Origin of the sequence: Francisella sp. LA112445, from assembly GCF_012224145.1 — a bacterium.
Taxonomy (GTDB): Bacteria; Pseudomonadota; Gammaproteobacteria; order Francisellales; family Francisellaceae; genus Francisella.
The window spans coordinates 57,672-519,044 of the sequence record NZ_CP041030.1 but is presented as its reverse complement, the minus strand read 5'-3'; the positions used below and the strand labels follow the sequence as shown (position 1 = coordinate 519,044).

Below are 461,373 nucleotides of genomic sequence, written 5' to 3'. Positions count from 1 at the left end.
GGTTGGCTCATTACATATAGACAAACTGAACCAATTTTCTTGATTGAATATCTTTTAAAATTATTACTAATATATTTTTCTATAGATTCATACGAATCATTTACATTATCAAAAATCCCTTTTGAATTAAATTTATTAGCAATTTTTACAGCTAGTTTTGAATCATATTCATTAATTATAGTCGAGCCAAAAGCTACTCCATTAGGCTTGAGCATTTTTGCAATATTTTTAAAAACAACTTCTTTATTACCATTATCTGGTAAACAATGAATTAAGTAATTACAAGAGATAGAATCAAAGTTAGCAATAAACTTCTCGTCAATATCTTCTAAAATATCAACCTGATATGTCGAAACATCCTTACCTCTAAGAGAATTCTTAACATATTCAAGACAATCTAGGTTTAGATCCATCAATGCTACTTTTTTTATCTTAGAACTTAGCTTTTTCAAATAATATCCAGAGCCTACACCTATATCGAGATGATTTTCTGAAACATTATCACTATATTGTTTCAATAGCTTTGCTGTTTTACACTTCCAAACAAAAGTATTGTTAAAAAACAGTACAACAAAATTATACAATTTCAAAGTCATCTTAGTGTAGATCTTTTGGCCTGCATGAGTAGACTTATTCATGATTTTTTTACCAAAACATGTTAGATTTCATTGGCTTTATAGCCAATATTATGATTAATACGATATACACATACCATGGAACCAGTATTAATATAGGAATTAAAACTGTAAGCATGCACGCAAGGAAAAACATACTAAAAAACAACAACACCTGATACGATGGCTTATTTGTTTTAAGGTACATTCTAGCTTTTTCAATATATGATCCTTCAAATGAGAATAGATGAATCACTATTGGAAATGCTGCTGTCAAAAACATCAACAAGTAGAATATCCAACTAATTGAGGTTAACACTAGGTAATTAGTAGCTACCAATAAGCCAACCAAAAAATAAACAATCTTAACTAATGCTATATCAGCAAGAGTAAAGTGCTGTAATTTCTCTGATAAAAACTCTTCTTCATACATAATTATCCCCTTAAAATTATAGTTGTTTATCCAACATTAATAATAACTTATTTTATTATTTTTTTAAATCGATTAGAGGATCTAAGATTTTATATTTAGTTTTGAATATTAATATTTGCTAACTGACTTGCAGGAACCACTTTCTCAATAGTTTTAACATCCCCATTACCATCTTGTGTTTTCTTAATAATCTTTGCTGTTTTACCATTAGAATCAATTGTGATAGAGCTAAACTCTTTAAATATTTTAGGTTTACCCTTTGCAATAGTTGAACCTGATTGATTTGCTAGCTGAGCAACATTATCATCAATATTAGACACGACACTATTGAAATGTTGATCTAACATTTGTTGTTGTTTTTGAAAGTCCGCTAACATCTGTGCAACTGGATCATCTTGAACAGTTTGAGATGTTTTCTCTTGAGGTTTTTGTTTAACCCAGCCTACTTGACCATTAGCATTATTTACAACCTCTACCCAGCCCTTCTTAGAAAAAATAGCTTGATATTGAGGATTCTGATCATCAATCTGTCCTAACTTCTGGGACTTTTCATCTGCCTTTGCATACATTGTGTAGCTTTCGGCATAAGCTCCAGAAACTACAGCCAATCCAAGCATTGTTGCTAAAATTTTTTTCATTTTGACCTCCAATTTTCTATGCATTACCTTTTATACACAAAATATTTATTAATTAAAATAAGTTCTTTCGCTATTTTTTCAAGATACAAATCGACTAATTAGTTATAATTAACTAAATGTATTTAAAACAATCTTACAGCATGAGTGATAAATTTAAAGTTTTAGTTGCAGATGATGACAAGCAAATTGGTCAATTTATCAAAACAAATTTTGAGAAAAACAATATTGAAACAACTCTTGCTTTTGATGGCAAAGAAGCTTTATTTTTAATAAACACAAACAACTACGATGTAATAATTATAGATTGGATGATGCCATACCTTGATGGAATTTCACTACTTAAAATACTACGTAAGCAAAATATTGAAACACCTATAATTATCCTAAGTGCCTTAGATAGTACTGAAAATAAGATTGAAGGCCTAAAATCTGGTAGTGACGATTATCTTACGAAGCCTTTTTCTATTGATGAATTGCTTATTAGAGTTAATATTCTCTACAATAGAACTAAGCAAATCACTCAGGCAAAAACTCATAAACTAACCTGTGGTGACATTGAGCTAGATGAACTTGCCCATGAAGTTCATAGAAATGGTCAACCAATAATACTCCAACAAAGAGAATATAAGGTTCTGCACCTTTTACTAAAACATAAAAATGAAGTAATTAGTAAGTCTATGATTCTTAAAGAAGTCTGGGATTATGATTTTGATCCGCAGACAAATGTCGTAGAGGTGCATATATCTCGCCTACGTACGAAACTCACAGAGGATGGTCTAAATGACCCAATTAAAACAGTTAGAGGATTTGGATATGTCATCCAAGAATAAGCTAAATGACACTATTCAACGTAGGTACATAATTAGCTCAAGCTTTAAAATGGCTATGCTTTTTACAATACTACTTGGACTAAGTATAGCCTCTTGGATTTATATAATTCTATCATCATTAGGAGATAGGATTATTGAGCATATTATACCATTAACCATAGGAGTAACAGGCGCGGTCTGTGTTGTCATAATTAGTTACCTTATAAGTGTCTTTGTGGTAAAGAAGATAAACCACATTGCAAGTTCCGCAGCATCAATTGTAAATACCCAAGATTTTAGTCAAAGGATAAAGTCTGACACTAATTGGGATGACCTTAGTAACTTAGCAAATATATTAAATATCCTTTTTGGTAACATTGAGGAGTTACTTATTGATATAAAGAGTGTCTCAAATAATATAGCCCATGATCTAAAAACCCCACTAACAAGACTTAAGAACAGGTTAGAAAACCTAGCACAATCTAACCCTAACGAAGATACATTAGAGGCTCTAGCTGAGTGCAATAAACTTCTAGATATTTTTAACAGTTTACTCAGACTAAATCGCTTAGAACATGGTCGTGAAAATTTATCTAAAAGGCGTATAGATATTAAAAATATTATCAATGATGCTATTGAACTTTATGAACCGATATTTGAACAAAAAAACATACTTCTAGAAACAAATATTCAAACTAGAAATATTTGTATTGATAAAAACCTAATTTTCCAAAGTATTACAAATATTCTTGATAACTGTTACAAGTATTCTGAGCAAAATACTAAAGTTAAAATAATAAGTAAAATTGAAAACTCTAAATATAAGATTGAGATTACCGATCAAGGCATTGGTATAAATGATAAAAATACTAATAAAATTTTTGATAGATTTTTCCGTGAAGAAAAGAGTCGCACACAGACAGGTAACGGCTTAGGTTTATCATTAGTGAAAAAGATAATTCAACTTCATGATGGTAATATTACTGCACAAAACAATATTCCTAATGGCTTAAAAATAACTATCATCCTACCGTTACATTAACAATTTTTAACTATGCTTTTATCGCTTTTAAAACTAAGCTATAACTAATAACATATCTATAAGATAATCAAAATAGTATGGAAAAAATAGCTGTAATAGGAAGTGGAATATCAGGACTAGCTCTAAGTTATTTACTAAAAGACAAATACGAAGTTACACTATATGAGAAAAACAACTACTTTGGTGGTCATGCTCGTACTCTAGAGGTTCAAAATTTGCCAATAGATACAGGCTTTATAGTTTTTAATTACCATACATACTATCACCTATCGAGACTTTTTAAGCATTTAGATGTTCCTGTTGCAGAAAGCAATATGTCATTCGGAGTATCTATTAAAAATGGTGCTTTTGAATATGGATCAAGTAGCTTTAAAAGCCTATTTGCGCAGAAATCAAATTTACTAAAACCAAGCTATTATAAAATGATAAAAGATATTCTTAAGTTTAATAAGATATCTAATGAGCATTTAGAAAAAGGAACTTTAAATGAGAATATTACTCTAAAAGAATATCTAGATAATATTAATGTAGGTACATGGTTTAGAGACTATTATTTACTAGCTATGGGGGCATGTATTTGGAGCACTCCTCTTGAGAAAATGTATGAGTTTCCTGCTCTTAGTTTTATTAGATTTTTTAGTAATCATGGTTTACTCACAACTACTAAACCAGTCCAATGGTATACTGTAAAAGGTGGTAGTAAAACTTATGTTGATAAAATTATCAAAGAACTAGAAAGTGCTAATGTAAAATTTGCTCCAATGGCAAAAGTTGTATCAAGATCAGATAAAATCTCCATTACAGATAATCAAAATAGTATTAATGAGTTTGATAAAGTAGTATTTGCTTGTCACTCGAATGAAGTTCTGGAACTACTGGATGATCCAAACCAAAATGAGAAAGAGCTAATCTCTGCGATTAAATATCAGCCTAACACAGTTATATTACATACAGATGATGCTATTATGCCAAAGCGTAAAACTGCTTGGTCAAGCTGGAATTATCTAAGTGCTGAAACAAAAGATAAGCGTAATGTTGTATCTCTAAGCTACTGGATGAACAATCTACAGCCATTAAATACAGATACAGATTACTTTGTAACAGTAAACCCAGACCAAAAACCGGATCAAAAAAAAATAATCAACGAGCATGTTTTTGAACATCCTGTTTTTGATAAAAAAGCAATACAAGCTCAACAGCAAATTGATAAAATACAAGGTGTAAATAATACCTATTTCTGTGGTGCTTATTTAAGATACGGCTTCCATGAAGATGGTATACTTAGTGCAGTAAATGTTGCATCAAAATTAGGGATTGGAACTCCATGGTAAAAGATTTTGTTTTAAGCTCGAAAGTCTACCATAAAAGACATCACCCAAAACAAAACTCTTTTAGATATAGATCTTATTATATAATTTTAGATATGCTTGATCTAAGCAATAACAAACCCAGAATCTTTAGTTTAAATAAACTAAACGTGTATAGCTTCTATGATAAAGATCATGGCTATCGAGATGGTTCAAATTGTCTAAACTGGGCTACTAATTTACTTGAGCAAAACAATTTAAAATATGACAGTGTTAAACTCATGACTATGCCTAGAGTTCTTGGCTATCTTTTTAATCCTGTAAGCTTTTGGCTTTGTTACAATAAAAATAAACTTATAGCTGTAATTGCTGAAGTAAACAATACCTTTAAAGAAACTCATAGCTATATTTGTCACAAATCTGGTCAAGAGATTACAGATAAATGCTGGTTTAAAGCAGAAAAAGATTTTCACGTATCACCCTTTTATCCTCGTAAAGGCTTTTATAAGTTTAACTTCTCACTAAATCTAAAAAATAATGCTAAAAACCAAATTATTATAAACTACTATGATGATAACCAATTACAACTTGGTACAGCTATTACAGCACAAGCAAAACCACTAACTAGTACAAATCTAATCAAAGAATTTTTTAGATCTCCCTTATTAACTTTAAAAGTTATCTACTTGATCCATTGGCAAGCCTTAAAAATTGTATTTAAACATATTAAATATATTCCAAAGCCTAAGCAGAAAGACATAAAAGTGAGTCTTGCTAAACCACTTTAAACCTCATGTAATATGTAAATACTTATATCACTTTCTTTGATAAAACGTTTATTAACAAAATTTAATTTTGCAGCAATATTACCACAATATTTTTTTGGTAATATTTAAACAAGTTATAAAATTGGTATCTGCAAAATGTTTGAAAAGTTAGTAAAGAAAAATCTCCTGGAATCACTAAATAAAATTGAATATGGTGAGCTACACTTAACTACTCCTGAAGGTGATACAATATTTACAAAAGGTGGCAAGCAAGGTCCAACAGCAGATCTTAAACTTAAAGATTGGCGTACAGTTGTAAATCTAAAATTAAAAGCTGATATTGGTTTTGCCGCTGACTATCGTGATGGCTACTGGGAAACTTCAGATCTAAAATCACTAATTCTACTAGGTTTAGAAAATGAAGAAGCTTTTGGCCAATATATGGAACCAAATATACTTTTCAAAATACTGCAAAAACTTGGATATTTAACCAAACGTAACAACATCAAGCAAAGCAAAAAAAACATCCATGCACATTATGATTTAGGTAATGAGTTTTATAAGTTATGGTTAGATAAAACTATGACCTACTCTTCTGCTTTATATAAAAATGATGATGAAACATTAGAGCAAGCACAAATAAATAAGTATCAAAATATTATCGATAAATTTGATAAAAAAAATGGCTCAATTATTGAGATTGGTTGTGGCTGGGGTGGCTTTGCTGAGACTGCTTTAAATAATGGTAACTATTCTGTCAAAGGTATTACACTTTCTCAAGAGCAACATGACTATGCTAAAGAGCGTTTAACTGGTAAAAATGCTGACATAGTTATCGAAGATTACCGTATCCAAGAAGGCAAATATGATTATTTAGTTTCTATTGAAATGATCGAGGCAGTAGGTAGAGAATACTGGAATACATATTTTTCAAAGCTTAAATCACTAATAAAACAAGATGGTAAAATAATCATCCAAAGTATAGTTATTGATGACAAGCTTTTTGCTGATTATGCAAAAGGTACTGATATGATTAGAACCTTCATATTCCCTGGCGGGTTTTTACCATCTATTGAGCAAATTAATATTGAGCTTGATAAAGTGGGGCTAAAATGTATAAACAAAGATTTTTTTGGTAAAGATTATGCTAAAACTCTAGATCAATGGGACAAAAGTTTTATCAATGTAGAGCAAAATCTAATTAAACTTGGTTTTGATAAACGCTTCCAAAGAATGTGGCGTTTTTACTTAAACTCATGTAGTGCTGCATTTACTCATGGCCGTATTGATGTTGCCCAACTGGAGATAGTTCATGCTTAGGAAACTACTAGTAATAGTATTTATCAGTCTACCACTTCTAGCTACTGCTAAACCTTTGACTTTAGCACAGGTAAAAAAACAAGAATCTCAGCAAGTTGGTAAGATACATTTTACAAAATGGTTTTTTAGCATATATGATGCAACTCTTCTTACTCAAAATGGTACTTTTAGTTGGAATAAACCTTTTCTACTAAAAATTCATTATCTAAGAAATATCAGTGGACAAACTATTGCTAAACACACAGTACAGCAAATCTATGAACAACACCCTATGGATGTTAATGATAACTCTAGAGAGTATAGTGAAGTATTTAACAATCTAATTCCTAATGTAAAAAAAGGTTCTAACCTATATGGTTACATGGATCAAGATGGTAATGGTTATCTATACTCAGACTCAGGATTAATTGGTGAAATACCATCTAAAAAACTATCTAAATATTTCTTTGAAATATGGCTAAGCGATAGATCATCAAACATTAAGCTTTCGAAGAAACTAAGGGGATTATTATGAAGAGATTAATATATAAAATAGGAGTAATTATTATGGCACTAGGACTTTTTGGATGCTCTGCTGATATTTCTAGCTACAAAGGCGAAGGTCCAAAGCTAGACTTACAAAAATATCTACAAGGTAAAATCGTTGGTACAGGGCTTATTCAAGATTACAAAGGCAAAGTCATCAAAAAATTTGATTTCTCTGGTACTGCAAGCTGGGATGGTGATATCGGTACTTTTGATGAAAATATGGTTTACTATAATGGTGAAAAAGATCATCGCATTTGGAAAATCAAAAAGATATCTGATAACTACTATGAAGGCACAACCGGTGATGTAATTGGTAGAGCTAAAATTTATGTCGAAGGTAATGCTATGAACTGGCAATATCAAATGAATATCCCTGTTGGTGATAAAAAATATAAAATCAGTTTCGATGACTGGATGTATCTAATGCATGACGGAGTATTAATAAATAAGAACACTTTCAAAAAATTCGGTATAACTGTCGGATCACTAACACTATTTATGCATAAGGAAAATACTGGAGAGTAGTATGCAAAAATTTGCAAATAAAACCATATGGATAACAGGTGCTACAGATGGTATAGGTAAAGCACTTTTGCAAAGATTAGATAGCTCTATAGAAGCTAAGTTCATTATCTCTGCTCGCTCTGAAGAAAAGCTTCAAAATATTGCTGACCAGCTAAAAAACAAAGCTGAAATAATAAGCATTGATGTAGCTAATTTCTTAGAATTCGAAGAAGGTGCTAAATCTGCCCTAACCTACAAACCAGATTTTATAATCTACTTGCCTGCTTTTTATGAACCTTCTTTAATTAGTGATATTGCTATTTCAAATCTAGATAAAACAATACAGACAAATCTTACCGCTGTCTTTTATCTAATTAGATTTGTACTACCATATATAAAAAACAATCCTAAGTGTCAGCTTGCTATAACTGCAAGTGTAGCTGGTTATATTGGGTTACCAAGGTCTCAACCATATGCAGCAACTAAAGCTGGTGTTATCAACTTGGTTGAAAGCTTAAAGGCAGAAAATCCTGATTTAGATATTCGTTTAATCAATCCAAGCTTTGTAAAAACTAAGCTTACTGATAAAAACAATTTTAAAATGCCTGCTCTGCTTGAGCCACAACAAGCAGCAGATAGTATTATCAAAGGTCTACAATCTAACAAATTTGAGGTTCATTTTACGAAAAAATTTACTATAATTCTAAAACTAATTGCAGCATTACCTTACAAACTATACTTTAAAATTGCAAAAAAAATGATCTAACATGGAGAGCTTATGCAACAACAGTCAAATAAATTCACAATAATAGCTTTTAGCGCAATGCACTTAGCATGCTTAGCAATATTTTTTGTGAATTATAATATTACAGCTCTTTTGGTATTTCTTATAACCTTTAGTATGAGGACATTTGCTCTTACTGCTGGATATCACCGCTATTTCTCACATAAAGCTTTTAAAACATCACGAGTATTTCAGTTTATATTAGCCTTAGTAGGTACATGGGCTTCACAAAAAGGTCCTCTTTGGTGGTCAGGACACCATAGATATCATCATATCCATTCGGATAAAGAAACAGATATGCACTCTCCTAAAAATGGTGTTTTCCAGGCTCATGTTGGTTGGGTTTTTGAAGCAAGAAGTGATGAAGTCGACCCTAAGTTTATCAAAGACTGGGTTAAATATCCTGAGATAGTATGGCTTGATAAACATGCTCATGAATCTTTTGCATTATATTTAGTTGGACTTTTTATGCTAGGTAGTTGTATTAGTTATTTCTATCCAGCTCTTGAAACTTCTGGACTTGCTTTTGTATTTTGGGGTGGTATATTAAGTACCGTACTGCTTTACCATACTACTTTTAGTGTAAATTCAATTTGCCATATTTTTGGATCTAGAGATTACCAAACTACAGATAATAGTCGCAACAACTGGCTTGTTGCACTAATAACATTTGGTGAAGGTTGGCATAATAATCATCACAAATTTGCATATTCAATAAGAAATAATCTTAAGTTCTGGCAACTAGACATAACGTACATGATTTTATGTGTACTTAAAAAGTTTAGAATTGTTTGGGATTTTAAACAACCTAAAAAAACAGCTTAGATTTTCATAATATATTAAATCCAAAAATACTAAGAATGCTTTGAATAAAACTCTCTCCAAGTTTCTATTAAAGCTCTATAAGATTTACCTGTAACCTTTCTACATAAGTCTCTTGTACTATGACAATCTGATTCTGTAGTATCTCCAGATTCAAGACGATTCACCTCTTTTTGAAGCAAATGAAAATTCCTACGATTCACAGCAAATCTTAACGAAAATAAGAAACCTATTACAATAAGCACTAAAGGTACTAATATAAACACCCAATGCAAATAAAATAAGGTATCTGGTGTTTGGACTGTTGCATTTTTCTTATAGCCAATCACTGTCAACAAAAGCCCAATTCCTGGAAGTATTAAAACACCTTGTGAAAACTTCCTAGCAAATGACATTGCACCAGCATATATTCCAGTTCTTCTTTTACAACTCATTAAAGTATCAACTTCTGTAACAAAACTAAGCATGGTCATAGGCATTACATAGCATGCAGATAAACCTAACCCAATCAATCCAAAGTGAAGACTTACTGTAAATGGCGAGGCATTTTCAGGAGTTAAGTTTACTAAAGCAACTACAGCTAAGAACCAAATACACGCACCTATCCTGTAGGCTGTAGCCTTACTATACCTACTTGCAATAAATATATACACTGGCAAAACTATTAACTGAACAATCCACATTGAGCTAACATATGACATTAGCTCAGGCTTATCTAAATATACATTTATATAATACGCTGAAAAACTCATAAGTATATCTAAACCTGCAAATGCAAATAGATATAATCCTAAATGATAACGAAATGTTTTATTTTTAATCGCCGAGAAAAAGCTAATAAAACCACTTAATGGTACCATAAACCATCTTAGACTTTTTTCTTTATAATTATTTTTTGGAGGTATCTCACTTGTACCTAAAAATACTATTACCCAAACACTTGAATAAAGTATTGCAAATACAGTAGCCATAATTACATAGGCTTTAGAGCTATATGAAAAGCTAACTAAAAGCAAAGGTGCAATAGCTGTAGATAATATTGCTGAGAATTGAGATGATCCCATTCTAAAAGCTGATAGATATACCCTCTCTTTATAATCATGACTCATATCAGCAGCTAAAGATGCATAAGGTGTATCTAATATCGAGTAGATAAAGTCAAATACACAATACATTACCAAATAATATAAAAATACCTGAAACTCATTAGAATGTTCTGCATTAACATGAATAGGTGTCATCCACAAAGGAATAAATGTAAATAGTATAGGGATAAAACCAATTAAAAAGAATACTCTTCTACGCCCAAAACGTGAACGAATTCTATCAGAAAGATTTCCTACTATCGGATCGACAATAGCTAACCAAAAACGCCCTAAACCAAATATAAGACCAGCCAACCATGGCGATAAACCAACATTATTCGTTAAAAATATTAAAAAGAAAGTCCCTATAAGAGTAAAAGCACCTCCCCCAAAGACATCACCTAAACCATAGGCAAAGTAATTGCGTAACTTCAGTTTCATTAATCATACACTCCAAAATTATTCATTAGAAATATAAGTGTTAACTTACTTATTGAGATATAGATGCACAGATCTTTCTTTCACCTTCATAAGGCTGGCGAGAGTGCAAAACAGTATTATTATTAATCCATAATACATCACCTTTATGCCATTTAAATGCAACTGCATCTTTTTGGGCAGCTTCTACTAATTTTTGCATAACTTTAGGATCTAAATATTCACCATCCCCTGTCACTACAGATTTTTCACCAAGATTTCTAGCATCATTCCAACCGGTATAAACAGCGATCATTGAATTAAAAAATGTTTTTTGCTTTGTTTGTTCATCAAATCTAACTGCTGGTAATACTGCTGTGATTGTTTTTAGATTATCATTTTCTAACCATTCCCACTCTGTACCGAGCTCTGTCATTATTTTTTCAGCATCTTCTTTAGTTTCACATTGAAATGTTTCTTTCCATGATCTTCCAATGGCTGATTTAGTATCTGTCTCAGGAGGCATCACACGAATATATCTAACACCTTTGTTCTCTATCATGTTTGCATACTCTGGATCTATTTCAATAAAACTCTTATAAAGTAAGTTTGATTGTAGAATTGGTGTAGCTCCACCTTTTTCTGCAGCAATATGGCAGTAGAAAAAGATATTCTTAGGTGGATTTGGAGTTTGCGCCATCTCATGATGAAACGGAATACTTTCACTAGATGGCGATTCATTTGCTGTTAAGACTCTACCACTTGTCATTTTATTACGTGGAGCAGCTCCTCCAACATATCCCATACGAGGAAATTCAGCGATATCTAGCATTTCCTCAAAAGTTTGTGCTTCATCTACAGGAAAGTCTCGAAACAGTACAGCATCATGCTCTAATAACAAATCTTTTAGAGAATCTTTATTTTCTTTTACCCATACTAAAAATTCTTCACTTGAGCTTACCTGACCATTATTTTTTAAGACATAAGGAAAAGGCTTACCATTAGTAATTTTTTGCTCTTGGATATGCTCATTCTTAAATACCATAATTAAACTTCCTTTAATGTAAATAAAACAACCATCTAATTTAAATTATCACTTAGTAATTTTTTAGGAAAGTATTTTTTATTGTAAATTAGTATTTTTTTTTATAAGATTTTCCTAATCTAATAAACTCTTATCCCTAAAAAATAATAAGGAAAAATCATGCTAAAAAACAATTTTGCTCTAGGTTTCTGGCGTTTAGATGATGCTAAACTATCACAAAAACAAACTGTTGAACTTGTTGAAAAAGCTCTTGATCTAGGCATTAGCACAATGGATCACGCTGATATCTATGGTGAATATAAATGTGAAAAGCTTTTTGGTGATGCTCTACAAAATCATTCTCATCTACGTGATAAAATGCAAATTGTAAGTAAGTGTGGCATCAAATTTGAATGCGATTTTACGCCAAAAAATAAAGTCAAACATTATGACTTATCTCCTGCAAGCATTATAGAATCTGCTGAAAATTCTTTAAAAAATCTACGTACTGACTACCTTGATCTATTACTAGTACATAGACCTAGCCCTCTTATGAATGCTGAAGTGATTGCTGAAACTTTTGAAAAATTACGTAAAGAAGGTAAAGTAAAAGAGTTTGGTGTCTCAAACTTCACACCATCACAGTTTAACTTATTAAATAGCTATATCCCGCTAAAGACAAATCAGGTTGAGATATCAGTATTACATACAGATACTTTCTATGATGGAACTCTAGATCAATTACAACAACATAAAATTCGTCCTATGGCATGGTCTCCTTTAGCTGGTGGAAAGATTTTTAACCCAGAAACATCTAAGGAAAAAGAGCTTGTTGCGTTTATGCAAACTCTAGTTACTAAATACAATGTAAATAGTATTGATCAAATTGCTATGGCATGGTTACTTAAACACCCTGCAAAGCCTCAAGTAATTATAGGCAGCCAAAATATTTCAAGATTAGAAAATACTGTAAAATCACAAGAAATAAATTTAGATGTTCAAGATTGGTTTAAGATCTTAGAAATATCAAATGGGCATGAAGCACCTTAAGCTTTAGTAGTTTCTTTTTTACTAGACTTATTCTTTCTTCTACGTCTAGCTCTCTTCTTTTTAACCTTTTTATTTTTCTTTGGTTTTTTAGCAGATGGCCTCTCAGTAGCACTTGCATCAAAAGACTTACTATTACTAGGATCATATAACTCAAAATCAATATGTATCCTATCTAGGTCAGCTCTAACAACCCTTACTGTGATATCTTGACCAATTTTATAAACCTTATGAGTCCTTTTACCTATAAGTATATCTTTGGTTTCATCATAAATATAATAATCCCCAGGAATAGCCGAAACATGTATTAAACCTTCTATATACATGTCTTTTAGCTCAGCAAAAAGTCCCAAGCCATTAACATGCTTAACTTGTGCTTCTAAAACATGACCAATATAATCTTGCATAAAGTAACACTTAAGCCAGTTTTCTACCTGCTTAGAAGCTCCATCAGCATTACGCTCTTGTTGTGAAGCATTATCACAGATATTAGCTAACTCAGAAGCTTTATAGTCTGCACCACCATGCTTATATTCATTAATTATTGATTTGATAATTCTATGCACTACTAAATCAGGATATCTTCGAATTGGCGAAGTAAAGTGAGTATATTCACTATATGCTAAACCAAAATGTCCATCATTATTTATACTATATATTGCTTGATTCATACTCCGTAAAGTCATCATCTGAATATCATCATAATCAGCACGATCTTTTATACTCTCAAGCATCTCAGATAAAGCTTTTGGTGTAACCTTTCCATCTTTACCATAGGCTAGATGTATACCATGCCTTGATAGATATTTTTTCAGAGTCTCCATGCGATCTTCTTTAGGCTCACTATGTACTCTAAATGGTGAAGTCTTTTTATGCTTAATCATAAATTTAGCAGCTGCGACATTTGCTACAAGCATACACTCTTCAATAAGCCTATGAGCATCATTACGATGTCTTGGGATAATTGACTCTATATGATTATGTTCGTTGAGTATTATTTGTGTCTCAACAGTATCAAAATCTATTGCTCCTCTTATTTCCCTAGCACTATGTAATACTTTATATAACTCATATAAATCAAACAAGTTAGGGACTAATTCAGGAGTCTTTTCAACAATAGTATTTTGCTTTTTCTCTAAAAGCTTCGCAACCTCTGTATAAGTAAGTCGTGCTTTTGAGTTAATAACAGCTGAATAAAAATTATATCTTGATAGCTTACCTTGCTTACTAATATTCATCTCACAAACAAGTGAATATCTATCCTCCTCTGGTCTTAACGAACATAAACCATTAGAAAGTTTTTCAGGTAACATAGGTATAACATAGCCAGGAAAATAAACTGAAGTTGAACGACGTTTTGCATCTAAATCTAATGCTGAATCTTTTGCCACATAATTTGAAACATCAGCAATTGCAACATATAGTTTCCAGCTACCACTTTTAGTCTTATGAGCATAAACAGCATCATCAAAGTCTTTAGCATCTTCGCCATCTATAGTTACAAAATGCTTATCACGGAGATCAATTCTACTACCAACAGATACATCTTCAGAAATATTCTCTAAATATCTAAGTGCCTTTTTGCTCCACTGTTCAACCAAATCATACTTCTGCGTAGCCATCATCATTGCCTCTTTGACAGGTGATACAGCTTCGACTTCTTGTTTAAATTTAGCCACAGCGCAACTATTTACACTTGGTTGAACTACTATTTCTGCTTCTATTAATGAATTATGTTCGATCTTTTCTTTTGGTGGTAGAAGAACAATATCATTAGTTATATTTTTGCTTATTGGTTTTAAAAAATGACAATCAAAACTCTTATAATAATACCCTGTAACAATTTTTTGAGCTCTTGAAACAATAGTTTTTATTTCAGCCTCAATTCTACCTCTCTTATTTACACCTAGAACTTTAGCTGTAACCTCATCACCAACCATCACTAATTTTGATTGATGTGATAAAATGCTAACTTTTGTATTTAAAGTATTACTAAATAATTCTAAACGTGAATCCCTATCAGATGTAACTTTTGAAGTTATGTAAATAGGAACCATATCTGGCAGACTATAGTATGACTTATCTTTCTCTAGCTGCTCATCTCTAACCATCGCCCCAAGACGATTAACTAACCCTTCAAATAGACTTTTCTTAAAGATTTCTAAAGCAGTTGCTATATTTTCAATACTTACAGGCAGTTTAGTATCTTTTATATAATTTAGTATAACTTCTCTACTTGGTATTGGGTTATCGTATTTTTGTGCTTCAAGATCCCTATTTGGATCATTTTGTATGCTATATTTACTCACTTATCAATATATCCTGATCAAAAAATTTTTTACTTATTAATTTACCTTTTTCAAATTCAGCTATAGCAACAAACTTTCCGTCATCATATATCCTAACCGTTTTATCTAAGTTTGGTTTATCTGCTAAGAGCCCTCTTTTATATAAATCTTCCTTCTCTTTTTCTTCAAGAGAATATATCGGCTTATCAACAAACACACTCTCTATATTAGCTATACTAGCAATTTTTTCTTCAAAGTTTAAACTTTTTAGTTGTTCAAGGGTAAATGCCCGATCTAAATTAAAAGGACCACTTTTGGTTCTTTGTAAAGCTATCAAATGCCCACCACAACCTAATTGTTTGCCGATATCTATAGCTAAACTTCTAATATAAGTTCCTTTAGAGCATTTAACTCGAACTGTTATAGTTGTTTCAGAGAAATCTAATAATTCTAATTCATATATTTTTATACTACGTGGTTTTATCTCAACTTTTTTGCCCTCTCTGGCAAGCTTATACAATGGTTGTCCATTATATTTAAGAGCTGAGTACATTGGTGGAACTTGCGATATTCCTCCACGAAACTTTTCTAATACTGTCTCAATTAAAGATCCTGTTAAGGTTGGTACACTGTGATTTTCAGCGACCACATTACCCTCAGCATCACCACTATCAGTTTCTATACCTAATTTAATAGTTGCAATATATTCCTTATCCGCATCAAGCAAATATTGAGCTATTTTAGTAGCTCTACCAAAACATATTGGTAAAACTCCTGTTGCCATAGGATCTAACGTACCTGTATGACCAGCTTTTTGAGCATTAAATAAGTGTTTAAGCTGTTGAAGAACTTTATTTGAACTAATATCTTTAGATTTATTGACTACTATTACACCATTTAGATTTAATCTATTTTTTTTCATGTAAGCCTTGCTTTGCTAATATTTCTATCATTTTACCAGCAGCTTGTTGCTCTGCCTTTCTACGTGACGTCCCCTGAGCGACCACATCAATATTTAACTCCCTTGAGCTCGCTTTAACAGTAAAAACCTGCTCATGATCCTTACCCTGTATTGTCTCAATACTATATTCCGGCAAGCTTAAAGAATTTTGCAAAAGAATTTCTTGAAGCTTTGATTTGTTATCTTTTATTTTGACACTATCTACGTTGATATTCGCTACCACATTCTTATACCAACAAAGAACAACTTTCTTAACAGTTGCAAAATCACTGTCTAGATAAATAGCTCCAATTATAGCTTCAAAAATATCTTCAAGTATCTTTTCTCTTTTTTGTCCACCTTGTTCACTTGCACCTAAGATGACAAACTCATCTATCTTAAATTGCAAGGCTAATTGAGCCAATGTTGCTCCTTTGACAAGCTTTGATCTTATTTGAGACAATTTCCCTTCTGCAAGATCAGGAAACTTAAGATATAGCTCTTCTGCTATTACAAAACCAAGTATTGAATCTCCAAGGAACTCTAATCTTTCATAGTTTTTCTTTGTTTTACTACGATGAGTTAGCGCTCTTACCAAAAGAGTTTGATCTTTAAACTTATAACCAAGAATATTGTAAAATCTAGAGTATTCAGGAGTCATTTATCTAAAAGACCTTTCCAATTTGATCCCAACGAACTTTTTTGTCTATTTTATCCCAGCTCATCCATACTAGCTTAGCCTTACCAACTAAATCTTGTTCTGGAACAAATCCCCAATAACGACTATCTTCACTATTATCACGGTTATCACCCATAACAAAATAGTGCCCTGCAGGAACTTTTAAATTTTCAAAATCATTACCTTTAACAGATTCTATCCAATCGACCTGGTGCTTAACCCCATCTAAGTCTTCAGTACAAACTGTATCACCAGCGCCATTTGACATAGATTGGTTGTAATAATTAGTAGCGTCTTTATCACAATCAGTATATTTAAGCTTGTGACCATTTATTGTTAACATTTTATCTTTATAAGATATTACATCACCAGGAAGACCAATAACTCTTTTAACAAAATCAACATTAGGATTAACAGGAAAATGAAACACAACAATATCACCACGCTTAGGCTCGCCCATATTGATTAAAGTATCATTTGAAAATGGTGCTCTTATACCATATGCCGTTTTATTCACAAAAATAAAATCACCCACTGGTAAAGTTGGTGTCATTGATGCTGTTGGAATAAGGAAGTTTCCTATGAAAAAAGTTCTAACAAAAAATACTATAATAAAAACACTAAATAATGATCTAGCTTGATCCGCTATAAAAGGAGCCTTTAGATCATTGTCTTTATAAAATTGTCTTTTTTGCTTTTTGCTAAGTCCTGTTAAATGTTCTTTATAAGGGGCTAACCTAGGTTTTTGGAAAAAGAAATAATCTATAGCGTAGATTAAACCACTCACTATAGTTAAAAACAATAGCCAAAATGTAAAGCCGAGACTTATAAAATAATCAAATAATTGCATAAAATTACTTAACTACTTTATCCTTTTGTACAAAGTAGCCAACTCCTCTAATTGTCTGAATGAAACCAGGAATATTAAGTTTCTTTCTTAGGTTATGCATATGCACTTCTAAAGTATTTGTATCCATCTCTTTATCTGTTGCATAAACTTCTTCTAAAAGTTGTGTCTTTGGTACAACTCGACCAGCATTTTGTACTAAAATAGTTAAAAGAGCTAACTCTTTTTTAGATACTGATATGATAACTCCATCCTTTGTAACTGTTTCTGAACTAGGGTTAAAGCTATAATCACCAAACCTAATTTCTTCAGTAACTTTTTTACCAGTTCTTTTATCAATTCTACGAGAAACAGCTTTAATTCTAGCTATTAACTCTTTAAGTTCAAATGGTTTTGTTAGATAATCATCAGCTCCTAAATCTAAACCTTTGATCCTATCTTCTAGACCATCTCTAGCAGTCAAAAGAAGAATAGGCACTTTTACACCTCTATTTCTAATATTTCGAAGAACTTCTAAACCTGTTTTAATTGGTAAGCCAATATCTAATACTACTAGATCATAAAGACCAGACTCTATAAAAGTTTGTGCTGCCTCACCATCAGAAACCAAATTAACAATAAAACCTTCTTTTTGTAAAGCTTCCAGTAATCCTTCTCCAAGATTCAGATCATCTTCTGCCAATAGTAGTCGCATAGTTCTATATACCTTTATATTTTATTAAAAAATCAATTATACTTAGACAATACATATGTCATGATAAGTATACCCTACAAGGTAGCTAAAGCAAATGTTTATTTACGTTTGAAGTAGTTATAGATACTAATTTTGATTTTAACAAATCATACAAACTAGATTCAAAATCAACGACTATAAACTATCACTAAACTCTTTAGTTAGTTCTTTTGCTCTATCTATGTTTGCTTTAATTGCCTTATCTACGATACCGCCTAGATCAAATTTCTCAAACGTTTTTAAAGCTTCAAATGTTATACCATTTTTTGATGTAACATTCTTTCTTAGCGTGGCTATATCTTCACTACTATTTAAAGCCATTTGAGCTGCTCCTAAACATGTTTGAGCAACTAACTTCTCAGCTTGAGATTTTTCTAAACCTTTTTTTACAGCTGAGTTGATCATATGCTCCATAAACTGAAAATAATAAGCAGGGCCTGAACTAGCTACTGCAGCTATAATGTCAATTTCACTTTCATCTTCAACAACTGTCACCACACCCATAGTTTTCATAATATCAATAATCAAATCTTTATCTCTAGCAGTCACATTATTATTAAAATATAGTCCAGTAGCTCCATAACCTAGACTACTTGGCGTATTTGGAATGCTCCTAACAAATGCTATTTCCTTACCAAATAGTTTCTCATATGCTTCTGTTTCTATTCCTGCAGCAACTGTAACTATTATTTGCCTAGTAGTTACTAAATCTCTAATCTCTTTAATAAGATCAACCATTCCTTGTGGTTTAATCGCTAATATCAATATATCTGCTTGTTTAACTGTTTCGATCAAAGAATCTGATGTATCAATAGAGTATTTTTTATTTAAATTTTCACGTTTCTTATCATTTCTATCAAAAACAATAATATCATTAGTACTATAACCGTGTGCTACCATTCCAGCAATCATTGCTGATGCCATATTACCACCACCAATAAAACATATTTTCATAATAACCTCTTCTCTTTTAATTCCTTTAAATCACTTAAAGGATAACATTTACAACAAATATTGCTAATATATATGCAAATAGAAAAACCTAAAAGCTTATAAGATATGAAAGAAATAGTTCTTGCATCAAGCAATAAAGGCAAAATACAAGAATTTACAAAAATATTTGCCGAAATAAACATAAAGATAATCCCTCAAACAGAATTTAATGTTCCAGATGCTGATGAAACTGGACTTAGCTTTATTGAAAATGCTATTTTAAAAGCTCGCAACTGTTCTGAGCATACAAGCTTACCCGCGATAGCTGATGATTCAGGCTTAGAAGTTTTTTCATTAAATGGCGAGCCTGGTATATATTCCGCTAGATACTCAGGAGAACATGGCAACGATAAAGCAAATATTGATAAGCTGTTAGCAAAAATCAAAGGAGCCACATGTAAAGAGGCTAGGTTTGTATGTGCCTTAGCTTATGTAAAACACCCTCTAGATCCAACTCCTGTTACTGCTCTAGGATTTCTAAATGGAGAGATATCAAGCCCCCCAAAAGGTGATTATGGATTTGGTTATGATCCTATCTTTACTTTACCTGAATTTAAGAAGACATTAGCTGAAATCTCACCCAAGCACAAAAATAAAATAAGTCACAGAGCTGTCGCTCTAAAAGAACTTATCAAAGCTTTAAGTTAAATTTAATCACATATCAGGTTATCTAAATCTTAGATTATATGTTAGAATATTTTCTATATAGGTGCTATCGATAATAAAGCTATTTTTTAGGTTAGAATGTGAAACATTTAAAAACTTTTATTATTTTAATTTTATCTCATGTATATTCAAGCCTGTTTACTATCTTTATACCATTTATATACTTAAAAAAGTTTCGTCGTAGTTTTAAAAATCCTAATTACAGAAAAAGATGGTCCGAAAGATTTGGACAAACTACAATTCGCCTTAAAGATTCTATATGGCTTCACTCTGTATCAGTTGGTGAAACAGTATCTGCTGAGCCTTTAGTTAAAAAATTAATTGAAAATTATCCAAATGATAATTTTGTGATAACGACAACAACGCCAACAGGAAGCGATGTTGTTAAACGTTTATATGAAAATTATGACAATGTTTACCATCTTTATATCCCATATGACACATTACCATTTATAAATAGTTTTTTTACAAAATTAAATCCCAAAATATTTATCGTTATTGAAACTGAAATTTGGCCTAACATACTAAATAAGTGTTTTAATGAAAATATCCCTGTAGTAATAACTAATGCAAGACTTTCTAAGAGATCTATGCGTAATTATACAAAACTACCTTTTGCCAAAGAGTTTTTATTTAGTAAAATTTCCCACGTTAATGCTCAAACAGAGAAAGATGCGAAGAGATATCACTCTTTAGGAATAGCAAAGGATAGAATATCGCTAACTGGAAATCTAAAGTATAACCTTATCACACCTGAAAATTTACAAGAAAAAATGTCTAAACTAAAAGAAAGCTTGAAAGATAGACCTATTTGGATTGCAGGAAGCACTCATCAAGGTGAAGAAGAAGAATTACTTAAAGCGCATAGAGACATCTTAAAAACTTATCCTGAATGTTTACTAATTATTGTCCCAAGACATAAAGAAAGATTTTTAAGAATAGAAAAACTTATTAGCGATGAGTCTTTTTCATATCAAAAAAGAAGCCTTTCTAAAGATGAAGTACTTAGAGATACCCAAGTATATCTTGGTGATACAATGGGCGAGCTTTTAGATTTATACTATATATCTGATATAGCTTTTGTTGGTGGCAGTCTAATAGATAACGGTGGTCATAACCTACTTGAACCAGCCGCATTAGCAAAACCTATAATTAGTGGTCCAAGCCTATTTAACTTTAGTAAAATATCTAAAGAACTGAATGAAAACCACGCCCTAATAAAAGTAAAAGATCACAAAGATTTATCCAATAATATATTAGAGATTTTAAGCAACAAAGCTCTTCAAGATAAAATGTCTACAGGATCACTAAAGACCTTTAAAGAGCATAGTGATGTTTTAGATAAACAATATGAAAATATTATAAAATTTTTATGAAAACCAACAATATCTTAATAAATTTCAATAATTTTGCTGAAAATACTTTTAATAATATTTACTGCCCATCTGACACATTATTAGAAGCCATGAAATATAGTTTCTTTAGTGGTGGCAAAAGAGTAAGAGCTCAGTTTGTATATGCTATAGGTAACATGTTTAATGTAGATATAAATAATTGCCATAAAATTGCCTTTGCTGTAGAAGCAATTCATACATATTCATTAATCCATGATGACTTACCTGCAATGGATAATGATGATCTACGTCGAGGTAAACCAACATGTCATATTAAGTTTAATGAAGCTACCGCAATTTTAGCTGGGGATGCACTCCAAGCATTAGCTTTCGAAGTAATCCAAGATATTGAAGTAAATAGAGTTTCTCAACTGAAAAATATTAATAAAATCCTTAGTCGATGTAGTGGTTCTGCTGGAATGGTATCAGGTCAGCAACTTGATATTGAAGGTGAAAATAAACAGTTACAACTAGATTCTCTAGAGGTTGTTCATATTAATAAAACTGCCAAAATGTTTACAGCAAGTATGCTACTACCTTACTTAACTTTAGATAATCACTGTTCCGATATTAAAGCTTCTTTAATAAAACTTTCAGAGTTAATAGGTCTATGCTTTCAAATCAAAGATGATATTTTAGATGTTACAAAAACATCTGATGAACTAGGTAAAACTAGTGCTAAAGATATTGCTGCGAACAAGTCAACCTATGTTTCTTTAATGGGATTGGATGAAGCTAATAATTACCTCAAGAGCAAAAAAGAGCAAATTGATGATATATTAAATACTTTAAAGAAAGAAAACTTGAATCTTACAATGCTTGAAAACCTCATTAATCTAGTTATTAATAGAAACTACTGATTATTTTTGCTACAATTCCGTAAATTTACTTATAAAAACGATTAAAATGCAGACTTTCCAAAAAATATATGCTTGGCTAGTACACCTTTTCACATCCTTAGGTGCTGTATTTGGTATATTAGCTATTATTTTTTCAATTGAAGCAGCTAAAGCTAGTGTAACTAATCAGGTAAGCTTACATCATCACTATATTAAACTTTCTATGTTTAGCATTATTATAGCTATCTTTATTGACTCTATTGATGGAAGTTTAGCTAGGTTGGTCGATATCAAAAAACTTGCCCCATTAGATGGAGCTCTTTTAGATAATATTATAGACTTTACAACTTATTCTATTGTACCTTGTATTTGGATATACGTTTCAGGTGTTGTAAGTCAAGAATGGCTAATTCCTATAGTAGTAATGATAACAATTTCGTCATCATATCAATTCTGCCAACCTAATGCTAAAACTAACAATAATTTCTTTGTTGGTTTCCCAAGCTATTGGAATGTTATAGTAATGTTTATGTTATGTTTTCAGTCTTCACAATTAGTTAATGAGTTTACAATTATAGTATTAACAATATTTTCATTTATACCAATAAAATACATTTACCTTTCAAGAACTGAAAATATAAGCAATAGCAAAGCTGTGAAACTATTTACTTTTATATTTACAATGCTAGCCTCAGCCTCAACATTTTTAGCTGTTATTCTTTACCCAATGAAAACACCTTCTCCAATTATTAGTATTATAATTTTATTTATGATCTTTTATATACTATTTAGCTTTAAACTAAACATAAAACCTGTGAAAAATTAACCTATCCATTTACTATCTCAATGTGCTAATATATTACTCAAATCAATTATTTGAGTGTTGTTTATGAAAGTTCTAAGCCAAGAAGAACGCCAAAAACTTTTTGTTGAAAATATCTTCCCATATAAACATAAAATACCTCGTAAAGTTTATGAAAAGCAGAAACATCACTTACAAATAGAATTGTTGAAATTCCAAAGATGGGTAAAAGAAAATAACAAAAAAGTCTTAATTATTTTTGAAGGTCGCGATGCCGCTGGTAAAGGTGGTACTATTAAACGCATGATGGAACATCTTAATCCACGTGGAGCTAAAGTAATAGCCCTTGAAAAACCATCTGAAAGAGAGCGAAATCAATGGTATTTCCAACGCTATATTGAACATCTTCCTTCTGGAGGAGAAATAGTTCTTTTTGATAGATCATGGTATAACCGTGCTGGTGTAGAGCGCGTTATGGGATTTTGTACAGAAAGAGAATATTTCTCTTTTCTAGAGCAAGCACCACAACTTGAGAAAATGCTAGTCGATAGTGGTACTATGATAATCAAGTTTTGGTTCTCAGTAAGCCAACAAGAGCAAAAGAATAGATTTATAGCTAGAGAATCTCACCCTCTAAAACAATGGAAGCTTAGCCCTATTGATAAAGCATCTCTTGATAAATGGGATGATTATACTGAAGCTAAAGAAAGAATGTTTATTTATACAGATAAACCATATGCTCCATGGGTAATTGTAAAATCAGATGATAAAAAAAGAGCAAGGTTAAATGCTATAAGACATATTTTAAGCATCGTAGACTATGATAACAAAGATTCTGAAGTTGCTATTTCTCCAGATCCTCTAATCGTTGGTACATCTTCAAAAATATATAAATAAAAGGTTATAATTTTAAAAATAAATATTGACTACTGGCATTATTTTAAATATAATCATGCTTATGTTTTGGGCCTATAGCTCAGTTGGTTAGAGCGCCGGACTCATAATCCGTAGGTCGTAGGTTCGAGTCCTACTGGGCCCACCATTACATTCTAGTAAATCTAAGTTGTTTTCTTATAAATTTATTTATTTTTCTCTATCTGGATAAATATTTGAGCCTTTATGCTTACTTTCATCCCAAATTTCTTGTTCTGTTAAATTAGTTTCTATAAATTCAATCACAGCTCCATTTTCTTCAACTATTACAACCTTAAATCCTTCTATTGGGAAGTAAGGCTCTAGAAGAATGTTTTTGCCCTTAATAACCTCTTCTAAATCTTCAACCTTATATGCTATATGTGGCTGTGTTTGAATTAACTTATCTAATGGGCAATTAGGGCCAAATCTATGGTATTGTATTCTTCCTGGAAGCTCTCCACCTGAAGTATACATATCCATAACAGAACTATAACGCTCTCCTTGGCGAGGTTCCGTAACAGGAATTCCTACATGATGATATTCAAATTTCATTTTATAACAATTTTTACTTTATTGTTCATACAGTATAGAAGTTTTCATATTAAACTTTAACTGAAACTATTTCAATATTTATAAACCTATAGTTTATAATAAATATTCTAATATAAACTATATTTCACTAGAATGATAAACCATACCCAAATTAAATACTTCCTCAAAGTTGCTCAATATCTAAATTATAAAAATGCAGCGGAAGATTTATGCATATCCCCAACAGCTGTTAGCAAACAAATTATAGCTCTAGAAAATTACTTATCGGAAAAATTATTTTATAGAAATACTCGAAATGTAGAGCTGACCCCATTTGGAGAAATAATGCTCGATAAGTGCAAAAAACTAATTCAAGAAGCTACGTGTCTAGAAGAGTATATTGAATCTAGGCAAACAACTCCTCAAGGACAACTAACCATACTCGTATCAAAAATACTTGCCAGAGAATTTATACTAGAGCGTTTAGATGGATTTATAAAAAAGTATCCTCTAATTCAATGTGAATTAATATTCTCTGAACATGATTCAGATTTAGCTCGGAAAGATATTGATATAATGGTTGGATTTCCACAAATACCACCAATTACAGACTCTTTTAGATACAAGAGAATGCAGCCAATTTCAAATATATTATGTGGATCACCAGAGTTAATTAAAAAACACGGACTACCACAATCAATAAATGATCTTTTACACTACCCTTTTATCTCCCATAGCCTAAGAAAACCTGCCACAAGATTACCATTAGAAAATGGCGATTATATACCTTGTTCTTCGCCAATATTATTTATTGATGATTTTCATGCTCTTAATGAGGCATGTAAGAGAGGTATTGGACTTTTCCTTACTGGAGATAGGCTAGTAGAAAAAGATATCAAAGAAGGCTCTTTAGTACACTTATTACCAGAGATTAAGTTCAGACAATACGACATCTTTACTTTTTATCAAGCTCATGAGTATGATATTCCAAAAGTAAGGGCTTTTTTAGATTTTTACCTTTTATAGAGTAAAACTATTATAGTATAGCTTCTAGGTAGTTTTGTTTATCTTTATTTGTAAGTCTGATTCTATGTTCATTCATTAACGTACCATGGAAAGACTTACTCATTGCTTCTAGAATATCCATCATCAACTCATAACAAGTTTTGACATCATACTCCATACTAGCTAATTTTCTGTAGTTCATTACAGCAATAATACCATCTACCTTACCCTCTTTTGCATCTACAAATACTTGATCCTCATTATCAGGTAAAACAGTAAATATCACATCATTATAATTAAGCTTTTGAAAAACTTTTTCATCAGTATACTTAACTCCATAATACTTCAAAAAAGTTGCTAAATCTTTTACTTGAATTTTTTCAATTCCTTCAAAATAGAATAATAAAAAACCATCTCTTAACAGTGGATATTCACGTTGCACATTCTCAACATATGCATATTCAGATGAGCTTTTCACTTGTTCAAGAAGCTGCTCTCTATCTCTTTGTTGAATACTTTCAAGGATATCCTTTTGCTTAATGCGAAGACTTTTACGATATAGATCTATTATGATCAATATCACTAAAATTAAAACTAAAACTAACATTAATGTCATTTATCACGCACCTAAGTATATTTTTTCTACACAAGTATTATATATATAAAGCTTATAAAAATTAAGGTTTTTCTAATAACATAGTATCTAATACTTCGATTATCTTTTTATCCGTATCTACTATCATACTTTCATGAATTTTCTCAAACTCTTGCACAATATGATCATTTCTTTGCTTGTCATCAAATAATCTTTTTAACTCTACAAATAAGTTATCAACTGTACAATCTTCCTGAATTAACTCTTTAATAATTTCACTTTTATGTAAGATATTAGGGAAAGCCCAATAACTATGACTCCCTACCAACAACCTTCCAAGAAAAGCCGAAATAGTTGATAGCTTGTAACCAACAACCATCGGCAATTTACATAACATTGCCTCTAACGTAGCTGTTCCTGAAGCTAATAAACTAAGATCAGAAGCCTTTAATACATCATGAGAATTTGTTTTATAAACCTTTATACCAAGGTTATCAATTTGCTCTTGATACTTATCAAATAAAGGTTCTAATGATGGTTTTGCTAAAGGCATTATTGCTTGAAATTTATAGCCAGCTTTAGTCAACTTATCTAATGCATCCAAGAACAAAGGTAAAAGTCTAGTCACCTCTGTACTTCTACTCCCTGGCAACACAGATAATATCGGCAAACTGACATCATTTAAACCAAGATTCTTTCTGTAGCTAGATCTATCTATCTTAACAGGTATATCCTTAGCTAGGGCATGACCAACATATATTGCTTTAAAGTTATGCCTTTCTTTATAGTAATCAACTTCAAAAGGAAGTATCGCTAAAATCTTATCAGTAGCCTTTCTAATTTTTCTGATACGATATTCACGCCAGACCCATATTTTAGGACTGACATAATGAATTGTTTTAATACCTGCAGCTTTTAAATTTTTCTCAACTGTCAGATTAAAATCAGGAGCATCAATACCTATAAAAATATCAGGCTTATTTTGTTTAAAATGATTAGTAATCTTTTTACGAATACTTAAAATACTTAGACCTTTCGATATGATCTCAAAAAAACCTATCAAAGAAAGAGCATCCATAGGGTATAGGCTTTTGAAACCTTCAGCTTGCATCTTAGGACCACCGATACCTTCTATAATAGCATCTGGGTACTTTTGCTTAAGAGCTTTTACTAAAGTTCCACCTAACTGATCACCAGATAGCTCACCAGCAACAATACCTATTCTCATTATCTTAAAATACCCCTTCTAGAAGTACTTATTACATCAACAAATGGCTCTAGAATAGGATCATCTTTTGCCATATCTTTAATAACCTCTGCAGACTCTTTCATCATTAACCCACGACGATAAAGAACTTTATAAACTTCTTTTATCTTCTTTATATCATCTGGAGTAAAACCACGGCGCTTTAATCCTTCTGTGTTAATTCCGCAAGGAGTAGAGCCCCCTGTAACGGCTGTTACCATAAGATATGGAGGCACATCTTTACCTATAAGTGCTGCATGAGCAATAAACGCATGTTTACCAACTCGACAGAATTGATGAACTCCTACATTAGAGCTAATTATAACAAAATCATCAATATGAACATGCCCTGCCAAGCCAACACCATTAACTAAGTTTATATAGTTACCAATTTTACAGTCATGACCTATATGTACATAGCACATAATAATATTATTACTACCGATAGAAGTAACACCAATTTCTTTCGATGTTCCACCATGGATTGTCGCACACTCGCGAATAATATTATTATCCCCTATAGTAACTTGAGAAAAGTCACCTTTCTTATAGGTATAATCAATAGGGTCATCACCAATTGATGCATATTGGAAAATACGATTATTCTTACCAATAATTGTATTATCACCAATAGTTACATGGCTTTTTAGTTCTGTACCTTCACCAATAACAACATTTTCTCCAATAACACAGAATGGCCCTATTATAGCACTATCTGCTATCTTGGCACTTTCATGTACTACTGCCAAACTATGTATCACGATTAATAATCCTTATATGCTGCCATTAACTGAGCTGAACAAACTATTTGCCCATCTACTTTTGCTACAGATTCTGCTGTACAGATAATATTTTTCTGTTTTACCATTTTTGACTCAATTATTAGTACATCACCAGGTACTACAGGTCTTTTAACTCTGACCTTATCAATTCCAGCTAACATGAAAGTTCTTCTACCTCCACCAGCTTTCTCAACTACATGAGCAAATAATGTCTCAGCCATTAACTCGCCTAATATAGCTGTTGCTTGAGCCATAGCCTCAACGATCAAAACTCCAGGCATTACAGGAAAATCAGGAAAGTGTCCATTAAAGAAATCTTCATTTATTGTTACATTTTTTTGAGCTGTAATAGTTCTTTCCTCAACATCCCAATCAACAATTTTATCTAAAAGAGCAAAAGGATACCTATGTGGTAAAATTTTTCTGATTCCCATAATATCAATTTGCTTATTCTTTTCATCAAAATGGCTCATTAAACAATCCTTACTTATTTTAATTTTTCTTCTAATTCTTTTACTTTTGCCATCAGCTTATCTATTTTAGATAACTTAGCTACAAATCTGCCCCACTGAATTCTTGGTTTAGCTTCAAAAGCAGCGTAATACATACCCGGCTTAGTTATAGACTTACCTATATTTGAAGCACCTCCAATTACAGCATTATCACAGATAGTTATGTGTCCAGTTATCGCAGACTGCCCACCAATAAGGCAATTATTACCTATTTTTGTACTTCCTGCAACAGCGGTAACTCCTGCTAAGGCAGTATTCCTACCTATAGTTACATTATGAGCTATCTGCACTAAATTATCAATACGAGCGCCTTCTTTAATGATCGTATCATCAATAGCTCCTCTATCAACCGTAGTACCTGCTCCAATCTCAACATTATTTTCAATAACTACTCTTCCTAACTGAGGAATCTTTGTCCAACTACCATCTTCATCTCGAGCATTACCAAAGCCATCACAACCTATTGTAGCATTTTGATGAATTATGCAGTCAGAACCAATCTCAACATCATGAGCTATTGATACATTACTTTTGATAATCGTAGCTTTACCTATTTTAGTACCATCATGAATAGTAGCACAAGCTCCGATAGTTACATTGTCCTCAAGCACAACGTTCTCACCAATCACAGCATTTGCATCTATAGTTACATTCTCACCTATAACTGCACTTGAAGCTATAACTGCTTTACTATGAATCTTACCATTAGGCTGTGGTGACTTATCAAACAACTCCATAACTTTCGCTAAAGCCATATATGGATTAGATAAAACTACAGCATTAGTATTACAGTAAGGTAAAGCTTCTTCAGTAATCAAAACAGCTGAAGCTTTCGTCTCAGATAAATCTTTCAAATACTTTGGATTAGTACAAAAAGAAATATCACCTTCACCAGCTTGAGATAAAGTTGCAATCTTCCTTATCTCAACACCGCCATCACCCTTAACTACACCATCTAAACTTGATGCTAAAAAATCTAAACTATACATCCAGAAAATTCCTCTAATTATGAATCCTTGTTCATTATAGTAATCACATCACTAGAGATATCATCAACACCATTTACATACGCAAGAGCTTGAGTAGTAAGTACAGCGTTATAGCCTTTTTGCTTAGCTATAGTTTTCACAGCATTATCAAAAGAAGCTTGGAACTTCTTAGCTAATTTATCTTTTGCTTCACTTTCTTTTTTCTGTAGCACCATTGCCTTTTCTCTAAAGCTTTGCTCTTCTTTTTGGATCTCTTGTTGCTTTTGAGTTAGTTCCTGCTTAGTCATAGTAGCTGAGTTCTGCTGTAATGTTTGCATCTGCTGTACTATATTACTTTGCTCTTGCTTTAATTTTGTAGCTTCTGGCTTAAGGTCATTTTCTAGCTTTTTCACACTTACAGAACCTAAGTCAGAATCATTAAAAATCTCAACAGGGTTGACTACAGCTATTTTTGTATCAGCATAAGCTCCTGTAAATGCCGCTGTTATTACAGATAGTGATAAAATTATTTTTTTCATACTCTTTTAATCTCCTTGATTATTTAATATCATTTTAAAAATTTTGTCCTAGTGAGAACTGGAACTGCTGAGTTATATCTCCGGCCTGTACGTTGAAAGGCTGAGCAAATGAAACAGCTAAAGGTCCCATTGGTGAATCCCACCTAAACTCAACACCTACTGAATATTTTAAGTTAGTAAATGTTGGAGAAGTTGGATGTGGTGGCGTTGGAGACAGTACTCCAGGTATATCATAAGTAAGATATGTGTTACCTAAATCAAAAAAAGCTCCTATTCTCATTTTCGAACTATCCTTAATAAATGGTACTGGAAACAGTAAATCATAATTATTATAAATATTAAGGTTACCACCAATTGAGTTCCCTGTCGAGGCTGGATCAGTAGCTAAGTTCATATCTCGTGCACCTAGTGAACCTTGTAGGAAACCACGTACACTTCCCCAACCACCACCGTAGAAGTTCTCATAAAATGGAAGTTCTTTAGTCTTACCATAGCCACCACCATAGTCAACACCTGCTCTGATTTGTAAAGCTGACTGGTCTGTTTTTGGAATTGCTATATTATAAGTTCCTGAGACTTTTATTATATATGCATTAATATTACTCACACCAGGTAAGTTTACCGAACCATTTAATCCAAATGACCCACCAGCTGTAGGGAATATGTATCTATTTGAATTATCATATGTCCAACCAGCTGTAAGCGCAGTTTCATAGAAATTATTCCCTCCTTGCTGCGCTGTAAACCAATCTACAACAGCCGACTGATAACCTTGTGATTGCTTAACAGTATTATCTGCAAAAGTAAGTCCACCACTAACATTACTAAAGGTTGATACTGGTACGCCATATATTAATCTAGCACCCCATCTATCTAACTGATATGCCGCAATTGCATTTGTTTGCGCGAAGTTTGATCTACTAATATATGCTGAAATACTTTGACTAATACCAGAGGTAGTAAAATATGGATTAATGTAACTTACATCTAAATTCTGGTAAGGAATTGCTAACTGAGCATTAACGTTAAATGTGTTTCCTGTACCAAAGACATTTGGCATATTTAGTCTACCACCAACCATAAATCCATATAGATCTGAGTAACCTAAACTACCACTAACAGAGTTAGCATTTCGCTCTTTAATATTGTAATTAATATTTACCAAATCATCCGAGCCTTTTACAGGAACAAGCTCCATATCAGCAGAACCTACATAAGGTAGTTGCTCTAGTCTTCTTTGAGACTTATCTATTTGTTTTTTATTGTATTGGCTTTGCTCATAATATTGTAACTGCCTACGAAAAACATAATCATTAGTTACATTATTGCCAAAGAAATTAATCCTGTTTACATAAACCTTTTTACCTGCATCAACAACAAACTTAAATGAAACCGTTCTTTTCTTTTTATCTACACTAGGGATTGGATTAACTGTAACGAAAGCATAACCTTTACTACCAAGCAAAGTTTTTATAGCTTCAACACTTTCCATAAGCTTTTTCTTAGAAAAAACTTCACCTTGCTTTAATTTAATCAAAGACTCAATTTCAGATCTTGGTAATAAAAATTTACCTGTCAATGATATGCTACCAACCTTGTAGACTTTACCTTCAGTAACACCAAAAGTTATATATGAATGTTCACGATCCTTTGACATTGAAGCTTGCTTAGATTTAACTTTAAAATCTAGATAACCCCTATCTAAATAGTAGTTAGTCACACCTTGAACAGACTGTCCCATTCCCTGAGGAGAGTAATCATCAAATTGAGCTAAAAAACCCCATAAATTCCATATAGAAGGAACTGCAAACGCTACACTACTTTTTAGATCGCTGTCATCAAACTTTTTATTACCAATGAAATTTATCGCACTAATTTTTGCAGGCTCGCCTTCTTTAATATCTAAGCTTATATCAATTCTATTATTTGGAAGTTTTCTTATATGTTCTTCAATCTTTGCCCCGTATAGTCCCATCATAGAATACTGATTTAATAATGACTGTTTTAGCAAGAACATTGTATTGGGATTATAAACGTTACCAACATAAATGCCTGCATCAGTGAAGACTTTTTGCAAATCTTCTTTCTTAAGCTTCTTGTTACCACTAAAAGTAAAGCCTGAAATAATTGGGCGCTCTTTTACATTAATAAAAAGATTACTTCCTTTACGATAAAGATTTACACTATTAAAAAACCCAGTGCCATAAAGATTATTAATAATCTGGTTTGTATCTTCAGGTGTTATGTAGCTACCTTTTTTATAGCCTATCCGGCTTTTAACTACTTGACTTTGTAAACCTTGCAAGCCTTCTATAGATACATTATTTAGGACAAAGCTATCATCATCTGCTAAGCCATTTAATGCAATCCCCATAAGAAGAGAGGCTAATACAAACTTTTTTCTAAAAAAAACCACTCTAATTTACCCCAAAATAGAATCCACATATTCACGAGTTTTTCTATCAATTTCAAAAACTTCTTCTATATTGCATGGATTCTTAAAACTCAATTTCTCTGTTACTTCTTTATTAAATCTAATAATTTCTAAATATTTAATTTTGCCATTTAGAAAAGCATCTACTAATTTCTCATTAGCTGCATTAAAAACTATATTTGCCGCGTAATTCTTATTTTGTAAGTTATCAAATACAATCTTTAAAGCTTCAAACCTTTTAAAACACGCTTTTTTAAAAGTTAATTCTTGTTTTGTAAAGTCAAGTTCCTCAACATTTACAAACCCTCTAGCAGGATAATACAAAGCATTTGCAATCGGCGTCTTCATATCAGGAACACCCAACTGAGCTAAATAACTACCGTCAACGTATTTCACCATTGAGTGAATTACACTTTGAGGATGAATCAAAACGCTTATTTTATCAATTTCAACATCAAAAAGCCAATATGCTTCGATAACTTCTAGAGCTTTATTTACCATTGTTGATGAATCAATAGAAATTTTTCTCCCCATATCCCAATTAGGATGAGCACAAGCCTCTTCAGGTGTTACATCGACAAGGTCATCCAAATCCTTATCCCTAAACGGTCCTCCAGATGCTGTCACAATTATCTGACTAATATCTGAAGCATATTTTTTTGTACTATTGTCAATACATTGGAAAATTGCATTATGCTCACTATCAACAGGTATCAGTTGAGCATTATTTTTTTTCACCTCATCAATAAGTAAATGTCCTGCTGTCACCAAAGATTCTTTATTTGCCAAAAGTATTTTTTTACCTGCTTTAGCAGCTGCAAAAGTAGGTTTAAGGCCAGCTATTCCAACAATGGCAGACATAACAATATCAACACCTTGAGAGCTAGAAACTTTTTCAAGCCCTTCATCTCCAACTAAAATATCAACATTTGATACTATTTTTGCCAACTGATGTTTTTTATCTAAATTAGGAACTACTGCATATTTAGGTTTAAACTCTTCACAAAGCTTTGCTAACTTTTCAACATTACTAAAAGCAGTTAATGCAAAAACTTCAAATTCTCTACTTTCCCTAATTACTGCAAGAGTGCTATCCCCAATAGATCCAGTAGCCCCTAATACAGTAACTCTACTAATTTTAGACATAGTATTATTCACTTTCTAATAAGTTATCTTGTGAAGATTCTTCTACTTGCTCTTCATCGACATTCTCATCATCTTGTTTAACTACTTTTAAGCTGATAAGTTTTTCATTATTTCTAAGGTTTATAAGTCTAACACCTTGAGCAGAACGCCCGCATTCTCTTACCTGATCTGATGATGTTCTAACTAAAGTACCGTTATCAGTAATTAAAACAATATCCTCATCATTTCCAACAAGCACAGCAACCACAACCTTACCATTACGCTCTGAAGTTGATATTGCAATAACACCTTGGCTTGCTCTTTTTGTTTTTCTATACTCAGAAACAGCTGTTCTTTTACCATAACCGTTTTCTGTAGCTGCTAAAACAACGCCTTCATCAGGATTTGTAACAATCATAGATACTATTTTTTGCTTAGCCTGTAAACGCATACCAGTCACACCAGCAGCAGAACGTCCCATAGCTCTAACATCAGACTCATCAAAGCGTATAGCTTTACCTGCATCTGAAAATAGCATAACTTGCTTATTGCCATCAGTAAGAGCAACATATGATAGCTCATCACCATCATTTAAGCCAATTGCAATCTTACCTGTAGACCTAGGTCTAGCAAACTGAGATAGATCAACTTTTTTAACTCGACCCAACTTAGTCGCCATAAATACAAACCAGCCTTCTTCAAATTGCGAAATAGGCATTAAGGCCGTTATCTTCTCATTTTTCTCTAATGGTAGGATATTATTAATTGGCCTACCCTTAGAAATTCTACTTGCAACAGGAAAGTCATAAACTTTTGACCAGTAAACTCTACCTAAACTTGAAAAACATAACATCGTATCATGCGTAGAGGCCAACATTAACTTAAAGATACTATCTTCTTCTTTAGTCTTAGTTGCTGATTTACCTACGCCACCACGTTTTTGTGCGTTATACATACTAAGAGGTTGTGTTTTAACATAACCATCCATAGACAATGTAACTACCATATCTTCTTCAGCAATCAAGTCTTCTCTTGTTAAGTCTAATCTAGAAGCAATTATTTCCGATTTTCTTTCATCACCATAATTATCTCTAATCTCAACAAGTTCCTCTTTTACTACGCGAATTAGTTCATTAGTATCACTTAAAATGCCAATCAGATACTTAATTCTTTCAATAAGCTCTTTAAATTCATTTGTAATTTTATCTTGCTCAAGTCCAGTTAATCTATGCAGTCTTAGAGCTAGTATCGCTTCAGCTTGCTCTTGAGTTAAATTGTATGAAGCATCTGCTTGAATACCATAGTGCGATGCTAAAGTTTCTTTACGATACATTTTAACATCAACACCTTCAAGCATACTTTTTACTAAAGTACCATTCCATGATCTTGCTAACATCGACTCTTTAGCATCTACTGGAGATGGTGATGCTTTAATAAGCTCGATCATCTCATCGATATTTGCCAAAGAAAGCAATAAACCTTCTAAAATATGAGCTCTTTCTTTTGATTTTCTTAGCTCAAAAATTGTTCTTCTAGTTACAACTTCTTTTCTATGCTTAATAAACTGCTCTAAGATTTCTTTAAGGTTTAAAAGTTTAGGTCTATTATCACTAAGAGCAACCATATTAATACCAAAACTACACTGCAGTTGAGTCTGAGCATATAAAGTATTTAAAACAACATCTGGAGACTCATCTCTTTTAAGATCTACAACAACCCTAATACCATCTTTATCTGACTCATCTCTTAACTCTGAAATTCCCGTTACTTTTTTATCTTTAACTAATTCAGCTATTTTCTCAACAAGCTTAGCCTTGTTTACTTGGTATGGAATCTCTGTAATAACTATCTGTGACTTACCTGAAGCTTCATCTTCATGAATGTCCGCTTTTGCACGCATAATCACGCGACCACGTCCTGTCTTATAAGCTTCTAGAATACCATCCGTACCGTTTATATATGAACCAGTCGGAAAATCAGGTGCTGGAATATATTGAATAAGATCTTCAATTGTAAGTTGTGCGTTATCAATAAGCGCGATAGTACCATTTATAACCTCAGTCATATTGTGAGGTGGTATATTTGTCGCCATACCAACAGCGATACCAGAAGAACCATTAACTAAAAGGTTTGGTACTCTAGTTGGTAGTACATCAGGGACTAATTCTGTATTATCATAGTTAGGAGAAAAATCTACAGTTTCTTTATCAATATCTATTAAAAGCTCATGAGTAAGCTTTTGCATTCTAATCTCTGTATAACGCATTGCTGCTGGAGAATCGCCATCAACAGATCCGAAGTTACCTTGCCCATCAACAAGTGTATAACGCAATGAAAACGGCTGTGCCATCCTAACAATAGTATCATAAACTGCAGTATCACCATGTGGGTGATATTTACCTATAACGTCACCGACGACTCTAGCGGACTTTTTATATGGTCTATTGTAATAGTTTGATAGCTCATTCATTGCAAAAAGTACACGACGATGCACCGGTTTCAAACCATCTCTAACATCTGGCAGAGCTCTACCAACAATTACACTCATTGCATAATCAAGATATGACTGTCTTAATTCTTTTTCTATATTTATAGATGATTCTTTAGTAGCTATAGACATTACTTACCGCTTTTAATAAAGATATAACATATAGTCGATATTCTATCACATTGAGAAACAAAAAAGTATCCCTTAACAAATCAACAAAAAATACTTCCTAATCCAGTTTCCAATCGATTTGTTCTAAATTATTCTCAGCCAAATAGTTGTTACATTTATTAAAGTGATCACAACCTAGAAACCCTCTATGGGCAGATAGTGGCGATGGGTGTGTTGACTCTAAAATTAGATGTTTTGAGTTATCAATAAGACTCTTTTTCTTACAGGCATGAGCTCCCCACAACATAAAGACGACATGCTCTTTATGTTGTGAAATTTTCTCAATAACATTGTCAGTAAATATTTGCCAACCAATATCTTTATGAGAGTTCGCCTTATGAGCCTCTACAGTAAGAGTTGTATTCAAAAGAAAGACTCCTTGCTTTGCCCATTTTGTCAGACATCCATGATTAGGTATTTTAAAACCTACTACACTATTTGATAACTCTTTATACATATTTCGCAAAGATGGTGGAACATCAACACCCTTTTGCACAGAAAAAGCCAGACCGTGTGCCTGGTTATAGTTGTGATAAGGATCTTGCCCAAGGATAACAACTTTTAGATTATCTAAGTCCGTATATTTAAAAGCATTAAATATATTTTCTTTACTAGGAAAAATAACCTTACCATTACTAAGCTCAGTAGATAAAAATTCTAGTATTTGCTTAAAATAAGGCTTTTGTTTTTCTTCTGCTAAAATATCCGACCAACTCATTATAAGTTCCTCATGAGACTTATACTAACCCCACATACTTAATAATTTCTTTGCTTTAGAACTACCCATCTCACTAGCAGTTTCTAACATTTGTTTACCCTTTTCTTTATTTGAATCAGACACTAAACCTTCAACATTCTCTTGCCCGTACTGAGTAAACAGCTCTTCAGCTATTTTTTTAACATTATCACTATGAGGCGCCTTAGGATCATAGTTATCTGTAAATATTTTTGCATACTTAGAGCCTTCGCCTAAATTTCCTATCTTCATATTTGATAGTGCCGTAACACCAACAGCATAAAGATCTGTAGGATTTGCTAAAGGCTTACAGTAAGTTATAGCATCCATATATTGTTTATTCTGCCACGCATTCATACAACTTTTCATTGCTGTTTCTGTAGTTGCAAATGCACTTAATGAAGTCGTTACTAAAATAGTTGATAATAATATTTTTTTCATGATTTAATATGATATAAAAGTTGAACACAAAACTTAGTATATCAAATCATTTGTTATTTTTAAGACTTGAATTTGGAAATTAAATTCACTATGAATAAACCTATTACCATTTTAAAATAAATGGTGGGTGCAGAGGGGTTCGAACCCCCGACCCTCGCCTTGTAAGGGCGATGCTCTCCCAGCTGAGCTATGCACCCGATTTTGAAAAAAGATCGAAAACTTTGATGGCGGAGAGGAAGAGATTCGAACTCTCGATAGGGTTTAACGCCTATACTCCCTTAGCAGGGGAGCGCCTTCAGCCACTCGGCCACCTCTCCTAAACCATGTGAGAAACTATTATATCTGGATAAAATATAGTGTCAAGAGCAATATAGTATTTTCAAAGCAATTATTTAATTGGAATATTAAGGTGAATTTTCTGAGCAAAATAATTTGAAAATCATTATAATATCTAAATCAACGTAAAATTTCTAATTGATCTAATTAAAATGCGAAAGATTCTAGTTACTAATGCCCTTCCTTATGCAAACGGAGACCTTCATTTAGGTCATATGCTAGGTTATATACAATCAGATATTTGGGTTAGATTCCAAAAGTTGCAAGGCAACAAATGTATATTTATCTGTGGTAGTGATACTCACGGCACACCAATCATGCTAAAAGCAAAAAATCTTGGTATAACTCCAGATGAACTAGTAAAAAAATACTCTAACAATCATCAAAAGGATTTTGCTGATTTTGAAGTTGCTTTTGACAATTACTATTCTACGCATAATTCTTTAAACAAAGAAATTGTAGAAGATATATACGATAAATTAAATAACCAAAAACTTATATCAAAAAAAGAAATAGCTCAGGCATACGACCCTGAGGCTAAAATGTTCTTGCCGGATAGATTTGTAAAAGGTACATGCCCAAAATGTAAAGCTGAAGATCAGTATGGAGATAGCTGCGAAGTCTGTGGTGCTACTTATGATCCGACTGAATTGATAAACCCAAAATCAGTTGTCTCTGGCAAAGCTCCTATACAAAAAAACTCAGAACATTTTTTCTTTGACTTGCCAGCATTAGCAACAGATATAGAAAACTGGATAAAATCTAACAAAAACTTACAACCAGAAGTTGCAAATAAGTTAGCTGAATGGTTCGATCAAGGTCTACAAAGCTGGGATATCTCACGTGATGCACCATATTTTGGTTTTGCAATACCAGGAACTAATGAACAGAAGTTTTTCTATGTTTGGCTAGATGCCCCTATGGGATATATTGCTAGCTTCAAAGATTTTTGTAATAAGAATAATGTTGATTTTAATCAATACTGGGGAGATAACTCTAGCGAAAGTGAACTTTATCACTTTATTGGTAAAGATATTATTTACTTCCATGCACTATTTTGGCCAGCAATTCTAGCTTCTACGGGTTATAAGACTCCCACAAGTGTATTTGCTAACGGTTTTTTAACTGTAAATGGTAAAAAAATGTCTAAATCTCGTGGAACATTTATCCAAGCTAGAACATACCTTAATAGTTTAGAACCGAGTTATCTAAGATATTACTTCGCATCAAGATTAACATCTCGCATTGATGATATAGACTTAAACCTAGAAGAGTTTGTTACAAAATCAAATTCTGATATTGTCGGGAAAGTTGTAAATATTGCTAGTCGTTGCACAGGATTTGTTTATAAAAAGTTCAATGCTACTTTAGCTAATGAGATTTTTGATAAAGAGTTAGAAAAAGAATTCGCTGAAAGTCACAACGCAATAACTCAAGCCTTTGAGAAAAGAGAATTTGCTAATGCTGTACGTTTGATAATGGCACTAGCGGATAAAGCAAATCAATTTATTGATTACCACAAGCCTTGGCAACTAGCTAAAGAAGAAGGTCAAGAACAAAAAGTTCATCAAGTTTGCTCACAGGGTATAAATATGTTTAAGGTTTTAGTTTCATATCTTAAGCCAATTATCCCAAGTATTGTTGCAAAAGCTGAGAGCTTCTTAAATATAGAGATCACTAATTGGGATGAAAATCCAGTATTCTTGAAAAACCATAAAATAAATAAATTTAAGCCTCTTGCTACTCGTATAGAAAAAGAGAAAGTTGACAAAATCATAGAGGATACAAAAAAAATGCTAGAAAAAGAACAAACTGAACAACCAAAAAAAGAAGAACCTAAACTTGATATAGCTGATGAGTGTAGCTTTGATGATTTTATGAAAGTTGATCTTCGTGTAGCTAAAATTGCTGAAGCATCACATGTTGAAGGTGCAGATAAATTACTTAAACTAATACTTGACTTAGGCGGTGTTAGAAAACAAGTTTTTGCTGGTATAAAATCAGCTTATAATCCAGAAGATTTAGTTGGAAAGCATACTGTAATGGTTGCAAACCTAGCTCCTAGAAAAATGAAGTTTGGAGTTTCTGAAGGTATGGTACTTGCAGCTGGAGATGGAAAAGGAATATACATATTAGAACCACACGAAGGTGCTCAACCAGGCATGCGTGTCAAATAGATACTATAGTTATGAAGAAATCTTTCTATATAATAATAGTTCTTTTAATGTTTTTTTTAGCATTACTAAACTATCTTGATCGTTCGACTTTAAGCATAGCAAATACAGAAATTGCAAATGCATTTAACCTAAAGCCTACTGAAATGGGTATTTTACTATCAGCATTCATGTGGCCATATGCCTTAGCAAGCCTACCAGCAGGATACTTAGTCGATCGCCTTGGTATAAATAAAGTGATGTTAACAAGTATGATTGCATGGTCTGTTGCTTGTTTACTTGGTGGACTAGTTATTGGCTTTTACTCTATACTTTTTACAAGACTACTACTTGGAGTTGCTGAAGCACCTTTTTTTATAGTTGCTACAAAGATAATTCAGCAGAACTTCCCAACTTCACAACGTGGCCTCATATCATCAATTGTTTCTCTAGGTCCAAGACTAGCAAATATACTAGCCCCCTTAGTTCTAGTTGCACTTATGTTATTAATAAGTTGGCGTGGAATGTTTATCTTACTTGGAGTTGTAGGGTTAGCTGCAGCTGTACTATGGCAATTCTTACAAAATAAAGGAGTACTAAAAGAACCTCAGCATTTCAACAAAACTCAAAAAGTATCATTTAGACAAGCCTTAAAAAATAGAAATGTTATTTACTTGTGTATTGGAAACCTTTGCTCATCATATGCATACTGGCTATTTTTAACATGGCTACCCTATTATTTTATTAAAGTAAAAGGTCTAAGCTTGTCGCAAATGAGTATCGCGACATCTGCCTCATTTATTTCTGGTGTAGCATCAGTTATGCTTGGTGGGATAATCTCAGATTTTATGATAAAGCGTAATTTTTCTGCTGTATCTTCTCGTCTGACACCGATAATAAGCGGATGTTTGATTGCATCTATAGCGATTCTTACTCTACCATTTATACAAAATATCTTTTTAATTGTTGTTGTTATCGGTGTGACGATATTCTGTTTGGGACTTAGAGTTTCACCAACTTGGGCTCTTGTAGCAGATATCTCACCTAGACATCTAGTAGGTACAATAGGTGGTGCACAAAACTTTGCTAACTTTGTTGGAGCAGGATTAGCTCCACTAATAACAGGGATAATATTACAAGTTACAAACAATAACTTCTTTATAGTTTTTATCTTCAGTGGAATAATCTGTTTATTAGGATCAGCTATTTATATGCTAATTAGAAATCGTCGAGTTATTTAGCTATACTCTAATCAATAATTTCCACTTTAGCCTTACCTTTAGTTACATTATTTAGTTCTTCTAGAAAACATAACTTATCTGTACTACTAATCTTAACCATCAACACCACAGCATCTGAATATTGCTGACTTAGCACCTCTGCATTATAGTGCCGTAGAACAATATCTGTATTAGCTGTTTCACTATACTCATGCTTTATTCTAATACGACAGCTAGGCTTTATATCTATAGTATCCACTATGTTTAAAGCTTCCTTAGCAGCTTGACCATAAGCTCTTATTAGTCCTCCAACCCCAAGCTTAACCCCACCAAAGTAACGTACAACAACTACTAAAATATTTAGTAATCCACTACCTTGTATATGAGCTAAAATAGGCTTGCCCGCTGAACCACTAGGCTCGCCATCATCACTAAACCTGGACTTATTATCTTCAACAAGTGCATAAGCCCAACAGTGATGATTTGCATCATTATACTTCTCCTTAATAGTAGCAATACTATCTAAGGCTTCCTGCTCATTTTCAATATAAAACACATGTGTAATAAAGCGAGATTTCTTTATAGGTTCAATCTCAAATTGTATATTTTCAGATATAGTTTTATAACAATTCATTTATTAGTGACTTTCTTTTTCTAAGTAAGTTATAAGTCGATACTACCTGCACCTTGTCTTAATATTTTATATGGTAACTCTAGCATCTCTACAACAGTTGTTGATTCATAACCACAATAATCAGATTCTATAACCGCATCAATATTATGCATAATTTGATCATCTAACTCAGAGCAGTCTGTAACTACATAGTCCTGCCCAGGTAAAATAAAAGTACTAATAACTAAAGGCTCACCTATTTCAGCTGATATAGCCTTAGGAACATAGTGCTCACTAACTCTTATCCCTACTGTATTTTTAGATTTAGTAACAAGTAAAGAAGACACCTTCTTTGTAGCATTTAAAATAAATGTATATGGGCCGGGTGTATATCTTTTTAATAGCCTATAAGCATTATTATCAACTTTTGCATATTCAGATATTTCAGATAAATCCTTACATGAGAGTGTAAAATTATGACTATTATCTAAGTCCCTTATCTTTATAATTTTATTAATTCCTTTTTTTGACTTCATCTTACAAGCTAAAGCATAGCCAGAGTCTGTAGGAATAGCTATAACCCCATCATTCTCTAAGATATTATCAATATCTTTTAGCTCTAAATCATTATTACCATAACTATATAATTCAATTAATCTCTTCATAATCTCTACAACAACCGTTATACTTCTAGGACATTATACAATACTTATTATTAATAAAAATGAATAAAATGATTAATGATTTGCTTCCTGCGATCGTATTTTTCACAGTTTACAAGCTTTATAACATATTTTTTGCTACCGCAGCTTTAATCATTGTGACCCTTGCTCAAGTTGTCTGGGAGTACATAACTCATCGCAAAGTTGCTAAAACACAAATTATTATTGCTATACTTGTTGTGATTTTCGGTGGCGCAACATTATATTTCCATAATGAAGAGTTTATAAAGTGGAAAGTAAGCATTATTAACTGGTTAATGGGCGTTGGTCTAATAGTAACCACTTACACTATGAAAGAAACTCCTATGCAAAAGATACTTAAGGAAAATATAGAGCTTGAAAAACATAAATGGAAAGAGCTTAATAATATGTGGGGGGCTTACTTTACAGTTCTTGGTACGTTGAACCTATTTGTAGCATACTTTTTTTCGACAAATGTTTGGATGAATTTTAAGCTTTTTGGATTATTAGGTATAACTTTTGTCTTTTTAATAATTCAATCTATTTATCTATCCAAACATATTAAAAAATAATTTTTATTTTAGTTTGCAAAGAATTCTTTTAGAAATGTATAATAACATCACAATAAGAAAAATTTAGAAAAATGAGCGAAAATAACCCTGAGATTAATAAAACTGCTATCTCTAACAAACCTGCGTGTTCGTATAAAACTATTCTAGGATGTATCTGCTTAGTATTTATATTAGCTGTTTTTAGCTTAACAGAATTAGCTATAATGGTTGGAATATTTATGTTGTTTATATTTTTCTATGTAGCTATAGTAGTACTTGGTGGCATATATTTGCTATTTCTTACAGCAATGAAATTTTCAAAATTTTTAAAAGAAAGAAAAAACTCTAATCTAAAATAAAAGCTCTCTAAAAACTCCTTTTACTTAATAGATAAAATATTTTACAAACTTTTACAAATCATAAATATCATATAAATATTAAAGTCATAAGATTCCATACTAGACAATAATATAAAATGGTGTCATAAATATGGGTAATAATATTAAATTCATATCTTTAGATTCTTTGAAAAATTCTTTTTTAAAAGGAATCGATTCATTCATTGAACTTTACAACATTCAAAATAATAAAAACATAATTAGCTCTACCCTTGGTAATGCTGCTATAAATATGGGGAAGTTTATAAAATCAGATTATAATTTTGCCTATACTAACGAAATAACAGCCGAAGATGTAACTAAAGCGAATACATTTAAAGCCGCAATAAATAGGTGTGATGATAATGAGTCTATAAAACTATTCAATAACTTTGGGGAAAAGTTAAAAAATATAAACTCTAATCAAAAATGTATCTCTAGTATGTACTCATTCATATGCTTGTCTATTTTTTATAATTCTTCAGTCACCACTTCGTACAATAAAGACTATAATTTCTCAACCACTCTTTTAAAGCTATATTTAACGCCAGATACAAAGAACAAAGACGCTCTAAAAAATATAATTTCTGATATTGGAAATTCATTACAGAAATTAAGGAATAATGAATTTATTAACTCCTCCTCGTCATCACCTCAACAAATACTTACAGAAACAGATAAAATTTGGGCTGTTATTTGCAAACTAAACCCCGAATTAGCAAAAAACTCTTTAGGAGAAGATGCTTATAAGAGATATATACAAATTGATATTCATACAAATAACAAATATCTTTCTAATAAGACTAATTCAAATGGTGTAATTGACCAACAATTTGAGACTCTATCTCTAAACTTTAAAAAAACGATTGAAATTATAGAAAATATTACCAATGCTATCAAAGCATATATACTTAAATTTAGACAGCATACTGAGAATCCAGGAGTTGGCAGGCAGATAAGTCAATACGCTAGTAGTGAAGCAAAGCAATTTGTCACTGGGTTAGGCTGGGCCTCAATACCACTTTGTAATCAAGTACAATACCTAATGGGAGGAAACTCACCATCTTCTCCAGTTTTGAAAATATTACAAGGTATAGCCCCTCCAGACTTAATAGGTCAGCTTTTAATGAGTATCGCGACAAATGTTGCCGAAATAGCTTTTCAATCAAAATATTATGGTGTCATAAATAGACATGGTATAACTGGGCAAGTAAGAAGCTTCTTATTACAAAACTACCTTGAAATGTTTAGCGCTTTTTTAAGTAATAATTATTACAATATAGTATTAATAAGCACTAACCAATCAAATAATACAGATACTGACTTCGATAATATGTGCAAAATGCTAAACCAGTATATTACAGATTTTAGAGATGCATATACAAAAAGTATTAGAATACTACCAAATCATGAGAAAACTGGAAGCTTATATTACTATCTAAAAATGTATGCTGACCCAGATAAAAATTTCTCGAAGAATACTAAGCTAACAGAGTCGTGGAATAATACTAAATTGAAAAAAATAATCTAAGTATTTATGAAGAAATATTATTTAATTAACCCTGCTGCATAAGTACGAGCACCTATCAAGCCGACATCAGTATTAGTTATTATATGTATTGGGAAGTCTTTCATCATATTAGACATTCTCCCTTTATCCCTAAACTTCTCAAGAAATTTACTTTCTTTAATTTGCTTAATAAGTCTAGGAGCTATACCTCCAGCAATATATAAACCTCTAAATGGCAAACTTGTAAGAGCTAAGTTCCCTGCCACAGAACCATAAATGCTTAAAAATATATCTATAGTTCTCAAAGCAGATGGCTCTCTATGCTCAATAGCGTATTTGACAATAACTGCAGCCTTATCTGAATCTGAAACACTAAATAACTCTCTTCTTAAAGTCATACATTCTGGCTGATCATATAGTGGGTTACGTACTACATATTTGTAGATATTATAGATACCATAGCCACTACAGAATCTCTCAGGTGAAATTCTATGAAAAGTCTTACGCATGAATTTAAATAGCTCAACCTGCTCATCATCAACCGGAGAAAAATCAACATGACCACCTTCAGTCTTATAAACTCTAGGGTTATGATCCTTATCATAGCTAACTAAACACATTCCTAGACCTGTACCGGCTCCAATAACAGCACAAAGAGTATCTTCATCTTTTTGGCCAACTTGGATAGTTAGAATATCCTTATCTTTATCAAGTGATTCTATTCCATACCCTATTGCTTCAAAATCATTTATAACTTTAACCATGCTTTTATCTATACCTAGACTCTCTGATATATATTGCTCAGAAACCATCCATGGTAAGTTAGTAACCTCCACCTCGCCATTTGAGACAAACCCTGCAACAGCTAAGCATGCTGAATCAATTTTCCCAGCCAAATCAACTTCAGAGAGAAACTTCTCTATGATAGCAGACAAACAATTATAGTTAGCTCCTTTATATTTTCTAATAGCTATACTTTCAGTTACACCATTTTCAAAAAAAGAAACTTCTAGTCTAGTATTAGTCCCACCAATATCTCCAGATAATATATACATTTCTTATACTCCCATTTAGTAGTATCTTGTCAATACAAATAAATCATATTCTGCTATAATGAAGCAATAACTTAATATTACAATTTTTAGTTTAAATGTCTAAAGAAAATAAAACAACTGATTTTGGCTTTACAGAAGTACCTTGGGAAGAGAAACAAAAGAAAGTTGCTGGAGTATTTCACTCGGTAGCCGCTAAGTATGACTTGATGAATGATTTAATGTCTTTTGGCATACACCGTATTTGGAAAAAGCAAACTCTTGCAAAGACAGGTGTTCGCAAAGGTGATAAAGTCCTAGATCTTGCTGGTGGGACTGGTGATTTAGCATACAAATTCTGCCAAATGGTTGGCTCACAAGGTAAAGTTGTTTTAAGCGATATTAATTCCTCTATGCTAGAAGTAGGAAAAGAAAAACTTACTAACAAAGGGTGTGTTGGCAACATCGAGTATGTCCAAGCTAATGCTGAGTGTCTGCCTTTTCCTGATAATTATTTTGATTGTATAACGATCTCTTTTGGACTTAGAAATGTCACAGATAAAGCAAAAGCTTTAGCTTCTATGTGTCGAGTATTAAAGCCAGGAGGTCGCCTTTTAGTTTTAGAATTTTCTAAACCTATAGTACCTTTACTATCAAAAGTTTATGATGAATACTCCTTCAAAGCATTACCATTTTTAGGCAAGATTATTACTCAAGATGCTGAAAGCTATAAATACCTTGCTGAATCAATACGTAAACATCCAGATCAAGAAACTCTAAAACAAATGATGTTTGATGCTGGTTTTGATAATGTTGAATATCAAAATATGACCGGTGGAATTGTAGCATTACATATTGGATATAAGTATTAAAATGATACAAACAATAAATAAAGCTCTTAGTTTTTTACCCAAACTTGATCCTCAAGCAAGTGCTTTGTTATCACCACTAAAAGACAAAGCTCTAAGTGTAGTTATTATTGATCTTGATTATAGCATTTCTCTAAAGGTAGAAAATAATAATCTATATGCTACAGATGAGCTCACCGATAACGTTTTGAAAGGAAAACTAGCATATATTCTTGAGCTTATTTTTAATAAAAATTTACAAGAACTAATAATTGCTGAAAAACTTGATTATCAAGGTAGCTTAAAAGATCTAAATGAGTTTAATAAATTTTTAAATGCTATTGATATCGATGTAGTTTATAAAATCTCTAGTCTGACTAGCCCTGAGTTTGCTAATGTCATAACTAAGCCTTTTGATAGAATCAAGGAATATCTAAAAACTTCTCGTCAAGAGACAATAATAGATATCAAGGATTATTTAACTCAAGAGAAAAAAACTCTAGTCTCTCAAAATGAAATCAATATCTTCTATAAGCAAATACAAGAATTAAAACAAGCTACTGATAGAGTAGAAGCAAAGCTAAAACTATTACAGGGCTCATAATATGATTAGAAAGTTTTTAAGACTTATATATATCTTTTATATTATCAATAGGTACTGCTTACTTAATGAGCCTATCCGTGCTACAAATGTAAAGGCTTTAAAAGCATTACTACTACTTAACCCCTTTTACTACTCAAGAAAAGTTCGCAATTTAGAGCATGGTGTGCGCATTAGAGAAGCATTAGAAAAATTAGGTCCAATATTTATAAAATTTGGTCAAGCCCTATCTGTCAGAGCTGACCTACTTCCCCCAGAAGTTATAAAAGAAGTTGCAAAGCTTCAGGATAATGTACCTCCTTTTGACAGCAATATAGCTACCTCCCAGATTGAAAAAGCTACTAAGCAACCTATCTCTAATATATTTAAAGATTTTGACAACACTGCCTTAGCATCAGCTTCAGTTGCTCAAGTTCATAAAGCGACTCTTAAAAATGATGAGGAGGTAGTTGTTAAAGTATTACGCCCAGGAATTGAAAAAATCCTAAAGCTAGATACTTCTTTGATGTTAATATTTGCCAAAGCTCTAAATCAACTAAAAGAAATTCGCCGCTTTAAGCCCGTTGAGATTGTTAAAGAAATTAATCAAAGTTTTTTTGATGAACTAGATCTTGTTCGTGAAGCATCAAATGCCTCGCAAATTCGCAGAAATTTTGAGAACTCACCTATACATTACGTACCAAAAATATACTGGGAATATACTAGCTCCACTGTGATGGTGATGGAAAAAGTAGGTGGTGTAAGAGTATCAGATATAGAAACCTTAGATGCTTTAGGTGTTGATCGTCGCCTACTAGCTCAACGTGGAGTTGAAATTTTTTACTCGCAAGTATTTGATGACTGTTTCTTCCATGCTGATATGCATCCTGGCAATATGTTTATTGATGTGTCAAATCCAGCAGATCCCAAATATATATCTATTGATTTTGGGATTGTAGGGACCTTAAACCGTGATGATCAGCGCTATTTAGCTGGTAACTTCTTAGCATTTTTCAAACGTGATTATAGAAAAGTTGCTGAGCTACATATCGAATCTGGATGGGTACCAAGTGACACTAGAGTAGATGTACTTGAGTCTGCGATTAGAACTGTATGTGAGCCAATATTTGAGAAACCTATGCGTGAAATATCCTTAGGATATACCTTAATGCAGCTTTTCTCTGTCGCAAGACGTTTTAACATGAATATCCAACCTCAATTAACACTATTACAAAAGACTCTTTTTCATGTTGAAGGTTTAGGTCAAAGGCTTTGTCCTGAACTAAATATCTGGGAAACATCTCGCCCTATTTTAGAAAAGTGGATGAAGGAACAAATGGGATTAAGAGGTTTCTATCATCGTTCTATAGAGAATATGCCTCGAGTTAGTGACAAGCTTCCTGAATTACCACGTATGGTTTTTGACATATTACAACAAACACAAACAAACCTAAAACAAATAACATCTAGCCAATACAACACCTCTTCAAAACCAAAGAAGAAATACACATTTACATTAGCAACAGGTATTATCCTAACAGGCTTAGGTGTTGTATATACTTTGCATAATGATTTATCACCTTTAGTTAAGTTACAAGGGTTTATTGAAAATCATAGTACTGGATTTATTGTAGCTGGTATCGCGTGTTTAATTTATTATGGCTTTAAAAAGGAGAAATAAATGTCTGACTGTATTTTTTGTAAGATTATTGCTGGTGAAATACCATGTAAAAAAGTTTATGAAGATGAAAATGTATTAGCTTTTTATGATATTAACCCAGTCGCAGATGTACATGTTTTAGTTATTCCTAAAAAGCATATCGCTAGCTTAAATGAACTATCTACTTCAGATGAAGAGCTTATAGGAAAGTTTATGCTAAGCATTCCTAAAGTTGCTAAGCAAATGGGGCTAAAGGGTTTTAAAACAGTATTTAATACTGGTAAAGAAGGCGGTCAAACTGTTTTTCATCTTCATGCTCATATTCTTGGTGGCACTATTCATTCTATGCCTCAATAAATCTATTTCCTAAGCAAAATTCATAACTGGTGGTGGAAAAGAAGCATTTGCAATACCTCCAACCTGATGCAAGCCTACTCCAAAACTTGTTGTTACTAGACTCACCATTAATCCTGCTACTATAACTATTTTCTTCATGATATTAACCTTTTAAATAATTCTTTTTCTAATCTTATGGGAAGTATTATGGCAGGCATAGTCGATGAATGAAAATATATAGTTTTTATCATACCTATAATATTTACTTATAGTAATTAAGTTTGCTTAGCTTTTATATTGCATACTACTTATTCTGGGCGCACTAACGTAACGGTCGATATTTTTTCTATTTGGCTATTCTTCTTGATAGTTTGAATAAACTCCTGCATTGTTGATCCAGTAGTCAAAACATCATCAAATATTAACAAATGTTTGGTAACTATTGGCTTTTTTAAAACAAATACACCCTTAATTTGCTCAAGCCTCTTTTGTCTTGTAGATCTAGATTGAGACCTTGTATATTTAGTTCTTGAATAGTTCCCAAAAGTCTCTGGAATATTTGTGTATTGAGATAGCTTTGAGATTAAGACTTCTGCTTGATTAAAACCTCTATATAAATATCTAAAACGATGTATAGGAACAACTGCTAAGGCATCAACATCTTGCAGATATTCCCTTGTGACATTATCCCACCAATATTTAATAACTTTGGAGAAAACATCTGCTGATAATAAGTCCTTTTGAAACTTAAACTTTTGTAGAAGATACTTAACCTCTGCAGAATACTTAAGCAGGTGATAATAATCATAATCCTGATCTAAATCAACTTGTTGTTTTTCAAAATTTAAATGACTTAATAAACTTTCAAAACAATAGCTACAAACAATATCATCTGAACTTTGTTTACACAAAAGGCAATTTTGTTTAAAAAAGAATTTATATCTTGGGAGCATATTTAGCAATAAAACTTTTTAATTGATCTATTTCAAGACCTTTAGAATACAAATATCCTTGACCAATATCACAACCGTATTGGGTAACTAACTTCTCTAATGACTCGTCCTCAACTCCTTCAGCAACAACTCGAATACCTAATTTTCTTGCTACTTCAATAATAGCCTCCACAATAATATTATTCTTATTACTATTCTTTTCAGCTAACCCAAAGATAAATGATTTATCAATCTTTAATGTATCAATATCATGTTCAACTAACCTTTTAATTGAAGAGTGATCAACACCAAAATCATCAATTGCTAATCTTATATTATTAGGTTTTAGAAGCTTTGAAATTATCTTTATATCTGACCTTTCAATATTTTCAATAAATGAGCTTTCAGTTAATTCAAACTCCATAGTATTGTTTTCAATATATGAACTTGAAGCTACAATATCTACTAGATGTTTAATATGCTCACTAAAGTTTCTAACCTTTGGTGATATATTAACTGAGATACTAATACCTTGAAGCTCAAGCCTATCTAAGTCTTTTATAATCTTATTAAACACATACATGTTTAGTTGTTCTGATAATGAAAGCAACTCTATCCTTTCTATAATCTCTGCTGTAGTAAAGTCATCATTTGAATATCTCAATAATGCCTCAAACCCTTTTAGTTTTTTAGTTTTTAAGTCAACCTGAGGCTGATATACAAAATAAAATAACTCGTCTTTAAAACCACTATGAATAGTATTTACTAAATTATCTAGTCTATCACTTTCTTGTTTTAAATTCTGGTCAAATAATACATAGTCAAGCTTCTCACTTTTACTCTTATATAGTGCTAAATCCGCATATTTTAATAACTTAGTTATACCGATACCACTATTATATTTACAAACTCCAATACTCATTGAAGTCAATAGTTTTTCATTATCACGAGAGTATGGTATGTCTTTTAGATTACTTATTCTTTGAGCAATTTTTTTAATCTCACTATCATCTTCTATGTTATTACAAACTATTATAAACTCATCTCCGCCTAGCCTTGCTACTACATCTGTTTTTTTAACTACAGATTTCAACCTTGTCGCAAGCTCTCTAATAACATAATCACCAAAGTCATGACCGTATTTATCATTTATACCTTTGAAATCATTGCAATCTATCATAATGATATAAAAGTCTTTTTTAGCTATATTATTTTCAGCATCATATAAATCTATTTTCTTCTCTAGAAATCGAGTCACATAAAAACGATTATAAATACCTGATAGAAAATCTTTATTAGCCATATCTTTTATATATGCCATATCCCTATTAGACTCTATCAACATAGAGATTACATATATCATTTTAGATAACTCTTTGATTATATTATCATCATAGCCACTATCCCTATTGGCGATACCAACCATTCCTATACATTTTTTATTTTTACCGATAATAGGAATTCCTACATATGATTTTAAAGGAGGATGTCCTATTGGGATACCTCTAGACTCAGGATGATTCGCTGGGTCATTTGTAACAAGAGCTTTACCAGTTCTTATTGTATACCCAAATAATGTATCTAAATTTGTGAACTCTAATCCTTCTAGCCTTTTACTTCTATAGAGGTCTTTAGTCTCTTTATTCCAAGATATATCCGTTATAGCGTATGTTCTTAAGTATTTCTTTCCACCAGAATCGTTAAATATTCCGCCAATAAAACCATACTCACTAGATGTATGATCAAGTAAGAAATGTAATATATATGAAAATATCTTTGAACTTTTAGTCTGCTTAATATGTAGTTCTTGTATTTTTGAGATAACTCTTACATATTGCTTTGACTTATACTCTTCTGTTAGATCTTTTATTGTACCTACAAAGACTTTTTCGCCATTGTTTATCATTTCAGAAACTGCTAACTCTATATGGAAAATCGTGCCATCTTTTTTCATTCCATGAACAGTTCGAGAAGAGTTTATGATATTTTTTTTGTTAGTCTCAATATATTTTTCTATATATCCATCATGCTTTGTCGAATATCTCTGTGGCATTAATACCTTGATATTCTTACCTATAATTTCCGTGGCTTGATATCCAAATAAAACCTCTACAGCAGGGTTTACATAAGCTATATTACCCTCTTGATCTATAATAATAACACCATCAAAAAGAGTTGATAATAGCTTTTTTAACAGAGGATTTGTTTCAATATCTATTCGCACACAAGGCCTTCTTTTTTAAAAAACTTTAACTAAACTTATTATCAAATATAATAAACCTATTTATATATCTAGATAATAGCTCTATAAGCGATCTACATCAATCTCTACAGGTACATTATTGATATTATATTTTTCTGGAATCTTTTGTGTTGGTTTTACAATAATAACAACTTTTGACTCCTTTGAGTCAAACATACTTCTATCATTATTCATCTCGGCAAACACCGGCTTAGACTCTACAACTCCTTTAAACTTTGAGCCATCTTGAAAACGTATATTAACTTTTGTCCCCTTTGAGACATACGAAACAAACTCAGAATCCAAGTATGCCCGAATAAAAGGCTTATCAAATAATGATAGCAAGGCCAGCTCTTGACCTTTTTGCACAAACTCACCTTTATAGACATAAACTCTATTAACTACAGCATCAACGTCTATTCTTATATCAAGACTTTTTATTTTCTCCTCTAAAATGCTCTTTTGTAAATTAAGTTGTCTTAATGTTTCGGCATAATTATTATCTTTCTCTAAAGAATATTGCTGTTTCTCCACTTGGACATTACCAAAATCCATCTCAGCGTTATGTAAAACCTGCGATGACTGCTGAAGCTCGATAATGTTAATAATATTTCTTTTTCTTAATTGAACCATAGCATCATAGAACTTTTCATTAATATCGACATACTTTTTGGCAATAGCATACTTATGCTCTAAAGCCTTTAGATCGTTTTTGTATAGCTTATCCTGCAGGTTTTTAATATCATCTATTTGCTTATTTATCTCATTAAGCTCTGTGTTTAAAAGAGGTGATGTCATAATAAAGACAGCTTCACCATTTTTAACAAGTTCTCCAGGGTGAATATTATTTTGCTTAATAAAGCCGTCTTCATGAGCTCTAATAAGATACTTTTCTGTAACAACAGCTCCATCTGCTACTATAAACCAGTTACTACTAAAAATCGCCCAACCTATATATACCAAAGGTGAAATAACTATTACTATAACCATATACCATTGCAATTTTGAGATATTCTTTTTCACAGGAGATGCCTGAGTTTGTATTATCTGCTTATTTTTTGGTGGTTTAAATTTCATATTACAGACCTTTATTTAACTTTTTTGTTAACCCAAGTAGGAGCCATAGAACTATCCCTATGTGTTTTTATAAAAAGCTCACTCAGTACAGCAACAGTTGCAACAAATTTTAGAAATATTGAATAAAAAGGCATCAAAGGAATTACATACCACATAGCTAAATCCTGTTTTTTTCTCTCTGAAACTAAGATTACAAATATTATAAATAAAAAAGCACTAATTATCAGATAATAAAAATATACCGTTATATAAATAGGAATAATAATGTAAATAGGGAAAATAATTATGCTATATATTAAGCTAACAACTATTGCTATCGGTTGAACTGCATGAAAAAATAAGCCTGAAAAAACTGTAAAGAAAAAAGTTCTCCACCCCAAATATCTAGGTAACAGTCTTTTAAGATGTCTTCTTATATAAATAAAATATGTATCCCCATCCCAACGCATTCTTTGCTTAATTAATCCCCAAACTTTCTCAGGAACTTCGGTATGAGCGATACTATCTTGAGAATGTGCTATTCTAAAATTACGATGCCTTTTGAAAAAGAATTGTAGTCTTAAAGTAAGATCCAAGTCTTCAGCTGATCCATTACGCCACAAGGTAGTTTTTTTAAGAATACTCCTTCGATAGCAACCATATGCGCTTGAAATATTATTATTACTATTTACATTAGATAATGCAATTTTAGATAAGTGTATACCCAACATATACTCTATACCTTGCATACGTGTGAGGATATTTTTTTTTATATTTCTTACTCTTAGGGTTCCGGAACACGCTATCACATTTGGATCTGCAAATTGTTGTACCATATTGCTAATCATATCATTATCACATGAAGTATCAGCATCAAGAGTCATAACCAGCTCACCAGTACTTATCTTAAAACCAAGATTTGATGATGAAGCATGACCACCTCTTTGCCATTTTGGAATGACTTTTAGTGATCTCTTAGGTGTAAATATAAAATCCTTTTTATAGTTCATTGCTACATCAAGAGTCTCTTTATTAACACTAGCTCCATCTATTATAATTAAAACTTCAATATGGCCTTTGTATAATTGTTCTTCTAAGCTTTTTAATGTTATTAATATATCTTTGCCTTCATTATATGCTGTAACTACACAACTAACTTTAGGATAATAAGGCGCCCTATGCGCTAGACTAAAAATTTGTTTAAAATAACTGACTAATATACTTAGAAATATAAATATACTAAAAGGTAGCTCTAAAAATAAAATAAACGCAAAAGCAAAAATAAAAAGTTTAGTCGGATTTGAAAGTATCAATAAGGTTTGTTGATAGAACACATATAATATATCCAAAAAATCACCCTTTCTCTGCTAAATCCTTTAATAAAGCCTGTGCTTTCTTAGCCGTATCAATAGCTGTTGAATGAAAAGTCTTAACATGTATTGATTTCTCAGCGGTCATGTTTTCTGACACAGTTATTTGCCTTAGTTTCTCAGCAACTATTTCAGCTCCTGGCAGATCTGTACTTGGAAGCCAGATCCATATATTTTGACTATCTACTCTAGTTAGCATATCAGTTTTTCTAAGTATTTCTCTTAGATTTTTCGATATATTGGAAATCCCTATCATAGTTATATATTCAAAAATATTGATATGAAGCAAAGAAAACTCGTATGCTTTGTTTCTTTTTTGCATTAAACAAGCCCACTCAATCAAACTATAAAAAAACTCAGGAGCAATATAATTAATCTCATCAAAGATCGACATTGAATACTCAAGCAAATTCATTTTTATAAAGTGATGTGCTTTTTTTGTTAGTGCATAGTTACTAACCTTTTGCTTTATCATATTTTCAGTTAGTGTTTTAAAACCACAATCTATACATTCTGTTATAACTTCAGGATCTACAAAGATACTTTTACAATCATTGCATGAGTAACTTTCTAATGGTCTGTCATAGTCATGTCCGATATGCTTAAGTTTTGTTTTACACTGTGAGCAAACAAGCTCATCATCTGACATAAACTCCCTTTCTGGTGCAATATTACCGCAAGTATAGCAATGCAAAAAATCAGCCAGAAGAATATTCTCACTTTTACAATCTGGACACCTTTCTGAAAATAAAGCTCTGGCAGAGTGACAATTACTACAACAAAAAAATGACTTAACAAAGTTTTTAGACTTAATAATCTGTCTTTGTGAAAGCTCTTTTATCCATTCTAAATAGTCAAAGTCTTTTGTTTGGCAAAATACATCAATAACAGGATAACTAAAAAAAGATTTTCTTGATAAATCAGTACAAGCATCAAGTATTCGTACATTTCTTCTTGTATATAGATATATCAACAATCTTGCTTGCCAATCCTGCTTTATATTGTCTTTTTTTTGTGAGATCTCTTCTATGGTACTAATCTCGTGATCAACCATTTCAATAAATCTTTCTAAAGCTTCAAAAGTAGTAAACTCAGTTGCTGTGTAATTGGCATAACGAGCATCTATACAAAAAACAGGCTTTAGATAAGTATATATACTAGCTCTAATTTTTTTTATAATACGCAAAAAATCTTCTAAACTATGCGTATTTAAAATAAAAGCATCGACATCTTCAAATGACTCATCAATTTCATCCTCTAGAGAAATAGTAATTAACTCACAACAAGACAACTCCTCTGCAAGTTTTGTATTTATCTTATCTAAAGTAACTACCTTAATTATCTTTGCCATATATAGAAAAAGTCTCTAGTTATATTAATAAACAGTATATTTTTTAATAAATAATGTAAATGCTTTTCATATTTTAAAACTAAATAACATATAATATAGTTAAGTAATACATGTTCTTAGGATGAATATAATGTATTTACCTCAGAGAAAAGCACAGACAATTGTTAGTTTAGTTGTTCTTGTTATAGCTTGTACTGTGATATTTGGTTGGTTAACTGGTAATACTAGTATTGTCAAGTTAAACAATAGCTTTCCACCAATGCAATTTAATACCGCAGCATGTTTTGGCATCTTAGCTATAGTTAACTTCATCCCTAAGACATCAAAATTTAGTTATAGCCGTTGTATACTCTCACTTATCGTATTAATAATTTCTCTATTAACGCTATCAGAATACTTATTTGGATTAAATTTTGGTATTGATCATATAATAAGTGCAAAGGCAATTGATCATTCACTATATCCCGGTAGAATGTCACCTAATACTGCAGTATGTTTTCTACTTCTAGCTATTGCTAATATACTGCCTCGCTTTAAGAAAAACGTTCTACTTTTTAAAGGTATTTTTTTTGGAGCAAACCTTACAGTCTTTTTATTAGCATACATAGCATTACTTGGGTATTTTTTTAATATTTCGCTTTATTTTAGTTGGGGCCATATTACAGGTATGGCTTTACATACCTCAATTTGTTTCTTTATATTGACCCTTTTTAGGATCTCTTTCAAAGGAGTAAAGTCTAAAGTACATATTATAGGAATAATATTAAGTGCTGTTACTTTTGTTATATTTTTCTTATTTTGGCTATATACATTTGACCAAGATACGAAAGCTATAAAAAGTACTGTACAAAGAGAGGTTTCACTACTAGGTGCGAACCTTGAAAAAAAACTAAACTTAGAAACTACTGCCATAGATAGACTCTACAAGCGCCTAGGTACATCATCGTACTCAAGTAGAGAAGCGATTGTTGCAGATATGCAGGCTTATGAGAATGATTATCCAAATATATACTTTATATACTACATCCAAGATAAACAGCAAGAGCCTATTTTCTTATCTAACTATAACATAACACAAGCTCAAGCTTTAGATGTCTTAAAAGAATGTAGCTCAAGCAAAACATTATCTAAAACAAAAACAATTTGTATTAGAGAAGAAAGTAATAAGTTTAATGTTGTATTTAAACCCAATCTTTCAGAAAAAGTTATGTCTGAAATAAACCGTGATCACTATACTCTAGAGATTTACCTTGAAAGTCATAAGATATACTCAAACTTAGATCCTAAAAAATATTATGGCATGTCATACTCTTTCGAGTTTACTGGAGAAAAACACTGGCATATCAAAGTTTTCTTTACAGATAAAGAATATGAGCAGTTACAAAAATCCTTCCCAACAGTGCTCTTCTTACTTGGAATAGTGATATCACTAATGGTACAGGGGTTATTTTACTTTATCAGTATTAACTTTAGAAAAAATAAAATTCTTGAACAAAGACAAATTAAGCTAAAAAACCTTAGCTCAATTGATTCTTTAACAGGATGTTTAAATAGACACAGTATTGATAAAAAACTAAAGACAATCTTAAATGACGACTCAAACCAACATGAAAACATTGCTATATTATTTATTGATTTAGATGATTTCAAACATACTAATGATAAGTATGGGCACGAAGTTGGTGACTTAGTTCTAAAAGAAGTATCAGCTAGATTAAAGTTAGTTCTTAGAGATGGCGACCTAATCTCAAGAATAGGTGGTGATGAGTTTGTTGCTGTCCTTAGAAATATTGCTAATAAACAAACTTGCATTGATATTATAAATAGAATAATTGCTTCATTTGAAGATAAGATATATATTTCAGAAGAAATTCAAATTCAACAGACAATTAGTGTAGGTGTCACTCAAGCTCAGTCAAAAGATAATAATATAGATAGCGATAAATTAATTACTAAAGCTGACCTGGCTATGTACAAAGCTAAAAAATTAGGCAAGAATCAATTTAATTTTTCTGATTAATTATCTTTAACCTTTCACTTAAAAATTGTTAAGACTCACTTTATAGTTTATAATTTTTTTATATATTGACTGGTTTTTATAGCATTATGAGTCACTACCTTAAAGAAGAGCTCTATGAGCTGATAAGCAAAAATCATAAAGTTTTTGACTCTTTGCAACAGTCTAGTCTTGATGGATTATGGTATCTTGATTTAGAAAATCCTGAAAATGAATGGATGAATGACAAATTCTGGGAGATTCTAGGTCATAATCCAAGAGATAAAAAACCTCTTTCATCTGAGTGGCAAGATTTAATTTTTCCAGAAGACCTTCAAATAGCGATGGAAAACTTAGAAAAGCATCTCAAAGATCCAAATTATGAATACTCTCAAATAGTCAGATATAGACACAAGGATGGCTCTACTGTATGGATTAGATGTCGTGGCATGGCAATTCGTGATGCAAATGGTAAGCCGATTAGAATGCTTGGTGCACATAATGATCTTACTAAGCTAAAAAATATACAACAAGACCTAAAAGAATCTAAAGAATTTTCTGAACTAATGTTTGATGCTAGTGATGATATCATGTTTGTTAAAGATGAGAATTATCGTCTTATCAAAGCAAATAAAGCTATGCTTAATCTATACCCTAAAGATATGCAAAACTCTGTTATAGGAACAACAACAGTTGAAAAATTCTCAGCTAAAGAAGCTGATCTTTTCTTAAAATACGACAAAATTGCCTTTGAAAAAGGCTCATCTAGAACAATCGAGCACATAACTACCCCAGCTGGGGAAAAAATAGTCATCGATACTTATAAAGTTAGATTCTACAATAAAGCTGGAAAGCCATATATTTTAGGAATAGCTAGGGATGTTACAGAAAGAGAGACCTTACTTCAAAACATAAAAGAAAAAAATACAAAACTTAATCACATCGCATATAATGATGAGCTAACGAAACTTTATAACCGTAAAGGATTTATTAAAGCTGCTGAAAAATCTCTTAAAAAAACTAAAAAAGGCCTGTTAGCTGCTCTAATTATGATAGATCTAGATAATTTCAAATTTATAAATGGATCTTTTGGATACTCTGCTGGTGACAAACTCATAATTAATATCGCTAATACATTAAAATCTTGTCTGCCTGAGAATAGTATCATTGGTAGATCAGGTGGTGATGACTTTCTGGTTCTAATTGAAAATCAGAAAACCATTCAAGAAATAGAAGAAACTGCTAAAAAAGTAATAAAGGAAATATCTACTCCCATTGATATAAATAAAAACACCATAACTCAGTCTGTTAGTATAGGAATCGCATCATATCCTGATATTGCATCAAATATAGAAAAGCTACTACAAAATGCTGATAGTGCTATGCATAATGCTAAAGCTATGGGTAAAAATATCTACTCTCACTATAGTATCGATTATGACGAAGCTACAAAACGCCGTAATAACATAGAACGCGAATTATTAAACATTGATATGCGTGAATTTAATATTGTTTATCACCCTCAATTTGATACTGATAAAAACATTTATGGGGTTGAAGCACTAATACGTTGGAACTCACCCACCCTAGGTAATGTCACACCTGATGAGTTTATACCTATAGCTGAAAAAAACCAAACTATTGAGAAGATAGGCCAATGGATATTTAAAAAGACTATCTCAGACTGGCAAAAATTATTAAAAGATAATCTAATAGGAAATATCAAACTATCTATAAATATATCTAGCATACAACTTATGAATAATGAATTCTCTGATAAGATAATTCAATATTTTGATAAAATTGATAAAAAACTAATTACTTTTGAAATTACAGAAACATATCTGTTAAGTGATATTGAGCATACAAAATCAATTATTAATAAGTTAAATAATAAAGGATTTAGTTTTGCCCTAGATGATTTCGGTACAGGATACTCTTCCTTAAAATATCTTGCTAACCTACCTATTAAATATTTAAAGATCGATAAATCATTTGTTAATGATTTTGATAAAGAGAATAATAGAGCCATAATAAAGGCTATAGTACAATTAGCAAGTAACTTAAATAAGAAATGTGTTGCTGAAGGAGTCGAAACCGCCGAACAGCTCGAATTTTTAAAGTCAATTGGTTGTGATTTTTATCAAGGATTCTATTTTAGTAAACCTATACCTTTTATAGAGCTAAAAAAACTATTACAATCTCTCTAACAAACTAAACTTAAAGAATAAAAATGTTTAATTATAATCTTTTTCTAAAACGCTTATCACACAAAAAACTTTACCAAACATCATTTATAAAAAATGAAATTGCTCAAAGGCTGTTAAAAAGACTAGATTTTATAAACCTTAATCCTACTGATATCTTAGTCGATGGATATCAAGATACTAGCTATATAGGTATTTTAAAAAATCGTTTCCCTAATGCCAAAATTCATAATAACCAAGATAGTAAACAACAGTTTGATATTATAATCTCAAACTCTACCATTCATCTTACAGATAACTTAGCTCAAGAATTAGACAATTATTATGGACTACTAAATAATGATGGAATCTTGCTTTTTTCAACTTTTGGTGACAAATCTTTTATCTCTATGAAACAGGCTTTTGCAACTGTAAGTGATAAAAAGCATATAAATGATATGATAGATCTACTAACATGGGGCAATACTCTACAATCTAGCAGATATAAAACCCCAGCTATAGAATCAGATTTAATTACTTTCACTTATGAAAATACCGCTACCCTTTTTGAGGATGTCAGAGCATTAAACGAGCCTCTTGCTGATACTACTATGCATATAAGTTTAACTGGTAAAAATTTATGGAATAACTTTATTACTCAATTCAAGCAAAACCTCCAACTTGAGATAGAAGCTTTATATGGTTATGCTGTACGTAAGAATGATAATCATGTTAGAAGTCGTGTTAATCCTAATAGAGTGAGCTTAGATGAGTTAAAAGAACAAATCGCCAATTTCAAAAAATCTAACAATACATAATTGCCATTGTTGATAATTGGTTCCAATCGTAATCTGGACATTGAGTTGGCTTTTTAAGTGGCTGGCAATATGTACGCCAAGTACCACCACCATAAGTTTTCAAAATCAAACATTTCTTCAAACGTTTGCTCTGACCTGTCAGAGAGCCTACAGTTGTAACATCCTCAATTGAATAACCATCAGATAACTTATATTTTGTTTTAACTTCATCATTATCAATCTCTTCAAATGACTCTCCTATCTCTTTTGGAGTTTCTAACTTTACATTATCCAAAAGATTCTTATAATTTTTCATCTGATAGCCCTCAGCATCATTATAGCCCTGAGCTTCTCTTGTTATATAATCTTTTGTTGATTTATTACCATAAGAGTCTTTAAACTCTTTATCAATCTCATTATGACGTCTTAAAATATCTCCTGCTGCTTTAACATCTTGCTTCATAGATGCTTGTTGGTTTTGTTCTTTCTCTACTACGACTTTATTACCAACATGTTTATTGATATGAGCTATTCTTTCTGCTATTTCTTGATTTGATGGTTTCTTTATTTGAGCTATCTTTTGTGCTATTTCTTGATCCGATGGTTTTTTACTATCGTCACGATCTGCTAGTATCTTCTCAGCATCAGCTAAAAGTGCATCATAACTAGCATTACTAGTATCAACCATAATTTTTAAATCATCTCCATAGCTAGTATGAGGCTTTGAGACATCAGATGTATCTTGTGATTTACTAGGTTGTTTGCTTGTAGTAACCTGGTTTTCACTGCTTACACTATTTGTAGTTGCTTGACTAACTTGAGTAGTACTAGTATTAGTAGTATCTGCTAACGCAATACCACAACCTAAAGACATAGTGACTAAAAAAAATATAGTTTTTTTTCTCATAACTCTATAAAAAACTTTTTCCTAAGCAAAGTATATTAGATATTAGACATATAGAAAAGTATTTTGTACAAACACTTTAGATAACTATCTGCTCCTCATGAAGTTTTATATTATAGTTCTCTAAAACCTTAGTTTTTATAAATTCAATAAGTTGTATTATCTCATTCCCTGTAGCATTGCCATTATTAACAATAATACCACCATGCTTAGGTGAAATCTGTGCATCGCCAATTGTTTTACCCTTAAGCCCAAGCTCCTCAACCATAACACCTACTGGCATATTTGCTTGAGGTCGCTTAAATACACTTCCAGCTGTAGGTTTTTGTGGGAGGTTAGACAAACGACGTGAATAGATATCATCTAGCTTAGCTTTAATCTCTTGTTTTGGTTTTTTCTCAAATTCAAATTTCGCAGATAATATACAAATATTATTATCATTTTTAAACATAGAATACCTATAGCCATACTCTATATCTTCTTTTTTATACTCTATTATTTCTTTCTTATTAAGATCTAAAACTCTAACACTTTTAATGTAGGTATATATCTCATCGCCATAAGCTCCAGCATTCATTATTAAAGCACCACCTAAGCTAGCTGGGACATCATAAAATGTCTCAACACCACTTAAACCAGTGTCATATGTTGCTAATGCTAAATCTTGTAACAGGGCACCTGCTTGGACATCTACCTCACAATCAGAAATACAAAAAGAGTTAAAATTTTTACAAAAAATAACGAAGGCTATTTCATCATCATAATATTCTTTAGAAAAGATTACATTACTACCATTACCAAGAAAAAATAATTTTTCATGTCTATCTACAATTTCTAGAAGCTCATTTTCATTACTAGGAAAATAAACATGTTTTGCAAATGATTTAATTCTATAAGTATTATATTTTTCTAAAGATATATATTGTGACATTATTTACCTAAACATTATTATCTAAAATCTCTATTTGCATAAAATGAGACATATTCTCTATAAGGTTATTATACCCTCTAAATATCTGATGAGCATTATTTATAGTCGAAAACTCATCAAGTAACGAGCCTGCCATCAGACAAGCCATCCCAGCGCGTAAATCTTTTACACTCATCACAGCTGGACGAATATTTTTAAGAGTTTTTACAGGTTTTATCTCAATCAAATTATTATCTATAGAAATATCAAAGCCCATCTTACGAATTTGATATACATAATTTATTCTCTCAGGATAAACAGTATCTTGGATAGTGCTACAGCTATTTGCCATAAATAACATCACAGCATATATTGGCTGTAAGTCTGTTGGAAAATGAGGAAATGGCGCTGCTATAATATCAACACCCTTAATATTACTATCTTTACCAAAGAACTTTAGAGATTTATTTTTTTGATCATATTCCCATTTAGCAGTTGCATTAGTCAGTTTCTCTAGAGGCTTTGAAATATTATAAATGTCTTCAGTATTTATATTTGTAATAGTTACATTTGTTTTGTATAAATATGCCATCGCAGCATAAGTCATTGCCTGAATACGATCGAAAATTATCTCAAATTCACAACCTAACAGTCTTGCAACACCTAATATTCTGATCTTTCTACTTTCAATATCAAATTTGATATTAGCACCACATTTATTCAGATAATCAATTAATGTAACAACTTCAGGTTCAAGAGCAACATTCTCAAGTATAACTTCCGAATTACCGATAACAGCATACATAACTAAATTCATAGTTGCTCCAACAGAAGGAAAAGGCATCTTAAACTCAGCATCTTTTTCTTCTTTATAAACAACCTCAATATGCTCTTCTGCTAATGTTACCTTAGCGCCTAGCGCTTCTAGCCCCTCAAGATGGATATCAAAAGGCCTTTTCTCACTAAAGCTACAACCTCCAGGAAAACCAATTTTTACACGCCCTTTTTTCTTTAACATAGAGCCTAAAAGCATTAAAGAACAGCGCGTTTTTGAAGTCATCTGGCCACATAACTCTAATGTTTCAGTTGATATTGCTTTTGTATTAATCGTTACATCTTCGCATTTTTCTGTAACAACAGCTCCAACACTCTCCAGTATTTCCTTTGCACCTTTGTAATCTAATAAAGTTGTTGGAACATTACTAAACGTAGTTTTTGTATCTGGAATTAAGCTCGCGAATATCAAATGCAATAAAGCATTTTTTGCACCACTAATATTTATTGTTATTTCATCAGCAATATTATTTAACTTTTTTACTCTTACTGCCTTCATCTTTTGATCTCTTATTTTTCTTAGTCGCAAATGGGTTTTCTGATTGCTTAAACTCAAATACTATAGGAGTTCCTCTAAATTCTAAAGCTTCTCTAAAGAAATTTTCTAAATATCTCTTATATGAATGTGGTAGTTTACTTACTTGATTACCATGTATAACAATTACAGGAGGATTATGACCACCTACATGAGCATATTTTAGCTTTATTCTAAATTTACCCACCATTGGAGGTGAATGAGCATCTATAGCTAGTTGTAATAGTTTTGTAGCATCTGCTGTAGTTATTTTCCTATTTGCACATTCATAAGCAGTCTTTATAGACTCAAAAACATGACCAACGTTTGTACCATGAAGAGCTGATATAAAGTGAATATCCACATAATCTTGTAAGAAATATAATCTTCTTTTGATATCTTCTTTAACTTTATTACGATCTTCTTCTGTCATGCCATCCCATTTATTGACAGCTAACACAAGAGCTCGACCATTTTTAATTGCAAAATGTATCAAACTTAGATCTTGATCTGAGATACTTTGTCTAGCATCAACCACAGCCACAACAACATTTGAATCTTGTATAGCTTGTAAAGTCTTAACTACTGAGAATTTCTCTAGCGTTTGTTTTACCTTACCTCTTTTACGCACCCCAGCTGTATCTACTATAGTATATTTCTGTCCATGTCTTTCAAATGGAATACTAACACTATCAATAGTTGTCCCCGGCATATCAAATACTACAACCCTATCTTCTCCAAGCATTCTATTTGTAAGAGTTGATTTACCCACATTAGGTCTACCTATCAATGAAAAATGAATCCCATGACGTAACTGCTCTTTGTGCTCGCCTGTCTGAGTATAGTCTTGGTAATATTCATTCAATGGTTTTTTCAAAAACTTATCTATTAGTTTTTGAGTATTTCGACGATGTGCAGCAGATATTGCAAAGACTTTATCAAAACCAAAGCTATAGAATTCAGCCATAGCAGCCTCTTCATCTACACCATCAACTTTGTTAACTACAACTATTACTTTTTTATCTCTTTGACGTAGTAGATTAGCAACATATTCATCACCTGCTGTTAGTCCAGATCTACCATCGACAACAAAAAATACTAGATTAGCTTCATCTATAGCCATCTCAGATTGTTTTGCCATAAACTCATCAAAACCAACATCCTGATCTGAGATACCACCAGTATCAACCACTAAATAATCAAGATCATCATATTTTGCTTGACCATATTGACGATCACGCGTTACTCCTTCAAAATCGAAAACTAAAGCATCTCTAGAATTAGTAAGCACATTAAATAATGTTGATTTACCAACATTAGCTCTACCTACTATAGCAACTAAAAAAGACATATTTGTCCTTATATTTTATAACTTATATATTTACGCTAATGTTACTCTATTTATATTAGTTTATAAAGCTATATCTTTTTTTATTAAAAAGTTAAAGATATTTCTTTTAGTTATTTTCAGCAAATGAAATTCTTTTAGAAAAATATATTATATATATACCGACATATCCAGAGTGATAGTATTCATATACTGACCACTATATAACTTTTGATATGAATATTCTGGACCAAATAAAACATTATTATCGAAGTATGCTCTGTTACCACTGATAATAAGCTGTTCTTTTATTCCTGAGGTAGTGTTATTGCCATTTACTGGAGATGCTGATAAGCTCATCGGAATATTTGCTGCATTATATGACTGACCGTATGAAACACCGAAACTGGTATTTCTACCACCTAACACCATCGAGTAGTTAGCAGCACCATACCATGCTCCAGCAAGTACATTACTACCGTCACCATTAAAATCTTCTGAATTTGTAGTTGTTGACCAACCAGCACCTAAGTTTAAGAATCCACCCCATAAACCATAAGTTAAGTTACCATCAAAGTTAAATGCACCTATTGGTGTTGCTGCTGAAAGCTTTTGATTTTTTAGGTAACTACTTAGTGAACTATTACCAGCACCTGCCATATTATAAACATAACCAACGTTAAACGCACCAATCAAATTATCTGTCCAGCTATCTGCATAGAATAGACCCGTTGAAAAATCTGCAGTTTGGTCATCAGAACCAAAAACTGATATGTTTGCGTTCCATACTTGATCTTTATAGTTTACAGAGACATTCGTTACCTTATCTGGAGATAAGAAGTCTGTGATACCTGAAGTCCACGGACCACCACCGCCGTATGTACCTACAGATAACTTACTTCTACCTGCTGTTACAAAGAAAGGTGATGTATCTAAATTACCAAATATTACAAAGGCATTACCTAAGCCAAAAGTACCTGACTCAGATGTATCAAAGTCAAATTGTGCTGTTACATAGTGACCAAGATTTGATAAGAAATATAGCTTAGCATTCGTTAAGTAAATATTTTGACCATTACCTGATATTCCACCAGTACCTGTTGATGATGGAGGAACAATGTTATTACTACCCCACCAAGCCTGTGCATCTGCTTCAATAAAGCCACCAAAGAAAACTGAATAGTCATCAAACTTTTCTCTTTGACTTAATAAAGTTGATGCAAAAAGGTTAGATGAAATCTGTCCAATCGGAATACTGTTGTTACCAGAATATGAACCTAGGAAAGTAACCTGACCTTGGGTTGTAATTGCAGGAGCACCACCTACGTCAATACCACCATTTTGATTAAACACTCCCCCTAATGATTTATTACCTAAATCAACTATTGAGTTACTAGCATTTACATTCTCCATGATATCTGAAGCACTTTGACCACCAACTAAGGTCGCACTTAAGTCACCACTAGTTATTGTTTGCGGAGTATTTGGTTGATTATCATATACTCTACCACTATATGTAGCAAACTGAGAATCACCACCTGACATATTTTTGATATTGCCACCTTGGTTTTGTTGCTTAATTTGCTGTAATTGCCCTTGTAACTGTTCAACTTGTTTTTGTAGCTTTAACAATAATTCTTTCTCATTAACACTTTGAGCATTTGGATCTTGAGCTGAGGACTGTGATGATGACGAGCCTTTAGCTTGTGACGAAGTTGGGGCTGAAGAAGTATTAAGATCTTGCTGACCGATACTTGTTGCTCCTAAAGGTCCTCCTTGAGAAACAACTTCTGGAGAACCGTTCTCTGAGTAGCCTAATGTACAGCATATAAACATACCACTAATTAAAATAAAGTTTTTCTTAAACTTTTTCACCAAAATAACGCCTCCCCAAACATAAAAATACTACTCAGTGAACTCATTCACAAAGTCATTGTCTTAGTCTTCTTAGACTTAGATCACCTATCAATAACTAGTATCGCCACATTTTGCTATAGTATATTGACAACAATATATTACAAATTTAGAATTTAATAGCCAAATCATGTCCTCAAAATGTCAAGTAGATAACAATGTCTATTAATCAACATAACATCTACACAATAAGATAACTCTAAGACATATTAGCCTCAATTTTATAATTATACTAATGTTAGTTTCATTTAGATTGCGCTTTTTAAAAAGATACTTTTATTAATCCAAATTTGAATCATATAAACCTTGATTTAAGCTCAAGTTCATATAATTTTTAGGTAATATAAAATCCCTTTCTATCACTAAAAAAATACTAACACTTCGACTTTTATTTTACTAAGAAGATATTATAAATCAATAGAAAAAATAAATATTTTAGACAGCTACCAAAGATAAGATAACTAATTTTAAATGACTCAATATTACACGTATACTGACATATCAAGGGTAATTGTATTCATATGCTTACCATCATATAATTGTTGATATGAATATTCCGGACCAAATAAAACATTATTATCAAAATAAGCGCGCTGAGCTGAAACAAGAAGCTGTCGCTGTATTCCAGTAGTAGACGATGGTCCTGCTACAGCAGATGCTGATAAGCCCATTGATATATTTCTTGCATTATATGACTGACCATACGAAACACCAAAGTTAGTATTTCTTCCGCCCAATACCATCGAATAGTTAGCGGCACCATACCACCCTCCAGCAAGAACATTAGTCCCAGCACCATTAAAATCATCCTTATTTGTAGTAGTCGACCAACCAGCACCCACGTTTAAGAATCCGCCCCATAAACCATAAGTCAAGTTACCATCAACGTTAAAACCACCTACGACTTTAGCTTCTTGATTTGCATTTTTCATAAAGTTCTGTATTGAACCATCTCCAGAGCCATTTAAATTATAAACATAACCAACGTTAAAAGCTCCAATTAAATCTTCAGTCCAACTATCTGCATAAAATAAACCAGTTGAAAAATCAGCTTTCTGATCATTTGTTGCAAAAGCAGTAACGTTAGCATTCCATACTTGGCTCTTATAGTTTACTGAAATATTTGTAGCTCTACCTGGTTTCAAGAAGTTTGTCATACCATTTGTCCAGGTACCACCACCTCCATATGATCCAACAGAAAGCTTATTTCTACCCACTGTCACAAAGAAAGGTGATGTATCTAAATTCCCAAAGATTGCAAAAGCATTACCTAAACTAAAGCCACTACTCTCATCAGTATCAAAGTCAAACTGTAATGTCACGTAATGACCAACATTTGCTAAGAAATATAGTCTAGCTGCTGTTAAATAGATATTTTGCCCAGTTGGTGATAGCTCTACGGTATTAGGCTTACTACCACTACTTCCCGCCCCACTACTTCCAAACCATGTTTGAGCATCTGCTTCCAAATATCCACCAAAGAAGATTGAATAATCATCAAACTTTTCTCTCTGACCCAATAATGTTGAAGCAAAAAGACTCGATCCAATCTGTCCGATAGGAATACTGTTGTTACCCGAGAATGAACCTAGGAAAGTAACCTGACCTTGTGTAGTAATTGCAGGAGCCCCACCTACGTCAATACCTCCACTAGGGTTAAATACCCCTCCTAATGATTTATCACTTAAATCAACAATTGAACTCTTTGCGTTAACGTTCTGCATAATATCAGCAGGATTTTGACCACTTGCTAAATCAGCTAAGTCCTGACCACTAAGGGAGTTTGGTTTATTATCATAAACCTTTCTACCATATGTAGAAAACTGTGTATTCTCATTAGATGTATTTTGAATACTAGATTTTTGAGCCTTAATTTGTAATAACTGACCCTGTAACTGTTTAACTTGTTTTTGTAACTCCAACAACATTTGTTTTTCATTTAAACTTTGAGCACTTGATTGCTGTGATGCTTTTGATCCAGCGTTTTTTGAAGCACCTGTACTAGCTGAAGCATCATTAACATTCTGAGCACCAATACTAACTGCTCCTAAAGGACCCCCTTGAGAAACAACCGTTGGAGAGTTCTCAGAATATCCAAGCCCACAACATAATAATAAACTACTTAAAATAAAGCTCTTCTTAAACTTTCCTGCCACAATCATGTTCCCTAAAATTAAACAAAAGTTAAACTAATCTTAAAGATTCTGCACGATGGAAATTTAGGTTTCAATATTTTTACAGCAAAAAATATAACTTATAGAAACAAGGTGAGAGGTATTAAAATGAAGTAGATTAAGACATTAACAACTACAAATAATATTTCTATATATTAAAGCCATATTAAAAATCAGTTAATATTTTTACCACCATAAAGATATATTTTCAATAAATTATGCAGCAAATAATTGACTTAAATTTATGTAAAAACAAAAAAGGAAAAATTTAGAGCAAAGCCACTATATTGGCATATACGGAGCGTACGTTGGTGTCCAAGAAGACAGGTTAATTAATCTAGTAATTTCATCATCAAGCTCATCAGGTGTTAGATCTTCTAAGTCTACATCAACACCATGGACATCTTCTAATATCGCCTGTTTTGCCACTGCTTTTGTTATCTCCTTAGTTACAGCAACCAAGTCTGATATATTTGCTAGCAATGGTTGTGTTATATCTTCATTAATTACCATCGGCGATAGTTCACTTAATCTATAGCATGCTGCTCTGATCATACCATTAGTCAAAACTTTAGCATGAACTGCGACAGAGCCTAGACCTAAGCCAGGGAATATAAATGCGTTATTACCTTGTGATATTCTGTATTCTCGACCATTATATTCAACATCTGCAAAAGGACTTCCTGCTGCTATAAGAGCCTTTCCATCAGTCCATTTAATAATATCTTCAGGTAAAGCCTCACAAAGTGATGTTGGATTTGACAATGGCATTATAATAGGATAATTATTACAATCAGCCATTGTTTTTACAATCTCTTCTGTAAATGACCCTGGCTGCCCAGAAGTCCCTATTAGGATATCTGGCTTTGCATTCTTCACAGTTTCTTCTAGAGTAATATAATCAAAATCCTCAACTTTCCATTTATCTATTTCATCGCTTGTTTTAACAAAAGGTTTCTGTTCAGGAGTAATTCTTTTTGCTCTTAGCTTATCGCATACCAAACCATACCTATCAACAAGATAAATACTTTTTCTAGCTTGTTCAATTGAGATTCCCGCTCTATCAGCTATCACATCAGCAAGCTGTCTTGCAATACCGCAACCTGCACTACCTGCACCATAAATGATTATCTTAAGGTCACAAATACTTCCAATCGCCTCTTCTTCAGTTAACTCACCAGAGTTAACCCTAATTGTCATCGCTGTCTTAATCGCAGCAATACAGTTAGCTGCGGCAACAATACCTGTACCTTCAATATCATCATTAAAAGTACATAACTTTTCTTTGTACTTCTCTAATATACGTGTAGCATTATCTCTACCTAAATCTTCCCAATGTAAAAACACATTCGGGAATCTAGCCTTAATTTGAGTTACAAACTCTTCGATAAACTCATCATATGTTTCACCAGAGACTCTTGGCAAGCGCACACCTAGATACCCAGGAGCCGAAAGTAGATCATCATTATTAGTACCCATATCAAGCTGTACAGGTAGAACTCTTGCAGGATCTATACCACTAGCAGCTACATAAACCATAATCTTACCAATACTGATATTCATACCACCAATACCTTGATCTCCTATACCAAGGACTGCTTCACCATCTGTTACAAGAACAAGGTCAATACTGTTATATTCATATCTCTCTAAAATTCTAGGAATATGTCTCTTATGGTTTATTGATATAAAAAGTCCATTTTGTTTCCTAAATTGACTACTATACTTCTGTACGGCTTCACCTACAGTCGGTGTATATATAATAGGCATAATTTCTTGCAGATGTTCGCGTACGAAGTGATAAAAAAGTGTTGTGTTTAAATCATGAAGCCTATTTAAGAAAACATACTTTTCCAGAGATGTCGGTTTAATATCAAGCTGCTTTTTAACTCTTATCGCCTGTTCCTCTAAACTTTCAACTTTTTCAGGAAGATATCCAAGCAAATCAAAAGCTATTCTTTCTTCTTGGCTAAAAGCAACGTCTTTATTCAAAACTCTATTGTTGAGTAGTTGCCTACCCGTAAGATTTGTCTCAATTGCAAAAACCTTACCGCTTTTATTTCGTAATTTTCTTATTCTCTTTACACGTCTTTCCATGACAAAACCACTTAAAAAATATTTTACACAAGTACATTAAAAAACTTCTAACTAATAAGTATCTAACAGTAGTTGCTTTTTTTCAACAAAAAATGAATACTATTAGGTTATTATATGCCTTTAAAAAACTGCTTTAAACTATCTTTACAATGAAAATCATCACTAACTTAAAAAAAATCAAAAAATCTAAACCCTCAGCAGTTGCAATAGGATCTTTTGATGGTGTCCATTTAGGTCACCAAGCAATCATAAAAAAATTAAAATCAATTGCTAAAAAAAATCAATTAGAGACTTATATTTTATTTTTTGAACCCTTACCAAAAGAATTCTTTCTAAAAGAGAATGCTCCTACTAGAATTTATGACTTCAGAAACAAAGCTATAAACCTACATGAATTTGGTTTAGAAAATATAATATGCCAAAAATTTAATTCTGATTTTGCAAATATTGAAGCAGAAACATTTATTAAAGAATATTTAGTAGGTAAATTAAACATAAAACATATAATCGTTGGCGATGATTTTAAATTTGGTAAAAAACGCAAAGGTGACTATGATCTTCTAGAAAAATTCTCTTGTGAATATAATTTTAAGGTTGATAAAATCTCGACATTAAATCTTGATAACCATCGTATTAGTAGTAGCCAAATACGCCAAACAATTGCAACTCATGACTTAAAACAAACAAATAAGCTACTAGGAAAAACTTTTAAAATTAACTCTCGTGTTATTCATGGTCAAAAAAATGGTAGAAAAATCGGCTTTCATACAGCAAACCAAAAACTCCCAAAAAACTCAGCCCTAAAAGGAGTATTTCTAACTAAGGTTCATTTTGAAAACAATGAAAGTTACTATGGCATTTCTAATGCAGGAACTAGACCCACTATAGATGGTAAAAACAACCTTTTAGAAACCCATATCTTTAATTTTGACAAAGATATTTATGGTAAACATATTACTACAGAAATCGTAGATTTCATTAGAGAAGAGAAAAAGTTCAAATCTTTCGAAGAGTTAAAATTTCAAATATCTCAAGATGTAAAAAAAGCAAAAAGTTTAATTACTACATTATAGACTATTAACATAACCTCCGTTGTACATTATAATTTGTGCTTAAGTAATTTTTTAAAATCTCAATATTAACTATTATTAAATACCTAAGGAATTCAAATGAGTGACTATAAAGACACATTAAACCTCCCAAAGACTTCTTTCTCCATGAAAGGGAACTTAGCAAACAAGGAACCAATGATTCTTAACAAATGGGAAAAACAAGGTATTTATAAAAAAATTAGAGAGCATTTTGCAGGTCGTGATAAGTTTGTTCTTCATGATGGACCTCCATATGCAAATGGTAGTATTCATGTTGGTCATGCTGTGAATAAAATACTTAAAGATATAATAGTCAAATCTAAAACTCTAAGTGGCTATGATGCCCCATATATTCCAACATGGGACTGTCATGGACTTCCAATTGAACTGCAGGTTGAGAAAAAACAAGGAAAGGCTGGTCAGAAAATCTCTGAAGATTCCTTTAGAAAAGAATGTCGCAAATATGCAAAAAAGCAAGTTGAAATACAAAAGAAAGATTTCAAAAGACTTGGTGTCTTAGGCGAGTGGGAGCAACCATATTTAACAATGGACTTTAGCTATGAAGCTAATATGATTAGAACACTGGCTAAAATTGTAGAAAATGGACATTTAAGTAAAGGATTTAAACCTGTTCACTGGTGTACTGACTGTGGATCAGCGCTAGCAGAAGCTGAGGTTGAATATGCAGATAAAGTCTCACCTGCTATCGATGTAAAATTTAAGATTAAAGATCAAGCTAAATTAGCTGAAGCATTTGGAATAGATTCTTTAAATCATGAAGCTTTTGCTATTATTTGGACAACTACGCCTTGGACACTACCTGCTAACCAAGCTATAGCTGTTCGCAACGATCTAAACTATAGCCTAATAAAAATAGAAGATTCATATATAATCCTTGCAGAAAACTTAGTAGAGCAAACATTAAAAAGATACGCTATCGATAATGCTAATATTGTCGCTTCTACTACTGGTGAGAAGTTAGTAGGAATTATTGCTGAACATCCTTTCTATAGCCGTCATGTACCGATATTACACGGTGATCATGTAACTGATGATTCTGGTACTGGTATGGTACATACAGCGCCCACACATGGTGTCGAAGATTTCGCCTTAGGTAAAGAGCATGATTTATCTATGGAAATTTTTGTTAAAGGAAATGGTTGTTATAGTGAAAATACTAAATTATTTGCTGGTGAATTTATCTTTAAAGCTAACGATAGAATCGTAGAGCTTTTAGGTGAGAAGAAACGCCTAATGAACTTTGATAAAATTAAACATAGTTACCCACACTGCTGGCGCCACAAATCTCCTCTTATGTTTAGAGCTACACCACAATGGTTTATTAGCATGGAAAAAGAAGGCTTACGTAATAAAGCATTAGAAGCTATCAAAGAAACAAACTGGGCTCCAAGCTGGGGACAAGCTCGTATAGAGGGAATGATCAAAGATAGACCTGACTGGTGTATCTCTCGCCAAAGAACTTGGGGAGTGCCTCTACCTTTATTTATCCATAAAGAAACCGAGGAACTACATCCAAATACTATTGAAATACTACATAAAGTAGCAGAAAAAATAGACAAAGGTGGTGTTGAAGCATGGTTTAATGCTGATGACAGTGACTTCATCTCTGAAACAGATAGCTACAGATCTGTAAAAGATACTTTAGATGTTTGGTTTGACTCTGGTTCATCTAGTATGTGTATTTTAGATATAGATAAACGTCTTAGCTACCCTGCTGATTTATATCTAGAGGGTTCTGATCAACATCGTGGCTGGTTCCAAACTTCTCTACTAGTTGGTATGTCTGCTAAAGGTAGTCAACCATATAAAGAAGTCTTCACACATGGATTTGTAGTTGATGAACACGGTCGTAAAATGTCAAAATCTTTAGGAAATGTAACTTCTCCTCAAGATATTTATAATACTCTTGGCGCTGACATATTACGTCTTTGGACAGCTTCTACTGATTATAAAAGTGAAATGGCAGTCTCTGATCAGATTCTAAAAAGAACAGCTGATACTTATCGTAGACTACGTAATACAGCTAGATTTTTACTATCTAACCTAAATGGTTTCAACCCAGAAACAGATATTATAGAGTTTGATAAGTTAGTTAAATTAGATCAATGGGCAATTGCAAAGACTAAAGAGTTCCAAGATAGAATCATAGATGCATATGAGAAATACCAAACGCATACAGTTGCTCAGCTGATACACCATTTCTGTTCAGTTGAAATGGGAAGTTTCTATTTAGATATTATCAAAGATAGACAGTACACTGCAAAAACTGATGGACATCCACGTAAATCAGCTCAAACGGCGATCTATCATATTGTTCATGCTTTAGTTAGATGGATGGCTCCAATACTATCATACACAGCTGATGAAATCTGGGAAGCTACTCCAAAAACAACCGACTTACCTATACAACTTTGCGAATGGTATACAGAGCTTAAGTCATTTGACTCAAATGATGAACTAAACCTAGACTTCTGGACAAAAATACAAGAAATTCGTTCTGAGGTAAATAGAGTACTAGAAATAAAAAGAAATGAAGATATCGTTAAAGCTTCTCTAGAGGCCGAGATAACATTATATGCTGATAACGAAAAATACAGTCTTCTTAAAAAGCTAGAAAATGAGCTTAGATTCTTATTGATATCTTCTAAAGCAAATTTAAAGCCTATCGAAGAAAGATCTACAGACTCAACTGAAGCACAAATCACTGGTTTATTTATTGATATCAATAAAATAGAAGAACCAAAATGTGAAAGATGTTGGCATCGTAGCTCTACAGTTGGGCAAAATGAGGAATATCAAGATATTTGTAGTCGTTGTGTTGAAAATATCACAACAGAAACTGGAGAGTCTCGTGAATTTGCTTAAACCTAAAATAAAGTATTTTGTTTTAGCAATTATTATTATAGCTGCTGATTTATATACAAAGCATATTGCAAATACTACTTTAGAGTTTGCTCAGCCTGTTAAAATAACTAGCTTTTTCAACTTTACCCTCTTGTATAATCATGGTGCTGCATTTAGCCTTTTAAGCAATAGTCAAACATCATGGCAAATGGTGATGTTTTCAATAATCTCATTAATAGCTGCTATAGTTCTTATCTACTTAATTATCAAACAACCTATCGATGCAAAGCTTAACCTATTTTCATTCTCACTTATTTTGGGTGGGGCTTTAGGTAATTTCTATGATCGTGCTTTTAGAGGATACGTTGTTGATTTTCTAGATTTTCATATTGGGAATTATCACTGGCCATCATTTAACATAGCTGACTCTGCTATTACATGTGGAGTTATATTATTAATCCTTGCCTCTTTATTCACCAAGAAAAAATCATAGTGTTTTTTTGTAGTCATTATAAAACTGACGTGCTTTAAATTTATTACCTCCATAAGAGATATTATAGACAGTTTGCTGCAATCGAGTATTTTGTTGCATTATAACACCTATATACTTAAGGTCTGGCATAGGCTTATTAACCTCAGCAATCACAGTTGCTGTAAGAGGAAGCTTCTGATTAGACATAATGGTATAACCATTATCTTTCAAGTAACTAATTAGCTTATTATATCTCTTATCGAAATCATTACTTCCATCAAGATTAATTATTTGATCTGGATAGTTTGCAACTAGAAAATCAACACCTTCAACACTATTTGTATGCGTTGTATAATCAACGGCCCTTATTTCGCTATATCTAGTTAACTTCTTATAATGCTCTATATTATCATCTATACCTTCACTTACAGTTGTACATGAGCTTATAGCCAACGAGATTAAGCACATTGCTAAAATTTTTTTATTCATTCTATTAAAAACAATATATTTAATATCACAAATTATAACGGTAAAGCTTTTTTTTTAATATACTTATCAACCTAAATGAATTATAAAAACTTTTAACTTAAGACAGAAATTATTTATAATATTAAATCTTAAATAAGAATAATCCATAATTCTAAATGTCAAAAGCCTCAAATACTAAACGTTGGATGCAAGATCATACTTCTGATTTTTATGTTAAACAAGCAAATAAGCTAGGCTATCGAAGTAGAGCAAGTTTTAAAATCCTTGAGATTCAAGATAAATATAAAATTTTCAAGCCAAATACTTTCGTGGTTGATCTTGGTGCTGCACCAGGTGGATGGTCTGAGCAGATTGTAAAATATATTGGTAATAATAGCAAACTTATTGCTCTTGACCTGCTTGAGATGGCACCTATAGCCGGAGTTGACTTTATTCAGGGTGATTTCTCAAGTGATGAGACTTATGAAAAGCTGAATGATCTTGTTAATGGACAGAAAATTGATTGTATAGTATCAGATATGGCACCTAATCTTAGCGGTAATAAAACATCTGATCAAGCCAAATCAATATACCTTTTAGAGCTAGCTTTAGATTTTGCTAATACTAACCTTAAAAACAATGGGATATTTGTAGCAAAAGTTTTTCAAGGGCAAGGGAGCGATGAGTATCTAAAGTTAGTTAAAGAATCTTTTACTAAGGTAATTCAATTTAAACCTAAATCTTCAAGACCCAAATCACGAGAGTTCTATATTGTAGCAACTGGCTTTAAGGGGTAAATACCTTATTTAAATATGCTTGTTTTAATTTAAAATGTCCTTTAAACCAAATAAATAGTCTCCCAGAAAAAAGAAATAAAGATCATAATATACAAATGCGTCAGAACCTATAAACAATCAAATGAAAAATACTAAACATATCTTTATTTCCTTTATTGGAATTGTTTTAATAGCTGCCATTTTAAGAGCCCCTATTACATCTATATCACCTCTTCTTAGCAATATTGTAAATATGATCAATATATCTCCTGTAACTGCTGGATTATTGGTCAGCTTACCATTGCTAATTTTTGCAACGTTATCATTATTTATATCTTCCTTTGCAAAAAAACGCTCTCTAGAAGCAAACTTGATGATATCTCTAGTGCTAATAAGCGTCGGAATAGTAATACGCTCCCATATAAATACATACTCAATATTCCTAGGTACTATCATTATTGGCATCGGCATTACTATATCTAATGTTCTTATGCCTGTTTTTATAAAACAAAAGTTCCCAAATAACATACCTCTCATGATATCAATATATGGACTAATGATGGGATTGGGATCTTGGGTAACTATTAGCTTAATGATACCCGTTATGCATCTAGCACAAAAATTTTCTTTCTCTGGTAACTCAAGCCTCTCATTAGCGTTAGCTAGTGTTGCAATTCTTGGTATAATAGCTATAATTATATGGCTACCTCAGTTTAAAAATAAGACTCTATTACCCCAAAACAATAGTTCTACGAATATACATAGCCATGTTTGGAAATCTAAAATAGCATGGCAGATAAGTATTTTTTTATCAAGTAGTGCGATCTTAATGTATACTCTTTCTACATGGCTTCCTTCTATTTTAGAAAGCCAAGGCTACTCTATCCAAGATGCTGGTTATTTAGCAGGATTATTCCAAATGTCTTCTAGTTTACCCGTATTAATAATAATCCCTCTAATGAAAACATTAAAGGATAAAAACATCGTTTCTTTATTATTAGCACTATGTAGCTTCTTAGGTATTTTATTCCTTTTACTTAATATTCTTACATTCATTGCTGTAGTAATACTAGGAATAGGAATTGGTGGTACATTTATGGTTAGCTTAATATTGATAGGAGTTAGAACTAGTAATGCTCAGATAGCAGCTGTTCTTTCTGGAAAATCTCAATCAGTAGCATATATACTAGCAGCTTTAGGACCTGTTATAGCAGGGTTATTCCATCAGATAACCTCAAGCTGGGAACTACCTCTTACTATCTGCATTTGCGTAGCAATCATTATGGTTCTTTTTTCGTTTTTCGTTGCAAGTCCTGAGAAAATAACAATCGAGGATATTTAAGAGTTATTCTGACAATAGTCTTTAATATATTTTTTAGGTGAGCATTTAAAAATCCTTTTAAAGAAGGTAACAAAAGTACTCGTTGACTCATATCCCAAATAGCTAGATACCCATTCTACTGAATAACCTTCATATAACTTCTGTAATGCTACAACAATATGTAATTGTTTTTTCCAATCACTAAAACTCATTCCAATATTTTTCTTAATTTTCCTTGATAACGTTTTATCACTAACTGAACATCTATAAGCCATATCAGAAATATACTTATACTTAATTGGTTCTTTAAACCACTCTAAAGCCACCTCTTGCAAAAGACCCTCATTAGGTAGCGAGAAATTATAAGAAGTTGGTAACATATTTGATAGTTGATCAGCTAATACACTACCTATTTTTTGATTTTTAGGTTTTAATTGGTCTACTATTCTTTGTTGCGACAAATGTAAAACTAGTTCTTTTATTAATGGTGATATATATATTACACAAGCTTTCTCTGGCATCTCCTCAAGCATGGATCTATTAATAAATACCATACATACTTCACTATATTTACTTATCAAACTATTGTGGTAAATATAGCTAGGAATCCATAATGCACTCCCTAGAGGAGCTACCCAAATATCTCCTTCAATATTTGATTGCACAGATCCTCTTATTGGTAATATTAACTGAGCTTTAGAATGGTTATGATATTTAGACTCTTCACTATAGTTTTTAATTTCGGATTTTAATACAACTGTTGAGTCTAAATAACTATCTGGTTCAAAATCAATAGTTAAAGTATCTCCAAGCATAAAAGAATAAAGTATTTAGAAGCAAGCTTATAGTAATTCTATATTATACTTGTCTTTATATAAATTTTTTTGGGCAATATATGCTAAAACTATTTTGATCACCTATAATTTAATCATATTGAAGATTTATACTTCTCTATTATTGACTCTTTCTATTTTCTGTTTATTTTCGATTTTCATCCTAACAGACTTTTGCTTATCTGATGATATATACATATACATAACAGGTAGTATAAATAAAGAAAACACAGCTCCTACCATTAAACCAGATGCTATAACAATACCAATACACTGACGACTAACTGATCCTGCTCCTGAAGCTACAACTAAAGGTAAAACCCCTATAATCATAGCTAATACAGTCATTAATATAGGTCTAAATCGCTGTGAAGAAGACTTAACTATTGCATCATATTTGCTTAGATTATCTTCTACCTGTAATTTATTAGCAAACTCAACTACCATAATCCCCTGTTTGGATATAAGACCAATTAGTGTGACTAAACCAAGCTGTGTATAAATATTTAAAGATGCCCAATCTTTATTAAAAAACTGTCCTAAATACAATGGTATTAACGCTCCTGATATAGCCATAGGTACAGTTACAAGAATAACTAAAGAATCTCTAAAACTCTCAAATTGTGCTGCCAAAGCTAGGAAAATAAGAACCACAGCAAATCCAAATGCAATCATCATAGTATTACCATTTTGAAGGAATTGGCGTGATGCTCCAGAAAATGAATATGAAAAACCCGCAGGTAAGTTACTATCAGTCAGTTTTTTAATATAATCTATTGCCTGTCCTTCTGATACTCCAGGACTTAACATTGCTGATACAGTCACAGAGTTTAGTTGCTGGAAAGTATTTAAGGTTAGTGGTTGACCAACTGTTTAAAACTAACCAATGCTGATAAAGGAACTTCTGAGTTAAACATATTATCTATTTTATCTGATTCAATGTATATACTACCTAACTGCTCCTGTGTTAACATTTGGTTTCTTGGTAACTGTGGTATTAATTCAAAACTATAACCTTGTAAGAAAAAGTGATTTATATACCCACCTGCATACGAGTTTTGCAATGTTTTAGAAATGTCTGACATCGTGATACCTAAAGCACCTGCTTTGGTTCTATCTATAGACAAATCGACAACAGGGTTATCAAAAAGTAAATCACTATTTACATATGAGAATAAACCACTTTTATTCATTTTATCAATAAGACTATTTGTAACTTGATTAATTGATACATAATCACTTGTGCTTTGTATCACTAATGAAACATCCGCGCCATGATCAACTCCAGGAAGTGATGGATTTTGATAGCTAAAAGCAACCATACCTGGAATTTCATTTAGCTTAGACTGAAGTACTTTTGCAGTAGTTTGTTGAGAAACACTTCTTTCATTTGAAGGTTTCATAACAACTGCTCCAATAATTGAGTTTGTACCCATTACTCCATCTAAAACAAACGAATATTGTTTACCAGGAATCTTATCTTGAACTTTAGCTAATGCTGAGCTAAAAACTTTTAGATAATTAAGATTAGCTGCTGAAGGTGTTGTTGCCATTACACCAACATAATTTTGATCTTCTACTGGTGCTAATTCAGATTTTATTCCACGTACCATTACAAAACAACTGATTAAAACAACTATTGCAATTACAATGAAGGTAGGCTTAACATCTAGTACCATTATTAGTAGCTTTTTATATGTACTAGCTGCATTATCAAGAGCATGATTTATAAATTGTGCAAATTTTGACTCTGATGTATTTTCTTGAAGAATTTTTGAGCATAACATTGGAGATAAAGTATATGCAACAAGTCCTGATATCAGAACTGTTCCTGCTAAGGAATATGCAAACTCAGTAAATAACTGCCCAGTTAATCCATTCATCATGCCTATTGGCGCATAAACAATAACTAGTGTAAGACACATCAGTATAAGAGGTGTTGCAACCTCTCTTGCTCCTTTAATCGTTGCAGTAAAAGGATCTAGACCATCTTCAATATGTCGATGTATATTCTCTAACACAACAATAGCATCATCTACTACAAGACCTATTGATAATATCATTGCTAACAAGGTCAGAAGGTTTATAGAGAATCCCATGATTTTCATCAAGAAGAAACTACCTATTAAACATAGTGGCACAGATACAATAGGGATAAGTACTGCCCTAAATGACCCTAAGAATAAGAAAATTACAAAAGCAACAATAATAATTGCCTCAATTAATGTATAAACAACGTCTTTAATTGAATCTTTAATATATACCGTACTATTATATGCTATCGTAAGATCTAAACCATTTGGAAGAGTTTTTCTAATTTCTGGAACACTTTTTACCAATCTATCTACTACAGTAAGGATATTAGCATCTGGAGATACAACAGGCCCTACTAATACAGTAGGCTTACCTTGAAATTGAACATAAGTTTTATAATCCTGAGGACCTAACTGAACTTTAGCTACATCTCTTAATCTTATAACTTGATCATTAGATTTTTTGATAATTAAATCTTTATAGCTTTGAGCATCAGAAATACTTGTCTCAGGATTTAATGTATAGTTTAGGTATGGCCCTTGAATTTGCCCTCCTGCAGAAACTAAACTATTTGCTGCTATAGCATTGTTTAAATCGCTTGGAGAAATCCCATATTCTGCCATTTTATTTTTATTTGGAAAAACTCTCATTGCATATGGCTCATTCCCCCACACAAGAACATCAGACAAGCCTCCTTCAGAATGTAGCTTTGGAACTATTGCTGCATTTATATAAGCAGATATTTGAGGTATAGTCATGCTCTTACTAGTAAATGCTAACAACAAAGGAGGAAATGTTGATGCCGGATGCAGCTTTATTGTAGGAGAATAAGCATCTTTCGGAAGTTTATTTAAAACAGCATTCACATTTTGTACGACTTCAGATAACACAGTATTTGGGTCATCTCCTAACTTAACGTATAACGTTATTGTACTTGTTCCTAATGCTGACTGAGAGGTCATATAATCAATCCCTCTAGTAGCTCCCACAGACTCTTCTATAGGTCTTGTAACAAAAGCCTGTATTGTCGATGGACTAGCTCCGGGATAAGTGGTAGTTACAGTAATATTTGCACTATTTAAATAAGGGTACTGTCTTACTTGTAACGTAAAATATGACCCAATACCAACAACAATTATCATCAAGCTTATAGCTATTGATAATATTGGTCTACATATAAAAATATCAATAAATTTCATTATATATCATCACCTTGAGTATAAATATTATTATCCAACTTAATGGTATTATTCAGCATAACATCCATGCCTTTATGAACCTTATTTTGACCTGAGGTAACAATCATAGTATTTGGTTTTAAACCCGAAACTAAAGCTAGATTATTACGAGTTTCCAAAACCTTAATATTGACCTCTCCTACTTTATATAAGTTTTTATTTGTTCTAACTGTTTTCATTCCATCTACCTCAGTAGATGTATAAATAGCCTTTTTAGGTTTTCCTAATGAATCTAGCTCCTGAGTAAGAGTTAGTACAGACTGCCCATATAAAGAATAATTTATAGCATTCCTAGGTATTACCACAGCGTCTTTCTCATTTTGTAAGTTAATATGAATATTCAAAAACATCCCAGGTAGTATCTTATGTTCAGGATTTTTATAAGTTGCCTGAACAATGATTGATCTATTTGAATTATTGATAAAGGAGTTAATAGCAGTTATTTTTGCAGAAAATTTTTGTCCTTTATATGAATCAGAATAAAAGCTTATACTCTGACCAAGATGAATTAAACTTAGTTTATTCTGTGGCACTGCAAAATTAATAAACACTGGATTAATTTTTGCTAAAGTTGCCGCATTATCCCCATTATTAAAATACTGTCCTAAACTAATATTTCGAATACCGATCTTGCCATCAAAAGGAGCTCTCACCTCTTTAAAGCCAATCTGTGACTCTATATTTTTCACTTTAGCTAATGCTGAAAGATAACTAGCGGCAGCTTTATCAGCACTTTCTTTAGATGTTGCTCGCTCTTTAGCTAAACTTTTATAACGTTCATATGTTACTCTTGCTAGTTTCAAGTTTGATAGAGCCTCTTCAAGATCTGCCTTTAATTGGCTAGTATCAAGCTCAAATAACAAATCACCTTTTTTTACTTCTTGCCCGCTTACAAAGTTAATTTTACTAATAATACCACCAGATTGCGTAGAAATTTGAGTGGTTTGAACAGCTTGAACTTCACCAATTGTATCAATACTTCGCTTCCAGCCAGTTTCTTTTATCTTAGTAGAAGTCACACTATCTGGCTCAGGTCTGAACTTTGCCATTCTATAATTAGTTAATGTCTGCATTAATTCAGCAGATCCAAAAATTAAACCAAATATAAGGAAAGTTACAACAATCACAAATATAGAAAATATCTTTCTATTTCTTAACTTGGCAATTTGTTTTTTAATAATTGGTAATCTTAAGATTAAATATATAACTCCTATAATTAATCCAATATCACCTAATATTGACCATACTAGTATTAATATAATAATCACAAAAATACTATATATTTTTTTATTAGTTTGAATCTTCTCTTTGAAGATTTTGATATATTTTTTATAGTTAATCATTTTATTCTATTACTCTTTTCTAAAATTATTTATAAATATGGGATTTTGATTAAAAGTCAAATACATATATTGGAAAATTTCATACTATATGTACTTTTGTATTATTTGATAAATCATTTAAGATATGAATGACTTATATAACATATTTTTCTCATAGAATATCCCTCATAGAAGGCTTAAATAATTAGGTTTAAACTATTCTAAAAGAAGTAATTAAAACTTAATATAATTATTTAGACTTTTTATAGTGAGTTATGGACACCCAAACAGATATTTAATGCATGATAAAAAACAATTTTTATCATGTTATTTGAACATAAATGAAACTTTTAAAACTAAAGAGAAAAATTAACAAATTAGAAAAAACTAAAGGCGACTATACGTTAAACTTCCATAGCTCAAACATCCTGTTTGCTACAACTTTATTTGCCTTCGCTGTTGGATGACAATAATCCCAGCATAAATATTTTTCAGGATCACCTAGTATCTCTATATCATACTGAATATTACCTAATGAGTCAGCACCTCCATAACTATCTATACAAGCATCAGTAACATTCTCAAAACCATATTTCATAGGGCTATCCATGCAGTCATTTAATAATGTAAAAAAATCAAAAAGCTTAAGATTTACCTCTGGGAATAACATCTGTAAATCTGCAACTCTATTTCTTAGTAAACCATTTTGTAGATTAATATTTAACTGCAAATATGATTTAAAAAACTTACCAACCCAATTAGATAGATATTCCTTATAGCCAGGAGCTCTTGTTACATCAGGAATATTCCAAACTATTATATTTCTTGCCCCCATTAAAATAGCTTTTCTAAGAATTTTTTTAAGATCTCTAGCAACTCTAAGCTTTGCTGTTAAGTTTATATATGGTATTTCATTATAAACAGTAAACATAAAGTTATTAGCGCCACCATTTATAATAACCATATCATCACTAGCAAATCTACCTTCTTCATTTTCAAACCTTGCTAATTGTTGAGATACAGGGAATGCATGATGCTTAAGCAGCGAGGACGGGTTAGGACCATGTGTTAAAGCTCCACCTATTGCATAATTCTTATGTTTAACCTCTTTTGATTGTTGTTCTTTGGCTATTAATTCAGCTAGATATTCAGTAGAAACAAAGCCATTGGAAAATCTTCCATCAAAATAAGGCTTGCCAGGTATATCAAGAGTTTTCATAATATTGCCATTATCTAAGAGGCTATCACCAAAAACTACAAGTCTATTTATATTCATATTATTTATTATCCTTATGCTCAAAAAAATTGACCATCCAATGAGCTATTATCAAACTATTATCTCTTATCCTCAAGCTCTCTAAAGCATGTTGAAATTCATTTTTAATATCATCCTGATACTCTTTTATCAAGGCATGGTTATGAACCTTTAGCATCTCTGGATGTGCCTGAATTCCTAATATATGATTGTTTATACAAAACATTTGCACTTTACAATAATCACTTGTACTTATAAGCTCAGAACCTTCAGGTAACTCTACAACCATATCTTGATGGTAAAATAACAAACTTAGATAGTTATGAAATGGTTCCATCCAACTTTTCTTATTTAGAACCTTAACATTTCTTACACCTACGGCAAAACCTTTAGGTCCACGCTCTACTCTGCCACCTAAAGCTTGGGCTAGTATTTGGTGCCCAAAGCAGATTCCTATTATTTTTTTATTTTTATTGTATAACTTAACTATTTCAGATTTCAGTCGAGTTATCCATGCTAACTTATCAAATGCTGTAGCTTTGCTACCTGTTATTATAAAACCATCATAAATATCATAATTTTCAGGATACTCTTGTTCTGTTACATCAAAAATATCCAAATCAACAACAACTGATAATTTAAAAAATAGATTAGCAAACATATCCGGATAATTTCCTCCTGAAACTACCCTTCGATGTTCAGGTATATGATCTGTCTGTAAAATTGCTATTTTCATTTTTGTTATTTTGTGACTCTATTTTATTAATGCTTCAAATAATATTTTCTTAAACTCTTCAGTAATTTCGAAGGTGTATGTATGAGATTTACCACCTAATCGAGAACCTTTTATTTTTAGCAAATTTTTGTCTTTAGAAATATCTTTGATATTTATTACATCTACTTTTGAATCATCTAAGATCTCTGCTTTGCGTTTCCAATTATCTCTATACCTTGTAATTGCCGCACGATAAGAACCAGATATTTTGTTTTCTAGAGCTCTTTTAACAAACTCTTGAGCTCCCTGAGGAATCTCTTCAGCAAACTTCTTTAATTCATAAAGTGTTCTTACATCATCTATAATTCCCTTCTCAGATAGCTCACGAATATTCTGATCAGAATCAGAAATTTTAAGACGCATAGAAATCCAGCTATTATCTCTTCCTAAGATTTTAGCAATATCAGATTTTTTCATTTGTTTATTGTCTATCAAATCTTTTAGAGCATCAGCTTCTTCAAAAGGTGAGACACTTTCACGCTGATCATTTTCTAAAAGTTGCAAAAGTACAATACTAGCATCAGACTCTTCTTGCCTAACTATACAGGGAATTGTCGTAAGACCAGCCTCTTTACTTGCTAAATATCTTCTTTCACCTGCGATTATATAATGTAAACCATCATCTTTTTTGGTTGTAACAATAATTGGCTGAATCACGCCATTTTCTTTAATACTTTTAGCTAATGAATCAATATTCTTAAAAGTCTTACGTGGTTGATCTTTATCAGGTTGTACAATACTCAAAGGTAATTCAAAAAGTTGGCCTACTTTACTAGCCTGCTCATTAAGCTCTTGAAGTTGCATTGCTCTAAGTATGTCTTTTTTTTCTTGCCCTACAGTATCATGAACTTTTTGATTAACTTTACGATTCATTAATGATACTTTCTTAGCCATTATTCTCTCCGAAGAATTCTGTTATTTCTCTAGCAAGCTTTTTAACCTGTATATGAACTTTGCTTTGCTTTGCATAATCACCAATATATAAGCCTTCTGCCTCAGACTCGATAAACTTAACACTTTGAGAAACATATGCTTCAAAAAAGTTACCATCCTCTTCAAAGAAATCCATCAGACTTTTCGACATATTAGATTGCATTTGCACTCTATTTGCAAAAAACTTGTATGGTTTATCTGCTGTTAAAGCCAGATCTTTTGCCTCAATAAGTCCAGATAGGTCCATCCCACTTGGTGAGCATGGAATAACTACCAAATCAGATAATAAAGCCGATTTTAAGGCTGCTGTTTGAAAGTTAGGCGGTGTATCAATAACAATGTAATCCAAGCCTGGTTTTAGCTCAGAGACTTTCTCTCTGACACTTTTTTCATCCAAGTTATAAACAAACCCTTCAGACTCATCATTTTTTGTCATCCACATATAAGCGTCAGGCTTATCTTTGTCCATATCTATTATAACAACCTTATAACCTAACTCTTTCAATCCACAAGCAATATTTATAGCAGTTGTAGTTTTGCCAGAGCCACCTTTTTGCTGTAGCAAAGAAATTACTTTTGCATTTTTTTGATCCATTTTTTTAAACCTTAAAATGTATAGCTTATTTTATTTATATAAAATACTTATAGAATTATAGTCTATATTTGTCTGCTATAAAACCAACTTTTGTAGATTAACTATTGATATGTGAGTAGTTTTCTTATATTTTATTAGTTCACTTATGAGTGTTTCAAATACTCTTTTTACAAGAAATTCATTTCAAAGGTTAAAAATGGCAAAAAATTTAGTAATTGTAGAGTCTCCTGCTAAAACAAAGACTATAAAAAAATATTTAGGAAATGACTTTGATATCCTAGCATCTTTTGGGCATGTACGTGAGATACCATCAAAAGACACTTCCATAGATGTAAATGATAATTTCAAAATCAAATTCACAACTAGTGATAGAAGTAAAAAACATTTAGATGCTATAAAAAAAGCTGCTAAAGATGCAGATAGTATTTATCTAGCTACCGATCCAGATAGAGAAGGTGAAGCAATATCATGGCATGTTAAAGAAGTTTTAAAAAATGCACGTCTACTTAAAGATAAGAATGTTTACAGGGTCAGCTTTAATGAAATCACCAAATCAGCAGTTACAAATGCTATAGAAAATCCTAAAGAGCTTTCTATGGACTTAGTAAATGCTCAAAAAGCACGTCAAGCTTTAGATTTCTTAGTGGGCTTTAATTTATCACCTTTATTATGGCGTAAAATCACAAGTGGCTTATCCGCAGGAAGAGTCCAAAGTCCAGCTCTAAGGATGATTGTTGAGCGTGAAATAGAACGTGAAGATTTTGTCAAAAAGGATTACTGGAGCTTAACAGCTGACACTTTTAAGAAGAAAAAAATACTTGCTAATTTAATAGAATTTGACAATACAAAAGTTGAGCAATTTACTTTCACTAAAGACAAAGATGCAGAAACAGCAAAAGATATTATATTAAAAGATGCTAACGGTTTTTTAATTGTTGATGGAATTACGGAGAAAAAAACTAGAAGAAATCCTTACCCTCCATTTATAACTTCAACTTTGCAACAAGAAGCCTCTAAAAAACTTGGTTTTACTGCAAAAAGAACTATGTCTACAGCACAAAAACTGTATGAAGGTATAGATCTAGGAAATGGTGAATCTGTTGGTCTTATTTCATATATGAGAACTGACTCAACGAACCTTTCTAATGATGCTTTAAATGACATTAGAAGCTTTATTGAATCAAAGTTTGATAAAGATATGTTACCAGCTAAGCCTAGAATTTTTGGTAAAAAATCACAAAATGCTCAAGAGGCCCACGAAGCTATTCGTGTAACTGCTGCAAGCAGAACTCCTGAATCAATAAAGCAACGTTTAACTTCTGATGAATTTAAACTTTATAGCTTAATTTATAACAGAACTATAGCATCCCAAATGAAGCATGCTACTTTAAATAGCACATCTGTTGACTTAATTACTGAAAATAATAAACATAAATTTAGAGTTACAGGAACTGTTATCGTTGATGCTGGATTCTTAAAAATCTACAACGTTGAAAAAGATGAAGATGATAAAGATTCTGATGATGAAATAACTTTACCTAAATTTGAAAAAGGTGAAAAAATAAAGCTTAACGATGTACTTGTTAAAGCTCATTCAACAGAGCCACCTCCTCGCTATACAGAAGCATCTCTAGTAAAAGCTTTAGAAAAACATGGTATTGGAAGACCATCAACATACGCAACTATTATCTCCACACTACAACAAAGAGAATATGTTGAAGTTGAGAAGCGTCGTTTTATCCCTACTGACAAAGGTCGTATTGTGAATAAATTCTTAACAGAATACTTTAAAAAGTATGTTGAGTATTCATATACTGCTGGTCTAGAAAAAGAGCTTGATGAAATTGCACATCATAAGAATGATTACTTAAATGTTTTAAATAGCTTCTGGCATCCTTTTATTGAGAAGATAAATAAAATCTCAGAAGATGTTTCACGTAAAGATGTAGTCACTGAAGAGCTTGATGAAGATTGCCCTGAATGTGGTAGTAAACTATCTTCTCGCTTAGGCAAAAATGGTAGATTTATCGGTTGTACCAATTATCCAACTTGTAAATATACTCGTCGTGTTGATAGTGACGGTAAAGAAATTGAAAAAGAAGAGCCCACTATTGTTGAAGGTAGAAAATGCCCAGAATGTGAATCAGATTTACATATTAAACAAGGGCGCTATGGTAAATTTATAGGTTGCTCTAACTATCCAAAATGTAAACATATGGAACCACTAGAAAAACCTAAAGATACTGGTGTTGTTTGCCCTAAATGTAATAAAAACCATATTGTTGAAAAGAAATCACGTAAAGGTAAAGTCTTTTATGCTTGCTCAGGATTCCCTAAATGTAAGAATGCTTACTGGTACCCACCAATAAAAGAGCCTTGCCCTAAATGTAATTCTCCTATACTGCTACATAAGACAACTAAGAAAGATGGTGAACAAAAAGCATGTCCTAATACAGAATGTGATTATGCTGTGCCTTTTGAAGATAATAAATAATATCCAACACTATAATCAAAGTCTACTTTTATAGTTCTTTAGATATATTTACTCCAATATCTGAAAACAAGTATTAATTTTAGGGTCTAGATAACTTTAGCACTAAATTTTCTTACTAAAGTACACATGATTTTATATAAATCATTATCTTTGTTATTCCACCTAAATTCACACTCTTTTAAATGTAAAACAAACGTATCATCACTTAATCCGTTAAATTTTGCAAGTCTTCTTTTAGAGAAAGACCAAAATGACTCTATACCATTAACATGGTTTTTACCACGAGCAAACTCATTGTGAGAGTGATAAATACGATAGTGATCATAACCGTTTAGAATAAGCCCATCATATGCTTTCCAGCCATCAGTATAGATTGTGCTGCTTTCGAGTATTTTACCCTGTATTATAGGCATTAAGGACTCTTTAGAGCAGTTTGGTACAATAGAAACATAGACTTTATTGTGTTCATCGCGTTTTAAAACACCGAATACTGGTGTTTTACCAACTGCACCACGACCACGTTTACCTCGTACTCGTTTAGCTCCAAAATAAGACTCATCTAGTTCAAACTCTCCAGTAGATGCTAAGAATTTTTCATCAGATAATAGAATTAGGGGCTGTCCTAGATAACTAAGTTATGTTAGGATGGTTTTGATGAGGAAAAGTAGATTAAGTACATACAAGCAAGACAAATTAATAGAGTTATTTATAGCAGGAAGTACAGCACGAACTGCATCAGAATTAGTATCAGTAAATAAAACCACAGCCAGCTATTATTTTCATAGATTAAGATTATTAATTTATGAAAATAGTGAGCATTTAGAAATGTTTACAGGAGAGATTGAAGTAGATGAAAGCTATTTTGGAGGAACTCGTAAAGGGAAACGAGGTAGAGGAGCTGGTGGTAAAGTTCCTGTATTTGGCTTACTTAAACGTAATGGTAAGGTATATACAGTAATCATTCCAAATGCTAAGAGTGATACTCTATTACCAATAATTAGAGAAAAAGTTAAACCTGATTGTATCGTTTACACTGATACTTTTAGGAGTTATAATGCCTTAGATGTTTCAGAGTTTAAACATTATAGAATTAACCATAGTAAGCTGTTTGCAAAGAAGCATAATCATATAAACGGTATAGAAAACTTCTGGAATCAAGCTAAGAGACATTTGAGAAAATTTAATGGTATTCCTAGAGACCATTTTTACTTGTTTTTGAAGGAATGTGAGTGGAGATTTAATCACAGTGATTCTAAGGAACAGCTAAAGCTAATTAAACACTGGGTTAGAGAGAGTTTAAAGTAAACTTATCTAGGACAGCCCCTAGAATTATTTTACGAAATCTATCAAAATAGCGGTTAATTGTTACTCTGCTAACATTAGTTATTTTACTCGTATTTGTCGCTGTTAAATCCAAGCAGAAACACTTCAAAATCTCTCTAATTTTAGCATCTGAAATATGCGAAAGTTTTTTATACCTTACAAAAATAGATAAAATATAGCTCCATCAATGATTTTTGACAAGCTAAAGTTATCTAGACCCTAATTTTATTAAGCTCTTGAAATGAATTTAAGATAGCAGATTATAATAATTTGATACTATAGAAGTATATTTAATCTAAATCCACATTGGCGGAAAAATAAGAGGTAAAATAACGATACAGAACAAACTAGCGATTATCGCTAAGCTGATTACTAAATAATTAATTTTTGATAAATTTACTCCCCCATCTACAGTTTGTATTTTATTAGCAAATATAGACAAGCAAAAACCAAATACAAACACACAACCAAACAAACCTAATGATGTTTTAAACATCGCACTGAACATACCGTCTATCATTCCAGCTGTCAGCATCATCACAAATATACAGTGATAAGGATTTGAACATATTTCGACTCTATTTTTAAATAAGTTCTTAACACTTGTGATAATAACTGTAGCTGCTGCAATAAATGCTGGAATACCCCATTGTGACCATATCTCAAGTAATAAGTTATGGGGATAGCCTGCAGAATATTTAGTGACCGCAATATAATTCCACTGACCTATTCCTGTTAAAGGATGATCAACCCCAATCCAAAAAGCTTCCCTCCATATAGGAATCCTACCACTTGCTCCATATCTAAATAGATCTGAAATTACTCCAGAATATACATTTGCCATAATAAAATTAGTATAAAATAGGTCTAATAAAAATCCACAGATTAGTGATGATATTACTAAAGTAAACGCTAATCTAAAATACTGACGAGCAAAAATAAAAACTAATGGCAATATCACTATATATTCCGCAAATATCGTTCTAAATGCATGATTAATTAGAATAAACCAGGAGAGAGTTAAAGCTATAAACGCACCAATTTTATATATCGATCTTAGATCAATAAACCAAGGTAAAAGTAAAAGTGGTAAGAACCAACTAAAATAATTATCTAAAAAACGAGGATTCAAGCAATTATACATATATAACAAATCTTTTTGTATATTTCCTGCTATAGCTGGCCCATATATAGAATAATTAGCTAAAGATAACTGAAGAAATAAAGACCCTCCAAAAAATATCAATGACAATAATATAATTATGAAAAATGCTTGTATGCTTTTAACATTATCCTGAACATACGTTGCTACAAATAAAACGCAGAAAAATTGCAAAAACGTTACCCCCACACCTTTAAAAGCTATTGACGGTGATATAGCAAAAGCAGATGATATAATCCCAAAAACAAAAAATATAACTATCGCATATCGAACTATCTTTGAGAAGCTCTTAAACAGCTCTATTATTTTTGATAATAACTGTTTATTAAGTAAAATCGCAACACTTGCTGCGCAAAGACTATAATAAAATATATAGTATCTATCTATAAATAGATAAAGATTTACTGAACGTAAATCATTAAAATACTTACCTTTTTCACCAGCTATAGGCATTATATTTAATGTTGTAAAATGCATAAAAGGCATTAAAAACACAACAAAAATAGCCACTGCTAAAAAGTAAAAAATACAATCACTATATGTGATTTTTTGCAAAAATTGCTTCATTATTATTTTCCTAAACTACAAAATTAATTACTCTTATAGTTTAGCAAAATTATAAACTTTATTCTTTGGGAAAATTAGAGATTATTTAATTATTTGATAGAAACAGAGCCTTTAGCTAAAGTAGAATTATCTGACTTATTAACAACTGTTGCTGTCCATTTTCCTTGACACACCTTATCATCACTAAGAACACTTTGGCTATCACTTGTAATATCTTGCGTATCTTTAAACTTAGTAATAGGGAAAGAAGTGCTATAGCAATTAGTATCTTTAGGAGCAGTCCATGTTAGATAAATTGTTCCTTGAGGTGCACCATTCCAGTTTGTAATAATCTTAGCATCGATTTCATGAGTTTTAGGCTTATACTTTAAGTTTAAAGTTGCTGTTGGCTTATCAACTGATAAGTTTTCACCGTCTTGATCTGGATTATCTAACTGATCATCAGGATTAACTTTCACTGAATCATCAGAACTATACAACCCACTGATAAATGAACTATAAGATTTACTAAAAGAGTGATAAGTATCACTACAGCCTGCTAATCCTAAAACCATTATACAAAGTGCTATTTTTTTCATTAACTCTCACCTATTTATATCTATCTTATTGAGATTGATTTTGCTGTTAAATATCAATTTCTTTTCTTACTTATTCAACTGCTGATCAAAAAACTAAAAAATGAAATAATTAAATATTTCTTCATAAAAATTTAATCAGTTACAATTCAAGCTATATTTTAACATCTAGACAAGACAAGTAAAGAAGATATATTAATAAGAATAGATATTTAACTGCTAGTTTTTAGTTGATTAATTTGTTGAGATATTTTAGAAGCCTCGTTTGCTTGAGTTTGTGATGTAACTTTTAATTCATTTATTTTAGTTTGATATTCATTAGCCTGAGCCCTATATTGATTTATTTTCTCATCTAACTTCACCTTATCTAAAGTTTTTTGTATCAACTCTTTATTGACCGCAATAGCGCTACTATTATTTGGATCTTTAAATTGTGAATATGCCGCTTTTAAATCTTTAATATCAGAGTTTAAAGCATCCGATTGTTTTTGTAATGCATCAGCTTCTTTTCTATAAGTAACTATTTTAGCACTATATTCCTCTGTACTTGCTAAATTTTGTGAAGCTTGATATGTTAAGCTTTTTTGTGTTTGTTGTAGCTGTTGCATTTGCTTCTCTGCATCTGAAGCACATGAGGTTAGTATAGCCGCAACTGTTAATATTAATGATGTTGAGATGATTTTTTTCATAATGCCATAATTCCAATAAAACAAACATGTATTTACATCATAGCAAAATATAAAATATATAAATAGAAAAAATATTTTAAGATAGTAAGAAAATAGAAGAAAATTAAGATTAAACAGTTATAGAATCTGTAGCGATAACATTCTTATCAAATAAAACATTTGCTGTCCATTTACCATGACAGTACGTTTTACCTTGCTTAATTTCAACAGATGCCCAAGTCTTATCTTTCTTATCACTGTATTTAGTAATTGGGAAACTAGTATCATAACACTTAGTATCTTTAGGAGCTTCCCATTGTAATTTAACACTTCCTTGTGGATTGTTATTGTACGTAGTGTATATTGTTGCAACAATTTGATCTTGGCTATTTTTCTTAAGTTTAATTGAAGCAGTTGGTGCAGTTGTACCAGATACAGCTGTTGCTTCTTGTGTTTTAGCTTGAGTTGCTGCTTGCTGACCTTGAGAGTCTTTTGCATCTTTACTATCAAAACCTAGAGTTGAGCAGCTTGCTAACCCAATAACAGCCAAAGAAATTGCACTTAATTTTACTATATTTTTCATAAACGATACTCCTCTAAAGTAGTTTTATAACTTTCTAACACTCAATAGAATTATAACAACAATCAAAAAAAAACACACAAATTATTTACTAAATAATTATGCAACTGACATTGCGATTTTCATTAACTAAAAGATTATATGTCTTGCATGCAACATCACTTGCCATGAAATCCACACTTTTACCATTTCTAGCTAGCTCGCCTATTATCTCAACAGGTGGTATAACCTGTGTCTTGCCAGTTCCTATAATTACAATTTCTGGATTACTCTTGAGGATAAGTTGCAAATGACTTTTCTGAATATCTTTAACCTCTGCTATCTTCTCCTCATAATCAAGAACCTCCGTCGATGATAAAATGAGAGGATAATCATACTCACCAATATTCAGTCTGAACCTACCATTAATATATTCTTTAAAAAAAACTGGCGCAGTTATTTTTTCTTCTTGTAAAGTCATCATAGTAAAAAAACCTTGATTATAATAATATAGTTATCATATATAGAATTATAACTTATCAATATTATATCTAAACCATATTTTAAGGTGATTATGAACTCAATAACTCAAAGTACTGACTTACCTAATCTTTCACAATTTAAAGTAGATGAAGTAAAACCAGCTATAGACTCTTTATTAGAGATCGCTGATAGAAATTTAAAACAAGCTTTAGAAACTAAGGATCCAAGCTGGAGTACATTATTAAATCTAGAAGAAAATGATGAAAAAATCACCCAGGCATTTTCTTCTATCTCGCATATGAATGCTGTTTGTAATTCTAAAGAGCTCCGTGAAAGTTATGAATATGCGATAGCTAAGCTTACAGAATTTTATACAAAAGTAGGTCAGAATAAAGAGTTATACAACCTATATAAACAAGTTCAAAAACAAGATCTTAATAACGAGCAGGCTCAAGCAGTACGTAAAGCTATAGTTAGTTTTGAACAATCAGGTGTAAGTCTTGATGAGTCTAAAAGAAAGCGCCTGCAAGAAATCTCTCAAGAGTTAGCACAACTAAATTCAAAGTTTGAAAACAATGTTTTAGATGCAACAATGGACTGGATATACTCTACAAGTGATGAAAAAGAACTTAAAGGTTTATCAAGTAACACTATTGAAGCTGCAAAAGCTAAAGCACAACAAAAAGAGCTAAATGATGAATACGCTCTTGGTATTGATATCCCAACATATCTTGCCGTTTTACAACAAGCAGATAACAGATCTTTAAGAGAAAAGTTCTATAAAGCATACTGTACAAGGGCATCAAAAGAAGCAGACAATGAGAGCTTTGATAATGATGAAATAATCGGGCAAATACTTAAGTTACGTATTGAGAAATCCGAAATTTTAGGCTTTAAAAACTATGCCGAGAACTCTCTTTTCACAAAAATGGCAGAGACTCCAGAGCAAGTCTTAGAGCTTCTAAATAATCTTTTAGAAAAATCCACTCCTCAAGCAAAAAAAGACCTTAATGAACTACGTAGATTTGCTGAAGACGCTGGCTTAGTTGATGGACTACAACCTTGGGACACAGCTTATTATTCTGAAAAATTAAAAAAAGCCAAGTTTGATTTTACAGAAGAGGAACTAAGAGAGTATTTTCCTCTAGAAAAAGTTCAACAAGGTTTATTTACTATACTTAATAGAATATATGGCTTAGAAATACGCGAAAATACAGAATATGCAAAATATATTGATGAACAGCAAACTTTTGATTTTTATAAAAATAATGAATATATTGGCAGTATAATTTGTGATCTTTTTGCTAGAGATAATAAACGTGGTGGCGCATGGATGGATGGATCACGTACTGCATTTGTTAACTCAGCTAACCAAAAACAAAAACCTGTTGCTTATGTTAACTGTAACTTCCTTGCTCCTTCAAAAGATGGTGCTAACTTAACTCATAATGATGTTATTACACTTTTTCATGAATTTGGTCATGCTTTACACCATATATTATCACAAGTTAGCATACCATCTATCTCTGGGACAAATGGTGTAGAATGGGATGCTATCGAACTACCAAGCCAATTCATGGAGAACTTCTGTTGGAGTGAAGAAGGTTTAGAACTAATGTCTGGCTCTCGTGATGGTAAAATGTTAACTAAAAAGCAAATAGATAAGTTTGTTGGCACAAGAGAGTTCCATGCAGCTTTAATGATGGTTAGACAGCTTGAATTTGCTATCTTTGATATGAATATTCACTATAAAAAACTAACAACAGTAGCAGATGTCCAAAATGAGCTAGATAATATAAGAGAGAAAATAAATCTAATAAAAACTCCTAGCTATAATAAATTCCAAAATGGTTTTTCACATATTTTTGCTGGAGGATATGCAGCAGGATACTATAGCTATAAATGGGCTGAGATATTATCCTCAGATGTTTTTTCTCGTTTTGAGCAAGAAGGAATACTTAGTGATAAAATCGGACACGACCTACTTGAAAACATTATTTCAAAAGGATCTTCACGTGATGCTATGGATAATTTTGTGGCTTTTATGGGTCGCAAACCTAATGAAGAAGCTCTGCTTAGACATAGTGGAATTAGATAAATTATAGCTTTTCGTCATTCTGAGCTCGTTTTAGAATCTCAATTATCACTTTCATAATAAAACAAATATGCAAACAACAAAAATAGGCAACAAAGCAGAGTTACAAGCTTGTAAGTTCTTAAACTCTCAAGGTCTAAAAATTATAGATCAAAACTTTAAAGCCCTACCATATGGTGAAATTGACATTATTGCCCTAGATAAGAATATTTTAATTTTTGTGGAGGTTAAATACCGTAGCAAAACTAGATTTGCTAAAGCTGAAGAAATGCTTACTTATAGCAAACAACAAAAGCTTATAAATGCAGCAAATATTTTCTTACAGCAAAACCCTAACTATGAAAATTATGAATGTCGCTTTGACTTAATTGCTATAAATGAAAATGATATCAACTGGATCAAAAATGCTTTTGGAGTAGCATAAAGAACTTACAAACCACTACAAAGATCAGTAAAGCTACCTGTAACAAAAGAAGCCTTATCACTTAATAGCCATAAAATAGCTTCAGCAACCTCTTCAGGTTTACCTCCTCGATTCATTGGCAAAGTTTCAGCAATCCTATCAACTCTATCAGGCTCTCCGCCATCTGCATGAATATCAGTATATATAAATCCAGGTCTTACACAGTTCACACGTATACCATCGGCAGCTACTTCTTTAGCAAGTCCAGTTGTCAATGTATCAATAGCACCCTTAGAAGCTGCGTAATCAATATATTCAAATGGAGCACCTTTTCTAGAAGCACCAGATGAGACATTGACTATTGCCCCACCTTGACCACCTTTAGCTTTAGACATCCTAACTATCGCTTCTTTACAACAGTAAAAATGACTCATAATATTTGTATTAATAACGGTTTTAATACGCTCTCCACTCATCTGCATTAATGGCATTTTAGTTTTTAAAATACCAACATTATTTACTAAATGAGTGATAGTTCCCATTTCACTATCAATTGTTCTAAATAGTTTTGAAACTTCTTTTTCATCAGAAACATCAGCCTTTATAGCAATGCATTTAGCGCCAATTTCTAAAATCTTGTCTCTAATTTTAAAAGCTGAAGCCTCATCATTGAGATAATTAATACATATAGAATATCCTTCTCTTGCTGCTTGAATTGCTGTTGCAGCGCCAATACCTCTACTTGAACCAGTAATTAGTAAAACTTTGTTATCCATATTGATATACTAAATTTTTCTGTGATTATTAAAGAATATACTTTCAATTGAGTTTTGGAAATATTATTTTCTTTGTAATTAAATCTTCTAACTATTTCGACCCAAAACCCATTTACCGTATATTTATCATAAAAACAATAGAAATATGCATATTTTACCAAGAATTAGATGTTTTGTGATATTATTATATTAGAAAAAAGAAATAATTTAAAAATTTCTAGTTACTACAGTGACACTAAAATCAGTTTAGTCCGTTGACTTTTTAACCGGCTAAAATTCATTACACTATAAAATACATAAAACAATAACCAATATTCTGGAGAAATTATGTTTGAAGAATATATCCAATACTTTAAAAATAACGAAAAAGCTAATTATTCTGACTTTTTAGAATACTGCTATCAAAATAAACTTAACAATAAGTGGTCAGAAATAGAATACAAAAATATAATGCACGAAATTTATACAAAACATTTTAATTTAAAATGTACTATAAACATCACTGGTGAACCTTATTACAGCTAATTTATTATAATATATTTACTTAGATATAAAACGATGATTTTTAATTTATAAACTCTCGGATAATGCAATCAGCTTCTTAGCCTGTAAAAGCTGGTACTCATCAGTTTCATCATAAAGGTTAAGATTTAAATGCCCTACTTTACGCCCTTTTCTAGGCTCTTTATTATAATTATGGATTTTAACTCTATCTAATGAAGATAAGTCTTTTGTCGATGGCATACCACCTATACAATTTAGCATCACCGTTTTTCTACTTGTAGTATCACCTAGAATTAATCCAGCTATAGCTCTTACGTGGTTTTCAAATTGTGATGTAATTGCCCCATCTATACTCCAGTGACCACTGTTATGAACTCTAGGAGCGATCTCATTTACAATCAACTCATCACCCTTAACAAAAAACTCTATTGCAAGCGTACCAACATAGCCAAATTCTTTAATTAATGTTTTTGCAACTTGCTGAGCTTTTGCTTCTAAAACATCATTTTCAAAAGGTGCTTCTGACTCAACTATTATCCCTTGCTTATGAGTATTTTTAGCTAAGGGATAAAACGCAATATTACCTTTAATATCAGCTGTACATATTTGAGAAACTTCATAATCAAAATTAACAAAAGCCTCATATATAAGACCATCAGGTGCATCTTTTAAAGCATTCCAAGCTTTAGCAATATCATCTTGCGATTTAATTACAAACTGACCTTTACCATCATAACCAAATCTGCGTGTTTTAACTATTGCTGGTAATCCATATTCTTTAACAGCATCCTCAAGCTTATCTAAACTATCAATATTAACAAATTTTGCTGTCTTAATACCGTGATCACGCATAAAAGACTTCTCAAGTAAACGATCTTGTGAAATTGCTATAGCTTTAGCAGATGGATAAACATTTACCTCATGATTAACAGCTTTTATAAGCTCATGGGATATATTTTCATTTTCAAAAGTTATCACATCAAATTGTTTAGCCCAATTTACAACATCATTAACTTTATCTAAGTCGATATCTGTAACACTTTTTACAACCTCTTCGGCACAATCACCTGATTTACCTAAACAATGAAACTCTAGTCCAAGAGGCGTACCGGCAATACTTAACATTCTAGCAAGCTGTCCTGCTCCAATAATACCTATTTTCATACCTACTGCTCTCTAGGGTTTGGATTTTCTAAAACAGTCTTAGTTTGATCGGCTCTAAATTTCTCTAGTGCCTGACCTATCTTAGGATTTGTATGTTGTAAAATACTCGCTGCAAAGAGTGCTGCATTCTTACTTCCTGCTACTCCTATTGCAAAAGTAGCAACTGGAATACCTGCTGGCATTTGTACTATAGACAATAAACTATCTTTACCACTTAATGTACTAGATTTAACCGGAACTCCTAATACTGGTAGATCAGTTTTTGCAGCAACCATACCAGGAAGATGTGCCGCTCCTCCAGCTCCAGCGATTATAACTTTAAGCCCTCTTTGTTTAGCAGTCTCAGCATAGCTAAACATTTTATCTGGAGTTCTATGTGCAGATACTACCTCACACTCATAGCTTATGCCTAAGCTATCTAAGATATCGCAGCATTCTTTCATTGTGCTCCAATCAGATTTAGAGCCCATTATTACACCAACATCTATACTCATATATAACTTCTCCCCACATCAAAACCATAAATGTCATACTGAACTTATTAATTAAACTATTTTTTCCAACCTTTAATAACTTCAACCCATGCTTTACTTTCTAAATCTTGCACTTTAACCTTTAAACTTTCAGCAGTTTCATCATCACTAACATCACACTTAAGCTGTAAAATAGTATCTCCAGCATCAACCTCTTCTGTGACTTGATGGATAGTACAACCCGAGATATTATCACCAGCATTAATCACAGATTGATGCACACCAAGATCCATTAATCCCGCATGTTTCGGTAAAAGCGAAGGATGAATATTTAAGATTTTATTTTTAAAGCTATTTATAAAAACAGGACTTAAAATACGCATAAAACCAATCAATAAAATCAAATCTGGATTGTATTTTTCAATTTCATTGACAAGTGTCTTATCGTACTCTTCTCGATCTAGTCCTTTGGCACTTATAAATTTATTTGGAATATTATAGTTCCCAGCTCTTTCTAATATGTATGCAGATTTCCTATTTGAAATAACAACATCTATACTAGCATCTATTTCTTTTGCTGATATAGCATCAATTATAGCTTGCATATTAGTACCTCGCGTTGAACCTAATATTGCAAGTTTTAGCTTAGCCACGACTTATAGCTCCTGATATTTATTACCACGTAATAAATTCATATGCCTTATACGTTTATTGATAAGCTCTTTTGTACCAATATCTGGGCGGTGATACATTTTCCCATAAATATTTTTCACTGCATTTTCAGCTTTTTGCTCAGCTTCTGCAATAGTATCCCCCAAACCAAGCACTGCTATTGCCCTTGATCCTGTACCAATCAGCTTACCATCTTTATAATCAACAGCCCCAAGAAAAAGCTCAACATTATCTGGACACTGTGAAATATCAATTTCAAAGTTTTTAACCGATTGATTCGGATAACCTAATGGTACTAGATATTTACATACACTTGCTTGTTTTTTAAAGCTTGAATTTACTTTTCCAAGTGTCCCTTTTGTTATTGCTTCAGCAATCTCAACAAAATCAGTCTCAAGTAAAGTCAATAAGTTCATCGCCTCAGGGTCACCAAAGCGAGCATTGTACTCAATAACCTTTGTATCATTTTTAGTAGCCATAAAGCCACCATAAAGGATACCTTGATATGGTTTACCAAATTTCTCTGCTAGCGCATGCACTACTTTTTCATTTATTTCTTTAGCTCTTTGAATATCCTTATCAGATAAAAATGGTAAGCTATGATCTGCATCAGAGTATGTTCCCATACCACCCGTATTAGGACCTTTATCACCCTCATGAGCTCTTTTATGATCTTGCACAGCTGGCATATGGATAAAATTTTTACCATCAGTAAATGATATTAGAGAAAACTCTTGTCCAACCAACTTCTCTTCAATTACAAACTCTTTCCCTGCATCTACTAATGACTGGCAATGTTTAATAGCTTCAGACATACTGTTTAAGTGATCACCCCATACAAGTACACCTTTACCTCCGCAAAGCCCATCTGCTTTAATCACAAATTGCTTAGCATATTTCTTTAGAGTCTCCTCAACACCATCCATTGAATTAAACTTTTTAAAGTATGGATTAGCACCTATTTTATAATCACGGATTAAATCTCTAGTAAAGCCTTTAGATGTCTCTAATTGTGCTAGATCCTTTGTTGGACCAACCACTCCTATACCATGAGCTTTTAAAGTATCTGCAAGCCCAACTTCTAAAGGAGCTTCTGGACCAATTATAGCTATATTAATATTTTGTGCCTTTGCATATTCTAAAACGGCATCACAGTCACAAATATTAGCAACCTTATAGCCTTGTGCTATTTTATCAATACCTGGATTCACCGCACCACTAATACAATAAAGATTATTCTCGATAGCGCTCTTCTTAACAGCTTCAGCAATAGCATGTTCTCTACTACCTGAACCAACTAGAAGAATATTCATTTGTTTCTCCGTATTTAAATAATTTGTAACATTTTCAGCAATACGCTGATTTATATTTTCTAAATCTTTTGGTAGCTCAAACTTCTGTCCAGTTATCATTTCAAAAAGTGTTATATATTTTTGTGATAGCTCAACAATCAGATCTTCAGGTGCTTCAGGTAAAACCTCATCTTTATATGGATCACAATTTTTAGCAAACCAAAGTCTAAAGAACTCTTTATCAATATTTTCAGGTTCTAAACCTTTCTCAACTCTATCAGTATAAGTGCTTTCTAGCCAAAACCTTGAACTATCTGGTGTATGTATTTCATCAATTAAAATAATTTCGCCAGTTTTCTCATCAATACCGAACTCATATTTAGTATCTGCTAGGATTAACCCATGCTCTAGTGCTTTTTGTTGACCAAATTCAAAAAGTTCTAATGCCTTTTGTGAAGCAAAATCCCATTGTTCCTGGGTTAACCAACCTTCTTTGACAATATCTTGTGCAGAAATTGGACGATCATGATCTTGCTCTTTGGTAGTTGGTGTTAAGATATTTTGCGGAAGTTTTTGGTTTTTGACTAAACCCTCAGGCAAAATATTACCACAATAATCACGACTACCATCTTTGTAATGTGTCCATAAAGAAGTAGATGTTGAACCTGTTATATAGCCTCTAACCACAAATTCAATTGGTAATACTTTTGCTTTTCTAGCAATTACAACATTTGGATCTGGCGATTCTATAAAATGACTTTTGACAATATGAGCAGTTTCTTTAAACCACCACACTGATGATTGCGCAAGTATCTGTCCTTTAAAAGGAATAAACCCTAAAGATCTATCAAATGCAGACTGTCTATCTGTAGATATCAAGATACTTTTATCATCAGTAAAGTACATATCTCTAACTTTACCAGTGTACTTATCTTTAATATCAAGGTTTGTTGATTTTAAAACATTTTTTATATTATTTACGATAATCTGTTTATCAATCATTAGATGATTTCCACCTTACCTGAATTTGTAATTTTACCTATTTGATATAGCTTAGTATTAGTATGTTTTTCAGCAAGCTGTCGCATTTTCTCGTATTGATCTTGGCTAGCAATAATAGTCATACCTATACCCATATTAAATGATCTATACATCTCAAACTCACTAATTTCACCTATTCTCTGCATTACCTTAAAAACTGCAGGTGTCTTAAAGCTATCTTTAGAAATCTGTGCGCCTAAACCTTTTGGTAACACGCGTGGAATATTCTCAATAAAACCACCACCTGTAATATGTGCCATACCTTTAATATCAACACCATCATCTAGAAAATCATGAATAATATTTGTATAGTTGATATGAGGCTCAAGTAACACATCACCTATTGTTTTACCGTCTAGTTCAGGATATGTATCTGTATGCTTATTACCAGCCACATCAAAAAATAATTTACGTGCAAAAGAATAGCCATTTGTATGCAGCCCTGATGAGCTTAGTCCAAATACAACATCACCCTCTTTGATATTTTCACCATTGATAATCTTATTCTTATCAACGACTCCTGTAATAACACCCACCATATCAATCTCACCAGCTTGATATACCCCAGGCATTTCTGCAGTTTCACCACCTACCAAAGATACTCCACACTCTGCACAAGCTTTTGACATTCCTTTAACAAGCTCTTCCATAACTTCAGGATCTAACTTATCATGAGCAACATAATCTAGAAAAGTAATTGGCTTAGCTCCCATCACGACAATATCATTAGTAGCAGCTGAAAAAAGATCATAACCAAGATTCTCAAACTTACCGCACATCACAGCAACTTTAGTCTTTGTACCAACACCATCAATAGATTGTACTAGAACAGGATCATCATATTTGTTAACGATGTCTTTTAATGAATAAAGTGAGCCAAAGCTTCCCAAGCCAGTCAGAACATCTTTTGTGAACGTCCTTTTCACATGATCTTTCATTCTTTCTACAGCTTGATTTCCTGCTTCAATATTTACTCCAGCATCTTCATATTTTAAGCTTGCCATTTTAAATTCCTTTTCTACGTACTTTTGTCTAGCAATAACAACAGTCAAACCACCTTTGAAATTAGGTAGTTTGACTAATATAACTACTTGATGAAATTAATCCTCATTCTGCTCTTTACAACACTGAAATGTATTATATAAAAGCTCTGTAATTGTCATAGGTCCAACGCCTCCTGGTACAGGAGTAATAGCAGAAACCTTATCTTTCACATTTTCAAAGTCAACATCGCCACATATTTTTCCATCCACATGGTTTATGCCAACATCAATTACTACAGCTCCAGGCTTAACCATATCTGCTGTTATAAAGTTATGCTTACCTACCGCTACAATCAATATATCTGCCTTAGTCGTATGTAACTTAAGATCTTGTGTAAACCTATGACAAGTTGTTACAGTTGCCTTCGCATTTAATAACAACTGTGAAACTGGCTTACCAACTATATTACTCGCACCAACTACTACAGCATAAGCACCTTCAGTTTTTATACCATACTCTCTTAGCATAGTCATAATACCTTTAGGAGTACATGACTCAAGACACTTCTTATCTCTTAGTTGAAGCCTACCCACATTTGTAGGATGAAAACCATCCACATCCTTCTCAGGTTTGATATTGTATATAATCTTTTGCTTATCAATATGCGCAGGTAAAGGAAGTTGTACAAGAATCCCATTAACACCATCATCATTATTTAACTTATGTATTAATGCTAATAATTCCTGTTCTGTAGTTGTCTCAGGTAAAGTAATCACTTCAGAGTCAATACCAACTTTTGCACAGGCTTTTTCTTTAGAGCCAACATAAGTTTTACTAGCCGGATCATCACCAACTATAATAGCTACAAGCTTTGGAGTTATTCCAGTATTATTCTTATATTCTTTTACTTGATGAAATAGTCTTTGTTTTAGACTTAATGAAAGGGCTTTACCATCGATTAAAATCATAGTTAATTTTCTAAGATACAAATTAAGATTTATGCCTATATAATAACAAATTTATAAGGCCTTTTGACATTTTTTTGAAACTATTTTTTGAACTAAAGGTACAATAAATTTAGATTTAATTTTACAACATTTCTCTATTTTTCATCCAGTAATATATATAAGTTGTGCTATATAAGCCTATAGCTACACCAAATATAACATCACTAGGATAATGAGCTGCTATTATCACTCTACTACCAGCAAATATTACAATCAACACATACCACATGTATTTTAATCTTGGAACCATATACATAAATGCTAAAAACATCGCAGCTACTGTTATTGAGTGCCCAGATGGCATACTTGCAAAATCATATCCAGGTGCATGAAAATGCTCAAAATAATGAGATCCATATTGTAAAAAGAACTTAGGACGAGCTCTTCCTATGATCATTTTTAATATTTGACCAAAAATACCACTAATTGCAACTGTGGCAATCATAAATCCAGCATAAACTGACAGCTTATTAAACAAAGACTCAAACTTCTCAGAAATCTTTCTAGGATCACAAATTAGCCTTGCAAGAATAATAACCACACAGATTATGAGAATATATTCAGCTTTTCCTACATTTGTAATATCTCTAAAAATAGTATCAATAATATGAGGCATAGAATGTTTGATATAGTCCTCAACAGGAGTATCAACATTATAAAACACAAATACTACAACCAACATTATAGGTATAAAGGTATATTTTAATTGTAAGTATTTAGGAATTTTCTCATTTAAAACTTTCGGTTTTTTGAAAAAACTCTTTAACTGATCAAAATTATTTTTAACTATTTGTTTCATTATTTTTATACATAAATCCTGCTATAAAACAAGTATAACAAAGATTTGCGTTACAAATCACAAAAAAATCATCTTTAGGTTTATTAAATAAATTTAATTATTTTTTTCAAAAATCGCTTGAATGAGGCTTTTTTATGTCTATAATTGAAGTTACCTGATGGTAAGGTGACTTTTCTCCAAACCTTCAGAGAAATGTAAAATAACCTATAAGGAAAATATCATGAAAAACTTAAAAGCAAAAACTCAAAAAGGTTTCTCACTAGTTGAGTTAATGGTTGTTGTTGCTATCATTGCTATCTTAGCAGCAGTAGCTATCCCTATGTACTCTAATTACACTACCCGTGCAAAGGTTAGTAGTGAAATATCTAAATTAGGCGGAATCAAAGCTCAAGCAGCTGAGGCTCTAACTCAAACTGATGGAAGTACACAAAAGAATAACCTGATTGCTGCTGCTAACACTGATGCTAATACTCTAAGCAGTGGCTCTACAGTTGCAGTTAGTGGTTCTACTGCTGTTGTAATCGACTATGTAATGGATACTGCACAAGTACCTGCTGGTGATATTCGTTTGACTGGTACTGCTTCAAATGGTGCTGTAACTTGGGCATGTGCAATAGAAGGTAACGGTAACTATACTTCAAGTACTGTTCCTGCTGACTGTACTATTGCAAACTAATAGCTAATAATTAAATACATTTCATTCTTTAAATTCATTTTAATCACCTTTCAAAAATAAATTGAAATAGGTTTTTTCTCTTAATAATTAATTAGATTTTTTTACTGTTGATATTTAAAATCAGATTTTAGCAAAACTTTAATTTTTTATTATTATCAAAGTTATAAGAATATGTAAGGAACTAAGTAATGATGAAAAGAATGAAAACCAAAGAAGGCTTTTCTCTGGTTGAATTGATAGTTGTAGTTACCATTATTGCTATTTTAGCAGCTATCGCAATACCTATGTACTCACACTATAGAGAGCGTGCTACTATTATAGATTCGATATCAAAAGTTGGAAATATAAAAACACAGATTGATGAGCATCTAAACTTTGGAGATAATATAGCTGATTTAACTTTTACAGATATACCTACTGGAATTTCTATAATAAATGGTACAGACTCTAGTGGAACTATTGAGATAAACCTAAGTCAAGCAGCTCCAAATGTATTTAATGATACAAATGACATAATTAGACTAACTGGTTCTATAACTAATGATAGTGTAATACAGTGGTCATGCTCATACAATAGCAATGCCTCTGATCTAACAACTAGTAATGTACCAAGCACCTGCCCAAACACATTTTAACAGCTATGAGTCTTAAATTCCTCCCAGTAGCTCTTTTGCATGCTTAAGAGTATTCTCGGAGATATCTACCCCTCCTACTATCTTAGCTATTTCTATAATACGTTGGTCATAGCTAAGCTCTATAATCTTTGATTCTGTTGTATCTTTAAGATATTTCTTACTTACATGTAAATGTGTTTGACCCTGAGCTGCTACTTGGGGTTGATGAGTAATACATAAGACTTGCAACTTCTCAGAAAGTTTCTTTAAAAGTCGACCTACTATTTCTGCTGTTGCTCCAGATATGCCCACATCAACCTCATCAAAAACCAATGTTGGGTATGATCTTTTTTCAGCAGAAACAGCTTGAATTGAAAGCCCTATTCTACTTAACTCTCCACCTGATGCTACTTTTTTGACAGGTGCAAGTTCTTCTCCAAGATTAAAATTGATCATAAACTGGCATTCATCAAACCCTTTTGAAGTATTTGTGCTACTTTTTATCACTTGTGCAATAAAGCTACCTTTAGGAATATTCAATGAACGAATATTTTTCTCTACTTGTTTTGAAAATTCTTTTGCTGCTTTATTACGAGCATTACTAAGTTTAGTTGCATACTCAGTATACTTTTGCTCTAAATCTTGCCTTTGTTTTTCAAGCTCACTTAACTTCGTGCTTTCATTAGCAAAGTTTTCAAGTTCAGTTTGTAGCTCCTGAATATATTGATATAAATAACTAGGTTCTACCTTATGCTTACGCGCAAGATCATATATATCACTCATTCTTTGTTCTATTTTTGCAAGCTCTTCAGGATCTTGCTCTAGTGCCTCTAATTTATTTTGTGCTTCTTGGTAAGCTTCTTGGGCATATACTTTTGTTTGAGATATTAGCTCTTGTAGGTTGCTAAAACTTACTCCTTCTAGCTTTAAAGACTCTTTTTCAAGTTCGCTAAGCATAGCTGTTATATTTGTCTCATCATCATACATTAAATTAGATATGAAATTTAAACTATAACTAATATCATCAACACTAGATAAATCCTTTTGCTTTTGAGATAACTCTTCAAACTCATTTTCACCTAACTCTAAAGAAACTAGCTCTTCTAATTTATATTCAAGCAATTCTCGTTGACTATTTTGGCTCTCAACTAACTCTTGTAGATCTTTTATTTGAGCATTCACTTTTTGTAACTGATAGAAAGATTCTGAAACAGAAGCTAATAATTGATCATTATTTGCGAAACTATCTAGTAAGCCTAACTGAGATTTTGGATCTAATAAATCTTGATGTGAGTTTTGACTATAAATATTTATTAGTTTATCTGATACTTTTTTAACATCTGTTGCTTTTACTACACTACCATTTATAAATAAGCGACTTTGTTTTGATTTATTAACAACACGCCTAAAAGTACATTCATTACTCTCATAATCAATAAAAAGCTCATCTAAAAGCCTCTTAGCTTTTAGATTATCTTTTATGCAAAAAGTGGCAGATACTTCTGTAATTTGATCATCGTGCAAAAATGTCTTTTCAAGCCTTGCTCCTAGTACAAAACTTAAAGCATCAAGTAAAATTGATTTACCCGCCCCAGTCTCTCCTGTTAAAACTGTCATACCACTTTTAAAATCAATTTCTGTAGATTTTATAATCGCGAAGTTTTTTATAGATAAATGTAACAACATAAGTGATCAGTTATTTTTTATTGGACATAACTAATATATATTCTCGTTTGATTTTATACAAGTTTTGTCAACAAATATAATTCATTAGCCTTTCTTTAATAGATAAAAATATATTATAATTCAATATGTAAAACCCAACAAATATAGGATCAAGAAAATGCAATTATCAAAAAGAGTACAGGCAATGCAAGCCTCTCCAGTTCGTAAGTTAGTGCCATATTCAATCCAGGCTGAAAAAGAAGGTAAAAAAGTTTACCACTTAAATATCGGTCAGCCAGATATTAAAACTCCTCGTGAGTTTATGGATGCTATTAGAGCTTATGATAAAGAAACTATTGCTTACTCAGTAGCAAATGGTGAACCTAGCCTAATCAAAGCAATATCAAAATACTACAAAAGATTTGGTATGGATTTTGCAGAGAATGAAATCTTAATCACAAACGGTGGTTCAGAAGCTCTTATATTTGCAGCAATTGCAACTTGTAATGCTGGTGAAGAGATACTTGTACCAGAGCCTTTTTATACAAACTACAATGGTTTTACTACAGCTGTTGATGTAGCTATTAGACCAATTACAACAAAAGCTGAAGAAGGATTTCACTTACCATCAAAAGAAGAAATCTTAGCATGCGTTACAGATAAGACTCGTGCTATTATGATTTCTAACCCAGGAAATCCAACAGGTGTTGTTTATACTAAAGAAGAACTTGAGACTTTAGCAGAGGTTGCTAAAGAGAAAGATCTTTTTATCATTAGTGATGAAGTATATCGTGAATTCACTTATGATGGACTTACTTGTACTTCTTTTGGTAACATCAAAGGTGTTGAAGATAGAGTTATAATAGTTGATTCTGTTTCTAAGCGTTATAGTGCTTGTGGTGCAAGAATCGGCTCTCTTTGCTCTAAAAACAAGGATTTTATTACTCAAGTTACAAAACTTTGCCAAACTAGACTATGTGCACCAACTCTTGAGCAAATAGGCTCAGCAGCTCTTTATGAAGTTTCTGAAGATTATCTAAAAGAAGTAAACCAAGAGTATCAAAAAAGAAGAGATGTAACTTTTGAAGCGCTTTCTAAAATGGAAGATGTAATTTGTGAGAAGCCAACAGGTGCTTTCTATGTAGTTGCAAAACTTCCAATTGATGATGCTGAGAAATTTGCTCTTTGGTTACTAACTGACTTTGAAGATAATAAAGAAACTGTAATGATCTCTCCTGCAGCTGATTTCTATGCGACAAAAGGTCTTGGTAAAGATGAAGTCCGAATTGCATACATTTTAGAAGAAAAATCACTTAAAAGAGCCCTAGAGCTTCTTGAAAAGGCTATTAAAGCTTATAATCAAAAATAATACTTAAACCTTAATTTTTTCAATTTATTTTAATTTTATTTCTGATCAATAATCTCTCTAACTTTCTGTTTAGCTTGTTTGATACTTATTTTATATTTATTATTTTGCTCTAGTGCATTCATAACAAAGCCAGAAAGTACTCTTGATGCTTCTATATCACTTTGCCAATGATCTCCACAGATCACTCTACTATTACCATACTCTATGCCTCTATGAAATAACTGTTCCCTATATTTGTTAGGTAATATTTTTGCTAAAACTCTAGCAACTGTTATCCCTCTAATAGCATGACCTGATGGATATGATAACTCTCGTTTCTTAGATGATAAATCCTCGCCATCACAACTGGACTTCCCATAGTAATAATATGGACGTACTCTGTTATACTTTTCTTTTGCCACTGCAGTAGAGTTAGCCGAATCTAAAACAACTTTAGTTACTATATCTTTAATAGCTTCTTTTATTTCTTTTTTCTCTTTATCACTAATATTCATAGGATCTATAAATATTTTCAGAAAATATTGCGTACTTTTATTACTATCATCTATTGCCTCCTGCAACCTCTGTTTTGGTATAGGGTTACCATTGAAATAAGTTTGATTTTTATCATCAAAAAGTTTCTGTGAAATAGCTTTATCTTGAGCAAATGCTGGATAGTTTTTACCATTAGGACCTACCTCCATTACCGGAGGTGCTGGTAAAAGTTTATAGCTATTTGGTAATTGACTTTTAGACAAAAAACCATAATGAGGTGAAGCAAAAACATTTCCCCAAACAAGAATTATTAAAGATATTAAAATTACAATCTTTTTCATTTATTTTATTCTCATTAATTAAAAAGTAACAACTGTTCTAATATTATTGTGCATATTTTCAAAACCTTTATTAATATCTTCTATTTTAATATTTGAAGTAATAAGATTATCTATATCTATACGACCATCCATATACCAGTCAACGATCATTGGCACATCAGTTCTACCTCTCATGCCTCCAAATGCCGAGCCTTTCCATGTACGCCCTGTCACAAGCTGAAATGGTCTTGTACTAATCTCTTGCCCAGCTCCAGCAACTCCTATTATTACACTCTGTCCCCAACCTTTATGAGCACATTCCAAGGCTTGACGCATAACTTTCGTATTACCAATACATTCAAAACTATAATCAGCTCCACCGCCAGTTAGACGAATAAGATGTTGTACCAGATCTTCATCAATCTCATTTGGATTCACAAAATCTGTCATACCATATTTTTCTGCTAATTCTTTTTTATCATTATTAATATCAACACCAACTATCTGTCCAGCTCCGACAAGCTTAGCTCCTTGTATCACATTTAAGCCGATTCCACCTAAGCCAAACACAACAACACTTGCTCCAGCCTCGACATTTGCAGTTTTAACGACAGCCCCAACACCTGTAGTTACACCACAACCTATATAACAAACCTTGTCTAAAGGTGCATCTTTACGGATCTTAGCTACTGCTATTTCTGGTAACACAGTATAATTTGAAAATGTAGAGCAACCCATATAATGAAATATTTCTCTACCATCTTGCGTAGTAAACCTTGAACTACCATCTGGCATCAAACCCTTTCCTTGAGTTTCACGAATTGCTTGACACAGATTAGTTTTTGGATTTAAACAATATTCACATTCTCTACACTCTGGAGTATAAAGAGCAATTACATGGTCTCCTGGTTTCACAGATGTAACATTTTTACCAACCTCAACTACAACACCAGCTCCCTCATGTCCTAATATTGCTGGAAATAGCCCCTCTGGGTCTGCTCCTGATAAAGTAAATGCATCTGTATGACAAATACCCGTTGCTCTAATCTCAACTAAAACTTCATTATCTTTAGGTAAAGAAACATTAACCATCTCAACAGTCAATGGCTGACCTGCTTTATATGCAACAGCTGCTTTTGATTTTATAGCCATAGAGATACTCCTTTTATTAAAATAAAAATACAATAACTATTGTAAATGAAGGAGTATAGAATAAATATTTTTTTTGGTATTTTTTTAGAAATTAATCACGCTTGTAAATATCTTCTAATCGCACGATATCATCTTCACCAAGGTAATCACCTACTTGAACTTCAATAATCTGAATATCACTATCTGTAAAGTTCTCTAGCCTATGTACAGCTTCTTTAGGGATAAAAATATGCTCGCCAACATTATATTGCTTAACACTATCATCAACTGTTATAGTTGGCTTACCTGTTACAACAACCCAATGCTCGGCTCTTTTAAAATGCTTCTGTAAAGAAAGTTGGCCTTTAGGCTTTACTGTAATGATTTTAGTTTGGCTTTTTTCTGTAAAATTAATAGTTTGATAAGTTCCCCAAGGACGCTCATAAACTTTACCTACTTGATTTATTTCAGACATCTCAATTCCTCTATTAAATACAATTTATTAATTAAAAAATATTATTGAGTAAAAGTAAAATAAATTCAAGCTGTAATTTTTTATTGACAAAATCAAACATAAGTCTATAATCCGCTCACCTCATACATGAAGTACGTGAGAATACAGAAACTATATCAAAGTATTTTTGTATGAGTTTAGTGCTAAAGAATTGCAGATAATTATTAATCATAAGCAAAACAAAAGTTACTAAAACAACCAATAAATAAAAAAATAAAAATCTGTATTTTCAGGTACTTTGTGTATAACAATTTTGGAGGTAGTGATATGGCATTAGCTAAAACTCTAAAACCTCGCCATATTGAGCTAATAGCTCTTGGCGGCATTATTGGGTCTTGTTTCTTTTTAGGAACAGGATATGTTCTCTCAGAGGTTGGTCCTGCAGCTATTTTAGCTTATATATTAGCAGGAGCCATCGTGTACATAGTTACTTTGTGTTTAGCAGAGTTAACCGCTAACTCTCCAAATTCTGGATCTTTTATTCATTACACAGCTAAATATGTATCACCCTCTATAGCATGTGGCATGGGATGGTCTTATTGGCTTAACTGGGTAGTTTACATACCATCAGAATGTATTGCAGGTGGAATAATTATGCATACATTTTTTCCATCTGTCCCTACTTTTATATGGGCATCTCTATTTGGGTTATTTATAACTATTATAAACCTGACTAAAGTAAAAATCTTTGGTGAAATTGAGTTCTGGTTAGCTCTTATAAAAATTATAGCTCTTGGGTTATTTAGTATAATTGCAATATTAATATTCTTCAATGTTATAAAAAATGGTACAGATACTGTTTTAGGAAGCACTTATATTGTTGGCGAAGAAGGTTTCTTTCCCAAAGGAAAGTTGATATTAATAACGACAATGGTCATACTACTAGTTAACTTCCAAGGTTCAGAAATTATAGGTCTAGCAGCAAGTGAGTCAAATAATGCTGAAAAACAAATGCCTAGAATAGCAAAACATGTAGCCGTGAGAATTGTCGGTCTATATGTAATACCTGTTTTTCTACTAGCTACAATTTTCCCTTGGCAAAAAATGAATCTAAATGACTCTGTTTTTGCTGTTGCATTGCAACACTATCATTTAGATAAGCTTGCGGGTATGTTTGCATTTGTTGTTTTAATAGCAGCTTTTTCTTGTGCTAATAGTGGTTTTTATGCTGCTGTACGTTCACTATATGGTTTATCTAAACCAAGAATGGCTCCAAGCATATTTAGAAAATTAAATTCAGCTTCAATACCTCACTATTCTGTTTATGTAACTATTGCAGCAATATGGATATTTCTAATATTATCTTTTAAGTTATCAGCATCAGCTGCTTTTACTAACTTATTAGCAATGTCAGGATTCACCGCTACAATTTGTTGGATCTGTATATGCTGGTCGCAATATAACTTTAGAAAGCAACTTATAAAGAAAAAAATTGATGACAAAATGTTATTTAAAGCACCATTATTCCCATATATTTCTCTATTTGGAATATGGATACAAGTGCTATGCTTAATTCTAACATTATTCAATGATGAGTTAAGAGGTGCTTTTTATTTTGGTGTACCTGCGGTAGTTGTACCTTGTTTAGTATATTTTTATTTATCAAAAAAGAAAAATACTAAACTAGTAACCTCGCCTACTTCCTTAAAAAAGGTATTTTAAGCATATTTTTGAGGCTCTGGGTAATATTTGAATCTGTATACTGATCTAAACCTATATCCATCAATATATGTCCTTTTTTAGGTTGGCTTTTATACGTCCCTAAAATCTTATCCCAAAAAATTAAATTAAAACCAAAGTTTGAGTTCGTTTCAGATGGTATAGTTGAGTGATGAACTCGATGAACATCTGGAGTGACTATAAAAAACCTCAAAAAACTATCTAACTTTTTAAAAAGTCGAATATTACCATGGTTAAACAAAGCAAGTCCATTTAAAGTAATCTCAAAAATAATTACAGCTAACACAGGTGCTCCAATAAAGCATATTACAGCAAATTTTATTAGCATTGATAAAACTATCTCAACAGGATGGAAACGTAACCCTGTAGTAACATCATAATCTAAATCAACATGATGAACCTTATGAAATCTCCATAGTAAAGGTAAATAATGAAACAATACATGCTGAGTATATATTGCAAAATCTAAAACTAAAAATGCTATAGTAACTTTAGACCATAAAGGTATATCTAGTATATTAAGTAAACCTAGACTATACTCATTACAAAGTAGTGCAACTCCAACAGCTGTAGTAGGAAAAACGATTCTAAGTACTAAGGTATTTAATACTACTAGCACTAAATTACTAAACCAACGTTTTTTCTTTGAAATTTTCAGCTTCCTCATAGGAGCAATGAGCTCCCATAACGCTACAATCAAAAATATACCAATAAAAAAACTTAAACGAATCAATGAATCATTATACATAAAACTAGTCCGAAATAATCCCACACCACATTCTACCGCCACCGCCGCCAAGAGGTTTAGGAATATCTGAATAGTTATCAGAACCTTCGTGGATCATTAAACTATGCCCCTCTAACTCTTCTAAAGAATTTAGTTTTGGTGCTAGAACAGCTTTTGTAGCAGTACCATTAGGATTAACCACAAGAACAGGCAAATCTCCCTTGTGTCCATTTTCATTGTATGGACCTAAATGTTTACCACTATTTTGTGGGTCCCAATGCCCTCCTGCAGACTTACCATTGTTAGCACAGCTTGGATTTACATGTATATGCATACCATGAGTAGTTGATTTTGGTAAATTATATAAATGTGGCGTTATCAACATACCCTCTTGCTTGCCATCTTGGATATATGGAGATATTGTAACTGTACCAACTTCTTTATTCGTTTGAGTATTTTTCATATGTACAATTAACTCGCCATCATGGCCACGATCATATTGCTTTTCTTCAAAAAGAGAAAAACCTGAAAGAACTACTAAAACCAAACTCATGCCCAATATCTTATAAGATGTATTTATAACCACGCATACCTCCAAAATATCAAGTATCTACATTATTCATAATACAAATATTTACAGGCATAATCCATGTAAAAAATTTCTAATCTAAAAAATACTTAATATTAGAACTTCTCAACTACTATCTTAATTATGCTAGAATCAAAGTATAAAACATTATAATGGAGCTTATTTCTATTATGAAAAGATTCTTAATCTTATTAATGTTTAGCATTCCAATAATTGCTTTATCTGAATCATCTAAATGGCAAAATTATAATAAGTCAGAAGCTATAAGCAAACTCAGTAAGCTACAGTATTACGTAACTCAAAAAGGAGGTACTGAAAGAGCATTTAACAATAAATATTGGAACAATCATCAACAAGGTATATATGTAGATGTAGTTTCAGGAGAGCCTCTATTTAGCTCAACAGATAAATATGACTCAGGAACAGGTTGGCCTAGCTTTACAAAACCAATTGATAAATCTTTTATTATCACAAAAACTGATAATAGCTGGTTTATGACTAGAACAGAGGTTTTATCTAAATATGGCAAATCTCATTTAGGTCATGTATTTGATGATGGTCCTCAACCTTCTGGTAAAAGATACTGTATGAACTCAGCTGCTCTAAAATTTATTCCTAAACAAGACATGGAAAAAGATGGCTATGGCGCATACTTATATCTTTTTAACAAAAATTTAAAATAAAGATAATATATTTAATAAAATACTTATATAATATTAATAAACCACTTACTTAGATTGAGGTTGTTATTATCACTAAGGAACTTGTTGGAACAATAATCCTAAATGCTGGTTTTCTTGCATATTCAATACAATATGTCCCTCAAATCATACATAATATGAAGCATAGGGAAAGGTTATCTAATATTAGTATTTTATCGCAATTTGCTATTTTTGTTTCTGTACTATGTGATATGGTTATAACTATTGGATGTGGATATCAATGGCAATATGCTGTTGTAGCTATCCTTTACCTACTGGGTGTTTGTATTCAACAAATGCAAATAACTTTTTTATCAAAAAAGGTTCCTGAACAAGCTAATTTTCTATTTATATTATGCTTTGCAATAGCAATGTTAGCGATGGGTTCAAACTCAGCGATTGTATACAAAATTGCCCAATATATTGGTTTCACTATAAGTATATTTTTTTGGTTCCCTCAAATCTATAAAAACTATCAACAAAAAAGAGCTGATGGATATAGCTTCACTTTCATAATTATAGCTTTAATAGGCACCTGTTTATACTTATCAAGCTGTATATTTTTCTCTTGGGATCAGGTATATAAAATTAATGCCGGCTCAATTCTACCAGTAATAATAGTTTTACTAATCCAAAAAATATATTATAAAAAACATCAATAAGTTAGTTACGCCTAATATAAAATACTCATTTTAAGTAAATAGAGGGGATTATTTTGCTATACCATAAGATTATTTATTTTCTCTTATCACTACTTTCGCTAATTGTATTTTCTAAAGTAAGTATTCGTATAAAATCACTACCAACTCCCATAACCTTACAAACATATGTAATAGGACTTATTGTATTACTAGCTCCATCAGAAATGATTCTACTAAGTATATTTTCTTATGTAATTATAGGTATTCTTGGATTGCCTACATTCTCAGATAATTCTAAAGGTGTAAAAGTTTTACTCGGTCCTACTGGAGGGTATATTATTGGCTTTCTTGTTGTTGCAGTCTGTTTTTACTTTTTAAAGAAAACCTCAAACTTCTCGACTGAAAGTATATGGATTATATTTAGCTGGATGATCATTGTTCATCTTATAATAATTACTTGTGGATTTTGCCGACTGACTTTTCTAATAGGATATAAAAAAGCTTTTTATAATGGCGTTTTAGCACTAATACCTCCTGCAATAATTAAATCTTTGATGATAGCTGTTACATTCTTCATATTAAAACATACTCTAATTCTGTAACCATATCTATAAACTTATAAATCAGGCCTATATACCCATAAAATAAAAATAGTATTTGTGTTATTATAAAGCTCATAAACTATTTATTATTATCAAGCATGTCAGGAAATACTTTTGGTAAAATTTTTACAGTAACAACATGTGGTGAGAGTCATGGAGATTCTCTTGCTGCTATTATTGATGGTTGTCCAAGCAATATACCTCTGAGCGAAGAAGATATTCAAGTAGATCTAGACAGACGTAAGCCAGGACAATCAAAATTCACAACTCAACGTAAAGAACCAGATGAAGTCAAAATAATTTCGGGGATTTTTGAAGGAAAAACAACAGGAACTCCTATTGGGTTAATCATAAAAAACCAAGATCAAAAGTCAAAAGATTATGGTGAAATAAAAGATAAATTCCGACCTGGTCACGCTGATTATACATATTTTAAAAAATATGGAATTCGCGACTATAGAGGTGGTGGCAGATCTTCAGCAAGAGAAACTGCTATGCGAGTTGCCGCAGGAGCGATAGCTAAAAAAATTTTAAAACAACATAATATTGAGATTTATGGATATTGCTCGCAGATAGGAGATCTAAAAATAGACTTTAAAGAAAAAGATTTCATAAATCAAAATCCTTTTTTTATTGCTGATAAAAATGCTATCAAAAACTGTGAAGAACTAATTCATAAAATTCGTAAAGAAGGTGACTCAATAGGTGCTGAAGTAACAGTTGTTGCAACCGGCTTAGAAGCTGGGTTAGGTAGACCTGTTTTTGACAGACTTGATGCAAATATTGCTCATGCTCTAATGAGTATAAATGCCGTTAAGGCGGTAAGTATTGGTGATGGATTTGATTGTGTTGCTCAAAGAGGTAGCCAACACCGTGATGAGATAACTCATGATCAAGGCTTCCTAACAAATCACGCTGGAGGAATACTTGGCGGAATCTCTACAGGACAAAATATAACAGCAAAATTAGCTTTTAAACCTACATCTAGTATCTTACAGCCAGGTAAAAGTATAAATACAGATGGAAGTGATACAACAGTTATAACTAAAGGAAGACACGATCCTTGCGTTGGTATACGTGGTGTTCCGATAGCTGAAGCTATGCTAGCATTAGTCATACTAGATGAGCTATTAATTACAAAAGCTTATCACAAGTAATCATGAGTCAGCAGGAGTTTTGGAGTCTTTTAATTGATTGGGGATATTTAGCTGTAGCATTAGCTGTATTTATAGAGGGAGAAATCTTTCTAATTATGGTAGGCATTGCTACTGCCGCTACATTATTTAGTTATCCTTTAGTAATTATAGCTGCAACTTTAGGTGCTATTGCTCATGATAACACAATATTTATTCTTTCTAAATTTATAGGTAAAAAACTGATACAAAGAAAAGCTTCTTGGAATTACAAAGCTAAAAAAGCCTCCAAATTTTTAGAAAAATATGAGTCCTTGGCTATTCTTAGCATTCGGTTTTTATATGGATTAAGAACAATCACTATTTTAATAGTTGGTCTAAGTAATGTTAGTAAATTAAAATTTATTAGCCTAGATGCATTGAGTAGTTTTGTATGGGCTTTTATTTATATCACACTCGGCTACTTATTTGGCCATGCTATCTTAAAATTTGTCAATCATATAGATATATCTAATTGGATATCTCATAATAAATACCTATCTATATTTATACTTATTTTACTTTCAAGTATTATATATCTTAGTTATAAGATATTTAGATCAATATCAAAGAGGCACATAAAATGAGTAGTAGATTAGATCTTCTTAAAAAAGGTACTGGTAGTAGTAAAGAAGAGGAAACTAAAAAGAAAAATCCTCGATCTAGCATGCTTGGTGAAAAAACTCAAAAACCTCAACTAGATAAACATAGCGAACTTACAGATAGTCATGACTTTGATGATGAGTTTGAAAATGAAGTTAAACATTCTAATACTTCTGAATTCGATATTGATGATGAAGATGATGATAGTTCAGATGAAAATGTTAACGTTATTGAGATTAACTTAGATGAAAGCCAAGGTTTAGACACATCCATACTAGGTGATGACTTTGAAGAAGAAAAAGAAGTAAGTCGCGAAACAGATGTATCCCAAAAGGAAGAAGAGGTTGAGGCAGAAGATTCTAGCTTTGATAATGAAATAGTTGAAGGTAAAATAACTGTAGATTATAGTGAAAAAGATATAAAACAAGAGCTTGAGTTTACTTTTGATCATCGTGAACAACTTTATTATATCCATTTTAGAATAATTAAAGATGGTGGTATGGAGATAAACTCACATAAGGTCTTTAAGCTTGGAGATATCATCAGAGTATCAATTACTCTAACTGAGCTTAAAGAACAAGTTGGTTGTGAAGCACGAATCATTTCTATATATCCAAAGAGTATTCGCTCATCTAATGAAGAGAGTACTAATCAATACCGTTATATGGTGCAGTTTATAGGGCCAAATGCCTCAGAAACAGAAAGAGTCCTTAATAAATATCTACTAGGTTATAAAGTAAAGTAATTTATTATGTCAAAACAAAAAACTATTTTCGTCTGTCAGGAATGTGGTGCTACTTCTCCGCGTTGGCAAGGCCAATGCTATAGCTGTAACCAATGGAATACCTTAGTTGAAGAAATTCAAATAGATACTAAAAAAACTCCAAAATCTCGAGCAGGATTTTCAGGAAGCATCTCAAAAGCAACTGCTCTTTCAGATATAAAAGGCAAAGAATATTCTCGTACATCAACAGGTATCACCGAATTTGATCGAGTCCTTGGTGGTGGAATAGTTAAAGGCTCTGTAACCCTAGTTGGTGGAGACCCTGGTATTGGTAAATCATCTATTTTACTTCAAATAATGGCTTTTTTATCCTTGAACAAAAAGGTTCTATATGTAAGCGGAGAAGAATCTCTAGAGCAAATCGCATTAAGAGCAGAAAGACTTAATTTACCCAAAGATGAACTCCTGGTAATGTGTGAAACAAATATTGAGCAAATCTCTACCTATATCATTAAGCACAAACCTGAAGTTATTGTGATTGACTCAATTCAAACTATGTATAACCCTGAGCTTCAATCAATGGTTGGAGGAGTATCACAAGTACGTGAGTCTACTGCATATATCACACAAGTTGCCAAACAACATGAAATAGCTATTTTCTTAGTTGGACATGTCACAAAGTCTGGAGATGTAGCTGGTCCGAGAGTTTTAGAGCATATTGTTGATGCTGTAATATTTATTGAGTCCCAAGATAATGGTAGATACCGTATGATGCGTGCACTTAAAAATAGATTCGGTGCTGTAAATGAAATAGGTATATTTGCCATGACTGATAAGGGTATGAAAGAAGTCAAAAACCCTTCAGCGATATTCTTGAATAATGGCCGTACAAATCTTGTTGGTAGTGTAATAGTTTCTGTTTGGGAGGGAACTCGTCCGTTACTAGTTGAGCTACAATCTTTAGTCGTTGATAAAAATATTAACCAACCACCAAGAAGATTATGTGTAGGTATCGATAGTAATCGTTTAGCAATGATTTTAGCTGTTATACAACGTTATATGCATATTGATCTATATGACAAAGATGTTTTTTTAAATGTTGTCGGTGGGATTAAGATAAATGAAACAAGTATAGATTTAGCCCTTATCTTAATAATATACTCAAGTATCAAAGAGATAGAAATACCTCATGACATGCTAATAATGGGTGAAGTTGGTTTATCAGGAGAGATACGCCCTATTCCATATGGAATAGAAAGAATAAATGAGGCGAGAAAACACGGTTTTAAAAGAATTGTTGTTCCTCAGGCAAATATATCTAAATCATTATCACAAAAAGATATTGAGATCATTGGAATAACTAAGTTAAGCCAAATAAAAGATATAATATCAGGGTAAATAAATATGAACTTTTTAGAAAGCATTAACTTTTTAGATATTATTATAATAATAGTAATCCTAGTATTAAGTCTTTTTGCTTCCGTAAAAGGATTATTTAAAAATATAGTTTTATTGGTCTTAATGATTTTTGCTATTGTCTTAGCCGGAGTTCTAGCACAAAAAATACAACTAGCTTATATTAACTCATTTATAAGCGATCCTGGAACCGCATACGTTGTTTCATTCATATTAGTACTTCTTGGTGCATACCTAATAATCTTTGGTATTATGAAAGTATTTCTACGTAATAATAAAGAAAAAGAAAGCCTTTCAAATACGATATTTGCATTTTTCATTGCTTTAGTTCGCTTTAGCTTTGTGTTTGCAATAGTTTGCTCAACTCTTAACTCTTTTGATAAAGTAAAGGAAAATAGTCTTTGGGAGAACTCAGCTCTTGTTAAACCTCTTGTTAAAGTAGGAAATTATGCATTTAATACAAGAGTTAGAATGCAAGAAACAAATCTTAAAGATTATGTACCTAAAGAAGTAGCTGGAGGCTAAATATTAATTTTCATTTTTTAATTGGCGAGTCATCAGCTCTTTAACAATATCCTTAGGCTCAACACATTCATATAAAACCTTATAAGCAGCAAAAACTAAAGGCATATCAACATCATGCTTTTTAGCAAGCTTATAAACTGCTTTTGCCGTTGAGTAACCCTCAACGACATTATTCACTTTTGTAAGTGATTCTTCAATAGTCATTCCTTGACCAAGATAAAGCCCAAACCTACGATTGCGTGATTGGTTATCAGAACAAGTTAAAAGCAAATCACCTAGACAACTAAGTCCCATAAACGTTTCTGAGCTTGCCCCTAATTTAAGTCCTAATTTTTTAATCTCCGCAAGACCACGTGTAATTAAAGCAGCATGAGCATTTACTCCAAACTTCATACCATCAGCTGCACCTGCTACTATTGCAAGGACATTCTTAACTGCACCACCAACTTGAGCACCGACAATATCTGTAGTTGTATAACATCTAAAATTTTCATTACTAAATAACTGCTGAGCATATTTTGCGTAATCAATATCTTTTGATGCTACTACCACAGCTGTTGGTAACTTATTTGCAACTTCTTTTGCAAAGCTAGGGCCTGTCAATAATGCAAATTTTACATCTGGTAATATACTCTCAACAATTTCACTTAATAACGCATAAGTATCATGACAAAAGCCTTTTGTTGCACTAATAATATTCTGATGCGGTTGCATAACCTCTTTAAGTTCTAAAATAATGCTTTTAAAACCTGAGCTAGGTGTTGCTACCAATATATCATCAAAATCACCAATATGAGTTTTCCAATCTTGAATAGCTTCTAATGTATCTGGAAATTTTTCTATGTTTGGAAGATACTTTAGATTATTATTATCTTCTAACATTTGTTGATTATGCTCTTTTCTCCAAGAGCTAACCTTAACATTATGCCCTTTATAAGCAAGTTGTAAAGCTAATGCTGTACCCCATGCACCTGCTCCTAAAACTAGTATATTTTTCTGCATAATATAAAACCATCTGTCTACGTTATTTCTACTATATTCTATAGTTACTAAAGTGTAAACACTTGTTATGTTTTAATATAAAAGTTCATAACTATTAGATGTATTTACTCTTTTTATAGAGTAACTATAGATATGATCATTTTTTAGGAACTACTATCAGATATATACCCCTAACTCCTTTAGAGTCTTGCCACATATATTGAAATCTATCTGGATTTATAGCACTAAGTCCATATATTGTCTTGACGTTATTAAAGTGTGCCGCTGGATCAATCATAAATAACATATCCTTATCATCATCTATTGTCTTACCTAGCTTTTGGTATCCTGATACTAATGTCCAATGTCCTCCCCAGTCAATCCAATCTACTAACACCGGAATACCTTTGTTAATATTTTGATAAAGAAGCTTAATATCTCCATCTGTCCCAAACTTCACTTCAAAGCCTTGTTTTTGTAACCATGTTGCCATTTGCTCAACAGTTGTGCCATAGTCATCATTTGTTCCCATTTCTTTTGCAATTCTTAATTCAGTTTGCTTATTCATATCAGAATCTTTGATAACACCATAATAATTAAGCAAACTAATAACTACAGATGGGCCGCAAGTATAGTCGGTAGTCTGTTGGTAACCTTTCACATCAAGAAGTTTTAAACCTTTATCTGTTGATAAATTAAATGTTTTTATCACATTCTCATTATAGGTTTTATTTACATATTTCTTATAAGAAAACCCTATAGTTATCGTTGATAAAAATATAAAAACACCTATAAATAAAGCAAACACTTTCTTTTTATCCATAGCTAGGGACTATATATCCTGAGTGGAAGGATTTTAACACTATTTTTTTTAAAAAAATCATAAAATTGCTATATATATTGAAAATCTATAAATTTTTATATATTATTTCGTTATTTAGCGAAATATAGGTATTAAAATGAAGCTTGCAGATATAGTCGACTTTCAAAAAGCCTTAAGCGATGAAACTAGGATTCGAATCTTAATGGTGATATATCAGCATGAATTATGCCTTTGTCATTTAGCACATATATTCAAGCTTGCTAATTCAACTATTTCTAAACATTTAGACATCCTTAGACGTAATGGCTTTATCCATAAACGAAAGCAAGGACGATTTCATTACTTTTATTTTAACTCTATTTATAAAGAACAATTAAACTGGCTATTTAAGATACTTGAAGATGATATCACTATCCAGAATGATCAAAAAATAATCAAGCAAATGATAAAAGAAAAACTTGAACACCTTCCTGAAATACATGCAAAGGAGAACTTACTATGAATGGTAATAATCAATACCTAGAGTTCAAGATATACGGCTTAGACTGTATCGAAGAAGTAAATATTATAAAAAAAGCCTTAGGGAAAAAAGTATTAGAAGATAATATGCAGTTTGATCTACTTAATGGTAAGCTTTTAATAAACCAGCAGGATATTTCTGCAAAAGAAATTATTTCATCAATTAAAAAATCAGGTCTAAATGCAACAACCTGGGATGAGCATATTGCAGATAATCAAAATCCTAGTTTTATTAGTAAAAACTTACGTTTAATCACAACATCTATTAGTGGTATCTTCATAGTCTTTGCATATTTATTTCATGCTTTTGATCATGGCTTTATAAATGCATTTATAGATAATGATAATGGTTCAGGTACGATATTTACGCTAATATCACAACTTAGCTATATCTTGGCTATAGTATTTGGTAGCTGGTTTGTTTTTCCAAAAGCTATCTCATCACTAAAGCGATTAAATGCAGACATGAACTTACTTATGGTAATCGCTATACTCTGTGCCGCTGCTATTGGACAACTTTTTGAGGCAGCTGTTGTAAGTTTCTTATTCTCTTTATCTCTTGTTTTAGAAGCATGGAGTGTTGGCAATGCACGTTCAGCCATAACTAAGCTTATGGACCTAACACCTGATACAGCCTTAGTGTATTGCTGCCATGATAAAGAATTTGAGGAAAAACCTTTGGCAGAAATTAATGTAGGCAAAAGACTACTTATCAAACCAGGCCAAAAGATTGCTCTTGATGGGATTGTTATAAGAGGTGATAGTTTTATAAACCAAGCCCCTATTACAGGTGAATCAATTCCTGTAGAAAAACAAGTTGGTGATGAAGTTTTCGCAGGTAGTATAAATGGCAACTCAACAATCGAGATTAAAACCACAAAAACAGCAAGTAACTCATCTATCGCAAAAATTATACAAGCAATAGAACATGCACAATCAAAACGCTCATCATCAGAAAAGTGGGTTGATAAATTTGCTAGAATTTATACGCCTTGTATGATAGTACTCGCTATATTAATAGCTATCGTTCCTCCACTACTTCTAGCTCAGCCATGGATTAAATGGATATATCAAGCCTTAGTTATTCTTGTAATAGCATGTCCTTGTGCACTAGTTATATCAACTCCAATATCGATAGTTTCTAGCCTTGCAAGAGCTGCAAGAAATGGTGTTTTAATAAAGGGAGGAAACTTCGTTGAGATTCCTACAAAACTTAAAGCTATTGCTTTTGATAAAACAGGAACTTTAACCAAAGGTCTACCAGTAGTAAAACAAACTATTATCAGTGATAATTTCTCTGAAGAGCAATTAATAACTATAGCTGCTAGTTTAGAACAAACTATTGATCACCCTATTTCTAAAGCAATTATTGATTATGCTAAGCAAAATAACATACAAATCAAAGAAGCTCTAAATATTAAAGTTATTGGTGGTAAAGGCATAATAGGACAGATAAAAGACTCACCTTATTGGCTAGGAAGCCATGCCTTTGCTCATGAGAAACAGCTTTGTAATAATAAACCTCTGCATAAGCAAGCAGCTGAGCTTGGAGAAAATGGTTTCACATTAATATTTGTTGGAAATGATAAGCAGATAATTGGAGCTATTGGTATACAAGATACTATAAAAGATAATATTAACGAAGCTCTAAAACAGTTAAAAGAATCTGGGATTAACAAAAATGTAATGCTTACTGGCGATAATAATGGTACTGCTAAAGCTATTGCTAAACAAGCTGGTATAGATGAGTACTATGCAGAGCTTCTACCAGAAGATAAAGTTACAAAAGTTGAAGAGCTTGTTAATAAGTATAAAAATGTTGCTATGGTTGGAGATGGTATTAATGATGCTCCTGCTCTTGCTAGATCAAATCTAGGCATTGCTATGGGAGCCATTGGTAATGATATTGCTATAGAAACCGCTGATATTGCACTAATGTCTGATGATATTGGTAAGTTGCCATGGCTGATTAAACATTCCAAAAGAACACTAAATATAATAAAACAAAATGTAACTTTTGCTATAGCTGTAAAAGCTATATTTATATCATTAGCTATGGCAGACTTAGCAACATTATGGATGGCAATTGCAGCAGATATAGGAACAACACTTATTGTAATAATAAATGCGTTAAGATTATTGAAAAAATAATTTTTTAGATATCATATCTCATCCATAAAGGTAACATTCTATTAATATCTCGCATAAACTTGAATAACCCAACATTTAGTTCAACATTACCATTTGGATCAGTAACTTTTTGAGGGAAACAAATACCAACACCAAAAAGCCCTGGCGCTATAATCCCTGTTGTGGGGTCATACTGACTTACATCAATACCTTCTGCACTTGGAACTCTTTGTTGAAAGCCTGTTGCATATATAACTTTATTATACTTATGTAAATGATTACTAACCTGCTCTTTTGTAGATAAGTATCTCTTAACTCTGCTATCTAAGTTCTGAGAAATATTCTTTCTAACCCACTTAGCTGTCTCACCTTTTAAACCAGAGTTATCATAAAGAATATAATCACCCATATTAACAGCATACTTTAATGGCTCTAGATAAAAATTAGCTACATCATTAACACCAGCTTCTAATAGATTTCTAATAATTATCATAGCTGAATGAGAAGAGCCAAAAACTGCTACTTTATCATCAGATTTAAGTTCTTGTTTTAATTTACTAGGTGTTAGAGCTGTTGATAGATTGATCTCTTCTGTAACTTCAAAATTATGGATATTTAATGATTTAGGTAAAGCTCCCGTAGCAAGAACTACTTTCTTAGCAGCATAGTGACCATTTTCACCACGGATATCCCAAACACCATTAGATACTTTTAGATCTGTAACCATATCTTGACTATGATCTACTCTTGCTAAAAGGTCTTTTGTAACCCATTGTAGTGATTTAGTTACCTCATTTAGTCTAGTAAAGCCCTGCCTCTCAAAACCATCTAAAGCAAACTCTTGATCTTTTTCAGCATAGTTAAACGATTTTATATCATTTAAGAATCTAAGAAAAAGCTCCACTGTAGTATTACTACTTACCTCGCCCCATTTTTCTCCAAAATCCCCAACCTTAAAAAGTGGATCAATCCATAATACATCACTAGCATTAACACCATTATCCAATAAAATGCCTAATGTAGCCATACCTGCTGGACCGGCACCAACTATTGCCCATTCGTATTTTTTAGATTTTTGCATATCTTTTTCTCTCACATTATTTATTACTTAATACTATACTAATTTATATTATATCGAAGCAACTGCTGGGCAATTAATAAGTAATTCTAATATTGCATATCAGAAAATCTTATAATACAATCTCAATATATAAGTTTAGCTAAAGTTGATATGCGAATTACATTAAAGCAGCTTCAAGTTTTTGTTAATACGGCTAAAGCTGAATCAATTAGTGCTGGTGCTGAGAAATGTTTTATATCTCAGGCTGCAGCAAGTATGTCATTATCTCAGCTTGAAAATATGCTTGAAACCACCCTGTTTGATCGGGTTGGAAAACGTATGAAACTAAATGCTAATGGTAAAAATCTTCTAACAAAAGCTATCAAAATACTAGATGAAGTTGAAGAGTTTGAAACTTTTAGTGATAGTGATTCAAAATTATCTGGCAAAATTACTGTTGGTGCTAGTACTACGATAGCAAACTATATACTTCCTAAATATATAGCTACATTCAGAAAAACCTATCCTGATGTGGAGTTTGAAATAATATCTGGCAACACTCAAGAGATCATCAACAGCGTCGAAACTCTCAGCTGTGATATTGCTTTTATAGAAGGTGAATGTAGTAGCCAAAGTATAGAAACTAGTCTATGGAGAAAAGACGACTTAAAGATCATTTGTCGAGCAAGTCACCCTCTATGCAAGAAAGAAAATATAAAAATAAAAGATCTTTTGAAATATGAATGGGTAACTAGAGAGCAAGGATCTGGAACATTTGATATTTTTTTTAATGCTCTTGAAGATAATATGTCAAATATTAAAAAAGCAATTACTTTAAGTAGTTCAGAAGCGATAAAACAGTATATTTCACATAGTGACTGCTTAGCATGCTTATCAGAAATAATAACCAGTTACTCCGAGGATACTAATAGATATAAAGTGCTTGAGGTACAGGACCTTGACCTTAGACGTAACTTATATAGATTACTACATAAAAAGAAATACCATACGGCACTAACAAAAGCTTTCTGCGACTTCATAGAAGAAAATTTAAAATAAACTTGAAAAAATAATCATTTCATACCATCTTTATACTTAGATAACTCATTTGAAGGAGAAAAAAATGACACTTGGAATAATTCTACTAATTATTATTGCAATAATTGTAATATATATAGTAATGACATATAACAAACTAATAGCAGAAATTGAAACTGTCAAAAACTCAGAAAAGCAAATAGACGTTCAACTAGATCGTAGAGCTAAAGTCTTTGACTCTTTAGTTAATGTTGTAAAAAAATACATGGACTACGAACAAACAACTCTAAAACAAGTTGTTGCTCTAAGAAGTAAAGCAAACATTGCTAAAGAGCAAGGAGATACTCAAGCAAGAATCTCAGCTGAAAACAAAATCTCTGATTTAGCTAAAGGTATCAATATCCAGTTTGAAAATTACCCAGAGCTAAAAGCTAATCAAAATGTAATCCAACTACAAGAAGAAATTACATCTACTGAGAATAAATTAGCTTTTGCAAAACAAGCATTAAACGATTCTATCGAAAGATATAATGCACACAAAAAATCATTCTTTGCGGGTATTGTGGTTAATTTCTTCAAGAAGTTAAATGAGGATTTTATTTACTGGAATATCTCAGAAGAGAAAAAGCAACAACTAGAAGACTCAAGAGTGGAACTATAAAATGTCAAACACTGATAATCTTCAATACGGCTCAGTAAATTGGCGCGATGTTGTTCGTAAAAACACTCGTCGTACATATCTTGTAATAGCGACATTCTTGATTGTATTCTTTTTGCTGGGAATTTTTGTCGATACATTTTGGCGCTACAGCGAGTTGGCAAATTACTACTATACACATACAGGTAGACAATTGCCTATTAGCCAAGTATTTATGTGGCTTGTAACATTTCAGATACCTCCATACGCAACGATGATAATATCAGTAATTGCTATAGTATGGATTTTTATAACCTTTAGCATGTACGACAAAATTATGCTTTCAGGAACTGAGTATCATGAAGTATCTGCTGATAGCCAAGACCCTCTAGCAAAAAGAGTCTACAATGTCGTTGAGGAGATGAAAGTCGCTGCTGGAATGCGTTATATGCCAAAGGTATTTCTAATTGATGCAAACTATATGAATGCTTTTGCATCAGGATACTCTGAGAAATCTGCAATGGTTGCTATTACAACAAAACTTGCAAATGCTCTAAATCGTGATGAGCTCCAAGCCGTAATGGCACATGAGTTAACACATATCCGTAATCAAGATATTAAGCTAAACCTATTTACGATGGTTTTATCTAATATGATGTTAATCATCATGGATTTCTTGTTCTACTCGGCTCTTTTTTCAGGCAATAACCGCGATAGTAACAATCGTAATAATAATGCTGCCGCTTTTTTCATAATAATTATGATTTTAAGATATGTACTACAAATCTTTACAATATTTATGATGCTATTTTTAAGTCGAACGCGTGAGTATATGGCTGATGCTGGAGCTGTTGAACTTATGCGGACAAATATGCCGATGGCAAATGCTCTTATAAAGATTGCAAATGACAGTCATACACAAGAAGCTCAATATAGTTATAAACACAACAAAAATGAAAATCTTCGTCGTGCATCATACATATTCGATCCTCTAAGTGCAGGATTTAACGGTGGTGATATGTCAGATCTTTTCTCTACTCACCCTTCTATAGAAAAAAGGCTGGCATCGATTGGAGTTAAATCAAAATAATCATAGATATCAAAAAATTACATCTTTTAACATTACACTCGTTAAATCTACATTTTTTTTGATAAATATATTATAATGACTGAGAAATTTTATTCATAACTATAATTCTAAAAACAAAAATTAACGCAAAATAAGTGAAATACATGTCAGATCAACAACCACGTAAGAAACTTTCATTAGGTAGAAAAAAATTATCTACGACTAGAACTTCATCTATTAGTTCTAACCTTAAAACTAAACTACAAGCTAAAAAAGAAGATAACATCCAAAACTTCTTTCAAAATACAAGTAAAGAGCTTCGAGAGCTATATCAACAGAGAAAAACTCTAGAAGAACAAATCAAACAAATAGAGCAACGACTACTTTTTGCAAAAAGTGAGCCACTACAAGATTTTTTATTTGAATTAAAGTCAAAAGATTTTGATTTAATGGTACAGATAAATTCCTTTGTAAAAAGTATCTAAATAATCAGTTTAAAATATTGATTCAAATATCTCTTTAATACCTTTTTTAGCTAGACCTAACATTTTTGCAAACTCCTCTTCCGAGAAATCTTTGCCTTCTGCTGTTCCTTGAATTTCGATCATACCGCCATTTGAATTCATCACAACATTCATATCTGTTTCAGCATTTGAGTCTTCATCATAATCAAGATCTAATACTGGCTCATTATTATAAATCCCTACAGAAATAGCTGCTACTTGTGATAAAAGAGGATCAACATCAGCCTCTATCATACCTTTTTCTTTCATATAGTTAATAGCATCATTAATAGCTAATGACGCTCCTGTTATAGAAGCTGTACGAGTTCCTCCATCTGCTTGGATTACGTCACAATCAACTTTGATAGTATTCTCACCTATTTTAGTTAAATCAACACTTGCACGCAATGCTCTACCTATTAGGCGTTGAATTTCCTGAGTTCTACCTGATTGCTTACCACGAGCAGCTTCTCTATCCATTCTAGTATGTGTTGAGCGAGGAAGCATTCCATACTCAGCTGTTAACCACCCCTCGCCAGAGTCTTTTTTAAACCTTGGTACCCCTGCTATCACTGAAGCTGTACAAAGAACTTTAGTATCGCCAAACTCTACAAGAACAGAACCTTCTGCATGCTTTGTAAAATTATGGGTAACTTTTATATTACGTAACTGATCATTATTTCTACCACTTGGACGCATTTTGGAATCCTTTTATTAATTTAATAGCTTTATAAGTGTATAATTATACAAATCGAAAATAAAATAAGAAACCTTAACTTCAAGGTATTTCGAAGATATGAGCATAATAGATAAAGATAGCTTAGATAAGGCTAAAAGATACTGGCTTAATGATGCTAAAAACTTAGTTACAAGTCTATCTAAATTTCATGGTGATATAAGGCTAGATATAGTTTCACAAGATTTTACAAATCTAACACCTCTAGAAGAGAAATTATTAGATAGCAAAGAAGCACTTGTTAGGCAGATTACTCTATCTAACAACGATAAAACTTTTGTTTTTGCTAGAACAATCGTACCCAAAAATACTTACAATTATTTTACTCAAGAGCTTGATGGCTTAGGCACAAAGCCAATAGGTGATAACCTACTTTTTGATAAATCAAAATTTTATCGAGATGAGTTTATAATTCGCCAGCTCTCGGCTCAAAATTTTCAGCAAGAAACTGGTAGAAACCAACTACATGAAATATTCTCACGTAGTTCTATTTTTGAGTATAAAAATGACAAAAAACTTAAATTTCTAATTACCGAGTACTTTCTAATTTTACCGGAACAATATGATGTTTAGTAAAGAAAAGTTAAATGCATATTTTATGCTAATGAGGCTACATCGCCCTATTCCAATTCTTTTGATACTATGGCCGACTCTTACAGCTTTGGTATTAGCAGGTCATGGAGTACCAAATATTAAATATTGGGTTATCTTTACCCTTGGTGTTGTAGTTATGCGTACCGTCGGCTGTATTGTTAATGATATTGCTGATATTGACTTTGACAAGCATGTTGCCCGTACTAGCACTCGACCATTAACTAGTGGCAAACTTAGTGTCAAGAATGCGTTATATTTATGTCTCATTCTTACTTTAGTAGCTTTTATCTGTGTATTATTTTTAAACTTATACACAATTTTACTATCATTTGTTGCACTATTTTTAGCGGTACTATATCCATTTTGTAAAAGATTCTTTGCTATACCTCAACTAGTGTTAGGACTGGCTTTTAACTTTGGTATTTTTATGGCTTTCTCAGCTATACAAAACAAAATACCCCTAGAGGCTTTAATATTCTATTTATCAACAATTTGCTGGACTATAGCTTATGACACGGTATATGCACTAGCTGATAGAGAGTTTGATTTAGAAATAGGTATAAAATCATCAGCTGTTTTATTTGGTGATAAAGTATTTAAATATATATTTTTATTTGACTTTCTATCTCTAATATTACTCCTTATTTTGGGGATATATTGCCACTTTAATATAATCTTCTATTTAGGAGTGATCGTATCTGGATTATTTTTTATCAAAAATTATTTTATCTACAAAAAGCTAGGCATCACAAATTGTATAAAAGCCTTTTCTGATAATCATTGGGTTGGATTAATAATTTTTGTTATTGTATTATTACAATATCTTTAATAATTATTCCCGAAAGAAATAAGGAATTTAAACATGGATTATATTACTATCTTAGGGTGGATTGCATGTATTATAACAATAATTTATACAGCTCTAGGGTTACCTGCTCAAGTAAAGAAAAACTACCAACTTAAATCGACTGAAGGACTTTCTTTATTTCTCTTTTGTTTTCTTTTCTTAACATTCACATCATGGGTCGTTTATGGAATATGTAAACCTGACTGGTTTATTGTTGTACCTAATGGTCTAGGGGCAATATTTGCTTTTGTTATTGTATTACAAATACTATTTTACACATCAAAGAATAAGTAAGGTAATAATATGCAACTTAACTCAGATAATATCAATAAAATAATCAAGAATAATCCTGATATAAAAGTTTATACTAAGCCAGAGTCTACTTCTAAAATTATTCACTTTGGCGTTGGGGGGTTCCATAGAGCTCATCAAGTAATATACACTGGCGAAGCTATGGAAAAATCAAATGATCATAGCTGGGGACTAACAGGAGTTGGAATTCTTGAAACAGATAAGATGATGGCTGATTGTCTAAAAGAACAAGACTATAACTATACACTAATGCTTAAACCAAATACTGGAGAAAACTTTGCTAGTATAGTTGGAACAATCGGAGATTATATATATGCTTATGATGATTATGTTAGTCTAATAACTAAAGCCTTAAATCCAAATTTAGCGATAGTATCTATGACTGTTACTGAAGGTGGTTATAATATTGATCCTAACACAGGTAAATTTGATTGGAGCGATGAATTAATTAATTATGATCTTAAAAATCAAAACTCTCCTAAAACAATATTTGGATATTTAGCATTAATTATTAAATACAGAAAAAATAATAATCTCAATGGAGTAACATTACTAAGCTGTGACAATGTACAACATAATGGTAAAGTTTTAGAATACACTTTCCTTGAATTTCTATCAAAACTTGACTCAAACTTAGCAGTTTGGACTAAAGAAAACTGTAGTTTTCCAAACTCTATGGTTGATCGTATAACTCCCAAAACTGCTAACATAGATCAGCAAATGCTTCTAGACCAATTTGGTATCCAAGATAAGTGGCCTGTAGTTTGTGAACCATTTACTCAATGGGTTATAGAGGATAATTTTGTAGCAGGTAGACCAAAATGGGAACTTGCTGGCACTCAATTTGTTGATGACGTTTCTCCATATGAAAAAATGAAACTTAGACTTCTTAACTCATCTCACCAAGCTTTAGCATATTTAGGATACTTACACGGGTATCGTTATGTTCATGAGTCAGCTCAAGATGAAACCATTAAGAAATTTCTTTTAAGGTATATGAAGAATGAAGTTGAAGCAACTCTTGACCCTGTTCCTGGTATAAATTTAGACGAATACCAGCATAGTATAATAGAGAGATTCGCTAATCCAAATATTGCAGATACTCTTCAAAGAATATGTGAGTTTACAAGTGATAGAATCCCTGTTTTTAACCTCCCAGCAATTAATGAACAGATAAATCAAGGTAAAGATTTAAAGCTATCTGCATTGATTATAGCATCTTGGAGAGTATACCTTGATGGTCTTGATGAAAGCGGACAAAAAATAGATATTGTTGATAATAAAAAGCAAATGCTTCTTGATTTTATTACTAAAAACAGCAACCCTATAGAATTTATAAAAATTAAAGATATATTTCATAACTTAAGCAATGATGCAACTTTTGTTAAGCTTTATAACCAAGCATATACAAATATAAAAAAATATGGAGCTATAAAAGCTATCTCTCTATTTTTATAGCTATTTATATCAATCTAATCTTTTGGAGAAAAAATGAATTTAGCAATAGGTGCTATTCTAGGTTTTATTTCAGTTGCTTTTGGAGCATACGCAGAACATGGACTCAAAACTCAAATTTCAGTTGAGCATTTTGATTTTATCATGACAGCTTTGCGCTACAATCAAATATATGCAATTGTGATTAGTGGTATTGGAATAGCTCTTTTAAGCAGTAAGCAACTTGGTCAAAGTTTATTACTTAAACTAAGTAGCCTATTTTTTATAATTGGTACTATATTATTTAGCTTTAGTATTTATATCTCTGTAGCTTATAATATACCAGCTATTTTAGAATTAGCTCCAATCGGTGGCACTAGTCTAATGATAGGATGGTTAACTTTAATCTTAACTGGTATTTTTGCAAAAAGGATTTAAAAAAATTATGAAAAAATATATAACTATAATAGTTTTCTCTGTACACGATGATTTTTCATAATTTGAGTTCCTTATTTGTTTTATTGAGTATTTTTAAGCAAAGAGAGAAGTCTCTTACTGATATAGTTATCTTTTGAATAGCATTAATAATCATATCCAACCCATACCTAAAGTAAGAGTTCTGCAATCTACCATGCTTTTTTCTAGGAATAGCTTTTATTCTTGCATCTTTATACTCCCCAACCTTATGGGCCCATACAAAAGCTATAGATATCAAAGCTATTAGTTTTGATATCTTATTGGTATCAGTTAAATGAGTATCTTCTAAATTAAACCCTCTGCCTTTAAAAGCTTGAAACAAATTCTCAATTTCCCACCTCATACCATAAATAGGTATTAATTTTTCTATGCTCTTGGAATTACTAGCTACAATAAGTAATTCACCAGTGTGAGATCTAGTACCCGATAGATAAACACTTTGATTACAAATATCTCTTTTACTTCTAAGATCCTTATGTTCATGAATAGCTAAGTCATCAAACAATGTTGATACCTTAGCACTAAATCCTCTAGAGTTAGTTGTCATAAGATTATTTTTGATCCTAACAACATAATCAATACCTTGAGAATCTAACCAACCTAGCCAGTCTTGACCTATAAACTCTCTATCTCCTAATATACAACCAATACGCTCTTTACCAAACTTAGCAATAAACTTTTTAACTAAGTCTATTCTAAACTTAGAGCTAGAATTGCCTCTATGATCTAGTAAGTCATAATACAAAGGTATTGCTATACCTTCATTCACAGCTGATAGGACTAGAATATTAATATTTGTTTTACCAAACTGCCAGTTTGTCCTATCAAGTATTAGATATAGCTTATCTTTAGTCGATAAAAGGTGTTGTATACTGAATTGAGCTATATCATCAGCATCAAACTCTACATCTTTAAAGAAGTTTTGGATTCTTCGATAATTTGATTCTATTAGATTATTATTTTTAAAGTATCTAGCTATCTTTGATAAGTTAACAGTTTGAGCTGATATTAGTCCAAGCAATAGATTGCTGAAGCAATCTATTCTTGACTTGTGCCAATTAAATATTTTAGATAAACTTCCTGTTAGCTGATTAAGGTGCTTTTTCATCATTCGCAAATAATGAATATATAACGCTTTAGTCAGCTATATCAACTTTTTTGTCGTGTACAGAGAATAGTTTTATGTATATTTGCAATATCTGATATAGGATTTGCTGATAATATCAAACAGCATCAATCATATATAGTTAAACTTTATCTAGGTAGAACTATCAAAGACAATAAAAATAAAGTTTCTTATGTCTCTGATAAAATGTTTGAAAACTTTGAGAATAAATATTTAACCCCAGCTTTCCCTGATGGTTATACGGAGAATAATGCTAGAGGATATTGGCGCAGTCCAACAGGAACCACATATAGTGAAAAGACAAAAGTTGTAACAATACTAACAGACAATAAATCAAAGCAATTAGAGCAGAAAGTAAATCACTTAGTTAATGTCTATAAGAAATTATACCATCAAGAAAGTGTTTTAGTAACTTATACAAAGACAGATTATTCTTTTATTTAAAGCTGGCGGAGAGGAAGAGATTCGAACTCTCGATAGCCGTTAAGCTATACACGCTTTCCAGGCGTGCTCCTTCAACCACTCGGACACCTCTCCAAAGAAATATAAAGTATACAGTAAAAGCTTATATTTTCAACTTTTTAGACAACCATAATAACACCTGAAACAAACATCAAAATAATAAATAACGACTTAAGTAATCTAGGAGATATAACACCTAGATAATTCACCGCCATAAGACTTCCTAATAAGGCAAATGGTATTGAAGATAAAAGCAAAGGTATACTTAAATATCCAAGTGTTGATGGAACATTTACAGACACTCCACAAGTAAGCATAAGTGTACCAATACCTGCTGTAATAAATACGCATACGCTAGTTATTGCTATAGCTTTTTTAATATCAGTTCCAATCTTAACAAAAAACATTGTTGCAAATGTTGTCGAACTTGCTAATACACTCAACACTCCACAAAGACCAAATATACTATATCTAGAAGTTCTTGGAAGCTTTATAACTTTATTATCATTATGAGATATCATCCAAATTCCACTACCAAATAGTAAGAATGCAAATATCACTTTTAACACATCCGTATTTATATATTTAGCTATTAACCCACCTAAAATAGATCCTATAGCTAGATATAATAGATAATATCTAAGCTCTCCTAAATGAATATTACCTCTTCTATAATGCTTGTATGTAGCCATTAAGCTAAGAAAGACCGACATCCCAAAACATGTTGCTAAGGCTATTTGCATAGCAAAAGATGGTCCATAAACATGAACAATAATATAGTAGAATGCTGGGACAGCTATTAATCCAGCCCCACCTCCTAATAATGTTGAGATAAAGCTAGCAACAAAGCCAACAATAGCTCCTAAAATAATCACTAACATATTTTTTTCCTTTTAGAATTAATTATTTAAGATAGTTATATACAGTAGCTCGACTAACACCTAATGCCCTAGCTATGTATTGACTTGCATTTTTACCATCTAATGCTCCTTGATTTTTGAGCTCTAAGATTAAGTCTTTTTTCTGAGAACGAGACATATTATCTATTGATAAACTTTTTTCTATACAATACTTCTGCACAAATTTATTTATTTTCTCATACAATGTATCTTTGAATAGACTTTGTTTCTGTTCAGACATTCCCTCGTCATTATTTTTTAAAAATGCACTTATTAAGCCTTGATACTTATCAAAGATAGAAATATCTAAATTCACACATAATGTCCCTATAACATTACCCTTATCATTCTCAATTACAGAAATAATACTTTTGATCTTACGACCATCATAATTAAGCTTTTCATAAGGTCCTATTACTTTAGGAAGCTCATCATAAACATCTAATCCGATATGATCCATATATGAAGAATCGCCTATTTCCCTTTTAGATATAGGGTTAAAAATAGCTTTTATTTGCTTCTTCTTCAAATCATGAATAACAACTTCAGCAAAAGGAAATAATAACTTACTTATAGCTTCAGCGATATTTGAATATTCTTCAAATTTAGATTTCATAAGAGTCTTATTTAGATTTTTTTAGATATTATATTCTAAAATTGACAAAACTGTCAATAAGTATTTAGGAGAATTTATAGTACTTTAGTATTACGACGTATATTTATAATATTAACAATTATTGGACCAATGATATTTTGCCAAATTGCATAAAAAGTTGCAGCAATAGCTGCTTGATTACCAAAAAAGACTAGAGCTATCACAGTTCCTAAACCAACATCTAATATACTAAACTCAAAGAGCAGAGCTAGTCTACTATCAATATCTAAACCTAAAGCCTTCCCTATTAAATATCCAACAATATTGGCAAATAAACTAAGAACTATAACACTTATAATAATATCTACAGGTACAAGCATTATAGTATCCTTATTTAATGACGTTACTATCATTACTATTAAAATAATCAAAAGAATCGGAATATTAGATATCTTATTTAAAACTGATTCTCCTAGCCTACTAAGCTTACTAATTAAAATCCCTAAAACTATTGGAACAATGACTATTATTGCCATAGTTTTAAACATACCAAACCAATCTAGCACAATACTTTTTGAGAAAAATATATAAATAATTAATGGCATAAAGATTGGTGCTAACAATGTTGTTAAGAAAGTTAAGCTAACAGTAAGTGAAATATTTGCTCTAGCTAATAGTGCCATCACTCCAGAAGCAGTACCTCCAGGACAAGCTCCAACAATAACTAAGCCTATTAATGCCATCAAATTTAGACCGAAAAGCTTACCTATTATAAAAGCTGCTATTGAAGTAACTGTTAATTTCAACAGCAATATAATAACTAGTTTGCCCTTGAGATTAGCTACCTTGACAAAATCTTTTGCTTGTAAGTGTAAACCTATAATTAGCATAATAGCAGCTAATAAATAGGTAATATAAGGCTTTAATGGTATAAATACAGAGGGCATTGATATCGCTAAAGCAACTCCTGCTATCACTATAACTGCGAAGTATTTTTGAATAAAATTCATTTTTTTATTATTAATTGAGTAAACTTTTTAAACTATTTTACATACTAATTAGATATAAGAATAGATTTTCATCTTTTATAGCATTTAAAACAAGAAACAAGTTTGGAAAACTATAGCATATTGATATAATGAAATTGTTAGACTATTAACTCATATGACAAACAACAACCTCGTGAGGTGAAATTATGATGAAGAAAAAACTGATAACAATCGCAACTCTTTTAGCCGCTTCAGTAGCAATTACATCATGTACAGCTGAAGCTGTAGCTGTTACTGGTCTAGTTTTAGCCAGTGTCGCAGTCGGTGCTTTAGCATATAAGTGGATGGAAGACCCTGATGCATATAATGCCTATGCGAAAAATAGAGAAACTGTATTTACAGCTGCTACTCAAGTATTAACTGAAAATAAATATGTTACAAAAGAGCAAACTGTTGATGAAAAGAAATCTGAGATTAAAGCTGTCTCTCCAACCGGTGACTCTATTGATATTGTAGTCCAATCTGCTAAAGATAATCCTAATCAATCTGCTATTTATATTAAAGATGATAGTAAAACAAATGCTACAATCATACTTAATCAAATCAATCAAAAACTTGCAGATTCAAAATAAACTATCATACAAATATAAGTTTTGCTAAAAAAATAACCCTACTTTTTTAGTAAATTTTTTCTTTGTTTTTCAGAGCATAAATAAGAATTTCATCAGTTTCTACTTTTATTTTTTGTTCTCCTACATCTTTCAGAACAATACTTCACCTCACCCCATACTTTTGCCCATTTCTTACGCCAAGTAAATGGTAAGCCACATACTACGCAAACTTTCGTAGGCAAGTGTTGCTTTTTCATATCCCTAAACCTTTAAGAAATTTTTTACTATCTTGTCTAATTAGTTCTTTCTTCTCATGAGTCATCTTTTCATAAGATTTATAAATCATTGCTAAGCGTGAGTTATTAGCCAGCTTTGATTTATTTCTAGCTAAGAAATTCCAATATAAGTAATTAAATGGACAAGCATCATCTCCATTTTTCTTAGTGACTTTATAACTACAATTATCACAATAATTTGACATTTTTTTGATATAGCTACCACTTGCAGCATAAGGCTTACTTGCTAAATATCCACCATCAGCAAAAAGTACCATTCCTGATACATTTGGTAGTTCCACCCACTCATAAGCATCAGCATATACTAACAAATACCACTCATTAACATACTTAGGGTCAACACCTGCTAGTAATGCAAAATTACCCAGCACCATTAACCTTTGAATATGATGGGCATAGGCATTTTGTTTAGTTTCTTTAACGCATTGATGTAGACAATTCATCTTAGTATGAGCATCCCAATAAAAACTTGGTAATTTACGCGTAGCTTCAAGATAATTCATATCGTGATAATCTGGCATTTTCAACCAATAAACACCTCTTACAAACTCTCGCCACCCAAGGATCTGACGGATAAAACCTTCAACAGCATTTAAAGGAGCATTGCCACTATAGTATGCTTTTTCAGCAGCTTTGATGCACTCTATAGGTAATAGCAAGCCACTATTAATATACATAGAAATATGCGAATGATACATCCATGCTTGTCCCTCAAGCATTGCATCTTGGTAATCTCCGAAATTACTAAGTCTTTCTTTAATAAATAAATCTAATGCCTCAAGAGCTTCTTCTCTAGTAACTGCATAATGAAATGGTTCAATATCTCCAAAGTTATTGTCAAAATTTTTCTCAACCAGCTCAATTACGCGTTTAGTTATATCATCAAGTGTACTTTTATATGGTTCTGGAATCTTGATATCAGAACTTGGTGTTTTACGGTTTTGGCTATCATAATTCCATTGCCCGCCTTCTGGCTTACCATCACTATCAAGCAAAATATTGTGTTTAGCACGCATATAACGATAGAAATACTCCATGCGTATTTGCTTGTAGTTTTTTGACCATTTTGCAAACTCATCTATTGTAGCTAAGAATCTATCATCTGTACGTATCTCAACATCTATTGAGAAATCTTTTTGCCAACTTTGAATATCTTTTAATACACGAAATTCGCCTGGGCCAGTGACAATAAGCTTTTGTATACCAAGCTTTTCAATAACTTTCTCAACTTCACTATAAAATGATCCAGTATTTTTTGGATCATCTAGTTTTGTATAACAGACTTTATAGCCTAATTTATGTAACTGCAGTGCAAAATGTCGCATTGCTGAGAAAATATATACAAGCTTCTTTTTATGATGCTTAACATAACTAGCCTCTTGCATCACTTCACACATCATCACAATATCATTTGCTTTATCACAATCTTTCAAGCTAGAAATACTCTCAGAAAGTTGATCTCCTAGAATTAATCGTAAAGTCCTCATTAGAATAATTCTCCTTGTATACTCTCGATCTTGTGTTGCTTAGATTTTATTTTTCTAGGCTTTTTCCTACTAGCATGTTTTTTGACAATATTTTTAGTTTCTTGACTATTTTTTGAGCCTTTCCTAACCTTATAAATATTGTCTGCTGCAAATTTCCGTGCTTGTTTCTCATCAACAATTGGATCTGGATAATCTCCAGCACTATGTTTTTCTAACCATGGTGTGTGGATATTTTCATTACTTACATTTTCTAATTCAGGTATCCACCTTCTAATAAATTCACCTTTAGGATCTTGATCTATGCTCTGTTTAATCGGATTATAAATACGGATACTATTTATACCTGTAGTTCCAGATTGCATTTGTACCTGTGAATAATGAATACCTGGTTCATAGTCGGTAAATAGTCTTGCTAAATACAATGATGTCTTACGCCAATCTAACCACAAATGATAACTTGCGAAACTCATAAGCATTGCGCGCATACGAAAGTTTAACCATCCTGTTGCAATCAAGGCCCGCATACATGCATCTATCATCGGAAAACCGGTATTACCAGTTTTCCATGCTGCAAAATATTGTTGATTTATTGGTTCTTTACGTAGCTGATCATAGGCTCGATGGAGATTTTTATACTCAATGTTTGGTTGATCCTCTAGCTTTTGTATAAAGTGACAATGCCAACGCAGACGCGATAAAAATGAACGCATTGCACTTAGCCATTTTGTTTTATTTTTTATACTACTATGTTTGATTTCATTTTTACGCTGATTGGCAAATTGATACACCTCTTTTACCGAGATAACTCCAAAAGCTATATATGGTGACAATCTTGAACAACTCCTAAAAGCTGTCACAGGCGAAGACATCTCTTTGGTATAACTACAACCTCTTTCATACAGGAAACTATCGAGGATTCTAAGTGCACGAATACGACCACCTTTTTGTCTTTTATAGCAGTTATCATACTCTAGACTAAGACTCTCAGCTGTAGGTATTTTAGTCTGATTTTCACAAATAAATTTAAGCTTAGTGGGTACTTTTATAAGATTTTCACTCATGCGTTTATGCCATAGCAAAGCCCATTTATCTCTATCAGCTAAACAACGAACTACACCATTTTGATATGGTTGATGCCATGTAATATTATTTTGTTTGAAGAAACTCTCAAGCTTAATATCACGCTGATATGTCCAGTCATTCCAAGTTTCTTGATGTGACCAAATATCCTTGATAGAGTATTGTTTTATTAACTTCTCAAAAACCTCTAAGGCGTCTCCAACCATTATAATTAAAGGCTGACCTAACTTTGTAAGCTCACTATCTAACTCTTCTAAACACTCTGATAAAAACAGATATTGTCTATGGCTCATATCAGGCTGTTGCCAAAGTTCAGGCTCAATTATGTATATCGGTATAATATCTCCTTTTTCAGCTGCTAAAGATAAAGCTAAGTTATCATTTATGCGTAAGTCACGCTTAAACCAAAGCACTTGCATTTGTATGATTTAACCTTTTTTGATGTTTTGCAATTCTTCCTGTTACTCTTTTTCGCCAAAGCCTAAAGCTACTCGGCTTAAGATTATTGCGCATAATCTTTATAACTTGTGGCTCAGATAATCCTGTTATATTTTTTATTGCATCAAACGATGTTTTATCACACCATGCCATTTCTATAATTTCACTAATCCCTATATTCTTATCATTCATAAAACACCTCTAAAAACTTTAACTATGGAATAATCTCCCTACCATCCCATGCAAAACATTTACCACTATCTTTAGATTTCAAACCATCTAATACTTCAACTAACTTACTAGCTGAATACTCCGGTGTAAAAAGCTTTCCTTGAGGTACTCTTGCTTGAAAAGGTTCTGATAAATGACTATCAACAGTCCCTGGATGTACCCCGACTATTACAGCATTTGGATTTACACGCTTAGTTTCAATACTTGCCGTTTTGATAAACATATTTAAAGCTGCCTTTGAAACTCTATAAGCATACCAACCACCAAGTTGATTATCAGAGATACTACCAACCCTCGCAGAAATAGCAGCAAATACAGATTTAGTATCTTTAGCTAACTTGGGTATAAAATGCTTTGCGACCAAAGCCGGAAATATTGTATTTGCTTGAAAAAGCTCAATAAATTTATCTGCTGATAATTCTTTTAGTGCTTTCTCTGGTTTTATTTCAGAGGTATGTAATATACCAGTAGCAACAAAAATTAAATTGACAGCTCCTGATTTTTCATAAACATCTTTTGCAGCTTTCTCGATTGTTGACTCATCACAGTAATCAATGTATTGATAAACGACATCATCTATACAATTAGTTACTTTAGTGCGTGAAAAGGCATATATATTCGCATCTGGGTACAAATATCTTAATCTCTTGGTTACAGCATGACCTATAGAACCAGAAGCTCCTATAACAACTAGATTACTACTCACAACACTCTCCTAAATAAAGGTTTAGTATTCTAAGTATACAAATAAGATTATGGATTTTTTATACAGATAAATGAATATTAAGAAAGTTTAATAAATAAGGTTAGCCAAAATTCCAACCCAATGGTATAGCTAATCCGAATAATTTTTGAAACCATTTTTGTCATCCTATGGCTTGACCATAGGATCCACTTATTATGAGCTTTAAACTTGGATTCTACGATCAAGTCGTAGAATGACATTTTTCTTTCAGATTAACTATATATTCATCATAAGGCTGCTGATACATAATTTGTAAAGACTTGTTCAATAAATGTGAAAAGATCACTGAGCAGAGTCGAAGTGCTTATTTTAATAAACTTGTATTAATCAGCAATCAGATCATATTCAGTAGATTCAGTAATCTCAACTGTTGCAAATTCACCTACTTTTAGACCTCTTTCTGCTGCATCACCAACTATCACTTGTCCATCTACTTCTGGTGCATCATATCTTGTGCGCCCAATAGCATAGTTTTCTTCAGGATTTATTGAATCAATTATAATTTGTTGCTCTGTTCCAACAAAACCTTCAAGCTTATTAGCACTTATTTGAGCTTGTAATCCCATAAATTCATCTAGTCTTTGTTGCTTAATTTCTTCAGAAATCAGATTATCAAATTGATTAGCCTTTGCACCTTCTACTTCTGAATATTTAAAACAACCCACTCTATCTAGTTGAGCTTTTTCAGCAAAATCTAATAAATGCTCAAAGTCAGCCTCTGTCTCACCAGGGAAACCAACTATAAAAGTACTGCGAATAGTTATATCAGGACAAATATCACGCCATTTATTAATTCTATCAAGAGTTTTTTGCGTATGTGCTGGACGCTTCATTCTCTTTAAAACTTCTGGTGATGAATGTTGCAAAGGCACATCTAAGTAAGGAAGTATCTTTCCTTGAGCCATAAGAGGTACAATCTTATCAACATGCGGATACGGATATACATAATGCATTCTTGTCCACATGTCTAAATCACCAAGAGCTGTAGCAAGATCTAAAATATTACTTTGATATTCTTTATCATTCCATATTCCTGGCTTATATTTAATATCAACACCATATGCAGATGTATCTTGTGATATTACAAGTAGCTCTTTAACACCTGCATTTTTAAGCTTTTCAGCTTCTTTCATGATATTGTCTATAGAACGACTTTTTAGCTTACCACGAATATCTGGAATAATACAAAAAGTACAAGTATTGTTACATCCTTCTGATATTTTTAGATATGAATAATGTCTTGGAGTAAGCTTAATTCCTTGTGGAGGTACTAGTGAGACAAAATCATTAGCAAATATCGGCGCATGTGTATGCACGGCCTCTATTAAGTTCTCATAATCTTGAGGTCCTGTAATACTTAGAACTTCTGGATGTTTTTCTTTAATTAAATCAGCCTTATTACCAAGACACCCTGTTACTAAGACTTTGCCATTCTCAGCGATTGCCTCACCAATAACTTCTAAAGACTCATCAATTGCAGAATTTAAAAATCCACACGTATTAACAATAACCATGTCAGCATTATCATAACTATCAACTAAGTCATAACCTTCAGCTTTTAGCTTTGTAATAATACGCTCAGAGTCAACAAGATTTTTAGGACAACCTAAACTAACAAAACCAATTTTAGGAATTTTAATCATAATAATTAAACTTAATAAAAAATTATGGACTATTGTAGATGAATTTAATTAAAAAAAATAGATAAAGATAAAATTAGATCTAGTTAGTAGATTGAGCAGAAGAATCACTTTGATCACATTTAACACCGAAATCAAGCTCTGTTCTTCTATCTAAATAATATGCTTTTTCAGAAGCTTTATACATACAAGCATCATTTACACCATCAGTACAGAACTCATCATAGAACTTAGTTGGTTCTGCTGCAGGTTTTAATTTACCATAGCTAACCACACATATCTGATCTTTGCTTACACCTTTATTTACTAGGTAGTTATAAACAGATTCTGCACGTTTTTGACCTAAGTTAAAGTTATATTTTTCACTTCCTCTAGGGTCAGTATTACCAGATAGTTTAATTGGTTGATTTGGATGACCTATTAAGTAGTCAGCTGTTTTATCTAAACAATCTTTCGCATCATCAGTAACGTTATAACTATCAAAACCAAAGTATACAGATCTGCAGTTAATACCCATAAGTTCTTTTTTCATTTGATCAACTTCATCAGAGCTTAGATTATCAGATCCATAAATTTGTGAAGACATTTGTAAAGCTTGCGAGCTATCAACTCCAGCATACTTGTCTTTGATTAAATCACTATTATCAGGTCTAGTACTAGAACAACTTGCTAGCATAAGTACAGAACCTACTACCGCTACGCCTAAAAGACTCTTTTTCATAGTTTACAACTCCTATTTATTTTATTATGCAACATTATCAAAACTTGTGGTTTCAAAATTACCACCATTATCAGCATATCCAGTATCACCACTACCATAGTTATCCGCAGATTTTAGTGTACTAAAAAACCCAGGACCTGATGTTTCATTTAATGCAGAGCCACTAAGATTAGCATCTGCATTTGCTTGTAAAGGGGGACCTTTATACCAAGCACACCCTGTTAATAATGTTGCAACAATAACAAAGGTGTAAAATTTAGTAAAAACCCTCATATAAGCCCCTTAATAATTTTTTGGTGACCAGCTAGGTGACTGAATTATAGTACTACCATTACTTGCAGTCTCAACACTAAAGTGATTATCTCCATTTAATGATACCATATCTAAAGAGCTATAACCTTGCGAATTTGTAGAAATATACGCAATCATATCTCCATATGGTGAAACTGTTGGCGAGCTATCAGACTTACCTTTTGTCAAAGTAGTTATATTTCCACTAGCTAAATTAAAGTCTGCTATCTGGATACCACTTGAGCGTGATTTTTGATACATAAATACGACATCTCTACCATCAGGAGTATAGTTAGGCTCATATCCTTGGTATATCTTACTACTTAATCTTGAAGATTGTGGATATTTAGAATTCACTGGAGCTATATAGATATTAGGTCTGCCACTATCTCTATCTGATGTAAATACGATACTTCTACCATTAGGTGAGAATTTTGGCGCAGTATTTATACCATTTATTGTCAATCTTTTAAGAGCTTTTGTAGCTAAATTCATGATGTATATATTTGTCTGATCAGAGTAACCTTTAGATAAAGCTAAAGCGATACTCTGATCATCAGGAGAGAATGATGGTGAGCTGTTGATACCTTTAAAGTTCGTCAAACGAGTAACTTTACCTGTACTTATCTGTAAATCATAAACTCCCATACTGCCGCCACTATAGCTTGAATATACAATGTCTCTACCATCAGATGACCATGATGGAGTCGCAATAGGATTATCAGTTTGTCTAAGTACAGTATGCTTATTAAAACCATCATAATCAGATATAATAAGCTCATAAACTCTACCATATCTAGCATATGGGTTGCTTACTTTAACATATGCAAGTTTTGTTAAGAAAAAGCCTTGCTCTCCTGTAAGTTTGTTATAAATATAATTTGAAATTTTATGTGCTAATGTTCTCATAAGAGAAACATTAATATTTTTATATGTAACTGATTGGATATAGCTAGTATCATTTCTCTTAAGAATCTGAACTTCTACAGTATAGTTATTATATGAGTTTTTAGTATATTTAGTTAAAACAACATAGTCACCTTTAATTTTTTTCCAAGGGATATCATGCTTTTGTTTTATCTCATACTTTATCGTATCTGAGCCTTGCAACTTAGCATTATGATTAAGATCTGCAACAATTACAGAATTCACATTCTGAGGAAACTGATCTACAACATCATTACTCATTACTGAAACTAAAGGTTTTTGTATAACACCTGTTGTCACTTCTGCAACTAAATCTGCATATATATTAGATACTAAAAAAATTAATACTGAAAAGCTCAAAATGATTTTTTTCATTATTATTCCTTATCAAGTTTGTTTAAATATAAAACTTATATTTTCTGTTTGTATAGTTTTTCGCGCTGCACTATTTGAAATCTGTGGAGGCGTTGTATTCTTAATAGCATTAATTAAAGACTGATCACATCTATAACTACCAGAAGTTCCTGTTAATTTGATAAATTTACCATCCCTGATAATAGCTCTTGGTAAGTTATAAATGCCTCGACAAGGATCTTTAATCCAATTATCGCCCACTCTAGTTTGGTACTCCGCGATATAGCTAGAAATTGCTCTTTGAGCCTGATTTTGCTCAGCCTCTCTTTTAGCTGCCGCTATTGCCTCGGCTCTTGCTTTTGCTAATCTTTCTTGACGAGCTTTACGCTCAGCTTCTAACTTAGCTTGTTTTTGTTGCTCTAGTTTACGTTGTTTCTCTCGCTCTTTTCTCTTAGCTTCTTCTTCAGCTTTTTTCTTAGCTTCTTCTTTTGCTTTACGCGCTGCTTCTAATTTGGCTTGCTTTTGCTGCTCTAATTTACGCTGTTGCTCTTCTTCTTTACGCTTTGCTTCCAGGGCTGCTTGCTTTTTAGCTTCAATTCGAGCTTTACGTTCAGCTTCCGCTTTTTGCTTCATTAACAATTTGTGTTTTTGTAAAGCTTGTTGTTTAGCTTGTTTAACATCTTGTCTAGCCTGACGCAACTCTTGTTGATGATTTTCATAGTTTGATATCTGCTTATTAAGCTCACTACTACTTATTGATGTCGCTTGAATAACTTGCATTTGCTTTGGAGTATTTGCAACTTCAGCCTTTAGTGATGCTGAAGTAGAATCAAACTTCAAAATACTTATATATGATAAAATATAAAGAGCAATAACTATACCGATATGTACAAGTATCGCTTTCACCACAAAGGGGTTACGCTCAACCTGGTTCTTAAAATATTGTAATAGTTTTTGGTAATTAAGATTTGCCATCTTCTGTGACTAACCCCACTTTGTCAACACCTGCTCTTTGGATAAGAGCCATTGCTTTTACTACCTCACCATAACTAGCACTGCTATCACCTCTAACATAAACTGGCTTACCAGGGTTTTGCTGTGATAAATTGATTACAGCATTTGCAAGCTCTGTAGGACTCAGTGGCGCTTTTGGATCACTAACTCCCTGGTTAACAAAATACTCACCTTGCTTATTTACAGTAACAACTATTGGCTTACTATCATTAGACGGAATCTTTTCTGACTTAGCTTTTGGTAAATCAACTTTTACACCTTGAGTCAATATAGGCGTCGTAATCATAAAAATAACTAATAGTACAAGCATAACATCAATGTAAGGCACTACATTGATCTGCACCATTGGTCGTTTTTTTCTATAAAATTTTTTGTTTCTTTTTTTCATACTTAAAAGCCTTTATTAGCTTTCTTGATTTTGATGATGCACTTGATCTCTATGAGCTTCTTTTAAAAGCAAGATGCACAAGTCATCTTGGAATGATTCATAACTAGATAGTACATCGTCTACCTGGTTTGATAATCTGCTATGCCCAATAACTGCTGGGATTGCCACAAATAGACCAAGAGCAGTTGCAATCAAAGCTTCAGCAATATGAGGAGCCACAACAGATATTGTAGCTTGTTCAACACCGCCAAGAGTATTAAATGAAGACATAATTCCCCAAACCGTGCCCACTAGTCCAATATATGGAGCAACTGCACCAATTGTCCCTAATGCAGGAAGCTTTCTATCTAACTCTTTAGCTTCTTGAGCAATTGCTATACTTACTGTTCTTTCCATACCCTCAAGTATAGTGTCACCCTTTAAAACTCCAGTTTCCTTCAGGTTGTTAAACTCTCGTAATGCTGAACAGAATATTATTGATTTACCAAAGATATTCTCTTTATGTTGTAGATAGTAGTCATAAAGCTTTTGTATATGATGGCCTGCCCAAAATAACTTATCAAACTGTGCTTGCTCATGACAGTATTTTTTCACACGATTGTTTACCTCAAGCATTATAGCCCAAGAGTAAACTGACATAGCAATCAAAGCTATCATTATAAGCTGAACAATAAAGTTTGCATGCCATATCAACTGAACTAGAGAAAGAGAGTTATCTTGCATAATTAATCCTAAAAATTTATGTTTCTATTATTTTTGCACATACCTGTTCGCAACATTATACGTAAAGATTTTAAAATTATAAACAGTTAAGTTTACTTAAATTATACATAAATCTGATATTATTATTAATAATATATAACTTATTCATTAATAAAATTTTAGTATGAAAAAGATAAAAATTTTGACATTAGGTATTATTACTATGGTATTAATATCATGCTCAACTTCACAAGATGATCAGTTTAAGTATGTAACTCCACCTCCAACTCAACAAAACATGAACTCAGAAAACCCAGTAGCTTTAAGCAACCAGGAAACAATAAGTAATAAATCTGATACATCTAACAAACAAGATTTAAATAATAAGAAACCAAATGAATAGTTTTAAACTATTAGAGAATTAAGAATCCGCATCAACTATTTTTTTACCATCAACATTTGATTTAGCATTTAAATCACTATTTTTCATTTTTTGTTTATATTTATAATGTGAGACAGGACCTGATAATGCATAACCTATCATTATTAAATAAAGTAACTTTTCAGGCATTGTAAATAACATTAAGATAATAAGTATAAAGCAGATAACATAAACTTTGCTAATATTTCCATGACCGTCACTATCTTTAAAACTTCTAAACTTGATATCACTGACCATCATAAAAGCTAAATATAAAGCTGTAAATGCAGTAAGAGCAACTACTACAATACTTGAAAATGTAGAGCCTCCAACTAAAAATCTTTGTCCCATCCAAATAAGACCAGAAATTGTAACAGCCCCAGCTGGACAAGGCATACCATAGAAGTATAATTTACGCTCAAGTATAGCATCTTCACTCAGATCTTTAGGTGCTGGTTGAGTATCAAACTTAGCTAATCTTAAGGCTACAGCTAATAAATATAGAAAACAAATCGCTGCACCTAAAGAACCTAAATTATGTAATGTCCAAAAATACATAACTAAAGCAGGAGTAGCTCCAAAAGAAACAACATCTGCTAAACTATCTAAAGCTGCTCCAAACTCTGTTTGTGTATGTGTATATCTAGCAACCCTGCCATCAAAAGCATCGGCAAAACCTGACAACAACATATATACAGCACATGAAATAAAGCTCTCTTGAAATGCAGATATAATAGCTAAAAAAGCAAATAATAAACTAGCGCTAGTAAATAAGCTAGGAAGTATATATTTAGATTTTTTCATATCTATATTTTCTAACAACCACATAACATACCTTTTATTTTATTAAATCAGGTCTTAGTTTTTTTGCCTCATGCAAGTAGACGTGCCTGATATCATCTTGATTCTTTTCTGTATTATATGTCAACATAACTCGAATACAAAGCTCTAAAGCATCATCACACATCATTTGCTGACAATCAATTAATGGAACATTCGTCAGACCTATTTCTCTAGCAGCTACCGCGGGAAAAGTAGACGTTATATCAGATGTTGCTGTAAACATAATATTTACAATATCTTTTGTCGCGACATCATTCTTAGTTAATATATAGTATAAGAGCTCTTTTGTAGCCTCTATAACATTTTCTTTAGTATCCTTTGTTATTGTCGTTGCGCCTCTTATAGACCTTTGCATAAGTTATTTCGCCTTAATTTTAGCGGCTTTTTGTTTCAAAAGCCTTGGTAGTGGAAAATAAATCTCTTCTTTAATCCCATCAAACTCTTCAACTGTAACATTATTATCACAAACCTCAGATATCTTAGAGATTATATCCTGAACCAAATACTCAGGAGCAGATGCTCCAGCACTTACACCACAAACCTGCTTATTTTTAAACCAGGCCCCTTCTATATCTAAAGGATTATCAATCAGATAAGAATCCATACCTTCTAACGTTGCAAGCTCTTTAAGCCTATTTGAGTTAGAACTATTTTTAGATCCTACCACAACTAACACATCGATCTCTTTAAGCATTGACTTTATTGCAGTTTGACGATTTTGTGTCGCATAGCAAATATCTTCTTTTTTAGGCCCCTTTATATTAGGGTATCTATCTTTTAAAGCTTGTATTATGCTCTGTGTTTCATCAACTGAAAGCGTTGTTTGTGTTGCATAATAAAGATTATTTGGATCATTGATTTTTAGTTTAGCGACATCTGCTTCATTTTCAACTAAATATATAGCACCTTTAGTACTACGATATTGTCCCATTGTACCTTGAACTTCAGGATGTCCCTTATGGCCAACAAGAACACATTCAGCATCATTATTACTAGCTAATCTAACTCCACGATGAACTTTTGTAACTAAAGGACATGTCGCGTCATAAAGAACCAGATTTTTATTAGCTGCCGCTTCTTCAACTTTTAAAGAGACCCCATGAGCACTAAAAACACATACCGAATTATCAGGAACTTCATCAACTTCTTTGACAAAGATAACACCTTTCTTTTTAAGCGAATCTACTACGACTTTATTATGTACAACTTCATGGCGTACATATACCGGAGATTTTTCTACTTCTAAAACTTTTTCAACTGTTTCAACAGCTCGACTAACACCCGCACAAAAACCGCGTGGATTAGCTAGCAATATTTTCATCTAATTTGCCCTCTTCATCAGCGATATCTAATATTTTAGCTTCAAAAACTATTATTTGTCCTGACAATGGATGGTTAAAATCAACTGTAACATCATTTTCGCCGATCTCTGTAACTAAGCCAGGAAGTTTAGAACCATCTTTTTGACTAAACGATACAATTAGCCCCTCTTCAAGTTCCATATCTTTAGGAAATCTATATTTTGGCACTGAATAAATACTTGCTGGATGCTTCTCACCAAAAGCCTCTTCTGGCATCAAGACAACTCTCTTACTTTCACCAACAGCAGCGCCTAAAAGTTCATTTTCAACTTTATCAGTAAAGCAACCCTGACCCATTTGAAATATAAAAGGTCTATTATAATTCTCTGTATCTTCTGCAATTGAGCCATCTTTAAGCCTAAACTTAAAATGCATTTTCACAAAACTATCTGACGCGACTTTCATATTATTTTTTATTGTTAACATTTTGCCTTTCAAGATATCATATTTGAGATTTTTATTCATCTAATCTTTCTACAAAATGCTATTTGCAAAGCAGACAAAAGTCACAAATACTCTACACAAATATCATTAGTTTATAGTAGAATAACTTTTATAGAAAATCTCTTTAGATATATTAAAAACATGAAGAAGCTATTATACATTATTCTCTTAGCTATATTTGCGACTATCATCACTAGCTGCGATACTATGGATAAAAAAGACAAAGAAGATAATAAACCGTTATCATTCCCAACACTAAAATACTGTAACCCTGAAATGCTCAAGAGTGATAAATCTTTTATCTGTATACAGCGCCAAGAAGGTGCTGATTTAATAGAAACTAATATTAAATTTGACACCGATAGCTTCACACTAAACAATCAAGCAAAAGCTGTATTAAATAAGCTATTTGCATACTTAAAGTTAACTGGAACAACTAGGTTCACAATAAAAGGATATGCTGGAAAAATTGAGTCTGATCTCATTACAGATAAAAATTTATTAACAGAAAGCAATATCCGTCTATCAAAAAATAGAGCTATTAGTGTTAGAGAGTACTTAGTAAACAAAGGTCTAGAACCAGATGAAGGTATTGAGCCTGCAGATGGTATCAAAATTGAAGCATTAGGGTATCAAGATCCTGTAGCACCTAATGATTCTAGTGCTAATAGAGCGCTTAACCAAAGAGTGGAAATATCTATCCAAAGCAAACTAGTTGAGCAAATTGACAATATCGAGCATAATCTGAAACACTTGCGTCCAGCAGATTACACAAAGTTCTTCTCAAATGTATATCTTTTAAATGGTGATCAACTAAAAGACACTGCTGAAATATATGACTCGCGTGAAAAAAGACCTGTTTTAGGACCTAATTTCACAATATTTGCCAATAAACAATACACTGCAAAAGATGATAATAGTAACTTTATCATAGTATCAAAACCAAAACCTATTGCTAACTTTAATGAGGATCAAAAGGTTTATAGATTAGGAACTGCAACATATAAATTCACTTATAAAGGTGTAACAGCTTTACAGACTAAAAATATGAGCCGTGAAGCTAGTGTTGGAGATTATGTAATCCCTAACGATATTGTTTCTGAAAAACTTCCAAAAGAAACTTTCAAAGTCCATGATAAAGTTACTGCTAATGTCATGGAGGACGTTATAAACACAAATACATTCTCTTCATCTTATAATAGTGTTGTGCTAAACAAGGGCTCATCTGATGGCTTAAAACCTGGTACAGAAATGATACTATATGAGCCTGCTACTAGAACCGATGGCTTCCCAGTACCTCCTAGATATATTGGATATGGTTTTATTTATAGACAATCTGAGCACTACTCCATTATGCTAGTAGTAAACTCTTTACAAGAGATAAGTTCTGACGCAATGGCAACAACGACTCTATAATGCAAAGCAACATCAAAAGCCTAATCATTCTATCATATACTCCGTATTTTGGATCTAGCAGATTTTCTAAAGCTATTGCTCAAGATATTAGCTTTGACGAGATAGTTAACCACCCATTAAAATTTTCAGAAATCTTATCTTTACGTCAAGAAACAATAGACTTTCTAAATGGTAAAAAATATAAAACATATCTAGAGAAAGTTAAGAAATGGCTAGCTAGTCATCAAAATAAGATATTAACTTTTCTAGATGATGACTATCCAGAAGACTTAAAACAGATTTCAAATCCTCCAATTATTTTGTACTGTAGCGGTAATATAAAACTTTTGAAGAAATCGCAGCTTGCTATAGTTGGGGCGAGAAATAACTCTGTATACGGTAAAAATGCAACAAATAAAATATGTACAGATTTACAGAACTCACAATTATCAATAATAAGTGGACTTGCCTATGGTATTGACACATTAGCTCATAAGTTTGCAATAGAAAATAACCTTAGCACTATAGCTGTAGTTGGCACAGGAGTTGATATCATATACCCTAGCTCAAATAGAGAGCTCTATGAGAGATTATTAAAAACGAATAATTTAATAATTTCTGAGCTACCATTAGGTACAGCTCCGTTACGCCACCACTTCCCTCAAAGAAACCGTATAATTAGTGGTTTAGCGAAAGGTGTTGTAATTGTTGAAGCCGCCAAAAAAAGTGGTTCTTTAATTACAGCCCAACTTGCTTTAGAACAAAATAAAGAAGTATTTGCAATACCAGGAAGTATATTTAGTAAAACAAGTGAAGGATGTAATGAGCTAATCAAGCAAGGTGCAAAACTAGTTTGTGATATAAATGATATTCTTGAAGAAATCACCCCACACTCAACAATCACACCAAAACCTAATGAACCATCAAAGGATAACAACTCCAAAAATCTTAACCATACTGAAAAAACTATACTAGATAACATAGATACAGAACTAACAACTTTAGATGCAATTATCACAAGATCAAACTTACCATACAACCAAGTAGTTTCTTGCCTGCTAGAGTTAGAATTAGAATCTTTAATTGAGTCAGTTGCTGGCGGATATATAAATATTTCTAAAAATTAAACTTGTTAAACAACAAAATCAAATAGACTTTTATTATACTAATCTCTAAAATATAGCCTTTAGTTAGTCTATCCGCATTAAAATGTTACACTCAATAGAAGCTTTTTTTGACTTAAAAGCTAATAATACATCTATAAAAAAAGAATTTTTCGCAGGCCTTGCTACTTTTTTAGCAATTTCATACATCATTGTAGTTAACCCTAAAATCTTAGCATCTACTGGTATGCCTAGTAATGCTTTAGTTACAAGTACTATAGTATTATCTGCTTTTGGTAGCATCACTATGGGACTTTTTACGCGCAACCCATTTGTAATTGCTCCAGGAATGGGAATGAACATTTTCTTCGCATACACAGCTGTCTCTGTTTATCACTTACCATGGCAAACAGCATTAGGTGCTACATTTTGGTCTGGAATTATATTTAGCTTACTTGTAATTTTAAACATCCGTACTAAGATCATGCTTAGTTTACCAAAATCAATCAAGCAATCTCTTGGTGCTGGGATAGGACTTTTCATAGCGTATATTGGCTTTGTAAATAGTCATTTTATAACATCTCATGAAGGCTTATTAACCCTTAATACAATTAATCCACACATTGTATTATTTTTAGTATGCTTAATTTTACTAGTAATTCTATTTATTAAAAAAATTCCAGCCTCAATTATTATCGTAATTGTTATTGGATATATATTATCATTTCCTATTTCTTATTTTAGTCATGAAAAAATAGTATCACTCCCAAATCACATTATAAGCTTGCCTGACTTCTCATTAATCGGACAAATTGACTTTATTAATGGACTAAAGTTTGCAATTTTACCAACAATCTTTACTTTTTGCTTCCTAAGTCTATTTGATGGAACTGGGGCTATATCAAGTCACTATAGTAGTATGAGGAAAAAATGCTCTCCTACAGATAAAGAACTTAAAAGAACCTTTATCGTTGATGCCGCTAGTGCAACAGTCTCTGGAATACTAGGATCAAGTCCATCAACTGTTGTAGTTGAATCTGGAGTAGGTATCGCTCAAGGAGCGCGCTCTGGTCTTACAGCAATATTCGCTGGATTAATGTTTTTACCTTTTCTATTTCTCTCGCCACTAATAAGCTCAATTCCTATAGAGGTAATCTCTCCAGCACTTGTACTAATTGGGATAATGATGATGCAGCAAGTGTCAAAAGTAAACTGGTATGACTTTGTTCAAGCTACTCCTGCTTTTTTCACTATCATAATGATGACCCTATCTTCATCAATATCAACTGGGATTGCTACAGGAATTATTGTCTGGTTCTTAGTTTCAATCTTCTGTAATAGAAATGAGCTAAATTTCACCGCTGGAGTTATAACTGTATTTTGTTTTATGATGTTTCTTCACGCAGTTAATTTATTTTAAATAAATAATTAACAAAAAACATATAAACATCGAAACCATATAATTTAATATTTACTAATATATTTTTCTCTATCATAATGTTTGTATAGCATGATGGGATAGTTTATTTCATTAAGCTGTACATAATATAAATTGCATACTGAAGGAGAAAAAAATGAATTTAAAAAAAACATTGACCATTACCTTAGTTACCGGAGCTTGCGCTCTATTATTAGCATCTTGCGGACCTAATAAAAAAGAACAAGCTTTAGCAAATCTTGAGCAACAACAGCAAGAACTAAATCAAAAAGCAAAAGATCAAAAGCTACAAGCAGATAATCTAATTACTGATGCTGGCAACCTTGATAAAGAATCAAAAGAAAGTAGCTCAAAGTCTAAATATGAAAAAGATCAAGCTGCTGTATTAAATGCAAAAGCTGAACAAAATCTTTCAAAAGCGGCTAGTTTAGATGCACAAATAGATGCTGCCAAAGCAGAAGTAAATGCTCAATCTTAAAAATAAGGATTTAATTTATCCCCATTTTTCTTGATATTCTTTCTTATTCCAACCAGTCCTAGCATAATTTCCATCAACGACTAAAGGTCTTTTGAATAATAAAGCATCTGTGACTAATAACTTAAAAGCTTCTTCTTCAGATAAGCTATCGAACTTCTCTTTCAAGCCCATTTCTGAAAAAAGTCTACCGTTAGAATTAAACAAGTCAATAACATCAAAATTACCAAGTTGCTTTATCTCTTGCATTTCTTGCCAAGTTGGTTTCTCTTTTCTTAGATTGACATACTCAACTTTTTTACCTTTTTCTTCAAAAAATTTAAGAGCATTTCTAACACTTGTACAGTTATTTATACCAAATACTTTTATCATGATTATCCCTTACAAACTCAGCTCAAAACTACTAAAAGAAGAATAAATCATCTACGACATCGAAGATTATCTCAACAGAAAATGTAGCAAGAAACAAACAAACTAATTTAACCATCATTTTCATAAATTAATACCCCTTTTCCCTCTAAGACACTAAATAATTCTCATAAGCTTTTAGTATAAAGTCAAGTTTTTTTATCTAAATTAAAATTCTAGAAAAAGAATCCTTTTATTCCATCAAACATCATTTCAACAGCCAAAGCAGTTAAGAACAATCCCATTATTTTCGCAATAATATCCATAACGTTATGACCTAAAACATCCAAAATCCTAGGTAATTCTCTAAAAAATATCCACAACATCAAAGTAACCAACAACACGCAACCTGAGGCAACAATTTTCGTCTCTGATGTTATAAAGTAAACATGAACATCTGAAATTGTCGCAACTAACGAGCCAGGACCTGCAATTAGAGGAATAGCAATTGGTACAATTGCTAATTTTTTAGCATCTTGATGAGCTTTTGAGGTTGGCATTGGTGGGATGACACCGATAACCCTTAAACCAAAAAAGAGCACTATAATACCTCCTCCAAATCTAAAGGCATCAATATTTATACCAAAAGCATTTAAAACACTAATACCAATCCAAGTTACAATAATAAGTGTTGTCAGTACAGCAATTGCAACAGTAAAAGCAAAAATATTTTGCTCTTTTTTACTTAGTGAATCGACTGCATCTAAATATATCCCAGAAATAGAAAAAGGATTAATTATAGCTAAAAGTGTGACTATAAATTTTAAAATTATTGTTAGATGTACACCTAAAATTATCATTTAATTTCCCATTTTTACTAAATTAGTACAAATGGTATTTATCTATAACTTAAATGTAAACCCTACTCGTAATATATTTGATCATTTTTATAGGTTTCTAAGATAATATCTAACTCTTTTTCAGTTAGTTTATGCGATAATTTAGGTAATTTATCCAAGTCAAAAAATTCAACTTCATCAACTTCAAAATTAGGATTATTCTCCCCACCTACAATCTCAGCTAAAAAAACCAAACTATAGACATTATAAACTTCACTTTGAGTATATTTATTACGATCCATTAAGGCTAAAAACTTGGTTACTTGTATATCATATCCAGTTTCCTCTTTTACCTCTTTAACACATGTTTCAACAGGAGAAAGGTCGATATCACACCATCCACCCGGTATAGTCCATTCACCCGGAGTATCTGCGTCTTGAGCCATCAGAAGCTTTTCATCCTTAAATATAACCACCCTAACCCCAGGTTGCGGTGTTGGGTAATGAGTGCCTAAGTAGATATCATATGGTTGAACATCTGACTTGATATATTCATGAAGCATTTTAGTACTTAACTCAAGAAGCTCATGATAATTATCTAACGCATACTCACATTTTGAATAAACCACGCCGGTGTGTGCTATTGCTTGAACTTTCTTTATAAATTCAAAGATTTTATCTTTATTCATCAACCAATCATTTAAAATCAAATAAGATAAAATATATCATATAAAAAGGCTAAGATTAATTATTAATCATTCTCGATGACTTATATAAGAATATAATCAATATATAAAATAGTATTTTTTGACATCCACAACTTCAGTTTGAACCTTATACAAGCCATTTTTATCCGGAAATTCTCCAGTTAGAGGTGCAAACTCTGCCTCATATATCTGAGATAAGTTATAGTAGATATTATTATTTTTGTGATTTATTTCGACAATACTCATAAACCCTCTTAGAAAAGCTTAATCTCTAGGGTTCTCTTTTGTTATATCTACTTCATCATTTTGTTTAGATTTTCTAATGATTATAGCTGCTAACATACCTATTACAGACACTGCAAGGATAACAAAGAATATTTTTATAATAAGGAATACTATATCTTGCATAAATTAAACCTTTTATCTTGGATTTTTTTAGGAGAATATTTTGAGATTATTTATATTTACTTATTAGTCAGGCTTACACGCTTTCATATCATCTTTTGTCGTCGCTTTATCAACACATGATTTTTTTTGCTGTAACTTATCTAACTTCTGCTGCATTTTTGTGATTTGTTTTTGCATTCTTTCACTAACCTTTGCCTTTCTTGCTTCAAACTTTTGTTGTTGCTGATTATTTTGCTGACTATTATCGTTAGTATTGCCAGAATCTGCAAAAGTTATAAAAGGTGCTAGTAGTATAGTCGCTAATAATATTTTCTTCATTTTTATACCCTCTTGGTTATGAGTTCAATATCAATCATATCACAAAAATCTACAAACCTACTTCTTAATCTCAGCTATTTTTGCTTTCCATAACTTAGGACCTTGCTGATGAGCTGACACCCCAAGTGAGTCAACTGCTACTGTTACTGGCATATCCTCAACTTCAAACTCATAGATAGCTTCCATACCAAGATCGGCAAATGCAACAACTTCAGCCTTTTTAATTGACTTAGATATCAAATAAGCAGCCCCTCCAACTCCCATAAAATATACAGCCTTATTCTTCTTAATAGAGTCTATAGTTGCTTGACCTCTTTCAGATTTACCTATCATCCCTGCTATACCAGCTTTCTCTAGCATAAAAGGAGTAAACTTATCCATACGTGTAGCTGTAGTTGGTCCAGCAGGTCCTACAACCTCATCACCAACAGGATCAACAGGACCTACATAGTAGATAAATCTATCTTTCAAGCTTACAGGGAAATCTTGACCTGCCTCATACATATCTTGTAAACGCTTATGCGCTGCATCACGTCCAGTTAAGATCTTACCACTTATTAAAACATTATCTCCTGATCTTAAAGATTCAATCTCTTCTTTAGTAACAGTATCAAGATTTATTCTTTTAACATCATCATTTTGATCTTGCTCGATTACAGGCCAATCTTCTAATTTAGGGGCAGGCAAATCTACAGCACCGGAGCCGTCTAATGTAAAGTGTACGTGACGTGTAGCAGCACAGTTTGGAATAAGTGCTACAGGCTTACATGCTGCATGTGTAGGATATTCATTTACTTTAACATCTAAAACAGTTGTTAAACCACCAAGACCTTGTGCACCGATACCTAGAGCATTAACACGGTTATAGATATCTAGTCTTAATTGCTCAGTTTCATTTTGAGGACCATTCTTAATGATATCTTGCATATTGATTTCTTCACCAAGAGACTCTTTTGCTAAAAGCATTGCTTTCTCTGCAGTACCACCAATACCAATACCAATAATTCCTGGAGGACACCAACCAGCACCCATAGTTGGTAGCATTTCTTCAACCCAGTCAACAATACTATCGCTAGGGTTTAATACTTTGAATTTTGACTTAAATTCTGATCCACCACCTTTTGCAGCAATATCGACCTCTATTTTATCACCGTGAACTAAATCAATATGTACAATAGCTGGAGTATTATCTTTAGTATTTTTTCTAGCTCCATGAGGTGGGAAAACCATAGATGCTCTAAGAGGATTATGCTCATCATTATAGCCTCTACGAACACCTTCATTAACAAGCTCTGTAATCGTTCTATCTGTTTTATCAAGCTTAGCATCCATACCAACTTTGACAAATGCACAAACCATACCAGTATCTTGACAAATTGGACGTTTACCAGTCGCTGACATTCTTGAATTTATAAGGATTTGAGCCATTGCATCTTTTGCAGGCTTTGATTCTTCACGCTGATATGCTTCATACATCGCATCAACAAAATCTTTTGGATGATAATAAGAAATATACTGCAACGCCTCTGCTACACTATTTATTAGGTCTTCTGTCTTAATAACTGCCATTTTAGAAATCCTCTCATTAGAAAAATATTAAAATTCAAAGAATATTATAACAGTAATAAGGTAATTTTTAAGCTTGATTATCCTTTGATTTCATAAAAGATCTAATTAAAGAGATTGTATTATAACCAATAACTACAACTAATAACCAATGCAAGCCATCTGCTGATAGCATTGTTACAATATTTACACCGATAAATACACCAATAACTCCAAAACAACCTACTATCAAAGCTTTTTTAAGAGGTATTGTATTATTTATTAAAAATGCAAATGTCGTAACAGGTTGCTGAATAGCCCCTGCTGTTGTCATAATCGGAAACGCAACTTTTGGCGACATCCCCAACAAAAATAGTATAGCCTCAACTAAAGCAAATAAGCCAACACCAAAGCAGACCAAGAACCCTGCAAAGAACATCCCTATAAAGCCAATAACAAGTTTAATACCTGATAGCTTCATCAGATCGCCACCTACAGGTAAAATATTAAACAAATTACCAAGTAATAAAAGAATAACCCCAACAAATGCAAATATCATAATAAGTCTAACTGCTGTAGCATTAATTTTTGAAGCAAATATACCCCCAATAAAACCGCCCAGCGTTGCTCCAAGCACAAGAACTACTAACGTTATAAAATCAACATGCAACACACCTAAAAAGAAAACCGCCTCAATAGCCCCTGGTATAATTTGAGCGCCATTTACAAATCCAGGAAGCTCGATATCTTTTGCTAATTTAAAAGTTTTTGCAATAGCAATATTAACAGCAAAGCTACCTACACCTATGGTATCAGCAATAAAAGAAATTACACCAGTACAAGCTAAAGCTATTTTTTGAGATAGCCTTTGTACAGGATACTGATCATGGCCTTTAAAAAGTTTATACAGCATATAAACCATACACAAAGCAGATAATGCTATAACTAAAAAAATAACAATAAAATACATACTTGCAACCACTTAGAAAAATAATTAAGGCAAATATTAAGCTTTTTTCGAAAATTAGACAACAAAAATCAGTAAATAATATTTAATAGAACCACATAGATAAAACTACTTAAACAAAAAAATACAAAAGCTAAAATTATCGCATTTATAATATAGTCTTTTGTCGATAACTTACCTTTCTTAATACTAAATCTATATAAAGACCTAGCTATTAATAAGGTAAATAATAATGCTACAACTATTGCTACTATACTTGCAAAAATCATTTCTTACACATCCACATAATTAACTCTTTTATTAAACCATTTATTTACTAGTTTTTTTGCAACACTAGGATTATTATGAACAACTGTCTCTGCTAGTTGAGCAACTTTTTCATAATTATCATAATATTCATTTATATCAAAAGTCTTAAATGTTGAAACTCCAGACTGCTCTTTTCCCAATATATCTCCAGCACCACGAATTTCCAAATCCTTCTCTGCAAGATAAAAGCCATCTTGAGACTCTCTAACTAATGATAATCTTTTTTTACCAACCTCACTAATTCTATCACTATATAAAAGTACACAAAAGCTCTCTTTTGCTCCTCTACCAACTCGCCCTCTTAGCTGATGAAGTTGAGATATTCCTAACCTCTCTGCATTATCGATTATCATAATACTAGCATTTGGAACATCGACACCTACCTCTATAACTGTTGTCGCCACAAGTACATCATATTTTGCTGCTTTAAAAGCATTCATTTCTTGAAGCTTTTCCTTAGATTTCATACTACCATACACAAGACCAACTCTTTCTTGCCCTAAATAATCTGATAGTTCTTTATGTAAAGTTTTAACATCTTGTAAAAAGTCAAGATCTTCAGACTCCTCAACAAGTGGACAAACCCAATAAATTTGCTCACCTCTAGATACTGCATCTTTAAGCTTTGTAATTAGACTTTTCTTTTTTGCACGATTTAAAACAGTTGTTACAATTGGCTTACGATTAGAGGGTAGCTCATCGAGTATGGATAACTTCAAATTACCATATAGTGTCATGGCTAATGTCCTAGGGATCGGAGTAGCTGAGATTATAAGCTGATGGGGAGCTAAATTATTTCCATTAGTAGAGGCTTTATTTATTAAAGCTAAACGTTGTTCGACACCAAACCTATGTTGCTCATCAACCACAACCAAGCCTAAGTTACAATACTCCACTCTATCTTGAAAAATCGCATGAGTACCAACAACCACGCAATCTTTGAGAGTTTTTATCTTTTCAAGGCTTTCTCTAGTTTGTTTTGCTGTCAATTTACCAAGCAATGGTACAACTTCAACACCAAAATCAGAAAAATAATCTGATAAAAAGCTAAAATGCTGTTCAGCTAAGATCTCTGTTGGTGCCATTATTGCTGCCTGGTATCCTGATTTTACAGTTGCATATAGCGCCATAGCAGCTACAATAGTCTTTCCAGCTCCGACATCTCCTTGAAGAAGTCTTATCATGGTAGTTTTTTGACCAATATCAGTCATAATCTCATCAATTGCTCTAGACTGTGCACTTGTAAGATTATAAGGAAACTTTTCAAGAAAGCTTTGCTTATCACTTAGACTTAAAGAAAGTTTTGCAGACATTGGTTTGGTCATATCTTTTTTGATACTTTCTTCTGCTAGTTTATAGGACAACATCTCTTCAAACTTAATAGATTGCCTTGCTTTGAATAAGTATTTATCATCAACAGAATTTGTTAACGCATGAACATAATAAAGAGCATCTACAAAACTCATCAAACCAAACTGCTTTAAATACTCTTGAGGCAGTATATTGACAACTTTCTTCTCATATAAGATTTTGGATATTATCTTTGCTATGAGCTTATCAGAAACTTTTTTAATTCTATAAACTGCAGATAACTTCTGTTCTAATAAACTCTTACCATTATTTACTACTGCCCACTCCGGATGTACCATCTGTGGATTCAAAGATAACTCAGCTTTACCATAGCATCTGACGTACTGAGCTCTTTCTAGCATAGCTATTTGATTAGGATAAAACTTAAAAAGCACAACAGTACAAATACCGCTCTCATCACTTACTGTAAAACGTAAAAACTTCTTACCAAACTTTTTATAACTTATATTACTAACTCTACCTTCAATTAAGCTTTTCTTATCACTTATCAGATTTCTTATTGGAGTTATATAGCGAGTATCCTTATACTCCTTTGGGAAAATAGTCAGTAAATCCTCTGGCGTATGCAGGTTATATTTAGCTAATGCTTTTATAGTTGCCTCACCAACTCCGGTAAAATCAACAAATTCCATAAGCTATAACTAAGAAAATTGACAAGATATAAAATTTTAACATTTTAATATTTAAATAGATAATCCAATTGATAATATCCATATTTATTGTTAAATTTAAAATTAGTTGATATTTACATATTTAGACACTTATATACAATGAAAAAACTACTATTATTAACCTTCACTACAGCTAGCATCATAGGCTTATCATCATGTGGTCAAACAGGACCTTTATACTTACCAAAAGATGAGAAAAGCGCTTCTTCTGGGTCAACAATGACGTTAAGCTCTGGATCTAGTACTCAACAAGATAATTCTACTAGTCAAAACAACACATCGGCTCAAAGTGCTCAAAGTGCTCAAAGTGCTCAAAGTGCTCAAAGTGCTCAAAGTGCTCAAAGTGCTCAAAGTGCTCAAAGTGCTCAAAGTGCTCAAAGTGCTCAAAGTGCTCAAAGTGCTCAAAGTGCTCAAAGTGCTCAAAGTGCTCAAAGTGCTCAAAGTGCTCAAAGTGCTCAAAGTGCTCAAAGTGCTCAAAGTGCTCAAAGTGCTCAAAGCAGCTACAATAATATATCAAATGATCAAAAGCAACCTAATAATGCTAATTTAAACCCTCAGAATCAATTATCTAATTCTACGCCACAAAATGCTTCTCAACAACAAACTATTACCAAAAACTACATCCTAACGAAACAAACACCTAGTGATAAACTATCATCAGCTAGTACAGTAACAAACATTCCTCAAACCACTCAAACAAACACTCAACAAAACGACCTATCTAGTGGCTCAGTAACAAAAGTTGATAATGACCCAACACCTCCATTAAAAGATTTCAATCCGAGTATTAGTCAGCTAATAAACTCCGGAGATAACTTTGCTTTTGATAACAATATTCAGGAATCTTCCCAAGCCGGTGGTACTCCAACTTAAAATAACAAGCAGCATTACATTTCAAATCATCAATAAAATTAACCGATTTTTCAGTTTACTTTTTACAAAAAAAACACTAGAATTACCGAGATATTGTATTAATAATAGTTAAATTAATGCCCAGGGAGGGTTTCTAATGTCTAAAGTTTGTATAGTTACAGGTAAAAGACCTGCTACTGGTAATAATGTATCACATGCTCAAAACAAAACTAGAAGAAGGTTTTTACCTAATCTTCACACTCATAGATTTTGGGTAGAAAGTGAAAACAGATATGTAAAACTAAAAGTTAGTTCTAAAGGTATGAGAATTATTGATAAAAAAGGTATCGATACTGTTCTTGAAGACCTTAGATCTCAAGGCCACAAAATTTAATAAGTTTCTAGAAGGAAAAGAAAATGAGAGAAAAAATAAGATTAGTTTCTTCTGCTAAGACAGGACACTTTTATACGACTACTAAAAACAAAAGAGAAATGCCAAACAAAATGGAAATCAAAAAGTTTGATCCAGTAGTTCGTAAGCACGTAATGTACAAAGAAGCTAAAATAAAATAACTATAAATTTATTCTAATTTAAGGCCTTACGCATGAAGCAAGCTTTTCATTTCAAAGGTGGTAACTATACAATCAGTGCCATTAATATTAATGTTACTGAATTTACTCAGATTGAAAGTTTATTAAACTCTAAGGTTTCTCAGTCTGAATCTTTCTTCCATAACACCCCTTTTGCTATAGATGTTAGAGATATAGATAAAGATGAAAAGTGCACAATAAACTTCTTAGAAGATGTCATTGAAACTTTTAAAGCTAATGGAATGATTCCTGTTGGTTTTGTAGTCAACAATAAAGAATTAAAATCTCAACTTGCAAAAGCTGGATACAATATTCTTAAAAATGGCAGATCTAATAAAGAAGCTCTAAATAGTGAAGAAGCTTATACATCAGCTAAAATAATTACTACGCACGTCCGCACAGGTCAATCTATCAACGCTCGAGATTGTGATGTAATAATAACAGCAAATGTCAATAATGGGGCTGAAGTTATTGCAGATGGTAGTATTATTGTATACGGTAGAATAGGTGGTAGAGTTATTGCAGGAAGCTCAGGAAACAAAGATGCTAGAATAATCTGCAAAGATCTAAAAGCAGAGCTTGTTTCAATTGCAGGTAAATACGTTACCCTAAACAATGAAACAATTGTTGATGATAAAGATACTGATGGCTATATAGTTTATCTACAAGATGATAAAATACATATTGAAGGTTTTTAAAATAATAAGAGGCTAAAAATGAGTGAAAAAAAACAAGGCAAAGTATTTGTAGTTACTTCAGGCAAAGGTGGTGTTGGTAAAACCACATCAAGTGCTGCTATTGCATATGCTTTTGCTAAAAGAGGCCTTAAGACTGTAGTTATTGATTTCGATGTGGGCTTAAGAAACCTAGATCTTATAATGGGTTGCGAAAGAAGAGTTGTTTATGACCTTATAAATGTTGTCAAAGAAGAAGCAACTATCAACCAAGCAATCATAAAAGATAAAAGAGTTGATAACCTATATATAATACCAGCTTCACAAACTAGAGATAAAGATGCTCTAACTGAAGAGGGAGTTGATAGAATCATAAAAGAACTTAAAAACTCTTTTGATATTATCTTATGTGACTCACCTGCAGGTATCGAAAAAGGTTCTTTAATGGCTATGAGATGCGCTGATGCAGCGATTATAGTTACAAACCCAGAAGTATCATCTGTAAGAGACTCTGACAGAATACTAGGTATGCTTTCTAGCAAAACTCTTAAAGCTCAAAAAGAAGGTGAATTTAAAGAAGTTCATCTGATACTTAACAGATATGACTCTGCTAGAGCTAAAGCTGGTGCTATGCTTAAAGCTGAGGATGTAAGTGAAATTTTATATACTCCTATAGTAGGTATAATTCCTGAATCTAGAGACATCCTAGAGGCATCTAACAGTGGTCATCCAATAACTCATTTAGAAGATACTATAGCATCTAAAGCATTTTACGACTCTGTAGATAGAATACTTGGTAAAGATATACCAATGAGACATACAGAACAAAAAACAAGTTTCTTTAAAAAATTAATAGGTAAATCTTAATTATGTTTGCTAAACTTTTTGGATTAGAAAAAAAGCAAAAGAGTGCTTCATTAGCAAAAGAAAGGTTACAGATAATAGTTGCTCATCAAAGAAGTGAACTACAACCTAAATCTTCTAGAATAAGCAGTCATTTGCTAGCAGAGCTTAAAGATGAAATCATTGAAGTTGTGAAAAAATATATTGCTCTATCTGAGGAAAATATCAGAGATATTGATCTAAAAGTTGAAGATAGTAGCAAAAATTCAACTATAGAAGTTAATATACCTTTTAATTAATTTCTATCATTATGAGTGATATCAGCTTTAACAATATCTCTTTTTATAGAGATGATCGTTGTATTTATGATGATATTACCTTTACTATTCCATCAAATAAGATAACTACTATCCTTGGACCATCTGGTGCAGGCAAAACTACAATTCTTCAATTAATAGCAGGTTTAATAAAACCCGATATTGGCACGATTAATATAGACACTGCTGAGATAAGAAGAAATACTAAAGAAAAAGAGCTTGAGAAATTACGTCGTAGAATGGGGTTTCTTTTCCAGTCAGGTGCCCTATTCACTCATTTAAATGTATATGAAAACATCGCTTTTCCTTTAAGAAAAAACACTAAGCTCAATGAGAAGTTAATCAGAAATATAGTTCTCTTAAAGCTACAAGCTGTTGGGCTAGTGCACACGATAGACATGATGCCAAGTGAACTCTCTGGTGGAATGGCTCGTAGAGTGGCTCTAGCAAGATCTATAGCTATGGATCCAGATATTATGATGTATGATGAGCCCTTCACTGGTCAAGACCCGGCTTCATTTAATAAACTCCTAGAGCTAATCGACACATTAAACGAGTCATTGAATATGACTTCTATTATAGTTTCTCACGACATCCAAGAGTCTCTAAAGATCTCTAATCATGTAATTATTGTTGGAGATAAAAAAGTTATCGCAAGCGACACTCCAGATAATATAAAAAATAGTTCAGACAAGAGAATTATTAACTTCTTAGCTGGCAAACCTCTAGATGATCATGATGAGGATCAAAATAATCTTAATAAAACTTTTTTTGAAGAAGAAATTTTAAGGAACTAATAATGTCTGTTTTTAGTAAGATTTATAAAATAGCTATTTCTCTAATTTATGACGCCTTAAAATCTATTCTATTAATAATAAACATCGTAATTAGTAAATTTAGTATAAGAGACTGTATAGTTCAGATTAAATATGTTGGTGTTGACTCAATAATAATTATAGTAACATCAGGAATATTTATAGGCTTAGTATTAAGTCTACAAGGATATTATACTTTAGCTAAATTTGGTGCTCACTCTCTACTAGGTGTTATGGTAGCTCTTAGTGTACTTAGAGAGCTTGGACCTGTTGTAACTGCTATGCTATTTGCAGGTCGAGCATGTAGCTCGATCACATCTGAAATAGGTCTAATGAAAGCTACGGATCAAATAAATAGTTTAAAAGTTATGAATGTTAACCCTATAAGCTTTATTTTATCTACTAGATTTTGGGCATGTATGATTAGTGGTCCTATTTTATCACTAATATTTTGTACAGTTGCTATATTAGCTGGATTTGTCCTAGCTGAAGCCGGTCTTGGCATTAGCTATGGAGGCTTTTGGAGCAATATACAATCATCTGTTGTGCTATCAGATATATCTAATGGAATAATTAAAAGTGTCGTATTTGCTTTTATCACAGCATGGATTGCGTTATATCAAGGATATTACTGCACCGCTGATTCAAACGGCATTGCTAAAGCTACAACAAAAACTGTTGTCTACTGCTGTATGAGTATCTTAGGAGCAGATCTTATTTTAACATCGATTATGTTTGGAGGAGTTTAATGAGAAACAAATATTTTGAGGTCTCTGTAGGGATATTTATAATAATAGGAGTTTTATGCTTACTCTTTCTAACATTTAAAGTTAGTGATACATCTCTAAAGTCACTTAGTGAAAAACAGTTCACAGTAGAGGCTCAATTTAAAAATATTGGATCATTACATACTAACGCATCAGTTAAAATTGCTGGTGTAGAAATCGGTAGGGTTTCAGATATTTCATTAGAAAAAACCTACAATGGCTTTATGGCTGTAGTTAGTATGTCAATAAATGCTAATGAGAAAATTCCTGCTAACTACTCTGCTGCAATATCAATGTCTGGAATCTTAGGTGACAATTACATTTCACTTAGTCCTCCAAAAGAAGATATCATGGCAATAGCAGGCCTAAATGGTGACTCTAGTTCATCAGAAAAAGATAAATACTTACATCAAGGAAGTGTCATCGCACTAGAAAATACGCAGTCTGCGATTGACTTAGGCTCACTAATAAACACCTTTGTAGCAGGCAAAAATAGTGATTCTAATAACAAATAACAACTCTTGTTTCTTTCAAATTTAACTATTTTATATTAGAATTTAGCTCAATAAGTATTAATTAACCCTTTGAGATTTTCAAATGATTCGTAAAACTTCACTTCTACTTTTTTTACTGATTTTAAGTATATCTAGTGCATGGGCAATAGAAAATCCAGTAGATATGCTTAACAACACAATTGTAAAAACACAAAACAATCTTATCAAGAATGCTGATGAGTATAAAAAAGACCCTTATAAATTATTACAGTTAGTTGATAAAGAAATTATTCCAGTTGTTGCTCCGAAAGTAGTCGCTCAACTTGTGGTTGGTACTGCTAAATGGAAAAAAGCTACTCCTGAAGAACAAAAACAATTTATCAAATCTGCAACAGAGATGCTTACTTTCATGTATGCTAAAAATGTTGCCTATGCAGGAAAGTATAGAATAACACTATTCCCATTTAACAAAGATGATAACAGTTGGCAGAAGAAGCCGATCGTTGTAGTAAATGGGAAAATAACAAATATAGACAACAACCAAAGCTCTGATTTTGCCATTAAAATGTTCCAAAAAGATGGTAAATGGCATATCTATGACTTTGACGTTGCTGGAGTAAGTATTCTAAGAACATATCAACAACAATTTGAACCTTATGCTAATGTCGCAGAAATGACAAAAGCTGCCGAAAAAGTTACTACTAGAATTAAAAAGAAGAATTATCCTAAACTACTGGATAAAAACTATAACTTACAAAACGTAAAATGATACAAATAGATAACCACACTTGGACTATCAATAGTGAATTAACATTAAAGACTGTTGCCTTAATATACAAAAAATATAACAAAAATCTTAGCGACATATCTAGTACATGGATAATTGATTTTAAAGATTGTAATAAAGCAGACAGTAGCGGACTAGCGTTAATAATTGAGTACATCAAACATGCTCAAAATAATTCTATTGAATTAAAACTAGAAAATGTTGATCCAAAAATATTATCACTAGCAAAAGTACATGGTGCTAAAAATATTTTAGAAAAATTTATTAGTTAACATTAAGAGAGAGAAAAATGACAAAAGAACAATTAAAAGATATTTTAGAAAATTCATTAAAAAACTGCACAGCTGACATTCAAAGTGATGATAATGTACACTTCTCAGGCACAATAATTGCTGAAGAGTTTGATGAAATTAAAAGTAAGGTTAAAAGACAACAACTTGTTTACTCTAAAATAAATGACTATATTGCTTCTGGAGAGTTACATGCTTTCTCAATGAAGACTATCGCTAAAAATGAAATCTAAATAATAATATTCCACTCCAATATAATTAACTAGCTCTGTTCTTCTAAAGTCTGTACAGATGAAGAAAGAGAATCAGCATCACCTGGTAAAGTTGCTTTAGCATCTCTTATTTGAGTATCTAACTTACTTGCCTCACTTTGTGTTGTATCATCTTTATCAACATTAGCCAGATCAATCACAGTACTATCTTTAGAATATGCTTGGTCAAATTCTTCTTGAACTTGTGTAGCTTTGTTAACTGTGTCAATACTACTCTTGAATAGTACAGGTTGCTGAGATTTTTTACTTGAACCACCAGTTGTTGAAGCTACTTGAGAAGCAACATCATCACTATCTAAGCCAAGAACTCCTAATACAGCCTGATCTGTTTGTAGAGTTGCATCATCTTTGCGTAAGTCTTGCTTAAGTACTCTAGCCATGCCATAGTCATAGTTTTGTAGATAAGCATTTCTCATAGCAATGTATGGATCAATAGAAACCTCTTTTAAATTTGAGTACGCAGGTAAATATGATACACCTTGGTTAACATAGTAAGCACCCGTCACACCGGCACTGACTCCCCAAGAAACAGCTGCACCAACAGGAGCAAAGAAGAATATATATGTTAATGGGTTAAATAATGCATCTACACCCATAGTTACATCTTCTAGTGTTCCTGGACCTAAAAGTGGCCACACGACATACGGAGATGCTTCGCCCTCATCATATGCTCCCCACTTATGTAATGTAACTGCAAAACTTTGATGATATCGCATAGGCTTCTTAAACCAACTATCTGCAACATCAAAATATCCCGCTACACCAAGAGTTGTATTAGTTAAAAACCTAACACTATCATCACCAGCATAATCCCACTCACCTTGAAACATATCATTAACGACTCTTGCTGGCTCAGCTAGGTTATTAAATATATTGAAAATGCCAGTCTTTAAGGTGTTTGGAACTACTTTATCATAAGCATTTGCAGCTGGTGTTAGAGTATCATAAGCAGCATCATTAAAGGCATACATTTTTCTATTATAACTTTCAAAAGGGTCTCTCTTTTTAGTAGAGGTTTTGAAGCTAGAACAACTACTTAATGTTATACTAAATATCGATAACCAGACTATAGGGCTAGTTTTAAACTTCATTAAAATTATCTCTTTTTTATTTAAATTAAAAATTGACTTAAAAGCAATTATAGTGAATTCCCTTATAAAACTCTAATAAATTTTTTTTAAGCATATATCTTTGATATTATTTACTAAATAAGATTTAAACCTCTTAGAATAAATGAACAAAGTAAATATAGATAATAATGAAGTAAATAAGTTCTCATCACTAGCAAAAACCTGGTGGGATGCAAATGGTGAACTAAAAACCTTACATCAGGTAAATCCTTTGCGCCTAGAGTTTGTTAAAAAATTTACAGATTTAAATAATAAAAACATTATTGATATTGGCTGTGGTGGTGGAATACTTACAGAATCATTGGTTACCAAAGATAATAATGTCTATGGTCTAGATGCATCTTCTGAAGCTATTAAAGTTGCTAAAGAGCACTCAAAAGCAAATAGTTTAAGTATCAAATACATAAACTCAACTATAGAAGATTTTTCAGACAAAAACACTACTGAGTTTGACATTGTAACTTGTATGGAAATGCTTGAACATGTACCTGATCCAGAGAGTATAATAGCGTCAATAGCTAAGATTATTAAAAAAGATGGTATATTTTTTGCTTCTACACTAAACAGAAATCTTAAATCATACCTACTATCAATTGTTGCTGCTGAACATATTTTAAAAATGGTTCCTCAAGGAACTCATCAATATAGCAAGTTTATTAAACCTTATGAGCTTATTAAAGTTGCAGAAAAATATGGCTTTGAAGCATTAGAAATTACAGGCGTTCATTACAACCCTCTTTTAAATAAATTTAAACTTGGCAATGGTGCTGACATTAACTATATTATCGCATTCAAGAAGGTCTAAAACATGCAATATAATTATTTTCACTACCCAAATGATATGCTTCCACCTTATGGTTCTGTAATGTACTTCAGCTACCGTAAGCTCGATGACAAGAAAAAAGAGACATTATATCTACTTGATCAAATAAAATCTCAAATTATCTCTTGTACAGAACTCTACAATAATATTGAAGTAGCTAATGAGAAAATGAACTGGTGGCTAAAGGAGTTAAACAATCTAAAAAACTCTAAAGCCATATCATCACCACAACTTAAAAAGCTTGCTGAAATATTTGATAATGATTTGCTATATAAACATCTTGTAGATGATATTAGTCATTCTATTGATAATAGCAGTGCTACAGAGAGAAGCTTTAGTGACCATATTTCAAAAAATTTTTTAGGAATTGAAATACTTAAAGCTAACTATCTAAATAATTTTACAAAAATTGATGAAGATACTATAAAACAGCTAAATACTAATAATGAGATAGTTAGACACATTTTCTGTATGCCTAAACATTTTTATAACCAAATATCTTTTGATGACAAAGTATCTCCTAATATGTCAGATGAGGATTTTAAGAATATAACATCACAATGGCTAAACCTGTACAAGAAGCAATCTTTAAAAGGATCTCTTAAACCTCTAGAGAAAATAAATAAAGTTCACTACAAAATGATGAAAAAATATTTAAAAAATATTAACAATCCATTTAAAGAAGCCCTAGAATTCTCGCCCCTAACTCTGCTATTTTATTCAATATAAAATAACCTCAAAAGCAATAAATATAAGGAATATTAGCTTAAATTTAGTTCCAACCACCCCAAATTTAGATTAATTTTTTACACACTTCAAACAAGTATTTTATTGCCAAAAGTATCAATATATGTATATATTTTAATTATATTGTTTTAAATATAGGGATATTTATGGAAATTAATACTGCTAAAAAAATGTCACTTTTTAGTGCTATTTTAATAGGTGTAACCTCTATGGTTGGTTCCGGCTGGCTATTTAGTGCCCAACTAACAGCAAAGAGTGCTGGTAACTGGGCTTTTTTAGCATGGATACTAGCAGCTATTGTAGTTATGATGGTTGGACTATGTTTAGCTAAAGTAGTTTCTGTTTATCCTGTTAGAGGTGCGACAACTAGATCAAGTGCCCTATCTCATAATAGTGTTTTTGCAATGCCTTTTGCTTTTGCAAACTGGTTTGGAATTGTTGTTATGATTTCAACTGAAGCTCAAGCAACTACACAATACCTTGCCGGTATAGATGGCTTTGGCTGGTTAATGCATGATGGTATTATTTCGATGTATGGCATGATGCTATCTTTATTTATATTAGTTCTTTATCTTCTTATTAATTTTTATGGTGTAAAGCTACTTGCAAGTGTTAATAATGGTATAACGGTATTTAAGATGTTTGTACCTGCAATCATAGTTATAATATTTATCATATATGCTTTTACTCATAGCTCAGAGCATCATAGCCTAATATCATCAGAAATACCAAACAACAATTTCTCAATTAACAATGCTTTAACTGCTATTGTAGCTGGTGGTTTAATATATACATTTAATGGCTTTCAGATTGTTGTAGCTTATAGTAGCGAGATTAAAAACCCTTCTAGAAATGTTCCTCTAGCGATTATCTTATCATTATCCCTAGTTTTAATATTATATATGGGTTTACAGTATGCATTTATGCAAGCAGTTCCACATGATTATTTAGTTTCAAAAGGTGGCTGGGCTGGACTAGATTTTGAGTCACCATTATTACAACTAGCTACACTTATAGGATTAGGATATATAGCCTTCTTATTAGTTATTGATAGTATTGTTAGCCCATCTGCAACTGGATATAGCTACCTTGGAGCTTCTTCTAGAATGCTATATGCAATGTCTGCAGAAGGTCAAATGCCAAGATACTTTGCTAAAATTAATAAAAAAGTTAATATCTCAAGAAGATCGTTAATTGCTAACTTCTTGATATGTACAGTTTTTCTGATGTTTTCTGATAACTGGGCTGCTTTAATGCTTATTGTTACTGGATTTAATATAATCGGCTACATGGCAGCTCCTGTAAGTATGGGAGCAATTGCACCAAAACTTAGAATATTTGGCTTAATTGTCTTCGTATTACTTGCTTTACTTCTAAATACTGTAGAGGTTGCAACAAATATTCACCTAAGTATTATACTAGTTGTACTTATGACTATATTTGGAGCTTTTGAATACAGAAGAGTTGGTCTTAAAAATCTATTTATACTTATTGCACCATTTATAATATTTGTATGTATAGTATCACCATTTAATAACTATACTTTTGAAGGAGTAATTGGTGCTATATTCTATTTGATAGTAACTGATAAACGCTATGTTGCTTTCTGTAAAAAAACTGCAAATGAAAAGAATCTAGTCGAGGATTAATAATATAAATATGTCTAACCACATATAGTTAATCTAAAAGAAATACATCATTCTACTACGATACTGAATCAAGTTCAGCACAGGCTTTGATCATAGAATCCAAGTTTAAAGCTCATAATAAGTGGATCCTATGGTCACACTTTGACTCCGCTCAGTGACTGGATAGGATGACTAAAATAGTTTCATAAGTTATTCAGATTAGCTAAAAATATCATGTTAGATTTATTTCAATACATCATTGAAAATATTGATCTTATTACTATCTTAAAACTAGTTAGGTATAACAAAATATAGGCTTTTATGTCTTCTATTTAGTCATATTTAGTAAACCTTATCCCAACCACCACCAGGTCTTCTAGTACCTGAAAACACTTCACTTCCTGTTTTTGAATCTATAATTTTAATATTCTCAAAACTTCTAGTCACAAATGTATTTCCATCTGAAAAATTAGTTGTTACTTCAAAAAGACCAGGATCTGAAATATACTCTCTTCGTAGTTCTCTTAGCGCTTTTCCTTCAGCTCGAATAACTAGACTATCATTTCCTGATGAACCATTATAATTACCTGCAAAAGTCGCCTTATTATCCCCACTCCAATCTACTGTTACAGCATCATCACCTCTTCCTGCGTGTAATACATTAGTCCCAGCGCCTACACTAATAGTATCATTACCATCGCCAGTACGGATACCGTTATCCCAGCTACCAACATCTTTTGATAAATCACCATTATCGCCACTACCTATCGTAACACTATCATCACCATCACCTGTAGAAATGTTTTTAACTCCAACAGAAGTACCAATATTTATTGTATCATTACCCTCAGTAGCAGATAAATCAAGTCCTTGAGCTAAAGTAATATCAGCAGTATCATTTCCACCACCCATTAAGATAGTGTCGTTAATACTACTACCAAGAGTTAACCTATCATCACCATATGAAGCCAAGGGTTCTTCTAGAAGCGTTGACGCTGCAGGGTCTAACACATAAAGATTATTTTCACTATCTGTGATGTTTACTGTATCTGAATCACTAAAGGTAGCAATAGCTGAATTTGTCATGCCTATGGCATCAAGAGTATCATCACCATATGAAGTCCTAACCGCAAGATTATCAGCAAACATCAGCTCAACATAGTTATTTGCATCAGTTAAACTTGTATTCCCATCAAGAATTGATTGTTTTTGATCATTAGTCAAAAACATTCTAAGCTCCCCATTTGAAAGGTTTCCAGTTGCTATTAGTGTAGCCGTATCACCATCCAAATTAGCTAAAGGAGTTCCCTCTAAACTATATCTAGTCTCATCAGCACTACTACCAACAGTTCCATTAAACAATCCATATACTAACTCAGTAATAGCATCATCACCATTATTATATTCACTAGCTTCTTCTTGATAGTACGCATCACATGAGGTTAGTACTTCTTCAGCTGTCTTATCTTCATAAGTTGTACCTAAATCTTGCCATGCTCCTGAAGGTCCACTATTATTATAAGGTTCTAACCCTTTGTTCCACCATTTTGCTCTATAAAAGTTATTATTTTGGATTACGATATCATTTTCTCTATACTCTATATTTGTATTCCATTCATAAACACCATCAATCCTCCAAGCACTATTTTGATATGGATTAACTCCTTTATTTACATACCAAGCATTTGTAAATCTCTTTTTATCATATATAACCTTAGTTGGAGTATCGCCATAGAAGACATTTTCACTATATGGCACAACCCAGTCAGGGCCGGGTAAATATAATTCCCAAGAGTTCGCACTATGATAAGGAGAGTTACTAGTCCACCACTTTGCTCTAAAAAGCATATTATTCTCATAGCACATATCTCCTGTATTATATACCTTTCCTTGAATACATTGATTATATACCGATGTATCAATTGATGGATATTGGCCAATACAGTTTAGTAACTCCTGACTAGGATATTCTTGCCTATATGGGAAAACAATCTCTTCTGGCGTAAAACTAAGCGCACTCATCCCCGCTGATACTATCTTTTGTATTTGAGGTGCTAGTGTATTAATTTCTTCCTGCTCCAAAGTAGGACCTAAATCTTGCCAATGTTGCTCTTGAGATGGATCTTTATTACTAGAGTTATTTTTTTTCTTAAGAAAAGAACCTTCATGCACTATAACATCACCAGAGCTATATTTACTAACTGTTGGGTCATATGACTCTATTGTAGCTTTTTCTTCCCATTTAAGTGGATCGTCCCTTTCATCATCTTGCTGAACTCTATATAACGTCTTATCATAAACTACTAAATCACCTGTATCATATATACCACCTTGAGTATATGGAGCAACCCAGTCAGAGTTAGGATAGTAAATACGCCAGTCTGTATTATTTGTAAGAGGAAGCCCTGTTGCGTTAGAAATATTAGCTTTAAATAATATTCCATCTTCTTGACATACATGTCCTTGTGCATACGAAACATTTTCCTCACACATAGGAAAACCAGCAGGATTTGGATATCTTGGTCCTGTTACTGGGACAGGTGGCTCCTCTAATCCTAAATTTACACAACTTAAACTAGCAAAACCTGATAAATAGCTAGTCCAACGAGCTTCTATAACGCATCCTTGAACTGAATTCACTGCATCGTATAGCCCTATTGATAATCTCCACTGCCCATTTACCAAACGCCAGCCTTGTGTTAAGGCAAAAGTATTTGGATCAATATTATTACCTAAGCTTAAGGTTTGAGGAGTACTTCCATCCACAGGTGTAAGTCTAAGAGTATTATTATTTAATATTTCTAAATCCGCAACATATCCTACTTGTCTTTGTACTGGATCAATACTACCATTAGATAATTGCTGCTCAGATAGGTTAGAAAAGTTGATAGCTGGTATATTTAATGCTATTGATGATTTATTTATCGAAGTATCACTAGTTCTATGAGTGTTACTTGGAACTCTTATTGTTACATTCTTATGATACCCTTCATTTGTTGTTAAATCTAAATAATAGTCAATAGTCCTCATAGTATAACCACTTTCTGGCATTATAAATGAGGTAAAGCGCTGATTAGAACCATTATCTATATGATTGTTTGTAATTTCAAAAGTATATGGTTCATCAGGTACTAGTTCAACGCTTCCTGAATTTAGGGCTGGCACAGTATTTTGATTATAAACAAATGCTTGATTAACAGAGACATTCCTAAATGCTTGATGTACAGTAACTTGATTTTGCAAATGGCTTCTTCTGCCTTTATCTAGTCTCAATAATGAATTAGATAATGCAAAAAGCATAAACCCCATCAAAAACAATATAAGAGCTATAATAATAGCTAATACTAAAGCCACCCCTTGTTGTTGATTATGTTTTCTTAAGTTCATACTTTTACTAAAAATCTATTACCTTTTATACATTAAATAACACTAAAAATCAGAAATAATTTTTAAAAATTAAATAAATATTACATTAGCACTTGATAAAAAGCAAAAAAAATGTTAAATGAAGAAAGACTTACTAATGGCTTAATTTAGCTTTAAAAAAGTTCTAATAAATAAGAAAAATGAACTCTTAGGTTAATTTAGTACTAAATATTCCAGTGCCCATCACTCTCGATTGGTACACAAGTTGCTCTTGTTAAACGATTAAATGTATTACCTGTATTATTATTATATCTTGCTCGGCCTTGACTATAACTACCACTATAACCTCTAACTCTTAAGCCAAAATCTCTATCTGCATTTGCCCATAGTGTCATATATGTTTGTCCATCATCTGTGTAATATGTACTACTCTTACGATTCTTTATGCTATATGCAGCTTTTAAGAATGCATAGCCATTTGGACAAGTAAAGCGTATATTATCACCACTTGTTGTATATCTCATTCCATTATTTAAATTTCCTGATTCTGAGCTATTCAAGCTATTAGGCGTTTCATAGCTAATTCTATCTGTAGATAATTGAGATTCTAGAGTATAACTTAAACTTGCAGAAGGAAGAGATGTTACACCATCACTATCTTGTGCAACAACATAAATACTATGACTACCAGCAGTATCAAACTCTACTGTTACACTATTTTGTACTGGTGTTGATATTAATAAATTATCATTTTCATCATAGAAATTATAAGTGTATATCCCGGTACCTCCAGATGATTGAGTCGTTATATTAATTACACAACTAAAGCGATCACAACTTCCTTTTTCAATAACTGGAGCTTTTATTATTCCGCTACATAAGTTACGAAAATAGTCAGTAACCTGCCCCTGATATAGTGTACCTAAGTCTTCCCAAGCTCCCCATTGACCACTTGTTAATGGATCAACCCCTTTGTGATACCATTTTGCTCTATAAAAATTAGCCCCCACTGTTACGATATTACCAGTCTTATATGTAATATTTGGGTTCCAGTCATAAATACCATCAATATCCCAAACCCCTGTTTCATAAGGAGTCTCACCTTCAGCAACCCAACCACTATTAACAAAAACCATATCATCAAAAAATACCCTTGTAATACTATCTCCATAAGTGACATTATTAGAGTATGGAATTACCCACTCTAATTCTGGCATAAAAACTCTCCATGCGCCTGAATTGTTCGCAGGTGATTGTGTTGTATAGTACAGCGCTGAGAAAATTATATTATTCTCATAACAAGTATCTCCGAAATTATAAATTTTCCCATCCTCACATTGGGAATATCTAGATGTATCTATTTGTGGATATTCACCATTACATCTAAGATATAGTAAATCTTGCGGATCTAATACATTTAGATCCAATCGATATGGAAACTCTATTCCATAACTAGGATAGCCTGAAGCTGAAATATTATCATAATTACTACCTAGTGATTTCCAATTTGTTGTATCTACACTTGGGTTGATAGAGCCTTGATTATCGTTAATAGCTTCGTAAAACTCATTGTTAAATATTACAACTTTCTTTCTGTCATAAAAGATTCTATCATCAAAATTATAAACCCCTTTAATCTCCCAGCCTGAATTAGGTTCAAACGGTGAACTAGTTTGATCTTTTTGTGTGTTTATAAATAGTTTGCCTCCATATACAACTTGATCACCACTTTGATATATTACTCCATCAGTAAATGGTGAAACCCATTCAGATGTTGGATAATAAACTTCCCATTTAGAAGGATCTTGGAACGGTAAGGTATTTACAGTTGCATTCTTGCCTTTTTGCTTAAGAGCTTGAAATAAAATTCCATGTTCTAAACATATAGCTCCCTCTTGGTAATTACCATTTTCTATACATCTATCATAGCCTTGAGGAGATGGATATCTCGCGAATAGCTGTGCAATTGAACCTCCTCCTCCATTAACAGTTATACACCCTAAATTAGCAAAATTAGCCTCAAAATTTTGTAGCGTCGATGCTATTACACAAGCTCTATTACTATCAACATCATAAACACCTACTAGTAACTCCCATGAACCATTATTTAGTCGCCATCCTTGAGCTAGAGATAAACTCCCTGAACTAAAAGTACCCGATAAATCAAGAGTTGAGACTACCCCTTTAGTATTAGTAAAAGACAAAACATAATTATTATTGTCTATAGATAAATCCCCTATATGTCCGACATCTGTCTCTGCTAAAGTTCCATCTATAGAATTTAACTGAGTAGGTAAAAGATTATGAAAATTAATAGCTGGGATATTTAAAGAAATCGTCGTCTTATTTATTAGGTTAGGACTTCTATGTGTAGAACTAGGAACTCTTATAGTCATATTTTTCTTAAATTTATCATAAGATATTCCTAAATAGTAATCTATAGTTCTCATTGTATAACCACTTTCTAGAACTATAAAAGATCCAAAACGTTGATTATCAGCACTTTGAATATGGTTATTTGAAACTTCAAAGGTGTATGAACTACCACTACCAAACAGTACACTTCCTGAATTTGCTGATGGTATAGTATTTTGATTGTATTCAAATGCTTGATTAATAGAGGCATTCTTAAATGCTTGATGTACGGCTATCTTATTTTGTAGATGATCCTTTCTAGATTTCCCTAAAGATAAAGCCGTATGAGATAATGCAAAAATCAAATACCCCATCATTATCAACACTAAAGCTATTGAGATAGCAAGGATTAAAGCCATTCCTTGTTGATTATGATTAGTTTTTCTTAACCTCATATTACCTTATAAATCCAAGTAACTATTTAACTACTTCAAAACACTACAACATCAAATCACTAAACTAAACAATACTATAATTATATCATACTAAATATCCCAGTGCCCATCACTCTCATCTGGAACACAAACTGCTCTTGTAATATAGTTAGTATGCTTAAACCAGCCGCCACTGCCTTTCTCTTTGATATTATTTTGGTACACTACAGAAGATCCTGTATAAACTACTGATTCTGCAGAATCTGTATTTTTATCTGCAAATATTCTTACGCCTTTCATTGCATATGTAGAATCATCATACGTTCTATATGTTTTACTGTTTCTACTTTTAATTGCATCTGCTCCTTTTATAAAGCTATATCCAGTTGGACAATTAAATGTAATATAGTCTGTCGTCGCTGTAACAACGAGCCCACTATCTGAGAATAATTTATCTGTATATCTAGGTCCATACCCTGTTGGGTCTAAGTATGTAATAGGATCTTTCGTCAATTGCGACTCAACTGTGTAGTCTAATTCATTAGATTTATACACTTCAACCCCAGCTAAGTTCTTAGCTATAGCATATATTTTATGATCTCCTGCTGTTTTAAAGGTGAAATCCACACTGCTACTAGTAGTAGATCCTAGAAGAGATCCACTTTTATCATATATCTCATAAGTATATAACTGAGTAGTTGATGGTTGAACTATATCAGCTGTACAGCTAAACCCATGGCAAGATGATTTAAATATTACAAAACTTCTGACAACACTATCACAAGCATCTAAATACTCATGTGCTGATTTACCCTGATAAGTTAGACCTAGATTTTCCCATTCACCACTATTGCCACTATTATTTAATGGATTTTGATCTTTATTTTGCCACTTAGCTCTATAAAAATTATCATATAAAATAACGACATCATCTTTTAAGTATGTAATATCTTTATTCCATTCATAAATCCCATCTACTTTCCAAGCACTATCTTCGTATGGATCTTTGCCTGCATTAACCCACCATTGATTTACAAAACGTCTATGATCAAAAATCACTTTTGTTGGCTTATCTGCATACATAACGTTATAACTAAATGGCACAACCCAACTAGAATTTGGTAAATACAATCTCCATGCGTTTGGATTTTTAAAAGGAGAACCTGAAGTCCAATATTGTGCTACAAATAGCATATTATTTTCATAACACATATCTCCTTGATTATATACATCTCCATCAACACATTGCTGATATGTATCTGTATCTATAGGTGGGTACTCTCCCTTACAATTTAGTAATGTTTGGCTTGGATCTTCCTCTCTATAAGGGAAGACTATCTTCTCCAGCGGATAACTATCTACTGCCTTACCTTCATATGTATCACCAAGATCTGTCCATCTTTTAGTATCAGAAGGATCGTTTCTTGTTTTTTTATCTGCTTGATAGAATTTACCATTATATGTAACGATATTCCCTGGTAAATACTGGATTCTTTCGCTCCATGGATAAATTCCATCTAATTTGAATTTTGCATTATCAAATGTATGTACCATTTGACCATCACTATTATTCTTATATAATCGACCATCATATACAACCAAGTCTCCAACACTATATCTAGCACCTTGAGTATATGGCTCAACCCACTGAGGATCTGGATAATATACTCTCCAATCACCATCATTTTCAAAAGGTAAAGCATCTGCATTATTTCTGTTTGCAATAAACGAAATACCATCTTCTTGACATATATAACCTTCTGAGTATCTTTGTCCTGCAATGCAAACTGGATAAGCTTGAGGATTTGGATATCTAGCTCCTTGGATATCCTCTTCTTCCTCCTCATTAAGATTTACACAGTTTAGACTTGTAAAATTATTTAAAAAGTTATCTAATGAAGAGTTTATGACACAACCTTCCTCAGTATTTGGATTAAAGACACCTATAGAAAGGTCCCAAATTCCATTTTTCAACTCCCAACCTTGTGATAAAGCTAATACTCCCGACTCAAGACCAGATAGTTTAAGTGTTTTAGGTTCTACACTATTTTTAATATTCAATTCAAGTGTTGGATTATTACCATCAATCTTTAGACTGCCAATATAGCCTACTTCCTTATCTATAAGTTTACCTTCTGCATTTAATTGAGTACTTGAAAGATTATTCCTATTGATAGCAGGAACATTTAAAGATATTGTTGATTTATCTATCGAGCCATCTACACTAGGTTGCGTACTGCTAGGCACATTTATAACGATATTCTTTGTGCGTTTGGCTAAAGCCATTTTGACATAGTACTCTCTAGTTCTCATAGTATAGCTACCATCAGTAATCACAAAAGCACTAGAGCCACTAGCTAAGTCACTATTAGAAATCTCAAGCGTATATCCAACCTCATTGCTAAGAGTTTTTGATTCCGTAGATCCAGAAGGTATTGTATTTTTGTTATAAACAAACTGCGAGCCAGAGACAACACTCGCTTTAAATGCCTGCTGAATTTGGATCTTTTTTTCTAAGTTTTTCTTTTCAGCTTTCTGTATAAAAAGATCAGAGCGAACTAAAGCAAAAAGTAAAAAGCCCATTACTATAAAAACTATTGCTATTGAAATAGCAAAAACTAAAGCAACACCACTATCATATTTCTTTCTTCTAAGATTCATACTCATGCTCTGACTAACCTAATCCACTTATACCATTAAAAGACAACACAACTTCTTGATCTTGCCCATCTAATCGATAATCAATTTTTATTCCACGTATCTCACGATACCACAGCTTTTTGTTCATTTGAGCGGTTACTGCTTGCCATTGTTGATTCTGGCCAGCAGTTTTATAGCTTATATGTAGATCACTAACTCCTTTAAGTAATGCTTGATTTGTTTGACCTGTCGCTTCATTATTACTAAATGATCTTTCATATAACTCAAATTCATTATTCCCATGACTATCTACTCTTCCAGTATCCCTAATATAGATCACTTTTATAGTATAACCAGTATATAGTGTTGATCCAGCTGGATAGCTTTGGCCAATTGGAGCCGCTAGATTAAATGTAGTACTACCATTATTAACCCTAGCTGAATCTCTAAGTAGAAGGCTTTGGCTTGTATCATCTGTGAGCATCATATATTGCTTAGTTCCAGAGTATACTTTATTAAAGGTTATAGTCTGGTCGCTAGAGCTAACTGCATTTTCAAGGGTTATGGGAAAATCTATGGTTTGTAAAACTAATACATCAGTACCTTGCTGTGCATCAGTTGGAAAATTAGAACCAGTAACTAACGGTGCAGATTGTGCATATATTAAAGGATAAGCAAAAGGATTTACTTCTGGGATTGAATTTATAGCGGTGTTTCTTTTTTTCAAAATAGAGTATGTCTCATTACCAGTTATATAGGCGTTATCAATTAAGTTGGTAAAAATAAGTCGAGCTTCAACATTATTTTTATATGAATCAAGATTTTGTACAGAAGTGTTAAAGCTTACTCTAGCTTGATAAAAAGTATCAACTATTAGAAAAGATACTATAACCATTATTGCAACGCTTACTAGAACCTCTACTAAAGATATACCTTTTTGGTTTCTTGCTAAAAACATAATCCCATATCCAATAATTTACAGCATTTTTTATAATATGCAGATATAAATTTTATAATATAAATATATACTTTCAAAAGGTTTTATATGTTTAAACCAGAATATAATTTATGATATAAATATGATTAATATTTAGTATATTTAAACTTAATAACAGACTAATTTTGGTTTATTACTGAGAGGTCACATGTATTGTCATAGCCGCCTAAATGATTATAATTAATAACACCTTTTAGCCTTGTTTGGTATTCTTGTCCCTCTAAAGATGAATACTCTCCTAAAGTATCTATCAAGCTATCGATATCTTCTTTCTGCATACTAGTTGATGCTCTAACATCTCTAAATTTAGCAAATTTTCCCCCAGTATTTAATTTATAATAATATGCTAAAACACTATCTCCAACGTCATTAAATATCTCTACTTGTGCATCTGACCTTTTTGCTTTTACACCGCAGTCTTTCTCAAAACAATGTAGTCCAAAGTAATTATTATATTTAACTGCAAATCTTGAAGTTCCCCAACCTGTTTCTAATATTGCTTGTGCTATAACCAAACTTCTAGGTGCTATATTTACTCGAACTAACAAATCATCAATCTGCTTCGCTAAAGGTTGATCATTTGGAACCTTATAAAACTGTGTATATTTATTAAGTGTTTCTAATTGCTGTTTATTTAGTTTTTTTTGTTTGTCTAAATCTTTTTGTAAACTTATAATACTCTTTCTTTCACTACAGATCTCTTTATTTGCTTCTTTAATTTCTTTTGACATAAAATCAATAAAGAGCTTTTTCTTTTTTGCCACATCTTTAATGTTAGCAAAGTCAGGTTTATTGTGATCTAGCTTAACAGGACTTGTCGCTAAATGATATTTAGCAGAATTCGCGAAACATAAACTAGAAATCAGTAAAACAACTAAAATAAGATACTTTCTCTTAAATATAACAGACAACATATATAACCTTCTAAAACAATAAATTTTTTCTTACTAAATATAATACACAATATCAGACTTAATAAGAGCTTAAAATAAAGATTTATTATGTATAATATAGACAAATAGATATTATATTTATGGAAAAATAAAAATATATTAAGACAGATTTTAGTCTTTCTACTTTTAAATTTACACTTAAATTAAAGCAATATTTTTTAATCAAAAACTAGTTTTCTTTGATAAAAGAACTCACTATAATGTCGTCACCTAAGCATCAAAAGTGCATATCTCTTTATGAAAGATAATAATAGCTTTAAAGATTTCTACAATTTAGAGAAAAAAATTTTTGAAGCAACTGAAAGACAACGAGCTCAAGAGTTTTATCAAAGAAAGAAAGGATTTAGCAACACTGCAATATCTTCTTCGAAGAAAAGTATAATCAGCAAAGAAAAACTTATGCTTATAGTAATAGTTTTTATACTAGGTGTTATTGCTCTTCCGATAGCTCAAGCATACTTAATCAGATCAAAGATATCTGTTGCAATACAAGAAACTGAAGTAATCCAAAAAAATCTAGCAGATAAGATTATATTTAAAAACAAACCTACTACAAATACACCACTACCCAAATATACCTTCATTGATCAACAACTGAATCAAATAAAGATTGATATTGGTAAAGAAGGAAAACAACTAGTAACAGGAACAGGATATATTACTTTAACTCCAACTATAACTAAAGACAAAGATACTGTACAATGGAGGTGTACGGCATTTGGAAGTGGAATACATGAAGACTATCTTCCAGGTAATTGTAAATTAATAAAAAAATAAACGAAAAAACCTTTTATATAAGACTTACCTAAGAAAATATGTTCATTAGAAAATTAATTAAGCTAAAAAAAATTACTACCTTGAGCATATTACTAGTAATTCCTAGCATACTGTTTGCATTTGTAAATATTAGTTTTATCCCAACACAAAATGGCCTATATAATCTAATATCTAAAACTGACTCATCCGGAGATTTAAAACTAGAGCTTATGTCTCTTGATGGAGATAAGTATAATCTTATAAAACCAAAAACCATTACTACAGGCCTAACCCTAAGTCGTGTTATCGTAATTCCAATATCTTTAGATAATACCCAAATAACTGACAAGATAATTGTTATTCCTACGGAAAAAGGGCCATCAGGTGAGGAATTTTCATCTATTTACATAATGAACCCTGATCTAGAAAATACAAACTCCTCAACTGTTTCTCCAATTGAAATACAATTAATGCCCATAGTTATTAAAAATAACAATGGAATCTTTCTCATATGTGCATCACATAATAATGTAAGTGAAGATTCTCTAATAATTTACAAGGTAGATACAGATACTAATACAGCTCAACAAGTTCAAATATCTTCACCAAATAGCTATCATGATATCAAAAATATAATACCTTTAGATAAAAATACTATCTTAATAGTTGAGCAGACAGCCGACTCAAAAATAGTTGCTCATGTGTATAGCATTTCAGAACTAGAAACAATTAAAAGTTATAGTTTAAGTACAGACACAGACTCAAATTTTAAAGTAGAATATAATCCTTCAACTTTCCAAACTATGCTAACTTCTGAGCAAGACAATAAAAATATAACAGATGCACCATCACCATATGGAATAATTAAAGCTTATTAAAAAACATTAACAAGGATTACTAGTAGGATCTCCTACGGTTACATTACCACGAGAGTTAATTTCCATTTGGCTATATGCATCACTTCCTTCACATAGTGTCAAAGTAGCCCTATCATTTGATGCTCTACCTCTACCAGCTATCTCTATAGATGTTTCTCCATTATTATTTAAGCGTGCAGAGTAGTTACCAGTGTTTGGGGAATCTACAGCTGCTAGTAATGTATTGTCTGAGAAAGCTATTATAGAGTTACCATTCCATAAAGTATTATTGACGCAAGTTAAGTTTGCCTTATCATTTGATGAACATATAGTAACCGTTTCATTATTTTGTAATGCTGTTATTCTAGCAGTCTTTATTAAGCTCTCTATCTGCTCTCTTTGGCTCTCTTGAGAATAACCATCACTTCTTATATAACTTGTCGCAGCAACAGCTAATATCACAAAAATTGCTATGACAATCATCATCTCAACAAGAGAATAACCTTTAATATTTTTCATAATTGTACACCTAAATACTCTAATCACATATCCCTTTGATGAATTATACCAAAATCAGAATAAATACCTAACTTCTGTTTCAAAAGTTTACACTTTTGAGAGTTACAGCTACTATCCAATATCTTAATATCATCATCACAATCATCTTCTAAGTAACAACTTAAACCTTTTTTAACAATATAAAATTGATCATCATCATTTCTATAAAACTGAAAATTATTATTTTTACTTTTCTTTGAACTATGAGAGTTCTTTATCACCCCTCCCCATAATATTTTAAAATCGCGATTACTATCTTGCTTAGATATTATTGTTAGTTCGATTTTTTTATCTTTATCTGCTGTATAGTCAAAATCCATCAACCATGTTTCTATTGATATATTCACACTGACCTGCTTAATATTTTTCGAAATATCAGCAATATCAAAATCAACCTTACCTTCTGAGGTTTCTATAGTTTTTATTTTGACATTCTTGCCTATTATATAAAATATTAGTTTATTATCTTTTAAAGATGTATCTTCATGACATTTAAACTCTAGCCTACTATCAACACGATTTTTCTCAAAACCTTGGAAACTACAGTTTATTGCATATATTGTTTTTGATGTTATTAGCATATATATAAAAATAATAATAAACTTCTTTAGCATTAAGTATCCTTTATATAGAAATCTTATTTAATTCTCTATTTTGAAAATCATTTATGTATAAATGATTTTTAGTTACAATAAATTTCAAACCATACCTTACAATAATATTTTGTATTTTTTCATCAGGATATATAACTGGTTCTGTTATGTTGATCACATCAGTATCTTTTGTATATTTATATTGGAAATATCGATCATCATTATAAGTCAAAATATAATAATCATAAGCATCTTTCTTAACGACTAAAGGCTGATTAGAAACTTTTTCACTTAGTATTACAGTTTGTCTTTTGACTTTATGATGAGTACTTACGTTATATACAAGCATCTTTTTACCTGCAAAAATATATAAAGGGCTTTCGGCAAGTGTGTAAGTTGGATCTAAAGCAACTGCATAAACATTACTATTATTAATATCCCCTAAACCATTAATGCTATCTTTCACCGACACTGTATAAATATTTTGTAATGGGTTATAAGCTAAGTCCTCAATAATAACCGCTAAATTATCATCACTATCACGACGAGTTATTAAAACTGCTAAACTTGGCTCTGAATTGTCTTTTTCAAAATACCATGAGATTGCAGCAATATTTGAAGGAGGATCTAAGATTTTAACTGGTGTAGAGAGATCTAAAGCTGCCTTATCAAGATTATTCACAAGGTCACTAAGCTTCGTTGTAAATATATACAGTTGATCTTTATCATATATAGCCATCAACATTTGCCAATGACCTTTTATGAGATTCCAACCAATATTAATTTTATAATCACGTGATAAATCTAAATTTCTTAAACTTATAACTTGTGCTTTATTATTAACCGATATCAAAAGCCAGTTTGGTTCTTTTTTTATAAATCCAGTAAATCCAACTTGACGATCTTTAATTTGGAAATCTTTATCTAAACGATAAAACTTTTCTGAATTATTCATCCTACTTATATCAATATAAGGGACATTAAGCGGAATGATTGAGGAGTTATAATTTATCATCGAGTGTTTTGGTAAGCTTTTATATATAATGTCCTTGGTTATATCAAGGTTATTCTTATATGTGAGCTTATGGATTATGTTACTAGTAATTGCTGAAGGCTCGGCACGGTACAAACTAGCATCAACATCTTTATTAGAGAAGATTGGTTGCTTATTTTCTAAACTATTTTCAAATTGATAATTACCTAAAATCTTTTTACCAATCTTTATCGAACCCTTTTCAACAATTTGTTGCATATACTGTTGCTCAACTGTTGTAACTGTTTCTTGTAAAATTAGACTTTTTATACTAAGTAGATTGTATCTAAAAATATAAGCTAAGCTTGACACTGTCACCAAAACAACAAAACCAAATATCATAACAGATACTAATGATGAGCCTGTTATTTTTCTTATAATGTTAAGCCTCTTATTAATCATGACAATAAGATAACCTTTTCAAAGCTTTTATCTTTTATTTTAAATGATATTTTCAATGCTTTTGCTTTTATATTATCTAAATCAACATTTCTAGTTATATCTCTCCAATTAAGGTGCTGTCTGTTTAAAATAGAGTAACTTATCTTTAAATCTGAAACACCATCAACAACAGGATACGAAACTCCAGGATTTGAACCATCCTTAGTGTACAAATATAACGAGTAACTTAATTTACCAGAATTATTAGAGACATTATCTGCGGCTATATAAAATATTTGTATACTATACTTCCCTACATAATCTCCTTTATGATACTCACTTGATGGCGCAATAACTAAACCAACTTTATTATGTTTTTTATCTACATCAGTGATCCTAACAAGATTGATATCATCATTATTACATAATGCAAGATAGTCATTCTTCTCTAACTGCTCTATAGAGTTAAGATAGAGATTTAGATTTACAGGTTTAGTTGTCAAACTAGTAAATGTATCCTCGCTCTTTATCATTATGTAGTTCGTACCAGGCTGATATAAGCTTCCTTTTTTTCCTTTTAAAGAATTCTCTAGAAAACTTCCTATCGATGATATATCCCCAACCCTAACCGGCGAACTATCATACATAAAATCAAAATTTATTGAATTTTCACCCGTCCTATTCACATACTTCTGATTCTTAGTTCCATACTTACACGAGAGTCCTGCATTAGTCACAGCATCATAAAATATTTTTTTTGCAGTTAACTGTCTAATGTCTAAAGATGTTTTTTGCTTTGATTCTTTATATATTTTCTTTGAAGATAGATATATATTGATAGCCATAGTAATAACGATTGCAGATATTGTAACCGCTACTAAAAGCTCTACCAATGTTACACCTCTACTAGAAGTGTTTTTATTTATATACCTTTGCATAATATCAATTTAAATATTAACTGAACTTTTATATTTAATTATCTCTTTTGAAATTGTAATTCCAGAATCCTTGTTTTTCCCAATAAACTTTACTAAACTGGGATCTGATGATTTAGATTTCAAAAACTCATCGCCTTGGGTTGGAGATTTATTAAAATCTCCAGTTAAAATATAATGATCTATCTTTTTATCTAGCTCCTGATTCAGCTGTACTCTTTTTTCTGAAGTAACTGATGTCATTATAGTCGAGTTTATTACTAAAAAAGATGATGTTAGTATAAATAGACCTATCACAGATGAAAGTACACTCTCTATTAATGACAATCCTTTTTGTCGACTTATACTCAAGAGACTTAGCATCACTAATTAATCTTATTTAAACGAAGTATTTGGATTATATTAACATACCTTTATTTTAAAACTAAATATCTGGTGACTTTTTAGTCTTCTTGATCTTGCTTTAGCTCTAAAAGGACCTCTTTTATAATACCATTTTCTACTTTATATACTTTTATTAGAAATTCAGACTGATTCCAAGTGCTGCTACTATTTAAATTATCACCTAAAACATTTTTCAATAAATCTAAAACGGTATCTGCTGGATATTCAGATAGATCTACACCAGCTAACCTTTCAACTGCATATACAGGCGCCTCTGCCTTTATCAAAAACTTATTAGCTGATATTGTTAACCAAGGCTCTTTTACGAAATGGAACTCATCTGACATCTTACCTATCAAGATAGCTAATAAATTATCTAAAGTTATAAAACCTATTAAATTACGGTTTTTATACACTAATGCAAAATGTGGCTTTCCTTGTTGAAACTTACGTAACACATCTATTAGCTGATCATGATGTGAAACTCGTAGTATTGGTCGTAACTCTTCTTTTTTAGACTCATCATCTAAAGCACACAAAATATCCTTAGTATGTATAACACCAATAATATTCTTAGCTTTACTTTTATAAACAGGATACCTTGTATATAGATGCTTTTTAACCGTTTCAAGTTTTGCCTTGCTTGAAAGATCATAGTCTATAGCAACCATTTCTTTAATTGGTCGCATAGCATCGATTGCTTGTAAATTAGAAAACTCAACTATCCTTAAAAGGATATCTCTATGATCTTCAGTCATAGGTTTTTTAAAATGACTACTCTTAAGTATAAGTTTTATTTCATCGGCAGTATAACCATACTCAGCATCTGCAACAGAATCTAGTCTAAAAAACCTAAGAAGCCTATTTGCTGTTTCATTAAGAATCCAAATAAATGGCAACATTACCCAATAAAAAATATAAAGAGGTATACAAGTTAAAAGAGATAGTCTCTCAGTCTGCCTTATAGCCATAGATTTCGGCATTAGCTCACCTATAACTATATGTAAAAAAGATATTACTGCAAAGCCAACCGCAAAAGCTATAAACTTTGTAACCTCTGCTGATACTATTCCTAAATGTAGAAAAAATGGCTCTAGCAGTTCAGAAAATGCTGGCTCCCCGACCCAGCCTAGCCCTAACGATGCTAATGTAATTCCTAACTGACAAGCTGAAAGATATACATCAAGATTATTATGTACTTGGTATAGAATTTTACCTCTTAAACCTTTTTTTTGTTTTAAGATTTTTGCTTGGGAATGTCTAAGTTTAACTAAAGAAAATTCTGCAACGACAAAAAAGGCATTTAATAATACAAACCCAAATGCTATAACTAAATAAAATATATTATCATACTCAATCATATTACAAATGATTTTTTATCGTGCTTTACCTAGTATAACAACACATAGGACTGTGTTCAAAAATAACAATATACTTGGTAGCATACATAAGAAATACATAATGAAGTTTGTTTGAGGATAAAATTTTAAAATCGAATAAATGGCTACAGCTAATCCAAATATTGAAAAAGTCAATTTACCAAAATTATCATAAATAATCTGAGGCCACCCTTCTATCTTATCAAAAACTTTACTCGTCGGCTTCCAACCTTGAGGCTTATTTAGATAATAATTTATCTCTGCTTTGATTCCACACCAAAAAACAAAAGATGAGAGCATAAACATTGATATATATATCTGTGAAACTTTACTTAGAAAACTGCCCTTAATATCTCCACATAAGTAATACCAAAAGCTCAATATAAATAATGGCACAAGAGTTATGTTTACAATTAAAACAAACGCTGGATCTCCTTTCGGGAAAAGCACAAGAAGTAGTGCAAATATCGGAAACCCTGATGCTACTACCTTAAATAATAGGTATAACATATCAAGCTTCACTCTAAAATGAAGATTTGGTGATTTTATTATCTTTGACATATGTTTATGCATAACCTGCATACCACCAAATGACCATCTTAACCACATTTTCTCAAACTCTTTTAAAGATGTCGGTACCCACTCACCCGTTTTAAGAAAGACAGGTTTACTCCTAAAGCCTGCTTCATAGCACCTAAAACCTGCTGCAATATCTTCGGTTACCATCACTTGGGATTTATAATACTCTTCCCACTTTGATATCGCATTAAGTGCTTTTTTATTCCAGATACCATTGTGTCCTTGATAATTACAGTAACCATACTTACCAACAAATTCATTAAAATACCTAATTGTATTTTGGAAAATACTCGCAACTTTTGTAACTAAATTAGTACTATAATTGGTACTTTCAATAAGAAAACTTATAAAGCCTAGTTTCGAATCTTTCTTAAACTCTGACAAGCCTACCTTTAACGCATTTTCTGGTAATGTAGAGTCAGCATCTAAAAATAGTACATAATCAAAACTAACATTCTCCATGGCAATATCTAAATTGCGAGGTTTAAAACCTTCAACTCCATTTCTATGTATAAATTTACAGACTATGCCATCACTCATATGTTTTTGATTCACATACTCGCGCCACTTAATAAAATCCTTATTATCTAAATCACTATTATCAACAACTACTATTTCTTTTTTGTCTGCTGGGTAGTCTAGATTATAAGCAGAATCAAAAGTCATTTTACAAACATCAAAGGGCTCATTACGAGTAGTAATAACTATTGAGCAATCAAGATCTGATGTCTCTGTAAAAGTCTTAGTTTTTCTTAATTGATATAAACTATCTATAAAACAGTGTAAGCTTAGGATTATCCTATAGCCTAACAAAAAGAATGTTGGTAAAAGAATAACTAAGATTACTATAGAAATAAAAGGATGAGCATTATAATCAGCACCTAGAAAAGTTTGTGTCACATAAGCAACAAAACCAAAACTTAATAGCGCATATACAATACCTATAAATTTAAACTGGTCTTTTTTAGAAGATATAAATAAATATAGTAGAAATAAAAATAATAAAGATAGTAAAATTATTGAAGCCATAAATCGTCCTGTCAACGAAACACTAAATAGCACTCCTATTAAAACTATTAGGCTTAATGCTCGTTTCATCTAAAAACCGTAAAATCAAATGATAAGAATTCTACTGTAAAACGATCTAAGTAACAATAGCTTTGTTATAAAGCTTGCTTATATTTATTATATTCAAGCTGTATTGAATCCTCTGGTTTTGAAGTTAATAGACTAACAACTATTATCAATATACTGCTAGATACAAACCCAGGAACCATTGCATATATTTTAAACCACCCTCCTAAATTTGCAAATAACGGCCATACTAAAACTACTAGTGATCCTGATAAAATACCAGCCATAGCTCCAGACTTATTGATTCTAGACCAAAATAAAGAGAATATTACTACTGAGCCGAAAGAGCTTCCTAGTCCAGCCCATGCATAGCCTACTAACTTTAAGATAGTTGTATCAGGATTTAAAGATATTACTATTGCTACTATAGTTATTATAAGTACAATTAAACGACTAACATTTAACTGTTCACGATGTGAAGCATTTTTCCTTATAAATTTAGCATAAACATCCACAGAAAATGCACTTGATAATGCTAACAATTGTGCTGAGGATGTACTCATAACAGCAGAAAGAACAGCTGCCAACAATACCCCTTCAACCCATGGATTAAAAAATACTGATGATAATTTTAAAAATACTGACTCTGGGTTTATTTGACCTGTTTGATAATACGCTGCTCCAAGAATACCGACACAAGCTGCTCCGATAAGTGCTAATATCATCCAAGTCATACAGATCCACATAGCTTTATGAGTTTTATTTGGATCTTTTATTGCCATAAATCTCACAATAATATGTGGTTGACCAAAGTATCCTAGTCCCCAAGCGAGCAAAGAAATAATTGTAATTAAAGGAACACCAGAAGTTACATCATAGAATCCTTTAATATCAATATTTGACAAAATGCTAGTAGTTCCTGAGCTATCAAAATTAAAGTAAACAACAATTGGTACTAACAATAATGCAAATAGCATTAACGACCCTTGAAAGAAATCAATCCAAGATATTGCTAAAAAACCACCAACACAAGTATATATAAATATAATTGAAGCAGTTAGTAGTAAGGCACTTTGATATGAAATCCCAAACATAGAACTAAATAATACGCCTCCAGAGACAAAACCTGCTCCGACATATATTGTAAAGAAAATTACTAAAACGACTGCTGTCAGAGTTCTAATTATACCAGAACCATCATGAAATCTGTTTTCAAAATAAGCAGGTATAGTTATAGAATCTTTTGCAATTTCAGTATATATTCTTAATCTCTTTGCAATAACACCCCAGTTAATAAAAGCCCCTATTGTTAATCCCAGTGGCAACCAAATCTGATTAAATCCAGAAACCATAAATGCCCCAGGAAGAGCTAATAATAACCATGACCCCATATCAGATGCTCCAGCCCCTAATGCAGCGATAGGTGCGCTCAATGAACGGCCACCAAGCATATAGTCAGAGACTTTTTTTGTTTGAAAGTAAGAATACACGCCAATAGTAAAAATAATTACTATATATATTACGAAAGTAATCCAGAGAATACCTGTTTGATCCATTTGTTAAATACTTATTTTTTTAAACTATGTTTTAACAATCTACCATTTTAAAAAACGTTTTTAAACCTAGTTTATCAGCATTATTAGCTTTATTGGCAAAATTAACTTAATAAAAAATTATATTTAATAGATGCTATAGTCAAAACTTAAAATAACTTAAGAAAGATAGGTTCTGTGCACAAAAATAAATTCTCATCGAAGCCAAATAAAAGTACAAGCTAATTTAATCATACCCAGATATGCTGAAATGGTTTTATCAAACCTAGAAAATACTCTTCTAAAATGCTTAATTTTAGAAAAGAAATTCTCAATCAAATGTCTTTCTTTGTATATTTGAATATCAAAATCTATAGGGTTTATAGTATTTGATTTGCAGGGAATAACAGCTTCAGAGGATATATTTTGAATATGTTCTCTAATTTCATTAGAGTGATATGCTCTATCAGCGATAACTTTTGTATTATATACCTTCTGTAGTAGGTCTATTGCCACTTTACTATCATGAGTTTTACCTTCTGACAGTAATACTTCCAGCGGGTTGCCTAAAGCATCGGTCATAGCATGAATCTTGGTGGTTACTCCACCAACTGATCTACCAATTGCTTGGTTATCATTCTTGTCATATCCTGTAGCACAGGCATGTGCTCTTGCTATCGTTGAGTCAAGCATAACTTCTTGTAAATCAGGATTTTGCACTGACTTAAATAATTTAGAGAATATGTCTTTATCACTCCAATCCTTAAAACGCTTATGTATTGATCTATATTTACCATAATAAAATGGTAACATTCTCCATTGGCAGCCTGTACGTAATACATAAAATACTGCTTCAATAAACAATCTTAATTTGTCTTCATCATTGGTATGTATACCTTTTTGTGATTTTAAGAATAATAAAATACTTGACCAGAATACTTCTTTTATATGATAATGCATTTGCTAAACCCTTGGTATTTATTGTCTTTCAACTTCTAAATAACAACGGTTTAGCTATTTTCAATCTAATTTAGCTTTTTTTGTGCACAGAACCTATTTATTGTAGATTTTTTTAGGATATATAAGAATTTGTGATATTGATAAGCTTTTTAAAAAGCATATATCTTATATTTAAGACATAAATTTCTCTACGCCATCCTTAAAGTTAAAGCTATGCTCTGCTGTAATATGACGTACAGTTTTTGTAGTAGAACGCATAACAACACTATGAGTTACTGCAAAATATCCTCTAAGTGAACTTTTAACTCTTTTAACTCCTTGTAGCATATTTCCATCTGTAACGCCTGTTGCAGCAAATACAATATCTCCTGAAGCTAGATCATCAATATCATATTTTTTATCAAGATCTGTAATACCTAAACGATGAGCCCTTTGAACCTCTTCATCTGAGTGAAAAACTAGCCTTGCTTGCATTTGACCACCTAGACATTTTAGCGCGGCTGCGGATAAAACCCCCTCAGGAGCACCACCAGTACCTATAAATACATCAATACCTGAACCTTCAGTAGCTGTAGAGATAACACCTGAAACATCGCCATCGTCTATTAAAATAACTCTAGCGCCACATTCACGAGCTTCTTTAACAATATAATCATGTCGAGGTCTATCCATAGTACAAACAACTAAAGCTGATACATGAACTCCTTTGAACTTTGCGATTCTTTCTAAATTTTTTGTTACAGAGTCGTCTAAATCAACTATCCCTTTAGGTGCGTCAATTCCACCAACTGCTATTTTTTGCATATATACATCAGGAGCATTTAAAAACCCACCTTTATCTGCCATAGCTAAAACAGTAAGAGCATTTGCACCACCTTTTGATGTGATAGTTGTACCCTCAAGCGGATCTAGAGCAATATCAACCTCACAGCCTCCAGCACCGACTTTTTCACCAATATAAAGCATTGGAGCTTCATCAAGTTCTCCTTCACCTATAACAACAGTTCCATCGATATCAACTTCATTGAGAGCTTTTCTCATTGCATCTACAGCAGCTTGATCTGCAGCGATCTTATCTCCTCTGCCCATTTGACTCCAAGATGCTAATGCTGCTAATTCTGTTACTCTAACTGCCTCAAGAGCTACTTTTCTATTCATTACTCTGGTCCTTTTTGTTTTATAGTTTCTTAACTATAGGGGTTAAAAAGTCTTCTATTACATTTTTTAATTGTATTAATTTACCATGAAAAAAATGCCCAACTTGATCCATCTTTACTAAAGTCAAATCTGATTTTACTTTCTTAAGAGTAAAATCAAAAACAGAACTTGGATTAACTGTATCATCATCAATCCCTTGAATAACAAACCAAGGTACATTTGGCTCATCAAATTTAGTAAGATCAAATCTATCAACTGCTGGGGCAATCGTAATTAATGTTATAACATTATCTAACTTGCTTAAACCTTTATAAGCTATAGCGCCCCCGAATGAAAAACCACATAATAATATCTTTTTTACATCAGTATTATCTGCAATCCACTTACATACAGATAGCAAATCATCTAACTCACCATCTCCATCACCATACTCACCTTGACTATCTCCAACACCGCGGTAATTGAATCTGTATGACTGTATAGAATGAGTCTTCATTGCTCGAGAAATTGTTGTTACAACTTTATTGTGCATACTACCTTGATATAAAGGATGTGGATGACAAATTACAGCTGCAACTTGTGGATCAGAATCTTTGACTTTATCATGGGCTACTTCAATCTGCCCGACTTTACCTTGTATAAAAAAAGTGTTCATAACGATTACCAGCTATGACTCAACAGATAGGTCACAGTCCTCTAGTTTTATCAACTTTGTTTTCTTAGTAAATTTATACACAAAGTATAACATTACAAAAGCAAAAAAACCTATATATGTAGAAAAGAATTCAATAATAACACTTGTCCAACTTCTACCCGACATAGTAAGGATATTGACACCTTGACCTACTATCACAATACTTACTAAAGCTAAAGCTATAAGAGGAGCCCAAGGGAAAAATTTTGCTACAAATGGAAGATCTTTTAGATCTTTGCCTTGCTTAACATATGCTCTTCTGAAACGATAATGGCTAAGTGCTATTGTAAACCATGCGATAAATCCAGCTAAACTAGATATATTAACTAACCATGTAAATATTTGACCACTTCCAACAAATGATACAAAAAAGAAAGAACAACCAATCAAACAAGTAACCAATAACGCTATCATTGGTGTTCCTTTTGAGTTAACTGATGCAAATATTTTAGGTGCCTGTTTGATTTTTCCTAAGTGCCATAATACTCTTGTAGCACTATACATGCTTGCATTACATGCTGATAGTATTGCTGTTAGAATTATCACATTCATAATAGTAGCCGCTGAGCTTAATCCAACATTTTGAAATACTATGGTAAACGGGCTAATTGAAACATCATTGTTTGCACCTGCTTTAATTAAAGAAGGATTATTATATGGAATCAAGAAACTAATAATAACAACAGCTAAAATATAAAATATAAATAAACGCCAAAATGTTTGTTTGATTGCTTTTGGTATTGATGAAGTAGGATCCTTTGCCTCTCCGGCTGTCACACCAATCAGCTCACTGCCTTGGAAGGAAAATCCAGCAATCATAAATACAGAGATAAAGCCCCACCAACCATTATGAAATGGTGCGTCACCAATACTCCAATTTTCAAATCCTACACTTGAGTGATTACCTACTAGCCCAAGTATAGATAAAAAACCAACTATTATAAAAATGATAACTGTTGAAACTTTTATAAAAGACAACCAATACTCTACTTCACCATATACACGTACTGAAAACACATTCAGACAAAAAACTAAAACAAAGAAGAAACCACTCCACAGAAGTATAGAGCTACCAGGAAACCAATACTGCATAATCAAACCTGCAGCAATAACCTCAGTTGCAACAGTAATAGCCCAATTAAACCAATAGCTCCAACCTGTACTAAAACCTAATGCTGGGTCTACATATCTAGTTGCATATTCACAAAATGTACCTGTTACTGGACTATGAGCAGCCATCTCACCCAAACTTGCCATTAAGAAATAGACCATTATCGCTATGATTACATACGCTAAAACTGTGCCACCTGGTCCAGCATCAGCAATAGCACCTCCTAGTGCAACAAATAAACCAGTACCTATACAACCACCTAATGCAATCATTGACATATGGCGACTCTGTAAACTACGCTTAAGTTTTTGGGACATTAATTTTTTTTCTCCAATTTTATAGTTTAAAAAATTTTATATAAAAAAGTAAAACAAGTCTTTTGTCTTAACATTCTTTTATAAAACATAATATTTATTATCTCATTAATGACACATAAATCAATTAACCTTCGAATTCTCATAAAATTTTTAGCACATTCTTTGTAAAAAGATTCTACTAAACTAACCATTGAGATGCTTGTTTTGCTTCACGCACTACTTGCACTTGACCATTTGTATAAATGATCTCTGCAGGTAGTGTATGACATAAGAAAAAAGGCATACTTTCTGTAAAACCGTATGCTCCTGTTTGAGTAAATGCCAAATAGTTTCCTGGAGCGGTACTCTCAGGTAAGGCAATACTCCCTAGATGATCTATACTTGTACATAGGGGACCATGCAACTCCATAACTGTATGAACCTCTTGGTTAGTTTTTGATATATTTTTTACTGGAAAGGCTTGTTTTGTTATAAATGGACGACCTAAATGTTGACTTCCACCTTCTAAAATTAGCAACTTCTTATCATAAACTTTTTTTCTATCTATCACTTGTGTTACATACGCACCGCACTCACCTACAGCATAGCGACCTAACTCTAACCAAAAATTAACTTGTGGATATTTCATTTTCAATTGATTCAGAGCTTCTGCGACATCTTCAACTTTCATCTCATTAGTTTGATTGTAATAAGGTATTCCTAAACCTCCACCAAGATCTATAATTTTTAGATCTATTGAAATTTGATCTGCTAACGTAACTAAAGTTTCGGTAATGACCTCCCAAAGATGTGCAAGCTTTTCTACATCTGTAATATTGCCCCATTGGAAACAATGTAAACCTACCACATCAATATAATCATTTTCTATAGAGTTTTCTTTAAAAAAATTTACCCAGTCTTCAGGTGCTAATCCAAAAGGAGTCACGCTATCACCACCAAGAACATTCTTCTCATCAGATCTATCCCCCCAACTAATCTGAACTCGTAACAATGATGTTACTTGAACATTATATCTCTTAGTTGCTTTTAAAAGATTTAAATACTGCTGGGTACTCTCCAGCACAAAAGTTCGTACACCTTTCTCAATAAAATAACAAATCTGTTTATACGATTTTGCTGGTCCTGTATTTAAGATATTCTTAGGATCTACTCCTTGTTTTAAAACCTGGTCAAGCTCTCCACTACTTGCAACATCAAAAGATATATTTTGTTTAGCTATACTATCAATTATGCTTGATAATGGATTAGCTTTAACAGCATACCAAAGCTTTACTGGTAGTTTTTTTAAACTTATTAACTTATTTTCTAATGCATCTAAATCATAAAAAAAGAAAGGGCTACCTACTTCATCCGCTAGATTAAGTAAGTTATCCCTATGCAATCCCAAAGAAAACATTAACGTAGAGCCTCTTCTAAAGTTAAAGCTTTATCACTTTTATCATCACGATACTTAATAATTACAGGACAATAGGATTGTAAGCCATGAGCTTTTCCCCAAGTTGAGTTTATTGGTCGTGACCCTGGAACAACAATAGCACCATCAGGAATTTTTTCTCCTTTTTCAAGCATTCTTTCGTTAACACTATCATAAACCCTAACACCTCTTGAAAGAGAAACAGATGGTGCAATTACAGATCTTTTACCAACGATAACACCTTCAACAATAATAGCTCCAGCACTAACAAATACATCGTCTTCAATTATTACAGGGTTCATCCCAACAGGCTCAAGAACTCCTCCAATCTGCACTCCCGCTGATAAATGAACATTCTTACCTATTTGAGCACATGATCCAACCAGTGCATTACTATCAACCATTGTCCCCTCATCAACATAAGCCCCAGTATTTATATATGATGGTGGCATTATAATAACAGATGGTGCAACGTAAGCTCCTGCTCTAACAGATGACCCCCCAGGAACCATTCTAACGCCTTCGGACTTACTAAACTTACGTGGTGCTAAGTTATGTTTATCAACAAACCCTTCATAAGCACCTTCATAATCAACATTCACACCTGCTTTAAAGGCTTCTAAAATAGCTTTCTTAACTTCGACATTTACTTGCCAGCTTCCATCATCTAACTGCTCTGCTGCTCTTATTTGTCCTGATTGAAGCCCATCTAAAGTCTCTTGCCATCCCATAAAACTACTCTCCTATTTTCCTATCCTATAAATTTTATAAATCTGTGTAACTCTGTTTAACTAAACTATTAGCCTTTTTTAAATTAGTAATATCTGTTAACTCTTCTGCTACAAGTGGCGCTCTTAAAGTACTAGATCTTATTACACCATTATATTTAAGCCATACTTTGACTGGTATTGGATTAGCAACCTCAAAGCATGCTTTTGTTGCATCTTTCCAAGTCTGACGATGACTTTGTTGTATCGTTTTATTTATACTTTCTTTAACATAACTTCTAACTTGCTTAGGCCAAATATTTGATATCACAGATATTAACCCTACAGCACCACAATTTGATAGTTCTGGAAGTATTCCATCTTCACCGCTATACATTCTTAAATTTGGTGCAATCTGAGCATATTTTGCAAAACGTTCACAATCCCCAGAAGCTTCTTTGATTGCCCATGCATTTTTATGACCTTTTATATTCTCTAGTGCTTCATAACTTAAATTTACACCAGTTCTAGATGGAACATTATATAAAACACATGGCTTTTGTGCTGCATCAAGTAGACTTCTAAACCAATTAGTTTGACCAACTGTCCCAGGTTTAGCATAAAGTGGTGTTACTAATAAAAAACAATCAATATTCTCAGAGTTACAAAACTCTATCCATTTAATCTGCTGATCAAGTCTAGATCCTCCAACACCAACCATTATCGGCGTATTCAGCTCTAATGAGCACGTAAATTTAACCACCTCACACTGCTCTTCAAAACTTAGTGCTAATGCTTCTCCAGTGCTACCTAAAATTAATATTCCACAGCCAGACTCTGCCTGATATTTTAAAATTCTTTCAAAACTACAATAATCTATTTCACCATTCTCAAGCATAGGTGTTACTATCGCGGTATAAAGATCTTTATTAATATTCATTTGCATACTCCTTAGCAACAACCTCTTCAAATTGATAAAATCCATATAAACTAGGGTTATTTATGGCATATTTAGCTGCCCAAATAGCTCCTTGAGCAAAAAGTTTTCTATCATGGGCAGTATGTTTTAGCTCAATAGTTTCATATTCATAGCTAAGTGTCGCTTCATGAATTCCTTTGATATCACCTAACCGTTCTGAGGATATCCCACAATGATCAACATCTAACCACTTTTGCCATGATATTGCTGTACCACTTGGAGCATCTAGCTTTCTTGTGTGATGAATTTCTTTTATCGTGTACTCTAATTGTGGAATTAAATGCTGAATTTTGCCTAGTGAGTTTAAAGCTTCTTTAATAAAAACCATGGATAAACTAAAGTTATTAGCAACAATCCACATATTTTTATTTATAGTAATTTGCTTAATAACATCTTGAGTATATTCAAAACCTGTTGCTCCACAAATAATGGGGGTTGTCGTCTCTAATAAAATTGGTAATATATCTGCCAAAACTTTAGCTGAAACAAATATAATTACAGCATCAGCATTATTAAGTTTTTCAACTGTAACTGTATTACTTGAGTCAAAAATTTCATATACACTTTGACTTCCAAGTAAATCTAAAACAGCTTGACCTGTGTTACCTTTGCCTACAACTGCAATTTTCATACCATCCTTCCTTTTTCAAAAAATTGATTATAAATTTTTTGCATAACTTGAGATGATTCATTTTGGTCAACAAGTAGACACATATTATGCCCACTAGCTCCATGACTAAGTAAACGTATATTATGCTCTGATAACTCAGAAAATAATCTTGAGCTAATACTCTTAGTCTGATGGATATTATTACCAACTATCGCAACTAAGGATAGGTTCTCATCAATCTTTATTTCAACATCGCCAATCTCGTGTAGATCTTCTAATAAGCTTGGTGTAAGTATAGTATCACCTATAGATTGGCTACCAATAGGATCTAAGGTCAAGGCAAGACTTACTTCACTAGTAGTTACTAAATCAATACTTACCTTATGATTTGCTAAAACCTGAAAAACTTTAGCCAAGAAACCTTGGGTATGAACCATATCATAGCTCTTTATCGTCAGTAACACTTGATTTTTACGTTCAGCAACAGCTCGAACAACTGGAAGCTCTTGATCTAAATTCTTTGTAATCCATGTCCCAGGGTTATCTGGATTAAAAGTTGATCCTATAAATACATTTATATTACTTCTTATAGCAGGCCATAATGTACTAGGATGTAAGACTTTAGCCCCAAAAGTTGCTAGTTCTGCAGCTTCATTATAAGACATTTTCTGTATTGATACAGCACTTGGTATTGCTCTAGGATCAGCTTGATAGATGCCTGGAACATCTGTCCAAATCAGTAAATCTTTCGCATCTATAGCCTCAGCGATTAAAGCTGCTGAATAATCACTTCCGCCACGACCAAGAGTAGTTGTAAGACCTTGAGATCCTTGACCCATAAAACCTTCCGTTACTACAATACTATCTTGAATTAATGGCACTAATTTTTGCTGTGCATTTGAGCGGATACTTTTAGTGATAGGTTTTGCCTGACCATAGTGGTTATCAGTTTTCATAAACTCTGTCGCTCTTAGGTGTCTAGCATTAATACCTGATTGAACTAAAAGCTCAGTCATTATCGTTGCTGAGATCAATTCACCAAAAGATAATATCTCATCTGATAATTGAGGGGTTTTTAATCTTAAAGATAATTTTGTAAGAGACTCTAAATCTTTTATAACCTCTTTTATTCTCATTGAGGTTTCAGGATTTTTAATATGCTCTAGTATTGGGTAGACAATTTCTTGTATTTTACTAATTGTTTCTTGTATAGAACTCTCATTAGAACAGCTTGTCACAAGCTTTACTAAAAGATTAGTAACTCCAGATTGAGCACTTACAACTACTACCTTAACTTGAGATGTATTTCTTATAATTTCAATACATTTTGTTATTGATTCAATATTGGCAACACTTGTACCACCGAATTTTGCAACACTTATTTGATCTTCCACAAAGCTCTCCATGTTTTCACTAAATGGGGAAACTAAAGACTTTGCAAATTAATGCTTAGACCGAAGCGCCCCACGTTTAAGTTCAACGTGACAGTTCTGCTACCTTTCAGTATCAGACCCAAGAATACAGTTCATAACTTCTATATTCTTTCGGCACAGTCTCTAAAAATCTAATCATCTCTAAGCGTTATGACTTTCAGATTAGCATTATAGACTATGCACCTCTTCTTTAAATTACATCAGTAAGAAAACTTACTAATTTTGAGTCTAACATAGTAAATCAAAACCTGTCAAACCCTATTTGGCATTTTAATAAAATTAAATTAATAATTATTTTTTCTTTAAATAATCTTTATATTTGTTTATATCAAATAATCATTAAAAGTTAATAAGACAATATAAAATCTTTCAGTCTCTTAATAGCTTCCTCTAAAACATCTCTTTGAGCCGCAGCACTAATTCTAATATGTCCTGACAAACCAAAGGCACTGCCATGAATAACACCTACAAAAGTTTCTTCTAAAAGTTTTATACAAAAGCTCTCATCTGAGAGGTGCATCCTTTCTAAAACTTCACTTATATCTAAAAATATATAAAAACCTCCCTGAGGCATAAAAACTTTAACATCAGGTATATCTTTTAAAGCGTTAAAAACAAAAGAAACGCTTTCATAATACTCTTGATTCATATGCTCAATATCCGCTCTTTCTAACTTTAGCGCCTCTATCGCTGCAATTTGTGAAATTGAACAAGCACAAGATAAAGATTGTGACTGAAATTTCTTAATAGCATTTATAAAATCCGAAGGTGCTAAAATATGTCCAACTCGCCACCCTGTCATTGCGTAATTCTTAGAAACTCCACTAGCTACTATGACACGATCTTTAAGCTCAGCAGAGATCTTTGTAACAGGAATAGGAGCTCTATCCCAATAAACCTGATCATATATCTCATCACTAATTAATACAATATGAGGATACTTTTTCATTAAATCAGCTAAAGCTAACATTGTAGCTTCTGAGTAAATTGCTCCTGAAGGGTTATTAGGAATATTTATTAAAATAGCTTTGGTTTTTGAGCTTATTAGACTTTCAAGCTTTTTGATATCAGGCTCAAAACCATTTTCAATATCTGTTTCTAAAACAACTGGTACACCTCCTGATAATTTAATCATATCTGGATAAGAAGCCCAATATGGAGCCATATAAATAATTTCATCACCATCATTAATAATACAGTTAAATATATTATGAAGACTATGTTTAGCTCCAGTTGTAACACAAACCTCATCAAGCTCATAATTAACACCATAATCACTATAGTAGCGACTTATTATCGCTTGTCTTAAATCTCTATAACCATCTACGGTTGTATATTGGGTATAATTATTTTCGATTGCCATAATACCTGCTTTTTTCACGACATCAGGTGTGTTAAATCCTGGCTCTCCTACATTTAGAGAGAGAATTTTCGCTCCTTTTTCAACAAGTTCTTGGACTTTAGAAGACATTAATGCTGTTGCTGAAGGTTTAATACTCGTTACACGATTACTAATTTGTATAGCCATTGATTTTCCTATTCTTTCACTAATAATGGGAGCTAAGACTTTGCAAAAATTAATGCTTAGACCGAAGCGCTCCACGTTTAAGTTCAACGTGACAGTTCTGCTACCTTTCAGTATCAGATCCAAGAATATAGCTCATAACATACATATTCTTTCGGCACAATCTCTAAAAATCTAATCATCTCTAAGCGTTATGGCTTTCAGATTAGCATTATAAATTATGCACCTCTTCTTTAATTACGTCAGTAAGAAAACTTACTAATTTTGAGCCTAACACAGAAACTCAAAGCCTGTCAAATTCTATTTAGCATTTCATAAAATAGTTATAAGAAAGTTTGATAAGGATTTTTTGATATTTAAAGGTTTTAAGGTCCTAGAAAGATATAAGGACTTGATATTAATAAAAATTTAACCGGAATGTTTTTCTATCTCAGGAGGCTTTCTATTGCGTTCATACATCACCCAGTACACAATCCAGGTACATATATAGACAAATATCCCACAGAAAATTACATCACTAAAAAAGTGTCCTCCTTGAGCCATTCTCATTAGGCCCAAGCCTCCTCCGGCTAATACAGCAACAGCAAAAGCTAGAGCTTTCTTTCTACGTGTAGCAGCTAAAGGCATAAAAGCAAAAAGCCAAAAGCCCATAGAAGCATCACCACAAGGGAAAGAGCAGTTAGTAGTACATTGGTTAGATATCACAAATGGTTGTTGGAAGATTTTATCACCGTTAAACTGTTGTACCATATATGGTCTAGGCCTACCCCAATGGTTTTTAAATACAGCATTTACTACCAAACCTGGACCTACCCATAAACACACAGCTATAAAAAATATTGCCTTTCTATTTTTTATCCTAAAAGCTTTAATAAATAATGAGCCGAGTAAAAATAAAATAACAGCTATCGAAAATACTACGGGGAACCTCATAGCAAAAGTATGCATAAAACCAAAGAAGCCATGACTAGGACTAACTGCAAAGCCACTTGTTGGACTATAAAAGTCACCAGCTAAAGCCAAATCTAAATGTGGGAATATCAGAAAAAATACCCAAGCACAAAAGCAAACTATTAAGCCTACTATTATATGAAATTTTGCCAAAATTTATCCTTAATTATACTTATACTCAATAAATTAGTACTTTAGTTTAACATTTTTAAACTTTTTTTTGTTAGAATTATGAATTGGTTTTATGATTAAGTTTAATATTTTATTAATAAATTAGTATGGCAGATAATAACACGAATAATACAAACAAAACTCATGCTATTGGTAGATTGAAGATAACATTAGTTGTTATTCTAGCAGCAGTTGTAATATATCTCTTTATAGCACTATTTAGTTTTAATATAAATGATCCAGGTTGGAGTAGTATATCTTCAGAAACTACAATCAAAAATTATGCTGGTCCTGTAGGAGCATATATTGCAAGTTTTATACTCTCGATATTTGGAGTCATTGGCTTTGTACTTCCCTTTATTCTTATTGATTTTATTAGAATATTACTAATAAGAAGCAAAGAACAAAGTCTTAGTTACTTAATGTTTACAGTTAAAACAATAGGTATTATATTTTTTATACTATCCTGTTGTGGTCTAGCGGAGCTATATTTTGGTTTTGCTAATTACTGGATGCCTCAACGCTCTGGAGGAATCTTTGGCTATGAAACAGCAAAAATGTTTATCAAATACTTTGGCTCAGTTGGAGGATCATTCGCATTATTAGTATCACTATTTATCGGCTTAACGCTTTACTCGGGCACTACATGGCTACATTTGATAAAAAAAACCTTTTCAGTATTTGGCAAATCCGTTAGCTATGTAACAAAACCTAAAGATAATGATAAAAAAGATATTACAAGCTTTAATGATTTTGATGACTTTAACAACAAGCCTAATACATCTACATTAGCTCAAGACAAAACATCAACTTCAATACCTCTTAAGGATGACAAAAAAGAAACTCCTCGAGAAGATGTTTTCAAAGAAGTTCTAAAAGATAATAAAAACAATAGTGAACTATCTTTTAAAGACTTTAATAATAAACCTAGTCAAGATGAACTGTCATTTGCAGACTCTGAGCAAAAAAAAAATAATGCCCCAATAAAAACTTTTGAAAAGACAAAACCTCAGCCTCCTAAAGTAAGCAATTTAAATAAAGATTGTTTGCCAGCTATTGATCTTCTTATCGAACCTGAAGCAAAAAAAATCGCAGTTTCTCAAGAGCAGCTTAATGAAACATCATCACTACTTGAGCAGACTCTAAATGACTTTAACATAAATGCTAAAGTTGTCGCTGCATATCCAGGCCCAGTTATTACTAGATACGAAATAGATCTAGCTAGAGGTACAAAAGTTAGTAAACTTACAAATATAGCTCAAGATTTGGCTAGAGCCCTTTCAACAACAGCTGTTAGAGTCGTTGAAGTAATTCCTGGTAAACCTTATGTTGGACTAGAACTACCAAACCCAACTAGACAAATGGTACGTATAAAAGAAGTGCTATCTGCACAAGAGTTTTTAAAATCAAGAGCTCCAACTTTAATGGGAATAGGTGTTGATATTTCAGGGAAACCTGCATTTGCTGAATTGGCTAAAATGCCACACCTTTTAGTAGCTGGTACAACCGGATCAGGTAAATCTGTTGGTGTTAACTCTATGATTATTAGTATGCTTTATAAGTGTACGCCTGATGAGTTAAAATTTATCATGATTGATCCTAAGATGCTTGAATTATCTATCTATGATGGGATTCCTCACCTTTTAACTCCTGTTGTTACAGATATGACAGAAGCTGCTAACTCTTTACGTTGGTGCGTTAAAGAGATGGAAAGACGCTACGCTCTTATGTCAGCTGCTGGTGTTAGAAATATCGCATTGTTAAATGACAAAATTGAGCAAGCTGAAAAAGCTGGTAAGCCTCTAAAAGATACAATGTTTATTAAGATGAATCCAGAGCGTGCTCATGAAGCTCCAACTCTTACAAAAATGCCTTATATCGTTGTTGTCGCAGATGAGTTTGCTGATATGATTATGGTGGTAGGTAAAAAAGTTGAAGAGCTTATTGCAAGACTTGCTCAAAAAGCTCGTGCTGCTGGAATTCATATCATACTTGCAACACAAAGACCATCGGTTGATGTTGTAACTGGACTTATAAAAGCTAATATCCCAACTAGAATGTCTTTTCAGGTATCATCAAGAATAGACTCTAGAACAATACTTGACCAACAAGGTGCTGAGCAACTACTTGGTCAAGGTGATATGCTATATCTAAAACCTGGCTTTGGTGCTCCTATGCGTATTCATGGCGCTTTTGTTGATGATAATGAAGTACATAGAGTAGTTGAATCATGGAAGGAGTATGGCCAACCAGAATATGTCCAAGATATCCTTGAGTCTACTGAGGAAGCTGAAGGTGGCTCAGCTAGTGGAGAGGGTAATAGTGAGGATCCTTTATACAATGATGCAGTTGAAATAGTTATTAAAACACAAAAAGCATCAATATCAGCTGTACAACGTAAGTTAAAAATAGGCTACAACCGTTCTGCTAGATTAATGGAAGAAATGGAAGAAAATGGTATAGTCTCGGAAATGAACCAAAATGGCATGCGTGATGTGCTGGTTAAGAGAGAATCTTAAATGAAAAAATTAATCGTACTACTAATAACAATTTTCATTAGTATAAATATCTGTTTTGCTGATGCTGCGCAAGATTTAGTAAAGAAAATTAAAAGCATCAATTCTATGACTGCTAACTTTAATCAAAGACTTATTAATAGTCAAAATGACATGAATACCCAAGGCAAGATGAGTCTTAAAAAGCCACAGTTTTTTAGATGGGTTATAACATCTCCAAATAATCAAAAAATCATCTCCAATGGTAAAAAACTATGGATCTATGATGGTGATCTTGAGCAACTTATAATAAAAAAAGTCTCAAACAATATTGCTCAATACCCTTACCTTATACTTTTATCAAAAAATACAGAAAACATTGATAAACTATTTACTGTAAAAGAAAAAGGTGGCAACAACTACATTCTTAAGCCTAAAAATGATGAAATGATAAATAGCATTGTAATTAAGTTTGATAGTGACAATAAACTGAAGTCTCTTGAAATTTCGACTTCACTAAATCAGTTTACACAGATTAAATTCTCTGATGTCAAAGATAACGTTTCTCTTGATAACTCTCTTTTTAACTTTAAAGCACCTAAAGATACTGATGTAATAGACGAAACAAAGTCTTAAAACCCTTTACTTCTTATCAACCATATATGCTCCAGCTGCACCACCAGCAGCTGCCACACCTCCAACAGCCAGCCAAAAACAGCTATTTAAAGATAAAGTTAGTGAACATAATAACAACAGTGATACAAAACTTTTTTTCATCTATAATTTTCCTAAAAAATAATACTTAGTATATCAGTAAAAACTAAATCATACAGCCTCAAAAACTTAAATAATACATCTAGCATAACACCTATCATTAAAAGTCTAATAAACCTTAGTCCAACTATTATCTGGATTTTTAGTTCCTGAAAAAACCTCTTCACCAGTTTCTGAATTTATAATTTTTATATTTTCAAAACTCCTCGTAGAAAAGGTGTTACCATCTGAAAAATTAGTAGTTACCTCATGAAGTCCTGGATCTGAAACATACGAATTCAATAACTCATTTAAAGCATCTCCTTGTGCTTTAATAACTAAGTTATCACTACCTGATGAACCATCATAATTACCTGCAGCTGCTTGATTATTCCCACCCCAGTCTATAGTCACAGCATCATCACCAGTTCCAGCATTTAAAACATTAGAGCCATAGCCAACATTAATTGTATCATTGCCAGAGCCTGATCTTATACCATTACTATAATCTGAAATATCTCCAGATAGGTTACCACTATTACCAGAGATAATATTAATGACATCATCACCATCACCCGTAGTTATATTATCAGAGTTTACAGAACCCAAGTTTATAGTATCATTTCCTTCTAAAGCTGATAGTTTTAGCCCTTCTCCACTATTGATATTAACTACATCATTACCTCCTCCAACAAGAATCTCATCATTTATACTTCGACCGATTGTTAATTTATCATTACCATAAGCTGCCAAAGGTTCCTCAGCTAACGTTTCTGAAGATGGATCTAAAACATAATAGTTACCAGAGCTTTCTAAAACCTCAACAGTATCTGAATCACTGAATGTAGCAACATCTGAATTAGTCAAAGTATCGACTTTTACAGTATCATCTCCATATGATGAGCGTATCGCAATATCATCAGCTCCCATAAGCTCTATATAATTATTTGCCTCAGATTTTCTAGAAGGATCTAGTAAAAGAGCATCTTTAAGCTCTGATGATAAAAACATTCTAATCTCGCCATCTGAAATATCTTCTGAAGCTATCAATGACTGAGTATCTCCATCTAAATCTAACAAAGGAGTTCCCTCTTCGCTATAGCGTGTTTCAACATCACTGTCCCCTACTTCATCAGTAAATAGATTTTTTACCAAATCAATAGCATTATCATATAAGTCACTACCTTCTACTAGTGGCTGTTCTTGATCACTCAACTGATCGCCCTCATCACTACTATTTTGTTGACTTCCACTTACACTTTGACCTCCAGCCCCACTAGAGTTTCCTGCACCATTTTGATTTGCTAAACTACTTACATGATTACACTGTAATGGCATATAATCACTATCAATATCTGTCTGGCATCCCCATTTAATCAAAGAACCATCTGCTACAGGAGTAAGCTCTATCTGATGATCTTTCAACTCTGAATAATTAGATTCATCAAATCTTATATCTATATCTGGTTTTGAATACCCAAAACTAACTTCACTATCATCATCTGATAAATGTGGTAAATCACTAACACTTTCTGGAAAGTCTGAATTTGAGGTATATTCCTCGGCAATTTGGTGCTTTACTGGCGATACTAAACTTAATGCCTTTGAAACTTCAGCTTTTGCAGTATTCTTACTATATATACTGGTAAAAACTGCTGCTAATACAACAATTATAGCAACAACAACCATTAACTCTAAAAGCGTTAAACCTTTATGTTTATTAAATTTACTAAGCATGTTTAAATATGGGTTTAAAAAGATCTAAAAACCCATCAGATTATATATTTTTGCTCGATTAAAACAAGTTAGATTACAGACATTTAACCTAAAAATTCGGCTTATAATTTAAACTAAAAACCTACGTAATAAAGCATTAATTTTTACTAAATCTTTAGATAGCTTTTTAGTTGATGATTAAGCAAAGTATCAATATAATGAATTCAATCTTTATTTTACGTTTATGTAACTATCTATGTATTTTGGTGTCGACTATTACCCAGAGCAATGGGACTATTCACTTATTGATGATGATCTTCAACGTATTGCGAATTCAGAACTTAATTGTATTAGAATTGCTGAGTTTGCCTGGCATCTAATGGAGCCTCAAGAAGGTCAATTTGATTTTAGCTTTTTTAAGATGATATTAGATAAAGCACATAAGCTAAATCTCAAAGTAATGCTTGGCACACCAACAGCCACAGCTCCTGCATGGTTATACAAAAAAGATCCAACGATATTTTCTGTAGATGAAAATGGTCTACAAAGATATTTTGGTGGTAGAAGACAAGCTTGTCTAAACTCACCAACATACAACAAATATGCTGAACGCATTACTCAAAAAATGGTAGAAGCATATCATCAACACCCTGCTTTATTACTTTGGCATATAGATAATGAACTAGGTCATGAAACTAGTGATATGTGCTACTGCGATCAATGCGAGTTAGAGTTTAGAAGCTATCTAAAACAACAATTTAATAATAATATCAATCTACTTAATGATGCTATAGGCTCAGTCTTTTGGTCACAAACATATAATAACTTTGATGAGATTAATATACCTCGCCCAACTATTCCAGCGCCAAACCCAGGTATGATTTTGTACTTTAATCGTTTTAGAGCCCAGACGACGACTAACTTTTTAGCAAGACAAGCCAAAGTTATCAAAGATATAGCTCCAAGCCAACAAACCTTGCATAATTTTACAGGAGATTATTTCTCTAAGGCTCAAGATCATACAGATTTAGCTGAGCAAATAGATCTTGTAGCACTAAATAACTACCCTGTTTGGGGAGGCCAGCAAGTTCCTGTAGATGCTTATAAAACCGCAATGAAGTTAGATCAAACTCGAGGTTTTAAAAGAGAGAATTACTGGATCACTGAACAACTAATAGGAGCTCAAGCTCACAATATAATGGGATTCGTACCTCGAGCAGGCCACGCTAAACTATGGTCATTCCAAGCAATGGCTAGAGGATGCGATAATCTAATTTATTTTAGATGGCGTACAGCAACAAAAGGCGCTGAGCAATTCTGCTATGGTGTGCTAGATCATGATAATAAATATAATCATCGCTATGATGAAATGCTAGATATCATTAAATTAGCCAAACAAAACCAAAAGGCGATACAGGCCCCAACACAATCAAAAGTAGCTCTTTTATATTCTATGGATAATATCTATAGCTGGCGCATCCAACAACAATCAACTGCTTTTGATATTCAGCATGAGCACGCTAGACTTTATAAACCTTTTTTTGATAATAACATTAATGTTGATGTACTAGATGTTCGCCATGATTTTAGTAAATATTCAATACTCTTACTTCCAGTATCTATGTTAATCACAGATAAAAATATTGCTAGAATAGAGGCATTTATTGAAAATGGTAGTACTGTTATAGCTACATTTAGAGCAGGACTTAAAGAATACCACAACGAAATTCGCTTTGGTGTAGAAAACCCTATTCACGAGCTTGCTGGTGTAAAAGCTGAATATTTTGAGCCTCTTCCTACAGGGACAAATTGTAAAATCAAGTATAAAAACAAAGATCTAACTGCCACTGTATGGCGCGATATGCTCACTCTTAAAAGCACTAGCGAATCATTATGTAATTATACTGATGAATTTAAAAACTATAGCGCCGCTGTAAAAAATAATCTTGGTAAAGGATCAATTTACTATATTGGCACAGGTATTGATGATAGCTCTTTCTGGAATGACTTAGTACTAGATATAACCCAAAAACATAATATTAGTACTTATAAATCTCCAAATGATGTTGAAGTTATTATAAAGGGTGATGGTGATTCTAAAATTGCTATTATTTTAAACCACAATAGTCATGAGGTTGACTATTTAGGATTAAAACTTAATCCTTATGATACGCAGATAATAAATTATTCAGAATTTTCTAACTCATATAGCAAATACTATTAAATCAAAGGTAAATCATAATGAAATATAATATTCGTCGTTGGAATCCTTTTTTGATTTCTATACCAGATATTGGCATAGGAATGTATTGGTCATTAACAGGAACTATTGGCTCATGGATAGTCTACCAACATACCAACTCTTCCTTTTTAGCTGGTCTTTTATTATCTATGGCTGCTTTCACGGGACTATTTATGCAAACACTCTCAGGAATTGCCTCAGATAAAACACCTTCACATAAATTTTTAGGTAAAAGAACTACTTGGCTATTAGTAGGACTAGTTAGTACCTGCATATTTCAAATGCTCTGGCCTTTTGCACCTAACTATATTTGTTTATTTATAATTGCCTTTTTAACTTATGCTAGTATTAATTTCTTTCAAGGTCCTTACTATACAATGGTTGTAGAGGTTGTAGATCGTGATCAAATTCCTTTTGCTACGCTACTTGCTAGAACTACTGCGCAGATAGGAACAATTATAATTGGTTTAGTTGGTGCAATTATTTGGAATATTGGAGGTGCCTTTCTTAGTTGCGTAACAGTATGTCTACTTCTAATAATACCGACATTATCTGTAATACCTTTTATAGTTAAAGAAAGACCTGAAAATCAAATGACTTCAGCTTTTAAACTAAGCTTTGATATCTTTAGTGATAAAAATATCAACCTTCTTTTTCTAGCAACATTCTGTACATTAACAGGCTTTGGTGCTTTTATGCCTTTAATGGGCGGATATATGAATCATCACCTTGGTTTTAGCAAAGACTTCACCGCGTCATTAGTTATGACTTTTGGAATCGGATCTGTAATTGTTGGACTCTTAGCAACAACTATTATAAATCTAATCAAAGTTGAGAACATCTTTAAAATTGGCTTACTAATATTTGCTATAGCCTTAATTTGTGGATCTTTTCTAACAAAAGAAAGTTTCCTATGGTACATTATCACATTTATTGTTGCTACTGGCTTTATTCTGTCTCAAGTATCTTGCTATACGCTAATTGCTAAACTAGCACCTAAAGATAGACTAGGAGAATATATGGGCTGGCTAAATATGTTTTTTTCTCTACCACAGCTAATTATTCTTATCTGTGGAGGCTTACTTATAGATAGCCACTTAGCACCGTATTTATACTGGATAGCAGGTGTTATTTTGCTAATAGGACTTATTGCTGTTACACAAATTAAGACTAACCATCAAGAAAACTAGTTTTTGGTTTTGCTTCTCTTTTATATATATTTCTATGCTTTAAAATTTCTTTTTTTTGCGATTCTGACTTTTGTGGATTGGCTTTATCAAACTCTTGTAAAAGCTTATCTGCCTCACTTACGTATGCTCTATCTTTTTTATTATCAAATAGGTGAGCTAACCTTAATATAAGTTTCATCATAGTAAAAACCTCTCTTAGATACTAATAATTTACCTTGTAGCTTAGACATAATTATACTAAACTAAACATCAAAGTCACCACTAAAGATATAGCTTTTAAGTATTCGTCAATGAGGTTAAGCCAAAACCCTAAGATAATCGGTATGTTCTTAATGTTTTTAAGCCTTACCATGCTTACACCGATTGTCGTAGACTATATCTATGATGAATCAAATATATATCCTTTTTTACTAAGCTTCGCCATAACATTTATCTGTGGTTTTTTACTCTGGTTTATTGGTCGTAATGCCAGCAAGAAAATCACTAATAAGGATGGTTTTGTTATTGTTACTCTTGTTTGGGTTTTTGTTACAGTCTTTGGCGGGATTCCTTATATGGTATTTCCTGGTTTAGATTTATCTTTTACTCATGCTGTGTTTGAATCTATTTCTGGATTTACCACAACAGGTGCAACTGTAATAACAGGCTTAGATAAACTGCCTCATAGTATTTTATACTATCGCCAGCAGACACACTTTTTTGGTGGTATGGGAATTGTTGTTTTAACTGTTGCGATCTTACCGCTACTTGGTGTTGATGGTATGCAGCTATACAAAGCTGAAGTAACAGGTCTCGGCAAAGATGAAAAAATCGCCCCAAGAATATCAACCACAGCTAAGGCAATGTGGCTAGTATATGTCTTACTAACATTTATTTGTTTTATAGCGTATTTACTAGTTGGCATGGGTCCATTTGATGCTATCTGCTATGCATTCTCAACCATCTCAACAGGTGGATTTGCTCCCACTGATGCTGGTATGACTGCCCAATCAAAGCCTGTAATCTATGTATGTATTTTCTTTTTATTTTTAGGTGCTACAAACTTTAAGGCTCACTATATAGCTTTTTCAAAATTTAGCATCAAGCACTATTTTAATAACATTGAGATTAAAGCTTATTTTTATTTTCTATTTCTCTCATCTTTAATTATAGCTATAACCTTAATCGCATACTCAAAAGATTTATCAAAGATTCCTGATATGGTAACTAACAGTATATTTATGGTTGTCTCTATAAGCTCAACTGCTGGTTTCGTTTCTGATGCTAATTATTATATCTGGCCTAGTTTTATACCTTTCTTTTTGATGTTTATAGCAATTATCGGTGGTTGTGGTGGATCTACCGCTGGTGGTGTAAAGATGATAAGAGCTATTTTATTTAAAGAAAAAGCTACCCTTGAAGCAAAGAGAGTTATTCATCCTCAAGGGAAGTTCACTGTAAAGCTTGATGGCGTACCTATATCAGAACAAGCCCTTAATAGAGTTTCTGGCTTTGTATCGGTTTATTTAATACTATTTGCTGTTTGTTGGCTAATGTTAATAGCATGTGGTTTAAGTCCAGATACTTCATTTTCAGCAATTGCAACTACCCTGTCGAATGTAGGACCAGGCTTAGGGCAAATTGGTTCAAACTTTAAAACTGTACCTGATGATGCTCTTTGGATATGTAATTTTGCAATGATTGCAGGTCGTCTTGAGATATTTACCGTACTGGTTCTTTTTATGCCAGATTTTTGGCGCAAATAGCATATACCACCTCCTAAACTATCCACTTTGTCTTGATTGAAGAAAAGAGTTTCTCGGATTGAGAATTTTTATATACTAAATGATAAACTTGTAGCTTTAAGATAATTGTAATAAACTAAACATCAAAATCATCAAAGATAAAGCTTCTAAAGCATTAATCAATGAACTTAAGCCAAAAACCTAAGATAATCGGCATATTTCTAATGTTCCTAAGTCTTACTATGCTTAGTCCTATAATTATTGATTATATCTATGAAGAAAATAATGCATATCCTTTTGTCCTAAGTTTTGCTATCACATTTTTATGTGGCTTTATACTTTGGTTTTTAGCTCGCAAATCAGATAAGAAGCTATCAAATAAAGATGGGTTCTTAATTGTGGCATTAGTTTGGGTATTTGTTTCAGTGTTTGGAGCAATACCATATATGACCTTCCCGGGTTTAGATTTATCCTTGACACATGCTGTATTTGAATCTGTATCAGGATTTACTACTACAGGTGGTACTGTGATAGAAGGATTAGACCAGTTGCCGCATAGCATATTATTCTACCGTCAACAAACCGAGTTTTTCGGCGGTATGGGGATTGTCGTTCTAACAGTTGCAATTTTGCCACTACTAGGAGTTGGTGGTATGCAACTATATAAAGCTGAGGTAACAGGTCAATGGAAAGATGATAAGATTGCACCCAAAATCTCTAGTACAGCAAAAGCATTATGGATGGTATATCTACTTCTTACATTCTTATGCTTTGTTTCTTATATTATAGTAGGTATGGGACCGTTTGATGCTATATGCTACACGTTCTCAACAGTATCAACAGGTGGATTCACCCCTAGTGATGCTAGCATGACAAATAAATCAACAGGAGTTCTTCTTGTTTGCGGTATCTTCCTATTTCTAGGAGCTACCAGCTTTAAGGCTCACTATATAGCATTATCAAAGTTTAAAATTAGTCACTACTTTAGAAATGTTGAATTTAAAGCATACTTTTATTTTTTATTTTTTACATCTTTAATAGTTAGTATTACATTAATTGCTAATGCAGATAGCCTTTCTAATACATTTCACATCATTTTAAATAGTATATTCCAAGTAATATCAATTAGCTCAAGTGCAGGGTTTGTATCTGATACAAATTACTACCTATGGCCTACGTTCTTACCAGTTTTACTTATGTTTATAGCGATAATTGGTGGTTGTGGTGGCTCTACAGCTGGTGGTCTGAAAATGATTCGCGCTATACTTTTCAAAGAAAAAGCTATGCTTGAAGCAAAAAGAGTTATCCATCCTCAAGGGATGTTTACTGTAAAGTTAGATGATGTAAATATATCCGAGCAAGCACTAAATAGAGTCTCTGGATTTATTTCTGTCTATATTATTGTTTTTGCAATTGGTTGGTTGGCTTTATTAGGTTGCGGTTTAGATATTGCAACTGCATTTTCAACTATTGCCACAACATTATCTAATGTAGGACCTGGACTAGGAGAGATAGGTTCTAATTTTAAAAACATTCCCAATGGAGCTCTATGGATATGTGATTTTGCAATGATTGCAGGACGTTTAGAAATATTTACATTATTAGTACTTTTTATACCAGAGTTCTGGAGAAAATAAATTCTTCTAAAGTGCACCAGACTCAACAAGGTATGAGAAGTTACCTATACTGTCATACTCTATGCCATTTGCATAGGCTATTATTTTATAATCAATATTCGACTGTTTACCTGTACACTCAAGTGTTAGCAGCTCATTCCTACCAGATAGATATGCTGTAAAAGATTGTGTACTGTCAAACTGATCTTGATGAGCACCTTTATCATCTTTGGTATAAGTAAACTTACAACCCTCATTATCAGCAATATATACATTGACTGTAAATTTAGTTGGCTCTTTGTTAACTACATTATATATACCACTAGGAGTAGTTGCATAATCAAAACCAAAAATCCGATATGCTGTATGCTTTGATTTTGAATATTTATGTTTTATCACAGGTAGCTCTCTAGCTTTTTTATCACTTGCACAGCCTGATAATAAACCAGCAATTAATAAAACTAAAAATCCTAGATAAAATATACTTCTCTTTTGTTTTCGCGATTTTATATAAGCCATTAGCAATAAGAAGAGTTATAGATTGTAATTAGTCAAATAATAAACTTAAAGATCAAAATAGACAATAACTTTATATAAACTTTCTGAATGAAAGTTTACTGTAAATATTATTCTTCTGAGTCAACTTCCTCTTCTGACTGTTGCTTTTTATACTCGTAGTAATCTTTCATAGTCAAGCCTTTCGCTCTAAATTCTGCTTTCTCAGCAATCTCATCTAGACGCTTTTTAGAATATTCAATATGCTCAGCAGAATAATCTTCAACAGGTTGACCTTGTAGATTGAATCTTTGTTTTAGCTCAAATACAGCTTTATGATAACGAGTATCGCCAACATAACGACGTAATACATTTCTAAGCACTAACTTATCAACTGGAGCAAAATGCTCATTCTGATAGATTATCTCAATTTCAGGGCTTATCCCTATTTTAAGAGGCTTCTTGTTAATAGGATCGAAACATTTTGGAAAACGCTTACATAACCATTTAAATAGCTTAGCCTCTTCTTTTTGCCTTTCTTTCTCAACATCAACTGTTACTACTATCTCTTGAGCATCTTCTAGTTGAGGATTTTGCAATTCATCGACTATTTTATTATTTATTCTATGCCCATATTGAGGAATACGAATAAATGAAGTATCTCTATCTTCTACCTTTTTAGCAGGTGCTTTAGGAGTACTCTTATTCTTAGAGATATTTTTATCTCTTGCTTGCTTCATTCTAGAAGTCTTTTCTTCTATCTTAGAAGAACCACCTAATAAAGATTGTAATAGCGAAAAATCGTTTAATTTATTTCTACCGTCAGACATTTTATTTTTTATCATTTTATAGAGGGATCAATCCCTTTGTACACTTGGCTTATATCGTACTACAAAACCAACCCTTTTAGCAAGTAATAAAACATTAGTAATATTTTTTTTAATATAGCGATTAATTAATATTGACAATTATCATAATTTAAATATAATATGCTACATCATTTGTGGCTATGTAGCTCAGTTGGTTAGAGCACAGCATTCATAATGCTGGGGTCACTGGTTCAAGTCCAGTCATAGCTACCACAAGTTTCCCAAATATTTAAATCCTAACAAAATTCCAAATGTAGCAATCAGAATTATATGATTTTTAAGAATAATAATAACAAATACTCCAAATCTCCATAATATCTCTATTTTAAGCCTTATATCTAGATTCCAATCACTTCGGAAAAAACAACTCAATAAGTTTTTTAACCTTTGGTTGAACAATATTATTTTTCTCATAATAGATACATAAGTCAATGGTTTCAACATAGTCAGGCTTAAGTATCTCAACAAGAGTTCCCTCTTTTAGCTCTTTCTCTACAGCATAATCATGAAACTGTCCAATACCCATATTATGTAAGACACAGGCTTTCATAGCCTCTACACTATTAAGATACATGTAAGGCTGCAATTTCTCTGCCGTATTCTCAAGACCTGGTAAGACATGCATATTACTTTTTGTTCTTATCGTATGTGTAATAAGTTTATGATTATGAATATCTTTAACTGTCTTTGGCTCACCATACCTACGAATATATTCAGGAGATGCACAGGTAACATAAGAGGTCTGCTTATATTTACGTGAAATAATATGTTGCGGTGGTGGCCAGTTAAACCCGAATGCAACATCTATGGCTGTTTGCCCGAAATTAACAGGTTGCTCTGTCAAGTCTATATTAATAGTAACATCTGGATACATCTGAGCATAAGTATCTAACTTAGATAATAAATCAGATGAAAATAATAGAGGATTACAAATAATATTAAGGGTACCACTAGGATGAGCATTTATTGCAGAGATCATATTCCTAGCTATATCTAACTCACGCTTAATATTTCTACATTGTAGATATAACTTCTCACCTTCAGCTGTAGTTTGTAGCCTTTTTGTTGACCTAAGAATCAAAGGAGCTCCAACTTGTTGCTCTAGTAATTTAACATTTTTACTAACAGCAGCTGTTGTAATACCTAGTTTTTTAGCTGCATTTGTAAAACTACTTTCTTCAACAACAGTAAGAAAGACTTCAAAATGATCTAGTGATGGTTTTAAATTAGATTTCTTAAGCATAACACCTCAGTATCTTTAACTTATAGTTAATTATGATTAACTTTTTTTACACTTCTTAATCTTAGGTTAAAAAGATATAATAGTCAAAGTAAAGTTTAAAATTATAAATTTAAAGGAGTAATCGCAATGAACATAGTATTTGCAATAATTTGTTATTTAATAGTTCCTATGTCAGGCTTATGTATTGATCTATATGCGCCATCTTTACCAGCAATTAGCTCTGCATTTGGTACACCTGAGGTATTTGCAAAATATACGATCTCATTTTATCTACTTTCATTTGCTTTCTTTCAACTATTTGCTGGACCTGTGACAGATAGCTTTGGCCGTAAAAAGCCAATTATCGTATCACTGATAATCTTCATAATTATCTCTTACTTAATGACACTAACAACTAGCATGACTGTTTTTATGGTATATCGCATATTACAAGGAGCATGTATAGCATTTGTTGGGGTATCTGCTAGAGCAATTATTCCAGATATCTTTGAAGGTGCTCAATATAAAAGAATGATGAATTATATGACTATTATCTGGGCATTAGGTCCTATTATAGCTCCTTTCATAGGTGGTCATTTACAACAGTACTTTGGTTGGAAATCATGTTTTTACTTCTTTAGTATATACGGGATTTGTGTGCTGCTTTTAATTATCTTTATTTATCGCGAGACAGCAAAACAAACACACAAAATGTCTTTAGGCAAATCATTCTCAAACTACTATGAGATGGCTACCCATAACCATTTTGTTCTTGGTACACTTTGCATTGGACTACTTTATTCATTCCTTGTGATATTTAGTACAGTAGGAGTATTTGTTATAGAAGATACTTTACATTACTCAGCAATTACATTTGGTAATATCGCACTATTAATGGGCTTTGCTTGGTTCTTAGGAAATATGGCTAACAGATTCTTACTACATCTAAGTGAAGAGTTTAATAGAATGAAGCTAAGTTTATCAGTAAGCATATCTGCTATATCTTGCCTAGTATTAATGGTAGTTAGTATTTTCTTCCCAACAAGTATTGTAGCACTAGTTGTATTTATGTTTATCGCATTCTTCTTTGGAGGAATTGTTTTCCCTAACTTCTTTGCACTATGTATTGGTCTATTTAGCCATATTGCAGGTAGCGCAAATGCATTAATGGGTTCATTCTTTATATTTTTAACTAGTATTTTGGTATTTATCTTTGGTCTAGTACATATTCACACAATCTTAGCCCTAGCTTCGATTATATTTATATTATCTTTAGTGTGCTTTATATTAATAAAACTTTTCTTTGCTCTAGAACTAAAAAAATAACCATCAAACTATCCAAAGGTTTAATCTATAACTAATCCAAATGATTTTTGAAACCTTTTTCATCATCATATAGCCTAGATATAGGAATCTACACATTACTAGTTTTAAAATTAGACTCTACTATCAAAGCTTGTACTGAACTTGATTCAGTATCGTAGAATGACATTTTTCTTTCGGATTAACTATATAATCCTTTCACTTTAATCAACTGTCAAACGTTTTAGTCTCAAAGCTACTGCAACAACTGTTACAGATGACATAGCCATTGCTAAAGATGCTATTACAGGACTCAGCATAATACCAAAGAATGGATACAAAACTCCTGCAGCAACTGGTATACCACAGATATTATATATAAATGCCCCAACTAAAGTTTGCTTAATATTAGTAATAATTTTCTTTGAAAGAATAATTGAGTTATTGATATTTTTCAGCTCGCCAGATGTCAATGTAATATCAGCACTTTCTATAGCTATATCAGTACCATTGCCCATAGCAAAACCAACATCCGCTTTTGCTAAAGCTGCAGCATCGTTGATACCATCACCAACCATCCCAACTTGAAACCCTTGCTTTTGTAGATCATCAACAAATTGCGTCTTATCTTCAGGCATTGCACTAGCAAATACCATATCATTATCAATTCCAACCTCTTGAGCAATTACTCTTGCCGTATGCTCATTATCTCCTGTAACCATAGCAACGTTAAGCCCAGATTTCTTAAGCCGAAATATAACTTCTTTACTCTCTTTTTTTATAGGGTCTTTAACAGCAAAGATCGCAGCCACCTTACCATCAATAGCAAAGATAATAGGTGTTGCTCCTTGATTAGCATAGCCATCTAAAACCTGCTCAATATTACTATCTATATCTACGCCATTTTCTGACATTAGCTTCATATTACCAATAAGTATGCTAGTACCTTCTACTTTCGCGGAGATACCCTTACCTGAAGTTGTTTCAAAATCACCTACTGCCAAACTCTTATCATATGCCTTACTATAAGTACTTAAAGCAAGTGCAAGTGGATGCTCTGATTTTGCCTCAACAGCATAAAGATAACTTAAAACTAAATCATTATCCTCAATAAAGTGACTATTTGTTACTGCTGGCTTACCTTGTGTAATAGTACCAGTTTTATCCATAACAATATGGGTTAGCTCGCTTGCATTTTGCAGCACTTCACCATTACGAATTAAAATACCATATTCAGCAACTTTACCCATACCAACCATCATTGACATTGGCGTTCCCAAACCAAGTGCACATGGACAAGCTACAACTAAAACTGCTATTCCAGCAGTTATCGCATAAGGTAAGCTAAAAAAACTCCAGACTACAAATGTTAACACTGCAATAGCAATAACAACGGGTACAAATACAGCTGTAACTTTATCTACTATCCTAGTAATTTCTGGTTTTGAGCTTTGAGCAGACTTAATAAGTTCAATAACATTTGCTAGAGCTGTTTCATCTATAGACTTTGTCATTTTAACTTTTAAGCTACCATTTTGGTTTATAGTCCCAGCATAGACTTTATCATTAACTTTTTTACTAATAAAATCAGACTCACCTGTTAGCATTGATTCATCAACATTAGCCTTACCATCTATAACCACCCCATCAACGGGAATCTTCTCACCTGGATAAATAACCATAACCTGACCTACCTTTAGAAGCTCTAATGGTATATCTACCTCTACATCATCATAAATTACATGGGCATTTTTAGGCTGTAAATGAATCAGTTTTTCGATAGCCTCAGATGCTCTACCTTTTGACTTAATCTCCATGGCATGACCAATATTTAGAAAACCTAGAATAAGAACACTAGTATCTAAAAAAACATGTAGCATTTGCTGTGGTAAATAAAACTCAAACAAAATAATAATAATAGAATATATCCAAGCTGCTCCAGTACCTAATGCAACCAACGTATCCATATTTGATGATCGATATTTTAACTGGCGCCAAGCTCCTTGATAATAACGTTTCCCTGAGTAGACCATAACAGCAAACGTTGCAATAGCCAATACAACCCAAATCAGAAGTCTATCTATACTATGACTATTTGAAAAATATAAAATACTATTTTGATTTTCAGAATGCATTTGAACAAGCATTAAAACAACACCTACGATAAATGCAACTATTGCTTGTTTAATACTTGTTTTGATTTCCTTTCTAGCTCTATCTATATCTCTAGTTTGTGATTTTTTCTCTAGAACTCCTGGTTTACCTATTTTCTCTAAAGTAGCAAAAATCTCGGTAATATCCATACTACCTTGAATTTCTAATATTTTATCAACGACATTAGCACTAACCTTTTCAACACCAGCAACCACTTTCAAAGATTTCTCTATCTTTGCTACACAACCAGAACAAGAAATTCCCTCAATAAAAATACGATATTTATTGCTACTTTTCTCTTGTTGCTGTAATTCACCAGGATAACCAATTTCTTGTAACTTATCTTGTATAGCACTAGTTAAAGGAGCATCCGCCTCAACGAATACACTTTTGTCTACAGTATTTGCTTTAACATTACTCACACCATCTATACTTAGCAAAGCCTTTTCTATTTTCGCTACACAACTTGAGCATGACATTGATTCAACAATAAACCACATAACAAAGAATCCAATCTTAATAACAACTACTGACAATAATTGTAGATAAAATATTAAAACAAAACAATTAGCTTAAAATAATAAGCAATCCAAAAGGAGTATGTCATTCTTCGATACTGAATCAAGTTCAGCACAGGCTTTGATCGTAGAATCTAATTTTAAGACTCATTATGAATAGATCATATGGTCACACTTCAACTCCGCTCAGCAACTGGAGAAGATGATGGCAAAAAAGTTTTCAAAAGATATTGAGATTAACTATATGTCTAAACTATCTAAATAGTTAGCCATATCATAGACAGTATAATGCTTAGAAGGCTCACTTGATTTAGCTGAGATTCTTAGATAAGTATATATACTTGCTATAGGAGCACCTCCTAGAGGCCTTCCTGAAGGAACTTGATTATAAAATACAAAATCTACTCGTTTAGGTTTAAATTCTTGAATATTATTTAAAATATATTCAAACCCTGCTCTTGGTAAAAATACTTGCTTATTATTTAAAATATAATACCAACTATTATTAAGATACGAGTAGTTATTACTATCATATTTTTTAGGTGCATGATAAAAAGTCTGTAAACCTAAGAAGCTTAACGAACTAGGATTATCTATAAACTGTGCTCTATATAACGCATGTAACGCAGTATTGACACAATCATAAGATATTCCTCCAGTATCATGTGAAGTTCGCATATAATCAAGATCTCTATTGATTACATTTGCCATTTTTTGAATCTTATCTTTATCAACACCATATATAATAAGTGTATATGTAGGTCTGTAATTTTGCTGACCTTGTGCTAAATTGCCGAAATAATCCACATACGAGATCTTCGCTGGGATCATCATTTTTTTATTTTTAGTTGTATAAAAATTAAAAAGACTAAAATCTTTAAGCATATCATTATCAACTGTAGCCTCACCTAAAACAAAATGCCCGCCAACTGTAGCAAAGTCATCTCCTTGTCTACCTGCTAACGAGATAATTAGTGCTTTATCATTATTTCTAACTTTTGAATTATTAATTATAGTTGCTTTAAATGGCTGTAGTCTTTGACTAAGTTTATCTTTCATTAAAGTCTCAATGATAAACTTTTGATAATTTTTATCGAGAATATCTTTATATTTAGTATTTATTGGAAATTTCGCATTCATATTATCAAAAATATTACTTAGTAATATCGCTGATATATGTAAATATCCACCATATGATTTGCCAACAACATTAACCTGTTTATTTACATAATAATCTATAGATTTCTGATCAAAATGATTTCCCCTAAAATCAACTCCATATAGGAATTTAACTGGGATCTTACTAGCAGATGTTTTTATGTAGAGGTTTTTACCATCAGCAATTAGCTTACCGCTAAGCTGAACATCGCCACTTATTGAAGATGGTACCTCATTAAGAAGCAAGGTATTTTTATCTAACTTAGTATAGTTTTCGATAACAACTAAGCTATCTAAATGAGTTAAACTTTTTGATTCTTTTAGATCTCTTTTACTACCTTCAAGATTAAACTTATTGCCATTACTTATAAAAAAAAGTTTTCCATTTTGAATACTTAATTTACCAACTAATGCCCAAGCTTGACTAGCACTAAATACAAATAAAAAACAAACAAATATCCTAGTTAAAGCTTTTAGCTGTATACTTTTTTTAAACCTGTTAATCATTTATAAATAAAGAGACACCCTAATTCGTTAGCATATAATATCACAATTAGAAAAAATATATACTTATTCAAATTCTCTACATATCTTTAGCAGCGGATAATGCACTTATCATTTCAGAAGTTAAGTTATTAAATCCTTTTGGTGAGTTTGGCGTGAATATAACATTTGATTTACCAGATTTAGTCATATTCTCTAAAGTATCTAAATATTGATACATCATTACAAGAGATGATATATACTCTGAAGATATATTACCTCCAGTACCTTCTTTAACATCTTCTATAGAAACACGCAATCCTCTAGCTATTGCTTTACGTTGCTCAGCAATACCTTCACCAAGAAGTTTCATTGATTCTTTTTGACCTTCCGCCTCTTTTATTTTTATAAGTTTCTCAGCCTCAGCTTTTGCCTTTGTCGCCTCAAGCTGTCTTTGAGCAGCGTTTATCTCATTCATAGAGCGTTTTACGTTTTCTTCTGGATTAATATCAACAACTAATGATTTAATGATTGTATAGCCATAAGTACTCATTTCTTCAGAAAGCTCTTTTTTGATGTCTAAAGCTATCGCATCCTTATTCTCAAATGACTCATCTAAACTCATACGAGGCAACGATGATCTAATCACATCAAACACATATGACTCCATCTGAGCTCTAGCATTAGTAAGTTTGTAAAATGCATCAACAGCTCTTGTCTCTTCAACTAGAAACTGTACCGAAACTTTAATATGCACAAAAACATTATCTCGGGTTTTTGTTTCAGCTATTATATCTAGCTGTTGGACTCTTAAGCTTACTCTACCAGCTATTCTCTCAATAACAGGGATTCTAAAATTAAGTCCTGCTCTTTGAATTCTTACAAACTTCCCAAACCTCTCTATAATATTTACAGATTGTGTCTCTACAAGGCTTATTGATAAACCTAGTAAAATAATCAATATAACAATTATAGGCACTAACCAAACCATAAACATTTCTTATCTCCTTTTATTTACTACTCTACTGAGGAAAATCAACGATTATTTTATAATCACCATTTTTATTTTTTTGCCAAACAAGCAGATCATGCCCTGTTGCTACTTTACCAGCAGGACTAGTCCATATAAATTTTAATATTACTAATTGATGGCTCTCATCAATATTTCTACAGTATTGATAATTAAGCTTTAGTTTACCAAAATCTTGCTTACCAGAACTATCTGTAGCAAAACCATCAATATAATGTTTTAGAACTTTCGCTTTACTTGTATATGGTTTACCACCACTCATATATATAAAGTCATCATCATAGAATAAAACCAGCTTATTAGCATTTGCAGTATCCCAAGCTTTCTCCATTTGCACAGCTTCATTTTTTACTGCATCAAAGCTTTTATCACTACAATCACCTGTTGCATACACACTCAACACACTAAATAGTCCAACTATTAACAAACATATTTTTTTCATTAATCTCTCCTAATTCAATAATGACAATATAACTATATCTTTTTTCAAAATTTTTGGATTACTCTCAAATGGTCGAAAACACTCAAAATGCAACACTATCTTATAAGGTACCTTCCTAAATTTCTTAGTAAGCTTTAATTTAAAGTTATCCATACTACCCCATTTTGAATTTTGAATATCAACACTCTCATGTGTATAACCAACATCATCGACATAATCATAATCTGGTGGCACAAGAAACCATCTATATCCATCTATTGAATCTACGGGAAGTTCAACATTAAATGTATAATGTTTTTGATCTAAGACTATAGGTTTTACATACAAGTTATCAACTTCTGACTGAGTCATCTCTGCTAATGCTAAAGAAGGTATAAACACGAATAAAATACCCAAAACTCTAAATATCTTCAGCATATTACAAATACAAACTTATCATATAGGTAAAATTATTATACAATTACAGCTGTTACAAATATACATAATAGTTTTAAATAAAATGGCATTAGAAAAATTTGAACTAGAATTAGTTTCATTTAAAGATATTACAGATAATGTTAGACACTTTGTTTTCAAAAGGACAGATGGTCAACCACTTAACTTTATCGCAGGACAATTTATTACTTTCTTACTTACAGATGAAGAAGGAAATTTAAAACGTAGAAGCTATAGCCTAGGCTCTCTTCCTTCTGATAATATGCTTTTAGAAATTGGTATCACTTATGTAAAAGGCGGTATTGCATCTGAGACATTCTTTAATATGGAAGTTGGTGGCAAAGCAAACGCAATGGGACCTGCTGGCAGATTAGTCCTAAAAGATGAAGAAATCAAAAAACTTATCCTAGTAGGTACTGGTACAGGCATAGTTCCATATAGAGCGATGTTCCCTGAGCTTTTAGAAAGAGCTGATAACGTTGAAATACACATTCTACTGGGCTGCCAATATCGTAAAGATGCTCTTTATCAAGAAGACTTCATAGAGTTTGCTAAAAAACATGATAATATTCACTTCAGACTTTGTTTAAGTAGAGAAACTCAAGATCTTAAAGATTATGAAATTTCAGGCTATGTACAAAATCAGTTTGAAAAGATTGGACTAAACCCTGAAACAGATGTTGTTTATGTTTGTGGTAATCCAAACATGATTGACCAGTCATATGAAATGCTAACAAATGCAGGTTTTGGTCCTAAGAGTGTAAGAAGAGAAAAATATATTTCTTCTAATTAAGCTTGATACTGTGAATAACTTAAGCTAAAATGTTCAAGCTATTCTATCTACAGGATATGGTGCTTAGATGAAATAGTCTAAGTGGCGATGTCAGATTATAAAAATAAGGAAATTAATAAAATGAGACAAGAAATTCATCCAAAATATACTGAAGTAACAGTAACTTGTAGTTGTGGTAACTCTTTTGTTACAAAATCAACTTCTGGTAAAGACGCTATGAACATTGATATTTGTTCACAATGCCACCCATTCTATACTGGTAAGCAAAGAATCGTTGATACTGCTGGCCGTGTTGACAAGTTCAAGAAGAGATTTGGTGGAATCAAGAAAGTATAATTTTACTTTTTATAGATTCAAAAATATTAAAACCAGCCTAGTGCTGGTTTTTTTATGCTTTAGAAAAATATCTTAAAAAATTCTTAAACTCTTCCAAACATCAAAAAATGAACTTAGTATGGGAGTTTTTGCAAAAGGATTCTTTATAAGTAAATAATCAGAACTTATAGGAGTCTCAGAATATAGCACTGCACTAATACAATTATATTTTTTATCACCATTAAAAATCCCTTTACTAACAATCGCTCCATTTGATTTTAATATCTGACTTTCTGATTCTATACCTTGATCTATGACTTTATTAGAAGCGCTATCAATAATAAAATACTCCTCGCCCAAGCCTTTTAAAACTTTAATAATTTCAGGAATCTCATCATGAGATGTTGGATTATCTAAACAGAATGTATTAATTGCTATTATTACCATATCATTTTCATTTACGATACACTCATTAATATATCCTTGTATTTTCAGTAATTTATCATTAAGAACACTTGTTAATCTAAGTTGCATTTTATTTGGCTGATACCAGTGACTCTTAATTTTTTTACACTTAAGATCCTCACAACTTTTAAACTCTTGACTAATATCCGGAACTTTATCAACTCCATTACCTTTATTTGGAGATACTGCTTCAATCCACAAGTTTTTATCATTAACTTTAAGGTGAAAATCTGGCCCTTTACTGTTTACAGATTTGATAACATTAAATCCTTGTTTAATAAGCTTATATACTAATAACAACTCCCATCTTCTTGATTCTACTTCACTTTCTTGTTCAAGATGTTTTATAAAGTTTGGATCTAAATAACATCTAACTTCTTTATATTTTTCAAAATATTCATCACCCATACAGTGAAACTTACGAATAAACAAAGACTTTATATCTTTCTCACACATCTTAACTAACAGCAATCTTTTGATGATTCATAATACCTATTAATATACTCATCTAAAGAGATACTATCACTATCTAAAAGATCTCTTTCAGCGATAACAGATTTAGTTACTTGCTCTTTTAATTTAGATTCCACCTCTTCAGAAATTTTAGTGTTTCTAAGATTTTTAGATACACTTTTAGAAACTTGTAAAGCGAAATTTTTATACCCTTCTTGCTTTGCAATATTAACTATTCTAGCTGATGGTGTTTTAGATACATCTAATACTTTTTGTTTTTCAAGCTTAACAACATCTAAATACTCTTGAGGCATTTTTTTAGCTGTATTTTCAATTTTTTCAAACAGCTCTAAAGCATAGTCTTTTAATAAAATATTATCGTTATTACTACTAACTTTACAAAGTTTAAGCTCTGGATTACGCCCTTCTATTGCAACAGCTGTTAGGTTTTGTTTAGCTCGTTTTATAGCATTTTTATCATAACGTCTGCTTTTTTCTTCAAAACAAGTCATGAGCATTGCTTCTACAAAAAGAGCTGTATTTTTACTTATACCATTTGTTGCAAAAGGATCAACATCTAAAACTCTAACCTCTATATACTCAACTCCTCCCATAGATAAAGCACAAGCAGGTCTTTGACATCTTTGTGTAGCTTGTTTTGGTCTAATCGCACTATAGTACTCATTTTCTATTTGCAAAATACTTTCATTCAGCTGAATTCTTTCTCCCTCAGAACTATATAACCCTATGGCTTTATATTCTTCAAACACCTCATCAGTAGCTTGTATAAGATCTCTTACATAAGAGTTAACATCATTATAAGATATTGCTAAATCTTTTTGTGCTGGACTTGTATATCCAAGATCACTCATTCTAAGGCTTGTTGCATATTTACCGACATAGAACTCTTCATCTAAGTCTTCTAAATAGTCTGGCTTATTCTTCACAGAGGTTTTTGCACATATTGGACTAGCTCCAAATAAATACGGCAACAACCACATAAATTCAAAATAATTATTTATAATATCAAAATACACATCTGAGAAAGAAATCTGATTTTGGTTGGCTTTAGCTTGAATCAACTTTTTATCAAATGAAAAGTTATAATGAATTCCTGCAATGATTTGCATAACTTTACCATATCTAGCCGACAAGCCTCTTCGATAAGTTTGCTTCATTCTTCCTGAATTAGATTTACCAAAATCAGCTTCTTGAATTTCATTCTCACTTGCAGATAAAGGCATACTTGTATTTAGAGTTATTTCATCATCAGACATATTCTGTAAAGTAAATGCTCCTAAAGATTCTAACTCAGAAAAAACATTATCAATACTAGAATGAGGAGATGTAATCAACTCGAGTAAATTCTCAGAAAAATCAACTGTTATACTATCATTAGTTAGCTTATGACCAAGTTTATAAGGATGATGTGAATGAGCCAATCCTCCATCAAGTTTAATACGTAAAGTTTCTCTCTCTATACCACGAAGGTTATTAACTTTTTTAAAATCGTGCATTACTAATCCTAAATAATTATCTAGATACAAGTATAAACTAATAAGCTAATAATTTTTAGGAAACTGTTACTTTTAATGACCTAAATGTTCCTAAAATAGCTATCACACTTATATATATCACAAAACCGACTGATATAATCAAGCAAATATTTTTTAGTCTCTCAAACATTGAAAGATCAATCCAATAGCTATCACTTAGATTAAATAGCTTCAACACAAAAACCATAAGTATAGTTGCTATAAATATTCTTACTAAGATACTAATCGGCAAGCAAATCATCAAAAACTTTTTAAAATTAAAGTCAGCTAATACTATAAGTTGAATAAGTAAATTAATAAAAGCCACACATGAACTAACAAATGCTAGATACATAAAAGCATATTTATCATTAGCAAATAAATATACAACAACTAAATCTAATACAATACTAAGAATTAAACACCCAAGGCTTATATAAAAAACTATCGAAGTCCTATTTTGAGTATATAAAGCAGATACCACAACTCGAACGATTACAAAACAAAATAATGAGAGCAAATATCCCAACATTGCTAAATAAGTAAAATCAACATCTCTAAAGTTAAAATGCCCATAATAAAATAATGTAATGACAATAGGCTTAGCCAATATATACAAGCCGACAACAGCAGGGATTGCTATTAGTAATGTTAGCTTCACAATCCAGATAAAGGCTTGTATAAACCTATCATTATCTGTTTTATATTTTGTCAAATATGGAATCATTACTACAGCTATTGCAGTACCAAACACCCCGTAAAGAAACTGGTTTACCCTATCTGCATAATATAACCAAGCTAAACTTCCTGATATTAAAAAAGAAGCAAAAAAGGTTTCGATTAAACCATTTATTTGCAATATTGCTGTACCAAAGAAAGCACTTGGCATTTTTTTTAGAAAAATTCTTGATCTGATATCTTTTAATAAGAAAATATCTCTACTAAATTTTAGGCTTCCAACTAGCTTATATAGTGCATAAAAGCCTATAAATACCTGAACTATACCAGCTAATAGAACACTATATGCAACACTACAAATAGAAATACTCAAAACTGGAGATACTATGATCCCAATTATCATCACTATATTTAAAACTATAGGCAAAAGAGATGATACAAAGTACCTACTATAACTGTTTAATACCGCAGATATAAGCCCCATCATACTATTAAAAAGTATATAAGGTATCATAATAACAAACATATCTCTGACAAGCTGATGTGAATTACCCTTATCAACAAAGCCATGAGCATATATATCTACCCACAAGTTACTAAATACAATTAAAAACAATGTCACTATTAGCATAACTACAGCTATGAAATATAATATAGTGACAATAAATCTTTTATCCCTTGCATTTATTTCTCTATTTAAATAAGGATTGACTATCTGTGTTAGCGCTCCAGATGAAGTAACCTTACGGATAAATTCAGGCAACCTAAAAGCTATAAGAAATGCTTGTAGGCCAGCACTACTACCAAAAAAGCTTGCTAAGAGTAAATCTCTAACAAAACCTAGAATTTTTGATAAGAATAAAAAAAAAGAAACAATCAAACTATTAGAGAGAAATTTTTTCATCCTATAAAAAGACTTATATATCTTTATGAGTTCTCAGTTGGAGCTTTCTGCCAGCTGTTTTGGAAACTTTTTATTTTCTTATTTGCTTGCGCTAACTCTTCTTGGGATAGTTTAATCTTAGCTAATTCAGCCTGTGCAGCATTTAGTCCTTTATCAGATAGATCAGGACGACAGTATGCATTAAACTGATTCCAGAAGTTAAGAGCCGGTGTCTTATATAATGATATAGCTTGGGTTAAGTAAGCATATTTATCAACATTATTATCTGATAGTTCTGCTGCTATAACGAATGCTGGAGCATATGGTTGTTCAATTGCTTCTTGTGCATATTTCTTCGCTGATTTCTTATCGCCTTTTACTATATATGCTTTTGCTAAACCTACTTCAACTGGTGAAATATGGTCTATCTTATAAGCCATCTTATACCACTTAAGAGCTTCATCAACGTTTTTAGGTAAATCACCTTCACCAACAAAGAAAGCATCTCCGATAAATGTTTTACCCTGAGATATACAGTAAGGATACTTGTCAATAAAGCTTTGCTCATTATTAATTAAGAACGAACTACGAGCTTCTAAACTTCCATTTGCAATAGCTAACTTATACCATTTATATGCTTTTGCAAAGTTTGGCGCTGGAATACTACCAGCTCTTACATAGAAGTTACCTAACTGGTTCTGTGCAATTGCATAGCCTAATTTAGCAGCCCCAATAATATACTCAAGACCTTTTTGTTGGTTAATCTTGATATCATTAGAACCAAAATAATATAACTCCCCAACTAAATATAATAAGTAAGAATATGACTTCTTATCATGTGCAGGAATACCATTTTTCTTATAAAAATCTATCGCCCATAATGCATCACTTAAAGCATCTTTATCATTTTCATCAAGCTGAATATAAGCTTCTGCTAATAACCCTGTAGCTCTAGCATCAGTTTTATTATAAGGCTGGCATGATTTTAAAACTTTTTCATAGTCCTTATCGGCACCATTTTTATAGCACTGCTCTAAAGTTGCATAAGATGAGCTAAAAAATAGTACAGATAAAAAAGCAACTATCAACTTGGCCTTCATTTTTTCTCCCGTAATCTGAAATAGAGTTTTCGCATAAACTATAAAATAATATAATATCAATATATTATTTTTTTAACACATTTTTTACGCAGATTATCTAGCAAAACTCTACAACCCTACCCTCAGGTATATATTTTATAAGGATTTTAGAGGCTTTTTCAGGTAAAAAACCCTTTGCTTTTTCAGGCCATTCGATAAAACATATGCTATTTTCATTAAAATAATCTCTAACACCAATCCACTCTAACTCCTCTGGATCGGCTAATCTATATAAGTCAAAATGATAAATACTAAAGCCATCAAACTGATAGTCTTCTACTAAAGTATATGTTGGACTTTTAACATTACCCTGATATCCCAAGGACTTTATAACTCCTTTGACAAAGGTTGTCTTACCTGCTCCAAGATCACCATGTAAAAACACTATAGTTCCAGGCACTAACTTTTTAGCATATTCTTTAGCTAGCTCAAACATTTGCTCTTCATTATTAACTATTTTGCTTTTCATATTCTTTTATAAACTCTCCAGCTAAAACAAATGATCCAAAAACTACAGTTACGGTATTTTTCTTTGCCAAGTAAATACTGCTTAAATCCTTATTATAGTCAACTTTAATAATATCTTGCCGTGCAAATTTTTGTTTGACTATTTCTATATCCAAAGCTCGTGGATCTAAGTATTTAAGATCAACAACTTCCCACTTATATACATATTTTTTAGCAATAGATAAAATCTCAGAAATATCTTTACTTGCTAAAATGCCAAATATAGCCTCATATCTAATTTTTGTAGAATCAAATTTAGCCTCTAACAGTTTAAACAAATGATTTACCGAAGCCGGATTATGAGCAACATCAACAATAACATAACTTTTATTCTCGCTATCATCTTTAATTAGCTTAAATCTTGCATTTGCTCTTATATCATCTAGCTTAGGAATATAGCTAATTTGCATTCTATTAAAAAGATATTGAGCTATACCCATAGCGATATTATAACTATGAGTGAAACACTCTTTAGAACTATACTCATAGTTATCTTCATATATTATTGCTTTAGCTGATTCAGCATACTCATAGACACTGTTTGGCATTTTTGAACCTAAAAATAGTGGTATATCTTTCCTTGATATTGCAGCCTTTTCAAGACCTATTTTATCTAAAGTATCTCCTAAAATCTCGCAATGATCAAAATCAATATTTGTTATCGCTGTTATATCAGGATCCATAATATTAGCAGCATCAAGACGCCCACCAATACCAACCTCTAGAATTAAATAATCTAGTTTAACTTTCTGAGAGTACATACACGCACATAAAAATGCTATCTGATAATATGATAACTTGTAATCAAATGTTATCTCTTCTAGTCGTTCTAACAATTCTAGTAAAGCACTATCACAGATAGGTTCTTTATTTAGGGAAATTCTCTCATTAAATTTAAACACATGAGGAGATGTATGACTTAAAACTGATTTATTATTAGTGGTTAATAACTCTTCTAGCATTGCTACTGTAGTACCCTTACCATTAGTACCAGCAATAGTTATAATCTTAAATTTTTTCTTAAAGTTAAATCTATCTAGTATAAATAATAAATCTCGAGAGCTACAGACTAGAGCATCGTTATTAGCCATAATTTTAGCTATTTTTACTTCGACACTCATTTTTTGATAAATTAAGCTTGTTCTTGCGCTTTATGTTCTAAGGCTTGGGAATGGTTTATTTTTGTAAGATTTGGCATTAATTTATCTATCAATCTAGAAACTTCACTTCTTAAGTTTCTACGATCAACAATCATATCAACCATACCTTTTTCTACTAAGAACTCACTTCTTTGGAATCCTTCAGGTAATTTTTCTCTAACAGTTTGCTCAATAACTCGAGGTCCTGCAAAGCCAATCAACGCTTTTGGTTCCGCAAGATGAACATCTCCTAGCATTGCTAAAGAAGCCGAAACTCCACCTGTAGTAGGATCTGTTAGAACAACTAAGTATGGTAACTTAGCTTCTGCTAACTTTTGTAATGCTGCACTTGTTTTTGACATTTGCATAAGTGAGAATAAAGACTCTTGCATTCTAGCTCCACCACTCGCTGTAAAACAGATAAACGGAACTTTTTTCTCCATAGCAAGCTTAACACCTCTAGCAAACTTCTCACCAACAACAGAACCCATAGAACCACCTAAAAACATGAAGTTAAAAGCAGCAGCTACTACCGGAAAACCTTTTACGGTTCCATCCATGACAACTAAAGCATCTTGCTCTTCTGTTTTCTTTTGGGCTTGAGAAAGTCTGTCTTTATAAGTTTTAGTATCTTTAAACTTAAGCATATCAACTGGAGCTATATTAGCAAAATGCTCAGTTGTACTATCTCTATCAAAGAAAATATTTAACCTATGTCTCGCTGATATTCTATAGTGATAATTACAGTGTGGACAAACTGACTTATTATTGTGTAACTCTTCTGAATATAAGGTTACTTGACAGTTAGGACACTGACTCCATATACCTGAAGGCATATCTTTTTTCTGTGCGTTTGTACCTAAACTTCTGCTTATTACTCTTGTTAACCAACTCATTCTCTTATCTCCTCCAAAAAATTAAGACTAGATGCAATCTCTTAGCTAAAAATTTCTATATCACTAAAGAAATATCTAATTTCTTGAGCTGCTGTATCTTCAGCATCAGAACCATGAACAGCATTAGCATCAATGCTATCTGCAAAATCAGCTCTAATTGTACCAGCATCAGCTTCTTTAGGGTTAGTAGCTCCCATTAGCTCACGGTTTTTAGCTATTGCATTTTCACCTTCTAAAACTTGAATCATTACTGGACCTGAAATCATAAACTCTACCAACGCGCTAAAGAAAGGTCTATCTTTATGCACAGCATAGAAACCTTCTGCTTCTGCTCTAGATAATTGCTTCATTTTAGATGCTACTATTTTTAGGCCTGCTTTTTCAAAACGGCTATAGATTTCCCCTATTACATTCTTTGCAACAGCATCAGGTTTAATTATAGATAAAGTTTTTTGTTTACTCATTTAGTATTCTCCAATATTTTATTAATTCAAATTATAGCACTTTTATTCATGAAATATCAAAACTAGGCGTTAATTATTAGAATTTTCGATAGCTGCCTGTATATATGATTCAAACAATTTATGACCATATCTAGGTGTTGAAGTAAATTCTGGATGAGCTTGACATGCTATAAACCACTTATGTCCTGGTATCTCTACAAGCTCCATTAAGTTGTTATCTTCAGATCTACCTGAGAAAATCAGTCCAGCTTGCTCAAGTTTTTCAACATAATTATTATTTACTTCATATCTATGACGATGTCTTTCAACGACCTCATCAGACTCATATATTTCTCTAGCACGAGAACCTTCTTTTAAGACACACTTATAACCGCCTAAACGCATTGTACCACCTAGATCTGAGTTATGTGTTCTTTGATGAATCGTTCCATCTTCTGCTTGCCATTCCGTTATTAATCCTATGACAGGATTTTGCGTAGTAGGATCTAACTCACTTGAATGAGCATCTTTTAGTCCAAGTATATTTCTTGCATACTCAACTACAGCTAACTGCATACCTAGACAAATACCTAAGAATGGAACATTATTTTCTCTAGCATATTTTATCGAAGTTATTTTACCTTCAGCACCTCTACTTCCAAACCCACCTGGTACTAAGATCGCATCAACATCATCAAAATATGATGAAACATTCTCATCTGTGATATTTTCAGAATCCACAAACTTAATTTTTACTTTCACACCTTTTTTATAACCTGCGTTATATAGTGCTTCATTTAGGGATTTATATGCTTCAGTTAAGGATACATATTTACCAACCATAGCAATTGTAACTTGGCCTTTAACATTCTTAATAGTATCTACAACATTTTGCCACTCTGATAGATCTGCATCATTAGTGTTTAAATTTAAAAGTTCTACTAATTTAGCATCAAACTTTTGCTGATTATATTTAAGAGGTACTTCATAGATAGTTTCAACATCCTCAGCTGTAAAAATACAATCTTGATCAACGTTTGTAAAAAGAGCTATTTTACGCTTTTCATTCTCATCAAATCTCTGTTCGCATCTACAAACTAAAACATCCGCTTGTATACCAATCCCTCTTAGCTCTTTAACAGAATGCTGTGTTGGCTTTGTTTTTAACTCTCCAGCTACTCTTATATATGGTAGAAGTGTCAAATGGACAAACAAAGTTCTATTTCTACCAAGCTCAATTCTTAGCTGTCTAATTGCCTCTAAAAATGGCTGTGATTCAATATCACCCACAGTACCACCAATCTCAACGATAGCTACATCAACATCATCAGCAATTCCCATACAAATACGTCTTTTTATCTCATCTGTAATATGAGGAATAACCTGAATAGTTGCGCCAAGATAATCACCCTTACGCTCTCTTTTTAAAACACTTTGATAAACCTTACCAGTTGTAAAGTTATTTGCTTGAGTCATTTTATTACGAATAAAACGCTCATAGTGGCCAAGATCTAGATCCGTTTCTGCACCATCTTCTGTAACAAAAACCTCGCCATGCTGAAGAGGACTCATTGTACCTGGATCAACATTAATGTATGGATCAAGTTTCATCATAGTTACATTTAAGCCACGACTCTCCAAAAGAGTCGCTAAAGAAGCTGCTGTAACACCTTTACCAAGTGAAGATACAACCCCACCTGTAACAAAAATAATCTTAGTATTTGAATTCATCAGAACACATGAAAATATAAAAAATCATGGAACATAATAATAACATTTTTCCTAAAGCGTTGCTATTTGAAAATAGCTTAATTATTAGATTTATTATTAGCTAAAGAAAATTCATGAAACTAAACTCTCTTTTGCGCAGTAACACAAATTTGTTCTTTACCTTCATAACTCCATAACCTTTTAGGATCAAACTCTTTTGGGAAAGGTTCATAATATGATTGTTCTATTACTAAATTATGCTTGGTAAGTACCTTATGCATAACAGTTTCATCCATCAGGTGAATAGATGGAGGTAATTTTCCTTGCTCTTGTACATAAGGTGAACAATCTTCTGTAAAACCCGGATACTCTATACCTTTTTTTATATTCTCTTCATAAACTGGAATAAACTTATGGGTAAAATTATGATACGGTGTAAAATTTAAAGTAAAAACACGTCCATTATCATCTAACAAATCAAATATTTTTGCTATAGCTTCATTTAACAAATTCGGTGGCATAAAGTGTAGCACCCGTGAACAAAAAATATAATCAAACTTACCATTAATCTTATTCTTATCCTGAGGAAAACTTCCTTGTAAAAGTGTTAGCTTGCTCTCAGGAGCATGAAGTTTTGCTTGTCTTTCAATCTCAGCTAAGTGATTACTATCCATTTCCATAGCAACAACTTCAGACCCAGCTTTTAAACACTCTATTACAACCGCACCAAAACCAGGACCTATCTCAAGTATACGACCAGGTTTACTTTTAACACAGTTTATAAAATCTTTTATATATTGGGTTAAAGGAAATGCTGAACCATGTTGATTTTTTGTTTCAATTATCGCTTCTAGGGTATTTAAATTACTGTCTTTTTTTACTTTCATAAAAATACTAAACTTAACTTTGAATATTTAAAGAATAAATTAAACTTGCTATAAATCACAATTAATATACACCACCAATCAATAATAGCCATTCCAATAATTAATTTAAAAATAAAGCTTAACATTACAAATATAGATAACTTAAAGAACTTGTAGAATTAATTAAGAGTGATCATTTTAAATGTTACTTGGTCTTACAGAATTTCTTAAAATATTTATATTTTAAGTAAAAAAAGTTATCATCAATATACTAGCTTAGTTAAGACTGGTTAAATGAATTTTAAAAAGAAGTTATGTGAGATAACATTTGATTCTTTATATAAACTTACTAATGATGATGTGAAACTAATTATTAGTGATTCTATAACTTATAAAGAAAAACTTTTAGACTTCTTATCTTTGCTAAAGTTAGATCAAGTCACAAACTTATCATGGATTAGAGTCATAGGTGAAAATAAGTTTCAGGTAGCCACAAGCAACATTAACGTCAAAACCTTATTGAATTATTGTCATAGTGGCTTATGGCAATATGACAAAATAGCTGTCTCATACACTTCTGATTTTGAAGGAGTAATAGACTATTATGCTTTAAATCCTAATAATACTTATGCAATAGAAAATAAACACTTATTATCAATATATCATTGTAAACATTTTCAGAACATCTATGATTACTTCTCATTTGAAATTGATAGAGACTTTTATAATAGTTTAGATACTAAGTCAAAAATTACCCTTAGAAAAAGATTTGATTCTGTTATTTCTTTAATGTATCAATCAATATTTTTAGAGAAAACCTTTGAGGTAAAAGAACATAATGCTATTTTCTATAAAGATTATTTAGGAGAAGTGGAGACTGAAATTCTAAAAACCTATAATCTAACTCCTCTAAACTTATCATATCTAAAACTAATAGCTACAGGAAATACCTCTAAAGAGATTGCTCTTCAACTAAATAAATCTAGTCGTTCAATAGAAACAACGATAACCACACTATGCAAAAAGCTAAAGTGCTCAAATAAACAACAACTAGTTCTAGTTGCCAAAATTATCGTTAGTTATCTTCATTAATACATTATAATAGTAAACACCATAAAAGACTGTCTAGTAAATCGTGAGTTCTGTTTTGTATTTATTTTTGGATTAATAGATACACTAACTTTATTAAACGATTAAATTAACAGTTCTAAAAGTATGTAACACTGTAAAAGAATGGCTATAATTTTCTGATATTGCATTAAATAGAAATTTAGAAGATATTATTAGGGCTAGATTTGATACTTATTTTTATAACTTAGTCCAAGCTTGATCACCATATATACCATCTGGTCTGTATGCTGGTACTGAACACCAATCTGTATAAGGCCAGCCTTTACATTCATATATTGAGCCACCGACTTTAACTTTATCTCCAGCTTTATATTTAGTACTTGTATCATATTCGCTAATATCAGTAGAAGCTCCTCCCAGCTGAATCTTCATATCTTTCTGCCAAGTTGGTGCTCCTTGAAGAACACTACCAATAATAAGATCATACTGACCTGGTTTCAGATTATGAGCAGTTAATGATAAATCATACGTTTGCATCGGATCTATTTGTATATCTCTCTTATCATACACTGCTTTGCCACTACTATCTTGCAATGTTACAAATACATTTGTTTTATCAGAAGCATGTGACATAATCTTCGCTGTTATATTTACTGAGCCATTTGAGCTTAGATCATATTGATCTTCAAAGCCCATCAAATGAAGTTCATTCTTAAGGTGATGTGATCCTTGGTAATACTTAAAGCTAATATCACTATATGGTTTCGTTGCAACTTGATAAATACTAACAAGCTCATCATTTGGTACAACGTTACCATTGCTATCTTTAACTCCCGCGATAATACTACCATTAAGCTCTTGCGTACTAATTTGGTTAATCTTTGCTGTTATCTCTTTGATCAAATCATTTGCAGACATACCTCGAGAAACTGTTACAAGATCGTATTCTTTCAGCACACCATCTTTAGAAGCTTGTAAAATCACTCTATCTCCTTCACGAACATTGTCTTCATTAATTGTGAAAGTGTTCATTTCAATAGGGAATCTATCAGATGGGTTTGTTTGCTCATGGTCTCTAATATATTCCCAAGGTCCCCATTGAGTAGCTCCTGGGACCTGGCCTGGATTTACCCACCATTTACTAGCATAAACTTTACCTTCATAAATAACTTCTGTACCTCGATCTGGATAGCTTTTACTTGGATCATATTCTTGAAGCCCGCTAGTGCTTCCTCCATTATCTGTACTTCCTCCATTATCTGTACTTCCTCCATTATCTGTACTTCCTCCGTTATCTGTACTTCCTCCGTTATCTGTACTTCCTCCGTTATCTGTACTTCCTCCGTTATCCGTCTCACCACTTGGTAATAAAATTGTCCCAACTGGATGATCATTTGTAAAATCAACATCTATAACGTTAAGGAAACTAGCAGCAGTATCTCCAACATTCCATTCAGCCGCAAGAACTTGATATCCAGTCCTTTGAGGCAGATCACAAGTCATTGTGAATTTATCATTTTCATCCGCTGGATGTGAATTTGTGAAGTTAGGAGTAGGGTTATAACAATTCAATGGTTGAGCCTCAAAATCGCTTCTGCTTAATGGCATATTTGGATTCCAATCAGGTTTTGTTATCCAAACTCTGAATGATGCTGGAGAAACTGTCCAATGTGATGCTGCAAAATGCCACCTAATTGTTGTCGGCCCAGATCTGACAACTGTTTTAGCCCACCTACTTGTCGTCTGCTCAGAAAGAGCCGCGCTAAGTCCAGCACCACCAACCTGATCCCCCATAGAACCATTCTCAAAACTACCATCTACCACCTCAAATGACTGAGGCTCATAAAGAGAGATATTACCACAGCCTTGATTTACACGCTCATTACATAAAAGAGGACGCCCTTTAGGTGTTTCAACATACGCATGTGAATAAGCTTGTGAAGTAGCTAATAAAGCTAACCCCATTAAGATTGTTATTTTTTTTAGTCTCATGATAAGCTCCTTATCTATAATTTATCCCAAGAACTCTAATTTCAAACACCCACACTCTCATGCTACACTAATAATTCTATAAATAAAAATATGCCAAAACATGACTATTTTGGATAACTTGAGAAGACATTTTTCTAATTCTTAATAAATGTTAAAGAATCATAAAAAAACTTTTTCAAGGTAAAGTTAATCTATGCTTAATACTCATTTTTTTTGCAAAAAAAACTTGATTTCAAAAACTTTTATTTACGAACATATAAGAAAAAAATATCGATGATATTCTCCCTATATATTTTTTATATGGGAAAATATTAAACAATAAACATGATAGAAATAGTAGATCAAACTCTAGAACTATAAAGAATTACTATTTTTTAACTTCCTTAATTTTACAAGTTAAATTATACATATCACCACTAACTTTATAAATCACAGCTTTTGCATCACTACTAGGGAGAGGACACTTAACATAGTCTGATTTATTATTACCATGTGATGATGTAGCTTTACTCCAAGGTAAGATAGTTACCTGCTTGCCAGGATGCATACCCAATGGCGGTAATACTTTATGACGGTATGCAGGTCTTAGAGAATCATTAGGTCCTACAACATAGTAAGGAGTATTTGATACCAACTTAACAGCTACATTATCTAAATTAGCCGTACCATCACCACCACTATTACCTGCATTTGGATCAATAAGCTTAATCTTCATATCCTTCTGCCAAATATCAGCACCATCTATAAGACTAGAGATGATAAGATCATAATCTCCAGGTTTTAGATTATTAGCCGTTAATGATAAGTTATATGTATCCATAGGTGATATTTGAATATCGTAGTTTTGATAAACTGCCTTACCACTACTATCTTGTAACACTACATGAACATTTGCCTTATCAGAACCATGAGACATGATCTTCGCTGTTATATTAACTGATCCATTTGAATTCAGATCATATTGATCTTTGAAATCCATCAAATGAAGTTGATTTTGAACATGATTATTTCCTTGGATATATTGGAAGCTAACGTCAGCATATGGTTTAGATGCTACTTGATAAATACTTACCATCTCATTATTAGGTACAACATTACCATTAGCATCTTTAACACCTGCCATAATAGCTCCGCCAAGTTCTTGAGTACTAATTTCATTGATCTTTGTAGTCATCTGTCTGATTAGATCACTTCTAGTCATGCCATTAGAAACTGTTACAAGATCATAACTCGTCAATACTCCATCTTTAGATGTTTCTAATACCACTCTATCTCCAGTACGAACTCCTTCTTCACTAATTGTAAAAGTGTTCATATTAATTGGGAACCTATCATTTGGTGTAGGTGTCGGTGTCGGTGTCGGAGTAGGTGTAGGTGTCGGTGTCGGTGTAGGTGTAGGTGTCGGTGTACCACCGTCGTGATCTCTTACACGCTCCCATGAACTAGCCATATCAGGAGGTGTTCCTTGACTCCACCATCTAGCCCTATAAACTCCACCATTATAATGAACCTCATCTCCACCACTATAACTTTTATCAGCACGCCATGCTGGTATACCACCATTAGAATCATCGCCAGGTTGTATTACAGTACCAACAGGATAATCATCAGTAAAATCAACATCTATAACATTGAAGAAACTCATAGAGGTATCACCAACATCCCATTCAGCTGCTATAACTTGATAGCCTGTTCTTTGTGGTAAGTCACAAGTAATTGTAAATTTGTCTCTACCATCATTAGGAAAACTATTTGCAAAATTAGGAATAGGATTGTAACAATTTAATGGTTGAGATTCAAAATCCTCTCTAGTTAAAGACTTATTTGGATCCCAATCTGGTTTTGTTATCCAAAATTTAAATGATGCTGGAGAGGTTGTCCAATGTGCTGCAGCAAAATGCCATCTAAAAGTTGTAGGGCCAGACCTAACAACTGTTTTTGCCCATCTACTTGCTGTCTGTTCTGCTAAATCTGGACCAAGACCTCCACTACCAACTTCATTACCCATAGAACCGGATTCAAAATTACCATCTCCTACCTCAAATGATTGAGGTTCATATAATGACCTAACATCACACCCATCATTCACCTTATCTCTACAAAGAGCAGGACGCCCTTTTGGTGTATCAACATATGCATGTGAATATGCTTCAGAACCAGCAAATAAAGCTAGTCCAGTTAATAATGCTATTTTTTTAAGTTTCATTGATATGCTCCTTACCTATATTATTCAAATGACTCAGGTTTAATCCCTGCATCTTCAGTATTGCATAAACAAAAATAAGAATAAAAAGCAGTGAAAAAGTGATATATTTTTAATAAACCATAAAGCTTGCCTTAAAGTACTCCGTAAAATATACGTTAATTAATTTTAGGCTTCTTACCTATATTTAATGTTGTTTTAATAAAGATAATTCTCTTATGAAAATATATTGACATTATAGTTTTCAATCTTCCCAACAAATAACAAAAAACTATCAAAAAACATATCCTCATATTTTTTTTATATTAATTTTGATGCAAAATTTCAATAAATTAATTGCCAATTAATATCCAATTTATTTATAAATACTGATAATCTAAATAGAAAGTTAATAATTTGTTTTACGCATGAAAAATATCAAAAAAATTCAAATGCCTGATACGTTAGTAATTTTATTTTGTATCGCAATACTTGTAGCTATAGCTAGTTATTTTATTCCAGTAGGCAAATTTGATGTAAAAAATGTGCAATATACTTCTGATGGACAAACACATTCAAGAAGTGTACTTATTGCAGATAGTTTCAAATTCAAACTAAATTCTCAAGGCGCTCCTGAGGCTAACCCTGTAAAGATCTTTGCAAAAGATAGTTCTGAAAATAGAGGTTTTACAAGCTTTATCTATGATGGTATGACATCAGGATCTAAAGATGGAGGTGCTGTTGCTATAATTGCCTTCTTACTCATAATCGGAGGCTCATTTGGTATATTACTTAGAACAAAGGTGATTGATCAATCAATACTACGTGTAGTAAACAAATTTCAAAATAATAAAATCGTTCTACTGCCAGCTTTATGTTTTATCTTCTCATTAGGTGGAGCAGTATTTGGTATGGGAGAAGAAACTATACCTTTCATAATGCTACTAGTTCCTATTTTTGTACTCATAGGATTTGATGCTCTTACATGTGTCGTTGTAATATATTTAGCCACTCAAATAGGGTTTGCAACATCTTGGATGAACCCATTTTCTGTAAGTATCGCCCAAGGTATAGCACAAGTTCCAATATTATCTGGAAGTATATTTAGAATAATCATGTGGCTAATATTTACATCATCAATAACTATTTTCGCGATTATCCATGCTTTAAGAATACAGAAAAATCCAAAGTTATCTCCAATGTATGAACATGATAACTTATATAGAAACTCTGATGAGCACTCCTTAGAGCTAACACAAAAAATGTGTATTTATTCTTGGTTAATACTAGCAAGCTTAGTAATAACTATAGTTTGGTTAGTCTATGGTGTTGTTAAATTTGGCTATTATTTACCAGAAATTGCTACACTATTTACTATCTTAGGTCTTGTAACAGGATTTTTTGCAATAATTGGTAGAGTAAATGGTATGACTCTAAATACAACTCTAGATGCATTTAAAGATGGAGCAAAAGCTCTACTACCCGTTTGCTTAATTATTAGTTTTGCTTATGGTTTAATTTATCTAATGGGCGGTTCAAACCCTGAACACTACACTATGCTAAACTCAATTCTTCACTATGCTTCGGCAAGCATATCTGGAACTAATCAATATATTTCAGCACTTGGAATGTTCTTTTTCCAATCGATATTTAACTTTTTTGTAACATCTGGATCTGGACAAGCTGCCTTAACAATGCCAATTATGTCACCTCTAGCAGATTTAACTGGTATAAGCAGACAAATAGCAGTCTTAGCATTCCAACTTGGAGATGGATGGACACATTGTTTAATGCCAACATCTGCAACTTTAATGGCTGTATTAGGTGCAGCAAGAGTACCTTATGGGCTATGGTTGAAATTTATCTTCAAATTTTACCTATACCTTATGATTCTAAGCTCAATTATGATAATCTTTGCCGTTTATATTGGTTATAACTAATCTTTGATCTTAGATATATTTTGTTACTTTAAACTCCTTAACCAAATCAATCAGCACTATTATGAATAATTATTTGAATTAATTAAATTTTAAATCATGAAATAAAAAACAAAATCTATAATAAATAGGATACTTTATTCTTTAAATAAATATTTATATTAAATATTTGTCATTGCATTATTTTCTGATAAAATGAATAAAAATTCAAAATAAGAAAAGGTGTCATATGTCTGAAAAATATCAAAAAGTTGCAAGTCATGAAGCAAAGAAAGGAGACTTCAAACGTTGCCTTTTGCTTTATTCTGGTGGCTTAGATACATCTGTAATGCTTAAATGGATTCAAGAAGAATACGATGTTGAAGTTGTTGTCTTAACTATAGATATTGGTCAAGTTGCAGACAATCTAGAACAAATAAAGCAAAAAGCTATCGATTTAGGAGCTATAGATGCAGTAGTGTATGATGCCAAAACTCGTTTTGCAGATGAAGTTATAAGCAAAGCTATCAAAGCAAATGCTGATTACCAAGGAGGCTATGCTCTTTCTACACCTTTAGGTAGAGTTATTATCTCAGAGATAGCTATTGAGGTTGCTAAAAAATATAACTGCCAAGTTGTCGCTCATGGTTGTACAGGCAAAGGTAATGACCAAGTTCGTTTTGAAAGCTATCTAACTACATTAGATGAGAATATAAAAACAATCGCTCCAGTAAGAGAATGGGGAATGGGAAGAGAACAAGAGCTAGAATATGCAGAGAAACATAATATCCCAGTTAAGCAACAGAAAAGTAAACCCTACTCTTACGATGAGAATATGTGGGGCAATACTGCAGAAGGTGGTGAAATAGAACACTCCAACCTAATAGCTCCTAAAGAAGCTATCTTACAATGGTGCAAAACTCCTGAAAACGCTCATGATAAGCCACAAAACATTACCCTAGAATTTGTCGAAGGTATACCTGTAAAACTAGATGATGAATCAATGCCTTTAGCTAAGCTAATAATGAAATGTAATAAAATAGGTGGCGAGCATGGTGTTGGAGTGTTTAATCTTATTGAAGATAGATTGATCGGTCTAAAGGTTAGAGGTATCTATGAAAACCCAGGTGCTAGCATTATAATAGCTGCACACAAAAAGCTGGAGCAACTTGTCTCTACCCGTCAAGAAAATGAGCTAAAAACATTTATGGATAATAAATGGGCTTACCTTGCTTATGCTGCTGAATGGTACAATCCCGTTATGAATAACATCCTTGCATTTATCGAAGAGCAAAATAAAAAAGTAACAGGAAAAGTGACTGTATCTTTATATAAAGGTAATATAGAGGTAGTAGCTGTAGAATCTCACTTATCAATGCTTAAACCTGAATTAGCAACTTTTGAGGCTGGAGGAGATTTATTTAACCATAATGCTTCAGCTGGATTTATAGAATTACATAGCTTAGCTCAGCGTACAGCTTATTCAATAATGAAAAATAAGAAATAAAAATATATGAATAAAAAACTTTGGCAAACTGAAACAGATAAACTCCTACCTATAGTGGAAAAATATACTGTAGGTCAAGACTATATACTTGATCAAAAATTACTTAAATATGATATTCAAGCTAGCTTAGCTCATGCCAAAATGTTACTAAAGATGAATATCATTAGCAAAGATGAACTTTCACTACTAACAAAAGGGCTAAATGAGATAAAAGAGCTTGTAGCTAAAGGTCAGTTTCAAATAACTCAAGATCAAGAAGATGGACATACTGCAATTGAGCAATATCTCTGCAAAAACTATGGTGATGTTGGTAAAAAAATACATACCGGTAGAAGCAGAAATGATCAATCTCTAGCAATGTTGCGCCTTTTTATGAAAGATAAGCTGCAGCAATTAGAAGAAACCATACATGAAAATATCCATACTTTACGAACTAAAGCTAGTAAATATATAAACACTCCTATGCCTGGCTATACACATATGCAAAAGGCCATGCCCACTACAGTTGCTGTATGGCTAGGATCTTTTGCTGATGCATTAGCTGATGCCTTACTTTTGATATCTACTACAAGCAAAATTATCAATCAAAATCCACTAGGATCAGCTTCTGGATTCGGTATTAGTAACTTTAAACATGATAAAGGTTACACAACTGAGCTACTAAACTTTAGTAGAACTCAAGAAAATCCTATATATTGTGCTTTTTCTCGAGGATATTTTGAAAAGCTAGTTTTACAAACTCTATCAAATCCTATGAGTATTTACTCAAGGTTTGCTAATGATATGATGCTTTTTACAATGTCTGAATTTAATTACTTTAGTTTAGATAACTCATATACTACTGGCTCATCTATTATGCCACAAAAGCGTAATTATGACTTATTTGAGATTATGAGAGGTAATGCAAAACTATATCAAGGCTATTTACAACAGATTACTTCTATAATTGATAGTGTTCCTAGTGGTTATAACCGCGACTATCAACTGACAAAAGCTCCTTTCTGCCAAGCTATAGAACTAATAGAAGATACTGTTTTATTATTTGATTCAACTATAAAAAATCTAAAAATTCATAATAATGAGTTAAACCAAGCGATGACCTCTGATCTATATGCTACTGAAGAAGTTTATAAACTTGTCCAGCAAGGATTAACTTTCCGTGATGCTTATATAGCTATCAAAGAAAAACTTAATAAATAATTCATCTTTTTATTAAATCTATATGTATATCTGCTTGAAAAGTTTATAATACCTTTTGATTTTTTTAATAATTATTAGAATTTGATGTTTTTTAGTAAAACCATTTAGAAATAATGATAAGTATAAGAATACATTAGATAGAAATTTATCTATTTAAGGAAAATATTATGGACAAGTCAGATATTTATAACGATTTAAGACAACTCATTCTTAGCAAAGAATTCTCTTCACAGAACGAAATATGTGACACTTTAGAACACTTAGGCTATAGTGCTAGCCAATCTAAAGTTAACAGAATGCTAAAAAAACTAGGTGCTATTAAAATAAAAAATGAGAAAAGCACTCTAGTTTATAAAATACCTAACGAGCCAGCTCCACCAATAATGACTGATAATATTTCATCTTTAGTCATTAATGTTAGTGCCAATGAAGCGGTAGTTGTTATTGATACAGCACCAGGTGCAGCACAGTTAGTAGCAAGAACGTTAGATTATAATAAAAACAGTTTTGGGATAATTGGTATAGTAGCCGGAGATGATACTGTTTTCGTTGCTCCTTCAACAATAAAAAATATCGATAAATTAAAAATCAATATAGAGAAGTTTTTATTCTCTAAGTCTTAAATCCTTCATTTGCAATACTTCTAACTTAAAACTAAGATTATAAATAGAATATTTAGATATCCAAACTCATAGTCTTTTATATAATATTATAATTACTAAACTTTTTAAGCGCTGTTGCTAATGAAGCTTTAGCCCAATTAAGTGGCGTAATCGGAGATGGTAAATAATACTTTTGCTCATCAAAAACAATAACATTTATACTTTCAGGTAATAGCTCTGCATTAACTGGCTGACCATCTGCTGTTATATAATCACAAGCTGTCATCTGTGCTAGAGCTCTTTTTAGATGCCACGCAACTTTGTTAAAATATTTATCCTTATCAAATTTTTGTGAATATTTATCATATAAATTCATCATTGCTAAAGCTAGCATACTATCAAAAAACCATTGTGCCTCAGAATCTTTAAACCTTCCTTTAGCTCTTTTTGCAAACTCTTCTACACTTGAGGCATCATCTGTTAAGCTTTCTTTTGCTGTACTATCATCTTCAAACCAAAAATTACCAGATTGATAACTATCGCCTTTGTAACGTATAACCCCATAATCACGTACAAGATTTTCTACTAAAGCTAAACTTTTTTGATACTCAGCAAACTCTAAATCATCACTAAAATATGGTGTAAAAATATGTAGCATCGCGGCATCACTCTCACGGTAACAAATATCACTAGCATCATAAAGTGGTGATTCTCCACCATTAGCTATCTGAGTTTTAACCTTATTTATACCTAAATTACTTAACTGTTGTAAATCTACTGATAACTTTAAATTTTTACTGTCTAAAGTACTTTTCCATTGCTTAGCAGCATTCGCCACTAGAGAAATACTACTTGTATTTACTCGATCAATTTCTTCCCAAGCACCTGCATCAGCATATTCGTAATATTTTATTGACTCTAAAAAGCTAAAAAATCGCTCTAAAAACAACAATAATTTCGAATCATTAACATTGAATATCTGTTTTTGATACGCATCATTTAGAGCTAACAAAAAAAGTCCATGAGCATCCATCTGTTTATGGTTCCATACTTGTGGCTCACCATTTATCATCACATCATCATAACTCTCGCTGGTGCTATCAAAACGAATATGCGGAACAGCCATTTTATCTGCTGCTAATTCAGGATTTGCTATGATATCTTCAAAACGCTTCTGTTGTGTCGGAGAGTCATAATATTCATAAAGCTTGTTAATTAGAGTTCTAGCATCATTTTCTTTGAATTCACTAAAGTAATAATACACCCAAATTGCATCACGCACCCATACAGCATCGTAGTTTGTAGCATCATCATTTGTATCTCTTTCTGCTGCTTTAGGAAAGCCTGTTTTAGTAAGTCCGATATCAAAGGCGTTATCATATCTATCTAGTATGATTTTTGCTTGTGCAGATGTAAGCCTATCTTTAAGAAAAGGTTTTAGATCTTCATTCATATAGCTGACACTACCACCTTCTGGGATTTGTATATCTTTGTATATATATTTTGAGCTTTCAACAAATTTTTTTATATCATCTATATTAGACATAAAAATCCTCCTCTATTTGACTACTTTTAAATTATGTACAATCACTACCAAACTAACCAATACCAAAAGCATAACAGGCGCTACTAACATTGCAGGCTGACGCCCTAATAAATTACCAAGTATACCTGACAAAGATGTTCCTAGCGGGATACCTATTGCACCGACTGTTACCAAAAATGATGTCGCTCCACTTGATACATGTGGAAGTTTATCCATTGCATAACCTAAAACCGATGGATATATACATGAGTCACTAAGCCCTAGTATGGCCATTAAAATTACAACTAAAATAAATAATTTTGTATATATAAAAACAAATATAGCAAATGCAAACACTAATCCTGACACTATAAGATAACGTTCAATTCTTACTTTAGGTAATAAGAATTTACCAAAAAAGATTCTACCTAAAAGTTGAGAGCCTGTGTAAATAGCTACTAAAAGACCAACATCTTTCATATTAAAACCCAAATCAAAATGCAAATGCGGTTGGTTATAATAGTTCATTATCTGCTCTGTATAAACTATACAGAACAATGCAATTGCCATTAAAATAATTGGTTTAGATAAGAATATAAACTTTGGTTGTTGAACATTTCCTGCTTTGACAGTTACAGCTTGCTCAATTTTCTCATTAATTCTAAGAGACAGCAGAAACAGTATAAATATAATAAACAATACCATAACCACTACAAATACTGCTTGCCAACTAGCATAAAAAATAATATTCCCAACTATAAAAGCACTAGATAAAAATCCAAGACTGAAAAACACATTTAAAAGACTAAGCTTACCTTCAGACTCACCTTGTTTCTCAACAGTTCCCATCACAATATAGTTACATGATACTAGCACATAGCCAACAGCCATATTACATATAAAGGTCATCACAGTATAAACATAAATATTTGGAGCAAATATTGAGAAAATTGATCCTATAATCATAAATAATGCCGCAACAATTAAAGTATTTTTACCTTTAATCTTTTTGATAAGAATACCACCGGTCGCCATTGCTAAAATCTGCCCCCACAGACCAAAACCATCAAAAAATATAATAGTATTAGAATCAATATTAAAATGCTGTGAAATAGGCACTGTTAACATACCATAAATAGCACATTGAAAACCGGTAAATAAAAATGCCACAAACGTAAGAAGTATAGCTTTTTTACGATCGATATCTTTATCAAACAAACTTTTTTTAATATCCAAAGATATATCTATAGATGCCATAACAAGTCCTTCACTAAATATTAATATAAATTGATATCAAATCTTGATAACTAACATTATATAGACAAGTAAGGTCGAGAAGAAGTTAAATATAGGCTTGATATTTTTTTAGGTATATAAACTCAAATAGTATATTTCAATATCTAAACTAATCCTTCAATTTTAATAATTTTATATCTAAATTAAAAATCAATTTCTCGTGTCAGATAAAAAGCAATGTCTTTTTCATAATACGCAGATTCATTCACAAAAATAGGATACCATTCTCCTGGCTCATCCAACAATTGAACACTGCCATCCATTAATTCAAAAACTGGATCTTGCTCATTAATTAGCTTAAAATCATTACCATTAATATTATCATGAATTACTGCGTTAATATTACCATCATTATCTCTAGGAAAACCAATAGCTTTAACTGGCTCATATGCCTTACAGCTTTTGATTTCTGGTAAATCATCACAGTTTGCCATCTCAACAAACTTAATAATTTCATTTAATATTTCGGTAGTTATTTCAATAGCTTTTGTATCATAAACACTTGTATGTACAGCTCCAATTTCAATAGTTAGTGACATCGGTGCAATATTATTAATTGCCACATCAGTAATACTTTGATGCTTAATAACTCTAAGACCGTCAATTCGTTCAACCAGATATCTACATAATTTATTAACTAGTGAACTTCTACCATCAGTAATTATTGTTTTACCAAGATTTGTAGTTGTCGTATGAAAATCAACTAGAAAATCAACAGGAGAATCTGATTTAAACCCATAAGTTTGATTAATTTCTCGGGCCCTCTGATCTTCATAAGTATTCAATGAAGGATTATTTAAATCCTCAGTTGAAAAAGATCGATTTAAATCTTGATCCTTATATCTTTTACTTAATTTAAAAGCTTCAGGATTTGATAATAAAGGTATAATTTCAAATGTTTTTGCTTTTAATGGATATTTTTTCAAGCGATTAATTATATAAATACCGGTATATTCATTCCCGTGGACACCGCCACTGACTAACAGCTTATTTATTTTCATGAAAATACTCATAAATTTGAATATATAGATACTGATAAGTTTACATTATAGTTTAATAAAATTCTGCTATTCTATGACTCATCGTAGAATCTATTATCTAAAGTTCTCAACATACAATAAAGGTACTATAAGTATTAAACACTTTTGTCATTCCATGGCTTGACCATCGAATCCAACTTTATAGCTAAACTATACTTTATCTATGGATACTACGGTCAAGCCGTAGTATGACTGTTTAACCAAATTCCCCTTCAAATTTTGAAGGGGTGGCAGTCGTCAGTACATTCGACTTCGCTCAGCAACCAACTGACGGGGAGTTTTACCCAACGCTCATTGAGCTATTTATTCTTTCAGTTTAAGTAATTTTCTAATTTGTAAGGCAATTAAAAACCATAATAATGTTGCTAATATGGATATGATTTTTAAGCTAAGTACCACTCCTAAATTAGAAATAGAATCATTTTTTATAAGAATAGCAGCAAACGGTAATATATTATCTACAGCTTTGTAGTAAACATCTACTCCTGTTATTTTTACTAAATAGAAATAAATATTACAGTTTAAGCTAAATATTAAAGTTAATAACAAAAAAGGCCTTAATAAACTAGTTCCACATCCATTTACCAGGTTATAAAACCAAATCCAAAACTTTAGGCCACAACTTTTAGACTCTTTAGCTTTTGCCAACAAATAGTGTCTATGTAACTGTTGTGCTTCGATATAAGCATTATTACGATTGAAAAACTCTGCTAGACGACTAAACTCTAATGAGCCACTTTGTTTTACTTTTAGCAGATTATCAAAAGTTGCTTTATCTATATCTACTGAATGTTTAATTGATGATTTGTCATCAAAGTATGGCAAAGAAATAAATAACCTATCATTACACTTTAGTTTTTCCAGCTCAGTATTTCTAAACTGTATCTTTCTCAAATGAGCTATAAGCTTTATTTCTTTCAAAGTACTATTTTCAAAAATATATCCATGCTCTTGCGTATAACTATTATTTACAAAATCAACATTAGGTAGCGTAGAATTTTTAACTATAATATTTCTATGAAACTGCTCAATACTGATATTTGTAAACCAAGATATTGAACTCATTGATTCGCTTAAAACAAGACTTTCAAACTGAACTCCCTTTAAAACCATATTAATATTATGATCCCTTTTACCTAAATGGTTTTCAATCTTTAGAGTACTTATACCTTTGAAGTATAGTTTTTCTATTATTGCCAATCTTTCTGAAGATTTTAATATAAACTCATAAGATCGTAATGGATTATCTATGTTCATGTTCGCATAGTTTCCTTTTGCCAACATAAAACTATCATTCGTATCATCACATAATTCAAAGCTTATCAGCTTCTCATTATACTCAAGGTTTGCACGATATAGACCACTAAAATAAATTAATAAAATTTCGGCATCTATTTCATCTTGGAACTCTTTTAATAGGATACGGACTAATTCTTTTTTTGAAATATCTTGAGATAGTTCTAGTTCATTAGAGCATAAGCTCATTCGATTCTTAAAAGATATATTTACCAGAGCCTTTTCTAAAAAATTTTTAATATAATCTGTGATATATAAATTATCTCTACAATCACTATATTTACTATCATTTACAATTTTATATTCTTGACTCAAGAATAAAATTAAACATTTTATTTCTATGTCGTGTCTACATATATTTGGCAAGTTATTCCATTCAACTTTAAGTTTAAGATTTAGCATAACTCTACCCAACACCCTTCTCAATAATAGCAATCTCATCATCAGTTAGCTCATAGAGTTTGTAAACAACTTTATTAACCTCTAGAGTATTATCTGATTGATTTGTAAAAAGTTTAGATGGCATAAAATCATATTAACAATTTAAAACACTACTAAAAGATTATAAAGAAGAAGTTTATAGATAAAAAGGAAAGAAAAACTATCTGATATATTTATTTACAAGCTTAACAAAAGACATAGGATCTTCTATTTTAGCACCTTCAACAAACATTGCTTGCATTAGAAGTAACTCAGAAATATCACCAAATACTTCTGTATCAGCTTCATCTTTTAGTTTTTGTACTAAATGATGCTCAGCATTAAGCTCTAAGATAGGCTTCATACCCATACCAGGCATAAATGACTGTCCAGCTTCCTCCATCATCTTTTGCATGTGTAAGCTCATACCATAGTCATTTACAACTACACAACTTGGTGAATCAGTTAGACGCTTAGATAAACGCACATCTTCAACTTTATCTTTTAGAGTTTCTTTTACTTCTTCTAAGATTTTTTTGAAATCTTTAGATTCTTTTTCAAATTTCTCTTTGTTTTCTTTAGTCTCAAACTTATCAAGATCGATATCGCCTTTGATAATAGACTTCATATGCTTACCATCAAACTCAGTCAATGTAGACATCATCCACTCATCGATACGATCTGACATTAGGATTACTTCGATACCTTTCTTCTTGAATGCTTCAAGTTGAGGGTTATTCGCAGCAGCTTTATAACTATCAGATGTAATATAGTAGATAGTATCTTGACCTTCTTTCATACGCGAAATATAGTCAGCTAAAGAAACTGTCTGCTTAGAGTCACCACTTTCAGTAGTTGCAAATCTTAATAGACCAGCAATCTTTTCTTTATTTGAGTAATCATCTGATACACCTTCTTTCAGCACTTGACCAAAGTTATCCCAGAATTTTTGATATTTTTCTGTATCTTTATTAGCAAGTTTTTTAAGCTCACTAAGAATTTTAGAAGTTGTAGCTTTTCTGATTTTATCAATAACTTTATTATGCTGTAATATCTCACGTGATACGTTTAGTGGTAAATCAGCAGAGTCAATAACACCCTTAACAAATCTTAAATATGGAGGTAGTAATTCCTTATTCTCCATAATGAAGACTCTACGCACATACAATGATAAACCATAATCTTTATCTCTATTCCAGAAGTCAAAAGGCTTATTCTCTGGAATATACAACAAGCTGTTGTACTCAAGGTTACCTTCTACTTTGTTATGTATCCACATTGAAGCATTAGCAAAATCATGAGATATATACTTATAAAACTCTTGGTATTCTTCATCAGTTACTTCATCTTTTGATCTTAACCAAATAGCTTTAGTATTGTTTACAGTCTCATACTCATCTTTGATAGTTTCTTTGCCATCTTTATCATGCTCAACTTTTTTCATTTGAATTGGAGTGTTGATACAATCAGAATACTTGTGAACTAAGCCTTTTAATAAGTTATGCTCAAGTAGATCTAACTGATCTTCTTTGATATGAAGAGTTATCTCTGTACCACGTTTTTCTTTAGTGATAGTTTCTACTGTAAAGCCATTTTTCGCATCAGAAACCCACTTAGTTGCCTGAGCCTTATCTTGACCTGCTTTTCTAGTTCTAACAGTAACTTTATCAGCAACGATAAATGATGAATAAAAACCAACACCAAACTGACCAATAAGCTCATTATCTTTACTCTTATCACCAGTTAGGCTTTCTAAGAATTTCTTAGTACCAGATTTTGCAATAGTACCAAGGTTGTCAATAACCTCTTCTTCTGTCATACCAATACCATTATCACTAACTGTAATAGTCTTAGCATCTTTATCAAAATCTACTTTTATTGCATAATCTGCATCACCTTCACTTAATTCTGTGTTTGAGATACTTTCATATCTTAGCTTCTCAATTGCATCAGAACTGTTAGATACAAGCTCTCTTAGGAAAATTTCACGATTTGAATATAGCGAATGAATTACAAGGTGAAGTAATTTATCTACCTCAGTTTCAAAAGTATATTTTTTTTCTGACATTTTATATAACCCTCTTTTGTTATACTCATTTAAATAAAATCTATGACAATGTATATATGAGAGTTATTATTATTTTTTTCAAGAATTTTTTATATTAATTACACTTTTAAAGACTAATCTGGCAAAGAACCCTTATCAATCTTACATTTCTTTTTAGCAGCTTCCTCGCGTTCTTGTCGCATTTCTTCAATAAAAGCACCTCCTATAAGGCCACTAGGAATAGCAAAAACTCCTATACCAAGCATTGAAAGAGCTGCAGCTATAATTCTACCTGCTAGCGTTACAGGATACATATCACCATACCCAACCGTTGTTAGAGTCGTCACTCCCCACCATAATGTCTTTGATATAGTTGAAAATACCTGTGGTTGTGCATTATGCTCTGCGTAAAACATCATTACACAAGATATTATTAATATTACAAAGATTAAACAGTATGATACTAACAGCTCAAGATAGATTTTTTTAAAGACATTAATTAATCTATTCATAATTGCTGAATTTTGGAATATTTTGAATATACGTAACAATCTAAGCACAATTAACTCATGAGAATTTACACCAAACATAGCTAGTATCAACGGTAAAAAGATAGCTATAAAATCGATAACATTATAAAACTTAAAAATAAACACTAATTTCTTAGGCGATATAACTAATCTAATAATATATTCGATAGAAAAAATCGCTGAAAAAATAATATTAACATAGTTAAGGTAATCTATATCTCCATAATCTACTTGCGTTATTAAGGTTATAGAATTAATAATAACCAATATGATAATTACACACTGGTAAAGTTTATGAGCCATATAAATAAACTAAATAATAAAAAATTATAAAGTAATTTTAGCAAATATATTTGGAATAATGAGAATAAAAATTTAGATATTTTTGGATAAGAATTTTGAGATAAAAAGAGATATTATTCTTCGTCAGCAGCTTCTTCTACTTCAGGTCTGTCTACTAATTCGATGAAAGCCATAGGCGCTTTATCACCAAATCTGTAACCACACTTAAGGATTCTAGTGTAACCACCAGCTCTTTCTGCATAACGCGCACCAAACTCTTCGAAAAGCTTAGTTACAGCAGCTTTGTTTCTTAAGAAGTCAAAAGCTTGTCTTCTTAAAGCAACTGATTGTGCTTTGAACTCGTTAGAATTAACATCTAACTCATTTCTTAATTTATATTCTCTTTTAGCTAAAGTAACTAAAGGCTCAACGATAGTTCTTAACTCTTTAGCTTTTGGTAAAGTAGTTTTGATAAGCTCATGATTGATCAAAGAAGCTGACATGTTTTTAAACATAGCTTTTCTATGACTACTAGTTCTACCAAATTTTCTACCTTTCTTATGATGTCTCATAGTAATTACTCCTTTATAGTTAATATTATATGATTACTATATTTATTAATTTATTTTCCTTCAACTAACTCTCTAAAGTTATCAATCTGAACACCTAGAGATAAGTTGTTGTCTATCAATATTTGCTTAATCTCATTTAGAGATTTTTTACCTAAATTAGGTATCTTCATAAGTTTAGACTCACTGTATTGAACAAGATCACCAAGATACTTGATGTTCTCAGCTCTTAAACAGTTAGATGATCTTACAGTAAGCTCTAAGTCATCAATTGGTTTAAGAAGTATAGGATCAATATTAGAATCTAATAAAGCATCTCCAGTTTTACCATTGCTTGGTACTTTAAGAGATACAAAAACTGACATTTGCTCACAAAAATATTCTAAAGCTTTTGTAACAGCTGCTAGTGGTTCTACAGTACCATTTGTTTTCAAAAATACTTCTAGAATATCACTATCACCATTATCAATTACTTCAAATGCAACTCTTTTGATTGGGTTATAGTCTGCATCAACAGCTATATCACCAACTCTGTCTAGTTCAATTGGTACAGCTGAAAGTATTCCAACATTTCTGCCATAGTCAACTGTTGCAACTAAACTGAACTCTCTTTGATTTGTCAAAGTAGCTATAGGTTGATCTTTATTTATAATCTCTACACCTTGAGTTGTCTTAAAGTCACCAGCTGTAACAACACCTGCTTTATCAACAGATAACTCTAACTCAACACTTTCAACGCCTTTGTCAAGTTTGATTGCTACTTTCTTTAAGTTAGAAACGATTTCGACAACATCTTCTTTGACATCTTCTAAAGCAGAATACTCATGTAATACATCTTTAATATTTACTTTAATAATAGATGCACCAGGAAGAGAAGATAATAAAACCCTTCTAATAGAGTTGCCAAGGATATGAGCCATACCTTTTTCTACAGGAGAAAGCTGTACTTTATATCCTAAAGCACCTAAATCCTCTTTAAGCTGTATATTAGGTAAAAATTCTTGGTTTGAATTATTATTACTCACTAAAAAATCTCCTTGAAATAAAGGCCATAAAGAGCCACTAAAGATAATAAAATATTATTTATTATTACTTAGAGTAAAGCTCGATGATTAATTGTTCATTTATGTCTGATGATAACTCAGATCTGTCTGGAGAAGCCTTCATAGTACCTTCTAATGAATCAGTATTTACATCGATCCAAGAAAGTTCTTTTCTACTTTTAGCAAGCTCAACAGCATTTTGAATTCTTAATTGTTTTTTAGCTTTCTCTCTTACTGCAACTATATCACCAGCTTTAACTTGAGCAGATGGTACGTTACAAGTATGTCCATTAAGAACTATACCTTTATGAACAACAAGTTGTCTAGCTTCTGCACGAGTAGCAGCAAAGCCCATTCTATAAACAACATTGTCTAATCTTGATTCTAATATTTCTAATAAAGTAGCACCAGTGTTACCTTTTCTTCTATTAGCTTCAAGATAGTATTTTTTGAACTGACCTTCTAAAACTCCGTACATACGACGAACTTTTTGCTTTTCTCTTAACTGTAAACCATAGTCAGAAAGACGCGCTCTTCTTGCTCCATGTTGACCTGGCGCAGTATTCATTTTGCATTTTTCGTCGTTAGCTTTTACGCCACTTTTTAAAAATAAGTCAGTACCTTCTCTTCTAGAAAGTTTACACTTTGGTCCTAGATATCTAGCCATTATTTATTTCCCTTTAAAATATTAAACACGACGTTTCTTAGGAGGACGACAACCATTATGAGGTAATGGAGTCACATCTGTTATACTTGATACTTTTAGGTTCTTAGCGTTTAAAGCTCTAACAGCTGAATCTCTACCTGAACCTGGTCCTTTTACTAAAACATCTACATTTTTAACACCATATTCTAGAGCCATATCAGCTGCTCTTTCTGCTGCAACCTGAGCAGCGAAAGGTGTACTTTTTCTTGAACCTCTAAAGCCACTACCGCCAGAAGTTGCCCAAGATAAAGCATTACCTTGTCTATCTGTGATAGTCACTATAGTGTTATTAAAAGATGAGTAAATATGAGCAACTGCATCAGTAACTACTCTTTTTACTTTTTTCTTTGATGATCTAACAGACTTAGCCATATAATCTACCCTTTAATCTTTATAGTTATAATTGTATTACGCCTTGATTGGCTTTCTTGGACCCTTACGAGTACGAGCATTAGTCTTCGTTCTTTGCCCTCTTACAGGAAGGCTACGACGATGTCTTCTACCTCTGAAGCAACCTAAGTCCATAAGTCTTTTTATGTCCATAGAAACTTCACGACGCAGGTCACCTTCTACAGTATATTTAGCAACCTCTGTTCTTAAGGCTTCAACTTGCTCTTCTGTTAATTCTTTGATTTTAACAGTTGGATCTAGTTTACAAGATTCACATATTTGTTGTGCTCTTGTCTTGCCTATTCCATAAATTGAAGTTAATCCTATTACTGTATGTTTATGAACAGGAATATTAACACCAGCTATACGAGCCATCTAATTCACTCCTAAATAATTATTCTTAATTTATTTGCTATCAAAGCAATTAGTAACTTGCTAGGATAACTTTTTAAAAACAAATAATCAAGCTTTATTTAATTTTGCTTGACTGATTAACCTTGTCTTTGCTTATGTCTAGGGTCTGTACATATCACACGAACAACTCTGTTACGCTTGATAACTTTACAGTTTCTACACATTTTTTTAACTGAAGCTCTAACTTTCATTATATTTCTCCAAAAAATATTTCTCTATTTTCTCTTACCGCTAAGATTTGCTTTTTTCAGTAAAGAATCATATTGTGTTGACATCATATGTGATCTAACCTGAGCCATAAAGTCCATCATCACAACTACAACAATTAGTAAAGATGTTCCACCGAATGTAAATGATAAACCTTGTGCAAAGAATTTCACTACAAATATCGGTAACAAACATATAGCTGTAATATATAATGAACCAACTAAAGTTAATCTTGTCATAACTGCATCTATATACTTAGCTGTTTGCTCACCAGGTCTTACACCCGAAATATAAGCGCCAGATTTCTTTAAGTTATCCGCCGTTTCTTTTGGATTAAATACTAATGAAGTATAAAAGAAACAGAAAAATATAATAGTCGCAGCAAATACTACTGTATAAACTATACTACCTGGTTGTAACATCTCAGCAACATCAGCTAACCAGCCTAGTGAATTATAGTTAGATAACCAACCAATTAAAACACCTGGAACCATAAGTATAGATGAAGCAAAGATCGCTGGGATTACACCAGCCATGTTTAGCTTCAACGGCAAATGACTAGTCTGAGCAGCAAACATTTTTCTGCCCTGCTGTCTTTTTGCATAATTCACAGTAATCTTTCTCTGTGCGCTTTCCATAAATACTACAAATGCTATTACTAACAAAAGAAGTATTAAAAGAACCCAAACAGATAAATATGATATTACATGTTGATTTGCCTGAGATAGAGTATTTGATATTTCAAATGGAAGGTTTGCAATAATACCCGAAAAAATTAGTAGTGAAATACCATTTCCCACACCTCTTTCCGTGATTTGCTCACCTAACCACATCAAAAACATACTACCAGTAGTAACTGAAACAATAGTTGTTAAATAAAATAACGGCATATTGTTAGTTGTTACTAAACCATCTTGATGCAGAACAAATGCAACAATACCAAATGATTGCACTACAGCCAAAGCAAGAGTAAAATATCTTGTATACTGAGTGATTTTTTTCTGACCAGATTCACCTTCTTTTTTCAGCTCTATAAACTTAGGATATACAGCTGATAACATTTGAAAGACAATCGATGCAGAAATATAAGGCATCACACCCAAAGCAAAGATACTCATTTGAGTAAGAGCGCCACCAGAGAACATATTAAACATGCTCATCAAACCACTTGTTGATGAGTGTTGATTTGAAATAATTTGAACCAATTTTGTAGGATCAATATTAGGTATAGGAATATATACTCCTAATCTAAATACTAATATAGCAATAACTACGAAAATTAGTCTTGATTTTAATTCACCTGTTGTACCAGAAGCACTATTAAACTTTGACATATCTTTAATCTTACTCTACTTTACCACCAGCTTTTTCGATAGCTTCTTTAGCACCTTTTGTGCAAGCTATACCTTTAAGGTTAACAGCTTTTTCGATTTCTCCAGAAGCTATTACTTTTGCTGTTTTAATATCTTTTCTAATAAGACCAAGATCTTTTAAAGTATCTAGAGTTACTTCATCAGCAGCTACATGATTTAACTCATGAAGTCTGATCTCAGCAACAAATCTTTTAGACGCAGAAGTGAAACCAAATTTTGGTAGTCTTCTTTGTAAAGGCATTTGACCACCTTCGAAACCTACCTTATGGTAACCACCTGAACGTGCTTTTTGACCTTTGTGACCCTTACCAGAAGTTTTACCTAAACCACTTCCTATACCACGACCAAGCCTTTTTGGAGCGCTTTTAGAGCCAGCAGCAGGAGCAATTGTATTTAATTTCATTTGATACTACCCCTCTATCTTAACCATATAATATATTTTATTAGCCATACCACGATTTGCTGGAGTATCTAATACTTCAACAGTGTGGTTGATCTTTCTTAGGCCTAAACCTCTAGCAGATGCTATGTGGTTTTGCTTACGACCAATCAGGCTTTTTACTAAAGTAACTTTAAATGTTTTAGCTTCGCTCATTTTAATTACCCCTGAATCTCTTCAACAGATAGACCTCTTTTATCAGCGATCTGTTCTGGTGATTTAATTTTCGCCAAGCCTGAGATTGTTGCTCTAACAACGTTTACAGGATTTGTTGAACCATATGTTTTTGCTAAAACGTTATGAACACCAACAGCTTCAAATACAGAACGCATAGCACCACCAGCAATAATACCAGTACCAGCAGATGCAGGCTGCATAAACACTTTTGAAGCACCATGGTTAGCCATAGTAGCATACCATAACGTATCGTTATTTAGATTCACTGATACCATGTTTTTCTTAGCGTTTTCCATAGCTTTTTGGATAGCAACAGGCACTTCTCTTGATTTACCTCTACCTACACCAATTCTACCTTTACCGTCACCTACAACAGTTAGTGCGGCAAAGCTCATGATTCTACCACCTTTTACTGTCTTAGAGTGTCTTTTAACACTAACTAACTTTTCAATCAGCTCTTCGTTCTTTTTTACTTCATTAGACATAATGAATAATCATCCATATTTTATTTATTAAAACTGTAGACCATGCTCTCTAGCAGCTTCTGCTAAAGCTTTAACACGTCCATGATACTTATATCCAGATCTATCAAAAGCAACTTGCTCGATACCTTTGTCTTTACATCTATTAGCAATAACTTCGCCAACGATTGCAGCAGACTCAACATTACCAGTATATTTACATTTTGCTTTAACATCTTTCTCTACAGTAGACGCAGAAGCTAATACAGTAGAACCATCACCAGAAATTACTTGAGCATATACATGCTTAGGTGTTCTATAAACACAAAGTCTAGTATGCCCTAATTCTCTTAGCTTAATTCTAGTACGCTTACTACGATTTAAACGAGCAGTTTTTTTATCCATAATAATACTATCCTTTACTAACTACTTCTTCTTAGCTTCTTTCTTAGCTACATATTCGTCTTCATAACGAACACCTTTACCTTTGTAAGGCTCAGGCTTTCTATAGTCTCTAATTTCAGCTGCTACTTTACCTAAAAGCTCTTTGTCAGCGCTTTTAAGAACGATTTCTGTAGGAGCTGGAGTCTCTGCAGTTACACCTTGTGGTAAAGCATATACAACTGGGTGAGAAAAACCTAATGTAAGATTTAATTCACTACCTTGAGCTTTAGCACGGTAACCAACACCTATAATTTTTAGCTTTCTTTCAAAACCTTTGCTTACACCTTCAACCATGTTGTTTAGGATAGCTCTTGCAGTACCTGATTGAGCAACTGCATTTTTACTATTATTGTTAGGTGTAACTGTTGCTTCATTATCTGCAACATTAAAAGTCACATCAGTAGAAAAAGTTTTGTTTAAAGTAGCCTTAGCTCCTTTAACTTCTACCTGATTGCCAGCAGCAACGTTGATTGTAACACCGCTTGGGATAGCAACAGGTTTTTTACCTATTCTTGACATATCAAATCTCCTTGCTAACTTAAGCTACGTAGCCAATTACTTCGCCACCAACACCAAGAGCTCTTGCTTTTCTATCACTTACTAAACCTTTAGAAGTAGAGATAATAGCAACACCAAAACCACCATATACTTTAGGTAGCTCTTCGTGAGACTTATATATTCTCAAACTAGGTCTAGAAACTCTTTTGATCATCTCGATCACAGGAGTACCAGCATGATACTTAAGCTCAATTTCTATAGAAGGATGACCAGCAGAAGTTGTACCTTTAGTACAGCTTTTAACATAGCCTTCTTTAACTAAGAAGTTTGCGATTTCCATTTTCAACTTTGAAAATGGTACAGAAACAGTTTCTTTCTCAGAAGAAAGACCATTTCTGATTCTTGTAAACATATCCGCGATAGGATCTTGCATACTCATAACTTAAAATTCCTTATTACCAACTAGCTTTCTTCAAACCAGGAACATCTCCTGCCATTGCATACTCTCTAAGCTTATTACGACATAAGCCAAATTTTCTGTATACAGCATGTGGCCTACCTGTTACTTTACATCTTCTTTGTACTCTAGAAGCTGAAGAGTTTACTGGTAGTTTTTGCAGTTTAATTTGAGCTTCCCATACTTGTTCTTCAGTAGAATTTACATCAAGAATAATAGCTTTAAGCTCAGCTCTTTTTTGAGCATATTTAGCTACTAATTTTTCTCTCTTCAATTCTCTCTGAATCATTGATTTTTTCGCCATTTAAAACCCCAATTTAGATTAAGACTTAAAAGGAAAACCGAATGCTTTAAGCAAAGCTCTTCCTTGGTCATCATTTTTAGCTGTAGTAGTTATCGAAATATCTAAACCTCTGATTGAGTCAACTTTATCATAATCAATCTCAGGGAAAGAGATTTGCTCTCTCATACCTAAGCTGTAGTTTCCTCTACCATCAAAAGACTTAGCACTTAAACCCCTAAAATCTCTAATTCTAGGAATAGCAATTGTTATAAGTCTATCTAAAAATTCATACATACGCTCACCACGTAAAGTAACTTTACAACCGATTGGCCATCCATCACGGATTTTAAAACCAGCAATTGATTTTTTAGACTTAGTAACAACAGGCTTTTGACCAGCAATAGCTGTCAAATCATTTAATGCAAAAGTCATAATCTTTTTGTCTTTTGCAGCATCACCCACACCCATATTAAGAGTAATTTTCTCAATAGCAGGTACTTCCATTATATTATCTACATTAAGCTCGTTTTTTAACTTAGCAACAAGCTCTTTTTGATAATGATCCTTTAATCTTGCCATAAAACTTAGTCCTATAAGTCTACAAGCTCGCCATTTGATTTAAAGTAGCGAACCTTTTTCTCATCAACAAACTTATAACCCACTCTATCAGCTTTCTCAGTAGCTGGGTTAAAGATAGCAACGTTAGAAGCATCTACAGGAAGTTCTTTTTCAACAACTCCACCTTCAACACCTCTATTTGGGTTAGGCTTAACGTGTTTCTTAACAACATTAATACCTTCCACTAAAACCAAAGAACCACCTTTAGCGAATGACTTAACAACGCCTCTGCGACCTTTGTCTTTACCAGCGATAACGATTACATCATCACCTTTTTTTAATCTATTCATTACTTACACCTCAATAAATAACTATAATACTTCTGGTGCTAAAGATACGATCTTCATAAACTTCTCAGTACGAAGTTCCCTTGTTACAGGGCCAAAGATACGAGTTCCCATTGGTTGTCCGTTAGCATTTAGTAGCACGGCAGCATTGCCGTCAAAACGAACCTTAGAACCATCTTTTCTGCGCACACCTTTAGCTGTTCTCACAACTACAGCATTATATACAGATCCTTTCTTAGCTTTACCTCTTGGAGCAGCTTCTTTCACAGTTACTTTAATCACATCACCAATAGATGCATATCTGCGATGAGAGCCACCCAAAACTTTTATACACTCAACTCTCTTAGCGCCACTGTTATCAGCAACTTGGAGTTCTGTTTGCATTTGAATCATACAAATAACCCTTATTTATTATTATATAAGACTGCTTGTGGATTTTTGCAGTCCGATAAATATACCAATAAACAAAAATAAAATCAAATTTATTATTTTTCTCTATGGATAATATCTACTAAACACCACTTCTTAGTTTTTGAATATGGCTTAGTTTCTCTGAACTTGATAACATCACCTTCTTTACATTCATTCTTCTCATCATGAACATAATACTTAGTAGTTTTCTTAACGAATTTACCATATAAAGGGTGCTTAACGTATCTTTCAGCTCTTACTACTACAGTCTTATCCATAGCAACGCTAGAAACTTTACCTTCTAACAATCTAATTTTATCGCTCATCTTTCAGGCACCTATTTATTCTTTTCTGATATTATTGTATTTATACGAGCAATATCTCTTTTAGCACTTTTGAATAAGTGATTCTTTTTTAATTGCCCTGTACCCTTTTGCATACGAAGAGAAAATAATTGTTGCAATAACTCAATTTTCGCTTCTTGCAATTGGTCAATACTTTTACCTCTATAATCTTTTAAAGTATCATTTCTTTTCATTACATCACCTGCTTTTCAACAAAAGTTGTCTGCACTGGCATTTTAGCTGCTGCTCTTGCAAAAGCTTCACGCGCTAATTCTTCTTTAACACCAGTAATTTCATATAGTACACGTCCTGGTTGAATTTGAGCAACCCAATATTCAACTGAACCTTTACCTTTACCCATACGAACTTCAAGAGGCTTTTCTGTAATAGGTTTATCTGGGAAGATTCTTATCCATACTTTACCACCACGCTTAATGTGACGGTTAATAGCTCTTCTTCCTGCTTCTATTTGTCTAGCAGTGATTCTGCCTCTAGATGTTGCTTGAAGACCAAACTCACCAAAGCTTACTTTATTACCTCTGTGAGCTAAGCCTCTATTACGCATCTTCTGCTGTTTACGAAACTTTGTACGCTTAGGCTGTAGCATTATCTAGCTCCTTTTTTATTATTATTCTGATTCGTTTGACCAGGAAGGATTTCACCTTTATAGATCCAAACTTTAACACCGATAATACCATAAGTAGTTAAAGCTTTTGATGTAGCATAGTCCACATCAGCTCTGAATGTTTGAAGAGGAACTCTACCATCTCTAGCCCACTCAGAACGTGCGATCTCAGCACCACCTAAACGACCACTTACCATGATCTTGATACCCTTAGCACCTGACTTCATAGCACCTTGCATAGCTTTTTTCATTGCTCTTCTGAACATTACTCTTTTTTCTAATTGTTGAGCAACGCTATCAGCTACTAATTTAGCATCTATTTCAGGCTTACGAACTTCTTCAATGTTGATTTGAACAGGAACACCCATTAACTTGTTAACTTCTGCACGAAGCTTTTCAACATCTTCACCTTTCTTACCAATTACAATACCAGGTCTTGCTGTATGAATTGTAATCTTAGCATTTTGAGCAGGTCTCTCAATCTGAATCTTACTAACTGCTGCTGAAGCAAGTTTTTTGTATAAAAACTCTCTAACCTTAATATCTTCATTAAGCTTAGTAGCGTAGTCAGAAGAGTCAGCATACCAAGTTGAGTTATGCTCTTTTACTATGCCTAATCGAATTCCATTAGGATTTACTTTTTGACCCATTTTTACTACACCTCTTAATTTTTCTCAGCAACTTTCACAGTGATATGTGAAGTTCTTTTTAAAATACGATTACCACGACCTTTTGCTCTAGCTTCAAAACGCTTCATAGTAGGACCTTCATCAACGAATACTGTTGAAACAAATAAAGAATCAACATCCATACCGTCATTATGCTCAGCATTTGCAACAGCAGAGTTTAAAACATCTTTGATTAGAACTGCTGCTTTTTTGTTACTAAAAGTCAAAAGATTAATAGCTTTCTCTACAGGTAGACCCCTGATTTGATCAGCAACTAATCTACATTTTTGAGCTGAGATTCTTGCAAATTTTAATTTAGCTTGTACTTCCATGTATATAACCCCAACTATTTCTTCTTAGCTTTCTTATCAGCTGCATGACCACGATAGTTACGAGTTACTGCAAACTCTCCTAACTTATGACCAACCATTTCTTCAGTCATAAGAACAGGCACGTGCTGCTGACCGTTATGTACAGCTATAGTTAAACCTATCATATCTGGCACAATCAATGATCTTCTTGACCATGTTTTGATTGGCTTCTTAGAATTACTTTCTTGCGCTTCAAAAACCTTCTTTAAAAGATGATGATCTACAAAAGGTCCTTTTTTTAATGAACGAGGCACAACCTTCTCCCTAATTACTTACGTTTTTGAACAATCAACTTATTAGAACACTTATTTTTACGCGTCTTATAACCTTTAGTAGGCATACCCCATGGAGACACAGGATGTCTACCACCTGAAGTACGACCTTCACCACCACCATGTGGGTGATCTACTGGGTTCATTGCAACACCTCTAACAGTAGGTCTTACACCTCTCCAGCGCTTAGCACCAGCTTTACCTAAAGATTTTAAGTTATGCTCAGAATTAGATACCACACCTATAACCGCTCTACAATCTAAAAGTACTCTTCTCATCTCACCTGATCTTAGACGAATAATCGCATATGCATTATCCTTACCAACCAACTGAGCAAAAGTACCAGCACTTCTGATCATTTGCGCACCTTTTTTAGGCTTCATTTCGATATTGTGAATAACTGTACCTAGAGGGATGTTTCTAAGTGGCATACAGTTACCAACAGCAATATCAACTCTTTCACCAGAAACTACAGACATATCTTTCTTTAGTCCTTTAGGAGCGATGATGTATCTTCTTTCACCATCAGCATATAAAACTAAAGCAATGTTTGCACTACGGTTAGGATCGTACTCGATTCTCTCAACCCTAGCAGTGATATCGTCTTTATTTCTTTTGAAATCAACTATACGATAGTGTTGCTTGTGTCCGCCACCTTGATGACGCACTGTAATTCTACCAGTATTGTTTCTACCAGCTTTTTTACTTTTAGCTTCTACCAAACCTTTGAATGGCTTACCTGTATGTAATTCTGTATTCTTTACGCTCACTACGTGGCGACGGCCAGGTGAAGTAGGTTTAGCTTTTTTTATTTCAATCATGATTATAAACCTTCTTTATAATTACTCTGCACCAACAAAATTGATATCATGTCCTTCAGCAAGCTTCACATAAGCTTTTTTCCAAGCTTTTGTTCTACCTTCAACACGACCAAATCTACGCGCCTTACCCTTAACATTAAGGATATTCACAGACTCAACTTTAACTTCAAAAAGCTGCTCAACAGCATTTTTTACATCTAGTTTGCTTGCAAATCTAGCAACTTCAAACACGATCGTTGAGTTTGTATCTGAAAGACCATAAGTTTTATCAGAAACATGAGGTCTTATTACAGTTTTTAATAATTTTTCTTGAGAACTCATACTAACTTCTCCTCTATTTCTTTTATAGCTTGCTTAGTGAAAACAATGTTCTCAAAGCATACTAAAGAAACTGGATTAATTTCCACAGAATCACATACTGCTACATTCTTAAGGTTTCTAGAAGATAAGTATACATTCTCACTAAATTCTTCTACACCAACAACAAAAAGTACATCATTAACTCCTAAAGAATCAACAACTGACTTGAACTCTTTTGTCTTTGGAGTTTCTAATTTTAACTCTTCAACCACAGTCATTCTACCTGATCTTACTAGCTCAGATAAGATTGACTTGATAGCGCCTGAATACATTTTACGATTAACTTTTTGCTTATAACTCTTAGGCTTAGCAGCAAATGTCACACCACCTTTTCTGAAGATAGGAGAACGGATAGTACCCGCTCTTGCTCTACCTGTACCTTTTTGTCTCCAAGGCTTAGCTCCACCACCAGACACTTCTGATCTAGTCTTTTGAGCTTTTGTACCTTGACGAGCACCTGCCATATAAGCAACAACAACCTGGTGGATTAGAGATTCGTTATAGTCTGCTGCAAAAACACCATCTGCAACATCTACCACACCAGCCTCTGCACCAGCTAAAGATTTTATATTTAAGTCCACAACAATCTCCGGTATTTAATATTTTATCTACTAACTTTTAACAGCTGGAGTAACAATGATATTGCCACCAACTGAACCTGGAATACCACCTTTTAAAAGTAATAAACCATTTTCCGCGTCCACTCTCACAACCTCAAGAGACTGAATAGTAACGTTTTCGCTACCCATGTGACCAGCCATCTTCTTGTTCTTAAACACTCTACCTGGAGTCTGGTTTTGACCAGTAGAACCGTGAACTCTATGAGAAAGTGAGTTACCATGAGTTGCATCTTGAGTAGCAAAGTTGTGACGCTTAACACCACCTTGGAAACCTTTACCTTTAGATACACCTCTAACATCCACTTTTTGACCAGCTTCGAATATAGTAGCTTCAATAGATGAACCAACTTCATATTCCGCAGCATTATCTATAGCGAATTCCCACAATCCTCTACCCGGCTCAACACCAGCTTTCGCATAGTGACCAGCTGTAGGTTTGTTTACATTAGAACGCTTCTTGAAACCAGTAGTTACTTGTATAGCATTATATCCATCTGTTTCAGTAGTTTTAACTTGAGTAACTTTGTTAGGCTCAACTTGAACTACTGTTACAGGAATAGAAACACCATCTTCAGTAAAAATACGAGTCATACCACATTTGCGACCAACTAATCCTAAAGACATTATTTAATCCTCTATTATTATTATATTAACCCTGTGATTACGATTGACCACAGAGACCTAATTGATTACATTTTTTGAGTTTTTCAAAAAAGTAACGTATATATTAGCTTAAACTGATCTGAACATCAACACCTGATGCTAAATCTAGCTTCATTAGAGCATCTACAGTTTTATCTGTAGGTTCAACAATATCGATCAATCTCTTGTGAGTTCTGATCTCATATTGATCTCTTGCTTTTTTATTTACGTGCGGAGAAATAAGAATTGTAAACTTCTCTTTACGTACTGGTAAAGGAATAGGTCCTTTAACCTGAGCCCCTGTTTTCTTAGCTGTATCAACGATTTCTTGAGTTGAAACATCGATAAGCTTATGATCAAAGGCTTTTAATCTAATTCTAATACGTTGATTATTTATAGCCATTTTAATTATATCCTTTTATTATGAGTTACGTGATTTGATGATTTCATCAGCTATGTTATTTGGTACTTCAGCATACTTTTTGAACTCCATAGAGAACGATGCTCTACCTTGGCTCATAGAACGAACATTAGTAGCATAACCAAACATTTCTGAAAGAGGAACTAAAGCATTAATTACTCTACCACTTGGATTCTCATCCATACCTTCGATGATACCTCTTCTTCTGTTAAGGTCACCCATAACATCACCAAGGTAATCTTCAGGAGTCACAACCTCTACTTTCATAATTGGCTCAAGTATACATGCATTTGCTTTTTTAGCACCTTCTTTAAGAGCCATAGAAGCAGCAATCTTGAATGCCATCTCAGATGAGTCAACATCATGATAAGAACCATCAAATAAAGTAGCCTTAACACCAATCATTGGATAACCAGCTAAAACACCATTTTGCATTTGCTCTTCGATACCTTTAGCAACTGAACCAATATATTCTTTTGGTACTACACCACCAACGATCTCATCAACAAACTCAAATGTTTTCTCTTCGCCTGCTTCATTAGTTTCAACAGCTAATGGCTCAAACTTAACAACAACATGACCATATTGACCACGACCACCAGACTGACGAACAAACTTACTATCTTGTTCAACAGTTCCACGGATAGTCTCTCTGTAAGCAACCTGAGGGTTACCAACATTAGCCTCAACCTTGAACTCACGTCTCATACGATCAACAATAATATCTAAGTGAAGCTCACCCATACCAGAAATAATTGTTTGACCTGACTCTTCGTCAGTTTTTACTCTGAAAGATGGATCTTCCGCAGCTAGCTTACCTAAAGCTATAGACATTTTCTCTTGGTCTGCTTTAGTTTTTGGCTCAACAGCAACAGAAATTACTGGCTCAGGGAATTCCATTCTCTCTAAGATAACCACATCATCTTGATCACATAGAGTATCACCAGTAGTTACATCTTTAAGACCGATACATGCAGCGATATCACCAGCACGTACTTCTTTGATCTCTTCACGCTTGTTAGAGTGCATCTGTACGATACGACCTACACGCTCTTTTTTACCTTTAACCGGGTTATAAACAGCATCACCAGACTTAAGTACACCTGAATAAACACGGATGAACGTTAAGTTACCAACAAACGGGTCAGTAGCTAGTTTAAACGCAAGAGCTGCAAATGGCTCTTCATCAGATGAAGGACGAGAAGCTGGTTCACCATCTTCTGTTTCACATTTGATAGCAGCAACTTGATTAGGAGCTGGTAAGTATTCAACAACACCATCAAGAACAGCTTGAACACCTTTGTTTTTGAACGCTGATCCACAGAACGCAAGAACGATTTCATTATTAAGAACTCTTGTGCGAAGACCCTGCTTGATTTCAGCATCAGAAAGCTCACCTTCTTCAAGATATTTTTCCATAAGCTCTTCTGAAGACTCAGCCGCAGCCTCAATCATCTCCATACGTAACTCTTCTGCTCTATCTTGAAGCTCAGCTGGAATGTCAACAAGCTCATATGTTAAGCCCATATCTTCTTCATTCCACATAATTGCTTTCATCTTGATAAGATCAACAACACCTTTAAAGTCTTCTTCTGCACCTATATTTAATTGAACAGGAACAACATTTGCTTTAAGACGAGTTCTGATTTGACCACATACTCTTTCAAAGTCAGCACCAGATCTATCCATCTTGTTTACAAATACGATTCTTGGAACACCATATTTGTTAGCTTGACGCCATACAGTCTCAGACTGAGGCTCAACACCTGATGAACCACAAAATACAACAACAGCACCATCTAACACACGTAAAGAACGCTCTACTTCAATTGTAAAGTCAACGTGGCCTGGAGTGTCAATGATATTAATACGATGCTCAGGAAACTGCTGATCCATACCTGACCAGAAAGTAGTTGTCGCAGCAGAAGTAATTGTAATACCTCTTTCTTGCTCTTGCTCCATCCAGTCCATAGTAGCTGCACCATCATGCACCTCACCAATCTTATGAGAAAGACCTGTATAGAAAAGGATACGCTCAGTAGTAGTTGTTTTACCTGCATCCACGTGGGCACAGATACCAATATTTCTATATTTTTCTAAACTTGTTTTACGAGACACTTTATATTCCCCTTATTACCATCTGAAGTGAGCAAACGCTTTGTTAGCTTCTGCCATCTTATGAGTATCTTCTCTCTTCTTAACAGCAGCACCTCTACCCTCTACAGCTTCAAGAATCTCAGCAGCAACCCTGTCGCCCATAGTATTCTCTTTTCTCTTACGTGCAGCATCAATTATCCATCTCATACCTAAAGTTTGACGACGCTCTGGTCTAACTTCTACAGGAACTTGATATGTAGCACCACCAACACGGCGAGACTTAACCTCTACCATTGGACTAACGCTTTCTAACGCATTTTCAAAAACTTCAACTTCATTAGCTGAAGCATCTTTTGCTTTAATTTTATCAAACGCACCATATACAATTTTCTCAGCTACTGATTTTTTACCATCTAGCATGATATGGTTAACAAACTTAGCAACTACCTGACTCTTATACTTAGGATCAGGTAAAATATCTCTTTTAGGAGCTCTATTTCTTCTAGACATTTTTACACCTTTTTCAAATGTTAAATTTTAAACACAAACTAAGACTTAGGACGCTTCGTACCATACTTAGAACGACCGTGCTTACGATTATTAACACCTGAAGTATCTAAAGCACCCCTAACGATGTGGTAACGCACACCTGGTAAATCTTTAACCCTACCACCTCTGATAAGCACAACACTATGCTCTTGTAGGTTATGGCCTTCACCACCAATGTAACTTGTTACCTCAAAACCACTCGTTAATCTTACACGAGCTACTTTTCTAAGTGCTGAGTTAGGCTTCTTAGGAGTTGTAGTATAAACTCTCGTACAAACACCTCTTCTTTGAGGACAAGCCTTCAACGCAGGAACCTTAGACTTAACAACCGATCTCTTGCGAGGGTTGTTCACCAACTGATTTATAGTTGCCATTAGTTATTATTCTCCGTTTTTTATCAGTTTTTGATTAAATAATTTCAAATGCTAGACAAAGGCATCGCCTATGCAAAAATAGCATTAGGCAACAATAATAACAAAAAAGCAAAAAAAAGAAAAGAAAAAGTATTATTTATTAGATTTTCCGAAAACAGACTTAAATGCAACATACAGATAGTTACACATAGAGTAAACCGTTAGAATCACAGCAATATATAACATCAAGAAACCCAAAAATATAAACCATGTGTTAAAGCTTGAATAATCGATAGAGTGTCTAAAGTCTATAGCAGGTTTAATTAAGAATATAAATAACGCCGCCATCTGAGCCGTAGTTTTAACCTTACCCCAAATACCAACCTTAACAACACTACGCTGACCCAACTCAGCCATCCACTCACGCAAAGCAGACACTAAAATTTCACGACAAATCATAACAATAGCAGGTATTGTAGCCCACCAGTAAGGATACATCTCCACAAATAAGCACAGCGCTGTAGCAACAATAAGCTTATCAGCAACAGGATCCAAAAAAGCTCCTAACTTACTTGTCTGCTCCCATTTACGCGCTAAATACCCATCCAACCAATCAGTAGCAGCTCCTAACAAAAATAGCGTAGCCGTAATCCCATGATGATGAGGGAAATTAAAATAGTAACATATCACTATAAAAGGTATTAGAACTAAACGTCCAAAAGTTAAAATATTAGGGAGATTAAAAAACATAAACCTAAACTCCTGTATGACCAAAACCACCAACAGCTCTAGCAGTTTCTTGTGAAAACTCTTCAACAACATTAAAAGTTGCTTGAACAACAGGAACTATAACAAGCTGAGCAAACCTCATCAAAGGTTCAATCTCTATAACCTCTTGAGAACGATTAAAACAAGAAACTTTTAATTCACCCTGATAATCAGAATCTATAAGCCCAGTACCATTCCCAAGCACTAAACCTTTCTTATGCCCTAAACCCGATCTTGGCAAAATCATTGCCGCATAACCAGGATCGGCCACATTAATAGCTATACCAGTCCCAATAAGCTTACACTCACCGGGATTTAAAAATACACTCTCAGAGATACAAGCTTTTAAATCAACAGCCGCCGAACCTTCTGTTCCATAGCGTGGCAATTCATTCACAATCTCTTTATTCAAAAACCTAAGCTCAATATTCACAAAAACCCCTATAAAATAAATACGCCAGCAAAATACCCTAGCATTACAAATATTGGTAAAGTAGGCATATAGCCATCTAATCTGTCAAGCACTCCACCATGACCAGGCAAGATATTACCACTATCTTTAACTCCTGCGATGCGCTTCATCATACTTTCAAACACATCACCAACAACAGACAACACCGCAACAAGAGCTGAAATCAACACCATATAAACATACTCAAGAGGAGTCAGCCCCATATACATTAAGAATACTATAGCAACTATGATAGCACAAAGCATTCCACCAAGAAGACCTTCTATAGTTTTATTTGGACTCAGCCTAGGCAACATCTTATGCTTACCGATCGCCTTACCTGTGAAGTATGCTCCACTATCAGCAGCGGCAACAACCAAAATAAACATAAATATCCACGCCACATTATTGCTATGTAGTACATATAAGCAGGCAGCAAAAGGAGCTATAGTAAACAACCCTAAAACAAGCATTTCTTTAGATGAGATAGTACTTATTTTCTCTCTCTCATACTGGCTTAATCTAAATATAGCGTACAACCAAAATATAGGGAAAATATACTGCAAATAAATAAAAAACTGAGAAACCACAAAAGCTGCAACCACAAATACAATAAGATACTTAAGCATAGAATCCTGCTCAACCTTTGCTAACTTTAACCACTCATACGCAGACAAAATAGCGACAAGGAAAACCCCAACCCCAAACAAGTACTCAGATGCATATAGTAAAAAACAAAACACTACTGCCACAAGCACTACACCAGTTATAATTCTTTCTTTCATAATTTCCTCTTATCTAATCTGCTCACCACTTTTACCAAACCTTCTCTGGCGAGAATAAAAATACTCCACTGCTTTATCCAGCTCTTTTTTAGAGAAGTCTGGCCACATAACATCCGTAAAATACATTTCCGCATATGCAAGTTGCCATATCATAAAATCACTTAGGCGAACCTCACCACTTGTACGAATAAGTAAATCAACTGGCACATTTCCGGCTGTCAAATACTCACCAAACATTTGTTCTGTAATATCACTCGATAATACCTTTTGATCTTTAACATCATCTACTACAGCTTTAACTGCTTGTACGATATCCCAACGCCCTGCATAATCTACAGCTAACCTTAACTGTAAACCAGTATTTTGACTTGTTAAAGATTCAGTTTCAGAAATTATACCCAGAAGCTTTGATGAAAGTCTCGTCTTATCACCAACAACTTTTAAAGAAATATTATTTTTATGTAACTTAGGTGCTTTATCTTTCAAGGTTTTGCAAAAAAGATCCATTAAGTCTTCAACCTCTTGGGCCGGCCTTAACCAATTATCTCTCCCAAAAGCAAAAAGTGTCAAAACTTCTATATTATTTTCAGCGCAATACTCTATTGAAGCATCAACACTAGATATAGCATTTCTATGCCCAAAGATTCTTGGCTTTAATCTACTTTTAGCCCATCTACCATTACCATCCATAATTATGGCAATATGTCTAAGAGTATTTTTCTTAGCCGAAATCATAAATAAATTATAATAAAATTAAACTAGATAAATAATAAGAAAGAATGGATGAAAATACAAGTTTTATTAGAGAATCTAAGAAATTAGACTTCCATTAAGTCTTGCTCTTTCTTAACTGCTAGAGCATCAGCTTGAGCAATCATTTTATCTGTGATTTTTTGAATATTATCTTCAGCTCTTTTTGCTTCATCTTCAGTTATTTCTTTCTCTTTAAGAAGCTCTTTGATGTCACTATTAGCATCACGACGAATATTTCTGATAGAGACTCTGCCACTTTCTGTTTCAGACTTAACTAACTTAACTAGTTCTCTTCTTCTCTCTTCGTTTAATGCAGGCATAGGAACTCTTAAAGAATCACCTAAGTTTGTAGGATTAAGACCAAGATCTGAAGTCATAATAGCTTTTTCAATTTGACCAGAAAGGCCTTTCTCCCACGGAGTAATACCTAAAGTTCTAGCATCTAAAACTGTAACATTTGCCACCTGAGTAATAGGTGTAGCAGAACCATAATAATCTATAGTTACATGAGCTAGGATATCAGGATGAGCACGCCCTGTTCTAATTTTAGCTAAATCATCAGCCAAAACATCCAAAGACTTGCTCATTCTGCTTTCAGCATCTTTTAGAATTTCATTTATCATAAAATAATCCTTTTTAAAAATTAATTAGTCTAAAGTAACCCAAGTACCATGCTTAGAATCAACAACAGCATCAACCAAAGCATTAGACTGAGTCAAATCAAACACATATATTGGAATACCAAAATCTCTACATTGAGTAAAAGCTCCCAAATCCATAACACTCAGCTCTTTTGCAACCACTTCTGAAAAAGAAACTTTCTCAAAGCGTTTTGCATCTGGATACTTATTTGGGTCCTTATCATACACTCCATCTACAGTTGTGGCTTTTAGTAAAGCATCTGCACCAATCTCAACTGCTCTTAAACTAGCTGTAGTATCAGTAGTTACAAATGGATTACCCGTGCCTCCTGCAAAGATCAAAACTTTACCAGCTGCTAATGACTGATTAAATTCATGTGCACTAGCTACTTTAAGTAAACCATCAACACCTTTCGCTGAGAAAACATCTGCCTCGACATTTTCACTAAGAAGCATATCTCGCAAAGCTAAAGCATTAATCATTGTAGCAATCATACCCATCGAGTCTGCAGTAGCCCTTCTGATTTTATCACCAAAGTTGGCTCTTCCGCCTCGCAAGATATTACCACCACCAACAACTATAGCAATTTCAATACCTTGAGATACAAGTGTTTTAATTTGGTCTATGATAGGTTTTGCAGAATCAACATTTATACCAAAACCTTGATCTGCAGATAAAGACTCCCCACTTAGCTTAAGAAGAACCCTCTTAAGCTTTAGAGGTTTTTGAGAACATTCTGACGAATCGTTAGACATATATTAACCTTTAATTTGGCTCATCACCTCTGCTGCGAAGTCTTCTTCTTTCTTCTCGATACCTTCACCAACATCTAGACGAATAAAGCTAACTACTTTTGCATTATTATCTTTAAGAAGTTTTTCAACTTGGATGCTAGGGTCTTTAACAAAAGCCTGACCAGTTAAGCTAACTTCGCCAGTAAACTTCTTCATACGACCAACAACCATCTTCTCAGCGATTTCTTTTGGCTTACCAGACTGCATAGCGATCTCAACCTGGATAGATCTTTCCTTCTCTACAACATCTGCAGGAACATCTTCAGGGTTAACATACTGAGGATTAGCTGCTGTTACATGCATAGCGATATCTTTAGCAAGCTCTTCTTCACCACCCTCTAAAGCAGCAACCACACCAATTCTACCACCGTGAACATACGCACCTAGGTTAGAAGCTTCTGTAGTTTTAACTCTACGAACTTGGATATTCTCACCGATTTTAGCAACTAAAGATTTTCTAGCTTCTTCAACAGTTTCACCAGTTGAAATTTTAGCCTCTAGAACTTCCTCGATAGTTTTTGCATTAGCAGCATGAGCAGCTTTCACAGCTTCACTAGCGAACGCTTTAAAACTTTCGTCTCTAGCAACGAAGTCTGTTTCAGAGTTGATTTCAAGCAACACAGCTCTACCATCAGCAGCATAAGCTTCGATAACACCTTCAGCAGCAACACGAGAAGCTTTCTTATCAGCTTTTGCTTGACCAGAGATTCTCATCTCTTCAGCAGCTTTTTCAATATCACCTTCAGCAGCAACTAGAGCTTTCTTACACTCCATCATGCCAGCACCAGTTCTTTCTCTAAGTTCCTTTACTAATTTAGCAGAAATATTTGACATTGTTTTATTATCCTTGTTTGTTTCTTATGCTTCTTGTTGAGCTTCTACAGCTTCATCAGCTTTTGCTTCAATAGCTCTATCTAGACCTTGAGCATCGATAACAGCATCAGCAAATTTCTTCATATAGAAAGATATAGACTTAACAGCATCATCATTACCTGGGATGATATAGTCAATACCTTCAGGGTTTGAGTTAGTATCTACGATAGATACAACTTTGATACCAAGCTTCTTAGCTTCTTGGATAGCGATGTGCTCTTTATTGCTATCAATAACAACGATAGCATCAGGAATACCGCCCATCTCTTTAATACCACCAAGAACTTTCTCTAACTTCTCAATAGTTCTTAAGTTTTGAAGCATTTCTTTTTTAGTTAAAGATCCAAAAGTACCATCTTCTTTCATCTTTTCTAACTGAGCTAGTCTTTTGATAGATTGTCTAACTGTTTTATAGTTAGTAAGCATACCACCTAACCATCTGTGGCTAACATATGGCATACCACATCTTTTAGCTTCAGTTTCTATGATATCTTGAGCTTGTCTTTTAGTACCAACAAAAAGAACCTTACCACCGTTAGCAACAGTTTTACCAACAAAGTTAACAGCATCTTGGAAAAGAGGAACTGTTTTTTCTAAGTTGATGATATGTACACCATGGTTAATACCAAAGATGTATTCATTCATTTGTGGGTTCCAGAAAGCTTTTTTGTGTCCGAAGTGAACACCAGCAGATAACATTTCTTTCATTAAAGACATTTTATTAATCCTTATTTATTTGGGTTATATCTAACACTTCAAGCCAGCTCAAATATCGTAAACGACACCCTTTAAGCTAACATTATTTTGCTAAAGTGTATGATTTATTAATTAAACATTTACTTATATATAAAAATATAAGCTTGCTTATTCTATCATAAGATATCTAAAAATTACAAAAATTTATTCCTCACTAGAGGTGAAGCCATATCTGAAGAGATCAACAAGAGTTTGCATATATAAATTATACCCCAGAAATATAGCATTGACTTCTAAACCATATACATCCTGGTTCTGCATTACAAGCCTCGTTAGTGGTTAAACTACCACAGCTAGGTGTTGATGAGTCATCACCACTTCCTGAGCTATCCCCTTCTGAGCCACCCTCTTCAGAACCGCCACCTCCTAAGCCAAGATCAGATGTGGCTGAGCCTATTCTAGATTCAAGATCCTCTACAGAAGAGGCTCTTTCACACCCTGAAAGAGAAACAGTCGAAACACAAGAATTATATATCATTGATCCACTACTCATACTAATAATATATGAGGTTTTTTCTTCAGCGTAAGATTTTGAGATCAAGAAAATACCTAGAAAAACAAATAAAAATAATCTCAAAGTTTTTTTAGGGAGTTCCTGCTTCCTTTTGACACTAGTTATTATCATAGTCGACCCTCACTGCATTAGCACTTAACCAAGTTATAGTTTTTGACTGAGCATAGTCACCGGCAACTGTAGAATTAAAATTCTGTGCAAACTCAGATGAATCAAAATCGGCTTTAGAGCCAAATGATCCATTTGAATTATAGTATTCTGCGATATTCGTTCTATCACTACCATTCGCATGGATAGTATCGGCCATCTTTGTTTTGGTGATGTAATCTGAATACATTGGCACAGCAATAGCCGCAACTATAGTAATAATTGCAACTACAACCATCAATTCGACCATCGAAAATCCATATTTTTTCTCATATAACCTTAAAAAAAACAATACTCTGTATACTTAAATTACCATAATACAAAATTAAAAGACAAACAAAAACTACGATATCTCAACATATTATTATGATAAAATTAAAGTCATATTTTAATAAACGCATAGTAATACATAATGATTTCACTAATAGTTGCATACGATAAAAATCTTGGCATCGGCAAAGAAAACTCTCTAGCATGGAAGCTATCTGAAGATCTTAAGAATTTCAAAAAAATTACTGAAAACAACTATATTGTAATGGGTAGAAAAACTTTTGAGTCAATTGGTCGCCCTCTTCCTAATCGGAAAAACATCATCCTAACTAGAGATAAAGAATACAAACAAGACAAGTGCTTGATAATAAACAGCACTCAAGATATCTTAAACTTCGCGAAATCAAAACCGCATTATGAAATATTTATAATAGGTGGTGCACAAATTTATAAAGAATTTTTGCAATATGCCGATAGATTATATATAACTGAAGTTGATACAGAAATGAGCGATCTTGATGCCTTTTTTCCTCAATGGGATAGCTCAAAATATAAACGTATAGGTCATAAAGAGTTCAAAAAAGATGATAAAAATGAGTTTGACTTTACTTTCAGTGTTTTCGAGAAAAACTAGCTTTTTTTTAAAAAAACATTATTACCTAAATATAGCAGAATAACCTCCCACATTTGCTCTTAATCCCATATTTCACTCCCTTCACTTAAAAATTAAATTGTAAAAACACATCATTTTACAATTTAGAAACACTTTAGTTACTTATTTAAACTAATTTTTATACTTAACTTATAACGTATTAGGAGAACTTCCTTGAGTGATATATTAAAAGTCAGCATTTGTAAATGGCGATCAGGTCATGTTGGATTAAGGGTTGTTCCAATCGATGATCAAGGTAAAAACATAGATGATAAAAATCAAAGAAAATACTACGCCCTTGTACCCAAAGGCCCCACACTTCGAACCATAAGAGCAACGGGTTTCAATCTTTTTGATTCATTAATAACCGCAAAATCCCCTATGGAAGCAACGCTTTTATCAGACTACACAACAGATAGATTGAATAATACTAGCAAGAGGCGATTCGCCAACGCATATATATTATCTGAGATTCAAAAAGAATATAAGAAAATCACTGAAAGTAATAGTAATGTAAATACTATAGATACAATAATTAATGATACTAATACACTCTCGCTTTGTGACTCAAATGTAAAGGATCTTTTTGAAAGAGCTGAAAGTTTAATCATCAATTATAAGCAAAACAAAAGAATCGATAATTTTCTTCTAAATAATATAGGCAATAATCTTAATTCCTTAATCGAAGAACAAGAAAAAAATGGAATTAAACAAACCCTAAAAGATAATACTGAATATTTTGTAAGAAAACCTGAAGATAAGTATTATTTATATCCCGGAGGAGGTTTATGTAAAAGAGATGGAATTAAACAATGGTTTGGAATCAAGCCCAATCGCATAGACTCTGCTGCAAGCTATTTTAGATTAAATGACAATAAAATACATCATAATAAACAAGTATATTACAAAACTTTTAGTAGATATCATAACTGTATAGGATATGTTAGGTATTTACTTGAAAACGCAGGGATTAAAGCATTCAAAGACACATCGTCTCTTGAAGTCTTAGGTATTACTGACCCAAGCAGACTTGAGAAATATATGGCAGAAGTTAATAAAAAACTGTTTGATATTAACCAAAAAGCTAATATATTATTTAACAATGTCACATCTTCCAACGCCCGAACACAAGATAGAGAGACTACTATAAAAGATTTAAAAAAACTAAACTCATCTTCATACCTAACCAAATATGAAAGCTCTAGAGATATAACTACTAAAATTAAAGCATTAAGCTCGTTAATTTCTAATATATCTAAACACAGTGTAACACATACCACTCGCAATTATCTTATGCGCCTAACTAAAGACTTATATAGCTAATTGATTAGCATCTAAAAACCTCTCTAGATCTTAAATTATTAACATATTTTATTTACGACTTACTCTATGAAAATACATTTTTTTACAAATTAGAAATATTTGAGCTACTTTTTTAAACTACTATCTACACATACCCAAATATAATACTAAAGAGAATAATATGGACCTTTGTCATATAGCTAAAATTGGGATCTATAAATGGAATTGTAATCATATTGGATTAAAGCTTACTGCAATAAATAATAAAGGCGAAATTCTTAAAGACTTGGATGATATAAAAGAATATTTTGCTTTACAGCCCAAAGGTACGCTTTCTATGAAAGAAATAAGTCGTGGTAATAGCTTATGGATGCAAGGGAAGTTATCTTTAAAAGCTAATTTTATAAAAGACTATACCATAGATCGTAACATATATACCACTTTTAAACAATTATCGGATATAACTATTCTACATAAAATATTAGAAGTATTAAAAGATGACATACAAGAGCTTAACCAAGGTTTAGATGATAGACACACTTCTCAATTAGTTAAAACAATAGACTACAATGATCAAACACATAGTGCTTTATCAGAGAACACAAAACAACTTTTAAAAAGGGCTGAAGAACAAGTATTGTCATATAACACTGCGACTGACTATTTTCAAAAATCAAATATAATTAGAAGCTATGATGTAAATCAAATATGTAAAGATTGTAAGGATCTACTTGAAGATTACAAGAAAAAAGGAATTAAAGTAACCAAGAAACCAAAGCTAGACAATTGTAGAGGTATTGTAAAAAGCCCTATAGATAAATACTACATATTCCCTGGAGGTGGTATGTATAAAAAAGATAATATAAGACAGTGGTTTGGACTTAAATCCAATAATATCAAAGAAGCTGCTACTGCTTATGAAGCCGGTGAAAATCCAATACATCATGGTACAGGAAAAGCATACTATAAGTTTTTTAGCCGGTATCACAATTGTGCCGGATATGTTAGATACTTACTAGAAGCAACTGGAATTAGGGCTTTTAAGGACACCTCATACTTAGAAAGATTTGGAGTTACAGATACAGCTAAATTTAAAACTTATATAGAAAATATTAATAACAAAATACATATAATCAATACAAAAGCAGATATGGTATTTAAAGACATTATCGAATGTAATACCACAAATAATGTAAACATAAATACAGTTATGAACGAGTTAAATAAACATCACTTATCATCAGATATAAATAAATTTAGCTCTTCAAACCTAGATACTAAAATTAAAATATTAATCACATCTGTTGACTATATACACAGGAATTATACTTGCTTCTCTAAAGACACTCGAGAATACATTATGAATCTAATTATAAGCACCTATAACTAAATACTTCTTTAAGATATAAACAGAATTTATTTTATCTATCCGTTTTTTAAAGAAATCTCTATAAATTAGAACAGCCATCAGTCAGATATAAAATCAGTAACTACATTTAGTAGTTCATTAGGTCTTTCAATATGCGGTAAATGACCTGTATTTCTAAATTTATAATACTCTGAATTTCTCAGCAACTCAGACAACCTTCTCACATCACTCTCATAGAAAACTATATCTTTCTCACCAGCAACTACTAATGTAGGCACTTCAACTTTTGCAATCCATTTACTTGAGTTAAACCCTTCAACTGCACAACGTTGATTTTTAAACCCAATCAAACTAAAAGGATGTGGATTTGTTATCACAAGCTCGACAAGCTTCTCCACCTTCAGATCACTTCTTAGAAAATCATCAGAATAAACCCATGGTAAAAATAGCCTAGTTACAATTTGAGGCTCTAACACTCCCGCAGCCAATACCTTATAAAAAGCCTGCATAAACACACTATAGTGTCTAGAGGTCTTTATTGCTGAGTTTAATATAATAGCTTTTTCACATAACTTAGGATAATCATACATTAGCTGCTGAACAATAAATCCTCCCATCGATGAGCCAATAACAATCGTTTTCTCTATCTTTAAATAATCACAGAGACTCTTTACATCTTGAGCCATTTGAGCAATTGAATAAGGCTCATCTGGGCAATCTGTCTGACCAACACCCCTATTATCAAACACTATAACCCTATAATCTAAAGTAAGTTTATTAGCAAACTCACCCCAAGCTTTATTATCGGCACCAAAACCTCCTACTAAAACAATAGGATGTCCACAACCCCTCTCTTCATAATACATATTAATATCATTAATTCTTACCTTAGGCATTGCTTTCCCCTATTCATATAATAGAAATGATACTTCCATTATAATCAAAACAAGATTTGAATAAATATACAATTAAAGTTTTAATCCAACAAAAATAGGAATCAAAATAGGTTAAAAATATTTCTACAGACATAAAAAAAGCCACTCAAGGTGGCTTTTTAAATTTGGCATCCCGTAGGGGATTCGAACCCCTGTTGCCGCCGTGAAAGGGCGGTGTCCTAGGCCTCTAGACGAACGGGACATAAGACTTTTCGACCACTGTTTCCAGCGATATGAGGTGTATTATAATGACTTTTGAAACTTAGTCAAGCCTTTTATCAAAAATAATTAATATTTTTAGAAAATAAATTTATTATATCGAAATAAATATAAAAATATAAAGGATATATAAGAATAGATTTACTAAGAAAAGCCTACTAAAAGTAGGCATTATGATTTTAAGCTATGCTATTTGCAAAAGTCTTTTGTCTTAACAAGAAGAAATAACAAATCAACATTACAACAAAGAATGCTAAAATTGAAGCTGCTGAGTTTAAGTCATTTACTTCTTGGAAATATGCTCCAACTACAGTTAATATCATATAAAGGAAAACACTCCATGAAGATGCAAATGCTTTTTTAACACCTTTAGCTGTACGATAGTAACTCAAAGCATAAACTACGAACAATATAACATGTATAATCAGTGAAAATGCTACTGCCTTAAGACCTGACTGTATTATTAGATAAGAAACTAATAGATACACAAACCCACTTAATATACGCCCACAAGGCACATGAAATATATCACCTGCTTTCTTCATGTCAGTATTTAACTTAACATATGCAATAGGTATCGCAACACAAGTCAAAAGTTGAAAAACTGCAACCACAATCATAAGCTGCTGCCAACTTCTAAAGAATAAAACTATACCAATACATATAAGTAAGCCAAATACTAATGATCTTCTAGAAAGATTAAATTGCTCATGCATTTTTGCAAAGAACTGTGGCATTTGCTTATCTTGAGCCATCCCTGTAAATATTCTACCGGCAGAACCTGCATAAACTGTAGCAGTTCCAGATGGGCTTATTGCTGCATCTATGTATAAACATATTGCAAACACATTTAAGTTAAGAAGTAACATTAACTGAGCTAATGGAGATGTAAAGTTTAGTTGATGCCAACCATTTGCCAATAGATGACTAGGTAATGCTCCTATAAAGGCAACTTGCAATAATAAATATATAATTAAACATATAACGATACATCCTGTTAATGCTAAAGGAATATTGCGTTTTGGATTTTTAATTTCTGAACAAAATGTTGCAATAGTTCCAAAGCCATAGAATGAATAGAAAATACCACACGTAACAACCGCAGAGAAAACCGCTCCATAACCATATGGATTAAAACTATCATGGTATGCCACAAAGTTATGTGTATTAAATGATGTGTAAAGCAAGATCAATCCAGTAAGAACAGGTACACCAATTTTAAATATAGTCATAAAATTAGTAAATTTAGTAAGAGTTTTAACCCCCCAATAATTAATCAAACCATAAATGAAGATCAAAACAACTACACATAAAATACCTACATAAGTAAGATCATGATTAATAAAGATATATGGTTCTAATTTTGGATACGCTGTACTTAAGTACTGAATTGTCGCTTGAGCTTCTGATGGGATAGTTAAAAGTAAACCAACCCAGTTAGATATCGCCACAACAAATCCCATATCTGGATTATGACTAATTGTTAGTAATCTCCCAAACAGTCCTCGAACAGGTTTAAATGAAGCAATTTCACCCAGTAGTAATGATAATATCAATACCATCCCTGCACCGATCAACCAGGATATTAAAGATGCTGAACCAGCTTGTTTTGAAGCATAGTAAGCCGCAAACAACCAACCACTTCCAATAATACACCCAACTCCAATAGCTATTGCAGAAAAGAGTCCAGGACCACTATTTATGTTTTCATTTTCCATAATCTTAGTGTTTAATTTAAAATAATAGGTTTTTACAGTCTAGCAAAAAAAATATATAACTAGATAGTTTGCTACAGCAGATTTTAAAAGATGAAAATAACAGTTAGTTGCTATTTATCAAAGATTATTTGTTGATAGTATACTTATTTATTAGCAATATTATTTATTGCATTTGATACTCTTGAAATCACTTTTTCTCTACCTAGTAATTTAAGAGTGATGCCAATATCTGGAGACTGGCCAGAGCCTGTAATAGCAACACGCAAAGGCATACCGACCTTACCCATGCCTACTTCACACTGCTCTGCTGTATCACCAACAATATGGTGTAACACTTGTGGATCTTGCCATTGCTCTAAGCTTAGGGCTTCAAACTTCTCTAAAGCTACTTTTAATATATCGCCTGTAGCTGCTTTAAAATGTTTCTTAACTGCATTTTCATCATACGAAATATCATCATTATAGAAATAACTAGACTTCTCAGCAAGCTCAACTAAAGTATCAACTTTCTCTGCCATCACAGTAACAAGCTCTTGTAAGTCTGGTCCGTTACTAATATCCAAGCCTTGTTTTGAAAAATGATACTCAACTTCTGAACGAATATCTTCAAACCTAGATTCTTTAATATAGTGTTTATTAATCCACTTAAGCTTCTCAAAATCAAAGCGTGATGGTGAAGCACTAATATGTTCCAAATTAAAACTTTTTATCATCTCATCAAGAGAGAAAATCTCTTGATCACCATTTGACCACCCTAACCTAACAAGGTAATTAAGCATTGCTTGAGGTAAATAACCATCTTCACGATAAGCCATTACATTAACAGCACCATGTCGCTTAGATAGCTTCGCCCCATCTGGACCTAAAATCATTGGTACATGTGCAAATACTGGCACATCAGCATTTAATGCTTTATAGATATTAATTTGCTTAGGAGTATTGTTCACATGATCATCACCACGGATAACATGTGTAATTGCCATATCAATATCATCAACCACAACACAAAAGTTATAAGTTGGTGAACCATCAGCTCTTTGGATAATCATATCATCTAACTCTTGATTCGCGATAGAGATCTTACCTTTTACAGCATCATCCCAACTTACCACGCCATCTTTAGGATTTTTAAACCTTATAACAAAACTTTCACCCTCTTTAGGTACATAGTTTTCATCACGACATTTACTATCATAGCCTGTTTTAAGGTTGTTTGCTTGTTGATATTCTCTTAGCTCATCCAATCTTTCTTTAGAACAGCTACAGTAGTATGCTTTACCTTCAGAAATAAGTTGATCAACTACTTCTTTATATCTATCAAAACGCTTAGTTTGATAATAAGTTTCACCATCATTTTTTAAACCTAGCCACTTCATTCCATCTAAAATCGCATCAACTGCTTCTTGGGTAGATCTTTCTAAATCAGTGTCTTCGATTCTTAAAATAAACTTGCCATTATTATTTTTTGCATATAACCAACTAAATAATGCTGTACGCACGCCACCAACATGTAAAAAACCCGTTGGGCTCGGTGCAAATCTTGTTGTAACCATAATAATTAAAACTTTAGAAATAAAATTGCTTAAAGATTAAACTAGAAGATTGATTGTTTCAAGATTTTAAGAATTAATTTACTTAATAAAGTATCTAAACACACTTAGAGCAAATACCACGAATTTCCATATTCCAACTATGGACTAAAAATGATTCTTTTTCACTGACCTCTGTATATATATGCTTATCATCAATACACGTTTCTTTAGTCGCACCACACTTTTCACAAATAAGTATCTGTGTACCTTTATGCTTATGATTAAAGTTACAAGCTATATAGCAATTCATACTTTCAATCCTATGTATGAAGCCATGCTTTAACCAAAAATCAATTGCCCTATAAATAGTTGGTGGTTTTGTATCTTTCTCAGTAGATAAAAGTCTCAAAATATCATAAGCAGTAACGGGATCTTTTTGTCTAGTTATTGCGTCTAACACGCGTTTCCTAGGCTCTGTAAACCTATATTTATAAGATTTACAATATGCTTCAGCCTGCTCTATCAGATCCATATAACTTATTTTTGAATATATTTTAATATCTAAGTATAAACTAATAATCTTGATTTTTACAAACTGTTATATTGTAACACTTTGTGTTTTTATGTATTATTCAGCTAAAGATAATTAATACCAATCTTAAATGACTAATTTTGAAATAACTATACTTCTAGTGATTTTGCTAGTAACAATAGTTTCTGGCTCATTTCCTTTTATTAAAAAAGCATCAAACCCAACATTTAATTTTCCTGTTGGTGATGCTTTGGCTAATGGTGTTTTCTTAGGAGCTGGATTAATCCATATGCTTAGTGACTCAGCCAATGACTTTGCTGACTTGCATATAGCATACCCTTTCCCATTTTTGATAGCTGGAATAACAATACTATTATTTCTACTAATTGAGCATATAGGTGGCGCACTATCCAAAGCAAATAAAGGTAACCTAACTTTTATGGCAATAATGGCAACTATTATGCTATCTATCCATAGTTTCTTTGAAGGTGCTGCTCTAGGCCTATCAGAACAAGCAAGTATTGCTCTAGTTATATTTATAGCTATCATGGCACACAAGTGGGCAGCGAGCTTTGCACTATCAATAAGCATTAATAAAACTAATCTTAAATTCTCTATGAGAGCTCTTCTCTTTATCTTTTTTATACTAATGACACCTCTAGGAATAATACTTGGACAAGAGACTCTCCACTATGTTTCTAACCCATATATAGAGCCTGTATTTACATCAATAGCTGCCGGAACATTCATTTATCTTGGCACATTGCATGGCTTAGATAAATCTGTACTTATTAAAGATTGCTGTAATACTAAGCAATACTTCTTTGTAATCCTTGGTTTTGCAATTATGGCAATAGTTGCTATTTGGGCATAAACCTAAAAACTTTTATCGTAATCTAAAATAAATACACTGGCTAGCATAAATAGTTTAAAATAGACTATTAGCCTTTATAGGCCTATTTAAATTATAGGAGGTGCTTATGTCCTTTTATTCTATTGAAAACGAACTCTTAGAAAACTATAAATCAAAAGTTGAGCTTAAATACAAAATGCTCAATGGTCTTTTCTTAAGCACCCCCCTTGATAAAGAACATAATGCAAACTTTAAGTTAGCAACATTTTCTAATATTTGTAAAAGCGAGCTAAAAAACGGTAAAGATCCTATAGCAATTATCGAAAATCTGTACCCTGAAATGTCAGAGGAAGAAAAGCTCGAAACCTTTATAAAGTTTATCCGGTATATAGAGCGACAAATAGTCTTAGTTGATGCTCTAGAAGAAGCTGCGTATGTTAAAACACATGATTTAAATGGTGAATATAGTATAACTAGACTAGCAAGAAGAGTTAAAAGAAATAATAAACAAAATACTCTAACTAGAGTCCTAAAAGAGTATAAAACTAGACTTGTTCTTACAGCACATCCTACTCAGTTTTATGCCAAACTAGTACTACCTATCATTCACGATCTTAAAAAAGCCATTTTAGATAATGATATAAATAAAATTCAGGATATTTTCTTACAAATGGGTAAAACTAGATTTAGCAATAAAACTAAACCTACACCTGAAGACGAAGCTAAATCGATCATTTGGTATCTAAATAACATCTTCTATAATACTATTCCTAAAATTCAGCACAAACTAACTAATGATAATACTAATATTGAAATTGGCTTTTGGCCTGGTGGAGATAGAGATGGTAACCCATTTGTTACAGCACAAGTGACTAAGAGAGTATCAAAACACTTGCGAGTAAGTATTTTTGATTGCTATAACAAAGACCTAAAAAAGCTCATTAAAAAACTAACTTTTGAAAATGTACATGATGAGCTTACAAAAATTCGTAAAAAACTAAAAGCAAATAAATACTCTTCTGCACAAGTATTTCTAAATGAGCTTATTAAAGTAAAAAGTATTGTTGATACACAGTATGATTCTCTATTTGTTGACAAGCTTGATAACCTAATCTTAACGGTAAAAATCTTTGGTTTTCATTTTGCAAAACTAGATATTCGTCAAAATGCTAAAATACATAAGCAATTCTTCACTGAGATTTTTAGAGAAAACTATAATCTAGATTATCAGACCTTAGAAAATTCAGAGAAAATCAAACTTCTAGTTAAACTTGCTAAACAAAAAAGCCTCGTAGAACTAGAAATTAGCAGTGAGCTGGCTAAGGAACTAATAGAAACCATTAATACCATTCAGTATATTCAGCAACAAAATGGTTATGAGTCAATAGAAAGATATATCATTAGCAATGCTGACTCTACCGTAAGTATCTTAGAAGTTTTAACAATATTTGAACTTTTTAATAAAAACTCAAAAGATCAGGCCAAAATAAAAATAGAAGTTGTTCCCCTATTTGAGACTATGGAAGATCTGAAGAACTCAACTCAAATTATGGATGACTTACTAAATATCAAACTCTACACCGATAACTTACAAACGTGGCAAAACACCCAAACAATTATGCTTGGATTCTCTGATGGTACAAAAGATGGTGGTTACTTTATGGCTAACTGGTCAATCCTTGAGGCTAAACGAGCTTTGAGTAAATATCTTGGCTCTAAAGGTATTAAACCTATCTTCTTTGATGGTCGTGGTGGCCCTCCTTCACGTGGAGGTGGTGATATGTTTTTATTCTATAGAGGCCTATCAAATGTGGTTTCAAATCATGATGTCCAAGTAACCATTCAAGGACAAAGCATCTCGTCTAAATTTGGTAACACTGATAGTGCTCAATATAATCTAGAACAGATTCTTACATCTGGCTTATATGGTAAATTAAACTTACATAATGCTCATAAACTCAATGCTACAGAGCTTACCCTTATAAATGAACTAGGCAAGCTCTCTTTTGAAACTTATCTAGGGCTTAAAAACCATCCTCAGTTTATAGACTACCTCACAGAGGTAACCCCTTTAAAATACATCAGCGAAATGAATGTAGGCTCGCGACCATCAAAAAGAAACTCCGGAGATAAAATCAAACTAGACGATTTACGTGCTATCCCTTATGGTGCTGCATGGACACAAATGAGACAAAGTATCTTAGCATTTTATGGTCTTGGAACAGCAATAAACACAATGGTTGAAAAAAACCAAAAAAATCTAGCTCTAATCCAAAAAATATATAACCGTTCACTTATAATCAAAGGAATATTTGATAATGCTTTGCAAAGTATTGCCCAGACTGATTTCAATATGACTAAACATATAGGTAGCGATATTAAATATAGTAATTTTTGGCAACTAATACGTAATGAGCACGCTCTAGCAAAAGAATACCTACTAGTAGTAACTGAGAAAAATGAAAATTTCTTACATTCAAATCCTGTAAAAGAAAGATCTATAAAAATGAGAGATGATATTACTCTACCTCTAGTTATATTGCAGCAATATGCTCTCTATACAGTTAGAAATAACCCTAATCATAAGCATAAAGATCTTCTAAAGACTATAATAAAAAAATCTCTAGCTGCAAACATAAACGCTAATCAAAATTCTATATAGACTACTACTATGGTTTATACCATCTATTTATACTTTCTATCACAGCTGGAGCCATAAACTCTGTATCATCTAGATCAAACCACCTTATTTCAGAAATCTCTGCACATGGCTGTATTGGTTGGATGATATCTCCAGCATAGCACTGTACTGACACAATATCTGTCCTATCATGATTATCTGTTATGACTTCACCGAGATACTTTAGTTCTGATGACTGTATTTGTACGTTTAGTTCCTCATCAAGCTCACGAATAATTGTTTGTAGATGAGTTTCACCTTCATCTATCTTACCACCTGGAAAATACCAAATAGTATTATCACGAACCCTTACAAGAAGCATTTTGCCATCCTTGACACAAAGTAAGGCAGAAGTTTTTATCATAGTTATCACTGTATTATTTTCTATCTAACAAAAAACTATGATTACAAAAAAGTAGAAATATTTCTAGAGGAAAGTATTACAGATCCTTAAGCTTATACCAATATAAGCCAAGTATTATTACCATCAGTACTAGATATATAGCTATAATATTAGCGACTGTGTGTGCATGAAGCCCACCTTGAATAAAAGATACTAAACTCGTTATAGTCATATTTATAAGATACATAATCGCTGCCGCAGTTCCTGAAACATGAGTAAACATTGAAATACCCTTTCCTATAGATAAAGGAAATATTGCTCCACAAACAAAATATGCAGCCATAGTAGCTATAACAAGTAAGCTAAGACTATCATGTATAAAATAACTAGCTACAAAAAATATTAACATCAATAAAATGAAAAAATGCGTAACCATAAAATAGATCTTACTAACAGAATAATGATCCAATATTTTGCGTGCAATTATTGGAGCTGGCAGAAATGAACACCCTAAGAAGATCGCTAATTTACCAAAGAAAGAAGGTGAATACCCCATCACATCTTGGATTAAAAATGGACCTAAAGTGTTAAAACTAATAATCATAGAATAAGCCATACCCATAACTATACATAAAGTCATAAATTTTGCATCTGTAACTACTTCTGTAATATTTTTAGATACCTGTGATATTTTTAACTGTGTCTTTTTTGCAATAGTCTCTGGTATATATACAAAAACCAATACCGTTATTATAAAAGTAACTATAGTAAAGAAGTAAAATCCTGCTTTCCAACCAAAATACTCTTGTAAAAAACCTCCAATAATAGGTCCAACAATTGGTCCTAAGCCCCAAAGTAAGCCAAGAGTTGGCCCAAGCTTTAAAAGCTTCTCAGGAGGAAGTATATCTGAGAAAATACTTCTACTAAGTACACCCATAGATCCCATAAGTAATCCTTGACAACATCTAACTGTCAGTAATACATATTCATTAGGGATCAATGGCGGTAGAATACTTACTATAACAAACAATAAACATGAAGACCTTAGTAATGTTCTACGGCCTAAAGCATCAGTTATAATACCAATTATAAAGTTCCCCAATGCATAGCCTACTAAATATACTGAAATAACCATCTTTGCAGTTGCTGATGAGATATTTAATGAAGAGCTAATTCCTGGTAATGAAGGTGCGAACAAATCAATGCTCATCCCCATTAATATAAAGAATGATAAAAGTATTACCATTCTTATTTTTAATTTATCAATATTAATTATAGACATTTTTATTATTAGAAAATTGGAAAGACAATAATTTTATCAGAAATAATTTTAATAAAGATTATTTAAGCTACAGCAAAATCCAAAATTATATAAAATTTAATTTTCAAAAGTATTACCACAAAATTTCCTATAAAATATATCCATTAAAATTTAATTAATCTTTATTATGAATATAGTCAACTACGCTAAAACTCGATACACAACAAAAGCTTATGACTCAACAAAAAAGCTTACTAAAGAACAAATCCAACAGATAAAGGATATACTTAGATTTACGCCATCAAGTGTAAACTCTCAGCCATGGCACTTTATCTTGGCTACTTCTGAGCAAGCAAAATCAAAGCTTGCAAAGGCCGCTGAAAATATCCATCCTAAAAACGTAGCAAATATAAAAAACTCCGCTTTGACTATAGTACTTTGTTTTAAAACAAACATTGATAATAACTATCTAGAAGAGCTTTTAGATCAAGAAAGAAAAGATGGTCGCTTCCCTACTGCTGAATTCGAAAACATACAAAGAGATGTACGTAAAAAGTTTGCTCTAGCATACCAAGATAGACCTCAAGAATTACAAAACTGGGCTGAAAAACAAGTTTATATAAGCCTAGGCAATCTACTACTAGGCCTAGCTGGTTTAGGCTTGCATGCTACACCTATGGAAGGTATTGAAACAGATATTATTGATAAAGAGTTTAATTTGGAAGAAAAAGGCCTTAAAACTTCTGTTATTGTTACAGTTGGTTATAACTCAGAAGATGATTATAATGCTAAACTACCTAAATCAAGACTTCCTGAAGAAAAAATATTTACCGAGATTTAGTTAAAAAACTTTAGTTATATTAGAGAAGTTCCTATGAAAAATAATCTACAAAAAATCATATCACTTGATGAGCTACGTGAAATCTATCATCGTAAAGTCCCTAAAATGTTTGTTGACTACTGTGAGTCTGGCTCATGGAAACAACAAACCTTAGAATATAATCAAAAAGATTTTGATAAATATCTTTTTAAACAAAAAGTTCTTACAGATATACAACATCGCTCGTTAAATACTAAGATCATAGGGCAAGAATATAAAATGCCTTTAGCATTTGCTCCTGTAGGTTTACTTGGAATGCAACACGCTGATGGTGAGATTCATGCCGCTAGAGCTGCTGAAAAGTTTGGAATACCCTTTACCCTATCTACGATGTCTATTTGTTCTATTGAAGAAGTAGCAAAGAAAACATCAAAACCATTCTGGTTTCAGCTGTATATGATGAAAGATAGAAAGTTTATGGCAAATCTAATAGCTAGTGCAAAACATGCTGGTTGTAATGCTTTAGTACTAACAGCTGACTTACAAATGCTTGGGAATCGCTATGCTGATATAAAAAATGGTTTAACTGTACCACCAGAACCAACTATCAAAAATCTAATTAATTTAAGCACAAAAATCCCATGGTGCTTAAATATTTTAAAAACCAAAAATAGAACTTTTGGTAATATCCTAAATCATATAGAAAACAAAGGTGGCTTTGCATCTTTAGGCAAATGGACAAATGAACAGTTTGATCTAAGCTTAAACTGGCGAGATGTTGAATGGGTACAAAAACAATGGAATGGTCCAATGATTATCAAAGGTATTATGTGCCCTGAAGATGCTATTATGGCTCAAAATACTGGAGCTGATGCAATTGTTGTATCAAATCATGGTGGTCGCCAACTAGATGGTGCTCCATCAAGCATCTTAGTTCTAGAGGAAATCGTTGCATCTGTAGATAACAAGCTTGAAGTTCTTATTGATAGTGGCATTCGCTCTGGGCAAGATCTTTTAAAGGCAAAAGCCCTAGGTGCAACGGCTGGACTAATCGGTAGACCGATGGTTTATGGTGTCGGTGCTTATGGTGAGAGAGGAGCCCATAGAGTATTAGAGATCTTCTATGAAGAAATGGATAAAACTATGGCATTTTGTGGTCATACAGATATTAATAATGTTGATAAATCAATTTTAATAAATTCTAACTAGAAATATTTTAGATTTGCGAATCTTTGCAAAATTATAATCAAGTTAGCTATAGCACTAAGCTAAACAACTTAAAATAAAACATCCTAAAAAATATTGAATAAAGTATAAAACAACGACAGTAACTATCATTGGTATTATTAAAAACTTTCGATTCTCATCAAATACTGCAAAGATAATCGCAAATATAATAGATAAAACTCCTGAAACCTTTATTGCACCATAAATTGATGTCCAGACAAATCCATTTGCTTTTAAGATATTGAGAACTTCTTTAGATGATGTCAAATATACTGCTATATAACCAATTATAAGGCCTGATACAAACCAGAATATCGCCATAAATAAGTTTTTTAAAATGTAATCAAGTAATATATATGCCTTTTTCATACTTAAATCTATGTCCTAAAAGTTTAAATTATCATGTAGATGAACTTTTTTAGATTAAACTAGAAAACAAATTGTTTCAATATAAAATTTGATAGATTTTTTGCTGATAAAAATTTAAAGCTAAAAGTTATACTAAAGCCTCTTTCTTCTCAAGCGTTTTAGCATATAGCTCTTGATACTTAGCAAGCTTGCCTTTCTCTGCAGCAACTACAGCTTCTGGAGCATTTGAGACAAATCTTTCATTAGAAAGTTTCTTCTCTACCCTTGCAACCTCGCCTTTTAACTTATCTAACTCTTTATCTAATCTTGCTTTTTCAGCCTCAATATCAACCAAGCCTGCTAATGGAATGTTCAACTCTAGTCCTTCAACAATTTGCGATAAAGATGTTGGAGGATTATCATTAAACTCAATATTATTTATCCTAGCTAATGCTTTTATAAAGCCTTCTGTTTGAGCAAGATATTGTTTATCTTCTTCAGCGACATCTTTAACAATTAGAGAGATCTCTAAAGATGGCTTGATACCTACTTCACTACGCATATTACGTAGAGTTGTTACAACACTTTGTAACCATGTAATAGCTTTCTCAGCTTCTGGGGCTTCTAAATCTTCAGTAGCTACAGGGTAGCTGACATCCATAATTGTTTCTTTAGCATTATCAAGATGAGCTTTTAACTGCTGATAGATACTCTCTGTAATAAATGGAATTAATGGATGTGCTAAAGCAAGGATATTCTCTAGAACTTTAGTTAATGTGTATTTAACTCCATTTTTTTGCTTCTCAGATAAAGATTCATCTTTTAAAGCAACCTTAGCAAATTCAACATACCAGTCACAATAGTTATTCCAAACAAGATCATAAATAGTATTTGCCACCATATCAAAACGATAGTTAGCAAGTTGTCTATGGATATCCGCTACAGCATTATTTAAAACACTCCAAATCCACTTATCTGCAACACCTAGCTCATAATTATCACAAACTTTATAATCATCCAAATTCATCATTACAAATCTTGAAGCATTCCAAAGCTTGTTACAGAAATTACGATATCCCTCTACTCTAGCAGTATCAAAACTAATATCACGAGATGTAGAAGCCAATGCAGCATAAGTAAATCTCACAGCATCTGAACCATAAGCACTTATACCTTCAGGGAATTCTTTTTTAGTAGCTTTTTCGATCTTAGCTTTCATCTGTGGCTGCATTAGACCAGTGGTTCTTTTTTTCAAAAGCTCATCTAACGTAATACCATCTATCAAATCTACAGGATCTAAAACATTCCCCTTAGATTTTGACATTTTCTGACCTTCACTGTCACGAATAAGTCCAGTGATATAGATATCTCTAAACGGTACATCATTCATAAAATACATGCCAAACATCATCATTCTAGCAACCCAGAAGAAGATAATATCAAAACCAGTTACAAGTACGCTTGTCGGATAATATTTCTCTAACTCAGGAGTTTTCTCAGGCCAACCTAATGTGCTAAATGGCCATAATGCAGATGAGAACCATGTATCAAATACATCTTCATCCTGCTTAATAACTATATCATCAGCTAAATTATATTTAGCTCTAACATCTGCCTCACTTTCACCTACATAAGCATTACCTGCTTCATCATACCACGCAGGAATTCTATGACCCCACCATAATTGACGTGACACACACCAATCTTGAATATCTCTCATCCAAGAAAAATATGTATTTTTCCAGTTATCCGGTACAAATCTAACAGTACCATTTTCTACAGCTTCTATTGCTGGCTTTGCAAGTACATCAGTTTTGACAAACCATTGCTTAGTCAGATATGGTTCTAAAACTTCTCCAGTTCTATCACCGGTAGGCACTTTAAGAGCATGTGGCTCTATCTTATCTAAAAGACCTAGTGCATCCATATCAGCAACTATTTGCTTACGTGCTTCAAATCTATCTAAACCTTGATATTTTGACGGAACATTAGAATTTAATGCTGCATCATCAGTTAAGATATTCATCATTGGTAAATCATGTCTTTTACCCATTTCATAGTCATTAAAGTCATGAGCAGGAGTGATCTTTACACAGCCAGTACCAAAATCTTTCTCAACATAATCATCCGCGATAATTGGAATTTGTCTATCCGTAAGTGGTAGATTTATCATTTTACCTACTAAATGAGTGTATCTTTCATCTTCTGGATGAACTGCAACAGCCATATCACCAAGCATTGTCTCAGGACGAGTCGTTGCTATTATAATCTTCTCATCACTATCAGCTACAGGATATACAAAATGCCATAAAGAACCTTGCTTATCTACCTGAGCAACCTCTAAGTCTGAAACAGCTGTCTTTAATTTAGGATCCCAGTTCACTAATCTCTCACCACGATATGCTAAACCATCTTCGTATAGTTTAATAAAACATTTTTTAACTGCATCAGATAAACCATCATCCATTGTAAATCTCTCACGATCCCAATCTGGAGATGCGCCAATTCTACGCATTTGAGATGTGATAGTACCACCTGATAGCTCTTTCCATTCCCAAACCTTACTTACAAAATTCTCACGCCCTAAATCATGTCTTGAGATACCTTGAGCATTAAGCTGTCTTTCAACAACCATTTGCGTAGCAATGCCTGCATGATCCGTACCTGGTTGCCAAAGTGTATCTTTACCGTTCATACGATTATAACGCGTAAGGATATCCATCAAAGTCATCTGAAAACCATGCCCCATATGTAATGTCCCTGTTACATTAGGTGGTGGTAGCATTATTGCATAAGTATCTTTTGAGTCAGTATGGTTATTCTCAGTCGGGCAAGCAAACTTACCTGAAGCTTCCCAGTTCTGGTAGTTAGATTGTTCTATTTCTTTTGGATTATAGTTTTTATTCATTTCTTGAGTCATTATATAACGCCGTAAATATTTAAGTTTATAGAAAAAATTTAATGCTGATAATTTTAACAAAGTTAAGCACAAAAATATAGAATGACTACGAGTTAGTCTAATGGCATATCTATTATATTAATTATTTGGTTTTCAACATGAGATATAAAATATATTGAACCTGTTTTGGATAGATGATGCCCGTCTGAATAAAAGGGAGTGCCATTTATATCTAAATTTTTACAATAATCATCTTTACAAAAAGTACTAAAAGGATTTATGAAATACACATTTTTATGCTTAGATGCATACTCTTTTAAAATTTTATTTACATTAATGGCTGCTATACTTAAATTTTCTTTCTGAGTCGGTAAGCAATTATCTGAATTAAACCATTTTAATTTAGTTATGCAATTCATCACATTAAATTTTGAAGCTCCTGGAACATCTCCAATAATAATTAGCTTATGCCCATCCATAAGTTTTAATAATTTATCTAAAGAGTTTGTAAATGGTTTATAGTCTTTATAACTTGTCATACTTGATGTATTGATATTTAGACTTTTGTGATTTTTTAGATATCCAGCAATGTTTAATTGATATGAGTAACTTGCTGAGTAAATTAATATAGAATTTTTACTTTTTAACAGTTGAGATATTGCTTCTTTATATCCAGTTTTTGCACTTCTATCAAACAACTCTTGATTTGCGTTTATTCTAGTTATTCCTGGCAAAAGTAAAGAAGATGCATACTTACCAGCACCTCCACCAGATACTGTAAATACTGTTAGGTTATTTGGTTTCGCTATTTCATCAACTATTCCAGTATCTAACATTCCTGAATGACTATCTCCCATCGTTACAATATTAGGGTAAGGTGTTCTCCCTTCAAATATTAAGCCTCCTGAAAAACCAGATCCTCCCCAGTTTTCTTCATGGTATTTTGATATATCGTCGACTTTAGCTAAAGCATTAGGGGATTTAGCTCTCCAAATCCAACCTTTACTATAAAATATTGACCCTCCAATAATAAGAAAAAACAATACAACAACAGACCACCTTAATAATAACCATATTTGTTTTGATTTATTTTTTGGTATTGATTTTCTAAATGGCTGTTCAATGAAATAGTACATAAGTGTAGCTATTAATATTGAACTAGCTAATATAATATATTTTGCTACTGTAGATAAGTCAAAAGATTGTCCAATATCTTGATTATATGTTTTTACAAAAACAATTAATGGCCAGTGTACTAAATAAAGTGAATAACTTATTAAACCAATAAAACCTACAACACTATTTCTCAATAAGTAACCAGTAAACTTAGCTGTACCTGAATATATTAGCAATACGGCACCAAAGCATGGAAGTAGAGCATTATAACTAGGAAATAATGTACTACTATCATATGAGAATATAGGATATATAATAAAAACAAAACCTATAACACAACATATCTCTTTAAATAAAGATGTTTTTAGTGAACCATTGTCCGTCTGTCTGTCTACAAAAACTAGTATTGCACCCACACAAAACTCGAAAGCTCTGAAAGGGGCTAAGTAATATAGACTAGATAGATTCACATCTTGTCTATGTATAGACCACCCTAAACTTAGTAAAAATATTACTATTACCGTCGGTATAAGTAGCTTCCTATTAACCTTAGAAAAAATCAATATCATAATAGGCCAAAAAATATAGAACTGTTCTTCAACGCCTAAAGACCAAGTATGGAGTAATGGATTAGATTGAGAGAATATATCAAAATATCCTGCTTGATTATAAAAAAACACGTTAGAAAATGATATTGATGCTGTAGCTAAAGAGCCCCCAAAAATTTTAAACTGTGCAATATTTAATAGCCAAATAGAGAGTATAAACGATATAAATAAGACAAATGCCAGAGCTGGAAGTATCCTCCTGACCCTTCTAGTATAAAAATTTATAAAGCAAAAATTTCCAGTTTGATTAATCTCTTTGACTATAATATTAGTGATTAAAAATCCAGAAATCACAAAAAAAACATCCACCCCGACATATCCCCCACTAAAGGGAGTAAAGTTTAAATGTACAAATATTACCGATAAAACGGCTAGTGCTCTTAATCCATCAATATGTTTGTAGTATGTCATTAATATACATCCTAATGTTAATAATTTTAACAAAGTTCTTTAAAAAGTACTATTAGTTAGTCAACAAAGACCTATCAACTCCTCTTTTCTTCCAGATGATAATGCCTATTACAGATGTAAGCATATATACAAGTTGCATTAGCGACAGATAATAATTATGAACCATAAAAAACATTACTGTCTCTAGAGCATTTAATGTAGTCAAAAAAAGCCAACAGTAAATACTTCTAACAGCCATTAAGAATGTTGCTATAAGCCCCATAGTTGCAACAATAGTATCAAGTATTGGTAAAGGATTATTCGTAAATTGGACCTGAATCATGGCAACAACAAAAACTACTAATATATAAGGTAATAAGTGCCATTTCTTAAAATAATAAATCGATGTTTTCCAATTTATAAAGCCTAAAAAGCAAACAATTGCTGCTAAAGCCCTAATTATAGCATTTGCATATAACTCATCAGAGTATGTAAATGCCGATAAACTTGCAAATAGAAAAGTCCCTAATAGTAAATTTATTCTCCATCCAATAACTTGTGTAAATTGTGTTATATATCCCAATATAGATATTGCTAATTCCATTGTTTTTCTACTCTTTTATAGTATTAATTTCTAAATTAGAACTTTTGTAGTACATATATTTTTTACGTGAAGCTAATAACGCCTGCTCTTGCTGATAGACGAACTCTTTAAGCTCCTTTATCTTAATCCTTTGAGGATCTACTGCTACGTCCATAATATTTATCAAAACATCAAAACCAGAGGTTATAAATAAATTATCTGTTATTAGGATAGGAATATTCTTATATTGGTTATATTCTCTAGCACTTATCGCACAATGATGAGGGATAAAAGACTCTCCTCCAGGTTGCCATAGTTTTTCATCTAGTTCTTTGGCAATTCCAGTAGGTGCTAAAATTGCAAATGTCTTATTTTTATAGTTATCTAAAACATAGTTAACAATCGAGTCTAATAACTCTTTTTGTTCAGACGTTTGTAAAACGTGAAACTCAACTTGCATATAAAATATCTTTAAATCTAATACTCAACTTCTATAGAAAACTTTCAGCAGATTTTTCTAGTCAAGCATATCCTTCATCTTTGGAAGATAGTTTAACATAAATAGATTACCCTTTTACTATTGTTGATACTTAAATGCAGATTTTAATTTTGTTACGAAATCAGTTCCTAAAACAAAAAAGCTTGCTATAAATATTACATCTCCACTAAACAAAATAAAAATCATATTAAGCTCACCGACCTGTTTAATCTTATCAAAAATAAGAATCATCTCAGTAACTAAAGTTGGATATATTAAGCTCGCAAAGAACATAATAATGCCTAGCAAATATCTTTTATAACTGATAGGCTTTTGTCCTGAAAATGCGGATTTGAATATCTTTTTTATTCCGGCTTTTATCGCATCTATAATTGCTCGCCCAAGTAACATTACAGATAAAACAAACATCCCCTCTGCACTTGCTAACAATATAGAAGAAATTGCTAAATAACTAGCTGCAGATAGTCCTAAAAAAGGCATAATACAAAATACTATTATATACGGTACAAATGACAAACAAAAAAATACAATACCTAAATAATATTTCCAATCCTTTTTTGTCATTTGCATAACTTTAATTATCCTTGAGTTTTAATAGTTACTTGTATAGCTTTTATTAGTGCCTGTGTTGCATCAATACTACTCATACTTGATGTATTACTCTTATCAACAACCTGAGCTGGTGTATATGGTACATGGATAAATCCACCTATTTTTTTAGGGTATTTCTCATCTAAGAGCTCTAGTAAATGATACATCACATGATTACATACAAATGTCCCTGCTGTGTTAGATATATGAACAGGGATTCCTTGTTTTTTCACTGAACTCTGTATTTTATATATAGGTAATTTTGTGAAGTATGCATTTTTACCAGTTTTAGATATTTTCTTATCTATTGGTTGATTATTATCATTATCAGGAATCCTTGCATCATCAACATTTATAGCTACTCTCTCAAGTGAAACCGCTGATCTGCCTCCAGCTTCTCCTACATCTATAATAATATCTGGATTATACTGCTTTATTAAGCTATCTAGCTTTTCAGTTGAGCTTTTAAATGATACTGGCAATTGCTTCTTCACGATAGTCACACCATCGATCTTATCTGGCAAATTCTTAACCGCTTGCCAAGCTGAATTAATACTCTCACCGCCGAAAGGTGTAAACCCTGTTACCAAAACAGTTTTTGCTTGAGCAGCAACAATAATTGTCAAAAACATAAAGATACTAAAAAATACTTTCTTCATAGCTATCACTCATATAGTTTTTTTACTAATTTAGCATTAGCTGATTTATTTTTCTTGGCTTTTTTAACCTTATTAATCAGCTCTATCAATTCTTTATATTGGTTAAAATCCTTGTGGGCATATATAGCGCCATTTAACTCTTTTAAAATTTTCTCTAATTCAGGGAATACTCTTGCAACTTCTAACAGTGAGAATATATGCTTATCTGATTTAGTATTAGCCCAGCTAATTATAGCTTTTTGTAATTCAATGTTATCTTTATTAGAGCATGCTTTTTTGATTTCCTTTAAACCTACTGCCACTTTTTCTACAGGCTCTTGGTCTATATAATCAACTACTTTAACTGCTTTCCTTGTATATTTAACTTTTATCAATAAAATTAACGTCAATACCCACAATACTATAAATGCTATAGCTAAATCTCTCCAAAAAGGATCTTGAACTGTTTTTTCAATAATCTTTGGTGATGAGTCATTATTGCCCACAAGATTACTAGGCATATTACCTTTTTGAATATCAAAGGTCTTTGGCGCTAAGCTAGTTACTTCAGACTTATGTGTATCAACATCATACCATTTAAGCTTAACACTAGGTACTGTGACTTTACCTTCTTTAATAGGCATATAGCCTACCTTATAAGTAGCAACACCTGTTAGATGACCTCCTTTTTCAATATCTTGAAGCTCCGGCTTTTCTGGATAAACATTAAATGCATCTGATGATTTAAATTCCAAATCTGGAATATCACTACTTAACACACCTTCAGCTGTAACCTTAACAGTTCTAGTTAAAAGCTGACCTTCTTTAACTCCCTTATCTTGTGACCAGTTATCACTAATCTTTACATCTGATGCTGGGAACCAATCTTTAATACTTATATCATTTGGAACTGGCTCAACACTTAGAGTTTTAGCTTTAGTAGAGAAGAATTTTCTCCTAGACCCAAGTTGTCCAAAAGCATTAGGGATAGTTGCTTGCAGAACAATCGCAGGTATCTTTACCTCCCCTGTGGTATTTGGAATTATTAAAAAGCTTTCTTCAACAACATCATATAATTTACCATTGATACTCTTTTGGTAAGTTTTACGATGATTTGTCATTTTAATATCAGATTTTTTTATATCAAATGGCTTAGGTTGTAGGCTTAATATTGGCCTTGAGGTATATATTCTCAAAGTATATAAAACTGGTACATTTACATAGGTCTTGTTAGTATCTAAAGTTCCTATAGCAAAAAGATCTTGGTACTTACTCTGCTCTTCGTTTGATAACTCTTTATCAACTTCTATTTTTATTGGTTTTGTAGTTTGATTACCAACTGTTATCGCAGGTATTACAAGATTGCCTGTCTTATTAGGCATTAATGTAATTATCATCTCAAAATGAGAATTTCTCTTACCATTAATAACCGTTGTTTTACTACTAGTGCTTGTATTATAAACCGTAAAATCTTTCTTCAAAGCATCTAGATCAGGCTGAGTATTAAAACTATCTAAATGCAAAACTAGCTCAAACGTTTCACCTTTTTCAATATGATTCCTACTAACTGTTGCTGATACTTTAGCGTAGCTAATGTTTATAATCATTATTGATAGTATAAAAATACTTATTAATTTAAATAGTTTAGCTTTCACGTTTATCTCCTATCATTCTTTGGTAGTCACGTGCAAATTTATGTCTAAGAAGTCCACCTGGATCATCATCAATCATTGATAGCAGCTTATCTGACTCTTTTTTATCAAGTTCTTTTTGACGCTGCTGTTGCAGATTATTTTGTTTAGTATTTTGCTGATCTTTATTGTTCTTATTATCTTTGTTGTTCTTGTTATCTTTATTGTTCTTGTTATCTTTATTGTTCTTGTTATCTTTGTTGTTCTTGTTATCTTTGTTGTTCTTGTTATCTTTGTTGTTCTTGTTATCTTTGTTGTTCTTGTTATCTTTGTTGTTCTTGTTATCTTTGTTGTTCTTGTTATCTTTGTTGTTCTTGTTATCTTTGTTGTTCTTGTTATCTTTGTTGTTCTTGTTATCTTTATTGTTCTTGTTGTTTTGCTGATTCTTTTTCTGCTCTTCTAGTTTTTTAGCTATTTCTAAATTACTTTTAGCATCTTCAAAATCAGGCCTTTTTTCAATAGCCTTTTTATAAGTTTCTATAGCTTTTTTATACTGACCTAGATGAGTTAAAGCGTTACCTTGGTTATAAAGCCCCTTTGCAGAGTTATCATTTTTAAACTCCTGATACGCATTTTTATAATCACCCGACTTATAATACGAAGCCCCTTTCCAATCACTATTTTCAAAAGCTACAGCCGCCTTTTTAGCATTGCCACTATCATAATAGCTCATACCTTGCTGATCTTTTGTCTGCCATAAGTCATCCCAACTACTAGCAAAAGAGATACTAGGTATTAGTATTAAAATAAATATTAATCTCTTTAACGACATATTCTCTCCAAAACACCTCTTCTAAAGATAAAAACACTCAAAATACTCAACACCCAAATTATATAAATCCCATCATCTTGCCAGAAAACATTTGCTGAATCTTGCTTTGATTCTTTTGTTCCAACACCTATTTTCTCTGATAACAAGCTCTTAATATCTGTATTATTATTTGTTAGAGTTACCAGCTTACCATCCCCAGCATTTGCTAGCGACCTAAGTTTAGAAAGATTAACTCCAAAATATTGAATATTACCTTTATCATCTTTTAGGTAGTTACCCTTAGCATCTTTAGCAATTCCACCTTGAGGAGTACCTATAGCATATACATCTATTTTTATATCCTTTGCAGCTAAATCTTTTGCTTCTTTTATTGCTTTAGCAGAAGGAGTTGAATCAGTTACTAATATAATTTGTCCCTCTGAAGCTCCTGCTTGCTCGATAAGTTCTGCTGATTTTTTAATTGCTCTTGTAATATTATGGCCCTGTACAGGAACAATATCTGAGTTTAACACTGGTACTAAGTTTGCCACTGTTTTTGCATCTGAAGTCAAAGGAGTTACGACAAAAGGCTCACTAGAAAACACCAACATCCCTACTTGACCTTCTTTTATTCTCTTTAAAATATCGAGTATTTTATATTTAGCTCGCTCAAGCCTACTTGGTGATACATCTGCAGTATCCATTGACTTAGAAACATCTAATGCAATAACTCTAGAGAAATTTTTCTGATAAACAGGAATATCTTTATGTTTATATGTAGGTCCAGCTAGTGCAAATACTGCTATGCTCCATAAAATCAAAAATCCCAAAGGTATCAGCGTTTTATTTGTTTTTGAGTCTTGACCTATCGTTACATGCTCAAGTAGGTGACTATCACAATACTTACTCCAGCTATTTGATTTTGCCGAATATTTAAAAAGTAATATAACTAAAATAACAATAGGTATCAAAGCTAAAAGCCACCAAGGCCTTAATAAATGAAAATCCATTTTAATGCCCTCCTCTACGTTTTAGCCAAACACCTGCAACTACAAAGCTTAAAATCAATGCTAGACCTAAACTCCAAGGATAAAGATATGTAACTGGTCTAACTATTGTTTTATCAGATTTGATTGGTTCAAGCTTATCTATGTCTTTATATATATTTTTCAAATCACTACTATTTTGAGCTCTAAAATATTGTCCTCCGGTCATTTTAGCTATTTTCTGTAATGTCTCTGTAGCTAAATCTTCCGAAGTATTTACTAGTTGTTTACCGAATGCTGTTTGTACAAGCATCTGGCCACCTCCAAGAGCTATCGTATAAATTTTTATACCATATTGTTTAGCAATTTCAGCTGCTTGTAATGGTTGTAATAGTCCTGAAGTATTATCTCCATCTGTAAGTAATATAATAGCCTTTGAATCATTTGGATATGACTCTAATTTTTTAATAGATAAGCCAAGCGCATCACCTATAGCGGTATTTGGTCCAGCTAATGCAATACTAGAATCATCAAGCATTTTTTTAACGGTCGGAATATCAAAAGTTAACGGTGTCTGTAGATATGCTCGCGTCCCAAAAAGTACTAAGCCAACACGATCACCTTTTCGAGTATCTAAGAACTGGTTTGCTACACGCATAACAAGGTCAAATCTTGATTCCATTTTCCCATTAGGCTTTTTCATATCCTCTATTGCCATACTTCCAGATAAGTCTATAGCCATCATTAATGCTCTACCACTTTGAGGCATACTCATTGGCTTACCTAACCATTGAATTCCTGACCCTGAAACAATTAGAAGTATCCAAATAGCTGCTAGAATATATTTAAAATAATTGGCTTTTGAGAAATCATGCGCACTATGAGAGCCTAATTGAGACTGTAATTGATCAAAAAATGGTGTTTTTAATGCTGATTGTTGATTATTTTTAGCTCTTGGAATAATCCAGTATACAACCAATGGCAAAATTACTAAGATAAAAAACCAAGGGTATTCAATATTTATCATATAACACTCCTCAACCATTTCTCAGCTACTGCCATTATCTCACCGAAAGTTGATCTATCTAACTCAACTGGTTTATAGGTGTTCCCTAGTAGTCTTGCTTTAGTAGTTTCAAAGCTCTCATCATCTATTTTTGAATCAAGAAACTCAAGCCATTTTTCACCATATAAGGTTTTTATATTCTCATTTGGGAATTTCTGCATTGCCACTCTTTTTAGATATACAGAGATGCTCTCTAACACATGAGTTGGATTATTCTTATAGACATCCTCTACTTCATGCCTAAACTCATTAATTATAGAATCCTTATATTGTTTTTTCTTTTTCTTGAAGCGTAAAATAATAAAGCTCAAGATAATTATTAGAATAATAATACCTAAAACTATCCACCAACCATATGCTAATGGCCACCACTGAGAAATTCTATCAGGTAAATAAATATCTTTTAATTGTGCTAAAAGATTATTATTTTGCATAATTCGCTACCCCATAATTTATTGTTCTGATCAAATTATCATTCGTAGCAACTTCTATAAAACCCGTCTTATTTTTACGTGAAAATTCTTCTATAGCATCATGTCTAGTTTTATAAATATTCTTATAGACCTGATTTTGTCTCTTGCTTGCAGAATCTAATACAACTCTTTGCTTACCATCACTAAAATAGTAAGTATCTAGCCCAGGAAGATCTTTTTCTATAGGATCATAACTAAATACATTAATCACTGAGTTTTTATTATTTAACAATTTAAGGTATCTGTTCGCTTCTTCATCAAAGCTACTAAAATCGCTTATCACAACGACTATACTACTGCTTCGGATCTTGGCATAAAGAAACCTCAAAGCCTCAGCAAGTTTTTTACCAGAAGCTAATTGATACTTTTTCTCATCATTTGCAACAAAGTTAAACATTTTGACTAAGGCTGACTTGTCTTGTTTTGCAGGATAAAAGTTGTAACCATGATCATCAAAAATAATTCCACCAACCTTTTCATGAGCCTCTAATGCTCCAAAACCTATCAGTGCAAGAATATTTGTAGCTTTTACACTTTTAAAACACTCTCTAGTGCCAAAATGCATACTCTTAGTTTGATCTAGAACGAAGTATAAACTTCTCTCTCTTTCTTCGTGATACACTTTTGTATAAGGCTTTCCTAAGCGTGCTGTAAGTGCCCAATGCATAAGACGAATATCATCACCTGCTTGATAATGTCTGACCTCATCAAAGTCCATACCTCGACCCTTCGCTTTAGAAAGACTATTACCAGCATTTACACTATTGACTCTTTGACTTGCAAAAAGTTTTAGAGCTTTAGTTTGGTAACGATAGCTTAAAAGCTCATTAACATCAGGTTTTATTCCTTTGTAATTTTTCATAGTTTCTCTTTACTGATCACTTCTCATACACAAGTATTGCAACTTACCCTAGATTCTAAGACCATATATTCTTATGGTATTGGTACAACTTTTAATAACTCAGTAATAACATCATCTGTTGTTACTCCATCAACTTCTGCCTCAAAAGTCAAAAGTATTCTATGGCGTAGCACCTCATAAACAACCTCATGAATATCACTTGGAGAAACATAGTCATGACCTATAAGCCAAGCATGTGCTCTTGCAGCTCTATCTAATGCTATAGTTCCTCTTGGGCTAGATCCAAATGCAATCCACTTCTTGATGTTTTGGTTATATTTTGAAGGATCTCTAGTAGCTAATATCAATTGAATAATATACTGCTCAACTGCTTCAGAAACTTTTATATTAAGAACTTCTTGTTGCGCTCTAAAAATAGTCTCTTGATGAATATTCGGATGCTTTAACTTATGCCCTAATGCTTCACCTCTACTTATAGCTAAAATCTTTGCCTCAGTTGCAGGATCAGGATATTCAATCTTAACAAACATCATAAATCTATCTAGCTGAGCCTCTGGTAGAGGATAAGTACCTTCTTGCTCAATAGGATTTTGTGTTGCCATTACCATAAATAAATCAGATAACGGATAGGTTTGCTTACCTACTGTTATTTGCTTTTCACCCATTGCCTCAAGTAGTGCTGATTGGACTTTTGCTGGAGCTCTGTTTATCTCATCAGCTAAAAGTAAATTATGAAATAAAGGTCCTGATTGAAACTCGAATGTCTGCTGCTGGGGCACATAGATTTCTGTACCTGTTAAGTCTGCAGGTAAAAGATCTGGAGTAAACTGCACTCTATGATACGAGCAATCTATACTTTCTGATAATGTCTTAATTGCTGTAGTTTTTGCTAAACCTGGAGCACCTTCTACAAGTAGATGCCCACCTGCTAATAATGCTATAAGTAAGCGTTTATTTAGGTTTTCTTGACCCACCACACGATTATTCAAAAACTCTAATAATTCTCCAAACTCACTATAAACAGACATCTATGTCCTCCTAAAATCTTAAATCACTTGATTAGACAGTATAGGGGCTATTACTACTTTTTCAAGGGTTTAAACATCATATAGCTAATTTACAAAAAACAAATACTGTTATAAAATTCTTATCAGCTAACTATAAAGGAGTAAGGAAAAATGAAAAAAATTAAACTTTTAGCAGTTGGTATATTAGCTATTTCTGCTCTTGCAAGCTGCTCAAACAACTCTAGTTTATCTAATGATCTAAATAATACTGGAGATTCTATTGTAAGGTTTGTAAATGGTACTTTCTCAGCTCAGATAGATAACACTAGTGTAAGTAGCGTTTACGATGCTACTAAATTAGCTTTAAACAATAGTAAAATCTATAATATTACCAATAGTTCTATAAATGATAAGTCTGCTGATGTATCAGGAACATTTGCAACAGACAAGAACTACTTTAACAAATCAGGAATTGATAATTTTGATGTTAGAATAGTTAAAGCTAATAACAATATAATTAATATATATATCAAAATTGGTAAGCTTGGCGATAAACAAGCATCTGTTGACTTACTTGCTAATATAAGAACAAATCTAGGCCTATAGTTTAATGTCTTTTAAAACACCACGTGTACTTTCTATACAGTCTCATGTTGCATATGGTTACGCAGGAAACAAAGCAGCTGTATTTCCTATGCAAAAACTTGGAGTAGATGTATCTCCTATATATACAGTCCAACTATCAAATCATACTCAGTACGATTTTTTTAAGGGTTCTTTTTTTAACGCTAACGATATTCAAAATGTTATAGATGGAATGATAGCTAATAATTTCTTAGCTAAGCAAGATGCTATCTTATCTGGATATATTGGTGATCTTGAAGTTGCAAAAGTTATTGCTAACACAGTTCTAGAACTTAAAGAAGAAAATCCAAATAGTTTATACTGTTGCGACCCTGTTTTTGGTGATAAATATGATGATCAAGAAGATGGGCATATTTTTGCTTCTAAAGATCATCCTAATATTTTTTTAGAGTACTTACTACCTTTAGCAGATATTATTACACCAAATCTATTTGAGTTAAGCATACTTAGTAATACTAAGATCAAGGATTATGAAGATATCTCAAAAGCATGTGAAAAATTAATTAAGATCACAAAGAATAATAAGTTAATAATCATAGTGACTAGTGTATCTTTTAGTAGCTCAAAAACAGGTATAGCTATATATAATAATGGTAGCTTCTCCCATTTAGAGTCTCCTAAATACAAGGTTCAAGCTAAAGTTAGTGGTTCTGGAGATATCACTGCAGCGATGTTTCTTAGCTACCTATTAAAAGGAAAAAACCTCGAAGATACGCTACACGCAGTTACAGAATGCTTAGATGGTATTTTCAGAGTAACTCATGAATTAGATACTGATGAGCTTGCTCTAGTTCAAGCTCAGGAGTATATCAAATAATGCAACGCTACAATAAAGTCACTGACGTACATAAATACAAACGCGAAATCGTTCTTTTAAAAAGTCGCCCATGTGCTTATGGTAAGTGTACATTTTGTGATTATATTTTAGATAACTCTAAAAATATTGATGAAATAAACAGCATCAACTTTGAAGTGCTCAAAAATGTCACCGGAGAGTTTGGTATATTAGAAATTATAAACTCTGGAAATGTTTTTGAGCTACCTCTACAAACAAAAAATCGTATTAAAGAAATTATAAAAGAGAAGAATATCAAACTACTTTTTGTTGAAGCTCATTGGATGTATAAAGATCACCTTCATAAGATCAAAGATATCTTTGAAACTGAGATCTTTATAAAAACAGGGCTTGAGAGTTTTGATTATAACTTTAGAGAAACACTCTTAAATAAAGGTTTTCACCACGACTCTCCCGAGCAACTAAGTAAGTTGTTTGACTCTGTTTGTCTGTTAATAGGTGTCCAAGGTCAGACCAAAGAAATCATCAAAAATGATATTCAAATAGCAAAAGATTACTTTAAGCATACTACTCTTAATTTGTACGTTAATAATACTACTCATATAAAAGCTGATGAAAGCCTAAAGAAATGGTTTTTAACAGAATATAAAGATCTCTTTAATGATCCTCAGTTTGAGATACTTGTAGATAACACCGACTTCGGTGTTGGTGATTAACTTTTTTCACATAAAAAAACTATGAAGATCGTAGTGACACATCGCCTCCTCTAACACATCTTACATAGTTTAAGCTTCTTATAGCATCTCCTTGTGGACCATGCCATATCTTCGAAGTTTTTACTTTAGGATCACTACGTACAGAACCAGCTCCATGGACATCCATTATTTTGCCATGCATTTTCCCTAAAGCTCTACCAAATGAAACATATATCGCATTACTACCAGGATCTATACCATCAAGATGTGTAGTTGAAGTCCAAAAATATGGATAATCTTTTTGCCCGCCCTCATTAGCAATTTGCGTAGTCATGAATATTGGATCTATAGCAGGTGAATTAGTGGTATCTGGAGATCTTGAATAATCAACTATATATTGCAATTCTTTTGCATTAGGTAATCTCCAATCGTTATACTTAGCTGTTGATAAGTTTTGACAATACAATAAAGCATCTTGCCAATTCATTCCTTTATCGCTATCTTTTTTGCTCCACATCAAACCTGTAGAATTATCTGTGATAGTACCATCATTATTATCAACAAACTTATTAGCTCCATAAGATTTTGGTCCTCTAACATACCTAACATAATATTTTTTCTCGCCTTTAAGCAAATTAGTATGATATGGGTATCCTTTAATACGACCATCTGCAAAGTTAACACCAAAAAATGTTTGATTACCATTCATAGTAGTATTTACATATTTTGTACTACTAACCCACTGTGCGTCCATATATCTATCGCCATCAGCTTTATTACCATATTCAAAATCAAAATAACGGGTATTAATAAAAGGTATTGCATTGGATGGAATATCATACATATCTCTATGACCATTCATATTACCATTAAAATTATTTGTTGAATCGCCTCTTCTTGAATTAAATAATTCACCTCTTTGATGAGGTTCTAAGAATCTTTTTCTATCTCCCCTAGGTGGATAAACATTATTAGGTCTGTGTAAAATAGCATTATTATCATTATGAGATGGAGTCCCCCCATATCCATTATAATCAATTATGGAATAAAGCTCTTTAATAGTTGGTATACGCCAGTCCGTATAGCCACCTGCTTTTATATTATTAGTACTTTTTATAGCCTGATCATAAGTTAATTTTTTTGTATTGACCTCTTTAGTCCACATAAGACCAGTATTTAAATCCGTAATAGTACCGTCATTATTATCTCGAAACGCTGGCGGATTGATTATATATTGAGCATCCTGTCCAAAAAAACTCATTCCCTTCTTAGGGCAAATAATTATGCCAGTATTATTATAGCAGTTAGACTGCCCAGTATCAGGAATCTTATTCTTTGAGTGATCCATAGCAAAAGATGATGATATGCAAAATAAAACCAATATTACTAATTTAAATCCATAAAATCTTATTCTCATTTAAAATATCTCCTAGTGACACTAATATCATTTTGAGAGAATAGTCAAGCTCATAACTTATTATAAACCAAGACTATAAGAAATTCTTATTTCTAAATTTAGAGTATAAATATATTTGAATAGTCGAAGGCTCAACGATAATATCTATTGCTTAGATAAGCATATGTTTATGATGTAAACAATTCTAACTAATTTCTATATCCTGTTTTACCCAAAAGTTAAACAAATTACTGTAATCACTATAATAGAAAACTTAAAAACTGTTTTTGCGAAAACTCTATCCTCATCATCAATATAAGACTTAATTGACTTATATAACCAATATAAAGATATAAGCATACAACAAATAAAAGATAGTAAATCTGCAGTTCCTAACAACATCGGCAAGCTGCACGATAATACAAACAGCACCAAGTATACCAACATAATTTTTTTAGTATAATCTACACCTTTGACTAAAGGCAACATTGGCAGAGATACTTTTTTATAATCATCCATATATAACATAGCTATAGCAAATGAATGTGGTATCTGCCAAAAAAATAAAATAAGAAACAAAGCTAAAGCATTATAGTCTAAATGATTAACAACCGCAGTATAACCAGCCACAGGAGGAATAGCTCCTGAAATACCTCCTAAGACAGTAGCATGGATAGTTATACGTTTAGATACTGTATAGACGCCTACATATACAATAAAACCAATTATAATAATCCATAGAGTCAAGAGATTAACAAGATAGTATAAAACTGCACAGCTAAGTATCAACAGTATTGAACCATAAATAGTTGCTTGTATAACTGAAATATCTCCAGTAACTAAAGGACGTTTCTTTGTACGTGCCATAGTACTATCAATATCTTTATCATAAATATTATTAAAGACACAGCCTGCTGCAATCATTAAGGCAACACCTATCATTACATAAAAAAATAATGCTAAATGCTCAAAGCCAATTTCTCTATGTGTTGCTAGCAGAAAGCCTCCAGTAAGAGTGATAAGATTGCCAAAGATAATACCTGGCTTAGCTAGTTGAAAGTATTTTTTTAATGACATAATAAAAAAGAAAGCTGGTTAAAATGAATCACATCATCATGTCGTATAAATCAAACATGATCCACATAGTACCTGCAACTACTATCACTACAATAATAGCTGCAAATATAGCACTTACCAAATTCCAACGAGCCTTAGAATCTGTGTTTAAATGAAGAAAATATACTAACTGAATAAAAAGCTGTGCAATAGCTAAGGCTGCTACGGCAATACACAATGCAACAGGTGGTAACAAACTAAAGCCAACTAGCACAAAAGCTATTGTTGTAGTTATTATCGAGAGTACAAAACCCATTATATAACTCTTATAAGTACCGTATGCTGCGCCAGTATCTTGATCATATAAATGTTCTTTAGCCATATTATACTGCTCCTAATAAGTAAACTATTGAGAATACAAATATCCATACAATATCTAAGAAATGCCAAAACAAACCAAGATAAGTCAGCTTTGTTTTAGCCATAGGATTCATACCATACTTTTTAAGCTGAAATATCATACTCACAATCCATAAAAGTCCCATTGTCACATGCAACCCATGAGTTCCAACAAGCACAAAGAATGATGACAAGAATGCACTTGATGACCAAGTATGACCTTCTAATACTAACTCATAAAACTCATAAACTTCCATACAGATAAAGCCTAAACCTAAAAAGAAAGTTATCCATAAGAATTTTATAACAGTATTAATATTATCAGAGTTGCGATTAAGCATTGCTAAGCCAAATGTGAAACTACTTACTAATAAAAGCATAGTTTCAACAAACACAAATGGTAGATTAAAAATCTCGTGCGAAGCTACCCCACCGAAAGTATGCTCATGAAAAACTGCAAACACCGCAAATAGTGTTGCAAAAAGCACACAGTCACTCATTATATAAATCCAAAAACCAAATACACTCTTAGAGCCATCAAAATGATGCTCGTGGTGATGATTATCTGCAGTTACTGTACTCATACGCGTAACTCTCCTTGTTGATTATATTTATTTTCAACATCTTTAACTTCATCAGCTTTTACGTAGTAATCGATATCATAATCAAATGATCTATACAGAACTGTACCTATCATACCTACAACGCCTACAGCTGCTAACCACCAGATGTGCCACACTGCAGCAAAACCAAATACAAAACTAAATGCTCCAATAATAACCCCTACAGAAGTATTTCTTGGCATATGAATATCTTCGTATTTTTTATCAGCAGTAAGTGGCTTATTATCAACCCCTAAACCTTTTTCTTTATGATCCCAATAAGCATCTCGCTCTTCGACGACTGGATCATGTGAGAAGTTATAAAAAGGTACCGGTGATGGAATACCCCACTCTAGAGTACGTCCATAACCCCAAGCATCAGAACCAACACGATTCTTTTCTCTATCCTTGATACTTACAAGAATTTGTAAAACCTGGAATAAAATACCTAAACCAATAATCATTGCACCAACCCATGCAACAATTAGTAATGGTTGATAACCTGTTGATGCTGAGTAATGATATAGTCTTCTTGTCATACCCATCATACCTAATATATATAAAGGCATAAATGCAACAAAGAAACCTACTAACCAACACCAAAATGCATACTTTCCTAAACGCTCATTTAGCTTAAAGCCAAATACTTTCGGGAACCAGAAAGTAAGACCAGCGAATGCGCCAAATACAACACCACCAATAATAACGTTGTGGAAGTGAGCAATCAAAAAGACACTATTATGCATTTGGAAGTCAACACCTGGTACTGATAATAATACACCTGTCATCCCACCTACTGAGAAAACTATCATGAAACCAACAAGCCACATCATAGGTGTTGCAAATGTTATACGACCTTTATACATTGTAAATAACCAGTTAAAGATCTTAACCCCAGTTGGAATTGCAATAATCATTGTCATAATTCCAAAGAAAGCATTAACGTTTGCACTAGCTCCCATTGTGAAGAAATGGTGAAGCCATACTGTAAATGATAATATAGTAATAGCTATACTAGCCCAAACCATCGTTGTATATCCAAATAACGGCTTTTTAGAGAAAGTAGCCGCAACTTCAGAAAATACTCCAAACATAGGTAATACAAGAATATAAACCTCAGGATGTCCCCATATCCAAATAAGGTTTACATACATCATTTGGTCACCACCACCTGAAACTGTAAAGAAGTGCGTACCAAAATATCTATCTAACGTTAGTAACGTTAAAGTTACTGTTAATACAGGGAATGCTGCTATTACTAAAACAACCGAACAGAAAGATGCCCATGTAAATATAGGCATTTTCATTAAAGTCATGCCTTTACAACGCATTTTAATAATTGTTACAAAGAAGTTAATACCAGTCATTAGTGAACCAATACCTGATATCTGTAGACCCCATATATAATAATCGGTTCCGACGGTCGGACTATAGGTCATCTCAGAGAAAGGTGGATACGCAAGCCATCCAGCATGCGCAAAATCTCCTACTAGTAGAGAAACATTTATTAGCATAGCCCCTACTACAAATAGCCAAAAACTCAATGAGTTCATATAAGGGAAGGCTACATCTCTAGCACCAATTTGAAGAGGAATAACCCAGTTCATTAATGCAAAAACTAAAGGCATAGCTACAAAAAAGATCATTATCACACCATGAGCTGTGAAGATCTGATCAAAATGCTCAGGAATTAGGTAACCTGTACTATCACCTGAGGCTAACGCTTGTTGCGTTCTCATCATTGCAGCATCAACAAAACCACGAAACATCATGACTAGTGCCACAATGGTATACATTGTACCTATTTTCTTATGATCAACAGTTGTAAACCATTCTCTCCATAAGTAACCCCACTTTTTAAAATAAGTAATCCCGCCTAATAGCACCACACCTGCAAATACAACACCAATAAACATCACAAGTATAATTAACTGCTGGCTTACTGGTTCATATAGGTATGGAAATACTAAATGAGGATTACTTAGTTTCCCAATTAATGCTTCTAGCATATTTTTCTCCTATTTATAAACTACTACTATTTTACTAATTACATACTAATGATGATGCATACCATTTTCACTACGCATTGCATGACCATGATGCATAGGCATCGCATTAGCCATATTCTCTGGCTTATAGTTAGGCATCATATATGACATAACAATATGGTTAAATAAATTCTTATCAACATGAGAATAGTATGCCACTGGGTTATTTATAGAGTCTTTTACAAGATCCTTCCAGAAATAATTCCATGTCAATGATTGGTGCTTACCATCTTTAACCTCTTTAACCCATTTGTTAAAGTCAGCTTGATCAGTCACTTTGGCATAGAACTGCATTTCAGCAAAACCTATACCTGTATAGTTTGCAGAGAATCCTCTAAATTTGCCTTCATGCTTAGCTATTACATGTAATTGTGTTGTCATACCTGTCATTGCGTATATCTGCCCTGCTAACTCAGGTATGAAGAAAGAGTTCATTGGAGCCGCTGAAGTTATTTTGAAGTTAACTGGGCGATCTTTAGGTATCTGTATATAGTTAACTGTAGCTATATCATACTCAGGATATATAAACATCCATTTCCAATTTAGAGCAACTACATCTATTTCTATTGGCTTTTTATCTGATTCTAGTGGTTTGTAAGGACTAAGTGTGTGTGTTGTTTTCCATGTAACAATTGACAATATCAAAATTATTACAAATGGCACACCCCAACAGATTATCTCTAGCTTATTACTATGACTCCAAGTTGGTTTATACTCAGAGTTAGCACCATCTCTATATTTCCAAGCAAACCATAGTGTCAAAATAATAACTGGAATAACCACAAAAAGCATAAGAACAGTCGCAAATATTAGCAAATGTTTCTCTTGCGATGTGATAACACCCATTGGATTCCAAATACCGCCCTTACAACCAGATAAAGACAGCATTCCTACTATACTTGTAAATATTAGTAAGTATTTTTTCCAGTTCATTAATACATTCCCTTATAAATTACAGTTACATATAAATCGTGTTTAATCACTAAACATATTTTTCTACAGAGTAGATACCTCCATATTACATAAATACGAAAAAAAATTCATTAATTAATAAAATTTTTAGTGTTTGAATACAGAGACATATTCGCTATACTCATCAATATTTTTATTACGATAAATAATTTCACATGTATAACAAAGAATTACGAACTACTATAAATATCTCTCTAATATATGGATTTAGAATGATTGGACTGTTTATTATTTTCCCAATATTTAGTTTATATATTAATAATCTACAATATGCGACACCTTTTCTAATAGGTTTAGCTCTTGGAATATATGGCTTAAGCCAAGCTATGCTACAAATTGTACTAAGTATTTTATCAGACAAATTTGGACGTAAACCTATTATACTAGTTGGCTTAGTATTTTTTATTATTGGTAGTATTATTGCAGCATGCTCAACTAGTATTTATGGGATAATTATTGGTCGTGCGATACAAGGTGCTGGAGCCATAGGAAGTACACTAACAGCATTAGTTGCAGACTCCACAAAAGAAGAAAATCGCCTTAAGGCAATGTCACTAATAGGAATGTCTATTGGCTTTTCATTTTTAATAGCCATGATGATCAGCTCTATACTAAATAGCATTATTGGACTATCAGGTATTTTTTGGTTAACTGCAGTTTGTGGTGTTATTAGCATATTTATTTTAACAAAAATCCCAACGCCAAAAACACCTAGCTTTCACCACGAAGCAAAACCTGTTTTAACACTTATCAAAGACATAATAACTCATAAAGAATTATTAAAACTTAACTATGGCATATTTACACTACATGCAACACTTACAGCTTTGTTTATAGTAATCCCTCCAATTTTAACTAACATCTTACAAATATCCGCTGACTATCAATGGCTTATATACCTGCCTGTACTGATTATATCTTTCAGTATAATGTTCCCATTTGTTATGATTGCTGAAACACAGCATAAAATGAGAAAGTTTTTTATCATTGCTGTTTTACTTTTAAGTGCCTGCTTAGGTCTTTTGATTATAGGCTATCAACATACTGTAGTATTAAGCTTAATTCTCACTCTATTTTTTGCTGCATTTACATTTTTAGAATCATGCCTACCATCATGGGTTTCAAAGATTGCTCCTGTTGGCAGCAAAGGAACAGCAATGGGTATTTTCTCTAGCTGTCAATTTTTTGGCATATTCATCGGAGGAGTCTTAGGAGGGATCATTTTTCATAGATTCAATATCACAGGAGTCCTCGCATTCTGTACGATTTTAGCTTTTTTATGGTTTTTGGTCACCTTAATAATGGCTGAGCCTACCTACCTAAATACAAAAGTCTACAAACTAGACAAAATAACATCTGAACTAGCAGAAAAATTAGCAAAAATCATAGCAGCAGAAAAAGGACTTTACGAGTCTGTAATATGTCTAGAGGAGAATGCTATATATATAAAAATTGATAAAAAATTATTTGATGAAAAATTATTTATTCAAAAAATAAATCTAATCAAATAAACACCCTCAAAAGCAACCCTAGATATCACCTATATCACAAGTGCTAAACTATACCATTTTGGTATAGCGAAATCCTTTATTTTCAATACTTTCAGGCTATATTTAATTTTTGATTTAAGCAATTTATATGTTACAATTCATGTGTATAGTTAAAGGTGAGAAAAAGTGACTACTCAAATTGCAAGCAAATTTTTCTTTCCAACATTCTATTTTTAAAAGAAAATAACCTTTCGTTACTCGAATATCATAAGGAGAAGCAACATTATGTTACCAACGCTCATGTCTGTTGACTTAGCAAGATTGCAGTTTGGTCTAACAGCATCATTTCACTTCTTATTTGTTCCTTTAACTTTAGGTCTAACGTGGATTTTATTCACAATGGAACTAATGTATATAAGAACAGGTAAAGAAGTTTATAAAGATATGGTGAAGTTTTGGGGTAAATTACTTGGAATAAACTTCGCTCTAGGGATTATCACTGGTCTAACCATGGAATTTGAATTTGGTACCAACTGGTCATACTACTCACAATCAGTAGGTGATATTTTTGGTACTCCTCTAGCTATTGAAGGTATGGCTGCATTTATGCTTGAGTCAACTTTCGCTGGTTTATTTTTCTTTGGTTGGGATAAGCTTTCAAAGAAACAACATTTACTTTCAACATTCTGTTTAGCAATCGGTTCAAGCTTCTCAGCACTACTGATTCTTGTTGCAAATGGTTATATGCAACATCCAGTAGGTTCTGAGTTCGTAGCTTCAACTATGAGAATGGAAACAGTTAGCTTACTAGATGTATTCTTAAACTCTACTGCTCAGTCAAACTTTGGCCACGTAATTACAGCTGGATACACAACTGGTGCAACTTTTGTTATAGGTATTAGTGCATACTACCTACTTAAAGGACGTGATACTGCATTTGCTAAGAGATCTTTAGCTGTTGGTTTAGGGTTTGGTATAGTTGCATGTATTATGGCTATATTCTTCGGCGATGCTAACGGGCAAGATGCTTGGAAAGTACAACCATTAAAAATGGCTGCTATTGAAGCTGAGTGGGATACTTCTCCGACTCCAGCTCCATTTAATGCTATAGGATTCCCTGATCAAGAAGAGCAAAAGAACAACTACAATATAGAAATTCCTATGGCTCTTGGTCTAATAGCAACACACACTACAACTGCTCAGGTTCCTGGTGTTAAAGCGATCCTATACGGAGAAATGGTAAATGGTAAGAGAGATCCTAATCTAGCTTATTATAGAAACATTAAAACGGGTGAAACTGCTGATGTTTCTCCTGCTGTAGCTGCAGCTAATCCTCAAAAATATGAGAAAGTTCCTGCTGCAACTGTAATGATTAGAGACGGTGGTCTTGCTTATGCTGATCTTCTAAAATGGAGAGAATCAGGTCATAAAGGCGATACTCCTGATAGTAGTTATGCAAATTACAATAACCCTGAATATCAAAGATATATGGGCTTTGGTAAACTACTTGTTCAAGTTGCTCAAGAGAAATACGGTAAAGCTGACTCAGCAACAATTGCTAAACTAGCTAACAACCCAGAAGTAGTAAAACAAGTTGCTACAAATATGGTTCCAGATGTATCTAGCATCTTCTGGACATTTAGAATAATGGTAGGAATTGGTTTCTTATTATTACTTCTAATGTTTGTTGGTCTAGTATTACTAGCGAAAAACTCTCTTGGTAACACTAAGTTTAGTAAATTTGTCCTAAGAGTAATGACTTGGTCAATTCCATTACCATTCATCGCATGTTTATGTGGATGGTTTGTAACTGAGCATGGCCGTCAACCATGGACTGTTTATGATCAGCTTCCAACTAGCCTAAGCTCATCAGCTTTAACAGCTGCTGATATTGGTACTTCTATGCTGATATTCTTGCTAATAGATACTTCTCTATTTGCAGTATTACTATTCTTAATGTTCAAATATGCAAAACTAGGTCCTAGCTCACTAGGCTCTGGTAAATATCATTTTGAACAAAATAACGAAGATAAATAAGGAGAGATAAATGTTATTAGATGTTTTACAAGTTATCTCTTGGCTAGTTGTTGGAGTTCTTATATTCCTAGTAGCTGCAACAGTTGGTTTTGACTTTGGTATAGGTATTCTTGCTAAATTTGTTGGTAAGGATAACTATGAAAAAAGAGCTATTATAAACACTGTAGGACCTACTTGGGATGGCTCTCAAGTTTGGTTTATTACTGCTGGTGGTGCGCTTTTTGCTATTTGGCCACAAGTTTATGCTACAAGCTTCTCAGGTCTTTATATCGCGATATTAACTGTACTATGGGGCCTTTTCTTAAGACCACCTGCTTTTGAGTATAGAAAGAAAATAGATAGCGACAAATGGAGAAACTTCTGGGATTGGATGCTTGTTTTAGGTAGTATCATTCCTATAGTTGTTATGGGTGTTGCTGTTGGTAACTTATACCTTGGTTTCCCAATCTCGTATGATGATACAGCTAGACTAGTTTACGGTACTGTAACAAATGGTCAGTATCAATCTATGTGGATTACATTACTAAACCTATTAACTCCGTTTGCTTTACTATTTGGAGTATTTGCTCTAAATATGGCATTAATGCACGGTTCTACTTATGGAAAACTTAGAACAGAGGGTGTACTGAGAGATAGATTTAAGAAAATCAGTAACGTTACTGCTATCATATACATAGTGCTACTAATCGTTGCTGCGATTTGGATAGCATTTATACCTGGTTATCAATATGCTACAAACCCTGGCTTTACATATGCTTCAGATGCTTTAAACCATGCTTACACAGCAGGTACAATAACAACAAACTACTCATGGTACTATAACTTTAACCATGCTCATATGTGGATGTGGTTTGCACCTGTTTTAGCTTTTGTTGGTGCTATTCTTGTTATTGTGTTTAACAATAAAGATAAAGATGGTTCAGCATTCTTAGCAAGTTTAGCTTCTTTACTTGGAGCTGTATTAACTGTTGGTTTTGCACTATTCCCATTCGTTATGGTATCTAATGTTGGTGATTACAAATATAGCTTAACTATATTTAATGCTAGTAGTAGTCAAACTTCATTAATAGGTATTCTTATAGCTGCAGTTATAATACTTCCGATAGTATTTAGCTATACTTTCTTTGTATATAAGAAAATGTGGGCAAATGGTCGTAGAACATCTGCTGAAGAAATAAAAGCTAACTCGCATGAGATGTACTAATAAAAAAGGAGATTTATTATGTTTTATTTAGTATGGATAGTTTCTGCATTTGTGGCAGTTGGCATAGGCTGCTTCGTTGCTGGTAAAATGGATAAAAGAGAAGACTAATCATAAATTTTACCGTCTAATATTTTTTTCATCTCTCTATTAGTATAGAATCTTTTAAACAATCACTTTCAAATGTAAGTTATTATGAGAAAGCTTTTCTATACATTTACTCTTAGTGTATTTTTATTTATCTCTGGATATGGTGATATTGTAGTTGGTACTACTGGTGATTACGCGCCCTTCTCTAACTATGATAAAACTACTAACTCATTTAATGGCAAAGATATACAGCTTATAAAAGAGTTCGCAAAATCTGAAGGACAAAAAGTCAAATTTGTTAAGACAACTTGGAAAACAGCCTCTAATGATCTTAAGTCTAATAAGTTTGAGGTTTTCGTAGGTGGAGTGACAATAACTGCTCAACGTAAAAAAGATTTCTTATTCTCAACTCCTTTAGAAGCATCTAGAAAAGCAGCAATGACTGCATGCAAGAACCTAAGTAAATATAAAAACTTTAAAGATATAGATAACCCTAAAACTTTAGTCATCGAAAATAGAGGTGGCAATAATGAAATATTTGCATTACAAAAGCTCAAAAAAGCAAACCTTCTAATAATAAGTGATAATAAAGAAGCTGTAAGATCTATAACTAATGGTATTGGAAATATACATCCAGATATAATGCTCACAGATAATTCTGAAATAAAATATCAACACTCTATTAACCCACAAGTATGCCAAATACCTGTACAAATAGATAAAAGTAGCTCTTTCAAAGCTTTCATGTTTAATAAGACGGCTGATGGTAAAAAACTAGCTAGTCAATTTAATCAATGGCTAAAGGATAATCCAAAGATCTTTAGAGCATATACTAACTCATAGTTAGCCACTATTTCTATCTAAAATAAATTTGAACATATATACATTTAAACTACTTCCTACTTAATAGAGACTCTAAATTTAAGATAATAGTTGCTATTAGACAAATAATAAAAGCTGGAATACTCCAATCTCCCATCACTACTCCCTGTAAAATAAGAACGATCACAGGCATCGTTGTAACAAAACGAGAATATAAATACGGTTTAAGCTTACATAACGCTAACTGGCTAAATAGCGTTGGTAGAATCATACCTAATGCTGCCATGATAACAAATGTTATAATAACTTTGAAAGAGCTTATTGAGATAATAGTTGCAACAATATGATCACTAAAAACTAACCACAGTACAAGTGAAACAATCCACAAAAAGAAAAGTCTCACAGAAAGTATTGCAGTACTAGAAAAGTTATACTTATTAGAAAAATTAAAAGCTGAGATACGATACAACCCAGTAAAAACTCCTGTTAAAATACCACTAATGACTCCAATAATAGAGCGCTCTAGCATAAAAACAACACAAAGAACAATTGTAATAAAGGTTAAGCATGATCCTATCAAATTTAATAAAGAAAGTTTTCGAGACATAATATTTACATAAGCAAAAGCGGCAAGAAAGTCAATTGTTATACTAAATCGGGCAGATGACTCTACTGTAGCAAGATAGCTAAAAACCCACATCAACGATACATATGTTGAAACTAATATAAACTCTTTCTTCCTCACTCCAAGTACTAAGCGAAAATTCTCAATCAACTTCCCCTTACAAACTTCAATAAGATTGAAAAATATAATAGCAATCGTACAGTTAAAAAATAATACAAAAAAAGCATTATACTCTTGCCCTATTTTATAAACTAAAATTTGTGAAGCAATAAAACTAATAATATAAAGATAAACATATACTATGCCCATATGACTCTTTTCCTTTCTGGATTTTCTAACAAAACTCTTAGATAAAGCTATTATTTGAGACTTATTATACTGAGAATACTTTTAAACTATAAGCTACACATAGCAAAGTAAATTAATGAGGGATATATGTCCATATACTGTGGATTTATAATCCTGAATCACGCTATTATTTTGATCAAGCTAAAACCTATGTACCCTATTATTCTATGTTGCGTATATTCATCTTGGTATTTTTTCCTAGACTACTTTTGTAATAAGTACAAATAATTTAGCCCAACTCAATAGGATCTATATCAAAATAAATCTTAATCGTATTCTTGATATTACAACATATATTTTGATTCACCCACTTTATTAGTAGGTTTATTTCAGCACGTTTTTTTGATGTAAGTAGCAGACTATAGCGATAAACATTATTCTTTTTTAAATGTAGTGCTGGTAGAGGTTTAGATACCTGCACATTCTCACAGTTCTTTAACCTTGAATATATATCACTTAGCAAACTCAAAATTTCTTGCTCTTTTCTAGACTCTGCTATTATTTGAGCTTGGTATGTATAAGGAGGATAGCTCGCATATTTCCTTTGCTCTAAAAGATAATCAAGAAACTCTAAATAGTCCTTATTTACTAATAAATCTAAAAGCTTATTCTCAGGTTGATATGTTTGTAGCAACACTACACCAGGTTTATCTGCCCTACCTGCTCTGCCTGATACTTGAATTATCATTTGTGCTGTTTTCTCTATTGCATGAAAATCAGTACTATATAACCCAGCATCTATATTTATTAAACCTACTAGAGTTATATTCTCAAAGTGATGACCTTTAGCAATCATCTGAGTACCAACAATGATATCAACCATATTATCATTAATCATCTGATTAATATTGTGAAGATCACTAATAGTTTTTATATTTGAGCGATCAAAACGAACAATTTTATTATATGGGAATTTAGCTTCTAAACGTGATTGAACTTTTTCAGTACCAGTTCCATAAGTAAACAGATCTTGCTCACCACAGTTTGTACATACCGTGACTAAGGGTTTACGCGAGCCACAGAAATGACATTCTAAGTATTGATATGGATGAGTATGTAAAGTATATGGTTTATCACATCTATCACACTCTACAGCCTCACCACAGCTATTACAGACCAGTGCCTTAGCAAAACCTAACTTATTTATAAAAACCAAAGACTGTTGATGAGCCGTGATATTTTGCTCTAATAGGTTAAAGAGTGTATTACTAATACCATTATCAACTATACTTGATTTTAGATCGAGAAGTTGAATTGGTGTTTTATAATTATTTAATGCTCTATTTCGTAACTTAAGCAGCTTATACTTACCAGTTAAACTATTGTAGTAACTTTGTATTGATGGCGTTGCACTTCCTAAGATTACAGGAATACCTAACTGACTAGCTCTAAATATAGCAATATCACGAGCATTATATCTAATAGTACTCGTTTGTTGTTTAAAAGAACTATCATGCTCTTCATCAATGATAACGATGCCTAAATCTCTAAAATCAGCTAGCACTCCGCTTCTTGTTGAGATAACAATATCTGCCTCACCTTGTTTAATCTTTAACCAATTTGTGAGCCTTGCCTTTTCACTTAATTTAGAATGTAGTGCAACGATATTTTTATTAGGAAATCTACTTTCAAAACGTTTTATTGTCTGTGGAGTCAGATTTATCTCAGGAACCATTACAAGCACTTGCTTTGAATCCGCTAAATATTTGTCTATAGTTTGTAGATAAATCTCTGTTTTTCCACTACCTGTAACCCCATAAAGTAAAAATACATTAAAGCCTGAATCTGATAATATACTGCTTAATACACTATTTTGTTCTTCAGATAAATCTTTAGGTTTGTCATGCTTTATGTTTTTAGAAGATTCTTTTAACTTATATAACTTTTTAAGGATATCCTTTTCAAAAAGCTTATTAATAACATAGGTAGAGCCTAATTGTTTTAAATCCTCATATTTGATAAAGTCAGTTTGTTTAAAGGTATTAATTAGCTCTTGTTGTTTAGGTGTCAATTTATGACTATCTAGATTTTTAGAATCAATGTAAACATATGTATCTTGTTGAGGTTTGATAACCTCACTTTTAAAAAAATCATTTGGTAAAGCTAAGCGTATTGCATTATATAGATCACAACAATAATATTTAGAAATCCAAATTATTAGTTTTTGTATATCGACACTTATAGGACTATCTATAAATTTGACTATTGGCTTAACCTTTTCAACTCCATAATCAACTTCAATATTTTTTGCAATTATAAAGCCTATTAATTGACGCTTACCAACATTAACTAGTACTCGATCAAATAATCTAACATCATTCTTATCAGTACTATAATCAAGCACATACGCTGGAGGAACAGCTAATGCGACTTTGACAATCATTATGCAGCTTCCGCGATGGCTTTTGTATTTTTATACCAAAAGTAGAATCCATAAATAGCTGTAAGAAGGAAAATAAAGTTTTGTAAAACTTGACCATATAACTGTTGCTGATACATCACAAAAATAAAATATAAATCAGAAATTATCCAGATCACCCAGTTTTCCATAAACTTCTCTATAGTCATAATAATCGCAGTAAATGTAATACCTGTCAGTAAGCCCGTTGATACAATATCTTCAGAGCCTGTAAAATAATTAAAAGCTATACAAAATACACATAGCGCGATTGTGTAAAGTATATACCTAAGATAATCGGAAGCTTTCATCCATTTTATAACATCATTACTATCTACGCCTTGTGTGCTCCACTTATACCAGCCATAGCTAAAAAATATCACATACACAACTTGTAATAACACTAACGAGTAAGTACCTTTCATCGCAAATAAGAAAAGTAATAGCACTGCCCCAATGATACCCAAAGACCAAGACCACACTTTTAATCTTGCTAGGTATATTGTATATAAAACATTTATTATAAGTGCTGAGTAGTCGAGAATTTTAAATAACATAGTTCATTAACCTTTTTAGAAACATTCATACAATTTTATATCGAGATCTTTATACAGGTCTGATTTTATCGTATTAATCTTTCTAATTGAACTAGTTTTAAAGTTAATTGTTGGATTAAATGCTAAATATACTTTATGTAAACTTAAATTAAAAACATCACAGTTTAGGTAGCAAACATCTTGAGCTGTTATTCTAATAATATTTGCTTTTTCTAAATCATATAAAATCTGCTTAACTTTATCATAATCAGCAACTGCAGCACTTTTATAAATATCAGAAATACTCATGCCATTTTTAAGCTCTCGCTGAACAATGTGCAGATCCTTAAGAATATTAACACTTATACTCAAATCATCTCTTTTTACTTCTTTCTTAAAATCTAGAGTGATCTTCATATATTGCATAGCCCTAATCATAACCGCACCTAGCAATGTTATATGCCAAGTAATATAAACCCAAAGAATAAATATTGGAATTAACGAAAGTGAACCATAAATAACTGAGTATGTTGGCACATAAAACATATACAATGAAAAAACTTTCTTAGCTATTGAGAAAACTATAGCTACTAAAAATGCTGCAAATAACGCAACCCTAGAGTTAATCTTTGTATTAGGTAGAATCTTATAAACTACAAAAAAACCACCAGTTAAGAAAATAAGCGATAAGAAGTTTAATAAATATTGCTCAATACCAACACCCTTAAAAAACCATGTCATTGAAAGAACATAAGTAGTTGATATAAAAACAAAACCCATTAGTAACGGTCCCATTGTCATCAATGCCCAATAAACTAGCAAGCTTTGCACCATAGGTCGTTGCTTATTTACATAAAATATCTTATTTAGTGTAATCTCTAGCCTCTTAATCATCAAAAATATAACCACTAATAAAACTATAACTGAAGTTACAGGCAAACTAGTCATCTTATCAGATAGAGATGTAATATATTGCTGAACAGTTGTCGCAGTTGCTGGTAGCATATTATCAAATAAGAAGTTCTGAATATTATCAGAAAGAGAACTAAATGCATTAAAAGCATTCAAAATATTTATTATAATGAAAAAAGCTGGTACGATAGCAAACAAACTAGCTAATGTTATAGATGCTGCCACTGTGGGGCACTCTTTACGGAAATATTCCTTAAATACCCAAAGCCAATAGTTTTGGAAAATGATTAAATATTTTTTACACAATCGAATACTAAACATAGAATAAACAACATGAAAAACATACTAATACTATACTACAGCCAAGGTGGAAGTACAAAGAAAATGGCTCATACAATAGCTCTAGGTGTTGAAGCCGCAGGAGCTACAGCAACTATACGTACCATACCAAATATCTCTGCAAAAACCGAAAAAGTAGACCCAATAATTCCAGAGGATGGCGACTTATATGCTACAAAAGAGGATTTAGCTAACTGTGATGGACTTATAGTTGGTAGTCCTGCATATTTTGGTAATATGGCATCACCTCTTAAATACTTTTTAGAAATAAATAGTGATCTGTGGTTTAAAGGTAGCCTTATTGGAAAACCTGTTGGTTTTTTTACCGCGGCTTCTGGAATGCATGCAGGTCATGAAAGTACATTACTTTCAATGATGATCCCTTTTATGCACCATGGCTGTTTAATTGTTGGCGTGCCATATAGTGAACAAGCTCTTGAGCATACACGTACTGGTGGCACTCCTTATGGAGCTTCACATTTAAACACTTTCTCACCTAATAAAACGATGTCAGAAGATGAGATAAAAATATGTAAAACCTTAGGCAAAAGAGTCTCTGAGATTGCTAACAAACTTTCAAAATAAGGAATAACCATGAAAAAAACCTTCTATTTAGGTATATTTTTATTTAGTCTACTTTTAACGAGCTGCTCAAGTACTGACCCAAGTTATTCCGCAAACTCTGTAGGTCAAGTATCTCAAGTTGAGCAGGGTAAAATTCTAGACATCCAAAAAGTAAATATAAAAGGCTCTGATAATGCTGGTGCTAGAGTTGGAGGACTAGCAGGAGGCCTTGGAGGAGCTCTTGCTGGTAGTGGTAACATATTTACAAGCATCGCTGGATCCATAGGTGGTGCAATAGTTGGTGGTATTGCAGGCGGTGCAACAGAAAAAGCTATCACCTCATCAACAGGATATCAGTTCACTATAAAACTAGATAATGGAAAAACTTTTGCAATATTACAAGAAGATAATAACAACCTTAAAGTAGGAGATCTAGTAAAAGTATATATGTCAGGCAATAACACTAGAATAGTTCCTGCTAAATCAAGCTAGTCAGCAAATCAATTATATATTTCCATAACTTCTGATTTTATATATACTAAATTAATAAACTATTTTATTTTATGGAAACTTCTCTTAATGTATAAACAAAAAGTAACAAAGCTAGGCTTTAGCATATGGTTTATTTGTGCTTTCTTTTATGCTTTAGAATATTTTGTAAGATCCTCAACTGGAGCATTACTTGTTAACTTCATTGAGCCTCCTTATAACCTAACTATGGCCTCTACTGCCTTATTTAGCTCATCATTTTACTGGGCATATATGATATCGCAAATACCTGCGGGAATTCTTGTTGATAGGTTTGGAGTTAAGCGAGTTATGATTGCTAGCTCTAGTGTGTTTTCTATTGCTATGCTTATTGCTTCAGTAGCTCGCTCTGAAGAAACCTTGGTCATATATAGAGTTCTTGCTGGATTTGGTGGCGGGTTTGCTATACTATGTGCTATCAAATCTATTTCAATATGGTTACCAAATAGACTTTTCCCTGCTTTTACAGGTTTAACTCAGTTTATTCTATATATAGGAGCAACTCTTTCTGCCGCACCTTTAGTATTTTTATCAAAATGTCTAAGTGTTTCTCAAATCATGGCAATGATATTTATAATATCTTTTATAGTTTTGTTACTTAGTATTTTTGTTATAAAAATGCATCCTGAATATAAAAAAGAGAATTTGCAAAATAAACAAAATAGTGAGACTCTTAAAGATATATTATCCGTTATAAAGAATAAGCAAATATGGCTTAATGGTCTTTATTGTTTTACTATCTATGGCACGACTGTTTTATTTGCCGATCTTTGGGGCGTTAGGTACTTGACTCTTTATGGATTCTCACAGGAAGTAGCTGGTATTTGTACATCTTTGATCTTTATAGGTGTTTGTATCGCTAGCCCATTGTGGGGAATTCTAGCTTCAATAAAAGATGGTGAAAAAAGATTTTTGATGATATCTCCAATAATAGGTTTCCTTGTTGTAACATACCTTTTATTTTTTAATCATAATATAACAATAGCTTTTATATTATGTATTTTATTTGGGGCGTCTCAAGCTGTTCATGTACTTAATTACTCAGCTCTTAGAAATACTGTATCAGCAACCCAGATAGCGACAGGTCTAGCTGTTGTTAACATGTTTTTACCATTAAGTGGTGGCGTATTACAACCTTTAACAGGCGGTATTATTACCCATCTAAAACAAAACCTTGGATATACTCCACTAGAATCATTCCAAATAACCCTAATATTTATTCCTGCTTTAATGATTCTTTCATTTATTATCGCATTATTTATAAAAGATTCTAAAGACTAAAACATACTTCTTTACTATATATTTTTTTTATTCTATTATTTGTCCTAATGTTTTCTAATAAAAATAGAAATCTATGAAAAAGATTATCTTAGTAGTTGCTGTAATTATTGTTATACTTGCTTTATTGATTATAAATTTTCTACCTAATGAAAAGCCCTTAACGACGAAAGGGTTTCATGATATAGATGTTGTAGCTGCTGAAAATCAATATGGTAGCGTGGCTCAACTAATAGGTGGCACAAATGTTAAAGTTACAAATATAATTAACAATGCTGATGGAGACCCTCATACGTTTATCTCCTCTGTAAAAAATGCAAAACTACTAGCTGATGCTGATGTAATTATATACAATGGCGCAGATTATGACTCTTGGATACAACCTATTTTAAAGAGCAATACAAATGCTGAAATCATTAAGGTGCAAGATCTTGAGAGCTATCCAAAAACCTCAAAATTTGGCATAAACCCTCACCTTTGGTATAACCCTAAAACATTTCCTGCACTTGCAACTAAATTAAAAGATGTTTTCATCAAAAAAGATCCTAACGATAAGGGCCTATATGAGAAAAACTATGAAACTTTTAATCATAAATATGAAAAAGTATATGAGTTAGTTAAACAAATAAGACAAAACTATAAAGGCACTCCTGTTACAGCAACAGAACCTCTTTTTGGATATATGGCAAATGCTCTTGGTTTAGACATGAAAGGTCTAGCATTCCAATGGGTAATAATGAATGACTCTGAGCCAAGCCCTCAGATGATGATAAATTATCAAAAGCTATTTAATGACAAAGAAGTTAAAGTCCTATTTTATAATGAACAAGTTACTGATAACGTTACACATAAGATCCTAGAAGTCGCAAGTCAAAATGAGATTCCTGTAGTTGGTATCACAGAAACAATGCCTACTACTGATAATGCTATTGACTGGATGATAAATACATTACAAGCAACAGCAACCGTTCTAGAACAATCTAAGAATATAAAATGATAAAATGCTCAAATCTAGTTATTGGATATAATAAACCAATAACATCACCTCTAAATCTAGAGATCCCAACGAATGCATGGGTAGGTATAGTTGGTAAAAATGGTATTGGTAAGTCTACTTTTTTTAAAACTCTTTTAGGTAAAATACCAAGCATCTCAGGAGAGATAACTATAAATAACTCAAAAGTTAATATTGATAATATTAGTTATATCCCTCAAGAAAGAGAAATAAACTTTGAAGAAAAAACATCTGGATATACTCTAATAAAATATAGTTATAAGCCAAAATCTTGGGGCTTACCATTATTTAATAGTGAGTTTAAAAAGAAGCTCGAGTATCTTATCGAATTAACACAAACTAAAGATTATATACACAACCCTTTTAAAAATCTCTCTGGTGGACAGAAAAAACGTATATACCTAATTCAAGCACTTATAAATGAGCCGAAAGTACTACTCTTAGATGAACCATTATCAGACCTTGACCCTGATGCAAAACAAAAGTTTATCGCTTGTCTTAAAGAGATTCATAAAAAAGAGAATATTACCCTTTTAATAATATCTCATGATATGAAAGAAATTAGTTCACAGCTAGATGCCTTTATTCATTTTAAAGATGGTAAGTGCCACTATTGTAATGAAATGCCATGCCTACAGGAGGATATCTGTGTTTAACTATACTTTTATGATATATGCTTTTGTTGCTGGGACTATAATAGCTATTATATGTGGGATTATCAGCTTCTTTGTCATTATTAGAAGACTATCTTTTGCTTCACATGCTTTAGGACATATTAGTCTAACAGGCGCTTCAGGTGCTGTCTTACTCAATCTCTCTGCTATGACTGGTCAACTTTTCATAAACCTAATCGCAGGGATCCTTATGGGTGCTTTTGGTGATAAGATCAAAAAAAATGATATCGCTATTGGAATCGTTTTAACATTTTTCCTGGGGTTGGGAACATACTTTTTATTTTTATATCAAAGTGGCTACTCTGGCTCTGTAATGTCAATACTTGTTGGAAATATACTTACAGTAACTCTTGAGCAGATATATATTTTATTTGGCTTAGCTATCTTCACAATAGTAACTCTTGCAACGATTGCAAGGCCATTATTTATATCGTCTATTGATCCAGTATTCGCTGAATCTAAGAAAGTTCCTAACAAACTTTTATCTATTCTTCTTTTTGTCTGTATTGCTATAACTGTATCCATGGCTTGTCAAGTTGTAGGAATATTATTAGTCTTTTCACTTCTTATTGGTCCTGCAGCAATAGCAACACAATGGGTTGATGGCTTTTATAAACCTATTGCTCTTAGTACTATAATCTCTGTACTCACAGTTTGGTCAGGAATAGTTGCTGCTTATTATATAAATGTACCAATTAGTTTCTTTATAACTACAATTATTTGCTGCTTATATCTAATAAGCATTATCAAAAATAAACTAATTTAGACTTATAGCATATATCATATTAGATCTTATTTTCTTTTGGCTTTTATACATTTATAATTGTGCTAACTTTATTATAAAACTATACAAACATGATAATAACAAAAGAAATTGAATATCGTGGTGATGGCATACTGTTAAAAGGATTTTATGCTTACCCTGACAGAGGTTCACACTTACCAGCAGTTCTGATAGCTCCGACATGGGCGGGTCGCGATAAATTCGCTTGTGACAAAGCAATCGCGATGGCAAAAAAAGGCTATCTAGGATTTGCTATAGATATTTATGGAGATGCTAAAGTAGGATCTTCAAAAGAAGAAAATGCTGCTTTAATGAACTCTTTGCTAGAAGATAAATATGCTCTTATGACAAGACTTAGAACAGCATATAGTGTTGTTAAGAAACTACCTAAAGTAGATAAGTCAAATATCTCAGCAATTGGGTTTTGCTTTGGTGGTAAATGTGTATTAGATATGGCAAGATCTAACGTACCGTTAAAAGCAGTAATAAGTTTTCACGGCCTACTTGAATCTACTATCGTTAAAGAACAAAATATCGATACTAAAATATTAGTATTACACGGCTACAATGATCCAATGGTACCTCCTGAACATGTTAACAAGTTTCAACAAGAGATGGATAAACGTAAAGCTGAATGGCAATTGCACACTTTTGGTAATACATATCACGCATTTACAAACCCAAATGCTAATGATCCTGAATTTGGTACTGTATTTAATGCCACGTCAAATAAAAGAGGTTGGAAATTAGCTGAAGATTTCCTTAGAGAAACGTTTAATAGTGGATACCCGTTCTAGGGTTTAGAAGATTTATTTAATAAGACCAATATATGGAAGCTCACGATACTTTTCATCGAAGTCTAGACCATAGCCAACAATGAATTTATCTTCGATTTCAAAACATACATAATCAAGGTTTACTTCTCTTTCTAACCTTGCAGGCTTAAATAATAAAGTCGCAAACTTTAAAGTCTTAGGACTGTACTTATTAATACCATCTTTCAACTTATGATAAGTATGTCCAGTATCAACAATATCTTCAACTATTATAATATTCTTATCTTTAACGAACTCCTCTTTAAGAGATGTCTCTGTCAAAGTTACCTCACCAGAACTCTTTGTTCCCGAACCATAAGATGATGCCGTAATAAACTGCGTTCTTAAGTCAATTCTTAGCTTTCTCACAAGGTCAGCAAAGAACATAAAAGATCCTTTTAAAACACATACAAGAGTAACCTCTTGACCTGAATAATCTTGATTGATCTCTTCAGCCAGCTTAGTAACAGCTTCTTCAAGCTGTTGTGATGTTATATAAACATCTGTATTTTCTGCAGAATAACTCATAAATTTAACCTTTTTTGAAATAATCTTCAAAGAATAAAATCTGTTCTCTAGATGGTCCATATGCTAATGAAGATATAGGAATACCAATATGATTCTCTATAGTTTTTAGATATGTTACAAGAGCATTAGGCATATTGTCTTTAGTTACCGTTTCATCAATTAAGAATGGCTCTAAATCAACTAAGATTGGCTCAACTTTATATAAATCAATACCTGGGTATGCACAGTATATTTCTTTACCCTCATACTTATAGCCAATACATATTTTTAATGTATCCATACCTGATAATACATCAACTTTTGTCAATGCAATTGATGTTAAGTTTGAACATTTAGCAGAATATTTAAGTAATGGTAAATCTAACCAACCACAACGACGAGTTCTACCTGTAGTTACACCTATCTCACCACCTTTCTTCTGGATAAAGTCACCAATATCATCAAAAAGCTCTGTAGGGAAAGGCCCCTCACCAACTCTTGTAGTATATGCTTTTGTAATGCCGATCACATGATCTAAATTACTTCCTGCTGTTGTAGCACCAGAATAAACACCCGCAACAGATGTATTAGAAGATGTTACAAAAGGATATGTTCCATAGTCAACATCTAAAAGCACACCTTGCGCTCCTTCATAAACGATATTCTTACCTTCTGAGATAGCAGAATCTATAATTGAAAAAGTATCTTTTGAATATTGTTTAAGTTTTTGTCCTAAAGAGTAAAGTCTTTCGAACTCTTCCTCTATTGATGGATATTCAACTTTATATAAATCTCTAAATAATGTCTCTTTTTCAGCTAATGATATCTCTAATCTTGCTCTTAATAGATCTTTATCAAACAAGTGCTTAAACTTGATTGCTTTACGAGATACTTTATCTTCATAAGCTGGACCAATACCTTTACCAGTTGTGCCTATTTTTTCAGTAGTATTACTCTCTCTAACAGCATCTAGTAGCTTATGATAAGAAGTAATGACAGTACAAGACTCAGAAACAAAAAGGTTATCAGCTGAGATACTTATTCCAGCTTCTTGAAGACGCGCAATCTCAACATCAAGTGCAACAGGGTCTAGAACCACACCATGGCCAATTACACATTTTGTATGGCTATGTAAAACACCAGATGGGATAAGATGTAAAAAAGTTTTTTTACCATCTACAACTAATGTATGACCTGCGTTATTACCGCCTTGGTAACGTACAACTAAGTCCGATTTTTCTGCTAAAGTATCTGCTATTTTACCCTTACCTTCATCGCCCCACTGAGCACCAACGATTACAATTTTCGACATATTAAACTGAACATTCTGAGATTAAAATTTAGATGTATATTATGGTAATATATTAGCGAGCATTTTGCTAGTAAAATATAGTCTAGCAAAATTATTTTGAATAGATATTTGTTATTAATAATTGTTATAATAGCTATTCAAACCATAGCTTTAACCATCAAAAACAAGGAATAAATACATGTCGAAGATAAAAAGGGTTCTAATATCTGTTTCAGATAAAACAGGTATTGTCGATTTTGCCAAAGAATTAGCTAAATATGATATAGAGATTCTATCAACAGGAGGAACATCGAAAACCCTAAAAGAAGCAGGTCTTAATGTCAAAGATGTATCACAGCATACTCACTTCCCAGAAATTATGAATGGGCGTGTAAAAACTCTTCACCCTCTTATTCACGGAGGCATCTTAGCAGATAGAGATAATTCAGAACACCTTAAAGCAATGCAAGATAACAATATTGGTCAAATAGATATGGTTGTTGTTAACTTATATCCTTTTGTTAATACTGTTAAATCTGGTGCTGATTTTGATACATGTATCGAAAACATTGATATTGGTGGACCCTCAATGGTTCGCTCATGTGCAAAAAACCATAAACATACAACTATAGTTACAAACCCAAACCAATATGAAACTGTAGTAACAGAAATGGCTCAAAATGATGGTCAAACAACTCTACAAACACGTAGAGAGTTTGCTAAAGAAGCTTTTGCTCACACTGCTGAGTATGATAGTCATATTGCAAATTGGTTTAGCAAAGAGTTAAATGAAGAGTATCCAGAAAAACTTTTCTCAGTAGGAACTCTTAAGCAAGTTCTAAGATATGGTGAAAACCCACACCAAAAAGCTGCCGTATATTCTACAGATACAGATTGTGTAAGCATCACAAATGCTAAGCAACTACAAGGTAAAGAGCTATCATACAATAATTTAAATGATGCTGATGGTGCATTTGAAATGGTTTGTGAATACTCTGAACCATCTTGTGCAATTATCAAACATGCAAACCCTTGTGGTATAGCTTCTGGCAAAAATGCTTATGAGGCTTGGAAAAAAGCTCTTGCTTGTGATCCAATTTCAGCATTTGGTGGTATTGTTGCATTTAACTGTGAAGTTGATAAAGAGTTTGCTGATTCTTTAGGAAAAATGTTCCTAGAAGTAATAATTGCCCCTAGCTATACTCAAGAAGCCTTAGAAGTACTAGCTGCTAAGAAAAATTTACGTGTACTAGAGACAGGTAAAACTTTTGATACAAAATCATCACGCATGATAAGCAAAAACATTCATGGCGGAATACTATCACAATCTTATGATAACGGCGGTGTTGAGATTAATGACTGTAAAGTTGTTACAGATAGAGCTCCTACAGATAAAGAATGGGCTGACTTAATGTTTGCATGGAAAGCTGTTAAATATGTCAAATCAAACGCTATTGTATATGCTCGAGATACTCAAACAGTTGGAATTGGTGCAGGACAAATGTCTCGTGTAGATTCTGCTAGAATTGGCGCTGAAAAAGCCGAGGCTCATGAAGGTGCTAAAAACTCAGCTGTTGCATCTGATGCTTTCTTCCCATTTGCTGATGGTCTAGAGGAATGTATCAAAGCTGGTGCAACTGCAGTAATTCAACCTGGCGGATCTAAAAATGATCAAGAAGTTATCGATGCTGCTAACAAAGCTGGTATAACAATGGTCTTCACTGGAATGAGACACTTCAGACATTAACCATTTCTTTATAGATTAATACTTTTCTTAATTATTATCTTTGATCTAATATAGTTTCACTTTAAGAAAGTGCTGATGTTAACAACGGCGATATAACTAAAACAACACCTATAAAAATAATAAAATAAATACTTTTAGTACGATACTTCTTCAAGTTTGGTGTTTTAAAAACAATATACGCAGGCACTAGACATCCTAATATTCCGAATATCGGTCCAGATAAGGGTACTAGCTTATATATTGGTGCATTAAAGACTATTGAAAGCCATGTTAATAGAAAGATTATAACTACAACTATAGTATTAAGACTAAATAAACCTTTACCCTCAATTGCTAAACCACTCTTTCTAAACCTCTCTCTTAAAACACCTCTTAAGGACTCTTCCATTCCGGCTAAGATACTTAAAAAAGAAGTCAAAATAGCACATAAGCTAATAATAATTCCACAAATATACAATATATTATTTGATTGGCCCTGCTTCTCTAACAATATAAAAGCTGATTGGTTATTTGCAGTTGCTTCTAAAGCTTGAGCTTTTGGAATTACTAAAGAAAATGACAATACATAAAAACCAATAACAATAACTAATATAATAAATGCTATACTCATCGTTTTAAGAGTTTTATTTAAAATAAAGCTCTTATCCTTACAACGATAATGAGACCTATAACCTATAACCATCGGACTTAATGACTGAATAAACAATATTGATGTCAATGAAAATGGCAACATTATAATACTTTTAGCAACAAACTCCCCACTACTAGTAGGAAACTCTATAAGATTGCTAGTTGACCATAAAGGAATTAACGATATAGAAACTACGATAATTGCCATGATCAATATAACTACCAAAAACGTTGATATCCGTACAAAGAGCTTTTGGCTTTTAACTCCTAAGAATATCAAAACAACCATTAAAAGTGCACTATATAAAGCACTCTGCTCAAGATGTGGATTTATCGTTAGATGAAACATATACAAATATGATGCTAAAGACTTTGCAACAACCTCAGCATATATTACTGTCCATATAATCATCATAAGAAGATATAATGCGCCTAGAAAAGTCGACCATTTATCTCCTAATAGCTCAGCAACGACTTCTTTATAATCTTTTGGTCGCTTTGACTCAAATAACGTTTGAATATAAAGCTTTTGGAAAAGATATATACCTGGATAGGCTATTAGTATTGATACCATAAAAACAGCAAAACCTACAACACCAACACTTACGGGAACCAAAACAATCCCTGCACCTACTGCCATCCCTATACTGACGACAAGCCAACTTAGATCGAATTTATTAAATTTATATGATTGAGGCACGTATACTTATAAAGTAGAAAAAACGTATGTATATTTTTACATTTTTGAAAAATTATTTAAATCAAAACTATTCATATAGTCTACTGTTTTACCCACACAAGTTTGTTAGTGTTATATCCTAACTCTTTTGCTTCCTTAATAAAGTCTTGCTTTATATTTTCCGGAACAGTTTTAGTTCTAGATAGTAACCATAAATAGTTTTTATTATCGCCAGCAACATAAGCATATTTATAGTTATCATCTAACTTAAATACAATATATGCGCCATAGAAAGGTCTAAAGAAAGAAACTTTTAAAAATCCTGTATCTTTATTTTCAACAAATTTTGCAATACCGTCTGCATAACTTCTCTTACCGGTAGAAGGTGTAACACCACTATTTACGACTTTTATTGAACCATCAGGATTTAAGCTATACTCAGCATAAACATTTGTCATACCTTTCTCAAAACTATTATCAAAACGAGCTATTTCATACCATTTACCTAAGTACTTATTTGCTTGGAAGTTTTTAACAGGCTCTATATTATCTGGTTTTGTTACACACCCAGAAAGCAATAACATCGCCACACTTACTAATATCACAAATAACTTTTTCATAATTAAACCGCTTTTTAAATTTTTTAATATGCATACAATATAGTAAACTAAATACTTGTTATAAGAATAGTTAAAATTTTTTAATATTATGGAACTAAGTTACTTTGATTTTCTCAAAAAAAATGACCTTACAAATTATAAGCTATTTATTGTAACTGGAGATGAGCCACTACAAAAACATAATATTATTGAAAAAATAACTAAAGCATTTAAACAAAAAGATTTTGAAATATCTTATCATGATTTAAATGAGCAAAATCTTGATGTTTTGTACAATGAAACAGATAGTCTAAGCTTATTCTCAATGGATAAGTTTATTCAATTTAATTTTGAAAAACCTCCTCAAAAAAACCTTCAGAATGCTCTAACTGAAAATCTATTAAACGATGATGAAAATGTATACTTGCTTGTTTTTAGTGGCATGAAAAAGCAAAACACCTCGGCAAAATGGTTTCAAAGTCTTGCAAATAAAGCAGTACATATAAAAATATATCAACCAAACTTCACAAACTCAGTAAATATCATTGAGAATGAGGTAACAGACCTAGGCCTTAATATCACTAGACAAGCGATAGAGCTTTTAGCACAAAAAACTGAAGGTAATCTTATCGCTACAAAGCAAATACTAAAACTTCTATCAAGGCAGAATACTCCGTCTTTTGATGAAAACTCAATACGTCCTTTTCTTCATGAGCATTCTAATTATGATGTATTTGATCTTTCTGAAGCTATTCTTATGCAGCAAAGAACTAAAGCTTTGAAAATCTTAAACAACATTTTAAACGAAAGTGACAAACCTCCATTAGTATTATGGTGTCTAAAAAAAGAACTAAGAATTCTTTCTCAACTAAAAAACACACAAATAACATATCATCAAAAAATATTTAAAGATAATAACATTTGGCCGTCAAAACAAAAATTTTATACAAGCTTAGCAAATAAAATTGACTCAAATACAATATCTAGATGTTTAGAAATGTGTCTTGATACAGACCTATCTATAAAAGGCGCTAAAAAAGCAAATATAAAACTACAACTGAACGAAATAACTTTTCAGCTTTTTAGCTAATTTCTGGTTGTACTTTATCATAAATTATGATTTTTCAATAATCTTACTGTTGTTTATCATTTACTTTTCTTAGACACTTGATATTATTTATATGAGCCAACAAAAGTTAAGGAAGCTAAAGTAAAAATGAGAACAATAACCGCGGAATATATCTGGATTGATGGTACAGATCCAGTACCTGAGCTTAGATCAAAAGCAAGAGTTTTACCTTTTAAAGAAATTACTAGCGCACAAGACTTCCCTGAGTGGAGCTTCGACGGTTCTTCTACGAATCAAGCTACAGGTAATGACTCAGACTGTATACTTAAACCAGTCAATTTTGTTATTGATCCTTTAAGAGAGTGTGGTTATATCGTTTTATGTGAAGTGTACAATCCAGATGGAGAAACTCCTCATAAAACAAATAATAGAGCTAAATTAAGAGAGATCTTAGCAAACAATAATGAAGATCATGAAATGTGGGCAGGATTTGAGCAAGAATACACTATGTTTAAAGATGGGCGCCCATTAGGATGGCCTACTACAGGCTTCCCTGGACCTCAAGGCCCATACTACTGTAGTGCAGGTGCAAAAAAAGCTTTCGGTCGTGATTTAGTAGAAGCTCATATGCAAGCTTGTTTAGATGCTGGCATTTTATTCTATGGAATTAATGCTGAAGTAATGCCTGGCCAGTGGGAATTCCAAATTGGTTATAGAGGTGTTGAAGGAGAAGATGCTGGCATATTAAATGTATCAGATCATACTCATATTGCTAGATGGTTACTAGAAAGATTAGGTGAAGAATATGATATCGTAATATCATTTGATAATAAGCCTATCAAGGGTGATTGGAATGGTGCTGGTATGCATACAAACTTCTCTACTAAGAAAACTAGAGACCCTCAACAAGGCAAACAAGCAATCACAGATATAGTTAAAAACCTAGAAAAAAATCATAAAAAAGACATCTTAAGCTATGGTTTTAATCTTCATGAAAGATTAACTGGTGACCATGAAACTTGTGATATAAATACTTTTAAAGTTGGTGATGCAGATAGAGGCTGTTCTATTAGAATACCAAGACCTGTAGCATTAAAAGGTTATGGATACTTTGAAGATAGAAGACCAGGTGCAAACTCTGATCCATATCTAGTAGCTATAGCTCTTGCAACAGCGACTATCAACTAATATTTATTATAAAACACTTATCTACACCATTTTTTTCTGTAGAATACACACAATTATTATTCTTTAAAATCTTACTATAAATTGAGAGGGTCTAAAAATGACAAGTTACTCAACTATTGAAGACTATTGCAAAAATATTTTTAATGTTATTTGTGATAAAGATGGATTTATTACTAAAAACGTTATTTTAGATGCTTTAGATGAGTCTGGCATTCTTACAGACGATCCACGAATACGAAAGCTTATAACAAAGCTAGATAGCTTTTCACGTGTTGATAAAATTGATTTTGAAACTTTCTTAGACTTTAGCTCTGATAGTATTAGCCTTATTGAAAAATCAATTAATAAGGGCTTTATAATTCCTGATTTTAAAGACTTTAAAAAAGAAATTATTGAAATATTTAATGAAACTAAGAAAAATGAATCTGGCCAAAATGCTAATTACATTCCCCAGCTAGCAAGGGTCGATCCAGATCTTTTTGCAGTGGCTTTTTGTAGTGTTGATGGTCAAATGATTACTATAGGCGATTATCTCCAGCCTTATTGTGTACAGTCAACTGCAAAAGCGATAACATATTGTATAGCTACAGAGTTAAATGGCGAAGAAAAAGTTCATAAACATGTTGGTAGAGAGCCTAGTGGTATCACTTTTAATGCTATAGCACTAAACAAATATAATCTGCCTCATAATCCTATGATTAATTCGGGTGCTATCATGACTTGTTCACTAATAAAGCCTGAATGGAATCTTGCTAATAGATTTGAGTATATCACTCAAGTTTGGAAAGACCTCGCTGGTGGTGAACCAACTGGATTTGATAATGCAACATATCACTCTGAAAAAGAAACTGCTGATAGAAACTATGCTTTAGCACACTATATGAAAGAGGTTGGAGCTTTTCCTGAGGGAGCAAATATCCATACAGCTTTAGACTTCTACTTTCAAACATGCTCTATACAGGTAAACGCGAAGAAAATGGCAAAAATAATGGCCTCAATTGCAAACGGGGGTATTTGCCCATTAACTAACAAAAAAGTTTTCTCCCCAACCACTGTACGTAACTGTTTATCAATGATGTATTCATGTGGTATGTATGACTTCTCTGGAGAATATGCTTTCTCAGTTGGATTACCTGCAAAATCAGGGGTTTCTGGAGCTTTAGTTATTGCTATACCAAATGTTGGTGGTTTTGCCCTATTTTCTCCTCGTTTAGACTCTAATCATAACTCAGCAAGAGGAGTTGAGTTTAGTAAAAGGCTAGTGGATAAGTTTAGTTTCCATAATTATGATCACATCGATTGTAGCAATAAAATTAATCCGATAGAAAACCGTATGGCTGCAAAGTCTAACCTAACATTTGAGCTAATTTGGGCAGCTAGCACTGGAGATATATCAGAAATCAAAAGAGTCATTCTTTTAGGTGCTGATATTAATAAAGGCGACTATGATAATAGAACAGCTCTACATTTAGCAGCTACAGAGGGACACTTAGATGTTGTCAAATATCTTATAAATAAAGGCGCTGATATTAACGCTAAAGATAAACGCAATAGAAAACCTATCGATGATGCTAAAGCTAATGATAATATCGAAATAGTTGAATTTCTCAAAAACATAGCTTCTGAATAAATGAGTTTTTTTATTATATATTTAACTTATATATTAATATTACTTTCTCTACTTAGCCAATGGTTCAAAAGATATAATAAAACTGGAAATATTTTATTTTTTATCTCGTTAGCATTAGCTTTTATAAGTGGGATAATTAACTTTATTGGTATTTTAATAGTCACGCTATCAGCGATACTAATTTACCTAAGTTCTAAACAGAAGAGTAAAAAGATAATAGCTATTCCTATATTTGTTATAACTGCATTATTTCTTCTTTTTAACTATATGCATATTTTACCTGGCTTTAATAACATATGTATCATAAAAAATGCTCACATTTCCCTAGATGCAATTCCTTTTACGCTATACTTAAACTACAATTCCTTAATACTTACGTATCTTATTCTAATAGTATTTTCGCCAAAGATTAAGCTCTTAAATAGCTCAAATGAAATACTATCGACTATTAAGTTAGGTTGCTTATATGGTCTAGTAGCAATACTGATCTTATTACCTATAAGCTATATATTTAGCTTTATAAAATATGATTTTAAAGTAACTAACTACACATTAATTTTTATTTTCGTGAACTTATTATTTACCTGTATTCCAGAAGAAATACTTTGGCGTGGGTTTGTTCAAACAAAAATTCAAAAATATACTAATTCAATAGTAAGTGTTTTAATTACATCTCTAATTTTTGCTTCAATACACATTATTTTTGCTGGTATATCCTTTGCAGTACTTGCTTTTATTGCAAGTATTATTTATGGTCTGGCATATATCAAAACTAAGAGAATTGAAGTTAGTATTATCTGTCATTATTTAGTTAATGTTGGACAATTTATCTTTTTTACATACCCGATATTAACTAGTGCTTATCCAAATTAATTTTCTCTTATTTTAAAATAGTCATTATTGCTTTTAATTTAATTTTCAGATATCTTTGGTACTTAGAAACTTTAACAGCAAAGGCTAACTAAATGAGTAAATATGTAAACAAACTATTATCAATAGTTGAAATGTTCATCTTTGGTATTCGTTGGATTCAAGCCCCAATATACCTACTTTTATCACTAGTTCTATTTGGTTTTATCTATGAAATATATCATGAGCTGTATCATCTATTTACTTCGTTTAAAAGCTTTAATGAAGATCAATTGATTATACTTGCACTAACTCTCTGTGATGTAGTACTAGTGGCTAACCTTGTTGTAATAGTAGTAATCAGTGGATATGAGAATTTTGTCAGTAAAATGAACCTTGATAAAAAAGGTGGTGGTCAACCTGTTTGGATAAAGAAACTCTCTCCAAATGCTGTAAAGCTAAAAATTGCTGGTTCTATTATAGGGATTTCATCAATATCATTACTTAAAAAATTCTTAGAAGTATCTCAAACATCAGATAGAGATTTAGCGTGGTCTGCAGCAATTCATATAGTTTTTGTAGTTTCAGCATTACTAATTGCGTTTACTTCATACATTGAAGGTAAGTCTCATAAAGCTAGCTACGATGATGATCACTAAATCAAAAAATACAGTCAAAAAGATAAGGATATAACTTATTTCCTCCGGCCTAGATCTTTATCCTCATCAGAGCCTTGAATAATTCTTGTACGCTCATCACATGAGATTAACATTTTATCTTTGAATTTAAAAAAAGCATGGACTTCAGCAATAACTTCCTGTTTATTTCCTTTCTTAGCATAAACTCGATGTAAAGATGCAACAGTATCACCCTCTTCTACAAGGCAGATAAAATTAAAAGAAATGCTCTCAAGAATCTCACGCTGTTTTTTGATATGCTCAATAAAGTCAATATAGTTAATCTTATGACCATCAACTACTTGTATGTAGTCTTTGCTAACAAATGTAGCAATATATTGTTCTAGATCTATTTTAGGATTGTATATATTTTCAAATAAGGATTTAAGAATATTTTTAAGCACCTATTACTCCAACCAACCTATTCGACTGCCTTTAATTTCTAATATTATCGTATATAGGTTATGATTCAAGGCGCTTTCTAGCACTCGAATTACTCAGGCTTCATATGAGGGAATAGTATTACATCTCTAATAGATTGAGAGTTTGTAAGATACATTACAAGTCTATCAATACCTATACCTTGACCAGCTGTTGGCGGCATACCATACTCAAGAGCTCTAATATAATCTTTATCATACGGCATAGCTTCATCATCGCCAGATGCTGCTGCTTCAACTTGCTTTCTAAATCTTTCAGCTTGATCTTGTGCATCATTTAACTCAGAGAAACCATTAGCAATCTCACGTGCACCTATAAAGAACTCAAATCTATCTGTAAACTCTGGATTACCATCTTGTCTACGTGCTAATGGTGAAACTACTGCTGGATAGTCTGTAATAAATGTTGGCTGAATAAGTTTATGCTCTACAGTCTCTTCAAATATTTCATTTATTAAGTGTCCAAGTTCATGGAAAGCTTCAACCTTAATATTTAATCTATCGGCAATTTTCTTAGCTGACTCAAAATCTGCTAGATCTTGTTTTGAGATATCATCGTTATATTTAACAATTGAATCAACCATTGAGATGCGCTCATACTTACCACCGAAGTTGATTTTATACTCACCATACTCAAGTTCTTGAGTTCCTGTAACTTCTTGTACAAGCTTAGAAAGCATATCTTCTGTTAAATCCATAAGGTCATTATAATCAGAGTATGCCATATAAAATTCAAGCATTGTAAATTCTGGATTATGGCGAGATGATACACCTTCGTTTCTAAAGTTACGATTTATCTCATAAACACGCTCAAAACCACCAACAACTAATCTTTTTAAATAAAGCTCCGGAGCAATACGTAAATATAAAGGCATATCTAAAGCATTATGATGAGTCTTAAATGGCTTAGCCGCTGCACCGCCTTGTAAAACATGCATCATTGGAGTCTCTACTTCCATAAAGCTCATGCTATCAAAATAGTTACGAATAAAACTCACCACTTTTGAACGAACTTTAAATACTTCTCTAGCTTTTTCATTTGTAATTAAATCAACATACCTTTGACGATATCTAGTTTCTTGATCTGATAAACCATGGAATTTATCAGGAAGAGGTCGAATTGCTTTCGTTAGAATTTCGAAATGATCTGCATGAATAGATAGCTCACCAGTATTTGTTTTGAACATCGTTCCAGAAACACCAACTATATCACCTAGATCACATAGGTTTTTAAAAGTATTATATTGACCCTCTGGAAGATCACTTTTCTTTAAATAAATTTGTATTCTACCTGAGAAATCTTGTAGAGTAATAAAAGAGGCTTTACCCATTACTCTTCTTAAAACAGCCCTACCAGTCACTTTATAAAGCTCTTTTGGCTCTAATTCTTCTAGCTCCTGCTTCGATTTGTCCGAATATTTTGCTTGTAAATCTGCAGCAACAATATTTCTTCTAAAACTATTTGGATGGCTAATACCATTGTTTTGCTCTGCAAGTGTTTGTAGCTTTTCTTTTCTTAAAGCCATTTGTGAGCTTTCTTGCATATCTGTGATATGCTTTTTCACAAGATTAGATACCTTTTCTTTGATCTGCTCATTTATTTCACTAACCTCTCCAAGAGAGTCACTAATTTGTTCTCTTATTTTTCCTCTAACAGCATCTTTAACTGTTATTTCATTAGCATCTAAGTATTCTTTTATCGACGTTTTTATTAAATCTTTTAATTTACTGCTCATTTTTATACCTTTTGTTTAAACTAATAAAAATAGCTGTCATTCTACGGCTTGACCGTAGAATCCATATTGCTATCTTATAATTTCTTCATATAAGTCATGCCAGTGTGGATTTACAGAATTGATTAAATCAATTTTCCACTTTCTTAGCCAAGCTTTTAATCTTTTCTCTCTATGTATTGCTGCTCGAACATCTTCAAATGATTCAAAGTAAACTAAATATTTTATAGAATATTTCTTAGTAAACCCATCTACAAGACCATTTTTATGTTCAAAAACTCTCTTAACAAGGTTTGATGTAACACCAATATATAATGTACCATAAAGTTTATTAGTCATTATATATGTATAATACATTTTTAACCCTTACAGATCCTACGGTCAAGCCGTAGGATGACATAATGTCTTTTTATAACCCTCTTTTTAGGCTTGCCTCAATAAACTTATCTAAATCACCATCAAGTACCGCCTGAGTATTGGTATTTTCAACTCCTGTACGCAAATCCTTAATACGTGATTGATCAAGAACATATGAGCGAATTTGACTTCCCCAACCAATATCAGATTTTGAATCTTCAAGAGCATTTTTTTCAGCATTACGCTTTTGCAATTCCATCTCATATAGCTTAGATTTAAGCTGCTTCATAGCACTATCTCTATTCTTATGCTGAGACCTATCACTTTGACTTTGTACAACTATATTTGTTGGAATATGCGTTATCCTTACCGCTGAATCAGTTTTATTAACGTGTTGCCCACCAGCTCCTGAGGCTCTATAAGTATCAACTCTTAAATCAGCAGGGTTAACCTCTATATCAATATTATCATCAACTTCTGGCGATATAAAAACTGATGCAAAAGATGTATGGCGTTTACTATTTGAGTCAAATGGTGACTTTCTAACTAGTCTATGAATACCTGTTTCTGTCCTTAACCAGCCATAAGCATACTCACCTTCGATTTTTAAAGTACAGCCTTTAATACCTGCAACATCCCCATCTGATACATCATCAACCGTTACTTTAAAGCCATGACTATCTGCCCAACGCATATACATACGCATTAGCATTTCAGCCCAATCTTGAGCCTCTGTACCACCTGAGCCTGATTGAATATCAAGATACGCATTATTTGCATCCATCTCCCCTGAAAACATGCGACGAAACTCAAGCTTTTCTATTTCAGCAGTTACACCTTGAGTATCTTTAGCAATTTCTTGCATAAGTGACTCATCTTCTCCAGCAAGCTCTAAAAGCTCTGTTAAAGTTTCCAATGTTTCTGAAATATGCTCACAGTTATGTACTACATTTTCAAGTTCGACCTTTTGTCTACCTAAGTTTTGTGCATACTCAGGATTATCCCAAATAGAGCCATCTTCTAGCTCCATAAGAACTTCTGTTAATTTTTCTTTTTTAACATCATAGTCAAAGATAGTCCCGTAGAGATTCAATACGGGCCGTTAGATTTTTCAATAAAACTCTATAATTTATAGATTCCATTTGATAATTTTTATGTTAGTTAAATTTTGTTTATAGATTTTATATTTTTGTGCAAAAAATCACAATCAATTTAGATTAATTCAATTTTATCTTGACTTGCATAGATAGGGGGGGGGGTATATTAATTTGGAAATATGTCAAGAGTTTTACAACAAGGAGTAAATAGATGAACTGTGCAAGCTGTAATTCAGAAAATACACAAAGACTAGAAGTGATTTTTCATGATGGAACTTCACATATCAATACAAGTAGCCGAACTACGGGAACAAGCTTAACAAACCCTATAGGCGGGCTTTTTGGTGCTAAAACGAAAACTAAAGGGACATCTATGTCAACAGCTGCTCAAAAAGCAGCTCCTCCAGCTAAAAAGAGCTTCAAAGCCTCTATTATTCTTATTATTATCGGCGCCTTTTGGACATATATGAATACTATTAATCATTTTGATTTCATTAGTGCTATTATAGGCATCGCACTAGTTGCTGGCGGTGGATATCTAGGCTATAGAAGCTTTAAATACAATAGTGAAGTTTTTCCTAGTTTATATAACCATTGGCTAAATTCATGGATGTGCAATAAGTGTGGTTCAATTTTTACACCAGAATAAAAACTATAACTCTCTTATTCTTTTAGCTTAACTCTGCTATCATTTAATATAAGATTTTTAAATAAAAAATTTGTAAATGTCATATCAAGCATTAGCTCGTAAATACAGACCACAATCATTTGCAGAAGTTGCGGGTCAACAACATGCCCTAAATAGTTTAGTGCATGCATTAGAAGCTCAGAAAGTCCATCACGCTTATCTTTTTACTGGTACGCGAGGGGTTGGTAAGACAACTCTAGGAAGACTACTAGCAAAATGCCTAAACTGTAAAACTGGTGTAACTGCAGAACCATGTAACGAATGTGAAAACTGTGTTGCTATAAATAACAATAATTTTATTGATCTAATAGAGATTGATGCTGCATCACGCACAGGTGTCGAAGAGACAAAAGAAATTCTTGATAACATCCAATATATGCCCTCTCAAGGTCGCTATAAAGTTTATCTAATAGATGAAGTTCATATGCTGTCTAAACAGAGCTTTAATGCCTTGCTAAAGACTCTTGAAGAGCCACCTGAGTATGTCAAATTTATCTTAGCTACTACAGACTATCATAAGATACCTGTAACAATACTCTCTAGATGTATACAGTTACATCTAAAGCATATATCTCAAGCAGATATCAAAGATCAATTAAAGATGGTGCTATCTAAGGAGAATATTGAGTCTGATGAACAATCTCTTGATTATATAGCATATCACGCCAAAGGAAGCCTTAGAGATGCATTAAGTTTACTTGATCAAGCAATTAGCTTTTGTGGCGGAAAACTTGAACAATCACAGATCAAACAAATGCTAGGTATAGTAGATAGTGAAGAAATTTATACACTAATAAATGCTATTATAAATGATACTCCGGATAAGATATTGCCCGCGGTTAAAAATCTAACTCTATCTGAAGATAAGGCTGAAGCTGTGCTTGATCGAATAGCTGAGGTTTGGTTTAGTTGCTGTCTATATGGAATAACTCAAAGCCTAGATTCTACAAATCAGATTAGTGTAGATTTGATAAACGATATTTTAGAAAAAATAGATATTGAGCAAGCCCATCTACTCTATCAACTGACTATTGCAGCAAAAAGAGACCTTTCTTTAGCACCAAGCTTTGAAACTGGATTAGCAATGGCTATTCTTAGACTTATAGCTTTCAAAAAAAAAAGCTTAAATAATAATTCTAATATCACTCCTCAATCTAATACAAGTAATATATCTAAACCAAAAAATAAAGATCTCTCCAATCTTCAAAAGGAGTACAGTAAGCCTACTACAGCCTCCAGTCCAGTTAAAAATAATGAGACAAGCACTCCAATACAAAATAAAGATAAAGAGCAAGTACAAAAACAACATAGCGAACTTGATAAACACTGGTTTAACACTCTTAATAAAATAAAGCTTAAAGGCTTCACAAAAACTCTCGCATTCAATAGCCATCTGATTAAGAATGACGGAAACATTTATGAAATCCAACTAAATGATGATGCGAAAAAAATTCTAGAACTTGATCCACAAAGTATCGCAAAGTTACAGTCTGCTATTTGTGAATTTCTGGATAATCCTAGCTTTAGGCTTGATATTAAAAACTTACCCTCTCATGTATCAAATAGTCCAAATAAATCTCCTGCAGAAATAAAACGTGAAAACGCTGTACAGAAAATCCATAGTGATAAAAGCGTGGAATTAATAAAGGTTAGTTTAGAGTTAGATATCAAAGATGAAAATATAGTTTTAACGGATTAAGAGAGTCAGAGTAAATTATTAAATATACTCCCATGCACTTTTATCAGCAAAGATTGCATGTAGAAGTTTATTATTAAGAGTATGACCTGACTTAAAGCAGTTGAAATGACCCAAGATATAACCTCCAACATAGAAGTCACCAATAGCATCTAAAAGCTTATGTCTAACAAACTCATCATCATAGCGTAAACCGCCTTCATTAAGGACACCTTCATTACTAATACCTACTGCATTATCTAAAGATGCTCCTTTTGCAAGATTGTTTTGATGTAGGTATGCAAGCTGCTCATAGAAGCCAAATGTTCTAGCTTTTGATACCATCTTAATATACTCATCAAGATTATACTCAAATACGATATGATCATTAGTCGCAGCAATTACCGGATGATCCCACTGTATTTTAAATTCATATTTAAGAGTATCGCTAGGCAAAACTTCAGCAAACTTATCCTCATGCTCAACTCTTATAGGCTTTAAGATTCTAATCCCTTTTCTATCTTCGCTTTGCTCTTTTACTCCAACCTCTTTTAAAAGTTGCGTAAATTCATAAGAGCTACCATCCATAACAGGAAGTTCTGGAGCATTGACTTCAACAAGTACATTATCCACTTCAAACATAGCAAGTGCTGACATTAAGTGTTCTATTGTTGATACAGCTAGGTTTTGATCACCCTCTTTTGTCAAAAGAGTACACATAACAGCTTCCTTAATATTAAAAGGTGTTACTTTAATATCAACAGCAGGATTTAAATCTGCTCTACGAAATACTACACCTGTATTAATATCTGCTGGCTTAACTGTCATAGAAACATCTACTCCAGAGTGTAAGCCAATACCTGTTACAGAAAACTGATTTGCTATTGTTTTTTGCTTCATTCTTAACCTCTTTAATTATAGATATAAATTAGCTCACTACAGAGTAAGCAATAATTATACTTATCACCACATGCTAAAATAAATTTAGCACAAAAATCTTATAGTAAGTTATCTATATATAAAAATACCAATACTTAAATTATATATATCAAAAAACTATATTGATATAGAATAACCTAAGATTTTAGGCTATTGTCGATATATTTGATTTATATGAATTGAAAGAAAAACTTATATAGAAATTATCTTCTTCTTAAGAAGCTAGGGATATCTGATTTATCAGCTGAGCCAAAATCAGATTTTGATGTATCATTAGAACCTGAAACTTCAGAATCATTTCTCACGAAAGGAGTACTTGGCTTGCTTGAAAAGCTTGAACCTTGGCTAGTAGCAGGTTTTTTCTCAACACCAAAGCCTTTCTTCATAGCAACTTTTTCGATACCAGTTACAACAACTGTTACATTCATAGAATCAGACATATCTGGATCAATAACAGTACCAGCTATCACGATTGCTTCATCAGAAATAAATGATCTAATAACTTCACCAACTTCTTCAAACTCACCAATAGACATGTCCATACCAGCTGTAATATTTACGATTACACCCTTAGCACCATCTAAGTTGATATCTTCTAGAAGAGGGCTTGAAATAGCAGCTTCTGCAGCTTCTCTTGCTCTATTTTCACCAGTTGCTTGACCCATACCCATCATAGCTAGACCCATATCAGTCATTACAGCTCTAACATCGGCAAAGTCGACGTTGATTAAACCTGGCTTAGTAATTAGCTCAGAAACACCTTTTACAGCATTTCCTAATACATCATTCGCTGCATTAAATGCATCTAATAAAGATGCACCTTTACCAAGTACGCTTAGAAGCTTTTCATTAGGTACTGTAATTATAGAGTCAACATGCTGAGTAAGCTCATCTATACCATATTCAGCAGCTTTCATTCTTCTAGGGCCTTCAAATGGGAAAGGCTTTGTAACTACAGCAACTGTAAGGATTCCCATTTCTTTTGCAACTTCTGCAACAACAGGAGCACCACCAGTACCTGTACCACCACCCATACCGGCAGTGATGAAAACCATATCAGCACCTTCTAATAACTGCTCAATTTTAGCTCTATCTTCTGTAGCTGCTCTTTTACCAACTTCAGGATTTGCACCAGCACCTAAACCTTTAGTAAGGTTAGTACCAATTTGTAACACATTTTGAACTTTTGATTTTGATAATGCTTGACCATCTGTATTTAAGGCAAAAAATTCAACGTCAGAAACCTCTTCACACATATGTTGTACAGCGTTACCGCCACCACCACCAACACCGACAACTTTAATTATGGCACTTGAAACCATTGAATCGTTAAAATCAAACATATTATACTCCTTTACTTTAGATTTATTTTTCTAACCTTTTATATCTTAAAAATTATTCGAAAACCATCCTTTTACAGATGACATTATCTTTTTCTTAGACTTACCTGTGTCTTCATCAATCTCTATCATATCTTCATCAACACTTTGCTCAGAACTCACTTGAGCATTTTCAGAAGCATACTTTAATAACCCAACAACTGTTGAGTAAGAAGGATTGTGCACAACTTCATTTGCACCGCTAACCTCTATTGGTCCACCAACTCTTACAGGTAGCTTAAACATATCTTCAGCCAATCTAGCCAGACCTTTCAGTTTAGCTCCACCGCCAGTAAACACGATACCTGATGATATAACATCAAGTAAACGGTTTTGATCTAGCTCTCTATACAGGGCCTCAAATATTTCCTCAACTCTAGCTTCTATAACTAATGATAAATCCTGTAGTGATATCCTTTTTTTAGCATTACCTAGAGAGTTTGGTATATCTATTTTCTCATCTGGGTTTTTAAGATATTTGCTCGCTGCATAACCATACTGCAACTTTAAGCTCTCTGCTGCTTCTATAGGAAGCCTAAACACTTTTGAGACATCTGAAGAGATATTACTACCACCAGTTGTAATACTAGATGTATAGCAAATTCCACCTTCTGAGAATACAGAAAAACTTGTTGAGTCTGCTCCAAGGTTAACCAAACAAACTCCCATTTCTTTTTCATTCTCTGTAAGAGTTGCACTACTTGCTGCTAGATGTTCAACTACTAAACTACTTATCTTATAGCCACAGTTTGAGACGCATTTTCTGACATTCTGTAACAAGCGTGAAGATGCTACTATAATATGTACGTTAGATTCTAGTCTAACCGCAAACATACCAATTGGCTCTGTAACACCAGATTGGCCATCTACGATATAATCTCTTTGTAACACATGTAGCATCTCAGTATCTGCAGACATAGGTACAGCTTTTGCAGTTTTTATTGCCATAGCAAGATCTTCCATACTAACCTCACCATTGTCTACTGCTGCTAGACCATACGAGTTAAAACCTGCAATACTAGGAGCACTTATTCCTAAAGTTAATTCCCTGACATCAACACCAGCTATACTCTTGGCTTCATCTAAAGCAGCATTTAACGTCTCCATAGCCATTTCAAGGTTAATTACTGAACCTTGCTTTATACCTTTGGATCTTTTTTGACTCACACCCAGTATTTTTATACTATTATTTTCTGCAAGCTGACCTATCGCAACAGTGACTTTGTGAGATCCTAGATCAACTGCACAAAAATTATCATTCCCAAAACTCATTTATTTAGCCCCAATCTAAAAAAGACAGATATTTTTTATTTATAATATACACTTATATTACATTATAAGCTGATAATCATAGAAAACCAATAGCATAAGCATCTTTTCTATTTATACTTTACAGCGAACCCATCACTATAACGCATATCAAAATATTTTGCTGACTTATAATCTTTTACTTTTTGATATGATTTAAAGAACAACTCTAACCTAGAGCGTAATTTTTTTGAACCCAAAACAACTTTCATATCATTAGCAAGTAACAGACTAAACTGGTTACCACTATAATAAATCTTTATTATTTCTGTACCGTTCTGTTTAGCAATGGCATTTAACTCTTGATAGGTTTCATAAATATAGTCTTTGTTATCATTATCACTACTTTCTATATAAGGAAGATCTCCATCATAACTAAAAACTTGAGGAGCGATAATATCCATATTATCTAATAGAATTTCACTATTATTCCAATAAGCTATAGGCTTATGGTCATATAAATATATAACAAGTGTTGATGGCCATACTTTTTTTACTAAGGTATAATCAACCCCTTTAAATGAGTGAAGGTACTTTTCTATATTATCTGTATCAACATTAAACCACTCTTTATTACTAAGCTTATCGACCTTATTTATTAAATCTTGCTTTGATATATAAACCAAACCATCATTAGAAACAACATCAACTCTTGAAATTGACCTATCGGTTTTAGTGGCAACATATATTACTACACCAAGTAGTATCAACAATATCAAACCTAATATTAGAAACTTTCGTGTAGCGCCGATCATCTTGCCTGTTCTATTATTAGTTTAACCAAATCATCAAAACTAACACCTTCTGCAGCTGCAGATTTTGGCGAAAGACTATTTTCGGTCATTCCTGGAGAAGAGTTTATTTCCATAATATAAAACTCTCCATCAGCATAGATAAAATCAACTCTTGCATGCCCCTTACAGTCTAATAAATCATATGCTCTTTTAGCTAGTTGGCGAACTTCTAGTTCTTTTTCCTGACATAAGCCACTTGGGCAGTGATATACTGATTTACCGCTATACTTAGACTCATAGTCATAAAATTCGTTTAATGGTTCAATCCACACAGATGAAAAAACCTGATCATTAACCACGGCCACAGTTATTTCCTTACCTGTGACCCATTGTTCAACCATTACTTCACCATATTTAGAAGCTTCTTCATATGCAGGTTTTAACTCATCTAGTTTTTTAACTTTAAATGTAGCTATACTTGAACCACCATTACTTGGCTTAACAGCTACCGGAAAGCTTATCTCATCTTCACTTACTAACTTATTAGTAAGTACTTTTGCCATTGGTGTTGGCATACGATGATGCATCCAAATCTCTTTAGAGATCATTTTATCCATCGTAATTACAGAAGATCTCATCCCTGAGCTAGTGTGCTTGATACCTAACATTTCTAACAATGCAGAAACTCTACCATTCTCACCATCTTCACCATGTAAAGCAATAAAACACTTATCAGGATTTAGTTCTAAAAGCTTTGATACTAACTCTTTTGAGCTAGCATCTAGCCCTACAGCATTATAACCTTGACTTAGCAATGAATCTAAGACAGCTTTTCCAGAATTTAAAGATACTTCCCTTTCAGGAGAATCGCCACCATATAAAACAACTATTTTTTCTTTGCTCATAAACTTATTTTCTTCTTTCTCTGAAAAACTTTCTTAAAAGCTCTCCACATTGTTGATTCATCACACCATTAATTATCTCAAACTTATGGTTAAAACCTTTACTTTGGTGCAGCTGCTGTATTGATGTAACCCCAACACGAGTATCATCACAAGCATAAACCAATTCAGAAACTCTTGCCTGAATTAAAGCACCAAAACACATTATACATGGCTCTAAAGTAACATACAATTTTGTATCAACTAATCTATAATTATTCAACTGCCGAGCAGCTTCTCTTAGTGCTAATATCTCTGCATGGGCAGTAGGATCATTTAATGTGATAGTCTGATTATATGCTTGAGCTAATATTTGATCACTCTGATCAACCACTACAGCCCCAATAGGTACTTCACCAGCACTATAGGCTAAAAGAGCTTGTTCATATGCTTTTTGCATAAAAAAATTATGTTTTTCAAAGTCACTTGACATAAAATAAATTTATATTTTCCTTGAACAAAAGATATCTCTTAGATAATATTATACATTACAAAATTGTTTGCTAATGCTTTTTAATAAAGCCAGTGGGTGTTAGCAAACCATGTTAAACCAACCACACTGGAAATGGAAATCAAAAAAATGTCAGAAAATTTCAAAGAACTATTTGAACAATCTCTAAAACAAACAGAGATGAGAATAGGTAAAATCATCGAAGCAACTGTTGTTAGTATAGATAAAGAATTTGCAATGATTGACGCTGGTCTTAAGTCAGAGTCTTTCATCCCTGTAGCTTCTTTAAAAAATAACGATGGTGAACTAGAAGTAGCTGTTGGTGATAAAATCAACGTTGTTCTAGAAGCTTTAGATAACAGCTGCGGTGAAACTAGACTATCAAGAGACAAAGCGAAGAAAATCGAGCTTTGGGACAGAATCGAAAACGCTTTCGAAAATAATGAAACTGTTCTTGGTAGAATCACTAATCACGTACGTGGTGGTTATACTATGGATGTAGAAGGTCTTAGAGCTTTCTTACCTGGTTCATTAGTTGATACAAGACCTATCAAAGATGTAGCTCACTTAGAAGAAAAAGACATCGAGTTAAAAGTTGTTAAGATAGATACTAAGAGAAATAACATCGTTGTTTCTAGAAAAGCTGTTATCGAAGAGAACAACTCTGGTGATAGAGACGCTATGCTAGAGAAAATCTCTGAAGGTACTGTACTTAAAGGTATCGTTAAAAACATCACAGACTTCGGTGCGTTTATTGATCTTGGTGGTGTTGATGGTCTATTACACATTACAGATATTTCTTGGAGCAGAATCAGCCACCCTACAGATGTACTATCTATAGGTCAAGAAATCGACGTTAAAGTAATCAAGTTTGACAAAGATAAGCAAAGAATATCTCTAGGTATCAAGCAACTTGGTGAAGATCCTTGGTTAAATATTGCTAATGAGCTTCCTGTAGGTGCTAAGCTAATGGGTACTGTGACTAACATCACTGACTACGGTTGTTTTGTTAAGCTTAAAGAAGGTATCGAAGGCCTAGTTCATACTTCAGAAATGGATTGGACTAACAAAAATGTTAACCCTCATAAAGCTGTATCAATCGGTCAAGAAGTTGAAGTTATCGTACTTGAGCTAGATGCTGACAAGCACAGAATATCTCTAGGTATCAAGCAATGCAGACCTAATCCTTGGAGCGAATTTGATAAAAACTACAAAACAGGTGATAAAGTTACTGGTAAAATCAGATCAATCACTGAGTTTGGTGTATTTATCGGACTTGAAGGTGGCATAGATGGTCTTGTACATATCTCAGATGTTGCTTGGGATAACCCTGCTAAAGCTATCAAAGAGCTTAAGAAAGGTGATGATGTAGAAGCTGTATTAGTTTCTGTAAACACTGATCTTGAAAGAATCGCTCTTAGCATGAAGCAACTTTCTGAAGATCCGTTCAAAAACTTCATCAACATCCACCCTAAAGGTTCTTTAGTGAAAGGTACAGTAGCTAAAGTACAAGAAAATGGTGCTGTTGTTATGCTTGACGAAGAAAACAATATTGATGGTTTCATCAGAATTGCTGAAGTATCAGTTGATCATACGAAAGATGTTCGTGATGAGTTAAGCGAAGGTCAAGAAGTAGAAGCTAGAATTATCAATATCGATGCTAAGAAGAGAAGCATAGCTCTTTCTATCAAAGCTGTTGATGAAGATAACACAGCAGCTGCTGGTAAATCTAACTACAAAGTAGAACAAATGACTCCTACTACTCTTGGTGACCTTATCAAAGAGCAACTAAGCAAGAAGTAAGAATCTAAAACTGCTAAACATTAAATCTACTTAACCTATAAGTTATTTTTAGCTTATAGGTTTTTTTATTTCTAAAATCGACTAAAATTACACTCACTAAAATATTTTACTAGTAAAAATATGCTTACTGATAATATACAAATCATTAATGCCGAGCTAAAAGATAACAAAGTTGTCAGCATACCTACTGATACTGTATATGGTCTTAGTTGTAAACTATCTAAAGGTGCCGTCAACAAGGTTATAAATCTAAAAAAAAGAGACTCTAGTAAAGGGTTCATTATAATATCTCATGATTATAAGCATCTACTAAAATATGTTGATACAACATCACTTACTACAGAACAGATTAGAAAAATATCTACACAACAAGATACTCCTACTACATGGATTGTCCCTGGTAAAGAAAGTATCCAATGGCTAACAGGTGGCAAACCAACTATTGCCATACGCCTAGTAGACACAACTATAGTTAGTCAAATATGCTCAAGTATTGATGATGCTATCATATCTACTAGTGCAAATATCTCTGGTCAGGATTTTATTAACAATGCTGAGAATATATCTAAGACATTCCCAGATATTTATGTATTAGAAACTCAAGTAAAAGCATCGCAACCATCTAGAATTATTGATATAATTACAGGTCAAAGGATAAGGTAGCTGCTAGTGATTTATAGTTTGATAAATTACTAAAAATGTAATAGCATTACTTTGTTAAACTATTTAGAGTTATAAGTTAAAGGAAAAAAATGGAAAAGATAAGTCATAAAGAAATCCAAGACAAGTTGTGGAGTAATGAAGATGAAAACAACTTATCAAACGAGCAATATAATGCTCTATTGATTGAGCAATATAGAATCTATGTAGAGTTAACTGATAGAACAGGATATAGAAGAATAGTTATAAACCTTTTCTTCTTAGTTTTTAACCTAATATTAGTTGGTATTGTTGCTCTAGCTATTAGTAATAATATTAATGTTGAAAACCCTCCTTCAGCAGTGTTAATTTCTATTCCTTATTTTGCTGGACTCGTTTTCTGCTATGCTTGGTGGAAAATTATTAGATTTTTCAGACACCATATACAAATTAAAAATAGTATCGTCCCTTCTTTAGAAAGACGCCTACCTTCAAGAGTATGGCTAACAGAAGAACATATCGCTGAAGAGAAAGGCTCATTTAAACCTATCAGAATATTAGAAATATATATGCCATTTATTTTCATGGGTATATATTCAGCTTTATTCTTGTTTATCCAACTAGCATGGCTAAAACAATAGTTTAATAATGTCTTCTTCAATATTAAAAAACTTGAAAATATTGACATATCTAATCAATCTCAAACAGCCATTCATGCTTTAGAAAAGTTCAACCACTCTACCTAAACAAATTTAAGAGCCTAACAAATGACTCAAAATAAAATCAAATACTTTGTTAGTAAGACTACTAGGTGCAATCATAGCTAACTTTGAATCAAGTTTATCATCCTCCAAAGAAAGAGGAAAAAGGTTTAATTTTAATTAGGTTCTGTGCACAAAAAAAGCTAAATTAGATTGAAAATAGCTAAACCGTTGTTATTTAGAAGTTGAAAGACAATAAATACCAAGGGTTTAGCAAATGCATTATCATATAAAAGAAGTATTCTGGTCAAGTATTTTATTATTCTTAAAATCACAAAAAGGTATACATACCAATGATGAAGACAAATTAAGATTGTTTATTGAAGCAGTATTTTATGTATTACGTACAGGCTGCCAATGGAGAATGTTACCATTTTATTATGGTAAATATAGATCAATACATAAGCGTTTTAAGGATTGGAGTGATAAAGACATATTCTCTAAATTATTTAAGTCAGTGCAAAATCCTGATTTACAAGAAGTTATGCTTGACTCAACGATAGCAAGAGCACATGCCTGTGCTACAGGATATGACAAGAATGATAACCAAGCAATTGGTAGATCAGTTGGTGGAGTAACCACCAAGATTCATGCTATGACCGATGCTTTAGGCAACCCGCTGGAAGTATTACTGTCAGAAGGTAAAACTCATGATAGTAAAGTGGCAATAGACCTACTACAGAAGGTATATAATACAAAAGTTATCGCTGATAGAGCATATCACTCTAATGAAATTAGAGAACATATTCAAAATATATCCTCTGAAGCTGTTATTCCCTGCAAATCAAATACTATAAACCCTATAGATTTTGATATTCAAATATACAAAGAAAGACATTTGATAGAGAATTTCTTTTCTAAAATTAAGCATTTTAGAAGAGTATTTTCTAGGTTTGATAAAACCATTTCAGCATATCTGGGTATGATTAAATTAGCTTGTACTTTTATTTGGCTTCGATGAGAATTTATTTTTGTGCACAGAACCTATTAAAATAGAAACTAGAGTTGTTATTCTTTCTCAGACTTAGTATAGATGAGAATACATAATCAAATCATGAATATAATTAAGTTAGCAATATAGTCTCATTTAATAAAGATCTTAAGGTCTAGCGACTTATTTTGTACAATATCCTGTTTTTATATATTTGTAAAGTTATTAAAAATTAACTTATCTCTGATTGCTGTTGAGAAATATAATTATCATTTTTTTGCCAAATATCATTTAGCCAGTTTTGAAAATTTTCTTTGTCCTCTTCATTATTAAAATAATCCCCTAAAGGAACATCCGAGATTGGTATGAAATTTACCCTTACTTTTATATTTTTGGTTTTTCTCACCATAAAATCCCACAAAGTCTGCTCAGGATTATCATAGACAATCGTCGTATTTAATATTCCAGACATTCTGTCTGATAAGCTTTTTAGTATTACAGCGATACCTCCAGCTTTAGGATTAAGTAAATTTTTATAATTACTTTTTTTTACTTTTTCAAAAGAAAATCTAGTTCCTTCAACAAAATTGACTATTGTAGTAGGTCTTAGAGATAGGCCTTTACAATACTCAAAAGTCTTCTTTAAATCTTCGCCTTTTTTCTCGGGATTCGCTGTTAGATACTCTTTTGAGTACCTTTTCATTGCTGGAAACTCTAGAGCCCATGCAATTAAGCCTAAGACTGGAATAAAAAACACCTGAACTTTCATAAAAAACTTAGGAAAAGCTATCTTCTTATGAAAGGCTAGCATCAATATAAAAGTATCAAGCCAACTTTTATGGTTACATATAATCAAATATGAACTATTTTTGTCTAAATTAGCATTCTGTTCAAATTGTATTTTCGTGGGAGAAAAAAGTTTTGTAATTAAAATAGCATAACTAACCCATAAGCTTGCACAGTATTGAACAGCAGAGGTACAAAAGTATCTTACACTTCTAACTGGCACAAGTAGCTTAATTAACGAAAAGAAAAATACTGGAATAACAGTAACTACAGCACTTGATAAAAAACAAGTAGTAGAGAACAAAGCATAATAAGTATACTTTAGAGCTTTAATCATAATATTTTAAAAACATTTTCTTTAATATATAGTACCACTTATGACTACGCTTTTAAAATATCTTCTCTAAATATATTGATTAATAATTCTTAATTTTTAAACCTTGTAATATTGAAAATATTTTAGAGATAACACTTTGCAAAAATTTAACAATTATCTCTAATAAAGAAATAAACTAATCTTTTATAAATTTGTATCCTAATCCTGCAGTATTAATTAGTATTTCTTAAGTTGAGAGATAACACTCAACTTATTATCTTGACTCACCTGAACCGTTATAGCTCCGTTTGCATATGTATCGAGTACTTTATGCTTTAGATTATTAAGCTGATACAGCTCTCCTAGGTTATTTGAGATATAGATAATATAATCAAAACTATTATTAATAAGTCTTGGATACAGCTTTACCGGCGTAATTATAATATCTGGAGAAACTACTCTACTGTATAAGTTAAAAACTTCTTCTTGAGACTTTAGACTAGCATTATCAACTAACAAAAACTCTCTATCTAAGTACTTAAGATCAACGAAGCAAGTGTTCTTGTTGGATAAAAACTTAATATGCAAATTATTAAATGATAGATTATTCTCATAGCTACATTTTATTGAATCCAAGTTACCATTATCGCTATTTGAAATGGTTCTTTCTACTGGAATAATCTGCTTAATACTTTCTAAACTGAAGCTCTTTTGAACATCAACAACAATCATATAATCAATCTTATCAATACCTTCAAGTTTTAGATAATTCGCTAAAATATTAGATAGAATATATTCATTATCTAAATTCTTAGCTGATGTATATAAAAGGTTTTGACCATTATTTTGAATTAAAACCATCTGGTCTCTAGTATCAAAGATATGTAAATTAAAATATTTATACTTCTTTGATAAGTCTGTAGGTGACTGGAAAAAGACTAAACACATCACCAATCCAAGCAACCTAACCGATTTAGAAAAAGGGAGAATCAATAAAGTAATACCGACAAGCACAATTATTAGGCTAGTTAGTGAAAAATAACTCCAATATTCTACAAGCTGAATATGCTTAGTCAAAAACTCCAAATATACATATAACAGTTTTAAAAAGAATATAGGAATAAACCACAGTTTCAGCCCTATAAAAGAAATAATCAAACAAAATAATAGCAATGGCAATATCACAAAACTTACTAATGGAATAGCAATGATATTTGCTAAAATCGAAACTAGAGAGAAACTACCAAAATAATAAACAGAGATAGGGATCAAAAATATTGTTAGATAAATTTGTGGTATAAGAAAATGAGCTAACTTTGACTTATATTGTTGTAGCAATATTGAAATAATAACCAACAATACTACAGCTGAAAAACTAAGCCATAGGCTAGTACTATAAATAGATTTAAAGTCTAGTAATAATATTACTACAAATGCAATAAAGACAGACCTAACAATTGAAACTCTCTTTTTTGTAAACCATAAAATAACTATTATCAACAGCATAATGACAGCTCGTTGAGTAGGTAAACTAAATCCAACAAGCAAACTATAACTAAAAGCAACAATAATCGAAGATATAACACCAATATATTGTGCTGGCAACTTACGACATAGTTTAGGAGAAAGAGACCACACTCCCCTAAAAACCAAGAACGCAATAAATGCTAATAAACCTATATGTAAGCCAGAAATCACCATTAGATGAGAGGTTCCCGAATTTATTAATAGATTTCGTTCTGACTCAGTAAAATCCTTATCCCCTATTAACAAAGCTAATACGAAAGGTCTTAAATCATTTCCTTTTAACTGACTCTGCAAGTGATTATAAATATGGTATCTAAGCCTTTCTGACAAAGATAAGAATGCCGTACCATTATATGTAATTTTCGAACCATTTTTAACATCACCTATTGCTATAATATGATTATGCTCTAAGTATTGTGAATAATTAAAAGCATTAGTATTATCATATTCATGTGGTTTATAGATCTTTGCCAATACAGTAAGTTTGCTAGCAGGTACTAAATAATGCCGATAACTATTATCTGCTTTGAGTAAGATATCTCCATATTTATACGTATGAAAGATAAATTCTAACTTGTGATCCTTTTGCTTTGGGATAGTACTAACAACACCTGATAGAGATATTTCTTGGTTATATTTAAAGTCTTCAATATGCTCATATGAATAGCAAAAATTGAAACTAGTAAATAACAAAATAATCAGCAACCACATTTGCCTTATTACAATCATTAAATACAAAAATATTACCCTATTATATTGATAATAACATTTTGAACTTTCTAAAGAGAAAATATTGAATTTATCTTTTGTAAAAACTCTTGTAATTTATTAAAAAAGGTAGATAATACGTTCGCCTTAATTACAACAAGAGGTTATATGAAACCCTTAAAAATACTTATTGATAACAAAGATGTATGGTCTCCCTACTATCCTTACTCAAACTTAGAAACAACTCATCAATATCTACAAAACATTAGTATAAAGCCAAATTATATTATTAATTTATCTGAACAAATGGGTTATCTAGAGCAAGGATATTATGCTTGTTTATTAGCACACTCAAATAAAGATACTATTATACCAACAGTTGAAATTCTAAATAGTATTAGTCACTTTGAGGAGATGCTATTATCCAACTTGATTAATAAAGATATTAAGCTTGTTAATGCTCTTAAGACCGAATATATTAATATGAAAATTTTCTTTGGTGTAGCTAATATACAGGGTCTCGAAAAAGTGGCGAAAAAGATATTTGAATCGTATCCATCCCCAATATTAGAAACCATACTAGAAAAACAAAATGCCATTTGGAAAATAAAAAGTATAACTATTGGTAAGATTAGTCAACTTAGTGATAGTGAGCAGACAATCTTTGCAAATGCTTTAAATAATTTTAGTAGTAAAGTTTGGCGTAAACGAAAAAATAAAAAAAATTATCACTATGATCTAGCAATACTACATGACCCTAATGAAACTCTTCCTCCAAGCGATAGCAAAGCACTAAAAAACTTTCGACAAGCAGCTAATAGCTTAGGTATATATACTGACTTAATAACAAAAGATGATTATATGAAACTACTTGAATATGATGGGCTTTTTATTAGAACGACAACTTCTATTAACCATTATAGCTATAGTTTTGCTAAAAAAGCTGAAGACAATAATTTAGTAGTTATTGATGATACAAAATCAATAACTTGTTGTACAAATAAAGTTTACTTGCATAACTTGATGACTAAAAATAGAATTCCTACACCAGAGGGCAAACTTATCTTTAAAAATGATGACTTCTCTCCTCAAGAATTAATTAATGAGCTTGGCCTACCTATCGTACTAAAAATTCCTGATGGTTCATTCTCAAAGGGAGTCAAAAAAGCCAGCTCTATTGAAGATTTAGATCAAATCCTTAATAATATGTTTGAACAATCTTCAATAATAATTGCGCAAAAATATTATTATACTGATTTTGATTGGCGTATAGGAGTACTAAATAATAAGCCAATATATGCATGTAAATACTATATGGCAAAAGATCATTGGCAAATAACTAACCATAACAAAAAATCAACACAGCATGGTAAATCTGAGGCATTTGCTATTCATCAAGTTGATAAAGCTGTTATCAAAATAGCTCTTAAGGCTGCAAAGACTATTGGTAATGGGCTATATGGCATAGACATTAAAGTGATTAATAACAAACCTATCATTATTGAGATTAATGATAATCCATCTATCGATTCTGATATTGAAGATGCTTATATAGGTGACCAACTATATACAACAATAATGTTGGAGTTTCTCAATCGAATGAACCATAAGAAACTACCATATGCAAATAACTAAAGCTAAATTAGTAGATCTTGAAGAGCTTCTTAATCTAGAAAACTCTACATTTCTATCTGACAAAATATCTAGAAAACAGTTTATATACAATATAAAAAAACAAAAATATTTCTTAGTTTCTAAAAAAGATAACTCTATAACCGGATATATACTATGTTTTGAGTATAAAAAAACAATTAGAATATACTCTCTTGCTGTTTGTCAAAACTATCAAGGACAAGGACTAGGTAGAAAGCTTTTAGAATATGTTATGAATAGCTCAACAAAAGATATCTCTCTAGAGGTAAACATCAACAATTCTCGAGCTATAAATTTATATAAAAATATAGGATTTAAAATTAGCAAACAAATAGACAAATACTATGAGAATGGCGATGCTGCATATAAGATGTTATTAATAAAAGAAAACTTAAAATTTAAAAACTAATAATGAAAAAGTTGAGCTAGTACACTTTGTAAAAATATCTGGATACAAAATAGTACTATCAGAACAATTATTGGCGAAAAATCAAATCCTGATCGTGGTTTTATAATACTTCTAGCTCTTGCTAGTAGTGGTTCTGTAATTTGGAAAATTACAATAAATATAGGATTCATCCCACCTTGGATAAACCAGCTAGCTATAGCTCTTATAACTATCAAATAAACATACATATTTATGATAGCAAAGATTATATCCACAAAAGGCTTTATAAATATAAAGGTCAAATCAAACCCTAGGCCATTGAGTAAGCCTAAAAGTAAGTCTTGAATAACAAAAACTAAATATACCGCAACAATACATGACCAGTCTAAATTTAAAAAACCTGGCACAAGCTTCCTAATTGGCAGGATAATAGCATTCGTAATACGCATAATCATCTGACAGACAGGGTTATAGAAATCTGCTTTTACCCACTGCAAGAAAAACCTAAATAACAATATAAAGGCATATAAACCAAAGACTATACTAACTAAAAAGTCAGCAACATTAATTAAACCATTTAACATTGTTTTACCTATTTATTCTTTTTAATATATTCGATACCAGCAGCTATTGCTTCAACTTGGGCCAAAATACATTCTTGAGGATTTGTTTTTGGGCTATCTGGATATACTTCTGTAGTAGTTGTATATTCAGCATTAGATAGAGACATACATAGTTTTTCTTTATCTGAATCACAAGCCATAACACCATCTTTTATCGTATCATCACCAAGAATAGTTGTATCTGGATCTGTTGGTGCGATATGAGTAACCTTAGCTACTGCATCAATTATATATTTCTGAAACTCATAATGAGGTCTATTACTATTAGCTACTAAATAGAAACCATCTGGGATTCCCCACTTATCTATAGATATTCCTTCACGAGCGGCTAAAGCAGGTCTAAACTCACTATCATCAGTATCTGTAGTCTCATGTAAATCTATATGCATTATAAAATCTTGCTTTAAAGAATACACATATTTCATTGCAGCAACTGATTCTTGACAACCACTATCTAGATAAAATGATCTATTTGGATCTACGGCATTAGGATTCCAACGGTTAATTGTTTCATAACCCCATGGACTTATACATGGTAAGATAACTATATTGAAATCTTTAGCAAACTCTAAAGCTCTTGTCTGAGCAAAGCTAATTGCTCCTTGAACGCCACTTGTCTCATACCCATGAACTCCACCAGTAACTAATATAGATGGTTTAGAAGCATCCCAATTTTTAGTTCTTAGAGCATATAATTTATAGCTGCCAACAGAGTACTCCAATTCATGATATACCTCTACATCAAACTCAGTAGTTAATGCTAGTATCTTTTTCTCAGCTTCTTCATGATATGATCTTTTTTTACTTTGCTCATTAAGCCACTGTTGTTTCTCTTGTAAACCCCATTTTTTACCAGGTGTACCAATATGATAATTTTCAGACATAATTTTTAAATTAGTTAATACAACGTTAGCTATTAATTATATATATTTTTAAACTAAAAGTCAGTTGATGAAATAGTTTTAAATTTGGGGAATTTGTGTGGCTGGGCTAGCAGGATTCGAACCTGCGCATGACGGGATCAAAACCCGTTGCCTTACCGCTTGGCGATAGCCCAACTAAAGAACTAACCTTAAAAGTTAGTAGGCATAGTTTAATGTCTTAACCACCCATTTGTCAAGAGATTTATCAATTTTTCTTGCAAGTTGTTGTAGTTTATCTTCATATTGCGACAGTAAGTAAAAACATGACCCTGTCCCAGTCATTCTAAAATCAGGATCTAAGCCTTTTAGATAGTTATTAAATTCAGGATACTTTGTAAAAAAAACATTCTCAAAGTCATTATGCATATATCTCTTATCAAAACTTAGATCTTTAGATAAATAATTAGTCGTCTTAATAAGCTTTTCACTTTCAAAAAACTCTTTTGTACTTATATGAATATTTGGCTTAATTAGTAACACATAATGTTCTTTAAAATCTTTATGATATAGTCTGTCACCTATCCCTTCTGCCCATGCTGATTTACCATATAGAAATATTGGCACATCCGCGCCAAGTTTAGCAGCTAATCCCATCATATCTTGATTAGACAACTCAGGCATATAAAAATCTCTCATAGCCATAAGAGTTGTCGCGGCATTAGAGCTTCCACCACCAAGCCCCGCTCCCATAGGTATTTGCTTTGATAACTCAACATCAACGCCTACACTGGGAACTTTGAAAGCTTTTTGAAACTCTTTTATAGCTTTATACACTAAATTATCAGTTTTTGATGAGATCGCCACATTGCTTGAGATATTGATTTCAGATGAGTCATTAAATCTAAATTTTAAATCATCTTTTAAATCTAAAAATGTAAACCATGTTTGTAGATTATGATAACCATCATCTCTTTTATTCAATATGTGTAAAAAGAGATTAATCTTTGCAAAACTTTTATATTCTTTATATCTTAGATCTGCCATGATTTTATAACTATTTTTATTATTAAATTATCTCTATCCATCCTTATTCTTGATGGCAACGGATATTTAGAACCAACAAACTGATAATTCTTATATGAAATATTCCAATTATTCTGCTGTAATGTTTCTGTAAGGTTATTTTGGTTTAATTTTGACTTATACTTGATACTAGGAATAGCTACACCTTTTACCCAGTATTTTAAACCACCTACAGGCACATACCAACCTAACTGCTCTAGCATAAGTGATTTAGCATCTTTTGCCTGTATTTTTTGTCCTTTACTATTTTCTAAAGTTACTTGACTAGGATCTCCTTTGATCTGCACACTACCTATACCGAGAGGTCCGTATAGCTTAATACTAAATTTATCACCATCTTGGGTGTATATGTAATTTGCGGATTCAGCCTTATCATTATAAATAATTCCTAGAACACCTCTTATCTGCCAATTATCAAGCTTAAGAAGCTGAGGCTTTATCTTATCCTGCTCAAAGGTATTTTTCGAAGATATTGGAACCATTTGTGTTTGCATAGTAGTACAAGATACTACCGCACTTGCAAATAAAGAACCTAATAAAAGCTTAGATATCTGCTTTATACCTATTTTTAACTTTGACATAATGTTTAGCATTTTCTTGTATAATTTCTCTTTCTTGATCGCTTATTGGTCTGATTTTCTTTACTGGGGATCCTAGATACATATAGCCAGATTCAAGAACCTTACCTGGAGGAACTAAGCTACCGGCACCTAAAAAAACCCAAGGTTCAATAATGGCTCCATCTAAAACTATAGATCCCATACCTATTAAGCAATTATTCTTAATTTCGCAACCATGTAATATAACACCATGACCAACTGTAACATCATCACCGATAGTTAATGGGAAACCTTCTCCAGAATCTTTAGGGTATTCTGTAGTGTGCAAAGTACTACAATCTTGAATATTAGTACCTTTACCAATAGTAATTGTTAGTAAATCACCTCTAACACTAACTTGAGGCCAAATAGATGCATCACCCTTAAGTATAACATCTCCAATTACAGCAGCAGATTCATCAACGTATGCAGATTCGGCAACATCAGGACTCTTACCATTAAAGCTTCTTATACATCTAGACACAACTGATCCTTATTTCTTTTATTAACATTATCTCTTAATGATATCAAACTATAGCTGTCTAATTTGATTTTCTTATTCTTAGTAAATGGTTGTGCATAACCATTATTATCAATGATAAATAGCGCTATTGCATCTGGGTTATCAGCAAAAAAATTATCAAGCGTATAGTTCGGAGTAATATTTGTACTTCTAATACTAGCTCCTTGGTTTAGTCTATCTATCAAAAGATTAAAATCTACACCTTCATCAAAAAGTAACATTGCAAGGTTTGTTTCAATCGCTCCAATACCTTTATAACTTTCTTTTTGGGATGCTCTTAAAACATAAGTATTCTTAGAGCCAAATTCATGTTTATATTTAACAGCTGATACTGCGTTTACATACTCACTAGTTGACAAGCCTAACATTGAACCAATGCCTACTAGATTAATACTCCAATCTGCATGAATCGAAACGGGACTTCCATAATATGTATTTAAACCAAGCTGGCGACATTTTTGGACATTTGCCCATGATGAATCTGTAATAATAACTTCAATATCATTCTTAACAAAAATCTCTGCTAACTCACGAGCAAACCTATTGCCTCCAATTATTAAGAATCCTTTACCTTCAGGCTCTGTAACTCCTAAAGCTTTTGAAATAGATGGCGTGAAAATACTTTGAAAGATAACTGTAAATATAATTATCATAAATACGAAAAATACTAAAGTATCAGCTTGAGATGTCAACTCAGGGTTTGAACGACTAATCTTAACCGCAACTAACGCTGCTACAGATGCTGCAATAATTCCTCGAGGGTAAATCATCCCCATAACAATCTTTTCTGCAAAAGTTACTCTAGAACCAATAGAGCATAAGAGAACTACCGCAGGTCGTAAAACAAACTGCAAAAACAAAAATATCTCTATTAAAGCTAGCCAATAATCTTTGAATAAACTAAAGTCAATATCTGCACCTAATACAATAAACAATACAGAAATGATTACTATACTTAGATTTTCTTTAAATGACACAATATCAGACATTCTAATATCTTTCATATTTGCCATTACAAGACCCGCTACAGTAACCATCAACAATCCTGCACCATGCATTAGAGAATCCGTAATAATAAACCCAACAACAATAACAGCTAAAACAAAGAAGCTTTTTAGATATTCTGGAATGTAGTGCCTTCTAAAACTTAAACCAATTAAATATCCAAAAATAAAGCCCGAAGTCACTCCCAAGATACAAACAAATACTATATATGCAATAAATACACTGACTCCATTTGGCTCACCATAGTATGAACTTCCTAAAACAAACCATGAAAGCATAAATACAACGACTAATGCTCCTATTGGATCAACAATTATTGCCTCCCATTTTAAGATATTTGCTACGTGTCTTTTAGGCCTAACAGTTCGCATTAATGGTGGTACTACAGTTGGACCACTAACGCAGGTTATGCCACCAATTAACAAAGAAAGCTGAGGGTTTAAACCTAATATATTATGACAAAAAATAGCTGTAAATATTATTGTTAGTGCTAAGCCAACTGTAATAAGTAAAATCACAATGCTACTAATATTCTTAATTTTATTAAAATTTAATGAAAGGCTTCCTTCAAATAAGATTATAGCAACACATATTGATACAAATGGAGATAGTGCCTCACCAAAAATAACACTTCCATCAACTAGTTTAAAATCACCAGGAAAGAACTGTGCAGAAACTGGTCCTAAGATAATACCACTTAAGATCAAAAACAGGATTGATGGCAGTTTTAATTTCCATGACAAAAACTGAGATACAATAGCAGAAAACAATATTAGGCCCGAAGCTAACATAATATAATTAGATGAGTGTACAAATGCTTCTATGCTATTATGCAAAATCAAACTCCCAAAAGAGATAATACCTTGATAGGAAACTAAGATATTATCTTATATTATTTTTTTTATCAATCTATAAGGCTCATCGTACTTATTCTTAGCCTAAATATATACTGATAAATCTAAAGTTAGTGTATTCATGTGTTGGTTATTATATAACCGTTGATATGAATACTCTGGACCTAATAATACATTATTATCAAAATATGCTCTTTGTGCAGAAGCAATCCACTGATTTTTTATCCCCGAACTAGCAAGACCAAAATTTGGCGATGCATTTGATAAAGCCATCGGAATATTTGCCGCATTATATGATTGTCCATATGTGATATTAAAGTTTGTATCTCTATCGCCTAAAGTAAGTCCATATGCCAAGCCAAGATACCATGCTCCAGCATTTACACTAGTACCATCTTTATTAAAGTCTTCGGCTTTAGTCGTTGTAGACCAACCTCCTTGAAGCTGAGCGATACCACCTAAAACAGAGTATGCTAAAGTCCCATCAAAATTTATGACTCCAACATTATCATTAGCTCTGCCGATACTATCAAGGAATTGAGATATACTAGTATTTCCAGCTCCTGCAATATTAAAAACATATCCTGCATTAAAACCAACAGAAAGATCTTGTGTCCATGAATCTGCATAGAAAAACCCTGCTGAAAAGTTAGCATGATTATCATCAGAACCAAAGACTGCTATATTAGTATTAATTACGTCATTTTTATAGTTTATCGATACATTGGTAACTTTATCTGGCGATAAAAAATCATCAATAATACCACTTGTCCATGGACCTCCTCCACCATACGAACCTACAGAAAGCTTACTTCTACCTGCTGTTACAAAAAAAGGAGAAGTATCTAAATTACCAAATATTACAAAAGCATTTCCTATACCAAAGCTCCCTGTCTCATCCGTATCAAAATCAAATTGAGCCGTGACATAATGTCCAAGATTTGAAAGAAAGTATAGTTTTGCATTTGTTAAATAAATATTCTGACCAGTTCCTGGAAAATTAGACACCCCCGCCGTTCTGCTTATTTGGTTACCAAACCATGCTTGAGCATCTGCCTCTATATATCCTCCAAAAAATACTGAGTAATCATCAAAAGATTCTCTTTGGCCTAATATAGTAGATGCAAAAAGATTACTTGAAATCATCCCTATTGGAATACTGTTATTACCTGAATATGATCCTAAATAGGTTATTTGACCTTGAGTTGTAATAGCAGGTGTACCTCCTACATCAATCTTACCATTTGAGATAAATACTCCTTTGTTATCTGTATCTTCTATAGAACCATCTCCAGCAATTGCTGAAGCTATATCAGTATCATTAGTATTTTTAAGTTCATTGGTTGCAAGATCTAAATAGTGACCACTTGTAATTGAAGTATTATCAATCTTTGAACTATAAGTGGTAAATAATGAGCTTGAATTAGATTTATTTATATTCTTTGTTCTTTTTACCTGATTTATTTGCTCTTTCAATGAAGCTATCTCTTGCTGTAATGCTAAGAGATCTTTTTTATCAATTTTCGAAGTAGCTTCTTTAGTATTAGAAGATTCAGCTAAAGCATAGATAGGTATTGTGAAAGTCATTAGAAATATTAGAATAAATTTCACAACAACAGTAGCTATATATTAAAACTACTTATAAGTTACTCTAGATAAAATATATTCTAAATATTGTTTTTTGATAGGTCTTATTAAAACTTAATAGCTGAAATATTGACTTGTACTAACTCTCATTACACTTATCTTAAACATATACAGATAAGTCTAACGTTAATGTATTCATCTGTTGATTATTATATAAACGTTGATATGAGTATTCTGGTCCTAATAGCACATTGTTGTCAAAATATGATCTCTGAGCAGAAACAATCCACTGATTTTTTATCCCTGAACTAGAAAGTCCGAAGGTTGGTGATGCATTTGACAATGGCATTGGTATATTCCCTGCATTGTATGATTGACCATAGCTAAAGTTGACGTTTGTATTTCGCCCATATAACTTAATTCCATAAGCCAAGCTAACATACCAAGCTCCAGTATTAACATTAGTTCCATCATTATTAAAATCTTCTTTATTTACTGTTGTAGCCCAACCACTTTGAAATTGTAAAATACCTTCTAATACTGAATACGCTAATGTCCCATCGATGTTTATTACGCCGAGATTATCATCACTTTTTCCAACATTATCAAGAAAATCCCTAATACTATTATTCCCAGCGCCTGCAATATTAAATATATATCCAAAATTAAAACCATATGATAAATCCATGGTTAATTTATTAGCATAAAATATAGCAGCAGAGAAATCAGGATGATTTTCTTGTGTCCCAAAAACCGCTATATTAGCATTTATAGTATTAGTTTTATAATTAAATGCCACATCTGATACTGAATCTGGAGCCAAGAAATCAGCAGTGATCCCATTACTCCAAGGACCACCTCCTCCATATGTCCCAAAAGATAGTCTTCTATGGTGTCCAATGGTCACAAAGAAAGGAGAAACATCTAAGTTCCCTAAAATAACAAAGCCATTTCGAAGTCCAAAATCATTATTCTCATCAGTAACAAAATCAAATACAGCAGTTACATAATGGCCTACATTTGCTAGAAAATATAAGTCCATAGTTGTCAGATGTATATTTTGACCAGTGGATGGAAAGTTAGGAACCCCTCCTATTCTATTTATCTGGCTACCGAACCACGTCTGAGCATCCGCCTCAAGATAACCTCCAAAAAACATCGAATATTCACCAAACTTATCTTTTTGACCAATTATTGTTGAAGAGAACAGGTTTCTTGATATCTGTCCGATAGGTATAGTGTTATTCCCGGAGTATGATCCTAAATAAGTTATCTGACCTTGAGTCGTTATAGCTGGTTCTTTACCAACATCAATTGAGCCATTTGAGAAAAAGACTCCTTTATTTTTCCTGTTTCTCTTTAAAATTTGATCAAAAGTTTCATTACTAGCTACTCTTGTCGCAACATAGTTAGGTTTAGATCCATAGTTAGCATCATAAACACTTATTTTAGTTGGCGATAACACTGAAGGATTAACTACCTTTGATCCATAAGTAGCAAAATCAGATCTAGAACTAAAGGTTTTAGAGTATTGTGATTCTTTAACCTCTTTTATTTCTTCTTTTAATGCAGATAGCTTTTTCTGTAAAACCCGTATATCTTTTATATCTATTTGTGTTTCAGCATTTTGATTTTCAGAAGAATTACCAACATTAAATAGAAAAAAATACACGACGAGAATCACTAGAAATTTAAAAATAAATCTCATAACCCTTTATAGGTTATTTCTCACTGAGACTTATTATATTCCTAACATTTATATTTTTAGTAATACTTTACAGCAAACTCTTTCTTACATTTTTTTGATGTATTCAGCAGCATTATCATCTAGTGAAATAATACCTGTATTTGCATCATAATAGATAAGTTCGGCATAACGCGCCCAATCAATAAATGTATCAAATACTCTTTCAGCAACATCAACTGGATAATAATCATCAAGCTCTGCTAAAAATCTACTTCTTGGGGCTGACTGAGTTTCTCTTTCATTCAAAACTTTAACAACATGTCGTGCAAGAGGTATATACTTTAAGAACAATCTACCAAAGATGAATTTTCTATCATCAATATTTGAATCAATAAATTTTCGACCCATCGCAGTCATTTTGATATCACCATCAGAAACCTCTGCAAAACGTAAAATAGACAAAATCTCAATAATTGGGAATAAATCATCAATATCTAAATGCAGTTCATCTGCAAGCTGTGGAAGATCGACAGCATCAACATCTTTGATTTCTGCCATCTCATCTAAAAGACCATTCATTTCGGAAATATCAACATCTGGAAGCCTATAGCCGATCGTCATAGCCGTTTTCTTATTCATACGTTCAGATAACTCTTTTGTCTGTGCTGTCGTCATCATACGATAAACCTCATCAACAAGGTTTGCAACTACAGGATCTTGAGAGCTTCTAGGATGAGGAATATCTATTTTTAATTCACCACGAATAAATCCTGGATTACTTCCAAAAATTATTATTCGATCTGCTGTTAAAACAGCCTCTTCAATACTATGAGTTACATACAAGATACCATTCATAGCATCATTATTTTCCCATAGATCGAGTAAGTCTTCTCTAAGGTTTTCTGCTGTCAAAATATCTAATGCTGAGAATGGCTCATCCATAAGTAAAACATCCGGCTCAAGAACTAAAGCTCTTGCAAAGCCAACACGCTGTTTCATCCCCCCAGAAAGCTCTTTTGGATAAGCATTTTCAAAACCATCAAGACCCACCATATCAATAGCCTTAAGAGCTCTTTCTCTACGCTCTTTGAGGTTTATCTTACGTGCTTCAAGTCCCAACTCAACATTTTGAATAACTGTCAGCCACGGCATAAGGGCAAAGCTTTGGAAAACCATTGAAATATCTGGTACTGGTGCGGATACTTTTTTACCTCTATATAATACTTCACCATTTGATGGACTTAAAAGTCCGGCTATTATTCTTAATAGTGTTGACTTACCTGACCCTGATTTACCTAATAAAGCAACAATCTCACCCTCATGAAGAGTAAAGTTTATATTATCTAATACCTTAAGAGAATGCCCTCCCTTAATATTAAACTCTTTATTAACCTTTTCTACTGTAAATATCTTCTTACTCATTTTAAAAAAATCTCCCTATGCTCTACATATTCATACTAAAACGATTTTCTGCATAGTTATATAATCTGCGCCAAAACAGCTTATTTGATGCCACAACTAAAATACACATCACAATCACACCTAAAAGAACATTAGCAGTATGATCTCCAGGCATATTCGTATACTTTGTAATATAATCACCTATCCCTGAAGCTTGAATTACAGAGTCTTTACCCCAGTTTATGTATTCACTGATAATACTAGCATTCCAAGATCCACCTGCAGCTGTAATTGCACCTGTGACATAGTAAGGCATTACCGCTGGAACTAAGAACTTCTTAAGTTTTGTTATTCCTTTTAGTTGCATATTTGTAGCCGCAAATTTTAACTCTTCAGGTATAGCAGATGCTCCTGCGATAACATTAAATAAGATATACCACTGTGTTCCAAGCGCCATTAATAAAATACACCAAATATCAAAGTTTAAATTAAACATTACAACTAGTGTACCAAACACACCATATAAAACGTTGACAGGGAAAGCTGCCGCCATTTGGGCATAAGGTTGGACTTTTTGGGCAATCTTAGGCCTTAAACCAATCCAGATACCTATTGGAACCCAGATTAAAGAAGTTATAAGTATCAAAACAACTACTCTAACACCTGTAAATAAACCATACATGAAAACTTTTAAAGTCTCTGCTAAACCTATATCAGGATTTTTTGCATATATAGTTTGATACATAGAAAACAATAAAAGCAAAACAACAATACTAATAATCACATTCCAAAAAATTCTCTTAAACGCACTCTCTGTTTTCTCAGCCTTACGATGAATCTTCTGATTATATGCTTTATTAAGATCTTTCTTAAATATCTTAATATTAACTATTTTATTAGAGATCTTAGCTAACATTGATGTAAAAAACTTTACAGCTATAGACTTTTGTAAGATATTTAAAAACCATGACTTGCTATGAGCTTCTGAAGGATTGTCTCCTATTACAAACTTCTCAGACCATGCAACTAAAGGTCTAAATAAAAGCTGATCATACAATACAATCGTTATTAGCATAGTGACTATAGCAGCACCAACAGCACCAAAACTTTGGGCATTATTAGCAGCATCTATAAAAGATCCAATACCAGATAAGTTTATAGGTATAGACTGAGAAGCACTGAAATTAACCATGATAGTTTCAGATGCGACAATCATAAACCAGCTTGCTGACATTGACATCATAGTATTCCAAACTAAGCCTGGCATCGAAAATGGTACTTCTACTTTCCAAAACTTCTGCCAAGGTGAAAGCTGGTACATTTCAGCAGCTTCATTTAACTCTTTAGGAACTGTTTTTAGTGATTGATAAAAGCTTAATATCATATTCCATGCTTGTGCTGTAATAATACCAAAAATTACAGCTGCCTGAGCTCCCCACAAAGAAGTTGGAAATAGTGCTAAAAAACCTGTTACTGTTATAGCAAAAAAGCCTAATACTGGTATAGATTGTAATATATCTACAACTGGTATGATTAGACTTTCCGCTCTCTTACTTTTTGCAGCCCATGTCCCAAAAATAAATGTAATTAGCAGGGAAATTCCTAAACCAATAAACATCCTAATAGTTGTTTCTGCTGTGTAGTAAGGCAACATCCACAAATTTAGTGAAATTTCTGAGTATTTTTCAACACTTGCTTGATTGGTATAGTCAACGGCTCCACCAAGGTTAGAGGTTGACCAAACAAATATACATAGGATTAAAAGTATTATTGATAAAGCTAAAATATCCCACTTTGTACGAGACATTTTTGCTGACATATTTGTATTATATAGCCTTTTCATATGTCAAAACCTTTTGTTTTTTACATAACGCTTTAAGTATAAGTGATTTATATTTGTTTTTGTATTATTAATTTCTTTATATTTTTGTTAAAATCTAGACACTATAAGATTTTTTACATCAGAAAAATGAAAAAAGAACAAAGAGTTATTAAAGTACAACCTGGTGAAAGAGTATCTTGTCCAACAAAATACCATGAGAACTGGAATTTACACCCAAGAGTATATATTGACCTTGAGGACAAAAAGACAAATACTTGCCCATACTGTGGTACGACTTTCAAAGTTGAAAAATAGATTTAATCATCTTTTGTATTTAATGATTTGATAAAATAAGTTTTCTCACCTTTATATTCACTCTTATAAAGATCTACCCTTTCATTAACTAAATAATTTCTATCTGGGAATTGCTCAAAAGTTACAGGAGTTGTTTTGCCATCTTGTAGGACTTGATACTTATATTTACCTATAATATCGTCCTTATTTGAAACATAGACATAACCTCCCCCAGCTCCAACTAATGCTCCTGTACCAGCTCCAACTAGTGCCCCTGTGCCTGCTCCCACACCGGCCCCTAAAGCCATACCTCCAGCTACAGTTCCAGCAAAACATGGTACCGTTCCAAGTCCTAAAGTAACCACTGTACAAATAGTACCTCCTATTAAACCAAGCATCCCTCCTACCATAGCTCCTGCCATTGCGCCGGTACCAGCTCCTACAGCTGCTCCTGAACCTGCTCCGACTCCTGCTCCGGTTAAAACATCTTTTTTAGTTTCATCCTTTCTCATCTGCTCTTTACTTATTATTTGTTGCTCAGACTTAATAACACCTGGACCAAGTTTAGTAATCTCAGGATTACTTGAGCAAGATACCAACAATGATAAAGCTGCTATCGGTGAGTATTTCTTCATAATTCCCCTTATTTGAATTAATGCTATATTCATTAGGTTTAGCATTTAACCTCTTAGATAATCATTCACCATAAAAATGCCTTGATCTAATCAACATTCAACATGATAATTTCTAAAGAAGTCTTATGACAGCTCGTATTAATTTATCTTGGGGAGATTATATATAGGCTTTTATTAATTACAAAATTAGTATTTCTTATTCTGTATATAAGTATAGTTGATATTTTGTGGGGATTTAGAAGATAATCACAGTTAATATTGGTAGACAAATAGATTTTTATTTTAAATTATCCAAAACTAAATCTTCTAGGTAGTAAATACGATCCATTTCCTTATCTTTAGAGTTTTTATCCGTTTCAAGATAAACACCAAGATATACATTATTTCCATTTTTAAGTGCATAAAATGTAACTGGCTGATTATATTTATTTGAAAATACCCATACTGTTGATTTCTCATCGCCATAAGAATCTGCTTTAACAACAAACTCTTTTGGATGTTTTTTAATAGCTTTTTTTATAGCCCTATATAGTTGTTGGACTGTTGTGCCTTGTTGCATCTCAAGGCTATGAATATCCCCATTAACACCAAAAAGATTATCTTGTGCAGCTACACTTCCTCCAGCAAAAGGAATACATCCTGATATAGCAAAAACCAAAGCTAAAAAAGCTAAACTAACTACTTTCTTCATCTATAAAGCCCTATTATAAAATAATATCCTATAATAACAGCAAATAAGGATACCAGTACACTAACAAGCACATACCCTAAAGCTATAAATACCTCTCCTCTTTGTAGTAAGTTTAGAATGTCTAAACTAAAACTTGAGAAAGTCGTAAAACCTCCTAAGAACCCTGTTACAAAAAAGGATCTTACATAGGTTGAAACATCTTCATTAAAAAGCTTTGTTTCAAGCAAAAAAGCTGCAAAGATACCTATGACTAATGAACCTATAATATTACAAAATAAAATTCCTAATGGAATCTGCTTGGAAATACTTGCTGTTGCCTGAGTTAGTGCAAATCTAGACATTGCACCAAGACCCCCACCAATTCCTACTAATAATAATAATTTTTCCATTTATTAACTCTCTAATATTTGATATGCACCTAATTCTATCATTTTTTGGGCTAATTGTTTACCTAGCGCAGATGGATCTTTCCCTGAAGCGGTATGTCTTAAAACACGATCACCATTACTACTAGCAACCATTGCTGTAAGGGTTATTTGCTTATCTATAATTTGTGCATAAGCCCCTATAGCCACATGACAACCACCTTTGAGCTCTTCATTAAAGGCTCTTTCAGCACTTGCAACAATATGACTATCTGTACAGCTAAGCTTTTGTAGAATCTCAAAGAGTTCTTTATCCTTTTCTAAAGCCTCTATAACCACTATACCTTGACCTACAGCTGGTAATGAGATCTCTGTTGGGATAAATTGTTTTATCCTATTTTGAAGTTCTAAGCGAATAAGTCCTGCGCCTGCTAAAATTATCGCATCATAATTTCCTGCATCTAATTTTGCTAATCTTGTTTGGACATTACCTCTTAGCTCTTTTATAACAAGATCTTTTCTATAATTAAGCAACTGAGCCTTTCGACGCAAGCTAGATGTTCCAACAACAGCTCCTTGTGGAAGATCATCTATAGAACCGTAGTCATTTGAGACAAATGCATCGCGAGGATCTTCTCTTGGCATAAAGCTTGCAAGACAAAAACCTTCTGGCAATTCATAAGGAACATCTTTAAGAGAATGCACAGCTATATTAGCCTTATTATTTTGCATCGCAATTTCTAACTCTTTCATAAAAAGAGCCTTGCCGCCAATCTTATTAAGGGGTTTATCAAGGATAATATCGCCTTGGGTTTTCATTGTGCTAATTTGACAAGGAATATTTAACTCTTTCTCTAGTCTATCTTTGACAAAATTTGTTTGCCATAATGCTAGTTTACTATCTCTACTAGCTATGATTATTTCTTTCATATATTAAATGCTTTTGCTATAAAGTTAGATATATCTTTTATTTCTTCTATACACACTGAATGTTGCATACCTGAGTAATGTTTATATTCATTACTAAAGCCATTATCATTAAGCTTAGAAGATAAGTCTTTGCCTAATACTTCAGGTAATACATGATCATGAGTGCCATGACATACCAATATTGTAGCATCTTTATTTACTTCTGTAATATTATCTTTAAACTCGTCCCAAGCAGGCAAGTACGTTGATAATGCCATCAAACCTGCAAACTTACGCTTAGACAAAATAGTTGCGTAAGTTGCAATAACACCACCTTGTGAGAAACCTGCTAAAATAATATTCTCACTAGGAATACCTTGACTAACTTGCCCATCTACCAGATTATTAAGTTTTTCGATTGATGTATTTATACCTTGAACATCTACAACTCTATTTAAGCTGTCGGCATCTAATGACTTAATATCATACCAAGCTCTCATTTGCATACCCATATTTATGGTCACAGGCATTACATCTGCATGAGGAAATATAAAACGAATATTTTCAACAGACACATCAAGATGTCCTACGATATCAACAAAATCATGTCCATCAGCACCAAGACCATGCAGCCAAATAACACAAAACTGAGCTTTATCTTTTGGCTCAACTAACTCATAATTCATATTTTTCTTAAAATCCTAAATACTATGCGAAATGATACATTAATTTATACCATTTATTAACTCCTAGAAAACATAAATGACATCAAAAAGCCTTACACACTAAGCAATTCCATGGGGAAAATAATTATTCACAGTTATTGTGGATAAGTATGTTTATATGTATATGAAACTTCTGTGAGAAGTCTATGATTATTTTTTGGTGAAATAAACTTCACCACTCCAAAACCATTATAAATAAAAGCTTTCAGAGCTTCAGTTAAATATAAACAAATACTCTTTTTGATTTTTCACAACCTGTGGATAAAACTGTGAGTTTATTGTTAGAATGTGGTTAACTTTCTTCTATAACCTTAAAGAAAGCCTCTTGTGTTACAAGGTTTACAGAGGTGTTTTGTAATTTAAAAATATCATTTAACTCATACTTTCCACTTACAGAAAGTTTTTTAGTCATTGCAAGATCTGCTATAGAAACCATTAGTCGACCTCTTTCTAATTTTTCAATCACAGTTGCCTCAAATTCTAAGTTTGGATTCTGCGATAAGTAAACTAGCTTCCAATGCGAATTAGAAAAACGTTCTGTCTGTCTATTTGTCCGAATAGGAATATCAACTTGAGCAATTATATTATCAACTTCTTCTGCTTGTAATAGTATTTTTTGACTTAAGAAACTTCTAAGCTGATAGTGAATAAGCAAATCTAGGTATCTTCTTAGTGGACTTGTAACCTGTACATAAGTATCTAACCCCATACCAGCATGCCTTGCAGGAGTTGTTGAATACTTACCTCTTTGTAACTTCTTACGTGTAGCAAACATATCTGCAATTGAGTCAAGACTTTCTAAATGCTCCTGCTCTAGATCATGTTCAGGTTGGGTTGAAAAAGGCACTGCAATATTATTCTCTATACAAAACTGGCCTATAGCAACACCTGCCATTAGCATAGTATCTCTGATAAGAGTCCTTGAGTTTAGTCTTGGTAAATCTGTTAACTTAACATTTTTATCTTCATCAAGGCTTATCTTAATTTCAGGGAAATCAAGCTCTACAGCTTTTTGAGACAAGCGCTTATGTGTAAAGTATTTTGCATAAGCAACTATATTCCCAAGCTCTAAATCTTTGATATGTTCCTCTGCAAACTCATATGAATGTCTTGTTACTTTTATCTTACTAAAGCATATTTCAATATCTTGAATATATCCTTGCTCACTAACTGTAAAACCTACAGATAATGCTGGAGAGATATCTTTTAACCCTAACCCTAACTCTTCAGTCGCCTTCTGAGGCAGCATAGAAACTATCTTTTCTGGAACATATAAGTTTGAGCCTCTTGCTCTTGCTTCTAGATCTACTTCGTCACCAAAACTTATACTTGATGATGGATCTGCTATATGCACCCACATTTTATTTCTATCTGAATCCCAGCTTATTGCATCATCAGGGTCATTACTACCCTCATCATCAATTGCATAAGCTGTTAAGTGTGTTAAGTCGACTCTATTATTATCTGAATCAGAATTATATACAAATTCTGCGGGGTTACTTTCAAGCTCTGCTTTATATCTATATAGATATGGATTATAGAACTCATCCCAATAGCCCACATCTAGCAAAAGCTTATAAGCACTATTTTCAGACTCTTCCATATTAAGATATTTAAATAAGCGACAATTTGGAGTTTTTAGTGTTGCAAGAGCAGCAATCTCCTTTAAGAATTTCTCATCCTCTGGAGCATAACTTTTTTGTTTTACTCGCTCTATAAAATCATTTAGTTCTTGCTCTTTTTTTTGCTTCTCTTGCCTTTCTTTAACAATTGCATCACGCTCACCTAAAGAGTGAATAACAATATTAAAATCATCATCAAAGCTAAAATATTCACCCTGAGATACTAGCAACCATACAGTATAAGCCTCATCTATACCTACATTTTCAAATAAAAGCTCACATAACTCTTCTATAGTCGTACTTTGTTGCTCTTGTAGTAATTCCCAAGTCATTTCTAACTCAGAGATACCTAATTGCTCTAGACTTTCAAGCTCAAAATCACTATCATTTTGTAAAAGTAGTTGAACATTTTTAGGTGGTAACTTTATATTCTTACCATCAAGGATCTCAATTTCTATTTTTTTATCTAAAACATCAACAACCTTAGCAGGTTTTGATTTAAAGATGACTAAAGAATTTTTTTGCATGAAATTTTTTATTTTAATAATTGATTAGTTTTATTTTGACTCTTCTTTCTTAACAGCTATACCTAATTCATTAAGCTGCTCTAAAGAAACTGTAGACGGTGCTTCTGTCATTAAGCAGCTTGCTGTTTGAGTTTTAGGGAATGCTATTACATCACGGATATTTGTAGTACCTGTTAATAGCATAATCAATCTATCAACACCAAATGCTATACCACCATGGACAGGAGTACCGTAAGATAAAGCATCAAGCATAAAACCAAACTTCTCACGAGCTTCTTCATCAGAGATACCAAGTAAGTTAAATACTTTTGCTTGTATATCTTGTTTATGAATACGGATTGAACCTCCACCAACTTCATAACCGTTGATTACCATATCATATGCTCTAGACATCAACTTCTCTGGATCTGTGCTTGTAAGCTCTTCAACAGATTCAACGCTAGGAGCTGTAAATGGATGATGCATTGCATATAGACGGTTATCATCTTTTTCAAACATTGGGAAATCAACTACCCATAAAGGAGCCCACTGCTTATCAAATAGTTCTAGATCTTCACCTACTTTAACTCTTAAAGCACCCATTGAGTCATTTACAATCTTAGCTTTTGCTGCGCCAAAGAATAAAATATCACCTTCTTTTGCACCAGTTTTCTCGATTACTTTAAATAAAGTTTCTTCAGAAATGTTTTTCACAATTGGAGATTGAAGACCATCTTTACCTTCAGATAGCGAATTTATCTTAATATATGCAAGACCTCTTGCGCCATAAATACCTACAAACTTAGTATAATCATCTAGATTCTTACGAGTAAACTTCTCATTACCATTTGGAACTCTCATCGCTATTACACGAGACTCTGGATCATTTGCTGGACCAGAGAAAACCTTAAATTCTTCGTTTTTCATTTCCTCTTTGATATTTACAAACTCCAAAGGAATTCTTAGGTCAGGCTTATCTGAACCATATTTATCCATAGCATCAGCAAAGCTTAATACTTGGAATGGAGTATTAAACTCAACACCTATAGTCTCTTTAAATAATCCAGAGATCATTTTTTCCATAGTAGACATAATAAAAGCCTCATCAATAAATGAAGCCTCAATATCTATCTGTGTAAATTCTGGCTGTCTATCTGCTCTTAAATCTTCATCACGGAAACATTTAACAATTTGATAATATCTGTCAAATCCAGATACCATTAGAAGCTGTTTAAATAGTTGTGGTGACTGAGGAAGAGCATAAAATCTACCATTAAAATTACGACTTGGTACAAGATAATCTCTAGCACCTTCTGGAGTAGCTTTAGTTAAAAATGGAGTTTCTATATCTAAGAAACCATTATCATCCAAAAAGTTACGCACATAACGAATAGCTTTTGAACGTGTAATTAGTTTATTTTGCATTTCTGGACGACGTAAGTCGATATAACGATACTTAAGCTTAATGTCTTCACCAGTAGCTTGGAAATCATCTAACTGAAATGGAATAGTCTTAGATTTATTGATAACTTCAATAGTATCACCAATGATCTCTATTTTACCACTTGCTAGGTTTTTATTTTCTTGCCCCTCAGGTCTTAGACTCACTACACCTTCTGCTTGGATTACATATTCAGATCTCACACTATCAGCTATACTAAAGTTAGAATTATCTGGATTAAAAACCAGCTGAACTAAGCCAGTTCTATCTCTAATATCTAAAAAAATAACTCCACCATGATCACGGCGTCTATGCACCCAACCACAAACTGTAACTTTTTGATTCTCTAACTTTTCATTAATATCTGAACTATAGTGCGTTCTCATTTAAAATAACCCTTTAAAATTTTTTATAAATAAAACAGACAAAATTTAATCAACATATTATAGCAAGAAAAAATAAAGAAGACTAAATTTGAGCAAATTCTTTACAAAATAAAATTTATAATAATATACTTTGTAATAACTATGACTTTTATTAAAACTTATAAAACATGCAAAACATAGAAAATATCAAGCTAGACTTTTTGAGTCTAGATGACTATCACGAGCTTAAAGAAGCTATGATTGAAGTTTATAACAATGTCAGAAACCCATACTGGGAAAACCATGAAATAAACACTCTGATAAAAAAATTCCCCGAAGGTCAAGTTGTTATAAAAGTTAATGATCAACTTGCTGGTTGTGCATTATCAATCATTGTTGACTATAAAAAATTTGGGCATAAACATACTTATAGAAAAATAACAGGTAATGACACTTTCAACACTCATGACGATGATGGTGATGTCTTATATGGTATAGATCTATTTGTTAAGCCGGAGTTTAGAGGGATGCGTCTAGGCCGTAGATTATATGATTATAGAAAAGATTTATGTGAAAGACTAAACCTGAAAAGTATAATCTTTGGAGGACGAATACCTGGATATCATGAATATGCTGATAAAATGTCGCCTCAACAGTATATAAACAAGCTTAAAAGACAAGAGCTACACGATCCTGTTCTACATTTCCAATTAAGTAATGATTTCCAGCCAGTAAGGATAATAAAATCATACTTAGATGGTGATACTGAATCTAATGATTACGCAGTTTTACTAAAATGGACAAATATCTATTATGAAGAAGAGCAAAAAGAAGCTGCACCTATTAAAAAAGATGTTCGTTTAGGGTTAATTCAATGGCAAATGCGACCATATAAAGGTCTTGATGAGCTAATGCAACATGCTGAATACTTTGTAAATGCAGTATCAAACTATAGATCTGATTTTGCATTATTCCCAGAGTTCTTCAATGCTCCTTTAATGGCTGAAAATAACCATTTATCAGAACCTGAAGCAATTAGAGAGCTTGCAAAACATACTCAATTTATCACTGATAAATTTTCTGAATTTGCTGTTACATATAATATAAATATCATAACAGGAAGTATGCCAGAGATGAAAGGTGAACGACTATATAACGTTGGCTACCTATGCCGTAGAGATGGTACAGTAGAAAAATATGAAAAACTTCATGTGACACCTGATGAAGCGATGGTTTGGGGTCTCCAAGGCGGTAGTAAACTAGAAGTATTTGACACTGATTGTGGAAAAATAGGTATCCTAATTTGTTATGACTCTGAGTTTCCAGAGCTAAGTAGAATACTTGCTGAGGATGGTATGGATATCCTTTTTGTTCCCTTTTTAACAGATACGCAAAATGGCTTCTCTAGAGTTAGAAACTGTGCTCAGGCAAGAGCTATTGAGAATGAATGCTATGTTGCCATTGCAGGTAGTGTTGGAAACCTGCCAAATGTACATAACATGGATATCCAATATGCTCAATCTATGGTATTTACACCTTGTGATTTTGCATTCCCTCCAACAGGGATAAAAGCAGAAACAACACCAAATACCGAGATGATTTTAATAGCAGATGTGGATATTAATCTTTTACGTGAACTTAACCAGTTTGGTAGTGTTAAAAACCTAAGAGATAGACGTAAAGATTTATATATGTTAAAACGTAATGATTAACAAAAGCTATGCTATTAGCTGTCTAAGTCTTCTATTTAGATACGGTGATAAGATAAATAATATAACTGCAGCACCGCACCCAAGCAAAGCAAAATAACCAAATGCTCTCGAATAGGTATCTATTGTCTCGATAGGAGGAAGTGCTGCAGATTTACCATGTCCACTAATTAATATTCCAAAACTTGCTGCTAAGAAGTTCGCGAAAGCTGAGCTTAAAACCCATACACCCATAAAAAAGCCTACCATTCTTTTAGGAGATACTATACTCACCATTGCCAAACCTATTGGACCTATAAATAGCTCACCTAAAGCCTCAAAAAGATAACTTAGATTTATCCACCATGAAGAAATAATACCGTTTTTAGCTGTTAAAGGAATTGCTACAACCAAAATAAAAAATGACAGCCCCATAATAAACAATCCTTTGGCAAACTTAGTCGGATATGTATACGGATTTGTTCCATATTTACGACTTAGATAAGTATATACAGGACCAAAAAGTATTATAAAGAAAGGCTCTACAGACTGATATGCACTAGCAGGAATATTAAACCCAAAGATTACTCTATTAACATTTCTCTCTGTAAAAACATTCATCATCCCACCACTTTGCTGGAGTAAAATCATAAATATCATATAAAAAATAGTTAGTGTAACTGTAATATAAATCCTACTTCTATCGTTAGCTTCTGAGATTCTCACAAAATATAGAATTATTAATAATGTAATTGCTCCTATTAGATATAAAACTCTACTCGCCCAAATAGGATAAGCAAGTAAAATAAAAATAAAACTTATTAAAATAACTAAACCTATAGCTATTGCTGCTGCAAATAGATATTTTCCTGCTATAGATTTTGTGCTTTGTTTAATATCTTTATAGTGCTTTGAACCTTTTATAAATATCAATAACCCAGCTAACATTCCTAATCCAGCGATACCAAATGCTAAATTCCAGCTAATTGTAACAGCTATATATGAACAAACTATCGGCGCTGTTATAGCACCAATATTCATACCTATATATAGCAGAGTAAAACCTTCATTTCTTTTATATTGAGTATTTGTGAAGAGCGCTCCTGTTATAGCACCTATGCTAGGCTTAAACAAACCAGTACCGATAATCACAAAACTTAGTCCCAAAAAGAAATATATATGCTGAGCATTTGGAATAATCATTACAAAATGCCCTAGAGCTATTAGTAAAGCTCCTATAATTATCGAACGATATTGACCGATATACTTATCTGCGATAATACCTCCAACAATCGGAGTTCCGTACACCATCGAAGCATATGCTCCATAAATAAGATAAGTCTTAGCATCAGATATATCAAAAAATTTAAATAAATATAGAATTAGTAACGCTGTGATTCCATAATAACTGAATCTCTCCCATAGTCCTGCTAGGAAAAGATAAACCATCCCCTGGGGATATTTAGACTGCTTGGTTATATTCAATGTCTTCATTTATATTATCCTCCCTTGCAGTTGCTTTTATAAGTGCTTGTTCAATATCACTTTTAAGATCTTCAACATCTTCAATACCTATTGAAAGTCTAATTAGACCATCACTTAAGCCTTGCTCAAGTCTAACTTCTTTAGGAATTGATGAATGAGACATTAAAGCAGGAATTGATGATAAGCTTTCAACCCCTCCCGCACTTACTGTTATAGCAAATAGCTCTAGCTCCGCTAAGAATGCTTTAGCTAAGTTATCACTACCTTTTAGCTCAAGGCTTAAAACACCTCCAAAACCTTTCATTTGCTCTTTTGCAAGCTGATAATCTGGACTACTTTCTAAACCTGGATAATATACTTTTTTAACCAACTCATGTTTCTCTAGCCATTTTGCTAGTGTTAGAGCATTATGATTATGTTGTCTTACTCTTAATGCTAATGTTCTTAGTCCTCGTGTAGCTAAGAAACTATCAAATGGACTAGATACAGCTCCTCCAGCCAAATGAATAAGATCTAACCTTTTAATTAACTCATCATTATCTTTTACAACAACAACTCCACTAATTACATCAGAGTGTCCACTTATATACTTTGAAGCTGAATGAATAACAATATCAGCTCCAAAAGAAATAGGTTTTAAATTATAAGGAGTAGCAAAAGTATTATCGACAACTAGGATTAAGCCATGCTTACTGCAAAACTGGCTTAGTCCTTTTAGATCAACAACCCTTAGTAAAGGGTTTGATGGTGTTTCAACCCATACCATTTTAGTATTTTCTCTAAGGCTTTCTTCTAAATTATCTAAGTCGCTTAGATTGGCATATGTTGCTTGAAGACCTGATGAGTATTTCTTAACCTCTTCAAATAGTCTATACGTTCCACCATATAATGCGTCAGTTGCTATTATATGACTATCAACACCTAAAATATCTAATACTGCGTTAATTGCAGCAACTCCTGATGAAAAAGCATAACCTTTTTTTGCACCTTCTAACTCTGCAACAGCTTGTTCATAACTAGATCTAGTAGGATTGCTTACTCTACCATATTCAAAAGCTTTCTCACCACCTGGACTTTGTTGACGATATACAGAAGAAGTATATATAGGTGTTGTTACAGCACCTGTTACTGAATCACCTGGATTACCTGCATGAACAGCTAGAGTATCGATTTTAGAATTTATAATGGTCATATCTTTGCTCCCATAATTTTTTAATTGCTAAAACGATGAGAACAATATTATTAATGTTTTCGCTTTAGCAGATTTTATCTAGCGCCCGCAATTTGAAATAAATCAGCGCTTTTTTTAAAGTTTAGTCTTTTACTATTTTATGCTTTATCGCCATATTCTTGCATATGTTTTGCAGTACGTTTGTTAGTACCATACATAAAATGGTTTTCCATTCTCTCTAGATACTTGCTTCCTGGTACTTTTAGACCAACTGCATCAGCAACTTCTCTAATTAGCATAGGACTAGCACCACAACATACACCTAAGTAGTTAACTCCTAGATCATAAGCTTTCTTAGCAAAATCTCTAATTTCATAACGGTTACAATATAGAGGATCCAATGCTGTAGGGAAAGTTCTACCATGAGGAGCACCACAAAGACAACCATTATCATCTGGTAAGTTAAAAAATGTAGTATGCTCATTTGTTGTTCTATAAGGAACTGGCAATGCAGCAACATGACACTTAACAGCTTTACGAATTTCTGCTATATCAGGAAGCATTGTATGAGGTCCTCTGAAGCAGTTCATCCCTACTACATCAGCACCGCGTTGCTCTAACTCTTTACAAGTATCTACAATACTCCAACCATCACGCATGATGTTTTCACCAAAAGGAGCAATAGTTACCACACATGGTAAACCAGCTTTTTTCATAATTTCTAAAGCAGCAAACGCTTCTTCTGCATAGTAGAATGTCTCACCAATTAGTAGGTCAGCTCCTTCTTCAGCAGCCCAACCAATCATTTCGTTATACATTCTTTTAACTTCTTTTTGAGATTCTTGGTCGCCTTGCTTCCAAATATTTGAATTAGAAATATTTCCAGCTAATAAATTTGGTTGTACACCTTCTGGAGTTGAATCTGCAACTTTCTTTGCAATTCTTAGAGCTTGTCTATTTAATGGCTCAAGCAAATGCTCTTTACCAATAACTCTTAGCTTCTCTCTGTGACCATTATATGTAAATGCCTCAACGATATCAGAGCCAGCATGCTGGAATTCTCTATGAAGGTTCTCTAAAACCTCAGGATGCTCAAGTGATACCATAGGTACAAACTCACCTGATGCTAAATAACCACGACGTTCTATTTCAAATAGGAAACCTTCTGCACAAATTACGGGACCTTTATCAAGTCTCTCAAGTAGATTTTCTTTTTTCACTTTGGAAATCTCCACGTTTTAATTAATAAACAAACTTTTTGAATATTAGCAAAAAGCTTCCTACTAAAACGATTACAAGACTTTATGGAAGAAATGTTCGCTTTAGCAGGATTTATAAAGCGCTCGCAATTTGAAGTAAATCAGCGCTATGTTTAAAACTCTACACATCTTTAATAAAATAAACAAGAATTTACAGCTAATTTTATATTTTTTTATTTTCTATCAAATAAAGAAAGTAAAGAAATAATATAAATGACAACTAATATATAAAAGGGTGCTGTCAAAATCTTTAAATCAACAGCCAGATAAGCAAACAATATTGGTAAACCTCCAGTAAAAATTGCCATACCTAAATTTTGTGTGATAGCTAAACCACTAAATCTTTGACTTTGCTTAAATCTATTTAATACTACACACATATAGTTAGCATTTATTAAACCATTTACAAAAGCAAAAGGAATTATAAAAGCTATAGTCCACGCTAAAGATGCTTTTAAGATCAAAGCCGTAGCTAGTGGCATAAGTAGTACTATCGCTAATACAATCCCTATAGCTTGCGTAGCCTTATTACCAATTTTATCAGCGATATATCCTCCAGCTAAAACTGATATAGCATATGTAACTATTGTTACTAGTACATAGGCTGATGTCACATTTTTATCTAAGCCTAAGCACTTTTGACAATAAGCTGGCAAAAATACTATAAACATTGCTAAAAATACTGTACAAGATGATATTGTTAAAATAGACCTTAAAGATAACCCGAGATGATTCTTCAACAACTCAACTAAAACTAAACCTCTTGACTCACCTATCTTAGGAGTTAAGGTTTCACCGATTGATGAACGCCAGAAATAACTAAAAAGTACTGCAACACCTCCAAAAGCAAAAGCTAAGCGCCAACTATAGGCAAAAAACTGCTCTGTTGTTAGTACAAGACTTAACAAAAAATATGCTATAGAACCTAAAATCATACCGAAAGTAGCACAAAATATAACTATTGAAGTAAGGAAATTACGTCTAGTTGAAGATTGTTCATTAACTAATAGGACAGCTGCTGTTAACTCTCCACCAAAAGAAAATCCTTGAATTAATCGACATGCCGCCAATATCAAAGGTGTGAATATACCCAAAGTGTTGCTACTTGGTAATATAGCTATTACTAATGAAGATATTCCTATTAATATAACAGTCCATTTAAAAGGTACTTTTCTACCATATTTATCACCAAGATTCCCCCAAAATATTGCTCCTATTGGCCTAGCAAAATATCCTGCTCCAAAAATAGCAAAAATCAAAATAAGTGAACTATTGAGTGACTCTTGATGTAAGAGTGACATTGATATCTGAAAAGCAAATAAGCCAAATATATGAAAGTCAAATGTTTCAAAAGCACTCCCAAGGCTTGAAACTATTATTGATTTAGTACGCAAGGTAAAACTCCAATTTAGTATGGTTTAGCAGTAGTAATTGCTAAATTATAAAATCAAATAAAACTTTGTAAACTATACTTAGCCTCTAAGAATTCATAAATACCATCATCCGAACCTTCTCTTCCAAGCCCAGACTCTTTGATACCCCCAAACGGTGCTTTTTCACTTGAGATTGCACCGGAGTTTATACCTACCATACCATACTCAAGAGCATTTCGAACCCTTCTTATCTGATTCATATCACCGCTAAAGAAATAGCTTGCTAAACCATACACTGTATTGTTTGATCTTTGTATAACTTCATCTTCTGTATCAAAACCAAAGATACCAATAACAGGACCAAAAGTCTCCTCACAACTAACAGCCATATTATCTTGCATATTATCTAAGATAGTTGGCTCAAAGAAGTTACCACCTAGTTCTAAGTTCACTTTACCACCACAAACTAATTCAGCACCTTTTTTTATAGCATCATTAACATGAGACTGAACTTTTTCTACTGCTGCATTATTAATCAATGGACCTATTTTTACATCTTTTTGTAATCCGTTACCTTGCTTGAGCTCCATAACTACTTGCTTAAGCTTTGATAAAAAATCCTTTCTAATAGAATTCTGTACAAAGATTCTATTTGGCGCAATACAAACTTGACCAGCATTTCTAATTTTAGAAGCTAAAATTCCTTGAATAGCCTTCTCCTGATCAGCTCCTTCAAATACTATAAACGGTGCATTTCCTCCAAGCTCAAGCGATATTTTTTTGACAGTATCTGCTGCTTGTTGCATTAAAAGTTTTCCTACTCTTGTCGAGCCTGTAAAAGTTATCTTTCTAACTATACTACTTTGCTGGAACTCTTTACCTATAATCTTTGAATCACCACAGATGACTTGCAATAAGTTTTCATCGGCTCCTGCATCTATTAATAGCTCTTTAACGGCAAATGCTGTTAGAGGTGTTAGCGCAGATGGTTTTAGTATTACACTACAACCTGCTGCAATTGCAGGTGCTGCTTTTCGTGTAACCATAGCAAGAGGAAAATTCCATGGAGTTATCGCAGCTACTACACCCACCGGCTGATAATCAACTCGACCTTCAGCATCTTTTATATTTGGGTCAAATACTCTTGAATCAATTCTATTTGCCTTCTCAGCATACCATCTAATAAAGTTTGCTCCATACTGAACCTCTCCTTTCGATTCAGTCAAGGGTTTGCCACTTTCTAATGTGATAATCTCTGCTAAATAATCAATATTTTCAATAACCAAATCATACCACTTAGATAAAATCCTTGATCTTTCAATAGCAAGCTTTTCTTTAAAAACATTCTGAGTATGTTTAGAAACTAAGATACTATCTTTAACATATTGTGCACTCTTGCTCTCAAGCTGACATAAAATCTCACCTGTAGCAGGATTAACTAACTCAAAACTATTCTCCCCAATATATGAGTATTTTTGTAAAACTCTATTTAGCAGCTTATTCATGACTATCTCCACTTTAGTATCTGAATATTCTAATATCTTGCTGTTGCATATCTATTGCTATTACTAGGTTGATTAAAACTAACACCTATACAGCCTGATAAGCTAATAACTAATAGAACTAAGAAAACTTTTTTCATCACTATTTTCTTATTTTAGACTCTTATAAAAGAAATTATATAGACTGAATAGCAGTAATTGCAATCGTATAAGTTATATCATCAACTGTAGCACCTCTAGATAGATCATTGACAGGTTTATTAATACCCTGTAAAACTGGCCCAATACTTAAAACATTAGCACTTCTTTGTACTGCTTTATAAACAGTATTACCTGTATTTAAATCTGGGAATATAAGAACAGTCGCTTTACCCGCAACAGGACTATTAGGCGCTTTTTTGTTAGCTACACTTTCTATCATAGCAGCATCATATTGTAATGGTCCATCGACTAATAAGTCTGGAGCTTTTTGTTTAAGCATTTCTGTTGCTGATCTAACCTTTTCAACTTGTGCTCCCGACCCAGAAGTTCCTGTACTATAGCTTATCATCGCAACACGAGGCTCAATATTGAATTTTTTCGCAGATTCAGCACTTTGGATAGCAATATCAACTAATTGCTCAGCAGTTGGATCCTGGTTTACTGCACAATCCCCAAAAACCACAACCTCATCTGGCATGCACATGAAAAACACTGAGGAAACTAGAGAAATATTAGGTTTAGTTTTGATAAGTTGTAATGCTGGTCTTAAAACATCTGCAGTCGTATGCTCAGCACCTGACACCAGACCATCAACCTCACCTAGATATAACATAAGCGTCGCAATGATTACTGGGTTTTTAAGAGCATCTCTTGCCATACTCTCGGATAAACCTTTATGCTTACGTAGGCTTACCAAAGTATCTAAATATTTAGCCTCAGCAGTATCATCAATAGTTACAACTTCAATGTCATCTGGCAAACTAAAACCATTTAATTCTGCAACTTTATTAATTTTTTCTCTATCTCCAATTAATACGCATTCTGCCAAGCCTTGTTCATGACAGTTTTTTGCAGCCTCCAAGGTTCTTGGTTCATAGCTCTCAGGTAAAATGATACGTTTTTTAGCTTTTCTTGCCATCTTCAATAAATGATATCTAAAGGCTGGTGGTGACATAACCTCTTCTTTAAGCTCTTTTGATGTCAATGTAGTTATTATTTTTTCTCTATCTAGTGAGTTTGATATAACTTCTTTTACTTTTTGAATTCTCTCCTTATCATCAAGAGGAATTCCCATTAAATCGATATCCGCTATTTTAAGAATAGTTTTGACACTTTTATTTTTTGTTGTAAGTATTGCAAACCCTGCTTTTTCGGCAGTCTCAACACACAGTTGCTTTACTTTTTCTTTTGATTGTTGGTAGATATATTCTTCAGCAGTTAGGACTATTCCAGCAATCTTCATGCCATTTTGTACAGCTAAACAAACTGCCACTAAAATATCTGAACGATCTGCTGAAGTTACTATTAGTGAATTAGGTGTTAGATCATTAACTAGATTATCCACCCCTCTAGAACACATCATAACTTTCTTAACTCGAGCTTCTAAGCTTACGTTAGATAAAACATTTAAATTAAGAGTGTTTTTAATATCTAAAACTCGTGGAAAAGTCCTCTCCTTGTTCCAATCAACAACTCCTATTAGATTTAAACCTTTCTGTGCAAATACAGGTAATTGCTCAAGCTGATCTCTAGTTATATGTCCATGCTCTTGGGTCGATGTATTTTCATCTGTCAAACTAAAACTAACTTTACCATCACTATCATAAGGAGCATTTAATTTTGTAATTACAGCGCCAATTATTTTTATTTTCTTTGGAATTCCTTTAACTGCATAATCTAACTCATCATTGATATCACCCATTGGTTTATTACCATGATATGATGTTATTATCACATTAGCGCTTAATGCCTTTATAAGCTCAAGATTTAGTTGATCAACAACAGCATTAATAGGATATAACTTATGTGAACTACTTCCTTGCCTAAATAAGCCTGATATAACTACAAAATCCGAGTCATAACATTTCTCATAAAACTTACTTAGAACGACCTCAACATAATCTTTAATACGATCATTTAATAAATATGCTTCAATCTGTTCAACAGACATACCCATATCATAAATTGGATGAAAAATTCCTACTTTCAGACCCTTTTGCTGTAGCGAGAAACTCAATCCATTTGCCAAAACTCGCAAGCCGGTATGCTTTGATGTTGGTAATATAAAAATAGATTTTTTCATAGCATCCTCTTATATTAGTTTTTGTGTATCTTGAGCTATCATTAACTCTTCATTAGTAGCTATAACCATTATTTTATGACTATTTGATGTATTAACAAATAAATCAGATTTACTATTTTTCTCAACATCTATTTCAAAGCCAACATTATTTAACTTTGAAACAATATTCTCACGAATATTAACAGCATTTTCTCCAATACCTCCTGTAAATACAAGTGCATCAAATTCTTTGAAATAAATCATATAACTAGCGACAAACTTAGCGACTCTATGACAAAAAATTTCTATTGCTAATTTTGCTAGATCATCGCCTTTTGCAGCTAGTTCAGAAACCTCACGCATATCATTATGTCCACAGATCCCTAAAAGCCCACTTTTCTTATTAAGAGTATTTGTGATTTTAGCAATATCCCAACCAAGATTATCTGAGATATATGCAAAAATACTCGGATCAATAGTCCCAGAACGTGTACCCATTACTAGACCATCTAAAGGAGTTAATCCCATACTAGTATCAATACTCTTCCCATCTGCAACTGCTGTTATACTACAGCCATTACCAAGGTGAGCAACTATTACATTAGCTTTTTGCTTAGCTAATATTTTTGCCGCTTGTTGAGATACATATTTATGAGATGTTCCATGGGCTCCATACTTTCTGATATTATGATCTTGTGTAAGCTCTCTTGGTATCGCATATTCTGCAACGTAATTAGGCATAGTTTGATGAAAAGCAGTATCAAAAACAGCTACCTGAGGTAAGTCAGGAAATATCTGCTTACAAAAAGCAATCCCCTCAATATGGGCAGGATTGTGCAAAGGAGCTAAAGGAATACAGTCTTTAATTTTCTGCAAAGAGTCATCATCAATTAATACAGATTCTGAGAAAAATTGTCCTCCGTGAACTACTCTATGTCCAATAGCAGAAATTTTATTTAGATAACCGCTCTTTGATAAAAACTTTTTTAGCTCATTGAAAATATCTGAATATAAACCATTCTCAATATTTTTTTGAAGTTTTTCTTTAGCTTTGAAAGTAACCCTACAATTTTTGCTTCCAATATTCTCAGCAAGTCCCGTTAAAAGAGACTCTGCTGTTTGTGGATTAATAAGGGCAAACTTAACAGATGAACTTCCACAATTTAAGACTAATATATGTGACATTTTTTGAAAAAAAGGAAATACTATTTGTCAGTATTATACTCTTTTTAAAACTATAAGGCTAATAACTAGAGTCTTATGGATACAAATTTAGAATGGAATATCATCATCAAAATTAGATGAATTAATCTCTGCAAAATCAGGCATATCATTTTGTTTTTGTTGCTGTTGCTGACTTTGACTGAAGTTACCACCTGATTGTTGATTGAAGTTTTGATTATTTTGGTAGCTAGGATTAGTATTTCCTTGAGCTTGAGCATTACCACCGCCAACAAATTGGAAGTTATTAGCAACAATCTCAGTTGTATACTGCATATTGCCATTTTTATCCTGCCATTTATTAGTACGTAATCTTCCTTCAACAAAAAGTTGTGAGCCTTTGCTAGCGTATCTTTGAATAATCTCAGCAGTCTTACCAAACACAACGACACGATGCCATTCTGTAGTTATATTTTCACCCATACCATCATTAGTTGCGATACTCAAAGTAGCTACCATTGTACCATTTTGTGTAGTTCTAACCTCTGGATCATTACCTAGTCTTCCAAGTAATATAACTTTATTAACCGTTCCTTTGGCCATTTTAATCTCCCATATTCTTTATATAATTACACTATTACAGCTTACATTAAAAAAACTCACCTTATAAGTTGTTTAAAATATTTTTTTGACTTTTTTTCAAAATATATCTTTAAGATTCGCTATGATTCATTAATCGCAAAATCTATCTCATCAAAACTAAAACCGTTATATGCTAAATAACTCATAGCTTTTTGCTTTAATTTAAAATCAGACTGTAATAGTTTGATATCCTTATATTTTTTTTGTAAACACCTTTGACATAACTCAAACCAGTCAATATCCTGATCATCTAAAACATTTAGAACTAATTCTTGAGATAAGCCTTTTTGGTAAATTGCAGTATTTATAATCCTCTTTTTACCTCTAAGTTTAGACAACTCACTTGTTACAAACACATTAGCAAAACGCTCATCTGATAGCCATTTATTTTTCTCAAACTCATCAAGTAAAGACTCTATTTCTTGTGATGAAATATTATCTCTCGTATGGAGTTTGTCAGAAAGTTGTTTACGTGAGTAATCTTGCTTTGCAAGAAGGTAAAGAAGATAGTTTTTTTCTTTAGATAAGCTCATCTTGAGTAGCTAATTCAGGATCTTGTTGTGCATATTTATGTGGCAATAAAAGTTCAAGTATTGCTCTTTCAATTTCATCACGCTCTTGAGTATTCTCTTTTAGATAGTCTTTAGCCTTTTCTTTTCCTTGACCAATCTTCTTACCTTTATAGCTATACCAAGCACCTGATTTCTCTATAATATTATGTTTTGCACCTAAATCTACTAATTCAGCTTCTAATGAGATACCCTCACCATAAATAAGCTCAAATTCTGCTTGCTTAAATGGAGGAGCTACTTTGTTTTTTACAATCTTGACTTTGATCTCATTACCATTAATATCTGTACCATCTTTAATAGTACCGCCTTTTCTAACCTCTAAACGCACAGATGAATAGAATTTAAGAGCATTTCCACCAGTAGTAGTTTCAGGGTTACCAAACATTACACCGATTTTCATACGAATTTGGTTAATAAACATAACCAATGTATTTGAACGTTTGATATTAGCTGTTAATTTTCTCAAAGCTTGAGACATTAGTCTTGCTTGTAGACCCATATGAGAATCGCCCATATCACCCTCAATCTCAGCTTTTGGCGTCAGTGCTGCAACAGAGTCAATAACTACAATATCTACACCGCCAGAACGTACAAGCATATCGGCAATTTCTAAAGCCTGCTCACCTGTATCTGGTTGAGAAACGATTAAATTATCAACATCTACACCTAAAAGTTTAGCGTATTTAGGATCTAATGCATGCTCAGCATCAACGAATGCAGCTGTACCACCTTGTTTTTGACATTGAGCAATAGCCAATAAAGTAAGTGTTGTCTTACCTGAAGACTCATGACCATATATTTCTATTATACGCCCCTTTGGATACCCACCAATTCCTAATGCTACATCAAGAGCTATAACACCTGATGGCACGACCTCTATATCATGAGCAGCTTGCTGGTCTCCCAGCTTCATAACCGAACCTTTACCAAATTGTTTCTCAATCTGGGCAAGAGCTGACTCTAGAGCTTTTTCTTTACTCATAATTATATCCCTAATTTATATATTAATGCTGCTTGCCATCCACAGACTCTTTTAGAGAATCTTGATACATAGCATCAAAGTTTACTGCAGATAAACACAATTGAGGGAAACCTCCACTTAACACTAGGTCCGAAACTGCTTCACGCGCATAATGATAAAGGATGTTTGGACAAAACGCTTTTTTAGCATGCTCGATTTGCTCTTCTTGCATATTTGATACTGTAAAAATACCTGCTTGTTTGACTTCTATCTCAAAAGCAGTCATTCCATCATTCTCAACCTTTATCTCAAGAGTTAGAATACTCTCATAAGTATTTTCCTCTGGAAGGTTTACCGCATCAACTTTTAAGTCAGTATGTAGCTCTGGTCTCCATGCTGTAGCCCAGATCTTATCAGAGTTAGGTATAGAAAAAGAAAGATCTTTTACATAAACTTTTTGAATTTGAAATTGTGGTTGTTGTTGATCCATTTTAATGATCCTTAATAATCTTTATTTCGCTAATGATTTAACTGGGTAACTAGCCTGCATCCACGCACCTAGACCTCCATTAAGTACAAATACTTGCTCAAAACCTTCTTTGCGCAGTTCTTGCGTTGCTTTTGTAGCATTATCACCGTAGATTACAATAGGTTTAGCCTTATACTTAGCTAACTTATTATGCTTTTGTGCAATCTCACTTAGCTGAATGTTTTGTGCTCCTATAATATGAGCTTTAGCAAAAGCTTCTTGATCTCTTAAATCTAAATACACACCTTTACCTTTATTAACTGTCATCACAGCATCTGCAACAGATAATGTATATTGAGACTTCTTAGTTTGAGTTAGTTCAAAAATTATATATATCACTAACAGCAAGATAAAAGATAAACAAAACACTAAGTTTTGTGAAACAAAATAGCCTATATTTTCCATACTTTAATTGTCTTTTATAATTATTTCTAAATATAAACTAAGATTATACATAGCTTTAGATCTAAAAAAAAGAAGCTTTTAATTTAATAAATATACGGATTTGAAGAAAGGTGAAATATTATTATTTAGATTACTGCATTTTAGCAATAACTTGCTTAGTTACATCAATACCATTTACATTGTATAGGCTCATCTCAGCTGGTAATACAGCATCACAACCTTTATCTTTAGCAACATCACCAGAAGCTTTTGTTAATGCATCTTTAAATGCATCTGCATCATCAGAAGCCATCTTCTGAACTTGATTCATTAGATCTTGGTACTGTTGCATAGCTTTTTCAAGATCTGCTTGTGCTTGTTGCTTATCTTGATCTTCTGTTTTATCTGCAGCTTGTGCTTGAGACTTATCACCTTTAGCATCATCAGATACAACGTCATCTTTCTCTTCAGTGTATGAGTTTACTTTCTGTTGTAAAGCAGTGATTGTTTTCTTAAGCGTATCCATTTGTGGCTTTAATTTTTGTTGATCTGCTGTAACTTTTGCTTTACCAAGAGGAGATGTCTCAAAGATATCTTGAACATTTGCAAAACATACGCCCCCAGCCATAGCTGTTGAAGCAGAAATCATTAAACCACCAGCAATCATAGCTCCTAAAACTGTTTTTTTCATAATTTTTCCTTATCCTTTTAGTTTTAAAGTTCTTTCATTATCGATTATAGTCATGGTTTTTTGATGTTTCAATATTTATTTAAAACTAAAGCTACTCTCTGATAATGCTTTGTAATAAACACTATTACCTAATTTATTAGATACTGCTGAGAGAAAATCTAAAGGTTGAGTATAATCAACGATTTCTAAATTGTTTAATTTCTCCCTTCTTAGCTGATCAATTGATGCAAAACCATCCACAAGTCCCATTTTCTTAGCTTCTATCCCACTAAAAGGAGCCCCTGAGAAGGTTGTTGTCATAGATTTATCTTTTAGTCTATCTCCTCTAGATTTTTCAACAGCATCTATAAATACTTGATGAGTCTCATCAAGAAGCTTTTTAAACTGTTTTGTTTGACCAGGCTTTTCTGGTGAAAAAGGATCAAGGAAGTCTTTATTGCTACCCGATGTATAAGTCCTTCTTTGGATACCTAACTTATCCATAAGACCCGTAAAACCAAAACCACTACCCACAACTCCTATAGAACCTGTAATTGTCATCTTATTTACATAAATTTCTTTCGCTCCAGCTGCTATATAATACCCTCCACTTGCACAAACATCGGTACACACCGCATACATAGGTATTTTAGGGTATTTCTTTTGAAGGTATCTCATATGTAAATATATATCATCTGCTTGAACGGGTGATCCTCCGGGACTATTTATCTCAACGATAACGGCTTTAGTCAATTTACTATCATAAGCATCATCTAAACTCTTATTTATCCTTTCTGCATTAGCCTCTGAATCAGCAGCAATAACGCCTTGCACTTTTACTAAAGCTATATGTGAAGTTAGATCTTTTGAAGATGTAAATAATCCAGGTACAACTATAATCAATACAATTAAGATAATTATAGTCCTAATAAAAAGTCTCCAACGCCTTTTACTCTGTATATCTTTTATATGTACTTTAGCTAGTTTTTCTAAAGTTTCATTAGAAATGTTATTTTCCATTTCAGCTCCATATTTGTTAATATTTACAAAATAAATTTTAAACGCATTTCAATAAAAATACATTAGCTAAATTCGGAGATAATAAAATGCCAATACCTTTAGAAACAAAATCTAATAACTTAGGCCTAAAGAATATTCAAAAGCATATTTTTTTATGCTGTGACCAGGAAAGACAAAAGTGCTGTGCTGGTGAAGTTTCGCTAAAGTCATGGGAATATTTAAAAAAAAGGTTACAAGAACTAAACTTATCACAAAACGGTCATATTTATAGATCTAAAACATACTGCTTACGAATTTGCCAAAATGGCCCTATTGCAGTAGTTCATCCTGATAATGTTTGGTATCACTCATGTACGCCAGAGGTATTAGAAGAAATTATTCAAAAGCATCTAATCAATGGCGAAGTAGTCGAAAAATACGCTTTTGCAAAAAAAGAATCTTAATTATTTTGGCAACACCTTGCACAGAAATATCTCTAAAATGGCTTCTTAATTCAAGCTTTCTTTTTTCTAACAAATATTAGTTATTAAATTATTGCTATACCTATAAACAAAGGATATGCTGAAAGTGGTTTTAGAATTTATTTCGAGCATAAGAGGTGATTTATGACTAAAAACATTAATGGTAAAAAAGTTTTTAATACAGCTAAAGACGCTACTAATGTGGCCGAATATGTTGTATCAAGGTTGGTCGATTTAGGAATAGATCATTCATTTTCAGTACCTGGAGATTTTGCATTTGCACTAGATCACGCACTTATCAACAACCCAAAACTTAATAACATCGTAAATGCTAATGAGCTTAATGCTAGCTATGCCGCAGATGGTTTTGCTAGGGTTAATGGAGCTGCTATTTTATGTACCACTTATGCTGTCGGTGAGTTAAGTGCTCTAAATGGTGTTATGGGTTCAAAAGCAGAAAACTTAGTTGTTTTTCACTTAGTTGGTAGTCCAAATGATGCTGCTGTTGGAAAGAAGAAACAAGTTCACCACACATTAGGTGATGGTGTTTTTGGAAACTTTTTTGATTTATCTGCTTCTGCAGCATGTGTCTCAGCTGTTATTACTCCTGAAAATGCTCGTAGAGAAATGAATAGAGTGATAGCAGAAGCATTCAAATATCGTAAGCCTGCTTATATAAGTGTCTCACTTGATGGAGGTAATCGTCCTGTAACAGATATAACACCAGATGATATAGACTGTAGTTATCTAAAAACCGACTCACATCAGCTTGAGTTAGCTGTAAGCCTTGTGTTAGAACGCCTAAGCAAGGCTAAAAAAGTTGTTGCTATTCCTGCTGTCAAATTAGATAGATTTGGAGTAACTAAAAAGGCTATCAAACTTATAGAAAAGTTAAATATCCCTTTTGCCATTATGCCTCATGATAAGAGTGTGATATCTGAAGCACATCCTAACTATATAGGATTCTATGCTGGTTTATTATCAGACACAAATACAGCTGAAATAGTTGAAGATGCAGATCTTGTTATTAATTTAGGTGACGCATTATGGTCTGACTTTAACACCTCTGGATTTACTAATAATTTAGATTTAGATAAGGTTCTGAACTTAGGCCCTTTATTTGTTGAAGACAAGAAAAATTATCTAGCTAATGTTTATTTATCCGAACTTCTTGACGCATTATTAGAGAAAGTTAAGAGTATAAACTATAGGCCTAAATACTCTAGAATATCTATACAAGATACTCCGATAACACAAGAGAACTTAACACTTAAAGTGCTATATTCCCAAATTTTAAAATTCTTAAAAAATACAGACAATCTCGTGGTAGAGACAGGTTCATCCTCACTTAATATGCCAAAGTTACCATTACCTGAAGGTGTAAAATACCATAATCAAACTTTATGGGGCTCTATTGGCTGGGCAACACCTGCTACTCTTGGCGTAGCATTAGCTAGCCCTAATTCTAGAACAATACTAATTACAGGTGAAGGTTCTCATCAACTAACACTTAATGAACTAGGAGTGATGGGCAGATATAAAATAAACCCTATTATTTTGTGCATAAATAACGATGGCTTTATGGTCGAAAGAGCGTTAGAGCTAGATCCTGATCCAAGTTATGATGATCTTGCTCAATTAAACTATAAAGACTTGCCAAAGGCTTTTGGCTGTAATGATTGGTTAACAATCAAAGTAAAAACAAATCAAGAGCTAGCACAAGCACTCAAAGAAGCTAGAGAGCATACGAGCGGTGTATATATAGAAATCATTACAGGAAAGTACGACTATGGTAATGCTCTTGATTTCTTTAATAGCCATTTAAAAGAAATGTATAGCTAAATCCACTATAGCCATACTATGTCTTAGCATAAGCTTTTTCTAAAATTTTCTTAAAAGAAATTCCTTGTATAAATATTGATAGAAAAACAGCTATATAAACGATTGAGAATGAGTTTGTCTGCCTATGAGCTAAAGGTATCGACAAGGCTAACGCAATCGACACACCTCCTCTTAGGCCAGCCCATGTTATAATAAGATTATTCTTCCAGAAATTTCCATTTGCATGTCTTTTCTCTGTGAGAAATAATGAAATTACCACACTGCTATATCTAGCAATAACAGATATTACAAAAACAACAGCCCCTGCAGCAATAAAGTACCAAGATGGATTCATATCTAATATTTCAATACCAACAAGTACAAATAAGAAGGCATTTAGAAGCTCATCAATGACTAACCAAAAATTTGTCAATATAGCTTTTGACTCTACAGAAACTTTTCCTTTAGATCTAGAGTTTCCTATTACAATCCCTGTTATAGCCATAGTCACAGCTTCAGAAATATGTAAGTGCGTTGCAAACCAAGAGCCAAAACTAACTAAAGCTAAAGAAATAATAATAAGAGTGTATCCATCATCTAATTTACTCATAAGAGACTTGCCGAGATATCCTAAAATAAGCCCTAACAAAGCTCCACCGAGTCCATCTTGCATAAACAAAAAGATTAGTTTAACTGAGCTAGTATTTTGTCCACCTTCTATTACGATAGATAAAAAGAACAGAAATAGCACTATTGAGAAAACATCATTAAACAGAGCCTCTCCTGACAAAATGGTTTTCACATTTGCCGGGACATTTTTATTCTTTTTAAAGACATCAAAAACTGTAACCGGATCTGTTGGTGAAAAAATAGCTCCAATCATAAGACAACGGACATAATCAATGTTTATTTTCAAAATATATGGAGCAACTAACCAACATAGTGTACCAATAGTAAATGTTGAAATAATTACGCCAAGACTTGAAAGTATAAAAATTCCATAAGAATTTTTCTTAATATCAACAAAATTTAAATGCATCGCTGAAGCAAAGACAAGATACCCTAGCAATACTTCTAAGACAACTTCTTTGAAATTAACATTATACAGCAAGGTATAAATAGGAAAGAGAGACTTGTGATCTATTTTTAATAAAGCTGCTATTAAAAGTGCTATCAAAGCACTCAAAATGGTTAAACCAATAGCTTTAGGTAGCTTTAAGTATTTATAGTTAACATAACTTGCAAAGCCTGCAATAACACACAATATTACAAATATATAGTAATGATTCACTGTGGATTTCTATATAGTTCTTATTTTTATAATTATACATACAGAGCCTAATAATTTGCACACTTTCTTTTATGATTATGGAGAGTTTCTTTATCCTAACTCATTAGTATCCATTTTTCGAACATCTATGATTCACCTTTACTTACAAGCTTAACTATAAATTCTGAATATATAACTGTACGTGCTCGCAAACATAAACACCATGCTCATTTGCAAAAGTGACTTTTGTGCTCACTAATCTTGCAAATAAGGATTATCTCATACCCACTTTATCTGCAAATAAGATTTTCCATGCTCACTTTATTTGCAAATAAGAAAATCTCCTAAATATTCAATTTATGTAGTTTTTGGTTAAATTCTATATTACGATCTTTACTTCCTTTCCCTGCAAAAAAATCGCGTACTTCTTTTTTGGAAGCATTAAACAACTCACACACTGCGGCTTCTTGATATCCATTTCTTGCTAATTTAGCCTGTATGGATTTTAGATCAGGATGCATAACTTGTTTTACTATATCCAATGTTATAGGCTTTTCACCAGTATCATACGCCAGTTTTAATGATAGCTTTAGATAAAATATTACTTGAAGAGGGGTTAATAGCTCTTGAGCTAAGTATTTTATAGCTTCTTCTGATATATATTCGCTTATTTTCAATGGTTTCTTTTTTATACTATTTTCAAACCACCATCTTATAAACTTATCGTTATCTCCAATACTTCCATCCAACGAAACAATTTCTAGCCTAGCATTAATTTCTTCCATTGTAGAAGTTGATAGTGAGTTCATCAACTTAGGATGTCCAGCCAGTATAATTGTCAAAACACAGCCACTAGCAGATACTAATTCAACTAATCTTTTTAAGGCTATTAAGGTCTGTCCGTGTAAATCATGAGCCTCATCTATAAATAAAACTATAGGTTTATTCTTACTTTTCAAAGCCTTAACCAAATCTCTTTCTCTTTTTTCAGCAGCAGCTGAGAATTTGAAGTTTTTTGTATTCTTACCAAGATCATGAAATAACGCTGTAAACAGCATACTAACATTTACACGTTTTTTATCCGTACTAAGACATCTTGAAACTATTATTTTGCCTTCTTGTTCTATTTCTTGGTCTAATCTATTTAATAGTGTTGTCTTCCCTGATCCAACCATACCAATTAATGCAAAAATACCACCTTGTGAAATATTGAACTTAAGGTTTTTAGTTATTTTTTTGTGAGCTTCTGTTTCAAAATACTTTTGAGTTGATGGAATAATATTTAAATCAAAAAATTCATATGCTTCTACTAGCATTAAGCATTCTCCTTATTCATATGTATTTCAATAGCTAAATAACTATCAAGTTGTCGTATAATTAACTCTTTATCTAAAGTTTCAGTAAGCAAACCATCTATAAATTGTAAATAGCTTTTACTCATTTGACCTAAAGGGCTACCAATATAGTTAGATATGAATTTCTTAGCTTCAATCTTGTTAGAAAAAATAAACTTCTCTTCCTCAAAAGGCTTTCGGTTAACATCTAGGTAGTCAACATCATTAGTGTAAGACATTACGCTTTTAGGAACAGATAAGCTCTTTGCCATTTCTGCTACTTCATCTGCTTGGTGCTCAGCACTTGTCTTTTCATACTTTCTATAAGAACCAAACGATATTATATTGTCAGCTGGATAAAAGGGTCCTAGCAATTTAGGACTATTTTCTATATGTATTTGTTTATCTAATATTCCATATAGAACAGTTACTTTTCTATTAGCCAACTTTGGCTCTAATTGATATAAAACACCATCCACTATTAATGTAGCATCAGCATTAACTTTTCGAGTGTCTGGTTTTCTAACTATTTTACTAAAATGTTCCCATGAACACATTTCATTAATTTGATCATCTTCAAGGTTATCTCGCCATACCTTTATTTTATTAGCATTAATACTTCTATGTTTCTGTTTATTATAATGATTAACAAAATCAGTAAGCCATTCATTTGCTTCATCTATAGATTCTGGAACATGCAAGAAATATTTACTTTCAAAACTGTTTTTTACAGTTTTATTAAAAACCTCAATTTTGCCTTTTGATCTAGCTGTAGTTCTACGACCATCTGAGTTTTTAGGCATATGAGTTAAGAGAGTAATACCTAATGATTGCAAAACTCTTTTAAATATTTTGCTTCTAGCAAAAGCACCATTATCAGTATAAATATATTTGGGAATACCTTGCAGCTGATTATTTTTTGAATCATCTTTATTGCTCATTGCTTCAAATAGAAATAGTAAAGCTGTCATAGCATCTTCACCATCTGTTTGCATATATTTACTAAAAACAACTCCGCTTTTATCATCAGCAATATTGGCTAAAAATAAGCTTTGTGACTCATCAGGCAATCGCTTTAAATTTGAAGGAGTAAAATCAAACTGCCAACATTCATTACTATATTGAGCTTCAAATCTTGTAACAATTGGCTCAATGTTCTTAACAGTATGATAATCTAGATCCAAATTAAGTAAGTGTCTATCAACGGTACTTCTTTTGAGCAAACCTAATGGTGCTTTAATAAGCTCATTATTTATTTGTACTCCTATATTTTCTAGTATTGAAATACATTCTTTGGTAGATAAATGATTATCTTTTTCATTGGAAGTTCTTAATTTTAAAGCTGATATTATTTTGCAATATTTAATTAGCTGTTCTTTTTGAATGTTTCTAGATGTCCCAAGGTCTGATCGTTGAGACTCAAATGGTTTGAAATTTTTGAGTTGTCTATATACATAATTTTCCGAGATACCAAAATATCGAGCGTACTCACTTACTCTTTCTCTTCTTACTGGACTTCGAGCAGGAAGTTTTTGAAGCTCATGCCACAAGCCCAATAATTGTTCTTCTGGTATTCTTTTAGCCATGTTTAAGCAGTGTTTTTATTAAGGGTTTGTTTTATAAAGTCATTAATACTAGTGCCCATATTACTAGCTGCGATAGCTACTTTTTCATGTAGATCTGTGCCTAGTCTAACATTTAGTGAACCTCTAAATGCTTTCTCAGGTTCAACACCTCTTTCTCTACAATCTTCTAGATATTCCTCTATAGAACTATGAAAGCTATCAATTAACTCTTTAGCATTTTCAGCCTCATAAGATATAAGACTTCTAATGAATTGAACTTGACCATAAAAAACCATGCTTTCTTCATCAAACTCAACTGAGCCATAATATCCTTTATATTTAATTAAATTATTCATACTAGTCCCTCCTTTTTTAGAAGTTCTTTAATTTGCTTTATTTGATATTTTTTAAGTATCGGTGTTGGATGAGGTTTATGTAAACTTATATCAGCATGCTTTTTAGATATAAACTTCACTCTTGAACCGCTTGTTTTACCTGAGTTAAATTCTTCATACCCTAAACTGATCAATAACTTTTTTAACTCAGTCCATTCAAAATCCTTTGGCTCTGATAGAAATCTTGTTATAAGCTTTTCTATTTTACTCATCTCATTCAATAATTATTTACTATGATTGTATTATAACAAATAAATGATACTAAATATAGTCGCTTATCAAAAACGACCGTTTTTGAGTAACAAATCAAACTCAGCAAAATATTGCCGCTTTATATTCTCAAAAATAGTTCTTGAAAATAATTATCGAAATGATAGCCTTTTTATGAGTTTTAATAAAAATTAAATAAAATGCTAATAGGATATGCCAGAGTCTCGACTAAAGAGCAGAAATTGGATCTACAAATTAACGCTTTAAAAGAAAGAGGCTGTAAAAGAATATTTGAAGAGAAAAAAAGTAGTACTAAAAAAGATCGTACTGAACTTGCTCGAGCTTTAGATGTTTTACGTGAAGGAGATACTTTAGTTGTCTGGAAACTTGATCGTATAGGTAGAAGTGTTAAGCAGCTAGTATCATTCGTAGAAGATCTTTCTGATAATGATATTAATTTTATAAGCATTAAAGATGGTATTGATACTTCAACAAGTACTGGTAGATTCTTCTTTCATATCATGGCGTCATTAGCACAAATGGAGAGGGAACTAATTGTTGAGCGAACTCAAGCAGGCTTAGCTGCTGCTAGGCTTAAAGGCCGTAAAGGTGGAAGACCAAGAAAAATGACTGATAAAAAAATGAGGTCCGCTAAAAAATTATTGGAAGAAGGAATATCACCTACAGATGTTGCTGAAGATTTGGGTATATCAATTCCAACACTTTATAGGTGGATTCCAGCCTCAGATATAAATTAGTTATTTGCAAATAAAGTGAGCATGGAAAATCTTATTTGCAGATAAAGTGGGTATGAGATAATCCTTATTTGCAAGATTAGTGAGCACAAAAGTCACTTTTGCAAATGAGCATGGTGTTTATGTTTGCGAGCACGTACATATAACTTTTAATTTAGCAAGAAATAAGAGTATAATTCATATTCAAGATCTATAGTGCTATACTATAGCTTAGAATCTTCAGGGCAGGGCGAAATTCCCTACCGGCGGTAACTGTTCTACAGAAGCCCGCGAGCGCTTTCTGAAAATATTTAGAAAGGTCAAGCAGATTTGGTGAGAATCCAAAGCCGACAGTATAGTCTGGATGGAAGAAGATTGGTAAAACTTATAAACTTTTTTTGGGGCTTAAAGTCAATATACATTGATTTTTTGTTCTATTCTATGTTTTGCTCTCCTGCCCTAAGTGTAACTAAAACATTAGACGGGCAAATGAAAAATATTGACAGATACTATATGCAACAAGCTTTGACTTTAGCTAATAGAGGTAGGCTTACAGTCTCTCCAAACCCTATGGTTGGCTGCATTATAGTCAAAAATGGTGCGATTATTTCTGAAGGTTGGCACTCTATGGCGGGCAAATCTCATGCAGAGGTGTATGCATTAACTAAAGCAGGAAGCCAAGCAAAAGACTCTACAGTATATGTAACTCTTGAACCATGTTGTCATCAGGGTAGAACTGCGCCATGCACAGACGCGTTAATCAAAGCAGGAGTAAAAAAAGTTGTAGTGGCAACACTTGATCCAAATCCTAAAGTAGCTGGAAATGGTATCAAAAAACTCAAAAATGCTGGCATAGAAGTCAAAGTAGGACTTTTAAAAAAAGAAGCTCAGCAGCTAAACAAAATATTTTTTCACTATCAAAAGAAAAAAACTCCATTTGTATATGCTAAATGGGCAATGTCTTTAGATGGTAAAATAGCTGTTAATGAAGGTGACTCGAAAGAAATAAGCTCTGATAAAGCCTTCATAAACACTCATCAATTACGTAACATCTGTGATGCCATATTAATCGGCAAGCAAACTCTTATTGAAGATAATCCAAGTTTAAATGTACGCATAAATATCAATAAGCTTAAAAACCCTACAAGGTTTGTCCTATTTAGTAAAATTGATGAAATTGATAGTAATTGGAAAATCTTAGACCAGAATATTGCTAAGACTATTTTTGTTTGTAGTGATATATCTGATCAAGCAAAAACTCAACTTAATCACTTAGGAATTGAATATTGGGTCTTATCCTCCGAAAATAAACAAGTTTGCTTAGAGAGCCTTTTAGAAAAAATGGGAAATATGGGCTTAACAAGCCTTCTTGTAGAAGGCGGTAGAAAAACTCTTGAAAACTTCATTAATAAGAAGCTTATAAATGAATTTGATACATATTTAAGTCCAGTAATAATAGCTGATCATAATCCTAAAGAAAAACTATGCTTTAATAACGTAACGAAACTAGGTAATGATTTACTTATAAATTCTAGCTTTAAGGAAAACAAAAATGTTTAGCGGAATAGTACAGCAATTAGGTGAAATAAAGAAAATATCTACACAAAAAAATGTTAAAACTTTTGAAATAGCTTTTAGCAATAGTCAAAAATGTAAAATTGGTGATAGCGTTGCAGTAAATGGTGTTTGTTTAACTGTTACACAACTAAAAAATAATGAGGATATAGCTAATTTTGATGCTGTTCCAGAAACTCTAGAAAAGACAAATTTAGACCAGCTAAAACTTGGTGACTCAGTAAATACAGAACTTGCGCTTTGCTATGGTGATGTTGTCGGTGGACACATGGTTCAAGGCCATGTTGATGAAAAAGGCATAATTAGAAATATTACAGATGTTGGTGGGGCTTGGATGATTGAAATATCCGCATCAACAGGTTTTATTAAGTATTTAGTAAACAAAGGGTTTGTAACCATCGACGGTATGAGTATAACGATAGTTGAAGTTCTAGATAAATCTTTCACCGTAACACTTATACCTCACACAATTGATGCAACTATTGCAAAAAATTATACTCAAGGCTCTATAGTAAACCTTGAAGCAGATGCCACAGGAAAATATATCTACAAGTATATAAAAGGATTTAAAGAAAATGTTTAAACAAATAAAAAACAATGTTGAAAATGCTATCAATGCCCTTAAACAAGGTACTCCTGTAGTTGTACTTGATGACTACGATCGTGAGAATGAAGGAGATCTAATATTACCTGGTCAAAAAGCAAATGAAGAGAATATAGCCTTTATGCTAGAACATACAAGCGGTATCGTGTGCTTATCTATGGACTCAAAACAGGCAAACCAATTAAACTTATCACCTATGGTTGCTGCTGATAAAAACAATAGCACATTCACAACTCCTTTTACCGTAACAATAGAAGCTAAAGAAGGTGTTACTACAGGAGTTTCTGCAAAAGATAGAGCCCATACTATTCAAGTTGCATCAAAGCCAGATGCTAAAGCTGATGAGCTAGCTCGCCCTGGCCATATTTTCCCACTTATTGCTAATGATAAAGGTGTTTTAGGACGCAATGGCCATACTGAAGCAGCTGTTGATCTTATGAAGCTTAGTGGTTTTAATAGCGCTGGTGTTTTGTGTGAGCTTATGAACAAAGATGGTTCTATGATGAAGGCTCAACAACTTGAAGAATTTGCTAAGAAACATAATCTTCCGCTATTAACTATTGCTGAACTATATCAATACCGTTTAGCTACTGAAATCTTTGTTGAAAAGGCAGCTAGCTCTGTAATCCCATTTGATCATGTTGGTGAACTTGAGATGACTGTCTACAAAGACAAGTTCAACAGCGAAGAGGTTGTTGTATTATCTAAACCTTACAAAGGCGACAAACCTCTAGTAAGAATGCACTCGTCATGTATCACAGGGGATCTTTTTGGATCATTACGTTGCGACTGCCAGGCACAGCTAAGAAAGGCCATGCAAATGATCAATGAGGAAGGCGGATATTTGATTTATCTAGATCAAGAAGGTCGAGGCATTGGTTTAACAAACAAACTAAAAGCATACAACCTACAAATGCATGAGAATATGGATACTATCGAAGCAAATGTTGCTTTAGGTCTACCCGTTGATGCTAGAAAATATGACTTAGCAATACAGGTTCTAAAGTACAATAAGATCGATAGCTGTAGACTTATTTCCAATAACCCTAAAAAAATTAATGCTTTAGAAACAGTTGGGATACATGCAGAACCTGTAGCTTGTGAAGCTTTTGTTAACTCACATAATAAAAGTTACTTAATGACAAAAAAAGATAAAATGAAACACACAATTAAAGGATTATAAGGTATAGATATGGAAAAATTAGCTATTGTTGTAAGTGAGTTTAACTCTTTAATTACAGATAAAATGTTGGAGGGAGCTTTGGAAGAAGCTTATTCTCAAGGGTTAAAAGATAGCCAAATCTATATTAAAAAAGTTCCAGGCGCTGTTGAGCTTCCATATGCCGCTAAACTTTTAGCTGAAACTTCTAAATTTGATGCTATCGTACTACTTGGCTGTGTAATTCGTGGTGAAACAGATCACTATGATTATGTATGTGATCAAGTAAGCTATGGTACTCAAAGAGTCATGCATGAATATAATTTACCGGTAATTTTTGGTATATTAACTACACATAATAAAGAGCAAGCCTTAGAAAGAGTTGGTGGTAAAAAAGGCCACAAAGGTAAGTATTGCGTTCAAGCAGCTTTGACTATGGCAAAAATGAAAAAAGATATATTAGAACAAGGAGTATAAATATGTCTTTAGAGATCTTAAAATATCCTCACCCTGTCCTAAAAGAAGTAGCTGAAGAGGTTAAGAGTGAAGAGATAAATGATCAACTACGTGAAACTCTAGATGAAATGCGTGAAATGATGCTTGATGCTAATGGTGTTGGGCTAGCAGCTATTCAAGTAGGCATCAAAAAAAGATTTTTTATAATGTTTGATAACCTAGATGATTCTTCTCCAGAAATTATAGCTATTATAAACCCTAAGATAATAGAACAAGATGGTGAAGTAATTGATGAAGAAGGTTGTCTTTCATTCCCTGGAGTCTCTGCGAAAGTAAAAAGAGCTACTAGTGTCAAAATATCTGCTTTAAATGAATTTGGTGAAGAGGTTATAATCCAAAAAGAAGGCTTCCTAGCTCGTTGTATACAACATGAGATAGATCATCTTAATGGGATAACATTCTTTGATCACCTAGGCTCTCTTAAAAGGAAAATGATAGAAAAAAAATATAAAAAACTTATGAAGGAAAACTCTCAAGTATAGTTTTTTAATAATTTTGGTGAACAAAGCTTTACTTTTTATAGTAACTCTAGGCAAAATTATTTTTGTATAAGTGTAAAAACGGATTTTAATATGCGCAATATTTTAAAAAAAACATCATTACTACTGTTTGTTCTATTGGTAGCTTCATGTGGAATGCTAACAGGAGATAAGTTTGTCTATGTAGGGCATGGCAAAAACACCCCTGACTATCAATTGTATTATGATAAAACTCGTAAAATGTTTGTCCTAATAGATAAACGAAACGGGTGCTTCCAAAAAGATGATACAGGAACATGTTTTGCTCTGACTCTACAACAAGCAAGAGAGTTTAGACAAAAGGTACTAGTTAAAATGATTGAAATAGATCTAAAACTTGCAAAAGATAACTATGGTAGCTATGCAATCCATGAGCTACAAAAAGCAGGTATCACGACGGTTAATAAACCTATTACAATCAAAGATGTTTACGCTACGCCTATTAGACAAATCGTTATTGATAGAAAACAACAGTATCATTTAGTTAGACAAGAATATAAAGTACAAGCTAACCTAGTAGCAATGGTTACAACTGATAGCAATGGCGAAAAACGTATAAAAGTTGCTTATACTGTTGACTTCCCTGGTTTAGAGAAGCGCTATGGTACAGAGCTTAGACCATTTGTTATAGATCCTGAATATTTATACACTCACATGACTATAGATACAGTTCATGAAGCCCACTACATGCAAAAAGATGTATTATCTAATCAAAAACAAGTTAAAAAAGAAATCGCAGATTATCTTAACGAGGTTGTTGATAAAGATCAAAAAACAGATGGCGCAGATCCAGATCAAAGTATTGCAGATCAAGTAGCTTCTCAAGATAGTGATATAGTAACAGATAACGACATTAAAGAAGAAAAATTAACTAGTGGTAGCTCTACTACTACAAGTGTAAATTCAGGAAGCACTAAGACTGTTTCTTCTAGTTCAACAACTAACAACTCTACTACTGAAAAGCTAGACAATGAAAGTAGTGATGCTAGCAGCACCCCTTCTACAAACCAAGCAAGTAGTGGTAGCTCAATAGTAACTAGTACAGATGATAGTAGTAGTGATTTTGGATCAGTAAAGCAAAAGAATACTTCTATAATGGGTAAACTAGATAGTGAGTAAATAAACAAAAAATTAGATAGATATCAACTCTAATCTTCTCAAACTATAATACCTCCTCCAAGACATATATCTTCATCATAGAAAACTACTGATTGACCTGGGGTTATAGCTCTTTGAGGTTGATCAAATATCACTTTGACTGAACCATCTGACATTACAGACACTTCACAAGACTGATCTTTTTGTCTATAGCGAACTTTAGCTTTACATTTAAACTTATCTGCAGGAGGATGGCCTGCCACCCAGCTTAAATCAATTGCCTCCAGAGAATCTCTAAAAAGCATCGGATGATCATGACCTTGCACAGCAATAAGGACATTATTTTCTAAATCTTTTTTAGCGGCAAACCATGGTATCTCAGGACGATTCTTAACACCTCCGATACCTAAACCCTGTCTTTGCCCTATTGTGTAATACATAAGCCCATCATGCTGACCAATTTTTATACCATTTTCATCGTGAATCTCACCTTTTTGAGCTGGTAGATATTTAGATAAAAACTCTTTAAATTTGCGTTCACCAATAAAACAGATACCTGTACTATCTTTTTTATCAAAAGTAACAAGATTATTATCTTTTGCTATTTGACGGACCTTTTCTTTTTCAATATCTCCAATTGGGAATATTGTTTGTTTTAACTGCTCTTGGCCAAGAGTATATAAAAAATATGTTTGATCTTTATTATCATCTAAGCCTTTAATAAGCTGCACAGAACCATCTTCTAAGACGCGTGTGCGCGCATAATGACCTGTCGCTATGTAATCACCTCCTAAAAGATGAACATAGCTTAAAAAGGCTTTAAATTTAATTTCCTTATTACATAAGATATCAGGATTTGGTGTTCTACCTGCTTTATACTCTGTCAGGAAATGTTCAAAAACATTATCCCAATACTCTGCAGCAAAGTTGATCTTCTTAAAAGGGATACCTATAGAGTCACAAACTGCTTGAGCATCTGCAATATCCTGCTCAGCTGAACAAAACTCATCTGTATCATCCTCTTCCCAGTTTTTCATAAATACACCGGTTACATCATAACCCTGTTGCTTTAATAACAACGCCGAAACTGAGGAATCAACACCTCCTGAAATACCTACTATTACTTTTTTAGACATAAAATACTCTTATAAATACTTATTGATACAAATTATATATTAAACATGGTAGTCATTACAAAATATGCTAATAAAATTTACATTCTTAAGAACTAGCACTATTGAAACTACTTGTGAAATAAAAACTTGGTTTAGAAATAAATGGATTTAATATTAATTAAGATTATTTCTTTAATACTGATAAGAAAGCTTCCTGAGGAATTTCAACTGAACCAATATTTTTCATTCTCTTTTTACCTTCTTTCTGCTTCTCTAGGAGTTTTTTCTTACGTGAAACATCGCCACCGTAACATTTTGCTAAGACATTTTTACGTAACGCTTTAACTGTACTTCTAGCAACAATAGTCCCACCAACAGCCGCTTGAATAGCGACCTCAAACATTTGTCTAGGAATAAGCTCTTTTAGCCTGTCAACTAGCTCTCTACCTTTATATTTAGCTTGATCTTTATGTACAATACTTGCTAATGCATCGACTTTATCCCCATTGATAAGCACATCTAGACGCACCATATTTGCAGGCTCATACCTAATTAATTCATAGTCTAACGATCCATAGCCTTTGGTTACGGATTTTAAAGTATCAAAGAAATCAGAAACAACTTCTATCATCGGTAAATCATAAGTTATTGAAACCTGACTACCAACATAATTTAGATCAACCTGTACACCCCTTTTCTCAACACAGATTGTTATTACGCTACCTACATAATCCTTTGGTACAAGAATATTTGCTCGTACAATCGGCTCATGTATCTCTGCAATTGCACCGGGTTCTGGTAGTTTAGCTGGATTATCAACCTCAACCATTTCACCATCTTTTTTAACAGCCTTATAGACAACAGTTGGTGCTGAAGTGATTAGATCAAGATTATATTCTCTCTCTAACCTTTCTTGGATAATCTCCATATGTAGCATACCTAAGAAACCACACCTAAAACCAAACCCAAGAGCTTGAGACACCTCCGGCTCAAAAAATAATGAAGCATCATTTAGACTTAGCTTATCTAAAGCTTCTCTAAAATCTGGATAGTCATCTGAACTTATTGTAAACATCCCTGCATAGACCTGCGGTTGTACCTTCTTAAATCCTGGTACTGGTTTATCTGTAGGATTATGAGTATGTGTAAGAGTATCACCAACAGGAGCACCATGAATATCTTTGATACCAGCAATAATAAAGCCAACTTCTCCTGCTTTTAGATGGTCAAGATCTTTCATCTTTGGTGTAAATACACCTACTCTATCAGCCTGATAAGAAACTCCTGTTGACATAACTTTGAATTTCTCACCTTTCTTCAAAGTACCATTCTTGATCCTAACTAGTGAAACTACACCTAGATAGTTATCAAACCACGAATCAATAATTAAAGCTTGAAGCTTTTCATTAACATCACCTTGTGGTGCTGGAACTTTAGCAACAATTGTTTCTAAAACATCTTCAACACCTATTCCTGTTTTTGCACTACAAGTAGTCGCACCTGTTGCATCGATTCCGATTATCTCCTCGATTTCTTCCGCTACTCTTTCAGGTTCAGCAGATGGCAGATCTATCTTATTTAATATAGGAATCACCTCTAAATCTTGCTCAATAGCTGTATAGCAGTTAGCAACAGTTTGCGCCTCAACTCCTTGAGCGGCATCAACAACAAGTAAAGCTCCCTCACAAGCAGCTAATGAACGTGAAACCTCGTATGAGAAATCAACGTGACCTGGAGTATCAATAAAGTTAAGTTGATATGTTTGCCCATCTCTAGCTGTATAGTCTAAAGTTACAGATTGAGCCTTGATTGTAATGCCTCGCTCTCTTTCTATATCCATAGAGTCAAGCACTTGCTCTTTCATCTCACGCTCTGTTAAACCATTACAAACTTGGATAAATCTATCAGAGAGAGTAGACTTACCATGGTCAATATGTGCTATTATTGAGAAATTTCTAATATTTTTCATATATGTGTATACTTTATCGGTTACGGTTATTTACTGAATTTATAAATCTAGCTAACTATTATGCTACAAAATGATGTTAAAATGTAGTATTAGTGATATTTAAATAACTAATATTGATTAATTATCTTATATTTTTTATTGACAAAAAAGCGTAATGTATGCAAAATACTTTAGCTATTATATTTATATATTTGTGTTTCTCGATTTATCCCCCAGAGAAACTAAAGTTATAAAAAGTTAAAAAATTAAAACTGGAGAATAAAATTGGCTAACTCAAAACAAGCGAAAAAAAGAATTATTCAAGCTGAAAGAAATCGTCAACACAATGTTGCTCGTCGTTCAATGATGAGAACTTTCTTGAAAAAAACAACTAACGCTATAGAAAAAGGCGATGTTGAAGCAGCAAAAGAGAACTTCACAAAAGTAGTTCCTTTACTAGACAAGTATGCAACTAAAGGATTAATCCACAAGAATAAAGCAGCTAGACATAAGTCTCGTTTAAGCGCTAAAATCAAAGCTCTTTCTGCTGCTTAATTATTTCATTATTACTTTTTCTATAAATATTTCCTACCTCTTGGATTATTGCTTTTAAAATTACACAAAAATATAATAATACTATACCCATAATCAAAATTTATTATACTGACAATATTCAGATATTAAATAAATTTAGCAATAACCCACATACTACTTCGTTGAAACAATCAAAACAGATATTCATACATGTAGAACTCTAACCTATCCTTACAAAATTATACTGTTGGTGATAGCTCTAGCAATTTTGATAGCTTTATCCAGCTTGAAATAGACATTCTTCCTGGAAGAGTTGTGAGCTACGCAAAAAATTAGGAAACATATTCTAAAAGTCACTTTGTAAAAGCTGTGATATCTTCATAGATTACCGTGTTATAGTAAGACAAACAGATACTGAATTTTATTTTGGTCTCTAGAATACTGGCTCTTTAGTTGGTGGTGCATAGTTCCCAGAAATACCAACTAATTTATCTTGGTTATTGAAAGTCAATATTAGTTTCGATTCACTAAAAATACTAGACTGCATATCTTTTTTGTAAGTGTTGATATAGATATACTGATTTGGATTGAATGTATCTATCATATCTGGTGAACCTAATATATATACAACTTCACTCTTAGTCATATTAGGCTTTATTTCAAGAAGTTCTTTATTTAATATTTTTTTACCTTGAGGTACTGGTGCAGTATATGGTTCTACACATCCAGCCAAGAAAAAACTAATAGCAGCCAAGATAATAAGTTTAGTTAGTCTTTTTGAATTCATTTTATTTAATCTTCTAGGCCAGCAAATAATTTTTGATCAATAATATCACATAAGCAATGAATTATAAGAAAATGATTCTCCTGTATACTTGCAATATTATCTGATGGGACTCTCAATTCTATATCTTCTGGATTATACATATTTTGCAATCTCCCACCATCTGCTCCTGTTAAAGCTATAACTTTCATCTCTAAATCATGAGCTTCCTCAACAGCTTTAAGTATATTCTCTGAGTCACCTGTAGTTGATATAACCAACAAGATATCATCTTCATTGCCAAGTGCTGCTACCTGCTTAGCAAATATCTCTGCAAAGCCATAGTGATTGCCTACAGCTGTTATAGTTGCTGTATCAGCTGTCAAAGAAACTGCAGGTAAAGGCGGTCTTTCCATCTCGAAGTGATTTAACAGTTTCGATGAGAAATGCTGCGCAATCGCACCAGAGCCGCCATTGCCACAAGCTAGAATCTTACCTCCATTCTCTAAGCAGGAGACCATTGCCTTTGCAGCTTGGGCAATAGCAGGAGGTAAAACATTTGCCGTTTCTATCTTAGCCTGTATACTACTCTCAAAATAGCTATTAACCTTATCTAAAGAAGTCATTATTTACTCTATGTTTAAGTCCTAGAAAAATTTTACTATATTCAATTTTTGATAGCCAGTGTAATAACTAGTATTTATAAATGAATCCAAAATTATGTTAAAAATTTTTCTGTTTTATATTACAATGTTTTTATAAGGGATTTAATTTATCATAGGGTTAGATGAAGTAGTGTTACATCTTCGATCTCAATTAGGTATTTCATTATTAGAGGTTTTATTTGTAGTCGCTACGATAGCTTTGATCGCTTCAATATCTATTCCTGTGTATTCTAATTATACTATTAGATCAAAGATATCTAACCAACTAAGCTTTATGGGCGCTATTAAGCAAGATGTATCAAACGCAATCATTGATGGCACTAGTGTATCTACTATCAATATAGAAGACCCTCATATGAGTGTAGATGAAAATGCAGATATCTCTAGAAATATTGGTAGCTCGGGAACACAAACCGTTACCGGAGAAGCCCATATATTACTTATGTCCTCTGTTAATGATAGCGTCATAGAGTGGCGTTGCATAATTACAGGAGAAAACATTACACAATCTATGGTTCCATCAACATGTCGAGGCTATGGTATAGATTTTTATAATGCACTTACTCAAGGTTCAATAATCCCTGATGGATTTGGGTTTCAATGGGGGGATAATCCAGCACCTCCAGGTTTCTTAGCATGGATTGACTCTGGTCATCCTTTCCTTGGTAGTTGGTATACTGATGATGGTGGCAAACTTGAAGTTTGGAATGGCTTTGAAGGTTCTGATGGAAGAGCTGCTGTTGTTGAGCTAGATGGACATGCAGATGAAATAGTAGAATTCTCTCATGATTTAAATACAGAAGGATTTAAAAAAATAAACTTAAGCTTTGAGTATTATGCTCGTACCGTAAATGGTTCTCCTCCAGAATCTTCTGGTTTTGAAGTTCTTCTAGATGGTGAAGTAGTCTATACACAAGAAGAATATCCTTCTGATTGGCAAAATATTAACATCGAATTAGATAATTCAGATGGAGCAGCAAACAGAAAGCTAACAATAAGAGAAGCTGGTGCTGATGATAGTATTGGTGCAGTTATTGACCTTGAAACTATAAAAGTTACCCCTACCGAATTAATCTAAAAACTGCTATAAAAATATTTATCTTATACTTTTTACATATACTATTGAATAAAATCTCCCTAAGTCCGTTCATCATATATGAAACTAAGAAATATAGCTCTATTAACACTCTTAATATCAGGCACAGCTTTTGCTAACCCTGTCAATCTCTGTCAACAAGATAGCTGCTTTATTATTGATCCAGCGACCCTAAAAGTCGACCTCCGACAAGGATCTAGTGATATTCCTATATCAGAGGCTCAAACAAAACAAAACTTCAAAATCACTTCACAAAATAAAAGCGAATTAGATTTTACGCGTGATAATGTTAATGTTGATTTTAAACTAAATAACAAAGGTTTAAATGTTAGCTTTAAAAATAATGAAAAACTGGCTCGAACAGCGAATAAAGCTATCACATTCCCAGTTATTAATGGATCAGAATCTTTCTTACTTCCTATGCTAGAAGGGTGGGACATCCCAACAGACAATAAAAAATGGATAAAATATTTAACGTCAACTTCTAGTGAGAAAGACCCTTATAATGCTCTTTCTAGATTATCAATGCAGTTTCTAACAGCTGGATTTGGAAAGTCTGCTATCTACTATCAAGTTAACAATATCTTTAATAATTCCTTTTGGTTTACAGGCAATGAAAGCTTAACTCTACATTTTAAACATACTTTTAACATTTTAAATGAAGGTAAGCCTTTTGGGTTCACAATTAAAATATTAAAGAATGATCCAGCAGTAATTGCTGATACATATCGTCAACACAAAATTAATCAAGGTCAGTTCGTAACATTAGAAGAAAAAGCTAAAGTCGTCCCAGATGTTACAAAACTTTATGGTGCTCCATTTATTTATCTTTGGGGAGATGAGCTTGTTGGTGAGGCAAATATAAATTGGAAAGGTCTACAAAAGTTTGTCAGACAACAGCTGGCAAGTAAATCTGATAATCCAACAAAATACTTTAATAGAATCCTAAAAGAACATTCAAATAATACGCTCGAAGAATTTGCAAAACAAAAATGGCTGTATGCATCTCTAAAATCAGATGTAGATAATGCACTTAAAGAGTTAGTAAAAGATCCAACATTATGGAATAAGCAAGAATTTAGCTCTGTTCAACTAAATTCAACAGCAGCTAAATTGATATCTGAGCCGAAAACTCCTGCAAATATAGTCGAACTTAACAAAAACCTAATTCAATCTGCTTACTCTAAATATATAGCTCCTGTTTCTCAGTGGGGTAACGGTGTTTCAATTTGGATGATAAAGCAGCTACAAGATATAGGCTTAAAAAATGCTTGGTTTGGATTAAATGATATCTCTGATGGCATTTATCATATTAACGTTATTGATCAAGCTAAAAAAGATGGATACCTTATAGCTCCTTATGATTCTTATAACTCCTTGATAGAGAAAGATCCTGACAGCATGCCAACAGCTTATTTCGGAACTGAAGGAAACCTCTTCAAAAATGCTGCAATTATTAAACAAAATGGTCAGTATCTACAAGGGTTTTTAAATGGACAACGCGAGTTAAACTCATCGTATGCAATGCCTCAGGTTAAACTACGCTTAAATAGAGCTATAAACATATATAATGCAAAATTTAACTCATGGTTCTTCGATAGTGATGGTGCTGGAGCAATGTATAATGATTTTTCCACTAAGCATCCCCAAACCAAGGCTCAAGATGCCCAAAATAAAATAGCTTATTTTAAATGGGCTGCTAAGCATTACAATTTAGTGGTTGGTACAGAAGATGGCAAAGACTATATCGCACCTGTAGCAGTTTATGGCCAAGGTCTGGTTTCTCAAGGTATTTGGGACAAAGATATGCGCCAAAATAAAAAGTCTAAATACTATATGGGAAGCTATTGGTCACCTACAGGTATTCCTCCTAGATATGCTAAACCAACTCTTCTTAACCCCCTACTAAGCTACATATACTACAATCCTATTTTTGAAGTTCCACTTTATCAAATGGTTTATAACAATAGCATTATCACTTCTGACCACTGGGAATATGCAACATTTAAGTTCCCTTCTCAGATAAAGAACAATATCTTGAAGACTTTCTTATATAACTACCCACCACTGTTACATTTAGATAGAAAAGCTTGGGCACAACAAAAAGAGCTTCTAAGCAAATACTTACCAGTTTGGTCTAAATGGCATAAGATATTAGTACAACAGAAAATGACTAACTTTAGCTATTTAAGCAAGGATAAATTACTTCAATCTACACAGTTCTCAAATGGTGTTACAGTAATTGCTAACTTTACTGACTCCATTAAGCATTATCATAAGATAAGTATCCCTGCAAAAAGTGTAGTTATTCTACAAAATAATAAAATAGCTCAACGTTTTACTGTTACAAGCTTTGAATAAATCTTTTTAATGTATACTCTTTAAAAAAGAGTAGTTCTCAATAATAGTTAAGTATATTATTTATTTTAGAATTTCTTACAAAGAATAATTACAAAGCAAACTATTGGAAGTATTGCAGATATCAGCATAAAATTCCAAATGTACTCAAATGGCATATAGCCCATTACTGCAACACCCACAACTGCAGCTAACACATTTATAAAGTTCATCGCTGCTGATGCGTTTGATCTACACTCAATTGCATTTGAAGCGATATGTGATCCTGTAGGAAATATAAAGTTACATACAAAGTACATTAAAGTTACTATTACAAAGAATGCAATTGGAGTGACGTTTCCAGTTACTTTTAATACTCCCAAAATAACAATTAAGATAATAAGACAAACTAAAGCTACAAGAAGTATACTTTCACTTTTATATTTATTTATTATCTTTGCAGCTACTACTGCTCCAGATAAGATTCCTATAATTGTCATAGAAGTCCATATACTATACTGAGCACTATTAAAGTTAAATATATGATGTGCTATAAACGGACCTGCTGCAGAGTAACAATAACTAAACAAAGACATCACTCCTAGCGTTAATGCAAAAACAACTAATTTAAAACTACTAAAGGCCTCTAAATATCCTTCAATAATAGCTGATACTCTCAAATTGAAATCAAAGTCTCTTTTATTTTCATACAAGAAACTTAGACCAAACATTATTACAGCATGTAGTAGCAATACATAAAAACAGTTACTCCAATGGCTATATGTAGTAATCAACCCTCCTATTAGCGTAGCTAATGTTAAAGATATCGCAAAAGACACTGTCGCGAAAGATAAGGATACCTTTGCCTTATGTGGTGCAACAGAGTTATTTAATATAATAAAAGTACATACCAGCCCAGCTGATGCTCCTATAGCACTTATTAATCTTCCGATAAGCAACATCAACATAGACGAATTTGTTGCACCTAATAAACAAATTATAAGGCCAATTACATTTATGATCATTCCTATTCTTAGTGTATTAGAGTCACCATATTTCTTTGCTATTGGTCCATATATTATTTGGCCTATAACATATCCTATAAGAAAGATACTCACCAACCACTCAACAGCACCATTCGTTAAACCAAACTGACTAGAAATTTGAGGTAAAGCAGGGTTTATAATAACTGCTGAGGCACTCGCTATACTTATATAACTTAATAAGATTGCTATTTTATAATTTTTCATATTGTCTCCATTTTATATCTCTATAATATTTAGTTATAAGATGATTGTTCTATTCTATAACAATCTTTTAAACCAAAATATCACAATGTAGCCAATTTATAACTAATTATGGACAATATGTTTTGAAGGAAATGCTTTAGTAAGCATACTTCAATAGATAGACTATTTTATTTATCTCAAATAATTTTAAGGAAAGTTAAGAAGTTTAGTTAGAAAAATAAATTGATTTAAAACTTATTATAAATAATTAATACAAAACAAATAACTGGAAGTATTGCACACATTAACAAAAAGCTCCAAATATATTCAAAAGGTATATACCCCATTATAGAGACCGCTATAACACCTGTTAACATATTTATAAAATTCATTGCTGCTGATCCATTTGATTTACACTCAATCGCATTAGATGCTAGATGAGAAGCTGTAGGATATATAAAATTACATACAAAATACATCAACGTTATTAGTACAAAGAATACCAATGGTGTAATCTCATTAGCCATTTTTAATCCTGCTGTAACTATAAGCAAGGCAAAAAAGCAAACTAAAGCTACAATAAGTATTCTATGACTATCATGCTTATTTATTACTTTAGCAATCAACATTGATCCTGATATAATTCCTACAATTGTCATAGAAGTCCACAAACTATATTGCGCACTATTAAAACTGAACATATTATGAGCAATAAAAGGACCTGCTACAGAGTAACAATAGCTAAAAACTGTCATAACCCCTAATGTCATCGCAAACACTACTAATTTGAAGTTACTAAAAGCATTTTTATAGCCATCAATAATAGTAGATACTTTCAAATCAAAGCTAAAGTCTTTTTTATTATCATATAAAAAACTTGCTCCAAACATTATCACAGCTTGTAACAATAATACATAAAAACAGTAGTACCAATGAGTATAAGCACTGATTAAACCTCCTATTAATGTTGCTAGCGTTAATGATATTGCAAAAGATATAGTTGCAAAAGATAAGGCTAACTTAGCTTTATGAGGAGAAAGAGAGTTATTTATTATAATAAATGTACACACCAGCCCCGCTGATGCTCCTATAGCTGTTACAAATCTTCCTATAAGTAACATAGACATAGACGAAGATAGTAAACAAATTAGTATACCAATGATATTTATAATCATCCCAATTCGTAGTGTTTTAGCATCTCCATATTTTTTTGCAATTGGTCCATATATTATTTGACCTGCAACATATCCTATAAGGAAAACACTCACTAACCACTCAACTGCACCAGTAGATATCCCAAACCCTTTAGCAATATTTGGTAATGCAGGGTTTATAATAACTGCCGAAGCACTAGCAATACTTATATAACTTAATAGAATTATTATTTTATAGTTTTTCATTTTTATTCTCTTTTGTTTATTATGTTTATTTATTTTTACGATGATGGAATATATACTAAATTAAAAAAAATATTTTACAATATATTAAATAATTAACTTTAGTTTAGATTTTTTAAACAATTGTAAGATAAATTATAAATACCTCTAATTATCCTAAGCTTTAAAATGCTTTTGTCATATCTTAACGTTGCTATAAGCCATTACAAATGGCTGATCCAATATAAAGAATAAGGAGCAAAATAAAGGCTCTTATAAAAAATTAAAAACAAATAAGTAGATATTTAAAACTTTTCATAAAACCTAAACATAAATAATTATGATTGAGATATTCTTTTATTAATTGCAATTAATACTAAACATACAACAGGTAATATAGCTGATAATAATAGGAAACTCCAAATATACTCAAATGGTACATATCCCATCGCAGTTACTCCTACAACAGCTGTTAACATATTTATAAAATTCATAGCTGCCGAACCATTCGCCTTACACTCAATCGCATTTGATGCGATATGTGACCCCGTAGGAAATATAAAATTACATACAAAGTACATTAAAGTTATCAATACAAAAAATATTACTGGCGTAAGACTATTAGCAACCTTTAACACAGCCAAAACTACAATCAAAATAATTAGACAAATCAAAGCAATAATAAGTATATTTTCACTTTCATATTTATTTATTATTTTAGCTATTATTATCGATCCAGATAAAATTCCTATCATAGTCATAGAAGTCCAAATACTATATTCTGCACTACTAAAGTTAAATAAAGAGTGAGCCATAAAAGGCCCAGATGCAGAATAGCAATAACTAAAGACAGACATAGAACCTATTGCCAATGAGAAAACTATTAGTTTATAGCTTTTAAAAGCTTCTAGATATCCACCAACAATAGCTGATACTTTAAGATCATATCCAGCATCTTTTTTATTTTCATATAAGAAGCTCATACCAAACATTATCACGGCTTGTAATAATAATACATAAAAACAATAACTCCAATAGCTATAAGTAGTAATTACTCCCCCTATTAATGTAGCTATTGTTATTGCTAAAGTAAAAGAGACCGTTGCAAAAGATAAGGCGAATTTCACTTTATGAGGCGCAAGCGATTGATTTAGTATAAGAAAGACACATGCTAGTCCAGCAGAGGCTCCCACAGCCGTTACAAACCTTCCTGTAGCCAGCATAAACATAGATGAATCTTTTGATGCCAATAGACATATTATTATTCCTATGATATTTATGATCATACCTATTCTTAGTGTTTTTGCTCCACCATATTTCTTTGCTATAGGTCCATATATTATTAACCCTACAACATACCCTATCAAAAAAGCTGTCACAATCCATTCAACAGCTCCTTTAGATAAACCATATTCTCTTGTAATATATGGTAATGCAGGATTAAGAATAGCAGCTGAACCACTTGCAAGACCAATATAGCTTAATAAAATTATTATTTTATAATTTCTCATTTTCTGGACTTTGAAATTAATTTAAAAAATCACATGATAAACTAAAAAAATTATTTTACAATTGATTATATAGTTAACTTAAGTTCACTTTTTTTAAACAATGAAAGATTATAAAAAAATACCTATTTCTCTATTTGAGGTTTTCCATGAGCTCGTTTTACATGGAAGTTTTACAAACACTGCAAAAGTCCTTGGAGTTACAAAAGCCGCAATAAGTCACTCGATAAAGCTTCTTGAGAAAGAGCTAAAAGTTGATTTAATAAATCGCACAACAAGGACACTGTCTCTTACCCATGAGGGGAAAATTCTATTTGAATACTGTGCTAATCTACAACATGAAATAATGAAAGTGAGAGACCTAGCAGAATCATTTCATAGTGAGCCGTCTGGAATATTAAGGATAAGTACTAAACCATTCTTTGCTCGAAAGATTCTTTTAAAACTCATAAAGCAATATTCAAAAAACTTTCCTAAAGTTAAAATAGAAGTGAGCGTTGAAGAAAAATTACCTGATTTTAAAACTCAAGAAGCGGATATTGTTCTAGGAGTTAACTGGCCTCCCCCTGAAGATATTATTGCACGCAGAATTGCAAAAACGAGATATGTTTTATGTGCAAGTCCTAACTATCTTAAAGAAAGAGGAGTCCCTAAGAATTTAGAGGACTTATCTAATCATATTATTATACCTCATCTCTCTAGGGCAACTCTTTTAGTAAATACTAAAAATAGTATTAAAACTAATATTAGTAAACCTATAATATCTGCTGATAGTACAGAGTTTATAAAAGAATGTGTCTTAGATAGTATGGGCATAGCACAATTTCATGAGTATATAATAAGAAAAGAGCTAGAAGAAGGTAGATTAGTCGAAATATTACCTAATGAATTTGCTAATGAACAGGAGTTGTTTATATATTATCCAAAAAATAAATTTGTCCAACCTAAAATAAGAGAGTTTGTCAACTTAGTTATAAATAGTGAAATTCTATCTAATATCTGAAATGTTTTTCAAAGAAAATTATTTAACATCTCTTTTACCAAATAGACTACTTCCAATCCGCACATCGGTACTCCCATACTTTATAGCTACTTCATAATCAGCACTCATACCCATAGATAGCCTATCTAGTCGTAAATCTTGAGAAAGCTTCGAATTAACTAAATCAAAAAAATTTTTCATTTTTTTAAAACTTCCTTCAGGTAGTTCTGACTTAGCAGGAATACACATTAGCCCAACTATTTTTACTCCAGTTAAATCATTTGATCTTTCAACACACTCGATAACTTCTTTATATTGAGAAGACTTAAATCCTGACTTATTAGGATCATCATCGATATTTATTTGCAAATATACATCTATTACCTTGTCTAACTGACACGCTGATTTATTTATCTTCTCAAGATGTTCTACTTTCTCGACACTCTGTATCGAGTTAGCATATTTGACTATATGCTTTATTTTCCGTGACTGCAAAGATCCTATAAAGTGCCACCTTAGATTAGGAAGTTGCTGAGCTTTTTGCTCAAGCTCTTGAAAATAGTTTTCACCAAAATCTTTTTGCCCTAAACCTGCTAGATATTTTATTTTTTCTAGTGACTGATACTTACTTACTGCAAGTAAGTTTGCATGGTTAGCTATATTCTGATTAATAGTTGTAAAAGCCTCTTTTATATAATCTTTATCAAGCATCTTTTTTTCTCATTACAATTAGATTTCTTTCAGCTTTTAAGAAAGGTACTTTTATTTTAATTTTTTGTGCATCTAATGGTAGTGTTGCTAGATTTTGTTCTTCTAAGTCAGGACCTTTCATTGCTAACATTTGATTATCATTTGTTAAAAATTGCTTACATAACTCATAAAAGGTATCAACTGAACTAAATGCTCGTGAGATAATATTATCAAAATTCCCCTCTAAATCTTCAACTCTACAATTGACAGGATTTATATTACTTAAATTTAAGGATTTTTTGACATTTTTAAGAAACATAATCTTTTTACCAACACTATCAACTAGTGTAAATTGATGATTTGGGTATAAAATAGCAAGCACCACTCCAGGCAAACCACCTCCAGTGCCAACATCTATAGTTGATGAACCTTTTAGATACTTAGCAACAGCTAAACTATCAAATAAATGTTTGACCAACATATCTTCAATATTCTTGATTGCCGTCATATTATAGACTTTATTCCATTTCTCTAATAATTTTAGATAATCTATCCATAAACTAATCTGTGTTTCATTAGCTTGAATATCCAATTCAGTCAAAGCTTGTTTAATTTTGTTATTCATATCCATTTTCTAGAAATATAATTTTCATATAAGCTATAATAAGTTATATTATAAGCCTTAAAAAAAATAGTTGGGATTTAAAATTTTATAAATCTCAAAGATGATGCATATAATATGATTTTATCAAGAAAATTTGGTGCCGCAATGATTATATCTGGCACTTGTATCGGAGCTGGAATGTTAGCTATCCCAGCGACAGTTGCTAGTTGTGGTTTCTTTATTGGCTCTATTTTGATTATTTGTATTTGGGCCCTAATGACATTTACGGCTTTAGTCCTAGCCGAAGTAAACTTAAAAATGGATGATGGCTCAAACTTTATAGAGATGACAAGTAAAACTCTTGGTCCCATTGGTGTTGCAATAGTATGGATCTGCTATGTTTTACTACTTTACTCTCTTGTCGCGGCCTATACAGTTGGTGGAGGATCATTATTATCAACAACACTAAGTAGCTTAGATATCAGCCTCTCTGAAAAGTTCACCGGTATTATTTTTATACTTATACTTGGAGTATTTATCTATATTAGCACTCGAGTGGTTGATCATGTTAATAAACTTATGTTAACAGGTAAGCTTCTAGCATTCTTTTTACTAATTGCCGTATTAGTTCCTCACATTTCAACTGATCATCTAAGTTATCAAATTAAAAATCCAAATTTTATTTGGGCTGCCTTTCCAATCCTTTTAACTTCCTTTGGCTTTCATCATATTGTTCCAACTCTTAGAACCTACGTTGGCTCAAATAGAAGCTCTCTGCGCCAAGCAATTATATTAGGTAGTTCAGTTCCTTTAGTCATCTATCTACTTTGGATATTTGCAACTCTTGGATCTTTACCTGTAGCGACACCTACAGGTATTTTAGGCAAAGAATCTGGAGAAATAACATCTGTGATAGTTACTCATTTTGAAGGAACTTCTGGCTATATCTCTACAATATCATTCCTATTTGGATTTTTTGCTTTAGCAACTTCATTCTTAGGTGTAGCATTAGGACTATTTGACTTTAACCGTAGTACATATAGAATCTCAAAGAATTTACACAAACATAAAATTCTAGCTTTTATAATTACATTCTTACCAGCATATCTTTACGCAATTATATATCCTGATGGATTTAAATCAGCTTTAGGTTACGCAAGTATTTTTGTTGCTATTTTACAGGTTGCTCTACCTGTAATGATGCTTTGGATAATCAACTATCGTAAGAAAAAAGATTTTGTAATGACATCGGCGATAACTATAGTTATAGTAGCTATCGCGATTGTTATAATTTCTTTACAAATTTTTAGTTCTTTTGATTTACTTCCTACGCTAAATTAAAGACTGTGATTTTTGATTTTCATATTATAAGCTAACAAGATTACAATACCGACAAATATTGGTAAAACGACTGAAGGGAATAGCATCAAAGTAAAGTGCTCGCCAGATATTCTCACCCAAGCAAAACCAACAGCATTACCAATAACAAATACTGTCATACAAGTAGCAAAAAAAGGTATTTTCCAAATATTTGATTTATCGCCGCGCAGAACTCGTCCGATTTCAATACCTAAATCTGTAGTTGTGCCAGTCATATGAGTTGTTCGAGCAAAACCTCCAAAAAATATTGTAGTGAAGCTATTTTGCATACCCATAGCAACGGCTAAAAATAAATCATCGATAATACGATGATTACTAAAAATATCTATTAGCAAAGTTCCTGTAAGCATTACAGCACTCTGTAAAACTAAAGTTTTAGTATGATCCTCTGAGATGACATATGCATCAGTCTTCATCAAGACACCATTCACAGCAGCACCAACAACAAAACCAAAGACAAGAATCGCAACTTTATATACAAAAACCCAGTCAGTCCCAGCAATACTATGACCAAGAATTCTTAAGTTTCCCGACATTACTGCCACACTGGCACCAAAAGAGTTATATAAAACTACACTATCAATCCAACCAGAGTTAAAAATCAATATAACCGTAATAAAATAAGTAAAAGCCATTTTTTTCGTAAACACTTTCTAGCTCCTTTTTATTAGCGTTTAAGAAATATTATATAGGCTTTATAATAAAAATCATTTTTTTATTTTGCTTTCTTTAGGCTGTGTCTTTACGAAACACTTTAGACCTTGTGTTTTCTTTGAAAAAGAGCGAACTAAAGAAATTTTTTTTGTAAATAATTGTTGTGTTAATCGCATATTTACCCTCCCTTTAATTTGTGACTAACTTATTTTCCTTTCTAATTTTCAAGAAGAGGAAAGAAAAAATATACAAAAAAATAAATTAACTGTCAATATTTGCAAAGTGTGACTTAGAATTATTTTATGCTCTTATTTATCAACTCATCGAATTTTTCTTGAGGTAATAACTTGAGCTCTAAATTTGCCTCACTTAGAGAAATATCTTCTTGATAAGCATAATGCGCTAACTTTGAAGCCTCGTCATACCCAATCTCTGGAGCAAGAGCTGTAACTAACATTAATGAGTTATGTAGGTAGTAATCAATTTTTTTCTTATTAGGCTTTATTCCTTTTATAAGGTAATCTGAGAAGTTAAGCATGCTATCAGAAAGCATTTGGATTGATTGTATAATATTAAATATTATTAATGGTTTATATACATTCATCTCTAAATATCCTGCTGAACCTGCCATAGCAACAGCAGCATCTAAGCCCATTACTTGAGTCGCCACCATTGCCATAGCTTCACACTGAGTTGGATTAACTTTACCAGGCATAATAGATGATCCAGGCTCATTCTCAGGCAATATCAACTCAAATAACCCAGCTCTAGGACCACAGCTAAGAATTCGAATATCATTAGCTATTTTAAATAAAGAGTTCGCTAAGACTTTTAAGGTACTCATTAAAGCTACTAGGGCATCATGAGATCCTTGCACCTCAAATTTATTAGCTGCAGTAATAAAAGGCATCTCAGTTATTTTAGCAATATGCTTAGCAACAAGTTCAGCAAACCCTTGTGGTGCATTTATACCTGTACCAACAGCTGTGCCTCCTAATGCTAACTCATAGACATCTTGCAAGGCTAGTTCTATACGCTTAATATTTTTCTCAAGTAAGGCTACATAACCTCCAAACTCCTCACCTAATTTCATAGGTACGGCATCTTGCATATGAGTCCTACCAATTTTAGTTATATCCTTCCATGCTTGAGCCTTCTCCTGTAAGTGCTTTTGCATATATTTAGCTGTAGGAATCAGCTTTTGAGAAACTGCTATTACTGCTGAGATATTCATTGCCGTTGGGAAACTATCGTTTGATGATTGAGATTTATTAACATCATCATTAGGGTGAACAGGAGTTTTAGCTCCTTTTTTATTACCATATATTTCATTTGCCCTGTTAGCTATTACCTCATTAACATTCATATTTAACTGAGTACCGCTACCAGTCATCCAAACATATAGTGGAAAATTATTATCTAACTTACCTTCTAATACTTCCTCAGATGCTCTAACTATTAGATCTCTCCTTTGTTCTGATAATATATCTAGCTGATGATTTGTAATAGCAGATGCTTTCTTAATAATAGCCATAGCTTTGACAATCTCTAATGGCATTTTATCATTACCAATTGAGAAGTATTTTAATGACCTTTGGGTTTGCGCACCCCAATATTTATCATCCGCAACTTTAACTTCACCCATACTATCTGTCTCTACTCGCATTAATTTTCCCCAAAAATATAGTTTATAGATTAAATGTAACATTTTTATGCTACGCTCAGAAGAGCTATATATTTTTAAAAACCTTATAGTTAAAATAAACACTATACAAATTTTCAGTTAGACAAGTATTATGCAAACCTTAGAAGTGTTAAAAAATCGTAAATGTGTTAGAGAATTCTTAACTAAAGAAATTCCTCAAGAAATATTTGAAAAACTATTTGAGGCTGCAAAATGGACTCCTTCAAGCAAAAATACTCAACCATGGAAAATAGCTGTAGTTAGCGGTCAAAAGAAAATTGATTTGATGAATAAAATTTTAAGTGCTTGCGAAAATGGCGAAAAACCAAGAATGGAATACAACTATGATGGAGATACGCCACTTGATGGTGAACTAAAAGAAAGAGCTATCAAATGTGGTCACGATCTATATACTGCCTTAAATATCTCGAGAGAAGATAAAGACAAGCGTATCAAACAATGGAAAAAGAACTATATTTCTTTTGACTCTCCATCTGCAATTTTTATATTTAAATATCCTACAGATAGTATTAGCAGCTATATGGACTGTGGCATGCTAGTCCAATCGATATTACTAGCAGCTACAGATTTAGGGCTTGCAACATGTCCTCAAGCTTCATTAGGGCACTATCCTGATATAGTTAAAAATGAACTTCCAGAATTTGCAGCATATACACTAATATGTGGAATAGCCATTGGCTATGAAGATACATCTGCGGCTGTAAACAACTATAGGACAGAAAGAGAAAGCATTAAAAACCTTGTCAGTTTTTTCTAATTTCTTTTGTAAATATAAATATAATGCTATTATTAAAAGATTAAAATTAAATTTAGTTTAATATTAAGCATGAGTGTTATTAGCAAAGATATTATTGAAGCAACTCGTTATTTTCTAAAATTAGTCGAATTAGGCTCATATAGCTCCGTTAAAAAGTATTATGGTGTAGAGTTAAATACTATAAAAAATAAAATCGAAGTTTTAGAAGGCTTTCTAGATATAAAACTTATTAGAAATGTACAGAATCGTATTTCCCCAACAGCAGATGGAATGAAATACTATCATTCTTGTAACAAAACCTTTAAAGATCTAGAAGATACTATCCAAAATGTAAAGCTAAGTGGCTTTAGAGAGCGTAAATCTATAAAAATATTAGGAACGCCACTATTTCTAAAAATTATAATTGATTTCGTACTACCACAAATCCAAGAAATTAATGATGAAAGTTTTAACTTTGCTTTAGACAGTTATCAGATTGGTAACTTAAATGGTAGTCAATATCAGCTTGATTCATATAGTGTTATCCAAATTTTTAATAAACACCTTGAGTTTCTTGATTTAGATGACTGGATAGTTTGTTCATCAGTCGATGCCATAAAACTACCTGCATATATATATGGTAATAAAGACTTCATCAAAGAAATGCATAACAATCCTCAACGTATTATTGAAGCTCCAATTGTATTTAATAAGTATGATTTCTCTCTAGGTGTAACTGAATTTAAATATAAATCTGAAACTTATAAATTTAATCTCGATAATGTCAAATATACAGTTGATAATGAAATACAAAAAGCAAATATTATTAAAGGTGAGAATGTCATTGGTTTTATGCCAAAGTTCTACCATAATGCCGTATTAAGAGATTATGATAACATTGCTAAGATAGAGGGTGCTGAAATAGAATTCCCACTAGAGCCTCACTTAGTATTAGTGTATAAACACTCAAAATATAAAGATGAGCTTATAAATATAGTAAGATCAGGTATTGAGAAAATAAAACAAAAATATACTGACTAATAAGATATCAACTCTTTGTATTAATCCTCTTAACTATTACACTTTCAACAATAGCAACACTAGCATGAACAAATATAACGGCTAAACCAATATAGGCAAAATACTCATGTATATTCTTAATTTCAATGACATCTGGTCTTGCCATCACCTCAAGAATTGGTGGTAAACCGAAAGGGATTATATAAGTTCCCTTTGCACTAATCAGGCACCAGCCTAAAATAGGCATAAGAATCAACCAAATGTATAAAAAGATATGAACAATCTTTGACACAATGCTTCTAAAGAAATTGTAATATATTCTTTGCCCTATAATTGGAAATTCTACAAACTTCCTAATACTAAGTCTTAAGATAGTCAAAAATAACACTAAGAAGCCTATATACAGATGAGAGCTCTTCATAAAATCATGAAATAATGTATGCTTCCCAAAAATACTTCTAAACTCTATAGAGATAAAAGCTAGAAATATCAAAATAACAGTAAGCCAATGTATATAAACCATTAACCGATTAAACTTTGTCTGCATACAACCAAGTAATAATTATTAAATAATCTATGATTATAATGATTTTTAGAAATAAAAGGAAAAATAATTATATAGAGCTCTTCTTAGAAAGCACCAAATATATTGAATAATATTATATAAATAACACTAGTAACAACTATACATGCTGGAATAGTTAAGATCCATGCTATAGCCATTTTCCTAACGACTTTCCAGTTAACACCTGAATCAGCATAACCAGCACCCATTATTGAACCAGATGCTACTTGAGTTGTACTAACAGGCAAGCCTATATGAGAAGCTGCTAAGACCAAAGCACCTGAACTTAGCTCTGCTGATACAGCATTTACTGGCTCTAGTTTAGATAACTTAGCACTTAGAGTCTTAATTATCTTTTTACCGCCTGAAAGAGTACCTAGACCCATTGCAATACCACATAATATAATTACCCAAGTAGGTACTTCAGTAGTACTTACCAGTCCTGCACTTAACAAAGCTAATGTAATTATTGACATTGTTTTTTGGGCATCATTTGAGCCATGTGAAAAAGAAAGCAAACTAGTAGATACAACCTGCATCTCTCTTATATATTTATTTGTCCTTCTGACACCGCTTAATCTGATAAAAATATTCAGTAGAACTATACAAATAATTAGTGCTAAGAAAAACGCCATAATTGGCGAGCTAACCATAGGAATCAAAACCTTATAAACAACAGTCATATAGTTAACATCTTGATAACTAGCTCCAATAATTACAGCGCCAACTAATGAGCCTATCAAAGCATGAGAAGAGCTTGATGGAATGCCAAAACTCCAAGTAAAGAAATTCCAACTAATTGCTCCTAAAAGTGCTGAAATTAGTACAATATCTGTAACAACATTAGTATCTACAAGTCCTTTTGAAATAGTTGCAGCTACAGCTGTTCCAAAGAAAGCCCCTAAGAAATTAAAAAATGCTGCTAGACCTATGGCTTGACCAGGAGTTAAAGATTTTGTCGCAATTGGTGTTGCAACAACATTCGCTGCATCATGAAAACCATTTGTGAACTCAAAAAACAAAGCAATTATAATAATCGCTACCAAAACCGTTGAAATCATATGGCAAATACCTTATTAAACTTCTTTGACATGAATTCTCATTATTGATTCAGCTATTGAAGTACAAGTTGAAATAGCATTTTCAATAGCTTTATAGATATCCTTAACCTTCATGATAAATATCACATCACCTTCTTCAAAATGAGAAAAACGTTTAAGTGCATGAGCAAGATCTTCCAAAACATTTTCATCTAAAGCTGTTAATCTAATATATAAGCTCTTTAAATCTTTCTTCTCACCTTTCGTAAAGGCTTTCATCATATCATCTAAGACTTTTGTCATTTTGCGTAATGTTTCAACACAGTTTGCTAGATATAAATTTACATCTCCTCTTTCCTCTTCCATTAGGATCTGCATATATCTATGTATCTTAACAATTCTTTTATTAAGCTTTAATAGTAAAGTCATTACATTATGTAACTCAACCCTATCAACAGGAGTTACAAAATGTCTTGCTAATTCATGATCCATTTTGTTAGCAACTTCTACTGTTACAGTTCTAGTTAAGCGCAACTCTTCAGCTAGCTCAGATAGGGTTAAACTATCTTTTTCTTTAACTATTTGATCTAAAATTCTAGCTGAGTCCTCTACTGCCTCTGTTGCTTCTATCATTAATTCAAAAAATATTTTATCTTGGCTTGGAATTAGTGTCTTAACCAGTTTGCGCAACATTATGTATAATCTCCTAACTATGTTTTTGCATATTTGACACTCAAAGTTTATAACAAAGAAATAAGCAAAAACAACAAGAATTTATTATTTTTTTTATATTATCTTTTTTATTGTTTTAGTGGTAGAAATAATATATCATGTTGTGCTTTTTAGATGAAAAAGATCATTTTTGAAAAAGTGAGAATAGATTTTAAACAACTTTCTTTTAAATTTAAAGACGTTATTTAGGCTTATAACATTTTTAAAATATCCTATACTATAGAAGTTTAAATCATTTGCTTTAAGTCATTTATAATACCAAAAGCTTCATCATTCTCAATAAGCCTAAATCTAATCGTAGATCCAGGAACAAACTGTGCCAGCTTACTTATATCTGGCTCAATAACATTTACAACTCTTGGATAACCTCCTACAGTCTGGCGATGTCTCATTAAGACTATCGGTCCTCCTGGAGATAATTGTACTGTTCCATCAGATACAGGTTGAGATATCATCTCAATTTTTTGTGTATCTAAACCTAATCCATTTAACGATAATCCCATTTGACTAGAGTTTGGTGAAATTTCCCATGACTGATCAAAAAAGGCATTATCTTTTAAAATAAAATACTCAGGACCTTTTATTACTCTTATAAAATTAGTTCTATAATTATGATTTATAAAATCACCTAGTTTCTCAGATCTTTTCTTACCAATTAAGCGTTGTAATCCTGGCTCAAATTCTATTGCCAAAACAACGGTTCTAAAGCCTTTTTTTGTACCTTTAAACTCTAAGATCTCATCTTTATTAAGCTTACAAATTCGATTGTATGGAATATTTTGAGAGGCAGTCTCTGTTCTGTTATAAGAAGCGCCAGATATAACTACAAGTAAATCCTTGTTAGCTTTTATCTTTGATGGATAAATCATCTCTATAGCCTGAAAACATCTAGGTTTTTCTAATAAATTATATGCAGTAATAAAACTTAGCTGATCCTGAGCCCCCTTAGGAGATACTCCTTTATCTTGAGAGCCAAACTTTCTTAATGAAATAGGGAAAGATAACCCTCCACTAACTGAAAAGAAGTCTACCATAATTAACCTTTTGCTTTATTAAGTTCTTTAGCTAGCTCTAAAGCTATCTCACTATCAGAATGTATACATATTGTTTGAGAGTCAAAGGCTATTTCTTGGCCATTAATATTTATAAAGCCTTTTGCTAACTCACGGTATTGCTTAATCGCTTTTTGTACCTCTTTAATCTCTGCATTTGGCTGACCTCTTGGTACGAGCGTTGGATTATTATTTTTATCTAGTAGATACCCTCTTTCAGCGAAACTTTCTTTAATTATTTTTATGCCATTTTCTTCAGCATGCTTTTTCAAAAGACCAAAGGGGCTAACAAGCAATTCTTGAATATCATTTTTGACACACCAAGAAATAAACATTTTAACTAATCCTTCATTAACATTAAGCTCATTATATAAAGCGCCATGAGGCTTTATTGCCTTTACATTTCCTTCAAAGAGAGCAAACTGCTCATCAAAAGATTTGCATAAGCTTCTATCATCAATTTTGATAACCTTTCTACCAAAATCCTCTTTATCTGGATATGATATATGAGCTGTAATTTTTACATTATTTCTTTGACAAAGATCTACATAGTAATCAACACTTTGCTTATCACCAGCATGCCCACCACAAGCAATATTTGCAATATCAATATATTTTACCAATTGATCATCAACTGTATGAGCAACACCTCTTTCACCTAAGTCACAATTTATCAAAAGCATATTATATCTCCCTAAAAACTATTTTATCTCCAGGTCTAAGCTTAGAGAAATCTTTAAAATCTGATATACCAATTATATTCCATCCACTCGGTGTTTGCTCTGGAAAGATGGTTGTCTGAGCTCCTCCAATACCTATAGACCCTGCAGCAATCCTATTTCTAGGAGTTTCGAGTCGCGGTAGTGATAGACTTTTATCTAACCCAAGCAAATATGGTAAGTATGGCTTAAAACCAAGCATCGCAATATGGTACTCATTTTGAGTATGTCTTTTTACAATTTCAGATACTTCCAATCCAAGTTTTTCTGCTGCTACTTCCAAATCTTGACCGTTATATTTAACATCAATTTTATGGATTTGTGACTCTATCTTGTGCTTATAGTCAACGTGCAGAATCTTATTTAAGATAGCACCTTTTAGCTCAAGCGGATTACCATAATCAAAATGAAATGCTACAGAATTATATGATGGAACAATATCATAAATATTAAACTTATGACAAAACTGTTGATCCGCTAAGATATCTTTATATATTTTAAGAACTTTCAAATTATCATCTAAAGATAACTGATCACTTAGGTTATAGACAAAACAATTTTGACCTAAAAAATACTCTTTCATAACAACTATTACCTAATTAGTTTTTGCTAGTGATTTCTTTACAGGTATCTGGCTCAAGCTTGTATAAAGTGAACAACCCTACCACCGCACTTATACATATCATCCCAACAGCCATATAATCAGATATATGCTGAGCTAGATAAAAGCATACAAAAGGTAAAAGCCCCCCATAAATTCCAAAACCAATATTATAAGCTAAAGCAAAACCTGTATAACGTATATCTTTAGGAAAACTCTCTGTAAAAATTACCATAATATTGCCATAGAATATCCCAAAAATAGCAGCCATCACTATAAAAAATAGAATCAATAAATCACTATTAGATTTATATAATGCATACATTGGCAAAGGTAATAACAGCATTAAAACCAAGCCTGTAGCTATTATGGTTTTAATATTAAAAAACTTAGTTAATTTAGCAGAAAAGCTACATGAAGCGATAAAAACGACCAAACTTATTGTTGTAAGGATAGCAACATCAACATCTTTATGTCCAAGTATCTGTTTAATAATATTTGGTAGTATTGTTATTTGGAAGTATGCTACTACTGCACCAGGAAAACATAGTAACATCATAAATACTATACTCTTCCAATATTTGATAACTAAATGTGCTAGTTTTATTTGTTGCTTTTCAGACTTTTTAGCATCTTTGTCACCACTATGCTTTATAAAGAAAGACATTACAACAAGGATAATTGCTATAGCAAACAAAATCCTCCAGCCTCCTGCTGACATAAGCTCATCAGGAATAAAATATCTAATAACCTGAAAACTTACAATTGCTAATAAAATTCCACCAAAAGCACTTGCAATCACATTTGCAGATGCTTTTGCTTTGCCTAATATGGTATTTTCCTCTTCTACAAGAATAACTACTGAACCACTATATTGTCCACCAATAGCAATTCCCTGAAGTATTCTAAAGGCAACTAGTAATATAGGAGCTAAAAAACCAATCATTGCATAAGATGGTAATAGTGCCATACCTACGGTAGGAACTCCCATAAAAAACGCAGCCCATGCAAGAGCCGTTGTTCTTGATTTTTTATCACCTATATATCCAAATATAACTCCTCCGAAAGGTCTTGCTAAAAACCCTGCAGCAAAAGCACCAAACGCAGCTAAGAAATTAGCAAATGGACTATCAAGATTTGGGAAAAAAGCATTACCAATATACACAGCACAAAATGAATATACTGTGAACTCATACCACTCTGCTGAGCTTGCTAAAAGTACTAATAATTTTTTCATTCTCTAACCAATTTATTTAGACCCAATATGTCTATTTAAGTATATTTTTTGAGAAAAATATACTTTTTGATTTAAATTAACTAAAGATTGTAAAAAATTTTTAACTAAGGAAATAAGTTTTAAAAGACAATAAAAAGAGAGATTAATTTTCTATTTTAGTCTCACAACTAAGACATCAACATTTGCTTCATGTAAGATACTATTTGCTGTTGAACCTAGGAAGAACCTGCCTATAGCACCTCTTCTATGACTACCAACAACGATTAAATCATTATTATTTTCTTCTGCTTTTTCTAATAAACTATTAGATATTGCACCAATCATCACTGATTTGTCACCATCTATATTATTTTTCTTAGCAAACTCTTCTAGTGCTGCTTCAACTTTTGCAGTTTCATAAGTCATTAAAGAGATACTGTCATTTGGTATTACAAATGCTGTGTCTAATTTAGCGTTATATAATTTAGCAACTTCTTTTGCTTTATCTACAACAACACATGAATCATTTTCAAGATCAGTAGGTACTAATAACTTTTTATAGCTATGTGCTTTACTTACAGCAGCTTCATTTTCGCTAACTCTTACAGTTAATACATCACATTTAGCTTTATGTAAAACAGCATTAGCAACAGAACCTAACAGTAGATTAATTCCATGCGTTGCATGAGACCCTAATACAATTACATCGCACTGGCTTTCTTCTGCATATGTAACAATCTCTGTAGCAGGATTACCGATGAGTACTTCATGCTCAACTTTAATACCTGAGATTTTAGCTACTAACTTATCTAACTCTTCTTTTGCTTCCTTCTCTATAGAATGCTGAAAATCAACTATAGATGGTGCAAATGGAGCAACACAATCGATAACTGTAACTACTTTTAAAACTTCAGTATTATTTTTCTTAGCGAAATCAACAGCAGAGTTAATTACAACATCTGCATTCTCATAAACATTTACCGCTAATAGTACTTTTTTATACGCCATGACAAATCTCCGTAACGTGTCTTCCTTTAACTTCATTATAGCAAACAAAAATAAAAAAGCATTTAATTACACCTTAATTTTTATTTTTATAAATTACTTCAAAATATTTCCATATTTCACTAGGTAATTCATACTGTAATTCAAATGTATATTCAATCATTTTCTTAGGTTTTAAAAGCTCTCTAGCTCCTAAACATTTAGAGATTGTACCTAGGTAAAAATACTCATCATTTTTATTTGTTCTAGCAAAGACATACCGTATATAAGTATCTTTAGTTAAGTTATTTTCAAACTCATCATTTAAGTCTTTTCCAGCTTTAGAATAATAAGTAAAACTTCTTGAAGAAATAAACTTATTATCATGTAATGTGAACTTTTTATTCTCATCAAAAGTCATAAAAAGAAGAGCCTTGTTATCAAAAGCTCTATACCCAGCTAAGTTGACTCCGCCATTGGTATAGTCTTGATTAAGCAAATGAGCAATATCCTTTTTTGAATACTTACTATACATTGCTAACCCTAAGTGCTTATGATGACTATACCTTTCTGAATAAACCAGCTTATTATATTTAATCAAATCCCTAAGTTGAGATTTCAATAAATTACTATTTTTTATTAAATCTGCTACTAGAAGTATAACTTTACCATTACTTATAGATATCAAAGGCTCATAATCATGTCTTGCAGCATTTACTGTAAATATGTTTAAAGATAGATGTTTTAGAGCACTTTCAAAGCTATCAATATCAAAGTCACTTAGCTTTTCTCTAAGATCTAACTCGAGTTGAGATATTTCCAAATTATTACAAGCAAGCAACTTCTCTAAGATTAATATTTCATATAACCTTTTTGCTGGAGTAAACTCTTTAGAAATAAACTTTAAAACCAAATATTGCCTTGTATTAAGCTCAGCAATATCTTCCTTAAAGGAGTTTAATACATCATAGTAGGTATCTTTAGCTGATAAAACCACCTCTGGAGATATAAAGTTATATTTTTGAAAATCAACCAATGTAGGTATTCTTCCAAGCTCTCTTTTTAGCTGTTGATAATCTCTTTTAATATTCTTTAGCTGTGAAAAATTTGTTACCTGAATATTCTTATAAATAATCTCTTTAGCAATGCTGGTAAATGTTATTGTACTTTGCCCCGCTATATAACTATTTGGAGAAACAACAAACTTTTTAAGTTCATCTCTGTCATAGCTATTATTCTGGCTTAATGCTACAGGAATAAGAAAGTTATTATCATAGTTTGCAATAAAATCTAGCACTACAACAAAATGTTTATCTTTATATTTACGTAAACCTCTACCTAACTGCTGAATATACACAATAGCACTTTGTGTTGGACGAAGTAATATGACTTGATTCACACAAGGGATATCAATACCTTCGTTAAAAATATCCACCGTGACTATCACTTCTAACTGATTTGATTCAAGCTGACTTATAACATCTGATCGAGATTTTTCAGAATCTTCACTTGTTAAGGCTTTGGCACTTATCCCTTTTTCAGTTAGTTTAATCGCTAGCTGTTTTGCTTCATTAACATTACTCACAAACATTAATGCACTTCGAAAACTTCCGCTAAACTTATAAATATTCATCTTAGTGATAATATGCTCAACACGATCATCATTGATTAGCTTTGAAAAATCCTTAGCTAATGACTTTTCTGACTCAACATAAAAATCCTCTATAGCGAAATAGTGGAATGGGCATAGTAAGTCTTCTTCTAGAGCCTGATGTAATCTAATCTCATAAGCAATGTTATAATCAAACAGCTTAAATATATCTGCTTCATCTGTACGCTCTGGAGTAGCCGTCATCCCAAGCAAAAATTTAGGCCTAAAATAGTCAAGAACCTTTTTATAACTCTTTGCTTCAGCATGATGCACTTCATCAATAACTATATAGTCAAACTCTCTTTCTGAAAAACTCTCTAAAACTTTTGGATTCTTAAGAGTTTGTATAGTTGCAAATAAGTATTCTGTAGAGTCTTTTTTATCTCCGGTATATAGCCCTAGAGTTTTATCTTTAATAACTTTAGCAAAAGTTTCTTTAGCCTTTATTGCAATATTTGTTCGATGAACTATAAAAAGACATCGTTTAGGCTTAACTTTTGCAACATCAAATGCGCTTAAAAAGGTTTTACCTGTACCTGTAGCGCTTATTATCAAAGCCTTATCTTTATTATCATTTCTTAAAGCAGCTAAACTATCTAAAGCCTCGCTTTGGACTTTATTCGGGCTTATTTGACTATTTTGTAAATGTATATTTTGAATAGACTGTAGGCTTTGTTGCTTATGATATATCTCTCTATACTCATTAATAAAATCACTAACCCATTTAGCTTGACTAAAGAGTTTATTAAACTCAGATAACGCTTGTATGATAATTTCATCATCATGATTAGCTTCAAAAAGGATATTCCACTCACTATTTACTGTTAGAGCAGCTTGTGTAAGATTCGAGCTACCTAACATAACTCTCCAACTTTGCTCACTTCTAAAAAAGAATCCTTTAGCATGAAAGTTATCATTATCGAGTATCTTAAGCTCTATATTGTTAAACTCAAGAAGTGTATCCAAAGCCTTAGGCTCTGTAAAATTCAAATAACATCCCGTTAAAATCTTACCTTTTATATTATTAGCTTGTAGCTGGCGCAAAGATTCTAAGATACACAAAACTCCACTTAATGTCACAAATGCCACACTAATTATAAACTCATCACAATTATTTAGTTGATCATTTAGCTCTGTTACGATTTTAGAATGAATTGAATTTGTAAGAAATTTCTTAGAGTCTTTACTCATATTATATTTGGACAGGAACTGTTGAGTTTAAGTTTGTACTACCCGTACTTTTACCCCAACAGTAAATACCTTGATTATGTTTAGCAATACCACAAACATACGTTTTAGATACGCTTAATCTACTAAATTTAACATCAGTTTTAACTTTTTGTGGTTGGCTAAAATGTCCTCTTTCTCCATTTCCAAGTTCCCCTTGCTCTCCATCACCCCAGCAATACGCATTTCCTTGTTTGTCTAAAGCACAAGCATATTTACTTTGGCCATATACTTTTTCAAACTTATTGCTATCGCTAAAGCTCATACCTAAAGCATCTGATGTTTGACCTTGCTGTTGCTCTTCCGGTTGATCAGTATTCTTCTCATTAATACAGTAAATATTATAGTTTTTATCCATAAAGCATTTAGAACCATTCTTCTCACTAATGCCTTTAGCTTTTTGAAGCTGCTTGTAGTGTTCCTCTATTTGCTTAGCATTATCATTACCTGAATCATCAGGCTGAATGATATCATACTCACCAACCCTCAGCTCTCCAGATCCATAATACGCTATATCCTTATGATACTCATAATTACGATTATACTCTGTAAAGAAACTTTGTGTAAATGTATCAAGGGCGAAGGCACTACCACATAAAAACACAAGGGCTATTATAATTACATTTTTTTTCATAAATAAACTTCTTAATATCATTTTTTAAATTTTAACAGGTACTGGTGAATCTAAATTCACTGTGCCTTTATTATTTTTTCCCCAACAATATACATCATTAGACTTCTTAGCAATTCCACACGTATATGTTCTTGCCATAATTAATCTATTAAACTGTACATCAGTTTTAACTTTTTGAGGTTCATTGAAGAGACCTTTTTTGCCATTACCTACCTCTCCGTAACTACCATCTCCCCAACAGTAAGCATGATCACTCTCATCTAAGGCACAAGCGTAATGAGCCTTTGTATAGACTTTCTTAAATTTAATCTTAGTATCAACCTTATGTGGGATAGAAGCTTTATTTTTTACATCAGGAGTCCCTAGCTGACCTCTTTTATTACTACCCCAACAATATGCCTCATCACCATCATCTAATGCACAGTTAAAATCATCGCCTTCAGTAACAGTTTTAGACTTCTTAAGCTTTTCAAGATGTTCTAACATCTCCTTACTAAGTTTTTTACCACTATCATTAGTTGTATCTTGCCTAATCTTATAATCACCACACCTTACTTGTCCTGAGACATCGTAACTACAGTTATATTTTTCTGAATCATCTTTACCAAAATTATCTCCATACTCCTGTATCTTAGCATCATCTCGGAAATTATTATTTTTAGGTACAAAATTATCAGTTGAATGATTATGATCATCAAAAAAGGAATGAGTAAAGGTAGCAAATGCATTAGTACATAAAAATACAACTGCTAGAAGAACTATAATTTTTTTCATAAACAAAGTTATTTTCAATAATCTCAAATACTATTAATTAATAATAAATCAAAAAGCTCGCAAGTAAAATTCTATAAAAAGATTTTTTGTTCCCAATAACGCAAAAAACTAAAGAATCTCTCTTCTTTTGTATAATTATCTCTATCGATATAAGGTTTTGTTATAAGTATCGGATAGCACCCTGCAATAAAACATGCTAATGCTCCTGTCAAAAGCCTGTCATCAACAAGAGCTACTTCTTGTGGCTGACAGCCTACCATATTTACAATCTTATTAAGACCATCTGGATAAGGTTTTTTCGCTACACCAGATATAAATCTAATTTTAGGAAAGTGTTTCTTAAAATATTCGAGCCTTTCTTGAGTAGGTTTATTTGAAAGGATAAATATATTACCTTCATCAAATTTAGTAACAAAATCATCTAGCCAAAGCTTAACTTCTCTAAAAACCTCTGGTTTACCATGACTTGCTAATACCCCATCAAAATCTAATGCTAAATACTTAATTTTTTTTTGACTTAGAAACTCTGTTGTTAAATCTACAACACTCTCTAAACAGTTATTATGTTTTAAAGATTTAAGCATCTTCTTATGCCTAAGCATTTGTTTAATAGTATACAAAGATCGACTAAGCATTTTTTTTCAAATCCATATCTTTTTTTAAATCTAAAGCCCTTTGGTATATATCATTTTTTTTGAGCTTTAATAATTCTGATGTTAATTTAACAGCCTTTTTCAAAGGTAGCTCATCAAGTAATGCTTCAAGTAGCAAATCTTGATCAATTCTTGAAGAATCTGATATATCTGAAGCATTGCAGTCTATAATAACAACAAACTCTCCTTTTAGTTTTTCTGGAGAGCTCTTAAAAAACTCTATTACTTGAGCAGGTTTACCATTAACAAAAGTCTCAAACTGTTTAGTTAATTCTTTTGCAACAGCAATATCCACATTTGGTAAGATACTATCTAAATCCTCGAGTAAATATTCTATCCTATGCACAGACTCATAAAGTATAACTGTTGTACTAAGTTTCTTAAGCTCTTGAATCTGCTCTTGCCTCTTTGCTTTTTTGGCAGATAAAAATCCTTTAAACATAAAACTATCTGATGGCAAACCTGCAGCTGACAAAGCAGTTGTTACAGCACTAGCTCCAGGAATAGGCACTATCTTATAATTGTCATTACGCAAACTTGCTACTATTTTGTAACCAGGATCAGATATTAGTGGAGTTCCTGCATCACTAACTAAAGCAACCTTTTTACCCGCATCTAAAAATTCTTTGACTTGTTGTACTCTAGACTCTTCATTAAAGTCATGACACGATACTAATTTTTGCTCATTTTTTATATTAAGCCCCATCAAGAGCTTTGCTGTTACTCGAGTGTCTTCTGCCAAGATCACATCAGCTTCCTTTAAAATATCTATAGCACGGAGTGTTATATCTCCAAGATTACCTATTGGCGTTGCTACAACATAAAGCACCGACTTATCTACACTACTCACCTAACATCTCCACTAAATTTGTAACATCTCCAGCACCTTGGACTAAAATAACACTATTTTCATCAACGATCTGCTTTAAGATACTCACAACACTCTCAAAATCATCGACTAAAGTACAATTTGTAAGCTTTTTAGCAATATCCTTACTTTCTGCTCCTAAAATAACCTCTTCTCCAGCTGTATACGTTGGTAATAATATTAACCGATCTGATAAGCAAAGAGCTTGTTGCCAATCTTTAAATAAATCTCTATTTCGAGTATATCTATGTGGTTGGAACACATGAATAATTTTTTTATTTGGAAATCTATCTCTAACAGCTGATAGACAGTTAGTAACTTCAGCAGGGTGATGTCCATAATCATCAATTACTTGTACCTTGTATCCTGAGATATCTCTTAGATATAGATCAAACCTTCTTGCTACACCCTCAACATTTAGTAATGCTTTTCTTATATCCTCATACTCAAAGCCAAGATCTAAACAACAAACGATACACGCTGTAGCATTTTGCACATTATATTTACCTGGTAACTGAATAGTAAAGTCTAAACTCTTCCCATTGTAGTAAATGCTAAAGTAAGTATACCCATCTTTTACATAATAGTCGCTTATCCGAGCATCTGCTTCTTTTGAAAAACCATATAAAGTTATATTTTTATCTAATAGCGCACTCTTCTGCAGCAGATCATTACAACCTTTATCATCTACACATAGGTAAATATTTCTAATAGTCTCTTTAGATATAAATTGCAAAAAATTATCTAAGAGATTTTCATAGCTATTTTGATAGGTTGTCATATGGTCAAGATCAACATTAGTAATTATTGTACATTGTGGATTTAAATGTAAAAATGATGCATCACTCTCATCAGCTTCGATTACCAGCTTATCTTTACCATTAATTTGGATATTAGAACCAGAATATTTCACTACTCCTCCAACGATAAAACTACTTTTTTCATCAAGGTGGCACAATAATGTTGCTAAGACACTTGATGTTGTTGTTTTACCATGAGTTCCAGTTATAGCAATACAATAACTAAAATCCCTCATAAGGATTGCTAGAAACATTGCTCTTTGTAGACACTCTATACCAAGAGTTCTGGCTTTTTGTAATAAGTTATTATCTGATGATATTGCACTTGAGTAAACGACCATATCATAACTATCTAAAGGAATATTATCTTGCGAGGTATATATTTTAACCCCAAGAGACTCAAGTTTTAATGTTAGCTTATTCGGTTTATAATCATACCCTGCAACTGTTGCTCCAAGATTTCTAGCAGCAATTGCAAGAGCAGAAACCCCAATTCCACCAACTCCAAGAAATAATATTTTTTTATCCAAATTCGATTGTGCAGCAAATGCCAATATTTTATTTACTTAATATAATATCACACTGGCCATACTAGTCACAGCTTTCGCCAGTATTTAAATACCGCTTTACTTAGCTCTTGTAACATACCTTTACCATCAGCAGCATGAATATTATTATCCTGACACCACCTTGTAAAAATAGTCCCTCCATCAGCATACATCAGATCATATGCAAATGCGCCTTTAGAAAAATTCGTTGTCCCTATCGGTAACATCTGATTATAGATACTCGATGATGTTGAGTTAATAACTACATCAAAACTACCTGAGATACTACTAAAATCTTCAACCTCTATAGCAAAATCTGCACTAAATAAATCAGCAATAGCTTCGGCTTTTTGCCTAGTTCTGTTTGTAATAGTCAATGAATTAGGAGACTCTTTAATTATTGCAGCCACAACAGCTTTTGCAGCACCTCCAGCGCCAACCACAAGAATTTTCTTATTCTCAAGCTCAATTTTATAGTTATTTTTAATATCATTAACTATTCCTAAACCATCATAATTTAGCGCTATCATTTTACGTTTAGATGTGAAAATAACATTACTTGCAGCCCCAACAGCTTTTGCAGTAGCATCTGAATCATCTGATAATTCAAAAACTCTTTCCTTATGCGGTACTGTTACACTCAAACCTTTAATTTGAGAATTACTTTTGAACTCTTTAATTTTGTTTTCTAAGTCTTCCGGATTAACTTCTATAGCGGTAAAAATCATATCTTGATTATACTTTTTGGCTAACTCCATCTGAATTTTTGGCGATAGACTATGTTTTACAGGATATCCAATAACATGATACAGATCTGACATCAGCGGTTTTCTCTACATTTTTATAACTACTAAGAATTATATCATGCTAAAAAATACGATTAACTTGAATAGAGCAAAAAAAATAAATATCATTAGGCACACAAAAAGTTAAAGAAACTCAAATATTTACTATGAAAAAAATAGCAATAACATTAGGATTAAGTGTGTTTTTATCTACTGGATTTAGCTTACAGGTCTCTAGTGGCTCAACACAAAAGATTAACTCTGGCTCTAGTATTAAGAAAGCTCCTACTGCTATGAACGCTATGCCAATAAACGTAACAGCCAAACAAAATAACATACAAATAGATCAGCCTAAGCAAAAAGAACAGCTACTTGGCTCTAGCTCTTCAACATGGACTCCAGCATACCTTAAGGTTAAAAAATTCAAAAAATGTCTTAGCACTCAAGAGTATAGAGGCTGGAAAGGATATTGTCTGCCAAACAAACAACCTGAGAAATGTCCTGATGCATCGTGGAAAGAGCTAAATAAAATGAATCTAATACCTTGCTCTAAATAATCACACCAATAAATAACATTTGACTAATTTTTGTCTTTTCTATAGAATACCGAAACTATTTCTGTGATTTATATATAATAAAGAAAAATTTAAAGAGGAAAATAAAAATGAAAAGAACATTCCAACCTTCAAACTTAAAAAGAAAAAGAACTCATGGTTTCCGTGCTCGTATGAAAACTTTAAGTGGAAGAAAAGTTATCAAAAATAGAAGAGCTAAAGGCAGAGCTAAGCTTAGTGCATAATTTTTGTTTGACAAAACAAAATATACTTAATAAAAGTGAGATCAAACAGGCTTTTGATAGCGTTGAAAATAAGCTAAGCACTTTACACTTTACTTTTTTGCTTAGCAAAAGAAGCATTAAAGATCCTGGCATATGTGTGATCTTACCTAAAAAAAGCATAAAAAAAGCTACTAAAAGAAATCTTTGTCGAAGGCTTGCTAAAGAGTTTTTTCGTTTAAACAAACTTTTCTTAGAACAGAAAAGCCTGATTGTACTGAGCAAAAAACCAGCGTCTCAAGCTACTAAGGAAGAATTGTGGCAATCTATAGAAAAATTCTCTCATTTTTTAAAAGAATCGCAGTAGTTCCTTTTATACTATCAATCAAGTTCTATCGCTATTGCATTAGCCCTTTTATACCGGCTAGATGTAGATATTATCCAACTTGTTCTGAATATGCTCTAGAAGCTCTAAAATCTCATGGTATACTAAAGGGATTGTATTTAACCATACGTAGACTCTTGCGTTGCCATCCATTAGCAAAAAGAGACTACTTTGACCCAGTTCCGGCAAAAATAAAAGGTTTAAAAAAATAATGAAAGCTAATCATGTAAGAATATTACTATTAATCATAATAGCAATAATGTTTATATCTCTAATGGGTAAATGGGAACAAACCTTCCCTTCACATGACAATACGCAGCAACAAACTGCAAAAACTCAAGAGAATAACCATTACAAATCTACTGACTCAACAGCAAATAATGTAACAAATAGTCAGGCTCCTAGCTTAACAGCTAAAACAAGCTTCTCAAAATATGACAAAGCTGACAGTGTAACTATAAATACTGATGTTTTCAAAAATCTAAAAATCAGCTTATTAAATGGTGCTATTATTTCAGCATCTTTAAAAGACTATACTGTTAGTCTTAAGGATAAAACTCCTATGAACCTTCTAACTGAAAAACAAGGTTCAGAGTATATTGCCAAGAGTAATATTGTTATAGATAGAAAACCAGTAAATGTTGAGTTCAAAAACCAAGGCATCAAGAAAGAAGGTAATAAACAGATTCTAACATTATCAGGTTCTGTTGATGGTTTAGATATAACTAGAACATATACTTTTGATGATTCTAAATATAACATTTCTATAGCTCAAAAGATTACTAACACTAGTTCCAATCCAATAAATGTAATTGTTGATGATTCATTAGCTAGAGACTTTGATCCTGCCGGAGATAGCTTTAGCTTATTAAATGCTCATAGCTATACTTTCACTGGTGTTGCTTACTCAACTCCACAAGACAAATTTAGAAAAGAGTCTTTTAAAGATATCTCTAAAACGGATGGTAAACCTACTGTTATTGATAATAATGGACAAGGCTGGGTAGCATTTTTAGAGCATTATTTCTTGACTGCTTGGATACCGCAATCATCAAATTCAAAAATATACTACAAAAACTTAAATGGTAATGTTTTTGAAGCTGGTGAATATACAGGTATCACTATAGCTCCTAATCAGTCACAAGATATTTCTTCTGTACTATATACAGGACCAATCATTAAAGATAACCTTGTTAGCTTAGCTCCGAATCTAGAAAAGACTCTTGACTATGGTATGCTTTCATTCTTCTCAGAAATCATCTTCTGGGTTATGAGCCATATTCATGCTTTAGTTGGTAACTGGGGTCTATCTATTATCCTGGTTACTGTACTTATTAAGGCAATATTCTACCCTCTTTCTGCTAAGAGCTACCGTTCTATGGCAAAAATGAGAATGCTACAACCAAGAATTAAGCGTCTTCAAGAAACTTATAAAGATGATCGTCAAGCTCTTGGTAAAAAAATGATGGAAATGTATAAAGAGGAAAAAGTTAATCCTCTTGGTGGTTGTTTACCTATGGTAATCCAAATCCCTATATTTATTTCATTATACTGGGTATTACTAGAGTCTGTTGAATTAAGACATGCTCCATTTATTTTCTGGATTCATGACTTATCAATGAAAGACCCATACTTTGTACTT

457 protein-coding genes, 7 tRNA genes, 5 pseudogenes and 3 riboswitches (2 of these 472 running past the window's edge) are annotated in these 461,373 nt (G+C 32.5%); of the genes and pseudogenes, 159 read left to right on the top strand and 310 right to left on the bottom strand.

Features of this window, described 5'->3' with window-relative positions; translation table 11 throughout:
• From FIP56_RS02605 to FIP56_RS02595, 3 genes are all read right to left on the bottom strand, one after another.
• Window positions 1–638, bottom strand: partial view of a methyltransferase gene (locus tag FIP56_RS02605; protein WP_192577414.1) — the 5' portion only. It extends 10 nt beyond the left edge of the window; the window shows 638 of its 648 coding nt (coding positions 1–638); it begins with the start codon at window positions 636–638; its stop codon lies beyond the left edge, outside the window.
• Window positions 639–645: 7 nt separating this feature from the next.
• Entirely contained in the window at window positions 646–1,047 is a 402-nt protein-coding gene (locus FIP56_RS02600; protein WP_192577413.1) for a hypothetical protein, read from the bottom strand.
• Window positions 1,048–1,142: 95 nt separating this feature from the next.
• Window positions 1,143–1,685: a hypothetical protein gene (locus FIP56_RS02595; RefSeq protein WP_192577412.1), complete on the bottom strand. Its 543-nt coding sequence runs from the start codon at window positions 1,683–1,685 to the stop codon at window positions 1,143–1,145.
• Between the two features lie 140 nt (window positions 1,686–1,825).
• Here FIP56_RS02595 and FIP56_RS02590 point away from each other — a divergent pair, with 140 nt between their 5' ends.
• The 9 genes from FIP56_RS02590 (at window position 1,826) to FIP56_RS02550 (ending at window position 9,571) form a co-directional block, all read left to right on the top strand.
• Window positions 1,826–2,515 carry a response regulator transcription factor gene (locus tag FIP56_RS02590; protein WP_192577411.1) on the top strand — a complete coding sequence of 230 codons (690 nt, stop codon included), beginning with the start codon at window positions 1,826–1,828 and terminating at the stop codon, window positions 2,513–2,515.
• 49 nt (window positions 2,516–2,564) lie between these two features.
• Window positions 2,565–3,536 (top strand): HAMP domain-containing sensor histidine kinase, encoded by a 972-nt coding sequence (locus FIP56_RS02585; protein WP_348633318.1) that lies wholly within the window; start codon window positions 2,565–2,567, stop codon window positions 3,534–3,536.
• 77 nt (window positions 3,537–3,613) lie between these two features.
• Window positions 3,614–4,867 (top strand): FAD-dependent oxidoreductase, encoded by a 1,254-nt coding sequence (locus tag FIP56_RS02580; RefSeq protein WP_192577410.1) that lies wholly within the window; start codon window positions 3,614–3,616, stop codon window positions 4,865–4,867.
• Window positions 4,861–5,631, top strand: coding sequence for a DUF1365 domain-containing protein (locus FIP56_RS02575; protein WP_192577409.1), 771 nt, complete (start codon window positions 4,861–4,863; stop codon window positions 5,629–5,631). Before FIP56_RS02580 ends, FIP56_RS02575 begins: the two co-directional genes overlap by 7 nt.
• A 135-nt stretch (window positions 5,632–5,766) precedes the next feature.
• Window positions 5,767–6,930, top strand: a complete 1,164-nt coding sequence (locus FIP56_RS02570; RefSeq protein WP_192577408.1) for a cyclopropane-fatty-acyl-phospholipid synthase family protein — start codon at window positions 5,767–5,769, stop codon at window positions 6,928–6,930.
• A complete protein-coding gene (locus tag FIP56_RS02565) occupies window positions 6,923–7,444 on the top strand; it encodes a hypothetical protein (protein WP_192577407.1) in 522 nt (173 codons plus the stop codon). The genes FIP56_RS02570 and FIP56_RS02565 overlap by 8 nt, the downstream gene beginning before the upstream one ends.
• Complete coding sequence (locus FIP56_RS02560) at window positions 7,441–7,983, top strand: DUF3833 domain-containing protein (RefSeq protein WP_192577406.1); 543 nt, start codon at window positions 7,441–7,443, stop codon at window positions 7,981–7,983. The genes FIP56_RS02565 and FIP56_RS02560 overlap by 4 nt, the downstream gene beginning before the upstream one ends.
• A 1-nt stretch (window position 7,984) precedes the next feature.
• Entirely contained in the window at window positions 7,985–8,728 is a 744-nt protein-coding gene (locus FIP56_RS02555) for an SDR family NAD(P)-dependent oxidoreductase (RefSeq protein ID WP_192577405.1), read from the top strand.
• A 12-nt stretch (window positions 8,729–8,740) separates the two neighbouring features.
• Window positions 8,741–9,571, top strand: coding sequence for an acyl-CoA desaturase (locus tag FIP56_RS02550; RefSeq protein ID WP_192577404.1), 831 nt, complete (start codon window positions 8,741–8,743; stop codon window positions 9,569–9,571).
• A 29-nt stretch (window positions 9,572–9,600) separates the two neighbouring features.
• Here FIP56_RS02550 and FIP56_RS02545 read toward each other — a convergent pair whose 3' ends face one another.
• A complete protein-coding gene (locus tag FIP56_RS02545; protein ID WP_192577403.1) occupies window positions 9,601–11,094 on the bottom strand; it encodes an MFS transporter in 1,494 nt (497 codons plus the stop codon).
• A 49-nt stretch (window positions 11,095–11,143) separates the two neighbouring features.
• Complete coding sequence (locus FIP56_RS02540) at window positions 11,144–12,115, bottom strand: TauD/TfdA family dioxygenase (protein WP_192577402.1); 972 nt, start codon at window positions 12,113–12,115, stop codon at window positions 11,144–11,146.
• A gap of 159 nt (window positions 12,116–12,274) precedes the next feature.
• On the opposite strand from FIP56_RS02540, the gene FIP56_RS02535 reads away from it, so the two are divergent.
• On the top strand, window positions 12,275–13,144 hold the full coding sequence (locus FIP56_RS02535) for an aldo/keto reductase (protein WP_192577401.1): 870 nt from the start codon (window positions 12,275–12,277) through the stop codon (window positions 13,142–13,144).
• On the opposite strand, the gene rnr is transcribed toward FIP56_RS02535, so the two are convergent.
• From rnr to proC, 6 genes are all read right to left on the bottom strand, one after another.
• Entirely contained in the window at window positions 13,141–15,450 is a 2,310-nt protein-coding gene (gene rnr, locus FIP56_RS02530) for a ribonuclease R (RefSeq protein WP_192577400.1), read from the bottom strand. The genes FIP56_RS02535 and rnr overlap by 4 nt on opposite strands.
• Window positions 15,443–16,351 (bottom strand): tRNA pseudouridine(55) synthase TruB, encoded by a 909-nt coding sequence (truB, locus tag FIP56_RS02525; RefSeq protein ID WP_192577399.1) that lies wholly within the window; start codon window positions 16,349–16,351, stop codon window positions 15,443–15,445. Before truB ends, rnr begins: the two co-directional genes overlap by 8 nt.
• The gene (gene rnc / locus FIP56_RS02520) at window positions 16,338–17,030 is read right to left on the bottom strand and encodes a ribonuclease III (protein WP_192577398.1); all 693 of its coding nucleotides are present in this window, start codon (window positions 17,028–17,030) and stop codon (window positions 16,338–16,340) included. The genes truB and rnc overlap by 14 nt, the downstream gene beginning before the upstream one ends.
• Window positions 17,031–17,034: 4 nt before the next feature.
• The gene (gene lepB, locus FIP56_RS02515) at window positions 17,035–17,898 is read right to left on the bottom strand and encodes a signal peptidase I (RefSeq protein WP_192577397.1); all 864 of its coding nucleotides are present in this window, start codon (window positions 17,896–17,898) and stop codon (window positions 17,035–17,037) included.
• Between the two features lie 4 nt (window positions 17,899–17,902).
• A complete protein-coding gene (locus tag FIP56_RS02510; protein ID WP_192577396.1) occupies window positions 17,903–18,589 on the bottom strand; it encodes a response regulator transcription factor in 687 nt (228 codons plus the stop codon).
• A gap of 174 nt (window positions 18,590–18,763) precedes the next feature.
• The gene (proC, locus tag FIP56_RS02505) at window positions 18,764–19,582 is read right to left on the bottom strand and encodes a pyrroline-5-carboxylate reductase (RefSeq protein WP_192577395.1); all 819 of its coding nucleotides are present in this window, start codon (window positions 19,580–19,582) and stop codon (window positions 18,764–18,766) included.
• A 105-nt stretch (window positions 19,583–19,687) separates the two neighbouring features.
• Between proC and rdgB the strand changes: the two genes are divergently transcribed.
• The 6 genes from rdgB (at window position 19,688) to FIP56_RS02475 (ending at window position 24,364) form a co-directional block, all read left to right on the top strand.
• Window positions 19,688–20,269, top strand: coding sequence for an RdgB/HAM1 family non-canonical purine NTP pyrophosphatase (rdgB, locus tag FIP56_RS02500; RefSeq protein WP_192577394.1), 582 nt, complete (start codon window positions 19,688–19,690; stop codon window positions 20,267–20,269).
• A 98-nt stretch (window positions 20,270–20,367) separates the two neighbouring features.
• Window positions 20,368–21,663 carry a lipid IV(A) 3-deoxy-D-manno-octulosonic acid transferase gene (waaA, locus tag FIP56_RS02495; protein ID WP_192577393.1) on the top strand — a complete coding sequence of 432 codons (1,296 nt, stop codon included), beginning with the start codon at window positions 20,368–20,370 and terminating at the stop codon, window positions 21,661–21,663.
• On the top strand, window positions 21,660–22,541 hold the full coding sequence (locus FIP56_RS02490) for a farnesyl diphosphate synthase (RefSeq protein ID WP_192577392.1): 882 nt from the start codon (window positions 21,660–21,662) through the stop codon (window positions 22,539–22,541). The genes waaA and FIP56_RS02490 overlap by 4 nt, the downstream gene beginning before the upstream one ends.
• Before the next feature lie 40 nt (window positions 22,542–22,581).
• Window positions 22,582–23,346 carry a phosphatidylcholine synthase gene (locus tag FIP56_RS02485; RefSeq protein ID WP_209451867.1) on the top strand — a complete coding sequence of 255 codons (765 nt, stop codon included), beginning with the start codon at window positions 22,582–22,584 and terminating at the stop codon, window positions 23,344–23,346.
• 63 nt (window positions 23,347–23,409) lie between these two features.
• Window positions 23,410–24,219 carry a polyphosphate kinase 2 gene (gene ppk2 / locus FIP56_RS02480; protein WP_192577390.1) on the top strand — a complete coding sequence of 270 codons (810 nt, stop codon included), beginning with the start codon at window positions 23,410–23,412 and terminating at the stop codon, window positions 24,217–24,219.
• 68 nt (window positions 24,220–24,287) lie between these two features.
• Window positions 24,288–24,364 (top strand) — tRNA-Ile (locus FIP56_RS02475).
• Between the two features lie 41 nt (window positions 24,365–24,405).
• Here FIP56_RS02475 and FIP56_RS02470 read toward each other — a convergent pair.
• A complete protein-coding gene (locus FIP56_RS02470) occupies window positions 24,406–24,789 on the bottom strand; it encodes a helicase (protein WP_192577389.1) in 384 nt (127 codons plus the stop codon).
• A 132-nt stretch (window positions 24,790–24,921) separates the two neighbouring features.
• Between FIP56_RS02470 and FIP56_RS02465 the strand changes: the two genes are divergently transcribed.
• Complete coding sequence (locus tag FIP56_RS02465; protein ID WP_192577388.1) at window positions 24,922–25,794, top strand: LysR family transcriptional regulator; 873 nt, start codon at window positions 24,922–24,924, stop codon at window positions 25,792–25,794.
• Between the two features lie 10 nt (window positions 25,795–25,804).
• Here FIP56_RS02465 and FIP56_RS02460 read toward each other — a convergent pair whose 3' ends face one another.
• The 13 genes from FIP56_RS02460 to FIP56_RS02400 all read right to left on the bottom strand — a co-directional run bounded on the left by FIP56_RS02460 (window position 25,805) and on the right by FIP56_RS02400 (window position 38,127).
• Complete coding sequence (locus tag FIP56_RS02460; RefSeq protein WP_192577387.1) at window positions 25,805–26,389, bottom strand: cell division protein ZipA C-terminal FtsZ-binding domain-containing protein; 585 nt, start codon at window positions 26,387–26,389, stop codon at window positions 25,805–25,807.
• A 61-nt stretch (window positions 26,390–26,450) separates the two neighbouring features.
• Window positions 26,451–27,596: a lipid-A-disaccharide synthase gene (gene lpxB / locus FIP56_RS02455; protein ID WP_192577386.1), complete on the bottom strand. Its 1,146-nt coding sequence runs from the start codon at window positions 27,594–27,596 to the stop codon at window positions 26,451–26,453.
• The gene (lpxA, locus tag FIP56_RS02450; protein WP_192577385.1) at window positions 27,596–28,375 is read right to left on the bottom strand and encodes an acyl-ACP--UDP-N-acetylglucosamine O-acyltransferase; all 780 of its coding nucleotides are present in this window, start codon (window positions 28,373–28,375) and stop codon (window positions 27,596–27,598) included. Before lpxA ends, lpxB begins: the two co-directional genes overlap by 1 nt.
• 2 nt (window positions 28,376–28,377) lie before the next feature.
• Window positions 28,378–28,869 (bottom strand): 3-hydroxyacyl-ACP dehydratase FabZ, encoded by a 492-nt coding sequence (fabZ, locus tag FIP56_RS02445; RefSeq protein WP_192577384.1) that lies wholly within the window; start codon window positions 28,867–28,869, stop codon window positions 28,378–28,380.
• A gap of 14 nt (window positions 28,870–28,883) precedes the next feature.
• Window positions 28,884–29,897: a UDP-3-O-(3-hydroxymyristoyl)glucosamine N-acyltransferase gene (gene lpxD / locus FIP56_RS02440; protein ID WP_192577383.1), complete on the bottom strand. Its 1,014-nt coding sequence runs from the start codon at window positions 29,895–29,897 to the stop codon at window positions 28,884–28,886.
• Window positions 29,898–29,914: 17 nt separating this feature from the next.
• Window positions 29,915–30,415 carry an OmpH family outer membrane protein gene (locus tag FIP56_RS02435; protein WP_192577382.1) on the bottom strand — a complete coding sequence of 167 codons (501 nt, stop codon included), beginning with the start codon at window positions 30,413–30,415 and terminating at the stop codon, window positions 29,915–29,917.
• 34 nt (window positions 30,416–30,449) lie between these two features.
• Window positions 30,450–32,831: an outer membrane protein assembly factor BamA gene (gene bamA, locus FIP56_RS02430; RefSeq protein WP_192577381.1), complete on the bottom strand. Its 2,382-nt coding sequence runs from the start codon at window positions 32,829–32,831 to the stop codon at window positions 30,450–30,452.
• 6 nt (window positions 32,832–32,837) lie between these two features.
• Window positions 32,838–33,995: a 1-deoxy-D-xylulose-5-phosphate reductoisomerase gene (dxr, locus tag FIP56_RS02425; RefSeq protein ID WP_192577380.1), complete on the bottom strand. Its 1,158-nt coding sequence runs from the start codon at window positions 33,993–33,995 to the stop codon at window positions 32,838–32,840.
• 4 nt (window positions 33,996–33,999) lie between these two features.
• Entirely contained in the window at window positions 34,000–36,594 is a 2,595-nt protein-coding gene (gene gyrA, locus FIP56_RS02420) for a DNA gyrase subunit A (protein ID WP_192577379.1), read from the bottom strand.
• A 97-nt stretch (window positions 36,595–36,691) separates the two neighbouring features.
• A complete protein-coding gene (gene ung, locus FIP56_RS02415; RefSeq protein ID WP_192577378.1) occupies window positions 36,692–37,351 on the bottom strand; it encodes a uracil-DNA glycosylase in 660 nt (219 codons plus the stop codon).
• Between the two features lie 24 nt (window positions 37,352–37,375).
• Window positions 37,376–37,810: a hypothetical protein gene (locus FIP56_RS02410; protein WP_192577377.1), complete on the bottom strand. Its 435-nt coding sequence runs from the start codon at window positions 37,808–37,810 to the stop codon at window positions 37,376–37,378.
• Window positions 37,811–37,931: 121 nt separating this feature from the next.
• Window positions 37,932–38,007, bottom strand: a tRNA-Val gene (locus FIP56_RS02405).
• Window positions 38,008–38,035: 28 nt separating this feature from the next.
• Window positions 38,036–38,127, bottom strand: a tRNA-Ser gene (locus FIP56_RS02400).
• Window positions 38,128–38,298: 171 nt separating this feature from the next.
• Here FIP56_RS02400 and metG point away from each other — a divergent pair.
• Window positions 38,299–40,323, top strand: a complete 2,025-nt coding sequence (metG, locus tag FIP56_RS02395) for a methionine--tRNA ligase (RefSeq protein ID WP_192577376.1) — start codon at window positions 38,299–38,301, stop codon at window positions 40,321–40,323.
• Window positions 40,324–40,334: 11 nt separating this feature from the next.
• On the top strand, window positions 40,335–41,540 hold the full coding sequence (locus FIP56_RS02390; RefSeq protein ID WP_192577375.1) for an MFS transporter: 1,206 nt from the start codon (window positions 40,335–40,337) through the stop codon (window positions 41,538–41,540).
• Between the two features lie 7 nt (window positions 41,541–41,547).
• On the opposite strand, the gene FIP56_RS02385 is transcribed toward FIP56_RS02390, so the two are convergent.
• Together FIP56_RS02385 and FIP56_RS02380 are read right to left on the bottom strand one after the other, a co-directional pair.
• Window positions 41,548–42,153: a YigZ family protein gene (locus FIP56_RS02385; protein ID WP_192577374.1), complete on the bottom strand. Its 606-nt coding sequence runs from the start codon at window positions 42,151–42,153 to the stop codon at window positions 41,548–41,550.
• A gap of 29 nt (window positions 42,154–42,182) precedes the next feature.
• A complete protein-coding gene (locus FIP56_RS02380) occupies window positions 42,183–42,797 on the bottom strand; it encodes an L-threonylcarbamoyladenylate synthase (protein WP_192577373.1) in 615 nt (204 codons plus the stop codon).
• A 59-nt stretch (window positions 42,798–42,856) separates the two neighbouring features.
• Between FIP56_RS02380 and FIP56_RS02375 the strand changes: the two genes are divergently transcribed.
• The 3 genes from FIP56_RS02375 to FIP56_RS02365 all read left to right on the top strand — a co-directional run bounded on the left by FIP56_RS02375 (window position 42,857) and on the right by FIP56_RS02365 (window position 45,274).
• Entirely contained in the window at window positions 42,857–43,387 is a 531-nt protein-coding gene (locus tag FIP56_RS02375) for a septation protein A (protein ID WP_192577372.1), read from the top strand.
• Between the two features lie 71 nt (window positions 43,388–43,458).
• On the top strand, window positions 43,459–43,725 hold the full coding sequence (locus FIP56_RS02370; protein ID WP_192577371.1) for a hypothetical protein: 267 nt from the start codon (window positions 43,459–43,461) through the stop codon (window positions 43,723–43,725).
• Between the two features lie 130 nt (window positions 43,726–43,855).
• The gene (locus tag FIP56_RS02365) at window positions 43,856–45,274 is read left to right on the top strand and encodes a hypothetical protein (protein ID WP_192577370.1); all 1,419 of its coding nucleotides are present in this window, start codon (window positions 43,856–43,858) and stop codon (window positions 45,272–45,274) included.
• A 17-nt stretch (window positions 45,275–45,291) separates the two neighbouring features.
• Here the strand turns inward: FIP56_RS02365 and glk are convergent, their stop codons facing one another.
• Window positions 45,292–46,308 (bottom strand): glucokinase, encoded by a 1,017-nt coding sequence (glk, locus tag FIP56_RS02360; protein WP_192577369.1) that lies wholly within the window; start codon window positions 46,306–46,308, stop codon window positions 45,292–45,294.
• A 95-nt stretch (window positions 46,309–46,403) separates the two neighbouring features.
• On the opposite strand from glk, the gene ubiE reads away from it, so the two are divergent.
• From ubiE to FIP56_RS02340, 4 genes are read left to right on the top strand one after another with little or no spacing between them, the layout of a single operon-like run.
• The gene (ubiE, locus tag FIP56_RS02355; protein WP_192577368.1) at window positions 46,404–47,156 is read left to right on the top strand and encodes a bifunctional demethylmenaquinone methyltransferase/2-methoxy-6-polyprenyl-1,4-benzoquinol methylase UbiE; all 753 of its coding nucleotides are present in this window, start codon (window positions 46,404–46,406) and stop codon (window positions 47,154–47,156) included.
• Window position 47,157: 1 nt separating this feature from the next.
• The gene (locus FIP56_RS02350) at window positions 47,158–47,736 is read left to right on the top strand and encodes a hypothetical protein (protein WP_192577367.1); all 579 of its coding nucleotides are present in this window, start codon (window positions 47,158–47,160) and stop codon (window positions 47,734–47,736) included.
• Window position 47,737: 1 nt separating this feature from the next.
• On the top strand, window positions 47,738–49,393 hold the full coding sequence (gene ubiB / locus FIP56_RS02345) for a ubiquinone biosynthesis regulatory protein kinase UbiB (protein ID WP_192577366.1): 1,656 nt from the start codon (window positions 47,738–47,740) through the stop codon (window positions 49,391–49,393).
• The gene (locus tag FIP56_RS02340) at window positions 49,394–49,729 is read left to right on the top strand and encodes a histidine triad nucleotide-binding protein (RefSeq protein WP_192577365.1); all 336 of its coding nucleotides are present in this window, start codon (window positions 49,394–49,396) and stop codon (window positions 49,727–49,729) included. It begins immediately after the preceding gene.
• Window positions 49,730–49,738: 9 nt separating this feature from the next.
• On the opposite strand, the gene FIP56_RS10390 is transcribed toward FIP56_RS02340, so the two are convergent.
• The 6 genes from FIP56_RS10390 to FIP56_RS02315 form a co-directional block, all read right to left on the bottom strand.
• The gene (locus FIP56_RS10390; RefSeq protein WP_281062967.1) at window positions 49,739–49,867 is read right to left on the bottom strand and encodes a hypothetical protein; all 129 of its coding nucleotides are present in this window, start codon (window positions 49,865–49,867) and stop codon (window positions 49,739–49,741) included.
• Between the two features lie 149 nt (window positions 49,868–50,016).
• Window positions 50,017–50,661 carry a phosphoribosyltransferase family protein gene (locus FIP56_RS02335; RefSeq protein ID WP_192578837.1) on the bottom strand — a complete coding sequence of 215 codons (645 nt, stop codon included), beginning with the start codon at window positions 50,659–50,661 and terminating at the stop codon, window positions 50,017–50,019.
• Complete coding sequence (locus tag FIP56_RS02330) at window positions 50,645–52,864, bottom strand: EAL domain-containing protein (protein ID WP_192577364.1); 2,220 nt, start codon at window positions 52,862–52,864, stop codon at window positions 50,645–50,647. The genes FIP56_RS02335 and FIP56_RS02330 overlap by 17 nt, the downstream gene beginning before the upstream one ends.
• Before the next feature lie 81 nt (window positions 52,865–52,945).
• A complete protein-coding gene (locus FIP56_RS02325; RefSeq protein WP_192577363.1) occupies window positions 52,946–53,959 on the bottom strand; it encodes an HlyD family efflux transporter periplasmic adaptor subunit in 1,014 nt (337 codons plus the stop codon).
• A gap of 11 nt (window positions 53,960–53,970) precedes the next feature.
• On the bottom strand, window positions 53,971–55,287 hold the full coding sequence (locus FIP56_RS02320; protein ID WP_192577362.1) for a glycosyltransferase: 1,317 nt from the start codon (window positions 55,285–55,287) through the stop codon (window positions 53,971–53,973).
• A 4-nt stretch (window positions 55,288–55,291) separates the two neighbouring features.
• On the bottom strand, window positions 55,292–56,659 hold the full coding sequence (locus tag FIP56_RS02315) for a hypothetical protein (protein WP_192577361.1): 1,368 nt from the start codon (window positions 56,657–56,659) through the stop codon (window positions 55,292–55,294).
• A 130-nt stretch (window positions 56,660–56,789) separates the two neighbouring features.
• Here FIP56_RS02315 and FIP56_RS02310 point away from each other — a divergent pair, with 130 nt between their 5' ends.
• From FIP56_RS02310 to FIP56_RS02300, 3 genes are all read left to right on the top strand, one after another.
• Window positions 56,790–58,679, top strand: coding sequence for a GGDEF domain-containing protein (locus tag FIP56_RS02310; RefSeq protein ID WP_192577360.1), 1,890 nt, complete (start codon window positions 56,790–56,792; stop codon window positions 58,677–58,679).
• 86 nt (window positions 58,680–58,765) lie between these two features.
• Window positions 58,766–60,865, top strand: coding sequence for an EAL domain-containing protein (locus tag FIP56_RS02305; RefSeq protein WP_192577359.1), 2,100 nt, complete (start codon window positions 58,766–58,768; stop codon window positions 60,863–60,865).
• A 23-nt stretch (window positions 60,866–60,888) separates the two neighbouring features.
• Window positions 60,889–61,659 carry a methyltransferase domain-containing protein gene (locus FIP56_RS02300; protein ID WP_192577358.1) on the top strand — a complete coding sequence of 257 codons (771 nt, stop codon included), beginning with the start codon at window positions 60,889–60,891 and terminating at the stop codon, window positions 61,657–61,659.
• Here the strand turns inward: FIP56_RS02300 and FIP56_RS02295 are convergent.
• The 7 genes from FIP56_RS02295 to FIP56_RS02265 all read right to left on the bottom strand — a co-directional run bounded on the left by FIP56_RS02295 (window position 61,646) and on the right by FIP56_RS02265 (window position 72,312).
• Window positions 61,646–62,545 (bottom strand): hypothetical protein, encoded by a 900-nt coding sequence (locus tag FIP56_RS02295; protein ID WP_192577357.1) that lies wholly within the window; start codon window positions 62,543–62,545, stop codon window positions 61,646–61,648. The two genes, FIP56_RS02300 and FIP56_RS02295, sit on opposite strands and share 14 nt — an antisense overlap.
• Window positions 62,546–62,621: 76 nt before the next feature.
• Window positions 62,622–63,473, bottom strand: a complete 852-nt coding sequence (gene murB / locus FIP56_RS02290; RefSeq protein WP_192577356.1) for a UDP-N-acetylmuramate dehydrogenase — start codon at window positions 63,471–63,473, stop codon at window positions 62,622–62,624.
• A 7-nt stretch (window positions 63,474–63,480) separates the two neighbouring features.
• Entirely contained in the window at window positions 63,481–64,785 is a 1,305-nt protein-coding gene (locus tag FIP56_RS02285) for a UDP-N-acetylglucosamine 1-carboxyvinyltransferase (RefSeq protein ID WP_192577355.1), read from the bottom strand.
• Window positions 64,754–66,151, bottom strand: a complete 1,398-nt coding sequence (der, locus tag FIP56_RS02280) for a ribosome biogenesis GTPase Der (RefSeq protein ID WP_192577354.1) — start codon at window positions 66,149–66,151, stop codon at window positions 64,754–64,756. The genes FIP56_RS02285 and der overlap by 32 nt, the downstream gene beginning before the upstream one ends.
• Window positions 66,152–66,298: 147 nt before the next feature.
• Complete coding sequence (locus FIP56_RS02275; protein WP_192577353.1) at window positions 66,299–68,005, bottom strand: DUF3573 domain-containing protein; 1,707 nt, start codon at window positions 68,003–68,005, stop codon at window positions 66,299–66,301.
• Window positions 68,006–68,523: 518 nt separating this feature from the next.
• Window positions 68,524–70,197 (bottom strand): DUF3573 domain-containing protein, encoded by a 1,674-nt coding sequence (locus FIP56_RS02270; protein ID WP_192577352.1) that lies wholly within the window; start codon window positions 70,195–70,197, stop codon window positions 68,524–68,526.
• 300 nt (window positions 70,198–70,497) lie between these two features.
• Window positions 70,498–72,312 carry an NAD-dependent malic enzyme gene (locus tag FIP56_RS02265; RefSeq protein WP_192577351.1) on the bottom strand — a complete coding sequence of 605 codons (1,815 nt, stop codon included), beginning with the start codon at window positions 72,310–72,312 and terminating at the stop codon, window positions 70,498–70,500.
• A 149-nt stretch (window positions 72,313–72,461) separates the two neighbouring features.
• On the opposite strand from FIP56_RS02265, the gene ribF reads away from it, so the two are divergent.
• The 3 genes from ribF to lspA all read left to right on the top strand — a co-directional run bounded on the left by ribF (window position 72,462) and on the right by lspA (window position 76,761).
• Complete coding sequence (gene ribF / locus FIP56_RS02260; RefSeq protein WP_192577350.1) at window positions 72,462–73,385, top strand: bifunctional riboflavin kinase/FAD synthetase; 924 nt, start codon at window positions 72,462–72,464, stop codon at window positions 73,383–73,385.
• Window positions 73,386–73,481: 96 nt separating this feature from the next.
• Entirely contained in the window at window positions 73,482–76,289 is a 2,808-nt protein-coding gene (ileS, locus tag FIP56_RS02255; protein ID WP_192577349.1) for an isoleucine--tRNA ligase, read from the top strand.
• Entirely contained in the window at window positions 76,276–76,761 is a 486-nt protein-coding gene (lspA, locus tag FIP56_RS02250; RefSeq protein WP_192577348.1) for a signal peptidase II, read from the top strand. Before ileS ends, lspA begins: the two co-directional genes overlap by 14 nt.
• Here the strand turns inward: lspA and FIP56_RS02245 are convergent.
• On the bottom strand, window positions 76,756–77,229 hold the full coding sequence (locus FIP56_RS02245) for a hypothetical protein (protein WP_192577347.1): 474 nt from the start codon (window positions 77,227–77,229) through the stop codon (window positions 76,756–76,758). The genes lspA and FIP56_RS02245 overlap by 6 nt on opposite strands.
• A 155-nt stretch (window positions 77,230–77,384) precedes the next feature.
• Here FIP56_RS02245 and FIP56_RS02240 point away from each other — a divergent pair, with 155 nt between their 5' ends.
• Both FIP56_RS02240 and FIP56_RS02235 read left to right on the top strand, forming a co-directional pair.
• Window positions 77,385–78,005, top strand: coding sequence for an SAM-dependent methyltransferase (locus FIP56_RS02240; RefSeq protein ID WP_192577346.1), 621 nt, complete (start codon window positions 77,385–77,387; stop codon window positions 78,003–78,005).
• Window positions 78,006–78,126: 121 nt separating this feature from the next.
• A complete protein-coding gene (locus FIP56_RS02235) occupies window positions 78,127–79,326 on the top strand; it encodes an MFS transporter (protein WP_192577345.1) in 1,200 nt (399 codons plus the stop codon).
• On the opposite strand, the gene FIP56_RS02230 is transcribed toward FIP56_RS02235, so the two are convergent.
• The 7 genes and pseudogenes from FIP56_RS02230 to FIP56_RS02200 form a co-directional block, all read right to left on the bottom strand.
• Window positions 79,323–80,120: a helix-turn-helix transcriptional regulator gene (locus FIP56_RS02230; protein WP_192577344.1), complete on the bottom strand. Its 798-nt coding sequence runs from the start codon at window positions 80,118–80,120 to the stop codon at window positions 79,323–79,325. The two genes, FIP56_RS02235 and FIP56_RS02230, sit on opposite strands and share 4 nt — an antisense overlap.
• A gap of 126 nt (window positions 80,121–80,246) precedes the next feature.
• Window positions 80,247–83,371: pseudogene (locus FIP56_RS02225) on the bottom strand (efflux RND transporter permease subunit).
• Window positions 83,371–84,753, bottom strand: a complete 1,383-nt coding sequence (locus tag FIP56_RS02220; RefSeq protein WP_209451853.1) for an efflux RND transporter periplasmic adaptor subunit — start codon at window positions 84,751–84,753, stop codon at window positions 83,371–83,373. The pseudogene FIP56_RS02225 and the gene FIP56_RS02220 overlap by 1 nt, the downstream one beginning before the upstream one ends.
• Before the next feature lie 376 nt (window positions 84,754–85,129).
• Window positions 85,130–86,008 carry an SGNH/GDSL hydrolase family protein gene (locus FIP56_RS02215; RefSeq protein ID WP_192577343.1) on the bottom strand — a complete coding sequence of 293 codons (879 nt, stop codon included), beginning with the start codon at window positions 86,006–86,008 and terminating at the stop codon, window positions 85,130–85,132.
• Window position 86,009: 1 nt separating this feature from the next.
• Window positions 86,010–86,723 carry a type 1 glutamine amidotransferase gene (locus FIP56_RS02210; protein WP_192577342.1) on the bottom strand — a complete coding sequence of 238 codons (714 nt, stop codon included), beginning with the start codon at window positions 86,721–86,723 and terminating at the stop codon, window positions 86,010–86,012.
• Between the two features lie 18 nt (window positions 86,724–86,741).
• Window positions 86,742–87,656, bottom strand: a complete 915-nt coding sequence (locus tag FIP56_RS02205; RefSeq protein WP_192577341.1) for a ParB/RepB/Spo0J family partition protein — start codon at window positions 87,654–87,656, stop codon at window positions 86,742–86,744.
• Entirely contained in the window at window positions 87,649–88,290 is a 642-nt protein-coding gene (locus tag FIP56_RS02200; RefSeq protein ID WP_192577340.1) for a ParA family protein, read from the bottom strand. The genes FIP56_RS02205 and FIP56_RS02200 overlap by 8 nt, the downstream gene beginning before the upstream one ends.
• A gap of 196 nt (window positions 88,291–88,486) precedes the next feature.
• On the opposite strand from FIP56_RS02200, the gene topA reads away from it, so the two are divergent.
• Window positions 88,487–90,784, top strand: a complete 2,298-nt coding sequence (gene topA / locus FIP56_RS02195) for a type I DNA topoisomerase (RefSeq protein ID WP_192577339.1) — start codon at window positions 88,487–88,489, stop codon at window positions 90,782–90,784.
• 86 nt (window positions 90,785–90,870) lie between these two features.
• Here topA and FIP56_RS02190 read toward each other — a convergent pair.
• A pseudogene (locus FIP56_RS02190) lies at window positions 90,871–91,362 on the bottom strand (IS1595 family transposase); the annotation flags it as partial.
• Window positions 91,363–91,438: 76 nt separating this feature from the next.
• Between FIP56_RS02190 and FIP56_RS02185 the strand changes: the two are divergent.
• Complete coding sequence (locus tag FIP56_RS02185) at window positions 91,439–92,089, top strand: IS1595 family transposase (protein ID WP_192576968.1); 651 nt, start codon at window positions 91,439–91,441, stop codon at window positions 92,087–92,089.
• Window positions 92,090–92,108: 19 nt separating this feature from the next.
• Here the strand turns inward: FIP56_RS02185 and FIP56_RS02180 are convergent.
• The 6 genes and pseudogenes from FIP56_RS02180 to FIP56_RS02155 all read right to left on the bottom strand — a co-directional run.
• Window positions 92,109–92,292 (bottom strand): annotated as a pseudogene (locus tag FIP56_RS02180) (IS1595 family transposase); the annotation flags it as partial.
• Between the two features lie 110 nt (window positions 92,293–92,402).
• Window positions 92,403–93,836 (bottom strand): O-antigen ligase family protein, encoded by a 1,434-nt coding sequence (locus FIP56_RS02175; protein ID WP_245323089.1) that lies wholly within the window; start codon window positions 93,834–93,836, stop codon window positions 92,403–92,405.
• 89 nt (window positions 93,837–93,925) lie between these two features.
• On the bottom strand, window positions 93,926–94,414 hold the full coding sequence (locus FIP56_RS02170) for a TUL4 family lipoprotein (RefSeq protein ID WP_192577338.1): 489 nt from the start codon (window positions 94,412–94,414) through the stop codon (window positions 93,926–93,928).
• 209 nt (window positions 94,415–94,623) lie between these two features.
• Entirely contained in the window at window positions 94,624–95,100 is a 477-nt protein-coding gene (locus FIP56_RS02165) for a hypothetical protein (protein WP_192577337.1), read from the bottom strand.
• 109 nt (window positions 95,101–95,209) lie between these two features.
• Window positions 95,210–95,662: a TUL4 family lipoprotein gene (locus FIP56_RS02160; RefSeq protein WP_192577336.1), complete on the bottom strand. Its 453-nt coding sequence runs from the start codon at window positions 95,660–95,662 to the stop codon at window positions 95,210–95,212.
• Window positions 95,663–95,750: 88 nt separating this feature from the next.
• A complete protein-coding gene (locus FIP56_RS02155) occupies window positions 95,751–96,122 on the bottom strand; it encodes an Mth938-like domain-containing protein (protein ID WP_192577335.1) in 372 nt (123 codons plus the stop codon).
• Between the two features lie 90 nt (window positions 96,123–96,212).
• On the opposite strand from FIP56_RS02155, the gene FIP56_RS02150 reads away from it, so the two are divergent.
• Together FIP56_RS02150 and FIP56_RS02145 are read left to right on the top strand one after the other, a co-directional pair.
• The gene (locus tag FIP56_RS02150) at window positions 96,213–98,219 is read left to right on the top strand and encodes a M3 family metallopeptidase (protein ID WP_192577334.1); all 2,007 of its coding nucleotides are present in this window, start codon (window positions 96,213–96,215) and stop codon (window positions 98,217–98,219) included.
• Window positions 98,220–98,286: 67 nt separating this feature from the next.
• On the top strand, window positions 98,287–98,640 hold the full coding sequence (locus FIP56_RS02145) for a YraN family protein (protein WP_192577333.1): 354 nt from the start codon (window positions 98,287–98,289) through the stop codon (window positions 98,638–98,640).
• 5 nt (window positions 98,641–98,645) lie between these two features.
• Here FIP56_RS02145 and FIP56_RS02140 read toward each other — a convergent pair whose 3' ends face one another.
• The 8 genes from FIP56_RS02140 to lpxE form a co-directional block, all read right to left on the bottom strand.
• Window positions 98,646–99,395 (bottom strand): SDR family oxidoreductase, encoded by a 750-nt coding sequence (locus FIP56_RS02140; RefSeq protein ID WP_192577332.1) that lies wholly within the window; start codon window positions 99,393–99,395, stop codon window positions 98,646–98,648.
• Between the two features lie 570 nt (window positions 99,396–99,965).
• Window positions 99,966–101,063: a 5-(carboxyamino)imidazole ribonucleotide synthase gene (locus FIP56_RS02135; RefSeq protein WP_192577331.1), complete on the bottom strand. Its 1,098-nt coding sequence runs from the start codon at window positions 101,061–101,063 to the stop codon at window positions 99,966–99,968.
• Window positions 101,064–101,065: 2 nt separating this feature from the next.
• Window positions 101,066–101,557, bottom strand: coding sequence for a 5-(carboxyamino)imidazole ribonucleotide mutase (gene purE / locus FIP56_RS02130; RefSeq protein ID WP_192577330.1), 492 nt, complete (start codon window positions 101,555–101,557; stop codon window positions 101,066–101,068).
• 56 nt (window positions 101,558–101,613) lie between these two features.
• Window positions 101,614–102,189: a phosphoribosylglycinamide formyltransferase gene (purN, locus tag FIP56_RS02125; protein WP_192577329.1), complete on the bottom strand. Its 576-nt coding sequence runs from the start codon at window positions 102,187–102,189 to the stop codon at window positions 101,614–101,616.
• Between the two features lie 3 nt (window positions 102,190–102,192).
• Window positions 102,193–104,502 (bottom strand): phosphoribosylamine--glycine ligase, encoded by a 2,310-nt coding sequence (gene purD, locus FIP56_RS02120; RefSeq protein WP_192577328.1) that lies wholly within the window; start codon window positions 104,500–104,502, stop codon window positions 102,193–102,195.
• Window positions 104,502–105,545, bottom strand: a complete 1,044-nt coding sequence (gene purM, locus FIP56_RS02115) for a phosphoribosylformylglycinamidine cyclo-ligase (protein WP_192577327.1) — start codon at window positions 105,543–105,545, stop codon at window positions 104,502–104,504. The genes purD and purM overlap by 1 nt, the downstream gene beginning before the upstream one ends.
• A gap of 96 nt (window positions 105,546–105,641) precedes the next feature.
• Entirely contained in the window at window positions 105,642–106,493 is an 852-nt protein-coding gene (gene folD / locus FIP56_RS02110; RefSeq protein WP_192577326.1) for a bifunctional methylenetetrahydrofolate dehydrogenase/methenyltetrahydrofolate cyclohydrolase FolD, read from the bottom strand.
• A gap of 121 nt (window positions 106,494–106,614) precedes the next feature.
• Window positions 106,615–107,334 (bottom strand): lipid A 1-phosphatase LpxE, encoded by a 720-nt coding sequence (gene lpxE, locus FIP56_RS02105; protein WP_192578834.1) that lies wholly within the window; start codon window positions 107,332–107,334, stop codon window positions 106,615–106,617.
• A gap of 217 nt (window positions 107,335–107,551) precedes the next feature.
• Between lpxE and FIP56_RS02100 the strand changes: the two genes are divergently transcribed.
• A complete protein-coding gene (locus FIP56_RS02100; protein ID WP_192577325.1) occupies window positions 107,552–108,007 on the top strand; it encodes a pilin in 456 nt (151 codons plus the stop codon).
• Window positions 108,008–108,207: 200 nt separating this feature from the next.
• Window positions 108,208–108,642: a prepilin-type N-terminal cleavage/methylation domain-containing protein gene (locus FIP56_RS02095; RefSeq protein ID WP_192578833.1), complete on the top strand. Its 435-nt coding sequence runs from the start codon at window positions 108,208–108,210 to the stop codon at window positions 108,640–108,642.
• 12 nt (window positions 108,643–108,654) lie between these two features.
• On the opposite strand, the gene recN is transcribed toward FIP56_RS02095, so the two are convergent.
• Window positions 108,655–110,307, bottom strand: a complete 1,653-nt coding sequence (recN, locus tag FIP56_RS02090) for a DNA repair protein RecN (protein ID WP_192577324.1) — start codon at window positions 110,305–110,307, stop codon at window positions 108,655–108,657.
• Window positions 110,308–110,464: 157 nt separating this feature from the next.
• Between recN and FIP56_RS02085 the strand changes: the two genes are divergently transcribed.
• A complete protein-coding gene (locus FIP56_RS02085; RefSeq protein ID WP_192577323.1) occupies window positions 110,465–111,655 on the top strand; it encodes a pyridoxal phosphate-dependent aminotransferase in 1,191 nt (396 codons plus the stop codon).
• Window positions 111,656–111,690: 35 nt separating this feature from the next.
• Here the strand turns inward: FIP56_RS02085 and FIP56_RS02080 are convergent, their stop codons facing one another.
• From FIP56_RS02080 to FIP56_RS02070, 3 genes are all read right to left on the bottom strand, one after another.
• Entirely contained in the window at window positions 111,691–112,470 is a 780-nt protein-coding gene (locus FIP56_RS02080; RefSeq protein WP_192577322.1) for a phosphatase PAP2 family protein, read from the bottom strand.
• Between the two features lie 18 nt (window positions 112,471–112,488).
• The gene (locus tag FIP56_RS02075; RefSeq protein ID WP_192577321.1) at window positions 112,489–113,601 is read right to left on the bottom strand and encodes an S-(hydroxymethyl)glutathione dehydrogenase/class III alcohol dehydrogenase; all 1,113 of its coding nucleotides are present in this window, start codon (window positions 113,599–113,601) and stop codon (window positions 112,489–112,491) included.
• A 91-nt stretch (window positions 113,602–113,692) separates the two neighbouring features.
• Complete coding sequence (locus tag FIP56_RS02070; protein WP_192577320.1) at window positions 113,693–114,055, bottom strand: phosphomannose isomerase type II C-terminal cupin domain; 363 nt, start codon at window positions 114,053–114,055, stop codon at window positions 113,693–113,695.
• Window positions 114,056–114,361: 306 nt separating this feature from the next.
• Between FIP56_RS02070 and FIP56_RS02065 the strand changes: the two genes are divergently transcribed.
• The gene (locus FIP56_RS02065; protein WP_192577319.1) at window positions 114,362–115,756 is read left to right on the top strand and encodes an amino acid permease; all 1,395 of its coding nucleotides are present in this window, start codon (window positions 114,362–114,364) and stop codon (window positions 115,754–115,756) included.
• Here FIP56_RS02065 and FIP56_RS02060 read toward each other — a convergent pair.
• Entirely contained in the window at window positions 115,731–116,522 is a 792-nt protein-coding gene (locus FIP56_RS02060; protein ID WP_192577318.1) for a sterol desaturase family protein, read from the bottom strand. The genes FIP56_RS02065 and FIP56_RS02060 overlap by 26 nt on opposite strands.
• Window positions 116,523–116,526: 4 nt before the next feature.
• A complete protein-coding gene (locus FIP56_RS02055; protein ID WP_192578832.1) occupies window positions 116,527–117,081 on the bottom strand; it encodes a superoxide dismutase family protein in 555 nt (184 codons plus the stop codon).
• A gap of 179 nt (window positions 117,082–117,260) precedes the next feature.
• On the opposite strand from FIP56_RS02055, the gene msrB reads away from it, so the two are divergent.
• The 8 genes from msrB to FIP56_RS02015 all read left to right on the top strand — a co-directional run bounded on the left by msrB (window position 117,261) and on the right by FIP56_RS02015 (window position 123,474).
• Window positions 117,261–117,773, top strand: a complete 513-nt coding sequence (gene msrB / locus FIP56_RS02050) for a peptide-methionine (R)-S-oxide reductase MsrB (protein ID WP_192577317.1) — start codon at window positions 117,261–117,263, stop codon at window positions 117,771–117,773.
• Window positions 117,774–117,826: 53 nt separating this feature from the next.
• Window positions 117,827–118,453 (top strand): PQ-loop repeat-containing protein, encoded by a 627-nt coding sequence (locus FIP56_RS02045; protein WP_348633317.1) that lies wholly within the window; start codon window positions 117,827–117,829, stop codon window positions 118,451–118,453.
• Window positions 118,454–118,506: 53 nt separating this feature from the next.
• Window positions 118,507–119,034 carry a biotin transporter BioY gene (locus tag FIP56_RS02040; RefSeq protein ID WP_192577316.1) on the top strand — a complete coding sequence of 176 codons (528 nt, stop codon included), beginning with the start codon at window positions 118,507–118,509 and terminating at the stop codon, window positions 119,032–119,034.
• A gap of 98 nt (window positions 119,035–119,132) precedes the next feature.
• The gene (gene aroC, locus FIP56_RS02035; protein ID WP_192577315.1) at window positions 119,133–120,191 is read left to right on the top strand and encodes a chorismate synthase; all 1,059 of its coding nucleotides are present in this window, start codon (window positions 119,133–119,135) and stop codon (window positions 120,189–120,191) included.
• A gap of 2 nt (window positions 120,192–120,193) precedes the next feature.
• A complete protein-coding gene (locus FIP56_RS02030; protein ID WP_192577314.1) occupies window positions 120,194–120,793 on the top strand; it encodes a DedA family protein in 600 nt (199 codons plus the stop codon).
• Window positions 120,790–121,554: a PilZ domain-containing protein gene (locus FIP56_RS02025; protein WP_192577313.1), complete on the top strand. Its 765-nt coding sequence runs from the start codon at window positions 120,790–120,792 to the stop codon at window positions 121,552–121,554. Before FIP56_RS02030 ends, FIP56_RS02025 begins: the two co-directional genes overlap by 4 nt.
• 6 nt (window positions 121,555–121,560) lie before the next feature.
• Window positions 121,561–122,931, top strand: coding sequence for a DNA repair protein RadA (gene radA / locus FIP56_RS02020; protein ID WP_192577312.1), 1,371 nt, complete (start codon window positions 121,561–121,563; stop codon window positions 122,929–122,931).
• A 6-nt stretch (window positions 122,932–122,937) separates the two neighbouring features.
• Entirely contained in the window at window positions 122,938–123,474 is a 537-nt protein-coding gene (locus FIP56_RS02015; RefSeq protein ID WP_192577311.1) for a CvpA family protein, read from the top strand.
• 3 nt (window positions 123,475–123,477) lie between these two features.
• Here FIP56_RS02015 and FIP56_RS02010 read toward each other — a convergent pair whose 3' ends face one another.
• Window positions 123,478–124,476, bottom strand: a complete 999-nt coding sequence (locus tag FIP56_RS02010; protein WP_192577310.1) for an NAD(P)H-dependent glycerol-3-phosphate dehydrogenase — start codon at window positions 124,474–124,476, stop codon at window positions 123,478–123,480.
• A 136-nt stretch (window positions 124,477–124,612) separates the two neighbouring features.
• Window positions 124,613–125,278: a C39 family peptidase gene (locus FIP56_RS02005; RefSeq protein WP_192577309.1), complete on the bottom strand. Its 666-nt coding sequence runs from the start codon at window positions 125,276–125,278 to the stop codon at window positions 124,613–124,615.
• Between the two features lie 136 nt (window positions 125,279–125,414).
• Here FIP56_RS02005 and FIP56_RS02000 point away from each other — a divergent pair, with 136 nt between their 5' ends.
• Window positions 125,415–125,780 (top strand): metalloregulator ArsR/SmtB family transcription factor, encoded by a 366-nt coding sequence (locus FIP56_RS02000; protein ID WP_192577308.1) that lies wholly within the window; start codon window positions 125,415–125,417, stop codon window positions 125,778–125,780.
• Window positions 125,777–127,948 carry a heavy metal translocating P-type ATPase gene (locus FIP56_RS01995; RefSeq protein WP_192577307.1) on the top strand — a complete coding sequence of 724 codons (2,172 nt, stop codon included), beginning with the start codon at window positions 125,777–125,779 and terminating at the stop codon, window positions 127,946–127,948. The genes FIP56_RS02000 and FIP56_RS01995 overlap by 4 nt, the downstream gene beginning before the upstream one ends.
• 4 nt (window positions 127,949–127,952) lie before the next feature.
• Here FIP56_RS01995 and FIP56_RS01990 read toward each other — a convergent pair whose 3' ends face one another.
• Window positions 127,953–129,008, bottom strand: coding sequence for an FAD-dependent oxidoreductase (locus FIP56_RS01990; RefSeq protein ID WP_192577306.1), 1,056 nt, complete (start codon window positions 129,006–129,008; stop codon window positions 127,953–127,955).
• A 150-nt stretch (window positions 129,009–129,158) separates the two neighbouring features.
• On the opposite strand from FIP56_RS01990, the gene FIP56_RS01985 reads away from it, so the two are divergent.
• From FIP56_RS01985 to FIP56_RS01970, 4 genes are all read left to right on the top strand, one after another.
• Window positions 129,159–130,046, top strand: coding sequence for a LysR substrate-binding domain-containing protein (locus tag FIP56_RS01985; protein WP_192577305.1), 888 nt, complete (start codon window positions 129,159–129,161; stop codon window positions 130,044–130,046).
• Between the two features lie 64 nt (window positions 130,047–130,110).
• On the top strand, window positions 130,111–130,686 hold the full coding sequence (locus tag FIP56_RS01980; RefSeq protein WP_192577304.1) for a LemA family protein: 576 nt from the start codon (window positions 130,111–130,113) through the stop codon (window positions 130,684–130,686).
• Between the two features lies 1 nt (window position 130,687).
• Window positions 130,688–131,752, top strand: a complete 1,065-nt coding sequence (htpX, locus tag FIP56_RS01975; protein WP_192577303.1) for a zinc metalloprotease HtpX — start codon at window positions 130,688–130,690, stop codon at window positions 131,750–131,752.
• A 143-nt stretch (window positions 131,753–131,895) separates the two neighbouring features.
• A complete protein-coding gene (locus FIP56_RS01970; protein WP_192577302.1) occupies window positions 131,896–132,216 on the top strand; it encodes a hypothetical protein in 321 nt (106 codons plus the stop codon).
• A gap of 9 nt (window positions 132,217–132,225) precedes the next feature.
• Here FIP56_RS01970 and rph read toward each other — a convergent pair whose 3' ends face one another.
• Window positions 132,226–132,933, bottom strand: a complete 708-nt coding sequence (gene rph / locus FIP56_RS01965; protein ID WP_192577301.1) for a ribonuclease PH — start codon at window positions 132,931–132,933, stop codon at window positions 132,226–132,228.
• A gap of 97 nt (window positions 132,934–133,030) precedes the next feature.
• Here rph and FIP56_RS01960 point away from each other — a divergent pair, with 97 nt between their 5' ends.
• The 5 genes from FIP56_RS01960 to FIP56_RS01940 are packed head-to-tail and all read left to right on the top strand — an operon-like array spanning window position 133,031 to window position 136,595.
• The gene (locus FIP56_RS01960) at window positions 133,031–133,543 is read left to right on the top strand and encodes a chorismate lyase (RefSeq protein WP_192577300.1); all 513 of its coding nucleotides are present in this window, start codon (window positions 133,031–133,033) and stop codon (window positions 133,541–133,543) included.
• Window positions 133,536–134,393: a 4-hydroxybenzoate octaprenyltransferase gene (ubiA, locus tag FIP56_RS01955; RefSeq protein ID WP_192578831.1), complete on the top strand. Its 858-nt coding sequence runs from the start codon at window positions 133,536–133,538 to the stop codon at window positions 134,391–134,393. Before FIP56_RS01960 ends, ubiA begins: the two co-directional genes overlap by 8 nt.
• Window positions 134,394–134,426: 33 nt before the next feature.
• A complete protein-coding gene (locus FIP56_RS01950; protein WP_192577299.1) occupies window positions 134,427–134,705 on the top strand; it encodes a SemiSWEET family transporter in 279 nt (92 codons plus the stop codon).
• 9 nt (window positions 134,706–134,714) lie between these two features.
• The gene (locus FIP56_RS01945) at window positions 134,715–136,181 is read left to right on the top strand and encodes a mannitol dehydrogenase family protein (protein WP_192577298.1); all 1,467 of its coding nucleotides are present in this window, start codon (window positions 134,715–134,717) and stop codon (window positions 136,179–136,181) included.
• A 33-nt stretch (window positions 136,182–136,214) separates the two neighbouring features.
• A complete protein-coding gene (locus FIP56_RS01940; RefSeq protein ID WP_192577297.1) occupies window positions 136,215–136,595 on the top strand; it encodes a DUF423 domain-containing protein in 381 nt (126 codons plus the stop codon).
• Between the two features lie 55 nt (window positions 136,596–136,650).
• Here the strand turns inward: FIP56_RS01940 and FIP56_RS01935 are convergent, their stop codons facing one another.
• The gene (locus FIP56_RS01935) at window positions 136,651–137,745 is read right to left on the bottom strand and encodes an IS4 family transposase (protein WP_245323086.1); all 1,095 of its coding nucleotides are present in this window, start codon (window positions 137,743–137,745) and stop codon (window positions 136,651–136,653) included.
• A gap of 63 nt (window positions 137,746–137,808) precedes the next feature.
• Here FIP56_RS01935 and FIP56_RS01930 point away from each other — a divergent pair, with 63 nt between their 5' ends.
• Window positions 137,809–138,204 (top strand): DUF3574 domain-containing protein, encoded by a 396-nt coding sequence (locus tag FIP56_RS01930; protein WP_192578830.1) that lies wholly within the window; start codon window positions 137,809–137,811, stop codon window positions 138,202–138,204.
• A 3-nt stretch (window positions 138,205–138,207) separates the two neighbouring features.
• Here FIP56_RS01930 and FIP56_RS01925 read toward each other — a convergent pair.
• The 4 genes from FIP56_RS01925 to FIP56_RS01910 all read right to left on the bottom strand — a co-directional run bounded on the left by FIP56_RS01925 (window position 138,208) and on the right by FIP56_RS01910 (window position 140,726).
• Window positions 138,208–138,297, bottom strand: a tRNA-Ser gene (locus FIP56_RS01925).
• 44 nt (window positions 138,298–138,341) lie between these two features.
• The gene (locus FIP56_RS01920) at window positions 138,342–139,103 is read right to left on the bottom strand and encodes a sulfite exporter TauE/SafE family protein (RefSeq protein WP_192577296.1); all 762 of its coding nucleotides are present in this window, start codon (window positions 139,101–139,103) and stop codon (window positions 138,342–138,344) included.
• Between the two features lie 22 nt (window positions 139,104–139,125).
• Window positions 139,126–139,737 (bottom strand): PAS domain-containing protein, encoded by a 612-nt coding sequence (locus FIP56_RS01915; RefSeq protein WP_192577295.1) that lies wholly within the window; start codon window positions 139,735–139,737, stop codon window positions 139,126–139,128.
• Window positions 139,738–139,811: 74 nt separating this feature from the next.
• A complete protein-coding gene (locus tag FIP56_RS01910) occupies window positions 139,812–140,726 on the bottom strand; it encodes a bile acid:sodium symporter family protein (RefSeq protein ID WP_192577294.1) in 915 nt (304 codons plus the stop codon).
• A 185-nt stretch (window positions 140,727–140,911) separates the two neighbouring features.
• Between FIP56_RS01910 and FIP56_RS01905 the strand changes: the two genes are divergently transcribed.
• On the top strand, window positions 140,912–141,337 hold the full coding sequence (locus tag FIP56_RS01905) for a DUF3568 family protein (RefSeq protein ID WP_192577293.1): 426 nt from the start codon (window positions 140,912–140,914) through the stop codon (window positions 141,335–141,337).
• 92 nt (window positions 141,338–141,429) lie between these two features.
• On the opposite strand, the gene FIP56_RS01900 is transcribed toward FIP56_RS01905, so the two are convergent.
• The 12 genes from FIP56_RS01900 to tolQ form a co-directional block, all read right to left on the bottom strand.
• Window positions 141,430–141,573, bottom strand: a complete 144-nt coding sequence (locus tag FIP56_RS01900; RefSeq protein ID WP_192577292.1) for a DUF2256 domain-containing protein — start codon at window positions 141,571–141,573, stop codon at window positions 141,430–141,432.
• On the bottom strand, window positions 141,570–143,099 hold the full coding sequence (locus FIP56_RS01895) for a cryptochrome/photolyase family protein (protein WP_192577291.1): 1,530 nt from the start codon (window positions 143,097–143,099) through the stop codon (window positions 141,570–141,572). Before FIP56_RS01895 ends, FIP56_RS01900 begins: the two co-directional genes overlap by 4 nt.
• Window positions 143,099–144,598, bottom strand: a complete 1,500-nt coding sequence (locus FIP56_RS01890) for an FAD-binding domain-containing protein (RefSeq protein WP_192577290.1) — start codon at window positions 144,596–144,598, stop codon at window positions 143,099–143,101. Before FIP56_RS01890 ends, FIP56_RS01895 begins: the two co-directional genes overlap by 1 nt.
• On the bottom strand, window positions 144,579–144,809 hold the full coding sequence (locus FIP56_RS01885; RefSeq protein WP_192577289.1) for a TIGR03643 family protein: 231 nt from the start codon (window positions 144,807–144,809) through the stop codon (window positions 144,579–144,581). The genes FIP56_RS01890 and FIP56_RS01885 overlap by 20 nt, the downstream gene beginning before the upstream one ends.
• A gap of 22 nt (window positions 144,810–144,831) precedes the next feature.
• A complete protein-coding gene (locus FIP56_RS01880) occupies window positions 144,832–145,554 on the bottom strand; it encodes an SDR family NAD(P)-dependent oxidoreductase (RefSeq protein WP_192577288.1) in 723 nt (240 codons plus the stop codon).
• A gap of 362 nt (window positions 145,555–145,916) precedes the next feature.
• Complete coding sequence (gene rimO, locus FIP56_RS01875; RefSeq protein ID WP_192577287.1) at window positions 145,917–147,236, bottom strand: 30S ribosomal protein S12 methylthiotransferase RimO; 1,320 nt, start codon at window positions 147,234–147,236, stop codon at window positions 145,917–145,919.
• Between the two features lie 79 nt (window positions 147,237–147,315).
• The gene (locus FIP56_RS01870) at window positions 147,316–147,954 is read right to left on the bottom strand and encodes an OmpA family protein (RefSeq protein ID WP_192577286.1); all 639 of its coding nucleotides are present in this window, start codon (window positions 147,952–147,954) and stop codon (window positions 147,316–147,318) included.
• Between the two features lie 24 nt (window positions 147,955–147,978).
• The gene (locus FIP56_RS01865) at window positions 147,979–148,227 is read right to left on the bottom strand and encodes a hypothetical protein (RefSeq protein ID WP_192577285.1); all 249 of its coding nucleotides are present in this window, start codon (window positions 148,225–148,227) and stop codon (window positions 147,979–147,981) included.
• A 9-nt stretch (window positions 148,228–148,236) separates the two neighbouring features.
• The gene (locus FIP56_RS01860) at window positions 148,237–149,547 is read right to left on the bottom strand and encodes a PD40 domain-containing protein (protein ID WP_192577284.1); all 1,311 of its coding nucleotides are present in this window, start codon (window positions 149,545–149,547) and stop codon (window positions 148,237–148,239) included.
• A 12-nt stretch (window positions 149,548–149,559) separates the two neighbouring features.
• Window positions 149,560–150,501, bottom strand: coding sequence for a cell envelope integrity protein TolA (gene tolA / locus FIP56_RS01855; protein WP_192577283.1), 942 nt, complete (start codon window positions 150,499–150,501; stop codon window positions 149,560–149,562).
• Window positions 150,488–150,928 (bottom strand): protein TolR, encoded by a 441-nt coding sequence (gene tolR, locus FIP56_RS01850; protein ID WP_192577282.1) that lies wholly within the window; start codon window positions 150,926–150,928, stop codon window positions 150,488–150,490. Before tolR ends, tolA begins: the two co-directional genes overlap by 14 nt.
• Before the next feature lie 15 nt (window positions 150,929–150,943).
• Complete coding sequence (tolQ, locus tag FIP56_RS01845; protein ID WP_192577281.1) at window positions 150,944–151,651, bottom strand: protein TolQ; 708 nt, start codon at window positions 151,649–151,651, stop codon at window positions 150,944–150,946.
• A 163-nt stretch (window positions 151,652–151,814) separates the two neighbouring features.
• Between tolQ and FIP56_RS01840 the strand changes: the two genes are divergently transcribed.
• The gene (locus FIP56_RS01840; protein WP_192577280.1) at window positions 151,815–152,033 is read left to right on the top strand and encodes a hypothetical protein; all 219 of its coding nucleotides are present in this window, start codon (window positions 151,815–151,817) and stop codon (window positions 152,031–152,033) included.
• Window positions 152,034–152,051: 18 nt separating this feature from the next.
• Here FIP56_RS01840 and FIP56_RS01835 read toward each other — a convergent pair whose 3' ends face one another.
• From FIP56_RS01835 to fkpB, 4 genes are read right to left on the bottom strand one after another with little or no spacing between them, the layout of a single operon-like run.
• Window positions 152,052–152,879: a phosphatidylcholine/phosphatidylserine synthase gene (locus FIP56_RS01835; RefSeq protein ID WP_192577279.1), complete on the bottom strand. Its 828-nt coding sequence runs from the start codon at window positions 152,877–152,879 to the stop codon at window positions 152,052–152,054.
• Between the two features lie 10 nt (window positions 152,880–152,889).
• Window positions 152,890–153,249: a chorismate mutase gene (gene aroH, locus FIP56_RS01830; protein ID WP_192577278.1), complete on the bottom strand. Its 360-nt coding sequence runs from the start codon at window positions 153,247–153,249 to the stop codon at window positions 152,890–152,892.
• A gap of 3 nt (window positions 153,250–153,252) precedes the next feature.
• On the bottom strand, window positions 153,253–154,215 hold the full coding sequence (gene ispH, locus FIP56_RS01825) for a 4-hydroxy-3-methylbut-2-enyl diphosphate reductase (protein ID WP_192577277.1): 963 nt from the start codon (window positions 154,213–154,215) through the stop codon (window positions 153,253–153,255).
• On the bottom strand, window positions 154,196–154,660 hold the full coding sequence (gene fkpB, locus FIP56_RS01820; protein ID WP_192578829.1) for an FKBP-type peptidyl-prolyl cis-trans isomerase: 465 nt from the start codon (window positions 154,658–154,660) through the stop codon (window positions 154,196–154,198). The genes ispH and fkpB overlap by 20 nt, the downstream gene beginning before the upstream one ends.
• 180 nt (window positions 154,661–154,840) lie before the next feature.
• Between fkpB and FIP56_RS01815 the strand changes: the two genes are divergently transcribed.
• The 4 genes from FIP56_RS01815 to FIP56_RS01800 all read left to right on the top strand — a co-directional run bounded on the left by FIP56_RS01815 (window position 154,841) and on the right by FIP56_RS01800 (window position 159,113).
• Entirely contained in the window at window positions 154,841–156,115 is a 1,275-nt protein-coding gene (locus FIP56_RS01815) for an OmpA family protein (RefSeq protein ID WP_192577276.1), read from the top strand.
• Window positions 156,115–157,221, top strand: coding sequence for a DNA-processing protein DprA (gene dprA, locus FIP56_RS01810; protein ID WP_192577275.1), 1,107 nt, complete (start codon window positions 156,115–156,117; stop codon window positions 157,219–157,221). The genes FIP56_RS01815 and dprA overlap by 1 nt, the downstream gene beginning before the upstream one ends.
• An 82-nt stretch (window positions 157,222–157,303) precedes the next feature.
• Window positions 157,304–158,617, top strand: a complete 1,314-nt coding sequence (locus FIP56_RS01805; RefSeq protein WP_192577274.1) for an NCS2 family permease — start codon at window positions 157,304–157,306, stop codon at window positions 158,615–158,617.
• A 154-nt stretch (window positions 158,618–158,771) separates the two neighbouring features.
• Window positions 158,772–159,113 (top strand): hypothetical protein, encoded by a 342-nt coding sequence (locus FIP56_RS01800; RefSeq protein WP_192577273.1) that lies wholly within the window; start codon window positions 158,772–158,774, stop codon window positions 159,111–159,113.
• 15 nt (window positions 159,114–159,128) lie between these two features.
• On the opposite strand, the gene FIP56_RS01795 is transcribed toward FIP56_RS01800, so the two are convergent.
• The 10 genes from FIP56_RS01795 to FIP56_RS01750 form a co-directional block, all read right to left on the bottom strand.
• Window positions 159,129–159,482, bottom strand: coding sequence for an ArsC/Spx/MgsR family protein (locus tag FIP56_RS01795; RefSeq protein ID WP_192577272.1), 354 nt, complete (start codon window positions 159,480–159,482; stop codon window positions 159,129–159,131).
• 212 nt (window positions 159,483–159,694) lie between these two features.
• Window positions 159,695–160,318, bottom strand: a complete 624-nt coding sequence (locus tag FIP56_RS01790; protein ID WP_245323085.1) for a MarC family protein — start codon at window positions 160,316–160,318, stop codon at window positions 159,695–159,697.
• 62 nt (window positions 160,319–160,380) lie between these two features.
• A complete protein-coding gene (locus tag FIP56_RS01785; RefSeq protein WP_192577271.1) occupies window positions 160,381–160,986 on the bottom strand; it encodes an NUDIX hydrolase N-terminal domain-containing protein in 606 nt (201 codons plus the stop codon).
• Between the two features lie 96 nt (window positions 160,987–161,082).
• Window positions 161,083–161,250 (bottom strand): hypothetical protein, encoded by a 168-nt coding sequence (locus FIP56_RS01780; RefSeq protein WP_192577270.1) that lies wholly within the window; start codon window positions 161,248–161,250, stop codon window positions 161,083–161,085.
• Window positions 161,251–161,268: 18 nt separating this feature from the next.
• Complete coding sequence (locus FIP56_RS01775; protein WP_192577269.1) at window positions 161,269–161,412, bottom strand: hypothetical protein; 144 nt, start codon at window positions 161,410–161,412, stop codon at window positions 161,269–161,271.
• 63 nt (window positions 161,413–161,475) lie between these two features.
• Window positions 161,476–161,730: a hypothetical protein gene (locus tag FIP56_RS01770; RefSeq protein ID WP_192577268.1), complete on the bottom strand. Its 255-nt coding sequence runs from the start codon at window positions 161,728–161,730 to the stop codon at window positions 161,476–161,478.
• Between the two features lie 57 nt (window positions 161,731–161,787).
• Window positions 161,788–163,299 (bottom strand): fumarate hydratase, encoded by a 1,512-nt coding sequence (locus FIP56_RS01765; protein WP_192577267.1) that lies wholly within the window; start codon window positions 163,297–163,299, stop codon window positions 161,788–161,790.
• Window positions 163,300–163,366: 67 nt separating this feature from the next.
• Entirely contained in the window at window positions 163,367–164,245 is an 879-nt protein-coding gene (locus FIP56_RS01760; RefSeq protein ID WP_209451852.1) for a sulfite exporter TauE/SafE family protein, read from the bottom strand.
• Window positions 164,246–164,313: 68 nt separating this feature from the next.
• Complete coding sequence (locus FIP56_RS01755) at window positions 164,314–164,511, bottom strand: hypothetical protein (protein WP_192577266.1); 198 nt, start codon at window positions 164,509–164,511, stop codon at window positions 164,314–164,316.
• 3 nt (window positions 164,512–164,514) lie between these two features.
• On the bottom strand, window positions 164,515–166,554 hold the full coding sequence (locus FIP56_RS01750; RefSeq protein ID WP_192577265.1) for an ATP-dependent DNA helicase RecG: 2,040 nt from the start codon (window positions 166,552–166,554) through the stop codon (window positions 164,515–164,517).
• Between the two features lie 138 nt (window positions 166,555–166,692).
• Here FIP56_RS01750 and FIP56_RS10305 point away from each other — a divergent pair, with 138 nt between their 5' ends.
• From FIP56_RS10305 to FIP56_RS01690, 12 genes are all read left to right on the top strand, one after another.
• A complete protein-coding gene (locus FIP56_RS10305) occupies window positions 166,693–167,466 on the top strand; it encodes a lipoprotein (protein ID WP_209451851.1) in 774 nt (257 codons plus the stop codon).
• A gap of 136 nt (window positions 167,467–167,602) precedes the next feature.
• Window positions 167,603–167,839 (top strand): 50S ribosomal protein L28, encoded by a 237-nt coding sequence (gene rpmB, locus FIP56_RS01740; protein ID WP_072711370.1) that lies wholly within the window; start codon window positions 167,603–167,605, stop codon window positions 167,837–167,839.
• Window positions 167,840–167,862: 23 nt separating this feature from the next.
• Window positions 167,863–168,018: a 50S ribosomal protein L33 gene (rpmG, locus tag FIP56_RS01735; protein ID WP_004286519.1), complete on the top strand. Its 156-nt coding sequence runs from the start codon at window positions 167,863–167,865 to the stop codon at window positions 168,016–168,018.
• A 32-nt stretch (window positions 168,019–168,050) separates the two neighbouring features.
• Window positions 168,051–168,734 (top strand): septum site-determining protein MinC, encoded by a 684-nt coding sequence (gene minC, locus FIP56_RS01730; RefSeq protein WP_192577264.1) that lies wholly within the window; start codon window positions 168,051–168,053, stop codon window positions 168,732–168,734.
• A gap of 18 nt (window positions 168,735–168,752) precedes the next feature.
• Window positions 168,753–169,577: a septum site-determining protein MinD gene (gene minD / locus FIP56_RS01725; protein WP_192577263.1), complete on the top strand. Its 825-nt coding sequence runs from the start codon at window positions 168,753–168,755 to the stop codon at window positions 169,575–169,577.
• A gap of 2 nt (window positions 169,578–169,579) precedes the next feature.
• The gene (gene minE / locus FIP56_RS01720) at window positions 169,580–169,852 is read left to right on the top strand and encodes a cell division topological specificity factor MinE (protein ID WP_150466760.1); all 273 of its coding nucleotides are present in this window, start codon (window positions 169,580–169,582) and stop codon (window positions 169,850–169,852) included.
• 11 nt (window positions 169,853–169,863) lie between these two features.
• Window positions 169,864–170,667, top strand: a complete 804-nt coding sequence (locus FIP56_RS01715) for an ATP-binding cassette domain-containing protein (protein ID WP_192577262.1) — start codon at window positions 169,864–169,866, stop codon at window positions 170,665–170,667.
• 2 nt (window positions 170,668–170,669) lie between these two features.
• The gene (locus FIP56_RS01710) at window positions 170,670–171,434 is read left to right on the top strand and encodes an MlaE family lipid ABC transporter permease subunit (RefSeq protein ID WP_192577261.1); all 765 of its coding nucleotides are present in this window, start codon (window positions 170,670–170,672) and stop codon (window positions 171,432–171,434) included.
• Window positions 171,434–171,967 (top strand): outer membrane lipid asymmetry maintenance protein MlaD, encoded by a 534-nt coding sequence (gene mlaD, locus FIP56_RS01705; protein ID WP_192577260.1) that lies wholly within the window; start codon window positions 171,434–171,436, stop codon window positions 171,965–171,967. The genes FIP56_RS01710 and mlaD overlap by 1 nt, the downstream gene beginning before the upstream one ends.
• 82 nt (window positions 171,968–172,049) lie before the next feature.
• Window positions 172,050–172,715, top strand: coding sequence for an ABC transporter substrate-binding protein (locus tag FIP56_RS01700; RefSeq protein WP_192577259.1), 666 nt, complete (start codon window positions 172,050–172,052; stop codon window positions 172,713–172,715).
• Window positions 172,712–173,005 (top strand): STAS domain-containing protein, encoded by a 294-nt coding sequence (locus tag FIP56_RS01695; RefSeq protein ID WP_192577258.1) that lies wholly within the window; start codon window positions 172,712–172,714, stop codon window positions 173,003–173,005. Before FIP56_RS01700 ends, FIP56_RS01695 begins: the two co-directional genes overlap by 4 nt.
• Window positions 173,006–173,022: 17 nt before the next feature.
• Window positions 173,023–173,256, top strand: coding sequence for a BolA/IbaG family iron-sulfur metabolism protein (locus tag FIP56_RS01690; protein ID WP_192577257.1), 234 nt, complete (start codon window positions 173,023–173,025; stop codon window positions 173,254–173,256).
• Window positions 173,257–173,285: 29 nt separating this feature from the next.
• Here the strand turns inward: FIP56_RS01690 and FIP56_RS01685 are convergent, their stop codons facing one another.
• Window positions 173,286–174,386 carry a VacJ family lipoprotein gene (locus tag FIP56_RS01685; RefSeq protein ID WP_192577256.1) on the bottom strand — a complete coding sequence of 367 codons (1,101 nt, stop codon included), beginning with the start codon at window positions 174,384–174,386 and terminating at the stop codon, window positions 173,286–173,288.
• A 142-nt stretch (window positions 174,387–174,528) separates the two neighbouring features.
• Between FIP56_RS01685 and ubiG the strand changes: the two genes are divergently transcribed.
• From ubiG to FIP56_RS01670, 3 genes are all read left to right on the top strand, one after another.
• Entirely contained in the window at window positions 174,529–175,230 is a 702-nt protein-coding gene (gene ubiG / locus FIP56_RS01680; RefSeq protein WP_192577255.1) for a bifunctional 2-polyprenyl-6-hydroxyphenol methylase/3-demethylubiquinol 3-O-methyltransferase UbiG, read from the top strand.
• Between the two features lie 3 nt (window positions 175,231–175,233).
• Window positions 175,234–175,977, top strand: coding sequence for a hypothetical protein (locus FIP56_RS01675; RefSeq protein WP_192577254.1), 744 nt, complete (start codon window positions 175,234–175,236; stop codon window positions 175,975–175,977).
• 164 nt (window positions 175,978–176,141) lie between these two features.
• The gene (locus tag FIP56_RS01670; protein ID WP_192577253.1) at window positions 176,142–177,644 is read left to right on the top strand and encodes an APC family permease; all 1,503 of its coding nucleotides are present in this window, start codon (window positions 176,142–176,144) and stop codon (window positions 177,642–177,644) included.
• Between the two features lie 321 nt (window positions 177,645–177,965).
• Here FIP56_RS01670 and FIP56_RS01665 read toward each other — a convergent pair whose 3' ends face one another.
• The 5 genes from FIP56_RS01665 to FIP56_RS01645 form a co-directional block, all read right to left on the bottom strand.
• The gene (locus FIP56_RS01665; protein WP_192577252.1) at window positions 177,966–181,010 is read right to left on the bottom strand and encodes a hypothetical protein; all 3,045 of its coding nucleotides are present in this window, start codon (window positions 181,008–181,010) and stop codon (window positions 177,966–177,968) included.
• Window positions 181,011–181,213: 203 nt separating this feature from the next.
• Window positions 181,214–183,799, bottom strand: coding sequence for a hypothetical protein (locus FIP56_RS01660; RefSeq protein WP_192577251.1), 2,586 nt, complete (start codon window positions 183,797–183,799; stop codon window positions 181,214–181,216).
• 90 nt (window positions 183,800–183,889) lie between these two features.
• Window positions 183,890–186,439, bottom strand: coding sequence for a hypothetical protein (locus tag FIP56_RS01655; protein ID WP_192577250.1), 2,550 nt, complete (start codon window positions 186,437–186,439; stop codon window positions 183,890–183,892).
• 13 nt (window positions 186,440–186,452) lie between these two features.
• Window positions 186,453–187,376, bottom strand: coding sequence for a prepilin-type N-terminal cleavage/methylation domain-containing protein (locus FIP56_RS01650; protein WP_192577249.1), 924 nt, complete (start codon window positions 187,374–187,376; stop codon window positions 186,453–186,455).
• A gap of 158 nt (window positions 187,377–187,534) precedes the next feature.
• Complete coding sequence (locus FIP56_RS01645; protein WP_245323084.1) at window positions 187,535–188,329, bottom strand: glucosaminidase domain-containing protein; 795 nt, start codon at window positions 188,327–188,329, stop codon at window positions 187,535–187,537.
• Window positions 188,330–188,605: 276 nt separating this feature from the next.
• On the opposite strand from FIP56_RS01645, the gene FIP56_RS01640 reads away from it, so the two are divergent.
• On the top strand, window positions 188,606–189,145 hold the full coding sequence (locus tag FIP56_RS01640) for a pilin (protein ID WP_192577248.1): 540 nt from the start codon (window positions 188,606–188,608) through the stop codon (window positions 189,143–189,145).
• An 80-nt stretch (window positions 189,146–189,225) separates the two neighbouring features.
• Window positions 189,226–190,002, top strand: a complete 777-nt coding sequence (locus tag FIP56_RS01635; protein WP_192577247.1) for a hypothetical protein — start codon at window positions 189,226–189,228, stop codon at window positions 190,000–190,002.
• Between the two features lie 6 nt (window positions 190,003–190,008).
• On the opposite strand, the gene FIP56_RS01630 is transcribed toward FIP56_RS01635, so the two are convergent.
• From FIP56_RS01630 to lpxF, 19 genes are all read right to left on the bottom strand, one after another.
• Window positions 190,009–190,500 (bottom strand): GspH/FimT family pseudopilin, encoded by a 492-nt coding sequence (locus FIP56_RS01630; RefSeq protein WP_192578825.1) that lies wholly within the window; start codon window positions 190,498–190,500, stop codon window positions 190,009–190,011.
• Between the two features lie 23 nt (window positions 190,501–190,523).
• Window positions 190,524–191,153, bottom strand: coding sequence for a hypothetical protein (locus FIP56_RS01625; RefSeq protein WP_192577246.1), 630 nt, complete (start codon window positions 191,151–191,153; stop codon window positions 190,524–190,526).
• A 10-nt stretch (window positions 191,154–191,163) separates the two neighbouring features.
• A complete protein-coding gene (locus FIP56_RS01620; RefSeq protein ID WP_192577245.1) occupies window positions 191,164–192,567 on the bottom strand; it encodes a hypothetical protein in 1,404 nt (467 codons plus the stop codon).
• The gene (locus FIP56_RS01615; protein ID WP_192577244.1) at window positions 192,564–193,484 is read right to left on the bottom strand and encodes a prepilin-type N-terminal cleavage/methylation domain-containing protein; all 921 of its coding nucleotides are present in this window, start codon (window positions 193,482–193,484) and stop codon (window positions 192,564–192,566) included. The genes FIP56_RS01620 and FIP56_RS01615 overlap by 4 nt, the downstream gene beginning before the upstream one ends.
• 9 nt (window positions 193,485–193,493) lie before the next feature.
• Window positions 193,494–193,832: a hypothetical protein gene (locus tag FIP56_RS01610; RefSeq protein WP_245323083.1), complete on the bottom strand. Its 339-nt coding sequence runs from the start codon at window positions 193,830–193,832 to the stop codon at window positions 193,494–193,496.
• Between the two features lie 92 nt (window positions 193,833–193,924).
• Window positions 193,925–195,226 carry a hemolysin family protein gene (locus FIP56_RS01605; RefSeq protein WP_192577243.1) on the bottom strand — a complete coding sequence of 434 codons (1,302 nt, stop codon included), beginning with the start codon at window positions 195,224–195,226 and terminating at the stop codon, window positions 193,925–193,927.
• A 15-nt stretch (window positions 195,227–195,241) separates the two neighbouring features.
• Window positions 195,242–196,921, bottom strand: a complete 1,680-nt coding sequence (locus FIP56_RS01600) for a glycosyltransferase family 2 protein (protein WP_192577242.1) — start codon at window positions 196,919–196,921, stop codon at window positions 195,242–195,244.
• A 65-nt stretch (window positions 196,922–196,986) separates the two neighbouring features.
• Window positions 196,987–198,453 carry a sodium/proline symporter PutP gene (gene putP, locus FIP56_RS01595; RefSeq protein ID WP_192577241.1) on the bottom strand — a complete coding sequence of 489 codons (1,467 nt, stop codon included), beginning with the start codon at window positions 198,451–198,453 and terminating at the stop codon, window positions 196,987–196,989.
• A gap of 192 nt (window positions 198,454–198,645) precedes the next feature.
• Window positions 198,646–199,389 carry an IS5 family transposase gene (locus tag FIP56_RS01590; RefSeq protein WP_192576991.1) on the bottom strand — a complete coding sequence of 248 codons (744 nt, stop codon included), beginning with the start codon at window positions 199,387–199,389 and terminating at the stop codon, window positions 198,646–198,648.
• A 171-nt stretch (window positions 199,390–199,560) separates the two neighbouring features.
• Window positions 199,561–200,547 (bottom strand): class II fructose-bisphosphatase, encoded by a 987-nt coding sequence (gene glpX / locus FIP56_RS01585; protein WP_192577240.1) that lies wholly within the window; start codon window positions 200,545–200,547, stop codon window positions 199,561–199,563.
• Window positions 200,548–200,566: 19 nt separating this feature from the next.
• A complete protein-coding gene (locus FIP56_RS01580; protein ID WP_192577239.1) occupies window positions 200,567–201,202 on the bottom strand; it encodes an alpha/beta hydrolase in 636 nt (211 codons plus the stop codon).
• 12 nt (window positions 201,203–201,214) lie between these two features.
• A complete protein-coding gene (locus tag FIP56_RS01575) occupies window positions 201,215–202,669 on the bottom strand; it encodes an amino acid permease (RefSeq protein ID WP_192577238.1) in 1,455 nt (484 codons plus the stop codon).
• A gap of 178 nt (window positions 202,670–202,847) precedes the next feature.
• Window positions 202,848–204,065: a PLP-dependent decarboxylase gene (locus FIP56_RS01570; RefSeq protein WP_192577237.1), complete on the bottom strand. Its 1,218-nt coding sequence runs from the start codon at window positions 204,063–204,065 to the stop codon at window positions 202,848–202,850.
• Window positions 204,065–204,814 (bottom strand): 2,3,4,5-tetrahydropyridine-2,6-dicarboxylate N-succinyltransferase, encoded by a 750-nt coding sequence (locus FIP56_RS01565; RefSeq protein ID WP_192577236.1) that lies wholly within the window; start codon window positions 204,812–204,814, stop codon window positions 204,065–204,067. Before FIP56_RS01565 ends, FIP56_RS01570 begins: the two co-directional genes overlap by 1 nt.
• Before the next feature lie 34 nt (window positions 204,815–204,848).
• Window positions 204,849–205,730 carry a 4-hydroxy-tetrahydrodipicolinate synthase gene (gene dapA, locus FIP56_RS01560; RefSeq protein ID WP_245323082.1) on the bottom strand — a complete coding sequence of 294 codons (882 nt, stop codon included), beginning with the start codon at window positions 205,728–205,730 and terminating at the stop codon, window positions 204,849–204,851.
• The gene (locus FIP56_RS01555; protein WP_192577234.1) at window positions 205,720–206,400 is read right to left on the bottom strand and encodes a dihydrodipicolinate reductase C-terminal domain-containing protein; all 681 of its coding nucleotides are present in this window, start codon (window positions 206,398–206,400) and stop codon (window positions 205,720–205,722) included. The genes dapA and FIP56_RS01555 overlap by 11 nt, the downstream gene beginning before the upstream one ends.
• Complete coding sequence (gene lysC / locus FIP56_RS01550) at window positions 206,397–207,773, bottom strand: lysine-sensitive aspartokinase 3 (protein WP_192577233.1); 1,377 nt, start codon at window positions 207,771–207,773, stop codon at window positions 206,397–206,399. Before lysC ends, FIP56_RS01555 begins: the two co-directional genes overlap by 4 nt.
• Before the next feature lie 55 nt (window positions 207,774–207,828).
• Window positions 207,829–208,008, bottom strand: a riboswitch (Lysine riboswitch).
• Window positions 208,009–208,158: 150 nt separating this feature from the next.
• The gene (locus tag FIP56_RS01545; protein ID WP_192577232.1) at window positions 208,159–209,340 is read right to left on the bottom strand and encodes a pyridoxal phosphate-dependent aminotransferase; all 1,182 of its coding nucleotides are present in this window, start codon (window positions 209,338–209,340) and stop codon (window positions 208,159–208,161) included.
• Between the two features lie 56 nt (window positions 209,341–209,396).
• Window positions 209,397–209,576: riboswitch (Lysine riboswitch) on the bottom strand.
• 169 nt (window positions 209,577–209,745) lie between these two features.
• Window positions 209,746–210,441, bottom strand: a complete 696-nt coding sequence (lpxF, locus tag FIP56_RS01540) for a lipid A 4'-phosphatase LpxF (protein WP_192577231.1) — start codon at window positions 210,439–210,441, stop codon at window positions 209,746–209,748.
• 125 nt (window positions 210,442–210,566) lie between these two features.
• On the opposite strand from lpxF, the gene FIP56_RS01535 reads away from it, so the two are divergent.
• Together FIP56_RS01535 and lolA are read left to right on the top strand one after the other, a co-directional pair.
• Window positions 210,567–212,978 carry a DNA translocase FtsK gene (locus FIP56_RS01535; protein ID WP_192577230.1) on the top strand — a complete coding sequence of 804 codons (2,412 nt, stop codon included), beginning with the start codon at window positions 210,567–210,569 and terminating at the stop codon, window positions 212,976–212,978.
• Entirely contained in the window at window positions 212,979–213,590 is a 612-nt protein-coding gene (gene lolA, locus FIP56_RS01530) for an outer membrane lipoprotein chaperone LolA (RefSeq protein ID WP_192577229.1), read from the top strand.
• A gap of 6 nt (window positions 213,591–213,596) precedes the next feature.
• Here lolA and FIP56_RS10380 read toward each other — a convergent pair whose 3' ends face one another.
• Window positions 213,597–213,731 (bottom strand): hypothetical protein, encoded by a 135-nt coding sequence (locus tag FIP56_RS10380; protein WP_281062963.1) that lies wholly within the window; start codon window positions 213,729–213,731, stop codon window positions 213,597–213,599.
• Between the two features lie 105 nt (window positions 213,732–213,836).
• Entirely contained in the window at window positions 213,837–215,444 is a 1,608-nt protein-coding gene (locus FIP56_RS01525) for a pilin (RefSeq protein ID WP_192578823.1), read from the bottom strand.
• 235 nt (window positions 215,445–215,679) lie between these two features.
• Here FIP56_RS01525 and FIP56_RS01520 point away from each other — a divergent pair, with 235 nt between their 5' ends.
• Both FIP56_RS01520 and FIP56_RS01515 read left to right on the top strand, forming a co-directional pair.
• Window positions 215,680–217,647, top strand: coding sequence for a beta-galactosidase (locus FIP56_RS01520; RefSeq protein ID WP_192577228.1), 1,968 nt, complete (start codon window positions 215,680–215,682; stop codon window positions 217,645–217,647).
• 17 nt (window positions 217,648–217,664) lie between these two features.
• Complete coding sequence (locus tag FIP56_RS01515; protein ID WP_192577227.1) at window positions 217,665–218,855, top strand: MFS transporter; 1,191 nt, start codon at window positions 217,665–217,667, stop codon at window positions 218,853–218,855.
• Here FIP56_RS01515 and FIP56_RS01510 read toward each other — a convergent pair.
• Window positions 218,836–219,036: a CBU_0585 family protein gene (locus tag FIP56_RS01510; RefSeq protein WP_192577226.1), complete on the bottom strand. Its 201-nt coding sequence runs from the start codon at window positions 219,034–219,036 to the stop codon at window positions 218,836–218,838. The genes FIP56_RS01515 and FIP56_RS01510 overlap by 20 nt on opposite strands.
• 109 nt (window positions 219,037–219,145) lie before the next feature.
• On the opposite strand from FIP56_RS01510, the gene FIP56_RS01505 reads away from it, so the two are divergent.
• Window positions 219,146–220,600: a potassium transporter TrkG gene (locus FIP56_RS01505; protein WP_192577225.1), complete on the top strand. Its 1,455-nt coding sequence runs from the start codon at window positions 219,146–219,148 to the stop codon at window positions 220,598–220,600.
• Between the two features lie 161 nt (window positions 220,601–220,761).
• Window positions 220,762–222,216 carry a potassium transporter TrkG gene (locus FIP56_RS01500; RefSeq protein ID WP_192577224.1) on the top strand — a complete coding sequence of 485 codons (1,455 nt, stop codon included), beginning with the start codon at window positions 220,762–220,764 and terminating at the stop codon, window positions 222,214–222,216.
• Window positions 222,217–222,222: 6 nt separating this feature from the next.
• Here the strand turns inward: FIP56_RS01500 and FIP56_RS01495 are convergent, their stop codons facing one another.
• Window positions 222,223–222,714: a hypothetical protein gene (locus FIP56_RS01495; RefSeq protein ID WP_192577223.1), complete on the bottom strand. Its 492-nt coding sequence runs from the start codon at window positions 222,712–222,714 to the stop codon at window positions 222,223–222,225.
• Window positions 222,715–222,821: 107 nt separating this feature from the next.
• Entirely contained in the window at window positions 222,822–223,520 is a 699-nt protein-coding gene (locus tag FIP56_RS01490; RefSeq protein WP_192578822.1) for a ProQ/FINO family protein, read from the bottom strand.
• A 175-nt stretch (window positions 223,521–223,695) separates the two neighbouring features.
• Here FIP56_RS01490 and FIP56_RS01485 point away from each other — a divergent pair.
• Window positions 223,696–223,772 (top strand) — tRNA-Met (locus tag FIP56_RS01485).
• A gap of 136 nt (window positions 223,773–223,908) precedes the next feature.
• Here the strand turns inward: FIP56_RS01485 and FIP56_RS01480 are convergent.
• Window positions 223,909–224,802, bottom strand: a complete 894-nt coding sequence (locus FIP56_RS01480) for a LysR family transcriptional regulator (protein WP_192577222.1) — start codon at window positions 224,800–224,802, stop codon at window positions 223,909–223,911.
• Window positions 224,803–224,928: 126 nt separating this feature from the next.
• On the opposite strand from FIP56_RS01480, the gene FIP56_RS01475 reads away from it, so the two are divergent.
• A complete protein-coding gene (locus FIP56_RS01475; RefSeq protein ID WP_192577221.1) occupies window positions 224,929–226,107 on the top strand; it encodes an MFS transporter in 1,179 nt (392 codons plus the stop codon).
• Between the two features lie 200 nt (window positions 226,108–226,307).
• Here FIP56_RS01475 and FIP56_RS01470 read toward each other — a convergent pair whose 3' ends face one another.
• The 5 genes from FIP56_RS01470 to FIP56_RS01450 form a co-directional block, all read right to left on the bottom strand.
• On the bottom strand, window positions 226,308–228,737 hold the full coding sequence (locus FIP56_RS01470; RefSeq protein ID WP_192577220.1) for a copper-translocating P-type ATPase: 2,430 nt from the start codon (window positions 228,735–228,737) through the stop codon (window positions 226,308–226,310).
• 258 nt (window positions 228,738–228,995) lie between these two features.
• A complete protein-coding gene (locus FIP56_RS01465) occupies window positions 228,996–230,420 on the bottom strand; it encodes a hypothetical protein (protein ID WP_192577219.1) in 1,425 nt (474 codons plus the stop codon).
• Window positions 230,421–230,496: 76 nt separating this feature from the next.
• A complete protein-coding gene (locus FIP56_RS01460) occupies window positions 230,497–231,393 on the bottom strand; it encodes an SPFH domain-containing protein (protein WP_209451849.1) in 897 nt (298 codons plus the stop codon).
• Between the two features lie 25 nt (window positions 231,394–231,418).
• Entirely contained in the window at window positions 231,419–231,868 is a 450-nt protein-coding gene (locus tag FIP56_RS01455; protein ID WP_192577217.1) for a nuclear transport factor 2 family protein, read from the bottom strand.
• 9 nt (window positions 231,869–231,877) lie between these two features.
• Complete coding sequence (locus FIP56_RS01450; RefSeq protein ID WP_245323081.1) at window positions 231,878–232,285, bottom strand: hypothetical protein; 408 nt, start codon at window positions 232,283–232,285, stop codon at window positions 231,878–231,880.
• A gap of 82 nt (window positions 232,286–232,367) precedes the next feature.
• On the opposite strand from FIP56_RS01450, the gene FIP56_RS01445 reads away from it, so the two are divergent.
• Both FIP56_RS01445 and rpmE read left to right on the top strand, forming a co-directional pair.
• Window positions 232,368–233,096, top strand: coding sequence for a ferredoxin--NADP reductase (locus tag FIP56_RS01445; protein WP_192577216.1), 729 nt, complete (start codon window positions 232,368–232,370; stop codon window positions 233,094–233,096).
• Window positions 233,097–233,216: 120 nt separating this feature from the next.
• Entirely contained in the window at window positions 233,217–233,432 is a 216-nt protein-coding gene (gene rpmE, locus FIP56_RS01440; protein ID WP_192577215.1) for a 50S ribosomal protein L31, read from the top strand.
• A 72-nt stretch (window positions 233,433–233,504) separates the two neighbouring features.
• On the opposite strand, the gene FIP56_RS01435 is transcribed toward rpmE, so the two are convergent.
• From FIP56_RS01435 to FIP56_RS01390, 10 genes are all read right to left on the bottom strand, one after another.
• Window positions 233,505–234,332, bottom strand: a complete 828-nt coding sequence (locus FIP56_RS01435) for a hypothetical protein (protein WP_192577214.1) — start codon at window positions 234,330–234,332, stop codon at window positions 233,505–233,507.
• 5 nt (window positions 234,333–234,337) lie between these two features.
• Window positions 234,338–235,846, bottom strand: a complete 1,509-nt coding sequence (gene gshA, locus FIP56_RS01430) for a glutamate--cysteine ligase (RefSeq protein ID WP_192577213.1) — start codon at window positions 235,844–235,846, stop codon at window positions 234,338–234,340.
• A gap of 55 nt (window positions 235,847–235,901) precedes the next feature.
• Window positions 235,902–237,446: a murein biosynthesis integral membrane protein MurJ gene (gene murJ / locus FIP56_RS01425; RefSeq protein WP_192577212.1), complete on the bottom strand. Its 1,545-nt coding sequence runs from the start codon at window positions 237,444–237,446 to the stop codon at window positions 235,902–235,904.
• 23 nt (window positions 237,447–237,469) lie between these two features.
• Complete coding sequence (locus tag FIP56_RS01420) at window positions 237,470–238,525, bottom strand: SEL1-like repeat protein (RefSeq protein ID WP_192577211.1); 1,056 nt, start codon at window positions 238,523–238,525, stop codon at window positions 237,470–237,472.
• Between the two features lie 97 nt (window positions 238,526–238,622).
• Window positions 238,623–239,033 (bottom strand): tRNA (adenosine(37)-N6)-threonylcarbamoyltransferase complex ATPase subunit type 1 TsaE, encoded by a 411-nt coding sequence (gene tsaE, locus FIP56_RS01415; protein WP_192577210.1) that lies wholly within the window; start codon window positions 239,031–239,033, stop codon window positions 238,623–238,625.
• Window positions 239,014–240,192, bottom strand: a complete 1,179-nt coding sequence (locus FIP56_RS01410) for a Mur ligase family protein (protein WP_192577209.1) — start codon at window positions 240,190–240,192, stop codon at window positions 239,014–239,016. Before FIP56_RS01410 ends, tsaE begins: the two co-directional genes overlap by 20 nt.
• Window positions 240,193–240,203: 11 nt before the next feature.
• Window positions 240,204–241,106: an acetyl-CoA carboxylase, carboxyltransferase subunit beta gene (accD, locus tag FIP56_RS01405; protein ID WP_192577208.1), complete on the bottom strand. Its 903-nt coding sequence runs from the start codon at window positions 241,104–241,106 to the stop codon at window positions 240,204–240,206.
• 41 nt (window positions 241,107–241,147) lie between these two features.
• On the bottom strand, window positions 241,148–241,570 hold the full coding sequence (gene ndk / locus FIP56_RS01400; RefSeq protein WP_192577207.1) for a nucleoside-diphosphate kinase: 423 nt from the start codon (window positions 241,568–241,570) through the stop codon (window positions 241,148–241,150).
• Between the two features lie 69 nt (window positions 241,571–241,639).
• Window positions 241,640–243,280, bottom strand: coding sequence for a CTP synthase (locus tag FIP56_RS01395; RefSeq protein WP_192577206.1), 1,641 nt, complete (start codon window positions 243,278–243,280; stop codon window positions 241,640–241,642).
• Window positions 243,281–243,399: 119 nt separating this feature from the next.
• Complete coding sequence (locus FIP56_RS01390; RefSeq protein ID WP_192577205.1) at window positions 243,400–244,146, bottom strand: class I SAM-dependent methyltransferase; 747 nt, start codon at window positions 244,144–244,146, stop codon at window positions 243,400–243,402.
• Between the two features lie 273 nt (window positions 244,147–244,419).
• Here FIP56_RS01390 and FIP56_RS01385 point away from each other — a divergent pair, with 273 nt between their 5' ends.
• Window positions 244,420–245,217, top strand: a complete 798-nt coding sequence (locus FIP56_RS01385; RefSeq protein ID WP_192577204.1) for a helix-turn-helix transcriptional regulator — start codon at window positions 244,420–244,422, stop codon at window positions 245,215–245,217.
• Between the two features lie 216 nt (window positions 245,218–245,433).
• On the opposite strand, the gene FIP56_RS01380 is transcribed toward FIP56_RS01385, so the two are convergent.
• Both FIP56_RS01380 and FIP56_RS01375 read right to left on the bottom strand, forming a co-directional pair.
• Complete coding sequence (locus tag FIP56_RS01380) at window positions 245,434–247,188, bottom strand: lytic polysaccharide monooxygenase (RefSeq protein ID WP_192577203.1); 1,755 nt, start codon at window positions 247,186–247,188, stop codon at window positions 245,434–245,436.
• 367 nt (window positions 247,189–247,555) lie between these two features.
• Window positions 247,556–249,394 (bottom strand): lytic polysaccharide monooxygenase, encoded by a 1,839-nt coding sequence (locus FIP56_RS01375; RefSeq protein ID WP_192577202.1) that lies wholly within the window; start codon window positions 249,392–249,394, stop codon window positions 247,556–247,558.
• Window positions 249,395–249,798: 404 nt separating this feature from the next.
• Here FIP56_RS01375 and yfcC point away from each other — a divergent pair, with 404 nt between their 5' ends.
• The 4 genes from yfcC (at window position 249,799) to FIP56_RS01355 (ending at window position 254,616) form a co-directional block, all read left to right on the top strand.
• Window positions 249,799–251,310 (top strand): putative basic amino acid antiporter YfcC, encoded by a 1,512-nt coding sequence (gene yfcC / locus FIP56_RS01370; RefSeq protein ID WP_192577201.1) that lies wholly within the window; start codon window positions 249,799–249,801, stop codon window positions 251,308–251,310.
• Window positions 251,311–251,536: 226 nt separating this feature from the next.
• On the top strand, window positions 251,537–252,793 hold the full coding sequence (locus FIP56_RS01365; RefSeq protein WP_192577200.1) for an argininosuccinate synthase: 1,257 nt from the start codon (window positions 251,537–251,539) through the stop codon (window positions 252,791–252,793).
• Window positions 252,794–252,799: 6 nt separating this feature from the next.
• Window positions 252,800–253,993, top strand: coding sequence for an argininosuccinate lyase (gene argH, locus FIP56_RS01360; RefSeq protein ID WP_192577199.1), 1,194 nt, complete (start codon window positions 252,800–252,802; stop codon window positions 253,991–253,993).
• A 167-nt stretch (window positions 253,994–254,160) separates the two neighbouring features.
• Window positions 254,161–254,616: an ArgR family transcriptional regulator gene (locus FIP56_RS01355; RefSeq protein WP_192577198.1), complete on the top strand. Its 456-nt coding sequence runs from the start codon at window positions 254,161–254,163 to the stop codon at window positions 254,614–254,616.
• Window positions 254,617–254,692: 76 nt separating this feature from the next.
• Here the strand turns inward: FIP56_RS01355 and FIP56_RS01350 are convergent, their stop codons facing one another.
• The 47 genes and pseudogenes from FIP56_RS01350 to FIP56_RS10430 all read right to left on the bottom strand — a co-directional run.
• On the bottom strand, window positions 254,693–256,141 hold the full coding sequence (locus FIP56_RS01350; RefSeq protein WP_192577197.1) for a hypothetical protein: 1,449 nt from the start codon (window positions 256,139–256,141) through the stop codon (window positions 254,693–254,695).
• 12 nt (window positions 256,142–256,153) lie between these two features.
• Window positions 256,154–257,377, bottom strand: coding sequence for an MFS transporter (locus FIP56_RS01345; RefSeq protein ID WP_192577196.1), 1,224 nt, complete (start codon window positions 257,375–257,377; stop codon window positions 256,154–256,156).
• Window positions 257,378–257,559: 182 nt separating this feature from the next.
• Complete coding sequence (locus FIP56_RS01340) at window positions 257,560–258,429, bottom strand: aspartoacylase (RefSeq protein ID WP_245323080.1); 870 nt, start codon at window positions 258,427–258,429, stop codon at window positions 257,560–257,562.
• Window positions 258,430–258,759: 330 nt separating this feature from the next.
• Window positions 258,760–260,154, bottom strand: coding sequence for a hypothetical protein (locus tag FIP56_RS01335; protein WP_192577195.1), 1,395 nt, complete (start codon window positions 260,152–260,154; stop codon window positions 258,760–258,762).
• 199 nt (window positions 260,155–260,353) lie between these two features.
• Entirely contained in the window at window positions 260,354–262,240 is a 1,887-nt protein-coding gene (gene htpG / locus FIP56_RS01330; protein WP_192577194.1) for a molecular chaperone HtpG, read from the bottom strand.
• Between the two features lie 113 nt (window positions 262,241–262,353).
• On the bottom strand, window positions 262,354–263,052 hold the full coding sequence (locus FIP56_RS01325) for an ion transporter (RefSeq protein ID WP_192577193.1): 699 nt from the start codon (window positions 263,050–263,052) through the stop codon (window positions 262,354–262,356).
• Window positions 263,053–263,165: 113 nt separating this feature from the next.
• Complete coding sequence (gene rplQ, locus FIP56_RS01320) at window positions 263,166–263,603, bottom strand: 50S ribosomal protein L17 (RefSeq protein ID WP_072711287.1); 438 nt, start codon at window positions 263,601–263,603, stop codon at window positions 263,166–263,168.
• 50 nt (window positions 263,604–263,653) lie between these two features.
• Window positions 263,654–264,625, bottom strand: coding sequence for a DNA-directed RNA polymerase subunit alpha (locus FIP56_RS01315; RefSeq protein ID WP_192577192.1), 972 nt, complete (start codon window positions 264,623–264,625; stop codon window positions 263,654–263,656).
• 64 nt (window positions 264,626–264,689) lie between these two features.
• Window positions 264,690–265,310 (bottom strand): 30S ribosomal protein S4, encoded by a 621-nt coding sequence (rpsD, locus tag FIP56_RS01310; protein ID WP_192577191.1) that lies wholly within the window; start codon window positions 265,308–265,310, stop codon window positions 264,690–264,692.
• A gap of 21 nt (window positions 265,311–265,331) precedes the next feature.
• Window positions 265,332–265,721 (bottom strand): 30S ribosomal protein S11, encoded by a 390-nt coding sequence (gene rpsK, locus FIP56_RS01305; protein ID WP_072711284.1) that lies wholly within the window; start codon window positions 265,719–265,721, stop codon window positions 265,332–265,334.
• 36 nt (window positions 265,722–265,757) lie between these two features.
• Entirely contained in the window at window positions 265,758–266,114 is a 357-nt protein-coding gene (gene rpsM / locus FIP56_RS01300; RefSeq protein WP_192577190.1) for a 30S ribosomal protein S13, read from the bottom strand.
• A gap of 116 nt (window positions 266,115–266,230) precedes the next feature.
• A complete protein-coding gene (gene rpmJ / locus FIP56_RS01295; RefSeq protein WP_003017816.1) occupies window positions 266,231–266,344 on the bottom strand; it encodes a 50S ribosomal protein L36 in 114 nt (37 codons plus the stop codon).
• A gap of 24 nt (window positions 266,345–266,368) precedes the next feature.
• Window positions 266,369–267,694: a preprotein translocase subunit SecY gene (gene secY, locus FIP56_RS01290; RefSeq protein WP_192577189.1), complete on the bottom strand. Its 1,326-nt coding sequence runs from the start codon at window positions 267,692–267,694 to the stop codon at window positions 266,369–266,371.
• Window positions 267,695–267,704: 10 nt separating this feature from the next.
• Window positions 267,705–268,136, bottom strand: a complete 432-nt coding sequence (rplO, locus tag FIP56_RS01285; RefSeq protein ID WP_192577188.1) for a 50S ribosomal protein L15 — start codon at window positions 268,134–268,136, stop codon at window positions 267,705–267,707.
• 6 nt (window positions 268,137–268,142) lie between these two features.
• Window positions 268,143–268,328: a 50S ribosomal protein L30 gene (gene rpmD, locus FIP56_RS01280; protein WP_150466856.1), complete on the bottom strand. Its 186-nt coding sequence runs from the start codon at window positions 268,326–268,328 to the stop codon at window positions 268,143–268,145.
• 5 nt (window positions 268,329–268,333) lie between these two features.
• Window positions 268,334–268,834: a 30S ribosomal protein S5 gene (gene rpsE, locus FIP56_RS01275; RefSeq protein WP_072711279.1), complete on the bottom strand. Its 501-nt coding sequence runs from the start codon at window positions 268,832–268,834 to the stop codon at window positions 268,334–268,336.
• A gap of 27 nt (window positions 268,835–268,861) precedes the next feature.
• Entirely contained in the window at window positions 268,862–269,215 is a 354-nt protein-coding gene (gene rplR, locus FIP56_RS01270; protein ID WP_192577187.1) for a 50S ribosomal protein L18, read from the bottom strand.
• A 21-nt stretch (window positions 269,216–269,236) separates the two neighbouring features.
• On the bottom strand, window positions 269,237–269,773 hold the full coding sequence (rplF, locus tag FIP56_RS01265; RefSeq protein WP_072711277.1) for a 50S ribosomal protein L6: 537 nt from the start codon (window positions 269,771–269,773) through the stop codon (window positions 269,237–269,239).
• A 19-nt stretch (window positions 269,774–269,792) separates the two neighbouring features.
• A complete protein-coding gene (gene rpsH / locus FIP56_RS01260; protein WP_192577186.1) occupies window positions 269,793–270,191 on the bottom strand; it encodes a 30S ribosomal protein S8 in 399 nt (132 codons plus the stop codon).
• A 16-nt stretch (window positions 270,192–270,207) separates the two neighbouring features.
• Window positions 270,208–270,513, bottom strand: a complete 306-nt coding sequence (gene rpsN / locus FIP56_RS01255) for a 30S ribosomal protein S14 (protein WP_044525522.1) — start codon at window positions 270,511–270,513, stop codon at window positions 270,208–270,210.
• A gap of 18 nt (window positions 270,514–270,531) precedes the next feature.
• Window positions 270,532–271,071 (bottom strand): 50S ribosomal protein L5, encoded by a 540-nt coding sequence (gene rplE, locus FIP56_RS01250; protein ID WP_192577185.1) that lies wholly within the window; start codon window positions 271,069–271,071, stop codon window positions 270,532–270,534.
• 11 nt (window positions 271,072–271,082) lie between these two features.
• The gene (rplX, locus tag FIP56_RS01245; RefSeq protein WP_192577184.1) at window positions 271,083–271,400 is read right to left on the bottom strand and encodes a 50S ribosomal protein L24; all 318 of its coding nucleotides are present in this window, start codon (window positions 271,398–271,400) and stop codon (window positions 271,083–271,085) included.
• A 21-nt stretch (window positions 271,401–271,421) separates the two neighbouring features.
• A complete protein-coding gene (rplN, locus tag FIP56_RS01240) occupies window positions 271,422–271,790 on the bottom strand; it encodes a 50S ribosomal protein L14 (RefSeq protein ID WP_150466862.1) in 369 nt (122 codons plus the stop codon).
• 92 nt (window positions 271,791–271,882) lie between these two features.
• The gene (gene rpsQ / locus FIP56_RS01235) at window positions 271,883–272,134 is read right to left on the bottom strand and encodes a 30S ribosomal protein S17 (protein ID WP_192577183.1); all 252 of its coding nucleotides are present in this window, start codon (window positions 272,132–272,134) and stop codon (window positions 271,883–271,885) included.
• 11 nt (window positions 272,135–272,145) lie between these two features.
• The gene (rpmC, locus tag FIP56_RS01230) at window positions 272,146–272,346 is read right to left on the bottom strand and encodes a 50S ribosomal protein L29 (RefSeq protein ID WP_072711271.1); all 201 of its coding nucleotides are present in this window, start codon (window positions 272,344–272,346) and stop codon (window positions 272,146–272,148) included.
• Entirely contained in the window at window positions 272,346–272,759 is a 414-nt protein-coding gene (gene rplP, locus FIP56_RS01225) for a 50S ribosomal protein L16 (RefSeq protein ID WP_072711270.1), read from the bottom strand. The genes rpmC and rplP overlap by 1 nt, the downstream gene beginning before the upstream one ends.
• Window positions 272,759–273,427, bottom strand: coding sequence for a 30S ribosomal protein S3 (rpsC, locus tag FIP56_RS01220; RefSeq protein ID WP_192577182.1), 669 nt, complete (start codon window positions 273,425–273,427; stop codon window positions 272,759–272,761). Before rpsC ends, rplP begins: the two co-directional genes overlap by 1 nt.
• Before the next feature lie 14 nt (window positions 273,428–273,441).
• On the bottom strand, window positions 273,442–273,777 hold the full coding sequence (gene rplV / locus FIP56_RS01215) for a 50S ribosomal protein L22 (protein WP_072711268.1): 336 nt from the start codon (window positions 273,775–273,777) through the stop codon (window positions 273,442–273,444).
• 14 nt (window positions 273,778–273,791) lie between these two features.
• Window positions 273,792–274,070 (bottom strand): 30S ribosomal protein S19, encoded by a 279-nt coding sequence (gene rpsS / locus FIP56_RS01210; RefSeq protein ID WP_004286613.1) that lies wholly within the window; start codon window positions 274,068–274,070, stop codon window positions 273,792–273,794.
• Window positions 274,071–274,084: 14 nt separating this feature from the next.
• Window positions 274,085–274,909 carry a 50S ribosomal protein L2 gene (gene rplB, locus FIP56_RS01205; protein ID WP_192577181.1) on the bottom strand — a complete coding sequence of 275 codons (825 nt, stop codon included), beginning with the start codon at window positions 274,907–274,909 and terminating at the stop codon, window positions 274,085–274,087.
• A 21-nt stretch (window positions 274,910–274,930) separates the two neighbouring features.
• Window positions 274,931–275,230: a 50S ribosomal protein L23 gene (rplW, locus tag FIP56_RS01200; RefSeq protein WP_192577180.1), complete on the bottom strand. Its 300-nt coding sequence runs from the start codon at window positions 275,228–275,230 to the stop codon at window positions 274,931–274,933.
• The gene (rplD, locus tag FIP56_RS01195; RefSeq protein WP_192577179.1) at window positions 275,227–275,850 is read right to left on the bottom strand and encodes a 50S ribosomal protein L4; all 624 of its coding nucleotides are present in this window, start codon (window positions 275,848–275,850) and stop codon (window positions 275,227–275,229) included. Before rplD ends, rplW begins: the two co-directional genes overlap by 4 nt.
• 30 nt (window positions 275,851–275,880) lie before the next feature.
• Window positions 275,881–276,513: a 50S ribosomal protein L3 gene (gene rplC, locus FIP56_RS01190; protein WP_192577178.1), complete on the bottom strand. Its 633-nt coding sequence runs from the start codon at window positions 276,511–276,513 to the stop codon at window positions 275,881–275,883.
• Between the two features lie 103 nt (window positions 276,514–276,616).
• Window positions 276,617–276,928 (bottom strand): 30S ribosomal protein S10, encoded by a 312-nt coding sequence (rpsJ, locus tag FIP56_RS01185; protein ID WP_040010754.1) that lies wholly within the window; start codon window positions 276,926–276,928, stop codon window positions 276,617–276,619.
• A 24-nt stretch (window positions 276,929–276,952) separates the two neighbouring features.
• Window positions 276,953–279,070 carry an elongation factor G gene (gene fusA / locus FIP56_RS01180; RefSeq protein WP_192577177.1) on the bottom strand — a complete coding sequence of 706 codons (2,118 nt, stop codon included), beginning with the start codon at window positions 279,068–279,070 and terminating at the stop codon, window positions 276,953–276,955.
• A gap of 15 nt (window positions 279,071–279,085) precedes the next feature.
• The gene (rpsG, locus tag FIP56_RS01175) at window positions 279,086–279,559 is read right to left on the bottom strand and encodes a 30S ribosomal protein S7 (RefSeq protein ID WP_040010069.1); all 474 of its coding nucleotides are present in this window, start codon (window positions 279,557–279,559) and stop codon (window positions 279,086–279,088) included.
• A gap of 38 nt (window positions 279,560–279,597) precedes the next feature.
• Window positions 279,598–279,972: a 30S ribosomal protein S12 gene (rpsL, locus tag FIP56_RS01170; RefSeq protein ID WP_003035357.1), complete on the bottom strand. Its 375-nt coding sequence runs from the start codon at window positions 279,970–279,972 to the stop codon at window positions 279,598–279,600.
• A gap of 132 nt (window positions 279,973–280,104) precedes the next feature.
• A complete protein-coding gene (gene pgsA / locus FIP56_RS01165) occupies window positions 280,105–280,701 on the bottom strand; it encodes a CDP-diacylglycerol--glycerol-3-phosphate 3-phosphatidyltransferase (RefSeq protein WP_192577176.1) in 597 nt (198 codons plus the stop codon).
• Window positions 280,702–280,705: 4 nt separating this feature from the next.
• On the bottom strand, window positions 280,706–281,152 hold the full coding sequence (dut, locus tag FIP56_RS01160; RefSeq protein ID WP_192577175.1) for a dUTP diphosphatase: 447 nt from the start codon (window positions 281,150–281,152) through the stop codon (window positions 280,706–280,708).
• Window positions 281,153–281,160: 8 nt separating this feature from the next.
• The gene (locus FIP56_RS01155) at window positions 281,161–281,955 is read right to left on the bottom strand and encodes a phosphatidate cytidylyltransferase (RefSeq protein ID WP_192577174.1); all 795 of its coding nucleotides are present in this window, start codon (window positions 281,953–281,955) and stop codon (window positions 281,161–281,163) included.
• 9 nt (window positions 281,956–281,964) lie between these two features.
• Entirely contained in the window at window positions 281,965–282,690 is a 726-nt protein-coding gene (uppS, locus tag FIP56_RS01150) for a polyprenyl diphosphate synthase (RefSeq protein WP_192577173.1), read from the bottom strand.
• A gap of 83 nt (window positions 282,691–282,773) precedes the next feature.
• Window positions 282,774–283,331 carry a ribosome recycling factor gene (gene frr, locus FIP56_RS01145; RefSeq protein WP_192577172.1) on the bottom strand — a complete coding sequence of 186 codons (558 nt, stop codon included), beginning with the start codon at window positions 283,329–283,331 and terminating at the stop codon, window positions 282,774–282,776.
• A gap of 24 nt (window positions 283,332–283,355) precedes the next feature.
• Window positions 283,356–284,105 (bottom strand): UMP kinase, encoded by a 750-nt coding sequence (pyrH, locus tag FIP56_RS01140; protein WP_192577171.1) that lies wholly within the window; start codon window positions 284,103–284,105, stop codon window positions 283,356–283,358.
• A 3-nt stretch (window positions 284,106–284,108) separates the two neighbouring features.
• The gene (gene tsf, locus FIP56_RS01135) at window positions 284,109–284,978 is read right to left on the bottom strand and encodes a translation elongation factor Ts (RefSeq protein ID WP_192577170.1); all 870 of its coding nucleotides are present in this window, start codon (window positions 284,976–284,978) and stop codon (window positions 284,109–284,111) included.
• Window positions 284,979–285,002: 24 nt separating this feature from the next.
• Complete coding sequence (gene rpsB, locus FIP56_RS01130; RefSeq protein ID WP_192577169.1) at window positions 285,003–285,734, bottom strand: 30S ribosomal protein S2; 732 nt, start codon at window positions 285,732–285,734, stop codon at window positions 285,003–285,005.
• 244 nt (window positions 285,735–285,978) lie between these two features.
• Window positions 285,979–286,251: a hypothetical protein gene (locus tag FIP56_RS01125; protein WP_192577168.1), complete on the bottom strand. Its 273-nt coding sequence runs from the start codon at window positions 286,249–286,251 to the stop codon at window positions 285,979–285,981.
• A gap of 340 nt (window positions 286,252–286,591) precedes the next feature.
• Window positions 286,592–286,684, bottom strand: a pseudogene (locus tag FIP56_RS10430) (type IV pili fiber building block protein); the annotation flags it as partial.
• Between the two features lie 162 nt (window positions 286,685–286,846).
• Between FIP56_RS10430 and FIP56_RS01115 the strand changes: the two are divergent.
• The 3 genes from FIP56_RS01115 (at window position 286,847) to FIP56_RS01105 (ending at window position 290,048) form a co-directional block, all read left to right on the top strand.
• Complete coding sequence (locus tag FIP56_RS01115; protein WP_192577166.1) at window positions 286,847–287,338, top strand: dihydrofolate reductase; 492 nt, start codon at window positions 286,847–286,849, stop codon at window positions 287,336–287,338.
• A gap of 192 nt (window positions 287,339–287,530) precedes the next feature.
• On the top strand, window positions 287,531–288,679 hold the full coding sequence (locus FIP56_RS01110) for a hypothetical protein (RefSeq protein ID WP_192577165.1): 1,149 nt from the start codon (window positions 287,531–287,533) through the stop codon (window positions 288,677–288,679).
• 160 nt (window positions 288,680–288,839) lie between these two features.
• A complete protein-coding gene (locus FIP56_RS01105) occupies window positions 288,840–290,048 on the top strand; it encodes a hypothetical protein (RefSeq protein WP_192577164.1) in 1,209 nt (402 codons plus the stop codon).
• A gap of 77 nt (window positions 290,049–290,125) precedes the next feature.
• On the opposite strand, the gene FIP56_RS01100 is transcribed toward FIP56_RS01105, so the two are convergent.
• The 5 genes from FIP56_RS01100 to FIP56_RS01080 form a co-directional block, all read right to left on the bottom strand.
• Window positions 290,126–290,923, bottom strand: a complete 798-nt coding sequence (locus tag FIP56_RS01100) for an alpha/beta hydrolase (RefSeq protein ID WP_192577163.1) — start codon at window positions 290,921–290,923, stop codon at window positions 290,126–290,128.
• 165 nt (window positions 290,924–291,088) lie between these two features.
• Window positions 291,089–291,164 (bottom strand) — tRNA-Glu (locus FIP56_RS01095).
• A 196-nt stretch (window positions 291,165–291,360) separates the two neighbouring features.
• Complete coding sequence (locus FIP56_RS01090) at window positions 291,361–292,815, bottom strand: APC family permease (RefSeq protein ID WP_245323100.1); 1,455 nt, start codon at window positions 292,813–292,815, stop codon at window positions 291,361–291,363.
• A gap of 227 nt (window positions 292,816–293,042) precedes the next feature.
• Window positions 293,043–294,452, bottom strand: coding sequence for a glutamate--tRNA ligase (gltX, locus tag FIP56_RS01085; RefSeq protein WP_192577162.1), 1,410 nt, complete (start codon window positions 294,450–294,452; stop codon window positions 293,043–293,045).
• Between the two features lie 94 nt (window positions 294,453–294,546).
• Entirely contained in the window at window positions 294,547–294,963 is a 417-nt protein-coding gene (locus FIP56_RS01080) for a Fur family transcriptional regulator (RefSeq protein WP_192577161.1), read from the bottom strand.
• Window positions 294,964–295,093: 130 nt separating this feature from the next.
• On the opposite strand from FIP56_RS01080, the gene FIP56_RS01075 reads away from it, so the two are divergent.
• Both FIP56_RS01075 and FIP56_RS01070 read left to right on the top strand, forming a co-directional pair.
• Window positions 295,094–295,837 carry a ZIP family metal transporter gene (locus FIP56_RS01075; RefSeq protein WP_192577160.1) on the top strand — a complete coding sequence of 248 codons (744 nt, stop codon included), beginning with the start codon at window positions 295,094–295,096 and terminating at the stop codon, window positions 295,835–295,837.
• Between the two features lie 106 nt (window positions 295,838–295,943).
• Window positions 295,944–298,478: a phosphoenolpyruvate carboxylase gene (locus tag FIP56_RS01070; protein ID WP_192577159.1), complete on the top strand. Its 2,535-nt coding sequence runs from the start codon at window positions 295,944–295,946 to the stop codon at window positions 298,476–298,478.
• Between the two features lie 7 nt (window positions 298,479–298,485).
• Here the strand turns inward: FIP56_RS01070 and FIP56_RS01065 are convergent, their stop codons facing one another.
• Together FIP56_RS01065 and FIP56_RS01060 are read right to left on the bottom strand one after the other, a co-directional pair.
• On the bottom strand, window positions 298,486–298,860 hold the full coding sequence (locus FIP56_RS01065; RefSeq protein ID WP_192577158.1) for an NUDIX domain-containing protein: 375 nt from the start codon (window positions 298,858–298,860) through the stop codon (window positions 298,486–298,488).
• 76 nt (window positions 298,861–298,936) lie between these two features.
• Window positions 298,937–300,121 (bottom strand): MFS transporter, encoded by a 1,185-nt coding sequence (locus FIP56_RS01060; protein WP_245323079.1) that lies wholly within the window; start codon window positions 300,119–300,121, stop codon window positions 298,937–298,939.
• 166 nt (window positions 300,122–300,287) lie between these two features.
• Here FIP56_RS01060 and nfsB point away from each other — a divergent pair, with 166 nt between their 5' ends.
• The gene (gene nfsB / locus FIP56_RS01055; protein ID WP_192577157.1) at window positions 300,288–300,941 is read left to right on the top strand and encodes an oxygen-insensitive NAD(P)H nitroreductase; all 654 of its coding nucleotides are present in this window, start codon (window positions 300,288–300,290) and stop codon (window positions 300,939–300,941) included.
• Window positions 300,942–300,974: 33 nt separating this feature from the next.
• Window positions 300,975–302,129 (top strand): alpha-hydroxy acid oxidase, encoded by a 1,155-nt coding sequence (locus FIP56_RS01050; protein ID WP_192577156.1) that lies wholly within the window; start codon window positions 300,975–300,977, stop codon window positions 302,127–302,129.
• 54 nt (window positions 302,130–302,183) lie between these two features.
• On the opposite strand, the gene FIP56_RS01045 is transcribed toward FIP56_RS01050, so the two are convergent.
• From FIP56_RS01045 to FIP56_RS00980, 14 genes are all read right to left on the bottom strand, one after another.
• A complete protein-coding gene (locus tag FIP56_RS01045; RefSeq protein WP_192577155.1) occupies window positions 302,184–302,516 on the bottom strand; it encodes a hypothetical protein in 333 nt (110 codons plus the stop codon).
• 127 nt (window positions 302,517–302,643) lie between these two features.
• Window positions 302,644–305,415 carry a valine--tRNA ligase gene (locus tag FIP56_RS01040; protein ID WP_192577154.1) on the bottom strand — a complete coding sequence of 924 codons (2,772 nt, stop codon included), beginning with the start codon at window positions 305,413–305,415 and terminating at the stop codon, window positions 302,644–302,646.
• Window positions 305,416–305,507: 92 nt separating this feature from the next.
• The gene (locus FIP56_RS01035) at window positions 305,508–307,529 is read right to left on the bottom strand and encodes an acyltransferase family protein (protein WP_192577153.1); all 2,022 of its coding nucleotides are present in this window, start codon (window positions 307,527–307,529) and stop codon (window positions 305,508–305,510) included.
• Window positions 307,530–307,581: 52 nt separating this feature from the next.
• The gene (locus tag FIP56_RS01030) at window positions 307,582–308,112 is read right to left on the bottom strand and encodes a nicotinamide mononucleotide transporter family protein (RefSeq protein ID WP_192577152.1); all 531 of its coding nucleotides are present in this window, start codon (window positions 308,110–308,112) and stop codon (window positions 307,582–307,584) included.
• A gap of 7 nt (window positions 308,113–308,119) precedes the next feature.
• The gene (locus FIP56_RS01025; RefSeq protein ID WP_192577151.1) at window positions 308,120–308,551 is read right to left on the bottom strand and encodes a DNA polymerase III subunit chi; all 432 of its coding nucleotides are present in this window, start codon (window positions 308,549–308,551) and stop codon (window positions 308,120–308,122) included.
• A 117-nt stretch (window positions 308,552–308,668) separates the two neighbouring features.
• Window positions 308,669–309,154 carry a transporter suffix domain-containing protein gene (locus FIP56_RS01020; RefSeq protein WP_192578817.1) on the bottom strand — a complete coding sequence of 162 codons (486 nt, stop codon included), beginning with the start codon at window positions 309,152–309,154 and terminating at the stop codon, window positions 308,669–308,671.
• Between the two features lie 14 nt (window positions 309,155–309,168).
• Window positions 309,169–309,840 (bottom strand): pyroglutamyl-peptidase I, encoded by a 672-nt coding sequence (gene pcp, locus FIP56_RS01015; protein ID WP_192577150.1) that lies wholly within the window; start codon window positions 309,838–309,840, stop codon window positions 309,169–309,171.
• Window positions 309,841–309,845: 5 nt separating this feature from the next.
• Window positions 309,846–311,474 (bottom strand): BatD family protein, encoded by a 1,629-nt coding sequence (locus tag FIP56_RS01010; protein WP_192577149.1) that lies wholly within the window; start codon window positions 311,472–311,474, stop codon window positions 309,846–309,848.
• Window positions 311,464–312,282 (bottom strand): tetratricopeptide repeat protein, encoded by an 819-nt coding sequence (locus FIP56_RS01005; protein ID WP_192577148.1) that lies wholly within the window; start codon window positions 312,280–312,282, stop codon window positions 311,464–311,466. The genes FIP56_RS01010 and FIP56_RS01005 overlap by 11 nt, the downstream gene beginning before the upstream one ends.
• On the bottom strand, window positions 312,273–313,271 hold the full coding sequence (locus tag FIP56_RS01000) for a VWA domain-containing protein (protein WP_192577147.1): 999 nt from the start codon (window positions 313,269–313,271) through the stop codon (window positions 312,273–312,275). The genes FIP56_RS01005 and FIP56_RS01000 overlap by 10 nt, the downstream gene beginning before the upstream one ends.
• Before the next feature lies 1 nt (window position 313,272).
• Entirely contained in the window at window positions 313,273–314,274 is a 1,002-nt protein-coding gene (locus tag FIP56_RS00995) for a VWA domain-containing protein (protein WP_192577146.1), read from the bottom strand.
• A complete protein-coding gene (locus FIP56_RS00990) occupies window positions 314,271–314,747 on the bottom strand; it encodes a DUF4381 domain-containing protein (protein WP_192577145.1) in 477 nt (158 codons plus the stop codon). Before FIP56_RS00990 ends, FIP56_RS00995 begins: the two co-directional genes overlap by 4 nt.
• On the bottom strand, window positions 314,737–315,648 hold the full coding sequence (locus tag FIP56_RS00985; RefSeq protein WP_192577144.1) for a DUF58 domain-containing protein: 912 nt from the start codon (window positions 315,646–315,648) through the stop codon (window positions 314,737–314,739). Before FIP56_RS00985 ends, FIP56_RS00990 begins: the two co-directional genes overlap by 11 nt.
• Window positions 315,649–315,719: 71 nt before the next feature.
• On the bottom strand, window positions 315,720–316,676 hold the full coding sequence (locus FIP56_RS00980) for a MoxR family ATPase (RefSeq protein ID WP_150467670.1): 957 nt from the start codon (window positions 316,674–316,676) through the stop codon (window positions 315,720–315,722).
• Between the two features lie 150 nt (window positions 316,677–316,826).
• Between FIP56_RS00980 and FIP56_RS00975 the strand changes: the two genes are divergently transcribed.
• The 3 genes from FIP56_RS00975 to FIP56_RS00965 are packed head-to-tail and all read left to right on the top strand — an operon-like array spanning window position 316,827 to window position 318,812.
• Window positions 316,827–317,261, top strand: coding sequence for a DUF3568 family protein (locus tag FIP56_RS00975; protein ID WP_192577143.1), 435 nt, complete (start codon window positions 316,827–316,829; stop codon window positions 317,259–317,261).
• A gap of 4 nt (window positions 317,262–317,265) precedes the next feature.
• Window positions 317,266–318,117, top strand: a complete 852-nt coding sequence (gene pdxY, locus FIP56_RS00970) for a pyridoxal kinase (RefSeq protein WP_192577142.1) — start codon at window positions 317,266–317,268, stop codon at window positions 318,115–318,117.
• Window positions 318,117–318,812: a radical SAM protein gene (locus FIP56_RS00965; RefSeq protein WP_192577141.1), complete on the top strand. Its 696-nt coding sequence runs from the start codon at window positions 318,117–318,119 to the stop codon at window positions 318,810–318,812. The genes pdxY and FIP56_RS00965 overlap by 1 nt, the downstream gene beginning before the upstream one ends.
• A gap of 19 nt (window positions 318,813–318,831) precedes the next feature.
• On the opposite strand, the gene FIP56_RS00960 is transcribed toward FIP56_RS00965, so the two are convergent.
• The 6 genes from FIP56_RS00960 to cyoA all read right to left on the bottom strand — a co-directional run bounded on the left by FIP56_RS00960 (window position 318,832) and on the right by cyoA (window position 325,225).
• Window positions 318,832–320,208, bottom strand: a complete 1,377-nt coding sequence (locus tag FIP56_RS00960) for a DUF1566 domain-containing protein (protein WP_192577140.1) — start codon at window positions 320,206–320,208, stop codon at window positions 318,832–318,834.
• Window positions 320,209–320,415: 207 nt separating this feature from the next.
• Window positions 320,416–321,264, bottom strand: coding sequence for a heme o synthase (cyoE, locus tag FIP56_RS00955; protein ID WP_192577139.1), 849 nt, complete (start codon window positions 321,262–321,264; stop codon window positions 320,416–320,418).
• 28 nt (window positions 321,265–321,292) lie between these two features.
• A complete protein-coding gene (gene cyoD / locus FIP56_RS00950; RefSeq protein ID WP_192577138.1) occupies window positions 321,293–321,625 on the bottom strand; it encodes a cytochrome o ubiquinol oxidase subunit IV in 333 nt (110 codons plus the stop codon).
• 1 nt (window position 321,626) lies between these two features.
• Entirely contained in the window at window positions 321,627–322,226 is a 600-nt protein-coding gene (gene cyoC / locus FIP56_RS00945; protein ID WP_192577137.1) for a cytochrome o ubiquinol oxidase subunit III, read from the bottom strand.
• Complete coding sequence (cyoB, locus tag FIP56_RS00940) at window positions 322,223–324,253, bottom strand: cytochrome o ubiquinol oxidase subunit I (RefSeq protein ID WP_192577136.1); 2,031 nt, start codon at window positions 324,251–324,253, stop codon at window positions 322,223–322,225. The genes cyoC and cyoB overlap by 4 nt, the downstream gene beginning before the upstream one ends.
• Window positions 324,254–324,298: 45 nt before the next feature.
• Entirely contained in the window at window positions 324,299–325,225 is a 927-nt protein-coding gene (gene cyoA / locus FIP56_RS00935; RefSeq protein WP_192577135.1) for a ubiquinol oxidase subunit II, read from the bottom strand.
• A 194-nt stretch (window positions 325,226–325,419) separates the two neighbouring features.
• On the opposite strand from cyoA, the gene FIP56_RS00930 reads away from it, so the two are divergent.
• The 5 genes from FIP56_RS00930 to FIP56_RS00910 all read left to right on the top strand — a co-directional run bounded on the left by FIP56_RS00930 (window position 325,420) and on the right by FIP56_RS00910 (window position 330,925).
• Entirely contained in the window at window positions 325,420–326,775 is a 1,356-nt protein-coding gene (locus FIP56_RS00930) for an MFS transporter (RefSeq protein WP_192577134.1), read from the top strand.
• A gap of 264 nt (window positions 326,776–327,039) precedes the next feature.
• Window positions 327,040–328,791 carry a cytochrome ubiquinol oxidase subunit I gene (locus FIP56_RS00925; protein WP_192577133.1) on the top strand — a complete coding sequence of 584 codons (1,752 nt, stop codon included), beginning with the start codon at window positions 327,040–327,042 and terminating at the stop codon, window positions 328,789–328,791.
• A gap of 10 nt (window positions 328,792–328,801) precedes the next feature.
• Window positions 328,802–329,995 carry a cytochrome d ubiquinol oxidase subunit II gene (gene cydB / locus FIP56_RS00920; RefSeq protein WP_192577132.1) on the top strand — a complete coding sequence of 398 codons (1,194 nt, stop codon included), beginning with the start codon at window positions 328,802–328,804 and terminating at the stop codon, window positions 329,993–329,995.
• Window positions 329,996–330,013: 18 nt separating this feature from the next.
• Window positions 330,014–330,103 (top strand): cytochrome bd oxidase small subunit, CydX/CbdX family, encoded by a 90-nt coding sequence (locus FIP56_RS00915; RefSeq protein WP_192577131.1) that lies wholly within the window; start codon window positions 330,014–330,016, stop codon window positions 330,101–330,103.
• Window positions 330,104–330,187: 84 nt separating this feature from the next.
• The gene (locus FIP56_RS00910) at window positions 330,188–330,925 is read left to right on the top strand and encodes a transporter substrate-binding domain-containing protein (protein WP_192577130.1); all 738 of its coding nucleotides are present in this window, start codon (window positions 330,188–330,190) and stop codon (window positions 330,923–330,925) included.
• A gap of 49 nt (window positions 330,926–330,974) precedes the next feature.
• Here FIP56_RS00910 and FIP56_RS00905 read toward each other — a convergent pair whose 3' ends face one another.
• From FIP56_RS00905 to FIP56_RS00890, 4 genes are all read right to left on the bottom strand, one after another.
• The gene (locus FIP56_RS00905; RefSeq protein ID WP_192577129.1) at window positions 330,975–331,838 is read right to left on the bottom strand and encodes a hypothetical protein; all 864 of its coding nucleotides are present in this window, start codon (window positions 331,836–331,838) and stop codon (window positions 330,975–330,977) included.
• Window positions 331,839–332,106: 268 nt separating this feature from the next.
• Window positions 332,107–334,260, bottom strand: coding sequence for a primosomal protein N' (gene priA, locus FIP56_RS00900; RefSeq protein ID WP_192577128.1), 2,154 nt, complete (start codon window positions 334,258–334,260; stop codon window positions 332,107–332,109).
• Window positions 334,260–334,832, bottom strand: a complete 573-nt coding sequence (gene pnuC, locus FIP56_RS00895) for a nicotinamide riboside transporter PnuC (RefSeq protein ID WP_192577127.1) — start codon at window positions 334,830–334,832, stop codon at window positions 334,260–334,262. Before pnuC ends, priA begins: the two co-directional genes overlap by 1 nt.
• A gap of 15 nt (window positions 334,833–334,847) precedes the next feature.
• Window positions 334,848–336,044: a YhjD/YihY/BrkB family envelope integrity protein gene (locus FIP56_RS00890; RefSeq protein ID WP_192577126.1), complete on the bottom strand. Its 1,197-nt coding sequence runs from the start codon at window positions 336,042–336,044 to the stop codon at window positions 334,848–334,850.
• Between the two features lie 12 nt (window positions 336,045–336,056).
• Here FIP56_RS00890 and wrbA point away from each other — a divergent pair, with 12 nt between their 5' ends.
• From wrbA to FIP56_RS00855, 7 genes are all read left to right on the top strand, one after another.
• On the top strand, window positions 336,057–336,647 hold the full coding sequence (wrbA, locus tag FIP56_RS00885) for an NAD(P)H:quinone oxidoreductase (RefSeq protein WP_192577125.1): 591 nt from the start codon (window positions 336,057–336,059) through the stop codon (window positions 336,645–336,647).
• A gap of 9 nt (window positions 336,648–336,656) precedes the next feature.
• Window positions 336,657–337,118, top strand: a complete 462-nt coding sequence (locus FIP56_RS00880; protein ID WP_192577124.1) for a hypothetical protein — start codon at window positions 336,657–336,659, stop codon at window positions 337,116–337,118.
• 87 nt (window positions 337,119–337,205) lie between these two features.
• Complete coding sequence (locus tag FIP56_RS00875) at window positions 337,206–338,435, top strand: MFS transporter (protein ID WP_192577123.1); 1,230 nt, start codon at window positions 337,206–337,208, stop codon at window positions 338,433–338,435.
• A gap of 73 nt (window positions 338,436–338,508) precedes the next feature.
• Window positions 338,509–339,429 carry a zinc ABC transporter substrate-binding protein gene (locus FIP56_RS00870; RefSeq protein WP_192577122.1) on the top strand — a complete coding sequence of 307 codons (921 nt, stop codon included), beginning with the start codon at window positions 338,509–338,511 and terminating at the stop codon, window positions 339,427–339,429.
• The gene (locus FIP56_RS00865) at window positions 339,426–340,103 is read left to right on the top strand and encodes an ATP-binding cassette domain-containing protein (protein ID WP_192577121.1); all 678 of its coding nucleotides are present in this window, start codon (window positions 339,426–339,428) and stop codon (window positions 340,101–340,103) included. Before FIP56_RS00870 ends, FIP56_RS00865 begins: the two co-directional genes overlap by 4 nt.
• On the top strand, window positions 340,045–340,887 hold the full coding sequence (locus FIP56_RS00860) for a metal ABC transporter permease (protein WP_209451862.1): 843 nt from the start codon (window positions 340,045–340,047) through the stop codon (window positions 340,885–340,887). Before FIP56_RS00865 ends, FIP56_RS00860 begins: the two co-directional genes overlap by 59 nt.
• An 89-nt stretch (window positions 340,888–340,976) precedes the next feature.
• A complete protein-coding gene (locus FIP56_RS00855; RefSeq protein ID WP_192577119.1) occupies window positions 340,977–341,702 on the top strand; it encodes a dienelactone hydrolase family protein in 726 nt (241 codons plus the stop codon).
• Between the two features lie 12 nt (window positions 341,703–341,714).
• On the opposite strand, the gene hpt is transcribed toward FIP56_RS00855, so the two are convergent.
• Window positions 341,715–342,248, bottom strand: a complete 534-nt coding sequence (gene hpt / locus FIP56_RS00850; protein ID WP_192577118.1) for a hypoxanthine phosphoribosyltransferase — start codon at window positions 342,246–342,248, stop codon at window positions 341,715–341,717.
• Between the two features lie 4 nt (window positions 342,249–342,252).
• On the bottom strand, window positions 342,253–343,539 hold the full coding sequence (locus FIP56_RS00845) for an adenylosuccinate synthase (protein WP_192577117.1): 1,287 nt from the start codon (window positions 343,537–343,539) through the stop codon (window positions 342,253–342,255).
• A gap of 178 nt (window positions 343,540–343,717) precedes the next feature.
• Between FIP56_RS00845 and purH the strand changes: the two genes are divergently transcribed.
• Window positions 343,718–345,265, top strand: coding sequence for a bifunctional phosphoribosylaminoimidazolecarboxamide formyltransferase/IMP cyclohydrolase (gene purH, locus FIP56_RS00840; RefSeq protein WP_192577116.1), 1,548 nt, complete (start codon window positions 343,718–343,720; stop codon window positions 345,263–345,265).
• 61 nt (window positions 345,266–345,326) lie between these two features.
• Here the strand turns inward: purH and FIP56_RS00835 are convergent, their stop codons facing one another.
• Together FIP56_RS00835 and FIP56_RS00830 are read right to left on the bottom strand one after the other, a co-directional pair.
• A complete protein-coding gene (locus FIP56_RS00835; protein WP_192577115.1) occupies window positions 345,327–346,535 on the bottom strand; it encodes an aromatic amino acid transport family protein in 1,209 nt (402 codons plus the stop codon).
• 140 nt (window positions 346,536–346,675) lie between these two features.
• Window positions 346,676–347,194 (bottom strand): lipocalin family protein, encoded by a 519-nt coding sequence (locus FIP56_RS00830; RefSeq protein WP_192577114.1) that lies wholly within the window; start codon window positions 347,192–347,194, stop codon window positions 346,676–346,678.
• A gap of 88 nt (window positions 347,195–347,282) precedes the next feature.
• On the opposite strand from FIP56_RS00830, the gene holA reads away from it, so the two are divergent.
• The 5 genes from holA (at window position 347,283) to FIP56_RS00805 (ending at window position 352,568) form a co-directional block, all read left to right on the top strand.
• Complete coding sequence (holA, locus tag FIP56_RS00825) at window positions 347,283–348,263, top strand: DNA polymerase III subunit delta (protein WP_192577113.1); 981 nt, start codon at window positions 347,283–347,285, stop codon at window positions 348,261–348,263.
• A gap of 126 nt (window positions 348,264–348,389) precedes the next feature.
• A complete protein-coding gene (locus FIP56_RS00820) occupies window positions 348,390–349,430 on the top strand; it encodes a glutamine synthetase beta-grasp domain-containing protein (protein WP_192577112.1) in 1,041 nt (346 codons plus the stop codon).
• A gap of 97 nt (window positions 349,431–349,527) precedes the next feature.
• Window positions 349,528–351,060, top strand: coding sequence for a glutaminase A (gene glsA / locus FIP56_RS00815; protein WP_192577111.1), 1,533 nt, complete (start codon window positions 349,528–349,530; stop codon window positions 351,058–351,060).
• Window positions 351,061–351,933, top strand: coding sequence for a CPBP family intramembrane glutamic endopeptidase (locus tag FIP56_RS00810; protein ID WP_192577110.1), 873 nt, complete (start codon window positions 351,061–351,063; stop codon window positions 351,931–351,933).
• 92 nt (window positions 351,934–352,025) lie between these two features.
• On the top strand, window positions 352,026–352,568 hold the full coding sequence (locus FIP56_RS00805) for a TIGR00645 family protein (protein WP_192577109.1): 543 nt from the start codon (window positions 352,026–352,028) through the stop codon (window positions 352,566–352,568).
• Between the two features lie 35 nt (window positions 352,569–352,603).
• Here FIP56_RS00805 and FIP56_RS00800 read toward each other — a convergent pair whose 3' ends face one another.
• The 4 genes from FIP56_RS00800 to prfB form a co-directional block, all read right to left on the bottom strand.
• A complete protein-coding gene (locus tag FIP56_RS00800) occupies window positions 352,604–352,990 on the bottom strand; it encodes a nuclear transport factor 2 family protein (protein ID WP_192577108.1) in 387 nt (128 codons plus the stop codon).
• An 89-nt stretch (window positions 352,991–353,079) separates the two neighbouring features.
• The gene (gene lysS, locus FIP56_RS00795) at window positions 353,080–354,762 is read right to left on the bottom strand and encodes a lysine--tRNA ligase (RefSeq protein ID WP_192577107.1); all 1,683 of its coding nucleotides are present in this window, start codon (window positions 354,760–354,762) and stop codon (window positions 353,080–353,082) included.
• 69 nt (window positions 354,763–354,831) lie between these two features.
• On the bottom strand, window positions 354,832–355,116 hold the full coding sequence (locus FIP56_RS00790) for a GIY-YIG nuclease family protein (protein ID WP_192577106.1): 285 nt from the start codon (window positions 355,114–355,116) through the stop codon (window positions 354,832–354,834).
• A gap of 52 nt (window positions 355,117–355,168) precedes the next feature.
• Window positions 355,169–356,258 (bottom strand): peptide chain release factor 2 gene (gene prfB / locus FIP56_RS00785; protein WP_209451848.1). Its coding sequence is split into 2 segments (ribosomal slippage): window positions 355,169–356,185 and window positions 356,187–356,258, totalling 1,089 coding nucleotides; the frame shifts between segments, so codons are not numbered across the junction.
• A gap of 166 nt (window positions 356,259–356,424) precedes the next feature.
• Here prfB and FIP56_RS00780 point away from each other — a divergent pair.
• Entirely contained in the window at window positions 356,425–356,862 is a 438-nt protein-coding gene (locus FIP56_RS00780; RefSeq protein ID WP_192577104.1) for a hypothetical protein, read from the top strand.
• 76 nt (window positions 356,863–356,938) lie between these two features.
• The gene (gene dnaX, locus FIP56_RS00775) at window positions 356,939–358,600 is read left to right on the top strand and encodes a DNA polymerase III subunit gamma/tau (RefSeq protein WP_192577103.1); all 1,662 of its coding nucleotides are present in this window, start codon (window positions 356,939–356,941) and stop codon (window positions 358,598–358,600) included.
• 18 nt (window positions 358,601–358,618) lie between these two features.
• Here dnaX and lpxC read toward each other — a convergent pair whose 3' ends face one another.
• The 6 genes from lpxC to tadA form a co-directional block, all read right to left on the bottom strand.
• Window positions 358,619–359,476 carry a UDP-3-O-acyl-N-acetylglucosamine deacetylase gene (gene lpxC, locus FIP56_RS00770; RefSeq protein ID WP_192577102.1) on the bottom strand — a complete coding sequence of 286 codons (858 nt, stop codon included), beginning with the start codon at window positions 359,474–359,476 and terminating at the stop codon, window positions 358,619–358,621.
• A gap of 242 nt (window positions 359,477–359,718) precedes the next feature.
• Window positions 359,719–360,858, bottom strand: coding sequence for a cell division protein FtsZ (ftsZ, locus tag FIP56_RS00765; protein WP_192577101.1), 1,140 nt, complete (start codon window positions 360,856–360,858; stop codon window positions 359,719–359,721).
• 45 nt (window positions 360,859–360,903) lie between these two features.
• Entirely contained in the window at window positions 360,904–362,166 is a 1,263-nt protein-coding gene (ftsA, locus tag FIP56_RS00760) for a cell division protein FtsA (protein WP_192577100.1), read from the bottom strand.
• Window positions 362,167–362,273: 107 nt separating this feature from the next.
• Window positions 362,274–362,957 (bottom strand): cell division protein FtsQ/DivIB, encoded by a 684-nt coding sequence (locus tag FIP56_RS00755; protein ID WP_192577099.1) that lies wholly within the window; start codon window positions 362,955–362,957, stop codon window positions 362,274–362,276.
• Window positions 362,954–363,841 carry a D-alanine--D-alanine ligase gene (locus FIP56_RS00750; RefSeq protein ID WP_192577098.1) on the bottom strand — a complete coding sequence of 296 codons (888 nt, stop codon included), beginning with the start codon at window positions 363,839–363,841 and terminating at the stop codon, window positions 362,954–362,956. Before FIP56_RS00750 ends, FIP56_RS00755 begins: the two co-directional genes overlap by 4 nt.
• A 4-nt stretch (window positions 363,842–363,845) precedes the next feature.
• A complete protein-coding gene (gene tadA, locus FIP56_RS00745; protein ID WP_192577097.1) occupies window positions 363,846–364,310 on the bottom strand; it encodes a tRNA adenosine(34) deaminase TadA in 465 nt (154 codons plus the stop codon).
• A gap of 147 nt (window positions 364,311–364,457) precedes the next feature.
• Here tadA and rpsA point away from each other — a divergent pair, with 147 nt between their 5' ends.
• From rpsA to FIP56_RS00725, 4 genes are all read left to right on the top strand, one after another.
• Window positions 364,458–366,131 carry a 30S ribosomal protein S1 gene (gene rpsA / locus FIP56_RS00740; protein ID WP_192577096.1) on the top strand — a complete coding sequence of 558 codons (1,674 nt, stop codon included), beginning with the start codon at window positions 364,458–364,460 and terminating at the stop codon, window positions 366,129–366,131.
• 120 nt (window positions 366,132–366,251) lie between these two features.
• Window positions 366,252–366,794, top strand: a complete 543-nt coding sequence (locus FIP56_RS00735; protein WP_192577095.1) for a Sua5/YciO/YrdC/YwlC family protein — start codon at window positions 366,252–366,254, stop codon at window positions 366,792–366,794.
• An 89-nt stretch (window positions 366,795–366,883) separates the two neighbouring features.
• Window positions 366,884–367,411 (top strand): hypothetical protein, encoded by a 528-nt coding sequence (locus FIP56_RS00730; protein ID WP_192577094.1) that lies wholly within the window; start codon window positions 366,884–366,886, stop codon window positions 367,409–367,411.
• A gap of 337 nt (window positions 367,412–367,748) precedes the next feature.
• Window positions 367,749–368,492: an IS5 family transposase gene (locus FIP56_RS00725; RefSeq protein WP_192576991.1), complete on the top strand. Its 744-nt coding sequence runs from the start codon at window positions 367,749–367,751 to the stop codon at window positions 368,490–368,492.
• 202 nt (window positions 368,493–368,694) lie between these two features.
• Here the strand turns inward: FIP56_RS00725 and FIP56_RS00720 are convergent, their stop codons facing one another.
• Both FIP56_RS00720 and FIP56_RS00715 read right to left on the bottom strand, forming a co-directional pair.
• Window positions 368,695–369,585: an acyltransferase gene (locus tag FIP56_RS00720; RefSeq protein ID WP_192577093.1), complete on the bottom strand. Its 891-nt coding sequence runs from the start codon at window positions 369,583–369,585 to the stop codon at window positions 368,695–368,697.
• Between the two features lie 216 nt (window positions 369,586–369,801).
• Window positions 369,802–371,817 carry a ComEC/Rec2 family competence protein gene (locus FIP56_RS00715; protein WP_192578816.1) on the bottom strand — a complete coding sequence of 672 codons (2,016 nt, stop codon included), beginning with the start codon at window positions 371,815–371,817 and terminating at the stop codon, window positions 369,802–369,804.
• Window positions 371,818–371,967: 150 nt separating this feature from the next.
• Here FIP56_RS00715 and FIP56_RS00710 point away from each other — a divergent pair, with 150 nt between their 5' ends.
• Complete coding sequence (locus tag FIP56_RS00710; protein ID WP_192577092.1) at window positions 371,968–373,434, top strand: RimK family protein; 1,467 nt, start codon at window positions 371,968–371,970, stop codon at window positions 373,432–373,434.
• A complete protein-coding gene (locus FIP56_RS00705; RefSeq protein WP_192577091.1) occupies window positions 373,421–373,861 on the top strand; it encodes an N-acetyltransferase in 441 nt (146 codons plus the stop codon). Before FIP56_RS00710 ends, FIP56_RS00705 begins: the two co-directional genes overlap by 14 nt.
• Here the strand turns inward: FIP56_RS00705 and FIP56_RS00700 are convergent.
• From FIP56_RS00700 to FIP56_RS00650, 11 genes are all read right to left on the bottom strand, one after another.
• The gene (locus tag FIP56_RS00700) at window positions 373,858–374,424 is read right to left on the bottom strand and encodes a YggT family protein (RefSeq protein ID WP_192577090.1); all 567 of its coding nucleotides are present in this window, start codon (window positions 374,422–374,424) and stop codon (window positions 373,858–373,860) included. The genes FIP56_RS00705 and FIP56_RS00700 overlap by 4 nt on opposite strands.
• 8 nt (window positions 374,425–374,432) lie before the next feature.
• Window positions 374,433–375,347, bottom strand: coding sequence for a M14 family metallocarboxypeptidase (locus FIP56_RS00695; protein WP_192577089.1), 915 nt, complete (start codon window positions 375,345–375,347; stop codon window positions 374,433–374,435).
• Window positions 375,348–375,445: 98 nt separating this feature from the next.
• Window positions 375,446–375,520 (bottom strand) — tRNA-Gln (locus tag FIP56_RS00690).
• 22 nt (window positions 375,521–375,542) lie between these two features.
• Window positions 375,543–376,370: a 4-(cytidine 5'-diphospho)-2-C-methyl-D-erythritol kinase gene (gene ispE, locus FIP56_RS00685; RefSeq protein WP_192577088.1), complete on the bottom strand. Its 828-nt coding sequence runs from the start codon at window positions 376,368–376,370 to the stop codon at window positions 375,543–375,545.
• Complete coding sequence (gene lolB / locus FIP56_RS00680; RefSeq protein ID WP_192577087.1) at window positions 376,358–377,002, bottom strand: lipoprotein insertase outer membrane protein LolB; 645 nt, start codon at window positions 377,000–377,002, stop codon at window positions 376,358–376,360. Before lolB ends, ispE begins: the two co-directional genes overlap by 13 nt.
• Window positions 376,953–377,492 (bottom strand): gamma carbonic anhydrase family protein, encoded by a 540-nt coding sequence (locus tag FIP56_RS00675; protein ID WP_192577086.1) that lies wholly within the window; start codon window positions 377,490–377,492, stop codon window positions 376,953–376,955. The genes lolB and FIP56_RS00675 overlap by 50 nt, the downstream gene beginning before the upstream one ends.
• On the bottom strand, window positions 377,477–379,372 hold the full coding sequence (locus tag FIP56_RS00670) for a sodium:proton antiporter (protein ID WP_192577085.1): 1,896 nt from the start codon (window positions 379,370–379,372) through the stop codon (window positions 377,477–377,479). The genes FIP56_RS00675 and FIP56_RS00670 overlap by 16 nt, the downstream gene beginning before the upstream one ends.
• Window positions 379,373–379,474: 102 nt before the next feature.
• Window positions 379,475–380,977, bottom strand: coding sequence for a DUF3573 domain-containing protein (locus FIP56_RS00665; RefSeq protein WP_192578815.1), 1,503 nt, complete (start codon window positions 380,975–380,977; stop codon window positions 379,475–379,477).
• 160 nt (window positions 380,978–381,137) lie between these two features.
• Entirely contained in the window at window positions 381,138–382,685 is a 1,548-nt protein-coding gene (locus tag FIP56_RS00660) for a DUF3573 domain-containing protein (protein WP_192577084.1), read from the bottom strand.
• Window positions 382,686–382,769: 84 nt separating this feature from the next.
• Window positions 382,770–384,086 carry a nitrate/sulfonate/bicarbonate ABC transporter ATP-binding protein gene (locus FIP56_RS00655; RefSeq protein WP_192577083.1) on the bottom strand — a complete coding sequence of 439 codons (1,317 nt, stop codon included), beginning with the start codon at window positions 384,084–384,086 and terminating at the stop codon, window positions 382,770–382,772.
• A 22-nt stretch (window positions 384,087–384,108) separates the two neighbouring features.
• Window positions 384,109–385,908 (bottom strand): ABC transporter permease subunit, encoded by a 1,800-nt coding sequence (locus FIP56_RS00650; protein ID WP_192577082.1) that lies wholly within the window; start codon window positions 385,906–385,908, stop codon window positions 384,109–384,111.
• A gap of 126 nt (window positions 385,909–386,034) precedes the next feature.
• Here FIP56_RS00650 and FIP56_RS00645 point away from each other — a divergent pair, with 126 nt between their 5' ends.
• The gene (locus FIP56_RS00645; RefSeq protein WP_192577081.1) at window positions 386,035–386,202 is read left to right on the top strand and encodes a zinc-finger domain-containing protein; all 168 of its coding nucleotides are present in this window, start codon (window positions 386,035–386,037) and stop codon (window positions 386,200–386,202) included.
• Between the two features lie 2 nt (window positions 386,203–386,204).
• Here FIP56_RS00645 and FIP56_RS00640 read toward each other — a convergent pair whose 3' ends face one another.
• The 7 genes from FIP56_RS00640 to aspS form a co-directional block, all read right to left on the bottom strand.
• Window positions 386,205–386,816 carry a hypothetical protein gene (locus tag FIP56_RS00640; protein ID WP_209451847.1) on the bottom strand — a complete coding sequence of 204 codons (612 nt, stop codon included), beginning with the start codon at window positions 386,814–386,816 and terminating at the stop codon, window positions 386,205–386,207.
• A 277-nt stretch (window positions 386,817–387,093) separates the two neighbouring features.
• On the bottom strand, window positions 387,094–387,507 hold the full coding sequence (locus FIP56_RS00635; protein ID WP_192577080.1) for a hypothetical protein: 414 nt from the start codon (window positions 387,505–387,507) through the stop codon (window positions 387,094–387,096).
• Window positions 387,504–387,896 carry a fluoride efflux transporter CrcB gene (gene crcB, locus FIP56_RS00630; RefSeq protein ID WP_192577079.1) on the bottom strand — a complete coding sequence of 131 codons (393 nt, stop codon included), beginning with the start codon at window positions 387,894–387,896 and terminating at the stop codon, window positions 387,504–387,506. The genes FIP56_RS00635 and crcB overlap by 4 nt, the downstream gene beginning before the upstream one ends.
• Window positions 387,897–387,899: 3 nt before the next feature.
• Entirely contained in the window at window positions 387,900–388,802 is a 903-nt protein-coding gene (hemC, locus tag FIP56_RS00625) for a hydroxymethylbilane synthase (protein ID WP_192577078.1), read from the bottom strand.
• On the bottom strand, window positions 388,799–389,467 hold the full coding sequence (locus tag FIP56_RS00620) for a dienelactone hydrolase family protein (protein WP_192577077.1): 669 nt from the start codon (window positions 389,465–389,467) through the stop codon (window positions 388,799–388,801). The genes hemC and FIP56_RS00620 overlap by 4 nt, the downstream gene beginning before the upstream one ends.
• A 331-nt stretch (window positions 389,468–389,798) precedes the next feature.
• Window positions 389,799–391,655 (bottom strand): RNB domain-containing ribonuclease, encoded by a 1,857-nt coding sequence (locus tag FIP56_RS00615; protein WP_209451846.1) that lies wholly within the window; start codon window positions 391,653–391,655, stop codon window positions 389,799–389,801.
• 30 nt (window positions 391,656–391,685) lie between these two features.
• Complete coding sequence (gene aspS / locus FIP56_RS00610) at window positions 391,686–393,461, bottom strand: aspartate--tRNA ligase (RefSeq protein WP_192577076.1); 1,776 nt, start codon at window positions 393,459–393,461, stop codon at window positions 391,686–391,688.
• A 167-nt stretch (window positions 393,462–393,628) separates the two neighbouring features.
• Between aspS and FIP56_RS00605 the strand changes: the two genes are divergently transcribed.
• The gene (locus tag FIP56_RS00605) at window positions 393,629–395,152 is read left to right on the top strand and encodes a bifunctional GNAT family N-acetyltransferase/carbon-nitrogen hydrolase family protein (RefSeq protein ID WP_192577075.1); all 1,524 of its coding nucleotides are present in this window, start codon (window positions 393,629–393,631) and stop codon (window positions 395,150–395,152) included.
• Between the two features lie 6 nt (window positions 395,153–395,158).
• On the opposite strand, the gene FIP56_RS00600 is transcribed toward FIP56_RS00605, so the two are convergent.
• The 14 genes from FIP56_RS00600 to FIP56_RS00535 all read right to left on the bottom strand — a co-directional run bounded on the left by FIP56_RS00600 (window position 395,159) and on the right by FIP56_RS00535 (window position 410,120).
• Window positions 395,159–396,622 (bottom strand): peptide MFS transporter, encoded by a 1,464-nt coding sequence (locus tag FIP56_RS00600; RefSeq protein WP_192577074.1) that lies wholly within the window; start codon window positions 396,620–396,622, stop codon window positions 395,159–395,161.
• Window positions 396,591–397,805 (bottom strand): PLP-dependent aspartate aminotransferase family protein, encoded by a 1,215-nt coding sequence (locus FIP56_RS00595; RefSeq protein ID WP_192577073.1) that lies wholly within the window; start codon window positions 397,803–397,805, stop codon window positions 396,591–396,593. Before FIP56_RS00595 ends, FIP56_RS00600 begins: the two co-directional genes overlap by 32 nt.
• Before the next feature lie 137 nt (window positions 397,806–397,942).
• Window positions 397,943–399,004, bottom strand: coding sequence for a homocysteine S-methyltransferase family protein (locus FIP56_RS00590; protein WP_192577072.1), 1,062 nt, complete (start codon window positions 399,002–399,004; stop codon window positions 397,943–397,945).
• Window positions 399,005–399,216: 212 nt separating this feature from the next.
• Window positions 399,217–400,437, bottom strand: a complete 1,221-nt coding sequence (locus FIP56_RS00585; protein WP_192577071.1) for an MFS transporter — start codon at window positions 400,435–400,437, stop codon at window positions 399,217–399,219.
• Window positions 400,438–400,490: 53 nt separating this feature from the next.
• The gene (locus tag FIP56_RS00580) at window positions 400,491–401,921 is read right to left on the bottom strand and encodes an NAD-dependent succinate-semialdehyde dehydrogenase (protein ID WP_192577070.1); all 1,431 of its coding nucleotides are present in this window, start codon (window positions 401,919–401,921) and stop codon (window positions 400,491–400,493) included.
• A gap of 172 nt (window positions 401,922–402,093) precedes the next feature.
• Complete coding sequence (gene pta / locus FIP56_RS00575) at window positions 402,094–404,202, bottom strand: phosphate acetyltransferase (RefSeq protein WP_192577069.1); 2,109 nt, start codon at window positions 404,200–404,202, stop codon at window positions 402,094–402,096.
• A 9-nt stretch (window positions 404,203–404,211) separates the two neighbouring features.
• Window positions 404,212–405,366 (bottom strand): acetate kinase, encoded by a 1,155-nt coding sequence (locus tag FIP56_RS00570; protein ID WP_192577068.1) that lies wholly within the window; start codon window positions 405,364–405,366, stop codon window positions 404,212–404,214.
• Window positions 405,367–405,453: 87 nt separating this feature from the next.
• Window positions 405,454–405,945 carry a single-stranded DNA-binding protein gene (ssb, locus tag FIP56_RS00565; RefSeq protein WP_192577067.1) on the bottom strand — a complete coding sequence of 164 codons (492 nt, stop codon included), beginning with the start codon at window positions 405,943–405,945 and terminating at the stop codon, window positions 405,454–405,456.
• A gap of 119 nt (window positions 405,946–406,064) precedes the next feature.
• A complete protein-coding gene (locus FIP56_RS00560) occupies window positions 406,065–406,517 on the bottom strand; it encodes a regulatory protein RecX (protein ID WP_192577066.1) in 453 nt (150 codons plus the stop codon).
• Window positions 406,504–407,538, bottom strand: a complete 1,035-nt coding sequence (gene recA, locus FIP56_RS00555) for a recombinase RecA (protein ID WP_192577065.1) — start codon at window positions 407,536–407,538, stop codon at window positions 406,504–406,506. The genes FIP56_RS00560 and recA overlap by 14 nt, the downstream gene beginning before the upstream one ends.
• Before the next feature lie 22 nt (window positions 407,539–407,560).
• Window positions 407,561–408,007 (bottom strand): protein-export chaperone SecB, encoded by a 447-nt coding sequence (gene secB / locus FIP56_RS00550; RefSeq protein WP_192577064.1) that lies wholly within the window; start codon window positions 408,005–408,007, stop codon window positions 407,561–407,563.
• Between the two features lie 21 nt (window positions 408,008–408,028).
• Window positions 408,029–408,451 (bottom strand): rhodanese-like domain-containing protein, encoded by a 423-nt coding sequence (locus FIP56_RS00545; RefSeq protein WP_192577063.1) that lies wholly within the window; start codon window positions 408,449–408,451, stop codon window positions 408,029–408,031.
• Window positions 408,452–408,581: 130 nt separating this feature from the next.
• On the bottom strand, window positions 408,582–409,121 hold the full coding sequence (locus tag FIP56_RS00540; RefSeq protein ID WP_192577062.1) for an OmpH family outer membrane protein: 540 nt from the start codon (window positions 409,119–409,121) through the stop codon (window positions 408,582–408,584).
• 75 nt (window positions 409,122–409,196) lie between these two features.
• Window positions 409,197–410,120 (bottom strand): S49 family peptidase, encoded by a 924-nt coding sequence (locus FIP56_RS00535; RefSeq protein ID WP_192577061.1) that lies wholly within the window; start codon window positions 410,118–410,120, stop codon window positions 409,197–409,199.
• Between the two features lie 86 nt (window positions 410,121–410,206).
• Between FIP56_RS00535 and FIP56_RS00530 the strand changes: the two genes are divergently transcribed.
• Complete coding sequence (locus tag FIP56_RS00530; RefSeq protein ID WP_192577060.1) at window positions 410,207–410,563, top strand: (2Fe-2S) ferredoxin domain-containing protein; 357 nt, start codon at window positions 410,207–410,209, stop codon at window positions 410,561–410,563.
• A 162-nt stretch (window positions 410,564–410,725) separates the two neighbouring features.
• On the top strand, window positions 410,726–412,423 hold the full coding sequence (locus tag FIP56_RS00525) for a thiamine pyrophosphate-dependent enzyme (protein WP_192577059.1): 1,698 nt from the start codon (window positions 410,726–410,728) through the stop codon (window positions 412,421–412,423).
• Between the two features lie 16 nt (window positions 412,424–412,439).
• Here FIP56_RS00525 and FIP56_RS00520 read toward each other — a convergent pair whose 3' ends face one another.
• The 5 genes from FIP56_RS00520 to FIP56_RS00500 all read right to left on the bottom strand — a co-directional run bounded on the left by FIP56_RS00520 (window position 412,440) and on the right by FIP56_RS00500 (window position 417,178).
• Entirely contained in the window at window positions 412,440–413,693 is a 1,254-nt protein-coding gene (locus tag FIP56_RS00520; protein ID WP_192577058.1) for a sodium:proton antiporter, read from the bottom strand.
• Window positions 413,694–414,016: 323 nt separating this feature from the next.
• Window positions 414,017–414,988 carry an AAA family ATPase gene (locus FIP56_RS00515; protein ID WP_192577057.1) on the bottom strand — a complete coding sequence of 324 codons (972 nt, stop codon included), beginning with the start codon at window positions 414,986–414,988 and terminating at the stop codon, window positions 414,017–414,019.
• Entirely contained in the window at window positions 414,988–416,592 is a 1,605-nt protein-coding gene (locus FIP56_RS00510; protein ID WP_192577056.1) for a DDE-type integrase/transposase/recombinase, read from the bottom strand. Before FIP56_RS00510 ends, FIP56_RS00515 begins: the two co-directional genes overlap by 1 nt.
• 2 nt (window positions 416,593–416,594) lie before the next feature.
• Window positions 416,595–416,927: a type II toxin-antitoxin system HicB family antitoxin gene (locus FIP56_RS00505; protein ID WP_192577055.1), complete on the bottom strand. Its 333-nt coding sequence runs from the start codon at window positions 416,925–416,927 to the stop codon at window positions 416,595–416,597.
• Entirely contained in the window at window positions 416,924–417,178 is a 255-nt protein-coding gene (locus FIP56_RS00500; RefSeq protein WP_192577054.1) for a type II toxin-antitoxin system HicA family toxin, read from the bottom strand. The genes FIP56_RS00505 and FIP56_RS00500 overlap by 4 nt, the downstream gene beginning before the upstream one ends.
• Window positions 417,179–417,376: 198 nt before the next feature.
• Here FIP56_RS00500 and FIP56_RS00495 point away from each other — a divergent pair, with 198 nt between their 5' ends.
• The 7 genes and pseudogenes from FIP56_RS00495 to FIP56_RS00465 all read left to right on the top strand — a co-directional run.
• On the top strand, window positions 417,377–417,934 hold the full coding sequence (locus FIP56_RS00495) for a recombinase family protein (protein WP_192577053.1): 558 nt from the start codon (window positions 417,377–417,379) through the stop codon (window positions 417,932–417,934).
• A gap of 208 nt (window positions 417,935–418,142) precedes the next feature.
• Window positions 418,143–418,290: riboswitch (FMN riboswitch) on the top strand.
• A gap of 109 nt (window positions 418,291–418,399) precedes the next feature.
• Entirely contained in the window at window positions 418,400–419,470 is a 1,071-nt protein-coding gene (ribD, locus tag FIP56_RS00490; protein WP_192577052.1) for a bifunctional diaminohydroxyphosphoribosylaminopyrimidine deaminase/5-amino-6-(5-phosphoribosylamino)uracil reductase RibD, read from the top strand.
• Entirely contained in the window at window positions 419,463–420,068 is a 606-nt protein-coding gene (locus FIP56_RS00485) for a riboflavin synthase (protein ID WP_192577051.1), read from the top strand. The genes ribD and FIP56_RS00485 overlap by 8 nt, the downstream gene beginning before the upstream one ends.
• A complete protein-coding gene (gene ribB / locus FIP56_RS00480; RefSeq protein WP_192577050.1) occupies window positions 420,061–421,272 on the top strand; it encodes a 3,4-dihydroxy-2-butanone-4-phosphate synthase in 1,212 nt (403 codons plus the stop codon). The genes FIP56_RS00485 and ribB overlap by 8 nt, the downstream gene beginning before the upstream one ends.
• 9 nt (window positions 421,273–421,281) lie before the next feature.
• The gene (ribH, locus tag FIP56_RS00475) at window positions 421,282–421,725 is read left to right on the top strand and encodes a 6,7-dimethyl-8-ribityllumazine synthase (protein WP_192577049.1); all 444 of its coding nucleotides are present in this window, start codon (window positions 421,282–421,284) and stop codon (window positions 421,723–421,725) included.
• A gap of 2 nt (window positions 421,726–421,727) precedes the next feature.
• Window positions 421,728–422,246, top strand: coding sequence for a peptide deformylase (gene def / locus FIP56_RS00470; RefSeq protein WP_192577048.1), 519 nt, complete (start codon window positions 421,728–421,730; stop codon window positions 422,244–422,246).
• Between the two features lie 90 nt (window positions 422,247–422,336).
• Window positions 422,337–423,125: pseudogene (locus FIP56_RS00465) on the top strand (hypothetical protein); the annotation flags it as partial.
• 314 nt (window positions 423,126–423,439) lie between these two features.
• Here the strand turns inward: FIP56_RS00465 and mnmA are convergent.
• Window positions 423,440–424,516, bottom strand: coding sequence for a tRNA 2-thiouridine(34) synthase MnmA (mnmA, locus tag FIP56_RS00460; RefSeq protein WP_192577047.1), 1,077 nt, complete (start codon window positions 424,514–424,516; stop codon window positions 423,440–423,442).
• Window positions 424,517–424,679: 163 nt separating this feature from the next.
• Window positions 424,680–426,464: a translation elongation factor 4 gene (gene lepA, locus FIP56_RS00455; protein WP_192577046.1), complete on the bottom strand. Its 1,785-nt coding sequence runs from the start codon at window positions 426,462–426,464 to the stop codon at window positions 424,680–424,682.
• 264 nt (window positions 426,465–426,728) lie between these two features.
• Here lepA and rpsT point away from each other — a divergent pair, with 264 nt between their 5' ends.
• The gene (gene rpsT, locus FIP56_RS00450) at window positions 426,729–426,998 is read left to right on the top strand and encodes a 30S ribosomal protein S20 (RefSeq protein WP_072711129.1); all 270 of its coding nucleotides are present in this window, start codon (window positions 426,729–426,731) and stop codon (window positions 426,996–426,998) included.
• 412 nt (window positions 426,999–427,410) lie between these two features.
• On the opposite strand, the gene FIP56_RS00445 is transcribed toward rpsT, so the two are convergent.
• Both FIP56_RS00445 and FIP56_RS00440 read right to left on the bottom strand, forming a co-directional pair.
• The gene (locus tag FIP56_RS00445; protein WP_192577045.1) at window positions 427,411–427,764 is read right to left on the bottom strand and encodes an outer membrane protein assembly factor BamE; all 354 of its coding nucleotides are present in this window, start codon (window positions 427,762–427,764) and stop codon (window positions 427,411–427,413) included.
• Between the two features lie 5 nt (window positions 427,765–427,769).
• Window positions 427,770–428,366 (bottom strand): phosphoheptose isomerase, encoded by a 597-nt coding sequence (locus tag FIP56_RS00440; RefSeq protein WP_192577044.1) that lies wholly within the window; start codon window positions 428,364–428,366, stop codon window positions 427,770–427,772.
• Between the two features lie 169 nt (window positions 428,367–428,535).
• On the opposite strand from FIP56_RS00440, the gene FIP56_RS00435 reads away from it, so the two are divergent.
• Both FIP56_RS00435 and FIP56_RS00430 read left to right on the top strand, forming a co-directional pair.
• Window positions 428,536–429,483 carry a hypothetical protein gene (locus FIP56_RS00435; protein WP_192577043.1) on the top strand — a complete coding sequence of 316 codons (948 nt, stop codon included), beginning with the start codon at window positions 428,536–428,538 and terminating at the stop codon, window positions 429,481–429,483.
• A gap of 78 nt (window positions 429,484–429,561) precedes the next feature.
• Complete coding sequence (locus FIP56_RS00430) at window positions 429,562–431,862, top strand: glycoside hydrolase (RefSeq protein WP_192577042.1); 2,301 nt, start codon at window positions 429,562–429,564, stop codon at window positions 431,860–431,862.
• Window positions 431,863–431,927: 65 nt separating this feature from the next.
• On the opposite strand, the gene FIP56_RS00425 is transcribed toward FIP56_RS00430, so the two are convergent.
• From FIP56_RS00425 to FIP56_RS00415, 3 genes are all read right to left on the bottom strand, one after another.
• Window positions 431,928–433,088: an MFS transporter gene (locus FIP56_RS00425; RefSeq protein WP_192577041.1), complete on the bottom strand. Its 1,161-nt coding sequence runs from the start codon at window positions 433,086–433,088 to the stop codon at window positions 431,928–431,930.
• Window positions 433,089–433,315: 227 nt separating this feature from the next.
• Complete coding sequence (locus FIP56_RS00420) at window positions 433,316–434,467, bottom strand: MFS transporter (protein WP_192577040.1); 1,152 nt, start codon at window positions 434,465–434,467, stop codon at window positions 433,316–433,318.
• A gap of 314 nt (window positions 434,468–434,781) precedes the next feature.
• Entirely contained in the window at window positions 434,782–435,954 is a 1,173-nt protein-coding gene (locus FIP56_RS00415; protein WP_192577039.1) for an MFS transporter, read from the bottom strand.
• A gap of 100 nt (window positions 435,955–436,054) precedes the next feature.
• On the opposite strand from FIP56_RS00415, the gene FIP56_RS00410 reads away from it, so the two are divergent.
• Entirely contained in the window at window positions 436,055–436,954 is a 900-nt protein-coding gene (locus FIP56_RS00410; protein ID WP_192577038.1) for a LysR family transcriptional regulator, read from the top strand.
• A gap of 18 nt (window positions 436,955–436,972) precedes the next feature.
• On the opposite strand, the gene FIP56_RS00405 is transcribed toward FIP56_RS00410, so the two are convergent.
• Both FIP56_RS00405 and rsmG read right to left on the bottom strand, forming a co-directional pair.
• Complete coding sequence (locus FIP56_RS00405) at window positions 436,973–437,644, bottom strand: YggS family pyridoxal phosphate-dependent enzyme (RefSeq protein WP_192577037.1); 672 nt, start codon at window positions 437,642–437,644, stop codon at window positions 436,973–436,975.
• Window positions 437,637–438,254, bottom strand: a complete 618-nt coding sequence (gene rsmG, locus FIP56_RS00400) for a 16S rRNA (guanine(527)-N(7))-methyltransferase RsmG (RefSeq protein ID WP_192577036.1) — start codon at window positions 438,252–438,254, stop codon at window positions 437,637–437,639. Before rsmG ends, FIP56_RS00405 begins: the two co-directional genes overlap by 8 nt.
• A 108-nt stretch (window positions 438,255–438,362) precedes the next feature.
• Between rsmG and FIP56_RS00395 the strand changes: the two genes are divergently transcribed.
• On the top strand, window positions 438,363–439,568 hold the full coding sequence (locus FIP56_RS00395; RefSeq protein WP_192577035.1) for an aromatic amino acid transport family protein: 1,206 nt from the start codon (window positions 438,363–438,365) through the stop codon (window positions 439,566–439,568).
• On the opposite strand, the gene FIP56_RS00390 is transcribed toward FIP56_RS00395, so the two are convergent.
• Together FIP56_RS00390 and fumC are read right to left on the bottom strand one after the other, a co-directional pair.
• A complete protein-coding gene (locus tag FIP56_RS00390; RefSeq protein ID WP_192577034.1) occupies window positions 439,565–440,257 on the bottom strand; it encodes a YoaK family protein in 693 nt (230 codons plus the stop codon). The genes FIP56_RS00395 and FIP56_RS00390 overlap by 4 nt on opposite strands.
• 299 nt (window positions 440,258–440,556) lie before the next feature.
• Window positions 440,557–441,927, bottom strand: a complete 1,371-nt coding sequence (gene fumC / locus FIP56_RS00385) for a class II fumarate hydratase (RefSeq protein WP_192577033.1) — start codon at window positions 441,925–441,927, stop codon at window positions 440,557–440,559.
• Window positions 441,928–442,057: 130 nt separating this feature from the next.
• Between fumC and FIP56_RS00380 the strand changes: the two genes are divergently transcribed.
• A complete protein-coding gene (locus tag FIP56_RS00380; RefSeq protein ID WP_192577032.1) occupies window positions 442,058–442,723 on the top strand; it encodes a nitroreductase in 666 nt (221 codons plus the stop codon).
• Between the two features lie 69 nt (window positions 442,724–442,792).
• Window positions 442,793–443,743 carry a LysR family transcriptional regulator gene (locus FIP56_RS00375; protein ID WP_192577031.1) on the top strand — a complete coding sequence of 317 codons (951 nt, stop codon included), beginning with the start codon at window positions 442,793–442,795 and terminating at the stop codon, window positions 443,741–443,743.
• Window positions 443,744–443,750: 7 nt separating this feature from the next.
• Here the strand turns inward: FIP56_RS00375 and FIP56_RS00370 are convergent, their stop codons facing one another.
• From FIP56_RS00370 to aroE, 15 genes are all read right to left on the bottom strand, one after another.
• On the bottom strand, window positions 443,751–444,269 hold the full coding sequence (locus tag FIP56_RS00370; RefSeq protein WP_192577030.1) for a cytochrome b/b6 domain-containing protein: 519 nt from the start codon (window positions 444,267–444,269) through the stop codon (window positions 443,751–443,753).
• Between the two features lie 83 nt (window positions 444,270–444,352).
• A complete protein-coding gene (locus FIP56_RS00365; protein ID WP_192577029.1) occupies window positions 444,353–445,348 on the bottom strand; it encodes an inorganic phosphate transporter in 996 nt (331 codons plus the stop codon).
• A 15-nt stretch (window positions 445,349–445,363) separates the two neighbouring features.
• Window positions 445,364–446,020 (bottom strand): PhoU family transcriptional regulator, encoded by a 657-nt coding sequence (locus FIP56_RS00360; RefSeq protein ID WP_192577028.1) that lies wholly within the window; start codon window positions 446,018–446,020, stop codon window positions 445,364–445,366.
• Between the two features lie 266 nt (window positions 446,021–446,286).
• On the bottom strand, window positions 446,287–447,093 hold the full coding sequence (locus FIP56_RS00355; RefSeq protein ID WP_192577027.1) for a hydrolase: 807 nt from the start codon (window positions 447,091–447,093) through the stop codon (window positions 446,287–446,289).
• A gap of 2 nt (window positions 447,094–447,095) precedes the next feature.
• A complete protein-coding gene (locus tag FIP56_RS00350; protein WP_192577026.1) occupies window positions 447,096–447,794 on the bottom strand; it encodes a 5-oxoprolinase subunit PxpA in 699 nt (232 codons plus the stop codon).
• Between the two features lies 1 nt (window position 447,795).
• Entirely contained in the window at window positions 447,796–448,413 is a 618-nt protein-coding gene (locus tag FIP56_RS00345) for a carboxyltransferase domain-containing protein (protein ID WP_192577025.1), read from the bottom strand.
• 16 nt (window positions 448,414–448,429) lie between these two features.
• Window positions 448,430–449,668 (bottom strand): MFS transporter, encoded by a 1,239-nt coding sequence (locus FIP56_RS00340; protein ID WP_192577024.1) that lies wholly within the window; start codon window positions 449,666–449,668, stop codon window positions 448,430–448,432.
• A gap of 150 nt (window positions 449,669–449,818) precedes the next feature.
• Window positions 449,819–450,655, bottom strand: a complete 837-nt coding sequence (locus FIP56_RS00335) for a universal stress protein (protein ID WP_192577023.1) — start codon at window positions 450,653–450,655, stop codon at window positions 449,819–449,821.
• A gap of 73 nt (window positions 450,656–450,728) precedes the next feature.
• Complete coding sequence (locus tag FIP56_RS00330) at window positions 450,729–453,473, bottom strand: DUF3427 domain-containing protein (RefSeq protein ID WP_192577022.1); 2,745 nt, start codon at window positions 453,471–453,473, stop codon at window positions 450,729–450,731.
• A 1-nt stretch (window position 453,474) separates the two neighbouring features.
• Window positions 453,475–454,143: an RCC1 domain-containing protein gene (locus FIP56_RS00325; RefSeq protein WP_192577021.1), complete on the bottom strand. Its 669-nt coding sequence runs from the start codon at window positions 454,141–454,143 to the stop codon at window positions 453,475–453,477.
• Window positions 454,144–454,167: 24 nt separating this feature from the next.
• Complete coding sequence (locus FIP56_RS00320) at window positions 454,168–454,917, bottom strand: regulator (protein WP_192577020.1); 750 nt, start codon at window positions 454,915–454,917, stop codon at window positions 454,168–454,170.
• A gap of 71 nt (window positions 454,918–454,988) precedes the next feature.
• Window positions 454,989–455,552 carry an HAD family hydrolase gene (locus FIP56_RS00315; protein WP_192577019.1) on the bottom strand — a complete coding sequence of 188 codons (564 nt, stop codon included), beginning with the start codon at window positions 455,550–455,552 and terminating at the stop codon, window positions 454,989–454,991.
• Entirely contained in the window at window positions 455,545–456,420 is an 876-nt protein-coding gene (rsmI, locus tag FIP56_RS00310; RefSeq protein ID WP_192577018.1) for a 16S rRNA (cytidine(1402)-2'-O)-methyltransferase, read from the bottom strand. The genes FIP56_RS00315 and rsmI overlap by 8 nt, the downstream gene beginning before the upstream one ends.
• Window positions 456,413–457,768 (bottom strand): UDP-N-acetylmuramate--L-alanine ligase, encoded by a 1,356-nt coding sequence (gene murC, locus FIP56_RS00305; protein ID WP_192577017.1) that lies wholly within the window; start codon window positions 457,766–457,768, stop codon window positions 456,413–456,415. Before murC ends, rsmI begins: the two co-directional genes overlap by 8 nt.
• Before the next feature lie 65 nt (window positions 457,769–457,833).
• Window positions 457,834–458,607: a shikimate dehydrogenase gene (gene aroE / locus FIP56_RS00300; RefSeq protein ID WP_192577016.1), complete on the bottom strand. Its 774-nt coding sequence runs from the start codon at window positions 458,605–458,607 to the stop codon at window positions 457,834–457,836.
• A 131-nt stretch (window positions 458,608–458,738) separates the two neighbouring features.
• Between aroE and FIP56_RS00295 the strand changes: the two genes are divergently transcribed.
• From FIP56_RS00295 to yidC, 5 genes are all read left to right on the top strand, one after another.
• Window positions 458,739–459,128: a hypothetical protein gene (locus FIP56_RS00295; protein ID WP_192577015.1), complete on the top strand. Its 390-nt coding sequence runs from the start codon at window positions 458,739–458,741 to the stop codon at window positions 459,126–459,128.
• A 107-nt stretch (window positions 459,129–459,235) separates the two neighbouring features.
• Window positions 459,236–459,370, top strand: a complete 135-nt coding sequence (gene rpmH, locus FIP56_RS00290) for a 50S ribosomal protein L34 (RefSeq protein WP_072711096.1) — start codon at window positions 459,236–459,238, stop codon at window positions 459,368–459,370.
• Complete coding sequence (gene rnpA, locus FIP56_RS00285; protein WP_192577014.1) at window positions 459,312–459,713, top strand: ribonuclease P protein component; 402 nt, start codon at window positions 459,312–459,314, stop codon at window positions 459,711–459,713. The genes rpmH and rnpA overlap by 59 nt, the downstream gene beginning before the upstream one ends.
• Entirely contained in the window at window positions 459,665–459,943 is a 279-nt protein-coding gene (gene yidD, locus FIP56_RS00280; protein ID WP_192577013.1) for a membrane protein insertion efficiency factor YidD, read from the top strand. The genes rnpA and yidD overlap by 49 nt, the downstream gene beginning before the upstream one ends.
• Window positions 459,943–461,373 carry the 5' portion of a membrane protein insertase YidC gene (yidC, locus tag FIP56_RS00275; RefSeq protein ID WP_192577012.1) on the top strand. The gene runs 222 nt beyond the window's last position, so 1,431 of the gene's 1,653 nt are visible here — the first part of the coding sequence; its start codon is at window positions 459,943–459,945; the stop codon falls past the right edge of the window. Before yidD ends, yidC begins: the two co-directional genes overlap by 1 nt.

What these genes read in the sequence shown, in the direction of transcription:
- FIP56_RS02600 (WP_192577413.1), bottom strand. Translation starts at nt 1,047, where the DNA reads ATGTATGAAGAAGAGTTTTTATCAGAGAAATTACAGCACTTTACTCTT.
- FIP56_RS02595 (WP_192577412.1), bottom strand. Translation starts at nt 1,685, where the DNA reads ATGAAAAAAATTTTAGCAACAATGCTTGGATTGGCTGTAGTTTCTGGA.
- FIP56_RS02590 (WP_192577411.1), top strand. Translation starts at nt 1,826, where the DNA reads ATGAGTGATAAATTTAAAGTTTTAGTTGCAGATGATGACAAGCAAATT.
- FIP56_RS02585 (WP_348633318.1), top strand. Translation starts at nt 2,565, where the DNA reads ATGGCTATGCTTTTTACAATACTACTTGGACTAAGTATAGCCTCTTGG.
- FIP56_RS02580 (WP_192577410.1), top strand. Translation starts at nt 3,614, where the DNA reads ATGGAAAAAATAGCTGTAATAGGAAGTGGAATATCAGGACTAGCTCTA.
- FIP56_RS02575 (WP_192577409.1), top strand. Translation starts at nt 4,861, where the DNA reads ATGGTAAAAGATTTTGTTTTAAGCTCGAAAGTCTACCATAAAAGACAT.
- FIP56_RS02570 (WP_192577408.1), top strand. Translation starts at nt 5,767, where the DNA reads ATGTTTGAAAAGTTAGTAAAGAAAAATCTCCTGGAATCACTAAATAAA.
- FIP56_RS02565 (WP_192577407.1), top strand. Translation starts at nt 6,923, where the DNA reads ATGCTTAGGAAACTACTAGTAATAGTATTTATCAGTCTACCACTTCTA.
- FIP56_RS02560 (WP_192577406.1), top strand. Translation starts at nt 7,441, where the DNA reads ATGAAGAGATTAATATATAAAATAGGAGTAATTATTATGGCACTAGGA.
- FIP56_RS02555 (WP_192577405.1), top strand. Translation starts at nt 7,985, where the DNA reads ATGCAAAAATTTGCAAATAAAACCATATGGATAACAGGTGCTACAGAT.
- FIP56_RS02550 (WP_192577404.1), top strand. Translation starts at nt 8,741, where the DNA reads ATGCAACAACAGTCAAATAAATTCACAATAATAGCTTTTAGCGCAATG.
- FIP56_RS02545 (WP_192577403.1), bottom strand. Translation starts at nt 11,094, where the DNA reads ATGAAACTGAAGTTACGCAATTACTTTGCCTATGGTTTAGGTGATGTC.
- FIP56_RS02540 (WP_192577402.1), bottom strand. Translation starts at nt 12,115, where the DNA reads ATGGTATTTAAGAATGAGCATATCCAAGAGCAAAAAATTACTAATGGT.
- FIP56_RS02535 (WP_192577401.1), top strand. Translation starts at nt 12,275, where the DNA reads ATGCTAAAAAACAATTTTGCTCTAGGTTTCTGGCGTTTAGATGATGCT.
- truB (WP_192577399.1), bottom strand. Translation starts at nt 16,351, where the DNA reads ATGAAAAAAAATAGATTAAATCTAAATGGTGTAATAGTAGTCAATAAA.
- rnc (WP_192577398.1), bottom strand. Translation starts at nt 17,030, where the DNA reads ATGACTCCTGAATACTCTAGATTTTACAATATTCTTGGTTATAAGTTT.
- lepB (WP_192577397.1), bottom strand. Translation starts at nt 17,898, where the DNA reads ATGCAATTATTTGATTATTTTATAAGTCTCGGCTTTACATTTTGGCTA.
- FIP56_RS02510 (WP_192577396.1), bottom strand. Translation starts at nt 18,589, where the DNA reads ATGCGACTACTATTGGCAGAAGATGATCTGAATCTTGGAGAAGGATTA.
- proC (WP_192577395.1), bottom strand. Translation starts at nt 19,582, where the DNA reads ATGAAAATATGTTTTATTGGTGGTGGTAATATGGCATCAGCAATGATT.
- rdgB (WP_192577394.1), top strand. Translation starts at nt 19,688, where the DNA reads ATGAAAGAAATAGTTCTTGCATCAAGCAATAAAGGCAAAATACAAGAA.
- FIP56_RS02490 (WP_192577392.1), top strand. Translation starts at nt 21,660, where the DNA reads ATGAAAACCAACAATATCTTAATAAATTTCAATAATTTTGCTGAAAAT.
- ppk2 (WP_192577390.1), top strand. Translation starts at nt 23,410, where the DNA reads ATGAAAGTTCTAAGCCAAGAAGAACGCCAAAAACTTTTTGTTGAAAAT.
- FIP56_RS02470 (WP_192577389.1), bottom strand. Translation starts at nt 24,789, where the DNA reads ATGAAATTTGAATATCATCATGTAGGAATTCCTGTTACGGAACCTCGC.
- FIP56_RS02465 (WP_192577388.1), top strand. Translation starts at nt 24,922, where the DNA reads ATGATAAACCATACCCAAATTAAATACTTCCTCAAAGTTGCTCAATAT.
- FIP56_RS02460 (WP_192577387.1), bottom strand. Translation starts at nt 26,389, where the DNA reads ATGACATTAATGTTAGTTTTAGTTTTAATTTTAGTGATATTGATCATA.
- lpxB (WP_192577386.1), bottom strand. Translation starts at nt 27,596, where the DNA reads ATGAGAATAGGTATTGTTGCTGGTGAGCTATCTGGTGATCAGTTAGGT.
- fabZ (WP_192577384.1), bottom strand. Translation starts at nt 28,869, where the DNA reads ATGAGCCATTTTGATGAAAAGAATAAGCAAATTGATATTATGGGAATC.
- lpxD (WP_192577383.1), bottom strand. Translation starts at nt 29,897, where the DNA reads ATGTATAGTTTAGATTTTTTAGCATCAAGTTTAGATGGTGTAGTTAAG.
- FIP56_RS02435 (WP_192577382.1), bottom strand. Translation starts at nt 30,415, where the DNA reads ATGAAAAAAATAATTTTATCACTATCTGTAATAACAGCGGCATTTACA.
- dxr (WP_192577380.1), bottom strand. Translation starts at nt 33,995, where the DNA reads ATGTCTAAAATTAGTAGAGTTACTGTATTAGGGGCTACTGGATCTATT.
- gyrA (WP_192577379.1), bottom strand. Translation starts at nt 36,594, where the DNA reads ATGTCTATAGCTACTAAAGAATCATCTATAAATATAGAAAAAGAATTA.
- ung (WP_192577378.1), bottom strand. Translation starts at nt 37,351, where the DNA reads ATGAGTTGGTCGGATATTTTAGCAGAAGAAAAACAAAAGCCTTATTTT.
- FIP56_RS02410 (WP_192577377.1), bottom strand. Translation starts at nt 37,810, where the DNA reads ATGAAAAAAATATTATTATCAACTATTTTAGTAACGACTTCATTAAGT.
- metG (WP_192577376.1), top strand. Translation starts at nt 38,299, where the DNA reads ATGCGAAAGATTCTAGTTACTAATGCCCTTCCTTATGCAAACGGAGAC.
- FIP56_RS02390 (WP_192577375.1), top strand. Translation starts at nt 40,335, where the DNA reads ATGAAGAAATCTTTCTATATAATAATAGTTCTTTTAATGTTTTTTTTA.
- FIP56_RS02385 (WP_192577374.1), bottom strand. Translation starts at nt 42,153, where the DNA reads ATGAATTGTTATAAAACTATATCTGAAAATATACAATTTGAGATTGAA.
- FIP56_RS02380 (WP_192577373.1), bottom strand. Translation starts at nt 42,797, where the DNA reads ATGAAGAGATTAATTGAATTATATAGTTATGGTAATAATGATTTAGAG.
- FIP56_RS02375 (WP_192577372.1), top strand. Translation starts at nt 42,857, where the DNA reads ATGAATAAAATGATTAATGATTTGCTTCCTGCGATCGTATTTTTCACA.
- FIP56_RS02370 (WP_192577371.1), top strand. Translation starts at nt 43,459, where the DNA reads ATGAGCGAAAATAACCCTGAGATTAATAAAACTGCTATCTCTAACAAA.
- FIP56_RS02365 (WP_192577370.1), top strand. Translation starts at nt 43,856, where the DNA reads ATGGGTAATAATATTAAATTCATATCTTTAGATTCTTTGAAAAATTCT.
- glk (WP_192577369.1), bottom strand. Translation starts at nt 46,308, where the DNA reads ATGTATATATTATCTGGAGATATTGGTGGGACTAATACTAGACTAGAA.
- ubiE (WP_192577368.1), top strand. Translation starts at nt 46,404, where the DNA reads ATGTCTAAAGAAAATAAAACAACTGATTTTGGCTTTACAGAAGTACCT.
- FIP56_RS02350 (WP_192577367.1), top strand. Translation starts at nt 47,158, where the DNA reads ATGATACAAACAATAAATAAAGCTCTTAGTTTTTTACCCAAACTTGAT.
- ubiB (WP_192577366.1), top strand. Translation starts at nt 47,738, where the DNA reads ATGATTAGAAAGTTTTTAAGACTTATATATATCTTTTATATTATCAAT.
- FIP56_RS02340 (WP_192577365.1), top strand. Translation starts at nt 49,394, where the DNA reads ATGTCTGACTGTATTTTTTGTAAGATTATTGCTGGTGAAATACCATGT.
- FIP56_RS10390 (WP_281062967.1), bottom strand. Translation starts at nt 49,867, where the DNA reads ATGAAGAAAATAGTTATAGTAGCAGGATTAATGGTGAGTCTAGTAACA.
- FIP56_RS02335 (WP_192578837.1), bottom strand. Translation starts at nt 50,661, where the DNA reads ATGCTCCCAAGATATAAATTCTTTTTTAAACAAAATTGCCTTTTGTGT.
- FIP56_RS02325 (WP_192577363.1), bottom strand. Translation starts at nt 53,959, where the DNA reads ATGAAATTTAAACCACCAAAAAATAAGCAGATAATACAAACTCAGGCA.
- FIP56_RS02315 (WP_192577361.1), bottom strand. Translation starts at nt 56,659, where the DNA reads ATGGCAAAGATAATTAAGGTAGTTACTTTAGATAAGATAAATACAAAA.
- FIP56_RS02310 (WP_192577360.1), top strand. Translation starts at nt 56,790, where the DNA reads ATGTATTTACCTCAGAGAAAAGCACAGACAATTGTTAGTTTAGTTGTT.
- FIP56_RS02305 (WP_192577359.1), top strand. Translation starts at nt 58,766, where the DNA reads ATGAGTCACTACCTTAAAGAAGAGCTCTATGAGCTGATAAGCAAAAAT.
- FIP56_RS02300 (WP_192577358.1), top strand. Translation starts at nt 60,889, where the DNA reads ATGTTTAATTATAATCTTTTTCTAAAACGCTTATCACACAAAAAACTT.
- FIP56_RS02295 (WP_192577357.1), bottom strand. Translation starts at nt 62,545, where the DNA reads ATGAGAAAAAAAACTATATTTTTTTTAGTCACTATGTCTTTAGGTTGT.
- murB (WP_192577356.1), bottom strand. Translation starts at nt 63,473, where the DNA reads ATGTCACAATATATATCTTTAGAAAAATATAATACTTATAGAATTAAA.
- FIP56_RS02285 (WP_192577355.1), bottom strand. Translation starts at nt 64,785, where the DNA reads ATGAAGGCAGTAAGAGTAAAAAAGTTAAATAATATTGCTGATGAAATA.
- der (WP_192577354.1), bottom strand. Translation starts at nt 66,151, where the DNA reads ATGTCTTTTTTAGTTGCTATAGTAGGTAGAGCTAATGTTGGTAAATCA.
- FIP56_RS02265 (WP_192577351.1), bottom strand. Translation starts at nt 72,312, where the DNA reads ATGGAAAGACGTGTAAAGAGAATAAGAAAATTACGAAATAAAAGCGGT.
- ribF (WP_192577350.1), top strand. Translation starts at nt 72,462, where the DNA reads ATGAAAATCATCACTAACTTAAAAAAAATCAAAAAATCTAAACCCTCA.
- ileS (WP_192577349.1), top strand. Translation starts at nt 73,482, where the DNA reads ATGAGTGACTATAAAGACACATTAAACCTCCCAAAGACTTCTTTCTCC.
- FIP56_RS02245 (WP_192577347.1), bottom strand. Translation starts at nt 77,229, where the DNA reads ATGAATAAAAAAATTTTAGCAATGTGCTTAATCTCGTTGGCTATAAGC.
- FIP56_RS02240 (WP_192577346.1), top strand. Translation starts at nt 77,385, where the DNA reads ATGTCAAAAGCCTCAAATACTAAACGTTGGATGCAAGATCATACTTCT.
- FIP56_RS02235 (WP_192577345.1), top strand. Translation starts at nt 78,127, where the DNA reads ATGAAAAATACTAAACATATCTTTATTTCCTTTATTGGAATTGTTTTA.
- FIP56_RS02230 (WP_192577344.1), bottom strand. Translation starts at nt 80,120, where the DNA reads ATGCTTGGAGATACTTTAACTATTGATTTTGAACCAGATAGTTATTTA.
- FIP56_RS02220 (WP_209451853.1), bottom strand. Translation starts at nt 84,753, where the DNA reads ATGATTAACTATAAAAAATATATCAAAATCTTCAAAGAGAAGATTCAA.
- FIP56_RS02215 (WP_192577343.1), bottom strand. Translation starts at nt 86,008, where the DNA reads ATGAATATAAATAGACTTGTAGTTTTTGGTGATAGCCTCTTAGATAAT.
- FIP56_RS02210 (WP_192577342.1), bottom strand. Translation starts at nt 86,723, where the DNA reads ATGAAAATAGCAATTTTACAGACAGATCATATACCTGAACATCGAAGG.
- FIP56_RS02205 (WP_192577341.1), bottom strand. Translation starts at nt 87,656, where the DNA reads ATGGCTAAGAAAGTATCATTAATGAATCGTAAAGTTAATCAAAAAGTT.
- FIP56_RS02200 (WP_192577340.1), bottom strand. Translation starts at nt 88,290, where the DNA reads ATGGATCAAAAAAATGCAAAAGTAATTTCTTTGCTACAGCAAAAAGGT.
- topA (WP_192577339.1), top strand. Translation starts at nt 88,487, where the DNA reads ATGGCAAAAAATTTAGTAATTGTAGAGTCTCCTGCTAAAACAAAGACT.
- FIP56_RS02185 (WP_192576968.1), top strand. Translation starts at nt 91,439, where the DNA reads ATGAGGAAAAGTAGATTAAGTACATACAAGCAAGACAAATTAATAGAG.
- FIP56_RS02175 (WP_245323089.1), bottom strand. Translation starts at nt 93,836, where the DNA reads ATGAAGCAATTTTTGCAAAAAATCACATATAGTGATTGTATTTTTTAC.
- FIP56_RS02170 (WP_192577338.1), bottom strand. Translation starts at nt 94,414, where the DNA reads ATGAAAAAAATAGCACTTTGTATAATGGTTTTAGGATTAGCAGGCTGT.
- FIP56_RS02165 (WP_192577337.1), bottom strand. Translation starts at nt 95,100, where the DNA reads ATGAAAAAAATCATCTCAACATCATTAATATTAACAGTTGCGGCTATA.
- FIP56_RS02160 (WP_192577336.1), bottom strand. Translation starts at nt 95,662, where the DNA reads ATGAAAAATATAGTAAAATTAAGTGCAATTTCTTTGGCTGTTATTGGG.
- FIP56_RS02155 (WP_192577335.1), bottom strand. Translation starts at nt 96,122, where the DNA reads ATGATGACTTTACAAGAAGAAAAAATAACTGCGCCAGTTTTTTTTAAA.
- FIP56_RS02150 (WP_192577334.1), top strand. Translation starts at nt 96,213, where the DNA reads ATGAACTCAATAACTCAAAGTACTGACTTACCTAATCTTTCACAATTT.
- FIP56_RS02145 (WP_192577333.1), top strand. Translation starts at nt 98,287, where the DNA reads ATGCAAACAACAAAAATAGGCAACAAAGCAGAGTTACAAGCTTGTAAG.
- FIP56_RS02140 (WP_192577332.1), bottom strand. Translation starts at nt 99,395, where the DNA reads ATGGATAACAAAGTTTTACTAATTACTGGTTCAAGTAGAGGTATTGGC.
- FIP56_RS02135 (WP_192577331.1), bottom strand. Translation starts at nt 101,063, where the DNA reads ATGAAAATAGGTATTATTGGAGCAGGACAGCTTGCTAGAATGTTAAGT.
- purE (WP_192577330.1), bottom strand. Translation starts at nt 101,557, where the DNA reads ATGAGTATAGATGTTGGTGTAATAATGGGCTCTAAATCTGATTGGAGC.
- purD (WP_192577328.1), bottom strand. Translation starts at nt 104,502, where the DNA reads ATGATTGATAAACAGATTATCGTAAATAATATAAAAAATGTTTTAAAA.
- purM (WP_192577327.1), bottom strand. Translation starts at nt 105,545, where the DNA reads ATGGCAAGCTTAAAATATGAAGATGCTGGAGTAAATATTGAAGCAGGA.
- folD (WP_192577326.1), bottom strand. Translation starts at nt 106,493, where the DNA reads ATGATTTTAATCGATGGTAAAGCCCTTTCATTAAGTCTAAAACAAAGA.
- FIP56_RS02100 (WP_192577325.1), top strand. Translation starts at nt 107,552, where the DNA reads ATGAAAAACTTAAAAGCAAAAACTCAAAAAGGTTTCTCACTAGTTGAG.
- FIP56_RS02095 (WP_192578833.1), top strand. Translation starts at nt 108,208, where the DNA reads ATGAAAACCAAAGAAGGCTTTTCTCTGGTTGAATTGATAGTTGTAGTT.
- recN (WP_192577324.1), bottom strand. Translation starts at nt 110,307, where the DNA reads ATGTTGTTACATTTATCTATAAAAAACTTCGCGATTATAAAATCTACA.
- FIP56_RS02085 (WP_192577323.1), top strand. Translation starts at nt 110,465, where the DNA reads ATGCAATTATCAAAAAGAGTACAGGCAATGCAAGCCTCTCCAGTTCGT.
- FIP56_RS02080 (WP_192577322.1), bottom strand. Translation starts at nt 112,470, where the DNA reads ATGAAAAAGATTGTAATTTTAATATCTTTAATAATTCTTGTTTGGGGA.
- FIP56_RS02075 (WP_192577321.1), bottom strand. Translation starts at nt 113,601, where the DNA reads ATGGCTATAAAATCAAAAGCAGCTGTTGCATATAAAGCAGGTCAGCCA.
- FIP56_RS02070 (WP_192577320.1), bottom strand. Translation starts at nt 114,055, where the DNA reads ATGTCTGAAATAAATCAAGTAGGTAAAGTTTATGAGCGTCCTTGGGGA.
- FIP56_RS02065 (WP_192577319.1), top strand. Translation starts at nt 114,362, where the DNA reads ATGGCATTAGCTAAAACTCTAAAACCTCGCCATATTGAGCTAATAGCT.
- FIP56_RS02060 (WP_192577318.1), bottom strand. Translation starts at nt 116,522, where the DNA reads ATGTATAATGATTCATTGATTCGTTTAAGTTTTTTTATTGGTATATTT.
- msrB (WP_192577317.1), top strand. Translation starts at nt 117,261, where the DNA reads ATGAAAAGATTCTTAATCTTATTAATGTTTAGCATTCCAATAATTGCT.
- aroC (WP_192577315.1), top strand. Translation starts at nt 119,133, where the DNA reads ATGTCAGGAAATACTTTTGGTAAAATTTTTACAGTAACAACATGTGGT.
- FIP56_RS02030 (WP_192577314.1), top strand. Translation starts at nt 120,194, where the DNA reads ATGAGTCAGCAGGAGTTTTGGAGTCTTTTAATTGATTGGGGATATTTA.
- FIP56_RS02025 (WP_192577313.1), top strand. Translation starts at nt 120,790, where the DNA reads ATGAGTAGTAGATTAGATCTTCTTAAAAAAGGTACTGGTAGTAGTAAA.
- radA (WP_192577312.1), top strand. Translation starts at nt 121,561, where the DNA reads ATGTCAAAACAAAAAACTATTTTCGTCTGTCAGGAATGTGGTGCTACT.
- FIP56_RS02015 (WP_192577311.1), top strand. Translation starts at nt 122,938, where the DNA reads ATGAACTTTTTAGAAAGCATTAACTTTTTAGATATTATTATAATAATA.
- FIP56_RS02010 (WP_192577310.1), bottom strand. Translation starts at nt 124,476, where the DNA reads ATGCAGAAAAATATACTAGTTTTAGGAGCAGGTGCATGGGGTACAGCA.
- FIP56_RS02005 (WP_192577309.1), bottom strand. Translation starts at nt 125,278, where the DNA reads ATGGATAAAAAGAAAGTGTTTGCTTTATTTATAGGTGTTTTTATATTT.
- FIP56_RS02000 (WP_192577308.1), top strand. Translation starts at nt 125,415, where the DNA reads ATGAAGCTTGCAGATATAGTCGACTTTCAAAAAGCCTTAAGCGATGAA.
- FIP56_RS01995 (WP_192577307.1), top strand. Translation starts at nt 125,777, where the DNA reads ATGAATGGTAATAATCAATACCTAGAGTTCAAGATATACGGCTTAGAC.
- FIP56_RS01990 (WP_192577306.1), bottom strand. Translation starts at nt 129,008, where the DNA reads ATGCAAAAATCTAAAAAATACGAATGGGCAATAGTTGGTGCCGGTCCA.
- FIP56_RS01985 (WP_192577305.1), top strand. Translation starts at nt 129,159, where the DNA reads ATGCGAATTACATTAAAGCAGCTTCAAGTTTTTGTTAATACGGCTAAA.
- FIP56_RS01980 (WP_192577304.1), top strand. Translation starts at nt 130,111, where the DNA reads ATGACACTTGGAATAATTCTACTAATTATTATTGCAATAATTGTAATA.
- htpX (WP_192577303.1), top strand. Translation starts at nt 130,688, where the DNA reads ATGTCAAACACTGATAATCTTCAATACGGCTCAGTAAATTGGCGCGAT.
- FIP56_RS01970 (WP_192577302.1), top strand. Translation starts at nt 131,896, where the DNA reads ATGTCAGATCAACAACCACGTAAGAAACTTTCATTAGGTAGAAAAAAA.
- rph (WP_192577301.1), bottom strand. Translation starts at nt 132,933, where the DNA reads ATGCGTCCAAGTGGTAGAAATAATGATCAGTTACGTAATATAAAAGTT.
- FIP56_RS01960 (WP_192577300.1), top strand. Translation starts at nt 133,031, where the DNA reads ATGAGCATAATAGATAAAGATAGCTTAGATAAGGCTAAAAGATACTGG.
- ubiA (WP_192578831.1), top strand. Translation starts at nt 133,536, where the DNA reads ATGTTTAGTAAAGAAAAGTTAAATGCATATTTTATGCTAATGAGGCTA.
- FIP56_RS01950 (WP_192577299.1), top strand. Translation starts at nt 134,427, where the DNA reads ATGGATTATATTACTATCTTAGGGTGGATTGCATGTATTATAACAATA.
- FIP56_RS01945 (WP_192577298.1), top strand. Translation starts at nt 134,715, where the DNA reads ATGCAACTTAACTCAGATAATATCAATAAAATAATCAAGAATAATCCT.
- FIP56_RS01940 (WP_192577297.1), top strand. Translation starts at nt 136,215, where the DNA reads ATGAATTTAGCAATAGGTGCTATTCTAGGTTTTATTTCAGTTGCTTTT.
- FIP56_RS01935 (WP_245323086.1), bottom strand. Translation starts at nt 137,745, where the DNA reads ATGATGAAAAAGCACCTTAATCAGCTAACAGGAAGTTTATCTAAAATA.
- FIP56_RS01920 (WP_192577296.1), bottom strand. Translation starts at nt 139,103, where the DNA reads ATGTTAGTGATTATTTTAGGAGCTATTGTTGGCTTTGTTGCTAGCTTT.
- FIP56_RS01915 (WP_192577295.1), bottom strand. Translation starts at nt 139,737, where the DNA reads ATGAAATCTAAATTTGAAGAATATTCAAATATCGCTGAAGCTATAAGT.
- FIP56_RS01910 (WP_192577294.1), bottom strand. Translation starts at nt 140,726, where the DNA reads ATGAATTTTATTCAAAAATACTTCGCAGTTATAGTGATAGCAGGAGTT.
- FIP56_RS01905 (WP_192577293.1), top strand. Translation starts at nt 140,912, where the DNA reads ATGATGAAGAAAAAACTGATAACAATCGCAACTCTTTTAGCCGCTTCA.
- FIP56_RS01900 (WP_192577292.1), bottom strand. Translation starts at nt 141,573, where the DNA reads ATGAAAAAGCAACACTTGCCTACGAAAGTTTGCGTAGTATGTGGCTTA.
- FIP56_RS01895 (WP_192577291.1), bottom strand. Translation starts at nt 143,099, where the DNA reads ATGAGGACTTTACGATTAATTCTAGGAGATCAACTTTCTGAGAGTATT.
- FIP56_RS01890 (WP_192577290.1), bottom strand. Translation starts at nt 144,598, where the DNA reads ATGCAAGTGCTTTGGTTTAAGCGTGACTTACGCATAAATGATAACTTA.
- FIP56_RS01885 (WP_192577289.1), bottom strand. Translation starts at nt 144,809, where the DNA reads ATGAATGATAAGAATATAGGGATTAGTGAAATTATAGAAATGGCATGG.
- rimO (WP_192577287.1), bottom strand. Translation starts at nt 147,236, where the DNA reads ATGATTAAAATTCCTAAAATTGGTTTTGTTAGTTTAGGTTGTCCTAAA.
- FIP56_RS01870 (WP_192577286.1), bottom strand. Translation starts at nt 147,954, where the DNA reads ATGAAAAAGAGTCTTTTAGGCGTAGCGGTAGTAGGTTCTGTACTTATG.
- FIP56_RS01865 (WP_192577285.1), bottom strand. Translation starts at nt 148,227, where the DNA reads ATGAGGGTTTTTACTAAATTTTACACCTTTGTTATTGTTGCAACATTA.
- FIP56_RS01860 (WP_192577284.1), bottom strand. Translation starts at nt 149,547, where the DNA reads ATGAAAAAAATCATTTTGAGCTTTTCAGTATTAATTTTTTTAGTATCT.
- tolA (WP_192577283.1), bottom strand. Translation starts at nt 150,501, where the DNA reads ATGGCAAATCTTAATTACCAAAAACTATTACAATATTTTAAGAACCAG.
- tolR (WP_192577282.1), bottom strand. Translation starts at nt 150,928, where the DNA reads ATGAAAAAAAGAAACAAAAAATTTTATAGAAAAAAACGACCAATGGTG.
- tolQ (WP_192577281.1), bottom strand. Translation starts at nt 151,651, where the DNA reads ATGCAAGATAACTCTCTTTCTCTAGTTCAGTTGATATGGCATGCAAAC.
- FIP56_RS01840 (WP_192577280.1), top strand. Translation starts at nt 151,815, where the DNA reads ATGAAAAAGATAAAAATTTTGACATTAGGTATTATTACTATGGTATTA.
- FIP56_RS01835 (WP_192577279.1), bottom strand. Translation starts at nt 152,879, where the DNA reads ATGTGGTTGTTAGAAAATATAGATATGAAAAAATCTAAATATATACTT.
- aroH (WP_192577278.1), bottom strand. Translation starts at nt 153,249, where the DNA reads ATGCAAAGGTCTATAAGAGGCGCAACGACAATAACAAAGGATACTAAA.
- ispH (WP_192577277.1), bottom strand. Translation starts at nt 154,215, where the DNA reads ATGAAAATATTGCTAGCTAATCCACGCGGTTTTTGTGCGGGTGTTAGT.
- fkpB (WP_192578829.1), bottom strand. Translation starts at nt 154,660, where the DNA reads ATGAAAGTCGCGTCAGATAGTTTTGTGAAAATGCATTTTAAGTTTAGG.
- FIP56_RS01815 (WP_192577276.1), top strand. Translation starts at nt 154,841, where the DNA reads ATGAAGAAGCTATTATACATTATTCTCTTAGCTATATTTGCGACTATC.
- dprA (WP_192577275.1), top strand. Translation starts at nt 156,115, where the DNA reads ATGCAAAGCAACATCAAAAGCCTAATCATTCTATCATATACTCCGTAT.
- FIP56_RS01805 (WP_192577274.1), top strand. Translation starts at nt 157,304, where the DNA reads ATGTTACACTCAATAGAAGCTTTTTTTGACTTAAAAGCTAATAATACA.
- FIP56_RS01800 (WP_192577273.1), top strand. Translation starts at nt 158,772, where the DNA reads ATGAATTTAAAAAAAACATTGACCATTACCTTAGTTACCGGAGCTTGC.
- FIP56_RS01795 (WP_192577272.1), bottom strand. Translation starts at nt 159,482, where the DNA reads ATGATAAAAGTATTTGGTATAAATAACTGTACAAGTGTTAGAAATGCT.
- FIP56_RS01790 (WP_245323085.1), bottom strand. Translation starts at nt 160,318, where the DNA reads ATGATAATTTTAGGTGTACATCTAACAATAATTTTAAAATTTATAGTC.
- FIP56_RS01785 (WP_192577271.1), bottom strand. Translation starts at nt 160,986, where the DNA reads ATGAATAAAGATAAAATCTTTGAATTTATAAAGAAAGTTCAAGCAATA.
- FIP56_RS01780 (WP_192577270.1), bottom strand. Translation starts at nt 161,250, where the DNA reads ATGAGTATTGTCGAAATAAATCACAAAAATAATAATATCTACTATAAC.
- FIP56_RS01775 (WP_192577269.1), bottom strand. Translation starts at nt 161,412, where the DNA reads ATGCAAGATATAGTATTCCTTATTATAAAAATATTCTTTGTTATCCTT.
- FIP56_RS01770 (WP_192577268.1), bottom strand. Translation starts at nt 161,730, where the DNA reads ATGAAGAAAATATTATTAGCGACTATACTACTAGCACCTTTTATAACT.
- FIP56_RS01765 (WP_192577267.1), bottom strand. Translation starts at nt 163,299, where the DNA reads ATGGCAGTTATTAAGACAGAAGACCTAATAAATAGTGTAGCAGAGGCG.
- FIP56_RS01760 (WP_209451852.1), bottom strand. Translation starts at nt 164,245, where the DNA reads ATGTATTTTATTGTTATTTTTTTAGTTATAGCATTATCTGCTTTGTGT.
- FIP56_RS01755 (WP_192577266.1), bottom strand. Translation starts at nt 164,511, where the DNA reads ATGATTTTTGCAAGTATAGTAGCAATAGTTGTAGCATTATTATTTACC.
- FIP56_RS01750 (WP_192577265.1), bottom strand. Translation starts at nt 166,554, where the DNA reads ATGGAATTTGTTGATTTTACCGGAGTTGGTGAGGCAACTATAAAAGCA.
- FIP56_RS10305 (WP_209451851.1), top strand. Translation starts at nt 166,693, where the DNA reads ATGAAAAAACTACTATTATTAACCTTCACTACAGCTAGCATCATAGGC.
- rpmB (WP_072711370.1), top strand. Translation starts at nt 167,603, where the DNA reads ATGTCTAAAGTTTGTATAGTTACAGGTAAAAGACCTGCTACTGGTAAT.
- rpmG (WP_004286519.1), top strand. Translation starts at nt 167,863, where the DNA reads ATGAGAGAAAAAATAAGATTAGTTTCTTCTGCTAAGACAGGACACTTT.
- minC (WP_192577264.1), top strand. Translation starts at nt 168,051, where the DNA reads ATGAAGCAAGCTTTTCATTTCAAAGGTGGTAACTATACAATCAGTGCC.
- minD (WP_192577263.1), top strand. Translation starts at nt 168,753, where the DNA reads ATGAGTGAAAAAAAACAAGGCAAAGTATTTGTAGTTACTTCAGGCAAA.
- minE (WP_150466760.1), top strand. Translation starts at nt 169,580, where the DNA reads ATGTTTGCTAAACTTTTTGGATTAGAAAAAAAGCAAAAGAGTGCTTCA.
- FIP56_RS01715 (WP_192577262.1), top strand. Translation starts at nt 169,864, where the DNA reads ATGAGTGATATCAGCTTTAACAATATCTCTTTTTATAGAGATGATCGT.
- FIP56_RS01710 (WP_192577261.1), top strand. Translation starts at nt 170,670, where the DNA reads ATGTCTGTTTTTAGTAAGATTTATAAAATAGCTATTTCTCTAATTTAT.
- mlaD (WP_192577260.1), top strand. Translation starts at nt 171,434, where the DNA reads ATGAGAAACAAATATTTTGAGGTCTCTGTAGGGATATTTATAATAATA.
- FIP56_RS01700 (WP_192577259.1), top strand. Translation starts at nt 172,050, where the DNA reads ATGATTCGTAAAACTTCACTTCTACTTTTTTTACTGATTTTAAGTATA.
- FIP56_RS01695 (WP_192577258.1), top strand. Translation starts at nt 172,712, where the DNA reads ATGATACAAATAGATAACCACACTTGGACTATCAATAGTGAATTAACA.
- FIP56_RS01690 (WP_192577257.1), top strand. Translation starts at nt 173,023, where the DNA reads ATGACAAAAGAACAATTAAAAGATATTTTAGAAAATTCATTAAAAAAC.
- FIP56_RS01685 (WP_192577256.1), bottom strand. Translation starts at nt 174,386, where the DNA reads ATGAAGTTTAAAACTAGCCCTATAGTCTGGTTATCGATATTTAGTATA.
- ubiG (WP_192577255.1), top strand. Translation starts at nt 174,529, where the DNA reads ATGAACAAAGTAAATATAGATAATAATGAAGTAAATAAGTTCTCATCA.
- FIP56_RS01675 (WP_192577254.1), top strand. Translation starts at nt 175,234, where the DNA reads ATGCAATATAATTATTTTCACTACCCAAATGATATGCTTCCACCTTAT.
- FIP56_RS01670 (WP_192577253.1), top strand. Translation starts at nt 176,142, where the DNA reads ATGGAAATTAATACTGCTAAAAAAATGTCACTTTTTAGTGCTATTTTA.
- FIP56_RS01665 (WP_192577252.1), bottom strand. Translation starts at nt 181,010, where the DNA reads ATGAACTTAAGAAAACATAATCAACAACAAGGGGTGGCTTTAGTATTA.
- FIP56_RS01660 (WP_192577251.1), bottom strand. Translation starts at nt 183,799, where the DNA reads ATGAGGTTAAGAAAAACTAATCATAATCAACAAGGAATGGCTTTAATC.
- FIP56_RS01655 (WP_192577250.1), bottom strand. Translation starts at nt 186,439, where the DNA reads ATGAATCTTAGAAGAAAGAAATATGATAGTGGTGTTGCTTTAGTTTTT.
- FIP56_RS01650 (WP_192577249.1), bottom strand. Translation starts at nt 187,376, where the DNA reads ATGTTTTTAGCAAGAAACCAAAAAGGTATATCTTTAGTAGAGGTTCTA.
- FIP56_RS01645 (WP_245323084.1), bottom strand. Translation starts at nt 188,329, where the DNA reads ATGTTGTCTGTTATATTTAAGAGAAAGTATCTTATTTTAGTTGTTTTA.
- FIP56_RS01640 (WP_192577248.1), top strand. Translation starts at nt 188,606, where the DNA reads ATGAAAGATAATAATAGCTTTAAAGATTTCTACAATTTAGAGAAAAAA.
- FIP56_RS01630 (WP_192578825.1), bottom strand. Translation starts at nt 190,500, where the DNA reads ATGAAAAATATTAAAGGTTATTCTCTTGTTGAGATGATGATTGTCATA.
- FIP56_RS01625 (WP_192577246.1), bottom strand. Translation starts at nt 191,153, where the DNA reads ATGCTAAAGAAGTTTATTATTATTTTTATATATATGCTAATAACATCA.
- FIP56_RS01620 (WP_192577245.1), bottom strand. Translation starts at nt 192,567, where the DNA reads ATGATTAATAAGAGGCTTAACATTATAAGAAAAATAACAGGCTCATCA.
- FIP56_RS01615 (WP_192577244.1), bottom strand. Translation starts at nt 193,484, where the DNA reads ATGCAAAGGTATATAAATAAAAACACTTCTAGTAGAGGTGTAACATTG.
- FIP56_RS01605 (WP_192577243.1), bottom strand. Translation starts at nt 195,226, where the DNA reads ATGATTGAGTATGATAATATATTTTATTTAGTTATAGCATTTGGGTTT.
- FIP56_RS01600 (WP_192577242.1), bottom strand. Translation starts at nt 196,921, where the DNA reads ATGAAACGAGCATTAAGCCTAATAGTTTTAATAGGAGTGCTATTTAGT.
- putP (WP_192577241.1), bottom strand. Translation starts at nt 198,453, where the DNA reads ATGGATCAAACAGGTATTCTCTGGATTACTTTCGTAATATATATAGTA.
- FIP56_RS01590 (WP_192576991.1), bottom strand. Translation starts at nt 199,389, where the DNA reads ATGCATTATCATATAAAAGAAGTATTCTGGTCAAGTATTTTATTATTC.
- glpX (WP_192577240.1), bottom strand. Translation starts at nt 200,547, where the DNA reads ATGAATAGAAAAGTAGCTCTTGAGGCAGTTAGAGTAACAGAATTAGCA.
- FIP56_RS01580 (WP_192577239.1), bottom strand. Translation starts at nt 201,202, where the DNA reads ATGAACACTTTTTTTATACAAGGTAAAGTCGGGCAGATTGAAGTAGCC.
- FIP56_RS01575 (WP_192577238.1), bottom strand. Translation starts at nt 202,669, where the DNA reads ATGTCCCAAAAACTTAAGCGTAGTTTACAGAGTCGCCATATGTCAATG.
- FIP56_RS01570 (WP_192577237.1), bottom strand. Translation starts at nt 204,065, where the DNA reads ATGTTTTCTTTGGGATTGCATAGGGATAACTTACTTAATCTAGCGGAT.
- FIP56_RS01565 (WP_192577236.1), bottom strand. Translation starts at nt 204,814, where the DNA reads ATGGGATGGCAAGAGACTTTAGATGGGCTTCAATCAGGACAAATAAGA.
- dapA (WP_245323082.1), bottom strand. Translation starts at nt 205,730, where the DNA reads ATGAATATTAATAAAGATCTTTATACCGCGATAGTAACACCTATGCTT.
- FIP56_RS01555 (WP_192577234.1), bottom strand. Translation starts at nt 206,400, where the DNA reads ATGAAAATTGCAGTTGTAGGCAAAGGTAACACAGGTCAAGCTGTTTTA.
- FIP56_RS01545 (WP_192577232.1), bottom strand. Translation starts at nt 209,340, where the DNA reads ATGGCTATACAAATTAGTAATCGTGTAACGAGTATTAAACCTTCAGCA.
- FIP56_RS01535 (WP_192577230.1), top strand. Translation starts at nt 210,567, where the DNA reads ATGGCAGATAATAACACGAATAATACAAACAAAACTCATGCTATTGGT.
- lolA (WP_192577229.1), top strand. Translation starts at nt 212,979, where the DNA reads ATGAAAAAATTAATCGTACTACTAATAACAATTTTCATTAGTATAAAT.
- FIP56_RS10380 (WP_281062963.1), bottom strand. Translation starts at nt 213,731, where the DNA reads ATGAAAAAAAGTTTTGTATCACTGTTGTTATTATGTTCACTAACTTTA.
- FIP56_RS01525 (WP_192578823.1), bottom strand. Translation starts at nt 215,444, where the DNA reads ATGCTTAGTAAATTTAATAAACATAAAGGTTTAACGCTTTTAGAGTTA.
- FIP56_RS01520 (WP_192577228.1), top strand. Translation starts at nt 215,680, where the DNA reads ATGTATTTTGGTGTCGACTATTACCCAGAGCAATGGGACTATTCACTT.
- FIP56_RS01515 (WP_192577227.1), top strand. Translation starts at nt 217,665, where the DNA reads ATGAAATATAATATTCGTCGTTGGAATCCTTTTTTGATTTCTATACCA.
- FIP56_RS01510 (WP_192577226.1), bottom strand. Translation starts at nt 219,036, where the DNA reads ATGATGAAACTTATATTAAGGTTAGCTCACCTATTTGATAATAAAAAA.
- FIP56_RS01505 (WP_192577225.1), top strand. Translation starts at nt 219,146, where the DNA reads ATGAGGTTAAGCCAAAACCCTAAGATAATCGGTATGTTCTTAATGTTT.
- FIP56_RS01500 (WP_192577224.1), top strand. Translation starts at nt 220,762, where the DNA reads ATGAACTTAAGCCAAAAACCTAAGATAATCGGCATATTTCTAATGTTC.
- FIP56_RS01495 (WP_192577223.1), bottom strand. Translation starts at nt 222,714, where the DNA reads ATGGCTTATATAAAATCGCGAAAACAAAAGAGAAGTATATTTTATCTA.
- FIP56_RS01490 (WP_192578822.1), bottom strand. Translation starts at nt 223,520, where the DNA reads ATGTCTGACGGTAGAAATAAATTAAACGATTTTTCGCTATTACAATCT.
- FIP56_RS01480 (WP_192577222.1), bottom strand. Translation starts at nt 224,802, where the DNA reads ATGCTTAAGAAATCTAATTTAAAACCATCACTAGATCATTTTGAAGTC.
- FIP56_RS01475 (WP_192577221.1), top strand. Translation starts at nt 224,929, where the DNA reads ATGAACATAGTATTTGCAATAATTTGTTATTTAATAGTTCCTATGTCA.
- FIP56_RS01470 (WP_192577220.1), bottom strand. Translation starts at nt 228,737, where the DNA reads ATGTGGTTTATTGTTGAATCAATGTCATGCTCAAGTTGTGTAGCGAAA.
- FIP56_RS01465 (WP_192577219.1), bottom strand. Translation starts at nt 230,420, where the DNA reads ATGATTAACAGGTTTAAAAAAAGTATACAGCTAAAAGCTTTAACTAGG.
- FIP56_RS01460 (WP_209451849.1), bottom strand. Translation starts at nt 231,393, where the DNA reads ATGTTTATGGTTTGGTTAGTGCCTATAATTGTTATATTGATTATTTTA.
- FIP56_RS01455 (WP_192577217.1), bottom strand. Translation starts at nt 231,868, where the DNA reads ATGAAAAAAATATGTTTGTTAATAGTTGGACTATTTAGTGTGTTGAGT.
- FIP56_RS01450 (WP_245323081.1), bottom strand. Translation starts at nt 232,285, where the DNA reads ATGCTGAAGATATTTAGAGTTTTGGGTATTTTATTCGTGTTTATACCT.
- FIP56_RS01445 (WP_192577216.1), top strand. Translation starts at nt 232,368, where the DNA reads ATGGCATTAGAAAAATTTGAACTAGAATTAGTTTCATTTAAAGATATT.
- rpmE (WP_192577215.1), top strand. Translation starts at nt 233,217, where the DNA reads ATGAGACAAGAAATTCATCCAAAATATACTGAAGTAACAGTAACTTGT.
- FIP56_RS01435 (WP_192577214.1), bottom strand. Translation starts at nt 234,332, where the DNA reads ATGTGTGAGAAAGATATAAAGTCTTTGTTTATTCGTAAGTTTCACTGT.
- gshA (WP_192577213.1), bottom strand. Translation starts at nt 235,846, where the DNA reads ATGCACGATTTTAAAAAAGTTAATAACCTTCGTGGTATAGAGAGAGAA.
- murJ (WP_192577212.1), bottom strand. Translation starts at nt 237,446, where the DNA reads ATGAAAAAATTTCTCTCTAATAGTTTGATTGTTTCTTTTTTTTTATTC.
- FIP56_RS01420 (WP_192577211.1), bottom strand. Translation starts at nt 238,525, where the DNA reads ATGAAGGCCAAGTTGATAGTTGCTTTTTTATCTGTACTATTTTTTAGC.
- tsaE (WP_192577210.1), bottom strand. Translation starts at nt 239,033, where the DNA reads ATGAAAAGCAAAATAGTTAATAATGAAGAGCAAATGTTTGAGCTAGCT.
- FIP56_RS01410 (WP_192577209.1), bottom strand. Translation starts at nt 240,192, where the DNA reads ATGAGTGTCGAAGTAAAAATAGCTAAAATTATGGCTAATAACGATGCT.
- accD (WP_192577208.1), bottom strand. Translation starts at nt 241,106, where the DNA reads ATGAGTTGGTTAACAAGAGTAATAAGCAGAAGTTTAGGTACAAACGCA.
- ndk (WP_192577207.1), bottom strand. Translation starts at nt 241,570, where the DNA reads ATGAGTAAACAAAAAACTTTATCTATAATTAAACCTGATGCTGTTGCA.
- FIP56_RS01395 (WP_192577206.1), bottom strand. Translation starts at nt 243,280, where the DNA reads ATGAATTCAAATACTAAGATTATTTTTGTTACAGGTGGGGTTGTATCT.
- FIP56_RS01390 (WP_192577205.1), bottom strand. Translation starts at nt 244,146, where the DNA reads ATGAAAGTAAAAAAAGACAGTAATTTAAATACCCTAGAAGCGATAATT.
- FIP56_RS01385 (WP_192577204.1), top strand. Translation starts at nt 244,420, where the DNA reads ATGAATTTTAAAAAGAAGTTATGTGAGATAACATTTGATTCTTTATAT.
- FIP56_RS01380 (WP_192577203.1), bottom strand. Translation starts at nt 247,188, where the DNA reads ATGAGACTAAAAAAAATAACAATCTTAATGGGGTTAGCTTTATTAGCT.
- FIP56_RS01375 (WP_192577202.1), bottom strand. Translation starts at nt 249,394, where the DNA reads ATGAAACTTAAAAAAATAGCATTATTAACTGGACTAGCTTTATTTGCT.
- yfcC (WP_192577201.1), top strand. Translation starts at nt 249,799, where the DNA reads ATGAAAAATATCAAAAAAATTCAAATGCCTGATACGTTAGTAATTTTA.
- FIP56_RS01365 (WP_192577200.1), top strand. Translation starts at nt 251,537, where the DNA reads ATGTCTGAAAAATATCAAAAAGTTGCAAGTCATGAAGCAAAGAAAGGA.
- argH (WP_192577199.1), top strand. Translation starts at nt 252,800, where the DNA reads ATGAATAAAAAACTTTGGCAAACTGAAACAGATAAACTCCTACCTATA.
- FIP56_RS01355 (WP_192577198.1), top strand. Translation starts at nt 254,161, where the DNA reads ATGGACAAGTCAGATATTTATAACGATTTAAGACAACTCATTCTTAGC.
- FIP56_RS01350 (WP_192577197.1), bottom strand. Translation starts at nt 256,141, where the DNA reads ATGTCTAATATAGATGATATAAAAAAATTTGTTGAAAGCTCAAAATAT.
- FIP56_RS01345 (WP_192577196.1), bottom strand. Translation starts at nt 257,377, where the DNA reads ATGGCATCTATAGATATATCTTTGGATATTAAAAAAAGTTTGTTTGAT.
- FIP56_RS01340 (WP_245323080.1), bottom strand. Translation starts at nt 258,429, where the DNA reads ATGAGTATTTTCATGAAAATAAATAAGCTGTTAGTCAGTGGCGGTGTC.
- FIP56_RS01335 (WP_192577195.1), bottom strand. Translation starts at nt 260,154, where the DNA reads ATGCTAAATCTTAAACTTAAAGTTGAATGGAATAACTTGCCAAATATA.
- htpG (WP_192577194.1), bottom strand. Translation starts at nt 262,240, where the DNA reads ATGTCAGAAAAAAAATATACTTTTGAAACTGAGGTAGATAAATTACTT.
- FIP56_RS01325 (WP_192577193.1), bottom strand. Translation starts at nt 263,052, where the DNA reads ATGGCTCATAAACTTTACCAGTGTGTAATTATCATATTGGTTATTATT.
- rplQ (WP_072711287.1), bottom strand. Translation starts at nt 263,603, where the DNA reads ATGAGACATCATAAGAAAGGTAGAAAATTTGGTAGAACTAGTAGTCAT.
- rpsD (WP_192577191.1), bottom strand. Translation starts at nt 265,310, where the DNA reads ATGGCTAGATATCTAGGACCAAAGTGTAAACTTTCTAGAAGAGAAGGT.
- rpsK (WP_072711284.1), bottom strand. Translation starts at nt 265,721, where the DNA reads ATGGCTAAGTCTGTTAGATCATCAAAGAAAAAAGTAAAAAGAGTAGTT.
- rpsM (WP_192577190.1), bottom strand. Translation starts at nt 266,114, where the DNA reads ATGGCTCGTATAGCTGGTGTTAATATTCCTGTTCATAAACATACAGTA.
- rpmJ (WP_003017816.1), bottom strand. Translation starts at nt 266,344, where the DNA reads ATGAAAGTTAGAGCTTCAGTTAAAAAAATGTGTAGAAACTGTAAAGTT.
- secY (WP_192577189.1), bottom strand. Translation starts at nt 267,694, where the DNA reads ATGTCAAAGTTTAATAGTGCTTCTGGTACAACAGGTGAATTAAAATCA.
- rplO (WP_192577188.1), bottom strand. Translation starts at nt 268,136, where the DNA reads ATGAAATTAAATACAATTGCTCCTGCTGCTGGCTCTAAAAGCGCTCCA.
- rpmD (WP_150466856.1), bottom strand. Translation starts at nt 268,328, where the DNA reads ATGAGCGAAGCTAAAACATTTAAAGTTACTTTAGTAAAAAGCCTGATT.
- rpsE (WP_072711279.1), bottom strand. Translation starts at nt 268,834, where the DNA reads ATGTCTAATGAAGTAAAAAAGAACGAAGAGCTGATTGAAAAGTTAGTT.
- rplR (WP_192577187.1), bottom strand. Translation starts at nt 269,215, where the DNA reads ATGGATAAAAAAACTGCTCGTTTAAATCGTAGTAAGCGTACTAGAATT.
- rplF (WP_072711277.1), bottom strand. Translation starts at nt 269,773, where the DNA reads ATGTCAAGAATAGGTAAAAAACCTGTTGCTATCCCAAGCGGTGTTACA.
- rpsH (WP_192577186.1), bottom strand. Translation starts at nt 270,191, where the DNA reads ATGAGTATGCAAGATCCTATCGCGGATATGTTTACAAGAATCAGAAAT.
- rpsN (WP_044525522.1), bottom strand. Translation starts at nt 270,513, where the DNA reads ATGGCGAAAAAATCAATGATTCAGAGAGAATTGAAGAGAGAAAAATTA.
- rplE (WP_192577185.1), bottom strand. Translation starts at nt 271,071, where the DNA reads ATGGCAAGATTAAAGGATCATTATCAAAAAGAGCTTGTTGCTAAGTTA.
- rplX (WP_192577184.1), bottom strand. Translation starts at nt 271,400, where the DNA reads ATGAATAGATTAAAAAAAGGTGATGATGTAATCGTTATCGCTGGTAAA.
- rplN (WP_150466862.1), bottom strand. Translation starts at nt 271,790, where the DNA reads ATGATTCAAATGCAAACAGAACTCCAAGTTGCTGATAACAGTGGCGCT.
- rpsQ (WP_192577183.1), bottom strand. Translation starts at nt 272,134, where the DNA reads ATGAGCGATAAAATTAGATTGTTAGAAGGTAAAGTTTCTAGCGTTGCT.
- rpmC (WP_072711271.1), bottom strand. Translation starts at nt 272,346, where the DNA reads ATGAAAAGAAATGATACTTTAAAAGATTATAGAGGTAAAAGTATTGAC.
- rplP (WP_072711270.1), bottom strand. Translation starts at nt 272,759, where the DNA reads ATGCTACAGCCTAAGCGTACAAAGTTTCGTAAACAGCAGAAGATGCGT.
- rpsC (WP_192577182.1), bottom strand. Translation starts at nt 273,427, where the DNA reads ATGGGTCAAAAAGTAAATCCTAATGGAATTCGATTAGGCATAGTAAAA.
- rplV (WP_072711268.1), bottom strand. Translation starts at nt 273,777, where the DNA reads ATGGAAGTACAAGCTAAATTAAAATTTGCAAGAATCTCAGCTCAAAAA.
- rplB (WP_192577181.1), bottom strand. Translation starts at nt 274,909, where the DNA reads ATGATTGAAATAAAAAAAGCTAAACCTACTTCACCTGGCCGTCGCCAC.
- rplW (WP_192577180.1), bottom strand. Translation starts at nt 275,230, where the DNA reads ATGAGTTCTCAAGAAAAATTATTAAAAACTGTAATAAGACCTCATGTT.
- rplC (WP_192577178.1), bottom strand. Translation starts at nt 276,513, where the DNA reads ATGTCTTTAGGATTAGTTGGTCGCAAATGTGGTATGACTCGTATTTTT.
- rpsG (WP_040010069.1), bottom strand. Translation starts at nt 279,559, where the DNA reads ATGTCTAGAAGAAATAGAGCTCCTAAAAGAGATATTTTACCTGATCCT.
- rpsL (WP_003035357.1), bottom strand. Translation starts at nt 279,972, where the DNA reads ATGGCAACTATAAATCAGTTGGTGAACAACCCTCGCAAGAGATCGGTT.
- pgsA (WP_192577176.1), bottom strand. Translation starts at nt 280,701, where the DNA reads ATGTTTTTTAATCTCCCTAATATTTTAACTTTTGGACGTTTAGTTCTA.
- FIP56_RS01155 (WP_192577174.1), bottom strand. Translation starts at nt 281,955, where the DNA reads ATGAAAGAAAGAATTATAACTGGTGTAGTGCTTGTGGCAGTAGTGTTT.
- uppS (WP_192577173.1), bottom strand. Translation starts at nt 282,690, where the DNA reads ATGATTTCGGCTAAGAAAAATACTCTTAGACATATTGCCATAATTATG.
- frr (WP_192577172.1), bottom strand. Translation starts at nt 283,331, where the DNA reads ATGATAAATGAAATTCTAAAAGATGCTGAAAGCAGAATGAGCAAGTCT.
- pyrH (WP_192577171.1), bottom strand. Translation starts at nt 284,105, where the DNA reads ATGTCTAACGATTCGTCAGAATGTTCTCAAAAACCTCTAAAGCTTAAG.
- tsf (WP_192577170.1), bottom strand. Translation starts at nt 284,978, where the DNA reads ATGTCAAATATTTCTGCTAAATTAGTAAAGGAACTTAGAGAAAGAACT.
- rpsB (WP_192577169.1), bottom strand. Translation starts at nt 285,734, where the DNA reads ATGTCTTTAATGAAAGAAATGTTATCTGCTGGTGTTCACTTCGGACAC.
- FIP56_RS01125 (WP_192577168.1), bottom strand. Translation starts at nt 286,251, where the DNA reads ATGATATATAATTCTTGTGTTTCGACTGTTTCTCTTTCAGGGTGTGAA.
- FIP56_RS01115 (WP_192577166.1), top strand. Translation starts at nt 286,847, where the DNA reads ATGATTTCACTAATAGTTGCATACGATAAAAATCTTGGCATCGGCAAA.
- FIP56_RS01105 (WP_192577164.1), top strand. Translation starts at nt 288,840, where the DNA reads ATGGACCTTTGTCATATAGCTAAAATTGGGATCTATAAATGGAATTGT.
- FIP56_RS01100 (WP_192577163.1), bottom strand. Translation starts at nt 290,923, where the DNA reads ATGCCTAAGGTAAGAATTAATGATATTAATATGTATTATGAAGAGAGG.
- gltX (WP_192577162.1), bottom strand. Translation starts at nt 294,452, where the DNA reads ATGGTTACAACAAGATTTGCACCGAGCCCAACGGGTTTTTTACATGTT.
- FIP56_RS01080 (WP_192577161.1), bottom strand. Translation starts at nt 294,963, where the DNA reads ATGGATCTGATAGAGCAGGCTGAAGCATATTGTAAATCTTATAAATAT.
- FIP56_RS01075 (WP_192577160.1), top strand. Translation starts at nt 295,094, where the DNA reads ATGACTAATTTTGAAATAACTATACTTCTAGTGATTTTGCTAGTAACA.
- FIP56_RS01070 (WP_192577159.1), top strand. Translation starts at nt 295,944, where the DNA reads ATGTCCTTTTATTCTATTGAAAACGAACTCTTAGAAAACTATAAATCA.
- FIP56_RS01065 (WP_192577158.1), bottom strand. Translation starts at nt 298,860, where the DNA reads ATGATAAAAACTTCTGCCTTACTTTGTGTCAAGGATGGCAAAATGCTT.
- FIP56_RS01060 (WP_245323079.1), bottom strand. Translation starts at nt 300,121, where the DNA reads ATGTCTATAATTAATATTGATAAATTAAAAATAAGAATGGTAATACTT.
- nfsB (WP_192577157.1), top strand. Translation starts at nt 300,288, where the DNA reads ATGAATATAGTCAACTACGCTAAAACTCGATACACAACAAAAGCTTAT.
- FIP56_RS01050 (WP_192577156.1), top strand. Translation starts at nt 300,975, where the DNA reads ATGAAAAATAATCTACAAAAAATCATATCACTTGATGAGCTACGTGAA.
- FIP56_RS01045 (WP_192577155.1), bottom strand. Translation starts at nt 302,516, where the DNA reads ATGAAAAAGGCATATATATTACTTGATTACATTTTAAAAAACTTATTT.
- FIP56_RS01040 (WP_192577154.1), bottom strand. Translation starts at nt 305,415, where the DNA reads ATGACTCAAGAAATGAATAAAAACTATAATCCAAAAGAAATAGAACAA.
- FIP56_RS01035 (WP_192577153.1), bottom strand. Translation starts at nt 307,529, where the DNA reads ATGACATACTACAAACATATTGATGGATTAAGAGCACTAGCCGTTTTA.
- FIP56_RS01030 (WP_192577152.1), bottom strand. Translation starts at nt 308,112, where the DNA reads ATGGAATTAGCAATATCTATATTGGGATATATAACACAATTTACACAA.
- FIP56_RS01025 (WP_192577151.1), bottom strand. Translation starts at nt 308,551, where the DNA reads ATGCAAGTTGAGTTTCACGTTTTACAAACGTCTGAACAAAAAGAGTTA.
- FIP56_RS01020 (WP_192578817.1), bottom strand. Translation starts at nt 309,154, where the DNA reads ATGACAAAAAAGGATTGGAAATATTATTTAGGTATTGTATTTTTTTGT.
- pcp (WP_192577150.1), bottom strand. Translation starts at nt 309,840, where the DNA reads ATGAAGAAAGTATTTTTTAGTATCTTTATGTTTTTGACAATTATTGTT.
- FIP56_RS01005 (WP_192577148.1), bottom strand. Translation starts at nt 312,282, where the DNA reads ATGTCGTTAAAGAGATTAATATTTATTTTAATACTAATACCTAGTATC.
- FIP56_RS01000 (WP_192577147.1), bottom strand. Translation starts at nt 313,271, where the DNA reads ATGGATTTTCATTTATTAAGGCCTTGGTGGCTTTTAGCTTTGATACCT.
- FIP56_RS00995 (WP_192577146.1), bottom strand. Translation starts at nt 314,274, where the DNA reads ATGATAAATATTGAATACCCTTGGTTTTTTATCTTAGTAATTTTGCCA.
- FIP56_RS00990 (WP_192577145.1), bottom strand. Translation starts at nt 314,747, where the DNA reads ATGCAAAATAATAATCTTTTAGCACAATTAAAAGATATTTATTTACCT.
- FIP56_RS00985 (WP_192577144.1), bottom strand. Translation starts at nt 315,648, where the DNA reads ATGAAAAATTACAAAGGAATAAAACCTGATGTTAATGAGCTTTTAAGC.
- FIP56_RS00980 (WP_150467670.1), bottom strand. Translation starts at nt 316,676, where the DNA reads ATGTCTGTTTATAGTGAGTTTGGAGAATTATTAGAGTTTTTGAATAAT.
- FIP56_RS00975 (WP_192577143.1), top strand. Translation starts at nt 316,827, where the DNA reads ATGAAAAAAATTAAACTTTTAGCAGTTGGTATATTAGCTATTTCTGCT.
- pdxY (WP_192577142.1), top strand. Translation starts at nt 317,266, where the DNA reads ATGTCTTTTAAAACACCACGTGTACTTTCTATACAGTCTCATGTTGCA.
- FIP56_RS00965 (WP_192577141.1), top strand. Translation starts at nt 318,117, where the DNA reads ATGCAACGCTACAATAAAGTCACTGACGTACATAAATACAAACGCGAA.
- FIP56_RS00960 (WP_192577140.1), bottom strand. Translation starts at nt 320,208, where the DNA reads ATGAGAATAAGATTTTATGGATTTAAATTAGTAATATTGGTTTTATTT.
- cyoE (WP_192577139.1), bottom strand. Translation starts at nt 321,264, where the DNA reads ATGTCATTAAAAAAATACTTTCAACTAGCTAAGCCAGGTATTATCTTT.
- cyoD (WP_192577138.1), bottom strand. Translation starts at nt 321,625, where the DNA reads ATGGCTAAAGAACATTTATATGATCAAGATACTGGCGCAGCATACGGT.
- cyoC (WP_192577137.1), bottom strand. Translation starts at nt 322,226, where the DNA reads ATGAGTACAGTAACTGCAGATAATCATCACCACGAGCATCATTTTGAT.
- cyoB (WP_192577136.1), bottom strand. Translation starts at nt 324,253, where the DNA reads ATGCTAGAAGCATTAATTGGGAAACTAAGTAATCCTCATTTAGTATTT.
- cyoA (WP_192577135.1), bottom strand. Translation starts at nt 325,225, where the DNA reads ATGAACTGGAAAAAATACTTACTAATATTTACAAGTATAGTAGGAATG.
- FIP56_RS00930 (WP_192577134.1), top strand. Translation starts at nt 325,420, where the DNA reads ATGTATAACAAAGAATTACGAACTACTATAAATATCTCTCTAATATAT.
- FIP56_RS00925 (WP_192577133.1), top strand. Translation starts at nt 327,040, where the DNA reads ATGTTACCAACGCTCATGTCTGTTGACTTAGCAAGATTGCAGTTTGGT.
- cydB (WP_192577132.1), top strand. Translation starts at nt 328,802, where the DNA reads ATGTTATTAGATGTTTTACAAGTTATCTCTTGGCTAGTTGTTGGAGTT.
- FIP56_RS00915 (WP_192577131.1), top strand. Translation starts at nt 330,014, where the DNA reads ATGTTTTATTTAGTATGGATAGTTTCTGCATTTGTGGCAGTTGGCATA.
- FIP56_RS00910 (WP_192577130.1), top strand. Translation starts at nt 330,188, where the DNA reads ATGAGAAAGCTTTTCTATACATTTACTCTTAGTGTATTTTTATTTATC.
- FIP56_RS00905 (WP_192577129.1), bottom strand. Translation starts at nt 331,838, where the DNA reads ATGGGCATAGTATATGTTTATCTTTATATTATTAGTTTTATTGCTTCA.
- priA (WP_192577128.1), bottom strand. Translation starts at nt 334,260, where the DNA reads ATGATTGTCAAAGTCGCATTAGCTGTTCCTCCAGCGTATGTGCTTGAT.
- pnuC (WP_192577127.1), bottom strand. Translation starts at nt 334,832, where the DNA reads ATGTTATTTAAAATTCTCGACTACTCAGCACTTATAATAAATGTTTTA.
- FIP56_RS00890 (WP_192577126.1), bottom strand. Translation starts at nt 336,044, where the DNA reads ATGTTTAGTATTCGATTGTGTAAAAAATATTTAATCATTTTCCAAAAC.
- wrbA (WP_192577125.1), top strand. Translation starts at nt 336,057, where the DNA reads ATGAAAAACATACTAATACTATACTACAGCCAAGGTGGAAGTACAAAG.
- FIP56_RS00880 (WP_192577124.1), top strand. Translation starts at nt 336,657, where the DNA reads ATGAAAAAAACCTTCTATTTAGGTATATTTTTATTTAGTCTACTTTTA.
- FIP56_RS00875 (WP_192577123.1), top strand. Translation starts at nt 337,206, where the DNA reads ATGTATAAACAAAAAGTAACAAAGCTAGGCTTTAGCATATGGTTTATT.
- FIP56_RS00870 (WP_192577122.1), top strand. Translation starts at nt 338,509, where the DNA reads ATGAAAAAGATTATCTTAGTAGTTGCTGTAATTATTGTTATACTTGCT.
- FIP56_RS00865 (WP_192577121.1), top strand. Translation starts at nt 339,426, where the DNA reads ATGATAAAATGCTCAAATCTAGTTATTGGATATAATAAACCAATAACA.
- FIP56_RS00860 (WP_209451862.1), top strand. Translation starts at nt 340,045, where the DNA reads ATGGTAAGTGCCACTATTGTAATGAAATGCCATGCCTACAGGAGGATA.
- FIP56_RS00855 (WP_192577119.1), top strand. Translation starts at nt 340,977, where the DNA reads ATGATAATAACAAAAGAAATTGAATATCGTGGTGATGGCATACTGTTA.
- hpt (WP_192577118.1), bottom strand. Translation starts at nt 342,248, where the DNA reads ATGAGTTATTCTGCAGAAAATACAGATGTTTATATAACATCACAACAG.
- FIP56_RS00845 (WP_192577117.1), bottom strand. Translation starts at nt 343,539, where the DNA reads ATGTCGAAAATTGTAATCGTTGGTGCTCAGTGGGGCGATGAAGGTAAG.
- purH (WP_192577116.1), top strand. Translation starts at nt 343,718, where the DNA reads ATGTCGAAGATAAAAAGGGTTCTAATATCTGTTTCAGATAAAACAGGT.
- FIP56_RS00835 (WP_192577115.1), bottom strand. Translation starts at nt 346,535, where the DNA reads ATGGCAGTAGGTGCAGGGATTGTTTTGGTTCCCGTAAGTGTTGGTGTT.
- FIP56_RS00830 (WP_192577114.1), bottom strand. Translation starts at nt 347,194, where the DNA reads ATGAAAAAGTTATTTGTGATATTAGTAAGTGTGGCGATGTTATTGCTT.
- holA (WP_192577113.1), top strand. Translation starts at nt 347,283, where the DNA reads ATGGAACTAAGTTACTTTGATTTTCTCAAAAAAAATGACCTTACAAAT.
- FIP56_RS00820 (WP_192577112.1), top strand. Translation starts at nt 348,390, where the DNA reads ATGAGAACAATAACCGCGGAATATATCTGGATTGATGGTACAGATCCA.
- glsA (WP_192577111.1), top strand. Translation starts at nt 349,528, where the DNA reads ATGACAAGTTACTCAACTATTGAAGACTATTGCAAAAATATTTTTAAT.
- FIP56_RS00810 (WP_192577110.1), top strand. Translation starts at nt 351,061, where the DNA reads ATGAGTTTTTTTATTATATATTTAACTTATATATTAATATTACTTTCT.
- FIP56_RS00805 (WP_192577109.1), top strand. Translation starts at nt 352,026, where the DNA reads ATGAGTAAATATGTAAACAAACTATTATCAATAGTTGAAATGTTCATC.
- lysS (WP_192577107.1), bottom strand. Translation starts at nt 354,762, where the DNA reads ATGAGCAGTAAATTAAAAGATTTAATAAAAACGTCGATAAAAGAATAC.
- FIP56_RS00790 (WP_192577106.1), bottom strand. Translation starts at nt 355,116, where the DNA reads ATGTATTATACATATATAATGACTAATAAACTTTATGGTACATTATAT.
- FIP56_RS00780 (WP_192577104.1), top strand. Translation starts at nt 356,425, where the DNA reads ATGAACTGTGCAAGCTGTAATTCAGAAAATACACAAAGACTAGAAGTG.
- dnaX (WP_192577103.1), top strand. Translation starts at nt 356,939, where the DNA reads ATGTCATATCAAGCATTAGCTCGTAAATACAGACCACAATCATTTGCA.
- lpxC (WP_192577102.1), bottom strand. Translation starts at nt 359,476, where the DNA reads ATGAAGCAAAAAACAATAGCAAATCAGTTTTCTGTAACAGGTATTGGC.
- ftsZ (WP_192577101.1), bottom strand. Translation starts at nt 360,858, where the DNA reads ATGTTTGATTTTAACGATTCAATGGTTTCAAGTGCCATAATTAAAGTT.
- ftsA (WP_192577100.1), bottom strand. Translation starts at nt 362,166, where the DNA reads ATGAGTTTTGGGAATGATAATTTTTGTGCAGTTGATCTAGGATCTCAC.
- FIP56_RS00755 (WP_192577099.1), bottom strand. Translation starts at nt 362,957, where the DNA reads ATGATCGGCGCTACACGAAAGTTTCTAATATTAGGTTTGATATTGTTG.
- FIP56_RS00750 (WP_192577098.1), bottom strand. Translation starts at nt 363,841, where the DNA reads ATGAGCAAAGAAAAAATAGTTGTTTTATATGGTGGCGATTCTCCTGAA.
- tadA (WP_192577097.1), bottom strand. Translation starts at nt 364,310, where the DNA reads ATGTCAAGTGACTTTGAAAAACATAATTTTTTTATGCAAAAAGCATAT.
- rpsA (WP_192577096.1), top strand. Translation starts at nt 364,458, where the DNA reads ATGTCAGAAAATTTCAAAGAACTATTTGAACAATCTCTAAAACAAACA.
- FIP56_RS00735 (WP_192577095.1), top strand. Translation starts at nt 366,252, where the DNA reads ATGCTTACTGATAATATACAAATCATTAATGCCGAGCTAAAAGATAAC.
- FIP56_RS00730 (WP_192577094.1), top strand. Translation starts at nt 366,884, where the DNA reads ATGGAAAAGATAAGTCATAAAGAAATCCAAGACAAGTTGTGGAGTAAT.
- FIP56_RS00725 (WP_192576991.1), top strand. Translation starts at nt 367,749, where the DNA reads ATGCATTATCATATAAAAGAAGTATTCTGGTCAAGTATTTTATTATTC.
- FIP56_RS00720 (WP_192577093.1), bottom strand. Translation starts at nt 369,585, where the DNA reads ATGATTAAAGCTCTAAAGTATACTTATTATGCTTTGTTCTCTACTACT.
- FIP56_RS00710 (WP_192577092.1), top strand. Translation starts at nt 371,968, where the DNA reads ATGAAACCCTTAAAAATACTTATTGATAACAAAGATGTATGGTCTCCC.
- FIP56_RS00705 (WP_192577091.1), top strand. Translation starts at nt 373,421, where the DNA reads ATGCAAATAACTAAAGCTAAATTAGTAGATCTTGAAGAGCTTCTTAAT.
- FIP56_RS00700 (WP_192577090.1), bottom strand. Translation starts at nt 374,424, where the DNA reads ATGTTAAATGGTTTAATTAATGTTGCTGACTTTTTAGTTAGTATAGTC.
- FIP56_RS00695 (WP_192577089.1), bottom strand. Translation starts at nt 375,347, where the DNA reads ATGTCTGAAAATTATCATATTGGTACACCTGGTAAAAAATGGGGTTTA.
- ispE (WP_192577088.1), bottom strand. Translation starts at nt 376,370, where the DNA reads ATGGCAGATCTAAGATATAAAGAATATAAAAGTTTTGCAAAGATTAAT.
- lolB (WP_192577087.1), bottom strand. Translation starts at nt 377,002, where the DNA reads ATGCTAAACATTATGTCAAAGTTAAAAATAGGTATAAAGCAGATATCT.
- FIP56_RS00665 (WP_192578815.1), bottom strand. Translation starts at nt 380,977, where the DNA reads ATGACTTTCACAATACCTATCTATGCTTTAGCTGAATCTTCTAATACT.
- FIP56_RS00660 (WP_192577084.1), bottom strand. Translation starts at nt 382,685, where the DNA reads ATGAGATTTATTTTTAAATTTCTAGTGATTCTCGTCGTGTATTTTTTT.
- FIP56_RS00655 (WP_192577083.1), bottom strand. Translation starts at nt 384,086, where the DNA reads ATGAGTAAGAAGATATTTACAGTAGAAAAGGTTAATAAAGAGTTTAAT.
- FIP56_RS00650 (WP_192577082.1), bottom strand. Translation starts at nt 385,908, where the DNA reads ATGAAAAGGCTATATAATACAAATATGTCAGCAAAAATGTCTCGTACA.
- FIP56_RS00645 (WP_192577081.1), top strand. Translation starts at nt 386,035, where the DNA reads ATGAAAAAAGAACAAAGAGTTATTAAAGTACAACCTGGTGAAAGAGTA.
- FIP56_RS00640 (WP_209451847.1), bottom strand. Translation starts at nt 386,816, where the DNA reads ATGAAGAAATACTCACCGATAGCAGCTTTATCATTGTTGGTATCTTGC.
- FIP56_RS00635 (WP_192577080.1), bottom strand. Translation starts at nt 387,507, where the DNA reads ATGAAGAAAGTAGTTAGTTTAGCTTTTTTAGCTTTGGTTTTTGCTATA.
- crcB (WP_192577079.1), bottom strand. Translation starts at nt 387,896, where the DNA reads ATGGAAAAATTATTATTATTAGTAGGAATTGGTGGGGGTCTTGGTGCA.
- hemC (WP_192577078.1), bottom strand. Translation starts at nt 388,802, where the DNA reads ATGAAAGAAATAATCATAGCTAGTAGAGATAGTAAACTAGCATTATGG.
- FIP56_RS00620 (WP_192577077.1), bottom strand. Translation starts at nt 389,467, where the DNA reads ATGAATTATGAGTTAGTTGAGCCAAAAGATAAAGCTCAGTTTTGTGTT.
- FIP56_RS00615 (WP_209451846.1), bottom strand. Translation starts at nt 391,655, where the DNA reads ATGCAAAAAAATTCTTTAGTCATCTTTAAATCAAAACCTGCTAAGGTT.
- aspS (WP_192577076.1), bottom strand. Translation starts at nt 393,461, where the DNA reads ATGAGAACGCACTATAGTTCAGATATTAATGAAAAGTTAGAGAATCAA.
- FIP56_RS00605 (WP_192577075.1), top strand. Translation starts at nt 393,629, where the DNA reads ATGCAAAACATAGAAAATATCAAGCTAGACTTTTTGAGTCTAGATGAC.
- FIP56_RS00600 (WP_192577074.1), bottom strand. Translation starts at nt 396,622, where the DNA reads ATGAAGACATTGAATATAACCAAGCAGTCTAAATATCCCCAGGGGATG.
- FIP56_RS00595 (WP_192577073.1), bottom strand. Translation starts at nt 397,805, where the DNA reads ATGACCATTATAAATTCTAAAATCGATACTCTAGCTGTTCATGCAGGT.
- FIP56_RS00580 (WP_192577070.1), bottom strand. Translation starts at nt 401,921, where the DNA reads ATGAATAAGCTGCTAAATAGAGTTTTACAAAAATACTCATATATTGGG.
- pta (WP_192577069.1), bottom strand. Translation starts at nt 404,202, where the DNA reads ATGAAAAAATCTATTTTTATATTACCAACATCAAAGCATACCGGCTTG.
- FIP56_RS00570 (WP_192577068.1), bottom strand. Translation starts at nt 405,366, where the DNA reads ATGTCACATATATTAGTCTTAAATTGTGGAAGTTCATCTGTTAAGTTT.
- ssb (WP_192577067.1), bottom strand. Translation starts at nt 405,945, where the DNA reads ATGGCCAAAGGAACGGTTAATAAAGTTATATTACTTGGAAGACTAGGT.
- FIP56_RS00560 (WP_192577066.1), bottom strand. Translation starts at nt 406,517, where the DNA reads ATGAGCTTATCTAAAGAAAAAAACTATCTTCTTTACCTTCTTGCAAAG.
- recA (WP_192577065.1), bottom strand. Translation starts at nt 407,538, where the DNA reads ATGAGTAAAGAAAAAGCTCTAGAGTCAGCTCTTGCCCAGATTGAGAAA.
- secB (WP_192577064.1), bottom strand. Translation starts at nt 408,007, where the DNA reads ATGGATCAACAACAACCACAATTTCAAATTCAAAAAGTTTATGTAAAA.
- FIP56_RS00545 (WP_192577063.1), bottom strand. Translation starts at nt 408,451, where the DNA reads ATGGAAAATATAGGCTATTTTGTTTCACAAAACTTAGTGTTTTGTTTA.
- FIP56_RS00540 (WP_192577062.1), bottom strand. Translation starts at nt 409,121, where the DNA reads ATGAAAAAAACAGTTTTAGGAGCTATGATTGCTGGTGGTTTAATGATT.
- FIP56_RS00535 (WP_192577061.1), bottom strand. Translation starts at nt 410,120, where the DNA reads ATGGAAAATAACATTTCTAATGAAACTTTAGAAAAACTAGCTAAAGTA.
- FIP56_RS00530 (WP_192577060.1), top strand. Translation starts at nt 410,207, where the DNA reads ATGCCAATACCTTTAGAAACAAAATCTAATAACTTAGGCCTAAAGAAT.
- FIP56_RS00525 (WP_192577059.1), top strand. Translation starts at nt 410,726, where the DNA reads ATGACTAAAAACATTAATGGTAAAAAAGTTTTTAATACAGCTAAAGAC.
- FIP56_RS00515 (WP_192577057.1), bottom strand. Translation starts at nt 414,988, where the DNA reads ATGCTAGTAGAAGCATATGAATTTTTTGATTTAAATATTATTCCATCA.
- FIP56_RS00510 (WP_192577056.1), bottom strand. Translation starts at nt 416,592, where the DNA reads ATGGCTAAAAGAATACCAGAAGAACAATTATTGGGCTTGTGGCATGAG.
- FIP56_RS00505 (WP_192577055.1), bottom strand. Translation starts at nt 416,927, where the DNA reads ATGAATAATTTAATTAAATATAAAGGATATTATGGCTCAGTTGAGTTT.
- FIP56_RS00500 (WP_192577054.1), bottom strand. Translation starts at nt 417,178, where the DNA reads ATGAGTAAAATAGAAAAGCTTATAACAAGATTTCTATCAGAGCCAAAG.
- FIP56_RS00495 (WP_192577053.1), top strand. Translation starts at nt 417,377, where the DNA reads ATGCTAATAGGATATGCCAGAGTCTCGACTAAAGAGCAGAAATTGGAT.
- ribD (WP_192577052.1), top strand. Translation starts at nt 418,400, where the DNA reads ATGAAAAATATTGACAGATACTATATGCAACAAGCTTTGACTTTAGCT.
- FIP56_RS00485 (WP_192577051.1), top strand. Translation starts at nt 419,463, where the DNA reads ATGTTTAGCGGAATAGTACAGCAATTAGGTGAAATAAAGAAAATATCT.
- ribB (WP_192577050.1), top strand. Translation starts at nt 420,061, where the DNA reads ATGTTTAAACAAATAAAAAACAATGTTGAAAATGCTATCAATGCCCTT.
- ribH (WP_192577049.1), top strand. Translation starts at nt 421,282, where the DNA reads ATGGAAAAATTAGCTATTGTTGTAAGTGAGTTTAACTCTTTAATTACA.
- def (WP_192577048.1), top strand. Translation starts at nt 421,728, where the DNA reads ATGTCTTTAGAGATCTTAAAATATCCTCACCCTGTCCTAAAAGAAGTA.
- mnmA (WP_192577047.1), bottom strand. Translation starts at nt 424,516, where the DNA reads ATGTCTAAAAAAGTAATAGTAGGTATTTCAGGAGGTGTTGATTCCTCA.
- lepA (WP_192577046.1), bottom strand. Translation starts at nt 426,464, where the DNA reads ATGAAAAATATTAGAAATTTCTCAATAATAGCACATATTGACCATGGT.
- FIP56_RS00445 (WP_192577045.1), bottom strand. Translation starts at nt 427,764, where the DNA reads ATGAATTCAAAAAGACTAACTAAACTTATTATCTTGGCTGCTATTAGT.
- FIP56_RS00440 (WP_192577044.1), bottom strand. Translation starts at nt 428,366, where the DNA reads ATGACTTCTTTAGATAAGGTTAATAGCTATTTTGAGAGTAGTATACAG.
- FIP56_RS00430 (WP_192577042.1), top strand. Translation starts at nt 429,562, where the DNA reads ATGAAACTAAGAAATATAGCTCTATTAACACTCTTAATATCAGGCACA.
- FIP56_RS00425 (WP_192577041.1), bottom strand. Translation starts at nt 433,088, where the DNA reads ATGAAAAATTATAAAATAGCAATCTTATTAAGTTATATAAGTATAGCG.
- FIP56_RS00420 (WP_192577040.1), bottom strand. Translation starts at nt 434,467, where the DNA reads ATGAAAAACTATAAAATAATAATTCTATTAAGTTATATAAGTATTGCT.
- FIP56_RS00415 (WP_192577039.1), bottom strand. Translation starts at nt 435,954, where the DNA reads ATGAGAAATTATAAAATAATAATTTTATTAAGCTATATTGGTCTTGCA.
- FIP56_RS00410 (WP_192577038.1), top strand. Translation starts at nt 436,055, where the DNA reads ATGAAAGATTATAAAAAAATACCTATTTCTCTATTTGAGGTTTTCCAT.
- FIP56_RS00405 (WP_192577037.1), bottom strand. Translation starts at nt 437,644, where the DNA reads ATGCTTGATAAAGATTATATAAAAGAGGCTTTTACAACTATTAATCAG.
- rsmG (WP_192577036.1), bottom strand. Translation starts at nt 438,254, where the DNA reads ATGGATATGAATAACAAAATTAAACAAGCTTTGACTGAATTGGATATT.
- FIP56_RS00395 (WP_192577035.1), top strand. Translation starts at nt 438,363, where the DNA reads ATGATTTTATCAAGAAAATTTGGTGCCGCAATGATTATATCTGGCACT.
- fumC (WP_192577033.1), bottom strand. Translation starts at nt 441,927, where the DNA reads ATGCGAGTAGAGACAGATAGTATGGGTGAAGTTAAAGTTGCGGATGAT.
- FIP56_RS00380 (WP_192577032.1), top strand. Translation starts at nt 442,058, where the DNA reads ATGCAAACCTTAGAAGTGTTAAAAAATCGTAAATGTGTTAGAGAATTC.
- FIP56_RS00375 (WP_192577031.1), top strand. Translation starts at nt 442,793, where the DNA reads ATGAGTGTTATTAGCAAAGATATTATTGAAGCAACTCGTTATTTTCTA.
- FIP56_RS00370 (WP_192577030.1), bottom strand. Translation starts at nt 444,269, where the DNA reads ATGCAGACAAAGTTTAATCGGTTAATGGTTTATATACATTGGCTTACT.
- FIP56_RS00365 (WP_192577029.1), bottom strand. Translation starts at nt 445,348, where the DNA reads ATGATTTCAACGGTTTTGGTAGCGATTATTATAATTGCTTTGTTTTTT.
- FIP56_RS00360 (WP_192577028.1), bottom strand. Translation starts at nt 446,020, where the DNA reads ATGTTGCGCAAACTGGTTAAGACACTAATTCCAAGCCAAGATAAAATA.
- FIP56_RS00355 (WP_192577027.1), bottom strand. Translation starts at nt 447,093, where the DNA reads ATGGTAGACTTCTTTTCAGTTAGTGGAGGGTTATCTTTCCCTATTTCA.
- FIP56_RS00350 (WP_192577026.1), bottom strand. Translation starts at nt 447,794, where the DNA reads ATGCTTTTGATAAATTGTGACTTAGGTGAAAGAGGTGTTGCTCATACA.
- FIP56_RS00345 (WP_192577025.1), bottom strand. Translation starts at nt 448,413, where the DNA reads ATGAAAGAGTATTTTTTAGGTCAAAATTGTTTTGTCTATAACCTAAGT.
- FIP56_RS00340 (WP_192577024.1), bottom strand. Translation starts at nt 449,668, where the DNA reads ATGAAAAAATTATTAGTACTTTTAGCAAGCTCAGCAGAGTGGTATGAG.
- FIP56_RS00335 (WP_192577023.1), bottom strand. Translation starts at nt 450,655, where the DNA reads ATGGCGTATAAAAAAGTACTATTAGCGGTAAATGTTTATGAGAATGCA.
- FIP56_RS00330 (WP_192577022.1), bottom strand. Translation starts at nt 453,473, where the DNA reads ATGAGTAAAGACTCTAAGAAATTTCTTACAAATTCAATTCATTCTAAA.
- FIP56_RS00325 (WP_192577021.1), bottom strand. Translation starts at nt 454,143, where the DNA reads ATGAAAAAAAATGTAATTATAATAGCCCTTGTGTTTTTATGTGGTAGT.
- FIP56_RS00320 (WP_192577020.1), bottom strand. Translation starts at nt 454,917, where the DNA reads ATGAAAAAAATTATAGTTCTTCTAGCAGTTGTATTTTTATGTACTAAT.
- FIP56_RS00315 (WP_192577019.1), bottom strand. Translation starts at nt 455,552, where the DNA reads ATGCTTAGTCGATCTTTGTATACTATTAAACAAATGCTTAGGCATAAG.
- aroE (WP_192577016.1), bottom strand. Translation starts at nt 458,607, where the DNA reads ATGTCAGATCTGTATCATGTTATTGGATATCCTGTAAAACATAGTCTA.
- FIP56_RS00295 (WP_192577015.1), top strand. Translation starts at nt 458,739, where the DNA reads ATGAAAAAAATAGCAATAACATTAGGATTAAGTGTGTTTTTATCTACT.
- rpmH (WP_072711096.1), top strand. Translation starts at nt 459,236, where the DNA reads ATGAAAAGAACATTCCAACCTTCAAACTTAAAAAGAAAAAGAACTCAT.